382 protein-coding genes, 5 tRNA genes, 2 rRNA genes, 1 other RNA gene, 2 pseudogenes and 3 riboswitches (1 of these 395 running past the window's edge) are annotated in these 421,032 nt (G+C 64.6%); of the genes and pseudogenes, 215 read left to right on the top strand and 177 right to left on the bottom strand.

Translation table 11 applies throughout. The features are described from left to right. The first annotated feature begins 366 nt into the window (after positions 1-366). The 7 genes from U8330_RS18875 (at position 367) to U8330_RS18845 (ending at position 10,435) form a co-directional block, all read left to right on the top strand. Positions 367-3,254 (top strand): 23S ribosomal RNA (locus tag U8330_RS18875). 304 nt (positions 3,255-3,558) lie between these two features. Then, a 5S ribosomal RNA gene (gene rrf, locus U8330_RS18870) occupies positions 3,559-3,673 on the top strand. 57 nt (positions 3,674-3,730) lie between these two features. Continuing rightward, a tRNA-Met gene (locus tag U8330_RS18865) sits at positions 3,731-3,807 on the top strand. Between the two features lie 628 nt (positions 3,808-4,435). Continuing rightward, positions 4,436-7,900, top strand: a complete 3,465-nt coding sequence (locus U8330_RS18860; RefSeq protein WP_323106784.1) for a response regulator — start codon at positions 4,436-4,438, stop codon at positions 7,898-7,900. Beyond that, positions 7,897-8,745 carry a CheR family methyltransferase gene (locus U8330_RS18855; protein WP_323106782.1) on the top strand — a complete coding sequence of 283 codons (849 nt, stop codon included), beginning with the start codon at positions 7,897-7,899 and terminating at the stop codon, positions 8,743-8,745. Before U8330_RS18860 ends, U8330_RS18855 begins: the two co-directional genes overlap by 4 nt. Further along, positions 8,742-9,314 (top strand): chemotaxis protein CheB, encoded by a 573-nt coding sequence (locus tag U8330_RS18850; protein ID WP_323106780.1) that lies wholly within the window; start codon positions 8,742-8,744, stop codon positions 9,312-9,314. The genes U8330_RS18855 and U8330_RS18850 overlap by 4 nt, the downstream gene beginning before the upstream one ends. Beyond that, entirely contained in the window at positions 9,311-10,435 is a 1,125-nt protein-coding gene (locus tag U8330_RS18845; protein WP_323106779.1) for a hybrid sensor histidine kinase/response regulator, read from the top strand. Before U8330_RS18850 ends, U8330_RS18845 begins: the two co-directional genes overlap by 4 nt. Before the next feature lie 18 nt (positions 10,436-10,453). Here the strand turns inward: U8330_RS18845 and U8330_RS18840 are convergent, their stop codons facing one another. Beyond that, positions 10,454-12,055 (bottom strand): sulfatase, encoded by a 1,602-nt coding sequence (locus U8330_RS18840; RefSeq protein WP_323106778.1) that lies wholly within the window; start codon positions 12,053-12,055, stop codon positions 10,454-10,456. Between the two features lie 95 nt (positions 12,056-12,150). Between U8330_RS18840 and U8330_RS18835 the strand changes: the two genes are divergently transcribed. Beyond that, entirely contained in the window at positions 12,151-13,059 is a 909-nt protein-coding gene (locus U8330_RS18835; RefSeq protein ID WP_323106777.1) for a lysylphosphatidylglycerol synthase transmembrane domain-containing protein, read from the top strand. A 35-nt stretch (positions 13,060-13,094) separates the two neighbouring features. Here the strand turns inward: U8330_RS18835 and U8330_RS18830 are convergent, their stop codons facing one another. Then, positions 13,095-13,847 (bottom strand): CDP-alcohol phosphatidyltransferase family protein, encoded by a 753-nt coding sequence (locus U8330_RS18830; RefSeq protein ID WP_323106776.1) that lies wholly within the window; start codon positions 13,845-13,847, stop codon positions 13,095-13,097. A 34-nt stretch (positions 13,848-13,881) separates the two neighbouring features. Continuing rightward, positions 13,882-14,988: a GTP cyclohydrolase II RibA gene (ribA, locus tag U8330_RS18825; RefSeq protein ID WP_323106774.1), complete on the bottom strand. Its 1,107-nt coding sequence runs from the start codon at positions 14,986-14,988 to the stop codon at positions 13,882-13,884. A gap of 185 nt (positions 14,989-15,173) precedes the next feature. Here ribA and U8330_RS18820 point away from each other — a divergent pair, with 185 nt between their 5' ends. The 4 genes from U8330_RS18820 to U8330_RS18805 are packed head-to-tail and all read left to right on the top strand — an operon-like array spanning position 15,174 to position 18,454. Then, complete coding sequence (locus tag U8330_RS18820) at positions 15,174-16,178, top strand: zinc-binding alcohol dehydrogenase (protein ID WP_323106773.1); 1,005 nt, start codon at positions 15,174-15,176, stop codon at positions 16,176-16,178. 43 nt (positions 16,179-16,221) lie between these two features. Beyond that, on the top strand, positions 16,222-16,620 hold the full coding sequence (locus tag U8330_RS18815) for a 6-carboxytetrahydropterin synthase (protein WP_323106772.1): 399 nt from the start codon (positions 16,222-16,224) through the stop codon (positions 16,618-16,620). After that, positions 16,617-17,660, top strand: a complete 1,044-nt coding sequence (locus U8330_RS18810) for a glycosyltransferase family 4 protein (RefSeq protein ID WP_323106769.1) — start codon at positions 16,617-16,619, stop codon at positions 17,658-17,660. Before U8330_RS18815 ends, U8330_RS18810 begins: the two co-directional genes overlap by 4 nt. Further along, positions 17,657-18,454, top strand: a complete 798-nt coding sequence (locus U8330_RS18805; protein WP_323106767.1) for a class I SAM-dependent methyltransferase — start codon at positions 17,657-17,659, stop codon at positions 18,452-18,454. The genes U8330_RS18810 and U8330_RS18805 overlap by 4 nt, the downstream gene beginning before the upstream one ends. On the opposite strand, the gene U8330_RS18800 is transcribed toward U8330_RS18805, so the two are convergent. Together U8330_RS18800 and U8330_RS18795 are read right to left on the bottom strand one after the other, a co-directional pair. Next, entirely contained in the window at positions 18,347-19,216 is an 870-nt protein-coding gene (locus U8330_RS18800; protein ID WP_323106766.1) for a RibD family protein, read from the bottom strand. The genes U8330_RS18805 and U8330_RS18800 overlap by 108 nt on opposite strands. 19 nt (positions 19,217-19,235) lie before the next feature. Continuing rightward, positions 19,236-19,775: a cytochrome b gene (locus U8330_RS18795; RefSeq protein ID WP_323106765.1), complete on the bottom strand. Its 540-nt coding sequence runs from the start codon at positions 19,773-19,775 to the stop codon at positions 19,236-19,238. A gap of 219 nt (positions 19,776-19,994) precedes the next feature. Between U8330_RS18795 and U8330_RS18790 the strand changes: the two genes are divergently transcribed. Beyond that, positions 19,995-21,158, top strand: a complete 1,164-nt coding sequence (locus U8330_RS18790) for a serine hydrolase (protein ID WP_323106764.1) — start codon at positions 19,995-19,997, stop codon at positions 21,156-21,158. A 92-nt stretch (positions 21,159-21,250) separates the two neighbouring features. Here the strand turns inward: U8330_RS18790 and U8330_RS18785 are convergent, their stop codons facing one another. Together U8330_RS18785 and U8330_RS18780 are read right to left on the bottom strand one after the other, a co-directional pair. Beyond that, complete coding sequence (locus U8330_RS18785) at positions 21,251-22,105, bottom strand: D-amino-acid transaminase (protein WP_323106763.1); 855 nt, start codon at positions 22,103-22,105, stop codon at positions 21,251-21,253. Next, the gene (locus tag U8330_RS18780) at positions 22,102-22,893 is read right to left on the bottom strand and encodes a 5-oxoprolinase subunit PxpA (protein WP_323106762.1); all 792 of its coding nucleotides are present in this window, start codon (positions 22,891-22,893) and stop codon (positions 22,102-22,104) included. Before U8330_RS18780 ends, U8330_RS18785 begins: the two co-directional genes overlap by 4 nt. Positions 22,894-23,007: 114 nt before the next feature. Here U8330_RS18780 and pxpB point away from each other — a divergent pair, with 114 nt between their 5' ends. From pxpB to U8330_RS18760, 4 genes are all read left to right on the top strand, one after another. Continuing rightward, positions 23,008-23,742, top strand: a complete 735-nt coding sequence (gene pxpB / locus U8330_RS18775; protein WP_416236941.1) for a 5-oxoprolinase subunit PxpB — start codon at positions 23,008-23,010, stop codon at positions 23,740-23,742. Beyond that, the gene (locus U8330_RS18770) at positions 23,739-24,683 is read left to right on the top strand and encodes a biotin-dependent carboxyltransferase family protein (RefSeq protein WP_323106759.1); all 945 of its coding nucleotides are present in this window, start codon (positions 23,739-23,741) and stop codon (positions 24,681-24,683) included. The genes pxpB and U8330_RS18770 overlap by 4 nt, the downstream gene beginning before the upstream one ends. 69 nt (positions 24,684-24,752) lie before the next feature. Continuing rightward, entirely contained in the window at positions 24,753-25,166 is a 414-nt protein-coding gene (locus U8330_RS18765; RefSeq protein ID WP_323106758.1) for a VOC family protein, read from the top strand. A 58-nt stretch (positions 25,167-25,224) separates the two neighbouring features. After that, positions 25,225-26,160: a glyoxylate/hydroxypyruvate reductase A gene (locus U8330_RS18760; protein ID WP_323106757.1), complete on the top strand. Its 936-nt coding sequence runs from the start codon at positions 25,225-25,227 to the stop codon at positions 26,158-26,160. Positions 26,161-26,214: 54 nt separating this feature from the next. Here the strand turns inward: U8330_RS18760 and ribB are convergent, their stop codons facing one another. Together ribB and U8330_RS18750 are read right to left on the bottom strand one after the other, a co-directional pair. Continuing rightward, positions 26,215-26,838 carry a 3,4-dihydroxy-2-butanone-4-phosphate synthase gene (gene ribB, locus U8330_RS18755; protein WP_323106756.1) on the bottom strand — a complete coding sequence of 208 codons (624 nt, stop codon included), beginning with the start codon at positions 26,836-26,838 and terminating at the stop codon, positions 26,215-26,217. Positions 26,839-26,953: 115 nt separating this feature from the next. Continuing rightward, a riboswitch (FMN riboswitch) is annotated at positions 26,954-27,098 on the bottom strand. 99 nt (positions 27,099-27,197) lie between these two features. Next, positions 27,198-29,339: a response regulator gene (locus U8330_RS18750; RefSeq protein ID WP_416236940.1), complete on the bottom strand. Its 2,142-nt coding sequence runs from the start codon at positions 29,337-29,339 to the stop codon at positions 27,198-27,200. Positions 29,340-29,572: 233 nt separating this feature from the next. On the opposite strand from U8330_RS18750, the gene poxB reads away from it, so the two are divergent. The 4 genes from poxB (at position 29,573) to U8330_RS18730 (ending at position 33,811) form a co-directional block, all read left to right on the top strand. Further along, positions 29,573-31,318, top strand: coding sequence for a ubiquinone-dependent pyruvate dehydrogenase (gene poxB, locus U8330_RS18745; RefSeq protein ID WP_323106754.1), 1,746 nt, complete (start codon positions 29,573-29,575; stop codon positions 31,316-31,318). A gap of 115 nt (positions 31,319-31,433) precedes the next feature. Continuing rightward, positions 31,434-31,892: an RbsD/FucU family protein gene (locus U8330_RS18740; RefSeq protein WP_323106753.1), complete on the top strand. Its 459-nt coding sequence runs from the start codon at positions 31,434-31,436 to the stop codon at positions 31,890-31,892. A 375-nt stretch (positions 31,893-32,267) separates the two neighbouring features. After that, positions 32,268-33,359: a histidine kinase dimerization/phosphoacceptor domain -containing protein gene (locus tag U8330_RS18735; protein WP_323106752.1), complete on the top strand. Its 1,092-nt coding sequence runs from the start codon at positions 32,268-32,270 to the stop codon at positions 33,357-33,359. Then, complete coding sequence (locus U8330_RS18730) at positions 33,359-33,811, top strand: response regulator (RefSeq protein ID WP_323106751.1); 453 nt, start codon at positions 33,359-33,361, stop codon at positions 33,809-33,811. Before U8330_RS18735 ends, U8330_RS18730 begins: the two co-directional genes overlap by 1 nt. A 23-nt stretch (positions 33,812-33,834) precedes the next feature. Here the strand turns inward: U8330_RS18730 and U8330_RS18725 are convergent, their stop codons facing one another. Next, positions 33,835-34,551 (bottom strand): Crp/Fnr family transcriptional regulator, encoded by a 717-nt coding sequence (locus U8330_RS18725; protein WP_323107364.1) that lies wholly within the window; start codon positions 34,549-34,551, stop codon positions 33,835-33,837. Positions 34,552-34,742: 191 nt separating this feature from the next. On the opposite strand from U8330_RS18725, the gene U8330_RS18720 reads away from it, so the two are divergent. The 7 genes from U8330_RS18720 (at position 34,743) to U8330_RS18680 (ending at position 45,202) form a co-directional block, all read left to right on the top strand. Further along, the gene (locus tag U8330_RS18720) at positions 34,743-36,275 is read left to right on the top strand and encodes an acyl-CoA carboxylase subunit beta (RefSeq protein WP_323106750.1); all 1,533 of its coding nucleotides are present in this window, start codon (positions 34,743-34,745) and stop codon (positions 36,273-36,275) included. Between the two features lie 12 nt (positions 36,276-36,287). Beyond that, on the top strand, positions 36,288-36,524 hold the full coding sequence (locus tag U8330_RS18715) for a DUF4160 domain-containing protein (protein ID WP_323106749.1): 237 nt from the start codon (positions 36,288-36,290) through the stop codon (positions 36,522-36,524). Next, positions 36,505-36,840: a DUF2442 domain-containing protein gene (locus U8330_RS18710; RefSeq protein WP_323106748.1), complete on the top strand. Its 336-nt coding sequence runs from the start codon at positions 36,505-36,507 to the stop codon at positions 36,838-36,840. Before U8330_RS18715 ends, U8330_RS18710 begins: the two co-directional genes overlap by 20 nt. After that, positions 36,837-38,840: an acetyl-CoA carboxylase biotin carboxylase subunit gene (locus U8330_RS18705; RefSeq protein WP_416236882.1), complete on the top strand. Its 2,004-nt coding sequence runs from the start codon at positions 36,837-36,839 to the stop codon at positions 38,838-38,840. Before U8330_RS18710 ends, U8330_RS18705 begins: the two co-directional genes overlap by 4 nt. Continuing rightward, positions 38,840-40,984: a methylmalonyl-CoA mutase gene (scpA, locus tag U8330_RS18690; protein WP_323106747.1), complete on the top strand. Its 2,145-nt coding sequence runs from the start codon at positions 38,840-38,842 to the stop codon at positions 40,982-40,984. Before U8330_RS18705 ends, scpA begins: the two co-directional genes overlap by 1 nt. A 9-nt stretch (positions 40,985-40,993) precedes the next feature. Next, positions 40,994-41,395 carry a methylmalonyl-CoA epimerase gene (mce, locus tag U8330_RS18685; protein ID WP_323106746.1) on the top strand — a complete coding sequence of 134 codons (402 nt, stop codon included), beginning with the start codon at positions 40,994-40,996 and terminating at the stop codon, positions 41,393-41,395. 162 nt (positions 41,396-41,557) lie between these two features. Further along, positions 41,558-45,202: a FecR domain-containing protein gene (locus U8330_RS18680; protein WP_323106745.1), complete on the top strand. Its 3,645-nt coding sequence runs from the start codon at positions 41,558-41,560 to the stop codon at positions 45,200-45,202. A 108-nt stretch (positions 45,203-45,310) separates the two neighbouring features. Here U8330_RS18680 and U8330_RS18675 read toward each other — a convergent pair whose 3' ends face one another. The 3 genes from U8330_RS18675 to U8330_RS18665 all read right to left on the bottom strand — a co-directional run bounded on the left by U8330_RS18675 (position 45,311) and on the right by U8330_RS18665 (position 47,232). After that, the gene (locus tag U8330_RS18675) at positions 45,311-46,036 is read right to left on the bottom strand and encodes a Crp/Fnr family transcriptional regulator (RefSeq protein WP_323106744.1); all 726 of its coding nucleotides are present in this window, start codon (positions 46,034-46,036) and stop codon (positions 45,311-45,313) included. Between the two features lie 221 nt (positions 46,037-46,257). Continuing rightward, positions 46,258-46,629, bottom strand: a complete 372-nt coding sequence (locus U8330_RS18670) for a hypothetical protein (RefSeq protein WP_323106743.1) — start codon at positions 46,627-46,629, stop codon at positions 46,258-46,260. A 99-nt stretch (positions 46,630-46,728) separates the two neighbouring features. Beyond that, entirely contained in the window at positions 46,729-47,232 is a 504-nt protein-coding gene (locus U8330_RS18665) for a GAF domain-containing protein (RefSeq protein ID WP_323106742.1), read from the bottom strand. A gap of 222 nt (positions 47,233-47,454) precedes the next feature. Here U8330_RS18665 and U8330_RS18660 point away from each other — a divergent pair, with 222 nt between their 5' ends. After that, the gene (locus tag U8330_RS18660; protein ID WP_323106741.1) at positions 47,455-49,110 is read left to right on the top strand and encodes an MFS transporter; all 1,656 of its coding nucleotides are present in this window, start codon (positions 47,455-47,457) and stop codon (positions 49,108-49,110) included. 18 nt (positions 49,111-49,128) lie between these two features. Here the strand turns inward: U8330_RS18660 and U8330_RS18655 are convergent, their stop codons facing one another. Together U8330_RS18655 and recR are read right to left on the bottom strand one after the other, a co-directional pair. Next, positions 49,129-50,313: a lytic murein transglycosylase gene (locus tag U8330_RS18655; RefSeq protein ID WP_323107362.1), complete on the bottom strand. Its 1,185-nt coding sequence runs from the start codon at positions 50,311-50,313 to the stop codon at positions 49,129-49,131. Between the two features lie 73 nt (positions 50,314-50,386). Next, on the bottom strand, positions 50,387-50,992 hold the full coding sequence (gene recR, locus U8330_RS18650; RefSeq protein ID WP_323106740.1) for a recombination mediator RecR: 606 nt from the start codon (positions 50,990-50,992) through the stop codon (positions 50,387-50,389). Positions 50,993-51,073: 81 nt separating this feature from the next. Here recR and U8330_RS18645 point away from each other — a divergent pair, with 81 nt between their 5' ends. After that, entirely contained in the window at positions 51,074-51,703 is a 630-nt protein-coding gene (locus U8330_RS18645; RefSeq protein ID WP_323106739.1) for an MOSC domain-containing protein, read from the top strand. A gap of 36 nt (positions 51,704-51,739) precedes the next feature. On the opposite strand, the gene U8330_RS18640 is transcribed toward U8330_RS18645, so the two are convergent. The 3 genes from U8330_RS18640 to ffs all read right to left on the bottom strand — a co-directional run bounded on the left by U8330_RS18640 (position 51,740) and on the right by ffs (position 54,261). After that, positions 51,740-52,063 (bottom strand): YbaB/EbfC family nucleoid-associated protein, encoded by a 324-nt coding sequence (locus U8330_RS18640; protein WP_323106738.1) that lies wholly within the window; start codon positions 52,061-52,063, stop codon positions 51,740-51,742. Positions 52,064-52,127: 64 nt separating this feature from the next. Then, a complete protein-coding gene (locus U8330_RS18635; protein WP_323106737.1) occupies positions 52,128-54,029 on the bottom strand; it encodes a DNA polymerase III subunit gamma/tau in 1,902 nt (633 codons plus the stop codon). 134 nt (positions 54,030-54,163) lie between these two features. Further along, positions 54,164-54,261: signal recognition particle sRNA small type (ffs, locus tag U8330_RS18630), an RNA gene on the bottom strand. A 178-nt stretch (positions 54,262-54,439) separates the two neighbouring features. Between ffs and U8330_RS18625 the strand changes: the two genes are divergently transcribed. Both U8330_RS18625 and nudC read left to right on the top strand, forming a co-directional pair. Continuing rightward, positions 54,440-54,796, top strand: coding sequence for an HIT family protein (locus tag U8330_RS18625; protein WP_323107361.1), 357 nt, complete (start codon positions 54,440-54,442; stop codon positions 54,794-54,796). Continuing rightward, positions 54,793-55,770: an NAD(+) diphosphatase gene (gene nudC / locus U8330_RS18620; protein ID WP_323106736.1), complete on the top strand. Its 978-nt coding sequence runs from the start codon at positions 54,793-54,795 to the stop codon at positions 55,768-55,770. The genes U8330_RS18625 and nudC overlap by 4 nt, the downstream gene beginning before the upstream one ends. A 12-nt stretch (positions 55,771-55,782) precedes the next feature. Here the strand turns inward: nudC and U8330_RS18615 are convergent, their stop codons facing one another. The 9 genes from U8330_RS18615 to U8330_RS18575 form a co-directional block, all read right to left on the bottom strand. After that, the gene (locus tag U8330_RS18615; protein ID WP_323106735.1) at positions 55,783-56,433 is read right to left on the bottom strand and encodes a GntR family transcriptional regulator; all 651 of its coding nucleotides are present in this window, start codon (positions 56,431-56,433) and stop codon (positions 55,783-55,785) included. 4 nt (positions 56,434-56,437) lie between these two features. Further along, positions 56,438-56,812, bottom strand: coding sequence for an oxalurate catabolism protein HpxZ (gene hpxZ, locus U8330_RS18610; RefSeq protein ID WP_323106734.1), 375 nt, complete (start codon positions 56,810-56,812; stop codon positions 56,438-56,440). Then, complete coding sequence (locus U8330_RS18605) at positions 56,812-57,585, bottom strand: 5-formyltetrahydrofolate cyclo-ligase (protein WP_323106733.1); 774 nt, start codon at positions 57,583-57,585, stop codon at positions 56,812-56,814. Before U8330_RS18605 ends, hpxZ begins: the two co-directional genes overlap by 1 nt. A gap of 4 nt (positions 57,586-57,589) precedes the next feature. Beyond that, positions 57,590-58,270, bottom strand: coding sequence for a cysteine hydrolase (locus U8330_RS18600; RefSeq protein ID WP_323106732.1), 681 nt, complete (start codon positions 58,268-58,270; stop codon positions 57,590-57,592). Between the two features lies 1 nt (position 58,271). Then, positions 58,272-59,810 carry an ABC transporter ATP-binding protein gene (locus U8330_RS18595; RefSeq protein WP_323106731.1) on the bottom strand — a complete coding sequence of 513 codons (1,539 nt, stop codon included), beginning with the start codon at positions 59,808-59,810 and terminating at the stop codon, positions 58,272-58,274. Next, positions 59,807-60,580, bottom strand: coding sequence for an isochorismatase family cysteine hydrolase (locus U8330_RS18590; RefSeq protein ID WP_323106730.1), 774 nt, complete (start codon positions 60,578-60,580; stop codon positions 59,807-59,809). Before U8330_RS18590 ends, U8330_RS18595 begins: the two co-directional genes overlap by 4 nt. A 26-nt stretch (positions 60,581-60,606) precedes the next feature. Next, positions 60,607-61,524: an ABC transporter permease gene (locus U8330_RS18585; RefSeq protein WP_323106729.1), complete on the bottom strand. Its 918-nt coding sequence runs from the start codon at positions 61,522-61,524 to the stop codon at positions 60,607-60,609. Next, positions 61,521-62,636 carry an ABC transporter permease gene (locus U8330_RS18580; RefSeq protein ID WP_323106728.1) on the bottom strand — a complete coding sequence of 372 codons (1,116 nt, stop codon included), beginning with the start codon at positions 62,634-62,636 and terminating at the stop codon, positions 61,521-61,523. The genes U8330_RS18585 and U8330_RS18580 overlap by 4 nt, the downstream gene beginning before the upstream one ends. Before the next feature lie 84 nt (positions 62,637-62,720). Then, positions 62,721-63,827, bottom strand: coding sequence for a BMP family ABC transporter substrate-binding protein (locus U8330_RS18575; RefSeq protein WP_416236881.1), 1,107 nt, complete (start codon positions 63,825-63,827; stop codon positions 62,721-62,723). 416 nt (positions 63,828-64,243) lie between these two features. On the opposite strand from U8330_RS18575, the gene U8330_RS18570 reads away from it, so the two are divergent. The 6 genes from U8330_RS18570 to U8330_RS18545 all read left to right on the top strand — a co-directional run bounded on the left by U8330_RS18570 (position 64,244) and on the right by U8330_RS18545 (position 72,068). Beyond that, entirely contained in the window at positions 64,244-65,296 is a 1,053-nt protein-coding gene (locus tag U8330_RS18570) for a LacI family DNA-binding transcriptional regulator (protein ID WP_323106726.1), read from the top strand. Positions 65,297-65,410: 114 nt separating this feature from the next. Beyond that, positions 65,411-66,679 carry a sugar ABC transporter substrate-binding protein gene (locus U8330_RS18565; protein WP_323106725.1) on the top strand — a complete coding sequence of 423 codons (1,269 nt, stop codon included), beginning with the start codon at positions 65,411-65,413 and terminating at the stop codon, positions 66,677-66,679. A gap of 331 nt (positions 66,680-67,010) precedes the next feature. Beyond that, positions 67,011-67,907 carry a sugar ABC transporter permease gene (locus U8330_RS18560; protein WP_323106724.1) on the top strand — a complete coding sequence of 299 codons (897 nt, stop codon included), beginning with the start codon at positions 67,011-67,013 and terminating at the stop codon, positions 67,905-67,907. Next, a complete protein-coding gene (locus U8330_RS18555) occupies positions 67,904-68,716 on the top strand; it encodes a carbohydrate ABC transporter permease (RefSeq protein ID WP_323106723.1) in 813 nt (270 codons plus the stop codon). Before U8330_RS18560 ends, U8330_RS18555 begins: the two co-directional genes overlap by 4 nt. Before the next feature lie 10 nt (positions 68,717-68,726). Beyond that, positions 68,727-70,976 carry a glycoside hydrolase family 2 protein gene (locus tag U8330_RS18550; RefSeq protein ID WP_323106722.1) on the top strand — a complete coding sequence of 750 codons (2,250 nt, stop codon included), beginning with the start codon at positions 68,727-68,729 and terminating at the stop codon, positions 70,974-70,976. A gap of 9 nt (positions 70,977-70,985) precedes the next feature. Then, positions 70,986-72,068 (top strand): sn-glycerol-3-phosphate ABC transporter ATP-binding protein UgpC, encoded by a 1,083-nt coding sequence (locus U8330_RS18545; protein ID WP_323106721.1) that lies wholly within the window; start codon positions 70,986-70,988, stop codon positions 72,066-72,068. Positions 72,069-72,391: 323 nt separating this feature from the next. Here the strand turns inward: U8330_RS18545 and U8330_RS18540 are convergent, their stop codons facing one another. Continuing rightward, positions 72,392-73,051: a peroxiredoxin gene (locus U8330_RS18540; protein ID WP_323106720.1), complete on the bottom strand. Its 660-nt coding sequence runs from the start codon at positions 73,049-73,051 to the stop codon at positions 72,392-72,394. Between the two features lie 141 nt (positions 73,052-73,192). Between U8330_RS18540 and U8330_RS18535 the strand changes: the two genes are divergently transcribed. The 5 genes from U8330_RS18535 to U8330_RS18515 all read left to right on the top strand — a co-directional run bounded on the left by U8330_RS18535 (position 73,193) and on the right by U8330_RS18515 (position 76,314). Next, the gene (locus tag U8330_RS18535; RefSeq protein WP_323106719.1) at positions 73,193-73,537 is read left to right on the top strand and encodes a hypothetical protein; all 345 of its coding nucleotides are present in this window, start codon (positions 73,193-73,195) and stop codon (positions 73,535-73,537) included. Between the two features lie 200 nt (positions 73,538-73,737). Then, entirely contained in the window at positions 73,738-74,451 is a 714-nt protein-coding gene (pyrF, locus tag U8330_RS18530) for an orotidine-5'-phosphate decarboxylase (protein ID WP_323106718.1), read from the top strand. A 45-nt stretch (positions 74,452-74,496) separates the two neighbouring features. Next, on the top strand, positions 74,497-74,784 hold the full coding sequence (locus tag U8330_RS18525) for a DUF1330 domain-containing protein (RefSeq protein WP_323106717.1): 288 nt from the start codon (positions 74,497-74,499) through the stop codon (positions 74,782-74,784). Positions 74,785-74,928: 144 nt separating this feature from the next. After that, positions 74,929-75,909: a complex I NDUFA9 subunit family protein gene (locus U8330_RS18520; RefSeq protein ID WP_323106716.1), complete on the top strand. Its 981-nt coding sequence runs from the start codon at positions 74,929-74,931 to the stop codon at positions 75,907-75,909. Positions 75,910-76,149: 240 nt separating this feature from the next. After that, complete coding sequence (locus U8330_RS18515) at positions 76,150-76,314, top strand: hypothetical protein (RefSeq protein ID WP_323106715.1); 165 nt, start codon at positions 76,150-76,152, stop codon at positions 76,312-76,314. Between the two features lie 103 nt (positions 76,315-76,417). Here the strand turns inward: U8330_RS18515 and U8330_RS18510 are convergent, their stop codons facing one another. Further along, positions 76,418-77,224, bottom strand: a complete 807-nt coding sequence (locus U8330_RS18510; RefSeq protein ID WP_323106714.1) for an undecaprenyl-diphosphate phosphatase — start codon at positions 77,222-77,224, stop codon at positions 76,418-76,420. A gap of 198 nt (positions 77,225-77,422) precedes the next feature. On the opposite strand from U8330_RS18510, the gene U8330_RS18505 reads away from it, so the two are divergent. The 13 genes from U8330_RS18505 to guaA all read left to right on the top strand — a co-directional run bounded on the left by U8330_RS18505 (position 77,423) and on the right by guaA (position 90,939). After that, the gene (locus U8330_RS18505) at positions 77,423-78,115 is read left to right on the top strand and encodes a glutathione S-transferase family protein (protein WP_323106713.1); all 693 of its coding nucleotides are present in this window, start codon (positions 77,423-77,425) and stop codon (positions 78,113-78,115) included. Continuing rightward, positions 78,096-79,259, top strand: a complete 1,164-nt coding sequence (gene queG / locus U8330_RS18500; protein WP_323106712.1) for a tRNA epoxyqueuosine(34) reductase QueG — start codon at positions 78,096-78,098, stop codon at positions 79,257-79,259. The genes U8330_RS18505 and queG overlap by 20 nt, the downstream gene beginning before the upstream one ends. Next, on the top strand, positions 79,247-80,116 hold the full coding sequence (locus U8330_RS18495) for an SDR family oxidoreductase (protein WP_323106711.1): 870 nt from the start codon (positions 79,247-79,249) through the stop codon (positions 80,114-80,116). Before queG ends, U8330_RS18495 begins: the two co-directional genes overlap by 13 nt. Before the next feature lie 333 nt (positions 80,117-80,449). Further along, on the top strand, positions 80,450-80,821 hold the full coding sequence (locus U8330_RS18490) for a septal ring lytic transglycosylase RlpA family protein (RefSeq protein ID WP_416236880.1): 372 nt from the start codon (positions 80,450-80,452) through the stop codon (positions 80,819-80,821). A 124-nt stretch (positions 80,822-80,945) separates the two neighbouring features. Next, positions 80,946-82,235: an RsmB/NOP family class I SAM-dependent RNA methyltransferase gene (locus U8330_RS18485; RefSeq protein WP_323106709.1), complete on the top strand. Its 1,290-nt coding sequence runs from the start codon at positions 80,946-80,948 to the stop codon at positions 82,233-82,235. A 172-nt stretch (positions 82,236-82,407) separates the two neighbouring features. After that, on the top strand, positions 82,408-83,694 hold the full coding sequence (locus tag U8330_RS18480; RefSeq protein WP_323106708.1) for an imelysin family protein: 1,287 nt from the start codon (positions 82,408-82,410) through the stop codon (positions 83,692-83,694). A gap of 113 nt (positions 83,695-83,807) precedes the next feature. After that, positions 83,808-85,355: a di-heme oxidoredictase family protein gene (locus U8330_RS18475; RefSeq protein ID WP_323106707.1), complete on the top strand. Its 1,548-nt coding sequence runs from the start codon at positions 83,808-83,810 to the stop codon at positions 85,353-85,355. Beyond that, positions 85,355-86,491: an imelysin family protein gene (locus tag U8330_RS18470; RefSeq protein ID WP_323106706.1), complete on the top strand. Its 1,137-nt coding sequence runs from the start codon at positions 85,355-85,357 to the stop codon at positions 86,489-86,491. The genes U8330_RS18475 and U8330_RS18470 overlap by 1 nt, the downstream gene beginning before the upstream one ends. Positions 86,492-86,495: 4 nt before the next feature. Continuing rightward, entirely contained in the window at positions 86,496-87,602 is a 1,107-nt protein-coding gene (locus U8330_RS18465; protein WP_323106704.1) for a DUF1513 domain-containing protein, read from the top strand. Positions 87,603-87,655: 53 nt separating this feature from the next. Further along, a complete protein-coding gene (locus U8330_RS18460; RefSeq protein ID WP_323107359.1) occupies positions 87,656-88,108 on the top strand; it encodes a TspO/MBR family protein in 453 nt (150 codons plus the stop codon). A 61-nt stretch (positions 88,109-88,169) separates the two neighbouring features. Then, positions 88,170-88,622: a PaaI family thioesterase gene (locus U8330_RS18455; RefSeq protein WP_323106703.1), complete on the top strand. Its 453-nt coding sequence runs from the start codon at positions 88,170-88,172 to the stop codon at positions 88,620-88,622. Continuing rightward, positions 88,622-89,260, top strand: coding sequence for a 5'-methylthioadenosine/S-adenosylhomocysteine nucleosidase (locus U8330_RS18450; protein WP_323107358.1), 639 nt, complete (start codon positions 88,622-88,624; stop codon positions 89,258-89,260). Before U8330_RS18455 ends, U8330_RS18450 begins: the two co-directional genes overlap by 1 nt. 101 nt (positions 89,261-89,361) lie before the next feature. Then, positions 89,362-90,939 carry a glutamine-hydrolyzing GMP synthase gene (gene guaA, locus U8330_RS18445; RefSeq protein WP_323106702.1) on the top strand — a complete coding sequence of 526 codons (1,578 nt, stop codon included), beginning with the start codon at positions 89,362-89,364 and terminating at the stop codon, positions 90,937-90,939. Positions 90,940-91,104: 165 nt separating this feature from the next. On the opposite strand, the gene U8330_RS18440 is transcribed toward guaA, so the two are convergent. Both U8330_RS18440 and U8330_RS18435 read right to left on the bottom strand, forming a co-directional pair. Next, positions 91,105-91,536 carry a PIN domain-containing protein gene (locus tag U8330_RS18440; RefSeq protein WP_323106701.1) on the bottom strand — a complete coding sequence of 144 codons (432 nt, stop codon included), beginning with the start codon at positions 91,534-91,536 and terminating at the stop codon, positions 91,105-91,107. Beyond that, complete coding sequence (locus tag U8330_RS18435; RefSeq protein WP_323107357.1) at positions 91,533-91,832, bottom strand: hypothetical protein; 300 nt, start codon at positions 91,830-91,832, stop codon at positions 91,533-91,535. Before U8330_RS18435 ends, U8330_RS18440 begins: the two co-directional genes overlap by 4 nt. Positions 91,833-92,089: 257 nt before the next feature. On the opposite strand from U8330_RS18435, the gene rimP reads away from it, so the two are divergent. From rimP to infB, 4 genes are all read left to right on the top strand, one after another. Next, positions 92,090-92,713, top strand: a complete 624-nt coding sequence (rimP, locus tag U8330_RS18430; protein WP_323106700.1) for a ribosome maturation factor RimP — start codon at positions 92,090-92,092, stop codon at positions 92,711-92,713. A gap of 103 nt (positions 92,714-92,816) precedes the next feature. Then, a complete protein-coding gene (gene nusA / locus U8330_RS18425; RefSeq protein ID WP_323106698.1) occupies positions 92,817-94,427 on the top strand; it encodes a transcription termination factor NusA in 1,611 nt (536 codons plus the stop codon). Between the two features lie 30 nt (positions 94,428-94,457). Continuing rightward, complete coding sequence (locus U8330_RS18420) at positions 94,458-95,129, top strand: RNA-binding protein (protein ID WP_416236879.1); 672 nt, start codon at positions 94,458-94,460, stop codon at positions 95,127-95,129. Positions 95,130-95,267: 138 nt separating this feature from the next. Further along, a complete protein-coding gene (gene infB, locus U8330_RS18415; RefSeq protein WP_323106697.1) occupies positions 95,268-97,931 on the top strand; it encodes a translation initiation factor IF-2 in 2,664 nt (887 codons plus the stop codon). A 78-nt stretch (positions 97,932-98,009) separates the two neighbouring features. Here the strand turns inward: infB and U8330_RS18410 are convergent, their stop codons facing one another. The 6 genes from U8330_RS18410 to U8330_RS18385 form a co-directional block, all read right to left on the bottom strand. Next, the gene (locus tag U8330_RS18410) at positions 98,010-100,163 is read right to left on the bottom strand and encodes a putative bifunctional diguanylate cyclase/phosphodiesterase (protein ID WP_323106696.1); all 2,154 of its coding nucleotides are present in this window, start codon (positions 100,161-100,163) and stop codon (positions 98,010-98,012) included. A 323-nt stretch (positions 100,164-100,486) separates the two neighbouring features. Further along, a complete protein-coding gene (locus tag U8330_RS18405) occupies positions 100,487-100,948 on the bottom strand; it encodes a hypothetical protein (RefSeq protein WP_323106695.1) in 462 nt (153 codons plus the stop codon). A 136-nt stretch (positions 100,949-101,084) separates the two neighbouring features. Beyond that, the gene (locus tag U8330_RS18400) at positions 101,085-101,249 is read right to left on the bottom strand and encodes a hypothetical protein (protein ID WP_323106693.1); all 165 of its coding nucleotides are present in this window, start codon (positions 101,247-101,249) and stop codon (positions 101,085-101,087) included. Positions 101,250-101,358: 109 nt separating this feature from the next. After that, a complete protein-coding gene (locus tag U8330_RS18395; protein ID WP_323106692.1) occupies positions 101,359-101,685 on the bottom strand; it encodes a hypothetical protein in 327 nt (108 codons plus the stop codon). Positions 101,686-101,788: 103 nt separating this feature from the next. After that, positions 101,789-102,433, bottom strand: coding sequence for a dihydroxyacetone kinase subunit DhaL (gene dhaL / locus U8330_RS18390; protein WP_323106691.1), 645 nt, complete (start codon positions 102,431-102,433; stop codon positions 101,789-101,791). Between the two features lie 11 nt (positions 102,434-102,444). Next, positions 102,445-104,583, bottom strand: coding sequence for a bifunctional sugar-binding transcriptional regulator/dihydroxyacetone kinase subunit DhaK (locus tag U8330_RS18385; RefSeq protein ID WP_323106690.1), 2,139 nt, complete (start codon positions 104,581-104,583; stop codon positions 102,445-102,447). A gap of 290 nt (positions 104,584-104,873) precedes the next feature. On the opposite strand from U8330_RS18385, the gene U8330_RS18380 reads away from it, so the two are divergent. Continuing rightward, a complete protein-coding gene (locus U8330_RS18380) occupies positions 104,874-105,566 on the top strand; it encodes a BA14K family protein (RefSeq protein ID WP_323106689.1) in 693 nt (230 codons plus the stop codon). A gap of 6 nt (positions 105,567-105,572) precedes the next feature. Here the strand turns inward: U8330_RS18380 and U8330_RS18375 are convergent, their stop codons facing one another. Then, positions 105,573-107,747, bottom strand: a complete 2,175-nt coding sequence (locus U8330_RS18375; RefSeq protein WP_323106688.1) for a putative bifunctional diguanylate cyclase/phosphodiesterase — start codon at positions 107,745-107,747, stop codon at positions 105,573-105,575. Between the two features lie 187 nt (positions 107,748-107,934). On the opposite strand from U8330_RS18375, the gene U8330_RS18370 reads away from it, so the two are divergent. The 7 genes from U8330_RS18370 (at position 107,935) to U8330_RS18340 (ending at position 115,006) form a co-directional block, all read left to right on the top strand. Next, positions 107,935-109,008: a phosphoesterase gene (locus U8330_RS18370; protein ID WP_323106687.1), complete on the top strand. Its 1,074-nt coding sequence runs from the start codon at positions 107,935-107,937 to the stop codon at positions 109,006-109,008. Beyond that, positions 109,005-110,054 (top strand): UV DNA damage repair endonuclease UvsE, encoded by a 1,050-nt coding sequence (gene uvsE, locus U8330_RS18365; RefSeq protein ID WP_323106686.1) that lies wholly within the window; start codon positions 109,005-109,007, stop codon positions 110,052-110,054. The genes U8330_RS18370 and uvsE overlap by 4 nt, the downstream gene beginning before the upstream one ends. 107 nt (positions 110,055-110,161) lie before the next feature. Further along, on the top strand, positions 110,162-111,460 hold the full coding sequence (locus U8330_RS18360) for a Gfo/Idh/MocA family oxidoreductase (protein ID WP_323106685.1): 1,299 nt from the start codon (positions 110,162-110,164) through the stop codon (positions 111,458-111,460). A 109-nt stretch (positions 111,461-111,569) separates the two neighbouring features. After that, a complete protein-coding gene (locus tag U8330_RS18355) occupies positions 111,570-112,142 on the top strand; it encodes an aminotriazole resistance protein (RefSeq protein WP_323106684.1) in 573 nt (190 codons plus the stop codon). A 17-nt stretch (positions 112,143-112,159) separates the two neighbouring features. Beyond that, positions 112,160-113,695 (top strand): ABC transporter ATP-binding protein, encoded by a 1,536-nt coding sequence (locus tag U8330_RS18350; RefSeq protein ID WP_323106683.1) that lies wholly within the window; start codon positions 112,160-112,162, stop codon positions 113,693-113,695. Then, on the top strand, positions 113,682-114,353 hold the full coding sequence (locus tag U8330_RS18345) for an energy-coupling factor transporter transmembrane component T (RefSeq protein WP_323106682.1): 672 nt from the start codon (positions 113,682-113,684) through the stop codon (positions 114,351-114,353). The genes U8330_RS18350 and U8330_RS18345 overlap by 14 nt, the downstream gene beginning before the upstream one ends. Further along, a complete protein-coding gene (locus tag U8330_RS18340) occupies positions 114,350-115,006 on the top strand; it encodes a phosphoribosyltransferase family protein (RefSeq protein ID WP_323106681.1) in 657 nt (218 codons plus the stop codon). The genes U8330_RS18345 and U8330_RS18340 overlap by 4 nt, the downstream gene beginning before the upstream one ends. 23 nt (positions 115,007-115,029) lie before the next feature. Here U8330_RS18340 and U8330_RS18335 read toward each other — a convergent pair whose 3' ends face one another. Continuing rightward, on the bottom strand, positions 115,030-115,728 hold the full coding sequence (locus U8330_RS18335; RefSeq protein WP_323106679.1) for a FadR/GntR family transcriptional regulator: 699 nt from the start codon (positions 115,726-115,728) through the stop codon (positions 115,030-115,032). Between the two features lie 153 nt (positions 115,729-115,881). On the opposite strand from U8330_RS18335, the gene U8330_RS18330 reads away from it, so the two are divergent. From U8330_RS18330 to hydA, 5 genes are all read left to right on the top strand, one after another. Further along, complete coding sequence (locus U8330_RS18330; RefSeq protein WP_323106678.1) at positions 115,882-116,682, top strand: ABC transporter substrate-binding protein; 801 nt, start codon at positions 115,882-115,884, stop codon at positions 116,680-116,682. A gap of 162 nt (positions 116,683-116,844) precedes the next feature. Further along, the gene (locus tag U8330_RS18325) at positions 116,845-117,516 is read left to right on the top strand and encodes an amino acid ABC transporter permease (protein ID WP_323106677.1); all 672 of its coding nucleotides are present in this window, start codon (positions 116,845-116,847) and stop codon (positions 117,514-117,516) included. Next, entirely contained in the window at positions 117,516-118,256 is a 741-nt protein-coding gene (locus tag U8330_RS18320; protein WP_323106676.1) for an amino acid ABC transporter ATP-binding protein, read from the top strand. Before U8330_RS18325 ends, U8330_RS18320 begins: the two co-directional genes overlap by 1 nt. Positions 118,257-118,389: 133 nt before the next feature. Next, complete coding sequence (locus U8330_RS18315; protein WP_323106675.1) at positions 118,390-119,655, top strand: cysteine desulfurase-like protein; 1,266 nt, start codon at positions 118,390-118,392, stop codon at positions 119,653-119,655. Between the two features lie 23 nt (positions 119,656-119,678). Next, a complete protein-coding gene (gene hydA, locus U8330_RS18310) occupies positions 119,679-121,094 on the top strand; it encodes a dihydropyrimidinase (RefSeq protein WP_323106674.1) in 1,416 nt (471 codons plus the stop codon). 52 nt (positions 121,095-121,146) lie between these two features. Here hydA and U8330_RS18305 read toward each other — a convergent pair whose 3' ends face one another. Genes U8330_RS18305 through U8330_RS18295 form a run of 3 tightly spaced genes read right to left on the bottom strand, consistent with a single transcriptional unit; the run spans position 121,147 to position 124,585 of the window. Continuing rightward, on the bottom strand, positions 121,147-121,695 hold the full coding sequence (locus U8330_RS18305) for a DUF4142 domain-containing protein (RefSeq protein ID WP_323106673.1): 549 nt from the start codon (positions 121,693-121,695) through the stop codon (positions 121,147-121,149). Positions 121,696-121,718: 23 nt separating this feature from the next. Further along, positions 121,719-122,759, bottom strand: coding sequence for an alpha/beta hydrolase (locus U8330_RS18300; RefSeq protein ID WP_323106671.1), 1,041 nt, complete (start codon positions 122,757-122,759; stop codon positions 121,719-121,721). A gap of 32 nt (positions 122,760-122,791) precedes the next feature. After that, positions 122,792-124,585, bottom strand: a complete 1,794-nt coding sequence (locus tag U8330_RS18295) for a YbhB/YbcL family Raf kinase inhibitor-like protein (protein WP_323106670.1) — start codon at positions 124,583-124,585, stop codon at positions 122,792-122,794. A gap of 229 nt (positions 124,586-124,814) precedes the next feature. Here U8330_RS18295 and U8330_RS18290 point away from each other — a divergent pair, with 229 nt between their 5' ends. Together U8330_RS18290 and U8330_RS18285 are read left to right on the top strand one after the other, a co-directional pair. Next, positions 124,815-125,981, top strand: a complete 1,167-nt coding sequence (locus tag U8330_RS18290) for an aminotransferase class V-fold PLP-dependent enzyme (RefSeq protein ID WP_323106668.1) — start codon at positions 124,815-124,817, stop codon at positions 125,979-125,981. 136 nt (positions 125,982-126,117) lie between these two features. Further along, positions 126,118-127,569 carry a PAS domain-containing protein gene (locus U8330_RS18285; RefSeq protein WP_323106667.1) on the top strand — a complete coding sequence of 484 codons (1,452 nt, stop codon included), beginning with the start codon at positions 126,118-126,120 and terminating at the stop codon, positions 127,567-127,569. 31 nt (positions 127,570-127,600) lie between these two features. Here U8330_RS18285 and U8330_RS18280 read toward each other — a convergent pair whose 3' ends face one another. Both U8330_RS18280 and U8330_RS18275 read right to left on the bottom strand, forming a co-directional pair. Continuing rightward, entirely contained in the window at positions 127,601-128,020 is a 420-nt protein-coding gene (locus U8330_RS18280; RefSeq protein WP_323106666.1) for a Fur family transcriptional regulator, read from the bottom strand. 68 nt (positions 128,021-128,088) lie between these two features. After that, entirely contained in the window at positions 128,089-129,081 is a 993-nt protein-coding gene (locus U8330_RS18275; RefSeq protein WP_323106665.1) for a GTP-binding protein, read from the bottom strand. A 110-nt stretch (positions 129,082-129,191) separates the two neighbouring features. Between U8330_RS18275 and aztA the strand changes: the two genes are divergently transcribed. The 9 genes from aztA (at position 129,192) to U8330_RS18230 (ending at position 139,752) form a co-directional block, all read left to right on the top strand. Continuing rightward, positions 129,192-130,004 carry a zinc ABC transporter ATP-binding protein AztA gene (gene aztA / locus U8330_RS18270; RefSeq protein WP_323106664.1) on the top strand — a complete coding sequence of 271 codons (813 nt, stop codon included), beginning with the start codon at positions 129,192-129,194 and terminating at the stop codon, positions 130,002-130,004. Beyond that, on the top strand, positions 129,997-130,863 hold the full coding sequence (gene aztB, locus U8330_RS18265; protein ID WP_323106663.1) for a zinc ABC transporter permease AztB: 867 nt from the start codon (positions 129,997-129,999) through the stop codon (positions 130,861-130,863). The genes aztA and aztB overlap by 8 nt, the downstream gene beginning before the upstream one ends. Before the next feature lie 31 nt (positions 130,864-130,894). Further along, positions 130,895-131,836: a zinc ABC transporter substrate-binding protein AztC gene (gene aztC / locus U8330_RS18260; protein ID WP_323106662.1), complete on the top strand. Its 942-nt coding sequence runs from the start codon at positions 130,895-130,897 to the stop codon at positions 131,834-131,836. A 74-nt stretch (positions 131,837-131,910) separates the two neighbouring features. After that, positions 131,911-133,041: a GTP-binding protein gene (locus U8330_RS18255; protein ID WP_323106661.1), complete on the top strand. Its 1,131-nt coding sequence runs from the start codon at positions 131,911-131,913 to the stop codon at positions 133,039-133,041. Beyond that, positions 133,038-133,313: a hypothetical protein gene (locus U8330_RS18250; RefSeq protein ID WP_323106660.1), complete on the top strand. Its 276-nt coding sequence runs from the start codon at positions 133,038-133,040 to the stop codon at positions 133,311-133,313. The genes U8330_RS18255 and U8330_RS18250 overlap by 4 nt, the downstream gene beginning before the upstream one ends. Positions 133,314-133,409: 96 nt before the next feature. Then, on the top strand, positions 133,410-133,907 hold the full coding sequence (locus U8330_RS18245) for a helix-turn-helix domain-containing protein (protein WP_323106659.1): 498 nt from the start codon (positions 133,410-133,412) through the stop codon (positions 133,905-133,907). Positions 133,908-133,909: 2 nt separating this feature from the next. After that, positions 133,910-135,610 (top strand): FAD-dependent monooxygenase, encoded by a 1,701-nt coding sequence (locus tag U8330_RS18240; protein WP_323106658.1) that lies wholly within the window; start codon positions 133,910-133,912, stop codon positions 135,608-135,610. Positions 135,611-135,845: 235 nt separating this feature from the next. Beyond that, entirely contained in the window at positions 135,846-137,666 is a 1,821-nt protein-coding gene (locus U8330_RS18235; RefSeq protein ID WP_323106657.1) for a methyl-accepting chemotaxis protein, read from the top strand. A 265-nt stretch (positions 137,667-137,931) separates the two neighbouring features. After that, a complete protein-coding gene (locus U8330_RS18230; protein WP_323106655.1) occupies positions 137,932-139,752 on the top strand; it encodes a methyl-accepting chemotaxis protein in 1,821 nt (606 codons plus the stop codon). 9 nt (positions 139,753-139,761) lie between these two features. On the opposite strand, the gene U8330_RS18225 is transcribed toward U8330_RS18230, so the two are convergent. The 3 genes from U8330_RS18225 to U8330_RS18215 form a co-directional block, all read right to left on the bottom strand. After that, positions 139,762-139,950: a hypothetical protein gene (locus tag U8330_RS18225; protein WP_323106654.1), complete on the bottom strand. Its 189-nt coding sequence runs from the start codon at positions 139,948-139,950 to the stop codon at positions 139,762-139,764. 76 nt (positions 139,951-140,026) lie between these two features. Further along, positions 140,027-140,902: a DMT family transporter gene (locus tag U8330_RS18220; RefSeq protein WP_323106653.1), complete on the bottom strand. Its 876-nt coding sequence runs from the start codon at positions 140,900-140,902 to the stop codon at positions 140,027-140,029. A 124-nt stretch (positions 140,903-141,026) separates the two neighbouring features. After that, a complete protein-coding gene (locus U8330_RS18215; RefSeq protein WP_323106652.1) occupies positions 141,027-144,452 on the bottom strand; it encodes a class I SAM-dependent DNA methyltransferase in 3,426 nt (1,141 codons plus the stop codon). Between the two features lie 348 nt (positions 144,453-144,800). Between U8330_RS18215 and U8330_RS18210 the strand changes: the two genes are divergently transcribed. After that, on the top strand, positions 144,801-144,980 hold the full coding sequence (locus tag U8330_RS18210; protein WP_323106651.1) for a hypothetical protein: 180 nt from the start codon (positions 144,801-144,803) through the stop codon (positions 144,978-144,980). Positions 144,981-145,365: 385 nt separating this feature from the next. On the opposite strand, the gene U8330_RS18205 is transcribed toward U8330_RS18210, so the two are convergent. From U8330_RS18205 to U8330_RS18095, 23 genes are all read right to left on the bottom strand, one after another. Next, entirely contained in the window at positions 145,366-146,628 is a 1,263-nt protein-coding gene (locus tag U8330_RS18205; protein ID WP_323106650.1) for a hydantoinase/carbamoylase family amidase, read from the bottom strand. Next, positions 146,625-147,458: a BtpA/SgcQ family protein gene (locus tag U8330_RS18200; protein ID WP_323107355.1), complete on the bottom strand. Its 834-nt coding sequence runs from the start codon at positions 147,456-147,458 to the stop codon at positions 146,625-146,627. The genes U8330_RS18205 and U8330_RS18200 overlap by 4 nt, the downstream gene beginning before the upstream one ends. Positions 147,459-147,463: 5 nt before the next feature. Further along, positions 147,464-148,369 carry a PfkB family carbohydrate kinase gene (locus tag U8330_RS18195; protein WP_323106649.1) on the bottom strand — a complete coding sequence of 302 codons (906 nt, stop codon included), beginning with the start codon at positions 148,367-148,369 and terminating at the stop codon, positions 147,464-147,466. 8 nt (positions 148,370-148,377) lie between these two features. Next, positions 148,378-149,142, bottom strand: a complete 765-nt coding sequence (locus tag U8330_RS18190; RefSeq protein ID WP_323106647.1) for a glutamine amidotransferase — start codon at positions 149,140-149,142, stop codon at positions 148,378-148,380. 27 nt (positions 149,143-149,169) lie between these two features. Further along, entirely contained in the window at positions 149,170-150,261 is a 1,092-nt protein-coding gene (locus U8330_RS18185) for a phosphotriesterase-related protein (protein ID WP_323106646.1), read from the bottom strand. 1 nt (position 150,262) lies between these two features. Further along, positions 150,263-151,273 carry an ABC transporter permease gene (locus tag U8330_RS18180; protein WP_416236878.1) on the bottom strand — a complete coding sequence of 337 codons (1,011 nt, stop codon included), beginning with the start codon at positions 151,271-151,273 and terminating at the stop codon, positions 150,263-150,265. Next, positions 151,270-152,067, bottom strand: a complete 798-nt coding sequence (locus U8330_RS18175; RefSeq protein ID WP_323106645.1) for an ATP-binding cassette domain-containing protein — start codon at positions 152,065-152,067, stop codon at positions 151,270-151,272. The genes U8330_RS18180 and U8330_RS18175 overlap by 4 nt, the downstream gene beginning before the upstream one ends. 72 nt (positions 152,068-152,139) lie before the next feature. Then, a complete protein-coding gene (locus U8330_RS18170) occupies positions 152,140-153,081 on the bottom strand; it encodes a substrate-binding domain-containing protein (RefSeq protein WP_323106644.1) in 942 nt (313 codons plus the stop codon). Positions 153,082-153,207: 126 nt separating this feature from the next. Continuing rightward, positions 153,208-153,780: a cupin domain-containing protein gene (locus U8330_RS18165; protein ID WP_323107353.1), complete on the bottom strand. Its 573-nt coding sequence runs from the start codon at positions 153,778-153,780 to the stop codon at positions 153,208-153,210. A gap of 261 nt (positions 153,781-154,041) precedes the next feature. Continuing rightward, on the bottom strand, positions 154,042-154,830 hold the full coding sequence (locus tag U8330_RS18160; protein WP_323106643.1) for an urease accessory protein UreD: 789 nt from the start codon (positions 154,828-154,830) through the stop codon (positions 154,042-154,044). A gap of 44 nt (positions 154,831-154,874) precedes the next feature. Next, positions 154,875-155,507 (bottom strand): urease accessory protein UreG, encoded by a 633-nt coding sequence (ureG, locus tag U8330_RS18155; protein WP_323106642.1) that lies wholly within the window; start codon positions 155,505-155,507, stop codon positions 154,875-154,877. Next, positions 155,504-157,210, bottom strand: a complete 1,707-nt coding sequence (gene ureC / locus U8330_RS18150; RefSeq protein ID WP_323106641.1) for an urease subunit alpha — start codon at positions 157,208-157,210, stop codon at positions 155,504-155,506. The genes ureG and ureC overlap by 4 nt, the downstream gene beginning before the upstream one ends. 3 nt (positions 157,211-157,213) lie before the next feature. Next, a complete protein-coding gene (ureB, locus tag U8330_RS18145; RefSeq protein ID WP_323106640.1) occupies positions 157,214-157,918 on the bottom strand; it encodes an urease subunit beta in 705 nt (234 codons plus the stop codon). A 16-nt stretch (positions 157,919-157,934) separates the two neighbouring features. After that, entirely contained in the window at positions 157,935-158,618 is a 684-nt protein-coding gene (locus tag U8330_RS18140; RefSeq protein WP_323106639.1) for an urease accessory protein UreF, read from the bottom strand. Further along, positions 158,605-159,054 (bottom strand): urease accessory protein UreE, encoded by a 450-nt coding sequence (gene ureE / locus U8330_RS18135; RefSeq protein WP_323106638.1) that lies wholly within the window; start codon positions 159,052-159,054, stop codon positions 158,605-158,607. Before ureE ends, U8330_RS18140 begins: the two co-directional genes overlap by 14 nt. Positions 159,055-159,130: 76 nt before the next feature. Beyond that, the gene (locus U8330_RS18130; protein ID WP_323106637.1) at positions 159,131-160,819 is read right to left on the bottom strand and encodes an asparaginase domain-containing protein; all 1,689 of its coding nucleotides are present in this window, start codon (positions 160,817-160,819) and stop codon (positions 159,131-159,133) included. A gap of 10 nt (positions 160,820-160,829) precedes the next feature. Next, entirely contained in the window at positions 160,830-161,771 is a 942-nt protein-coding gene (locus U8330_RS18125) for an acetamidase/formamidase family protein (RefSeq protein ID WP_323106636.1), read from the bottom strand. 98 nt (positions 161,772-161,869) lie between these two features. Next, positions 161,870-162,748, bottom strand: a complete 879-nt coding sequence (locus U8330_RS18120) for a DMT family transporter (RefSeq protein ID WP_323106635.1) — start codon at positions 162,746-162,748, stop codon at positions 161,870-161,872. Positions 162,749-162,840: 92 nt separating this feature from the next. Next, the gene (locus U8330_RS18115) at positions 162,841-163,908 is read right to left on the bottom strand and encodes an ABC transporter ATP-binding protein (RefSeq protein ID WP_416236939.1); all 1,068 of its coding nucleotides are present in this window, start codon (positions 163,906-163,908) and stop codon (positions 162,841-162,843) included. A 26-nt stretch (positions 163,909-163,934) separates the two neighbouring features. Then, positions 163,935-165,005, bottom strand: a complete 1,071-nt coding sequence (locus U8330_RS18110; RefSeq protein WP_416236877.1) for an ABC transporter ATP-binding protein — start codon at positions 165,003-165,005, stop codon at positions 163,935-163,937. A 153-nt stretch (positions 165,006-165,158) separates the two neighbouring features. Then, the gene (locus U8330_RS18105) at positions 165,159-166,061 is read right to left on the bottom strand and encodes an ABC transporter permease (protein ID WP_323106633.1); all 903 of its coding nucleotides are present in this window, start codon (positions 166,059-166,061) and stop codon (positions 165,159-165,161) included. A gap of 9 nt (positions 166,062-166,070) precedes the next feature. Then, positions 166,071-167,027 carry an ABC transporter permease gene (locus tag U8330_RS18100; protein ID WP_323106632.1) on the bottom strand — a complete coding sequence of 319 codons (957 nt, stop codon included), beginning with the start codon at positions 167,025-167,027 and terminating at the stop codon, positions 166,071-166,073. 76 nt (positions 167,028-167,103) lie between these two features. Continuing rightward, positions 167,104-168,696 carry an ABC transporter substrate-binding protein gene (locus tag U8330_RS18095; protein ID WP_323106631.1) on the bottom strand — a complete coding sequence of 531 codons (1,593 nt, stop codon included), beginning with the start codon at positions 168,694-168,696 and terminating at the stop codon, positions 167,104-167,106. Positions 168,697-169,093: 397 nt separating this feature from the next. On the opposite strand from U8330_RS18095, the gene U8330_RS18090 reads away from it, so the two are divergent. Further along, complete coding sequence (locus U8330_RS18090; RefSeq protein WP_323106630.1) at positions 169,094-170,503, top strand: amidase; 1,410 nt, start codon at positions 169,094-169,096, stop codon at positions 170,501-170,503. A 21-nt stretch (positions 170,504-170,524) separates the two neighbouring features. Then, positions 170,525-171,928, top strand: coding sequence for an amidase (locus tag U8330_RS18085; RefSeq protein WP_323106629.1), 1,404 nt, complete (start codon positions 170,525-170,527; stop codon positions 171,926-171,928). A 74-nt stretch (positions 171,929-172,002) separates the two neighbouring features. On the opposite strand, the gene U8330_RS18080 is transcribed toward U8330_RS18085, so the two are convergent. Both U8330_RS18080 and U8330_RS18075 read right to left on the bottom strand, forming a co-directional pair. After that, positions 172,003-172,392 carry a MarR family winged helix-turn-helix transcriptional regulator gene (locus U8330_RS18080; protein ID WP_323106627.1) on the bottom strand — a complete coding sequence of 130 codons (390 nt, stop codon included), beginning with the start codon at positions 172,390-172,392 and terminating at the stop codon, positions 172,003-172,005. Positions 172,393-172,705: 313 nt separating this feature from the next. Next, positions 172,706-173,752, bottom strand: a complete 1,047-nt coding sequence (locus U8330_RS18075) for a substrate-binding domain-containing protein (RefSeq protein ID WP_323106626.1) — start codon at positions 173,750-173,752, stop codon at positions 172,706-172,708. A gap of 498 nt (positions 173,753-174,250) precedes the next feature. Between U8330_RS18075 and U8330_RS18070 the strand changes: the two genes are divergently transcribed. The 5 genes and pseudogenes from U8330_RS18070 to U8330_RS18055 all read left to right on the top strand — a co-directional run bounded on the left by U8330_RS18070 (position 174,251) and on the right by U8330_RS18055 (position 179,449). Next, on the top strand, positions 174,251-174,868 hold the full coding sequence (locus U8330_RS18070; protein ID WP_323106625.1) for a cysteine hydrolase: 618 nt from the start codon (positions 174,251-174,253) through the stop codon (positions 174,866-174,868). A 104-nt stretch (positions 174,869-174,972) separates the two neighbouring features. Further along, positions 174,973-176,544 (top strand): amidase, encoded by a 1,572-nt coding sequence (locus tag U8330_RS18065; RefSeq protein ID WP_323106624.1) that lies wholly within the window; start codon positions 174,973-174,975, stop codon positions 176,542-176,544. 745 nt (positions 176,545-177,289) lie between these two features. Then, a pseudogene (locus tag U8330_RS22440) lies at positions 177,290-177,694 on the top strand (hypothetical protein); the annotation flags it as partial. Positions 177,695-177,944: 250 nt separating this feature from the next. Next, positions 177,945-178,217 carry a helix-turn-helix transcriptional regulator gene (locus U8330_RS18060; protein ID WP_323106622.1) on the top strand — a complete coding sequence of 91 codons (273 nt, stop codon included), beginning with the start codon at positions 177,945-177,947 and terminating at the stop codon, positions 178,215-178,217. Further along, positions 178,214-179,449: a type II toxin-antitoxin system HipA family toxin gene (locus U8330_RS18055; protein ID WP_323106621.1), complete on the top strand. Its 1,236-nt coding sequence runs from the start codon at positions 178,214-178,216 to the stop codon at positions 179,447-179,449. The genes U8330_RS18060 and U8330_RS18055 overlap by 4 nt, the downstream gene beginning before the upstream one ends. A 283-nt stretch (positions 179,450-179,732) precedes the next feature. On the opposite strand, the gene U8330_RS18050 is transcribed toward U8330_RS18055, so the two are convergent. The 4 genes from U8330_RS18050 to U8330_RS18035 form a co-directional block, all read right to left on the bottom strand. Then, positions 179,733-180,871 (bottom strand): IS3 family transposase gene (locus U8330_RS18050; protein ID WP_323103163.1). Its coding sequence is split into 2 segments (ribosomal slippage): positions 179,733-180,613 and positions 180,613-180,871, totalling 1,140 coding nucleotides; the frame shifts between segments, so codons are not numbered across the junction. Positions 180,872-181,093: 222 nt separating this feature from the next. Then, entirely contained in the window at positions 181,094-182,911 is a 1,818-nt protein-coding gene (locus tag U8330_RS18045; protein WP_323106620.1) for a response regulator receiver domain, read from the bottom strand. Beyond that, positions 182,904-185,867: an ATP-binding protein gene (locus tag U8330_RS18040; protein WP_323106619.1), complete on the bottom strand. Its 2,964-nt coding sequence runs from the start codon at positions 185,865-185,867 to the stop codon at positions 182,904-182,906. The genes U8330_RS18045 and U8330_RS18040 overlap by 8 nt, the downstream gene beginning before the upstream one ends. Then, positions 185,864-186,985: a DNA cytosine methyltransferase gene (locus U8330_RS18035; RefSeq protein WP_323106618.1), complete on the bottom strand. Its 1,122-nt coding sequence runs from the start codon at positions 186,983-186,985 to the stop codon at positions 185,864-185,866. Before U8330_RS18035 ends, U8330_RS18040 begins: the two co-directional genes overlap by 4 nt. A gap of 129 nt (positions 186,986-187,114) precedes the next feature. Between U8330_RS18035 and U8330_RS18030 the strand changes: the two genes are divergently transcribed. Continuing rightward, positions 187,115-187,645, top strand: a complete 531-nt coding sequence (locus U8330_RS18030) for a restriction endonuclease (protein ID WP_323106617.1) — start codon at positions 187,115-187,117, stop codon at positions 187,643-187,645. A 35-nt stretch (positions 187,646-187,680) separates the two neighbouring features. On the opposite strand, the gene U8330_RS18025 is transcribed toward U8330_RS18030, so the two are convergent. Next, complete coding sequence (locus U8330_RS18025; protein ID WP_323106616.1) at positions 187,681-188,616, bottom strand: HNH endonuclease; 936 nt, start codon at positions 188,614-188,616, stop codon at positions 187,681-187,683. A gap of 340 nt (positions 188,617-188,956) precedes the next feature. Here U8330_RS18025 and U8330_RS18020 point away from each other — a divergent pair, with 340 nt between their 5' ends. The 7 genes and pseudogenes from U8330_RS18020 (at position 188,957) to U8330_RS17990 (ending at position 197,350) form a co-directional block, all read left to right on the top strand. Beyond that, positions 188,957-190,138, top strand: coding sequence for a hypothetical protein (locus U8330_RS18020; RefSeq protein WP_323106615.1), 1,182 nt, complete (start codon positions 188,957-188,959; stop codon positions 190,136-190,138). Positions 190,139-190,470: 332 nt separating this feature from the next. Further along, positions 190,471-191,595 (top strand): hypothetical protein, encoded by a 1,125-nt coding sequence (locus tag U8330_RS18015; protein ID WP_323106614.1) that lies wholly within the window; start codon positions 190,471-190,473, stop codon positions 191,593-191,595. Positions 191,596-191,802: 207 nt separating this feature from the next. Beyond that, the gene (locus tag U8330_RS18010) at positions 191,803-192,348 is read left to right on the top strand and encodes a hypothetical protein (protein WP_323106613.1); all 546 of its coding nucleotides are present in this window, start codon (positions 191,803-191,805) and stop codon (positions 192,346-192,348) included. After that, positions 192,341-194,371: an ATP-binding protein gene (locus tag U8330_RS18005; RefSeq protein ID WP_323106612.1), complete on the top strand. Its 2,031-nt coding sequence runs from the start codon at positions 192,341-192,343 to the stop codon at positions 194,369-194,371. Before U8330_RS18010 ends, U8330_RS18005 begins: the two co-directional genes overlap by 8 nt. Beyond that, positions 194,368-195,141 (top strand): ATP-dependent Zn protease, encoded by a 774-nt coding sequence (locus tag U8330_RS18000; RefSeq protein WP_323106611.1) that lies wholly within the window; start codon positions 194,368-194,370, stop codon positions 195,139-195,141. Before U8330_RS18005 ends, U8330_RS18000 begins: the two co-directional genes overlap by 4 nt. A 442-nt stretch (positions 195,142-195,583) precedes the next feature. Next, positions 195,584-195,961 (top strand): hypothetical protein, encoded by a 378-nt coding sequence (locus U8330_RS17995; RefSeq protein ID WP_323106610.1) that lies wholly within the window; start codon positions 195,584-195,586, stop codon positions 195,959-195,961. Positions 195,962-196,405: 444 nt separating this feature from the next. Continuing rightward, positions 196,406-197,350: pseudogene (locus U8330_RS17990) on the top strand (IS630 family transposase). A gap of 61 nt (positions 197,351-197,411) precedes the next feature. On the opposite strand, the gene U8330_RS17985 reads toward U8330_RS17990, so the two are convergent. The 3 genes from U8330_RS17985 to U8330_RS17975 all read right to left on the bottom strand — a co-directional run bounded on the left by U8330_RS17985 (position 197,412) and on the right by U8330_RS17975 (position 200,691). Next, entirely contained in the window at positions 197,412-198,323 is a 912-nt protein-coding gene (locus tag U8330_RS17985; protein WP_323106609.1) for a TRADD-N-associated membrane domain-containing protein, read from the bottom strand. Positions 198,324-198,618: 295 nt separating this feature from the next. Next, complete coding sequence (locus U8330_RS17980) at positions 198,619-200,511, bottom strand: hypothetical protein (RefSeq protein WP_323106608.1); 1,893 nt, start codon at positions 200,509-200,511, stop codon at positions 198,619-198,621. 90 nt (positions 200,512-200,601) lie between these two features. Continuing rightward, positions 200,602-200,691: transfer RNA gene (locus U8330_RS17975), tRNA-Ser, on the bottom strand. Between the two features lie 314 nt (positions 200,692-201,005). Between U8330_RS17975 and rplU the strand changes: the two genes are divergently transcribed. The 12 genes from rplU (at position 201,006) to U8330_RS17915 (ending at position 211,646) form a co-directional block, all read left to right on the top strand. Beyond that, positions 201,006-201,347, top strand: a complete 342-nt coding sequence (gene rplU, locus U8330_RS17970) for a 50S ribosomal protein L21 (protein WP_323106607.1) — start codon at positions 201,006-201,008, stop codon at positions 201,345-201,347. Positions 201,348-201,374: 27 nt separating this feature from the next. Continuing rightward, the gene (gene rpmA, locus U8330_RS17965; protein ID WP_323106606.1) at positions 201,375-201,644 is read left to right on the top strand and encodes a 50S ribosomal protein L27; all 270 of its coding nucleotides are present in this window, start codon (positions 201,375-201,377) and stop codon (positions 201,642-201,644) included. Between the two features lie 230 nt (positions 201,645-201,874). Beyond that, on the top strand, positions 201,875-202,492 hold the full coding sequence (locus tag U8330_RS17960; RefSeq protein ID WP_416236938.1) for a GNAT family N-acetyltransferase: 618 nt from the start codon (positions 201,875-201,877) through the stop codon (positions 202,490-202,492). Continuing rightward, on the top strand, positions 202,489-203,091 hold the full coding sequence (locus U8330_RS17955) for a GNAT family N-acetyltransferase (RefSeq protein ID WP_323106604.1): 603 nt from the start codon (positions 202,489-202,491) through the stop codon (positions 203,089-203,091). The genes U8330_RS17960 and U8330_RS17955 overlap by 4 nt, the downstream gene beginning before the upstream one ends. Positions 203,092-203,239: 148 nt before the next feature. Continuing rightward, positions 203,240-204,253: a GTPase ObgE gene (gene obgE / locus U8330_RS17950; protein WP_323106602.1), complete on the top strand. Its 1,014-nt coding sequence runs from the start codon at positions 203,240-203,242 to the stop codon at positions 204,251-204,253. Continuing rightward, positions 204,250-205,440, top strand: coding sequence for a glutamate 5-kinase (gene proB, locus U8330_RS17945; protein ID WP_323106601.1), 1,191 nt, complete (start codon positions 204,250-204,252; stop codon positions 205,438-205,440). Before obgE ends, proB begins: the two co-directional genes overlap by 4 nt. Beyond that, positions 205,433-206,713: a glutamate-5-semialdehyde dehydrogenase gene (locus U8330_RS17940; RefSeq protein WP_323106600.1), complete on the top strand. Its 1,281-nt coding sequence runs from the start codon at positions 205,433-205,435 to the stop codon at positions 206,711-206,713. The genes proB and U8330_RS17940 overlap by 8 nt, the downstream gene beginning before the upstream one ends. Positions 206,714-206,754: 41 nt before the next feature. Beyond that, positions 206,755-207,339 carry a nicotinate-nucleotide adenylyltransferase gene (locus U8330_RS17935; protein ID WP_323107351.1) on the top strand — a complete coding sequence of 195 codons (585 nt, stop codon included), beginning with the start codon at positions 206,755-206,757 and terminating at the stop codon, positions 207,337-207,339. 176 nt (positions 207,340-207,515) lie between these two features. Beyond that, positions 207,516-207,965, top strand: coding sequence for a ribosome silencing factor (gene rsfS, locus U8330_RS17930; RefSeq protein ID WP_323106599.1), 450 nt, complete (start codon positions 207,516-207,518; stop codon positions 207,963-207,965). A gap of 274 nt (positions 207,966-208,239) precedes the next feature. Continuing rightward, a complete protein-coding gene (rlmH, locus tag U8330_RS17925; protein ID WP_323106598.1) occupies positions 208,240-208,722 on the top strand; it encodes a 23S rRNA (pseudouridine(1915)-N(3))-methyltransferase RlmH in 483 nt (160 codons plus the stop codon). Positions 208,723-209,035: 313 nt separating this feature from the next. Further along, the gene (locus tag U8330_RS17920; RefSeq protein WP_416236876.1) at positions 209,036-210,334 is read left to right on the top strand and encodes a murein hydrolase activator EnvC family protein; all 1,299 of its coding nucleotides are present in this window, start codon (positions 209,036-209,038) and stop codon (positions 210,332-210,334) included. After that, positions 210,324-211,646, top strand: a complete 1,323-nt coding sequence (locus U8330_RS17915; protein WP_323106597.1) for a S41 family peptidase — start codon at positions 210,324-210,326, stop codon at positions 211,644-211,646. Before U8330_RS17920 ends, U8330_RS17915 begins: the two co-directional genes overlap by 11 nt. A 335-nt stretch (positions 211,647-211,981) precedes the next feature. On the opposite strand, the gene U8330_RS17910 is transcribed toward U8330_RS17915, so the two are convergent. The 3 genes from U8330_RS17910 to acnA all read right to left on the bottom strand — a co-directional run bounded on the left by U8330_RS17910 (position 211,982) and on the right by acnA (position 216,656). Beyond that, positions 211,982-212,377 carry a DUF2794 domain-containing protein gene (locus U8330_RS17910; RefSeq protein WP_323106596.1) on the bottom strand — a complete coding sequence of 132 codons (396 nt, stop codon included), beginning with the start codon at positions 212,375-212,377 and terminating at the stop codon, positions 211,982-211,984. Positions 212,378-212,912: 535 nt separating this feature from the next. Then, entirely contained in the window at positions 212,913-213,635 is a 723-nt protein-coding gene (locus U8330_RS17905; RefSeq protein WP_323107349.1) for a thioredoxin family protein, read from the bottom strand. A 330-nt stretch (positions 213,636-213,965) separates the two neighbouring features. Further along, positions 213,966-216,656 (bottom strand): aconitate hydratase AcnA, encoded by a 2,691-nt coding sequence (gene acnA / locus U8330_RS17900; RefSeq protein WP_323106595.1) that lies wholly within the window; start codon positions 216,654-216,656, stop codon positions 213,966-213,968. A gap of 265 nt (positions 216,657-216,921) precedes the next feature. Between acnA and ccmA the strand changes: the two genes are divergently transcribed. From ccmA to U8330_RS17875, 5 genes are all read left to right on the top strand, one after another. Beyond that, on the top strand, positions 216,922-217,554 hold the full coding sequence (gene ccmA / locus U8330_RS17895; protein ID WP_416236875.1) for a heme ABC exporter ATP-binding protein CcmA: 633 nt from the start codon (positions 216,922-216,924) through the stop codon (positions 217,552-217,554). Between the two features lie 367 nt (positions 217,555-217,921). Then, on the top strand, positions 217,922-218,581 hold the full coding sequence (gene ccmB, locus U8330_RS17890; RefSeq protein WP_323106594.1) for a heme exporter protein CcmB: 660 nt from the start codon (positions 217,922-217,924) through the stop codon (positions 218,579-218,581). 107 nt (positions 218,582-218,688) lie between these two features. Further along, entirely contained in the window at positions 218,689-219,444 is a 756-nt protein-coding gene (locus tag U8330_RS17885; RefSeq protein WP_323106593.1) for a heme ABC transporter permease, read from the top strand. Next, entirely contained in the window at positions 219,441-219,605 is a 165-nt protein-coding gene (gene ccmD / locus U8330_RS17880; protein ID WP_323106592.1) for a heme exporter protein CcmD, read from the top strand. Before U8330_RS17885 ends, ccmD begins: the two co-directional genes overlap by 4 nt. Further along, the gene (locus U8330_RS17875) at positions 219,602-220,201 is read left to right on the top strand and encodes a DsbE family thiol:disulfide interchange protein (protein ID WP_323106591.1); all 600 of its coding nucleotides are present in this window, start codon (positions 219,602-219,604) and stop codon (positions 220,199-220,201) included. The genes ccmD and U8330_RS17875 overlap by 4 nt, the downstream gene beginning before the upstream one ends. Before the next feature lie 13 nt (positions 220,202-220,214). Here U8330_RS17875 and U8330_RS17870 read toward each other — a convergent pair whose 3' ends face one another. From U8330_RS17870 to U8330_RS17845, 6 genes are all read right to left on the bottom strand, one after another. Continuing rightward, a complete protein-coding gene (locus tag U8330_RS17870; RefSeq protein WP_323106590.1) occupies positions 220,215-220,805 on the bottom strand; it encodes a DUF2585 domain-containing protein in 591 nt (196 codons plus the stop codon). Then, positions 220,802-221,443, bottom strand: a complete 642-nt coding sequence (locus tag U8330_RS17865; protein ID WP_323106589.1) for a septation protein A — start codon at positions 221,441-221,443, stop codon at positions 220,802-220,804. Before U8330_RS17865 ends, U8330_RS17870 begins: the two co-directional genes overlap by 4 nt. A gap of 30 nt (positions 221,444-221,473) precedes the next feature. Continuing rightward, positions 221,474-222,946: a signal recognition particle-docking protein FtsY gene (ftsY, locus tag U8330_RS17860; RefSeq protein ID WP_323106588.1), complete on the bottom strand. Its 1,473-nt coding sequence runs from the start codon at positions 222,944-222,946 to the stop codon at positions 221,474-221,476. Between the two features lie 33 nt (positions 222,947-222,979). Continuing rightward, on the bottom strand, positions 222,980-224,206 hold the full coding sequence (mtaB, locus tag U8330_RS17855; protein ID WP_416236937.1) for a tRNA (N(6)-L-threonylcarbamoyladenosine(37)-C(2))-methylthiotransferase MtaB: 1,227 nt from the start codon (positions 224,204-224,206) through the stop codon (positions 222,980-222,982). A 56-nt stretch (positions 224,207-224,262) separates the two neighbouring features. After that, entirely contained in the window at positions 224,263-225,168 is a 906-nt protein-coding gene (dapF, locus tag U8330_RS17850) for a diaminopimelate epimerase (RefSeq protein ID WP_323106586.1), read from the bottom strand. A gap of 297 nt (positions 225,169-225,465) precedes the next feature. Beyond that, positions 225,466-226,458, bottom strand: coding sequence for an MBL fold metallo-hydrolase (locus tag U8330_RS17845; RefSeq protein ID WP_323107347.1), 993 nt, complete (start codon positions 226,456-226,458; stop codon positions 225,466-225,468). A gap of 431 nt (positions 226,459-226,889) precedes the next feature. Between U8330_RS17845 and ffh the strand changes: the two genes are divergently transcribed. The 5 genes from ffh (at position 226,890) to trmD (ending at position 230,841) form a co-directional block, all read left to right on the top strand. Continuing rightward, the gene (ffh, locus tag U8330_RS17840; RefSeq protein WP_323106585.1) at positions 226,890-228,446 is read left to right on the top strand and encodes a signal recognition particle protein; all 1,557 of its coding nucleotides are present in this window, start codon (positions 226,890-226,892) and stop codon (positions 228,444-228,446) included. Positions 228,447-228,457: 11 nt separating this feature from the next. Beyond that, positions 228,458-228,760, top strand: coding sequence for a chorismate mutase (locus tag U8330_RS17835; RefSeq protein ID WP_323106584.1), 303 nt, complete (start codon positions 228,458-228,460; stop codon positions 228,758-228,760). Positions 228,761-228,826: 66 nt separating this feature from the next. Next, positions 228,827-229,189 carry a 30S ribosomal protein S16 gene (gene rpsP / locus U8330_RS17830; RefSeq protein WP_323106582.1) on the top strand — a complete coding sequence of 121 codons (363 nt, stop codon included), beginning with the start codon at positions 228,827-228,829 and terminating at the stop codon, positions 229,187-229,189. 319 nt (positions 229,190-229,508) lie between these two features. After that, positions 229,509-230,120 carry a ribosome maturation factor RimM gene (gene rimM / locus U8330_RS17825; RefSeq protein ID WP_323106581.1) on the top strand — a complete coding sequence of 204 codons (612 nt, stop codon included), beginning with the start codon at positions 229,509-229,511 and terminating at the stop codon, positions 230,118-230,120. Position 230,121: 1 nt separating this feature from the next. Then, positions 230,122-230,841 (top strand): tRNA (guanosine(37)-N1)-methyltransferase TrmD, encoded by a 720-nt coding sequence (gene trmD / locus U8330_RS17820; protein WP_323106580.1) that lies wholly within the window; start codon positions 230,122-230,124, stop codon positions 230,839-230,841. Here the strand turns inward: trmD and U8330_RS17815 are convergent. Then, the gene (locus U8330_RS17815) at positions 230,823-231,569 is read right to left on the bottom strand and encodes a sulfite exporter TauE/SafE family protein (protein WP_323106579.1); all 747 of its coding nucleotides are present in this window, start codon (positions 231,567-231,569) and stop codon (positions 230,823-230,825) included. The genes trmD and U8330_RS17815 overlap by 19 nt on opposite strands. A 145-nt stretch (positions 231,570-231,714) precedes the next feature. Further along, entirely contained in the window at positions 231,715-232,629 is a 915-nt protein-coding gene (locus U8330_RS17810; protein WP_323106578.1) for a GNAT family N-acetyltransferase, read from the bottom strand. 136 nt (positions 232,630-232,765) lie between these two features. On the opposite strand from U8330_RS17810, the gene U8330_RS17805 reads away from it, so the two are divergent. Together U8330_RS17805 and U8330_RS17800 are read left to right on the top strand one after the other, a co-directional pair. Further along, on the top strand, positions 232,766-233,701 hold the full coding sequence (locus U8330_RS17805; RefSeq protein ID WP_323106577.1) for a tyrosine recombinase XerC: 936 nt from the start codon (positions 232,766-232,768) through the stop codon (positions 233,699-233,701). A 115-nt stretch (positions 233,702-233,816) separates the two neighbouring features. Next, the gene (locus U8330_RS17800) at positions 233,817-234,896 is read left to right on the top strand and encodes a TraB/GumN family protein (RefSeq protein ID WP_323107346.1); all 1,080 of its coding nucleotides are present in this window, start codon (positions 233,817-233,819) and stop codon (positions 234,894-234,896) included. A 128-nt stretch (positions 234,897-235,024) separates the two neighbouring features. Here the strand turns inward: U8330_RS17800 and leuC are convergent, their stop codons facing one another. From leuC to rplS, 4 genes are all read right to left on the bottom strand, one after another. After that, positions 235,025-236,452 carry a 3-isopropylmalate dehydratase large subunit gene (leuC, locus tag U8330_RS17795; protein ID WP_323106576.1) on the bottom strand — a complete coding sequence of 476 codons (1,428 nt, stop codon included), beginning with the start codon at positions 236,450-236,452 and terminating at the stop codon, positions 235,025-235,027. A 310-nt stretch (positions 236,453-236,762) separates the two neighbouring features. Then, positions 236,763-237,560, bottom strand: coding sequence for an amino acid ABC transporter permease (locus U8330_RS17790; RefSeq protein ID WP_323106575.1), 798 nt, complete (start codon positions 237,558-237,560; stop codon positions 236,763-236,765). A 12-nt stretch (positions 237,561-237,572) separates the two neighbouring features. After that, complete coding sequence (locus tag U8330_RS17785) at positions 237,573-238,382, bottom strand: transporter substrate-binding domain-containing protein (RefSeq protein WP_323107345.1); 810 nt, start codon at positions 238,380-238,382, stop codon at positions 237,573-237,575. 130 nt (positions 238,383-238,512) lie between these two features. Beyond that, the gene (gene rplS, locus U8330_RS17780) at positions 238,513-239,019 is read right to left on the bottom strand and encodes a 50S ribosomal protein L19 (protein ID WP_323106574.1); all 507 of its coding nucleotides are present in this window, start codon (positions 239,017-239,019) and stop codon (positions 238,513-238,515) included. A gap of 371 nt (positions 239,020-239,390) precedes the next feature. Here rplS and U8330_RS17775 point away from each other — a divergent pair, with 371 nt between their 5' ends. The 8 genes from U8330_RS17775 to U8330_RS17740 all read left to right on the top strand — a co-directional run bounded on the left by U8330_RS17775 (position 239,391) and on the right by U8330_RS17740 (position 249,058). After that, positions 239,391-241,607 (top strand): primosomal protein N', encoded by a 2,217-nt coding sequence (locus U8330_RS17775; protein ID WP_323106573.1) that lies wholly within the window; start codon positions 239,391-239,393, stop codon positions 241,605-241,607. Positions 241,608-241,711: 104 nt separating this feature from the next. Further along, complete coding sequence (locus U8330_RS17770) at positions 241,712-242,098, top strand: DUF4345 domain-containing protein (protein WP_323106572.1); 387 nt, start codon at positions 241,712-241,714, stop codon at positions 242,096-242,098. Positions 242,099-242,352: 254 nt separating this feature from the next. Beyond that, the gene (locus U8330_RS17765; RefSeq protein ID WP_323106571.1) at positions 242,353-242,913 is read left to right on the top strand and encodes a F0F1 ATP synthase subunit delta; all 561 of its coding nucleotides are present in this window, start codon (positions 242,353-242,355) and stop codon (positions 242,911-242,913) included. Further along, positions 242,913-244,442: a F0F1 ATP synthase subunit alpha gene (gene atpA, locus U8330_RS17760; protein WP_323106569.1), complete on the top strand. Its 1,530-nt coding sequence runs from the start codon at positions 242,913-242,915 to the stop codon at positions 244,440-244,442. The genes U8330_RS17765 and atpA overlap by 1 nt, the downstream gene beginning before the upstream one ends. A gap of 40 nt (positions 244,443-244,482) precedes the next feature. Continuing rightward, entirely contained in the window at positions 244,483-245,364 is an 882-nt protein-coding gene (locus U8330_RS17755) for a F0F1 ATP synthase subunit gamma (protein WP_323106568.1), read from the top strand. 120 nt (positions 245,365-245,484) lie between these two features. Continuing rightward, on the top strand, positions 245,485-246,942 hold the full coding sequence (atpD, locus tag U8330_RS17750) for a F0F1 ATP synthase subunit beta (RefSeq protein ID WP_323106567.1): 1,458 nt from the start codon (positions 245,485-245,487) through the stop codon (positions 246,940-246,942). 120 nt (positions 246,943-247,062) lie between these two features. Continuing rightward, positions 247,063-247,470 (top strand): F0F1 ATP synthase subunit epsilon, encoded by a 408-nt coding sequence (locus U8330_RS17745; protein WP_323106566.1) that lies wholly within the window; start codon positions 247,063-247,065, stop codon positions 247,468-247,470. Between the two features lie 160 nt (positions 247,471-247,630). Continuing rightward, the gene (locus U8330_RS17740; protein WP_323106565.1) at positions 247,631-249,058 is read left to right on the top strand and encodes a mannose-1-phosphate guanylyltransferase/mannose-6-phosphate isomerase; all 1,428 of its coding nucleotides are present in this window, start codon (positions 247,631-247,633) and stop codon (positions 249,056-249,058) included. Positions 249,059-249,131: 73 nt separating this feature from the next. On the opposite strand, the gene U8330_RS17735 is transcribed toward U8330_RS17740, so the two are convergent. Then, on the bottom strand, positions 249,132-250,250 hold the full coding sequence (locus U8330_RS17735) for a saccharopine dehydrogenase family protein (protein WP_323106564.1): 1,119 nt from the start codon (positions 250,248-250,250) through the stop codon (positions 249,132-249,134). Between the two features lie 121 nt (positions 250,251-250,371). On the opposite strand from U8330_RS17735, the gene U8330_RS17730 reads away from it, so the two are divergent. Then, the gene (locus U8330_RS17730; protein ID WP_323106563.1) at positions 250,372-250,806 is read left to right on the top strand and encodes an Lrp/AsnC family transcriptional regulator; all 435 of its coding nucleotides are present in this window, start codon (positions 250,372-250,374) and stop codon (positions 250,804-250,806) included. Positions 250,807-250,914: 108 nt separating this feature from the next. Here U8330_RS17730 and ppa read toward each other — a convergent pair whose 3' ends face one another. Together ppa and U8330_RS17720 are read right to left on the bottom strand one after the other, a co-directional pair. Next, positions 250,915-251,448 carry an inorganic diphosphatase gene (gene ppa / locus U8330_RS17725; protein ID WP_323106562.1) on the bottom strand — a complete coding sequence of 178 codons (534 nt, stop codon included), beginning with the start codon at positions 251,446-251,448 and terminating at the stop codon, positions 250,915-250,917. A gap of 135 nt (positions 251,449-251,583) precedes the next feature. Then, entirely contained in the window at positions 251,584-252,090 is a 507-nt protein-coding gene (locus tag U8330_RS17720) for a GNAT family N-acetyltransferase (RefSeq protein ID WP_323106561.1), read from the bottom strand. A gap of 466 nt (positions 252,091-252,556) precedes the next feature. On the opposite strand from U8330_RS17720, the gene U8330_RS17715 reads away from it, so the two are divergent. Next, positions 252,557-253,423: an RNA polymerase factor sigma-32 gene (locus tag U8330_RS17715; protein ID WP_323106560.1), complete on the top strand. Its 867-nt coding sequence runs from the start codon at positions 252,557-252,559 to the stop codon at positions 253,421-253,423. 71 nt (positions 253,424-253,494) lie between these two features. Here U8330_RS17715 and U8330_RS17710 read toward each other — a convergent pair whose 3' ends face one another. The 4 genes from U8330_RS17710 to thiB all read right to left on the bottom strand — a co-directional run bounded on the left by U8330_RS17710 (position 253,495) and on the right by thiB (position 258,704). After that, entirely contained in the window at positions 253,495-255,030 is a 1,536-nt protein-coding gene (locus U8330_RS17710) for a M48 family metalloprotease (RefSeq protein WP_323106559.1), read from the bottom strand. A gap of 220 nt (positions 255,031-255,250) precedes the next feature. Beyond that, a complete protein-coding gene (locus U8330_RS17705; RefSeq protein WP_323106558.1) occupies positions 255,251-256,024 on the bottom strand; it encodes an ATP-binding cassette domain-containing protein in 774 nt (257 codons plus the stop codon). Beyond that, on the bottom strand, positions 256,021-257,628 hold the full coding sequence (locus tag U8330_RS17700; RefSeq protein WP_323107344.1) for a thiamine/thiamine pyrophosphate ABC transporter permease ThiP: 1,608 nt from the start codon (positions 257,626-257,628) through the stop codon (positions 256,021-256,023). The genes U8330_RS17705 and U8330_RS17700 overlap by 4 nt, the downstream gene beginning before the upstream one ends. 53 nt (positions 257,629-257,681) lie before the next feature. Further along, a complete protein-coding gene (gene thiB / locus U8330_RS17695) occupies positions 257,682-258,704 on the bottom strand; it encodes a thiamine ABC transporter substrate binding subunit (RefSeq protein WP_323106557.1) in 1,023 nt (340 codons plus the stop codon). Between the two features lie 45 nt (positions 258,705-258,749). After that, positions 258,750-258,858: riboswitch (TPP riboswitch) on the bottom strand. A 77-nt stretch (positions 258,859-258,935) separates the two neighbouring features. On the opposite strand from thiB, the gene U8330_RS17690 reads away from it, so the two are divergent. After that, on the top strand, positions 258,936-259,586 hold the full coding sequence (locus U8330_RS17690; RefSeq protein WP_323106556.1) for a thiamine diphosphokinase: 651 nt from the start codon (positions 258,936-258,938) through the stop codon (positions 259,584-259,586). Positions 259,587-259,588: 2 nt separating this feature from the next. Next, on the top strand, positions 259,589-261,415 hold the full coding sequence (locus U8330_RS17685) for an ABC-F family ATP-binding cassette domain-containing protein (protein WP_323106554.1): 1,827 nt from the start codon (positions 259,589-259,591) through the stop codon (positions 261,413-261,415). Between the two features lie 18 nt (positions 261,416-261,433). Here the strand turns inward: U8330_RS17685 and U8330_RS17680 are convergent, their stop codons facing one another. Beyond that, positions 261,434-263,179, bottom strand: a complete 1,746-nt coding sequence (locus U8330_RS17680; protein WP_323107343.1) for an ABC transporter ATP-binding protein/permease — start codon at positions 263,177-263,179, stop codon at positions 261,434-261,436. Positions 263,180-263,470: 291 nt separating this feature from the next. Continuing rightward, positions 263,471-263,548, top strand: a riboswitch (SAM riboswitch). Positions 263,549-263,598: 50 nt separating this feature from the next. Between U8330_RS17680 and metA the strand changes: the two genes are divergently transcribed. The 4 genes from metA to U8330_RS17660 all read left to right on the top strand — a co-directional run bounded on the left by metA (position 263,599) and on the right by U8330_RS17660 (position 266,853). Next, positions 263,599-264,522, top strand: coding sequence for a homoserine O-acetyltransferase MetA (gene metA, locus U8330_RS17675; RefSeq protein WP_323106552.1), 924 nt, complete (start codon positions 263,599-263,601; stop codon positions 264,520-264,522). A gap of 98 nt (positions 264,523-264,620) precedes the next feature. Continuing rightward, on the top strand, positions 264,621-265,643 hold the full coding sequence (locus U8330_RS17670; protein ID WP_323106551.1) for an aldose epimerase family protein: 1,023 nt from the start codon (positions 264,621-264,623) through the stop codon (positions 265,641-265,643). Between the two features lie 101 nt (positions 265,644-265,744). Next, positions 265,745-266,437, top strand: coding sequence for a hypothetical protein (locus U8330_RS17665; protein ID WP_323106550.1), 693 nt, complete (start codon positions 265,745-265,747; stop codon positions 266,435-266,437). Continuing rightward, positions 266,434-266,853 carry a hypothetical protein gene (locus U8330_RS17660; protein WP_323106549.1) on the top strand — a complete coding sequence of 140 codons (420 nt, stop codon included), beginning with the start codon at positions 266,434-266,436 and terminating at the stop codon, positions 266,851-266,853. Before U8330_RS17665 ends, U8330_RS17660 begins: the two co-directional genes overlap by 4 nt. 30 nt (positions 266,854-266,883) lie before the next feature. On the opposite strand, the gene U8330_RS17655 is transcribed toward U8330_RS17660, so the two are convergent. After that, a tRNA-Gly gene (locus U8330_RS17655) sits at positions 266,884-266,958 on the bottom strand. 320 nt (positions 266,959-267,278) lie between these two features. On the opposite strand from U8330_RS17655, the gene U8330_RS17650 reads away from it, so the two are divergent. The 4 genes from U8330_RS17650 (at position 267,279) to U8330_RS17635 (ending at position 269,866) form a co-directional block, all read left to right on the top strand. Then, positions 267,279-267,770 carry a prolyl-tRNA synthetase associated domain-containing protein gene (locus U8330_RS17650; protein ID WP_323107342.1) on the top strand — a complete coding sequence of 164 codons (492 nt, stop codon included), beginning with the start codon at positions 267,279-267,281 and terminating at the stop codon, positions 267,768-267,770. Positions 267,771-267,838: 68 nt separating this feature from the next. Beyond that, positions 267,839-268,831, top strand: a complete 993-nt coding sequence (trxA, locus tag U8330_RS17645) for a thioredoxin (protein WP_323106548.1) — start codon at positions 267,839-267,841, stop codon at positions 268,829-268,831. A 142-nt stretch (positions 268,832-268,973) separates the two neighbouring features. Continuing rightward, on the top strand, positions 268,974-269,654 hold the full coding sequence (locus U8330_RS17640) for an LON peptidase substrate-binding domain-containing protein (RefSeq protein WP_323106547.1): 681 nt from the start codon (positions 268,974-268,976) through the stop codon (positions 269,652-269,654). Positions 269,655-269,677: 23 nt separating this feature from the next. Then, positions 269,678-269,866: a Trm112 family protein gene (locus U8330_RS17635; protein WP_323106546.1), complete on the top strand. Its 189-nt coding sequence runs from the start codon at positions 269,678-269,680 to the stop codon at positions 269,864-269,866. 9 nt (positions 269,867-269,875) lie between these two features. On the opposite strand, the gene U8330_RS17630 is transcribed toward U8330_RS17635, so the two are convergent. Further along, a complete protein-coding gene (locus U8330_RS17630; protein WP_323106545.1) occupies positions 269,876-271,177 on the bottom strand; it encodes a ubiquinone biosynthesis hydroxylase in 1,302 nt (433 codons plus the stop codon). An 89-nt stretch (positions 271,178-271,266) separates the two neighbouring features. Between U8330_RS17630 and tesB the strand changes: the two genes are divergently transcribed. The 7 genes from tesB (at position 271,267) to U8330_RS17595 (ending at position 279,073) form a co-directional block, all read left to right on the top strand. After that, positions 271,267-272,151, top strand: a complete 885-nt coding sequence (tesB, locus tag U8330_RS17625; RefSeq protein WP_323106544.1) for an acyl-CoA thioesterase II — start codon at positions 271,267-271,269, stop codon at positions 272,149-272,151. 225 nt (positions 272,152-272,376) lie between these two features. Continuing rightward, positions 272,377-272,715, top strand: a complete 339-nt coding sequence (locus U8330_RS17620) for a P-II family nitrogen regulator (RefSeq protein ID WP_323106543.1) — start codon at positions 272,377-272,379, stop codon at positions 272,713-272,715. Positions 272,716-272,744: 29 nt separating this feature from the next. After that, a complete protein-coding gene (locus U8330_RS17615; protein ID WP_323106542.1) occupies positions 272,745-274,190 on the top strand; it encodes an ammonium transporter in 1,446 nt (481 codons plus the stop codon). A gap of 81 nt (positions 274,191-274,271) precedes the next feature. Then, positions 274,272-274,676, top strand: a complete 405-nt coding sequence (locus tag U8330_RS17610; RefSeq protein ID WP_323106541.1) for a hypothetical protein — start codon at positions 274,272-274,274, stop codon at positions 274,674-274,676. 122 nt (positions 274,677-274,798) lie between these two features. After that, positions 274,799-277,381: a DNA translocase FtsK gene (locus U8330_RS17605; RefSeq protein ID WP_323106540.1), complete on the top strand. Its 2,583-nt coding sequence runs from the start codon at positions 274,799-274,801 to the stop codon at positions 277,379-277,381. Positions 277,382-277,492: 111 nt separating this feature from the next. Further along, positions 277,493-278,164, top strand: coding sequence for an outer membrane lipoprotein carrier protein LolA (locus U8330_RS17600; protein WP_323106539.1), 672 nt, complete (start codon positions 277,493-277,495; stop codon positions 278,162-278,164). A 102-nt stretch (positions 278,165-278,266) separates the two neighbouring features. Next, positions 278,267-279,073 (top strand): exodeoxyribonuclease III, encoded by an 807-nt coding sequence (locus U8330_RS17595; protein ID WP_323106538.1) that lies wholly within the window; start codon positions 278,267-278,269, stop codon positions 279,071-279,073. A 7-nt stretch (positions 279,074-279,080) separates the two neighbouring features. Here U8330_RS17595 and U8330_RS17590 read toward each other — a convergent pair whose 3' ends face one another. Continuing rightward, the gene (locus tag U8330_RS17590) at positions 279,081-279,539 is read right to left on the bottom strand and encodes a cyclic nucleotide-binding domain-containing protein (protein WP_323106537.1); all 459 of its coding nucleotides are present in this window, start codon (positions 279,537-279,539) and stop codon (positions 279,081-279,083) included. A 55-nt stretch (positions 279,540-279,594) separates the two neighbouring features. Beyond that, complete coding sequence (locus U8330_RS17585; protein WP_323106536.1) at positions 279,595-280,278, bottom strand: response regulator transcription factor; 684 nt, start codon at positions 280,276-280,278, stop codon at positions 279,595-279,597. A gap of 291 nt (positions 280,279-280,569) precedes the next feature. On the opposite strand from U8330_RS17585, the gene U8330_RS17580 reads away from it, so the two are divergent. Then, on the top strand, positions 280,570-281,121 hold the full coding sequence (locus tag U8330_RS17580) for a L,D-transpeptidase family protein (protein WP_416236936.1): 552 nt from the start codon (positions 280,570-280,572) through the stop codon (positions 281,119-281,121). Between the two features lie 6 nt (positions 281,122-281,127). On the opposite strand, the gene U8330_RS17575 is transcribed toward U8330_RS17580, so the two are convergent. The 18 genes from U8330_RS17575 to sdhC all read right to left on the bottom strand — a co-directional run bounded on the left by U8330_RS17575 (position 281,128) and on the right by sdhC (position 299,051). Continuing rightward, positions 281,128-281,622 carry a cytochrome b gene (locus tag U8330_RS17575; protein WP_323106534.1) on the bottom strand — a complete coding sequence of 165 codons (495 nt, stop codon included), beginning with the start codon at positions 281,620-281,622 and terminating at the stop codon, positions 281,128-281,130. A gap of 106 nt (positions 281,623-281,728) precedes the next feature. Next, positions 281,729-283,132: a dihydrolipoyl dehydrogenase gene (gene lpdA / locus U8330_RS17570; protein ID WP_323106533.1), complete on the bottom strand. Its 1,404-nt coding sequence runs from the start codon at positions 283,130-283,132 to the stop codon at positions 281,729-281,731. A gap of 29 nt (positions 283,133-283,161) precedes the next feature. Next, positions 283,162-283,914 carry an SDR family oxidoreductase gene (locus U8330_RS17565; RefSeq protein WP_323106532.1) on the bottom strand — a complete coding sequence of 251 codons (753 nt, stop codon included), beginning with the start codon at positions 283,912-283,914 and terminating at the stop codon, positions 283,162-283,164. Continuing rightward, on the bottom strand, positions 283,911-284,405 hold the full coding sequence (locus U8330_RS17560) for a hypothetical protein (protein WP_323106531.1): 495 nt from the start codon (positions 284,403-284,405) through the stop codon (positions 283,911-283,913). The genes U8330_RS17565 and U8330_RS17560 overlap by 4 nt, the downstream gene beginning before the upstream one ends. A 3-nt stretch (positions 284,406-284,408) precedes the next feature. Further along, a complete protein-coding gene (locus U8330_RS17555; RefSeq protein WP_323107341.1) occupies positions 284,409-285,047 on the bottom strand; it encodes a LysE family transporter in 639 nt (212 codons plus the stop codon). Positions 285,048-285,080: 33 nt separating this feature from the next. After that, complete coding sequence (locus U8330_RS17550) at positions 285,081-285,494, bottom strand: MAPEG family protein (protein ID WP_323106530.1); 414 nt, start codon at positions 285,492-285,494, stop codon at positions 285,081-285,083. Positions 285,495-285,566: 72 nt separating this feature from the next. Continuing rightward, positions 285,567-286,823: a 2-oxoglutarate dehydrogenase complex dihydrolipoyllysine-residue succinyltransferase gene (odhB, locus tag U8330_RS17545; RefSeq protein ID WP_323106529.1), complete on the bottom strand. Its 1,257-nt coding sequence runs from the start codon at positions 286,821-286,823 to the stop codon at positions 285,567-285,569. Between the two features lie 47 nt (positions 286,824-286,870). Then, the gene (locus U8330_RS17540; RefSeq protein WP_323106528.1) at positions 286,871-289,867 is read right to left on the bottom strand and encodes a 2-oxoglutarate dehydrogenase E1 component; all 2,997 of its coding nucleotides are present in this window, start codon (positions 289,865-289,867) and stop codon (positions 286,871-286,873) included. A gap of 229 nt (positions 289,868-290,096) precedes the next feature. Next, positions 290,097-290,999, bottom strand: coding sequence for a succinate--CoA ligase subunit alpha (sucD, locus tag U8330_RS17535; RefSeq protein ID WP_323106527.1), 903 nt, complete (start codon positions 290,997-290,999; stop codon positions 290,097-290,099). A 5-nt stretch (positions 291,000-291,004) separates the two neighbouring features. Continuing rightward, positions 291,005-292,201, bottom strand: coding sequence for an ADP-forming succinate--CoA ligase subunit beta (gene sucC / locus U8330_RS17530; RefSeq protein ID WP_323106526.1), 1,197 nt, complete (start codon positions 292,199-292,201; stop codon positions 291,005-291,007). Positions 292,202-292,225: 24 nt separating this feature from the next. Further along, positions 292,226-293,188, bottom strand: a complete 963-nt coding sequence (gene mdh, locus U8330_RS17525; protein WP_323106525.1) for a malate dehydrogenase — start codon at positions 293,186-293,188, stop codon at positions 292,226-292,228. A gap of 189 nt (positions 293,189-293,377) precedes the next feature. Next, entirely contained in the window at positions 293,378-294,532 is a 1,155-nt protein-coding gene (gene zapE, locus U8330_RS17520; protein ID WP_323106524.1) for a cell division protein ZapE, read from the bottom strand. An 87-nt stretch (positions 294,533-294,619) separates the two neighbouring features. Further along, complete coding sequence (locus tag U8330_RS17515; protein WP_323106523.1) at positions 294,620-295,165, bottom strand: protease inhibitor Inh/omp19 family protein; 546 nt, start codon at positions 295,163-295,165, stop codon at positions 294,620-294,622. A 150-nt stretch (positions 295,166-295,315) separates the two neighbouring features. Further along, on the bottom strand, positions 295,316-296,095 hold the full coding sequence (locus U8330_RS17510) for a succinate dehydrogenase iron-sulfur subunit (protein WP_323106522.1): 780 nt from the start codon (positions 296,093-296,095) through the stop codon (positions 295,316-295,318). A 48-nt stretch (positions 296,096-296,143) separates the two neighbouring features. Continuing rightward, positions 296,144-296,377 (bottom strand): hypothetical protein, encoded by a 234-nt coding sequence (locus tag U8330_RS17505; RefSeq protein ID WP_323106521.1) that lies wholly within the window; start codon positions 296,375-296,377, stop codon positions 296,144-296,146. 41 nt (positions 296,378-296,418) lie between these two features. After that, complete coding sequence (gene sdhA / locus U8330_RS17500) at positions 296,419-298,260, bottom strand: succinate dehydrogenase flavoprotein subunit (RefSeq protein WP_323106519.1); 1,842 nt, start codon at positions 298,258-298,260, stop codon at positions 296,419-296,421. Between the two features lie 4 nt (positions 298,261-298,264). Then, entirely contained in the window at positions 298,265-298,645 is a 381-nt protein-coding gene (gene sdhD / locus U8330_RS17495) for a succinate dehydrogenase, hydrophobic membrane anchor protein (protein WP_323106518.1), read from the bottom strand. A 13-nt stretch (positions 298,646-298,658) separates the two neighbouring features. Then, positions 298,659-299,051: a succinate dehydrogenase, cytochrome b556 subunit gene (gene sdhC / locus U8330_RS17490; RefSeq protein WP_323106517.1), complete on the bottom strand. Its 393-nt coding sequence runs from the start codon at positions 299,049-299,051 to the stop codon at positions 298,659-298,661. 293 nt (positions 299,052-299,344) lie between these two features. On the opposite strand from sdhC, the gene U8330_RS17485 reads away from it, so the two are divergent. After that, entirely contained in the window at positions 299,345-300,016 is a 672-nt protein-coding gene (locus U8330_RS17485) for a hypothetical protein (RefSeq protein ID WP_323106516.1), read from the top strand. Here the strand turns inward: U8330_RS17485 and U8330_RS17480 are convergent. From U8330_RS17480 to tsaD, 5 genes are read right to left on the bottom strand one after another with little or no spacing between them, the layout of a single operon-like run. Further along, positions 299,972-300,658 (bottom strand): methyltransferase, encoded by a 687-nt coding sequence (locus U8330_RS17480; RefSeq protein WP_323107340.1) that lies wholly within the window; start codon positions 300,656-300,658, stop codon positions 299,972-299,974. The genes U8330_RS17485 and U8330_RS17480 overlap by 45 nt on opposite strands. An 8-nt stretch (positions 300,659-300,666) precedes the next feature. Then, complete coding sequence (locus U8330_RS17475) at positions 300,667-301,107, bottom strand: EVE domain-containing protein (RefSeq protein WP_323106515.1); 441 nt, start codon at positions 301,105-301,107, stop codon at positions 300,667-300,669. Positions 301,108-301,112: 5 nt separating this feature from the next. Next, the gene (locus U8330_RS17470; protein ID WP_323106514.1) at positions 301,113-301,418 is read right to left on the bottom strand and encodes a YciI-like protein; all 306 of its coding nucleotides are present in this window, start codon (positions 301,416-301,418) and stop codon (positions 301,113-301,115) included. 19 nt (positions 301,419-301,437) lie between these two features. Next, positions 301,438-302,430, bottom strand: a complete 993-nt coding sequence (locus U8330_RS17465; protein ID WP_323106513.1) for an NAD(P)H-dependent glycerol-3-phosphate dehydrogenase — start codon at positions 302,428-302,430, stop codon at positions 301,438-301,440. Then, positions 302,427-303,524 carry a tRNA (adenosine(37)-N6)-threonylcarbamoyltransferase complex transferase subunit TsaD gene (tsaD, locus tag U8330_RS17460; protein ID WP_323106512.1) on the bottom strand — a complete coding sequence of 366 codons (1,098 nt, stop codon included), beginning with the start codon at positions 303,522-303,524 and terminating at the stop codon, positions 302,427-302,429. Before tsaD ends, U8330_RS17465 begins: the two co-directional genes overlap by 4 nt. 60 nt (positions 303,525-303,584) lie before the next feature. On the opposite strand from tsaD, the gene hemC reads away from it, so the two are divergent. The 5 genes from hemC (at position 303,585) to U8330_RS17435 (ending at position 309,284) form a co-directional block, all read left to right on the top strand. After that, a complete protein-coding gene (gene hemC / locus U8330_RS17455) occupies positions 303,585-304,514 on the top strand; it encodes a hydroxymethylbilane synthase (protein ID WP_323106511.1) in 930 nt (309 codons plus the stop codon). A 4-nt stretch (positions 304,515-304,518) separates the two neighbouring features. Further along, positions 304,519-305,220 (top strand): uroporphyrinogen-III synthase, encoded by a 702-nt coding sequence (locus U8330_RS17450; RefSeq protein ID WP_323106510.1) that lies wholly within the window; start codon positions 304,519-304,521, stop codon positions 305,218-305,220. An 85-nt stretch (positions 305,221-305,305) separates the two neighbouring features. Beyond that, entirely contained in the window at positions 305,306-306,850 is a 1,545-nt protein-coding gene (locus U8330_RS17445) for a COG4223 family protein (protein WP_323106509.1), read from the top strand. 10 nt (positions 306,851-306,860) lie between these two features. Beyond that, entirely contained in the window at positions 306,861-308,678 is a 1,818-nt protein-coding gene (locus U8330_RS17440) for a heme biosynthesis protein HemY (protein ID WP_323106508.1), read from the top strand. Between the two features lie 129 nt (positions 308,679-308,807). Next, complete coding sequence (locus tag U8330_RS17435) at positions 308,808-309,284, top strand: TerB family tellurite resistance protein (protein ID WP_323106507.1); 477 nt, start codon at positions 308,808-308,810, stop codon at positions 309,282-309,284. 32 nt (positions 309,285-309,316) lie between these two features. Here U8330_RS17435 and U8330_RS17430 read toward each other — a convergent pair whose 3' ends face one another. Then, complete coding sequence (locus tag U8330_RS17430; protein ID WP_323106506.1) at positions 309,317-310,558, bottom strand: MFS transporter; 1,242 nt, start codon at positions 310,556-310,558, stop codon at positions 309,317-309,319. Between the two features lie 218 nt (positions 310,559-310,776). Between U8330_RS17430 and U8330_RS17425 the strand changes: the two genes are divergently transcribed. After that, positions 310,777-311,076, top strand: a complete 300-nt coding sequence (locus tag U8330_RS17425; protein WP_323106504.1) for a YggT family protein — start codon at positions 310,777-310,779, stop codon at positions 311,074-311,076. 101 nt (positions 311,077-311,177) lie between these two features. Here the strand turns inward: U8330_RS17425 and U8330_RS17420 are convergent, their stop codons facing one another. From U8330_RS17420 to U8330_RS17410, 3 genes are read right to left on the bottom strand one after another with little or no spacing between them, the layout of a single operon-like run. Continuing rightward, positions 311,178-311,945, bottom strand: coding sequence for an amino acid ABC transporter ATP-binding protein (locus U8330_RS17420; RefSeq protein ID WP_323106503.1), 768 nt, complete (start codon positions 311,943-311,945; stop codon positions 311,178-311,180). Further along, complete coding sequence (locus U8330_RS17415; protein WP_323106502.1) at positions 311,942-312,658, bottom strand: amino acid ABC transporter permease; 717 nt, start codon at positions 312,656-312,658, stop codon at positions 311,942-311,944. The genes U8330_RS17420 and U8330_RS17415 overlap by 4 nt, the downstream gene beginning before the upstream one ends. A gap of 21 nt (positions 312,659-312,679) precedes the next feature. Next, complete coding sequence (locus U8330_RS17410; RefSeq protein ID WP_323106501.1) at positions 312,680-313,540, bottom strand: transporter substrate-binding domain-containing protein; 861 nt, start codon at positions 313,538-313,540, stop codon at positions 312,680-312,682. Between the two features lie 406 nt (positions 313,541-313,946). Here U8330_RS17410 and hutC point away from each other — a divergent pair, with 406 nt between their 5' ends. The 3 genes from hutC to U8330_RS17395 all read left to right on the top strand — a co-directional run bounded on the left by hutC (position 313,947) and on the right by U8330_RS17395 (position 317,132). Beyond that, positions 313,947-314,696, top strand: coding sequence for a histidine utilization repressor (gene hutC / locus U8330_RS17405; protein ID WP_323106500.1), 750 nt, complete (start codon positions 313,947-313,949; stop codon positions 314,694-314,696). A 136-nt stretch (positions 314,697-314,832) separates the two neighbouring features. Next, positions 314,833-315,912 (top strand): aminotransferase class I/II-fold pyridoxal phosphate-dependent enzyme, encoded by a 1,080-nt coding sequence (locus U8330_RS17400; RefSeq protein ID WP_323106499.1) that lies wholly within the window; start codon positions 314,833-314,835, stop codon positions 315,910-315,912. A 53-nt stretch (positions 315,913-315,965) separates the two neighbouring features. Continuing rightward, positions 315,966-317,132: an alpha-hydroxy acid oxidase gene (locus tag U8330_RS17395; protein WP_323106498.1), complete on the top strand. Its 1,167-nt coding sequence runs from the start codon at positions 315,966-315,968 to the stop codon at positions 317,130-317,132. Positions 317,133-317,179: 47 nt separating this feature from the next. Here the strand turns inward: U8330_RS17395 and U8330_RS17390 are convergent, their stop codons facing one another. Beyond that, entirely contained in the window at positions 317,180-318,112 is a 933-nt protein-coding gene (locus U8330_RS17390) for a LysR family transcriptional regulator (protein WP_323106497.1), read from the bottom strand. An 88-nt stretch (positions 318,113-318,200) separates the two neighbouring features. On the opposite strand from U8330_RS17390, the gene U8330_RS17385 reads away from it, so the two are divergent. Continuing rightward, positions 318,201-319,001, top strand: coding sequence for a phytanoyl-CoA dioxygenase family protein (locus U8330_RS17385; protein ID WP_323106496.1), 801 nt, complete (start codon positions 318,201-318,203; stop codon positions 318,999-319,001). A gap of 129 nt (positions 319,002-319,130) precedes the next feature. On the opposite strand, the gene U8330_RS17380 is transcribed toward U8330_RS17385, so the two are convergent. The 3 genes from U8330_RS17380 to fdhF are packed head-to-tail and all read right to left on the bottom strand — an operon-like array spanning position 319,131 to position 323,192. Next, complete coding sequence (locus U8330_RS17380; protein ID WP_416236935.1) at positions 319,131-319,499, bottom strand: formate dehydrogenase subunit delta; 369 nt, start codon at positions 319,497-319,499, stop codon at positions 319,131-319,133. Next, positions 319,489-320,271 (bottom strand): formate dehydrogenase accessory sulfurtransferase FdhD, encoded by a 783-nt coding sequence (gene fdhD, locus U8330_RS17375; RefSeq protein WP_323107339.1) that lies wholly within the window; start codon positions 320,269-320,271, stop codon positions 319,489-319,491. Before fdhD ends, U8330_RS17380 begins: the two co-directional genes overlap by 11 nt. A 41-nt stretch (positions 320,272-320,312) precedes the next feature. After that, on the bottom strand, positions 320,313-323,192 hold the full coding sequence (gene fdhF, locus U8330_RS17370; protein ID WP_323106494.1) for a formate dehydrogenase subunit alpha: 2,880 nt from the start codon (positions 323,190-323,192) through the stop codon (positions 320,313-320,315). 98 nt (positions 323,193-323,290) lie between these two features. Here fdhF and U8330_RS17365 point away from each other — a divergent pair, with 98 nt between their 5' ends. Together U8330_RS17365 and U8330_RS17360 are read left to right on the top strand one after the other, a co-directional pair. Then, entirely contained in the window at positions 323,291-323,437 is a 147-nt protein-coding gene (locus U8330_RS17365; protein ID WP_323106493.1) for a hypothetical protein, read from the top strand. A gap of 74 nt (positions 323,438-323,511) precedes the next feature. After that, on the top strand, positions 323,512-323,937 hold the full coding sequence (locus U8330_RS17360; RefSeq protein ID WP_323106492.1) for a type II toxin-antitoxin system HicB family antitoxin: 426 nt from the start codon (positions 323,512-323,514) through the stop codon (positions 323,935-323,937). Between the two features lie 8 nt (positions 323,938-323,945). On the opposite strand, the gene U8330_RS17355 is transcribed toward U8330_RS17360, so the two are convergent. From U8330_RS17355 to U8330_RS17340, 4 genes are all read right to left on the bottom strand, one after another. Continuing rightward, on the bottom strand, positions 323,946-325,502 hold the full coding sequence (locus U8330_RS17355; protein WP_323106491.1) for an NADH-quinone oxidoreductase subunit NuoF: 1,557 nt from the start codon (positions 325,500-325,502) through the stop codon (positions 323,946-323,948). Then, positions 325,499-325,978 carry a formate dehydrogenase subunit gamma gene (locus U8330_RS17350; RefSeq protein ID WP_323106490.1) on the bottom strand — a complete coding sequence of 160 codons (480 nt, stop codon included), beginning with the start codon at positions 325,976-325,978 and terminating at the stop codon, positions 325,499-325,501. The genes U8330_RS17355 and U8330_RS17350 overlap by 4 nt, the downstream gene beginning before the upstream one ends. Before the next feature lie 128 nt (positions 325,979-326,106). Then, positions 326,107-327,018: a LysR family transcriptional regulator gene (locus U8330_RS17345; protein WP_323106489.1), complete on the bottom strand. Its 912-nt coding sequence runs from the start codon at positions 327,016-327,018 to the stop codon at positions 326,107-326,109. Then, positions 327,018-327,788: an SDR family oxidoreductase gene (locus tag U8330_RS17340; protein ID WP_323106488.1), complete on the bottom strand. Its 771-nt coding sequence runs from the start codon at positions 327,786-327,788 to the stop codon at positions 327,018-327,020. The genes U8330_RS17345 and U8330_RS17340 overlap by 1 nt, the downstream gene beginning before the upstream one ends. Positions 327,789-327,917: 129 nt before the next feature. Here U8330_RS17340 and U8330_RS17335 point away from each other — a divergent pair, with 129 nt between their 5' ends. The 8 genes from U8330_RS17335 to U8330_RS17300 all read left to right on the top strand — a co-directional run bounded on the left by U8330_RS17335 (position 327,918) and on the right by U8330_RS17300 (position 336,503). Beyond that, positions 327,918-328,682 (top strand): DeoR/GlpR family DNA-binding transcription regulator, encoded by a 765-nt coding sequence (locus U8330_RS17335; protein WP_323106487.1) that lies wholly within the window; start codon positions 327,918-327,920, stop codon positions 328,680-328,682. A 124-nt stretch (positions 328,683-328,806) separates the two neighbouring features. Beyond that, on the top strand, positions 328,807-330,324 hold the full coding sequence (gene glpD / locus U8330_RS17330) for a glycerol-3-phosphate dehydrogenase (RefSeq protein WP_323106486.1): 1,518 nt from the start codon (positions 328,807-328,809) through the stop codon (positions 330,322-330,324). A gap of 46 nt (positions 330,325-330,370) precedes the next feature. Next, the gene (locus tag U8330_RS17325) at positions 330,371-331,453 is read left to right on the top strand and encodes an ABC transporter ATP-binding protein (RefSeq protein WP_323106485.1); all 1,083 of its coding nucleotides are present in this window, start codon (positions 330,371-330,373) and stop codon (positions 331,451-331,453) included. Between the two features lie 10 nt (positions 331,454-331,463). Then, entirely contained in the window at positions 331,464-332,543 is a 1,080-nt protein-coding gene (locus U8330_RS17320; RefSeq protein WP_323106484.1) for an ABC transporter ATP-binding protein, read from the top strand. Between the two features lie 5 nt (positions 332,544-332,548). Continuing rightward, positions 332,549-333,415 carry a sugar ABC transporter permease gene (locus tag U8330_RS17315; protein WP_323106482.1) on the top strand — a complete coding sequence of 289 codons (867 nt, stop codon included), beginning with the start codon at positions 332,549-332,551 and terminating at the stop codon, positions 333,413-333,415. 16 nt (positions 333,416-333,431) lie between these two features. Continuing rightward, positions 333,432-334,259 (top strand): carbohydrate ABC transporter permease, encoded by an 828-nt coding sequence (locus tag U8330_RS17310; protein ID WP_323106481.1) that lies wholly within the window; start codon positions 333,432-333,434, stop codon positions 334,257-334,259. A 14-nt stretch (positions 334,260-334,273) separates the two neighbouring features. Beyond that, entirely contained in the window at positions 334,274-334,693 is a 420-nt protein-coding gene (locus tag U8330_RS17305; RefSeq protein ID WP_323106480.1) for a DUF2160 domain-containing protein, read from the top strand. An 82-nt stretch (positions 334,694-334,775) separates the two neighbouring features. Beyond that, positions 334,776-336,503 carry an ABC transporter substrate-binding protein gene (locus U8330_RS17300; protein ID WP_323106479.1) on the top strand — a complete coding sequence of 576 codons (1,728 nt, stop codon included), beginning with the start codon at positions 334,776-334,778 and terminating at the stop codon, positions 336,501-336,503. 239 nt (positions 336,504-336,742) lie between these two features. Here U8330_RS17300 and U8330_RS17295 read toward each other — a convergent pair whose 3' ends face one another. From U8330_RS17295 to U8330_RS17280, 4 genes are all read right to left on the bottom strand, one after another. Then, positions 336,743-337,333, bottom strand: coding sequence for a sugar transferase (locus U8330_RS17295; RefSeq protein ID WP_323107338.1), 591 nt, complete (start codon positions 337,331-337,333; stop codon positions 336,743-336,745). 436 nt (positions 337,334-337,769) lie between these two features. Further along, positions 337,770-338,762 (bottom strand): DUF6030 family protein, encoded by a 993-nt coding sequence (locus U8330_RS17290; RefSeq protein ID WP_323106478.1) that lies wholly within the window; start codon positions 338,760-338,762, stop codon positions 337,770-337,772. A gap of 139 nt (positions 338,763-338,901) precedes the next feature. Continuing rightward, entirely contained in the window at positions 338,902-339,096 is a 195-nt protein-coding gene (locus tag U8330_RS17285) for a hypothetical protein (RefSeq protein ID WP_323106477.1), read from the bottom strand. 189 nt (positions 339,097-339,285) lie between these two features. After that, a complete protein-coding gene (locus U8330_RS17280) occupies positions 339,286-340,089 on the bottom strand; it encodes a potassium channel family protein (RefSeq protein ID WP_323106476.1) in 804 nt (267 codons plus the stop codon). Between the two features lie 304 nt (positions 340,090-340,393). On the opposite strand from U8330_RS17280, the gene mprF reads away from it, so the two are divergent. Both mprF and U8330_RS17270 read left to right on the top strand, forming a co-directional pair. Next, positions 340,394-343,003 (top strand): bifunctional lysylphosphatidylglycerol flippase/synthetase MprF, encoded by a 2,610-nt coding sequence (gene mprF, locus U8330_RS17275; RefSeq protein WP_416236874.1) that lies wholly within the window; start codon positions 340,394-340,396, stop codon positions 343,001-343,003. Further along, the gene (locus tag U8330_RS17270; protein WP_323106474.1) at positions 343,000-344,415 is read left to right on the top strand and encodes a virulence factor family protein; all 1,416 of its coding nucleotides are present in this window, start codon (positions 343,000-343,002) and stop codon (positions 344,413-344,415) included. Before mprF ends, U8330_RS17270 begins: the two co-directional genes overlap by 4 nt. Positions 344,416-344,455: 40 nt before the next feature. Here the strand turns inward: U8330_RS17270 and U8330_RS17265 are convergent, their stop codons facing one another. The 3 genes from U8330_RS17265 to rocF all read right to left on the bottom strand — a co-directional run bounded on the left by U8330_RS17265 (position 344,456) and on the right by rocF (position 346,631). Further along, positions 344,456-345,016 carry a dual specificity protein phosphatase family protein gene (locus U8330_RS17265; RefSeq protein ID WP_323106473.1) on the bottom strand — a complete coding sequence of 187 codons (561 nt, stop codon included), beginning with the start codon at positions 345,014-345,016 and terminating at the stop codon, positions 344,456-344,458. 131 nt (positions 345,017-345,147) lie between these two features. Further along, positions 345,148-345,627 carry a chemotaxis protein CheW gene (locus tag U8330_RS17260; protein WP_323106472.1) on the bottom strand — a complete coding sequence of 160 codons (480 nt, stop codon included), beginning with the start codon at positions 345,625-345,627 and terminating at the stop codon, positions 345,148-345,150. Positions 345,628-345,707: 80 nt separating this feature from the next. After that, entirely contained in the window at positions 345,708-346,631 is a 924-nt protein-coding gene (gene rocF, locus U8330_RS17255) for an arginase (protein ID WP_323106471.1), read from the bottom strand. A 237-nt stretch (positions 346,632-346,868) separates the two neighbouring features. Between rocF and U8330_RS17250 the strand changes: the two genes are divergently transcribed. Together U8330_RS17250 and U8330_RS17245 are read left to right on the top strand one after the other, a co-directional pair. Continuing rightward, positions 346,869-347,441, top strand: coding sequence for a pyridoxamine 5'-phosphate oxidase family protein (locus U8330_RS17250; protein ID WP_323106470.1), 573 nt, complete (start codon positions 346,869-346,871; stop codon positions 347,439-347,441). Between the two features lie 90 nt (positions 347,442-347,531). After that, positions 347,532-348,296 carry an exonuclease domain-containing protein gene (locus U8330_RS17245; RefSeq protein WP_323106469.1) on the top strand — a complete coding sequence of 255 codons (765 nt, stop codon included), beginning with the start codon at positions 347,532-347,534 and terminating at the stop codon, positions 348,294-348,296. Between the two features lie 7 nt (positions 348,297-348,303). Here U8330_RS17245 and nhaA read toward each other — a convergent pair whose 3' ends face one another. After that, complete coding sequence (gene nhaA, locus U8330_RS17240) at positions 348,304-349,455, bottom strand: Na+/H+ antiporter NhaA (RefSeq protein ID WP_323106468.1); 1,152 nt, start codon at positions 349,453-349,455, stop codon at positions 348,304-348,306. Positions 349,456-349,670: 215 nt separating this feature from the next. On the opposite strand from nhaA, the gene U8330_RS17235 reads away from it, so the two are divergent. Next, positions 349,671-350,834: a Gfo/Idh/MocA family oxidoreductase gene (locus U8330_RS17235; RefSeq protein WP_323106467.1), complete on the top strand. Its 1,164-nt coding sequence runs from the start codon at positions 349,671-349,673 to the stop codon at positions 350,832-350,834. A gap of 59 nt (positions 350,835-350,893) precedes the next feature. On the opposite strand, the gene U8330_RS17230 is transcribed toward U8330_RS17235, so the two are convergent. Together U8330_RS17230 and U8330_RS17225 are read right to left on the bottom strand one after the other, a co-directional pair. Further along, complete coding sequence (locus U8330_RS17230) at positions 350,894-351,073, bottom strand: hypothetical protein (protein WP_323106466.1); 180 nt, start codon at positions 351,071-351,073, stop codon at positions 350,894-350,896. 69 nt (positions 351,074-351,142) lie between these two features. Beyond that, positions 351,143-352,735 (bottom strand): isocitrate lyase, encoded by a 1,593-nt coding sequence (locus U8330_RS17225; RefSeq protein WP_323106465.1) that lies wholly within the window; start codon positions 352,733-352,735, stop codon positions 351,143-351,145. A gap of 128 nt (positions 352,736-352,863) precedes the next feature. Between U8330_RS17225 and U8330_RS17220 the strand changes: the two genes are divergently transcribed. Together U8330_RS17220 and U8330_RS17215 are read left to right on the top strand one after the other, a co-directional pair. After that, positions 352,864-354,261, top strand: coding sequence for a helix-turn-helix domain-containing protein (locus tag U8330_RS17220; protein ID WP_323106464.1), 1,398 nt, complete (start codon positions 352,864-352,866; stop codon positions 354,259-354,261). A gap of 168 nt (positions 354,262-354,429) precedes the next feature. Then, entirely contained in the window at positions 354,430-354,720 is a 291-nt protein-coding gene (locus U8330_RS17215; RefSeq protein WP_323106463.1) for a DUF6074 family protein, read from the top strand. A gap of 13 nt (positions 354,721-354,733) precedes the next feature. Here the strand turns inward: U8330_RS17215 and U8330_RS17210 are convergent, their stop codons facing one another. After that, positions 354,734-355,261 carry a 2'-5' RNA ligase family protein gene (locus U8330_RS17210; protein WP_323106462.1) on the bottom strand — a complete coding sequence of 176 codons (528 nt, stop codon included), beginning with the start codon at positions 355,259-355,261 and terminating at the stop codon, positions 354,734-354,736. A 141-nt stretch (positions 355,262-355,402) separates the two neighbouring features. Here U8330_RS17210 and U8330_RS17205 point away from each other — a divergent pair, with 141 nt between their 5' ends. After that, a complete protein-coding gene (locus U8330_RS17205; RefSeq protein WP_323106461.1) occupies positions 355,403-357,655 on the top strand; it encodes a heavy metal translocating P-type ATPase in 2,253 nt (750 codons plus the stop codon). Positions 357,656-357,820: 165 nt separating this feature from the next. Here U8330_RS17205 and U8330_RS17200 read toward each other — a convergent pair whose 3' ends face one another. From U8330_RS17200 to U8330_RS17190, 3 genes are read right to left on the bottom strand one after another with little or no spacing between them, the layout of a single operon-like run. Then, complete coding sequence (locus tag U8330_RS17200) at positions 357,821-358,258, bottom strand: RpiB/LacA/LacB family sugar-phosphate isomerase (RefSeq protein WP_323106460.1); 438 nt, start codon at positions 358,256-358,258, stop codon at positions 357,821-357,823. Between the two features lie 41 nt (positions 358,259-358,299). Then, positions 358,300-359,070: a triose-phosphate isomerase gene (locus U8330_RS17195; RefSeq protein ID WP_323106459.1), complete on the bottom strand. Its 771-nt coding sequence runs from the start codon at positions 359,068-359,070 to the stop codon at positions 358,300-358,302. Beyond that, positions 359,067-359,843, bottom strand: a complete 777-nt coding sequence (locus U8330_RS17190; RefSeq protein WP_323106458.1) for a DeoR/GlpR family DNA-binding transcription regulator — start codon at positions 359,841-359,843, stop codon at positions 359,067-359,069. The genes U8330_RS17195 and U8330_RS17190 overlap by 4 nt, the downstream gene beginning before the upstream one ends. A 217-nt stretch (positions 359,844-360,060) precedes the next feature. Between U8330_RS17190 and pncB the strand changes: the two genes are divergently transcribed. Beyond that, the gene (pncB, locus tag U8330_RS17185; RefSeq protein WP_323106457.1) at positions 360,061-361,365 is read left to right on the top strand and encodes a nicotinate phosphoribosyltransferase; all 1,305 of its coding nucleotides are present in this window, start codon (positions 360,061-360,063) and stop codon (positions 361,363-361,365) included. A 116-nt stretch (positions 361,366-361,481) separates the two neighbouring features. Here the strand turns inward: pncB and U8330_RS17180 are convergent, their stop codons facing one another. Next, positions 361,482-361,784, bottom strand: a complete 303-nt coding sequence (locus tag U8330_RS17180) for a hypothetical protein (RefSeq protein WP_323106456.1) — start codon at positions 361,782-361,784, stop codon at positions 361,482-361,484. Positions 361,785-361,898: 114 nt separating this feature from the next. Here U8330_RS17180 and U8330_RS17175 point away from each other — a divergent pair, with 114 nt between their 5' ends. Beyond that, a complete protein-coding gene (locus U8330_RS17175) occupies positions 361,899-362,537 on the top strand; it encodes a TetR/AcrR family transcriptional regulator (RefSeq protein WP_323106455.1) in 639 nt (212 codons plus the stop codon). A gap of 101 nt (positions 362,538-362,638) precedes the next feature. On the opposite strand, the gene U8330_RS17170 is transcribed toward U8330_RS17175, so the two are convergent. After that, the gene (locus U8330_RS17170) at positions 362,639-363,055 is read right to left on the bottom strand and encodes a hypothetical protein (RefSeq protein ID WP_323106454.1); all 417 of its coding nucleotides are present in this window, start codon (positions 363,053-363,055) and stop codon (positions 362,639-362,641) included. A 252-nt stretch (positions 363,056-363,307) separates the two neighbouring features. Here U8330_RS17170 and U8330_RS17165 point away from each other — a divergent pair, with 252 nt between their 5' ends. From U8330_RS17165 to U8330_RS17155, 3 genes are all read left to right on the top strand, one after another. After that, positions 363,308-363,883: a DUF2934 domain-containing protein gene (locus tag U8330_RS17165; protein ID WP_323106453.1), complete on the top strand. Its 576-nt coding sequence runs from the start codon at positions 363,308-363,310 to the stop codon at positions 363,881-363,883. Between the two features lie 263 nt (positions 363,884-364,146). Further along, positions 364,147-365,610, top strand: coding sequence for a glycogen synthase GlgA (gene glgA, locus U8330_RS17160; protein WP_323107337.1), 1,464 nt, complete (start codon positions 364,147-364,149; stop codon positions 365,608-365,610). A 112-nt stretch (positions 365,611-365,722) separates the two neighbouring features. Further along, positions 365,723-366,733, top strand: a complete 1,011-nt coding sequence (locus U8330_RS17155) for an Abi family protein (protein WP_323106452.1) — start codon at positions 365,723-365,725, stop codon at positions 366,731-366,733. Between the two features lie 216 nt (positions 366,734-366,949). On the opposite strand, the gene glgX is transcribed toward U8330_RS17155, so the two are convergent. Both glgX and U8330_RS17145 read right to left on the bottom strand, forming a co-directional pair. Continuing rightward, the gene (glgX, locus tag U8330_RS17150; RefSeq protein ID WP_416236873.1) at positions 366,950-369,034 is read right to left on the bottom strand and encodes a glycogen debranching protein GlgX; all 2,085 of its coding nucleotides are present in this window, start codon (positions 369,032-369,034) and stop codon (positions 366,950-366,952) included. 116 nt (positions 369,035-369,150) lie between these two features. Then, positions 369,151-371,091 carry a calcium-binding protein gene (locus U8330_RS17145; protein ID WP_323106451.1) on the bottom strand — a complete coding sequence of 647 codons (1,941 nt, stop codon included), beginning with the start codon at positions 371,089-371,091 and terminating at the stop codon, positions 369,151-369,153. 245 nt (positions 371,092-371,336) lie between these two features. Between U8330_RS17145 and U8330_RS17140 the strand changes: the two genes are divergently transcribed. The 7 genes from U8330_RS17140 to U8330_RS17110 all read left to right on the top strand — a co-directional run bounded on the left by U8330_RS17140 (position 371,337) and on the right by U8330_RS17110 (position 377,808). Beyond that, positions 371,337-371,942 (top strand): DedA family protein, encoded by a 606-nt coding sequence (locus U8330_RS17140; RefSeq protein WP_323106450.1) that lies wholly within the window; start codon positions 371,337-371,339, stop codon positions 371,940-371,942. A 76-nt stretch (positions 371,943-372,018) separates the two neighbouring features. Continuing rightward, the gene (locus tag U8330_RS17135; protein ID WP_323106449.1) at positions 372,019-372,327 is read left to right on the top strand and encodes a SelT/SelW/SelH family protein; all 309 of its coding nucleotides are present in this window, start codon (positions 372,019-372,021) and stop codon (positions 372,325-372,327) included. Next, a complete protein-coding gene (locus tag U8330_RS17130; RefSeq protein WP_323106448.1) occupies positions 372,324-372,752 on the top strand; it encodes a YqaA family protein in 429 nt (142 codons plus the stop codon). The genes U8330_RS17135 and U8330_RS17130 overlap by 4 nt, the downstream gene beginning before the upstream one ends. A 90-nt stretch (positions 372,753-372,842) precedes the next feature. Beyond that, positions 372,843-374,270: a phosphomannomutase gene (locus U8330_RS17125; protein ID WP_323106447.1), complete on the top strand. Its 1,428-nt coding sequence runs from the start codon at positions 372,843-372,845 to the stop codon at positions 374,268-374,270. A gap of 192 nt (positions 374,271-374,462) precedes the next feature. Further along, positions 374,463-374,547: transfer RNA gene (locus tag U8330_RS17120), tRNA-Leu, on the top strand. Between the two features lie 247 nt (positions 374,548-374,794). Beyond that, the gene (locus U8330_RS17115) at positions 374,795-376,504 is read left to right on the top strand and encodes a PAS domain-containing methyl-accepting chemotaxis protein (RefSeq protein WP_323106446.1); all 1,710 of its coding nucleotides are present in this window, start codon (positions 374,795-374,797) and stop codon (positions 376,502-376,504) included. Positions 376,505-376,716: 212 nt separating this feature from the next. Next, entirely contained in the window at positions 376,717-377,808 is a 1,092-nt protein-coding gene (locus U8330_RS17110; protein WP_323106445.1) for a calcium-binding protein, read from the top strand. Between the two features lie 154 nt (positions 377,809-377,962). Here the strand turns inward: U8330_RS17110 and U8330_RS17105 are convergent, their stop codons facing one another. Further along, entirely contained in the window at positions 377,963-379,732 is a 1,770-nt protein-coding gene (locus U8330_RS17105) for a calcium-binding protein (protein WP_323106444.1), read from the bottom strand. A gap of 273 nt (positions 379,733-380,005) precedes the next feature. On the opposite strand from U8330_RS17105, the gene U8330_RS17100 reads away from it, so the two are divergent. The 3 genes from U8330_RS17100 (at position 380,006) to U8330_RS17090 (ending at position 382,370) form a co-directional block, all read left to right on the top strand. Continuing rightward, the gene (locus U8330_RS17100) at positions 380,006-380,779 is read left to right on the top strand and encodes an amino acid ABC transporter substrate-binding protein (protein ID WP_323106443.1); all 774 of its coding nucleotides are present in this window, start codon (positions 380,006-380,008) and stop codon (positions 380,777-380,779) included. Between the two features lie 158 nt (positions 380,780-380,937). Continuing rightward, positions 380,938-381,618 carry an ABC transporter permease subunit gene (locus U8330_RS17095; RefSeq protein ID WP_323106442.1) on the top strand — a complete coding sequence of 227 codons (681 nt, stop codon included), beginning with the start codon at positions 380,938-380,940 and terminating at the stop codon, positions 381,616-381,618. Beyond that, positions 381,615-382,370 carry an amino acid ABC transporter ATP-binding protein gene (locus U8330_RS17090; protein WP_323106441.1) on the top strand — a complete coding sequence of 252 codons (756 nt, stop codon included), beginning with the start codon at positions 381,615-381,617 and terminating at the stop codon, positions 382,368-382,370. Before U8330_RS17095 ends, U8330_RS17090 begins: the two co-directional genes overlap by 4 nt. Before the next feature lie 6 nt (positions 382,371-382,376). Here U8330_RS17090 and U8330_RS17085 read toward each other — a convergent pair whose 3' ends face one another. After that, positions 382,377-383,384, bottom strand: coding sequence for a bile acid:sodium symporter family protein (locus U8330_RS17085; protein ID WP_323106440.1), 1,008 nt, complete (start codon positions 383,382-383,384; stop codon positions 382,377-382,379). Positions 383,385-383,477: 93 nt separating this feature from the next. On the opposite strand from U8330_RS17085, the gene U8330_RS17080 reads away from it, so the two are divergent. The 4 genes from U8330_RS17080 (at position 383,478) to U8330_RS17065 (ending at position 388,388) form a co-directional block, all read left to right on the top strand. Next, entirely contained in the window at positions 383,478-384,344 is an 867-nt protein-coding gene (locus U8330_RS17080) for a LysR family transcriptional regulator (protein ID WP_323106439.1), read from the top strand. A gap of 99 nt (positions 384,345-384,443) precedes the next feature. Further along, positions 384,444-385,949, top strand: a complete 1,506-nt coding sequence (locus tag U8330_RS17075) for an ATPase domain-containing protein (RefSeq protein WP_323106438.1) — start codon at positions 384,444-384,446, stop codon at positions 385,947-385,949. Then, positions 385,936-387,993 (top strand): PAS domain-containing protein, encoded by a 2,058-nt coding sequence (locus U8330_RS17070; protein ID WP_323106437.1) that lies wholly within the window; start codon positions 385,936-385,938, stop codon positions 387,991-387,993. The genes U8330_RS17075 and U8330_RS17070 overlap by 14 nt, the downstream gene beginning before the upstream one ends. A gap of 128 nt (positions 387,994-388,121) precedes the next feature. Then, positions 388,122-388,388 carry a DUF982 domain-containing protein gene (locus U8330_RS17065; protein WP_323106436.1) on the top strand — a complete coding sequence of 89 codons (267 nt, stop codon included), beginning with the start codon at positions 388,122-388,124 and terminating at the stop codon, positions 388,386-388,388. 35 nt (positions 388,389-388,423) lie between these two features. On the opposite strand, the gene U8330_RS17060 is transcribed toward U8330_RS17065, so the two are convergent. Continuing rightward, positions 388,424-389,491 carry an AI-2E family transporter gene (locus U8330_RS17060; RefSeq protein WP_323106435.1) on the bottom strand — a complete coding sequence of 356 codons (1,068 nt, stop codon included), beginning with the start codon at positions 389,489-389,491 and terminating at the stop codon, positions 388,424-388,426. A 359-nt stretch (positions 389,492-389,850) separates the two neighbouring features. Between U8330_RS17060 and U8330_RS17055 the strand changes: the two genes are divergently transcribed. After that, positions 389,851-390,045 carry a hypothetical protein gene (locus U8330_RS17055; RefSeq protein ID WP_323106434.1) on the top strand — a complete coding sequence of 65 codons (195 nt, stop codon included), beginning with the start codon at positions 389,851-389,853 and terminating at the stop codon, positions 390,043-390,045. Between the two features lie 15 nt (positions 390,046-390,060). On the opposite strand, the gene U8330_RS17050 is transcribed toward U8330_RS17055, so the two are convergent. Together U8330_RS17050 and U8330_RS17045 are read right to left on the bottom strand one after the other, a co-directional pair. Continuing rightward, a complete protein-coding gene (locus U8330_RS17050; protein WP_323106433.1) occupies positions 390,061-391,104 on the bottom strand; it encodes a hydroxyacid dehydrogenase in 1,044 nt (347 codons plus the stop codon). A gap of 108 nt (positions 391,105-391,212) precedes the next feature. Continuing rightward, positions 391,213-391,557 (bottom strand): hypothetical protein, encoded by a 345-nt coding sequence (locus U8330_RS17045; protein ID WP_323106432.1) that lies wholly within the window; start codon positions 391,555-391,557, stop codon positions 391,213-391,215. A gap of 123 nt (positions 391,558-391,680) precedes the next feature. Here U8330_RS17045 and U8330_RS17040 point away from each other — a divergent pair, with 123 nt between their 5' ends. The 3 genes from U8330_RS17040 to U8330_RS17030 all read left to right on the top strand — a co-directional run bounded on the left by U8330_RS17040 (position 391,681) and on the right by U8330_RS17030 (position 395,199). Next, positions 391,681-392,307 carry a ribonuclease D gene (locus tag U8330_RS17040; protein WP_323106431.1) on the top strand — a complete coding sequence of 209 codons (627 nt, stop codon included), beginning with the start codon at positions 391,681-391,683 and terminating at the stop codon, positions 392,305-392,307. 66 nt (positions 392,308-392,373) lie between these two features. After that, on the top strand, positions 392,374-393,759 hold the full coding sequence (locus U8330_RS17035; protein ID WP_323106430.1) for a hypothetical protein: 1,386 nt from the start codon (positions 392,374-392,376) through the stop codon (positions 393,757-393,759). 291 nt (positions 393,760-394,050) lie between these two features. After that, entirely contained in the window at positions 394,051-395,199 is a 1,149-nt protein-coding gene (locus U8330_RS17030; protein WP_323106429.1) for a hypothetical protein, read from the top strand. Between the two features lie 8 nt (positions 395,200-395,207). Here U8330_RS17030 and U8330_RS17025 read toward each other — a convergent pair whose 3' ends face one another. Both U8330_RS17025 and U8330_RS17020 read right to left on the bottom strand, forming a co-directional pair. Further along, a complete protein-coding gene (locus U8330_RS17025) occupies positions 395,208-395,537 on the bottom strand; it encodes a DUF6665 family protein (RefSeq protein ID WP_323106428.1) in 330 nt (109 codons plus the stop codon). A gap of 81 nt (positions 395,538-395,618) precedes the next feature. After that, positions 395,619-397,007, bottom strand: coding sequence for a nicotinate phosphoribosyltransferase (locus U8330_RS17020; RefSeq protein WP_323106427.1), 1,389 nt, complete (start codon positions 397,005-397,007; stop codon positions 395,619-395,621). Between the two features lie 323 nt (positions 397,008-397,330). Between U8330_RS17020 and U8330_RS17015 the strand changes: the two genes are divergently transcribed. From U8330_RS17015 to U8330_RS17005, 3 genes are all read left to right on the top strand, one after another. After that, a complete protein-coding gene (locus tag U8330_RS17015) occupies positions 397,331-399,166 on the top strand; it encodes a hypothetical protein (protein WP_323106426.1) in 1,836 nt (611 codons plus the stop codon). 288 nt (positions 399,167-399,454) lie between these two features. Next, positions 399,455-400,153 carry a Crp/Fnr family transcriptional regulator gene (locus U8330_RS17010; RefSeq protein WP_323106425.1) on the top strand — a complete coding sequence of 233 codons (699 nt, stop codon included), beginning with the start codon at positions 399,455-399,457 and terminating at the stop codon, positions 400,151-400,153. A gap of 248 nt (positions 400,154-400,401) precedes the next feature. Further along, positions 400,402-400,477 (top strand) — tRNA-Phe (locus U8330_RS17005). Between the two features lie 96 nt (positions 400,478-400,573). Here the strand turns inward: U8330_RS17005 and U8330_RS17000 are convergent. The 3 genes from U8330_RS17000 to U8330_RS16990 form a co-directional block, all read right to left on the bottom strand. Then, positions 400,574-402,385, bottom strand: a complete 1,812-nt coding sequence (locus U8330_RS17000; protein ID WP_323106424.1) for a glycoside hydrolase family 15 protein — start codon at positions 402,383-402,385, stop codon at positions 400,574-400,576. After that, positions 402,378-403,190: a glucose 1-dehydrogenase gene (locus tag U8330_RS16995; RefSeq protein ID WP_323106423.1), complete on the bottom strand. Its 813-nt coding sequence runs from the start codon at positions 403,188-403,190 to the stop codon at positions 402,378-402,380. The genes U8330_RS17000 and U8330_RS16995 overlap by 8 nt, the downstream gene beginning before the upstream one ends. Positions 403,191-403,310: 120 nt before the next feature. Beyond that, complete coding sequence (locus tag U8330_RS16990; protein ID WP_323106422.1) at positions 403,311-403,709, bottom strand: RidA family protein; 399 nt, start codon at positions 403,707-403,709, stop codon at positions 403,311-403,313. Positions 403,710-403,834: 125 nt separating this feature from the next. On the opposite strand from U8330_RS16990, the gene U8330_RS16985 reads away from it, so the two are divergent. Continuing rightward, positions 403,835-404,446 (top strand): TetR/AcrR family transcriptional regulator, encoded by a 612-nt coding sequence (locus U8330_RS16985; protein ID WP_323106421.1) that lies wholly within the window; start codon positions 403,835-403,837, stop codon positions 404,444-404,446. Between the two features lie 72 nt (positions 404,447-404,518). Here U8330_RS16985 and U8330_RS16980 read toward each other — a convergent pair whose 3' ends face one another. Next, a complete protein-coding gene (locus tag U8330_RS16980) occupies positions 404,519-405,388 on the bottom strand; it encodes an SDR family oxidoreductase (RefSeq protein WP_323106420.1) in 870 nt (289 codons plus the stop codon). 107 nt (positions 405,389-405,495) lie between these two features. Here U8330_RS16980 and U8330_RS16975 point away from each other — a divergent pair, with 107 nt between their 5' ends. The 5 genes from U8330_RS16975 to U8330_RS16955 all read left to right on the top strand — a co-directional run bounded on the left by U8330_RS16975 (position 405,496) and on the right by U8330_RS16955 (position 412,543). Beyond that, the gene (locus tag U8330_RS16975; RefSeq protein WP_323106419.1) at positions 405,496-406,386 is read left to right on the top strand and encodes a LysR family transcriptional regulator; all 891 of its coding nucleotides are present in this window, start codon (positions 405,496-405,498) and stop codon (positions 406,384-406,386) included. A 223-nt stretch (positions 406,387-406,609) separates the two neighbouring features. Next, positions 406,610-408,439, top strand: coding sequence for a TRAP transporter large permease subunit (locus U8330_RS16970; RefSeq protein ID WP_416236934.1), 1,830 nt, complete (start codon positions 406,610-406,612; stop codon positions 408,437-408,439). A gap of 124 nt (positions 408,440-408,563) precedes the next feature. Next, positions 408,564-409,577, top strand: coding sequence for a TRAP transporter substrate-binding protein (locus U8330_RS16965; RefSeq protein WP_323106417.1), 1,014 nt, complete (start codon positions 408,564-408,566; stop codon positions 409,575-409,577). 130 nt (positions 409,578-409,707) lie between these two features. Then, on the top strand, positions 409,708-411,153 hold the full coding sequence (locus U8330_RS16960) for an MFS transporter (RefSeq protein WP_323106416.1): 1,446 nt from the start codon (positions 409,708-409,710) through the stop codon (positions 411,151-411,153). 124 nt (positions 411,154-411,277) lie between these two features. Continuing rightward, complete coding sequence (locus tag U8330_RS16955; protein WP_323106415.1) at positions 411,278-412,543, top strand: arsenic transporter; 1,266 nt, start codon at positions 411,278-411,280, stop codon at positions 412,541-412,543. A 10-nt stretch (positions 412,544-412,553) separates the two neighbouring features. On the opposite strand, the gene U8330_RS16950 is transcribed toward U8330_RS16955, so the two are convergent. Continuing rightward, on the bottom strand, positions 412,554-413,234 hold the full coding sequence (locus tag U8330_RS16950) for a CHASE3 domain-containing protein (RefSeq protein WP_323106414.1): 681 nt from the start codon (positions 413,232-413,234) through the stop codon (positions 412,554-412,556). Between the two features lie 222 nt (positions 413,235-413,456). On the opposite strand from U8330_RS16950, the gene U8330_RS16945 reads away from it, so the two are divergent. Continuing rightward, positions 413,457-414,386, top strand: coding sequence for a VOC family protein (locus U8330_RS16945; RefSeq protein WP_323106413.1), 930 nt, complete (start codon positions 413,457-413,459; stop codon positions 414,384-414,386). Between the two features lie 89 nt (positions 414,387-414,475). Continuing rightward, entirely contained in the window at positions 414,476-415,078 is a 603-nt protein-coding gene (locus U8330_RS16940) for an alpha/beta hydrolase (protein ID WP_323106412.1), read from the top strand. 62 nt (positions 415,079-415,140) lie between these two features. On the opposite strand, the gene ggt is transcribed toward U8330_RS16940, so the two are convergent. The 5 genes from ggt to U8330_RS16915 all read right to left on the bottom strand — a co-directional run. Next, positions 415,141-416,829 carry a gamma-glutamyltransferase gene (gene ggt, locus U8330_RS16935; protein WP_323107335.1) on the bottom strand — a complete coding sequence of 563 codons (1,689 nt, stop codon included), beginning with the start codon at positions 416,827-416,829 and terminating at the stop codon, positions 415,141-415,143. A gap of 142 nt (positions 416,830-416,971) precedes the next feature. After that, complete coding sequence (locus U8330_RS16930; RefSeq protein ID WP_323106411.1) at positions 416,972-418,900, bottom strand: hypothetical protein; 1,929 nt, start codon at positions 418,898-418,900, stop codon at positions 416,972-416,974. Continuing rightward, on the bottom strand, positions 418,897-419,931 hold the full coding sequence (locus tag U8330_RS16925; RefSeq protein WP_323106410.1) for a Gfo/Idh/MocA family oxidoreductase: 1,035 nt from the start codon (positions 419,929-419,931) through the stop codon (positions 418,897-418,899). Before U8330_RS16925 ends, U8330_RS16930 begins: the two co-directional genes overlap by 4 nt. Before the next feature lie 4 nt (positions 419,932-419,935). After that, entirely contained in the window at positions 419,936-421,000 is a 1,065-nt protein-coding gene (locus U8330_RS16920; protein WP_323106409.1) for an ABC transporter permease, read from the bottom strand. Next, positions 420,997-421,032 carry the end of a sugar ABC transporter ATP-binding protein gene (locus U8330_RS16915; RefSeq protein WP_323106408.1) on the bottom strand. It continues 1,539 nt past the right edge of the window, so the window shows 36 of its 1,575 coding nt (coding positions 1,540-1,575); the start codon falls outside the window, past its right edge; it ends in the stop codon at positions 420,997-420,999. The genes U8330_RS16920 and U8330_RS16915 overlap by 4 nt, the downstream gene beginning before the upstream one ends.

Genomic DNA, 421,032 nt, shown 5'->3' with positions numbered 1-421,032 from the left:
ATGCCAGTCAAGGATCGTTGCGTGCTGAAGGGCGGAAGCTTTTTGGATGCGGAACGATCTGGTGGATGTTGCCTGACCGCGCATCCTCGGATTTGATCTCGAGAAGCTGGTCTTGAAGATCCGGCCTCGAAGTGCACCGGCGTGCCTTCGGATGAGGACCGGATCGAACACGTCGATGGCATCATTGAAGACGGCGGTTGTAAAAGGTAACCGCTGGTGTTCGTTCCTCGCCGATCGTTAGCGAGGAACGGTCTGTCCCGGCGCCCTGGAGGTGCCCGGATGGCCAGGTTTGGACTGCCCTTCGAGCGGAAGCGAGAAGGATAGCTTAGCCAAACCAGACAGATGATGAGCATTGGCAATGAGAACGATCAAGAGAAGTAAGGGCATTTGGTGGATGCCTTGGCATGCACAGGCGAAGAAGGACGTGATACGCTGCGATAAGCCGTGGGGAGCTGCGAATGAGCTTTGATCCATGGATCTCCGAATGGGGAAACCCACCTTGGATGCTTGGGAATCTGGCGCCGTTGGCGCGGACAATCGGAATTGGGCAGTCGGCAGTCGGGTTTGAAAATCCGATTGGCGAATGTCGATTGGCGATTGGCTGCGTCGACGAGGCGGCGCGAGGTTCCAAGCATCGAAACAAGGTATCTGACCTTCGAATACATAGGGGTTAGAAGCGAACGCAGGGAACTGAAACATCTAAGTACCTGCAGGAAAGGACATCAACCGAGACTCCGTTAGTAGTGGCGAGCGAACGCGGACCAGGCCAGTGGCGATTGAAGATAAAGCAGAACGCGTTGGAAAGCGCGGCCGGAGCGGGTGACAGCCCCGTATGCGGTGAGGCTTTGATCGTCCTTGAGTAAGGCGGGGCACGTGAAACCCTGTCTGAACATGGGGAGACCACTCTCCAAGCCTAAGTACTCGTGCATGACCGATAGCGAACAAGTACCGTGAGGGAAAGGTGAAAAGCACCCCGACAAGGGGAGTGAAAGAGAACCTGAAACCGGATGCCTACAAACAGTGGGAGGCCGCAAGGCTGACCGCGTACCTTTTGTATAATGGGTCAACGACTTAGTGTGACGAGCAAGCTTAAGCCGGTAGGTGGAGGCGCAGCGAAAGCGAGTCTGAACAGGGCGTTTGAGTTCGTCGCATTAGACCCGAAACCGAGTGATCTAGCCATGAGCAGGTTGAAGGTTGGGTAACACCAACTGGAGGACCGAACCCGCATCTGTTGCAATAGATTGGGATGACTTGTGGCTAGGGGTGAAAGGCCAATCAAACTCGGAGATAGCTGGTTCTCCGCGAAAACTATTTAGGTAGTGCGTCGATCGAATACCTCAGGGGGTAGAGCACTGAATGGGCTATGGGGACTCACCGTCTTACTGATCCTAATCAAACTCCGAATACCTGAGAGTACTAATCGGCAGACACACGGCGGGTGCTAACGTCCGTCGTGAAGAGGGCAACAACCCTGACCTCCATCTAAGGTCCCCAAGTCATGGCTAAGTGGGAAAGGATGTGAGACTCCCAAAACAACCAGGATGTTGGCTTAGAAGCAGCCATCATTTAAAGAAAGCGTAACAGCTCACTGGTCTAAATAAGGGGTTTTGCGCCGAAAATGTAACGGGGCTAAAGCCATGCACCGAAGCTGAGGCTGACGATCTTACGATCGTTGGGGTAGCGGAGCGTTCCGTAAGCCAGTGAAGGGAGACCCGTGAGGGCTCCTGGAGGTATCGGAAGTGCGAATGTTGACATGAGTAACGATAAAGAGGGTGAGAGACCCTCTCGCCGAAAGACCAAGGGTTCCTGCTTAAAGTTCATCTGAGCAGGGTTAGCCGGCCCCTAAGACGAGGCGGACACGCGTAGTCGATGGGAACCACGTTAATAATCGTGGGCCTGGTGGGAAGTGACGGATCGGGCAACTTGTGAGGGCTTATTGGATTGCGCCTTGCAGGGAACCGGTTCCAGGAAAGAGCCCCACCGTACAGACCGTACCCGAAACCGACACAGGTGGTCAGGTAGAGTATACCAAGGCGCTTGAGAGAACTGCGTTGAAGGAACTCGGCAAATTGCACGCGTAACTTCGGAAGAAGCGTGACCCCATTTTGGGCAACCAGGATGGGGTGGCACAGACCAGGGGGTAGCGACTGTTTATCAAAAACACAGGGCTCTGCGAAGTCTGTAAGACGACGTATAGGGTCTGACGCCTGCCCGGTGCTGGAAGGTTAAGAGGAGAGGTGCAAGCTTTGAATCGAAGCCCCAGTAAACGGCGGCCGTAACTATAACGGTCCTAAGGTAGCGAAATTCCTTGTCGGGTAAGTTCCGACCTGCACGAATGGCGTAACGACTTCCCCGCTGTCTCCAACGCAGACTCAGTGAAATTGAATTCCCCGTGAAGATGCGGGGTTCCTGCGGTCAGACGGAAAGACCCCGTGCACCTTTACTATAGCTTTACACTGGCATTCGTGTCGGCATGTGTAGGATAGGTGGTAGGCTTTGAAGCAGGGACGCCAGTTCCTGTGGAGCCATCCTTGAAATACCACCCTTATCGTCATGGATGTCTAACCGCGGTCCGTTATCCGGATCCGGGACAGTGTATGGTGGGTAGTTTGACTGGGGCGGTCGCCTCCGAAAGAGTAACGGAGGCGCGCGATGGTGGGCTCAGACCGGTCGGAAATCGGTCGTCGAGTGCAATGGCATAAGCCCGCCTGACTGCGAGACTGACAAGTCGAGCAGAGACGAAAGTCGGTCATAGTGATCCGGTGGTCCCGCGTGGAAGGGCCATCGCTCAACGGATAAAAGGTACGCCGGGGATAACAGGCTGATGACCCCCAAGAGTCCATATCGACGGGGTTGTTTGGCACCTCGATGTCGGCTCATCGCATCCTGGGGCTGGAGCAGGTCCCAAGGGTTTGGCTGTTCGCCAATTAAAGCGGTACGTGAGCTGGGTTCAGAACGTCGTGAGACAGTTCGGTCCCTATCTGCCGTGGGTGTAGGAATATTGACAGGATCTGTCCCTAGTACGAGAGGACCGGGATGGACATATCTCTGGTGGACCTGTTGTCCTGCCAAGGGCATAGCAGGGTAGCTATATATGGACGGGATAACCGCTGAAGGCATCTAAGCGGGAAACCCCCCTGAAAACGAGTATTCCCTGAAGAACCGTGGAAGACGACCACGTTGATAGGCCGGGTGTGGACGTGCAGCAATGCATGAAGCTTACCGGTACTAATCGTTCGTTCGATCTTGATCGTTCCCATTGCTTGTGCTCATCACCGCGCGCCGCGCGGCGATGATGCCATGTTATGTGCTCGCGCTGTCGCGGCCTTCGGCCGCTTCGCTGCGCACGGCGCGCCGGACGCCCGGCGGCTCGGCTCTGCCGGCTGCTGGAAAAATCCGGCACGCGCTTGCGGAGCCTCCAAACGGCTCCCTCGCCACTGCCATACCAACGACGTGTTCAAAACCAGCGATTGCCGACTGGCGAATACCCTATTCGCACTGCGCACTTCGCACTTCGCCCCAAATCCAGCTTCTCGAAAAACACTTGCCCTTAGCCGACCTGGTGGTCATCGCGGGGTTCCCCCACCCGTTCCCATTCCGAACACGGCCGTGAAACGCCCCAGCGCCTATGGTACTTCGTCTCAAGACGCGGGAGAGTCGGTCGCTGCCAGGTCTGCTAAGCGCAAGTCATCCAATCTTCTCATCTCATATCCCCAAACCAATCCCATTCCGCGGGGTGGAGCAGCCCGGTAGCTCGTCAGGCTCATAACCTGAAGGCCGCAGGTTCAAATCCTGCCCCCGCAACCAAACACACCCAAAACACCAAAAGCCCCGTTCGCTCTCGCCGACGGGGCTTTCTTGCGTTCCAGGCAAAGCGGAAGGGGGGCGCCGTCCGCGGGGCAGGCTTCCCCGAGTATGGTGAGGGCAATTCGGCGAACGCGCCGAGCCAGAACCTACAGACTCGCGCGACCAGATGGGGCTTGCGAGACGCGTTGGCCATGTCCTGGACGTCAGGCCCAACCGCCGTAAGACAGTCGACGACAGTCTTAATGAATCTGTCGTGCTGCAAACAGAGACCGCCTCGCGCTAAACGCCGTGCTCTCTCCGACAGACCTCTCGTCAGCTGAGCGCGTCCCGGGCCGGTTTCGCTGACACGCAGCCCTTCGTCCTGTTTTGGATATTGCCCTGCGATTGATCGATCTTATCTAAGGCCGCGGCATCGCATGGCGTCTGGCCAGGGGTTCGTAGCTTCTGACCGGCATCGGCAGCCGGGGCGACAGTGTTCAAGGAATTTTCCGGGACCACATCCGCGTCTTCGCACACCATGCGCGAGACGACACGGTGTTGGGCCTTTTTTTGCTACCTTAAGCTTCGCGTTGCGCTTACACAGCAGGGGCGCCGCGCGACGACGGCATTTTTGTTGGGGTTGGATGACATGCACAGACGCGACGCCGCTGCTCGCCTGACACGAGGTTTGGGACTCGATCCCGTGGTCAGCCTCGGGCTCTCGATCGCGCTGCTTTTCTTTGTCGTCAGCACGCTCATTCTGCTCTCCACGACTCAATCCTTGCGGGAAAACAATGGTCGTGTGGTGCAGACCCACGATGTCATCGTCGCCATCGATCTGCTGCAGGCCGATGTGCAGGATTCCGAAACCGGGCAGCGGGGCTATCTGCTCACCGGCAATGAGCGCTATCTCGAGCCATTCGAGCGCGCGCAGGGACAGGTTCGCAAGCGTCTGGGCGACGTCGAGAAGCTTGTGGCCGGGAACCCGGTCCAGCGTCGGCGCCTGAGCGAGCTCGAGGGCCATCTGAACGTCAAGCGCGACGAGCTGACGCGGACCATCGAACTGCGCCGGGCCGGCAATGCCCAGGCGGCGATCGATCTTGTGAATTCCGATCTCGGCAAGAATGCCATGGATGCGATCCGGGCGACGATCTCGGACATGCGGGCGGAGGAGGCCAACCAGCGTGCCCTGCGGCTGGCCGATATGCGCTCGGCCTATGCGACAGCCTTCGGCCTCGTCGTTCTTACGGGGGCGCTCGGCATCCTGTTGACGGTGCTGATCGGCTTCCTGCTTCGCCGCGTTACGCTGGCCCGTCGCCGCCAGACCTGGCTGCAGCAGGCGCAGGTCGGGCTTGGCCAGGCGGTCATGGGCGACAAGACGACCGACGCGCTCAATGAGAGCATCCTTCGCTACCTTACCGACTATGTCGGCGCCGTGGCCGGCCTGATCTATGTGAAGGACGAGGAAGGCTTTGCCCGAAGCGCCACCTTCGGCGTGCCGTCCGAGGCATCGGTTCCCCTGCGGCTGGGCCGCAATGACGGCCTGTTCGGCCATGTGACGGAGGGGGGGAAGCCGATCGTCGTCGGCGCCGTGCCGGAGGGCTACATGCGCTTCGGCTCCGGCCTCGGCCAGGAGGCGCCCACCTATCTGAGCCTTGCGCCAGCCAGCATCGACGGCACGCTGAAGGCCGTGATCGAGCTCGGCTTCCTCTGGCCCGTCGGCGACCATGTTCTCGAGCTTCTCGAACAGTCATCCGCCACGATCGCCACAGCCATCCGCTCGGCCGACTTCCGTACCGAACTGCAGCGGCTGCTGCGCGAGACGCAGCGCCAGGCGGAAGAGCTGCAGGTTCAGGGCGAGGAGCTGCGGGTCGGCAATGAGGAGCTGGAAGAGCAGGGCCGGGCGCTGAAGGAGTCCCAGAGCCGGCTCGAGCAGCAGCAGGTGGAGCTGGAGCAGACCAATTCGCAGCTCGAGGAACAGGCCCAGGAACTGGAACGCCAGCGCGACGATCTGGAGCGCGCCAATCTGGCGATCCAGCTCAAGGCGCAGGAGGTCGAGCAGGCGAGCCAGTACAAGTCCGACTTCCTGGCCAACATGTCGCACGAGCTGCGCACGCCGCTCAATTCCTCGCTGATCCTCGCCAAGCTGCTCGCCGACAATCCGGACGAGAACCTGACGCCGGAGCAGGTGAAGTTCGCGCAGACCATCCAGTCTTCGGGCAACGATCTCCTGAACCTGATCAACGACATTCTCGATCTGTCGAAGATCGAAGCCGGCCATGTGGAGGTTCGCCCCGAGCCGGTGCTGATCGACCGGACGGTCAACACGCTGCGCCACATGTTCGATCCTCTCGCCAGCAACAAGGGTCTTGCCTTTGTGATCGACGTGGCGGCGGATTGCCCGGCGGTCATCGAAACCGATCCGCAGCGGCTGGAACAGGTGCTGAAAAACCTTCTCGCCAATGCGCTGAAGTTCACCGAAACGGGCAGCGTGTCCCTGCAGATCCGCCCGACGGGCGACCGCGATCTTGCCATCTCCGTCGTCGACACCGGCATCGGCATTGCCGAGGACCAGCAGCGCCGGATCTTCGAGGCCTTCCACCAGGCCGACGGCACGATCAGCCGCAGGTTCGGCGGCACCGGTCTCGGCCTGTCGATCTCGCGCGAACTCGTTCGGTTGCTCGGTGGGTCGATCCATTTGCAGAGCCGGCCCGGCGCGGGCAGCACCTTCACCATCGTCATTCCGCGGGTCTTCGATGCTGCCGCGGTGCGGCCGGCCGCAAATGTCGCACCGGCAGTCCCGCCGGCCGCCGCTGTCACGCCGCCACGCCCGGCCGCGCCGGCCGTCCGGTTGGCGGAGGAGCCGGCGCCCCGTCCGCGAGCACCCCGCGTGCTCGACGAAGAGCGGCTCCAGGCGTCGGATCCCTCGCGCAGGCTGTTGATCATCGAGGATGACCAGTCCTTCGCCATGATCCTGCGCGATCTCGCCCGCGAACTGGATTTCGAGGCCCTGCATGCGGGCACGGCGCAGGAGGCCTTGGAGCTGGCAAGGCAGTTCATGCCGAGCGCGATCGTGCTCGATGTCGGCCTGCCCGACCAGTCCGGCCTCTCCGTGCTCGACCGTTTGAAGCGCGACGTGCGCACCCGCCATATCCCGATCCATATCGTTTCGGCCGATGACTATACCGAACGGGCCCTGTCGCTCGGCGCGGTCGGCTATGCGTTGAAGCCGGTCCAGCGCGACCAGCTCGTCAATGTGTTCAAATCGCTCGAGGCGAAGATTTCGCAGAATGTGCGTCGGGTTCTGATCGTCGAAGACAATGACATCCAGCGCGATGCGGTCGCCAAACTGATCGGCTCGCCGGAGGTGGAGACGGTGGGCGCGGCCACGGCGGCAGACTGCCTGGCGCTTCTGAAGGAGCAGACCTTCGACTGCATGGTGCTCGATCTTTCCCTGCCGGATGCCTCCGGCTATTCGCTGCTCGAGACGATCAGCCAGGACAGCAGCCACTCCTTCCCGCCGGTCATCGTCTATACCGGCCGTCTGCTGACGCCGGAGGAAGAGCAGAAGCTGCGCCGCTACTCCAAATCGATCATCATCAAGGGGGCGAAATCGCCGGAGCGCCTTCTCGACGAGGTGACGCTGTTCCTGCACCAGGTCGTGTCCGAGCTGCCGGACGAGCAGCAGAAGATGATCCGCAAGGCGCGCAACCGCGATGCCCTGCTCGAAGGCCGCCGGATCCTGGTCGTCGAGGACGATGTGCGCAATGTCTATGCGCTCACCAATATTCTGGAGCCGCGCGGCGCCCTGATCGAGATCGCCCGCAACGGCGAGGAAGCGCTGGAGAAGCTCAACCAATCGCTGGCGCAGCCGGACCGGCGCATCGATCTGGTGCTGATGGATGTGATGATGCCGGTCATGGACGGGCTGACCGCCACGCGGATGATCCGCAAGATGCCGGACTTCAAGAAGCTGCCGGTGATCACGCTGACCGCAAAGGCCATGCCGGACGACCAGCAGCGCTGCATCGAAGCCGGCGCAAACGATTACATGGCCAAGCCGCTCGACGTGGAGAAGCTTCTCTCGCTCGTTCGCGTATGGATGCCGCAATGACCGAGACGACCGAGACCACAGAGACGATGAAGGTGGAAGATATCGAGATCCGGCTTTTGCTGGAGGCACTCTATCATCGCTATCACTACGACTTCCGCAGCTATGCCATGTCCTCGATCCGCCGGCGGTTGCGCCAGGCGCGCGAGCAGCTGGGGTTCGCCACCATCTCGGCCTTGCAGGAGGCCGCGCTGCACGATCCGGCCATGCTGCCGCATCTCCTCGGCTTCCTGACCGTGCAGGTCAGCGAAATGTTTCGCGACCCCGGCTATTTCCGCGCCATCCGCGAAAAGGTCGTGCCGCATCTGCGCACCTACCCGTCGCTGAAGGTCTGGATCGCAGGCTGCAGCAGCGGCGAGGAGCTCTATTCGTTCGTCATCCTTTTTCGGGAAGAGGGTCTGGAAGAGCGGACGATCTTCTATGCGACCGACATCAATCCGGATGCGCTGGCGCTCGCCGAAGCCGGCATCTACGATCTCGACCGCGTGCGGCTGTTTACCGAAAACCATCGGCTCTCGGGCGGTCGCACCTCGCTCTCGGATTATTACCAGACCGGATACAATCGCTGCCTGCTCGACAAGAGCCTGCGCCGCAACGTGGTCTTCTCGGATCACAGCCTGGTGACCGATCAGGTTTTCGGGGAAATGCAGCTCGTCTCCTGCCGCAACGTGATGATCTATTTCGATCGCGATCTGCAGGACCGCGCGATCGGGCTCTTCAAGGAGTCGCTGCCGCGCCATGGGTTCCTCGGTCTCGGCGCCAAGGAGACCCTGCGCTTCTCCGCCCATGCCGGCGCCTTTCGCGATTTCGTGCGCGAGGAGAAAATCTACCAGAGGACCGGATCATGAGCGGAGCGAGCAAGGGCGCGGTGGTGATCGGGGCCTCGGCAGGCGCGCTGGAAGCCCTCAGCATCATCCTGCCGAGCCTCAAGGCCGATTTTCCCTGGCCGATCTTCGTCATCGTCCACCTGCCGCCCGACAAGCGCAGCGTGCTGGCCCAGATCTTTGACGCCAAATGCGCGCTGACCGCCATCGAGGCCGAGGACAAGGAGCCGGTGCGCGCCGGCACCATCTATTTCTCGCCGCCCGATTACCACATGCTGATCGAGGACCGCGAAACCATCGCCTTGTCCAACGAGGATGAAGTGCTGTTCTCGCGGCCGTCGATCGACGTGTCCTTCGAAAGCGCAGCGGATGTCTGGGGCGAGACGCTCGTTGGCGTCGTGCTGACGGGCGCCAATCAGGATGGTGCGAAGGGTCTGCGCGCCATCGTGCGGGCCGGCGGCACCGCCCTCGTCCAGGATCCGAAGGGCGCCTATGCCAGCGCCATGCCGGAAGCCGCGCTGGCGGCCTGTCCGCAGGCGCAGGTTCTGTCGCTCTCCCAGATTGCCTCACACCTCTCAGGTCTTGCATCATGAACACGCCGGTTACCTTCCTGCTCGTCGATGATTTGCCGGAGAACCTGTTGTCGCTCGAGGCCCTGCTGCGCCGCGACGGGCTGCTTCTTCTCAAGGCCCGGTCGGGCGACGAGGCGCTGGAGCTGTTGCTGCAGCACGATGTGGCGCTGGCACTGATCGATGTGCAGATGCCGGGGCTCAGCGGCTTCGAATTGGCCGAGCTCATGCGGGGCAACGAACGGACGCGCCGCATTCCGATCATCTTCGTCACCGCCGGCTCCCACAGCGCCGAGCGCCGCTTTCAGGGATATGAAGCGGGCGCGGTCGATTTCATCCAGAAACCGATCGAGCCGGACATTCTGCGCAGCAAGACCGAGGTGTTCTTCGAGATCTACCGCCAACGGCAGATGATCGCCGAGCAGCGCGATGCCCTGGCGGCGCAGGCGCAGACCCTGCAGCATGCCGATCGCAAGAAGGACGAGTTTCTGGCCATCCTTGCCCATGAGCTGCGCAATCCGCTGGCGGCCCTTCAGGGCGGTCTGAACATCCTTCGCCGCCGCCCGGATGGACCGCGCTCCGAAGAAATCAAGCTGTTGATGGAAAGCCAGATGACGCATCTGGTGCGGCTGGTCGACGATCTGCTCGACATTTCCCGCATCACCCAGGCGAAGATCGAGCTGCGCAAGGACGAGTTCGATCTCAAAGATGCCCTGCATGCCGCTGTCGCCATGGCACGCCCGCATATCGATGCGAAAGAGCACCGTTTCGAAGTAATCTTGCCGGAGGCGCCGGTCCTGATCTTTGCCGATGAGGTCCGCATCACCCAATGCATCGCCAATCTCATCAACAATGCGGCCAAATACACCCCGCCCGGCGGCGCGATCGAGGCGAGCATCATTCCTGCCGCCGACCAAGTGTTGATCCGCGTGGTCGATGATGGGCTTGGCTTGAGTGCAGAGGACATGAAGGGCGTCTTCGACCTGTTCTCACAGGTGGATCGCCATCTCGAACATGCCCGCGGTGGGCTGGGCATCGGGCTGGCGCTCGTCAAGCAACTGGTCGAACTCCATGCCGGAACGATCACGGTGTCGAGCCCCGGCCGCGGCAAGGGCGCGACCTTCGAGCTCGCCCTGCCGCGCTGAGGCGGCGGCGGCAACGGGTCAGGGACCGGCCGAGAGCCGATCGATCAGCAGCTGGCGCAGCACATCCATGCGCCACTCCCGCCCATCGGCGGCCGGCTGCAGGCCGGCAGTAAAGCCTTCCGCTTCGAAGCTGGCGATGAGGGCTGGGTCTTGGGAGACGATATGGATGGGCACGGCGCGGGAGGCGCCGGGTCCGGTGATGATCGATGCGGGCTGGTGGTCACCAAGGATGACGAAGACCGCATCCTTGCCGAAGCGCGCCAGGTAGCTGCCCAGCGTCTCCAGCGAATAGTCTATCGTGGCGATGTACTGCGCGCGCACACGCTCCGGATCCGCCCAGAGAACGGCAGGAGCAGGCCCCTGGACCGCCTGATTGTCAAAGATCGTGCCGTCGCCGATCCGCGCCCAATCGACAAGGCTTGGAACGGGCGTCCAGGGTGCATGGCTGGAGATCAGCGCCAGCTCGGCCATCACACGGCGGCCCGCCGCATGGGCCGGAGCGCGCGAGAGACGCTCGAAGGCCGACAGCGTATATTGATCGGGCATGGTCACCCAGTTGAACGGTTTGCCGCGATAGCCGAGATCCTTCGCGGCCAGCACCTGGCGATAGCCGAAATAAGCGGACTCGGGCCAGTCGAGCGTGATGGCCGGCATGATGGCTGCGCTCTGCCAGCCAGCTTCGGCAAACAGGCGGTTGAGGCTCGGCTGGGTGCTTCGGACGAGGCGGTCGTAGCGTGCCTGGCTGTCGATCCAGAGGCCGGACAGCAGCGTGCCATGCGCAAGCCAGCTCAAGCCCCCGACCGTGGGGGAGGTGGCCCATGCGCTGGCGGCGGAGAGACCAGCACGCCTTATCTCCTCATCCACGGCACCAAGTCGCCTTGCCATACGGTCCCGGTAGCGCGGATCAGTCAGCGCCGAGCGTCCGTAGGATTCCACGAAGATCAGGATCACATCCTTGTCCCGGATGGCGGAAAACAGCTCCCGTCCGGTTTTGGGCCCAATCCCCCGCGCCAGCTCCGCCTCGAAGCGCCGCATGTCGCGGGAGGACTCGACCATCAGCGCCAGCCGCCCGGCCAGATAAGAGGGCATGCGCACCTCGACCAAGGGCAGGCCAAAACCCCGGACCAGACCGGCAAACAGGGCAAGCGCCAGGAACAGCATTGCCAGCCGCGCCCGGTGCCGCGGCGGTGCGGCTGCCAGACTTCGTCCGGCGGCGACCAGGAGAACGATGGCAAGCGCGAGGACGATCAGTGCGGCGAGCAGGGCGGCCAGCGCAAGAGGCAGACCGAGCGCCCCGCTGGCGACATTCCAGCCATCGCCGATCATCTGCTGGTCGAGCGCAGGATTGAAGGGCCGCTGGAAGGCCGCCTGCGTGCCGAGATCCGCAAGCTTCAGGCAGAGGATCAGTACGGCCAGGAGGACGATCAGCCACACGGCCAAGCGCCGCGTGACCGCAGGCCCGATCAGCAGCAGGAGAAAGGCGGCCGGCCATTCGAGTGGCAGTCGGGCGAAGCTGCCGGCGCTCACGGCATCGGGATGATCCGGCAGGTTGACCAGAAGGATCAGGATGAGCGAGAGGAAGACGGTGCTCGCCATGGTGCGGAACCGATCTCTCATCATGTGTCGCGCGTCCCTGTGTTCTCGATCATTCGCAGCTCCGCCGTCCGGTTCGTCGTCCGATGATGCCGTGCCCAAAGAGACGAAAGCCTGCCGCCTTGTCCAGTCTCCGCCTTCTCGCGCCGGTCGCCCTTCTTGCCCTGATGGTCTGGTTCCTGATGACGATGGACCTGGTGCCGCTGTGGCAGGCGCTGTCTCGGGTCTCCCTGGGTCCCCTCCTTGCCGGGCTCGCGCTCGTCCAGCTGCAGATCTGGCTCTCGGCGCTGCGCTGGCGGTTCACCGCCGCGCGTTTGGGGCAGCGGATCGCCCTCTCCCGGGCCATCGGGGACTATTATCTCGCCAGCCTCCTCAACCAGAGCCTGCCAGGCGGCATGGCGGGCGATGCGCTTCGCGCCTATCGCCAGAGGCAGGCGGGGCCGGGAGGTTGGAAGGTGCCCGCCAAGGCCGTGCTCTTCGAGCGGCTGTCCGGCCAGGTCGCCTTCTTCCTTCTGGCCCTTGCGGGCCTGGCTTTCTGGCCGTCGATGATTGCCGATGCGGTGCCGCGTGTGAGTCCGGTTTCCCTGGCGCTCGGCCTGCTGCTGCTGGCGGTGATCTGCGCTCTCAGTCTTGCCTTCGCTCGCCGCTTCGCATGGGGCTCGGGGCTTGCCGACGACCTCGCCCGCACCTTCCTCCATCAGCGCGCCTGGATGGTTCAGCTGGGGCTCAGCCTCATCATCGTCGCCAGCTATGGCGCCACGTTCTTCATTGCCAGCCAGGCGGTGGGTGCGGCCCTGCCCCTGGTCGCGCTCGTCACCATCATTCCGCAGGCGCTTCTTGCCATGCTGATCCCGGCCGGCCTCGGAGGCTGGGGCACGCGCGAGGCGGCGGCCATGGCGCTCTGGCCGCTGCTTGACGCCACGCCGACTGAAGGCCTCGCCGCCAGCCTTGTCTATGGCGCCCTCTCGCTCGCCGGCGCGCTGCCCGGGCTGGCCATGCTTCTCCGGCCTGTAAGGGGCGGGGGCGCGTAGGGGATGGAGGAAAGCAGCCCGGCGCAGGCGCGCGGTCAAGGCCGGCGGAGCAGAGACAGCGTGTCCACCGCGAAGGAATAGACCAGCGCAGCGAGCGCGGTTGCGGCGATCACCATGGACACGGGCGGCGTGACCACCGGCAGCAGCAGCACACAGAGGCTGAGGATCTGCAGCACGCAGACGAGCTTGCGCCGGGTCGAGGCAAACAGGGGGCGCGTCAGTCGCGGCACCATCCAGCCCACCACCACGAAGCCGTAGCGCATCGCGCCGATCAGCAGCACCCAGAGTCCGGCCTTGCCCAGAAGCACGGCGGCGGCCGAAAGAACCAGGATCAGGAAGGCATCGACCTCCATGTCGAAACGGGCTCCATAGGCCGATTGTTGGCGAAAGCGGCGCGCCAGATAGCCATCGACACCATCGAGCGACAGGGCGGCCAGAACGAAGCCGATGAGGATCCAGAGCGCCGTCGGTGCGCTCGCCAGCCCCTCGAACCAGACGAAGGTCGAGGCGGTCAGACACACCATTGCCGCCCGCAGCGCGGTGATAATGTTGGCGGGGCCGAAATGGGTGTGCGGATGATCGGACAGGCCCCATAGCGCGATCCCGTAGATGATCACGAGCGGCAAGAGGACGGTCGCGACGAAGGGCCACGCGAGCGGCAGAAGCAAGGCAAGCACTCCCGCCGTCGCGGCCGTTCCGGTCAGGAGCATCGAGAGGATCAGCCAGGTCTCGTCGAACAGTGCCGACGAGGCAGGCTGGAGACGAAGGCCGAGCCAGCTCGGCGTCACGGTCCATCCTTTGTCCGGTTTCGGCATGCGGTCCTCACTCGGCGGCAACCAGGGTGTCGAGATCGAGCAGATGTCCCGCCCGCAGCGTCTTGGTTCGCAGGTAGAAGGCGTTTTCCTGCGTTACGCGTCCGGTGACCGGAGCGCGCGTCTCGACCGCGATCCCGCCTGCCCTCAGGGCTGCGATCTTTGTCGGGTTGTTGGTATAGACCGCCACGGTCGCAATGCCGAGATCGCGCAGCATGGCGACGGCCGCCTCGTAGCGACGATGGTCCTCGGCAAGACCCAGTTCGGCATCGGCGTCGATCGTATCGAGGCCCAGATGCTGGTGACCATAGGCGCGCATCTTCGCGCCGATGCCGGTGCCGCGCCCTTCCTGGTCGAGATAGAGAAGAACCCCGCCGCCAGCGGCCTGAAGCAGCGCCAGACCGTTGCGCAGCTGGTCGCCGCAGTCGCATTTCAGCGAACGGCAGAGGTCGCCGGTGATGCAGGAAGAATGGATGCGGATCGGGACTGCCCGGCCGAGATCGGGTGTGCCGACGACAAGGGCCACCTGGTCCTTCTGCGCAAGACCGCCGCGATAGACGACGAAATCGACGTCGCCGAGATCCTCCAGCGGCACGCGGGTGCGTGCCACCCGGTCGAAGCGCTGGCGGGCTTCGTCTGCGCCTTTCAGCCGGTTCGCCTCCAGCCGGCAGCAGCCGGCAAACCGCTCGCCGCAGCCGGAAACATCGGCAACCACCATGGCGGGCAGCAGCAGGGCAAGGCGGGCGAGTTCGGCGGAGTGGGAGGCTAGCGCATCCGCAGGCAGCCAGCGGTCTGGCCCCTTGGCACCGAGCCCATAGGCCATCTGCGCCGCCGCGCTGAACGGAATGCCTGAGAGCGGCGCCAGAACATCGCCATCGCCGAGGATGCCGAGACGGGTGGCACGCGGCGCTGTCAGCAGCAGGGCGTGGCGATGGTCGGTGGCGGCCGCGAACTGGTCATAGAGGCTCGGCGCCACGCAATCGAGCGCCAGGGCTGCGAGGCGGCGTCTCCCGTCGTCGAGGACGACCGGACGGCCATAGCGCAGTTCGGACACGGCGCGCTCCACCTCCATCTCGGCGGTCGGACACGCAAAGCTCTGGTTGGTCAAAAGCGACATGATGCACACTCTCAATCGGAAACGGCAGCGCTTACGCCAACTCCCCGAGACCGGTTTGCAGATCTGTCATAAACTTTATTTGAGGGTCGGACAGTCTTTAAATCGGCCGGCAAACGCTATGTGCCGCGCTTCGTTCCGGCGCCATTGCAGAAGGTTCGGACGAACGACGATCGAGGGGACGAGGCGTGGAGAGCACTGACAAAATCACGACGAGCGGGAGCGAAGGCCGTGATGCAAGCGCACTCTGGATCACGGCGCCCGGGCACTGCCGGCTCCATCCGGAGCGCCTCGCCCCGCCCGGCGAGGGCGATGTCCTCTTGCGCACGCTCTGGAGCGGCATCAGCCGCGGAACGGAATCCCTCGTCTTCAACGGTCGTGTGCCGGAGAGCGAGCATGAGCGCATGCGCGGCCCCTTCATGGGCGGCGCCTTCCCCTTTCCCGTCAAATATGGCTATGCGGCCGTCGGCATCGTCGAAACTGGGCCGGATGCTCTGCGCGGGCGTACGGTCTTTGCGCTTCATCCCCATCAGGACCGCATCCTGATTCCGGCCCATGCCGTCCGGCTTCTGCCCGAGGAACTTCCGCCGCGGCGTGCTGTTCTTGCCGCCAATATGGAGACGGCGCTCACCATCGTCTGGGATGCGGGCGTGCAGCCGGGCGACCGGGTGGCGGTGTTCGGGGCCGGTCTCGTCGGCAGTCTGGTGGCTCATCTCTGCGCCCGCATCGCCGCGACCGAGACCCTGCTCATCGATCGCGATCCGCAGCGCCAGGCTCTGGCGGACGCGCTCGGCCTGACCTTCACCTCCACCGACAGGCTGGAGGGCGAGTTCGATCTCCTCATCAATGCCAGTGCTGCCCCGGAGGCGCTGGCGCAGGCGATCGATCACGCCGGTTTCGAGGCCCGCATCGTCGAGGCCAGCTGGTACGGCGATCGGTCGCTCGCCATACCGCTCGGCGGCGCTTTCCATTCCCGGCGCCTGCAGCTTGTCAGCTCGCAGGTTGGCAGCGTGCCGGCATCGCGCCGCGCCCGCTGGAGTTTCGAGCGGCGGATGATGACCGCGATCCGCCTGCTTGACGACGCCCGCCTCGACCGGCTCATTTCGGGCGAAACCGCCTTCGGCGATCTGCCGAAGGACTATCCGCGTATTCTCGCCGCACCCGATACGCTGTGCCACGCTATTCGATACTGACGCCCGTTCCTGCTCTCCTGCGCCTCCGATGAAAGGGGTTTTGATGTTTGCCGTCGAGGTTCGAGACCATATCATGATCGCCCACAGCCTGCCGCGCCCGGTCTTCGGGCCGGCGCAGGGCATGCACGGCGCCACCTTCGTCGTCGATGCCGCCTTCTTCACACGGGACGTGGACGAGGACGGGCTGGCGGTCGATATCGGCGCGGCCACCACGGTGCTGGGCGAGGTGCTGAAGCCGCTCACCTATCAGAATCTCGACGAACTTCCCCAGTTTGCCGGCAAGGTGACCACCACGGAGGTGATCGCCAAACATATTTTCGATGCGCTGGCCGACGCGGTTGCCGCCAAGCGGCTCGGCCCGGGAAGCCACCGCATTTGCCGGCTCAAGGTCACGCTGCATGAATCCCATGCCGCACGCGGCTGGTACGAGGCGGACTTATGAGCCGGGCGCTGACCTTCGCCTATCCCGGCGATCTCGCATTGAAAACCGGCGGCTATGGCTATGACCGGCGGGTGATCGAGGAGCTGCGGGCGCTGGGCTGGACGGTGGACCTGCTTCCGCTCGGCGAAGGATTTCCCGCCCCGTCTTCGCAGACCCTGGCGAATGCGGAAGCAGCACTCTCGGCCCTGCCGGATCGACGCCCGGTGCTGATCGACGGCCTTGCCTATGGCGTGCTCGATGCCTGGGCCTTCGGCGAGGCAGACCGGCTGCAGATCATCGCTCTGGTCCATCATCCCCTCGCGCTCGAAACCGGAGTTTCGCCAAAGGACCAGGCACGGTTGAGAGCCAGCGAAACACGGGCGCTCGCGGCCGCACGCGCAATCATCGTCACCTCGCCGATGACCGCGCGCGAGCTGACGGCGAACTTCGGCGTCGCCGCGCCGCGGATCACCGTCGCCCTGCCGGGAACGGATGCCGCCCCGCCGGCCAGCGGAGGCGAGGGGCGGTTCGCCATCCTCTCGGTCGGCACGCTCTCGCCGCGCAAGGGGCATGATGTGCTGATCGCCGCGCTCAAAAGAATCGAGCGGCTCGACTGGACGGCAACGATCATCGGCAGCCGAACGCTCGACCCGGCAACCAGCGACGCCCTGGAGCGGCAGATCGCCGATCTCGGTCTTGGCACCCGTATTGTGCTGGCGGGGGAAATCCAGGACCCGCGCCCGGCCTTCGCCAGCGCCGACCTGTTCGCACTCGCCTCCCGCTACGAAGGCTATGGCATGGTTTTCGCGGAAGCGCTGGCCCATGGCCTGCCGATCGTCGCCTGCCATGCCGGCGCCGTGCCGGAGGTGGTGCCGCCCTCGGCCGGCATCCTCGTTCCCGTCGACGATGTCGAGGCCTTTGCCGCCGCACTTGCCCGGCTGATCGAGGACCGGGACGAGCGGCAACGCCGTGCCGAGGCCGCACGCGAGGCCGGCGCCTTGCTGCCGAGCTGGCGCGATACGGCCGCCATCATCGCGGCGGTGCTGGAGACGATCGCATGAGCGGCTTCGATGCGGCATGGCTCGGCCTTCGGGAGCCCGCCGATCGCGCCGCCCGGGACCGGCCGCTGGTGGAAGCGCTTAGCCGTCATCTGGCCGCGCACCCGGCGCCGCGCCTCCTCGATATCGGCTGCGGCACCGGCTCCACATGGCGCAGCCTCGTCGGCCACCTGCCCGCCCACACCGGCTGGCGCCTTCTCGACCACGATCCGCTGCTTCTAGAGCAGGCCCGGCAACGGATCGGCTCCGAGACGGGAGTGGAGATCGCGGCCTTCGACCTGAACACGTTCGAGGCGCTGGACTGTGCCGACTTCGCGGTCGTCTCGGCCTCCGCGCTGTTCGATCTCTGCTCCGCCTCATTCTGCGACCGCGTCGTGGCACATCTCGCCCGGCATCGCGTGGGGCTCTATGCGGCGCTCAACTATGATGGGGTGATGCACTGGTCGGTCGGTCATCCGCTCGATGAGGAGGTGGTCGCGGATTTCAACCGCCATCAGACAGGCGACAAGGGTTTCGGCCCGGCACTTGGGCCGGCGGCGACCGACCATCTGCGTACCGCCTTCGAACGGCATGGCTATGCGATCGCGGTGGCGGAAAGCCCCTGGCTCCTCGGACCGGAGGATCGCGCCCTGCAGGAGGCGTTTCTCGATGGCGTGATGCAGCCCCTTGCCGAAATCGGCCGGCTGCCCTCAGGCGACGTTCTGGCGTGGCGCCGTTTCCGCTCTCGCGTGCTCGGTCAGCCCGGCAGCCTCTGCCGTGTCGGCCATCTCGATCTGCTGGCCTTGCCGCCGCAGTGAGCGGGTGGTGGTTTTGAGTTCGCAATCGAACAGGATGTCTTCGCCCAGCAGATAGAGCGTCGAGACCGGCCGGCGGGCGTTTGCGAGCTGTTCGATCGGCGAAAGCGCGATGCCCGGCGGTCCTGATCCGATGATCAGCGGCGCGATCGACACATGCAGCCGGTCGACGAGACCGGCATCGACGAAGCGGGCGATGGTGCGCGCGCCCCCTTCCACCAGGATGCGCCGCAACCCGCGCTGCTCCAGGCAGTTCAGAATGGCATCGGGCGCGAGACCGCAGGCTGCCCGAGGCAAGAGAATGGTTTCGGCCTTAAGCGCCTTGCCGGGCGTATCCTCGGAGCGGATCACGATGACCGGCGCGAGGCCATCATGGAACAGGCGCTCCTCACCCGTCAGTGCCGCGTGACAATCGATCACCACGCGAACCGGGTTCGGCCCGACAACGGCGCGAACCGAGAGGCGCGGATTGTCCATCTGCACGGTGGTCGCCCCCACGATGACGGCATCGGCCAACGCCCGGCATCGGTGAAGATGGGCGATCCCTTCGGGACAGGAAATATCCCGCGCATCACCGGCGGGCGTGGCGACGCGGCCATCGAGCGACTGCCCGACCTGAGCCAGGACGAAACGTCCGCGAGCGCCGGCAATGGGGCCATAGAGCGACAAGGCCGGATCGGCTTGCCCCAGCGCCGTCGACTCGCCCTTGTCCTTCAGGGCAAGGAGGCAAGCCCAGGTCTGGTCGGTCATCTGAATGCTGCGCATTGCGGTCCTCATGGGTGTGTCAGCTCATGCGCTGCAGAATGCCATCGCGGCGGATGGCCTGATGATAGATGACCGCGCCGAGATGAAGCCCGATCAGGCTCAACAGCATCCAGGCGCTGACGGTGTGCACGGTCGAAAGCGTGCCGGCGATGTCGGGCATCTTGCCGATCGGGCTCCAGACCGGGACGAGCCCGAACCACAGCAGCGGGAAGCCATGCGCGTTGGTGGCAAGGAACCCGGAAACGGGCATGACGACAAGAAGAAGATAGAGCAGACCATGGACGAGACCAGCCGCTTGGCGCATCGGGGCGGTGCCGAACGGCACCGGCGATGGGCTCGTCAGCCGCGCGCCGACCCGCAGCAGCATGAGCCAGAGAACGAGAAAGCCGAGGCTTTCATGCAGCAGATAGAAGCCGAGTTTGACGTCGTCTCTGACGAAGCCGATCATCAAGCCGAGCGGCCAGATGCAGAAGACGAGCGCGGCAATGACCCAGTGCAGAAGGATAAGGCGCCCGGCATGGCGCGGCGCTCGAGCCTCGGCCATCGCATCCGCGTCCATCCGCCTCTCCCTTTACAATGCCGATCCAGCCTTCACGCGCCAGATAGTTTGCCACCAAGACGCGGCAAGGCAAGGGTAGGCACTCGCGGGTCACGCTGTGGTGAAGGCAGATGTGACCAGCAAGCGCCGGCCGCAGAGGCACGCTGATAGTTAGTGAAACCTTTCGGTAAGGCGAATCAACCTAAGTCGCGGCCGCTGGGATCCATGAAGGAGAACGAGATGCGACGAGAGCGGATGATGCAGGCATGGGCCCTGCTGCCGTTGATGATGCTGGGTATCGGTCCGGTTCAGGCCGAGGATGCGGTCGAAACCGCCGTGCGCCGGGCGGTGGAGCCGGTCATGGCCGCCGAGGATATTCCGGGCATGTCGGTCGGCCTGTTGGTGAAGGGCGCGCCGCGGGTGTTTCATTTCGGTCGGCAGGCGCGTGGCGGTGCCAAGGTCACGGACAGGACCCTGTTCGAGATCGGCTCGCTGTCCAAGACCTATACAGGCACGCTGCTCGGCCGGCTGCAGGCCGAAGGCGCGATCGACCTGTCCGCTTCGGCCGATACGGTGATGCCGTCGCTGAAAGACAGCGCCATCGGCGGCGCAACGCTGCTGCAGCTCCTGACCTACACGGCGGGCGGCCTGCCGCTGCAGGTGCCCGATGGCGTCAGCGAGGAAACGCTGCCGGCCTATCTCAAGGGCTTCAAGCCGGAGAGTGCAGTCGGCCAGGACCGGCTCTATTCGAATGTGTCGATCGGGCTTGCCGGCTCCCTCGCTGCGGCGTCCGCAGGCGCACCGTTTGCCAGGCTGATGGAGGCCAAGCTTCTCAAGCCGCTGACACTCGACGATACGATGCTTGCCGTGCCGAAGGACCGGCAGACCGATTACGCACAGGGGTATCGGCGCGACAATGCGCCCGTTCGGGTCACGCCGGGCCTGTTCGATGCGCAGGCCTATGGCATCAAGACGACGGCGCGCGACTTCCTGCGCTTCCTGGCGGCTGCCAGTCGGCCGGATGCGCTGGAGCCGGCGCTGGCCAAGGGGTTCGAAACCGCCCGCAGCGGCGTCTATCGGGTCAAGTCCATGCATCAGGGGTTCGGCTGGGAGCTTTATCCCGCGCCTGCCACGGTCGATGCGCTGATGCTCGGCGCCAATCCGGATTTCGTGCTGAAGCCAAACAGCATCGAGCGGGTCGAAGCCCCGGTGACGGGTGCCGAGGTTGGAACCCTGTCGAAGACCGGATCGACGGCCGGCTTCGGCGCCTATGCCCTGGCGCAACCGGAGCGGGGCAGCGGCATCGTGCTGCTCGCCAACCGGTTCTGGCCGAACGACCTGCGCATCACGCTGGCGCATCGCATCCTGGCCGAGGTCGATCCCGCGTTTTTCGCCAAGCCTTGAAGGGCTCGGCTCCGGGTCGGTGGCCCTTCGCCGATCAGCGACCCGCAGCCACCAGCCGCTGCGCTTGAGAGCGGGATGGCGCAGAGTCCCTTCTAGATCGCCGTCTGCAGCTTCGCCACGATATAGGCCTGTCGCAGCGCCCGTGTGATCGGACCCGGTCGGCCATCGCCGACCGGGTTTCCATCGATCCGGGTCACCGGAAGGGCGAAGCTGGTGGCGGAGGTGATGAAGGCCTCGGCGGCGTCCTTCGCCTCTTCCGGCGAAAAGGCGCGTTCCTCGACCGCAACGCCCATGCCACGAGCAATGTCGAGAATGCTGAGCCGGGTAATGCCGTGCAGGATGGCCTCGGAGAGCGGGCGGGTGATCAATGTGCCGGCGCGGTCGACGATATGGGCATTGGCGGAGCTCGCCTCGGTGACGAGGCCGTCTTCCACCATCCAGGCGTCGTCGGCTCCGTGCCGCGCGGCCTCCATCTTGGCCATGGAGGGGTAGAGCAATTGCACGGTCTTGATGTCGCGCCGCGCCCAGCGCAGGTCGGGCACCAGAACAACGGCAATGCCGGTTTCGACCTTCGGATTGGCGAGCACCGCCTTTGCCTGCGTGAAGAGCACCAGCGTCGGGTCGGCCTTCATCGGATATGCGAAATCCCGATCCGCCGCCCCGCGCGAGATCTGCAGGTAGATCAGCCCCTCATCGAGCCGGTTTCGGCTCACGATCTCGCGGTGAAGCGCCAGCAGGTCCGCGTCGTCAAGCGGAGAGGCGAGCGACAAGGCATCGAGCGAGCGGCGCAGCCGGGCCGCGTGGCCGTCATAATCGAGGAGCTTGCCGCCCACGACGCCCACGACTTCGTAGATCGCATCGGCGAAGAGAAAGCCGCGATCGAAGACGGAGATCCGGGCGGCCTCTTCGGCCACGAAAGCGCCGTTCACATAGACGATCCGGCTCATGCGCCCGCTCCCCGCTCGCTTTCCGGGCGGGCGAAGGGTGCGAGATCCAGCCCCTCGGCGAGCAGGCGGGTGCGAAGCGCAGCCGCGATGGCCGGTGCGCCCGGCGTATCCCCGTGAATGCAGATGGTCGCAGCCTCGATCGGCAGGAACCCGCCGCCCCGCGTCGGCAGCCGGCCGTCCTTGACGATGGAGAGGACCTGGTCGACGCTCTCGTCGAGATCGTGGATCACGGCATCCGGCTCTCCGCGCGGCACGAGCATGCCCGTCTCGAGGTAGCGGCGATCGGCGAAGACTTCGAGAGCGATAGTGAGACCCACAGCCTCGGCGGCCTTGACGCTTTCGGAGAAGGGCAGGGCCACGAAGACGAGACCGGAATCGACCGCCCGGACTGCCCGCACGCAGGCCTCTGCCAAGGTCCGGTCCTCGGCCGCCATGGTGTAGAGCGTTCCATGCGGCTTCACATGGCTGATCGGCCAGCCGAGCGCGCTGGCCATGCCGGCGATCGCCGCAATCTGATAGAGGATCTGGGCTTCCAGATCGGCCGGCTTCTCACCGGCGATGCGCCGCCGCCCGAAGCCGTAGAGATCCATGAAGGAGGGATGCGCGCCGATCGAGACGCCCTTTTCCTTGGCCAGGAGGATCGTGTCGCGCATGACGACCGGATCTCCGGCATGGAAGCCGCAGGCGATATTGGCGCTGGTGATGATCTCCATCATCGCCGCGTCGTCGCCGATCCGATAGGCGCCGAATCCTTCGCCCATGTCGCAGTTGAGGTCGATGCCGCGCATCTCGTTCGTCCTCCATCAGGGGCAACCGCTCCGGCTGGGAAAAGCCGGCCATGCGGGTTGCGCTCTCTTCCTCTATGGCGAAAATGCCAAGAGGATGAAAGGGGAGGATCCATGATGCAGGCAAGCCCGATCGGTCCCCGTATCCTGCCCTGCGGCGACAGCGCACTGTCGGTCGAGTTCTCGCGGGAGATCGACGCGACGACGAATCGCCGTGTCGTGGCCCTGGCGGAGGCGCTGGCAGCCCATGCGCCGGACGGCCTGCTCGAAACCGTACCGACCTATCGGTCTCTGCTCGTCACCTATGATCCCGGTCGCCTGCGGGGGCGGGCGCTGACGGCGGTGATCGAGCGCCTGATCGTCTCCGGCTTGCCGGAACGCGAGCGCCCGCGCCGCATCACCGTGCCGGTGCTCTATGGCGGCCCGGTCGGCCTCGACCTCGATGATCTGGCTGCAGCCAAGGGCATGACGCCGGAGGCGCTCATCGCACTGCATGCCAGCGCGGCCTACCGGGTCTACATGATCGGCTTCCAGCCCGGCTTCGCCTATCTCGGCGGCTTGCCGGACGCGCTGCACATGCCGCGCCTGGCCGTGCCGCGCCAAAGGGTGGAAGCGGGCGCGATCGGCATTGGCGGCCAGCAGGCAAGCATCAATTCGGTGCCGGGCCCGAGCGGCTGGCGCTATATCGGGCGAACCCCGCTGCGCCTCTTCGATCCGGCGCGTCCCGACCCCTTCCTGCTGAAAGCCGGTGACCAGGTGCGCTTCCGCGCCATCGACGCGGAGGAGGCCGCCACGCTCGACCAGGCCGTCGCCCGGGGCGAGATCATGGCCGAATGGGATGTCATATCATGAGCCGGCTTACAATCGAACAGGCGGGGCCGATGCTGACTGTCCAGGATCTTGGCCGGCCAGGGCTGCTCGATCGCGGCGTGTCGGGCGCCGGGCCGATGGACCCCGCCGCCTTCCGGCTCGCCAATCTGCTGGTCGGCAATGGGGAGCAGGCAGCGGCGCTGGAATTCGCACTCTTCGGCGGCCGCTTCACGTCCGATCGTCCGATCCGCTTTGCGGTGACGGGCGGCGCGCTCGACATGCGGATCGACGCGCGGGCCTGCCGCCCGTGGGAAAGCCACTTTCTCCAGCCGGGCGAGGTACTGACGATAGGCGCGCTGCAAGGTGCGGTCTGGGGAACGCTGGCGGTTTCGGGCGGCATCGAGACACCGCCGGTCCTCTCCAGTCGCTCCACCCACCTGCGCAGCGGCCTCGGCGGTCTGGAGGGGCGGCAGCTCGCCGCCGGCGACAGCCTGCCGCTCGGCGAACCCAATGCGGCGCCGCTGATGCGCCTTTCGGCTGCCTTGCCGCGGGACCGGGGGCCGATCCGCGTCGTTCTCGGGCCGCAGCAGGACTATTTCGCTCCGTCGGTGCTGGCCCGCTTTCTTTCCCAACCCTTCACCATCGGGCCCAGCCGGGATCGCATGGCACAGGTGCTGAACGGGCCGGTGCTTCCTGCCGCCGGCGGACACGATATCGTGTCCGATGGAACCGTTGCGGGCTCGATCCAGGTCCCGGCTTCCGGCAAGCCGATCGTTCTGATGGCGGAGCGGCAGACGACCGGCGGCTATCCGAAGATCGCCACGGTGGCGAGCGTCGATCTTTCTCGCCTTGCCCAGATGCCGACCGGCAGCCGCATCACCTTCCGCGCCATCGACCGCGACGCGGCGGAAGATCTGCTGATCGAACACCGGCATCGGCTGGCCGTCCGCCTGTCCGGCCTCGAGCCGACAGCGGGGGCATGACCGCAGACTGGTCTTAGAGAAAGTCTCGTCTTACAGATAAGCTTGCCCTCGCTGCTTCGGAGATCCAACATGCAGTCGCTCTTCCATCTCGCCTATCACGTGACCGATCTCGACGCGGCACGGCGGTTCTATGGCGGCGTGCTCGGTTGCGAGGAGGGGCGCTCGACCGAGACCTGGGTGGACTTCGATTTCTTCGGGCACCAGATTTCGCTGCACCTCGGCACGCCGTTCCCGGTCACGCGGACCGGCAGAGTGGGCGATCATCTCGTCATGATGCCGCATCTCGGTGTGGTCCTGCCGCTCGACGCCTGGTTGGCGCTGGCCGAGCGGCTCGCGCAGGCTGGGATCGCCTTCGACATTCCTCCGGTCATCCGCTTTGCCGGAGAACCGGGCGAGCAGCGCACCATGTTCTTCTTCGACCCCAGCGGCAATCCGATCGAGGTCAAGGGCTTCAAGGATTTCGACAGCGTCTTCGCCCGCTAGGCAGGCCTGTCGTGACCCTGCTTCTTCTCAAGACTCCGGCTCAGACATGGAGACCCGTATGATCGCGCTGATCACCCGCCTTGCCCGTGCAGAGGAAGAGGCCTGGCTTGCCGTGTTGCGCGATGCGATGCCGCTCGAAACGATCCTGCCGATCGCCACGCTCACCGAGGCACAGCGGGCAGAGGTCGAGATCGCCATCGTTGCCGATCCGGATCCGGCCGATCTGCGCCGCCTGCCGAGCTTGCGTTGGATCCACAGCCTTTGGGCCGGCGTGGAGCGCCTGGTCGGTGAACTCTCCGATCTTGAGCGTCCCATCGTGCGGCTGGTCGATCCGGAGCTCGCGCGCACCATGGCGGAGGCGGTGCTGGCCTGGACGCTCTATCTCTCGCGCGACATGCCGGCCTATGCGAGCCAGCAACGCGTGCATCTCTGGCAACAGCGGCCCTATCGGCCGGCGACCGAGCTGCGGATCGGGCTGCTTGGGCTCGGAGCGCTGGGCAGCGCGGCGGCCGGGCTGCTGCAGGCGGCGGGTTTCACGGTGTCCGGCTGGGCGCGGTCGCCGAAGGCCATTGCCGGTGTCGAGAGCCATGCCGGCGCGGAGGGGCTGAGGACGCTTCTGGCAAAGGCCGATATCGTCGTTTGCCTCCTTCCGCTTACCGCGGAGACGAAGGGACTGTTGGATGCGGGGGCCTTCGCCGGCATGCGGCGCGGGGCGAGCCTGATCAATTTCGGCCGCGGCAGGATCGTCGAGACGGCGGCGCTGCTCGCCGCGCTTGATCAGGGGCACCTGTCGCACGCCGTTCTGGACGTCTTCGAGGCCGAGCCGCTTGCCACGGACAGTCCGCTCTGGGACCATCCGAAGGTGACCGTGCTGCCGCATATTTCCGCGCCCACCAACCCGAAAACGGCCGCCGCGGTGGTGGCCGGCAACATCGCGACCTACCGCAGGACGGGGGCAATTCCGCAGGCGGTCAACCGGGATCGCGGCTACTGAGCGCTGGACAGCAGAACGGGCGCCGCGGCGCCCGTCTGTGGTTTCGTGTCTGGATCAGGCCGCAGCGGCGGTCTGATCGGAGAGATGCGCGATCAGATCCTCGATGGTCACGATCGGCATGCCATGTGTCTTCGCGAAAACCAGAAGCTCCGGCAGACGGGCCATGGTGCCGTCGTCATTGGCCACCTCGCAGATGACACCAGACGGGGCGCGGCCGGCAAGGCGAGCGAGCTCCACCGCGGCTTCGGTGTGGCCTGGACGGGCCGCGACGCCGCCCGGATGAGCGCGGAGCGGGAAGATGTGGCCGGGACGGGCAAAGTCCGCCGGCTTCGCCGCCGGGTCCATCAGCGCCCGCACCGTGTTGGCGCGGTCGGAGGCGGAGATGCCCGTGGTCGTCGAGGGCAGGTAGTCGACCGAAACGGTAAAGGCCGTCTTGTGCAGTTCGGTGTTCTGCGGAACCATCAACGGAATATCGAGCGCATCAAGCCGCGCGCCTTCCATGGCCACGCAGATCAGCCCGCGCGCATGTTTCATCATGAAGGCGATCGTTTCGGGCGTGACGGCATCGGAGGCGACGATGATGTCGCCTTCGTTTTCCCGGCTCTCGTCATCCACCACGAGAACCATGCCGCCGCGCGCGATCGTCTCGACCGCCTCTTCGATTTTGGAAATGGTCATGTCATTGCCTTTCAAGGGTTAGCCGTTTCCGGCGTGAAACCGCAGCAAGTGCTGCTCTTCATCCCTTGGGCGAACAGGCCCGAGCCGCCGCCCCTGCAACAAGGGCGGTTTACAGACTTGTCCTCTTCCATCCGGACTATACCGTCGGCCCCGGCCTCTCACCGGGTCTGCTGACCTTCCATTGCTGGAAGCGCTCGCGGGCTCCCGGATCATCTCCGGATACCGCCGGTGGGGAATTTCACCCCGCCCTGAGAACAGATGGACAGTATCGCGCGCTTACCGAGTGAGACAAGGAAAAAATTCTCTCCTCACGCTGCCGACGGGCAAGATCGTTCCACAGTTCCCGGCAAATCGCGCGCTCAAGCGCCGGACAGCATCTCCCCAACCCGGCGGGCGAAGACATCGGAGGCAAAGGGTTTGGTGATGACCTGCATGCCACGCTCCAGATGACCGTGGTTGAGAACGGCGTTTTCCGCATAGCCGGTGATGAAGAGAACGTTGAGCTCCGGCCGCTGCACGCGCACGGCATCGGCCAGCTGCCGGCCGTTCATGCCGTTCGGCAGGCCGACATCGGTGATCAGCAGATCGATATCGGGCCGGGCCGTCAGGACACGCAGCGCCGAGGGGCCGTCATCGGCCTCGAGCACCGAATGGCCGAGTTCCTCGAGAATTTCGACCGCCACCATCCGCACGAGCGGTTCGTCGTCCACGACCAGGATCGTGCTCTGCCCGGCAGCAGGGGCCGGCCGCTCGAGCTCTGTCACGAGGTCCGCTTCGACGCCATCTCCCAGATGGCGCGGCAGGTAGATGCAGATCATCGTGCCCTTGCCGACCTCCGAATAGATCCGCGCGGCGCCGCCGGATTGGCCGGCAAAGCCATAGACCATGGACAGGCCGAGCCCGGTTCCCTGGCCGATCGGCTTGGTGGTGAAGAAGGGGTCGAAGGCGCGTTCCACCACATCCGGCGGCATGCCGGTGCCGGTATCGCTGACGCAGAGCGAGAGATATTGGCCGGGCGGCACGCCCCGCTCCTTGGCGGCGCGCTCGTCCAGCCAGCGGTTTCCGGTTTCGATCGTCAGCCGACCGCCGTCCGGCATGGCGTCGCGCGCATTGATGCAGAGGTTGAGCAGCGCGTTTTCCAGCTGCCCGACATCGACAAACGCCGTCCAAAGCCCGCCGGCGGCAACCGTTTCGATCGCGATCCCGGGGCCGACGCTGCGGCTGATCAGATCATGCATGTCGGCGACGACGCGGTTGATGTCGGAGGGCTTGGGATCGAGCGTCTGGCGACGAGAAAAGGCGAGCAGGCGCTGGGTCAACCCGGCGGCCCGCTTCACGGCCGACTGGGCGCCGGTCAGGTAGCGATCGATATCGCTCAGCCGTCCCTGCGCAAGCCGGGTCTTCATGAGGTCGAGACTGCCGGAAATGCTGGCGAGGATATTGTTGAAATCATGCGCCAAGCCGCCCGTCAGCTGGCCGACGGCCTCCATTTTCTGGGACTGGCGCAATGCTTCCTCGGCTTGGAGCAGCGCAGCCGTGCGCTCCTCCACCCGGTGTTCCAGCGTGTCGGTCAGGGTGCGCAGCGCGGCGATCGCCCGGTCGCGCTCGGCCTCCAACGAGCGGCGGCCCTCGATGTCGAGCAGGACGCCGGGGAAGCTCAGCGCCGTCCCGTCCGGGGAAAGATCGACCCGGCCGTTCGCTTCCAGCCAGTAATATTTCCCATCTGCCCGGCGCGTGCGGTACTGGTGCGCATAGGGGCCGCCGCGGGCCAGCGCCGCATTGATCGCTTCGGCAAGTCCGGCCTGATCGTCGGGGTGAACGGTCGCCACCACCTGCTCCAGGCTGAGCCCGGAGCGGCCGAGCGCGGGATCGAAGCCGAAGGCGGCGGCAAAGCCTTCGTCGACCGTGAACCGATTGGCTGGCACATCCCAGGACCAGGTGCCGATGATGGCGCCGGCCGCCATGGCAAGCTGGACCCGCTGCACGTTCTCCCGTGCCAGCGCCTCGCTCTTGCGCAGCGCATCTTCCGCCTGCCTGCGCGCGGTGATGTCCCGGAAGAGAACCGACACCTGACGCAGGCTTGGCGGCTCCACCCGGCTCGCCGAAACCTCGATAAGGCGGCCGATCGCTGCAAATTCCTGCTCGAAGCGCACCGTCTTGCCACTCCGCAACACGCCCCCGTAGAGATCCAGCCAGACATCGGCATTGTCGGGCTCGATCTCCCGCAGCCGCTTGCCGACCACATCGGGAATGCCGGTCTGGCGCTCGTAGCCGGAATTGCTTTCGATGTGCAGATAGTCGCTCAAAGGTCCATGCGGCCCGTCGATGAACTCGATGATGCAGAACCCGTCGTCGATCGCCTCGAACAGGGCGCGCCGCGCCGGATCTTCCTTCGGCGTCGGTCCTTCCCCGCCGTTCAAACCTGCCAGCCTGGCGCTCAGCTGCCGATATTCGTGTTCGAGCTGCTCGCGCGTGAGCGTGGCGGGGTCGTTGCTCAAGATCGGACCTTTCTTCGGTTCCCGTCTGTTTAACATAACGCCAGATCGGCAAAAGTCCGCAGCCCTGTGCAGCCGGGAAGAAAGTGAGAAATCTCTTACCGAGCCCATTCCTTGCTGCAGAAGTCCTCCTGCCGACCCTCTTTTCCGGTTGGGCGACATCCGCTGGGCGAGTGTGAGGGCAGGCCTATATCAGCCTGCATGCACCTGTTCCCGCAGCGCCGAAAGGATGCCCAGTCATGAAGCTCTTTGGTAAGACCGAAACGCTGTCCGTTGCCGATCTCATCACGGCAACCCTTGCCGATGCCGGCATTCGGCGGATCTGGGGCGTGACGGGCGACAGCCTGAACGCGATCAACGATTCGCTGCGTCGCCAGGGCACGATCGACTGGATGCATGTGCGCAACGAGGAGGCTGGCGCCTTTGCCGCCGGGGCAGAGGCAGCGGCGAGCGGCGGGCTCGCCGTTTGCGCGGGAAGCTGCGGGCCAGGCCATCTGCATCTGATCAACGGCCTGTTCGATTGCCAGCGCAATCATGTGCCGGTTCTGGCAATCGCCGCCCATATTCCATCAAGCGAGATCGGCCTCTCCTATTTTCAGGAAACCCACCCGACCGAACTCTTCCGCGAATGCAGCCACTTTTGCGAGATGGTGCAGACCCCGGCGCAGCTGCCGGAGCTTTTGCACCGGGCGATCCGCACCGCGCTCGGCAAGCGCGGCGTCGCCGTGCTTGTCCTGCCGGGCGATATTTCGCTTGCAGAGGCACCAAAGGGGGCCGAGGGACGCATGCCCGCTTTGGCCGAGCCACGGCTGGTGCCCGACGAACAGGCGGTTCGCACGCTTGCCGACACGCTCAATGGCGCGAAGCGGGTAACCCTTCTCTGCGGCTCGGGCGTGGCGGGCGCTCATCGGGAGGTGGTGGCCCTGGCCGACCGGCTGGCAGCGCCGATCGTGCATGCCTTTCGCGGCAAGGAACATATCGAGTTCGACAACCCCTTCGATGTCGGCATGACCGGGCTGATCGGCTTTTCCTCCGGCTACCATGCGCTGATGGAGTGCGAGACGCTTCTGATGCTCGGGACGGATTTTCCCTATCGCAACTTTTATCCGGACCAGGCCACCGTCGTGCAGGTCGACCGTGATCCCGCCGCGCTCGGCCGGCGCGTGGCGCTTCATCAGGGCATCGTCGGCGATGTCCGCGAAACGCTGCGGGTCCTGCAGCCGCTGCTGGCCGATGGCCGGGACCGCCGCTTTCTCGACAAGGCGGTCGAGCATTATCGCGAGGCGCGCGCCGATCTCGATGCCCTTGCCACGGCGCGGGAGGGCGACGCCCCGCTCCATCCGCAATATGTGGCGCGGGTGGTGGACAGGCTGGCCGCTCCCGATGCGATCTTCACCGCCGATGTCGGGACCCCCTGCGTCTGGGCGGCGCGCTATCTGTCGATGAACGGCCGCCGTCGCTTGATCGGCTCCTTCAACCACGGCTCCATGGCCAATGCCATGCCGCAGGCGCTGGGTGCGCAGGCGGCCCATCCCGCTCGCCAGGTCGTCTCGCTCTCCGGCGATGGCGGGCTGACCATGCTGATGGGCGAACTGCTGACCGCCGTCCAGCTGGACCTGCCGATCAAGATCGTCGTCTTCAACAACAGCTCGCTCGGTTTCGTGCAGATGGAGCAGAAAGCGGCCGGCTATCTCGATACGAATGTCGCGCTGAAGAACCCGGATTTCGGCGCCGTCGCCCGCGAAATCGGTCTCTTCGGCCGCCGTGTCACCCGCTCGGACCAGCTGGAGGCGACACTTGCCGAAGCCTTCGCCTATCCGGGGCCGGCCCTTGTGGACGTGGTCACCGATACGATGGAGCTTGCCCTGCCGCCGAAGATCAAGGCGCAGCAGATGGCCGGCTTCTCGCTCTACGCCTCGCGCGCGATCATGAGCGGGCGCGGCGACGAGCTGATCGAGCTCGCCAAGACCAATCTCTTCCGCTGACATTTCCGCTGCCGCCGAAGGCGGAAAGCTGCGGCTTTCCGCTCGCGGCTCTGCGGCCGACAGGCTATACCCGATGCCGCCCGGCGCTGCGCCGGCCACAGACAGGGAGGTCCTCTTGCTCAAAAACATCAATCCGGCGCTTAATGCCGACGTGCTGCACGCGCTGCGCTCCATGGGCCATGGCGACACGCTCGTCATTTCCGACACCAATTTTCCGACCGACAGCGTCGCGCGCCAGACGGTGATCGGCCGGCCGCTCTCGATCGCCAATGTCTCGGCGACTGAGGCCGTCGCCGCCATTCTTTCGGTCCTGCCGCTCGACACGCCGCTGCAGAATTCCGCCGGCCGCATGGAAGTGATGGGCGCTCCCGACGAGATCACCGATGTGCAGCGCGAAGTGCAGGCCGAAATCGACCGTGTCGAGGGCAAGCCCTGCCCGATGTACGGCATCGAGCGCTTCGCTTTCTACGATCTGGCCAAGAAGGCCTATTGCGTCATCACGACGGGCGAGACGCGTTTCTACGGCTGCTTCCTGTTCACCAAGGGCGTGATTCCGCCGGGTTCGGCGGCGTAATTCCGCACTTCCGCGGGTATCGACTGCTCCCGGCGCGCTTTGTCAGAAACTCACCGAAACATAATTCAGAGCAGAGCGTTCTCAATCCGCAACTCTGGGAAGATGAGGCATCGCGGCCCACGACCGCAAGTCATGCGGCCAAACGACGTCTTGTCAAACCAGTGTTGCGGACCATTTCTGCTCTCGTTCTCGCTGTCCACTGCGGCGGCATCACGGTTTTTTCTTCATCCGCTCTGCCGGTGGGTCCGGGCGGTTCTTGCTGCTCCGCTCGGAGGTCTGATAGACGTGTCTTACGCTGTGGCCAGGCCTGCCCCTGTTCGCTCGATTGTTGTTTCGGAATCGTATTTCCCCCGCCTTCGCTGAGATAAGCACTGTATGGACGAGCAAGGAAATTGGCACCTGACTGATATGCTGCATGCGGAGCAGGGTCGCGGCGATCCCTTCGCAGCGGCAGTGCGGGCCACGCGCATGCCAATGGTCATCACCGATCCGGGCCAGCCGGACAATCCCATCGTCTTCGTCAACGAAGCCTTCCAGACGCTGACCGGCTACAGCCGCGAGGAATGCATCGGCCGCAACTGCCGCTTTCTGCAGGGGCCGGGAAGCGATCCCGTATCCGTCGCCAAGGTGCGCCATGCGGTGGACAACGGCGAGGATGTTGCCGTCGACCTCCTGAACTACAAGAAGGATGGAACACCCTTCTGGAACGCGCTCTATCTGAGCCCGGTGCGCGGCGGCAACGGTAATGTCCAGTTCTTCTTCGCCTCGCAGCTCGATGTCAGCGAGCGGGTGGCCGCGCATCAGAGCATGATGGACCAGAAGGAGCTGGTGGACCACGAGGTTCGGGTCCGCACCGCCGACCTGGAGGCCTCGCTGGAAGCGCAGTCCATGCTGCTCCACGAGGTCGACCACAGGGTCAAGAACAATCTTTCGGTCATTGGCTCGCTGCTGCGCATGCAGATCCGTGAAGCAAACGATCCAGGCGTGCGGGCCGCGCTGCGCGCCACCATGGAGCGGGTCGATGCCATGGCCGCCATCCACCGCCGCCTCTACCAGGCGGAAGACGTGCGCTATTTCGAGCTGTCCTCCTTCGTCCTGAACCTCATCCAGGATGCGCTCAGCAGCAGCGCCTTCAAGAATGCGACGCTGCATTCCGATGTCAGCTTCACGCGCCTGCCCTCCGGCCAGGCAACCTCCGTCGGTCTTTTGATCAACGAGGTGCTGCTGCATCTCTTCAACAGCTACACACCTGTCGAATCCGTGCATCTGTCCTGCTCCTCGAATGCGCAGCGCATTCGCATTTCGATCGCCAACCGGCTGTCCAGCAAGACGCCCCAGAACGAAATCTCCCCGATCAGCACGAAGCTGATTTCGCGGTTGAGCGCGCAGCTCAACGCCAAGGTGCTGTGGGACCATTCTCTGGATGGCATGACGGCCACGATCGAAATTCCAGTGAGCAGAGACTGATGAAAAGGCCAAAGCCGCCGTTGAGCGTCGTCATCGTCGAGGATGAGCCGCTGATCGCCATGGATCTGGAATCCATGGTTGAGGATGCCGGGCACCGGGTGGTCGGCGAGGCAGCCTCTCTCTACGATGCCGAGGCATGGGATGTGTCCTTGCAGCCGAATGTCGCTTTCGTCGATATTCAGCTGGCCCGCAAGACCAGCGGGCTCGACGTGTCGCAGATGATCCAGGCCCGCTGGCCGGACACCATCATCGTCTTCGTCACCGCCAATCCCAAGATCATTCCGCCGGATTTCGCCGGCGCGCACGGGGTCATTTCGAAGCCGATCACGCGCAGCGGTTTTCTGGCGGCCATGCAGTATCTGCAGGAGGGGGTTTGCGATCCGCCGCCCACCGTGTCCCTGCCGAACAGCTTCATGGCCTCGCCCGCCTTTGCGGCGAGCTGGCAGAATTAAGACCCGACCGGGAACCGGTGTGCTCATCGATCCGGCGCCATCAGCCGCCGAAAGGCGGCCTCCGGCTGGCCGTAGGCATCATGCGCGAAGCGTTCCATGGCCGGCCGGTCGCGGATCAGCACGCTGCCGCGGCTGGCGCGGATCAGCCCATCTCCTTCCAGGATGTGCAAGGCGGTCGTTACGCTCGATCGGCGGACCGCGAGCATGATCGACAGGAAATCATGGGTCAGCCGAATATCGCCGCCGCCCAGCCGGTCGTGACACATCAGCAGCCAGCGGGCGAGGCGGATATTCACATCGTGGATGGCATTCGAGGCGGCGGTGTAGGCAAGCTGGATCATGAAGACCTCGACCGCACGCAGCGCGACCGAAAGCAGCATCGGCTGCTGCTCCAGATGTGCTCGAAAGCGCTCGAAGGGCATGGCATAGGCGTCTGCGTCGACCTGAATGGTCATTTCATGCTGGCTTTCGCGAATGCCGGCGATGACGGACGTTGGGATAAACCCTTCCTTGCCGAAAAGCCCCGCCTCCGCCCGGTTGCCGGAAGGCGTTCGCACAATGACGGAGCCGATGCCGGTCGTCAGGAAATAGACATGATCGATCGGCTCGTCCGTCCGGGCGATCACCGTGCCGCGCGTCAGCTGGACAGGCGCGAGATCGGCCGCAAGGCTGTCGAAAGTGGCCGTCGGCAGCAAGTCGAGAAGCCTGTTGTCCCTGGCCGACCTGTGCGGCGCCGTCATCGCATATTCCTCATCCTGTGCCGACATGGCGGTGCGCCGGAAAGCGGAGCGTGGTGGCTGGCGAACCATGAAGAGGGGTGAAGGTTCCCCGATGCCGGTGCGATGCTGCGCAGGGATGGAATTGATGCGAAGGTGGCATTTTCGATTTGGCGGCAATCGGTTAAATCAGGAGCGGACAAGAGGAGAACCCGATGCATCAATCCCTGGCGGAGGTCGAACGGCGGCGTGCGGAGGCGCGGCTTGGCGGTGGGGAGGCCCGGATCGCGGCGCAGCATGCCAAGGGCAAGCTGACTGCCCGCGAGCGGCTCGAGGTTCTGCTCGATGAAGGCTCCTTCGAGGAATACGGGCTCTATGTCACACACCGCGCGACCGAATTCGGGATGGCGGCGCAGAAGGTGGCGGGCGATGGCGTCGTGACCGGATGGGGAACGATCCATGGCCGACAGGTCTATGTCTTCTCCCAGGACTTTACGGTTCTCGGCGGGTCGCTCTCCGAAACCCATGCCGAAAAGATCTGCCGGATCATGGATATGGCCGTGCGCAACGGCGTGCCGCTCATCGGTCTCAACGACAGCGGTGGGGCGCGCATCCAGGAGGGCGTCGCCTCGCTCGCCGGCTATGCCGAGGTGTTCCGCCGCAATGCCGAGGCCTCCGGCGTCATCCCGCAGATTTCGGTGATCATGGGCCCCTGCGCAGGCGGCGCGGTCTATTCGCCGGCCATGACCGATTTCATCTTCATGGTGCGCGACACCTCCTACATGTTCGTCACCGGGCCGGATGTGGTGAAGGCAGTGACGAACGAGATCGTCACGGCGGAAGAGCTCGGCGGCGCCGGCACGCATACGCGCCGCTCTTCCGTTGCCGATGCGGCCTATGAGAACGATGTCGAGACGCTGGAGCAGGTGCGGGCCTTCTTCGATTTCCTGCCGCTCAACAACCGGCAGCCGCCTCCCATCCGGCCGAGCCACGACGACCCCGACCGGGTGGAATTGCGGCTCGACACGCTGATCCCCGATGCCTCCACCAAACCTTACGACATGAAGGAGCTGATCCTGGCGCTTGCCGACGAGGGCGACTTCTTCGAATTGCAGGCGGACTTTGCGAAGAACATCGTCATCGGCTTCCTGCGTATCGAAGGGGAAACGGTCGGCGTGGTGGCCAACCAGCCATTGGTGCTCGCCGGCTGTCTCGATATCGACAGCGCGCGCAAGGCGGCGCGCTTCGTCCGGTTCTGCGATGCCTTCTCGATCCCGCTGCTGACGCTGGTCGATGTGCCGGGCTTCCTGCCCGGCACGGCGCAGGAATATGGCGGCGTCATCAAGCACGGCGCGAAGCTGCTTTTTGCCTATAGTCAGGCGACTGTGCCTATGGTGACGCTGATCACCCGCAAGGCCTATGGCGGCGCCTATGACGTAATGGCCTCCAAACATATCGGCGCCGACATCAACTATGCCTGGCCGACGGCCGAGATTGCGGTCATGGGTGCCAAGGGCGCGGCCGAGATTCTCTACCGCTCCGAGCTTTCGGACCCGGACAAGATCGCCGCCCGTACCCGCGACTATGAGGAGCGCTTCGCCAACCCCTTCGTTGCCGCCGAGCGCGGCTTCATCGACGAGGTGATCCTGCCCCATTCCTCCCGCCGCCGCATCGCCCGCGCCTTCGCTTCGCTCAAGGGCAAGCGCAAGGAGCAGCTCTGGCGCAAACACGATACGATCCCCTTGTGATGAGGAGAAAGTATGCCAAAGGTCTTCGAATGGCGGGGCTGGCGCTTCGAATTCTACAGTCTCGATCGCGACGAGCCGCCCCATGTGCATATTCGCAAGGACCGAAAAGAAACGAAAATCTGGCTCAACAGCTTGAACGTGGCGCGCAACAAGCGTTGCACGGAAAAAGAGCTGAGCGATCTTCTGCGCATCGTGGGCGAAAATCAGCAGGATTTTCTGGAGAAGTGGCATGAGCACTTTGGAAATTGACGACGATCTGCTCGAACCAATCGGCGCTCACTGCACTGATAGCTCCGTGGTGGTGGAACTGGCCGATGGGCTGACGCTGGTCACGCCGCTCTGGTGGTATCCGCCTCTCTTGGCTGCAACGCCAGAGGAGCGCAATTCGATAGAACTGTCCCCCTATGGCCTCCACTGGCCCCTGATTGACGAGGATCTGAGTGTGGAAGGCATGTTGAAGGGCAAGAAATATCCAGGCGCAAAGCCGCCTGCAGGCGCAGCGTCGCCGCAGCCAGGCTTGGCAGGTCCGGCGGCCCTGCCTGCGGCCAGCGAGTCCCGCCGATGATCTCCAAAATCCTGATCGCCAATCGGGGCGAGATTGCCTGTCGGGTGATGCGGACGGCCAAGCGGATGGGGATCGCCACGGTGGCGGTCCATTCCGAGGCGGATGCGGGGGCCCTGCATGTGCGCATGGCGGACGAGGCGGTGGCGATCGGGGCGGCGGCCTCCAGCCAGTCCTATCTGAACGCAGAACGGATCATCGACGCCGTGCGCCAGACCGGGGCCGATGCCGTGCATCCGGGTTATGGCTTCCTGTCGGAAAATGCCGATTTCGCCGAGGCGCTGGAGGCTGCGGGCATCACCTTCATCGGCCCGCCCGCTTCGGCCATCCGCGCCATGGGCGACAAGATCACGTCGAAGAAGCTCGCGGCAGAAGCCGGGGTTTCGACCGTTCCCGGCCACATGGGGCTGATCGAGGACGCCGAAGAGGCGGTGGCGATCGCGCGGTCGATCGGCTATCCGGTGATGATCAAGGCCTCGGCCGGCGGCGGCGGCAAGGGCATGCGTATCGCCTTCAGCGACGAGGAGGCCCGCGCGGGCTTCCAGTCCTCGCGCAACGAGGCAAAAACCGCGTTCGGCGACGACCGGATCTTCATCGAGAAGTTCGTCACGGATCCCCGCCATATCGAAATCCAGGTGCTGGGCGATCGTCACGGGACCGTGCTGCACCTTGGCGAACGGGAATGCTCGATCCAGCGCCGGAACCAGAAGGTGATCGAAGAGGCGCCTTCGCCCTTTCTCACCGAGGAAACGCGGGAAGCCATGGGCGCACAGGCCGTGGCGCTTGCGCAGGCCGTCGGCTATGCCTCGGCCGGCACGGTGGAGTTCATCGTCGATGGCGCCCGCAATTTCTATTTCCTCGAGATGAACACCCGTTTGCAGGTGGAGCATCCGGTGACGGAACTGGTGACGGGGATCGACCTCGTCGAGCAGATGATCCGCGTGGCGAGAGGAGAAAAGCTCGCCTTTTCCCAGGCGGATGTGCGGCTCACCGGCTCGGCGATCGAAAGCCGGCTCTATGCCGAGGATCCTCTGCGCAACTTCCTGCCCTCGATCGGCCGTCTCACGCGCTATCGCCCGCCGCTGGAAGGCCCGCGGGCGGACGGCACGCTGCTGCGCAACGATACCGGCGTTTTCGAAGGCGGCGAGATCTCCATCCATTATGATCCGATGATCGCCAAGCTTTGCAGCTATGGCCCGGACCGGCATTCGGCGATCGAGGCCATGGGAGACGCGCTGGATGCTTTCGAGATGGAGGGCGTCGGCCACAACCTCGCTTTCCTGTCCGCCGTCATGCGCAGCCCGCGCTTTCGCGAAGGACGGCTGACCACAGGCTTTATCGCCGAGGAGTTTCCCGAAGGCTTCGCGCTGGGAGAACCGGACGGCGACGAGGCCCTGCGCCTTGCCGCCGTCGCGCTCATTGCCGAGGACGCGCTGCAGCGCCGCGCCGGCCAGATCTCCGGCCTGCTGCGCCATCCGCGCCGCGCGCCCGGGCCGGACTGGGTGGTTTCGCTCGCCGGACAGGAGTTTGCGCTCCACCTGTCGCCTTCTCCCGAAGGGGGTGTCGTCAAGACGGAGGAGGGACGCAGCCTCACGGTTTCCTCCTCCTTCATGCCTGGCCAGACCTTGTCGCGCTTCGTCATCGATGGGGTGGGCATGAGCGTCAAGATCGACCGGGCAGGCAGCGGTCTCAGGCTGCGCTGGCAGGGCATGGATGTGCGCGCCCATGTCCGCAGCCCCCGCGTCGCCGCGCTGGCGAAGTTGATGCCGGTCAAGCTGCCGCCGGACACCTCGAAATCGCTGCTCTGCCCCATGCCGGGCGTCATCACCTCGCTCGCCGTTCGCGAAGGCGATGTCGTGGAGGCAGGTCAGGTCCTAGCCACGGTGGAGGCCATGAAAATGGAGAACGTGCTGCGCGCCGAGCGCCGCGGCACGGTCCAGCGCATTGCCGTTTCGCCCGGCGCCAGCCTGGCTGTCGATGAGCTCATCATGGAGTTTGCCTGATGGCGGAGGAGAAGCCGAAGCGCGACGACTGGGCGCGCCTTGCGGAAAAGGAAGCGCGCCGGCCGGTGGATACGCTCACCTGGCAGACGCCGGAAGGGATATCCGTCAAGCCGCTCTACACGGAAGAGGATCTGGTCGGGCTCTCCCATCTCGGATCGCTTCCAGGCTTTGCGCCGTTCACACGCGGTCCTCGCGCCACCATGTATGCCGGCCGTCCCTGGACGATCCGCCAATATGCCGGCTTTTCCACCGCCGAAGCGTCGAACGCCTTCTACAAGCGCAATCTCGCGGCCGGCCAGAAAGGCCTGTCGGTCGCCTTCGATCTCGCTACCCACCGCGGCTATGACAGCGACCATCCGCGCGTCGTCGGCGATGTCGGCAAGGCGGGTGTGGCGATCGACAGCGTCGAGGATATGAAGATCCTGTTCGACGGCATCCCGCTCGGTGAGATGTCGGTATCCATGACCATGAACGGCGCGGTCATCCCCATTCTCGCGAGCTTCATCGTGGCAGGGGAAGAGCAGGGCGTGCCCCGCGCCGCGCTCTCGGGCACCATTCAGAACGACATTCTGAAGGAGTTCATGGTCCGCAACACCTATATCTACCCACCGGACCCCTCGATGCGGATCGTGGCGGATATCATCGCCTATACCGCGCGAGAAATGCCGAAGTTCAACTCCATCTCCATATCCGGCTATCATATGCAGGAGGCGGGCGCGACGCTGGTGCAGGAGCTCGCCTTCACCCTGGCCGATGGCCGGGATTACGTGCGCGCGGCGCTGGCCCGCGGGCTCGATGTCGACGACTTCGCCGGCCGGCTTTCCTTCTTCTTCGCCATCGGCATGAACTTCTTCATGGAGGCGGCCAAGCTCAGAGCGGCGCGGTTTCTCTGGGCGCGGATCATGGCCGAGTTCCAGCCGAAGAACCCGGCATCCTCCATGCTGCGCACCCATTGCCAGACCTCCGGCGTCTCGCTCGCCGAGCAGGATCCCTACAACAACGTCATCCGCACCGCCTATGAGGCGCTTTCCGCCGTGCTCGGCGGCACGCAGTCGCTGCACACCAACGCGCTGGACGAGGCGATCGCGCTCCCGAGCGAATTTTCGGCCCGTATCGCCCGCAACACCCAGCTGATCCTCCAGCACGAGACCGGCGTGACCAGGGTCGTCGACCCGCTCGCGGGCTCCTACTATGTGGAAAGCCTGACGGCGGCACTCGCCGAGGAAGCCTGGACGCTGATCGAGGAGGTGGAGGCGCTTGGCGGCATGACCAAGGCGGTGGCAAGCGGCATGCCGAAGCGCCTTATCGAGGAAGCCGCCACGCGCCGCCAGGCGGCCATCGACCGCGGCGAAGAGGTGATCGTCGGCGTCAATCGCTACCGGCTGGACAGCGAAGCGCCGATCGACACGCTCGACATCGACAATGCCGCGGTGCGCGAGGCGCAGATCCGGCGGCTTTCGGAAACGCGACGGCGACGCGACCCGGCAGCCGTCGACAGCGCCCTCACGGCGCTGGAGGCCGTGGCACGGAGCGGCGAGGGTAATCTTCTCGCCGCCGCGGTGGAGGCGGCGCGGGCACGCGCCACCGTCGGCGAAATGTCGGACGCCTTACGCCGGGTCTTCGGCGACCATTCGGCCCAGCCGGAGGTGGTGCGCGATATCTACGGCGCGGCCTATGAGGACGATCCGGAGTTTTCGACGCTGCAGCAGCGCCTGTCCGAAGTGTCCGATGCGCTCTCCGCGCGGCCGCGCATCCTCATCGCCAAGCTCGGGCAGGATGGGCATGATCGCGGCGCGAAGATCATCGCATCCGCCTTCGGCGATATCGGGTTCGAGGTGCTGGCCGGGCCGTTGTTCCAGACGCCGGAGGAGGCGGCGGCGCTGGCGGTGGACAACAAGGTCCATGTGGTGGGCCTCTCCTCGCTCGCCGCCGGCCATCGCACGCTTGCCCCGCAGCTCGTCGAGGCGCTGAAGGCCAAGGGCGCCGCAGAGATCATCGTCGTCGTCGGCGGGGTCATCCCCCGGCAGGATTACGATTTCCTAATCGAGACCGGCGTGTCCGCCGTCTTCGGTCCCGGCACGCCCGTGCTGGAAGCGGCGCGCGCGGTGATCGACCTCCTGCAGGGCCGCCTGCGCAACCGCTAGGAGCCCGCCATGTTCGGCCGCCTGAACCATGTCGCCATCGCCGTTCCCGATCTCGAGGCGGCCATGGCCCACTACCAGAGCCTCGGCGGCACGATCTCGGCCGTCCAGGCGCTGCCGGAGCATGGCGTCACCGTTGCCTTTGCCGAGCTGCCGAACAGCAAGATCGAGCTGCTGCATCCCCTTGGTGGGGAGAGCCCGATCGCGGCCTTTCTCGCCCGCAATCCGGCCGGTGGCATCCATCATCTCTGCTTCGAGGTGGACGATCTGGACGCCACGCGCGCGCGACTGCTGGAGACCGGGCATCGGCTGCTGGGGGATGGCACCCCCCGCATCGGGGCGCACGGCAAACCGGTGCTCTTCGTCCATCCGAAGGATCTGTTCGGGACACTCATGGAATTCGAGGAGGCCTGACACGCTGTGTCAGATCCGCACCATGCCCGCAGATGTGGGAAGAATGCCACAGCCGCGCGGCGATCGGTCACGCTCGGCATATGTGCGTTGTGACTCACATTTGACAGGCAATCGCGCTCTTGTCACATCTCACGCTTCCTCAGGGGGTGAGGGGGACAATCCATGCGACATGCGCGTTTTCTGCTCGCCGGCCTGGCGTTCGGGCTGGCCGTCGTTCCGGCGGCCGCGGAGGTCTTTCCGCGGGTGGGAGAGGCGCGCGGCTCGGTCATTTCCCACCGATCGGGCGAAGAAGTCCGCTTTATCGATGATGCCAGCGATTGGCGGGGCGTCGAGGTTTCCCAAGGGCTCTTGACCGGCGACACGCTGCGCACCAACAGCGCCGGCCATCTCGCCATCCTCTTCTCCGACAACACGCAGATGCGCATGGGCCGCAATACCGAGCTCGTCGTCCGCGCTGCGAACGGGGCCGACAGCCAGCTGGAATTGAAGTCCGGCGCCATCTGGGCCCGCGCCCTGCGCGGCGGCAGCGGACTGACCATCGCCACCCCCGCCGCCGCCACCTCGATCCGCGGCACCGACTGGTCGCTCCGCGTCGGCGCGAAGGGTGAGACGACGCTCTCCGTGCTGGAGGGCGTGGTGGAGCTTGCCAATGCCCAAGGATCCGTCACCGTCCGGCAGGGTGAAGGCGCCGTGGCGGCCATCGGCCAGGCGCCGCGCAAGTATACGCTGGTCGATCTGGAAGAGCGCGAGCAGCTGCTGCTCTATAGCGAGCTGCGCGGCGTGTTTTCGAGCCTGCCCGTCTCACCCCTTCCGCCGCAGGCGCTGCGCGCCGAGCGGAACCGCATTCTTGCGATCCCCACCGAGGCGCGCCGGGCCGAGGACTGGCTGACGCTGGCCGAGGCCGCGCTTTCGATCGACGGACGTGCGGCAGCCCGCGCGGCGCTTGCCAACCTGCCCGCTCGGCTGCCACCGCCCGAGCGCGCCCGGGCGAAGCTGGTGGAGGCCATGATTGCCGGGCAGGACCTTCGTTATGGCGAGGCCGCGCGGCTGTTTGGCGAAGCTAAGCGCGCGCTTCCCGCCGCGCGGCGATCCGCTGCCGCCTATGGCCGCTATTTCGCCCTTTCGCTTGCCGAGCCCGATCGGGCAGCCAAGGCGCCGCGCCATGCACCACGCAATGTCGCCGCCGTTCTGGCAGAGGCGGCCCTGAGGTCGCATGCGGATGGCGCTGCGGCGGCGATCGCTGTCATCGAAGCGGCGGAGCCCCGCTTCCCCGGCGATGTGCGCCTGCCGGTCGCGCTCGCCAATTACGCCTTCGAGCTCGATCGGCGCGATGCGGTGCGTGCGGCGCTTGCCCGCGCCCGGGCGCTCGATCCCGCCGATCCGGACCTGCTGCTGATCAGCGCCCGCTTCCGCGCCACCACGGCCGGCGATCTCGATGGCGCGAGGGCAGAGCTCGTCGAGGCGGTGCGCCAGGCGCCGGGCGCCGATGCGGCCTGGAACGAGCTCGCCATCGTCGAGCAGGATCGCAACGCGCCGGTGGAAGCCGATGCCGCTTACCGGATGGCGATCGCGCTCAATCCGGAAAATCCGGCGCTGCATGCCAATTATGCCCGCTTCCTCATCGACAACCACCAGATGGCCGCTGCTGCGGCGGAGATCGCCAAGGGCGAGGCGATCGACGCGGGTTCCTATGCCGTGCTGGCCGCCAAGGGTCGCTATCTGCTCCGGCTCGGCCGCACGAGTGAGGGGGAGCAGGCGCTGCTGCAGGCCTCCGCCATCGATCCGACCTATGGCGACGCGCTGGTCGGCCTGGCGATTGCCGCCTATCAGCAGGAAAGCGGCGAAGAGGCGAGCCAGGCGCTCGACAATGCCGACCGGTTCGACCGCGAGAACCCGTCCGTTCCGCTGATCCGCTCGGCCATCGCGCTCGACCGGGACGAGGCGGATCAGGCGATCGCGCTGGCGCGCGAGGCCGTGCGCCGGCGTCAGGCCCGGCTCGGCACTTATACCGGCTATGATGCCAACCGGCAGGTCTTCTCCTGGCTCGGCGTCACGCTCTCCAATCTCGGGCTCAACGAATGGGGGCAATTCCAGGCCGACCGGTCGATCGATCCCTTTGTCGGCACGAGTTATATTGACGAGGCGGCCAAGGGCCGCGTCTCTCCCTTCGTCGGCACCGATCCGCTCTCGCCGCCCGAGGAGCGGAGCGTCCCCGGAGCCACCAGCACCTCCTCGCAGTTGCAAGGCCTGCTGCTCGATCCCATGGCAGCGGCCGGCGAGACCCGGCGTTCGGCACTGGAGGGGCGCTCCTTCTTCGAAACCACGCTTGGCGGCGGGCTGATCTTCGAGGGCGACAAGCCAGGCTGGCGCACCGACCTGACTCTGGAAGGCACCCGCTATGAGGGCCTGCCGCTCAGCTATCATGTCGGGCTAGAGATCGCCCGGCCCCAGGGCGAGCGGCTGAACGACCGCAACGACGTGACCGGCGCCAATCTGATGCTGGGCCTGCGACCGAGCCTCGAGGATTCGCTGGTGCTTTTTGCCAATACCGGCACCTTCGACAGCGGCTTTCCGGGCGAAACGTCGGCCCCGAAGCTGAATGACGAAAGCCGCTCGCGGTCCTCCGGCGCGGGCGTTGCCTGGAGCCATGTCCTCGGCGAACGCAATGTCGTCCAGGCCTTTGCGGTCTATGGCCAGGTCGATACGGATGATCGCTACGAGGTGTCGCTGGCCGATCCCGCCGGGATCGCGCCTTTCGACCCGCAGCGTTTCACCCCGCTTGCCTTCGACCCCGCAGGCCTGCGTGGCCTGAGCAGCTATTTCGCCGATAATGACGGTCGCGACCAGAGCGTGACGGCCGGCCTCGGCCATCTCTACGGCCTTGGCCCCGTCACCCTGCATTATGGCATCGAGGGCAGCCTTTACCGCTCCGTCCTCGATCAACTGGCGGTCAGCCCCATCGACGGCACCATTCTCGACAGCGCGTCCTACAGCGCCAGGGGTAGCGCGCTGCGGCTTTATGGCGATGCTCTGTGGACGGTCAACGACCAGCTCTCTTTTGAGGCCGGGCTGCATGCGGTGGAGATCGAGGATCAGGACGATTGCGGCTGCCTCGACCCGCGCATCGGCATCGCCTGGGCGCCGGCCACAAACCACTGGCTGCGCGCCTCTTATCGCGAGGATACGAAGTCGGTCTCCAACTACACGCTGTCACCGATTTCCACGCTCGGGCTCTCGCCGCTCGAATCACCGCTCTATCTGGGGGGCTCGACCAAGACGACCGGACTGCGCTGGGATGCGGAATGGTCCGACCGGTTCTTCACCAGCGTCGACGCGCAGCATCAGGAGATCGAAGGTCTGGCAATCGGCATTCCCGCCCTGCTCGAGACCTTCGACGCCTATGCCGGCACGATCGACCGGGTAACCGCAAGCGCAAACTATTGGGTGGGCAATGGCATCGGTGCCTTCGCTTCCTTCACGCGCACGGTCAGCGAGGATGCAGCGGGCGATTACGGGCTGCCGCTTATTCCCGAGCATGTGGCGCAGGCAGGCTTCACGCTCGTGCATCCCTCCCGCCTGCGGTTGACCGTCGCCCAGACCTTCATCGGCCCGCGCGTCGGCGCGCAGAATGGCGTGGAGATCGACAGCTACCGGACGACCGATGCGTCTGTTCGCTGGACGAGCGAAAGCGGCCATCTGGAAGCCGGCCTGCAGCTTCTCAATGCGTTTGATGAGCGGTTCGAGCGCGCGCTCGACGTGCCCGGTCCGGGCCGAACGGTGATCGCCACCTTGCGCAGCCGGTTCTAGAGGATAGCCGTTAAACCCGATCGTCTCACGGGCTGCATCTTCCTGTTTGCCGCAGCCCGGACGCAAAAACCCGTGGAGGCAGAGTGGCACCGGCCGCGGCCTCGTATGTCAACCGAGCATCGAGGCGGCAGCGGCCGCAGCGCGGGCGGGCAGGGGATCGGGAAAGCCGAGCGGTGCCTGATGGATCGGGCACCGGCCGGTGGTCGCCTCTGCTGACGGCTCCAACGCGTCTTTCGCCGCACCGTAGCACCCGCCGGCAAGATCGATCAGCAGCGCACGGTTGAGGATGCGCACATTGCCGCGGGTCGAGCGAATGGCGTGCAGCCCTTCGAGCACATGCAGCTGGTCGGTGATCTCGGCGCGGCGCACGCCGAGCGACTGTGCCAGCGCGTCATGCGTCACTGGCAGATTGTTGCTCTCGATCCGATCCTGGCAGAGCAGCAGCCAGCGCGCCAGACGCTGCTTCATGGAATATTTCGCCGCCGAAAGCGCCGCTTCGGCCAGCTCCATGTCGCAGCGATGAAGATAGCGATGGAAGACCGCGCGAGCTTTCGGACATTCGAGGCTGTCGATGACTGTGCTGGTTGGCGCTTGCAATCCGAAACCGTCGATCTGGACGATGACGGCATGCGCGGACCTCGTGAGACCGAGCAAGGCCGAGTGCCCGATCATGCCGTCGCGGCCGATGGTGCGCACCTCCAGCTGCACGCCATCTCTGCCTTCGACCACGAGCGAGACGAGGCCGCTCTCGATGAAACAGACCGTGTCCAAGGAGTCCCCAGGCTTTGTGATGCACTGGCGGGACGTGAGCTCGACTGTGTTGAGGTGTGGCATGAGTGCGTGCAGGGCCGGGCTCGGCAGGCCCTGCAGCAGATGATTTCTCGCTTCTTGTCGGAACTGTCGCATGTCCGCACTTTCTGCTCGAAAGAAAGGCGAACCCGAAAACAGGGACATAAGTTCAGAAATTTTTCTTTTCGTCCGCTTTTGACAATCTTTACGCGAGAAGAGTCAGATGATCACCTCTCGATCGTTGAAAGCGGTACGATGGCGGGCTGTTACCGCTCCGGCGGCAGCCAGATTCGGCGTCCGTCCCGCGTGACATAGCGTCCTCCGCGGTCAGGCCGGCTTATTTCGGCCCGGCGCTCCACGCGACGATCGCGGTCATAGACGGCCGCGCGCTGCTCGCGCCGACGGTCATACCGCGGGGCGCGATCATAGCGGTCGTAGCGGTCATAGCGGTCGTAACGATCATACCGATTGCGATCGTAGACGATCACGCGGTTGTAGTTGTTACGATAGACCGGGCGGTCGTAATAGCCGTCGTAATATCCGGTGCTGGTATAGCTGTAGCCTTCGCTGACACAGCCGGTCAGGGCCAGGCAGGCAAGCGTGATGCCGGTGACCACGCCTATCGCTTTTTTCATCATGGGTCCACTCCCTTGCCGCGCCCAACGCAGACGGCATTCAAGAAATTGGTCATGGAGAAAGAAAGTCAACGGCTCCTAACGCAACGGTGACTGTGTCGGTTAAGCAGGCATTGACCGCGCACGATCACGGTCGGCCAGGAGCATGCAGATGGCGCCCGGCAGCTTCAGCGCCTCTGCCGCTTCGACCCGCTCCGGCGTGTAGTAGCCGGCCTCGTGCAGGCAGTTGATCGTGCCGATCACCAAACCATCCACCACGATCGGCACATTGATGACCGATTGGCAGCCGAGCGAGTCGATCAGCGCATAATCCGGAAAAACCTCGGCGATTGCCTCGATCGTATTGGCGACGAAGGTCTTCTGCTGGCGCAGCGTAATGTCGGACCAGTAGGTCTCGTTGTAGGGCTTGGTGCCGGAGACGGGGTAGTCCTCGGGATGGCTGGAATAGACGCGCTCGGCAAGCCGGGTCACCGTGTCGCTGGTCATGATCGTGAAGAGCTTCACGCCGACCAACTGCCGCGTCAGAGCCTCGAGCGCTGCAAAGGCAGCCTGCGGCTGGCCTTGGGCGGCAAGGCCGGAAAGAAACGCGGCGGTCGGGTCTGTCATCGTCATTGTCTCTGCTTTCGAATGTGCGCACATCAACGCTGCACGGATCGCGAGTGTGATCACGTTGCGCGGCGCAGGGCAAGCAGTGAAAGGCAAGATCGGCTTTGCGCTTGGAGGCGCATCGCCGCTCCAGCAAATTGAGCTCAGGGCGGTTGCCGCCCGGTCTCGCATGGCTAGATAGAACACCATCCTTCAGCCTAGCAGTCGAGGAGGCGCCGCGCCGTGCCGTCGCAATCCCCACCCGGTTCGATCCCGCGCTCTTCGCCCCTCGCGCCCTTTCGCCACGACACCTTCCGGCTGATCTGGCTGGCAAGCCTTGCGTCCAATTTCGGCGGGCTGATCCAATCGGTCGGCGCAGCCTGGATGATGACGTCGATCTCCTCCTCGGTGAACATGGTCGCGCTGGTGCAGGCCTCGACCTCGCTGCCGATCATGCTGTTCTCGCTGCTGTCCGGCGCTCTCGCCGACAGTTTCGACCGCCGCCGCATCATGCTGACGGCGCAGATCTTCATGCTGGTCGTCTCGGCGCTCTTGACCCTGTGTGCCTGGTCTGGGCTCATCACGCCCTGGCTGCTCCTGCTCTTTACCTTCCTGATCGGCTGCGGCACGGCGCTCAACAACCCGGCCTGGCAGGCCTCGGTCGGCGACATGGTCCCGCGGGAGGATCTGCCTGGCGCGGTGGCGCTCAATTCCATGGGCTTCAACATTACCCGCAGCGTCGGGCCGGCGATCGGCGGCGTCATCGTGGCTGCAGCCGGCGCGGCCGCAGCCTTCGCGGTCAACACGGTCAGTTACCTTGCGATCCTCTTCGCCCTGTTCCGCTGGAAGCGGGCGCCGGCGTTGAACGCGCTTCCGCGCGAACCTCTGGGCCGGGCCGTGGGCGCGGGGCTTCGCTATGTCGCCATGTCGCCGAATATTCTCAAGGTCCTGGTGCGCGGCTTCCTTTTCGGCCTCTCGGCCAGCGCCATCCTGGCGCTGCTGCCGCTGGTGGCGCGCGATCTGGTGGCCGGCGGGCCGCTCACCTTCGGCGTGCTGCTCGGCTGTTTCGGCATCGGCGCGATCGGCGGCGCGCTTCTGAGCCAGCGCCTGCGGGAGGTCCTGCTGGGCGAGATCGTGGTGCGCATCGCCTTTCTGGGCTTTTCCCTGTCCGCCATCATCGCTGCCGTCAGCCGCTCGGAGATCCTTACCGGGCTTGCCATGTTGCTGGCCGGCGGCGGCTGGGTGCTGGCGCTCTCGCTCTTCAACACCACAGTGCAGCTGTCCACCCCGCGCTGGGTCGTGGCACGCGCCCTGTCGCTGTATCAGACCACCACATTCGGCGGCATCGCCCTCGGTTCCTGGCTTTGGGGCAGCGCGGCGGAGACCTATGGCGCACCGACCGCGCTGTTGCTCTCCGCCCTGGTGATGCTGGCGGGCGCCGCAGTCGGCTTTCGCTACCAGCTGCCGGAGTTCAAATCGCTCAATCTCGATCCGCTCGGCAGTTTCCAGGAACCGGCACTGGAACTCGACCTCAAGCCACGCAGCGGGCCGATCGTGGTGATGATCGATTACGAGATCGACCCCGGCGATGTGGAGGCGTTTCTCGACGCGATGACGGAGCGGCGCCGGGTGCGCATCCGGGACGGGGCTGGACAGTGGACGCTGATGCGCGACCTCGAAAAGCCCCGGATCTGGACCGAGACCTACCATGTTCCGACCTGGGTCGAGTATGTGCGCCACAACCAGCGCCGGACGAAGGACGATGCGGCCGTGCATGATCGGCTGCGGGCGCTGCATCGCGGCGAGGGCCCGCCCTCGGTGCACCGTCTGATCGAACGCCAGACTATCCTGCCGCATGAATATGAGCAGTACAAACGGCAGGTGGACCTGCCGCACTGACTGCGCTCTGGACCCCGCTCAGCCGCCGGAAAGCCGGCTCTTCAGCGTCTGATCCGGGAAGCAGGTAGCGGGCAGGCCGTTCTTCGCCTGCCACTCGCCGATCGAGCGGCGGGTCTTGTAGCCCGCCAGCCCGTCGGCCTTGCCGATATCGTAGCCTTGCGCCTCCAGGCGCTTCTGCATGGTCAGCACGTCCGAGCGCAGCATCTTGCCGACATCGCCCCAGGTGCCGCGAAACGCGCCGCTGCCCGCGCCGATCCGGTCGGCGAGATTGCCGATGAACAGCGCATAGAGGTCGGAATTGTTGTATTCCTTGATCACGTAGAAATTCTGCGTGACGAGGAATTCCGGCCCGTTCCGCCCGGCCGGCACCAGCATCATGCCTTCGCCCTTCGGCAGTGGCTTGCCCGAGACACGGGCAATGCCGGACGCGGCCCATTGGCCGAGCGATTTCGCGCGGTCCGGGCCCTCCTGCGCGCAGGACACCTTGGCGGGGATTGTCACCTCATAGCCCCAGTCACGCCCGGGCTGCCAGCCTTTGAGCGAGAGATAGTGGGCGATGGATCCAAGCACGTCCGGCACCGAGGACCAGATGTCGCGCTTGCCGTCACCATCGAAATCCACGGCATATTGCAGGAAGCTCGAGGGAAGGAACTGCGGCTGGCCCATGGCACCCGCCCAGGAGCCGCGCATGTCGGCCTCCCGAACATCGCCCGATTCGAGAATATGCAGAGCGGCAATCAGTTCGCGCCGGAACAGCTCGCCACGGGTGGACATGAAGGCCTTGGTGGCGAGCACATCCATGATCGGATGCGGGATCTTGGCCTTGCCGAAGCCCGATTCCCGACCCCAGATCGCGAGCACGATCGGGCCCGGCACGCCATAGGTCTTCTCGATGCGCTTCAGCACTGCCGCATGGGTCTTTGCCAGCGCCCGGCCGGTGGTCGCCAGGCCCTGCATCCGCTGTTCGGAAAAATAGGCGCCCGGAGAGGCGAACTCCGCCTGGCTCTGCTTCTGCGGTCCGCCGGGCTTGCTGCCGGGAGGGGCAAGATCCGGCAGGTCCCAGTTGAGCGTGACATCGGCGAAGGCGGCATCGAAGGCGCTTTTGGAAATGCCGGCCTTCGCAGCTTCCGGCCAGAGGTCCGTCTGCAGCCAGCGGCGAAATTGCGCTTCCGTTTCCGCCTTGGTCGCAGCCGTGGCCGGCATGGGCAGAGCGAGAAAAACGGTTGCAACAGCGGCCGCAAGGGCGCGGCGGATGGGAGAGGAGATGCGCATGGGTTCAGATCGCCGTTCTGGCGCGCAGCGCCGCGGTCAGGGTGCCGTCATCGAGATAATCGAGCTCGCCGCCCACGGGCACGCCATGGGCAAGCCTGGTAATGCGGACATCCAGCCCTTCGAGCTGGTCGGTGATATAATGGGCGGTGGTCTGGCCTTCGACGGTGGCGTTGACGGCGATGATCAGCTCGCGCACCTCGCCCTTAGTCACCCGATCCACCAGCGTTCGGATGTTGAGATCGTCGGGGCCGATGCCGTCGAGCGGCGAAAGCGTGCCGCCGAGCACATGATAGGCGCTGTTCATGGCGCCGGTCCGCTCCAGCGCCCAGAGATCGGCGACATCCTCGACGACGATGATCACCGAATGATCGCGCTGCGCATCGGTGCAGACGCTGCAGGGGTCGCTGGTGTCGACATTGCCGCAGGTGGAGCAGATCCGCACCTTGCGATGCGCCTCGCCCATCGCATCGGCCAGGGGGCCAAGCAGCTGGTCCTTCTTCTTGACCAGGTGCAGCGCCGCCCGGCGCGCCGAGCGCGGCCCGAGCCCGGGCACCTTCGCCAGGAGCTGGATGAGTTTTTCGATTTCGGGGCCGGTGACTCGCTTTGCCATGGCGTCCTTCTAGCCCATAAAGGCTGTGAGAAAAACGCCTTTGCGACAGCGCAGGCTTCCCTCGGCACGAAGGAGAATTCCATGTCGACGATCCAAGCGGTCTGTCTCGGCCACCCGATCCGTCTCGGCGAGCGCGCCCAGCGCACCGGCATCGACAAGCGCCCGGTCGAAGGCCCCGTGGTGCTGTCCGCCGAGGGGCTCGCCGGCGACTCGGTGTGCAATCGCAAGGTTCATGGCGGACCGGATCAGGCAGTCTACGGGTTCGGCTCGGTGGATCTCGATGCCTGGTCGCTCGCCCTGGGCAAGAGCGTGCCGCCCGGGCTTCTCGGAGAAAACCTGGTGATCTCCGGCATCGACAGCCGCGACGTCGCGGTCGGCGACCGGTTCGAGACGGACACGGTGATGCTGGAGGTGACGGCCACCCGCATGCCATGCTCCACGCTGTCGCTGCGCATGGGCGATCCCCATTTCGCGCGGCGGTTCCTGGAGCTCGGCCAGCCCGGCTTCTACTGCCGGGTTCTCCGGCCGGGGGCGATCCAGGCGGGAGATTCTGTCCGTTTCACGCGCTTCGAAGGCGAACGGGTGCTGATGGGGGAGATGCTGACCGCCAAGGTCAAGGCGCTGAGCCCGGAGGCGGTGCAGCGCTGGCGGTCGACGCCGCTCAGCGCTCGCGTCGCCGCCGATCTCGATCGCGCCCATCCGCGCGCGTGACACGCCTCTGCAACGGGCAGGCAGGGATGCAGTTGCTCAGAACGGCAGTTTCATGCCGGGCGGGATCGGCAGGCCGGCGGTCAGTTCGCGGGTCTTCTCCGCCGTCAGGGCTTCGGCCTTGTCCTTGGCATCCTTGTGGGCCGCGACGATCAGGTCCTCGAGGATCTCGACATCGTCTTCCTTGAAGAGCGAGGGGTCGATCTTCAGGCTCTTCAACACGCCCTTACCATCGAGCCGCAGGGTCACGAGGCCGCCGCCGGAGGTGCCGTCGACTTCGAGCGCCGCGATCTCCTCCTGCATCTTCTCCATCTTGGCCTGCATTTCCTTGACCTTGCCCATCATGCCCATGATGTCGCGCATCGCTCTCTCCTTGTCCTCTTCGTTTCATCGTCTCTGCGGGCAGTCAGCCCGCCGTCCGGCCACATCACCGTTCGATATCGTCGCCGGGAAGAATGTCGCCCTCTTCGGATTCGGCAGTCGACGGCGGCGGTGCCGTGTCTTCCACGATTTCCGCCTCGGCGAGCTTGATGCGCACATCGGCAATGCGCGCGCCGGGGAAGCGCGCGAGGATCGCCGCCACATCCGGATCCTGGCGCGCATCGCTCAGGCGCTTTTCCTGCGCTTCCGTCTCCACCTCGATCAGGGTCGGCTGGCCGGCGTCGCGGCTGACGATCACCATCCAGCGGATGTTCGTCCATTCTTCCAGCCTGCGCTGCAGATCGGCGACCAGCGTCTTCGGCGCATCCTCGGGCAGGTTCACTTCCAGGCGACCCGGCTCCAGTTTCACCAGCCGCAGATAGTTGCGCACCAGCGTCTTCAGCCGGATATCGCGGTTGCGGGCGCAAAGCTCGGCAATGTCGGCGACCGAGCGCACCGGAACGGTCGCCTGTGCCGGTTCGGGCGGGGCCGGCTCGGCCCGAATTTCGGGCGCAGCCTCGGCATCGGGCACGGCGCGCAGCATCGTCGCGCCATTGCCGGTCATGCGCTGCACAGGCTCTCCGGCCCGCGCGGGCGCGGCGCTGACCGCCGTGGCCCCGTTGCCCGCACCGCCGTTGCCAGTACCCCCATTGCCGGTGCCGGCAGATGGCGCGCGTGATCCGCCGCCACCGCCGGCAGGCGGGCGGGGCGGCTCGCTGCCGGTCAGCGTCATCAGCCGGCGGGCCGCCTCTTCCGGCGAGGGGAGGCTGGCTGCATGGGCAAGCCGGATCAGCACCATTTCGGCGGCACCGGCCGGGCGCGAGGCGCTTTCGGTTTCCGCAATGCCCTTGAGCAGCATCTGCCAGAGGCGCGAGAGGGTGGACACCGCCACCGACCCGGCAAATTCGCCGCCGCGCTGGCGCTCGATCTCGCTCAGCGAGGGATCGTTGGCGGCGTCTTCGGAGAATTTCAGCTTGGTGACGAGATGGGTGAAATCGGCAAGATCGGTCAGCACCACCGGCGGGCTGGCGCCGGCCTCGTATTGCGCCGCGAACTCGGTCAGCGCCGCTTTCACGTCGCCGCGCACCACATGGTCGAAGAGATCGACGATGCGCGCCCGGTCGGCAAGGCCCAGCATGGCGCGCACGGCATCGGTCTCCACCCGGCCGCCGCCATGCGCGATCGCCTGGTCGAGCAGCGACAGACCGTCGCGCGCCGAGCCTTCGGCCGCGCGCGCGATCATCGACAGCGCATCGCGTTCCGCTTCGATGCCTTCCTTGGCAAGGATGGTGGTGAACAGGCCGACGAGATCGGACGCGGCGATGCGCCGAAGGTCGAAACGCTGGCAGCGCGAGAGAACGGTAATCGGAACCTTGCGGATCTCGGTCGTGGCGAAGATGAATTTCACATGCTCCGGCGGCTCTTCGAGCGTCTTCAGGAGGCCGTTGAAGGCCTGGGTCGAGAGCATGTGCACTTCGTCGATGATATAGACCTTGTAGCGCGCCGAGACCGGGCGATAGCGCACCTGCTCGATGATCTCGCGAATATCGTCGATACCGGTATGCGAGGCGGCGTCCATCTCGATCACGTCGACATGCCGGCCTTCCATGATCGCCTGGCAATGCTCGCCGGGCAGGCGCAGGTCGATCGTCGGCCGGTCGATCTCGGCGGTCTTGTAGTTGAGTGCGCGGGCGAGAATCCGGGCAGTGGTAGTCTTGCCCACGCCGCGCACGCCGGTCAGCATATAGGCCTGGGCTATGCGGCCGGTCTCGAAGGCATTGGTGAGCGTGCGCACCATCGGCTCCTGCCCGACCATGAGATCGGTGAAGTCCTTGGGGCGGTACTTGCGGGCCAGCACGCGGTAGGCGGCGGGCTTCTCGTCGGTCGTAGAGGGGGTGGCGTCGCTCATGTCTTGGCCGCTTTTTTCCGTGTGTCCCGGCAGCACGCAAGGCCGGTCGCACGAAGTCAGCGGCTTGCGAACGGCGGCGCTGTCAGTATCGCCGCAGCAGATGGCGGCCATCGATGCGGCGCCAGGCGGCGAGGGTGGGAGGCTGGCACGATGACCCGTGCCGGGGCTCGTTGGGGCTGCTTCCTTCCGGACCTGACCCGGTTGGCGAGTGGCTCGTCCACCACCAACCTCCCGGCCTCCATATCGGCAATATCAGGAGCGAATGCAAGCCGGCCCTTGAAGATTCTGCCCGTCCTGTCAAAACAGGCACCGGCGACCAAGGCTTGAGGAGGACGCGCTTGACCCCTGATCTGACCCCGCCGCCGGCCTTTTCGCTCGATCCGCGGCTGGAGCGCGACAGCGACAGTCTGATGGTGCTTTCCCTTTGCGATCTGCGCCTGCACAAGGATGGCCGCTGGCCCTGGCTGGTGCTCGTGCCGCGCCACCCCGGGTTGGAAGAGGTCTTCGATCTCTCGCCGGACGACCAGATGCGCCTTTGGCAGGAGGTCAACCGCGTCGCCAAAGCCCTGAAACAGGCGAGCGGCGCGCTGAAGATCAACGTTGCGGCGATCGGCAACATCGTCCGCCAGCTGCATGTGCATGTGATCGCGCGCCAGGAAGGCGATGCCAACTGGCCCGGCCCCGTCTGGGGGTTCGGCGCCGCCGAACCCTGGAACGAGGCGGCGCGCAGCCGGTTCCTCACGCGCTTGACAGGAGAGCTTCAATGACGGGCGCCATGTTCGACCTCGCCGGCCCGCACCCGGAGCCGAGCACGCTGGTGGCGTTTGCCGGCAACACGCTCGACCGGCAATCGGAGAACCGTGCGGATGATTGCCTGGAGCAGGCCTTGGCTGCCGAAGGGGCCCATCTCTTCGCCTTCGCGGAGGGCAAGCTCGTGGTCAAGCATGACGAGCAGGTGATCGACCCGCTCTTCGCGCCCTATGAACTGGCCGGGCTCGATCCCGTGCTCGAGGATGCGGTGCTGCTCGGCTTCCTGCCCTCCGGCGAACCGCGCCTTGCTGTGCCGGTGCGCCAGAGCGAGGAGACGCTGGCAAGCGACTACAAGCTTGCCGATGGCCGCACCCTTTTCCGCCAGGCGATGATCGGCGATGCGTTGCTCGGCCAGTTTGCCCAGGCCTCCAGCCTGATCTCCTGGAATGCCACCAACCGATTCTGCGGCAAATGCGGTGGGCCGATGGAGGCCAAGGGCGGCGGCTATCGCCGGGTCTGTACGGCCTGCGGGCATCTGGCCTTTCCCCGCACCGATCCGGTCGTCATCATGCTGACGATCGATGTGGAGCGCGATCTCTGCCTGCTCGGCCGCAGCCCGCATTTTCCACCCGGCATGTATTCCTGCCTGGCAGGCTTTCTCGAGCCCGGTGAAACGATCGAAGCGGCGGTGCGTCGCGAAACGCTGGAGGAATCCGGCATCAAGACCGGCCGGGTGCGCTACCATGCCTCCCAGCCCTGGCCCATGCCCCACAGCCTGATGATCGGCTGCTATGCGGAGGCGAAGTCGCGCGACATCCACCGCGACGAACTCGAGCTCGAGGACTGCCGCTGGTTCACGCGGGCGGAGACCCGCGCCATGCTGGCCCACAATACCGGGCAGCCGCTGGAGGACGGCGAGCGCGGCTCGCCGCCGAAGGGCGCCATTGCGCATCTGCTGATGCGGGACTGGCTGGATTGGCTAAAACCCTAAGCCGGGACGGTCTCAACCGCCGGCAAACTCGTTCCAGGCATCCTCGACGATGAGGATATGGTCGGCCATGCGCCGGCCGGCCTCCTCCGCCTCGCCGCGAAGAATCGCTTCGACGATGTGTCCGTGCTCGGCATGCGAGCGGGCGAGGCGGTTCAGGCCGGAAAACTGGGCGCGGCGAAAGGGCTGCAGCCGCTGGCGGGTGCTCTTCGTCACCTCTTCCAGATAGGCGTTCTGCGCACCGGCATAGATCGCCTCGTGAAAGGCCTCGTTGGCGCGGATATAGGCCTGCACATCGCCCTCGCAGACCATTACGGCCATGTCCTGATGCAGCGCGTCCAGCCGGTTGCGTGCCGCCGCGCTCATGCGGCGGGCCGAAAGCTCGGCCGACAGGGCTTCCAGATGGCCCATCAGTTCGAACATGCCGCGCAGGTCCGCAGCGTCCGGGCGGGCGACGCGCGTGCGGCCATGCGGCTTCTGCCGCACCAGGCCGCTGGCCGCGAGAAGCTTCAGCGCCTCGCGCACCGGCGTGCGCGAGACCGAGAACTCCGCCGCCAGCTGCGTTTCGTCGAGAACGGCATCCGGCGGCAGGGCGCCGCTGATGATCCGCTCCGACAACTGCCGGCGAATGTCTTCGGTCGAGGTTCGGCCGAGGGGTGTGTGCAAGGTCCTATCCGTCCATCATGCTCACATGGGCGGCCGCAACCTTCCAGCCATCGGCGGTGCGCACCCAGGTCTGCATCTGCCGGCCGATCTGCCCCGGCGCATCGTCTCTCCGGAACAGCGTCGAGGCGGTGGCGGCATCCAGCCCGTAGGTGGTGATGACCGTCCGCTCGAGCCGGCGGGAAAAGGGCGCCTGCGTCGCGCGAAAGGCGACGATCTCGTCATAGCCATGCTGCAGATCGGCAAGGCCATAGCGCAGGGTGACCGGACTGTCGAGGAAGAAGCCGGCGAGCGTTGCATTGTCATTGGCAAGAAGCGCCGTCTCATAGGCCGCAAAGGCCTCTTCCACCGCCTGCAGGGTTGCCGGGTCGTTGAGGCGCATCAGATCGCCCTCCGCCGCGCCAGCATGCGGCTGCGCAGCTCGGTCAGAAACGGGATGGTGGCGAACTGGTCCGGGCGGATCCGCTCCCAATCGACCCCTTCTGGACGGGCGCGCCGGCATTCGGTGATGATCAGCTCGCTCTGCGTGGCGATCATGTCGAGCGGCGCATCATGCGGCTCCATGACCACATCGGCATCCGGCACCAGCTGGCAGGAATGCACGGTGGTGACGATCGGCGTCGTGGCGGGAAGGAGGCCGAGTTCCTGGAAGATCGCGGTTTCAAGATCGGCAAAGCCTGCGCCCTTGCCGGTCCGCCCGCCGGTGCGGCTGACGGCGACCGAGCCGACCACGCAGAAATCGAGCCGCTCCACCGCCTCGAAGCCGATCCGCTCCCCATGGTCGACAAAGCCTTGCGCGGTCGCTGCGAGTTCGTAGGAGATGCCCATGGCGCTCATCCGGACAGGATCGATGCGCAGATAGGGAAAGTCCCGGGTTAGATAGGGCACCGGCGCATAGACCGTCTTGCCCTCATAGAGCGCCCGCAGCCGGATCGGCATCTGCGCCGCATCGGGATTGGTCTTGACCGTCCGCGCCGTCTTCCATTCCGGCGTCTGCGCCAGGAAGAAGGCCGCCATGTCGGCGCCCGCGAAATTGGGGATCATGCTCCCCGCCGGGCCGATGGCGATGCCGGTCTCCTCCAGCATCGTCCACACCCGCTCCCGCACCCTGTCCTTGCCGGCATGGCGTCCTGCCCAGCGTCCACGCTCGCTCATGATCCTATGTCTCCTGCCTTGCCTGCTCCACTGCATCCTCGAGCGCCGCAAGCGGCGTCGCCCAGCCGACGATTCCTCCCTGGGCAATGATCATCTCGATCGCCGCCTGCTTGAACTGAGCGAAATAGCTTTCCGTGGCGTCTTCGATCAGCAGGCACTCATAGCCGCGATCATTCGCCTCGCGCATGGAGGTCTGCACGCAGACTTCGGTGGTAACACCCGCGAAGACCAGATGGGTGATACCGCGCTCCTCAAGGGCCTTTTCGATGCCGGTCGCGTGGAACATGCCCTTGCCCGGCTTGTCGATGGCGATCTCGCCGGCAATAGGGGCCAGGGCGGGCAGGATCGCGTTGCCGGGCTCGCCGCTGACGAGCAGCCGGCCCATGGCGCCGGCTTCGCCGATCTTGAGCGACGGGTTGCCGCGGCGGATCTTGGCGGGCGGGCAATCGGAAAGGTCGGGCTTGTGCGCCTCGCGTGTGTGGATGACGAGCCAGCCTTCCCGGCGGAACAGGCCGATCAGCGCCGCCACGGTCGGCACGATCGCGTCCAACCGGGCGACGTCGTTGCCGAGACTGTCGCCGAAGCCGCCCTTCTCGATGAAGTCGCGCTGCATGTCGATGACGACCAGCGCCGTATGCGCCGGGTCGAGCGGATAGGCATAGGGGCGGGCGGGAACGGAGATCATCTCAATGCCCCGCCATATGCTGGCCGATCGTGTTGCGGTCGGTTTCCTCGATCGGCGCGACATAGGAGATCGTGCCGCCGGACATGACGGCCACCCGGTCCGCCAGTTCCAGGATCTCGTCCAGATCTTCCGAAACCAGCAGCACCGCCGCGCCGCGATTGCGTGCCTCCATGATCTGCGAGCGGATATCGGCGACGGAGGCGAAGTCGAGGCCGAAACAGGGATTGGCGACGATCAGCACATCGACATCGCCCGAAAGTTCGCGCGCCAGCACGGCCCGCTGCACATTGCCGCCAGACAGCGCCTCGATCGGCGCATCCGGCGAGGTGGTGCGGACATTGTAGCGGGCGATCAGCGCCTCGCCATGGCGGCGCAGGATGCGCGGGCTCATCCACCAGCCGAAGCGGGTGATCGGCGGCTTGTCGAAGGTGCGGAAGGCAATGTTTTCCGCCACGCTCATGCGCGGCGCGGTCGCGTTCTTCAACGGTTCCTCCGGCAGGCCGAACACCTTGAACCGGTCGAAATCCCCGCGCTTCGGCCGAAACTCCTTGCCGTTGACGCGAATCTCGCCCGTCGTCATCGGCCGCTGGCCGGAGAGCACCTCCACCAGCGCGCTCTGGCCGTTGCCCGAGACGCCGGCGATGCCCACCACCTCGCCGCCCTTAACCTTCAGGTTGATCGCATGGACGGCGGGCAGACCCTGGTCGTCCTCGGCAAAGATGCCAGCGAGATCGAGCACGTCCGGCTTCTTCTCGACCACGGCGCGCACGGCACGTTCGCGCACCTGCGTATCGCCGATCATCATCCGGCTCATCTCGGCCACGCTCGCGCTCTGCGCATCGCCTTCGCCGGTCAGCCGCCCACGGCGCAGCACGGTGAAATGGTCGCAGAAGCTTTTGACCTCCCGAAACTTGTGGGAGATCATCAAGACGGTGATCTCGCCGCGCTCGGTCATGCCGCGAAGCAGGCCCAGCATCTCGTCCGCCTCGCCGGGGGTCAGCACCGAGGTCGGCTCGTCGAGAATCATGAAGCGCTGGCCGAGATAGAGGAGCTTGAGGATCTCGAGCTTCTGCTTCTCGCCGGCCGAAAGCGAGGAGACCTGGGCATTGAGCGGTACGGCGAAGGGCATGGTCTCCATGAAACCGGCAAGCGCCTTCTTCTCCCTGGCCCAGTCGATCACCGCCGGCGTATCGGCCCGGGAGATCACAAGGTTTTCCGCCGCCGTCAGGCAGGGGACGAGGGTGAAGTGCTGGTAGACCATGCCGATGCCCTGGGCCAGCGCATCGCGCGGGCTCTTCACCTCGATCGGCATCCCATCGAGCGTCATCGACCCGCGGTCAGGCGTGTAGAAGCCCATGATGCACTTGACGAGGGTGGATTTGCCGGCGCCGTTTTCGCCGAGCAGGGCATGGAAGGAGCCGGCCTTGACCGAGAGCGAAACCGCGTCGAGCGCGGTGAAGCGGCCGAAGGTCTTGGTCATGCCGGACACGGTGAGCGACGGCGCGCGCGGCGGTGCGGCTGCGGTGGCGAGCGCGCTCATGCGGCAGCCCCCTTGACGGCGCCCGGGCGCTTCGAAGGAAGGGCGGCAATGAAGTCGTCGGAGGTGGCAACGGCGCCGAAGACGCCGCCCTGCATCTTGATCATGTCGATCGCCGCCAGATGGTTTTGCCGCTTGGTGGCGGCGCAGCAGTCTTCCAGCAGCAGGCATTCATAGCCGCGGTCGTTGGCGTCGCGCATGGTGGTGTGGACGCAGACATCGGTGGTGACGCCGGTCAGCACGATGTTGCGGATGCGGCGGGTGGCAAGCGTCAGCTCGAGATCGGTGGCGAGAAAGGAGCCCTTGCCGGGCTTGTCGATGATCGGCTCGCCGGGCTCCGGCTGCAGTTCGGGGATGATTTCCCAGCCCGGCTCGCCGCGCACCAGAATGCGGCCGCAGGGGCCCTGGTCGCCGATGCCGGCGCCGATGCGCTGCGAGCGCCAGCGCTTGTTCGCCGGCAGGTCGGAGAGATCCGGCTTGTGGCCTTCGCGGGTGTGAAGGATCGGGTAGCCGGCGGCGCGCATGGCGGCCAGCACGCGCTGGATGGGCTCGATCGGCGCGCGGGTCAGCGAGATGTCATAGCCCATGCTGTCGACATAGCCGCCCGGCGCGCAGAAGTCCGTCTGCATGTCGATGACGATCAGCGCCGTGTTGTGCGGGCCCCAATCGCCGTCGAAGGGCCAGGGATAGGGGTCGGCGTCGAGCGTCGTGCCGCCCGGCACCAGGGCTCCGGCAATGCGTTCATCCAGTGTATCGGGTTTCGGCGTGGCCATGGCGGTCTCCCTTGCGCGGCGCGTCGTCAACGGTTGATCGACAATTCGCCGGGCACTTCGCGCGCGGCGGATTTCGACTGGGCGGAGGCGATCATGATGAAGAGGGTGAGGATGTAGGGGGCGGCGTTGAAGAAGTAGTAGCCCTGGGAAATGCCGATCGACTGCAGCGCCGGCCCGAGCGCGCCGGCCGCGCCGAACAGCAGGGCGGCCGCCAGGCAGCGCAGCGGCTTCCAGCGCGCGAAGATGACCAGCGCCACGGCCATCAGGCCTTGGCCGGAGGAAAGCCCCTGGTTCCAGGAGCCGGGATAATAGAGCGAGAGGAAGGCGCCGCCGATGCCGGCCATGAAGCCGCCGGTGGCGGTGGCGAGGAAGCGGACGAGATCGACCGAGACGCCCATCGCCTTGGCGGAGGCGGCGCTGTCGCCGGTCATCCGCACGATCAGGCCAAAGCGGGTGTTGTTCAGTGCCCACCAGAGGAAGATGCCGAGCGCCAGGCCCACGAAGAACAGCGGGTTGATTTCCAGCGCCTGGGCAAGGCGCGGATCGCCAGTCCAGCCGCCGAGCGGGATGGCATCGAGCCTGGGCGCACTTGGCTGGATGAAGGGCTTGCCGAAGAAGAAGGCGAGCCCGGTGCCAAAGCTCATGATGGCGATGCCGACCGCCATGTCGTTGACGCGCGGCAGGCGGCAGAGAAAGCCATGAATGGCGCCGAGCACCATGCCGGCCAGGCCAGCACCGATGACGCCGAGCCAGGGGCTGCCGGTGAGGTAGGAGCCCGCATAGGCGACCATGGCGCCGAGCACCAGCGACCCCTCAAGCCCCAGATTGACCCGGCCCGACTTCTCGGTGAGGCATTCGCCGAGCGCCACGAACATGAAGGGGGTCGAGACGCGGATCGCGCCGCCGAGCATGGCGATGAGGGCGGTGACGAGCAGATCGTTCATGTGCGGGTCTCCAGGCTGCGGGGCTGAAGGAAGCCGATCCGGCCATACATGGTCTCGCTGGTCAGGAGCACGACGAAGATCAGCCCCTGCAGCACGAGCACGGTGGCATCCGGCAGGCCCATGCGCCGCTGGATGATGCCGCCGGCTGCGGCCAGCGCACCGAACAGGATGGCGACGGGGATGATGGCGATCGGCGTCTGCCTGGCGAGGAAGGCGACGAGGATGCCGGTGAAGCCATAACCGGCGACGAGCGAGGCATTGGCCTGCCCATGGATGGCCGCCACCTCGTAGAACCCGGCAAGACCGGCGCAGGCGCCGGCAATCACGCAGGCCGAGACGAGCAGGAAGCCGACCGGCAGGCCCTGGGCCTGCGCGGCGCGGGGATTGCCGCCGGTCATGCGGGCGGCAAAGCCATAGGTGGTCCGCGTCATCAGCACATGCAGACCGACCGCCAAGATGATGCCGGCGGCAAGGCCCCAGTGCACATCGGTGCCCGGGATGGGGCCGACCTTGTAGGCCTCGCCGATCGGCATGGTCGAGGGCTTGTTGGCCGAAGCCGGGTCGCGCAGCGCGCCTTCGACGAAGAAGTTCATAATGGCGATGGCGATATAGGAGAGGAGCAGCGAGGAGATGGTCTCGTTGACACCCCGATAGTGCCGCAACCAGCCGGTCAAGCCCAGCCAGAAGCCGCCGGCTGCCATGGCGGCCAAGGCCATGAGCGGCAGGGTGAGCACCGGCGGCACGGCGGCGCTGACCAGCGGGATCGCCACCGCGGCGGCCGCGAAGCCGCCGAGCACCAGCGCCCCTTCCGCGCCGATCATCGTCAGGCCGATGCGGGCGGGGATGGCGAAGGCGAGGCCGGTGAGGATCAGCGGTGCGGCGCGCTGCAGCGTGTTCTGAGAGGAGAAGACCGAGCCGAAGCCGCCGGTCCAGATCAGCGCATAGAAGGTCAGCGGCGATTTGCCGAGCAGCAGCAGGAAGACGGCGAAGAGCAGGGCGGAGACGAGGATCGCGCCGATCGGAATCAGGATCGCCTCGGCCAGTTTCAAGGTGCCGATCGATGGTCCGCGCGCGGCGCGCGCCAGGGCGGCGGTGTCAAGCGTGGCGGTCATGCGCGTCTCCGGTCGGTGCTGAACAAGGGAGAGAAGTCGCCAGGGCGGACGGGCGCCCCGGCGTGGCGTGAAGCGGCAAGCCGGTCAGGTGATCGAGCCCTGCACGCCGTCCAGAAGCCAGTTCATGCCGTCGAGATAGGGGTCGTAATTGTCATAGGTCTTGTCGACCACGACCTTGCCGGTATTGTCCTTCAGCGTGCCCTTGTAGATCGGTTCGCCCTTGACCAGCGCGGCGCGGGCCGCATCCGCCGCCTTGATCGCCTCCGGCGTCGCGCCGGCGCCATAGGCGGTGTTCTGCAGCATGTCCTTGTCGAAGCCGCCGACCAGGAAGTTCGGCAGGGTCCTGCCCGCGGCGATATCGGCGGCATAGGACTTGTAGATCGTTTCCCACTTGTATTCCGCGCCGGTGATGAAGCCCTTGGGCGCGAGCGGGGCTTGGGAGGCATTGTGGCCGCAGGTCTTCACGCCGCGGCCTTCGGCGGTCTCGATCACCACCTTGGGGCTGTCCACATGGCAGGTGATCACCTCGCAGCCGGCATCGACCAGGGCATTGGTGGCTTCCGCCTCGCGCACGGGCAGCGACCACTCGCCGGTAAAGATCACCCGCACGGTCGCATTGGGATTGACGCTGCGGGCGCCGAGCAGGACGGAATTGATGTTGGAGAGGACCGAGGGGATGGGCTTGGCGGCAACGAAGCCGATCTTGCCGGAGGGGGCGGAGAGCCCGGCAGCCACGCCATCCACATAGTGGGCCTGGTTCAGATAGGGGAAGTAGGAGCCGGCATTGGCCGGGTCGCTGTCCTTGCTCCAGAGCGGCGCGGCATGGCGGAACTGGGTGTCCGGATATTTCCTGGCGGCATCGAGCACGAAGGGCTTGTAGTAGCCGAAGGAGGTGGCGAGGATCAGGTTGGCTCCGTCGATATTGATCATCGACTCCATCGACTTCGACACCGCGTCGGTTTCCGGAACGTTTTCCTCCTCGATGACCGTAACACCCGAAACCTGCTTCAGCGCCTCGACCGCCACCGCATGGGCCTGATTCCAGCCGAAATCGTCACGCGGCCCGACATAGACGATGCCGACGGTGACGGCGGACTGCGCGCGGGCGAAAGAGAGGGGCAGGGTGGCGGCCGCAAGGCCCGCAGCACCGGATTTCAGCAGCGAGCGGCGGGAGATTTCAAAGGCAGGCATGGAACAGACCTCCGACAAGCCGCGCCCCATGCGCCGGCTCTTCGAAGGTGTTGTCGCAAATTATATGCCAGTTTTTCGCGGCGGACCGTGCGGTGACTAAGGCATTGCCGGACTGTTCAATTTCGAAAGATCTCATATTCGGGTCAGCCGCATCGAGACTTTGCCGCTGCCGAAAACGACGCCGATATGCAGGTGATGCCTAATAATTAATCATAAAGACGCGTTCTGCATACAATAGCGAAGTTGGTCGGTTTAAGCTTACATTCTGGCTCGGTTTTCACCTGAACGGGCCGGTTTGGCTTGGCTTTCTGCCGCTGCTCCGTCATAAAGATTGCAAAACCGAAGTAAAAATTTACTGATCTCTCTCTTCTACCCGCGCCTCATCCCCGTCGCGGCAAGACATTGAAACAGCAGCCATGGTCACGATCAAGGAAATTGCCAAAGCCGTCGGTGTCTCCTCCGCGACCGTTTCGAGGGTGCTGAACTATGATCCGGCACTGTCCATTTCGGCGGCCAAACGGCAAGCGATCATCGAAACGGCAGAGGCGTTGAATTATGCAACACCCCGCGCCCGGGCACGCGGACAGGCCGGGCCGATCCTGCCGCAGACGCTGGCTTCGCTGCGCCTTGCCATCGTGCATTTCCTGCCCTTGTCGGACGAAGTGGCCGACCCCTATTATGTCGGTGTCCGGCTGGGGATCGAAAATCGCTGCCGGGAGCTCAAGGCCGATATCGTCAAGGTCTTCCATGCGGACGCCCCACCGGACCCGGCCGTGCTCGAGGCCGTCTCCGGCGTGATTGCCATCGGCAAGCAGTCCGACCGGGAGATCGCCTGGCTGGAGGCGCAGTCCCGACACCTCGTCTTCGCGGATTTTGTGCCGCCAGAAGACCATCTCGACTGCGCGCACAGCGACCTCCATGCCGCGACGCAGCGGCTTCTCGATCAGCTGGCTGCGCTTGGATACCAGCGCATCGCCTTCATCGGCAGTCACGAGCATCTAAACGGCGAAACCATGCCCTTCGCCGAGCGCCGCTGCCGCGCTTACATGAGCTGGCAGAAGGAACGCGGGACCTTCGATCCGGCGCTTCTGGTGCTGGGCGATGGCTGCAATTCCGGCCAGAACCTGCGGCTGGAGACCGGATACAGCCTCGCCCGCGAGGCTTTGGCGCGCGACATCAGGCCGGATATCATCCTGACGGCCAACGACAATGTGGCGATCGGCACCTACCGCGCCATACGCGAGGCCGGCCTTTCGGTTCCGGAGGATATCGCGGTCGTCTCCTTCAACGACATCCCGGTGGCGCAGTTTCTCAATCCGCCGCTCTCCACCGTCCGCATCCATGGGGAGCACATCGGCGAAGCCGCCGTCGATCTGCTGGTCGAGCGGCTGCAGGGCCGCAGCTATGCCAAGCACGTCTCGATCCCGACCGAAATCATCTGGCGGGAAAGCTGCCGGAAGCCGGAGTGAGGCCGCCTTCGCAGCTGCAATAAATATTTACTAAATTTTCTGTTGCGCGTTTCGCATTTCTCCCCGATAGTTGCGGACAGACAGGTGGAGCTGTCGTCATCAAGGGAGGAAAACATGGATCGTTCGACGCTTACGCGCCGGCTTGCCGCTGCGATGCTGGCCGGGGCCAGTCTGCTTTCGGCCTCTGCCGCTTTCGCCGGCGAAATCACCGTCTGGTGCTGGGACCCGAACTTCAACGTCGCCATCATGAAGGAAGCAGGCGCGCGCTACACCGCCACGCATCCAGACACGACCTTTAATATCGTCGATTTCGCCAAAGCGGATGTGGAGCAGAAGCTGCAGACCGCACTGTCGTCCGGCACCACCGACGCGCTGCCCGATATCGTTCTGATCGAGGATTACGGCGCGCAGAAATATCTGCAGTCCTTCCCCGGAGCCTTCGCCGACATGACCGGCAAGGTCGATTATTCCGGCTTTGCGCCCTACAAGGTCAATCTGATGACGGTCGAGGGCAAGACCTATGGCATGCCCTTCGACACCGGCGTCACCGGCCTGTTCTACCGCCGCGACTATCTGGAGCAGGCGGGCTACAAGCCGGAGGACATGCAGGCCCTCACCTGGGACAAGTTCATCGAGATCGGCAAGCAGGTCGAGGCTAAGACCGGCAAGAAGATGATCGGCCTCGACGTGACCGATGCCGGCTTTACCCGCATTCTCATGCAGTCCGGCGGCCAGTGGTATTTCGACAGCGAGGGCGGCCTCAACATCGAGAAGAACACGGCGCTGAAGGCCGCGCTCGAGGTGCAGCAGAAGATGCTGCAGGGTGGCGTGGTCAAGACCGCCTCCGGCTGGACCGACTGGGTCAGCACCTTCACCTCGGGCGACGTCGCCTCCATGGTCACGGGCGTCTGGATTACCGGCACGGTCAAGGCGCAGGCCGACCAGGCCGGCAAATGGGGCGTGGCGCCGATCCCGAGCCTCGGCATCGACGGCGCGAGCCAGGCCTCCAACCTCGGCGGCTCCAGCTGGTACGTGCTGGAAAGCTCGGCGGAGAAGGACGAGGCGATCGACTTCCTCAACGAGGTCTATGCCAAGGATGTGAGCTTCTACCAGAAGATCCTCACCGAGCGCGGCGCCGTCGGCTCGCTGCTCGCCGCCCGCACCGGCGACGCCTACATGCAGGCCGACAGTTTCTTCGGCGGCGAAAAGGTCTGGCAGAACTTCTCCGATTGGCTCTCCAAGGTGCCGCCGGTCAATTACGGCGTCTTCACCAACGAGGTCGACACCGCCGTCACCGCCCATCTCCCCTCGCTCGCTCAGGGCGGCAAGGTGGATGAGGTGCTGAAGGAGGTTCAGTCCCAGGCGGAAGGGCAGATCCAGTAGGCGGTTCTCAAGGCGCGCCGGCAGGAAAGAGAAAAAGACCTCCTCTGCCTTTCGACGGAGGCGGAAAAGTCCCCTCCGGCCTGCCGGCCATCTCCCCCACAAGGGGGGGAGAGACCGCGCTGAACCCGCTCGCTCTTGCCGCAGGCTAGAACCACAACCGATCCTCAGCAGGCGTCATCCTGCGAGGAAAGGACGTGTCTCCCTTCAACGCTTTTGGGCAGGCGCGCGCCTTATGGCCTCTCCCCCCTTGTGGGGGAGATAGCCGGCAGGCCAGAGGGGGTCTTCCCCCCGGGCCTCGACACCTTCATGATCCAACGCCGGAACTCGTCTCATGGCCACCGCAAAGCCCCAGGGCCTCAAGCGCTATTATGATGTGAATGGCTGGCTGTTCATCGCTCCCGCGCTGATCCTGATCGCCACCTTCCTCGTCTATCCGATCTTCCGCTCGCTCTATCTGTCCTTCTTCTCCGGCAAGGGGATGATGCTGAAGTTTGCGGGCTTCGGAAATGTCGTCCGCCTGTCGAACGATCCGGTCTTTCTCAAGGCGCTTACCAACACGACGATCTTCTTCGTCGTGCAGGTGCCGATCATGATCGTGCTGGCGCTGATGCTCGCCTCGCTGCTCAATACGGAGCGGCTGAAGTTTTCCGGCTTCTTCCGCACGGCGATCTTCCTGCCCTGCGTCGCCTCGCTGGTCGCCTATTCGGTGCTGTTCAAGAGCATGTTCTCCGTCGACGGCGTCATCAACCAGGCGCTGATGGCGGTCGGTCTCGTCGCCTCTCCGATCGGCTGGCTGACCGAACCCTTCTGGGCGAAGGTGCTCGTCATCATCGCCATCACCTGGCGCTGGACCGGCTACAACATGATCTTCTACCTGGCGGCGCTGCAGAACATCGATCGCTCGATCTACGAGGCCGCCCGCATCGACGGCGTGCCGGCCTGGGCGCGTTTCACGCATTTGACGGTGCCGATGCTCAAGCCCGTCATCCTGTTCACCACCATCATTTCCACCATCGGCACGATCCAGCTGTTCGACGAGGTCTACAACCTGACCGAGGGCAAGGGCGGCCCGGCGGATGCGACGATCACCCTTTCGCTCTATATCTACAACCTGACCTTCCGCTACATGCCGAGCTTCGGCTATGCGGCGACGGTGTCCTACGTCATCGTCGTCATGGTGGCGGTGCTGTCCTTCCTGCAGTTCTATGCCGCGAGGGACCGCGCATGACCCGCCTCAGCCCGTCGCGCGCCTTGACCTACATCGCGCTGTCCATCGCCGCCTTCGTGTCGATCTTCCCTTTTCTCTGGATGCTGATCTCGGCCACCAATTCCTCGATCGACATCATCAAGGGCAAGGTCAGTTTCGGCGGCGCGCTGTCCACCAATATCGCGAACTTCTTCGCGCAGGTGGATGTGCCGCTCGTCTTCTGGAACTCGGCCAAGGTGGCGGTGCTGACGACGGCGCTGACCATCGTCGTCTCCTCGCTCGCCGGCTATGGCTTCGAGATGTTCCGCTCGAAGATGCGCGACCGGATCTATTCGCTGGTGCTTCTCACCCTGATGGTGCCCTTTGCGGCACTGATGATCCCGCTCTTCATGATGATGGGGCGGGCCGGGCTAATCAACACCCATGTGGCGATCCTGCTGCCCTCGATCGCCTCCGCCTTCATCATCTTCTACTTCCGCCAGGCGACCAAGGCCTTCCCGACCGAGCTGCGCGACGCCGCCAAGGTGGACGGACTGAAGGAATGGCAGATCTTCCTCTACATCTATGTGCCGGTGATGCGCTCCACCTACGCGGCGGCCTTCGTCATCGTCTTCATGACGAGCTGGAACAACTATCTCTGGCCGCTGATCGTGCTGCAATCGAACGAGACGAAGACGATCACCCTCGTCGTCTCCTCGCTCGCCTCCGCCTATTACCCGGATTTCGGCGTCGTCATGATCGGCGTCATCCTCGCCACTCTTCCCACCCTCTTCGTTTTCTTCCTCATGCAGCGCCAGTTCGTGGCGGGCATGCTGGGTTCCGTGAAATAGGACGTCGACAATGCGCATCTATGACCGCTTCAACGCCAGCTGGACCTTTGCGGAGGGCTTCGACCGGGCCCGATCCGGAGCACCGATCCAGGGGGAGACCGTGCGCCTGCCGCACACGGCGGTGGAGCTGCCCTATAACTATTTCGACGAGACACGCTACCAGAAGGCCTTCACCTATCAGAAGGGGATCGCCTGGGACGAGGCCTTCGCCGGGAAAGAAGTTTCGCTGGTGTTCGACGGCGCCATGGCCGACAGCGAGGTGTTCCTGAACGGTGCGCCGGTTACGGCGCACAAGGACGGCTATACGCCCTTCGAGGCGCGGCTGACCGAGCATCTTCAGCCGGGCGACAATCTGCTGACGGTGAAGATCGACGGGTCGGAAAACCCGGAAATCCCGCCTTTCGGCGGCATGATCGACTATCTGTGCTATGCCGGCATCTATCGCGATGTCTGGCTGAAGGTCACCAGCCCGGTTTCCATCGCCAGGTTGAAGATCGAAACGCCGGAAGCGCTGGCAGACGAGAAGACCGTGACCGTGCGCGTCGATCTCGCCAATCCGCAGGCAAAGCCGCTTGCCGGCACGCTCACCGCGCAGATCACCGATGCCGAGGGTGCGCCGGTGGCGCAGGTCAGCGCACCGGTGGAAGGCGCATCCACGCTGCTGACGCTTTCCGGTCTACATGGCCTCTCCCTCTGGGACATTGACAATCCCGTGCTCTACACTCTGACGGTGACGCTCGATGGGCCGGAGGCCGAAGACACCCTGTCCAGCCGCTTCGGCTTCCGCACGGCGGCGTTCACGCCGACCGGCTTCCTGCTGAACGGCCGTCCGCTCAAGCTGCGCGGGCTGAACCGCCACCAGGCCTGGCCCTATTCCGGCTATGCCATGGGCCGGCGGGCGCAGGAGAAGGATGCCGAGATCCTCAAATTCGACCTTGCCTGCAATCTGGTGCGCACCTCGCATTACCCGCAGGCGAAAAGCTTCATCGACCGCTGCGACGAGATCGGCCTCCTCGTCTTCGAGGAAATCCCCGGCTGGCAGCATATTGGCGGCGAGGCCTGGAAGAAGGAATCGGTCGAAAACGTTCGCCGTATGATCGAGCGCGACTGGAACCATCCCTCGATCATCATCTGGGGCGTGCGCATCAATGAAAGCCAGGACGATCACGACTTCTACGCCGAGACCAACCGCGTGGCGCGGGCGCTCGATCCGACCCGCCAGACCGGCGGCGTGCGCTTCATCACCAATTCCGAGCTGCTCGAAGACGTCTATACGATGAACGACTTCATTCTCGGACAGGAGGAGATGCCGGGCAACAATCGCGGCCGCATCGTGCTGCGCGACCGGGTGGAAACGACGGGGATCACCCGGCCGATCCCCTATATGATCACCGAATATAACGGCCACATGTATCCGACCAAGCGCTTCGACCAGGAGCAGCGCCAGGCCGAGCATGTGACCCGGCATCTGCTGATCCTCGATGCCGTCGCCGGCCGCGAAGACATCTCAGGCTCCACCGGCTGGTGCATGTTCGACTACAACACCCACAAGGATTTCGGCTCGGGCGACCGTGTCTGCTATCACGGCGTGCTCGATACCTTCCGCGAGCCGAAATTCGCGGCCTATGCCTATGCCTCGCAGGGCGAGCCGGACAAGAACGTCGTGCTGCAGCCCGTCACCTACTGGGCGCGCGGCGAGCGCAATATCGGCGGCGTTCTGCCGCTGATTCTTCTGACCAATTGCGACTACGTGGAGATCAAGTTCGGCGATTTCGACGCTAAGCGCGTCGAGCCCGATCGCGACACCTATCCGCATCTCCCGCATCCGCCGGTGGTTCTGGATCTGCGCACCGTCACCCCATCGGAATTCGGCACTTGGGGGCGCATCTGGCGCGAGGGGGTCATCACCGGCTTCGTCGACGGCAAGCCGGTCAAGACCATCACCCTGCCGGCCGATCCGGTGCCGACGACGCTTGCAATCGCTCCGGACGACACGGCCTTGAAGGCCGGCGAGAAGGACGCGGTGCGGGTCATCGTGCGCGCGCTCGACCAGTGCGGCAACATCCTGCCCTTCTTCGAGGAACCGGTGCAGTTCACGCTGGAAGGGCCAGGGCGGATCATCGGACCGTCGCTGCAGAGCTTCAAGGGCGGGGTCACGGGCTTCTGGCTGGAGGCGGGCGATGAGGCCGGCACCCTTACGCTTCACGCCGCCTGCGCCGCCTTTGCCGATCAGACCGTCACCTTCACCGTCAGCGCCTGAGGGAGCACCATGGCCGACGTCACGCTTTCCGCCATCCGCAAAAGTTTCGGGGCCCTCGACGTCATCAAGGGCGTCGATCTCGACCTGAAATCGGGAGAATTCGTCGTTTTCGTCGGCCCCTCCGGCTGTGGAAAATCGACGCTCTTGCGCATGATCGCCGGTCTGGAGGATATTTCCGCCGGCACGCTGACGATCGGCGGACAGGTGATGAACGATGTCGATCCGTCCAAGCGCGGCATCGCCATGGTCTTCCAGTCCTATGCGCTCTACCCGCATATGACGGTCAGGGAAAACATGGGCTTCGCGCTGCGCTTTGCCGGCATGGACAAGGCGGAGATCGCGCGCCGGGTCGATGCGGCCGCCAGGATCCTCGAACTCGGCGCGCTGATGGACCGCAAGCCGAAGGCGCTCTCCGGCGGCCAGCGCCAGCGGGTGGCGATCGGCCGGGCGATCGTGCGCGAGCCGGATGTCTTCCTGTTCGACGAGCCGCTGTCGAACCTCGATGCCGAACTGCGCGTGCATATGCGCGTCGAGATCGCGCGGCTGCACAAGGAGCTGAAGGCGACGATCATCTATGTGACGCACGACCAGGTGGAGGCGATGACGCTCGCCGACAAGATCGTCGTGCTCCGGGCCGGCCGGGTGGAGCAGGTGGGTGCGCCGCTCGATCTTTACGACGATCCGGCCAACCTCTTCGTCGCCGGCTTCATCGGCTCGCCGAAGATGAACGTCTTCTCCGGCCGCGTGACCGGGGCCGATGGCGCGCGCGCGCTCGTCCGGCTCGACGGTTTCGCCGACAAGGAGGTGGCGGTGCCGATCCGCAGCGCGGTGCCCTCCGCCGGCACGCCGGTGAAGCTCGGCATCCGGCCGGAGCATTTTAGCGACGACCAGGCCGAAAGCCTGCCGATCACCATCGACATGTTCGAGCACCTGGGTGGCGAAACCTTCGCCTATGGCCGCTCCGCCTCCGGCGAGGCCATCATCGTCACCACCCGCAACGGCCGCAGCTTGAAGGCCGGCGAGGTGTTGCGGGCGGGGTTCGATCCGGCGCGGGCGCTGTTGTTTGCGGAAGATGGGGTGCGGATTCGGTAGGAGAGGGTGGGGCCGGACGGATGGAAGACCCCCTCTGGGCTGCCGCCCATCTCCCCCACGAGGGGGGAGAGACCCAGCGGCGCGTTCCCCACGGGATGGAACCAACAGAGATCGCTGAGGAGGGCGAACGGCTTGGCGGGCGGTCTCCTCACGATCTCTCCCCCCGTGTGGGGGAGATGGCCGGCAGGCCAGAGGGGGTCTTGCCGCCTTTGATCTGCAGGGCCAGAGGGGCTTGCCGCTCCAGACCGAAAGGGCAGAAAGGCACGTGGCCCTAAGCCCGTCAGGCCGAAAGGTACTCTACCTCCAGCCCGCCAAGGCTCCAATCACGCCCCCGGCTGGCGGGTCTTGCGCAGGTAGGGAAGGACCGTGTCGTAGCTGCCGAAGCGGGCGATGGCGTCCTCGTTGGAGACGGCGGCGGTGATGATCACGTCGTCGCCCTGCTTCCAATTGGCAGGGGTCGCCACCTGGTGCTTGCTGGTGAGCTGGATCGAGTCGATCGCCCGCAGGATCTCGTCGAAGTTGCGGCCCGTGGTCATCGGATAGGTGAGGATCAGCTTGATCTTCTTGTCCGGGCCGATGACGAAGACCGAGCGTACGGTCGCATTGTCGGCCGGCGTGCGGCCTTCCGAGCTGTCGCCGGAACCGGCCGGCAGCATGTCATAGAGCTTGGCGACGTTGAGATCCTTGTCGCCGATCAGCGGGTACTCCACGTCGAAGCCGGTGGCGGTGCGGATGTCACTCTTCCACCGCTCGTGGCTTTCGACCGGATCGACCGAAATGCCGATGATCTTGACGCCGCGCTTGCGGAATTCGCCTTCGAGCCCTGCCATGGTGCCGAGTTCGGTGGTGCAGACCGGCGTGAAGTTCTTCGGATGCGAGAAGAGAACCGCCCAGCCGTCGCCGATCCAGTCGTGAAAGTCGATCGGGCCCTGGCTGGTTTCGGCGTGAAAATCGGGCGCGATATCGTTGATCCGCAGGCTCATGGTTCGTCCTTTCCGTGGTTTGGCGGAAACCTCGCATCATCGCTGGGGTCGATCAAGCAATAGCGTTCCCTTTTGTGAGGTCGGAACCGCTGCGGCGTTCCTCTCGTTCCCGCTCGCGTGGAAAAGAGGAGAAGGACCCGCATGGCCGAGCATCCGCATACGCCGGACGGACGCTATTTCGTCGTGCGCGGACGGCTTTGGCGGCTGAGCAACCCGAAGCTGCCGGAGACGGAGCGGGCGCGTCTGGTCTCGGCGCTGATGCGCGCCCGGCAGGCGGTCCGCGCGGCAAAGGGCAATCCCGAGCGGTTGGCTGAGGCGCGCCGGGCGGTCGATGAGGCCAAGCACGGGCTTGGGGAGCGCGGCCCTGTCTGGTGGGAGGATGGAGCGCCCGACTACAATCGGAAAATGGCGAGGACCACGCCCTATGCGGCCTGGTTCGAGGCGCTGGAGGATGCCGAGGAACCTGGCGGCAAGAGCGCTGGTTAGCGGCGCTTTCAAGGAGGGTTTCCATGCAGATGCGGTATCTCGTGCTCCTGGCCGCGGCCATCGTGATCGTCGCCGTCGTCGTTTACGGCAGCTATCCGAGCTGGAATGGGGCAGCGACACCCTGAGGCCGAGGCTGCTTTTTGAGTTGCGGCTCCGTCCTTCGCATGCGAGGGGACGGAGACGGAACGAGAGAGGGCGCCATGAAGGACAGTGCGGAAGATCGCTTGATCATCGGGCTCGATGTGCCGAGCGTGGAGGAGGCGCGCGCCATCGTCGATGCGGTCGGGGAAGAGGGGCGGGTCTACAAGATCGGCTACCAGCTCGCCTTCGTCGGCGGTCTCGAACTGGCGCGGCAGCTGACGGCCGAAGGCAAACGCGTCTTTCTCGACATGAAGCTTCTCGATATCGACAACACGGTTGCCAAGGGCGTCGAGCAGATCGCGCGGATGGGGGTCTTCATGCTGACCCTGCATGCCTATCCGAAGGCGATGGCCGCAGCCGTGGCGGCGGCACAGGGCTCCGAACTCTGCCTGCTCGGGGTCACCGTCCTGACCTCCATGGATGCGGCGGACCTCGCCGAGGCCGGCTACCGCGATGCGCCGGAGGCGCTGGTTCTTTCCCGTGCCGCCCAGGCCCGCGCCGCCGGCATGGGCGGCATCGTCTGTTCGGCCGCCGAAGCGCAGGCGGTGCGCGCCACAGTCGGCCCCGACATGGCGGTCGTCACCCCCGGCATCCGCCCCGTCGGCGCGGATCATGGCGATCAGAAGCGCGTGGTCACCCCTTATGACGCGATCGTCGCGGGGGCGAGCCACCTCGTCGTCGGCCGGCCGATCGTCAAGGCCGAGGATCCGCGTGCTGCAACCCGCGCCATCCTCGAAGACATGCGCCGTGCCGCCTGGCCGGCCAATCAATAGCCTGTTCCGTCAGAGAAGCACCGTCGCATCAGGAGGATGATCAGCATGGCAAAGGGATATTGGATCGCGCGCGTCGACGTGCGGGATGCCGAGCGTTACAAGGATTATGTCGCGGCGGCCAAGCCTGCCTTCGAGCGCTACGGCGCCAAGTTCCTGGCCCGCGGCGGACCGTTCCAGCCGCTGGAAGGTGAAGCCCGCGGCCGCAATGTCGTCATCGAGTTTCCCTCAATACAGGCGGCGGTCGATTGCTACAATTCGCCGGAGTATCAACGCGCGGCCGCCATCCGGCAGGAGGTGGCGGATGCGGAGATGGTGGTGGTCGAGGGCGTCTAGCCACAGGCCCCGCCGCAACCGGCCGTTCGCTCGGATCGGCCGGCGCGGACATGTGGTGCCGCGCGGTGCGACAAGGCTTTCCGGCTGCGCTCGCTTGAGCTATGTAGCGGACACGATCAGGCCCATTTCGCGGAGCGCTTCCCCATGATCCTTGCCAATCTCCCCCCGCTCGTCACCGTGTTCGGCGGCTCCGGCTTTGTCGGTCGGCATGTGGTGCGTGCACTCGCCCGCCGCGGCTTCCGCATTCGCGTCGCCGTGCGCCGCCCGGACCTCGCCGGCTTCCTGCAGCCGCTCGGCAATGTCGGGCAGATCTCCTTCGCCCAGGCGAACCTGCGCCACCGCGGCTCGATCGATGCGGCGGTCCGGGATGCCGACCACGTGGTCAATTGCGTCGGTATCCTCTTCGAGGCCGGCCGCAACACCTTCGACTCGGTGCAGGAGTTCGGCGCCAAGGCCGTGGCGGAAGCGGCGCGCGCGGCCGGCGCCTCGCTGACCCATATTTCGGCCATTGGCGCCGACGAGAAGGGCGAGGCTGCCTATGCCCGCACCAAGGGCCGGGCCGAAAAAGCCATTCTCGAGATCAAGCCGGATGCCGTCATCCTGCGCCCCTCGATCGTTTTCGGCCCGGAAGACGGCTTCTTCAACAAGTTCGCTGACATGTCGCGCTTCGCGCCCGCCCTGCCGCTGATCGGCGGCGGCAAGACCGCCTTCCAGCCGGTCTATGTGGCCGATGTCGCCGAAGCCGTGGCGCTTGCCATCGAGGGCAAGGTCGAGAAGGGCCGGATCTACGAGCTCGGCGGGCCGGAGGTGCTGACCTTCCGCGACTGTCTGGAGCGGATGCTCTCGGCCATCGACCGCAAGCGCGGCTTCGTTTCTCTGCCCTTCGGCATCGCGTCGATGATCGGCAGCGTCGCCTCGCTGATCCCCTTCATCGATCCGCCGCTCACCCCCGACCAGGTGACGCTGCTCAAGCAGGACAATGTCGTCTCCAAGAGCGCCGAGCAGGAAGGCCGTACCTTCAAGGCCTTCGGCATCGAGCCGACGCTGGTGGAGGCGATTCTGCCCTCCTACCTGGTGCGCTACCGTCCGCAGGGGCAGTATACGCGGTCCGGCAAGGCCGCCTGAGAACACCAGTCCCAGTCGTCCCGTCTTGCGCCGCCGGACCGATCCGGCGGCGCTTTTGTGCCCGGCGGGTCACACAGTTGCAGTTCTGCCGCAGTGCAAAATTGCTCGTGCCCTTTACCAGCCATTCAACATGTCGCGCTATTGATCGCTCCGGTCCCTCGACTTAGACGAGGGCCGCGCCGCTTGGCCACCGAACAGGGGCAAGGACGCCGTCTCGTCATCTCGAAAGGCAGAGTTTTCATGGGCAAGTCGATCGCAATCTTTTTTGCGTGCGCGGCATTGGTGGTGGTTGCGGGTTCGTTCGCCGCACCGAAGACGGTGGCCATGAGCCACGACAATTGCGCGCCGGCCTATGGCGTCGATCCCTGCACCACGGCCTCGATCGGCCAGATCTCCCGCAACTGATCCCTTTCGCTCCGCGGTCGCGCGGCGCGCATTCCTTATGGCGGGGGCCAGGCGAACCGCATGCGATCCGGGGAACCGGCGCATGCGGTTTGTTTTTGTCCGGTCAGCCGACGATCATCAGGCCGATGAGGCCGGCAACGCCGACGACGATGCGCCAGATGGCGAAGGGTGTGAAACCGCGGCTGGAAACGAAAGCCAGCAGCGAGCGGACCACGAACAGCGCCGAGACAAAGGCGGCGATGAAGCCGACGGCGATGATCGAAAGATCGTTGAAATCCAGGATGTCGCGGTTCTTGTAGAGATCCAGCACGAAAGCGCCGACCATGGTCGGCATGGCGAGGAAGAACGAGAACTCCGCAGCGGACCGCTTGTCCGTGCCCATCAGCAGTGCGCCGACGATGGTGGCGCCGGAGCGCGAAGTGCCGGGGATCATCGCCAGGCACTGGAAGAAGCCGATCTTCAGGGCCAGCGACGGCGGGTACTCCATCACATCCTTGTAGCGGGGCTTGAGCGGCATGCGGTCGACGGCAAGCAGGATGACGCCGCCGATGATGAGCACGATGCAGATCAGCGCCGGCGTTTCGAACAGCACCGTCTTGATGAAATCATGCGCGATCGCGCCGATGACGGCGGCCGGCAGGAAGGCGAGAAGGATCGACAGCACGAAACGCCGCGCGGCCGGATCGTTCGGAATGCCGAGCGCGATCTTCAGCAGGCGCTGGAAATAGACGAGCAGGATGGCAAGAATGGCACCCAGCTGGATCAGCACGGCAAAAGTATTGCCGGGCGACTTGAAGCCGAGGAAATGCCCTGCCAGGAGCACGTGGGCGGTGGAGGAAACCGGGATGAACTCCGTCAGGCCCTCGATGAGGCCGAGAATGAGCGCACTGATGATCGATTGATCGGGCATCTGGTAAAGTATCCCTTAATCAAAGACGGATAGGGTTCGGCGTTGGGGCGATGGTGTGGATCGCTTGTGTGTGCAGGCGAGCGCCTCTATTAGCGTGCAGCGCAGCATTCTCATAGCCGTCTTCACCCTGCCTTGGCCAGAGCGGTCCGGCTGCCCTATATGACCGCTATCCTCCGACGATCGAGCCAGACCTCATCGATGCCCACGCTTTATCATCATCCCATGTCCACCGCCTCGCGCTTCGTGCGGCTCATCCTCTCGGAATATGGCTATCAGACGGATCTGGCGGAGGAGCAGCCCTGGGAGCGGCGTCGCGACTTCCTGGCGCTCAATCCGGCCGGAACGCTGCCGGTCTATCTGGATGACAGCATGCGGGCGCTGTGCGGCGCGACGGTCATTTCCGAATATCTCGACGAGACCAACGGCGTCTTGAAGCGCGAGCGTCGGCTTCTGGCGGAAGACCCGTTCCAACGCGCCGAAATTCGCCGGTTGACCGAGTGGTTCCTGCAAAAGATGGAATCGGACGTGACGCGGCCTCTGGTGCGCGAGCGGATCTTCAAACTGCAGATGACCCCGGCGGAGGGCGGCGGCGCACCGGATTCCAAGGTGCTGCGCCTGTCGCGCGCCAATATCCGCCAGCATCTGAAATATCTCTCCTGGCTTGCCGGTTCGCGCACCTATCTTGCCGGGGATCGGCTGTCCTATGCCGATCTTGCCGCCGCCGCCGCGCTCTCGGTGCTCGACTATATGGGCGAGATCGATTGGTCGGAGGCGCCTGTCGCCAAGGATTGGTATCAGCGGCTGAAATCCCGCCCCTCCTTCCGCCCGCTGCTCGCAGAGCGCGTGCGGGGGCTGACCCCGGTGTCGCATTATGCGGATCTCGACTTCTGAGACGGCGGAGGCCCGCCGCAGCGCGAGTCTCACCCGCTTCGTCAAGGCCGAGGCCGCCGACAAGGGCTTCGACCTCTGTCGCATCACCACGCCGGACATGATCCCGCAGGCGCCCGATCGTCTCGCCGCCTTCCTTGACGCCGGCTTTCACGGCAGCATGGGCTGGCTGGCGGAAACGGCCGAGCGCCGCGGCTCGCCGCGCGCGCTCTGGAGCGAGGTGCGCTCCATCGTCATGGTCGGCATGAACTACGGCCCTGATCATGATCCCCGCGCTATCCTGGCTGAGAAGGACAGGGGCGCGATCTCCGTCTATGCCCAGAACCGCGACTATCATGATCTGATCAAGGGCCGGCTCAAGGAGATGGCGACCCGATTTGCCGCCCGCGCTGGCGAGGATGTGAAGGTTTTCGTCGATACGGCACCGGTCATGGAAAAGCCGCTGGCCGAGCAGGCCGGGCTCGGCTGGCAGGGCAAGCATACCAACCTCGTGAGCCGCGAATTCGGGTCCTGGCTCTTCCTCGGCAGCCTCTTCACCACGGCCGCGCTGGAGCCGGACGCAGCCGAGCGCGATCATTGCGGCTCCTGCCGCGCCTGCCTGGCCGCCTGTCCGACGGACGCCTTCCCGGCCCCCTACCAGCTCGATGCGCGCCGCTGCATCTCCTACCTCACCATCGAGCACAAGGGCCCGATCGATCCGGCACTGCGGCCGGCGATCGGCAACCGCATCTATGGCTGCGACGATTGCCTGGCCGCCTGCCCCTGGAACAAGTTTGCCGCGGAAGCGCGCGAAATGAAGCTGAAGGCGCGCGACGATCTGCGCGCACCCGCGCTCGACCATCTGCTGACGCTGGACGACGCTGCCTTTCGAGCGCTGTTCTCCGGCTCGCCGGTCAAGCGGATCGGCCGCAACCGGTTCGTGCGCAACTGCCTGATTGCGGCCGGCAATTCGGGCAGCGCGTCGCTGGTATCCCCCTGCCTGGCTTTGCTCACCGATCCGGCGCCGGAGGTGCGGGCCATGGCGGTCTGGGCGCTCTCCCGCCTTCTTTCGGCGGAAGACTTCGCGCGGCTTGATCGCGGCGGCGAATGTGCGCAGGAGGTACTCGACGAATGGAACCGCGCGGGAGCCGCTACATGCATGTCCTGATCCTCGGTGCCGGCTTTTCCGGCGCCGCCATTGCCAAGACCCTGCGGCCGCTGGCGCAAACGGTGACCGGCACGACACGCAGCGAGGAAAAGGCGGCGCGGCTGAGCCTGCAGGGCATCACGCCGCTGATCTTCGACGGCGAGACGGTGTCGCCCGCCCTGATGGCGGCCATGGCCCGCACCACACATCTCATCCAGTCGATCGCGCCCGGCAAGGCCGGCGACCCGCTGATGCGCCCTGGGCAGCCGGCGCTGGCCGAATTGATGCCCGAGCTTGCCTGGGCCGGCTATCTCTCCACCGTCGGCGTCTATGGCGACCATGGCGGGGCCTGGGTGGATGAGGAAACACCGCTCCACCCGGTGTCCGAGCGCTCGCAAGAGCGCGTGGAGGCGGAGGAGCAGTGGCTCTCCTTCGGGAAAGCGACGGGCGTGCCGGTGGCAGTGCTTCGTCTCTCCGGCATTTACGGGCCGGGGCGCAACGGCCTGCGCAACCTGGCGGAAGGCACGGCGCGCCGGCTGGTCAAGCCGGGCCAAGTGTTCAACCGGATCCGCGTGGAGGATATTGCCGGCGCCACGCAGTTCCTGATCGAGCACGGCCTCGCCGGTATCTACAACGTCACGGATGACGAGCCGGCCCCGCCGCAGGATGTGGTTGCCGAAGCCGCGCGGCTGATGGGCATCGACCCGCCGCCGGAAATCCCCTTCGAGACCGCAGAGCTCAGCCCCATGGCGCGCTCCTTCTACGGCGAGAACAAGCGCGTCTCCAATGCCAAGCTCAAAGCAGCGGGCTACACCTTCGCCTATCCCACCTATCGCCAGTCGCTCGCCGCCCTCTGGGAAGCGGGAAACTGGGGCTGAAAACGCAGACAGTTTCCCTCTCTCGATGCAACCTCTGCGAGATATCAGCGCGCGCAGCCACTGGCGGACGCTGGAAATAGGGCGCTCTTAAAAATTCAATCTCATTTTATCCACAGGAGGCCAATGGTTTTCTCATTATGGAGTCTTGTGCAATGGAGTCGCTGATTCCACTGATTTTTACGCAGGGTGGCCGATAGATTAAATTTTTTAAGACTCTTAAAACTTCATCTTCGGCAAGTATTCCCTAACCAGACCTTAACGGTTGAAGCACGTTTCTGCCATTTTTCGTCCCGACAAGCCGGTCCACCGATTGACCAGCAAGGGACTGACTTTTTGACGAGCAAGACTTTGGGGGCTGCCGCTCTGGCGGCATGTGTTGCCTTGGGGGCAACCTTCACGTCGCCGGTGGCGGCCATGGCAAAGGGTCCGGGGTGCGGCGGTGCGTCGTGGTACGCACTCACTTCACGGACGGCATCCGGCGAACGGATGAATGCATCCTATCTCACGGCCGCGCATCGGAGCCTCGCCTTCGGCACCAAGGTCCAGGTGACCAACAAGCGCAACGGCAAGTCCGTCGTCGTCCGCATCAACGATCGCGGACCGTTTATCCGGGGCCGTGTGCTCGATCTTTCCAAGGCGGCCGCATCCAACATCGGCATGATCTCTTCGGGCACGGCCAGCGTCTGCTACCGCGTGATCGGCTGATCAGACAGCGGAAGAATGAGCCGCCGGAGGGATTGTTCCCGGCGGCCCCGCTTTTTCTCCACCCTGCGCTCCCGCTTGCTCTTGCCGCCGCTGGCCGCTACAGGGCGCGAAACGGAGTTTGAACATGCGACTGGGTGGAAGGCTCTCCGGAGCGATCGAGGTCCTCGCCGATATCGAGGCGCGCCGTCGGCCCGTGGCCGATGCGCTGAAGGACTGGGGCCTCTCCCACCGCTTTGCCGGCTCGGGCGACCGGGCGGCGATCGGCAATATCGTCTATGATGCGCTGCGGATGAAGCTGTCCCACGCCTATCTGATGGACGATGACAGCCCTGCGGCGCTGGGACATGCCGTGATGCTGCGCCAATGGGGGCTGACGCCGGACAGTCTGGCCGAGGCGCTGGAGGGTGACCGCTTCGCGCCCGCTCCCCTGTCCGAGACGGCGCTTGCCGCCTATTCGAGCCGCAGCCTTTCGGATGCGCCGCTGCATGTGCAGGCCGATATTCCCGAATGGACCGTTCCCTCCTTCCAAGCCGCCTTCGGCAGCGAATGGCTGGCGGAGGCGCAGGCGCTCGCCGGGCGGCCGGCGCTCGACCTGCGCGTCAACACGCTGAAAGCCGATCGGCCGAAGGTCGCCAAGGCTCTCGCCGAAGCCGGCGTGGTCGACACCGCGATCGCGCGCCATGGGCTGCGCGTGCCGCCGAGCGAAGGTCTATCCCGCCTTCCCAATGTCACCGCCGAACTCTCCTTCCAGAAGGGCTGGTTCGAGGTGCAGGACGAGGGCTCGCAGATCGTGGCGGATCTCGTTCTGCCGGCGCCGGGCGAACAGGTGCTCGATTATTGCGCCGGCGGCGGCGGAAAGACCTTGGCCATTGCGGCGGCGCTCGACAACAAGGGCCAGGTCCACGCCTTCGACGCCGACCGCAAGCGCCTGGCGCCGATCATCGAGCGGCTCAAGCGGGCGGGTACCCGCAATGTCCAGGTCCATGACCGGGTCGCAGGGCTGCAGCCTCTCGAGGGCCGCTGCGATGCGGTACTGGTCGATGCGCCATGCACCGGCACCGGCACCTGGCGGCGCCGTCCCGATACGAAATGGCGCCTGACGCCGCGCAATATCGAGGAGCGCCAGAGCCAGCAGCAGGAGGCGCTTGCTGCCGCTGCCCGCTTTGTCCGCCCCGGCGGCCGCCTCATCTATGTCACCTGCTCCGTCCTGCCGGAGGAGAACGACCGGCAGGTCGCGCGTTTCCTGTCCGACCATCCGCAGTTTGCGGCGACGAGCGCCATGCAGCGGTGGACCACGCTGTTCGGTACGCAGCCGCGCACGCCCTGGAGCGAGGATGGCACCACGCTCACTCTGAGCCCGGCGCGCACCGGCACGGATGGCTTCTTTTTCGCCAGCCTTCAGCGCCAGGCGTGAGCGGCAGGGCGTGCCCATCCGGCGGGCCCTGTGCGCTTTGTGAGCATTTAAACTATACTCTTTGACACTGGTTTAATTTTCGGCCATGAAGGCAGCGCGGGTTCGGCGCTGCGCCTGTCTGGCAGCCGCGCTCCCGATCAGATCGTTTCGACACTGGACTGAGGAGTGGATCTTGTCCAAATCGCTTCTTCGCGCCGCCGTTCTGGCGTTGACGCTCGGCACCTCGGCCCTTTCGGCCCATGCCGTCACGAAAGCAACACCGGTCGATGCGCCGGCCGTTCTCCAGCACTACGCAGCCCTCGCCCATGCCAAGTTCTCCGACGCGCTGACGACGGCGGAAACGCTGGACAAGGCGGTGGATGCGCTGATCGCCAGCCCGAGCGAAGCGACGCTGAAGGCGGCGCGCGAGGCCTGGCTTGCTGCTCGCAACCCCTATCAGGAGAGCGAAGTCTACCGCTTCGGCAATCCGATCGTCGACGAGTGGGAAGGCAAGGTGAATGCCTGGCCGCTCGATGAAGGCCTGATCGACTATGTCGATCCAAGCTATGGCACGGAGAGCGACGACAATGCGCTGTTCACCGCCAATGTCATTGCCAATCCGACGCTCTCCATCGACGGCAAGACCGTCGACGCAAGCAGGATCACGCCGGAATTCCTGGCCAGCACGCTTCAGGAGGCCGGCGGAATCGAGGCCAATGTGGCGACCGGCTATCACGCCATCGAATTCCTGCTCTGGGGGCAGGACCTGAACGGCACCGGACCCGGTGCCGGCAACAGGCCCTACACCGACTACGACACGAAGGCCTGCACCAACGGCCATTGCGACCGGCGCGCCGCCTATCTTAAAGCCGCAACCGATCTCCTGGTCTCCGACCTGAAGACCATGGTCGAGGCCTGGGCGCCGGAGGGCGCGGCGAGCAAGGCGGTGGAGGCCGATCCCAAGGCCGGCATCGGCGCGATCCTGACGGGCATGGGTTCGCTTTCCTATGGCGAGCTCGCCGGCGAGCGCATGAAGCTCGGCCTTCTGCTGCATGATCCGGAAGAGGAGCAGGATTGCTTCTCCGACAACACCTACAATTCGCATCTGCATGACGCGATCGGCATCCAGTCGGCCTATACGGGCACCTACACCCGCGTCGATGGCACCACGATGACGGGCCCGTCGCTCTCGGCTCTGGTGGCGGCCAAGGATCCGGCGCTCGACAAGGAGATGACGGACAAGCTTGCCGCAACCGTGGCCGCCATGCAGGCCATGGCCGAGCGCGGCCGCACGATCGAGGCCTATGACCAGATGATTGCGGAAGGCAATGCCGAGGGCAATGCCGCCGTACAGAAGGCGATCGACGGGTTGATCGCGCAGTCGAAGACCGTCGAGCGGGTGATAGCCGCACTCGATCTCGGCCAGATCGAACTGGAAGGGTCCGACAGTCTCGACAATCCGAACGCCGTCTTCCAATAAGCACCTGGCCCGCCGCCCCTGCTTCGCCTTGCGCGGTGGGGGGCGGTCGGGCGGCGTTTCTCCATCGGCCGGCGGCAGCCCTGCCGGCCTGTCCTCAAGGACGCATCGCCCGGATGATCGCGTTTCGCGTTTCCCGCCCGAGCCTGCCGATCGCCGCAGCCCTGCTGGCTGCCGGCGCCGCAGCGCTGTCCGGCTACGGGCTCTCTCCGAAGACCTTGCTGCCCGTCAGCACGGGGATGGTCGAAACGGCACCGGTGCTGCGGGACGATCTGACGCCCACGGAGCGCGCGCGCGTCGACGCCGTGACCCTGGCTGCGGACCAGTTCGACAGGCCGCAGCCTTTCGAGGCCATGGCGGGCGGCGGCGCGACGTCCACCGCCCAGCCGGGACCAGACAGTCTGTCCCAGCCGATCCCCACACTTGACGCCTCCGGTCGTGCCGACTTCGCGCTCGGCACCGCGCTGTTCGAGAAGCTCTGGGTTTCCGCGCCCTCGTCCACCCAGGCCTCCGATGGTCTCGGGCCGCTCTACAATGCGCGGGCCTGCGCCACCTGCCATCAGCGCGACGGACGCGGCCATGCCCCGGAGGAGGGCGCAATCGGGCCGTCGCTCGTGCTGCGTCTGGTCCAGCCGGATGGCCGCGGCGATCCGGTCTATGGCCGGCAGCTGCAGGACAGCGCGGTGCCGGGCCAGCCGGCGGAAGGCCATCCGTCCCTTCGTTTCGAAACCAGGATCGTCTCGCTGGCCGGCGGCGAGCAGGTAACGCTCCGCCGTCCGCGGTTTTCGATCGAAAATCTCGCCTACGGACCGCTCGACCCGGCCACCCATCTTTCGCCGCGCCTGGCACCGGCCATGACCGGGCTTGGTCTCATCGAGGCGATCCATCCTGCCGATCTCCTCGCCGGCGCGGATCCGGACGACAGAAACGGCGATGGCATCCGGGGGCGGACCATCATGGTTCGCGATCCGGCAACCGGCAGCCTTGCGCTCGGCCGCTTCGGCTGGAAGGCGGAGATGTCGAGCGTGCGTGCCCAAAGCGCGGCCGCCTTTGCCACCGATCTCGGGATTTCGACGCCCGCGCGGCCGCAGAGCGCGGGCGATTGCACGGTTCATCAGGCCGCCTGCCTTGCTGCGCCGGACGGCGTCCAGCCGCGGCTGGGGCCGGTGGAGGCACCGGACCCCGTGCTCACTCTCGTCGCGGACTATGCAAGCCATCTGGCCGTGCCGGCCCGGCGCGATGTCGGCCGAGCGGAGGTGCTGTCCGGCAAGGCCCTCTTCTCCACGATCGGCTGCGCGGATTGCCACCGCCCCAGCTTCGTCACCAGTCGGCAGGCTCAACCGCCGCTCGCCTTTCAGCTCATCTGGCCCTATTCCGATCTTCTGCTGCACGAGATGGGCGAGGATCTTGCCGATCCGGGCCGCGACGGCCCGGCCAGCCCCACACATGCCGGAAGCGGCGAATGGAGAACGCCGCCGCTCTGGGCGATCGGCCTGGCTTCCACGGTAGATCCGCGTGCCGGCTTCCTGCATGATGGGCGGGCGCGGACGCTGCAGGAAGCCATTCTCTGGCATGGCGGCGAGGGGCAGGCCGCGCGTGATCGCTATGCCGCCCTGTCTGCGCGGGACCGCCGCGCCTTGCTTGCTTTTCTGGAGTCGCTCTGATGCGCCTGTCGATCCTCATCATCCTTTCTGCGGCCCTTGGCCTTGCTGCGCCTGCCCAGGCGCAGGACGCGGAGGATGGGGCCAGCCTTGTGGCGGCCGGGCAGGGGCTCGTGGCGGAGCAGGTGCCGGCCGCCATGGCCGGTGCGGTCGATGGGTTCATTCGTCCAGGCTACCGCGCCTTTGCCGAGAAGGCGGCAGCCATGGCGTCGATCGCGCCTGGTCTGTGCGAAAAGCCCTCCGCCAAGGGTGTCGCTGCCTTCCGCGCCGCCTTTCGCGAGACGGCATTGGCCTGGGCGCGCATCGAGATCGTGCGGGTCGGCCCGGTTCTGGACGACAACCGCTTCGAACGGATCCTCTTTTTTCCCGACCGCAAGAGCCTCGGCCTGAAACAGGTCCAGCGGCTGCTGGCCGAAAAAGATGAGAGCGCCACCTCCGCAGGGACGCTGAAAGGCAAGAGCGTTGCCGTCCAGGGCCTCGGTGCGCTGGATTTCGTGCTGAACGGCACGGGCGCCGACGATCTCGCCAAAGAGCCGAACGGCTTCCGTTGCCGCTATGGCGCCGCGATCGCGGCCAATCTGGCCGGCTTGGGCCAGGATCTCGCGGCGGCATGGGACGCGCCGGACGGGGTCGCCAAGGCCTGGACGCAGCCAGGGCCGGGCAATCCGCTCTATCGCACCGAACGGGAAGCGGCGACGGAGCTGCTCGGCGTCCTGGTCCATGGTGTCGAGACCCTGAAGGACCAGAGGTTGCGGCCCTTCTTCGCCGGAACGGTCGACGGCAAGCCCGATCCCGGTCGGCCGCGCCTGGCGCTCTATTGGCGCTCCGGCCTCACCATCGCCGCGATCCGGGCCAATGTGGATGGGCTGAAGGCCCTCTTCGATGCCGCCCGGATGGACAATCTGGTCCCACCTGCCGACGCCCCCATGGCCGCCTCGATCCGCGCGGTGATGAGCGAGTTCTCCGCCTCGGCTGCGGCGGCTGATGCGCCGGTCGAGCAGATCCTCGCTTCGGAAGAAGGACGCATGAAACTCACGCAGCTCCTGCGCCATGCCAACGACCTGTTGCAGCGGCTCAATCTCGACTTCGGTGCCGCCATGGGGCTCGGTGCCGGCTTTTCCTTTGCCGACGGGGATTGACGCCATGTCCGTGCCGTTCGCATCGCCCTGTCTCGATCGCCGCAGCTTTCTCGCCATGGCAGGGGCCGCCTGGGCCGGAGCACTTGCCCCTCGCGCCGCCTCTGCATTTGCCGCTGCCGAGGCGGTCTATGCCTCCGCCTTTCGCGATCCCGATGGAACCTATGGGCTTGCGACGGTGACGGAGGCCGGCGCCGTGCTGGAGCGGGTGCGGCTGCCGGCGCGGGCCCATGGCCTGTGTCACGCGCCGGTCTCCGGCCTGGCCGTCGCCTTTGCGCGGCGGCCCGGCACCTTCGCGTTGGTGGCCGATCTTTCCGGGCGCAAAGCGCCCGTCACCATCGCCGCTGCCGAGGGCCGGCATTTTTTCGGTCACGGCTGTTTTTCAGGCGATGGCCGGCTGCTTTTTGCCACGGAAAACGACATCGAAACGGGCCAGGGCATGATCGGCGTGTATGACGGCACCGATCACTTTCGCCGCATCGGCGAATTTCCCTCCTATGGCATCGGCCCGCACGACATGACGCTGCTGCCCGACGGGCAGAGGCTGGTCGTCGCCAATGGCGGCATCGAGACCCATCCGGATTTCGGGCGCACCAAGCTCAATCTCGACCGCATGCAGCCTTCGCTTGCCGTGATCAGCACGGACAGCGGCGCGCTGATCGAGCGTCATCTCATGCCGCCCGACCTGAAACAGCTTTCGACGCGCCATGTGGATCTCGACGCGGACGGCCGCATCTGGTTTGCCTGCCAGTATGAGGGACCGCGCAACGACCTGCCGCCGCTTGCCGGCTCCTTCCGCCCGGGCGAGGACATCCGCTTCCTCACCCTGCCCGAAGAGGCGAGCCTGATGCTCGCAAATTATGTCGGCGCCATCGCCGTCAACCGCGCGAGCGGCCTCGTCGGCCTCGCTTCGCCCAAGGGTGGGGCGGTGGTGACCGTCGAGGCATCGACCGGCAGGCTCGTTGCGACCCGGACCGAGACCGATGCCGCCGGCATTGCAGCGGCGGGACGCGATGGCTTTGCCGTCTCCTCCTACGAGGGCCGGTTTGCCGAAACGGTGAGCCCGCTTGCCTGGGACCAGCATATCGTCCGCATCGCCGGGCAGGCCGTGTGATGCAGACGCGCGGACCCCTGTCAGACCGGCCGCCGCCGCGTTATCTCAATCCCATGCGCCCGTTCTTCGTCACTACGCTCTTCATCCTCCTCGTGCTCGGCATCGGCCTGCTGATCGGCATCACCAATGTGCCGGGCGCGTGGTACCAGTCGCTCCAGAAGCCGGCCTTCAACCCGCCGAACTGGATCTTCGCGCCGGTCTGGACGGTGCTCTACATCATCATCGGCTATGTCGGGGCGCGGACCTATCTGCGCCAGCCGAACAGCAAGGCCATGCGTTTCTGGTTTGCGCAGATGCTCTTTAACTTCGCCTGGTCGCCGCTGTTCTTCGGGTTGAACGAGATCGCGCTGGCGCTGATCATCATCCTGGCGCTGCTGATCTCGATCATCGGTTTCATGCTGACCGTGCGCCGCACGGACAGCCTCGCCGCCATTCTCTTCCTGCCCTATGCCGCCTGGGTTGCCTTCGCCAGCCTGCTGAACGGTTCCATCCTTCTCCTCAATTGACCTTGCCGCCTGGAAGGACGCGTGCCAGTGTCGCGCAGCCCCCTTCGCGCCAGAGACGACGATGATCGAGCCCAAATTCAGCGATTTTCGTGCCCGTGTCCGCCGCAGCTTCGAGCGTCAGGCTGTCATGCGCACCATCGGCGCGGAGCTGACGCGGATCGAACAGGGCATGGTGGAAATCGAGCTCGGTTTCGATGAGGGCCTGACCCAGCAGCACGGCATCCTGCATGCCGGCATCATCTCCACCGCGCTCGAAACGGCCAGCACCTATGCCGGCTATTCGGTGCTCGACCCCGAGGCGGGGCTGCTTACCATCGAATTCAAGGTCAACCTGCTGTCGCCCGGCCGGGGCGAGCGGTTCCTGTTTCGTGGCGAGGTGACCAAGCCCGGCACGACGATCATCGTCTCCGACGGGCGCGGCTATGCCATGTCGCAGGATGCGCCGCCCAAGCTGATTGCATCCATGACCGCGACCAAGATGGTCGTGCGCAACCGGGAAGGTTTTGCCGAATGATGCTGCCCCCTTTGAAGTCCGCCGGCGGGCTGAAGATCCTCTATGCCATGGCGGCGGAGGCAGAATATGGCGCGGCTCTGCGCGAGCGTTTCACGCCGCTGATGACCGGTGTCGGTCCGGTGGAGGCAGCGGTCGTGCTTACCCGCGCGCTCTCGGCGCTGACGCTCGAGGGCGAGCGGCCGGATCTCGTCGTGTCGCTCGGCTCGGCCGGCTCGGCGCGGCTCGAGCAGACGGAAGTCTATCAGGCCGTCTCCGTCTCCTACCGCGACATGGATGCCTCGCCGCTCGGCTTCGAGAAGGGCGCGACGCCCTTTCTCTCGCTTCCCGTCGTCGTTCCGCTGCCGCTGCGCATCGAGGGCGTGCCGGAAGCGAGCCTGTCGACCGGGGCGAATATCGTCTCAGGCGCAGCCTATGAGGCGATTGCCGCCGATATGGTCGATATGGAGACCTTTGCGGTGCTGCGCGCCTGCCAGAGCTTCGACATTCCGCTGATCGCGCTGCGCGGCATTTCCGACGGCAAGGCGGAGCTACGCCATGTCGGCGACTGGACGGACTATCTGGATGTGATCGACGGCAAGCTGGCCGGCGTGGTAGACCGGCTGGAAGCTGGGCTTGCGGCCGGCAGTCTCCGCATCTAGGCGGTTCCCGCCCGAATCTGCCTCAAAGCTGCCCCGAGCGTTGCACTTGGGCGAGCCTTTATTTAAAGGCTCGCCATGAACACGCGCGCGAAAGGCTTGGCATGACCGAGATAGCCCATCCCGACAGCATCCTCATTATTGATTTCGGCAGCCAGGTGACCCAGCTGATCGCAAGGCGCGTGCGCGAGGCTGGCGTCTATTGCGAGATCCATCCGTTCAATTCGGCCGAAGAGGCCTTCACCCGCATGCGGCCGAAGGGGGTCATCTTCTCCGGCGGGCCGGCCTCGGTGACGGCGGAGGGCAGCCCGCGGGCGCCGCAGGCGGTGTTCGACAGCGGCGTGCCGATCCTCGGCATCTGCTACGGGCAGCAGACGCTCTGCGTGCAGCTCGGCGGCACGGTGGAAGGCGGGCATGCGGCCGAGTTCGGTCGTGCCGATGTCGAGATCAAGAAAGCAAGCCCGCTTTTCGAAGGCTTCTGGGACGTCGGCGGGCGCTATCCGGTCTGGATGAGTCATGGCGATCGCGTCACCCAGCTGCCGCACGGCTTCGAGGTCGTCGCCACCTCCGAAAATGCCCCCTTTGCGATCGCGGCCGATGAAAGCCGGCGCTACTACACCACCATGTTCCACCCCGAAGTGGTGCATTCACCGGACGGCGCCAAGCTCCTCTCCAATTTCGTGCACAAGATCGTCGGGCTGAAGTCCGACTGGACGATGGCCGCCTATCGCGCCGAAATGATCCGCAAGATCCGCGAAGATGTCGGCGAGGGTCGCGTGATCTGCGGGCTCTCCGGGGGCGTCGATTCCTCCGTTGCCGCCGTCCTCATCCATGAGGCGATCGGCGACCAGCTGACCTGCGTCTTCGTCGACCACGGCCTGATGCGGCTGAACGAGGCGGAAGAGGTCGTGACCATGTTCCGCGACCATTACAACATCCCGCTCGTCCATGTGGATGCCTCCGACCTGTTCCTCACCGAGCTTGCCGGCGAGACCGACCCGGAGGTCAAGCGCAAGACGATCGGCCGGCTCTTCATCGAGGTCTTCGAGGGAGAGGCGAAGAAGATCGCCGAGGATGGCAAGGGCGCACCGCAGTTCCTGGCCCAGGGCACGCTTTATCCGGACGTGATCGAGAGCGTCTCCTTCTCCGGCGGCCCGTCCGTCACCATCAAGAGCCACCACAATGTCGGCGGCCTGCCGGCGCGGATGAACATGAAGCTGGTCGAGCCGCTGCGCGAGCTCTTCAAGGACGAGGTGCGTGCTCTCGGCCGCGAGCTCGGGCTTCCCGAGCGCTTCGTCGGCCGCCATCCGTTCCCCGGCCCGGGGCTCGCCATCCGCTGCCCGGGCGGCGTGACGCGCGAAAAGCTCGATATCCTGCGCAAGGCGGATGCGATCTATCTCGACGAAATCCGCAAGGCCGGCCTCTACGACACGATCTGGCAGGCCTTCGCCGTGCTTCTTCCGGTGCAGACCGTCGGCGTGATGGGGGATTACCGCACTTACGACTTCGTCTGCGCGCTGCGTGCCGTGACCTCCGTCGATGGCATGACGGCGGATTTCTACCCCTACGACATGGCCTTCCTCGGCCGCACCGCCACCCGCATCATCAACGAAGTCCGCGGCATCAACCGCGTCGTCTACGACGTGACGAGCAAGCCGCCGGGGACGATCGAGTGGGAGTGAGGCGAGGCCGATTCGAGCGTCGCCTCGTTCGAGCGGTAAGATGACGAAAGCAGCCCATATCCTATGGGGTGTTCATTCGGCTGGCATAGCTCGCCTTCGCGGCTTGCCCGGGGTCGCTTGAGCATCGTTGAGATGCTTTGATCGCAATCTTCTCCCGCTGCATGGTCACTTGGCTCCTCTTAGCGGATTGATGCTCGCGACGCCTTCGAAGTCCCTTTCATTATCGGTGACCACGATGCAGCCATTTGCTTTGGCGATGGCGGCGATGATCGTGTCGAGCGCGCTGCGAGGGCGTCCAAGGGCTTTCCCGTCCGCCATGAGCCTCGCCCATTCCAGAGCCGCTCTCTCGTCGAAAGCAAGAACGCGACCGGCAAACAGAGCTGGCGGGCCGTCCGGTCCACCAAACCACGTCTCAAGCTCCCGCCGCTTTTTGCCGGCAGGCATCTCGAGCACGCCCCGACTGATTTCCGCTAGCGTGAGAGAAGAGATAAATAAGTCTTCGTCGACCTGTTCCGCCAACCATTCCAGCAGCGCCACCGATGGCGTCAGCTTCGTAACGTTGCTAATAACATTCGTGTCGAGCAGGAACCGCGTCAAAGCTCGACCTTCCGCCCTTCTTCGCGAGGACGGAACAGGTCGAGATCAGCATCAAGAAGCGGAGAGCGCCGAAGTGCAGCAAGGATGCCGCCCTTGCGCGGCGGAGCGCCGGAGATCGACCTGCTGACAGTGGCGCGCAACTCCAAGGCTTCCGGCGTGTCTTCTGCAAGCCTGCGTGCGATCAGTCGGACAAGGTCGCGGTCGGTGTCCCGACCCAGCACTTCGAAGCGCGCAAGTCCGCGTTCGCCCAGACGCGAGCGGTAGTTCTGGATCGCACGTTGCTGGGCCTTGCTGATAGCCGCCTCCTCTTGTTTCCCGTAATATAACCAGTGCTGGCATTGACGACAAGGCACTGGCATTCTGCTTCGTCCGAGCTTGATGCTTCACGATCCCCATTCGCGAGAAGGGACGGCGCATGACGATGCAGTCAGGCGAACACTTGCATTTGCAGGCAACGGGGCGTATAGAGCAGCGAAATTCTTGATCGGTTGATGAAGAGTGGGCCCGTCAGGACCCGCTCTTTTTTATTACCGTCTGACCGGAGAACGAGCGCTTGTCCGAGATTGTGGCAGAAGAGACGGCTTACGAGACGCGGCTGATTACCGAAACCGGCCTCGACCGGCGGATTGCCGATATTGTCGAACCCGTGCTCATTCCCCTGGGCTATCGGCTGGTGCGCGTGCGGCTTTCCGCCCAGAACGGCGCGACGCTGCAGATCATGGCCGAGCGGCCCGACGGCACGATGACGGTGGAAGATTGCGAAGCGGTCTCCATGGCGGTCTCTCCGGTGCTCGATGTCGAGGATCCGGTCGACAAGGCCTATCATCTGGAGGTTTCCTCGCCGGGGATCGACCGGCCGATGGTGCGCCGCTCCGATTTTTCGCGCTGGGCCGGGCATCTCGTCAAATGCGAGACCTCCGTGCTGGTCGAAAGCCGCAAGCGGTTCCGCGGCACGATCGTCTCCGCCGACCAGGATGGCTTCACGCTGGAGCGGGACCAGCCGGCGCCCGGCGAAGAGCCGGTGATCGTCATTCCCTTCTCGGCGCTCTCCGAGGCGCGCCTGATCCTGACCGACGAACTGATCCGCGATGCGCTGGCGGCCGACAAGAAGGCCAAGGCCGCGCGCCTGGCGGCCAACGAGAATTTCGAGGACGACGCGTCGTCCGACGAGGAGTGAGGCTCGCACAGTGCGGGCACGGCATGACGTTTCTTTCTAGTCCGGTGGGACGACGGGGCTTTCTCCCGCGGGCCGGCAAGTGCTTTTTACGGAGATCCTGACCATGGCAGTGAGTGCAAACCGGCTCGAACTTCTGCAGATTGCGGATGCCGTCGCGCGGGAAAAGGTGATCGACCGCGAGATCGTTCTCGCCGCCATGGCGGATGCGATCCAGAAGGCAGCGCGCTCGCGCTATGGCTCGGAGACAAATATCCGCGCCGACATCAATTCCAAGACCGGCGAGATCCGTCTTCAGCGGCTCCTCGAAGTGGTCGAGCAGGCCGAAGACTACTCCACGCAGATCCCGCTCGAGCTGGCGCGCGACCGTAATCCGGATGCGGCGCTTGGCGATTTCATCGCCGATCCGCTGCCGCCGATGGATTTCGGCCGCATCGCTGCCCAGTCGGCCAAGCAGGTCATCGTGCAGAAGGTGCGCGAAGCCGAACGCGACCGGCAGTTCGACGAATACAAGGATCGCGTCGGCGAGATCGTCAACGGCACGGTCAAGCGTGTCGAATATGGCAATGTGATCGTCGATCTCGGCCGTGGCGAAGGCATCATTCGCCGCGACGAGATGATCCCGCGCGAGAACATGCGCTATGGCGACCGTGTTCGCGCCTTCGTCTATGATGTGCGTCGCGAACAGCGCGGGCCGCAGATCTTCCTGTCGCGCACCCATCCGCAGTTCATGGTCAAGCTCTTCACCATGGAAGTGCCGGAAATCTACGACGGCATCATCCAGATCAAGTCGGTCGCCCGCGATCCGGGCTCGCGTGCCAAGATCGCCGTCATCTCCAACGACTCGTCGATCGATCCGGTCGGCGCCTGCGTCGGTATGCGCGGCAGCCGCGTCCAGGCGGTCGTCGGCGAGCTGCAGGGCGAGAAGATCGACATCATCCCCTGGTCGCAGGAGCCCGCGAACTTCATCGTCAATGCACTGCAGCCGGCGGAAGTCTCCAAGGTGGTTCTCGATGAGGATGCCGAGCGGATCGAAGTCGTCGTGCCCGACGAGCAGCTGTCGCTCGCCATCGGCCGCCGCGGCCAGAACGTTCGTCTTGCCTCGCAGCTGACCGGCTGGGACATCGACATCATGACGGAGCAGGAGGAATCCGAGCGCCGCCAGAAGGAATTCAACGACCGCACGGCGCTGTTCATGGAGGCGCTCGATGTCGACGAGATGGTCGGACAGGTGCTCGCCTCCGAAGGCTTCGCACAGGTCGAAGAGCTTGCCTATGTCGAGCTTGACGAAATCGCTTCCATCGAAGGTTTCGACGAGGACACGGCCAACGAGATCCAGACGCGCGCCCGCGAATATCTGGAGAAGATCGAAGCCGAGATGGACGAGAAGCGCAAGGCGCTCGGCGTTGCCGACGAACTGCGCACGATCGACGGCATGACCGGCCATATGCTGGTGGCGCTCGGCGAAGACGGAATCAAGACGGTGGAAGACTTCGCCGGCTGTGCGGCCGACGATCTGGTCGGCTGGTCGGAACGCAAGAACGGCGAGACCAAGCGCTTTGAAGGCCTGTTCTCCAAGCTGGAGGTTTCGCGTGCCGAAGCCGAGGCCATGATTCTGCAGGCGCGGCTTGCCGCGGGCTGGATTACGGAGGAAGACCTTGCACGCGAGCAGGAGGCACTCCAAATAACGGAAGGTGCGGACGAGGAAGAGGCGTAAGGCCCTGCCTCGCCCGTGGGCGCTCCCGTCATGACGATCGACAAGGATAGCGGTGCGGCGGCCGAGGCTGCCGAGGCCCTGAAAGACGACGAGCTGCCTGTGAACGGACGCATGTGCATCGTGACGCGCGAAAGCGGCGAGACGGAGGACCGTCTGATCCGCTTCGTCGCCGGCCCCGACGGGCAGGTGGTGCCGGACCTCAAGGGCAAGCTGCCCGGTCGCGGCTGCTGGGTCACCGCGGAGCGTCCGGTTCTGGAAAAGGCGATCGCCCGCAAGCTTTTCGCGCGGGCGCTCAAGGGGGATGTGAAGGCCGAGCCTTCGCTCGCCGACGAGGTGGACCGGCTGCTTTCCCAGCAGCTGATCGGCATGATGAACATGGCACGCAAGGCGGCCCAGTTCATCACCGGCGCCTCGAAGACCGAACAGGCGGTGCGCGGACAGGCTGCGCTCGCAACCTTCCACGCGCTGGACGCGGCGCCCGATGGCGTCCGCAAGATCAGCCAGGCCCGAAAGGCCATGAGTTTTGTCGTCGCGGACGGCACCGAAATACCGGCCTTTCGTTTGTTCACTGCGGCGGAACTGGATGGCTGGCTCGGAAGTAATTCGTTTATCCATGCCGCAGCGCTTGCAGGGCAGGCGGGTGAGGGTGTAGTGAAGCGCGCAAAAGCGCTCGAGCGTTATCGGGGTCCATCTTCCCCTTGAAGCCTCGGGCGGTGCTCGCCAGCCGATGAAGACGACGACAGGCGCGCCGGCGCAGAGGCCGCGGCGCCGGCAATGGCAAGACAATCGAATGACGGGGTCCGATGACGAAACATCCGGCCCTCTGAGGAACGGAACGGAATGACCGATAACAATGACGACAAGACCCTGAGCGGAGCCGGCAAGAAGACGTTGTCGCTTCGCCCCTCCGGCGTGAGCCAGGGCACTGTCCGCCAGGACATGGGCCGCGGCCGCACGAAGGCTGTCGTGGTGGAAACCCGCAAGCGCCGCCCGTCGCGCCCTGAAGACGAGAAGCCGGTCACGCCGATCGCCTCGCCGCAGCCGCGTCAGCCGGAAACGCGCGTCATGCCGCAGCAGGTCGCGCGCCCGCAGCCGCCGCGCCCGCAGCAGCCGACCGGCCAGTCCGCACGGCCCGAGGGTAACCGCCCGCGCACCGGTGTGGTGCTGAACCAGCTGTCGCCGGGTGAAATCGACGCCCGCCGCCGCGCGCTGGCCGAAGCCCAGATCCGCGATGCCGAGGAAGCCAAGGCGCGCGCCGCAGCGGAAGCCCGCCGCCAGGCTGAGGAAGCCGAACGGCTGAAGCGCGAGGCCGAAGAGGCTGCCCAGCGCGCGGCCGAAGAGGCTGCCCGCCCGAAGGTGGTCGAGCCGGAGCCCGAAGTCGAACCCGTTGCGGAAGTCGCCGCACCCGTCGTTGCCCGTCGCGCCGGCGAAGATCGCCCGGCAGCCCGTCCGGCAGTGCCCGGCGCCGCACCGGCTGCCCCGGTTCGTGGTCGCCGTACCGGTGCAGACGAGGACGATCGCCCGGCACGTCCGGGTGCCCTGCCGGCACGCGGCAAGGTCACGCGGCCCGAACCGGCCAAGGTTCCTGCCCGTCCGAAGACCGAGGAAGAGCGCCGCAAGGGCAAGCTTACCCTGACCGCCGCGCTCGACGACGAGAACGGCGCGCGCGGTCGCTCGCTCGCCTCCATGCGTCGCCGGCAGGAGAAGTTCCGCCGCAGCCAGATGCAGGAGACCCGCGAAAAGGTCATGCGCGAGGTGGTGCTTCCCGAAACCATCACCATTCAGGAACTGTCGCAGCGCATGTCCGAACGTGCGGTCGATGTCATCAAGTTCCTAATGAAGGAAGGCCAGATGATGAAGCCGGGCGACGTCATCGACGCCGATCTGGCCGAGCTCATCGCCAGCGAATTCGGCCATACGGTCAAGCGCGTTTCCGAGTCCGACGTCGAAGAAGGCATCTTCAACGTCAAGGACGAGGCAGGCGAAATGCTGTCCCGTCCGCCGGTCGTCACCATCATGGGTCACGTCGACCACGGCAAGACCTCGCTGCTCGACGCCATCCGCCAGGCCAATGTGGTTGCCGGCGAAGCCGGTGGCATTACCCAGCATATCGGTGCCTACCAGGTCGAGCAGAACGGTCACAAGATCACCTTCATCGACACGCCCGGCCACGCCGCCTTCACGGCCATGCGTGCCCGCGGTGCGCAGGCGACCGACATTGCCATTCTGGTGGTGGCCGCCGACGACAGCGTGATGCCGCAGACGATCGAATCCATCAACCACGCCAAGGCGGCCAACGTGCCGATCATCGTGGCGATCAACAAGGTGGACAAGCCGGCGGCCGATCCGCAGAAGGTGCGCACGCAGCTTCTGCAGCACGAAGTCTTCGTCGAATCCATGGGCGGTGAGGTGCTCGACGTCGAGGTCTCCGCCAAGAACAAGACCAATCTCGACAAGCTGCTGGAAGCGATCCTGCTCCAGGCCGAAATCCTCGACCTCAAGGCCAATCCGAACCGGACGGCCGAGGGCACCGTGGTGGAAGCCGAGCTCGACCGCGGCCGTGGTTCGGTCGCGACCGTTCTCGTCCAGGCCGGAACGCTGCGCCCGGGCCAGATCATCGTTGCCGGCGACCAGTGGGGCCGCGTGCGTGCTCTCGTCAACGACAAGGGCGAGCATGTGAAGGAAGCCGGTCCGGCCATGCCGGTCGAGGTGCTCGGTCTGTCCGGCACGCCGGCTGCGGGCGACCGCTTCGCCGTCGTCGAGAACGAAAGCCGTGCCCGCGAGATTTCCGAATATCGCCAGCGTCTGGCGCGCGACAAGGCTGCCGCCCGTCATTCCGGCCAGCGCGGCTCGCTGGAACAGATGATGACGCAGCTGCAGACCTCGGGAATGAAGGAATTCCCGCTGGTCATCAAGGGCGACGTCCAGGGCTCCATCGAAGCCATTTCCGGCGCGCTCGACAAGCTCGGCACCGACGAGGTGCGCACCCGCATCGTTCACTCTGGCGCGGGCGCCATCACAGAATCGGACGTTTCGCTGGCGGAAGCCTCGAATGCAGCCATCATCGGCTTCAACGTGCGTGCCAATACGCAGGCGCGCCAGGCGGCCGAGCGTGCAGGCATCGAGATCCGCTACTACAACATCATCTACGACCTGACGGACGACGTGAAGGCTGCCATGTCGGGCCTGCTTTCGCCGGAACGTCGCGAGACCTTCCTCGGCAATGCCGAGATCCTGGAGGTGTTCAACATCACCAAGGTCGGCAAGGTCGCGGGTTGCCGCGTCACCGAAGGCAAGGTCGAGCGTGGCGTCGGTGTTCGCCTGGTGCGCGACAACGTCGTCATCCACGAAGGCAAGCTCAAGACGCTCAAGCGCTTCAAGGACGAAGTGTCGGAAGTCAATGTCGGCCAGGAATGCGGCATGGCCTTCGAGAACTACGAAGACATCCGCGCCGGCGACACGATCGAGTGCTTCCGCGTGGAGCATGTCACCCGCACGCTTTGAGCGGACGGCAATGGACTTTGGAGATGGGCGCCGCGGGCGCCCATTTTCGTTTGGGCCCGCCTGTCGAGACTTCGTTCGTCAACCCCAGGCGAGGCGCTCGGCCGAACTGAAGCCGGCGCCATCGGCCAGAAACGCATCGATCTCGCTTGCTGAAACAGGACGCCCGAGGAAGTAGCCCTGCAGCTGCTCGCAGCCAGCCAGGCGAAGACTATCTGCCTGGGCGGGCGTCTCGATCCCCTCCGCCGTCACCGGCAGGTTAAGGGCGCCCGCAAGCCGGATGGTCGCGTCGAGGACCTCGGCCCCGCTCGCCTCCGCGTCAAGTGCGGCGACGAGCGAGCGGTCGAGCTTGATCCGGTCGAAGCCGAAGCGCCGGAGCGCGCCGATGCTCGCATAGCCGCATCCGAAATCGTCCAGCGCGAAGCGGACGCCGATGGCGCGCAGCGCAGCGATCGTCTGGCGGGCCTGTTCGGCATTGGCGATAAACACCGTCTCCGTGACCTCGAAGGTCAGGCGATGAGGATCGAAACCCTTGGTTTCGAGCAGAGCTGCGACCATTCCAGCAAAATCCGGCAGACAAAGCTGCAGGGGCGACAGGTTGACGGAAAGCCCGATGGCGGGCCAGCGGCGCGCCTCGTCGATCGCCAAGCGGAGAAGATGTCGGCCGAGCGCTTCGATCAGGCCTGCCTTCTCGGCCAGCGGAATGAAGATGTTCGGGCTTACCGGCCCGTCCGGCCCGTTCCATCGCGCCAGGGCTTCCACCCCGGTCATCCTGCCGTCCGCAGCCCTGACTAGCGGCTGGAAATCCAGCGTCACGGCGCCGGTCGCGATCGCGCGGCGCAGTGCGCCCTCAAGCGTTGCCTCGCGATGACGATCGCGCTCGAGTGCCGCATCATAGAGGACGGCGCGGTTTCGCCCAGTGTCCTTGGCGCGGTAGAGAGCCAGATCGGCGCGTCGAAGGAGCTCGGATGCCTCCATGCAGCTTTCGCCGGTGGCCGCCCCGATGCTTGCACCCACTTCGACCTCTCTGTCATCGATCATGAAGGGGCGACGAAAGAGCGCATGCAACGTCTCGATCAGAGCGGTGTCGACCGGTCCAGCATGGAGAAGGGCAAATTCATCGCCTCCCAGCCGTGCCGCCGCGAGGATGTCGGGATGGGCGGCTGCAAGCGCCGCCCCGACGCGAACGATCAGAGCGTCGCCGACCGCATGCCCCCAAGCATCATTGACCGCCTTGAACCCATCGAGATCAACGAGAAGCAGGGTTCGGCTACCGCGATCCGCCCCCCTGGCGGCGGGCCGGGCCAGCCGTTCGAGAAGTCCCTTTCGGTTCAATAGGCCGCTCAAGGCATCATGGGTCGCTTCGAAGCGCGAGGCTTCGGCTGCCTTTTGAAGACGCTGGACCGCGAGGCTGCCAAAAACCAGGATTGCCGCAAAGAGGAGCACAAGCAGCGTGCCGGCCGCAAGAAGGAAGGGACGCACGCGCTCATACAGGATCCGGCCAGGATGGCGCGGCTGCCAGGCAAGCCGGGCGACCACCGCCCCGTCGGGGTTGCGAAGAGCAAGCGAGAGAGCCTCGCGAGACGGATCGACGTCCCATCGCAGATCATGAACCCCTTGTTCACCACCAATGTCGACCAGCCGCTGTGGCGTGAGCTCCAGGAGAAGCATGAGGACGGGATAGGGGGCTTGGGTCGGGCGATCGCTGAACGGGCGAATGGCATTCGCGCCGACGACGAACAGTCTGCCGTTATGCTTCAAAAGCACGGGATCGACGGCCGTCTCCCCCGATGCCGCCTGATGGAGCAGGCGCTCATAGGCTGGTCCGATGATGTCTTTCGGATCGAACCGCGTGTTGTGGTAAGCGGCAAGGTAGACCGTTCCCGTCCGGTCCGCGACGATACATCCATCGTAGAGGAGGTAGGGTGCTTTCGTCAGCCCCCAGTTTTCAAAGGCCCATCGTTCGGCGTTTGGGCCAAGTGCGGCCTCATAGGCTTCGTCCCAGACGGAATTGTCGTGCAGCGTCGCGCTCAACCTGTCCTGGACCGCCTCGATGGCGGAAGAGACGGCCTGGGTTGCACGCCGATCGTCGATCTGATCGGCAGACGTCACCATCGTCTCCACGACATGGGCCATGAGCGCCGCCAAGCAAAGCCCCACGATGAAAAAGGAGATGGTCACGCGCAGGACCAAAGCGGCCTGGTTGTCGTAGAGGGTCGTCGCGCCACGTCTCATGAGCGATCCGATTGCCGGAAAATCATAACCGAGTGCCGAGCCGCGCGCTCTCATGCGCGACCCGTTCAGACACTCTGAGGACTGTGTGTTGAGTTTACCCTAAAAAAGTCGATTAACAACTTTGCGGATACGTCCGCGTGGCTAGGAAGCGGGCGCGAGCCGGGTTCAAGACACGAAGTTGGAAGAAATGGGAAGGGACAATGCCGCAGGACCCGGATCGTGGCTTTCGCGGCGGAGAGGCCAGAGCGCGCAACTGAGGCGGGCTGGCAAGGCGGTGGACGCCAAGGGACGCCCACCGCAGCCTTTTTCATTCAAGTGCCGGATCAGCAGGCCGGCGTAGCGCCGTTGGTGGTGCCGCCCGCGCTGCCGCTGGACGTCGTCGAGCCGGATGTCGTTCCAGCCGTACCAGGCGCACAGTTGGTCGAAGAGCCGGAGGTGCCGCCCGAACTATCGGACCCACTGGTGCCGCCCATCGTGCCAGTACCCATCGTGCCAGTGCCTGTCGTGCCAGTGCCCGTCGTGCCAGTGCCCGTCGTGCCATTGCCCGTCGTGCCGCTGCCGGTTGTCGTGCCACTCGTGCCAGTGCCGCCGGTGTCCATGCCGCTGCCGGTCGTTGTGCCCGCGCCGCCGGCGCCGCCGCTGGTGCCGCTGCCCGAGGTCGCACCACCGGTGGAACCGCCGCCCGCGCCGCCAGAGCCGCCGCCCGAACCACCGCCGGATTGTGCCAGTGCGGAACCGGCAAGGGCGAGCGTCAGCGCAGCCGCTGTCAAAGTCATCTTCATCATGGAATTTCCTCCTTGGATCGAACGAAGGGTTCGTCCGATAGAAGCGTAACCGGGTGATGGCAGGTGGGTTCCCCCATCAGTCCTGCGTGCAGCTTCGTACCGTCATGCCGAAAAGCGCGAGGGTCAATCGCAGCGCTCAGGCGGCCGGCCAGTCATTCGCGGGATCGACATTTGGATCGGCTGTCGGCGTTGCCTTCGGCCCGCCCGGCTGGGCGGGAGCGCGGTCGTCGCCAGTTTGCGGCGGCGAACGGGTCTCGCTTCGTTGCGTCGTCTCGGCAGGCTTCGGTGTGGTCTCGTCCATTATTGCAGACTCCTCTTCATCCTCCTCAACCGCCGGGCGCACTGCTTGTTCCGATGGCATGCCGCCGCATGGCGGCGTGAAGGTGGGGAAGCGTGCTCGGGACCAAGGGCTAGTAATTGCCGCCGTCACCGCCGTCCGGCGCATGGGTGGGAATGGCCCGGTCGGTATCCACCTCCGGCTGGAGCCGGCGCAACTGCTCGGCCGCAGCCCGCAGCGCCGCCTGCCATGCCTCGGGCTCCATGCCGGCCGCGGTCTCGGCCTGGCGGTCCAGCGCCTCAGCCGCGGAGGATCCGCCGCCTGGGTGGGCAGGGTCTTCGAGATGGCGCACCATGGTCGCCGCCAGGCGGAGCATGGTCGCCACATCCTCCGGGGCGAGCCGGCTTGCTTCGTTGGACCCGGTCACCAAAGCCACGATCAGTTCGTTTACCGTTTTCATAGCCGCTCCCTGCGCAACGACAGGGATCTGGCCCCCGCGGTGCGGAAGGCAAGGGCATCGGGCCGATGCGGGGTTTGTTTCGATGCCTCTCTTCGAGATCTCGTCAGGCTCGGCAGAGCGCCGCGGCCATGGCCTCCACCAGGGCAGCCGCGGACACGGCACCGGGGTCGAGCGCGCCGAGCGAGCGCTCGCGCAGCCGTGCGGCCCGCCCCTTGGCGGCGATCATGGTTGCCGTGGCCGCCGCTCCCGCATGCGCGGCAGTGCTGACGGCTTTCCAGAATTCAGCCGCTGGCTCGCCTGCCGCCAGCGAAGCGGTCGCCGCTTCCGCGGCCGGTGCCCAGACGTCGAGCATGGTCTTGTCGCCGCGCTGCGCCTTGCCGCGCTCGCGCACGCCCTCGGACAGACTTGCAAGCAGATCGCGCGCGGCGGAGAGGTCCATGGTGCCGCGGCCCTTCAGCGCCTGGGCGGCGCGGCGAAAGCCGGTGGCATAGAGCGGGCCGGTGGATGCGCCGACGGCATCGAGAAAGGCCGAAGCGGCGGTGTTCAGCACCTCGTCCGCCTGCGCGGTCTCAAGGTCGAGCCGGGTCAGCGCCTCGACCACCGCCTTGAAGCCGAGCGACATGGTGATGCCATGGTCGCCATCGCCGATGGCGCCGTCCAGTTCGGATAATTCGTCCTTGCGCGCCTCGATGGCTGCCGCCATGCGCTCGAACATCGCGGCCAAGGCACGCGCTGCGGGTTCCGCCATCGTCTCCTCCATCAGCTCCGCGGGCCTCCCGAACCCTGGCCTCGGTCCATCGTTTCCTGCCTGGCGCCGATGGTCAGGATCGGCGTCTGGCAGGGATGCGCGAGCAGCGTGCTCAGCTCGCCGTCGAGATGCAGGATCGAGATCGAGGCGCCCACCATGTCGAGCGACGTGCAATAATGCCCGACCCATTTCGCCTCGATCGCGATCGACTTGGCGAGCAGCCGCTGTTCCACGCGACGATAGAGGATATAGAGCTCCATCAGGGGCGTGGCGCCGAAGGAATTGACGAGCACGGCAACCCGGTCGCCGGCTTCCGCCTTCATCTCCTTGAAGATCGTATCCATGATCGTATCGACGATTTCGTCGGCGGTGCGGATGCGTTCGCGCGAGACGCCGGGTTCGCCATGGATGCCCATGCCGACCTCCATGTCGTCCGGTCCGATCTCGAAATTATGCCGCCGCGTCTGCGGCATGGAGCAGGATTCGAGCGCGACGCCGACGGTGAAGGTCCGATCGTTGGCCTTGCGCGTTACCGCTTCGCACGCTTCGAGCGGCAGGCCGAGATCGCAGGCGGCGCCGGCGATCTTGAAGACGAAGACATTGCCCGCAACACCGCGCCGGCCGTCCTTGTCCTCGACAGGCGAAGAGGCGACATCGTCTGTGGTCAGCACGGTGCGGATCTCGATGCCCTGTTCGGCCGCCATTTCCGCGGCCATCTCGAAATTCATGACGTCGCCGGCATAATTGCCGTAGACGAACAGTACGCCGCGGCCGCCCGAGGCCGCGACAGCGCATTTGACGATCGGGTCCGGCGGCGGGGAGGAGAAGATGTTGCCGATTGCCACCGCATCGGCCAGCCCCTTGCCCACATAGCCGGCGAAACAGGGTTCATGCCCCGCGCCGCCGCCGATCACCAGCCCGACCTTGCCGGTTCGCGGCCCTTCGCGCGCCGCGAGCGCCCGGCGCGATCCTTCGATGGGGGACAGGAAGTCGGAATGGGCGGCGATCAGCCCATCCAGCATCTCCTCGACCACGGCGTTAGGATTGTTCAGGAATTTCTTGACGTGGGTGCGGTATCCGTTCGGCGCCGGTGCGGGCTTCTGGCGCGGTGCCAGCCGGGCGTCGAGGCCGGTGACGCCATCGGCGCGCAGGATGCCGGCGCCGGTGGCCGCATCGGTGACCAGCACGCTGACATAGCCCCCGCGCAGGGCGGCGAGCAGGGCCGGCACCTTGTCGAACCCGCCTGCGACCGCTACCCGGGTGCTGATGGCGCGCAGCCGGTCGAGCGAGATGCCGATGGTCCGGTCATCCAGCGGCCCTGCCACCGGCCGGCCCCGCTCGTCGATGAACCGCCCGGCCAGCACGCCGGCCGCACCCTTGGCCAGATAATGCTGCAGCGGCACGGAATCGAAGAAGCCGCTTGTCTGGATGGTGGAGTTGGGGCGCAGCGAAGAGATGCCGAAGACGACGCGGTTGGCCTGTGCCAGGGTCTCGAACTGTTCGCGGATCAGCGGTTCGTCGAGCAAAAGGCCGTGGATCTCGGGCGAGGAGACGATCGCCGGCGCGGTAATGTTGACGCAGCGCGCGCCAATCGCCTGAGCAACGGCCGCGGCAGTCAGTTCGGGCGTATAGGCGAAGCGCGCCGTGGTGCCGCCGGTCGCCTGGACGACGGTGACATCCTGCAGTGCTTTCATGGCAAGATGCTCGCCGACCGACAGGACGGTGCGTCCCCAGGCGACCGCCAGCGTATCGCCGGACTTGATCATCTTGGCGAGCGCCTGCGCACCCGCGGCGCCCAAGCGATCGATCAGCGGCCGCGTCTCGTCGTCATTGGGCACGACCAGGCAATCGGCGAGCCCGAAGTGGCGCTTCAGTTCCTGAGCAACGGTGAGGGAGGCAAGCCTGGCCGGCTCGATCGAGATGTTGACGATGCCCTTCTCGCGCGCATCGGCGAGATAGCTGTTCACGGTCGCGCGCGACACGCCCATGGTTTCGGCGATCTCGCCCTGCGTCATCCCGTCTTCGTAATAGAGCCAGCAGGCCCAGACATAGGGGTCGTCGCCATAGCGCAGCGGAATGAGGTCGCCGCTTTCCGCTCCCGCCACCCGGCCGGCGCCGCCCTTGCGCGGCGATGTCACTTTCCCTGCCATCCCGTCTGCCATGCCCCTTCAGCGAGGGCCGACCATGAAAGCAAAGCCCGCGCTTTGCAACATCCGCGCGTGAGGAAGTCGGGGATGGAGGAGAGGGGCGATGGATGTCTGCAGCTCTTATGAAAGTCGTGACTTACTATAAACCGGGGAACCATCGGGCGGGGCAGCACGTTGCCCGCGCATCTCCCGCTCGTGGCGCGTCGTGCGTTCTCCGAAGACCATGAGCAGGATGAAGACCAAAGAAAAAACAGCGGGCACAAGCCGGCGTAGCAAGACAGGGATATGGGCAGATGAGAACGTTGATGTGGGTTTCCGCAGCCATCTACACGTCGGCAGCCGTTTTCGCAGCCGGCTTTTTCACCGCCACGGTGCTGATGGCGAGACCGGCGACGCAGGTCCTGGCGAGCGCCGATATTTCCGATCTGTGGACGACAAGCCCGAAGGTGGTCGAACCGGGGGCGCAGCATCTCGACCGTGTCGCAGCCTTGAGCTTCCCGAAGCCGCAGCCGGTTGCGGAGAGTGCGTCGATCGATTCCCTCTCCATCGACGTCAGCACCTCCGCCGAGACCCAGCCCGGTATCGACCGCAATTCCACGGGTTCGATCGAGCCGGACAATGGAGCGAGTGCCGATCGTCCCGCCTTGAGCCCGGAACATCTTGCCTGGTGCGAACGGCGCTACCGCTCCTACGACCCGCAGGACAACAGCTACCGCTCCTATAGCGGCAGCCGCCGCACATGCCAGTCGCCCTTCCTCGACCAGGCTGCGGCCGAAACCGGCCTCTCCGACGGCGCAAGCGAAACCGGCGATGTCATGACGATCAGCATGTCGGGCGAGACTGGCGGCATGGAGCCGCAGATGGGCGGCACCAGCCTTTCGGACGATCATATCCGCCGCTGCTCTGCCCGCTATGCCTCCTACGATCCTGCCGACAACAGCTATCGCGCGTTCAGCGGCGACCGTCGCCCCTGCCTGATCGACTGAGGCCGCTCAGCTGGCCCTGATCTCCGTCGTCTGGCCCAGCACCAGCGCGCGCAGGGCGGCGCGCGACAGCGGGCGGGACAGGTGGAAGCCCTGGAGATTGTCGCATCCGAGCCCTTTCAGCGTTTCCTGCTGTTCGGCCGTTTCCACGCCTTCCGCGGTAATCTTCAGCCCCTTGGCCTGCGCCATATGGATCATGGCCGCAACCAGCGCGCGGCTGTTGCCCTGATCGACCTCGTCGATGAAGGACTTGTCGATCTTGATACGGTCGATATCGAAGCTCTGTACGCGCGAGAAGGTCGAGTAGCCGGTGCCGAAATCGTCGATGGCGATGGTGACGCCGGCCTCCCGCAGCAGGCGGATGCTGCGGGCAAGCTGGGCCTTGTCGGCCACTGCCACGCTCTCGGTCAATTCAATTTCCAGCCGCTCCGCTCGCAGGCCCCAGCGCGCAAGCGCCGTCAGGATTTTCAGCGGATAGGAGGCCGTCTGCAGCTCGATCGAGGAGGCGTTGATCGACAGCGTGATGCCGGGCAGTTCCGCCAGCGTGCTGCAGGCCTCGTCTATGACGATGGCGCCGATCTCGTGAATCAGACCGGTTTCCTCGGCAAGCGGAATGAACTCGGCCGGGCTGATCGGCCCCATCGTCGGATGGTTCCAGCGCACCAGTGCCTCCAGCGATTTGGGACCGCTGCCATCGGCGTCATAGACCGGCTGATAGACCACCTCGATCGCCGTGCGCTCGGCCACCGCGTCGCGCAGATCCTGCTCCAGGGTGCGGCGCTTGCGCAGCAGCGCGTCCATATGGGAGCCGAAGATCGCATAGGCATTCCGGCCGGCGGCCTTGGCATGGTAGAGCGCGATATCGGCGCGGCGCGTGAGTTCCACAGGATCGCAGGGGCCGCGTTCGAGCGCGACGCCGACGCTGGCGCCGATGACCACATGCACATCATCGATCTCGAACGGCTGCTTGAGCCCCTTCACGATCTCCTCGGCAATCTCTTCCGCGCGCGGCACGCTGTCCTGGTCGAGAAGAATGGTGAACTCGTCGCCGCCGATCCGGGCGATCGTGGCTTGCGGCAGAAGCCGTGTCATGCGGGCTGCGGCCAGCGTGATCAGCCGGTCGCCGACCGGATGGCCGAAGGTGTCATTGACCTCCTTGAACCGGTCGAGATCGACGAACAAAACGCAATGGGCGGTTTCCGCCCGCGAGGCCGTCAGCCGCTCTGCCAGCTGTTCGGAGAAAGAGGCGCGGTTGGCGAGTCCGGTCAGGCTGTCATGCGATGCCTGGTGGCGCAGGGCGGTCTGGCTGGCGGCAAGCCGGCTGGAGCGGCGCCAGAGAGCGTTGCCGGCCAAGCTCGAAGCACTGAAGATGAAGAGAAGCGCCAGCCCGAGCGCCAGCGAGGTGGTCTCGAGCACCGTGTGGCCGGGACGGAACGGCCGCCATTGGAAATAGCCGATGATTTCGCCCGAGGCGGAGGCCAGCGGAATGACGGAAAGCTGTGGATCCTGCGTGCGCGTGCGGCTGAACTGCAGGTCTTCGAACTCATACTCCTTGCCGATCTCGGCCGGCAGGTCGCGATCGAGGAAACGCACCGCCACATGCAGCGCCTCGCTGCCCGGAACCTGCTCGATCTCGCCGGAGTCCGACACGATCGGCTTGACGCTGACGATCGCCGGGCGGCCGCCGACATGGGTCAGATCGGCCTCGCCGATCGAAAGAACCCGGTCGCTTGTGCCCTCGGTATCGCCGGCTGCAAGCCGCGCCTGCAGGCGCGTGAGGAGCGGCAGATAAGCCTGGTGAAACGCTTCGGCGCTTGGCACGTCCGCGCCCGGAGCCATGAAGGCATAGAGCGGCGCACCGGCAGAGGTGGTGACGATGGCGGCGTCATGGCCGAAATAGCTGTGCATCCACTTGCCGAGATTGCCGTCCAGCCAGTCGAGGTCACGGTCGGTCGTGTGCTGCACGGCATCGTCCCACACCGTCGCACTTTCCTGATCATGGGCAATCGCCGCCCGCAGCTTGGAGACAGTCAGGGCGACGAGATCGTGCTGCCGCGCGGCGGCCACATCGTCCGCCTGCCGCGCAGCCCAGGTCAGGGCGGCAAAGAGCAGGCCGCAGATCGCCACCGAGAGAAGCGCCGGCAGCGCCCATCTGAGAACCCAACGTGCCTGTAGTCTGTCCATGTCCGCATGATCCTGGTTCGGATTTGCGTCAAATGTAGCGAATTCGCCTTAAGAGCATTGGAAAGGAGATGGTTACAGACGTGTAAAGTCCGTTTCCGCACGCAGCAGGTGAGATCGGAGTGTCGAATACTGTGTCGATGAGCGAGAAAAGCCGGGATCAAAGCCGGCGCGAGCACGTTGTGGCCGCGTGACCCAGCCGCCCTCGTCCATCGCCCCGCCCTCGATCTTCGCCGAAACGCTCGGAAGCCTCGGGCCCCGGCCGCTTCTCGCTTTTCATAACGACGCCGATGGTCTGTCTGCCGGCGTCATCCTGATCAAGAGCCTTGCGGCGGCCGGGGTGAAGCCCGTGCCGCGCATCGTCGGCAAGGGGGAGAACGCCTTCTCCGCCGTCTTCGCCGCCGAAGTTCAGGCGCGCCAGTCCTCAGGCGAGATCACCGGTCTGATCATCGCCGATCTCGGCGTTTCCTCGGCTCTTTCCGTCGGCGATCTGGCGGTGGTGCTGATCGATCACCATGAGCCGACCGGATTTCCGGAAAAGGCGACGGTCATCAGCGGCATTGCCGACGATCCGGTCCCAACCTCCAGCCTGCTTGCCTTCCGCTGCGCGCAGAGCCTTGGCGATGCGGAGCCGCTGCTCTGGCTGGCGGCGATCGGGCTGATCGGCGACATGGCAGAACAGAGCGGCTTTGCGGAAATGGAGGCCGCACGGGCACTCGGCATCACGGCACTGCGCAAGGCAGCGGCGCTGGTCAATGCGCCGCGCCGCTCGGCAAGCGGCGATGCCGGCCCGGCGCTCGCCCTGTTGATGAAGGCCGACGGCCCCAAGGCCGTGTTGGATGGCCGGCACCCCGAAACCGCCCAATTGCTTGCCGCGCGCGACGAGGTTCGCCAGGCGGTGGACGAGGCGCGCAGGGCGCCGCCGAAGATCGTCGGGCCGGTGGCGCTCATCCGCTTTTCCTCTCCCTGCCAGATCCATCCGCTGATCGCCCAGAGCTGGACGGGGCGGCTGCGCAGCGACATCGTGATCGCCGCCAATTTCGGCTACAGGCCGGGCTGGGTGCATTTTGCAGCCCGTGCCCCGCGCGGCGCCGATCTCCTCGCTTTTCTCGAAACGATGCGGCCGCCGGGTGCGGACGAACAATATGGCAAGGGCCACAAGGCCGCCTCCGGCGGCGCATTGCGCTTTGATGACTGGAACCTGTTCGTCGACCGCCTGGGCTATGGGCCGGACATGCATGTGAAGGAAGGATCGACCCCATGACCACACGGATTTCGCGGCTGGGTTTCCCGGTCAAGGTCATGGCGCGCGACGACCTGAAGAGCAACGACACGCGCCGCCATGCCAGCGCGCCGCATCTTAAAGTTTCGCTCGGCTATGTCGACCAGATCCTCGATCATCTCGATCGGCACGACATCCGCATGTACCGCATGTCCTCCGATCTGGCGCCCTATGCCACCCACCCCGATCTGCCGGCCTTCCACGGCATGGTGAAAGAGAGCGCAGACGAGCTGCGGGCGATCGGCGACAAGGCCAAGCGGCTCGATATCCGGCTTTCCTTCCACCCTTCGCAATTCGTCGTGCTGAACAGCCCGGACCCTGCGTTGGTGCAGAAGAGCATTGCCGACCTCGTTTCCCAGGCCGAGATGCTGGACCTGATGGAGCTCGGGCCCGAGGCGGTCATGGTCATCCATGTCGGCGGCACCTATGGCGACGTTCCCACGAGCCGGGCGCGCTGGGCCGAAACATGGAAGATCCTGCCGGAGCCCGTGCGCCGGCGCCTGGTGCTCGAACATGACGACCTGCGCTTTTCCGCTGCCGATGTCTTGTGGATCCATGCCGAAACCGGCGTGCGGCTGATCTTCGACTATCAGCATTTCTGGTGCCTGAATCCGGAACGCGCCGATCTCAGGCAGACGCTGGAAGCCGTACTCGCCAGCTGGCCATCCGGGCAGCAGCCCAAGATCCATTTCTCCTCGCCGCGCACCGAGCTGCGCGAACAGATCCGCCTCGACAAGACCACGCGGAAGAAGACGGTTCGCCATGTGGCGCCGGTCTTCACCGGCCATGCCGATTTCGTCAATCCGTTCGAGTTCGCCACCTTCATGCGCGTGGCCGAAGGACTGGACTTCGATGTGATGCTGGAGGCCAAGGCGAAGGACCTTGCCCTGCTGCGCTTGCGCCCGGACCTGCTGCGCTACGCCCCCGACGTCGCCGCCCGCTTCGGGCTGGAACCGTCCGAAGAGGCGGCGCTCGAAGCGCAGGAGGACGAGGTGCTGGACGAAGTGGACGAGGGCGCCGGAGCATAAGGCACGCTGCCCATGTCACTGGATCGTGAAGCGCTGCCGGCTTATGCCGCGAACCGGTTTCGCCATTGGAAGTTGCAGCTCTTGAAAAGCCCGTTGAGGAGACAACCATGCCCAAGACGCCGACACTCGATCGACGCCATCTTTTGAAATGGAGCACGGCGGGTGCCGCCGGTCTTCTGGTTGCCGGGCGCGCCGGCGCGGAGACGTATCCCGCCCCGTCCGAGGTCGATATTGGCCATGTGGAAGGGGACACGGTGGTGTTCGATCCCTGGCGCGCGCCCGCCGATACGCCATCCCCGCCGCCGCCGGCGCCTCTGCCGCCGGAAGAGCGGGTCGGCTTTGCGCTGGTGGGGCTCGGGCGCCTGTCGCTCGAGCAATTGCTGCCCGCTTTTTCGCACTGCACGAAGGCCAAGGTGGTGGCGCTCGTGTCCGGCACTCCGGAAAAGCTGAAGACGGTGGCGCGCCAATACGGGATCGACCCCGCGGCCTGCTACAGCTACGAAGAGTTCGACCGGATCAAGGACAATGCGGCCATCAAGGCCGTCTATATCGTGCTGCCGAACGGCATGCATCGGGAGTACACCGAGCGGGCGGCGGCGGCCGGCAAGCATGTGCTCTGCGAAAAGCCGATGTCGGTCAACTCGGCCGAAGCGCGCAAGATGGTCGAGGCCTGCGAGAAGGCTTCCGTCAAGCTGATGATCGCCTATCGCATCCAGTATGAAGGGTACAATCTGCGGCTCGCGGAGTTCGTCCGCGGCCAGCGCTTCGGCCGGCTGGTCGGCATGTCCTCCACCAATGTGCAGACGGTCGCCGAAGATGGCGAGAAACAATGGCGTCATAAGAAGGCCATGTCCGGCGGCGGCGCCTTGCCGGATATCGGCCTCTATTGCCTCAACACCGCGCGTTTCCTGACAGGCGAAGAGCCGGTGGAAATCAGCGCCAGTCTCTTCAGCCCACCCGGCGATCCGCGCTTTGCCGAGGTGGAGGAGACGGTGTCCTTCACGCTGCGTTTTCCCTCGAATGTCATGGTCAATTGCCTGACCAGCTATGGCGCACGGGACGACAAGCATCAGCGGCTGAACTTCGCGACCGCCGTTGCCGATATGCCGAATGCCTACAGCTATGAGGGCCAGTCCCTCGTCATCACCAGCCGCGAGGGCAATGCCACGCAGAAGGCGGAGTTGCGGCTGCAGGTGCCGAACCAGTTTGCCGCCGAAATCGATCACATGGCGACCTGCATTCTTGAGGATCGACGGCCCCGCACGCCGGGCGAGGAGGGCGTGCAGGACCATGTCCTGATGGAAGCGATCTACCAGGCCGCCGAAACCGGCCAACCGGTCCGCCTCGCGGAAATCGACAAAATCGACGCTTTCCGCGGTCCACCGGCAATGGTGAAGCTCGATTGAGCCGCCGTTCTCTCGTCTGCGGGCAGCTCTGCCCGCTGGCGAGGGTTAGCCGAAACTTATCCTGGCATGGAACTTGCGTTCATCCCCTTGAACAAAAAAGGGGAACTCCATGTCCAACACTGCGCTTGCCGAAACCGAGGGCAACACGCTCTTTCCCATCGTCCTGTCCATCGTCGCCGCTGCGGCCACCGGCGTGCTCTGGGCCTATGCCAACCCGATCCAGCTGGTCCCCGGGGTCATTCAGTGGCGCATCTTCGCCTTTCTTCCGCCGCTCGTCGGCATCCTGCTCGGCTGGCGCAGCGGCTTCATCTGTGGCTATCTCGGCACGATCGTCTGGTCACTTCTGGCCGGCACGTTCATTCCCGCTCATTCGCTGATCGTCGATGGCATCATGGTGGGGCTCACCGGCCTCGTTCCGGGCCTGCTCTTCGATCCGAAGACCGTGTCGATGACCCGCACGACCTTGGCTAAAATTGCGGCAACCTGCCTCGTGGTCGGGATCGTCATGGTGCTCGCCGTTTCAGCCAGCCTTGCCTATCTCGGCATCTTTCCCTTCTGGTGGGCGTTCGGCTATCTCGGCCTTTCGGACATCGTCCCCATGATCATCGGAACGCCGCTGCTCGTCATTCCGGCGCTCAAGATCCTGAAGAGCGCCCATCCCTCCGGCTTCCAGCGCTTCTGACCCGGATTGCATGCAACGTGCTTGATCTCCGCAATCTCAGCGTCGGCTACGGGAATGGCACGCTCGCCCTTTCCGGAGCCGATCTTTCCATCGCCGCCGGTCAAAGGCTGCTTGTCTGTGGAGCGGCAGGCAGCGGCAAGACGACACTGCTACAGGCTGCAGCCGGCATCATTCCGCGCCTGGTGCGACCCGATACGATCTCCGGCAGCATCGAGCTCGACGGCCAACCGGTGCGGACCGTCTCGAAAGATAGCCTCTTCCAGACGATCGGCCTCGTTGCCCAGGCGGTGGAAGATCAGGTCTGGGACCTGAGCGTCGAGGATCTGATCGCCTTTCCGCTTGAAAACCGCGGGGTGGGCCGGGCGGAGATCCGTGCCCGCCTTGCGACCCTGATCAACGGGCTCGAGCTTCATGATCTCAAGGGGCGGCGGGTGCTGACCCTTTCCGGCGGGGAACGGCGCATGGTGGCCATTGCGGCCGCACTGGCGGCGGCGCCCCGCCTTCTGGTGCTGGACGAGCCGACCACGGGCCTTGATCCGGCGGCCCGTCAGCGCCTGTTGCGCAGCCTCGCCACCTTCGGTGCCGAGATCCCGTCCCTGCTGATTGCCGAACAGGATGCGGCGGCAATCGCACCGGCGATCAACGAGATCGCGCTTCTGGCGTCCGGCGTCCTCTCCTCCCTGCAGCCAAAGGCCGGACTGATGGCAGACGGGGCGGCCTGGACCGATGCGGGCCTGCTGCCTCCCTTCAGGCGCCAAGCGGCGGCGAAGGTTTACCCGCTCGGCCGGACCCTGCTCTGCGTCAAGAAACTGAGAACAGCCCTTCAACGACCAACGGGCCGTCCGGTGCTGGAAGAGATCGACCTGACCATCCGGGCCGGCGAATGCGTGGCGCTGATCGGCCGCAACGGTGCAGGCAAGACCACGCTGTTCCAGTCGATCCTCGGCCTGGCCGCGGTGACTGGCGGGACACTTGCGATCGGAGGGGCTGATGCCGGCGGCTGGACAGCGGCCCGTCGCGCCCGGTCCATCGCCTATCTGCCACAGATCATGCGGCGTATCCTGTTCAACATGACGGTGCTGCAGGAGGTCACCTTCGCAATCACCGCCTCGCCGGTGATGCCGAAGGACCCAGCCATTCTGGAAAAGGCGGAGACGGCGCTTGCGGCCTATGGGTTGTCCGGTCTGGCACAGACCAACCCCTTCGCCTTGTCGACGCGCCAGCAGGCCTTGCTGGGGCTCGCCTGTGCAGAGGCTTCCGGCGCCGCGCTTGCGATCCTCGACGAACCCCTTCTGGCCCGCGATCTCAACGGCAAGCGGCTTCTGGATCGCTTTATCGACGGTGCCTGCGCCTCCGGCCGAGCCGTCCTGCTCATCACGCATGATCTCGAACTTGCAGCCGAGCGGGCAGGCCGGGTGCTGCTGCTCGATGAGGGGCGGATCACTTATGACGGGGACACCATCGCCGCCTGGCGGAGCCCGGCCTACCGCGCACTTGGCTGGCCAGAGCCCCGATTCCTTGCGCAGACGGAGTGGCATCATGCAGCTTCATGAGCTTAACTTCTTCGTCAAGCTTGCCCTCGCCTTTCTCGTCATGCTCGCCGCATGGCTTGCACCGGATTGGCGCTTCGGAGTACCCCTGGCGCTCGGCGCGCTCGTCTTTCTCTGGCTCATTCATGTGCCGGGGTTAAACGCCTATCTGCGCGGCGTGGTCTTGCTCGTGCTTCTTGTCTTGGCGAGCTGGATGCTCAATCTCATGCTCCAGGGCATGGCCCTCGCGCCGGCGCTCCTCACCGCCCTCGGCATGGCGGCGCGACTGGTGACAACCACGGCGGCTTTCTTCTTCGTCATGGAAACCAGCTCGCCGGGTTCGATTCTGGCAGCTGCCAGTGCGGCGCGGCTGCCGCCCGTCGTCACCCTGGTTCTCTCGCTCACATTCGGCATCATTCCCATGCTGCGCGAGGATTTCGAGCGGATCGCCGATGCGCAGCGGGCACGCGGCATGGAAATCGACGACGTGCCGTTTCCCACCCGCCTGCGCTTCGCGCTCGCACGCGGCGTGCCGCTCTTGGTGCAGGCGATCCGCATGGCTCATGCCATCTCCATCTCACTCTCGCTCTATGGATTCGACATGCGCCGCAAGCGCACCACCTGGCGCCATGTGGGCTTGCTCGTCGAGCCTTCGCTGACCATCAAGGACAGACCACAATGACAGACGATTCCCCTGCCGCGACGGCATCCTCCTCTCCCATCACCGGTGAACGCTGGTCGGTCGATGTGGCAGGCCGTACGGTCGAGCTGCCGATCGTCTCGATCACCGACAGCTTCGCCATCTCGCTGATGATGGTGATCGACCTCGGCGTCCGCTTCGGCGAACATGTCGGCCAAGCGCTGGCCGCCAAACTGGCGCCGCTCGAACCGGAGGTCATCGTCGGCGCTGCGACGCTTGGAATTCCGGTGGCGATCGAGGTCAGCCGCGCGCTCGGGCTTGATGACTATGTGGTGCTGCAGAAGTCGCCGAAGATCCATCTTGGCGATGCGCTGGTCCAGACCATCTCCTCCATCACCTCCAAGGGCGAGCAGAAGCTGCTGCTCGACCGGCGGTCAGCGCCGCTGCTTTCCGGCAAGCGCGTCGTGGTGGTGGACGACGTCGTGGCGTCCGGCTCCAGCCTGAAGGGCTCGATCGAGCTGGTGCGAAAGGCAGGGGGAATCGTCGTCGGGGTCGGCGTTATCCTGACCGAAGCGCGGGACTGGGAAGCAACGCTTCAAGACGATGCAGCGCTGATCCACAGCCTTGCCCATATCCCGCAATTCACGAAGATCGATGGCCGGTGGCAGCCCATCCCCACGACCTTCCTGCCTTGAAAGCACATCGCGAGAGCGCAGGCTTAGGGAAGGAGACCGGCGCAGCGGGCGGTGTTGCGGATATGGCTTTCCATCGCCTGCTTTGCTTCCGGCCCGTTGTTGGCGCGCAGTGCGGCGATGATGCGGCGATGTTCGTCGATCGAATCCTTCATCCGCTCGGGATCGGTGATCGGGATCGGCTGGCGCTGCGTCTCCGTCACCTGGTCGCGCACCGTGTGGTAGAGCGCCTGCAACATGGCGTTGGAACAGGCAGAGACGATGATGCCGTGGAAGGCGAGGTCGGCCTCGACATTGGCGAGCCGGTCCTGCCGGGCCCAGCACTCCTCCATGGTTTGCGTGGCGCGCTCCATCTGGTCGAGCTGCAGCTCCGCCAGTCGCCCGGCGGAAAGCCGGGCGATCTCGCCCTCGAGCAGAATGCGCGTCTGGAAGACGTCGAACACCGAATAGCGATCGGAATAGCGCCAGGGCGCCATTTCGCCGGACGCCCCTTGCGCGCTCTCCGCCGGATCGGTGACGAAAGTGCCGCGGCCGGCTTCGGTCTTCAACAGCCCCAACGTTTCCAGCGTCAGCAAGGCTTCCCGCAGGGAGGCGCGGCTGACGCCGAGCTTCTGGGAAAACTCGCGCTGCGAGGGGATCTTCTCGCCGGGCTTCAGCGCTCCGGTCTGGATCATCGTCTGGAGGTCCCGGGCGACCGATTGGGGAACAAGCGTCTTGTTGAACATTCTCATCCCGTGCGGGGTTTGGCGGCGTCACCATCAAAATCTAATTTTCAAAGGCCATTGCCAAGCCGAAAGCTTCATGCTTTTTTGGCCTGACTGGTCTGACCAGTTAGACCATGGTGAATGAGTCACGTTCATAAAACAAGGGGAACTCTCATGACACGCACAACCACCCGCACTCTTTCGGTGCTGACCGGCTTCCTCGCGCTCCTCGGCTCGGTCGGCGCGGCGAACGCCGCCGATCTCACTGTCGGCGCCAATATCGGCAACGTGCCGTGGGAATTCGAAGATGCCAGCGGCAAGGTCACCGGCTTCGAAGTCGACCTCGTCAACGAGATCGCCAAGCGTCTCGGCAAGACGGTCGAATTCGTCAACACGCCGTTCAACGGTCTCTTCCCGGCCGTCCAGTCCGGCCGCATCAACATGGCGATCTCCTCGATCACGATCACGGAAAAGCGCCTGGCCTCGGTCACCTTCGCCCAGCCTTACTACGACAGCGACCAGTCGTTGACCGTGACGGCCGCGTCCGGCATTACCGGCCTGAAGGACATGGGCGACAAGGTCGTCGGCGTCGATACCGGCTCCACCGGCGACATGTGGGCCGAAGCTCACAAGGGCGAATACAAGCTCGGCGAAATCCGCCGCTTCGAAGGCCTGCAGCCCGCCATGCTCGACCTCGTGGCCGGCCGCGTCGATGGCTATATTTCCGATATTCCGGCCCTTCTCTATTACGTGAAGGACAAGCCGGAGCTGAAGGTCGTCGAGCGTATCCCGACCGGCGAAAAATACTCGATCATGTTCAACAAGGGCGATCCGCTGGCCACCGAGGTCAACGAGGTCATCACCAAGCTGAAGGGCGAAGGCTTCATCGCCAAGCTGCACGAGAGCTGGTTCGGCGCCAAGGCCGAAGACACCACCTCGACGGTCGCCGTTCTCGACATGCCGAAGGCCAAGTAAGCGGCTTAGCCGACCGTTCCGGCGGGTCCTTCGCCGGAACGGTTCATCCTCCCGCCACGACAGCAGGTTCCGGCACGTCAGCCGGACCTGCTCGCCATCCTGCATCGGACGGGGTGGTCCCGCCTTGCGGGTCCGCCTCCTGCCCGGGGAGCCTTAGCGGCCATGACGCTCATCAATACCTTCTTCAATTGGCAGGTGCTGCTCGCCAGCCTGCCGCAGCTCCTGTCAGGTCTCTTGATCACGCTGCAGATCGGCGTGACCAGCATCATCGTCGGCCTGATCGGCGGCCTGTTCCTGGCGATCGCCCGGCTTTACGCCCCTCAAGCCGCCAAGACGCTGATCCGGATCTATATCGATATCTTCCGGTCGATCCCGCTGCTCGTGCTGCTGATCGTCGTCTATTACGCGCTGCCCTTCATCGGCATCCGGCTGTCGCCCTTTCTCTCGGCCGTCACCGCTTTGTCGCTTGTCTCCGCCGCCTATACGGCCGAGATCTTCCGGGCGGGCATCGAGGCCATTCCGCATGGCCAGTTCGAGGCATCCGCCGCGCTCGGCCTGTCGAACAAGGACATGATGGTCGATGTGATCCTGCCGCAGGCGGTCCGCATCGTCATTCCGCCGCTGACCAACAACTGCATCAACGTGATGAAGGACACGGCGCTCGCCTCCGTGGTCGCCATGCCGGACCTGCTCAAGCAGGCGACCCAAGCCCAGGCGCTTCAGGCCAATCCGACGCCGCTCATCGGCGCGGCCATCATCTATGTGGCGCTGCTCTGGCCCATGGTCGCGGTCGTCGCCCGGCTCGAGAAGCATTTTGCCCGGGGGAAGCGCTGATGTCCGGTTCGATCATCTCCATCCGCGGCCTCACCAAGGCCTACGGAACCTTCACCGTGCTCCACGGCATCGACCTCGATATCGCCGAGGGCGAGGTCGTCTGCGTGATCGGGCCGTCCGGCTCGGGCAAATCGACGCTGATCCGCTGCATCAACCATCTGGAGGCCTTCGCGCCGGAGAGCACGATCGATGTCGATGGCATCCGCGTTGCGCCGGGCAAGGCGCTCGCCAAGGTGCGGGCGGAAGTCGGCATGGTCTTCCAGTCCTTCAACCTCTTTCCGCATATGAGCGTGCTGAAGAATGTCATGCTGGCGCCGATGCGGGTGCGCGGCACGACAAAGGCCGAGGCCGAGCGCAAGGCGCGCGACCTCCTGTCCCGTGTCGGCATCGGCGAGCAGGCGGAAAAATTCCCCGGTCAGCTTTCCGGCGGCCAGCAGCAGCGAGTCGCCATTGCCCGCGCGCTCGCCATGGAGCCGCGCGTGCTGCTTTTCGACGAGCCGACCTCGGCGCTCGACCCGGAAATGGTCGGCGAGGTGCTGGATGTCATGCGCAAGCTCGCCGGCACCGGCGTCACCATGGTCGTCGTCACCCACGAAATGGGCTTTGCCCGCCAGGTGGCCGATCGCGTCATCTTCATGGATGGCGGTCGGCTGGTGGAGGCCGGTCCGCCGGCCCAGATCTTTGACGCCCCGCAGGAGGAGCGCACCCGCAGCTTCCTGCGCGCCGTGCTCAATCACTAGGCCGGATGATTTCAGGTCGGATCGACCTGAAATCTGAATCCGGCCTCGAACCAAGAAGCAGAGCATGATGCCGAAAACCGCAAAAGCTTTTCGGCAGCATGCTCGAACAAGAAAAGTCCGGGAGTTTCACCCAATGTCCACCAACACCCCGCTCGACCTCGATTATGTCCGCAGCCAGTTTCCGGGTCTCAACCGCGGCTGGACCTTCTTCGACAATGCCGGCGGATCGCAGATCCTCAAGGGCGCGCTCGAGCGCATCAACACCTTCCTGATCGAGAAGAACGTGCAGATCGGCGGCTCCTATGCCGTGTCCCAGGCTGCGGCCAAGGCACTCTACGAGGCTCGCACCGCCGCCATGCATCTCGTCCATGCACGCCGCCCTGAAGAAATCGTCTTTGGCTCCTCGACCACGGCGCTCCTGCAGAATTTGGCCCGCGCCATGCAGAGCCAGCTGCAGCCCGGCGACGAGATCATCATCACCGTCAGCGATCACGAGAGCAATATCGGCCCCTGGGACCGGCTGCAGGCGATCGGCGTCGTTCTCAAGATCTGGCCGCTCAACAAGGACACGCTGACGCTGGAACTCGACGATCTCGCGCCGCTGATGAGCGACCGCACGAAGCTCGTCTGCGTCACCCACGTGTCCAATATTCTGGGATCGGTCAATCCGGTCCGCGCCATCGCCGATTTCGTCCATGCCCGCGGCGCGAAACTCTGCGTGGATGCGGTGGCCTATGCGCCGCACCGCGCCGTCGATGTGCAGGCCTTCGATGCCGATTACTATGTCTTCAGCCTCTACAAGACCTACGGGCCGCATTACGCCCTGATGTACGGCAAGTATGAGCTGCTGCTCGAGCTCGACACGCTCTACCACTATTTCTACGGCAAGGACAAAGTGCCGGGCAAGCTGGAGCCGGGCAACCCGAACTACGAGCTCGCCTATGCCACCTGCGGCATCCTGGATTACCTCGCAACGCTCGGCGAAAAGGCCGGCGAGACCGGCACGGTGCGCGAGAAGATCGAGGCGGCCTATGGCGCCATCACCGTTCAGGAAGATGCGCTGACCGAGCGGCTGCTCGCCTATCTGCGGACCCGCAACGACTGCACGATCGTCGGCCAGCCGGTCAACCGGGACAGCCAGCGCGTGCCGACGATCGCCTTCCGCTTCGATGGGCGCGAGGCCGGCGAACTGTGCAAGGCGATGGACGAGGAACAGATCGCCATGCGCTTCGGCGATTTCCACTCGCGTCGCTTGGCCGAATATCTCGGCCTGACCGATCATGGCGGCATGCTGCGCGTCTCGATGGTGCATTACAACACGGTCGAGGAGGTCGACCGCTTCACGGCCGCGCTCGACCGTATTCTGGCTAGCGAGGCCGGTCTCGCCAAGGCAAGCTGAAACAGGCGGATAGGAGAACGGCCATGCGCTTCGACACGGTGATCCGACATGCAACGGTGGTGACGGCCAGCGACAGCTTCACCAGCGATATCGGCATCAAGGACGGGCGCATCGTCGCGCTGGCTTTGGGCCTGACCGAGGCCGACGAGGTGATCGACGCCACCGGCCTCCTCGCTTTGCCGGGCGGCATCGACAGCCATGTCCATCTCGACCAGCCGTCCGGAGACGGGATCGTCATGGCCGATGATTTTGCAAGCGGCACGCGCTCGGCGGCGATCGGCGGCAACAGCACGGTCCTCGCCTTCTGCATGCAGGAGAAGGGCCAGACGCTGCGCGAGGCCCTGAAGGTCTATCATGCCAAGGCCGAGAACAAATGCCATGTGGATGTTGCCTTCCACCTGGTCATCACCGACCCGACGCCGGAGGTGCTGGGCCAGGAGCTGCCGGCCCTGGTGGAGGATGGCTACACCTCGCTCAAGGTCTTCATGACCTATGAGGGACTGCGCCTGCGCGATGACGAGATCCTCGCCACGCTCGACACGGCGCGGCGCACCGGCGCGCTGGTCATGGTCCATTGCGAAAACGAGGACGCGATCCGCTACCTGATCGGCCGGCACGAGGAGGAGGGCAAGTTCGCGCCGAAGTTCCATGCGAGCACCCGGCCGATCGCGGCCGAACGCGAGGCGACGCATCGGGCCTTGTCTCTGGCGGAAATCGTCGACGTCCCGATCGTCATCGTCCATGTTTCGAACCGCGAGGCGATGGAGGAGATCCGCCGTGCCCGCCAGCGCGGCCAGAAGATCGCCGGTGAAACCTGCCCGCAATATCTGATACTGACGGCCGACGATCTCGACCAGGAAGCGCTCGAAGGAGCAAAGTTCGTCTGCTCCCCGCCGCCGCGCGACAAGGCGAGCCAGGACGCCTGCTGGGAGGGGCTGGAGCAGGGCGTGTTCGACCTCTTCTCCTCCGACCATTGCCCCTTCCGTTTCGATGATGCGGAAGGCAAGTTGAACGAGAAGGGCAAGCGGCATTTCCGCTGGATCCCGAACGGCATTCCAGGCGTCGGCACCCGTTTGCCGATCCTGTTTTCCGAGGGCGTGCGCAAGGGCCGGATCGATCTCAATCAGTTCGTCGCCCTGACCGCGACCAACCATGCCAAGCTCTACGGGCTTTATCCGCGCAAGGGCACGATCGCCATCGGCGCCGATGCCGACATCGCCTTGTGGAACCCGGAGAAGCGGGTGACGCTGAGCAACGATCTCCTTCAGCACGGGGCGGACTATACGCCCTATGAAGGGCTGGAGGTGGAAGGTTGGCCGGTGCGACTTCTGGTGCAGGGTCGAACCGTCATGCAGGATGGTGCGCTTGCGGGAGCCGACCAGCCGCAGGGACACTATCTGCCACGCGGCAAGTCGGCGCTCGTCCGCCCGGCCGCCTAGGCTTCGAAGGACCGGCCCCACGATGCAGCATGGCGCCGACGCGGCCGGACCGTCAGCCTTGCGCAACCAGCCGTGTCACATGGGCGAGGTGGGTTTCGAGGCTCGGCAGCGTCTCCCGGGCAAAGCCTGCAAGCTCCTGATCGTCGCCGGTACCGGCATAGGTGCGGAACAGGGCCACCGCCTCCTGATGCGCCTGCGCCTGCATATCGAGATAGAGCCGGTCGAAGACCTTGGAATCCGCGGCGTTAAGCTGATCGATCATCGTCTTCAGCTTGGGAGACAGCGTCGCCGGCGGTATGGGAACGCCCTTGCCGGTCAGGGTCGCCTTCAGCCTGTCGGCAGCCTTGGTGTGGTCGGCGATGATCATCTCCGCCACGTGGCTGATCTCCGCCGATCGGCTTTTCTCGCGCGCGATCCTGCTCGACTGGATCTCGAACGCGTTGGCGCTGGCCAGAACCTTCAAGAATGTCGCGCGATCCATGGTCGTGACAGGCGCGGCATCGCCAGGCGGCTTGGCCGGGATTGTTGCCGAAAAGGCGGACGGGGCTGCCAGGGCGAAGGACAGCGAAAGAACGGCGGCTTTGAAGGCGGTCTTGGTCATCGCGGGGTTCCTTGGCGCTCCGGTCATTCTGCAAAAGCCTTGACGAGATCGGCATTGGCGGCGTCGACCGCCTGTTTGGCCTTGTCGACCACCTTGCCCATGCCGAAGAACTCGTGGGTCACACCGGTCACGTCGATCAGGTTCACCGCCACGCCGGCCGCGCGCATTTTCTCTGCGAAGGCCTGTCCCTCCGACCGCAACGGATCGATCTCCGCAGTGACCACCGTCGCCGGCGGCAGGCCGGAAAGGTCGCTGCGGGAGACGAGATCGATGCGCGGATCGGCCGTCTGGTCCTTGGAAGCGAAGACATGGGAGATGAACCATTCCATATCCGCCTTGCCGAGCGGCGCGGCATCGGCATTCTGCTGATAGGACGGCGTGGTCAGGTCCTTGCCGGCAATCGGATAGACGAGCAGCTGGTGGACCGGCTCAGTGGTCTTCTTTTCCTTGGCCATCAAGGCGACATTGGCGGCAAGGTTGCCGCCGGCGCTTTCGCCGGCGACCGCTATCCGCCTGGCATCGCCGTTCAGCGTGTGAATGTTCTCCACGGTCCAGAGATAGGCGGCCCAGGCATCCTCGTGCTGGGCAGGGAATTTCGATTCCGGCGCGTGATGGTAGTCCACGGAGAGAACCAGCGCCTTGGCGCCAAGCGAAATCGCCCGGGGCGTCGCATCATAGGTGTTGAGGTCGGCCACCACCCATCCGCCACCGTGGAAATAGAGCACGACCGGGAAGGGGCCCTTGCCCTCCGGCAGATAGACACGCGCGGGCAAGGCGCCACCCGGGCTCGGAATGGCGATATCGCGCGTGGCGACCTTGGCCTCCGGATCGGGGGAGACGGCCTTGTCGCGCTGCACGGTGCGCGCCGCATCCGCCGGGCTTGCCTGGGTGCGGGCCTCGGGCACGGAAAGCGTGTGGAAGGGCTTTGCCTCAAGCGCCTTCAGCGCATCGAGCACCGCCTGCATCTGCGGATCGGGCTTCGCGTCCTGGCTGGCGGCGGCCACAGGGGTCAGCAGAACCAGCGCCAGGCCGACTGCGGACAGGAGGGAACGGGTGCGGATCATGGTCGGTCCTTCGTTGACGGAGGGGGCAGCCATTATGGCTTCGGCGGCGCAACGGTCTGGGCGTAGCGGCCGACCAGCTCGCCCTTGGCAAGAACATGGCCGGCAAGCGCAGCAAGCAGCTGGTCCCGATCGGCCGTCGGCGGCAGGTCGATGAGGGAATCGAGCGCCAGCACCTGGATATGGTAGGAATGGGCGGGATCGCCGGCGAGCGGCTTCGGCCCGGAATAGCCGTGCGTGCCAGCAGTCGTGCGACCCTGCAGCACGCCTTCCGGCTCCTTGAGCCGCAATTGCTCCTGCAGCCCCTCCGGCAGGCTGGTCACGCCGGCCGGAATGTTCCATGCGAGCCAGTGGACGAAAGGTTTTGCCGGTTTGGAATCCGGGTCTTCCATGATGATCGCATAAGAGGCCGCCTCCGGCACGCTCTCCCAGCGCAAGGGCGGCGAAACGCCCTCGGCATATTCGCTGTGACGAAGCGGAATATCGCCCTTGGCCTCGAAGGCGGTGGAAGAAACGGCGAGCGCGCCCTTCGTCTCGGTTTCGGGGCGCTGCAGCGCCAGCGGCACGTCGAACCCCTTCTTGCCTTGCGCGGTCATGGCCTCCGCCGGCACCGGCTTTGCCGCTGCGGCCTTCGGGGCAGCGCCGTCATAGGCGATCCGGTAGAGAACACCGTTGACATCGTCGCTCATCAGCAGTGCGCCGTCCTTGGCGAAGGCGAGGCCGACGGGCCGGGCAAAATGGGTCTTGCCCCCATCGGTGAGGAAGCCGCCGAGGAACGGCTCGATCGACGTCGGCTCACCCTTTTCGAAATGGATGCGCACCACCTCGTAGCCGGAGGCCGGATTGCGGTTCCAGGAGCCGCGCATCGTGGCAAAGGCGTCGCCTTCATACTGGGCCGGAAAGCCGCTGCCCTTCAGGAAGGCCATCTGCATCGGTGCCGCATGGGCGGTGTAGCCGATCACCATCGGTTCGCTCTGATCCCGCCATTGCGGCTTCGTGACACCGCCGACGGGCGTGGACTGGGGGTAGATGTCGCCGGCGCCGTAGACATGCGGCCAGCCATATTGCTTGCCGCGCTCCAACCTGTTCAGCTCTTCCGGCTGCACCTCGTCGCCCAGAAGGTCGATGCCGTGGTCGAGGCCCCAGAGCTCGCCTGTCTGAGGGTTCCAGTCGAAACCGATCGTGTTGCGCAGGCCGGAGGCGAAGATGGTGCGGCTCTTGCCGTCCGGCGTTGCACGAAGCAGGGTCGCGTTTTCCGGGTTGCTCTCGTTGCAGGCATTGCAGGTGGAGCCGATCGAGATATAGAGCATGCCGTCCGGACCGAAGGCGAGTGTCCGGTTCGGATGCTGTCCCGCATCGGGCAGGTTGCCGATGATCATCGTCAGCGGCCCCAGCGTCCCGTCCTTTTCGATCCTGGCGGTAAAGACCTCCTTGACGGTCGCGAGATAGAGCGTGCCATCCTTGATGGCGAGGCCATGTGCCTGCGCACGGTTGGCAACGGTAATCGGCGGTCCGTCGGCCTTGCCGTCGCCGTTCTCGTCCTTCAGCAGCAGCACATCGCCCTCTTCGCGCCGGCTGACATAGACAAAGCCTTCCGGCGAAACCGCAACGATGCGGGCATTGCCCAGCCCCTGTGCGAAGGGCGCCACCGTGAAGCCTTCCGGCAGCTTCAGCGCCTTGATCCGGTCGCTGGTCGGCTGCACCTTGTTGGGCTTGAACACATTGGTGGTGATCTGCAGCTCGGTGCCATCGCCCTGCTGGGCGTGCGCAGCCTCGACGGCAGGAAGAAGAGCGAGCAGCGCGATGGTGCTGAGCAGAGCGGATTTCATGTGCGGGTGCCTCCGTGATGCCAGCGCAATTATGTCCTTCCTCTTTTGTTCCGGGGGATACAACCAATCGACGAATTGCATGGCATGCTGCAGTCGGTCTAACTGATCCCGGACGGCGATTCTGAGCCGGCGTCGTCCATTGTCGGGAGGGTGCTGCAGTCTTGTCGTGTCCCGCTCGGCCGACATATCGAGATGGGCGGGGCACATAGGTCGGAGGGACGGGGGCAAGATGAATCTGCAGCAAATCCGCCAAGACACGCCGGGGGTCGCGCACCGGGTGCATCTCAACAATGCCGGAGCCGGCCTGATGCCGAACAGCGTGCTTCAGGCCATGACCGGCTATCTGACGCGTGAGGCGGAGATCGGCGGCTATGAGGCGGCGGCCGAGGCCGCGCCTGTGCTCGACGGCGTCTATGACAGTGTCGCCCGGCTGGTCGGCGCGGCGCGCGACGAAATCGCGCTCGTCGAAAATGCCACGGTCGCCTGGCAGCTTGCCTTTTACGCGCTCGCTTTCAGGCCGGGAGACAGGATCCTGACGGCGCGTGCCGAATACGCCGCCAATTATGTGGCCTTCCTGCAGGTTGCCCGGCGGACCGGCGCGGTGATCGAGGTGATCCCTGACGATGCCGACGGCGTGCTCGATCCGGCTGCGCTGGAGCGGATGATCGACGGACGGGTGCGGCTGATCGCCATGACCTGGGTTCCGACGAATGGCGGCCTCATCAACCCGGCGGAAGAGGTGGGTCGCATCGCGCGCCGCCATGACATCCTCTATCTGCTCGACGCCTGTCAGGCTGTCGGCCAGATGCCGGTCTCGGTCGAGACGATCGGCTGCGATGTGCTGACTGCGACCGGACGGAAGTTCCTGCGCGGACCGCGCGGCACCGGTTTTCTCTACATGCGCCGCGCGCTGCTGCAGAGCCTCGAGCCGGCCATGATCGACCACTTCGCCGCGCCCTGGGTGGCGCCGGATCGCTATGCGCTGCGGCCGGATGCGCGCCGTTTCGAGACCTGGGAAAACAATTATGCGGCGCGGCTGGGCCTGGGGGTCGCCATCGATCTGGCACTGTCGCTCGGACTGGAGAGCATCGAAGCCCGATGCCGGCAGCTCTCAACCCGGCTGCGCGAAGGGCTGCGGGCGGTAAACGCCGTGGACGTGCGGGATCTCGGCCCGCGCTGCGCCTCGATCGTTACCTTCACCCACCGGAGCATTTCGGCGGATGACGCCAAGGCTCGGCTGGCGAAAGAGGGTTTCAATATCAGCGTTTCCGGCCCCGGCAGCACCTTGCTCGATGCCACCGCACGCGGTCTGCCGCCGCTCCTGCGGGCCTCGCCCCACTATTACAACACCGAAGACGAGGTTGATCGCTTCCTCCAGGCCGTCGCCGCACTCTAACGGCTCCGCACGCTTGCGTGAGTTTGCACTGACGGCTCTAGGAAGAAGACGAGAAAGAGGCTAGAAAGGCGGGCGCGCGTTTCGTGCGGCTTCGCTTGAGCCTGTCCCCTCACGTTGAATAGATTTCGCCACACGCATGCAGACCCCTACCGAGAAGCAGCGCATCAGCCAGGAGATCGGCAGCCGAAGCTCTGGCTCCGATCCTTTTGCCGCCGCCATGCGCGCCACGCGCATGCCCATGGTCATCACCGATCCCCGCCTGCCCGACAATCCGATCGTCTTCGTCAACGATGCCTTCACCCGCCTGACCGGCTACAGCCGCGAGGAGACGCTGGGCAAGAACTGCCGGTTCCTGCAGGGGCCAGGCACGAATATTGCCGACGTCGACGCCGTGCGCCAGGCAATCCACGACCGCGTCCCGATCGAAATCGACCTTTTGAACTACCGCAAGGACGGCACCCTGTTCTGGAACAGGCTGCTCGTGTCCCCGGTCTTCGATGGCGACGAGCTGACCTATTTCTTCGCCTCGCAGCTCGATGTCACGCGCGAGCGGACCGCCAGCTTCACCACCGATCCGCAGCAGATGGAAGAGCGTCTGCAGCAGCGGATCGCCGATCTCACCGCCAGCGAGGAGCGTCTGCATTTCACCCTCAAGGCCGGCAAGCTCGGCACCTGGACGCTCGATCTGCCCAAGGGGCGTCTCGTCTCCTCGGCGATCTGCAAGGCGAATTTCGGCCGATCGCCGGTGGATACGCTTTCCTACCGCGACCTGCAGAACGCCATCCACCCGGAGGATGTCACGCGCTGGCAGGAGGCGGTCAGCGAGGCTCTGGCGGGCGACGGCGACCTTCATGTCGAATACCGGGTGATCTGGCCGGACGGTTCGGTCCACTGGATCGAGGTGCGGGCGGAAACCCATTTCGACAGCAACCGCCGGCCGTTGCGCATGAGCGGGATCTCGATCGACGTGACGGAGAGGCACGAGGCGGAGGCCTATCGCGACCTGATGAATCGCGAGCTCGGCCACCGCATCAAGAACATCCTCGCTACCGTCGGCTCGATCGTCAGCCAGTCGCTGCGCACCGATGTTCCGGCCGTCGAACTGCGGGATGTGGTGTCCGAGCGCATCAATGCGCTGAGCAATGCCCATGACATCCTGACCGGCAAGGAGCTCAATGTTGCCGGCCTGCGCCGCGTCATCGAGCAGGCGGTTCAACCCTTCAATGCCCAGGGGCGCATCGCCATCTCCGGCGGCGACATGGAGATCAGTCATAGGGCAAGCAGCGCCTTGACGCTCGCTCTCCACGAATTGGCCACCAATGCCGTCAAATACGGCGCCTTGTCCAACGATGTCGGCCATGTCGAAATCCGCTGGGCCGTCGACAACGATGCCTTCACCCTGCAGTGGGAGGAGCGTGGCGGACCGACGGTCGAGATGCCCTCGGCCCGTGGCTTCGGCTCACGAATGATCGAGAAGGCGCTGATCTCCTCGGTCGGCGGCGACGCAGAGATCGCGTACCGTCCGGAAGGCGTCGTCTTCCGTCTGACGACGACCTCCGCCGCGCTGACGGCAAGCGGCGCTGCCTAAGGCACGGGCGCTCCCAGCGTTCGAGCGCTCGTCAGCCACAGGCCTTGCAGAGACCATGCATCTCGATGGTCGTGGCGCGGATCGTGAAGCCGCTCGTGCGGCTGTGCCGGATCAGAGCAGTCTCGACCCCTTCGTCGTGGAATTCGCTCACCTTGCCGCAGGAATCGCAGATTTCGAACGCCGCCATACGCGGATCTGCCTGCCCATGGTGGGCATGGCAGCAGACGACGAAGGCATTCATGCTTTCCAGGCGATGGATCCGACCTGTCTGCAGCAATTTCTCGAGCGCGCGATAGACCTGGAGCGGGGCCTTCAAACCCTCGCCTCGCAGACGATCGAGAATGTTGTATGCGCTCAGCGGCTGCGCCGAAGCCTGCAGGACCGCAAGGACAAGGCCCTGGTTGCGGGTCAGGCGCGGTTCGCTCGAAGGCTTGGCCCGCGACCTGCTCATCGCCGTGGTCCGCCCTTTTCCATCGCCATCGCCATCGCCCGTCCGTGCCGCATGCCCCGGATCGCTCCTCATTCCGCAGCGAGCGGCAGCGCCCTGCAGCGGGCAAAGCCGGCGGTGATGATATCGCGCGGGAGATCCCGACCGATGAAGACCAGTCGCGTCAGCCGCTCTTCGCCGTCCTTCCAGGGGCGTTGATGATCCCCCTCCAGCAGCATGTGCACCGCCTGGATCACGAACCGGTCGTCATCCTGCGCAAAGGAAATGATGCCTTTCATGCGCAGGATGTCCTGCCCGAAGGTCTGCACTGTCCTTTGCAGCCAGGCGAAGAGTTTCTCGGGATCCATCGGCGTCCGCTCGACGAGCGAGAAGCTGGTGATGCCGTCGTCATGATCGTGCGCGTGAACGTCCTGAAGAAAGTCGGGCTCCACATCCAGGATTCGGTCGAGATCAAAGGCATGCCGGTCGAGGAGGCTGGCAACGTCGACATTGCACCGCTGCGTGTGGAGGATGCTGGCCACCGGGTTCAGCCGCCGGATGCGCTCTTCCACCGACGTCAGTGCCGCGGCATCGACCAGATCGGTCTTGTTGAGAAGGATCGTATCGGCAAAGGCCAGTTGCTCCTGCGCCTCGTGGGCCGTTTCCAGCGCACCGACGAGATGCAGTGCATCGACCACGGTGATGATCGAATCGAGCCGCGTCTTGGCGCGCACGTCGGGATCGACGAAGAAGGTCTGGGCAACCGGTGCGGGATCGGCAAGGCCCGTGGTCTCGATCAGGATGCCGTCGAAGCGATCCCTGCGGCGCATCAGGCTCTCGATGATGCGGATGAGATCGCCGCGTACCGTGCAGCAGATGCAGCCATTGTTCATCTCGAAGACATCCTCATCGCTCTCGACGATGAGGTCGTTGTCGATTCCGACTTCGCCGAACTCGTTGACGATGACCGCGAATTTTCGGCCGTGCGGCTCGGTGAGGATGCGATTGAGGAGCGTGGTCTTGCCAGCGCCGAGATAGCCGGTGAGGACAGTGACCGGCGTGGCCGGCGTTTCGGTCGTCAGCATCAGGGTCTCCAGTCTTCCGGCGCAGCGGCCAGAATGTTATACCGTTACGATTCCTGTTGACGAACGGTATAACATTACATAAGCAGCCTCTGTCAATCCCCGAGGATGCCATGCCTGAGACTTGCCTCATTTTCGAAGACCTGACGCTCGGCTATCAGGGCCATGCTGCCGTCCATCATCTCAGCGGGATGGTGGAACGCGGCGCGCTGCTGGCAATCATCGGGGCCAACGGATCGGGGAAATCCACACTGCTCAAGGGGATTGCCGGCATGGTGAAGCCGCTCGGTGGTCGGTGCGTATCGAACAGTCGGCGGCTTGCCTACCTGCCCCAGCAGTCGGAGATCGACCGCAGCTTTCCCGCGCGGGTCGTCGATCTCGTCTCGCTCGGTTTCTATCAGACCCACGGGCTGCTCGGCCGCCGAACGAAGGCCGACCGTGAGGCGCTGGGCCGGAGCCTGCAGGCTGTCGGGCTCGAGGGATTCGAGCAGCGTCCGCTCGACAGCCTCTCCGGCGGGCAGATGCAGCGCGCGCTTTTCGCCCGAACGGTGCTGCAGGACGCCGACCTCATCCTGCTCGACGAGCCTTTCAACGCCGTGGACGAGCGAACGGTGCGCGATCTGCTGGGCGTGATCGGAGGCTGGGCTGCGGAAGGCCGCACGGTCCTTTGCGTGTTGCACGACCATGCGCTGGTCCGTGCGCATTTTCCCCGCACGCTGCTCCTGGCCCGCAAGGTCGTTGCCTGGGGGCCGACGGCGGAGGTTCTCACGCCGCAGCTTCTGTCCGAGGCCCGGAACTTTCAGGAGGTTTGGGATGAGAAGGCCGGGTGGTGCGAAGATGAGGTCGTGACGCTGCAGCCGGGCGCCGCAGATGCGGTTGGAGGCCCTCTCGTCCTGCCGTCCCCTCGGAGCCGCATCCATGGCTGACTGGCTGGTTTCTCCCTTTCTCGATTACGGATTCATGCAGCGGGCCCTGTTCGGCTCCGTGCTGCTATCGGTCAGTTCCGCGCCTGTCGGCGTGTTCCTCATGGTGCGGCGCATGAGCCTGACGGGCGATGCCATGTCGCACGCAATCCTGCCGGGCGCGGCACTCGGCTTTCTGCTGTTCGGGCTCGATGTGCTGTCCATGACCATCGGCGGACTGCTGATCGGGCTTCTGGTCGCCCTCGGTTCCGGCCTCGTCTCCCGCTTCACCGTGCAGAAGGAGGACGCGTCCATGGCAGCCTTCTACCTGATCTCTCTTGCCGTCGGCGTGCTGCTCGTCTCCTGGCATGGCTCCAGCGTCGATCTCATGCATGTGCTGTTCGGCTCGGTCCTGGCGCTGAACGACGAGGCCCTGACCCTCATCACCGGCATCGCGCTTCTGACCTTCCTCGCCTTCGCCCTGTTGTGGCGCGGCCTCGTGGCCGAATGCCTGGATCCGCTGTTCCTGCGCTCGGTCAGCCGTATCGGCGGGCCGGTCCATCTCGTCTTCCTGGTGCTGGTGGTGCTCAATCTGGTCGGCGGCTTCCAGGCGCTCGGCACGCTCCTGTCGGTCGGGTTGATGATGCTCCCGGCGGTGGCGGCCCGCTTCTGGTCGAACGACCTGCGCTCGCTTTGCCTGATCGCGATGGGTTTTGCAGTGCTTTCCTCTCTTGGCGGTCTTCTTCTTTCCTTCCATGCCGCCATGCCCTCGGGGCCGGCCATCATTTTCGTTGCCGGCGGGCTTTACCTCGCCTCTGCCCTGATCGGTCGCCGCGGCATGCTGCAGAGCCTGCTGCGCGGCACCCGCCACAGGACGGCCTGATCCCTCTCCCACCTCATCAAGGAGCCTTCCCATGTTCAGGATTTCACGCCTTGTCACGGCCGCGAGCCTGCTGACGCTCAGCAGTCTCGTGGCGCCAGCCGCTTCCGCTGCCGAACTCAAGGTGGTCGCCAGCTTCTCGATCATCGCCGATCTTGCCCGCAATGTCGGCGGCGACCGGGTCTCCGTGTCGATGATCGTGCCGGTCGATGGCGACGCCCATACCTATGAGCCGAAGCCCGCCGACGCGGTGGCCCTGAAGGACGCGGATGTCGTGCTTGTCAACGGCCTCGGCCTGGAAGGCTTCCTGTCGCGGCTGATCGAAACCAGCGGCACCAAGGCTCCGGTCATCACCGTCAGCAAGGCCGTAAAGCCGATCAAGGGCGAGGAAGAGGCTCACGAGGAGGGTGAGGCCGAAGCCGGCGGGGAGGAGCATCACCACGGTGCCTTCGACCCGCATGCCTGGCAGTCGATCAAGAATGGCGAGGCCTATGTGAGGGCGATCGCCACGGCCTTCTGCAAGGCCGACAAGGCCGGGTGCGAGAGCTACAAGACCAACGAGAAAGCCTATCTCGCCAAGCTCGTGGCGCTCGACACGGAGGTGCGCAGCCAGATCGCGGAGATCCCGAAGGACAAGCGCATCATCATCACGTCACATGATGCCTTCGGTTATTTCTCCAAGGCCTATGGCCTGACCTTCCTGGCGCCCGAAGGCATTTCGACGGAAGCGGACGCCTCGGCGGCCGACGTCGCCAAGCTGGTCGATCAGGTGAAGGCCGACAAGGCTTCGGCCGTTTTCGTCGAGAACATCACCAATCCGCGGCTGATCGAACAGATCGCGAGTGAAACCGGCCTGAAGGTGGGCGGTACGCTCTACTCCGACGCGCTGTCGCCGCCCGACGGCCCGGCCGCGACCTATATCGACATGTTCCACCACAATGTCGCGACGATGAAGGCGGCCATTCTCGGACGCTGAGCACGATTGCCACGCTCTGCCGGAGACGATCCTCCGGCAGGGCAAAGGTCTCGGTTGCCCCATGGATGGGTATCATGTTCGATCGACTGTTCAAGACAGGTCTATCCGGTCCACCGGCTGCGGGCACGCGCACCGGCGCCGTGCCGGACGCCATTCCGGTCACGCTTCTCACCGGTTTTCTCGGCGCCGGCAAGACGACGCTGCTGAACGCGGCGCTCGCGGACCCGCGCCTGGCAGGCACGGCGGTCATCGTCAACGAATTCGGCGCCATGCCGATCGATCATGCGCTTGTGCAGACCGGCAGGGCGTCCATCCTGCGCACGAGCACTGGGTGCCTCTGCTGCACGGCCTCCAGCGATATCCGCGTTTCGCTCTACGAACTGCATGATGCCCACTGCCGCGGCGAAATCCCGCCCATCTCGCGCGTGATCATCGAAACGACGGGGCTTGCCGACCCTGCGCCGATCATCCACAGCCTCATTCCGGGCGGTGCGCCTGCGCTCGGCCTGCGCGATCATATCGTGGCGCGCCAGTTTCGCCTTGCCGGTGTGGTGACCGTGTTCGATGCCCTTTCAGGGCCCATGATGCTCGAGCGCTTCGTCCAGGGATGGAAGCAGCTAGCCTTCGCCGACCATGTCGTCGTGACGAAGACGGACTTGACGGTCCTGGGCGAGGCGAATTGGGCGGGACTGACGGAGCTCAATCCCGCAGCCCGCTATCACGACCGCGCCGCGCCCGGGTTCGATCTTGTTCACCTGTTTGAGGGCCAGTCCTATTCCCTGGCCGGCAAGGTCGAGGATGTGGAAGGATGGCTGCTGATGGAGGCCGAGCCGCGGCACGGCGAAGGCGGGGAAGGCCGGCCGGCTTTGCACCGCCACGGAGACGCGCTGGGAACGATCTGCCTGTCCGGCGAACAGCCGCTCGACCCCGGTGCAGTCCGGGTTTTCCTTGAGGCGGTCACCAGCGCGCCCGGCTCCGGACTTCTGCGCCTCAAGGGCGTGTTCGCGCTGTCGGACGACCCGCTCAGGCCGGCGGTCGCCCATGCGGTGGAGCATCGGCTTTCGCCCCTGCAGAGGCTGCCTGGCTGGCCCGATGGTGACCGCCGCAGCCGCGTCGTGCTGATCGGCCAGAACATGCCCGAGCCGCAGATCCGGGCCCTGTTCTCGGCGCTGGCGCCGCGCGGGCGCAAACGGCGTTTCGCATGAGCCGGCGCTTCGACAATCCGCTCGGGCGCGGCCTGCCCGGTCCGGTGGAAAAGGCGCGGACGCTGAAGGCATGGGTGCGGGAGATCCTCGCCTTGCCGGAGGCAGCCGTCGTGACGGTGAGCGAACTGGCCTGCACACTGCCCGATTGCCCGCCGCAGGAAACGGTGATCCTCATCCTCCTGCCTGACATGCCGCCCCGCCAGATCTCGATGCACACCGCGCTGCTTGCGGTGACGCGGCAGGATCTGGAAGAGGCTCTGCACGCCGGCTGACCCCCCGAGCGTGCACGGAGCCGGCTCGCAGGCGATCCCAAGGAATCTGCAAGCCTTCATCTTGACAACATGCTGTCAAGTTCCAGTTCCCCGGGCATGACAGATCAAGTTCTCCTCCCACCCGTCCGCGCCCTCGTCATCGCCATCTTCGCCGCCAATGGCCGGCTGACGGACATGGGCAACAGCCTCGTTCGTCCGGCCGGCCTGACCACCGCCTGGTGGCAGGTTCTCGGCGCGCTCGGCTATGCGCCAACGCCTCTGACCGTCTCGGACATTGCGCGCGCCATGGGACTGACACGCCAGGGGGTGCAGCGCGTCGTCGATTTGCTTGCGGCCCATGGCCACGTCGCCTTCACGCCCAATCCGCACCACCAGCGCGCCAAGCTGGTCGCCATCACCGAGGCCGGGCGTGCCGCGCTCGCGCTTGCCGAACAGGCAGCGGGACCGGTCGATCAGCGGCTCTTGGAGCGCATCGGCGCCGACCGGCTGGCGACTGCGCTCGCCGTTCTCGGCGAACTGACCGACCTCATCACCGAAGAGCTCGCCCACCCGGCCTTCGCCGAAGCAGGCTCCGCATCATCCCGAAAGGACTGACGATGACCGCCCACGACTATGACACCGACGTCCTCATTGCCGGTGGCGGGCCGATCGGCCTCGTGACTGCCTGCGCGCTCGCCCATCACGGCGTGCGGTTCCGCATCGTCGAGCAGCGATCGGAGCCCAAGCCCCATTCGCGCGCCAACAATCTCTGGGCACGGCCGCAGGAGCTCCTCCACCGGATCGGCCTCAGAGACCGGCTGGCGGAGCAGGCCTTCGCAATCACGAAAGTTCGCACCCTGATCAACGGTCAGCCGGTCGATCCCGTGGCGATCGCCGATGTCGCAAGCCCCTATGGGCCGGTCCTCTACAGCGGTCAGGATGTCATCGAAACGACGCTCGCCGCGGTGATCGAGGAGCGGGGCGGGCAGGTGGAGCGTGGTCGCCGCCTGATGAGCTTCACGCAGGACGGCGATGGCGTGACGGCCATTCTTGGTCCGGCGGATGGCGAGGCTCAGCCGGGAGGTGCGGCGCAGACCGAAACCGTGCGCTGCCGCTATCTGGTCGGCGCCGATGGCGGCGACAGTCTCGTGCGCGGGATGCTCGGGCTCGATTTCGAGCCGGAGAAGCTGGCGAACTGCATGAACCGGCAGGTGGATGCCAAGCTCAGCTGGCGACGTGGCACCTCCTTCGACACGCTGTGGTTTTTCTACTATCCGCACGGGTTCTGCGGCGTCCTGCCGGTCTGGGGCGGTTACCACCGGCTGTTCTTCCTGGCCGACGACACGGGCATTCCGGACCGAGACCCGACCCTGGAGGAAATGCAGGCGATCGCGCGCGACGTGACCGAAGACGAGACGCTGACCTTGAGCGATCCGATCTGGCTGACCCACAACCGCTTCCAGCATGGCGTTGCCGCGCATTACGCCCGCGACCGCGTGTTCCTGGCGGGCGATGCCGGCCACCGCACGCTGCCGATCGGCGGGCAGGGCATGAATGCCGGTCTGCACGATGCCGTGGGGCTGGCCTGGCGTCTGGCCATGGCGATCGAGGGCACGGCAGGCGAAGCGGTGCTTGCCTCTTACGACGCCGAACGCGGCGGAGAGCACCGTGCGCTCGACCAGCGCCAGAGGAAAGGGTTCCACAACAGCGTCTATCGCGGACGCCTGAAGGATGCCGCCATCGGTGCGGCTGCCAAGCTGCTCCCCAGCATCGGGACGCTACTGCAGGGCAGCGACGATCTCCAGCAGCTCTCGGTGGCCTATCCCGACAGCCCGCTCAGCGTCGATCACCTGCGGGGACTGGCGGACTTCCTCCCGCACGCCGCACCGCATGCGGGAGACCGCGCGCCCGATGCGGCCATCGTCACCGCAAACGGGGAGTCCGCCTCGCTGTTCGACGAGCTCTATGATTCGACGGCACCGGGAACCCGCTGGTCGCTGCTCTGCTTCGATGGGCGGCAGAAGGCGGCGCTGGCCTTGCTGGAGGCGGCCGCGGCCGACATCGAGGCCTGGCCGTTCCTCCATGCGCGGCTCGTCCTTGCCGCGGCGCCGCTGTCCGGAAAGCGCGACTGCGTCTCCGATCTCGATGGCCTTGCCCACGCGGCCTATGGCATCGGCGCCCGGCCTTCGCTCGTTCTCATTCGCCCCGATGGCCATATCGCCTTCCGCGGGCCAGCCGATGCGCCGGATCTCCTGGTTTCCTACTGCAGGGCGATGTTTGTGGCGCAACCGCTGGCCAGGACCGGGCAGGCAGCCTGAGCCGCTTCCTCAACAGCCGCATCCGAGAAGATCCCCGGTCGGAGACCATCCGCCCGGGATCGGTCTTCGCCTTCATGCGAGGCTGCGGCCCATCCGGTGGCCGGACCCGCAGCGTCCGCCGGTCCATAAGAAAACCAACACTCTTCGCGCGCATTAACGTCAATTTAGAACTATCAAATTTAGGATACGTTCAAATTTACCTTCACGCATTGACACGCTCGCTCGGAGTTCTTTCATGCGCCGGCTCACCATTTCGCGTCTTCTCGTCCTGTTCGGATCGATCGTCACCCTTGGTCTCGCCGTGTCCATCGGCGTGCAGACCGCGGCCCTCACGGAGCTGAAGGTCGGAGGCCCCGTCTATACCGAAATCGCCAATGGCAAGGATCTCATCGCCGACATCCTGCCGCCGCCACTCTATGTGATCGAAGCCTATATGCTCGCCAACGAGACCGTGCTTCACCCGGAGCTGCTCGAGACGAACCGCGCGAAGACGAAGGATCTCAAGACCGCCTTCGACGACCGCAAGGAATTCTGGAAAACCGCCCGGCTGGACGAACAGTTGCGCGCCAAGCTGGAAAACGAGGTGGTTCCGGCCGGCGAAGCCTTCTGGGTTGCGCTTTCGGCCTATGATGCGGCTCTCTCGAAGGGCGAAAAACCCTCGCTTCAGACCGTTCAGCAGGCCTTCTACGCGCATGATGCCAAGGTGCGGGAGCTTGCCGCGGAAGCGACCACCACGCTGGAGGCTTCGGTCGCTTCCGCCGAGACGGCAAGCGCCCATTATATGCTGGCGACCTCGCTCGGCAGCCTGGTGTCGCTGACGATCTTCCTCGTCGGGCTGTGGTTTGTCCGCCGCCGGGCCATCACGCCGCTCGTGCGCATCGGGCACTATATGAGCGTGCTGTCGAGCGGCAACTATGAGGACGATGTGCCCTTGCTCGAGCGCAGCGACGAGATCGGCTCGATGGCCCGCTCGGTCGAGGTCTTCCGCGCTGCCGCCATCGAGCGCCAGCAGATGCGGCAGAATGCCGAGCGCGAGCGCGCGCTTTCGGAGGCCGAGCAGATCGAGCGCCAGCGGCTGCGCGAGCGGGAGGCACAGGAACTGCAGGTGGTGGTGGAGACGCTTGGCGCCGCGCTCGAGCGGCTTGCCCAGTGCAATATCCGCATGACGCTCGACGAACCCTTCGCCGATCGCTTCGACCCGCTGCGCCGCGACTTCAACAATTCGATCGCCACCTTCCAGAAAACGCTGGAAGAGGTGCTGGGCAAGACCGCGACCCTCTCTTCCAGCGCAAAGTCGATGCATGAGGCGGCGGACGAGCTGTCCAAGCGCACCGAGCAGCAGGCCGCAGCGCTGGAGAAGACATCGGCGGCCCTGGAGGAGGTCAGCGTAACGGTCAATTCGTCTGCCGAACGGGCCAGCGAAACCCGCAGCCTCGTGCAGGCGGCCAATGAATGCGCCACCTCCTCCGGCCAGATCGTGCACGATGCGGTGGAGGCCATGCGCCGGATCGAGGGTTCCTCCACCCAGATCGGCCAGATCATCCACGTGATCGACGAGATCGCCTTCCAGACCAACCTGCTCGCGCTCAATGCCGGGGTGGAAGCGGCGCGGGCGGGCGAGGCCGGCAAGGGCTTCGCCGTCGTCGCCCAGGAGGTGCGCGAACTGGCCCAGCGGTCTGCCAAGGCGGCGAAGGATATTGCCGGGCTGATCCAGGCATCCTCGCATGAGGTCGTGAACGGCGTGCGCCTGGTGGACCAGACCGGCGAGGCGCTGGACCAGATCACCCGGTTCGTCGTCGAGATCGACGAGAAGGTCGACGCGATCACCACCGCCGCCCGCGAACAATCGGCCGGGCTTCTGGAAATCAGCAGCGCGGTCAATGCGATCGACCAGATGACCCAGCAGAACGCCGCCATGGTGGGCGAGACGACCGCCATCAGCCGCACTCTTTCGGCCGATGCCTCAATGCTGACCGAACTGGCGGCCCGCTTCAAGCTGAACCGCCGCAAGGAAATTCGCGACCCAAAAGCACAGCATTTGAGCAGCGCGGCGTGAGACGGTGGCGCTCATGCAGCGCCGGCCGTGACCGAAACGTCCATCGAAAGCTTGAAAAGGGGGAGGCGTCTGCGCCTCCCCCTTTTCGCGTCACGAGCCCATTTTACGTCCATGCCGCTGCATGAAGGACTTGGTCAGTTTCTGACGGAACGTGGAAAGCGTTACCTGGCGCTTATTGAATTAACAACGTTTTAGCGATTGGATTTTTATATCTTCAGTAAGTGACGCTTTTCTTTTATCCCCGCTCGTCGTCTGGAGTTCGCTTATGCGCCAGCTTACCATTTCGCGCCTGCTCGTCGTGTTCGGTCTCATCGTGACGCTGGGCCTGGCGGCCTCGATCGGCGTGCAGACCATGGCCTTTCGCGAACTGAAGGTCGGCGGACCGGTCTATACGGAAATCGCCAACGGCAAGGACCTGATTGCCGATATCCTGCCGCCGCCGCTCTATGTGATCGAGGCCTATATGCTGGTCAATGAAATGGCGCTGCATCCCGAACTGGCCGAGGGGAACGAGGCGAAGATCAAGTCGCTCCGGGCCTCGTTCGACGAGCGGAAGCTGTTCTGGAAGACGGCGGCGCTGGACGCGCATCTGCGCGCCAAGCTGGATGAGGAGGTCATACCCACGGGGGAAGTCTTCTGGACGGCGCTGTCCGATTATCAGGATGGGCTTGCGGCCGGCAAGGCCCCCTCGCTGCAGACCGTGCAGCAATCCTTCTACGCCCATGATGCCAAGGTGCGCGATCTCGCTACCGAGGCGACCACGACGCTCGAAGGCTCCGTTGCAGGGGCGGATGCAGCAAGCACCGAGTACACGCTTGCCGCCGCCTTCGGCAGCGGCGTCTCGGTGCTCATCTTCCTCGGTGGCCTATGGTTCGTGCGTCGGCGCGCCATTGCGCCGCTGGTCAAGTTCGGACGCTACATGCACACGCTGTCGCACGGCGATTACACGGACGAGGTGCCGTTTGCCACGCGCAGCGACGAGATCGGCTCCATGGCCCGCTCGGTCGAGGTGTTCCGCGCCGCCGCCATCGAGCGCCAGCAGCTGCGGCAAAGCGCCGAGCGCGAGCGGCTTCTGGCGGATGCCGACCAGGCGGAACGCCAGCGCCTGCGCGAGCGGGAAGCCGAAGAGCTGCAGGTGGTCGTCAAGACGCTCGGCGCCGGGCTGGAACGGCTGTCGCAATGCAATATCCGCATCACCATCGACGAGCCCTTTGCCGAGCGCTTCGACCCGCTGCGCCGCGACTTCAACAATTCGATCGCCACCTTCCAGGAAACTCTGGAGCAGGTGCTGGGCAAGACTGCGGCGCTCACCGGCAGCGCGAAGGAGATGCACGAGGCAGCCGACGAGCTGGCGCGGCGGACCGAGCAGCAGGCCGCGGCGCTGGAGCAGACCTCGGCCGCCCTGGAGCAGGTGAGCGCCACGGTCAAATCCTCCGCCGACCGGGCCGGCGAAACGCGCAGCCTCGTCCGCGCCGCCAATGACTGCGCCTCGTCCTCCGGCCAGATCGTGCGCGATGCGGTGGAAGCCATGCGGCGGATCGAGGGATCCTCCACCCAAATCGGCCAGATCATCCACGTCATCGACGAGATCGCCTTCCAGACCAATCTGCTCGCGCTCAATGCCGGGGTAGAAGCGGCACGGGCCGGGGAAGCGGGCAAGGGCTTTGCGGTCGTGGCGCAGGAGGTGCGCGAGCTTGCTCAGCGCTCCGCCCAGGCCGCCAAGGACATTTCCGCGCTGATCCGCACCTCGTCCAGCGACGTCATCAATGGCGTACGGCTGGTCGACCAGACCGGCGCCGCGCTTGATCAGATCGCGCAGTTCGTGGTGGATATCGATGCCAAGGTGGATGCCATCACCATTGCCGCGAGCGAGCAATCCGCCGGGCTGCTGGAAATCAGCGCCGCGGTGAACTCCATCGACCAGATGACCCAGCAGAACGCCTCGATGGTGGGCGATACCAACGAGATCAGCCGCGCGCTTTCCACCGACGCCTCCCTGCTCGCCGAGCTGGTGACGCGCTTCAAGCTGAACCGCCGCAAGGCGATCCGCGAGCCGGGAACGAAGACCTTCAGCCAGGCGGCCTGACCGGCCGCGCTACCAGAGCGTCGCGAGGGCGGAGAGGAGAGAGGCGCCGCCGATCGGCGCCACCACCATCAGGGCCAGGTTCACGAGAACGATGACAACCATCAGCTTTTCCTGACGCTTGGTCAGCACAGGCTGCTTGGGTTCGGGCGCCGGGTCTTCCCAGCGCGGGGGGCGGTAGTGGTCCGTATTGAGAAACATGATGTCTCCTGCGGCTCAGACCGGCGCATCATGCGCTTGAAAGCGGAAAAAGGCCAGCCGCGCCGGGCGGCGTGCCTCAGGCCTCGGCCGGTCGGCGGCGCTCGCCGATCACCAGAATGCCGCTTGAGGCAACGATCATCAGCGCGCCGATGACCACGGTCAGCGACGGCACCTCGGCCCAGAGCGCGTAGCCATACAAAAAGGCCCAGATGAGCCCGGTATATTCCACCGGCGCCAGCGCCGAGGCCGGCGCATGGCGAAATCCTTCATAGAGGAGATACTGGCCCAGCGTCGCCACCAGGCCGAGCCCGATCATCAGCGCCCAGCCGAACAGATCCGGCGTCTCCCAGACCCAGGGAAAGCTGGCGGCGCAGGCCAGCGCGAAAAGCAGGCTGGTCGCCGCCATCTGCACCAGCGTCGTCTCGGTCTTGCTGACCAGCCGCACCAGCACCGTGCTCCAGGCCCAGCAGCCGCCGGCGACGATGCACATCAGGGCCGGCAGCAGATCGGGCGAATGGGTGGGATTGGCCGCCACGGCGACGCCGATGAACCCGCCGATGCAGGCGAGCCAGCGCGCCGGCCCCACCCGCTCCTTCAACACCACGATCGACAGCAGGATGACGATGATCGGCGCGGAGAAATAAAGCGTGGTCAGCTCCGCGAGGCCGAGATGCCGGGCGGCATTGTAGAACAACAGCCAGGCCAGCAGCATCAGCGCCGCCCGCAGAACCAGCGTGCCGCGATGGCGGCTCTTGAAGACCGAGGGGTGGCGAAGAACGAAGGCCAGCGGCGCGGTGATGAGCACGATGACCAGCGAGCGCATGAACAGGATCTGCGGCACCGCATAGGTGGCAACCAGCAGCTTCACCACCGCATCCTGCAGCGCAAAGCAGGCATAGCCGGCCGAGGCCAAAGCAATGCCGAGAGTGGCCCGCGGCTCCGCCCCTGCCATGTTACGAACGCCTTACCGATTCAATCGCGGCCGGTGTAGTCCCAAGGCCGGGCGCAATCAATGGCGCTGCGCAAGCCTGGGCCCCGCGAAATCCTGCCGTGTCGCGTCCGGTTTTCGCGCGTTCTCAGGCCGCCCGGCGCAGTGCAAAGCGGCGGCCGTCGGTGGTGGAGACGAGGCCCAGGCGGAAGAGGGAGGCCATGACGGCGGAGACGGCGGGCAGGCATTTCCGCCCCTGCCGGAAGCCGGCGGCAATCATGTCGGGATCGAGCGACTGGTTGGAATCGAGCAGCATCTGATGGACGACGAAGGTCTGGTCGCGCTCGTCCCTGGGGAAGGCGGGCTTGGGAAAGGGAGGCTTGGGGACAGCGGGCCTAGGGAAGGGGGTGGGCAGGTGGGGCGTTTCGCCCAGATCCGCTTCCAGCTGCTCGGCCTTTTCCTTGGCCGAGCCGAAACGCGGGATCTGATAGTCCGGGCGCAGCCAGCGCACCAGCCCGCGCGCCTCTTCCTTCGCTCGTTCCCTGTTCAACGCCACGAGGCGGGCCAGCACCTCCTCCTCAGGCAGATCGACCGGCCAGCCATAGGCGTCCGCCACGGCGGCATCGAGCCGCTCGTGGCGCTCCTTCAGGATCGGCACCAGTCCGTCGTCGAAGATGCGGCGCTCCTTGTCGGACAGCATGTCCCGCGTCGCACCCGCCTTCAGCCGCTCCAGCACATTGTAGAGCCCGGTCAGCGTCAGATGCGGATGGTCGGCAAGCACCTGCTTGCGATGGGCATCAAGCCCTTCGGCAATGGCGCCGATCACGGCCGTCTGGGTCTCTGTGGCGGCGGGGAAGGGGAAGGGGTCGAAGCAGCGGGATTTTGAGTACCGGGGATCGTTGCCAATTCCAAGCCAGCCGCCGGCACGAAGCGCCCAAACCATGTGATAGCGCGAGGAGAGGACCCCGAGGCAGTGGCCCTCACTGACCCCGATTGCGACGAGCATGTTGTCGGGCAAGATGGAGGCGTCGAGGAATTGGAAGATCCGATGCTTCATCGTCTCAACAGTTATGATGATTCGATCGAGGCCTTTTGAAAAAGAGCGGTATGTTTCGTGGGTTGCGCCAAACCAATGCCAATTGATCCGACGAAAATCCATATTGTTGTGATCCCGCTCTGGTTTCACGTTCGTCGCCAGATGTTGGTAGACAAATGGAAATCTATTCAAAATCTGTTCCTGGGTGAGCGGATATGTGTCGATTACCATGACTCCTCTATGGCGCGCTGTGATGTCTTTTCCATTTCTGTAATGTCTTATGTGCAGCTCTAAGCCAAGCACTTTCCCGAGCCCCAAGTATTGAGCTTGCGCGGGAGTGACAATGAAGCCAGCGCCATGGAGTTTGACACCGGGAGAACAGATGCCTTCGTTTGCCTTCAGTTTCTGAGCCGTCGTCACATCGGCCCCAACTGTCAAATCCGAATTTACTCGCCCACGCTTCTCTCCAAACGTGATCACCGGACTGTCCGTCTCCACCCCGTCCTCCGCCGTCACCTCCAGGAGCCGCCCATCGCGCTTGCCGGCCTCCGCCACGGTCATGGCGATGCGAACGGCGGCGCTGTCGCGGGTGACCTTGGTCCAGGGGTGGTCGGGAATGGCCATGACGAGCGAAAGCGGCTTCTTGGCATTGAGATGCGCTTCCATGACCCGGCGCTGGAAGACCTGGCTGATGGAATTGGTGGTGACGAAGCCGAAGCGCTTCAGCCCGCTTTTCGGCTTGAGCAGGATTTCGGCCGAGCGATCCCACCAGTACATGACGAAATCGGCGCTCTCGTTCATGTGCGTGTGTGCCGTCCAGAGCGCCTCGGCATAGGCGCTGCCCATGCGGGCGCGCAGGTCCTTGCCGCCGATGAAGGGCGGATTGCCGACGATATAATCCGCCTTCGGCCAGTCGGGCCGGCGGGGATTGGGGTAGGCTTCCTTGCCGTCCACCACCTGCGGCAGCGGGTAGCCATCCCAGGTCAGCACCGCATCGCGCGTCTCGATGGTGCGGAAGGCTTTCAGGATCGGCTCGGACGGGGCGACACCGCGATTGCGGAAATGCCATTGCAGATGGCCGATCCAGAGCACGAGCTCGGCGATCGCCGCCGCGCGCGGATTGATCTCGAGCCCCAGGAACTGGTGCGGGTCGACCGTGTGGCTGTCGAGGCTCAGGGCTTCCTGGCCGCCGAGATCGTTGATCGCCTCCAGCACCTCGCCTTCCAGCCGTTTGAGAAGCTCCAGCGCCACATAGAGAAAATTGCCGGTGCCGCAGGCCGGATCGAGCACGCGGATTTCGCAGAGCCGATCGTGAAAGGCCTGCACGGTGCGGATGGCGGCCTCGCCCTTGCCTTCGCTCTTCAGGCGGTCGGCGGTGGAGCGCGCATGGTCCCATTCGGCGCGCAGGGGGTCGATGACGGTGGCGATCACCAGCCGCTCGACATAGGCGCGCGGCGTGTAATGCGCGCCGAGCCTTCGGCGATCGGACGGGTCGAGCGCCTGTTCGAGAAAGGTGCCGAAGATCGCCGGCTCCACATCCTTCCAGTCGTAGTTGGCAGCGGCGGCGAGCTCGCCGATCTCTTCCCGTGCGAGCGCCAGCGCCCGGCGCCTCTTGAAGAACTCGCCGTTGAAGCGCTTGACCTTTTCGCGGATCGTGGCGGTGAAGCCGCCTTCGTCCATCGCCCGCCAGAGATCCTCCATCATGCTGGGGAAGATCTCCGGCTTCTCCGCGCAGTCCTTCAGCAGCTGCTTGAAGCAGTCCCTCGGCAGGAGGGCCACATCCTCCGCGAACATGGTGAAGAGCATGCGCATCAGGAACATCGCCACCTCCTCGGTCGGATAGCCCTGCTGCTCCAGCGCCTTGGAGACCTTGGCGATGCGCAGGGCGATCTCGCGCGTGACCTTGGCGGCGTGGCGGGAGGGGTCGAGCGAGAGCGGATCGGTCCAGATCGCCGTCAGCCGCGCGCGCACCGCCGGATCGCGCAGATCCTCCAGATAGATGCGGAAGGAACGGCGATCGGGAAACTGGTCATAGGCCTTCCCGTCGCGACGGAAATTGGCATAGACCTCGATGGCATGGCCGACATCGCAGACCAGCACGAAGGGCGGCGGCTCGTGGGAGGCGGGGAGAAGCCGCACATAGTTCTCTGCCTGCTGGCGGGCGTTCATCATCAGCACATCCCAGGCGCGGTTTGCGCCGGCGCGGCGGCCGCGCGGCGTTTCCGGCACGAGACCGGGCAGCGCCATCGCCTCGAGCTTCTTGGCGCCGTCCAGGCGGCTCTGCTTGGCCTCCAGGAGAAAGCAGTCGCGCTTGTAGAGATCGATACGCTTGGAGGAGATCGCGCCGTCGCGCGCGGTCTCCTTCACCACGCGTTCGAAGACATAATCGTTCGTCTCATGCTGGGCGGAGGCCGGGTGGGGGTGGTCGATCCCCAGAAGATCGCAGAGCTCCGTCAGGAACAGCGCATAATTCGCCCGCTCCTGTCCTCCATCCCGCCCCTGCCAGCGCGCAATGAACCGCTCGACAATCCCGTGCATCCACCACCCCCGCCGACCACGCTGAGTTTAAGCAGCCAGAGACATGATTCGGTAGTGCTAATTTAGACTATCTATATGGATGAATGCAGATCGGGCTTGCTCGACCCGGAGGAGGGCAGGGTGGAGGCCCAGATTTCCGATGGCTCGGTTGTCGTTCCGCGGCAGACACTCTCCGGAACCTTCGGCTCCCGACATAATTAACGCGCCGAGGATCGTGAACGGTGTCAACCGGACATGACGGAGATGATGAACGCAGGAGTTTTTCCGGTTTCTGCCTGCGGCCAACGAAATGGCAGTCGAGCGTCCCACCCGTCCCGTTTGCGATCTTCCCGACTTCCCGGAGCCTTCATGATCGATTCGCCCAGCCTTCCCCCCGAACATCCCGACCGCCCGCAGGACTGCGCGGCCGCCATGGTGAGCGTCGTGCGCACGCTGGAGGAAGAGGGCCATCTGGCCGGCTGGACGCGCGAGGAAATCCTCGTCGCGCTCACCGAAACCGCGGAGATGCGCCTCGGCTCCCTTGTGTGACAACAATTTGGATTTGTCTGAACCCCCGATCGTTAGGCATGCACAAACCTGGCCTCTGGATTAAGCATGGCATGCATTCCCTCGCTGTAAAACGGGGTATCAGTCGCCCGGAAGCAAACTGATTTGGCGTGGAGCGAGGGCCGACTTGGATCCGCCTCGCCAACCCTTGAACACCATCAAACCAGATCATGAAAGGAACGACGCCAATGTCCGATTGTCTCTGGGAGCCGGCACAATCAGTCGTCGTTCGAAAACGATGAGCCATATGGTGGTATCCTGTGCGCCGCGGCAACTGTGCTTGCCGACGGCCTCTACGGGGCAGGCGCTCCTCTGTGGCGCCTGACGAATTCTCTCCGCCGGTAGCTAAACGTGCGTCATGCGACGATTAATTTTCTGAGGCGGTCCTTCGGCCTGCAAGATTGAGCGTCAACTCGAGCAGAGCCTCGGCGCCGAGCAGGACATGACGATCCTCGACGAACTCCGCCTCGTTGTGACTGACACCATTGCGGCAAGGGACGAAGAGCATGGCGCTAGGCGCGATGCGGTTGACGAAGAGCGCGTCGTGAAACGCACCCGACGTCATTCGCCGGCAGGCAATCTTGCGGCTACGGCAGGCGGTTTCGATCGCGTCGACGAGTGTTGAGTCAAAGACACCAGACGCCATGTCGAGAAGCAAACCGATTGCCGCGGTGCACCCCCACCGTTCTCCCGCAATGGCGCATGTTTTGCGGACGAGCGCCTCGAGAACGGCGAGAGCGGCGCCATCCGGATGGCGCAGATCAATCGTGAAGGTGACCTGTTCGGGAATGACATTGACCGAGCCCGGCTGAAGTGTGAGGCGCCCGACAGTCAGCCGCGACTGCGGGTCCGCCGCCATGACGGTGGCCTGAAGTTCCGCAATGGCATTGGCCGCTGCCGCCATCGCATCTTTGCGGAACTCGCGCGGCGTGGTGCCTGCATGGGCTGCCTGCCCCGTAAAGGTCACCTCCAGCCATTTCGTCCCCTGAACGGCGGTGACGGCGCCGATCGGGACCGTCTCGCGCTCCAGAACCGGCCCTTGCTCGATATGCAGCTCGATAAAGGCGAGGATGTCTGGCCGCGCGTGCCGCATCACCGCCTCCGGGAGGGCCTTGAGCGTTGCGGCGAGATCTTCTTCCAACCGCGTGCCATCCGGCGCCATTACCTCGTGCCACGCGCTTACAGCATGCACGCCTGCAAAGGCCATGGAGCCCATGCAGCCCGGCGCGTAGCGGCTGCCCTCCTCGTTGGTGAAGGCGACTACTTCGACAGGTCGAGCGGTCGAGACGCCGGCATCGTCGAGTGCTTCCAGCACCTCGAATGCGCTGAGCGTGCCGAGCGCCCCGTCGAAGCGCCCCCCGGTCGGCTGGCTGTCCAGATGGCTGCCAATGAGCAACGGCGGCAGATCGACGTGCACGCCCTCCCGGCGAATGAACAGGTTGGCGGCCTCATCCTGGAAGACCGAGAAGCCGCGGCCCCATGCACGTTCGGCCAGCAGTCTGCGAGCTCTGCGGTCCTCAATGCTCAGCGCCTGACGATTGACGCCGCCCGCCGGCGTCGCGCCGATCGCCGCAAAGTCGGCAAGGGAGCGCAGGAGCCGGGCGCCGTCGACCGCAGCGGGACGACTCATCGATGCAGGCCTGCAATGAAGCGCGTCACGCGGTTCGGCTCGACGGCGTTCCACCAGACCCCGTCATGTTTCAGCGCGCTGGCGATGATGACGCCATCCGCGACGGACAGGATATCGTTGGCGTTTTCATGCGTTACGCCGCTGCCGACCAGCGTCGGCAGCGAAGCCGCTTGTTTGATCATGTCGATATAGCCCAAGTCCGCCGCGTGTCCTGTGCGCTGGCCGGTCGCGATAATGACATCGGCATCGAAGAAGACGAGGTCCTTCACCTGCTCTTCCACCGGCCGATCGCCGACAATGGCGTGCGCGCCGTGTTTCACATGCGCATCCGCGAAAATGCGGATGCCGCGGGCGCGCAGATTTGCGCGATAGCGCATGGCCCGCGCTGATTCCCCCTCAACGATGCCCTCGTTCGCGACATAGGCATTGGCCCACTGGTTGACGCGAATGAAGGATGCCGAGGCGGCCGAGGCAATGGCAAGCGCAGGAATCGCGGCATTGGCAAGCACGTTGATGCCGATCGGGCGACCGAGCTCGCGGCGGATGCGGTCGGCGACGACAGCCATATGTGCGGAAGTCTCGTGGCCGATGTCATCGGGCTTGGAGAAGGGAACGTCGCCGTGGTTCTCGACGATCACGGCATCGCAGCCGCCGTGCAGATAGGCCTTCGCATCAGACAATCCGCGGTCGTAGATCACCTCGACTCCCTCGCCGTCATAGCGCGGCGCGCCCGGCAGCGGCATGAGATGCACGACGCCGATGATCGGCTTGTCCCGGCCGAAGAGTGTCTTCAGCACGGTGTTGTCCTGTCGTCCGATAGGGTTGCTCATGATGGTCACGTATTGTCCGTTGTGAAGGAGGGAATGAGAGCGTCAAGGTCTGCCAGCGTCGGAAAGGCAGCCAGCGTGCCCGGGCGGCTGACAGAAAGTGCCGCCGCCGCGCTGGCCACGCCTGCGGCGCGGGCGAGCGGCACGCCGCGATGGATAAGGCCGGCAAGCGTTCCAGTATAGCAGTCGCCAGCGCCACTCGTATCGACGACGTCGGTGGGATGGGCGGGAATGGTCAGGCTCGCATCGCCATCCAGCAGGAAGGCTCCATCACCGCCGAGCGTTATGACGATATGGTCGATGCTGAGAGCCCGCAACCGGCGGGCCGCCGCCTGCGGGTCCGCCTCCCCCGTCAGCATCTGGGCCTCGGGGCGATTGGCAATGAGAAGCGACAGGCTTCCAAGCTCCATTCCGGCCAGTGGGAGCGGGCTGGGGTTGAGGACCGTGAACAGACCCGCCGCCCTGGCCTGTCGAAGGCAGTCGGCCGTTGTCCTGGATGGCAGATTGCCCTGCATAAGCAGCATGTCGCCTCGCCTGAAGGCGCTGGGCAGTGCTCCCTCGCGCAGGGGATCGAAGGCATTGGCACAGGCAGCCGCCGTGACGATGACGTTTTCGCCCAAGCCATCCACCAGCACGACGGAGCGATCGCTCGGCAGATCGAGGCGAGACAGGCGCAGATCGTCGAGCTCGGCAGAAAGAAGGTCCTGCATGCGGTCTGCGGCGGCATCGCGGCCGACCGCCGCCCAAAGGGTGACGGCAGCGCCGGTGCGCGCGGCAGCAACCGCCTGGTTGGCGCCTTTGCCTCCCAGACCCTCCGAAGCGGTCTCGGCGTTCACAGTTTCGCCCGGCTGCGGTAGCCGCTCCAGGTGGAAACTGTTGTCGATGCAGACATTGCCGACGACGTGGATGGTCATGGGACGGCTCAATCCGTCGCCCAAGCGAGCATCTGTTCGAACAGCGTCTTGTAGCCCGGCCAGGCAATGAATTCCGGCGGCAGCCAATGGGGTCCGACATCGGAGGTCCAGACGAGGGTGCGGCCGTCGCCATAGGTGCCGGTGACGAGCAGCGGCAACGACCCATAATCAGTCGAGACCGTCATCAACTGATTGGCGCCCTCCTTGAGCACGACCTCGTTAAACCCGAGGAGATAGGGAAACTCGCCGGAGATTCCCGCGAGGATCGGGTGCCTGGGGTCGCCAGTGATCATAGGCGTAAAGCCTTCCGGCACCTCGACACGGTCATCGACGGGGAGGCAGGACACCGGCAGAACCTCTTCCACGGCGGTCTTGCGGAACCGCGCGCCGCCATTGATGCCCTGGAAGGAATAATAGCCGCCGAACATCAGCAGCGCCCCGCCCCTGGCGACATAATCCTTTAGAAGCATGAGGCGGTTCGGCGTCCGGCGGGAATGGATCCAGGTGTCGGGATGGAGCAGTAGCGTGTTGGCGCCGATGTCGGACAGCACGATCGCATCGTAGGCTTCGAGTGCCTCGATCGACGTCGGAAAGTCGCGCTGTGCCTCGTGGGCCGGCATGAACGTCACGTCGAAGGGACTGTCCTTCAGCGCCTTCAGCAGTTCATCTGCGCCCGTGTGATAGGTCACGGTCGGGAACTGGTCGAAGCCCTTGATATGCGTCGCGGTCGAGACCCAGGACTCGCCGGCGAGCAGCACTTTCTTCTTGGTCATGCGGATTCCTCGGAACAAGGCCGGCGCTCAGCGCCCGGCAGAAAAAACGGTTTTCGGATTCTCGACCAGCATGCGGTCGATCGCCGCCTGATCCACACCGTGGCGTTTCAGGCGCGGCAGGAAGTGCTTGAGGATGTAGCCGTAGCCAAAGCCGCCATAGCGGGTGAGCATGATCTTCAGAAACACGTCCTGCGACAAAAGCAGCCGGTCGGCAAACCCCTTGTCAACGAGTGTCGCGATGGCGCGGGCATTCTGCTCGTCAGAGGGCGACTGGGCGTCCTGGTCGGCATAGTAGTAGTCCATGCCGATCATGTCATATTCCAGGAAGGCGCCACGTCGTGCGAGGGCGATCTGGTAGTCGAGATCGTCATGGCTCGGATTCATGTGGCACAGCACGGTGTGGCGAAGATCAGCCCCTTCTTCCTCGATCACATCGAGCACACGGTGCGCCAGCCGTTCCCAGCCCGGCAGATGGATAGAGAGCGGAAGGCCGGTGAGGCGCGAGGCGCGGGCCGAAGCGCGGAGCGACTTCTCTTCCTCAGAGGTAAAATGCCGGCTGACGCCGACCTCGCCTATGATGCCGGCCATAATCTTCGGCTGAGTCTCGCCGCCGCCGACATCATTGACGATGAAGGCTGTCACCTCATCGAGGTCCATGCCCTTCAGCCAATCGGGATGAGTATGTTCAAGATAGAAGCCGGTCCCCATTATGATGCGCAGGCCGGACATGCGGGCCATGCGGGCAAGCCCCTCCGCATCCCGGCCAATCCCAAAATTGGTCGTTTCGACCACGGTGCAGCCACCGAGTGCCTGGAAGCGCTTCAATTCGCTGAGCGCCAGGTCCCCGTCATCCAGCGAGACGTTGTCGCGGTTCATGTAGGGGTTCATCCGGAGTTCGCCGATGATCTCCATGGAGACCTTCTGCTCGGCGATCGCCCGTTCATCCGGGTGGCACGGGCAGATCCAGCTGCTTGCCCCGTTCAGGAAGATGTGCTCGTGCATGAGCGTGATGCCAAGATCATCAACCGGAACCGGGCCGGTGACGGTCATGGCGCAGCCCGTGCCAGTGCCAATCGGGTAGCGCTCGCGCGGCGTGTCGGAAAACAGGTGCTCCAGCATCTCAGCGCCCCTTCGCCCCGCCGCGGAACAGGCGGAAGTTCAGCCAGATGGCGATGAGGATGATGAAGCCGGTGACGATGGGCGTGAAGAAGGGCGAGAGGTGCGAGAGAATGAGCCCGTTCGCCAGGACGGCCACGGTCAGCGCGCCCAGTATGGTGCCGGCAAGCGAGCCGCGCCCGCCGAACAGGCTGGTCCCGCCCAGCACGACCGCCGCGATCACGTCGAGCTCGAACCCCTGACCGGCATTGGATGAGCCGGATCCAAGGCGGGCGGATAAGATAATTCCGGCCGCTGCTGCGGCTGTGCCGGAAAGCACGTAGACCCAGAGGACGATACGCCGCGTGTCGACGCCAGCACGCCGCGTCGCCTCATTGTTCGCTCCGACGCCGGTGACGTAGCGACCGAAATGGGTCTGGTTGAATACGAGAAACGCAATGGCCAGCACAAGAATGGCGATCAGCGCCGGCGCGGGAATGCCGAAGATCCAGGCCCGGCCGATTGCCACGAAGGGGCTGGTCGGCTCGATCGGGATCGAATAGCCGCCGGTAATCAGCAGCGCAAAGCCTCGGATGACGGAGAGGCCAGCCAGGGTGACGATGAAGGCCGGGATCCGCTCATAGGCGATGAAATAGCCTTGAATGGCGCCGACGAGAGCGCCAAGTGCCAGCAACAGAAGGATGACCAGCGGCCAAGGGATGCCGGCCTGCAGAGCCGCGGCCGAAAGCGTCGCCGTCAGCGCCAGGACGGAGCCCACGGAGAGATCGATGCCGCCCGTGGTGATGACGAAGGTCATGGCTGCGGCCACGATAAGAAGCGGGGCGGACTGGCGGACGATGTTCAAGAGGTTCGGTGCCGTCAGGAAGGCGTCGGTCGTGACCGAGAAGAACAGGCAGCAGACAAGGAAGAACAGGGCGATCGACATGACGCCGCCATTGGCGACGATCTTGTCGAGGAGCGTGGCGTCGCGCATCCGCGGCGGCTGGCCGGCATAGGCGTTGGGTTCGGAGCTCATTGGAAAGCGCTCCTTTCTGCTTGATGGCCCGCGGAACGGGCAGCGAATTTCCGCCCGACGATGAGATTGACGACCTCTTCGATATTGGTGTCCTCAATGCGCCGTTCGGCGACATTGCGCCCCTCATACATGACCTGGATGCGGTCGCAGACGAGGAAGAGATCCTGCAGGCGGTGGGTGATCAGGATGACGGAGACGCCGCGCCGGGACACGGTCCGGATCAGCTCCAGCACGGCTTCGACCTCCGCCACGGCCAGCGCCGCGGTCGGCTCGTCCATGATGAGGACGGAGGGGTCGAAGGAGACCGCGCGGCCGATCGCGATTGACTGGCGCTGGCCGCCCGAGAGATTTTCCACCTTCATGCGGGTGTCGGGGATAACGATGCCGAGATTGGAAAGCATGGCGCGGGCGCGCTCATGCATCGCCGTCTTGTCCAGAAGCGGAAAGCCTCCGATGCGGCGCTTCGGTTCGCGTCCGAGAAACAGGTTGCCGGCGACATCGATCGTGTCGCAGAGCGCCAGGTCCTGGTAGACCATTTCGATCCGCGCGGCGCGCGCATCGGCGGGCGAGGTAAAGGAGACGGTCTTCCCGTCGATCTCGATCGTGCCGCTATCGGGAATGACGGCGCCCGAAAGGACCTTGCTGATCGTGGATTTCCCGGCGCCATTGTCGCCGACGAGGCCGAGGACCTCGCCGGGCTTCAGGTTAAGCGACGCATTGTCGAGGGATTTGACAGCGCCATAGCGCTTGGAGATGCCGGTCATGCGGACGCGGCTGACGGCTGTATCGGTCATGATCGATGTCCTGGCTTGGATCGCGTCCGCCCGGCCCTTATGCAAGGACCGGGCGCGGAGCGGCGAACCGGCTTACTTGAACATCGCGCGATACTGATCGACGTTTTCCTTCGTCACGATCGTGACGGGAACGTTGATGATTTTGTCGATCGTCTCGCCCTTCTTGACCTTCATCAGCGCTTCCACGGCCGCCTTGCCCTCACCGGCCGGATCCTGCTGGATCACGGCGGTGACGAAGCCCTGGTCGATCCCGTCGATCGCCGACTTGGTCAGATCCCAGCCGAAGACCTTGATCGAGTCCTGACGGCCCTGGCTGGTGACGGCGGACACCGCACCGAGCAAAGCCGGCTCGCCCGTGGCGTAGAGAACGTTCATGTCCGGATTGGCGGTCATCAGGTTCTCCGCGGCGGATAGCGCGACGTCCTGAACGTTCTGCCCGTCAACCGTATCAAGGAACGTGACCTTCTGGCCGCCTTCGGAAACCGCGGCCTTGAAGCCATCGAGGCGCTGGTTCTGGATGAAGGAGTTCAGTGCGCCGACAACCCCGATCTTAGCCGATCCGCTCATGTCGCTCTTGACGTAATCGGAGAAGAACTTGCCGATATCCTTGCCCGCCGCCGTATTGTCGACGCCGACAAAGGCGATGTTGTCCCCGTCCGGAATCTGCGCATCGATGGCGATGACCGGAATGCCGGCCGTCTTGGCAGCCGTGATCGCCGGCTTCACGCCGTTGACGTCGATCGCCACCAGGATGATACCGTCGACCTTCTGGGTGATGTAGGTCTCGATGGCATCGTTCTGGGCCGAAGGCACGTTGTTGGCGTTGAAGATCACGAGATCGGCACCGGCCGCCTTGGCGGCTTCCTTGGCACCATCGTTGATCTGGTTGAAGAACAGCGCCTGCTGGTTGATGGTAACAAGCGCGAAGGTTTCAGCCATGGCATGGGATGCCCCCACGGAAAGCGTCATGGCGGCGGCTGCGACGCAGCCGAGGAAAATGCGAGTCCGACCCATTTTGGTTCCCCTTTGATAGTGCCTGTCTGTGCGACACCGATTGGCAAGGACAAATATTCAAGTAGCTTGAATATTTGTCAAGCGACTTGAAGGCAGGGGAATGTCGCGCGTGGGCGTCGGCCGGAGTTAGAAGGTGGGAGGCGTATTTACCCAAAAGATGGAGGCTTGTACCGTCCCGACATTCCGGTACCAGTGCGCCAATTCGGAGTTGAAGACAAAGGAGTCTCCGGCTGAGAGCCGAAACGTCTTTTCCGCGATCATCAGTTCGATCTCGCCCACCAGCACATAGCCGACCTCCTCGCCCACATGCTGGATGGGTCCGGCGCTCTCGCCGCCGACGTCGATATGATGGATATTACATTGCAGCAGGTGGCCCGGCGAATAGGGGATGACCCGCTCGAGCGAAATTCCTTCTCCACGCCGCAAGGGGTCTAGCGAGATCAGTGGCCGCCGACCGGCTCGGAATACCACGCTTTCATCTGCATCGGTTTCTTCAAACATCCAGCCGATGTTCGAATCCAGCGCCTGCACGAGCCGATGAAGCATCGGCAGCGACGGAGATGCCTTGCCATTCTCGACTTTCGAGAGAAGGCTCTCCGAGCAGTCTGCTGCCAGCGCCAGCGCCTTCAGCGTCAGCCCGCGCGTCTTCCTCGCTAGCCGAAGACGCGCCCCCAATCTCTGGGGATTTGAATGGATCATGTCCTCGCGCGCGGTATTTTGCGCGATAGGGGGATTGGCGATATTCATGTCGGAAGTTTCGCGCTTGTTGATCGCGGCATTATAAGGGCGCTGGCTAGCCTGTCCAGTTGATGAAGACATATCCTCATCTGCAGCATGTTCCCCCCATGAGCTTTAGCTCAGAGAGCGCTATCTCTACGCACCGTCCTTTCGTCGCCTGTCTGCCTCGAAAACAGGCTTGTTCGAAAACGATTGCCGGCTCTGGCGTCTGCGTCGAGGGAACTAGGGAAGCTGATTTTGTTCAGCCTTGGCAGACTCGGAACGCACCAATAACCGAAAGGCGGTCTGCGAGGCGCGAATCCCGTTCCGGACGGCCTGCACAGTCACTCCTGCCATCCGGACGCTGACGCCCGCCGAGTTCGGCAACTGGCTCGCTGCCGCGTAGAGGCCGGTGAGCTTGGATGTTCGACCATTGAGCGAAGCGATCGTCTCATGAAGCAAACTGCTCTCCTCAGTTAGCATGAGGATGTTGCCAAAGGCACGATAGGGATGCAGGTCTGCCATGTCCGCGCCTTCAAGCCAGGTTCGGTCCGTCATGATGGGGACATCCCGCCGGCAGATTACGGTGCTTTGAAACAGACGGAACGGCGAGTTGAAGCCCTTTGGGTCGTGACAGGTGAAGGCGTCGCTGACCAGGACAGAGGCGCCTGGCCGACAGAGGATGTCGAGCGACTGGCAGAGGGCAGAATCTGGAAACAAGATTCTTGGTTCGGGCAGATATTCGAGGTGACTGTCCTCCCCAGCCTCGATGATCACACGCTCCTCGGCAGTCTGATGCGGCTTTGCCCGATGCACTAAGGTCGCACCCGGCGTTGTCACCGTCACGCGTCCGCGCGGCTGGCAGATCAAGCGTTGAGACAGCAGGTCTTCGGCATGGATCGCTCCGCTGGTCGTCTGGAGGATCACGCTCAGCATGCCTCCAGGATCATCCGGGCGATGGAAAGTCCGCGAGATGCAGTACGGCCAAGTGAAATGTCGGCGATCGATGATGGTGCGCGTGCCCTGCCGCATGAACCGAATATCCAGCTGATGGTTGGGCGCGGGCAGACTAGCGTTCATAGCCGGAACAGGACCTCGCGTTCGATGATGTCGACTAGCGCTTCAACCCCTTCGCCCAGCCTGCAGTTGGTCGTCATTACCGGACGATTGCCCCGGACGCCCAGCGCCTCGGTCTGCATACGGGCCAGATCGACGCCGACATGGGGCGCGAGATCTGACTTGTTGATCACCAGTACATCCGCTTTGATTACACCGGGGCCGCGCTTGCGCGGAATGTCGTCTCCGCCGGCAACGTCGATGACGAACATCCAGAAGTCGGCGAGATCGCGGGAGAAGGTGGAGGCCAGATTGTCGCCGCCGCTTTCGAGCAGGATCAATTCGACGCCCGGAAAACGCCTCTCCAGCTCTTCCGCCGCCTCGATGTTCAGCGTCGGATCTTCGCGGATGACCGTGTGTGGGCAGGCGCCGGCTTCTACGGCCGCCACGCGTGACGGATCGATCAACCCGGACCGGCGGATCCGTTCCGCGTCCTCGGCCGTGACCAGATCGTTGGTTATGACAGCGATTTCGATGCCGCGGTTCCCAAGGGCGGGAATGAGCCGCTCCAGCAGCGCCGTCTTGCCAGAGCCGACTGGGCCTCCAATGCCAAGCCGCGCCGCTGCGAGGCGTTCGTCCGACACCGGGCTCATCGCAGCATATACCTTCGGCCTAGAGGAACCCGGGGTGCCGGCGGGCACATCAACAGCCTGCCATCGGCGCGTACTTCGAAGGTCTGTGGATCGACTTCCACCTCGGGCATGGCGGCATTGCGGATCATGTCGGTCTTCTGAAGGGTGCGGACGTCCTTGATCTGCAAGAATTTTTTCTGGAGGCCGAACTGGCGATGGACGTCGGCCTCAATGGCAAGCTTGGAAACGAAGGTAACACCCAGGTTCTGCGGAGCAGCGCCCAAAGCCCCCCACATCCGCTTCTGGATCATCGGCTCGGCAAGACCGAGGCTGCCATTGCCATCGCCCATGGCAGCCCAGACGACGAAGCCGCCCTTGACCACCATGTAGGGCTTCACGCCAAAGGAGGCGCGGGGCCAAAGCACGAGGTCGGCCATCTTGCCGACCTCGATGGAGCCGACGTGATGGTCGATTCCAACGGCGATCGCCGGATTGATCGTCAGCTTCGCGATATAGCGCTTGATGCGTTCGTTGTCGGCGCATGCAGTCTTCTCCTCAGGAAGTCGACCGAGCCTCTGCTTCATGACGCTGGCGAGCTGCCAGCAATTGGTGACGTTCTCCGCCAGCCGGCCCATGCCCTGCGTATCGGTGCCAAAAATCGAAATCGCGCCCATGTCGTGAAGAAAGTCTTCCGCCGCCATCGACTGCGCTCGGACACGTGCCTCGCCGAAGGCGACGTCCTCCGGCGTGTTGTAATTGAGCTGATGGGCGATCATCGTCATCGGCAAGCCTTCCTCAAGGCCATAGGCCGTGAAGGGATTCGTCGGGTTGGTCGATGAGGGGATGACGTTCGGATAGGAGACGACCTTCAGGAGGTCGGGTGCATGCCCGCCGCCGGCACCCTCCACGTGATACATGTGAATGGTGCGGCCGGCGCACACGTCGATCGTATCTTCGCAAAATCCGAACTCGTTGATCGAATCCGTATGAAGATGAACGGCGAAATCGTTGCGGTCGGCTGCAATTAGTGTCTGATCGATCACGGCCGGAGAGGCGCCGAAATCCTCATGGATCTTCACCGACATGCCGCCCGCGGCGACCGATTCCTCTACCGCCTCCGGGCTCGAGGCGCCGCGCCCAAACAGGGCGTAATTGAGTGGGGAGAATTCCGTTCCCTGGAGAAAGCGGCCGAAGGTAAAGGTGCTGCCCGACCCGACATCGAAGATGGGGCCAGGGCCATTGCCGATCATGGTGGTCGTCCCACCAGCAAGCGCATGATCCGACTGTTCCGGCGATTGGAGATGGGCATGGGCCTCGACCGCGCCCGCGGTGACGATAAAGCCGGCGCCGGAAAGGGGCGAAGTCGTCTGCCCGACAATCATGTTCGGATGGACGCCCGGCATGACATCCGGGTTTCCCGCCTTGCCGATCCCGACGATCCGGCCATCGCGGATGCCGATATCCGCCTTGATGATGCCGCTGACCGCGTCGATGATCGTGGCGTTCTTGATGACGACATCAAGGATCTTGTCGGAGGATCGCAGATGCCCGTTGATGCCTTCGCCGTCGCGAAGGTTCTTCCCCGCTCCGATCAGCAGTTCGTGGCCATAAACGGTGAAATCCTCTTCGATCTCGGCAAAGAGCTCCGTGTCGCCAAGGCGGATCCTGTCTCCCTTGGTCGGACCGTAATGTTCGGCATAAGTGCTGCGTGAGATCGTTCCCATCCTCTAAGCTCCTCGATAGCCGCGTGTACGCGCCAGTTCGAGCGCCGTCTGCTTCGCTCCGTCCGCATCGAGCGGACCATTGACCAGTCCGGCCTGTCCGCGCACGACGCGGCTGCCGGAAATCGGCACGAGCCGCACCGTCTTCTCGATGCCAGGTTCGAAGCGCACGCCCATGCCGGCAGGACGATCGAGCTTCATACCCCAGGCGGCCGCCCGGTCGAAGCGAAGCGCGCGATTCGTCTCGAAGAAATGGGTGTGGCTGCGCACTTGGACGTCGCGGTCCCCCATGTTGACGACGTCAAGGGTAACCGAGGGCAGATCCTCGAACATGGCGATATCTCCCGGTGCGGACAGGATGCCGCCGGGTGCCGGACCTTCTTCCTCGAGGGCTGAGGAGTGCCCAGACCCGATGGGCTCGAACAGGGCGACGACTTTGGTGCCCTCTGCGAAGAAGCATTCGACGTAGATGAGCGGGATCATCTCCGGCACGCCGGGCTCCACATCCTCGGCGGTTAGAAGCCGACCGGCCATGTCCCTTATGTCGGCATAGGGCATGTCGCGCCGCGCCGCGGTCATCACCTCGTCGGTGATCAGCGCCACGGCCTCGGGATGGCTGAGCCGGATGCCGAGCGCCTTGTTCCGCCGTGCGAATTCCGCGGCGGTGAAGATGACCAGCCTGTCCATTTCGGTCGGTGATAGGTTCATCATGCCGCAATTCCTCGGCTCAGGTTGAAAACATGCGCACGTGCCGCCAGGGTCCGCGCGAAACGGCGATATCGGAAAACGGCGTGAAACTTGCCGGCTCCTCGACGGGCGGCGGAACAAGCAGCAAATCTTCGAGGAGCCGTCTTGCCCGTGCGAGCGAGGCCTGGGCCTGCACATGCCCGATCGTGCCCAGCCGGATGGCGGCGCTCGTCAGCCCCATCACCATGGTCCAGCCGGACAGGAGGGCTGTCGCGTCGGCGGGAAGGCCGGCATCGCGATAGACGAGCGCCTGCATCACCGGCAGATGTCCGAGTGGTTCGATCATCAACGAGAGCCGCTGGCGATAGGCCTGCGAAATTTCTCCACCCGAGCGGGCGGAGATACCGAGCAGTGCCCGCCCAGCGCGCTTCGACCCCTCGCGCATCTCCATGGACAAGGTCGCGGCTTCGACGGATCGGTCAAGCCTTTCGACCGCGTCGATCGTCTCGCAGGCAAAGCCGCGCGCGACGACGATGCGATCGAAGCTGTTCCACCGGAGCCGTAACTGCTGGGCGAGGGTCCGGTCGAAATCCTCAGGGCTAGCGATCAAGCCGTCGGCGGCCAGGCCCTCGATCCCCCAGGAAAACGCAAATCCGCCAGCTGGATAGGCGCTGTCGCCGAATTGCAGCATCCCAAGGGTCGTCGCCGTGTCAAACACCTGCATCGTCCTCGACCGAGCCGTCATCCAAAAGCATGCGAATTCGGCTGCGATAGGTCTCCAGCGGCCCGTCGAGCAGCACAATCAGGCGGGACTCTTCGAAGCGGACTCGCCAGTGCAGATTGCCGGCATGCCAGCCAAGCTGCAGAGCTGCCGCCGCATCCCTCGGCTGCAGCCGCCAGAGCCGCTGTTCACCGAAACGAGCGACGATGGCGCGGTGGTCGTCGATGAACAGCAGCGCGCCGTCGGAAAGCTCCTCGCCGCGCCCGAGGCTGACGGCGCAATCCGTTCCCCGGTCGGTGGAGAGGCGGAAGCGTTTGCGGCCGGCATCCTCCGGCGGCACATAGAGCAGTTCGATGCAGCCGGAATGTTCGAGCCGATGAAGCGGGCCCCGAAACTGGGGGTCGGACGAACGTCCCACGATGCCGTGCAGTCTCAACATGACCTGAGCTCCGAATACTGTCCGCGACCGAATGCAGTTGCCTGTTCGCTGCAGTTATCCTCGTCATCCGCCTTGGCTAATGCGTATCAAAAACCTGTTGATAGGCGGCAATGGCCCTCCGCAGAGCCGAGACCTCGGCTTCGCTCGGATGAGCCGGGTCAAGTGCGATTGGCAGGTGGCCGAACTTCATCAGCGCGGCCATCAGCAGCAATCTCGCCTTGGTCGCCGTCAGGTTCAGGCCGGCGATCGATTCCGGATGCGGATCGGCAAAACCCTCCGGATGACCGCGTCCGACGCGCACGACCGGAAGACCCATGAAACTCGCCATTCGAAGCATGCTCGTGCGCAATTCGGACGTGGCCATTCCATAGGGCACCAGCCCCTCCACGACGAAGCCGCCAAGCCTGCCGGAAGCCAGCTTGCGTTCGATCAGCAGCGAGAGATCCGGTTCCTGCGCAGGGTCGTCGCCGAACGTATCGGCGAAATAGCCGCCTTCTTTCAGGATGGTGACGCCGGGGATCGCATCGGCCAGCAGGGCGCCGCTCTTGTCCTTGATCGTCATCTCATAGGTTTCGAGGCCGCTTGCTCCCAACCGCGTGGCCGTGACCGAGGAGGGCAGCTTGGCAAGATTGACGTCCGAGCTTGCCGTGTGCCTGTAGGCCGGAACATAGGTGACATAGGGCTTTCCGCCATGCGTGAGCTGACCGATGATGCCGCCATGCCCTCCCGTTGCCATATAGCCGCCCGGCCGGGCATCGACCTTCGCGACCTCGCGTGCGGCGAAGAATTGCTGCTCCTGCAGGACGATCGTGCCGCAGCGATTGCCGCCGCTCGTGCCCCGCCAGATCCCGCTTTCGATATAGGTGACGCTGTCGACGATATTCGCGGGGCCGTCATTGCTGATCTGGCCCTGCGGGCGTTGCGCCGCATTGCAGACGATCGGCAGATCGGTGTCGATCAGCAGGTTGAACCAATAGGCGGTCTCCTCCACCTGGGGCGATCCCTGCGTCCAGATCACCCCGTCATAGGTGCCGGAAGAGACGATGGCCTGAACATCATTGGTGATCTTCGCGAGTGCCGGGCGCGGCGGCGATTTGGCGAGATGGAAGGGCTTGTAGGCGAAGAAATCGTGACCCAGCCGTTCGGGCGGAATGTCGCCGGCCTTCTGATCCGCGCGTGCGGCCTTGGCAAGCCCCTTGGTGAAGCCGGCCGGCGGCATGACGCGATAAAAGTCGACCTCCGCACGGCCACCGATCAGATTGACGGTGCCGTCGATGCCGACCGAGAGCCGGTCGATCTCCTCGAAGGAGCGTGAGCCATCCGGAAAGAAGCCCTGCCGCGTCTTCTCGGAAAACAGGGCAACGGTTTCCTCCTCCCACGGCGTACCGTCGGCCTGCAGCGCCATGTAGGGCAGGGGGTAGAGCCCGTCCTCCGGCGTCAGTTCGATCTCGTAGACCGGTCTATCGCCGGACGAGGTCTTGTCCTTCGAGAAGCGACCATCCGCGCCGATATACCCGTCCGGCGGACCATAAAGCTCTGCGGCATCGGCCTCTAGCGGATGGGCCGAGAACTGTTCGACATAGACCTTGACCGGAGCAGCGAGACGCTGGGCACGAAGCGCGTCATAGGTCTGCGGGCTGCCGTTGCTGGTCTTCAGCGGCTCCAGGCCCGCCCGCAGGCGGGCCTTGGACGAGGTGACGAGGGGCGGGGTGTTCTGGATGGTGGCCGTCGGACCGGCCATATGGGCGATGCGAAGCTTGCTCATGGGCGGAGCCTCAGGCTCGATCGACATAGGATTTCGGCATCATCATGTGGACGCCTTTCGTCGCGTTGACTGTCTGGGTCACATGCAGGTCGCCGGCCAGGGAACACAGCATGTAGGCATCGGCATGCGACAGGCCGGCCTTCTCGCCGATGAGCGCGATCATCTCCCGCAGGGCCTTGATGGCGCATTGATCGAGATCGGGATCGAGCCCCATGGTGATGTAGTGGGTCGGCGTTTCGGCGCGCGGCCAGCGGAAGGTCAGGTCGTTGCGGACGATGAATTCGAACTTGCCCCTCAGCGCCGTCTCGATCGCTGTCACGTTTACCTCGCCGTCCCCTTGGCACCCGTGACCATCGCCGCAGGAAAACAACCCGCCCTCATTGAAGACGGGCAGGAAGAGCGTCGTCCCGGCGACAAGCTCCTTATTGTCCAGATTGCCGCCGAAGCAGGCTGGCGCCACGGACGAAACCCGCCCCCAGCCCGGCGGCGGCGCAAGCCCCATGACGCCGAAGAAGGGCCGTAGCGGCAGCTCGAGCCCCCAGGGCATGATGCCGACCTGACGCGCGAGGTCGAGTGGCAGGGTGACGTGGCGTATCTCGTCATAGTCGTGGGGCAGGGTGCCGAGCTGCGGCACGATGACGTTGAAGCCCCAGTCCTGGATGACCTCCACGTTATGGATCCGCAGCTCGATCACCGAGCCGGGTATCGCACCCTCGACGAAGATCGGGCCTGTCAGGATATGCGGGCCGAACGGCGTCAGCGCCTTGTGGATCTCGTCCAGCGCGGGCGGCACGAAGAAGCGGTTGCAATCGGGGATGTTCTCAGGCGCGCCGGTCACTGTGTCGACCGTGACGATATCGCCGCTGCGGATCGTAAGGGCCGGCTTCAGCTTCGGGTCGAACTGACCCCAGTGACAAGTTTCGACGCTTGGTTCGAGACGATGTTCACTCACCGATGAGCCTCCTATCTTGCCGAACGGGCGGTCTGCGATTCCTGCAAGGTGGCATAAATTCTGACAGATATCAAACTTTTCAAATATCAAAAAATTGATTAATTATCGACTTCGGTTCGCGCGCGGGCGGGGATGGCGCGGCTGTTAGATCGCAGGATATAGAGCGTTGCGCCGATGATCGGGATGATGCCGGCGAAGAGCCACAGGCCGGGTCGCTCGTGGAAGAAGATCAAACCGGCCGCGGCCAGAACGACGAGCCTCAGGAAATCGAGCGGAGCAAGCCGTGCCGCCTCCTCGTAGCGATAGGCGGTGACGAAGGTCCATTGGCCGAAGGTGCTGACGAGCCCGACCGCAAGCAGAAGGGCAGCTTCCGCCGCCGTCGGCGTCTGCCAGGTGAGGATCACCGGAACGACCGCGGCGGCCAGTGTCAGCAAGCCCTGGTAGGTTAGCACTGTTTCGATGGAATCGGACGGGTCGAAGACGCGCACCGTCAGGATCATCCCTGCTGAGGCGACGGCGCCGCAAATCGCGACCAGTACGTCAAGGGACGCCCCACCTTCCCGCGGGCTCAACATGATAAGGACGCCAATCAGCCCGATGATCGTAGCAATCCAGATGCCACGGGTCACCCGTTCCCGCAGGAAGAGCACGGCGCCGAGCGTGACGAACAGCACGGTCGAGAAGCTGATCGCGCTGGCGAGCGCGAGCGGAAGCCGGATGAAGCTCACATAGGTGGCCATGGTCGCCGCCAGTGCCAGAACCGACCGCCAGAACTGGAGCGCCGGTGTCCGCGTGTGCAGAAGGGTGCGTACGCGCCTCCGGGCGACGAACAGCACCACGACCTGCATGACGACCTGCCGCGTCAGCAACAGCATGAAGACGGAGACGGTTTCTCCGAGTGCACGGACCAGCAGCATCAGCATCGCGAAATTCAACACGGACACGATCATCAACAGGGCGCCGCGCTGGCTCGGCACCCTCGAATTCCACCACGACTTCACACGTCTCTCCCAAGGTCATGCATGGCCAAGTGCCGGCTTCTGCCGTGGCGCTGGTCGAAAGGCGGGCGCTAGACGGCGAGCTCCGCCTTGCCGGCAAGGGGCGCGGCAAAGCTCAAACGGCCATTGATGGTCGTTGCGCCGATACAGCGCGCGCTGTGGCCGCGCACATCCGTCGTCGCTTGGGGCAAAGTCTTCCGGCACAGTTCGACGGCGAAGCTGCAGCGGGGCGCGAAGCTGCAGCCGGGAGGAAGCAATCGCAGATCCGGCGGCGTCCCATGAATCGTCTCGAGCGGCGCGCCCTTGTGGTGATATTTCTCGGTCGAAGCCAGCATCGCCTTCGTATAGGGATGCTGGGGGTTCATCAGTACATCCCGCGCTTCCCCCGTCTCGATGATGCGGCCAGCATACATGACGGCGATCTTGTCGGCGATCTGTGCCGCCACGCCGAGATCATGCGTGACGAAGATCATCGACATGCCCAGTTCGCGCTGCAACCGGCGCAGCAGCACGAGGACCTGGATCTGCACAGAAGCGTCGAGCGCAGTCGTCGGCTCGTCCGCGAGCAGCAGGTCCGGCTTGCAGGACAGCGCAACGGCGATCATAGCGCGCTGGCGCAGGCCGCCGGACAGCTCATGCGGATAGGCCTTCAGCCGTCGCTCGGGCGAGGGGACCCGGACGAGCTCGAGCAGTTCGAGGGCCCGCTTCATTGCCGTTTCGCGATTGACCTTCTGATGCCGCATGACAGTTTCTGCGATCTGATCGCCGATCGTATAAAGCGGATCGAGCGCGGTCATCGGTTCCTGGAACACCATGGAAATAACCCGACCGCGAATTTCGCCCATTCTCTTTGATGAGGCCGACATGATGTCGTGCTCGCCGACCTTCATCTCGCCTTCGATCACCGTGCGGTTCTTGGGATGAAGCTTGAGCAGGGATCGCATCATCACCGACTTGCCTGAGCCGGACTCCCCGATGACACAGAGCACTTCACCGCGCTTGAGTTCGAGAGAGACTCCGTTGACGGCCTGGACCGTCGCCTCGCGCGAGACGAACCTCACCTTTAGATCCTTAACGCGGATGAAGGGATCGCCGGATGTTGCGGTATCCGCGGTGTAGGTGGTCTGGAAAACGTCCATCTTATTCATCGTCTTTCTCCCAGGGTTCAGGCGTTTTCCAGCGCAGCCGAGTGGCCGGATCCGGCAATGACCATGTGGCAGGCCGCCAGATGGTCGTCGGGCTTGACATGAAGAACATCCCGCAGGGCCGGAGCCTTGGACATGCAGATGTCCTCTGCATAGGGGCAGCGCGTGTGGAAGCGGCAGCCGGAAGGTGGGTTCACCGGGTTGGGCGGATCCCCGGCCAACGGCGCCGACTCAACGCGCTCGTCCGGATCCATGCTGAGTCGGCAGGCAAGCAGCGCTTGGGTGTAGGGATGCTGGGGATTGGAATAGAGCTTGTCGACCGGGCCGATCTCGACGACCTGGCCGAGATACATGACCAGAACCCGGTCCGAGATATATTGAACCACATGCAGATCGTGCGAGATGAATATATAGGTGAGGTTCAGCTGTGCCTTCAGCTCGGCCAGTAGGTTGAGTACCTGCGCCTCGACAGACTTGTCGAGCGCCGATACTGCTTCATCGAGGATCAGCAATCGCGGGTCGAGCGCCAGCGCACGGGCAATATTGACACGCTGCTTCTGCCCGCCAGATAGCTCATGCGGATAGCGCTGCCCGAAGCGTTCCGGCCGCATGCCGACCCGCTCCAGCAGCTGCCGCGCCGTCTCCATTGCCACCTTCGCCGATACACCTTGAACCTTCGGTCCATAGGCGATGGACTGCTCGATGGGCAGGCGCGGATTGAGGGAGGAATAGCTGTCCTGGAACACCATTTGCACCATGCGCCGAAGCGCATCGAGCCCGACCCCGGCAACTTCGCCGACGGGATCACCATCGAAGATCATATGTCCTTCGTCCTTCATGATCAGGAACATCAGCAGTCGCGCAAGCGTCGATTTTCCGCAGCCCGATTCACCGACGATCCCAAGGGTCTCGCCCTTCATCAGATAGAAGGAGACGTCGTCGACGGCCTTCACCTCGGCGACCTTGCGGTTCATCAGGCCGGCCCGGATCGGGAAATACTTCTTTAGCCCCTCGACGATCAGCATCGGCTGCGCCGGCCCGCCGCGGTCCCGGGGGTCGACGGGCTTCTTGTCTTCAATCATATCCAGCATTGGCTTGCTTCCTCGCGCTTCGACGTGGACATCGTCCGATCCGGACCGGCTCGTCCGGTCATACGGTCGACATGCCTGTTGATCGGCTCATCCTGATGATCCAGTGCCGCGCCCGCCCACACGACTGCTTGAGCGGACGCGCTTTGCTGCGCATTAGGCCTTCACATCCATGGCCTGGCGCAAGCCGTCGCTGACGAGGTTGAAAGCAACGGAGGTGACGAAGATGGCGAGCCCCGGCAGGGCTGCCACGAGGGGCTGCACGTAGATCGACTGGCGCAGCGTCGAGAGCATCAGTCCCCAATCCGCCGTTGGCGGCGATACGCCGAGGCCGAGAAAGGAGAGCCCCGAGGCGAGAACGATGGCGATCGACACCAGCGTGGAGGCGTAGACAAGCACCGGTGACAGAACGTTGATCAGCACATGGTTCATGATGATCGAGACGGTCGAGGCGCCGGTCGATCGCGCCGCATCAACGAAATCATGGTTGCGGACCTGCGACGTTGCGGTTTCCGCCACGCGGCAGAGCGGCGGAATGAGAACGACCGTCAGCGTCACCATCTGGTTTATGATCCCGCCGCCGAGGCTCCCGGTGATCGCGACGGCGAGCAGCACCGAGGGAAAGGCAAAGAAAACATCCATCGTCCGCATGATCACCATATTGACCCGGCCGCCATAATAGCCGGCAACGACGCCGAAGCTGCCGCCGATGAGAGTCGCGAAAAAGACCGGCAGGATGCCCATGGACAGCGAGACGCGCCCGCCCCAGATCAGGCGGCTCAGCATGTCCCGGCCCTGCTCGTCCGTTCCGAGCGTGAACTTGACATGGCCGATCGGGCGCAGCCGGTTGGCCATGCTCGACTTTTCCGGGTCCATCGGAGACAGCCATGGCGCGAAGATCGCCACGAGCACAATGGCCGAAATCAGGGCAATGCAGAAGAGCGTGACATAATCATAGCGGAGCCGGAACCAAACCGAGCCCCAATAGCCCCGCGTCTCCCGGGCCTGGGCCGCATCTGTGGTCACGATCGGCATGGCGTTTGCAGATATCTCTGTCATGGCAGGGCCTCAGATGCGTTTGATTCGGGGGTCGATCAGGGACTGCAGCAGGTCGACGACCAGGTTGATCAGGACAAAGGCCGCCGCCAGAACGAGGATCGTGCCCTGAAGCAGGGGAATATCCCGGGTCAGGATCGCCTTGTTGATCAGGAAGCCCGTGCCGGGCCAAGTGAAGACCGTTTCCACCAGCACAGAACCGCCGATGAGATAGCCAAGCTGCAGGCCAAGCATGGCGGCACCGGCAGGCATCATGTTGCGCACCGCGTGGCAGATCACATGAAACTCGCTGAGGCCCTTGGCCCGAAGCGTCTGCACGAAATCCTGATTAAGGATTTCGCTGATCGAGGAGCGGGTCGTGCGCGTCATGATGGCGAAGGGCGGCAACGCGAAGGCGATAATCGGCATGATCGCGAATTTCAGGTCTTCTATCCTGAAGTAGCTGAAATCATCCGACCCCTTCGAGCCCATGCCGGTTGCCGGCAACCAGTTGAGATCGACGGCGAAGATGATGACGAGCACGACCCCGAGCCAGAAGGTGGGAACGCTGATGCCGAACACGGCGACGGCCGTGATCGCCTTGTCGAGCAGCGAGCCGGGGCGATAGGCAGCGGCGATTCCGAAGATCATCGACAGCACGAAAGCAATCACCACCGAGATCAGCGCAATGACGATCGTGTTGGAAAAGGCGTTCAGGACTTCCCGGGCGACCGGCGCGTTGTTGGCGATGGAGACGCCGAGATCGCCGTTCAAGACACGCCAGAGCCAGACGAAGTATTGAATGACCAGCGGCTTGTCGAGACCGTAATGGGCCTGCAGTTTGGCGATGTCTTCCGGGCTCGTTTCAGGTCGTACCAGGTTCTGAACCGGGTCGCCCGGCGCCAGCTTGACGAGGGCGAAGCAGATGATCGTCACGCCGAGCAGGATTGGGATAGTCATCAGCAAGCGACGAAAGACATAGACCCACATAAGTCACTCTCCGTTCAGGACAGGCCAAGTTTGCGCAGGCCGGCGCGGCGGAAATCCTCCGCGCCGGCGGCTCGCATCAGGGATTGACGACGATCGGCGTCAGATCCTGGAACCAGCTCTGGGCCTGGACGAAACCGGTGAGCTTCGGGGAAAGCGCCCGTGGGTTCAGGTCGTGGACGATGAAGAGTTCCGGCGCGTCGGCCATGACCGTGTCGTTCATCTTGGTCAGGATGGCGTTGCGCTTCTCCGGATCGAACTCCGCCATGGCTTCAAGGCCAAGCTTGTCCACCTCGGGGTTCTTATAGAAGCCCCAGTTGCAGCAGTTCGGCGGTGCGGCGGTCGTCATCCATTTGTTGACGATGCCCTGCGACGCATCGATCGGCGCCATCGAGAAGTTGATGCCATCAAAATCACTGGCTCCGGAGCCCTGGAAGAAGACGCTGATCAACGCATTCCAGTCCATCGGGACAAGTTCTGTTTCGAAGCCCGCTTCATCGAGCTGCTCCTTCACCAATTCGTTCATGGGCAGCGGCTGCATCTGGCCGGAACCTGATGTGGAGATCCCGATCTTGATCTTGCAGGGATAGCAGCCTGCTTCCTTCAGAAGGGCCGTGGCTTTCTCTGTGTCGTACTCATAGACGACCGGATTGCCGTACCAGGGCTGTGACTCGATCAACGTGTTGTAGGCCGGCGTGGCAATGCCTTGGAGCATGTCGACCACGTCCTGGCGGTTGATCGCCATATTGGCGGCGCGGCGGACCCGGACATCGGAAAATGGGCCCTTGTTCATGCGAAGCAGATAGTCCCAGTTATGAGGATAGGGCACGGTGATGATCTGCATGCCCGCGCCCTTCAGCGCCGGGATCGTGTCCGGCGAAGGTGCCTCGACGAAATCGACCTGACCGGCCATGAGAGCCGCCGCGCGGGTCGAGGCTTCGGGCATCGGGAGAAGGACGAGCCGGTCGTTCTTCGGAATACGCGTCGGGTTCCAGTAGTTCGGATTCTTGACCAGCTCCAGCCGCTCGTGCGGAACCAGCTTGTCGAACATATAGGGGCCGGTGCCGGCCGGATGCTCGGCGAATTTCCCGTAATTATTTCCGCTCTCGGTGACCTTGCAGTTCGAGATCATGTAGAGCATGGCCATGCTGTAGGGCAGCATGGAAGCCGGCACGGTCGAATGGATCTTGATCGTATAGTCATCCACCTTCTCATAGGAGGAGACTGCACCGACTGCCCAGCCCTGCATGCCAGCGTGGCGGGCATTGTACTGTAGCGCCTTGCTGTTCTTCACGCGGTCGAGATTCCAGATGGCGGAATCGGCGTTCCAGGTGCAGCCGTCGTGAAATTTGACGCCCTTGCGCAGATTGAAGGTCCAGGTCAGCGGATCCTTGGGGTCAACCGCCCAGCTCTCGGCAAGACCGGGCACGATATCCGCCGCCTTGTCGGAGCTCGATAGGTCCCAGAGAGCCAGGGCATCATACATTGTATAGCCGGCGAAACGATATCCCTCGTAGCCTTGGTCCGGCGCGCCGGTCCAGTCCGGGATGTCGGCGGCGGTCATGGCGACCCTCAGGACGCTTTCCGCATGGGCCGTGACCGCAAAGGACGCGGCAGCGATGATGGACGCTGCGACCAGTCGGTTGGCGCCCTGCCAGAATAACCCTTTCATCGAACTCATCTCCTTCAAGCGATAGCGCCGAGAGTGGACGCTGAAACAGGTTCTGCAATCCTCGTGCCATTCTGGCTGCAGGCGCGTTACGGCTCGGAAATCCGCTGTTTGCAAATGAAAAAGTCAAAAAAGAGAATTTTATAGGCTAGTTCCGCGGGAGGGTGGCAGATATCGTGGAGGTAGCACGTTCCCGCTATCAGGGGCGCTGCAAAACTGCCGAAACTTTCATCACATTGAACAGGCATCTGTTTATTATTTGAATTTTTGACATTCTCATTTTTTATTATAACAATCCGGCCGATCGAGCCATGACACCCGCAGGGACGGTGCGATCGAAGAAGGCACGACAGCGGCCGCGCTTTCAATATTTGCGTCATCAACGAAACTTGGAGGCTTCATGTCGAAATCAATCGCAACCGACGATCTCTTCTACGCTTCGCTTCTCGACGTCTCGGGCATGGTTCGAAGGCGTGAGGTGTCGCCGGTCGAACTGGTCAAGGCGATGCTGGAGCGGATCGCGCGGCTCAATCCGATGCTGAACGCCTATCTGCTCGTCACCGCTGATGCCGCGCTCGATGCGGCGAATACGGCGGAAGCCGAGCTCTCCAGAGGCTTGTGGCGCGGCCCTTTGCACGGCGTGCCGATAGGGCTCAAGGATCTGTTCGAGATCAAGGGCGTTCCGGCGACCTTCGCGACAACGGCCTATCGCGTGCTCTCCGACAAGGATGCGACCATCATCCACCGGCTGAAGACCGCAGGGGCGATCTCCCTTGGCCAACTCCATCTGCATGAGGGCGCCTTCGGCGAGCATCATCCGGCGCTACGAAACTGCATCAATCCCTGGAACGCAGCCTACTGGCCCGGCGGCTCGTCATCGGGCTCGGGATCGGCCACGGCGACGGGCCTCTGCTTCGCCTCGCTCGGAACGGATACCGGCGGGTCGATCCGCTTTCCCTCCGCGGCTTGCGGGGTGACGGGGCTGAAGGTCACCTGGGGGCGAACCAGCCGCTATGGTGTCTTCGCGCTCGCCAATTCGCTCGACACGATAGGCCCGATGGCGCGCAGCGCCGCCGATTGCGCCGCGATGCTGGAGGCCTTCGCCGGCGCCGACCCGCACGATCCCACCAGCCTCGATGCCGCCGTGCCCGCCTATCTCCAGCACCTGGACGGCGTGCTCGGCGCGCGGGGTTTGAGAATCGGCATCGACGAAGCCTATCTGACGGCGGAAATCGACGACGAAGTCTCGGCCGCGATCCTCACGGTGGTCGGGGCCTTCTCCGAGATGGGGGCGACGATCGTTCCCGTGACAGTGCCCGACAGGCAGGCTGCCTGCAAGGCGGCGCTCGCTATCACCGATGCCGAATGCGCCTGGTACCATCGCGACGTCTTCAAGGCGCAGGCCGAGGCCTTCGGTCCGGCCCTGCGCGGCGCCATAGAGCGCGGGCTCGCAATGGACGCAGTGGCATTGGCTGATGCCTATATCGAAAAAGAGCGCTTTCGCGGCACGATCAAGCGGTTCTTCGCCGATGTCGACATGCTGATTTCGCCGATCTATCCCAAGGTCGGCCTTCGCTACGACGAGATGGAGGAGGCCTTGCGGGATCTCTACGGTCTCATTGGCTATACCTCGCCCTACAACCTCTCCGGCGTGCCATCGATCACCTTCCCCTGTGGCTTTTCGAGCGTCGGGATGCCGATCGGCGTGCAGCTGATCGGGCCGCATCTCTCCGAGCCCATGCTGCTGAAGGCGGCCCATGCCTATCAGCAGATCACCGACTGGCATCGCCAAAAGCCCCCTATCGCCTGACCTTCACACGAGAGGTGTTCCATGTCGTTCAACGAATTTCACTATATGTCCCTGACGTCGGTGGCCAAGCTGATCGAAACCCGCGCGGTGTCGCCGGTCGAGGTCACCGAGGCGATCCTGAGGCGGATCGAGGCGCTCGACGGAGAGCTGAGAAGCTACACGACCGTCACTGCCGATCTTGCCCTGCAGCAGGCGAAAACCGCCGAAGCGGAGATCGGCAAGGGCCTCTATCGCGGGCAGATGCACGGCATCCCGATAGCGGTGAAGGATCTGTGCTTTACCAAGGGCATCCGCACCACCGCAGGCATGACCATCCATGCCGACTTCGTGCCGGACCACGATGCGACGGTCGTCACCAGGCTCGCCGAGGCCGGCGCTGTCCTGCTCGGCAAGCTGCATATGACCGAGGGAGCGACGCTGGAGCACCATCCGGACCTCCCGGAGCCGGTCAATCCATGGAAGAAGGATCTCTGGACCGGCGTCTCCTCCTCCGGGTCCGGCGTCTCTGCGGCGGCAGGCCTTGCCTATGCCACCATCGGCTCGGATACCGGCGGCTCAATCCGCTTCCCCTCTGCCTGCAATGGCTTGACCGGGGTGAAGCCGACCTGGGGACGGGTCAGCCGGTACGGCATCTTCGACCTTGCCGAGACATTCGATCATCTCGGCCCCATGGCACGGTCGGCCGCCGATGCGGCCGCCATGCTTCAGTGTCTTGCCGGATGGGACCCGAAGGACACGACGTCGCTGACATCGCCGGTGCCGGATTATGCGGCGGGACTGCAGGGGGTTTACGGCGCACGCGGCGTGCGGCTTGGGCTCGATTGGGATTTCTGCCTGACCGATGCCGATCCGGTGACGGCCCGCCTGCTGAAAGATGCGGCCGATGTGCTGATCGGCCTCGGTGCCCTGCCGCGCGAAGTGGCCTTTCCCTCGATCGATGGCGTCTCGCAATATAATATGGTTTTGGCCATGGCGGAGATGGCCGTCGTCCATGAGGCGACCTACCCCTCGCAGGCTGAAAACTATGGGCCGTGGAACAAGATCGGCCTCGAGGCAGGGCGCAACGCCACCCCGCTCGAGATCAGCAAGGGCATGATCGAACGCCGAAAGTTCACCGGTGCCGTGACCGCCCTGTTCCGCGATATCGATCTGTTCATCATGCCGGTCTTCCGCGTGCCGACGCCCACCTGGGCGGAGGCAAGGGCCGCTTCCGCCGAGGATTTCAACATCATCGGCAAGTTCACCTTCCCCTTCAATGCCTGCGGCATCCCGACCATCACGCTTCCGTGCGGCTATACGGACGATGGACGCCCCGTCGCGTTCCAGCTCGCCGGGCCGCATGGGACAGAGGAACGCTTGCTGACCGTCGCGCATGCCTATCAACAGGCAACCGACTGGCACACGCACCGCCCTCCGGGAATCTGAAGGAGGGCGCCCACCGCCGACAGCGCCGCATTCCTCCCGGTGCGGCGCAGTCGAACGAATGGGCAGGGGCGCTGTCAGGCCTGGTGGATCAGCTCCCTTAGAAGATCGCGTAAAGCGGTGGCACGGTCCGATTCGAGGAGGCTGATCAGGCGCTGCTCCTGCGCTGAGGAGATGCCCTTCAGTCGCTTGAACAGCGTCTTGCCGCCGGGGGCGGTGACGATCAGCACGCGGCGGCGGTCATTGGGATCCGGCGCCCGGAAGACCAGACCTTCGTTGACCATCTTGTCGATGATCTTGGTCAGCGTCGCCGGCTCGATGAACGACTGCGCGGCGATTTCTCCCATCGCGCAGGGTTCCTTCGCGTGAAGAACCTCCAGGATGCGGAACTGGTCGACCGGCACGCCACCCGGGCGGAGGCGCTCCTCCAGTTCCGCCTCGAGCTGCTTGTTCACGCTGGCAATCATATATGCGATATTGTCCTTAGGTGACCCTGCCGCCATGTCTTCCTCCGATGATCGCCCGCTTCATCCGGGTCTCGATGTCCGAAAATTTGATTATTTCGGCTTGAATATGTCCTTGCGGGAGCTAAGGCCCACACCCTCGGTTTTCAACTCCCCGACCGACACAATAGGCCGCACCGCGACTGCGTCCAGTTCTATGGTCGGCCGTCGTTTGTGAATTGAGACGCGAGTATGAGCTATCTCCTCACCACGGCAGGACAGCTACATCATGTCCTAGGATTTGACAATATCTGCTTGGACAGTAATCCTAATGAGGTCAGCCACGCATCGTGGCGACGACCTTCAGCGTAACGCCTTCGGCGGCGCCGATGTGGACGGCGCTCGACCCGCGGACAGCGCGGTCTTTGATGATGTCCTTGCGGGACGGCCAGACAACGGGGTGCGACAGATGCGCCGCGAGGCTGGGACCGTCATGAGTCCCGAGCTTGCGCGACAGTCCGGCGAGCAGGTGGAGGCCTTCGTAATAGCCGATGCTCGCCGCTGAAACCGGTGGCGTGATCGTTCCGAACGCGTCGTGATACCGCTCCAGAAAGCGATCGTTCGAGCGGGAATGATGGTCGGCGAAATAGCTCGATGCGGTGAAGAGATTGGTCGTCGCATGCGCCCCGATCCCGCAGATCACGGTTTCGTCGATGATCAGCCCGAAACGGAGGATCTTCTCGTCCATGCCGGCCGCCGCAAACGCGCGATTGAACAGCACCGCGCTATGTCCGAGAAGCGCCATGATGACGACCTGCGCCTTGCTGCGCCGGATCGTTTCCAACAGGCCGAAATGGTCCTGCTGATCGACGGGCACCATCGCCTGGCCGATGAAATGTGAGCCTGTCAGCGCCATCAGGGCTTTGGTCGTCTCCAGCGCCATGCGCGGCCAGATATAGTCATTGCCGACAAAAAAGAAGCGCTGCGCTGCCTTCTCCTCCCGCAGCCACCGAATGGCCGGCTCCAGCAATTCGCGGTCGGTATCGCCGGTCGCTACTGTAGACGGGCCGCAGGCGGCGCCTTCATATTGCGGCGTGTAGATATAGGGGATGCGGCTTGAAATCCGGCTGCTCACCGGGTCCCGGATCAGGCTGGCATGGCTGCCGACGATCGCCTCGACCTGCTCGATCTCCATCAGGTCATCGACCGCACGAAAGGCGTCGCGAGTCGACCATCCGCAATCGGCAAAAACGAGTTCCACATCGTCGCCCAAGATGCCGCCGGCATCATTGATCTCTGCCGCAGCGACCACTGCGGCTGCGTCCATCGAAGGTCCCCAGAGGCCCGCTGCGCCGGACCTGTGATGCAGCATCCCAACTTTCATCGTCTCGCCTTTCCGCAGAGGGCGCATATGCGCAGGGGGTCGTCGTCCGGGGGACAGCTCCGCAGGTCGACAGTCGATGATAATTCGAAAGGTCGAAAAGGAGACTATCCCCTTTCGAAAGACGTTTGGTTACGCTCCGCCATCGGCACCACATCGCCACGACCGAGGTCGAGAAGAGGGTGAGTGACCTCGTGGATATTGCCGCCAAAGGACAGTGCAACGGGCCGGAGACACTGTCAAGACGTCTGCGGGGCACTCTGCGGCGTTCAAAGGGGCTTTTGAGCGTTGCAAGTTTTTACTTGCAATTAAAATAGTTTCATATTTGATTAAAAGGCAGGCGCTGCTCGTGCGGCGCCGGTTGGTCCGGCGCCTCTGGCCCGCATCATCTGTTCTCAACTGAAAGGCAGTGCAATGCACAAGGTCTCGATCCCACAACAAGTTATCGATCGCGGGCGCAGCCTGAGGGGAGGGCGCGAGCAAATCTTCGACACACTCAACATGCGGCACGTCGCTCATGTCGTCGTCGATCTTCAGGTCGGCTTCTGCGCCGAGGGCGCGCCGGTCGAGGTACCGTATACGCGGGAGATCTTTCCGGCAGTCAACGCGGTGTCGACGGCCGTTCGCGCCGCAGGCGGCATCAATGTCTTTCTGCGCTACACCTATGACGCGGAGGAAGCCAATCCCTGGACGGTCTGGTTTGAAAACTATACGAGCAAGAGCGAAGCAGCCAGGCTCGCCGCCGCCTTCTCGCGCAATGCCGACAATTGGCAGATCGTCCCCGAGCTCGAAGTCCTGCCAGGCGATCTGACGATCGACAAGACACGGTTCTCGGCGTTTATTCCTGGTACATGCACCATGGATGCGGAGTTGAAGGCGCGGGGCATCGACACGCTGATCATCACCGGCACTCTGACGAATTGCTGCTGCGAGAGCACCGCACGCGACGCGCTGCAGATGGGCTACAACGTGATCTTCCTCACCGATGCCAATGCGACGCTGTCCGACGAGGAGCACAATGCGACCTTGCTGAGCATGGCGGCGATCTTCGCCGACGTGATGGACAGCCACGCCTTGCTCCGCCTGATCGACAGGTCGACCACCTTCAAGGCCGCCTGATCCAGCCAAGACGGCGCTGTCGGCACTCCGGAATCCTCAGACATGAAGATCGGCCTATCGAACCGCCGCGTTCGAAAGTGGGCTGCAACAGAAAGGTTCGTGAAATGGACATGATGGTTCATGCAACGTCCGCCGTGGGGATCGATGTGGTGGAGATGACGCTCGACGAGGCTGCGCGTGGCCTGGCGGACGGGCGATTTACATCCGAAGCTCTGACCAAGGCCCATCTCGACCGTATCGCCGCTTATGAGCCCTGCTACAATGCCTTCACCTTCATGAACCCCGATGCGCTGAGCGAGGCAAGGGCGATCGATAAGCGTCGGAGCGCCGGCGATCCTCTCGGCCTCTTCGCCGGCGTCCCGGTGGTGATCAAGGAGGCAATGGACTTCGCAGGCCTTCCTTCGACGGCTGGCTGGGCGGGTTTGTCGAGCGCGGCCGGCGGCATCGACCTTGTTCCCGAACGCGACGCGCCTGTCGTAGCTCGCTTGAAGGAGGCCGGCGCTATTATTCTCGGCAAAACCAATATCCCCGCCTTTAGCCATGACGGCGCGCGCGCAAACACGAGCTGGAAAGGCCCGACCTACAATGCCGTCGATCGCGCGATTGCGCCGGGGGCCAGTTCGAGCGGGACCGCAACGGCGATTGCCGCCAGCTTCGCGCTGGTCGGACTGGCCGAGGAGACCGGCGGTTCCATCCAAAATCCCGCCGCCGCGCAAAGCCTGGTGAGCGTCAAGCCGACCTTCGCGCTTGTCCCTAATACGGGCGTCGCGCCGCTTGCAGGCTCCACCCGCGACGTTGTCGGCCCCCATGCCCGCACCGTGCGCGACGCCGCGCTCCTGCTCGACATCATCGCCGGCTACACGATCGAAGATCCGAAGACGGTTGCCGCCATCGGCCATGTTCCGGAGGAGGGCTACACCTCCCTTCTGGCAGAGGATGCGCTCGCCGGCAGGCGGCTCGGCCTTTATGGAACGGGCTGGCGCGAAGCGCCGCTCAGTGAGGAAGCCGCAGCCCTCTACGCGGCGGCGATCGCCGAGATCAAGACGCTCGGTGCCGTTCTCGTCGATGATCCGTTCAAGGAAACGGCCTTCGCTGATCTGGCGATGAAGAATGTCGAGTTCGACTCTCGAGGCATGGAGAGCATCGTCTACGATTTCGACAATTTCCTGAAACGACTTGGGCCCTCGGCGGCTGCGACCTCGTTCCGTCAGCTAGCGTCGATGTTAATGATCGACCCTTTCGCCGAGGAGACGCTGCTCGGCGCCCATGGGCAGACGCCGCTGATCGCACAATCGCTCAAAGCACCCGAAACACCGCCGGACATGCGGGCGTTCGCTAAGCTCCGCGAGAGCTATCTCACCATTTTCAATCGCGTTCTCGACGAGAACGCGCTCGACGCGCTGGTCTTTCCGCAGAGCTCCCACCCTTTGCCAGGCGTTTTCGACGAGGCGACCTTCCCGGCGACGACCGTTTCGGAAATTAACATCGCCGGCCTCCCTGGCGTCACCGTTCCGGCCGGCCGCTACGCCAACGGCGCCCCCTTCAGCCTTATCTTCGTCGGCCGGATGTGGACGGAGGCTTCCCTGCTTGCCTTCGCCTATGCCTATGAGCAGGCCACACGGCATCGCATCATTCCGGACCTCGAGCACACGGCGGTCATTCAGTCAAGAACGTAGTTAGAGCTGAACAGCATTGCAGTTTCGGTTTTAATCGAAGCATCCAGGCTGGATCATAGAGAATCTCGTACCATCGGAAAGGTCCAAAACCGATGCGTGGCTCTGTCGCCAGCTGTTATGTGCCATGTCTACAAGGATGTTATTGGTCTTCGCTCGTCCATGATCTTCTAACGACGGCGTCGCAGATCATTACAAAGTAGGCCTAGAAGGCGAACAGGCAACTGCAGGCGATACTAGGCTTGTACTAAGTTACTCGATGACATGGCCAAATGCGAGGCTCACTTCCGGTGGCCTGAAGCGTTCGATCAATAAGGGCAGCGACGGCGCTTCGAACGCGTCGCGTCGCGTCCAGATCGACCCAGATTTTTATTGGGTTGACGACGCAGCGATAGTCAGAGACTGCGTCGCACGTAAGACCCAGGATTTCCTTCGACGCATCCCGGCCTCGATCGAAGGAGTGATGACCACCTCGATCGGCTGATCTTCTCATTGTCGCTGGCATCCAGGAGGCGATGCTCATGATCGCCTCCCAGCGACGCCTACGCTGGTTACAGGCTGCAGTACGCCGAACCGGCTTCGCCATGTTCTGTCCCAGCGACCAAGCTTGCATTGCGGAAAGCGAATTCGATGATCGGTTCAGTATGGCCGACTCACAGCCCGTAGTTGTCAGGCAATAGAACGAAAGCGCTTGTTGCAGAGCGACGAGACGTCTTGAGGCTATCTAGTTAGAAACAAAACGGGTCGCGAAAGGCCGCATGAGGCTCTGGCGATGAAGGTGCCGAACGACGTCTAGACGGCGTCGCCGCGTCGGTATGAAGGGCTGCCGAGATCGAATACCCGTTCCATGATCGCGACGCTCTTGTCACCAGCTGCGGCGGCATCTGCATACATCGCAAGAAAATCAACATCTCAACTGTTTGTTGTGGCCGGCCAGAAACTGGGAGTAAAAGAAGTCGACGACGGCATTTAGCTCGTCAGCTTCTTGCGCTACGATCTGGGCTATATCGACCTGCAACAGAGAACGTTGCAAACCATCCACAACCCGTTCGGCACGAGGTTGTTACCTATGTCTCAGGTACGAAGTGTCATCTATGTATCCCGGTCGGGCAGATACAACCTGGCGGAGAGGGGGGGACTCTCCGCCAGATAGGCCCGCGATACCTGAGAAAGCTGGACTTTCCCTAACCTGCCGCTCTCATTGGCGAAATTGCGATACCCGCAGGTGTACCACACGCGATACCACGGGCTCAAGGACCGCCAATCTCCGACGCCTTTCCACGCGCAAAAACTTCCCGATCGGTGTGATCCTGAGCGTAGCTCACAAGGCTTCCCGCTCGGTAAGAACTGCATTGATTGGCAAAAAATCTTCCTGTACGGTAAGCCACCACGGGAGATGTTCCATGCTCAAGTCCGCGCGCGACTTCGGCGCCGCGATCCGCGAGAAGCGAAAGGCGCTCGGCTGGACACAGACCGAGCTTGCGGCGCGCTCCGGCACAGGTGAGCGCTTCATTGTGGAGCTTGAGTCCGGAAAGCCGAGTTGTCAGCTTGAGAAGTCACTGATCGTGGCGCGCAGCGTTGGACTGGAGATCGGTGACCTCAAGGCTGCCCAGTCCGTCACGGACGCCCCGGAAGACGACCTTGGGTTCCTGCCCACCTTCGGAGACGGCCGATGACGACCATCTATTACGAAGGCTTTCCGGTCGCGCGTCTGACCTTCGATGGCGCGTGGCGGCTGGAGTATGAACCGAGTTGGGAAGCTCGACGCTCAGCTTTCCCGCTTTCGTTGACAATGCCTTTGCGGTCCGGTCCGGTGGCCGCCGACAGGTTGCTGCCCTGGCTCGCCAATCTGCTTCCGGAAACCCACCTCGCCGAAATCGGGCAGCGTCTTAAAGTCTCGCCTCAGGACATCGTCGGTCTCCTCGCCCATATCGGGCGCGACACGGCCGGCGCCCTGTCGATCGGTCAGCCCCGTCGACCAGGTGTCAATCTTCAGCCCGTGCCGGATGCCGCGGCGCTGGAGCGCATTCTCAATGAGCTTCCGGCAAAGCCCTTCCTGGTCGGGGAGCGCGGGGTCTCGATGTCTCTCGCGGGCGTCCAGGAGAAGCTGCCGGTCTTCGTCAGCGAGAACGACGCGATATCCATCCCTGTTGATGGGACACCCTCCACCCACATTCTAAAGCCGGATACCAATCGGCTGGCAGGCAGCGTCGAGAATGAAGCCTTCTGTCTCGCTCTTGCGCGCGCCTGCGGTCTTGAGGCTGCTGAGGCGACCATCGGTGTGGCTGGTCGCCGCCGCTATCTTCTGGTGAAGCGCTATGACCGCTTCACCGATCCGCAAGGCGAAATTCGCCGGCTTCACCAGGAAGATCTTTGCCAGCTCACCGGACATTTCCCGTCTCACAAATACGAGCGCTCCTCGACCGGGCGCGGCGTGACCCTGAAAATGATGTTCCAAGCCGCCAGCGACCTGGCTTCGCCTGCAGAGCGCATGACATTCCTCAATGCGGTCATCCTCAATGTGCTCATTTGCAACTCGGATTCGCACGCGAAGAACTACTCGATCCTGATCGGTGCGGGTGGGTCCGCGAAGATGGCGCCGCTCTATGACCTGATGTGCGCTGCCGTCTATCCCAACGTCGACCAAAGCCTGCCTCAGGCAATCGCAGGCCGGATCAGCGCTGCGGATCTGCAGAAAGCCGACTGGCAGGCACTTGCCGCCGACATCGGATTAAGCGGGGCATCGACGCTCAGGCGCGTTGCTGAGTTGGCTGAGCTTGTAGCCACGCGATGCGAGGATGTGGCTTCGCAAATTACTGCCCTTGCTGGCGATCCGGCTCGGGTTCTGGAGAAGGTCACGCATCAGATCCAGAAGCGGTGCCGGCGCATTCGGCAGCAGGTTCGCTGAACGTCGGAGCGGAAATTATTTCCGCTTGTCGGTGCGCTTTAATCGACTGTTTTATAATGACATTCAGCTTCGGTGTGATTCTTGCCCTACACTTAGGTAGATTGCAGATCCCGTCCTAAGGTAGCATCCGCGCATGTCTTTCCATCGCTCCCTGGCGATCTCCGCCATCCGGCACTTCATCTTGAAGAACTAAAAATCTACCATATCAACCAAGGAGCGCATAGAGGTGGTTCGGTTTGTCTGAACAGTTTCGGGCGTTTTGCTAAGTGGATTTCCGCCTCGATTATGCCGCCACCATCATCGGTGCCAGCGCGTTAAAGTAGGCCTGATCCGGCGTCTGCCGGCCAAGGGATGAATGTGGGCGTCTGGTGTTGTAGAAGTTCAGATATCGGCCGATGCCAGCGCGTGCCTCGGACACAGTCTTGTAGGCATGGAGGTAGACTTCCTCGTATTTGATCGAACGCCAGAGCCGCTCGACGAAGACATTGTCTCGCCAGGCACCCTTGCCATCCATCGAGACGGCGATCTGCGACCTCTTCAGCACGGCGGTGAAGTCGATGGAGGTGAACTGCGATCCCTGGTCGGTATTGAAGATTTCCGGCTTGCCATGACGGGCAAGTGCCTCCTCCACCGCCTCGATGCAGAAGGCTGCTTCCATCGTGATCGACAAGCGCCATGACAAGACCTTCCGGCTGAACCAGTCCACGACGGCGCACAGATAGACAAATCCCCGCGCCATGGGGATGTAGGTCAGGTCCATTGCCCAGACCTGATTGGGCCGGGTGACTGCCAGCTTTCGTAGGAGGTAGGGATAAATCTTGTGCCCTGGCGCCGGTTTCGAGGTGTTCGGGCGGCGGTAGATCGCCTCGATGCCCATCTTCTTCATCAGCGTGGCGACGTGTAGTCGCCCGGTCTCCAGACCTTCTCCTCTCAAGAGCCCCTGCAACATCCGACTTCCGGCAAAGGGGTAGTCGAGATGCAGTTCGTCAATCCGGCGCATAAGGGCCAGATCGCCGTCAGACACCGGACGTGGAGAATAGTAGACGCTGCCACGGCTGAAGCCGAGAAGCTTCGCCTGGCGCACGACGGATAGCTTGTGCTCGCGGTCGATCATTTCTTTCCGCCCAGCAATCCCGCCTTGCCGAGCGCACCGGATAAAAAATCGTTCTCCAGTGTCAGTTCGCCGATTTTCGCGTGCAGCGTTTTGACATCGATGGTCGGACCCGACGGCTCCGCCTTCGTTTCATCGCCGAACACACCCGTCGCCCCCTCAAGGAGCTGGTCTTTCCATTGCTTGATCTGGTTGGCGTGCACATCGAACTGCTGGGACAACTCCACCAGCGTCTGCTCACCTCGGATGGCGGCAAGTGCCACCTTCGCCTTGAAAGCCGGGCTATGGTTCCGGCGCAGTCGTCTCGTCATGGTCTCTCCTGTTCCCGGCATCTAAGCCGAAGTCAGGCAGAAACTCCACTCATCCCCGATGTGCAGATTTCCCGAGCCAGCTCTCATAGCGCGGATGACGGCGAAGCTGCAGAGACTGGCAGTCGCTCCCCTCGGCTACTGCAGAAATCGATGCACAGGCTTCCATCTGCCTCGCGCTACGAAGCGGCATTTCGTCTCTGCTTGAAGGTTCGTCGGCGAACATCATTCAGTTGGTGCAGAGAAGTCGAGACCGATCCTAGTGAACTCGACACCCAACTTCTGAATCAAATTCAAAGCGTACTCATATCTCAACTGGCCAAACAGTCGGGCTTTTATCTGTACGACCTGCATCTTCTGGCCCTTGCCGGAAAGGTAGCTGAGGTTAAGCTCGGCAGTCCGGTCTTCCCCAATCTCGAACTTGCCGTAATCCGCGGCCATGAAGAGTCGCCACACGGGCGAACCGAACTCGCCGCCCCTCGGATAGACAGTATACGTCTTGATAGCATCTCCCTCTTTGAGGAAGATCAACGTGTTTGAGTTCACTTCGGAGCCAGAATACGTCGCTTTCTCGGTGAGCCGGACCGCCACAAACGGCTTTACGGATGCTGCACTAGAATCCCTAACGGCGACTGAGGTCTTTTGCATCGGCACCAAGTCGCATGATGGCGATAGGCATACCCACATCTCCTGATCAGTCCTGAAAATGTGTCCAGGATGAAGGTGCCAGCCTGAGAGCTGCTTGGTCGATATATGCGCATTGTAATGCGAACGCGCTTTATCGCGCTCCGCCTTTACCGAAGTATTGATGGCGTAGTGCCTGGAGAAACCTGCGGTCTTTGGATTAGCCTCGCTTGGATCCGTTTCAAGCACTTTTAAACCGAACTCGACCGCCTTCTTGCCGATCAGATCGAGAAGGCGTTCGGTGTGGCGCGCAGTATGGCTCTCAAGCAAAGTCTTACGACGATTCTTTCGCGCAAGTGGCGAGGCATCCAAGGGCGCGCCGCGCAGTTCTTGGTAGTATTGCCAATAGGCATGCTTGTCGCTCAGAGCACTGTCCTCGGCGCCGGCGCCCTGCTTGCTAATCTCCGCACGAATGCGGGAGGACATAAGTCTTGATGGAGACGGACGCCAATCCTCTATCGCAGCCTGGAGGATCTTCAGCAGCTCGGTGTTCTTCTTGTCGGCAAAGGCAATGAAGCCGCCGTTGGTGCGAATCCATGCCTTACGACGGTTCCCTGGAACACTCCACCGTAAATCCCTTGGGGATGCTTCGTGGGAAGCTACCTTCTTGTTATGTAATGACATCCCCCAATCCATCACTCTGAGGCGGTCATTGACGTTCCAACCGGCTTCGTCGGCGATGGCACGATACCTCGCCAACTCCACAGAAGACTTCAGGAACTCGACTGGCTTGCCTCCATTCAGCACATGACGCTGGAGCGCGATATAAGCGGTCGCGCTCAGGGCGTTCTCCAAATCCTCGAGAACGTTAACAAAACGCTCGTTCCCGCTGTCCTCCAACGCTCCGATCAATTCTTGGCCCTCTTCCGCCCTGGCATCCGAGATGCTCAATGGCGTTAGAAGCGACATCAAGACGGTGTTGAACGGATCGACCAGATCGCCGATCGCGGTGTGGATCATCACTAGATTGAAGTGATTGTTCTTGAGCAGATCGGCAATAATCTCCGTCGCACGGATGCCATGCGGCTCGTTTTTCTCAAGCTGATAGTCAAGCACCAGAAGGTCCGACTGGTGCAGATAGCTGCCGATCTCCTCGTTGTGCCGGCCGTCATGGATGTCCACCGTCAGCGCTGGCGACATCTTTCGGAATTGTGTCACCACCTTCAGGATCTTGCTCTTGGGCGCCCACCGGTTCCTGTCGGAGGCATCGTAGCCTTCATCACTGAAAATTTGCTCCCATGTGGGATACTGGTCGTCGATGATAAGTACCGACCTAATTGGGTCTATAAACGCCTGCTTGACCAGATCCGAAAACGTAGCCTTGGGTTCCCCCGCTGGCGCCCCTGCCAACTCAGTCATCGATGTTCGCCCCCCGGAACCTCATTGCGAAGTTCGCGCCAGACAGGATCTTCCTGTCCTCGTCTTGTACGTAACGGATCGTGTGTCCTGCGGCGGCGAGATTGGCCTGGGATAAATAAAGGCCCACACCGCGCCCGCCCTCGATTTTCCTGGTGAAGAACAAAGAGAACAGCCTTCTGAGGTCTATCTCGTCTACGCCGGGACCATTGTCGGCTACGATCACCTCGCCATCGCGGACATCGAGCATAATCTCTGGATCCTCAACGCGTCCGTTAATCAGCCAATAGATGCTGTTGTTTACGAGATTCACGAAGACCGGCAGCAATCGTGAGGGCTGATCGAAAACACTGAAGCGTCGGAATGCAGGGGTAGCAACGAATGCAATGCCGCTGGCCGCAATCATCCGACCGAAGAACTGTGATACGTATTGGTAGATGTAGTCGCCGCTAAGGTCGCGGGGCTGCGGGCGCCCAGCCATGCGCAATGGGCCCAGGAAATCGAGTATCTGCTTGAGACCGGCGTAACCGGTAGCCAACTGTTCGAGGTCTTTATCCTCGCCAAGCTTCTTCCTGAGTCTTTGGATACCGTCGTCGATAAGTGCGTCATGGGAATGGAGCTCATGGTCGAGGAACTCCACGGTTATGCCCAGTTGCGCCAGCCCGTTCAGTCGATCGACGGTGCTGCGCAGCTCGCTGGTTTCGTCGCCTCCCAAGATGGCGATCGCCTGTATATCGATGCTGTCCTTGAGGTTCTCCAGCGCAAGGATGTAGTTCTGGAACAGCAGCTCGTTCTCGCCATCGATCCTATGCTTGGCCTCGAGGACAGCTCTGGATGCCGCAGTCAAAGACAACCTACCAGTAGCGGTTTGTTCGACCAGCGGCATGGTTTCCTCGCGCAGGAGCTTGTTGCGCTCCGCGACAAGATCGCCGATTCGAATGCGTTCTGCGTCCTGCAGCACCCTTATCTCTTTCGACCAGCGGGTCACACGCGACGTGAGCTGGCCCTCGTTACGCTGGATCTGCTTGAGCACGATCTCTTCGGGCGACGGCGGATGTATTCGTTCGACAGCGCTTGCGATGCTGGTTGAGAAATCTGCGACCATCTGGTTCAGGTCGGCCATCGCCCGACGATACGTCCTGTATTCGTCCTCAAGGGTACCGAGCGGGGAGGGCGCGCCTGGCAAGCGCAGTTCGGCTACACTCGCCTGAGCCGCTTCAAGACGTTCCTGGGCGAGAGGGATGTCGTCTGCGAACTCGATCCGGGTTGCGGCAATATCCGCCCGCAGCCGTTCCGATACAGATGGGAGGCTGTTTGTCCGAGCCCTAAGATTCTTTCGAAATTCCTTTCGCTGCTTCTGGCGTAGCTTTGCCTGCGCCTCCTTGGCCTTAAGCTCGGCGAAATTGCGCTGGGTCTCTGCCAGTTCAGCGCCTCGGTCGTCGGCATTTGTGCCGAAGTAGTCGTACGCAGACGATCTGAGGATGTTAATGATCAGGGTCTTGAGGGTTTTGGCCGCCTTGTTGACGATGAAGCCTTCGCGACCTGCTTTGTCCTTAAGATTCGGGTTGTGTTCCCTGCTGATAGCGATGCGCCCGAAGATACGTCGAGCGTTCCAGTACTCACGGCCGGCATGGTTGCTTCGGCGCTTCTCGATCTCGAAGAAGTCATTGTCTTCGCGGCCGTAGGGCAGAACGCGCAGGCCGTTTCGGTATATCATCAGGCCGGCATGGGGAGAGGCGTGCTGTTTGAGGGACTCGAACTCCATTGGTGTGTGGGTGGAGTTCTTCTGCTCTTGCTCAAAGGTCGCGAAATACACGTCGACAGGCCCGAGCGAGGCCCCTGTCCCGCTGGGCAGAACGAAATCCTTTGGCGGTCGGATCTCATAGTCGCTTCCGACTTTACGCCACTTGCCGAAGGACTTGATTTGCCCCCTGAATACGCCTTTCTCGTCGATGCGGCCGTCGACGATGTGCTCCATCCGGTCTGTGAGCGATCTATTGAATTCGGCAGCCGAGCCAATGATCTTGCTCAACTGGCCATTAGAGGAGACGAAGACACCATATTCGAAGTCAGTCTTGGCCGCATTGACCTCAGGTCTGGCGGGATCATAGAGCGGATCTACGAAGCTCCCTAAGGTCGTCTCGAATCGGGCTTTGTCATCCTTCGCCGTCGCCAGGTGACTGTTGCCAGGCAGAAGTGCCGCGAATTCGTCGCTGGCGCCGGAGACCACCATGACGGTGCCCCTGTCGCTCGCTCCAGTCCAAACGCCCCATGGCGCCATATAGTCCGCGGTCAGCTTAAATGAGTTGCAAGACGTCACGATGGAATGGGACGGCGTGGCTTTACCCTCTGCCTGCGCGGCGAGATCATACTCGGCCCAGGCGTCAATCAACCTCGAGGACCGCTCGTCCGCCCGACCTGTGCCAAGAACGTTCTCAAGCAGCGCCTCGGCCATCAGGGGCAGGAATTCCGGGATCTCCGTCGGATGGTCAAACTCGACAACGGGTATCTCAATGTCGGCAAGGATCAAGAACGGATTCTCGAAAAGCCTCCAATCGATTAGGGCACCAGCTATCTTGTGCTGCCTGCGCTTGGTCACCAACAGCATCAATGGACCTAAATGTGCCGATGAAAGCCGGCCGATTCCCTTCTGGCCTTGGCGCGTCCTCGGCTCCAGTCCATCACGATCGTCATCTGTTCGAGCATCCCCAAAAAGCTTGGATTCTGTACCGACGACCAACCAGCGATCTATCAGTTCATCCACGCTCATTCCATGACCGTCGTCGGCGATGGTAACGACCAATGGATCGTCGTCGAAGATGGTCAACGACACCGACCGGGCGTATGCGTCGTAAGAGTTCTTCCACAGCTCCGAGATTGCCGTGGGTACGTCGGCGATCTGCTCCCGTCCGAGGTGATCGACGGTACGCGCCCTGGTTTTGAAGCCAACTGTCCTCATGCCTCAACCAGCTCGCCAATCGGCTTCACCCGAATGTTGGTGTTCTCTTGGTGATCTTGGTGGGCGTGATCGCGAACGAGCAACATCTTTATGTGCTGGATGAGGCACTGCCCGAACGCCACCGGGACGGCATTTCCGATCTGCTTGCCAGCAGCCATCAAACCGCCAGTAAAAATGTAGTCATCTGGAAAAGTCTGAATACGTGCGGCCTGACGGGCCGTGATACCGTGATGCAGGACCGGATGCACGAACCTGCCTTTGGAGGGATTGACGCACGCTGTCGTCATGGTGGGGGCGGGTTTGCTGGGATCGATGCGGCCGTAGACGTCGTGGTGCCCATCGTGGCCGATGTGGCAATCGAGCATTCGTCCAGAATCCTTCCGACTTCCACCTTTCGGTGGCGTTCGTTCGAACGCGGCAGTCAGTTCGAGGCCGTGGTTCATGTGCACGCTATTAACATCATCGTCGGGTAGGTTCTCGAACGCAGTTTCGCACGGTAGCCAAGGCTTCAACCCCGTGGACGTCGCCGTTTCAGGCTCGCAATGGGTTGGTGCTGGCGGCCACTCAAAACCATCCGTAACAACGTCCCTACGAACACCAAGGATGAAGACTCGCTGTCGCCGTTGCGGAATGCCATAGTCCCGCGCATCCAGTTTGTGGGGCTGGTGGACAACGTAGCCACTGTCACGCGCTTGCCTGTAGAACTCATCGAGGTAGTTCTTGTGGCGTGGCCACAGCATGCCGGGCACGTTCTCCATTAAGAACACCTTTGGCCTCAGGCTGCGCACGAAGGTGAAATAGTCATGGATTAACGCATTACGCGGATCATTAACCCCCGCATCGTTGATCCTGTGGGTCGAGAAGCCTTGGCATGGGGGACCGCCCAGTAGCAGATCGCATTCGAACGCTGAGAAATGCTCCCTTGCAAGACTGATCGCGCTAAGCGAGGTGATGTCCTGATTGTAAACTACAACGTCCTTGCTGCGATGTTTCGCGCCGATATTGTTTTTGTAGGTCGTAGCGGCATTCTTATCAAACTCGACCGCGAAGACGATCTCACACCCGGCCTCTACGGCGGCCAGGGAAAATCCGCCAGCGCCAGCGAATAGGTCTACCACTTTAGGTTTCACGCCAGTCAGAATAATTCACCGCCCCGATGTCGTGGCCTAGGGTGCCTACGACGTGATTTCATTACTCCCAAATTATAACTTACAGTCGTAGAAAATAGAATAGGTCTCTGCCTTAACATGCCGACCTATCGCGCTGTGTGTGCGTCCGACGCTGCAGATGCGGTCCTGCAAGCCGCTCTGCTCGATGAACTGCTCCAGCGCATCCTCGCCAACAGTCCAGCCCACTTCGAACAGCTTGTCTTCGATCTCGTCGCAATGGGCTATAGCGGCAGCCACAAGGACGCCGCCGCCCAGCTCGGCCGCTCCGGTGACGGCGGCGTCGACGGCATCGTCAACGAGGACCGCCTCGGCCTCAACCGCATCTATGTCCAGGCGAAGCGCTACGCCCCCGGCAATGCCGTCGGCCGCCCGGATGTGAACGGCTTCGTCGGCAGTCTCGTCGGCCTCGGCGCCACCAAGGGCGTCTTCGTCACAACCTCCACCTTCAGCCAGCCCGCGCGCGACTACGTCAAGCATCTGTCGCAGCGGATCATCCTCATCGACGGCCAGGAACTTGCCGTGCTCATGATCGAACACGACGTCGGCGTCCGCAGCTATTGGATGGTGGAGTTCAAGCGGCTGGACGAAGATTTCTTCAGCGAGGAATAAGGTCAGCTTGCGGTGCGGAAATTATTTCCGCACCATCACCCCTTAAACACGCTCTCGCGGTGATACTGCAGGAACTGTGAATGCGGCCGCTCGTCAGGGCGTGACGGCACGAGCAGGCGCCGCTGCGGGTTGATGAGGCGCGTGATGGTGTCCGGAACGCTGCCACTGGCGATCAGCAGGCTGTAATCGTCATCGACGGATATCAGTCCGCGATCGAACATCCAGTGCACGGTGCCGGAGAGTGCGAGACCGTTGCGGACACTGTCGGGGCCGCGGTCGGCTACGGGGCGGATATGAGCCGCCTGAACCTCCGAGCGGCCGCCGCCGTTGATCAGCTTCAGCCCGGTCACGGCACAGGTATCCTGATAGGCCGCCTTGATCGCCGCGGAGAAGGCCCTGTCCCGGAACGGACGCTGCACGACCTGGGAGATGATCCGGCGGTCGACACTATCGATCTCGTAGGGCATCTGCGGATTGTCCCCAAAGCCGAGGCGCGCTTCTTCGGCTGGATCTGGCGCCCGGCGTTCTCGATCCCGTCGCCCGAGCACATGCGCGAAGCCGGCCGCCAGGATCAGGTCGTATTCCGCATCCGGGATGGTGCGCACGGCGCGCCCGAAGGCCCCCTTGTTCGTCGAGCCATCCTCCTTGCGCAGACCGCTCTCATAATAATGGTCCACCTCCCTGAACGGCACGGCGTGGTCGAAGGGCAGGAAGTCCTCGATCAGCGCATAGAAATGGTCGGCTCTCGCGGGATCCTCAATAATGTCGACGATCCTGGCGGTCGCGAAGTAGGCCTGCTTGCCACCTGTCTTCATGAGGTCGCCGCTTGGCCGTCGTGGCTCGTAGTAGACGATCCAGTCGCCGCGCGCGGCCTCGACCTGGCGCAGATAGGTGCGCGGGAAATGATAGCGCTGCTCGGGCAGATCATCATAGGTCGGATCGATCTTGGTCGTCAAAATGGCCTTCGCCATCAGCGCGCTCTTCCATGCAAACGGGTTGTAGCCGGTCTGTTGTGGCTACCAGGCGCCGCGGGATGTTGAAAGGGGCGGGTGCCTGGTGACAGGCCGGAACGTGCCCCGAATGACACACGCATTAAGTGTGGATTCTACTTTCCTCAACGGAAAGCAAGATTCTGGCGTCGCGGTGGTGGATCGGTCGATTTGGAAGTATTTATAGTATAGTTCAAAGACTGGATCTCGGTTAACAATTATTGCAAAACTTATGGTTGGTAGATTTGCTTGATCGATGCGCGATAATAGTATGCGTAAGGTCGATGAATCTTACGTGCGCTAGCAAACACGGAGACAAACTATGAACACCATCAGAAAAGCAGCCGCATCGGCCCACCGCGCTCGCCCGTTCTATGAGGAGCACGAAATCAGCGATGAGCTGAAGAAGATGCTCGAGGAGGAGGCCAAACTCTTCATCGGCGCCCGGCGCAGATCGACGGAGGATGCCTTCGAAGAAGGGGAGCGATTTGAAAAGATCGCCCAGCTCCTGCCGGAGGGTACCTTGGAGAAATGGGCGCTCGAATGCTGCGGCTACACCGCACGGCACATGCGCACCAAGCGCGCGATCTACCGCAACCTCCAGCCCCATAAGGGGATCCTGGTTGCGCTTGCCGTGGGTCCGACCGTGCTCGGAAAAATGAGTGCGGCCACGCCGGAGCAAGTCGAGGAGATCATCGGCTTTGCCAGCACGCATGATCGGCTGCGGGTTCAGGACGTCACGGCGATTATCGCCCGGTCGACGTCAGACACCGAGGGGACGCCGGCCGTCGATCCTTACGAGGCCGGCGGGCTCGACGGGCTGAAGGCGATCATCGCTATCAAGGTGCGCGATGGGGTGAAGGCGTTCGAGGCGCACATCGAGGAAATCCTCATCCATGTCGCGGAGGCTTTGAAGAAGAAAACCATCGTCAAGAAGACGCTCATCAACCGAAGCGCACTGACGGCACGTCTTGCAAACCAGGAGCTGGGGAGCCTCGCCGAGTTCGTCGCTCCGCACGAAAAAGTAGCCTACGTCATTAACCGGACCCGGTTGCCGTCCGGCTCGCGCTGGGCCGCGGTGAGTGCTTTGCTCTACAAGATGGGCAGCGATACCACGTGGCCTGACAAGGCCGAGCTTCGGTCTTGGCTGGAAACGGAGGTGGTACCGACGCTGACCTGGGCGACGGCGAAGAAGCCCGCTTCGACGGACCAGATTGTGGCCACCTCTGACGTCGCTGTCCCTGCAGCTGAGGCTGTCGTGGCCGAGACATCCGAGGCTTCAGAGCAGGCGGCGTCCGCTGCACGCTCGGTCGAAGACGCGGTAACATTCGTGGCCGCCGCCTTTGGCTTCGACGCCAACGTCGACTTGTCGACTTCTAAGAAGACGGAGGAGGACACGATCCCGACGGTGACCGAGGCGCCGGCCGCGCCGACGAAGAAGCTTCGGCGGCCCACGTTCCTGGATAGCATCACACCCGCCGCGCCACCTGCCGCTGCGGTTTGAGGTTCAGGCCCGGACGACCAAGTTCTGCATGACGATCGAGAGGGCCGCTAGTCGGCCCTTTCTCATGCGCGCCGCAACCAGCGCTCGACAGTCACGACATCAGGATCGGGAGGCTTGTTGGATCGGAACGCGCGATCGGTCCCCTACGCTCGTGAGCCCGCCATTAACCTTGTACCGGCTTCGTTCTCTTTTTGCGGTCCGGGTCCTTGAGCCCGATCTCGGGTCCTGCCAGGTTGAGGGCGTTCCGGATGGCCGGAACAAGACGGCCCACGCCGATGCGCTAACATCGACATGGGCCTGACCGTCAACCTTGTTCAAGAAGGAATCGGGCTATGAGCACGAATACCGTTTCTGTCCCCCATCGGGAAGTTCTCCGTTCTGATGCCAACCGCGCCCAGGATGCCGTGGCAGCGGCCGGCCTCTCCCGCCCGCGCCCGCTCGGCCTCGGCCGCCATGCGCCGTCGACGGCGGCGTCGGTCCATCAGCCCGCGGTGTTGCGCCGTCATCCGCATCTCGTGCGCTTCGCTGACGCCGAGACTGACCTCGATCTGCTGATCGATCGCGCCATCGCCGCCATTGCCGAAGGCGAGCCGACCGAGGATGCGATCCTCGGCCACTACGTCCAAATCGCATCGCTGGTCCGGGCCGTGTCGTTCCGCGAAGGCAAGCTCCTGGAGCAGGCGGTCGAGCGGCTGGCGAAAGCCAATCCCAATGTGCTGGTCCTGACCCAGTCGCTGAAGCTGCCGCTGGTGAAGGCGGCCATGGAGGCCGTCTCCGGCAATGACTGGACCAGCCTCGAAGGCGTGAAGCTCGATTGCGAGGCACCGGCCAAGGGCAGCTATACGCCGGACCTGATCGTGGTGAACCGCGCCCGGCACACCGCCTACATCCTCGACCTCAAGCGCTCGCTTGCGTCCTATGGCGACACGAGCCGGCTCGAGGAGTTGAAGGTCAAGATGATGGCCGCGGCCATGGTCCTGCCGGACTGGCTCTACAAGACGCAGAAGCGCCTGATGGTCGATGCGGTGGAAGTGGCGATCGTCGATGGCGCCAGCCGTCCGAGTGATCATGCCACCGGAGTCTGGGCCCTGTCGGAGATCGACGACCTCCTGGAGATCGATGGTGTCGCGGCCTGCATGGCGGAACTGCGCCGACGGTTCGGTGAGCGGGTCCAGCAGCTTCTCGAAGCGGAGGCGCTGAAGGCACTTGGCCTCGACAGGCTGCCGATGGAGGTTCCAGCAACGGTGACGTCCGAAGTGACGGCACTGACCCGATCGCGGATCAATCTCAATGGCCCGAGCTGGTCCTTCAAGGAAGACCGGGCTGCGCGCGCCTGGGACGATGATGCCGATCACGACGAACCGGGATCCAACGACGCGTCCGACGGAGCCTGCGACGATGACGAGCCTGCGCCCGTCTTCGTGCGCGTGGGCTTTGCCCGACGTCGGTCGCACTGATCGAGCCTCGATCCTAGGCCGACTGCCTCTGATGCCTGCTGCCTGATCGCTTGAACCCCGGATCTGACGTTTGCCGCCATGCGCCGGGCGTCAGCCGCCGGACGTCGGGCGCGATCGCCGCACAGCATCCGGTTCCCAGGCTGCGGCTTCTCCATCCCCCTGTTCTCATGCGCGCTGGACCGATGACGGTTCGGCCAAGGAGCACCCATGTCCTCCGACATCAACCCGAATGCGCCAAATCACATCCGTTGCGAAGCGATCGCGTCGTCCTCGATCGCACAGTCCGTCCCCTGCCATCGAACGCATGGCTCCATCCTGCATTATCCCGGATCCGGCCGCGCCGATCCGCTTCTCGATGATCCCGCAATCCTAATCGGGCTCGCACTTGCCCATGTCCGACATAGAAAGGGTCTCACCGGCACGGTTCCGGACGTCGTCACCTCGCGGCTGCAGGCCCAAACCGATCGTGGCAATCCGGCTTGCCGTCTGGTGCTGTCCTGGTTGGACGGGCGTCGCACTGGCGCGTCAGCATGGATCCTGACTACCAAGGCCACCTCGGACTCGAGCGAGTCATCAGTCTCTGGTGCGCGCAAGACACCAAGGGATCGCATCGTGGAGAGGCTGAGCGCACCTTCGCCTCAAGCAGTGCGACCACATGGGCGCAAGCGGCCGCGCCGGCCTGTTGCCGTCGAGGCGAAGTCAGACGTCGGCCCGGAAACAATTTCCGCAAACGAGGAGATGTTGCATGGATAAGTTGACGCGTCTTCTCGTCCACCGTCTGCGCCAGGACGCCGATCGCCAGACACTGCGCAACGCTTTGCTCAACGGCCTGCTCGAACTCAAGCTGGTGGAATGGGATGGCGCAATCATCAGGCGCTACAGTCCGCTGTTCGATACGAGCCAACTGTCGGGCAATATGGCCCAAGACCTCATTTGGATCCGTCGTCATTTTGCGAGCCTGCTGGTCGAGCCGCCGAAGAGCGTGAACGAGGCCAAGAATGTCTTTGCCGCGGACGTCGGTTCTGTCGACGTCCGTCCGCCCGTGCCAGAGCGCTTCAGACGGCTGCTGGCGCGCAAGCTCGAAGACGCGCGTTGGGCAGTGGCTGATGAGGAGCGCCGTGCTTATGCGATCCGTCTTGTCGCAAATGCAGGTCCGCCGCCGATGTCCGGACATCTGATCGCCGCGGTCGTGTTGGCAAAAGCGCTTATGGCTTCCGGACGATCTTTTGCCGAGCTGGTCGATCTCGCGTCAAGCCGTACGAGCTTCGTGACCGTGCAGTCCGAGGTCACCGGGGTCGAGACGGCTATCGCCCGGCTGTTGACGGCGACGAGGCTGCTTCCGGGTGAGCTGATTTCTTTCATTGCCGGTGGGGCACCGTTCTTCGACGATGACTTGCGCTTCGAGAAGGAAGATCAGCGCCGGCCGGTCTTTCATCTTGAGGGACAACATGTGTCCAGCCTGGTTGGTCATTCGGTGCGGCGGCGCCTCGTTCGAGCGGCAGCGTTCGATCTGCCGGTCCTGATCACGGCGGACGATCCGCATCAGATCCCCGACGACGTCAGGGTGACGGCCGACCTGTGCCTGACGGTCGTCAAGTTCGACAAAGCGCTGATCGCGGCTATCATCGAGATCATCTACGGCGCTTCCGTTCTGGCTGACCTCAACGCTCTCATCGAAAGCCTTCGGCCGCGGTGGCTTAGCATGGACGACCTGATCCTGGCGCTCCGTCCGGGCCGGCAGCCCAGTGAGGCTCTCAGGATCCTCGCTACGCTTGCGGCCGCAAACAGGCAGGATGCGATCGAGAACGGCGCTGTTGACGACGAAGACGGGGACGGTGATGCCGGAACCAGCGCGACCGATGGAGCGCTGGCGCCGGAACAGAGCGCGTCGGCGGCAGCTGCCAGGAAGCAGCCTGGCAACTCGACATCGAAGAAGGATCAAAAGTCCAAGGAGGAGAGGCGGCTGGTTGTCGTTGATCCTGCCCGGCAGACGTCGGGGCGTGGCAAGCGCGAGGTCTCAAGTGGTGCGGAGGTCGTCCAGCCGGAGCCGGTCGAGCCCGGCGACACGCGAAGCGTCGGCGGGCGTCTGCAGGTCGAGACTTTGTCAGGCTACGGAAAGGCGAGGGACTGGGCGCTCGAGCTGAAGGCGGATCTCGTCGACTACCGCTCCGACCGCCTTCCCTGGACTGACATGAGCACGCGGCTCTTGCTCTCCGGGCCGCCTGGAACGGGCAAGACCACGTTCGCCCGCGCCCTTTGTAACAGCCTGCAGATCCCGCTCGTCGTGACGTCGGTCTCGACATGGCTTGAGGGCGGTTACCTCAACGACGTGCTCCGGAAGATGACGCTGACTTTTGCGGAAGCGCGTGACCGTGCGCCGGCCATTCTCTTCGTCGATGAGATCGACGGGATCGGCAAGCGACAGCCCGCCGAACGCGACCACGCCGACTGGTGGAATGCGGTCGTCAACAAAGCGCTCGAATTGCTCGACGGCGCGATGAAGGCAGAAGGCGTCATCGTGGTCGGCGCCACGAACCGCCCCAGCGAGATCGACGAGGCTCTGCGCCGCTCGGGACGCCTCGAAACCCACATCGAGATCCCGCGCCCGGACATTCCGGCGCTCGCCGACATCCTTGCATTCCAACTTGGGCCTGATGTTGAGCATCTGCGTTCCGTTCAGGCAACGGGGGAGCACGCTTCGATCTCGTCGGTCGGTTCTTCGTCGGAAGCAGCAGAAGCGGACGTCGCATGTCATGGGCAGGGAGTGCAGTCATGAGCGCGACGGTGCAGAACCAGGAAACCAACGCCGTCCTCAAGCGGCTGGCTGCCCGCGCGCTCGGCCTGACGGGCGCCGATATCCAAAGGATCGTCAAGGAGGCGAAAGCAGCCGCGCGGCGGCAACGGCGTCCGCTTGCGCTGGCTGATCTTGAAGCCGGGATCCGCCATCATCGACCGCAGCTTTCGCCTGAACGCCTGAGGGCGACGGCCGTACATGAAGCAGGACATCTGCTCGTGCACTACATGCTTGGTCTCGGGCCCATCAAAGGTGTCACGATCGACGACGAGTCCGGTGGTGGCTATGGGTCACTCGCCTTCGACAGGCAGCACGTCATGCGCCGCGATTGGTTCGTGGACATGATGACAATGCTGCTCGCCGGTCGCGCTGCGGAAACCCTTGTCTTTGTCGAACCAGGCACTGGCGCCGGTGGAAGCGATGATAGCGATCTTGCTCGTGCAACCGCGATCGCCTTTGCACTCGAGCGCACGCTTGGCCTCGGCCAAAAACATCCCCTGCTTTATCGCCCGCACCCAAGGCCAGCGGCCGTTCTGGATGCAGATCCTGTCTTGGCAGCACGAGTGCATGGTCATCTCGAACGCGCCGAAGAAAGGGCGGCGCGGTTGATCACAGACAACCGCAAAGGCTTCGACACCCTGGTTGAAGCGCTCATTGAAGCTCAGGCGCTGGATGGGCCCGACGTCGCACGCATTCTCGATCAGGCTGGGGTGATGTCACAGGGACGACTCGTAGAAGCCGGCGTCGAATGAGCCGATTGCCCAGACGGCAGCCGTGCGGATCTCGGCATGATCGGGGTTGAGGTCGCGCACCGGGAGCGGGGTGAACGCCTGCCTCGCGACGAGGAAGAGGTGCCTAGATGGCAGGCTGGATGTTCAGTCCTTAGCGATGATCACCGACCATGAGATCTCTCGAAGTGTGGGCACGTCCTTCTGATGTGCCCGCACATCAAAACAAGTTGCGCTCATTTGATTCCGACCTGACGGCAGCCGATTCTAAAGTCTGCACATCTGATTCATTGGCAAGCGCCGTTTGCAGCTCTGGCCCGGTAACGTGCTTCAATGGATCCTGAAGTGCCCGCACTTTGAGACAAGTTGCGCTCGTTCGATTCAGAACCCGATGCGAGCGATTCAGAATTTGAATATTCCGATTCTAAGGAGGAGGCGGTTGCGTCGCTGGGCGGCCTCACGCAGCATGATGAGTGAAGAACAGATCGGAGGTGGCATGGCGCGACAATCGGATGAACAACGGCTTGCAAAGCAGCGGACGCGGCAGCAGGAAGCGCGGCGTCGAAACCTGGCTGCAAAGCGGCCCGGCCGGGATGACGTCGCGCGAAGTGTGCTCTTCTGGACGATCCGCGTGGCCGCGACCAACGAGAAGCCAGGCATGCTCGACAAGTACAGGGACCGCACCGTGGGGATGCTGGTCGAGCAGGGTTTTGATGAGAGGCTGTGCGAGGAGGTTCTGGATGACCTCATTGCCAAGTACAGGACGGGCGAGCCTCCGTTCCGGCGCAAGGTTCATCTTCTCTTCCCGGACGGGCCGCCGGACGGATCCGAGGCCGAGGGCTGAACCTCGTCAGGCCAAGCGCCCATGCGCTTCTGTGCGCAAGACGCCACATCGTCCTTGGCGCCTCAATGGCATGGTTCCGTTCAAACGCCGTTTGCTTTTTCTGCTACATTGAATGTTCTCCCCCCATTACTTCGTGAAACGCCGTTTGCCGAGGAATCGAAGTTTTGAACACTTGCGCACCGACAAACAGAGCGATGGCGACTTCAGAGCTTCCGGGCTTTCCAGAAAGAAGCGCGCTGGATGCGGCCGCTTTTGGGCCGGGAGCGGGCATAGAAGTTAACTCCAGGCAGAAGGATCGCGAGCTACCTTCTCGCGTTTCGCTTTACCATCAATGCCTCCGAAGTCACCTAGAGCACGTCCTGTGAACTCGGAATCGCGTTGAGGATTCCCTGGAAGGCAAATCCTGATTCCCTGGCTCCGACTGGTAATTTGGTCGGAGGCACTATGAGCCGGGCTTTCAGTGATGATCTTCGTAGCCGTGTTCTGGCGGCATCGCGGGATGGTATGTCGGCGCGGTCGGCTGCCGCCCGATTTGGAATTGGCATCTCGACCGCGATTGCCTGGATTGCCAGTGCACGACAAGGACAGTTGAGCCCGGCCAGGCAAGGACGCCCGGTCGGCTCGCACCTGGATGCGCATGCGGACTTCATCGTCGGCATGATTGAGGAGAAAAAGGACATCACGCTGAACGAGATGGTTGTGCGGCTGCGTGAGGAGAGAGCCTTGACGATCGGCCGCAGCGCACTCGACGTCTGGCTGCGAAAACGCGGCTGGACATTCAAAAAATGACCGCACATGCACTGGAGCAGGAGCGTCCCGATCTCCTGAAGCGTCGCCAGGACTGGTTCGACGGCCAGCTCGATCTCAATCCGGCACGCCTCGTCTTCATCGATGAAACAGGTCTGAGCACGAAGATGTCGCGGCTGCGCGGGCGCGCGCCTTGCGCAGCCGCGATGTTGCTCCCCGATCCCGCATCGACACTGGAAAACGACGACATTCACAGAAGCGCTGAGGCTGTCGGGCATGACCGCCCCGATGGTCTTGGACGGTGCGATGAATGGCGTCGCGTTCCAGGCCTATGTCGAGCAGGTTCTCCTGCCGACCCTGGCTGAAGGGGACATCGTCATCATGGACAATCTTCCTGCACACAAGGCGCAAGGCGTGCGACAGATGATCGAAGGTGCCGGATGCCGGTTCCTCTCCCTCCCGCCCTACAGCCCGGACTTCAACCCCATCGAGAAGGCCTTTGCCAAGCTCAAGGCCGTCTTGCGCGCCAAGGCCGAGCGGACGATCGAGGCACTCTGGGACACCGTCGGCCAGATCATCACCCTGTTCGAGCCGCAAGAATGCCAAAACTACTTCCGATCCTGCGGATATAACCCCGAATAGAGTGGATATGCTCCAAATCAGCAAATGGATGAGGAACGTCAAAAGTTTCCAATAGCTGCCACTATTCAGCCACCTGTGCAGTAGGTTTGGCTTTGTTAGTGCGTGGCGTCCGCGGAGCTCTAGGCTTGTCGGCACTCAGATAATCGGGCGCAATGGCGTTGCGTTGGACAATCGCGAAAATTAGCCTTTCAAGAATCTGGTGTTTATCTTTCCCCTCTGGGATGGAATCTGCTAAACGTATGCCAAGCATAGTATCTTGCATCAGTGCCAAGCGGGCAAAGAAGAAATTCAGCTGAATGAGGCTCTTGGAGTACAGAAAGAAGAACGCACCACCGATAAATTGCAGTACGATCCCGGCAAGCACGCTGATGTAAGCGGCGGTGTTGTCGCCCGCTTGGGCGTAGGCAAGCCAGACCCCAATTATAATGGTTGCGAAACCGATGCTGATGGCGATTATACTTGAGCGAAAGCTGGTGGTTGCTTGCGCTTTGTTGATTATATAGTAATCGATTAGTTGGTCTAAATTGCTTTGGATTACATCAAGAATGTCGAATACCTTCGCTTTCTGTTCTTCCAATGGCCCGATGTCTTGAAAGTTTTGACTGGCTTCCCGTGATTCACGTAGAAGTCTTTCCAGTTTTATTTCTCCGTCCTTCACTTTTTCAAGGGATGCAAGAACCGCTAGCAACAAAAAAATGGCGACGACGGAAGGGAAAAGAAGCAGCGGCAGAATAGTCTCAAAATTCATCGGGCGGCCGATGAACATTATCGGTCCTGCCTTAACGTACACTCCTGTCACCAATGCAAATACTAGCCAAAGGCCTGATAGAATGCCGACAACCCATCGCGCTATCGGCCGGTCACGGAAAAGATTACCAAAGCCGGAAAAAGCGCTCGCAGTTAGGCCACCCGTGGTCTCGGCCAGAAGCTGAAGCACAATTTCAGTTGATGGAGTAAGCCTTCCGGAACTCATTCTACTTCACCTCGAACTCGTCTCGTTCCGGCCGCCTACTTCGAATTCAATACGCAACTCAGCACACTTCCGATGCTCGCGCATTCATTGCAGAATGAGGCGCACCTGCGCTCCACTTGATACCGAGTATCTGTTTAGAATAGATCGCTCAAGCGTCTAGAAGCTCGATTGAAGGAAAATTTCGCCGCTCTTAAGTCGCGGCATTGGGGTCATTTGATTAACACGAAGGTAATTTCCGCTAATGGCGCGGAGCTTTCGGACCGCAAGATCCTCTCATAATTGTCAGAAGCGGAAATCATTTCCGCTTCGCCGGCCCTGCCTTCCGTTTGCGCTTGGCGATCGCGTCGAAATCCAATCCCTCGAACAATGAGTAGTCAATCTCCGGATCGAGAGACAGGGCTTTGAGCTTGCGTGCCTCCTTCTCGGTCGCGACGTCGAACCCGTAGAGGTCGTGCTCGTCAACGCCTGCACTGTGTCCGGCCTGGACACGGCGTTCGCGCGGATCAACGCCCGACTCACGCATGTCCTGGATGTTGCCGCTGCGAAGAGAGTGGAAGACCTCACGCCGCCCGTTGCTCTCCTCACCCGACCTCGGCTTGATGCCCGCCTTCGCAAACAGCCGCTGCATGTAGGACGAGCCGCTCTTGCTCGGGTCCTTCAGATTCATGATGTTCGGGAACAGGAAGTTCGATCCCTGGCCGACCGCCCAGTCGATGAAGCCGATCTTCTTCAGGAAATCGTGGAGGACGAAATATCGTTCGCTGTCCTCCGTCTTTACGGGGATTGTGGTCCATGTGCCGTTGACGTTCGACAGGCGCGTCACCTGCCCGACCCAGACATCCGGATACTGCTCTCGAATATCCGTGCCGCGCAGATGGATCAGAAGGCCCAGGCGTCGGGAGGTGAGATGGCCAAGCAGCGGCAGCATGATGTCTTCCATCAGTCCAGACTCGATGCCTGCACGGAACAGGCCGTTCATCTTCGTCGTGCCGATCGGGGTTGCCTTGCGAGGGCTTGCTGCCGTCTTCGGAATCTTGATCTTCGCGCCCGCGAAGGGGTCGCTGAAGCCGCCTGCGGTGATGGCTGAACGGATCGCGGCCTTGACCACGGCGAGGTAGCCCTCGTCCAGCGTTTTCCTGGCCAGGGGTTTGAGGTGAAGATCCCTGTTGTCCTCGATGACCTGCCAGGGCGTCAGGTCCGGGTCGCGTTGATTGTTGTCTCCCGGCCAATACTGCATGTGGTTGACGAAGGCCTGCAGGTCGGCGGGAACATAGGTGTCGACGGGATGATCTCCGATCAGTTCGATGAACAGCGCGAGGCGGCTCTGTGCCGTGGCAAGGTCGCGGGCGATATTGGCGCCGCCCGAGAGACGGCGTCCGGCGATGTAGGTCGGGATGACGTCGCTCAGTTTCGGTTGCACGGACTTCAGCCGCCGGACCGTCCGCCGATCCAGCTCGAAGGCAGGGATCAGTTTGCCCTGGGCATCACGAGGCATTTCCTCATCGTGGGACTGTGCTTCAGCGGCCGAATCGCGATGAAGGACATCGGCGCGCGATACCGGGGGTGCCACTGTTACAGACGTTGCGTTCGGAACCTGCAGCGGTGCTGGCTCGGAGAGCACCGACGACGCAGACAGTTTCGCGATCGCGGACTGCCTCAGCATGTCCGCATGACCGACGATCAGTTCGTTGAAGGGCTCGCCGCGGGCCTGGCGCTCCAGTTCGCGATTGAGGCCGACGAGGTCACGGATGCCTGCGGTCTTCTGCATCTCCTCGACGGGGATCGGCGCGTCCGAGTGATCGATCATCCGGAGATAGGCCTTGAGCTCGCCCTTCATCTCCATGACCGCTTCGAGCGCCCGCAGCGCGCTGTCCTCGTCCTCGTCCTGCATGCCTTCGCCGTGCCTCATCGCATCGAACATCACTCTGGCCTTCGCCGCCAGAAGGTCGGCCAGCAGCCGCGCGCGTCTGTGGGAACAGGCGCCAAGGCTGAGCCGCAAGGGCGGGAGGGCACGCGTGCCGCCGCTCGTCTTCGGGAGCTTAATTTGAAAGATGTAAACGGACCCTGATTTCGCAAGATAGGCGCCCGGTCCCCTGGCGCGCTTCTGCGTGGCAGCTTCAGCCTGATTCGACGCCTCGGGCGATACCCCAACGTGTACCGTAAGGTGTACCGGACGCGATACCCGCATGATTTCGGCTCCTCAAAGGCCGCTGACGAGCAGAGGTTTTGCGAGGAAATCCAGGGCTTTACAGGTAACTGGCGGAGAGTGGATACAACCTGGCGGAGAGGGGGGGATTCGAACCCCCGATGGGCTTGCACCCATGCCGCATTTCGAGTGCGGTGCATTCAACCACTCTGCCACCTCTCCGCGGGGCTGGTTGGCGCCTGTTGAGCGCGAGGGGTTCATAGCGGCAGAGGGCGGGGATGGCAAGGGGAGATTTGGCGGAAATCGGCCGATCCCGGCGGCAAAACGGGGCGCTGATCTTGACAGGCGCGCCAGGCTCGCGTAACGGGCGCGACTGGAAAGGTGCGGGGCTCTTCTGTCTGCGCCGCGCCTGCGCCTCGTGCGCGCCTTCGCCGGCGGGCTTGCCCGCCACCCCGACTGACAAAAAGACGGCCGGACCATCTGCTGGATCAATCCTGCGGCGGGCCAGAGCCGGACCGAACAGACAAGGACAAGACATGTTCGCAGTCATCAAGACCGGCGGTAAGCAGTACCGCGTCGCCGCCAACGACGTCATCACCATCGAGAAGCTCGATGGCGTTGAAGGCGACAAGATCGAATTCACCGAAATCCTCATGGTCGGCGTTGGTGCCGATGCATCGATCGGCGCCCCCTTCGTGGCAGGCGCTTCGGTCAGCGCCGAGGTTGTCGGCCAGGGCCGCGCCAAGAAGGTCATCTCCTTCAAGAAGCGTCGCCGCCAGAACTCCAAGCGCTCGCGCGGCCATCGCCAGCACCAGACGACCGTCCGCATCCTGGACATCGTCGGCGCCGGCAAGTCCGCCGCATCCGAAGCCAAGTAAGACCGATCGAACTAAAGGAGAGTACCCATGGCACATAAGAAAGCCGGCGGTTCGTCGCGCAACGGTCGCGATTCTGAATCCAAGCGCCTCGGCGTGAAGAAGTTCGGCGGCGAAGCCGTCATTCCAGGCAACATCATCCTGCGCCAGCGCGGGACGAAGTGGCATCCGGGCGCCAATGTCGGCCTCGGCCGCGACCACACGATCTTCGCACTGACGGCAGGCAATGTGGACTTCCGCACGAAGGCCAATGGCCGCGTGTTCGTGTCCGTTCTTCCGAAAGCCGAAGCAGCGGAATAAGCCGGTAGCGCTCTAAAACAGCCGGCGTCTCATCGACCCGGCCGGCGCACAGCGTTTTGCCAGGATCAGGCCCAAGGGCCAGGATCGACAAGGGGAGATGGGGCGAGACCCACCTCCCCTTTTTCGCATCTTGAAAGGATCCGACGATGCAAAGCGACTTGATGCGGGAAGACCAGACCCGGTCTTTCCACGAGCGGCAGAGGCCGCAGCGGCCGATGCCGTTGCCCCCGATGCCCCGGCAAACCGGGCCCCAAAGTTTGGACAGGGCGAGTGCCGAAAGCCGGCGGAGCGATTGCCCCATCCTGCTTTCCTCGCGCCTCGTTCTGCGCGCGCCTCACATCGACGACGTCGACGCCCTTGCCCATCTTGCCAACAATGCCAATGTCGCGACCATGGTGTCGCGCATGCCGCATCCCTATACGGCGGCCGATGCCGCCGCCTTCGTGCGACGCACGGCCGAAGGCACGATTGGCAAGTGCGTCTACGCGATCACGAAAGCGGAGACGGGTGCCTTTCTTGGATGCTGCGGCGTGGAGGCCGGCGCCGACAGCGCGGCCGTCGAGCTCGGCTATTGGCTGGGCGAGCCGCACTGGAACCAGGGCTATGCGACGGAAGCCGCGCAGACGCTGATCGACATGGCCTTCCGCACGCGCGACATCGAGCGCATCGATGCGCGCTGCCGGGTGGTCAATGCCGCCTCGCGCCGGGTCCTGCAGAAGTGCGGCTTCCAGCTGCGTGGCTCCGGGCTTGTCGATTGCCTGGCGCTCGGCGGCATGGTTCCGGTCGAGCATTTTCATCTCGACCGCAAGACCTGGATCTCGCTGCGCAGCTGGGGAGGGCGGCGATGAGCCTCGATCTTCTTTCGCGCGGCGAAAGCCCGGTCCTGCCGGTCGCGGGGCAGGCGCCCTCGGCCGGTGCGGCGCCCTCCGCCGGCCTCGGGCCCTGCCCGGTGCTGCGCACCGCGCGGCTCCTGCTGCGTCCCCACCGCGCCGGCGATGCCGAGGCGATCGCCAAGGCGCTCGGGGCGTATGCGGTGGCGCGCATGCTGACGCGCGTGCCGCTGCCTTTTCATGTCGCGGACGCCCGCGACTGGCTGGCGACGCTCCGGCAGCAGCGCGGCTGGGCCTTTGCGGTGACGCAAGCGGGCGACTATGTCGGCTGCGTGCATCTGGAGCTCAGCCACGGCCGCCATCACCTCGGCTACTGGCTCGACCAGGCGCAGTGGGGGAAGGGTCTGGGCGGCGAGGCGGTGGCGGCCGCTCTGGCCGCCTTCCGCGCCGCGCTGCCGGGGATCACGGTGCATTCCGGCGTCTTTGCCGACAATGCCGCCTCGTTGGCGCTGCAGGCCCGGCTCGGCTTCGCGGTCACCGGCTGCACGGATGTCTATTCCCGGGCGCGGGGGCAGATGGTGACCCATCTCGAAACCCGGCTGGACCCGGCGCCATGACAGCTTGCAACCCGGCGGCGCCTGTCGCCGGGTCTTCATGCCGCCGGCCTTCGGGCGCGGCGGGCGATCAATTGCTTTGACCTTGCCGGGCGGCGCCTATATCGAAGACGCTCACCCCCAAAAGGCGATCAACACAGACGGCAGGACGATGAAATTTCTCGATGAGGCCAAGGTCTATATCCGCTCCGGCGACGGGGGTGCCGGCGCGGTGTCCTTCCGGCGCGAGAAGTTCATCGAGTTCGGCGGGCCGGACGGCGGCGATGGCGGCCGCGGCGGCGATGTCTGGGTCGAGGCGGTCAACGGGCTGAACACGCTGATCGATTTCCGCTTCCAGCAGCATTTCAAGGCCGGCACGGGCATTCACGGCATGGGGCGCAACCGCACCGGCGCCGGCGGCGGCGATGTGACGTTGAAGGTGCCGGTCGGCACGCAGATCTTCGAGGAAGACCAGGAGACGCTGATCATCGACATGATCGCCGAGGGCCAGCGTTTCCGCCTGGCGGCCGGCGGCAATGGCGGCTTCGGCAATGCCCATTTCAAATCCTCGACCAACCAGGCGCCGACCTGGGCCAATCCGGGCCTCGAAGGCGAGGAGAAGACCATCTGGCTGCGGCTGAAGCTGATCGCCGATGCCGGCCTGGTCGGTCTGCCCAATGCCGGCAAGTCGACCTTCCTCGCCACCTGCACCCGCGCCCGGCCGAAGATCGCCAACTATCCTTTCACCACGCTGCACCCCAATCTCGGCGTCGCCACCATCGACGGGCGGGAGTTCATCCTGGCCGATATTCCGGGCCTCATCGAAGGCGCGCATGAAGGCACGGGGCTCGGCGACCGGTTCCTGGGCCATGTCGAGCGCACGCGCGTGCTGCTGCATCTGGTGTCCGCCCAGGAAGAGGATGTCGCCAAGGCCTACCGCACGGTCAAGACCGAGCTCGAGGCCTATGGCGGCGAGCTTCTCGACAAGACCGAGATCGTGGCGCTCTCGCAGATCGATACGCTCGATCCGGACGAGCTGAAGGCCAAGTTGAAGGCGCTTGGCAAGGCCAGCGGCAGCACGCCGCTTGCCATCTCCGCCGTCGTCGGCACGGGCATGACCGAGGTTCTGAGAGCGCTGCGCGACATCATCGTCGCCGCCCGCGCGGAGGGAGACGAGGCGCAATGAGCACCGGCCGCGGCCTGAAGGCGCTGGACAAGCACAAGCGCGTCGTCGTCAAGATCGGCTCGGCCCTGCTGGTCGATCGCGCTGCGGGCCTCAAGGCAGACTGGCTCGATGCCGTCTCGGCCGATATCGCGGCGCTCAAGGCCGCCGGTGTCGAGGTTCTCGTCGTTTCCTCCGGCGCCATCGCGCTCGGGCGGACGGTGCTGAACCTTGCCTCCGGTGCGTTGAAGCTCGAGGAAAGCCAGGCGGCGGCGGCCGTCGGCCAGATCGCGCTCGCGCGCGCCTGGTCGGAAAGCCTTTCGCGAGATGGCATCGTCGCCGGCCAGATCCTGCTGACGCTCGGCGATACGGAGGAGCGGCGCCGCTATCTGAATGCGCGCGCCACGATCAGCCAGCTTCTGAAGATGGGCGCCGTCCCGATCATCAACGAAAACGATACGGTCGCGACGAGCGAAATCCGCTATGGCGACAATGATAGGCTGGCGGCCCGCGTCGCCACGATGACCGGGGCCGATCTGCTCGTTCTCCTGTCCGATATCGACGGACTCTACACCGCGCCGCCGCATCTCGACCCCCAAGCGCAGTTCCTGCCGACCATTCCGGCGATCACTCCGGAGATCGAGGCCATGGCGGGCGGAGCGGCCTCCGAACTGTCGCGCGGCGGCATGCGCACCAAGATCGATGCCGGCAAGATCGCCACCGGCGCCGGTTGCGCCATGATCATCGCGTCGGGCAAGCGTCTGCATCCCCTGAAGGCGATCGGCGAGGGGGCGCGGTTCTCCTGGTTCGCGCCTTCGGCCATGCCGGTCACGGCCCGCAAGACCTGGATCGCCGGACAGCTTCTGCCGGCCGGCAGCGTGCGGATCGATGCCGGGGCGGAAACGGCCCTGCGCTCCGGCAAGAGCCTGCTGCCGGCCGGCGTGCGCGAGGTGACGGGCTCGTTCAGCCGCGGCGATACGATCGCGATCCTGGGTGCGGCCGGGCGCGAGATCGCCCGTGGCCTTGCCGGCTACGATGCGGATGAGGCACGCCAGATCGCCGGCCGCAAATCGGCGGAAATCGCCGCGATCCTCGGCTATGCCGGACGGGCGGCCATGGTGCATCGCGACGATATGGTGATGACCGGGGGCGCGGCCGGCGGCGAGGCCACGACGCTTCAGCAGACGGAGAGGAGCGACGCCCATGCTTGAGGATGCGCGCAAGCGGGAAATCCAGGACTTGATGGCCGCAATCGGCCGCCAGGCGCGTGACGCGGCCCGGCCGCTCGCCATCGCCGCACCGGAGCAGAAGGAAATGGCGCTGCTTTCCATGGCCGCCGCGATCCGCAGCCGCAAGGCCGAGATCCTGACCGCCAATGCACTCGATCTCGAGGCCGCACGGGAGACCGGCGTCGCCAGCGCCTTTCTCGACCGCCTGACGCTGACCGAAGCGCGCATTGCCGATATGGCGCGGGCGATCGAGGAGATTGCCGGCCTGCCGGATCCGGTCGGAACCGTGATCGCCGCCTGGGACCGTCCCAACGGGCTGAAGATCGAGCGGGTCCGCACGCCGCTCGGCGTCATCGGCGTCATCTATGAAAGCCGTCCCAATGTCACCGCCGATGCCGGGGCGCTCTGCCTCAAGGCCGGCAATGCCGTAATTTTGCGCGGCGGCTCGGACAGTCTTAATTCGTCTCGCGCCATCCACGCCTGCCTGGTCGAAGGCCTGCAGGCCGCAGGTCTGCCGGACCATGCCATCCAGATTGTGCCGGTGGCCGATCGCGGCGCTGTCGGCGCCATGCTGAGCGGCCTCAACGGCGCGGTGGATGTCATCGTGCCGCGCGGCGGCAAGAGCCTGGTTGCCCGCGTCCAGGCCGAAGCGCGCGTGCCGGTCTTCGCCCATCTCGAAGGGCTCTGCCATGTCTATGTCGATGCGTCCGCCGATCTCGACATGGCCCTCAAGATCGTCGTCAACGCCAAGATGCGGCGCACGGGCATTTGCGGCTCGGCCGAAACGCTGCTGATCGACCGCACCGATGCCGAGCGGCTGGTGCCCCCGCTCGTGGCCGCGCTGATCGGCGCAGGCTGCGAGGTGCGGGCGGACGCGGATGTGCGGACGATCGTGCCCGGCCTCATCGCCGCAACCGAGGAGGACTGGGCGACCGAATATCTCGATGCGATCATCGCCGTAGCTCTGGTCGATGGGATTTCCGGGGCCATCGCCCATATCTCGCGCTGGTCGTCGGCGCATACGGAGGCGATCATTGCGGAAGACGAGGCAGCCGTCGCCCGCTTCTTCACCGAGATCGATTCGGCGATCCTGCTCCACAATGCCTCCACCCAGTTTGCCGATGGCGGCGAGTTCGGCATGGGCGGGGAGATCGGGATTGCCACCGGAAAGATGCATGCGCGCGGTCCGGTCGGCGTCGAGCAGCTGACCTCCTTCAACTACCGCGTCCGCGGTACCGGTCAGGTGCGGCCCTGAGGGTGCAGGCGGCGGATGGGGTCGCAGTGCACTATCTCAAAATGCCGCATGTCGAGCCCGGCATGCGTGTCGGCCTGTTTGGCGGCTCCTTCAATCCGCCGCATCAGGGCCATGCCCTGGTGGCGGAGCTGGCCCTGCAGCGGCTCGGCCTCGATCAGCTCTGGTGGATGGTCACGCCCGGCAATCCGTTGAAAAGCCGCCGCGAGCTGGCGCCGCTTGCCGAGCGGATTGCGCTCAGCGAGGCCATCGTGCCGAGCCCGCGCGTCCGGGTCACGGCCTTCGAAGCCGCGTTCGGGCAAAGCTACACGGCGCAGACGCTCGACCGCATCAAGGCCCGCAACCCCGCCATCCGCTTCGTGTGGATCATGGGCGCCGACAATCTGCGCGACTTCCACCGCTGGCAGCGCTGGCAGCATATCGCCCGCACCTTCCCCATCGCCGTCATCGACAGGCCGGGCGCAACGCTTGCCTATCTCTCTTCCAAAATGGCGAAGACCTTCGATTATGCCCGTGTGGATGAAGACCATGCCCGGGCGCTCGCCTTCCGAAAGGCGCCGGCCTGGACCTTCATCCACGGGCCGCGCTCGTCACTGAGCTCGACCGCCCTGCGAAAGGCGAGGCGCTGATCCGGCAAACGGTCCTCGTCTCTTCACCCCGCCTGCGGCCCCTTTGTGACGCCACGCCTGTGGCCCCTTGGTGACGCCACGCCTGTGGCTTGTGCACGGCTTGCGAAGTTTTCCTCCGACGTCTTGAAACCTTAACGACCTGATGCCTACATTATCGGCAGGACCACCGGTCTTCTGTGGTCCAAGGTTGTCTTTCTTGGAAAGGGAAAACTCTGACAACACTCCACGCCAAGGGAAATGTTACGCGCATCTTCCCGAAAGGCACGGACCGTAGCGACGACGCTGCGTCCCGCGTCCTTCAATTGGTCCTCGAAAGCCTCGAGGACTCGAAGGCAGAAGATATCGTCACGATCGACATTGCCGGAAAATCGGCGCTGGGCGACTACATGGTGGTCGTGTCCGGGCGGTCGAACCGTCATGTCGCGGCGATCACCGATCATCTCGTTTCCGACCTGAAGGACGAGGGCTACGGCAATGCCCGCGTCGAAGGTCTGGAAGCAGCCGATTGGGTGCTCATTGACAGCGGCGATATCATCATCCATGTCTTCCGCCCGGAAATCCGCGAGTTCTACAACATCGAAAAGATGTGGGCGGCGCCGGACATGGAAGACGGAACGCGCCACTAGGAGGTGCCGGCGTCTTCGGGCGCCGCCTTGACCTCCTTGATCGTGCGAATGACGGGCTCAGGCCGAGGCCAGAGCCCGAGTCGATGATCGCGGCCTTCCGAAGCGGCTCAGGCGCCTTTGAGCGCATCGAACCGCCACGTAAATCTCTGCGTGCACCGCGGACAGGCGAGGCGGTCTCGCCGCTTGACAGACCAGCGCTTCTCCCCGATCAGCGGCTGCAAGGCGTCGCCTGTCAATCGAGACATCGCGTCGGCGGCCTGAACGGGGTGCGGCCATGAAACTTTCGCTCTTTGCCGTCGGACGGCTCAAGGCCGGTCCGGAAAAGGACCTCGCCACCCGCTATCTCGACCGCTTTGCCAAGGCGGGCCCGGCCATCGGGCTGGAGCTTGGCCGGCAGGTGGAGGTGGCGGAAAGCCGCGCCTCCTCCAGCGACAGCCGCAAGCGTGAGGAAGCCGGCCTTCTGGACAAGGCGCTGCCCGAAGGCTGCCTGCTGGTGCTCCTGGACGAGCGCGGCAAGCTGCTCGATTCGCCGGCCTTTGCCGATCTCCTCGGCGGCTGGCGGGATGGCGGCAAGCGCGAGGTGATGATCGCCATTGGCGGCGCAGACGGGCTCGATCCGGCGCTTCATGCGCGCGCCGATGCCGTGCTCTGTCTCGGCCGGATGACCTGGCCGCATCAGCTCGTCCGCATCCTCCTTGCCGAGCAGCTCTATCGTGCCGTGACGATCCTGTCCGGCCACCCCTATCATCGCGTTTGACCACCAGGCCGAATCACCATTTCGTCATCGGCAAGCGGGCGGCCATGGGCCTGCCGCAATCCTGGCGAAGAGCGGATGCCGACCAACAAGCTCTGGGCAAGCAGCGCGGCGATAGAAGGGGCGGATGAGGAGTGTGCGCGTGACGGCTGGGGGAAGGAACAGGACAGGCCGCGGCCGGCGGCTGCGGTCCTCTGCGCTGTCGACATGCTGTGCCGCGGCACTTCTCGCCGGCTCTCTGCTTCTTGCCGCCGCCGTTCCCGTCGCTGCGCAGGAAAGCCTCGACCAAGCGCCGCCGCCTGCCGAAGCGCCTGCTTTGAATTCTCCCGACCCTTCGGCAACCCCGGTGGCGCCGGATCCGGCTGCACGACTGCAGCAGCAGCGTGACAATACGCGGATCGAACTCGATGCGCTTTCCCGCACCATCAGCCTCTCCCAGGAACGGGCTCAGGCGCTGGAAACAGAGATCGCTGAGATCGAGAAGACCAATAGCGACCTGCGCGCGGCCCTCATCGCCTCGGCCGACAAGCGCAAGGGGCTGGAGCAGCAGATTTCGGACGGCGAGCAGAGGCTGAGGATCCTGCGTGGCCAGCAGGAGGGCGTTCATGCCTCGCTGCGGGCGCGCCGCGGGGTTCTGGCCGAAGTTCTGGCCGCGCTGCAGCGCATGGGGCGCAACCCGCCGCCCGCGCTCCTGGTAACGCCGGACGATGCGCTCGCCTCGGTCCGCAGCGCCATTCTGCTCGGCGCCGTCGTGCCGGGGATCCGTCAGGAGACCCGCAAGCTTGCCGACGATCTGCAGGCGCTGGCCGATCTCGGCCGGAAGGTCGAAGACGAGAAAGTCGCTCTGACGACCGCCATGGCCGGCCGGCTGGAGGAAGAGCAGCGCATGCGCCTGCTGATGGCGGAAAAGGACAAGCTGAAGGGCCAGAACGCCGCCGAGCTTCTGGCCGAGCGGAGGAAGGCCGAGCAGCTGGCCGGGCAGGCCACCAGCCTGCAGGGCCTGATCGGCAGCCTGGAGCAGCAGATCGGTTCCGTTCGTGCCGCCGCGGAGGCCGCCCGTGCCGAGGAGGCCGAGCGCCAGCGCATGTCCGAGGCCGAGCGCGAGGCCGCGCGGCAACTGGCCGAACAGGCAGTGCCCGACAAAAACCGCATTGCCCCGGCATATGCCTTCGCAGACCTGCAGAAGAAGCTTGCGCTTCCCGCGGCCGGTTCCGTGCTCGCCCGTTTCGGCGACGAGGACGGCACGGGCCACGCGCTCCAGGGCATGATGCTCGGCACGGAAGCGGGCGCCCTGGTTACGGCGCCGGCGGATGGGTGGATCGTCTTTGCAGGGGCATTCCGCAGTTATGGACAGATGGTCATCCTCAATCCCGGCAACGGCTATCACGTTGTTTTGTCGGGGATGACCGAGGTGAGCGTCCAGCAGGGACAGTTTGTCGTGGCCGGCGAACCCTTGGGCGCCATGGGCGCGAAGAGAGTGGCGAGTGCAACAGCATTGGCGCTGGAAACCGACCGGCCAACGCTTTACATTGAATTCAGAAAAGACGGTAAACCGGTCGATTCCCGACCCTGGTGGACCGCATCAGACACCGGAAAGGCACGAAATGATTCGTAGGGCTTCACTTGTTCTGGTCGGGGCATTGATGGGGGCGACCGCGATGTCCGTCGTCTACACCGCTGCCGTTCCGGCCGTCGCCGCCAATCCCTCGACCTATCGCGAGCTGTCGATCTTCGGCGACGTCTTCGAACGCGTCCGCGCCCAGTATGTGACGCCCCCGCAGGACGACAAGCTGATCGAGAATGCCATCAACGGCATGCTGTCCTCGCTCGATCCGCATTCGAGCTACATGAATGCCACCGATGCCGAAGACATGCGCACCCAGACCAAGGGTGAATTCGGCGGGCTCGGCATCGAAGTGACGATGGAGAACGATCTCGTCAAGGTCACGAGCCCGATCGATGAAACGCCGGCCGCCCGCGCGGGCGTGCTCGCCGGTGACTATATTTCGAAGATCGACGGCCAGGACGTGCGTGGCCTGAAGCTGGAAGAGGCGGTCGACAAGATGCGCGGCGCCGTCGGCAAGCCGATCAAGCTGACGCTTCTGCGCAAGGGCGCCGACAAGCCGATCGAACTGACGATCGTGCGTGACGTGATCGCCGTGCGCGCCGTCAAGTTCCGCGTCGAAGGCGATGTCGGCTATCTGCGTGTCATCTCCTTCACCGAAAAGACCTTCGACGACCTGAAGGCCGGGATCGAGAAGATCAAGGCGCAGGTTCCAGCCGACAAGCTCAAGGGCTATGTGCTCGATCTCCGCCTTAATCCGGGTGGTCTGCTCGATCAGGCGATCAACGTGTCGGATGCCTTCCTCGAGCAGGGCGAAGTGGTGTCCACCCGCGGCCGCAATGCCGACGAGACCCGCCGCTTCAGCGCCACCCCCGGCGACCTGACGGACGGCAAGCCGGTGGTCGTGCTCGTCAATGGCGGTTCGGCCTCGGCGTCGGAAATCGTCGCCGGCGCGCTGCAGGACCTCAAGCGTGCCACCGTGCTCGGCACCCGGTCCTTCGGCAAGGGCTCGGTCCAGACCATCATCCCGCTCGGCGAGGCCGGCGCGCTGCGTCTGACGACGGCGCTCTATTACACGCCGTCCGGCAAGTCGATCCAGGGTACCGGCATCACGCCGGACATCAAGGTCGAACAGCCGCTGCCGCCGGAGCTGCTGGGCAAGGTGGAGAACACCAGCGAGTCGAGCCTGCGCGGCCATATCCAGGGCCAGAATGAAACCGAAGAGGGCTCCGGCTCGGTCGCCTATGTGCCGCCGGAGGCCAAGGACGACATCCAGCTCAACTACGCTCTGGATCTGTTGCGCGGCAAAAAATCCGACCCGGCCTTCCCGGCTGCACAGAAGAAGGCCGAGCTGACGCCGTGAGCTGTCGCATGCCCAAACGACCTATCAAAGGCCGCCCCGCAAAGGCGGCCTTTTGCGTTGGATCGATGGCATTTCTCAGCGGGAGCGCGGCTGGCTTTCAAGGAAAAGAGAGCAGCAAACTTCGGTCTGAAAGCTTGGACTGTCCGAGAACAAGGGGAGGAAAGTCCCCCTCTGGCCTGCCGGCCATCTCCCCCACAAGGGCCCACAAGGGGGGAGAGACTGTGGGGTGAGGTCGCAAAGTCGCCGAGGCCTTGCGATGAAGAATGGCGGTGAGCATCCTCCTCACTCCTCACTCCTCACTCCTCACTCCTCACTCCTCACTCCTCACTCCTCACTCACCCCTTCACCACCTTCAGCAACTTGTCGAACACCTTCAACACGGGTGCCAGTTCGTGGCCGCGTTTGAGGATCATGCCGTGGGTGTTGACGACGCTGAAGGCGCCTTGCTTGGCGGCGAGGCGTGGGCATTTCTCGATGCGGTAGAGCGGCAGTTCGCCGGCGCGCTTGAAGACCGAGAACACGGCCTTGTCGCGCAGGTGGTCGAGCGCATAGTCGCGCCACTCGCCCTCGCCGACCATTCGGCCATAGACCCAGAGGATCTGGTCGAGTTCGCGGCGATGGAAGGTAATGGGAAGGGGGTCCTTGGCGCTCTTATAGGCTTTGAGGTCGACGACGACAGCGTCGGACCCGGATGCTCCTTCGCCTCGCGGCAAATCCGGTTGATCGGTCATGCGCAATGCGGCCTTCTCCTCGTGACGGCTGTGTGACAGTGTGCCTGACGCGCCGTGAAATGCAAGATCGGTCGCGCCGCGCAGGGCCGGGCAAGACGGCGTCTCAAGAGGCGTGTCATGAGGAGCGAACGCACGACCAGCGCAGGCGTTCCCGCGCCGATCCGCAGCTCTCCACTGCTTTCTTTGCGGTGCCGCAATCCGGACAAACACCTGCCCGATTTAGCGGAGAATGTCCGGCCTCCCCACCGCGCCGGGTCTTCGGCCCGGTGGGGCGCGCAGAAGACGCCTTGCGGGTCCGTCCGTCGGTGGCGTCGTCTGGTCCGGTGCCGGTCGGAGGTTTTTCGTCGTCGGCCCGGTCTTCCGGCTTTTCCGGCGTTCTGCCGGCAAGCGCGGGCGCAAGCGGCCACTGGTCCGGCTCCCCGCCGAAAACCCGTGGCCGGTTCGGTCCGGTGACTTCGAAACCCTCAGCCCCAGCCCTCGATGACGCCGGACCGAACGACATTCGCCTTTACGACGAGGAGGCGGTTTCAGCCCCTCACGGGGTCGCTGCCGAATAGAGCGTCGTCGCGCCGATGATGGCGCCGGGAATTTCCGTGGATTTCATCTTCTGGACCAGAACGGCGCAGCCGCTGTCCTTTTCCTCGTCGAGCACGGTCGCCGGCAGCACGTAGCGGGTCGGCTTGCCATCCCACATGCCGATCGTCTGAATATCGCGCACAGCGTGAAAATAGCTGATCTTCTTGCCGCTGTTCTCGCCCGTCTCCACATCCACCACCTGCTGGCGGGTAAAATAGACGACGACGATGTTGGCCTTGCCGTCGCCGGCGCCGATCGAAATGTCGATCTCGTCGCCCTTGCGAACCACCTCGACCGGCACGCGAATGCCCTTGCCCGTGTCCTTCATCTCGGCAAGCTTCAAGCGGATGCCGCTGAGATTGCCGCCATTCATATGGTCGCGGCCGTTCAGAACCGCCTGGGGCGTGTAGACGCCGTTGCGGCCGAACATGCGGGCATAGGCATATTGGCGGGCAGTGTTTTCCTTGGTCGCCAGCGTATCGGCCCAACCAAGGTAGTTCCAGTAATCGACGTGATAGGCGAGCGCCACCACGGACCCATCCTCGATCAGGTGCTTGAGCGCAGCATCCGCCGGGGGGCAGGAGGCGCAGCCCTGGCTGGTGAAGAGCTCGACCACGCCCTTCAGCGCCGCCGGGTCCCGGGCTGCCGCCGTGTCGGTGCTCCGGCCCGGTTCCTGCGCCATGGCGCCGGCCGACAAAAGAGCGGCGAGCCCGGCGGACAGCATTGCAGCGAAGAGGCGAGGTGCGGGCATGCGGGGTTCGGCTTTCTCTTGAGGGGCTGGCAATTCCTGACGGTCGGGATGGAGCGACCCCTGCATACGCTGCCCCGCTTTCAACACAAAGTCACGTTGGAGTGAGACGATTTCCCGCGCAAGAGGCGTTCCTCGTTCTGTTTTCCAACCTGTTGGAAGACAAGACTCTTTGACCGCGATGACGGTTTCCTCACGTCTTCGTGGCACGAAAAAGGGGCCGGCAGCGCCTGGCTGCCGGCCCCTTCAGCTGTCTCAGTTTGTTCAGGCTGCGAGATCGCGCAGAACGGTCTGCAGAATGCCGCCATTGTTCATGTAGGTCACTTCGTCCAGCGTATCGATCCGGCAGATCAGCGGAACCTCCTTCACCGAGCCATCGGCATAGGTGATCTTGGCGATGCGCTTCTCACGCGGCTGGACATTGGACAGACCGTCGATGGTCACGGTCTCGTCGCCCTTCAGGTTCAGCGATTCCCAGGTCGTGCCTTCCTCGAAGACAAAGGGGGCGATGCCCATGCCGACGAGGTTGGAACGGTGGATGCGCTCGAAGGACTGCGCGACCACGGCCTTGACGCCGAGCAGGTTGGTGCCCTTGGCCGCCCAGTCGCGCGAGGAGCCGTTGCCGTATTCGACGCCGGCGAAGATGACGAGCGGCACGCCCTCGTCCTTGTACTTCATGGCCGCGTCGTAGATCGACATCTCTTCCTTGGACGGATAGTGGATCGTGTAGCCACCTTCCTTGCCGTTCGGGCCGAGCATGTGGTTGCGGATGCGGATATTGGCGAAGGTGCCCCGCATCATCACCTCATGATTGCCGCGCCGCGTGCCGTACTGGTTGAAGTCGGCCACGGCCACACCATGCCCGGTCAGATAGGCGCCGGCCGGCGAGGCGGCCTTGATCGAACCGGCCGGGGAAATGTGGTCGGTGGTGATCTTGTCGCCGAACAGGCCGAGGATGCGTGCACCCTTGATGTCGGAAATGCCCGAGCCGGTCTTGCCCATGCCCACGAAGTAAGGCGGGTTCTGCACATAGGTCGACCCATCGTCCCAGGCATAGGTCTGGCCTTCCGGAACCTGAACGGCCTGCCAGTTCTCGTCGCCCTTGAACACGTCGGCATATTTCGATGCGTAGAGTTCACGGGTCACGTACTTCATGATGAAGTCCTGGATCTCGTGCGCGCTCGGCCAGATGTCCTTGAGGTAGACCGGCTGGCCATCCGAGCCTTCGCCGATCGGCTCGCTCGTCAGGTCCTTCTGCACGGAGCCAGCCAGCGCATAGGCGACGACCAGCGGCGGAGAGGCCAGGTAGTTGGCCTGGACGTCCGGGGAGATACGGCCTTCGAAGTTGCGGTTGCCCGAGAGAACGCCGGCTGCGATCAGCCCCTTGTCGTTGATCGTCTTGGAAACCGGGGCCGGCAGCGGGCCAGAATTGCCGATGCAGGTGGTGCAGCCGAAGCCGACCAGGTTGAAGCCGAGTGCGTCGAGATCCGCCTGCAGGCCGGACTTCGAGAGGTATTCGCCGACAACCTGCGATCCGGGCGCGAGCGACGTCTTGACCCAGGGCTTGGTCTTCAGGCCCTTGGCGACCGCATTGCGGGCGAGAAGGCCGGCTGCGATCAGCACGCTCGGGTTGGAGGTGTTGGTGCAGGAGGTAATGGCGGCAATCGCGACGTCGCCATGGCCGAGATCGAACTCCGTGCCTTCGACCGGGTAGCGGTTTGAAAGCTGTCCGGGCTTCTTGTAGTCGCCTTCGAGTGCGGTAGCGAAGCCGGAGGCGATGTTTTCGAGCGCGATGCGGCCTTCAGGACGCTTCGGGCCGGCCATGGAGGGCACGACCGAACCGAGGTCGAGCTCCAGCGTGTCGGTGAAGACAAGGTCGGCGCCGTCGCCATCCCGCCACATGCCCTGCGCCTTGGAATAGGCTTCGACCAGCGCGATGCGATCTTCGTCGCGGCCGGACATGGTGAGGTAGTTGATCGTCTCGGCATCGACCGGGAAGAAGCCGCAGGTCGCGCCATATTCCGGACCCATATTGCCGATCGTCGCGCGGTCGGCGAGCGTCATGTTGTCGAGGCCGGGGCCGAAGAATTCGACGAACTTCGAAACCACGCCCTTCTTGCGCAGCATCTGCACGACGGTGAGCACGAGGTCGGTCGCAGTCACGCCTTCCTTGAGCTTGCCGGTCAGCTTGAAGCCGATCACTTCCGGCAGCAGCATGGAAACCGGCTGGCCAAGCATGGCGGCTTCCGCTTCGATGCCGCCCACGCCCCAGCCGAGCACGCCGAGACCGTTGATCATGGTCGTGTGGCTGTCGGTGCCGACGCAGGTATCGGGGTAGGCGGTCACTTCGCCGTCTTCCTCGCGCGTCCAGACCGTCTGGCCCAGATATTCGAGGTTCACCTGGTGACAGATACCGGTGCCGGGCGGCACGACGCGGAAGTTCTTGAACGCCTGCTGGCCCCACTTCAGGAAGCGGTAGCGCTCGCCATTGCGCTCATATTCGAGCTCGACATTGCGGGCAAATGCGTTGGGCGAGCCGAACTCGTCGACGATGACCGAATGGTCGATGACGAGATCGACGGGCACCAGCGGGTTGATCTTCTCGGGATCGCCGCCGAGCGCCTTGATGCCGTCACGCATGGCGGCCAGATCCACCACGGCCGGAACACCGGTGAAGTCCTGCATCAGCACACGCGCCGGGCGGTAGGCGATCTCGTTTTCCGCGGTGCCCTTGTCGGAGAGCCAGGCCGCCACATTCTCGATATCCGCCTTGGTGACCGAGCGGCCATCTTCGTTGCGCAGCAGATTCTCGAGCAGAACCTTCATCGAATAGGGCAGCTTCGAAACGCCGGCGAGACCGTTCGCCTCGGCCTTCGGAAGGCTGTAATAGACATAGTCTTTGCCCCCGACGTTGAGCGTCGAGCGACAATTGAAGCTGTCTAGGGATTTGGACACTGGAGACCCCGTTCCGTCTGAGCGCCAAAACTGACGTACGAACGCCCGAGCACTTTGGATAAAGCGCAGTATGGGATGCGGGTACGGCCATTTCCGCTGTCCGCACGCGGAAGAAATCTTCCAGGTTCGGCGCAAGGATAACAATCACGCCGACCGCTGGCGTGTTGGCGGGGTTATAGATAATTTCCACAAAACGTGCCAGATCGTTCTCCCTCAATTCGGGACATTTTTTTCGAATGAGACCAACGTCGTAAAGGGATCCTGAATGACCATCCGCCTCGTCGTCGAGGGCCTTGGCGCACGGCGCGGGGAGGCGCTGATCTTCCGGAATCTCCGCTTTTCGCTTGGGCCCGGCGAGGCTTTGCTCGTCACCGGACGCAATGGCAGCGGCAAGTCGACCCTGCTCAGGGTGCTGGCGGGCCTGCTGCCGGCGGAGGAGGGGCGGGTCAGGCTCGATGGCGCTGCGGACCCGGACGCCCGGGTCGGCGAATCATGCCACTATCTCGGCCATCGCAACGCCATGAAGCGCGATCTGACGGTCGAGGAGAATTTGCGCTTCTGGGCGGCTTTTACCGGCAAGGGGGAGAGCCTGGTCGTGGAGGCAGCGCTTGCGGCTGTGGGGCTGGAGGCGATCGGCCATCTGCCCTTCGGCTATCTCTCCGCCGGCCAGCAGCGGCGCATCGCGATCGCGCGGCTGCTCGTCTCCCATCGTCCTATCTGGCTGATCGACGAGCCGACGGCCGCCCTCGACGAGGCCTCCGAGCGGATGGTGGAGCGCCTGATCGCCACTCACCGCGCCGCAGGCGGCCTCGCCATCGCCGCCACCCACCAGCCTTTGGATGTTCCGGGCGCTACGAGGCTGGAAATGCTGGGCTTTCCGGCGGAGGAAGAGGCATGAGCGACCCCTGCATCTGGAGCAACCAAGACACCCTCTGGCCTGCCGGCCATCTCCCCCACAAGGGGGGAGAGACCAAGAGGCACCGCCTCGCTTCCCCTCACTCTGCCGAGCGCGCAGCACCGCGCGCCCGAACTCCGCATCCCCGCACCGAATTTGATCCACCTCACGGCGTGAGAGAACCGAGCGGCCGGCCCCACGGTTTCTCCCCCCTTGTGGGGGAGATGGCCGGCAGGCCAGAGGGGGTCTCTGCCGCCTCCCTCGGCAGGCCAGAAGGGGTCTTGGTGCGGCATGGGCAAGGTCTTCTCGGCAGAGCCCAACGCAGCGCCGTGATAGGCAGGTACCTTAGGCTGTTCGGGAGCAATCCCTGATGCTCGCTCTTTTCCTGCGCGACCTGAAGCTTGCCACCCGGGCGGGGGGTGGGGCTCTGGCGGGGCTCTTGTTCTTCACCGCCGTCATCGCCGTCATTCCCTTCGGGCTCGGTCCGGACCTGAAGCTGCTTGCCCGCATCGGTCCGGCCATGCTCTGGATCGGGGCCTTGCTTGCCAGCCTGCTCGGCCTCGACCGCCTGTTCCAGGCCGAGCGCGAGGACGGTGCGCTGGATGTGATGGCCATGCAGGAGACGCCGCTGGTGCTGGTGGTTCTGGTCAAATGCGCGGCGCATTGGGCGGCGACCGGGCTGCCGCTGGCGCTTCTCGCCCCGCTGCTCGGCCTGTTCCTGAACATGGAGCCGGTGGCGATCGGCGCGACGATGCTGACGCTCCTTGCCGGCACGCCGGCGATCACGCTCATCGGGGCCATGGGGGCGGCAGTGGCCGTGGCGCTGCCGCGCGGCGGGTTGCTCGTTTCCATTCTCGTGCTGCCTCTGGTCATTCCGGTGCTGATCTTCGGGGTCGGCGCGGCGCTTGCGGCGGTGGAAGAGCCGGCGCCCTTCCTGCCGCCCTTCCTCATTCTCGTTGCGCTCACCCTGTTCTTCGCCGTCATCGGGCCATTGTCCGCTGCCGCCGCTCTCAGAGCCCAGGCAGACTAGTCCGGGCGAATGCCTGAGTGCAGCGGACAGATGCGGTGCCCGCCAATGACGGGAAGGTGAGGCTTGCGTAGAATTGAAGCGGCGGCGGAGTGTGCTAGAAGATCGACATGAGCGACGACAGTCTCACCTTCCGCCGATTCAGCGACCTCGCCAATCCCACCCGGTTTCTGGCGCTGTCGGCGCGTCTCGTGCCCTGGATGGCCGGCGTGACCGCGCTGCTCTTCGCCGTGGCTCTGCCCTTCTGTTTTTTGAGCGAGGGCGATTACCAGCAGGGCGAGACCGTGCGGATCATGTATGTGCATGTGCCTGCGGCCTGGCTGTCGATGATGGGCTATACGGTGATGGCGGTTTCGGCGCTGGGCACGCTTGTCTGGCGCCATCCGCTGGCCGATGTCGCGGCCCGCGCAGCAGCCCCCATCGGGGCGGCCTTTACCGCGCTGGCGCTCGTCACCGGTTCGCTCTGGGGCAAGCCGATGTGGGGCACCTGGTGGGTCTGGGATGCACGGCTCACCTCCGTCTTTATCCTGTTCCTGATGTATCTCGGCCTGATCGCGCTCAACCGCGCGCTTGACGATCCGAACCGTGCGGCGAAAGTGTCGGCGGTGCTGATCCTCGTCGGCTTCGTCAATATCCCGATCATCAAGTTCTCGGTCGACTGGTGGAACACGCTGCACCAGCCGGCAAGCGTCCTGCGCATGGGCGGCACGGCGATCGATGCGGAGTTCCTGCGCCCGCTGCTCCTGATGGCTGCGGCCTTCACCTGTCTGTTCTTCACCCTGCATCTCGTGGCCATGCGCAATGAAATCCTGCGGCGGCGGGTGGCGAGCCTGCGCCGACAGGCCGCGCGCGGAGTGTCGGCATGACGGCGCATCTCGTTTATGTCGCGCTAAGCTACGGCGCAGCGCTCATCATCGTCATCGGGTTGATTGCCTGGGTAACGCTTGACGGCCGCGCCCGGCGGCGCGAGCTTGCGGCGCTGGAGGCGGCCGGCATCCGCCGCCGCTCGTCCGGAGCAAAGCCGTGACCAGCGCGCCATCGCCGCAAACGGAGCCTCGCTCCGGCCCGCTCCGTGTGCTTCTGGCCGTCCTGCCGCTGGCGATCTTCGGCGGACTGGCGGTCCTCTTCTGGAGCCAGCTCGACTCCGGCCGCGATGCGAGCGAAATCCCCTCGGCCCTCATCGGCACAAAGGCGCCCGCTTTGTCCATGCCGCCGCTCGAGGGGGCGACCATGAACGGCGCTCCGCTTCCGGCCCTCACCGATGCGGCGATCAAGGGCCGGCTGACGCTGGTCAATGTCTGGGCTTCCTGGTGCATCCCCTGCCGGGAGGAAAACCCGATGATCCTCGCACTTGCCAAGGACCCGCGGCTGACGGTGGTCGGCATCAACTACAAGGACAAGACCGAGAATGCGCTGACTTTCCTGCGCGATCTCGGCAATCCCTTCCAGGCCGTCGGCGTCGATCCTCAGGGCCGGGCCGCGATCGACTGGGGCGTCTATGGCATCCCCGAATCCTACCTCGTCGGCCCCGACGGCACGATCCTCTACAAACGCGTCGGCCCCTTCGACGAAAAAAGCCTGCGCGAGGGCCTGATGCCGGCGATCGAGAAGGCGGCGGGCTGAGGCGGCCGGTGCCTTACAGCGCGCCCTGCCAGGCCTTGATCGCCTCGCTCGGCCAGACCAGCATCAGCACATTGAGCGTGAGATTGTCGCGGATCAGCCAGCCGGTGAGAAGCTCGAAGACAATTGCGATAACAACGGTGAGCCAGACGGGCAGGCGGGCGGCGGCGAGGAAGCCGAGGGCCATGAAGATCGTGTCCATGGTCGAATTCAGCACGCTGTCGCCGACATAGTTGAGCGAGATGGTGGCGGCGCGGTAGCGCTCGATGATCAGTGGCGAATTTTCCAGAAGCTCCCATGCCGCCTCGATCAGGGTGGCGAGCAGCAGCCGCGGGCCGATCGGCCGGCCGGGCAGAACAAGCCGGGCGAGGCCGTAGAAGAGGAAGCCGTGAATGATGTGAGAGGGGGTGTACCAGTCGGCGAGATGCTGGGAATTGCCGGGGCTGTTGACGAGCGGCTCGAAGAGCTTGACCGTGCCGCAGGTGCAGATCGGCACGCGGCCCATCATCAGCTCGACCGCGGCCTGGACGATCAGCACGCCGAGGCAGGCGGCGGCAAACCACAGCGTGCGGCGCGAGACGCCGGGTTCGCTGACCGGAATGGTCATGCCTTGCCGTCCTCGGAGGCCTTGTCCTCGACGGCATGGCGCATGATCAACGGCATCTGGGCCATGGTGAAGATCAGCGTGATCGGCATGGTGCCCCAGACCTTGAAAGCCACCCAGAAATCATCGGAGAAATTGCGCCAGACCACCTCGTTCATCACGGCCAGGAACAGGAAGAACAGGCCCCAGCGGAAGGTGAGCTTGCGCCAGCCTTCCTCGTCCAGCCGAAAGGCGGCGTTGAAGACGGTGCCGAGCAGCGCCTTGCCGAACAGAAGCCCGACCAAAAGCGTGACGCCGAACAGCGTGTTGACGATGGTCGGCTTCATCTTGATGAAGGTCTCGTTCTGCAGCCAGATCGACAGGCCGCCGAAGATCAGCACGACGATGCCCGAGACGAAGGGCATGACCGGCAAATGGCCGAGAACGAGTTTCGAGATGATCAGCGACAGGACGGTGGCCACCATGAAGATGCCGGTGGCGACCAGGATCGGCCCGCCGAGCGCGCCGAGCGCCGGAAAGGTCTCGATCAGCCAGGCGCCGCGCAGGTTGGCGAAGAAGAAGACGAGCAGCGGCCCGAGCTCCAGCGCCGTCTTCAGCGCGGGGTGGTGGCGGTCTGCAGGGCTGGGCGTGGTGGAGGACATGGGCTTCTTCATCTTCGTCAAAGGGCAGGCTCAGCGCTCGTCGAGCGCGACGCCGGCAATGGCACTGGCAAAATCGCGCGCGTCGAAGGGTTCGAGATCGTCCACCCCTTCGCCGACGCCGATGAAATAGACCGGCAGCTTGTGCTTGGCAGAGATCGCCACCAGGATGCCGCCGCGGGCCGTGCCGTCGAGCTTGGTCATCACCAGCCCGTTGACGCCGGCGACATTGCGGAAGATCTCCACCTGGTTGAGCGCATTCTGGCCGGTGGTGGCGTCGAGCGTCTGAAGCACGGTGTGCGGCGCATCCGGGTCGAGCTTGCCGAGCACGCGGACGATCTTTTCAAGCTCCGCCATCAGCTCCGTGCGGTTCTGCAGCCGGCCGGCGGTATCGATGATCAGCACGTCGCTGCCCTTGAGCCGCGCCTGTTCGAAGGCCTCATAGGCAAGACCCGCCGCATCGGCGCCGAGCTTGGAGGAGACGATGTCCGAGCCGGTGCGCTCGGCCCAGATCTTCAGCTGCTCGATCGCCGCGGCGCGGAAGGTGTCGCCGGCGGCGAGCATCACCTTCAGCCCGGCGCCGGAGAGCTTGGCCGCAAGCTTGCCGATCGTCGTCGTCTTGCCCGTGCCGTTGACGCCGACGACGAGGATGACATGCGGCTTGTGGTTGAGATCGAGCTGCAGCGGCTTGGCGACCGGGGTCAGCACCTTGGCGATTTCGCCGGCCATGATCCGTGCCACGTCCTCGCCGCTCACATCCTTGCCATAGCGCTCGGAGGCCAGCGTATCGGTGACACGCAGCGCGGTTTCGACGCCCAGATCAGCCTGGATCAGCAGATCCTCCAGCTCCTCCAGCGTCTGGTCGTCGAGCTTGCGCTTGGTGAAGAGCGCGGAAATCTGTCCGGTCAGCTGCGAGGAGGTGCGGGCCAGGCCTTCGCGCAGACGCTGGAACCAGCTGCGCTTCGGCTCGGCAACCGCGATGGGGGCGGTCGTCTCCTCCGTCTGTCCCAGCACGAAACCACGCGGCAGGCTTGCGGGGCGCGAAGGGTCGGTCGCGGCGGGTGCAGGCGCGTCCGGGTCGGCTGTCGATGCCGGGGCGGTTGCCGGCTCGGCATCCGCTTCCGCTTCGAGCAGCGAGAGCGGCACGATGCCGAGCTCGCCGATCGCCTCGGCTGCCGGCAGAGGCAGGGCGCTCTCGTCCTCGGCCTCCGGTGCGTCGTCGTCGGGGGACGGCCCGCCGGCGGTGTCCATTTCCTCCGGCAGAACCGGATCGGGCGCAAGCGGAAGCGCGCCGGCCTTCGGCCGCTCGCCAGCCTCGGCGACAGGGGCTTGCGGAACGACCTCCGGCGCGGCCGGATCGGGGCGACTCTGATCTCGTACCGCCGGCTCCGGCGCAGCAGACTCTGGCGCAAGGGGGGCGTGCGTCTCGGCACTCTCCCGCGCCGTCTCATCGGCTTCGGGCACCTTGTCGAAGGTGAAGACCCGTTTGAGGAAATCGAAGGCCATTCTCACATCCTGACGCTTGGCAGACCGGTCATCTCAGGCGGCTTTCGCGCCCGCTCCCGCGCCCATGGCGTCGAGGGTCAGGCTGCGGCCGTCCTGGCCGGTGATCGTGACGGTCACGAGGCTGCGGGGCTCGAGCCCCGGCACCGCCACGCGGGTGAAGTTTTCGGTATGGGCGAAGCCGTTCTGTTCGACGAGCAGGCGCTGGCGCGTGCCGACCATGCGGGCGAGATGCGCGGCTGAAAGCGCGCTGCCCACGGCGCGCAGCCGCCGGGCGCGCTCCTTGATCACGCCGCGATCGAGCTGCGGCATGCGCGCAGCCGGCGTGTTCGGGCGCGGGCTGTAGGGAAAGACATGCAGGGCTTCGATCCCGGCTTCCTCCGCCAGCGTCATCGAGCGGCAAAACATCTCTTCGGTCTCTGTGGGGAAGCCGGCAATGAGATCGGCACCGAAGGCCATGCCCGGGCGTAAGGCGCGGGCGGCGGCTACGAAGGTCAACGCCTCGGCGCGGCTGTGGCGCCGCTTCATCCGCTTGAGGATCAGATCGTCGCCATGCTGCAGCGACAGATGCAGGTGCGGCATGAAGCGCGGCTCGTCGGCGATGAGATCGAGGAGATGCCGGTCGGCCTCGATGCCGTCGATCGAGGAGAGCCGCAGCCGCGCCACCTCGGGGACCTGCTTGAGGAGCGTCTTGGCGAGCAGGCCGAGGCTCGGGCTACCCGGCAGGTCGGCGCCATAGCTGGTTGCGTCCACGCCCGTCAGCACGATCTCGCGATAGCCGCTCTCCACCAGCCGCCGCGCCTGGTCGACCACGGCGCCCATCGGCACCGAGCGCGAATTGCCGCGGCCATAGGGGATGATGCAGAAGGTGCAGCGATGGTCGCAGCCGTTCTGCACCTGGATGAACGCGCGGACATGGCCCTCGATCATGTCGACCATCTGCGGCGCGGTCAGCCGCACGCTCATGATGTCGTTGACCTTCAGCTTTTCTTCCTGCGAAACGCCGAAATCCGGCAGGCTGCGATAGGCCTCGGGCGTCAGCTTCTCCTCATTGCCGAGAACCGCATCCACCTCCGGCATGGCGGCAAAGCGCCCGCCCTCGGTCTGCGCCGCGCAGCCGGTGACGATGATGCGCGCCTCCGGCCGCTCCCGCTTCAGGCGGCGGATCGTCTGGCGCGCCTGGCGCACAGCTTCGCCGGTCACCGCACAGGTGTTGACCAGCACGGCACCCTCCAGCCCTGCTTCCGTCGCCGCGCGGCGCATGATCTCGGACTCGTAGGTATTGAGCCGGCAACCGAAGGTGACGATCTCGGGCGCGCTCACAGGCTCTTCGCCTCCGGCGCGTCATCGCGGGTATAGGCGCCGGTGGCCGGATCGAGCCGGCCGGACCATTCCCATTCGGCCGGGCCGGTCATGACCACATGGTCGTCGCGTTCGCGCCAGTCGATCGACAGGATGCCGGGCGGCGTGGCGCTGGCGACGCGGATCTCGACCCTGCGGCCGGTGCGGCCGGTGCGGGCCGCGGAGACGGCGGCCGCGCAGGCGGCCGAGCCGCAGGCAAGCGTCAGCCCGGCGCCGCGCTCCCAGGTGCGGGTGGTGAGCGAACTCGGCGAGGTCACCTCTGCAAGCGTGATATTGGCGCGCTCGGGAAAGATCGGGTGATTTTCGAGCAGCGGGCCAAAGCGGGCGAGGTCATAGGACATCACATCCTGGTTGACCCAGAAGATCGCATGCGGATTGCCCATGGAGACGACCGAGGGCGAATGCAGCACCGGCGCGTCGATCGGCCCGATCTGCAGCTCGATCCGGCTGGTGTCGTGAAAGTCTTCGGCAAGCGGGATCCGGTTCCATTCGAAGACCGGCTTGCCCATGTCGACCGAGATCGTGCCGTCGCCATGCTCTTCGGCGTTCAGAATGCCGGCCACCGTCTGAAAGGTGAAGCGGCGGCGGCCGGTCTCGGCGGCCAGCGCCTGCACCACGCAGCGCGTGCCGTTGCCGCAGGCCTGCGCCTTGGTGCCATCGCAGTTCAGGATGTCGATATAGGCATCGGTGCCGTCGAGTTTCGGATCATGGATGGCCATGATCTGGTCGAAGGCGGTGTGCGGATCGGCGGCCAGCGCAATGGCCGCGGCCGGCGTCACGGGATCGCGCCGGCCGCGCATGTCGACGACCAGGATCTTGTTGCCAAGCCCGTTCATCTTCGCAAATTCGACCGTTCCGTCCATTCCGACCCGTCGTCCCCTGTCGCCTTCGCGCCCTTGCGGCGCGTGCGGGCTATATGGCGGAAATATGGTCGAATTACCAGTAGCGTCCGGCCGGCGCCAACGCTGCGCCCTTTGGGTCAGCGCGCCACGCGAAGTGCCTTCGGCGACACGCCGAAGTCCTCGCGGAAGCGGCGGGCGAAAGGGGGGCACGAGGCAATGGACAGGATTGCCAGGAAGCTGAAGGCCACACTGGTTATCCAGCATCACCCGGACGGTAGTGCGCGCCTGCCGGATTTCCCGGCCAACGCAAGGTAGGCCTCAAGCCACTGGCACGTCGAAGATCTCGCCCGCCCGCAGCGCCGGAAAGCGTTCGGGCGGGATCGCCTTTGCGGCAAGCGCGACGGCCAGCGCCTGCTCCGGCGCGTCGATCGCCTCATCGGTCAGCTGGAAGGTCGCGAAGTGATGGCCAACAGCGTGCGCCGCTTTGCATAGCGCCATGCCCTCCACGGCGTCGGCCGGGTTCTGGTGCTGCCCTTCCATGAACCAGCGCGGCTCGTAGGCGCCGATGGGCAGGATGGCGAGGCGGAAGCCGCCATGTTTCTCCGCCGCTGCCCGGTAGTTGATGCCCTGGTGGAAGCCGGTATCGCCGATATGGTAGATGCGTCCCGCCTTGGTCTCGATCACGAAGGCGGCCCAGAGCGCCATGCGCCGGTCGCCCGTGCCGCGCGCCGACCAATGGTGCGCGGGCTCGCAGTGAAGGAGGGCGCCGGCCAGCTCCGCCTTGTCGCCCCAGTCCATCACCGTGACTGCCGCACCGGGCGCGGCATCGCGGATGAACCCGTCATTGCCGAGCGGCGTCACGAACCGGGGCCGGTGGGCGGCCTGCAGGCGGCCGAGCGTGTCGGTGTCGAGATGGTCGTAATGATTGTGGGTGACGAGGACGATATGGATCGGCGGCAGATCCTCGAAGGCGATGCCGGGTGCCGCGACGCGCTTCGGTCCCGCGAAAGAAACCGGGCTCGCCCGCTCCGACCAGACCGGGTCGGTCAGGATGTTCAGGCCGTCGACCTGGATCAGCAGCGTCGCATGGCCGACCATCGTCACCCGCAGCGCATCGCCAGACACGGTGCGGGCCGGCTTGGCCGGCGGCACGCGCGGCGCGACCTGCTTCGGCCAGCGTGCCTTGCCGCCGCCGAACTGCCAGCGCAGGAGATCGAAAAAGCCGCGCGGCTCGATGCCGTTCGGATTGAAGAAGCGCGTGCCGTCGAAATGGTCGGAGACCGGCCCCTGGTAATATCGGTTGCCCGCCATGCTGCTCCTCGCCGTCACGCCGCCGCCGAGCGCAGCAAGCGCGCCCACCAGCGACCATTTGAGAAAACGTCTGCGCTTCATCGTGAAAGACCGATCCGGCTGCCGGGATGCAGCCGGCTGACTAAGCACGCAGGCGCCCGCCTGTTCAAGACACATCCGCGTCACGCACACCCAGCCCGGGCGGCCGGTGCAGGCCCGCGACCCCCGCCGAGCTTGACTTTCCGGCCCCGATCCTGTTTAAGCCCGCCCATCTGCGACGAGAACGACATGCTCGAGCCGCCGACCGGGACCCGCACAGGTGTAAAGAGAGCCCGGAGGTCAACATCCGACAGCGCGATGCGCCCTCGGGTGGGTTCATGCGTTGCGCCTTGCATTCGTCCCCATCGCACCCACGTTTCGGGCACGCCGCCGGAAACGAGAAGGAAGAGCCGATGTTTGAAAACCTCCAGGACCGCCTTGGGTCGATCCTCAACGGATTGACCGGCCGCGGCGCGCTGTCGGAAGCCGATGTTTCGGCGGCGCTGCGCGAGGTGCGCCGTGCGCTGCTGGAAGCCGACGTGGCACTGGAAGTGGTGCGCGGCTTCACCGATCGCGTGCGCGAAAAGGCGGTCGGCGCGGAAGTCTTGAAATCGATCAAGCCCGGGCAGATGGTCGTCAAGATCGTCCATGACGAGCTGGTCGAGATGCTGGGCGCCACCGGCGTTTCCATCGATCTCAATGCGCCTGCCCCGGTCGTCATCATGATGGTCGGCCTGCAGGGCTCGGGCAAGACGACCACCACCGGCAAGATCGCCAACCGGCTGACGACGCGCGAGAAGAAAAAGGTCCTGATGGCCTCGCTCGACACGCGCCGCCCGGCCGCGCAGGAGCAGCTGCGCCAGCTCGGCGCCCAGACCGGCGTCGACACGCTGCCGATCATCGCCGGCCAGTCGCCGACCGATATCGCCGCGCGCGCCGTGCAGGCCGCCCGCCTCGGCGGCCATGATGTCGTCATCCTCGACACTGCCGGCCGCACCCATATCGACGAGCCGCTGATGCTCGAGATGGCGGAAATCAAGCGGAAGTCCAATCCGCATGAAATCCTGCTCGTCGCCGATGCGCTGACCGGCCAGGACGCCGTCAATCTCGCCCGCAATTTCGATGAGCGCGTCGGCATCACCGGCCTGGTGCTGACCCGCATGGACGGCGATGGCCGTGGCGGTGCCGCGCTGTCCATGCGCGCCGTCACCGGCAAGCCGATCAAGCTGATCGGCGTCGGCGAAAAAATGTCGGAGCTCGACGAGTTCCACCCGCGCCGCGTGGCCGACCGCATCCTCGGCATGGGCGACATCGTCAGCCTGGTCGAGAAGGCCGCCGAGAACATCGACGCGGAAAAGGCGGCGGCCATGGCCGCCAAGATGAAATCGGGCAAGTTCGACCTGAACGACCTCGCCGACCAGCTGAAGCAGATGCAGAAGATGGGCGGCATGGGCGGCATCATGGGTCTGATGCCCGGAATGGCCGGCATGAAGGACAAGCTGGCGGCTGCCGGCATGGACGACCGCATGTTCAAGCGCCAGCTCGCCATCATCTCCTCGATGACCAAGGCCGAGCGCGCCAATCCTGACCTGCTCAAGCACTCCCGCAAGAAGCGCATCGCGTCCGGCTCCGGCACCGATGCCTCTGAGATCAACAAGCTGCTCAAGATGCACCGCCAGATGGCCGACATGATGAAGGCCATGGGCGGCAAGAAGGGCGGCGGCATGATGAAGCAGATGATGGGCGGCCTTGCCGGCAAGATGGGGCTTGGTGGCATGGGCGGTATGGGCGGCATGCCGGACCTTTCGAAGATGGATCCGAAGGAGCTGGAAGCCCTGGCGCGTCAGGCGGAAGCCGCCGGTCTCGGCAAGGGCCTTCCGGGCGGCATGGGCGGTCTGCCGGGTCTTGGCGGAAAGCTGCCCGGCCTTGGCGGCCTGCCGGGTCTCCCCGGCCTGCCGAAGAAGAAGTGAGGGCGCACGACGTGATCGATCCCACCGTCAGGCAAGAGCTGTCCGGCTATCGCCAGTCGATCGACAATATCGATGCGGCCCTCGTCCATATGCTGGCCGAACGCTTCCGCTGCACCAAGGCGGTCGGCGTTCTGAAAGCCAGGCACGAGCTGCCCCCGGCCGATCCCGCCCGGGAAGAATATCAGATCGACCGCCTGCGCCGCCTGGCGAAGGACGCCAATCTGGATCCGGATTTCGCCGAGAAGTTCCTGAACTTCATCATCAAGGAAGTCATCCGGCACCACGAAGACATCGCCGCCGATCTGAAAGATTGACGGTTCAACGACTTGAAACTCAGGCCGCATTCGCGCGGCACGCCAAGCATTCAAAGGAGTTATGACATGGCACTGAAAATTCGTCTCGCCCGCGGCGGTTCCAAGAAGCGCCCCTTCTACCAGATCGTCATCGCCGACGCCCGCTCGCCGCGCGACGGCCGCTTCCTGGAAAAGGTCGGTTCCTGGAACCCGATGCTGCCGAAGGACGATGCCAAGCGCGTCGAGCTCAACAATGAGCGGATCCAGCATTGGATCGCCAACGGCGCCCTGCCGACCGACCGCGTCCTGCGCTTCCTGAACGAAGCCGGCATCGCTCAGCGCGAAGCCCGCAGCAACCCGAACAAGGGCAAGCCGGGCAAGAAGGCCCAGGAACGCGCCGCCGAAGCCCGCCAGAAGGCCGAAGACGCCGCTGCCGCTGCTGCGGAATAAGGCTGCGCTTGACTGGATGGGAAATCCTGTCTCATTCAGAGACCTATCCGTAGGCCTATAGGCGGGCCTTATGCAGCCCTCGCATTCGTGCGAGGGCTGTTTCTTTATCGGTCCGGCCAAGGACAACGGGCTCATCGACAGCGAATGTCGCAAAATCCGCGAACCGGAATTCCGTTGACCCCCTATCTTGATATCAGGCAATAGAGACAGCATACCCGCGGGGAACAGTTTAGGATCGGCGGGCTCCAGAGCCTTCTGATCGAGTCCGCTGCTTATTGCCTCGCGCCCGAACTTCTCTGGCATACGGATATCAAGCGCCATGTCGGCTGGCCCACTTCATCTTAAGAATCCCGTCCTTATGGGCACCATCGGTGCGGCGCAGGGTTTGCGTGGCGAGGTGCGTGTGAAGAGTTTCGCCGCCGAGCCTGAGGCGATCGGCGATTATGGCCATCTCTACGGCGCCGATGGGCGCGTCTTCGAGGTGCTGGAGGTCAGGACATCGAAGACGGTGGTGATCGTTCGGTTTCGCGGCATCAATGACCGCACGGCGGCCGAGGCTCTCAACGGGCTCGACCTGTTCATCGAGCGGGAGAACCTGCCGGATGACGATCTCGACGAGGACGAATTCTTCTATGCCGATCTCGAGGGGCTGGAAGCGCGCGACACCGAGGGCAAGAGCTATGGCACGGTGACCGGCGTCTTCGATTTCGGCGCCGGCGACCTCCTGGAACTCAAAGGGCCGGGCCGCCGGCCGGTGTTGATTCCCTTCACCGAATGGTCGGTGCTGGAGATCGACCTTGAAGGCGGCACCCTGCTCGTCGATCCGCTGGCGGCCGGCCTGGTGGAAGACAAGGACGAGAACCCTTTCAGTGCGAACGGGACCGGAAAGGCTGGCAAGCCCGGCAAGCGGCCGAAGCCGGATCAGGCCTGACATGGCGGACCATCCTGCCGGCACTGCGGCGTTCCGCGCCACGGTGCTGACCCTTTACCCCGATATGTTTCCCGGCCATCTCGGCCATTCCCTGGCCGGCAAGGCGCTGGCGCGGGGTGATTTTGCGCTCGACGCGGTGCAGATCCGCGAATTTGCCGAGGACCGGCATCGCACGGTCGACGACACGCCGGCGGGCGGCGGCGCGGGCATGGTGCTGCGGCCCGACGTGCTGGCCCGGGCAATCGACCATGTGGCGCTGGACGACGGGCGGCCGCGCCTGCTGATGAGCCCCCGCGGGCGGCCGCTGACCCAGGCGCGCGTGCGCAGCCTGGCCGAGGGGCCCGGCGTCGTCATCGTCTGCGGACGTTTCGAAGGGGTGGACCAAAGGGTGATCGAGGCGCGGGCGCTGGAGGAGGTGTCGATCGGCGATTACATCCTCTCCGGCGGCGAGCCGGCAGCCCTGACCCTGCTCGATGCGGTCGTTCGCATCCTGCCCGGTGTCATGGGCAATGCTCTGTCGGGCGTTCACGAAAGCTTCGAGGGCGGCCTGCTCGAACATCCGCATTATACCCGCCCGCAGATCTTCGAAGGCCGTGAGATTCCGGCTGTCCTCACCTCCGGCCATCATGGCGCCATCGAGGCCTGGCGGCGCGCGGAGGCCGAACGGCTAACGGCCGAGCGGCGCCCCGACCTGCTGTCGTCTCAGCCGGTGACGAAGTAATAGAAAGCGAGCAACAGGCCGACCGAGATGACGAAGGCGCGGATGATGACGGATGGCACGCGCCGCGCCAGCCAGACGCCGCTATAGCCGCCGAGTGCCCCGCCCGGAATCATCACCGCGGCTTCCGCCCAGCCGACGACGCCGCCTAGAGAAAAGACCAGGATGGCGACGAGCGCGATCACCACGGCAAGCAGGTTCTTGATGGCGTTCATGCGGTGGTAGCCGCCGCCGAGCGTGAGACCCAGCACGGCAAGCATCATGATGCCCATGCCGGCGCCGAAGAAGCCGCCATAGATCGCCACGACGAATTGGGCCGCCAGGCCGGACGCCGTGAGAGGGGCATCCACCGCCTGCGCCTTCGGCTTCAGCAGGGGGCCGGCGGCAAACAGCGCCGTCGCCCCCAGCAGCAGCCAGGGCACCATCGCGCGGAAGGATGGGTTGGAAAGAGAGAGGAGCGTCAGCGCGCCGAGAAGCCCGCCGACGAGCGAAAGCAGGCCGAGCCGGCGCGCAATGGTCGTCTCCGCTTTCAACTCCCGCCGGTAGGCGAGCGCCGAGGTCACATAGCCTGGAAACTGAACGATCGAGGAGGTGGCATTGGCCACGATCGGCGGAAGGCCGGCGAGCGTCATGGCGCCGAAGGTGAGAAAGGTGCCGCCACCTGCCACCGCGTTCACCGCGCTCGACAGGAAGCCTGCGAAAAACAGAAGGATCGCCGTCGTGATGGTCATTGTCGAAAGGATCCTCTCCAGCCCCGCCTGCTGCCGTGGTACCTGCGAATGGCGGAAAGGCAAGAGAAAACACGGCCTTCGCGATCCGCACAGGCGGGCCGGGGCGCTGGCAAGCCTTTCGCGGGCCGGGTTTGGCCGGGCAGACTTACGCGGGTAGCGCCGGGTTGCGGAACACGGCATCGCCGCTCTCCGCGAGGTCGAAGACCGTGTGCTGCTCCAGCGCGCGGGTGACCTCGGCCGGGTCCCCATCCAGCGCCTCCGGCGGAATCAGGGTGCCGACGGTGAATTCGAAGGCGTTGCCCTTCTTGTTCAGAAGCTCGTGGAAGACAGTCATGTCGCGCAGTTCGGTCGACCATTTGGCAAGCCAGTAGAACAGGCCGGAATTGCGGGCGGTCATATGCACCGGCAGGATCGGCAGATTGTATTTCCGCGCGAAGCCGACGGCCGAGGTCTTCCACGGCCGCTCGTTCAGCCGGCCATCCGCCCAATAGGCGATGCGGCCGGAGGGGAAGAGAATGGTCGCCTTGCCTTCAGCAATCGCATGGTTGGTGAGCTTCAGCGTTTCCCGTGCCTTCAGCTTGCTCTTGTGCTCCTCCCGCCACTCCACGGGAATGATCATTTCCACGAAACGCGGATTGACGCGGATGGCGTCGCGATTGGCAAAGACCATCATGTCCGGCCGGCGGGTCTTCAACAGGTCGAAGACCGCCACGCCATCGGCAATGCCGGTCGGATGGTTGGAGACGAGCAGAAAGCCGCCGCTTTGGGGAATGCGCTCTTCATGGCGCACCCGAATATCGAGCGACAGCGTGTCGCTCAGATACTGGAAGGCCTGGAAGCCGGGGAGATTGGCCACGCAATCGGCAAATTCGATCGCCTTGCGGTAGTTGAGGATGGTGTAGAGCGCCGGGCGCATGACCGGCCAGAGCGGGTGGCCGACGATGCGCTGCCCACGTTCGGCAATCAGCGTATCGACGATATGGCCAGGCTGGCCGTGGGAGAGCAGGGAGACCGCCTCCGCAAACTGCGTCAAACTGCCTGCCGAGCCCCGTCTTGCCATCTTCGTCCCGCCGTCCAGACCATTTAAGCTATTGCAGTTCAATATGATGGAAGCATGACGGATTCCAAGGGCGTTAGCAAATCGGCAAGGCCTTCTCGTCACTCTGCGGGCTTTCGAACGGGAAGGATCACACGACGTGACCAAGCTTCTGGTGATCGCCGACGGCGCACTGATGGCGGAGCGGCAGCGCTGGCTGACCGCCCTCTCTGCCGAGCGGCGGCTGTCGGAGAAGACGGTGGAGGCCTATGAGCGTGATACGCGGCAGTTCCTTGCCTTCCTGACCGGTCATCTCGCGGGTGCGGCCCGCCTCGACGATATTCGAAGCCTGCGGCCGGCCGATTTTCGCGGGTTCCTTGCAGCCCGGCGGCGGGATGGAGCAGGCGCGCGTACGCTCGGTCGCGGGCTGGCGGGCTTGCGGTCCTTTCTACGCCATCTGGAGCGGCAGGGCCTCGTCAACGCCGCCGGCGCTGCGGCCGTGCGCTCGCCGAAGCAGCCGAAGAGCCTGCCGAAGCCCTTGACCGACCGCGATGCGCTGGCCGTGGTCGATGGCGGATCGCAGCTGGCCGAAGAACCCTGGATCGCCGCCCGCAATGCCGCAGTGCTGACGCTGCTTTACGGCTGCGGCCTGCGCATTTCCGAAGCGCTTGGCCTGACCCGCCAGGATTTCGCCGACAGCCCGACTGCCCTGCGCGTCACCGGCAAGGGCAACAAGACCCGGCTTGTGCCCATGATCGCGGCAGCGCGGGAGGCGGTGGAGACCTATCTGGCGCTTTGCCCCTATGGTGTCGAGGCGGATGTCCCTCTGTTTCGCGGTGCCAAGGGCGGCGTGCTGCAGCCGGCCATCATCCAGCGCGAGATGCAGCGCCTGCGCGGCGCGCTGGGCCTGCCGGAAACGGCAACGCCGCACGCGCTTCGCCATTCCTTCGCCACCCATCTCCTGGCCGGCGGCGGCGATCTGCGCACGATCCAGGAACTGCTCGGCCATGCGAGCCTCTCGACCACCCAGGTCTATACCGGCGTCGACAGCGCGCGGCTGCTCGAAATCTACGACCGCGCCCACCCGCGCGCCTGAGATCTGCCCGCGTGTTAACCATCTCTCTTAAGCGGGAGGTGAAGCCCACTTCGCTAAGATGGGGTAGACCTGCTGGAGGATCTCAGCCGTGACCACCCCCTTCGCGCCGCCCGCCATGCCGCCTCTGGCGGACCGGCTGGCCCGCCTTCTTCTGGCTCTTGCGGGCCTTCTGCCGCTTTTCCTGCTTGCCCTCCTGGTCTCCGCCCTGTTTTCCACCGCTCCGGCGCGTGCCGCGGAGCCGGAGGCCTGCGCGGGCGAGAACCTGCTCGACCGCTGGGCGGCGACCGCGCCGGCAAAGCGCGCCGAACTCGACCGCGAGGCCGCCAAGATCCCGAATGGCGAGGGCCTGTTCTGGAAGGTCGAATATCCGGATGTCGCGCCGTCCTATCTGCTCGGCACCATGCATGTGACGGACCCGCGCGTGCTCGCCATGCCGAAGGGGGCTCAGGACGCCTATGAGGCGGCCGGCACGGTCATCGTCGAATCGGACGAGATCGCCGACGAGACCAAGGCCTCTGCCGCGATGCTCGCCCGGCCCGATCTTTCCATGTTCACCGACGGCAAGAGCCTCGAGGACTTTCTGAGCCCCGGCGACAAGGCCACGCTGGAGGCCGGCCTGAAGGCCAGAGGCGTGCCGCTGTCCCTCGTCATGCGCATGAAACCCTGGATGATCGCTAGCTTCGTGGCCCTGCCGGCCTGCGAGATGAGCCGCAAGAAAGCCGGCGCCAGCTTCCTCGACCAGACGCTCGCCAAGCGCGCCGTCGCCGAGGGCAAGCAGCTGAAGGGGCTGGAAACGCTGGTCGAGCAGCTGGAGGCGGTCAATGCCCTGCCGATCAGCTTCCATGTCGCGTCGCTGGTCGAGACCATCAAGCTCGGCAGCCTGGCCGACGACGTGATGACCACCACCACCGATCTCTACCTCGCCGGGCGCACCGGCGCGATCATGCCTTTGATGAACTTGATTTCGCGCGACCAGGGGCAGGACGATACGGCGGATTCGCTCGCCTTCGAGCAGCGCATCGTGACCGACCGCAACCATGTCATGGCAAGCCGCGCCGCCCCGATCCTGAGGACAGGCAATGCCTTCATGGCAATCGGCGCCCTGCACCTGCCGGGCGAGGAAGGCGTGGTGGCCCTGTTGCGGAAGGACGGGTTCACCGTGACGGTCGCTCAATCGGGGCTCAGTGCCGACTGACGATAGCCGAGCATCGGCTCCCCCATGGCCTGCCGGCCTGAAAATGAACTCCGTCGCAAATCCACCCGCCACAATGCAAAAAGCCCGCCGCATGGGTGTACGGCGGGCGTTCTTTGCAGGAGCGGAGGTTAGGCCGCGACCTCTTCCTTCTGCCATTCGCGAATATCGACGAAATGGCCGGCGATGGCCGCAGCGGCGGCCATGGCGGGGGAAACGAGGTGGGTGCGGCCCTTGAAGCCCTGACGGCCCTCGAAATTGCGGTTCGAGGTCGAGGCGCACCGTTCGCCCGGCTTCAGCCGGTCGTCATTCATCGCCAGGCACATGGAACAGCCCGGCTCACGCCAGTCGAAACCGGCGGCCTTGAAGATCACGTCGAGTCCTTCGGCCTCCGCCTGCTCCTTCACGAGGCCGGAGCCCGGAACGATCATGGCATCGACATGGGGTGCCACCTTGAAGCCTTCGACCACCTTCGCCACGGCTCGCAGATCCTCGATCCGGCCATTGGTGCAGGACCCGATGAAGACGCGGTCGAGCGCGATGTCGGTGATCTTGGTGCCCGGCTTCAGGCCCATATAGTCGAGCGCCCGCCACTTGGAGGCGCGCTTGGTTTCGTCTTCGATATCGTCCGGGTTCGGCACGACGCCCTGGATGGAAATGACGTCTTCCGGCGAAGAGCCCCAGGAGACGATCGGCGGCAGCTCGGCAGCGTTCAGCACGACGACGCGGTCGAAATGTGCACCTTCGTCGGTCTGCAGCGTCTTCCAGTAGGAAATCGCCTGCTCCAGCGCCTCGCCCTTCGGCGCGCGCGGCTTGCCCTTGATGTACTCGAAGGTCTTCTCGTCGGGGGCGATCAGGCCGGCGCGGGCGCCGCCTTCGATCGTCATGTTGCAGATGGTCATCCGGCCTTCCATCGACAGCGAGCGGATCGCTTCGCCGGCGAATTCGATGACATGGCCGGTGCCGCCGGCCGTGCCGATCTCGCCGATGATGGCCAGGATGATATCCTTGGCGGTGACGCCCTCCGGCAGCTGACCGTCGACACGCACCAGCATGTTCTTGGCCTTCTTCTGGATCAGCGTCTGGGTGGCGAGCACATGCTCGACTTCCGACGTGCCGATGCCATGCGCCAGCGCGCCGAACGCGCCGTGGGTCGAGGTGTGGCTGTCGCCGCAGACAATGGTCATGCCCGGCAGGGTGAAGCCCTGTTCCGGGCCGACGATATGGACGATGCCTTGGCGCTTGTCGGAGGCCGAATAGTATTCGACGCCGAAATCGGCGGCGTTCTGGGCGAGCGCTTCCACCTGGATGCGGCTTTCCTCGTTCTTGATGCCGAGATGGCGGTCCGGCGAGGTCGGGACGTTGTGGTCGACGACGGCCAGGGTCTTCTGCGGCGCGCGCACCGGCCGGCCGGCCATGCGCAGCCCTTCGAAGGCCTGCGGGCTCGTTACCTCATGCACGAGGTGACGGTCGATATAGAGGAGACAGGTTCCGTCATCCTGCTGACTGACGACGTGGTCGTCCCAGATCTTGTCGTAGAGAGTCCGCGGTGCGCTCATGGCGTTCATCCATCATGGTCAAATCGAAAAATCGGAAAAAAGGCCGACCGGTGCGGTCGGATGCGGCGCATGCGAACACGCAGCGGCGCGGCGGGGCGTGCCCCATGGAGAGCGTCAGCGAAGTCGGCTGGTCAACGCCCCGCAGACACGCGCGAAGAAGCGGGCCGGCAGGCGCTTGTGGTCCTGCAGCACGATAATATTCTGCGCGCGACATCCGAACTTGGATTCCATGCCCGGGAAATAGCAGTTTTTGCCAGCCTGGGCAAGATTAGCTGCCCTCGACTGACCAAAAGAAGAGTTCTTCAGCTCCTCAGCGGCGGAGCCGCTGTTCCAGCCGCCGCAGCGCCAGCGAAAGGCCGATGGTCAGGACGAGGTAGATGTAGGCGACGATCGAATAGGTTTCGAAGAAGCGGAAGGAGCCCGAGGCGTAGACCTTGCCGAGCTGGGTGATGTCCTGGACGCCGAGCACGGAGACGAGCGAGGAATCCTTGACCATGGCGACGAAATCATTGCCGAGCGGCGGCAGGATGGTCCGGATCGCCTGGGGAAAGACGACGAGGCGGAAGCGCTGCCAGCGGGACAGGCCCAGCGCCTCGGCCGCCTCCACCTGGCCGCGCTCGACCGACTGGATGCCGGCGCGGAAGACCTCGGCAATGAAGGCGGAATAGCCGATGGTGAGCGCCAGGATCGCCCGCCACATCAGCGAAATGTCGCGCACCATCAGCGGATCTGCCAGGCCCGCCTTGACGAGTGGCGTCAAAAGGACATTGACAAGGGTGACGAGGCCAGGCGCGCCGACGAAGGCGATGTAGAAGAGCAGGACAAGGATCGGGATGCCGCGGATGACCTCGGTGTAGAAGCGCGCGGTCTGGCGCATCCAGGCCTGGTCGGAAAGCGCCATCAGGGCAATGCCGAGGCCGAGCAGGGTGGCCAGCGAAAAGGCGACCAAGGTCACGAACAGCGTGACACCGAGCCCGGCCACGACGACGGAGAAGACCTGCCTATAAAGACCGTCGAGCGCGATGAGGACGGCCAGCACCAGGGTGATGAGACCGAGCGCGACGAGCCACCAGGGCCTGTCGCGGCCGGACGAGGGGGAAGGGGCCATGCGAGGGGGCCTTTACTGCCCCATCTTGTAGTCGACGAACCACTTCTTGTTCAGCGCATCCAGGGTTCCATCGGCCTTCAGTGCCGCAATCGCCGCGTTGACGGGCGCGACGAGATCCGAGCCCTTCTTGAAGATGAAGCCGAAATCCTCGCTGCCGAGCGGCCCGCCGATCAGCTTCAGGCTGCCGCCGGAGGCGTCGACATAGCCCTTGCCGGCCGTTCCATCGGTCAGCACGACATCGACATCGCCGGCCTTCAGCGCCTGGACGGTCGCGCCGAAGGTCTCGAACAGCTTGATGCGGGGGTTCTGCTCATTGCCATCCAGCACTTCGTAGACGGCGGTGTAGAAGGGGGTGGTGCCGGCCTGGGCGCCGATCAGGCCTTCGGTGAAGGCGCCGAAGCTCTTGGCATCGGTAAACCGGTTCTCGTCGCCGCGCACCAGCATGAACTGCTCGGATCGCATATAGGGATCGGAGAAATCCACCTTCTCCTTGCGCTCTTCCTTGATGGTGATGCCGGTCGTGCCGATGTCGTACTGCCCGTCGGACACGGCCTGGATCATCGCGTCCCAACTGGTGTTCTGGTAGGTGATCACCATGTTCAGCCGCTTGGCGATCTCGTTCAGCGCGTCATATTCCCAGCCGATCTGCTCTCCGGTCTTCGGATCGACGAACTGCAGCGGCGGATAGGCATTCTCCGTGACCACGGTGACCGCGCGTCCCTTCAGGTCGGGCAGGTCGGCGGCCCGAGTTTCCAAGGCGACGATGGCGGGTGCGGCTGCAAGGGCGGCGAGGGCAAAGAGAAGAGTGCGGCGGGTCGGCATGGCGGGCTCCGAAAGCTGTGGCTCGGGCGAAACTGTCATGAATTGCGCTGCCCGCGCAAACGAAAAAGGCGACCCTTTCGGGCCGCCTTCGCGTCACTGTGCCGTGTCTCGCGCCTTGGCGCGATCGGGCTTATTCCGCTGCGTTTTCGGCAGCAGCCTTGTCGGCGGCGGCCTTTTCGGCGGCGAGCGCCTGAGCGGCAGCCACCTTCTCGGCTTCCAGACGGGCCTTCTCGTCGGCGACCGACTGGCGCTCGGCTTCGTTCAGCTTGCGGGCGCGCGTGCCGGTGTTCTCGACGATACGGGCCGACTTGCCGCGACGATCGCGCAGGTAATAGAGCTTGGCGCGGCGAACCTTACCGCGGCGAACCACTTCGACGCTCTCGACGAGCGGGGAGTAGATCGGGAATACGCGCTCGACGCCTTCGCCATAGGAAATCTTGCGAACGGTGAAGCTTTCGTTGATGCCGCCGCCCGAACGGGCGATGCAGACGCCTTCATAGGCCTGAACGCGGGTCCGCGATCCTTCCGTCACGCGGACATTGACGCGCAGCGTGTCGCCCGGGGAAAATTCCGGAAGCGTGCGCTTGGCTTCGATCTTGGCGGCCTGTTCGGCTTCCAGCTGCTGGATGATGTTCATCGGAGGTACCTCTGTTCTTCTGAAACGACCAGAGCGCCCGTGTGAACCGCGCAGGCGTGCCGTGCGGTCGTGCGGCTGAAGCCGCAGGGGCGGATGCGTCATTCTTTCTTATGGTCGACGACGAAATGCCGAGCCGGCCGCGCGAATACACCAGTTCCGCCGGCTTGTCACCCCTTTCGGCTTCTTCCAAGCTCCGACCGGAGCGATTCCGCCACCTCGTCTGAACATAAAGCGAACAAAATCCGGTGGCAGCGGCATGGCTCATGAAGAGGCAGGACGCAGACCAGACGGAATCCTTTGGCACGGCCGAGGCAGAGGAGTGCGCCGAGGCGACTTTTCTTCCCCCGGCCGCGCAGGCATGGTCGCCCGCGATGATGGGCGATTCGATGGACCTCTTCGCAGCGGAACAGACCGGCAGGGCGAGCGTCGTGCCGGTGCTGATCCCCATGCCGGCCGAACGGGCCTACTCCTACCGCGTGCCGCCCGGCATGGCGGTGCAGCCGGGCTCGGTGGTGCAGGTGCCACTCGGGCCGCGCCAGGTCATGGGCGTCGTCTGGGACGAGGGGCCACAGGGCGGTGACCGGGTGGATCCGGCCAAGCTGCGCGACATTACCCATGTCTTCGACTGCCCGCCGCTGTCGGCGGAGATGCGCGCCTTCCTCGATTGGGTGTCCGCCTACACGCTGTCGCCGCCGGGCCTCGTTGCGCGCATGGCGTTGCGTGCGCCGGCCGCGCTCGATCCGGAGCCGATGGTCGAGGGACTGCGGCTGACGGAGACGCGGCCCGAGCGGATGACGCCGGCGCGCAGCCGCGTGCTGGAGATCGCCGCCGACGGCCTGTTCTGGACCCGCTCCGGCCTTGCCCATGCGGCCGGCGTTTCAACGAGCGTGATCGACGGGCTGGCCGGGCAGGGTGTGTTCGAAACGAGCTTCATGCCGCCGCCGCCGATGGTGGCCGCACCCGACCCGGACCATGCCCCCCCGGTTCTCGATGCCGGCCAGCGCGAGGTGGCGGATGCGTTGATCGACACCGTCGCGACCGGCGGCTTTTCCGTTTCGTTGATCGATGGCGTCACCGGCTCGGGCAAGACCGAGGTCTATTTCGAGGCGATCGCTGCGGCGGTGAAGGCGGGCCGCCAGGTCTTGATCCTGCTGCCCGAAATCGCGCTCACCGCCACCTTCCTTGCCCGCTTCGAGGCCCGCTTCGGCGCAAAGCCCGCCGCCTGGCATTCCGATCTCGCGCCGAAGACCCGGGAGAAGGTCTGGCGGCAGGTGGCGGAAGGCAGCGTGCGGGTCGTGGCGGGTGCGCGCTCGGCCTTGTTCCTGCCCTTCCAGACGCTGGGCCTCATCATCGTGGATGAGGAGCATGACCCGGCCTACAAGCAGGAAGACCGCGTCTTCTATCATGCGCGTGACATGGCGGTGGTGCGGGCGCGGCTCGGCGCCTTTCCGGCTGTGCTCGTGTCCGCCACGCCCTCGGTGGAAAGCCGGGTCAATGGCGAGGCCGGGCGCTATCGGGCGCTGCATCTGCGCACCCGATTCGGCGCCGCCGCCATGCCGGATCTCTCGCTTATCGATATGCGGCGTCATCCGCCGGCGCGTGGCGGCTTCATCTCGCCGGTCCTTGTCGAGAAGATCGGCCAGGCCGTGGAGCGCGGCGAGCAGGCGTTGCTTTTTCTGAACCGACGCGGCTATGCGCCGCTGACGCTGTGCCGGGTCTGCGGGCATCGTTTCCAGTGCCCCAACTGCTCGAGCTGGCTGGTGGAGCACCGATTCCGCAGCCAGATCCAGTGCCATCACTGCGGCTATCACGAGCGCACGCCGGATGCCTGCCCGGAATGCGGCACGCTCGACCATCTTGTTGCCTGCGGGCCGGGCGTCGAGCGGATCGCCGAAGAGATCGACAGCCATTTCCCGAAGGCGCGCACCATCGTGCTTTCGTCCGACCTCATGGGCGTCAAGCGGCTGCGGCTGGAGCTGGAGGCGATCGCCAAGGGGGAGGTCGATATCGTGGTCGGCACGCAGCTGGTCGCCAAGGGCCACCATTTCCCGAAGATGACCTGCGTCGGCATCGTCGATGCCGATATCGGCCTTTCGAACGGCGATCCACGCGCCGCCGAGCGCACGTTCCAGCTCTTGAACCAGGTGACCGGCCGGGCCGGGCGAACCGGTCTGAAGAGCCAGGGGCTCATCCAGACCTACCAGCCGCAGCATCCGGTGATGCAGGCGATCGTCTCCGGCGATGCGCAGGCCTTCTACGATCGCGAGATCGGCGAGCGGGAGCGGGCAATCCTGCCGCCCTTCGGCCGTCTCGCATCCCTCATCATCTCGGCAGAAACAAGGGCGGAGGCGGAAGCCCATGCCCGCGGACTGCGCCAGGCCGCCCCGGCCACGACCGGCATCTCGGTGCTCGGCCCGGCCGAGGCGCCGCTCGCGCTCGTGCGTGGTCGCCACCGCTTCCGCCTGCTCGTCCACGGGCGGCGGACGAGCGACATGCAGGGCTTCGTGCGGGCCATGATCAAGGCCGGGCCGAAACCGCGCGGCACGGTCCATGTCCAGCTCGACATCGATCCGCAGAGCTTTCTGTGAGGTCACGCCCCTCAGGACCGGAGCCCGGAGTTTTTTGCAGCCGAGCGATTCCTGTCACGACAATTTTACAGTAAGGCACGAACGGAGAAGGCAGGGGACCGGTCATGGACGTCTATATTCCGAGCGAGACCGGTGAGTTCCTGGCTTTCTGCGCTGCGCTCGTCACCGTCGCGATCGGCCTCTTCTTCCTCTTCGCGCCCGGGCTTGCCTTCCGCGCCATGGGCCTTGCGCTTCGCGAGGGGCGGCGCGGTGGTTATGCCGAAGCGCGCTCGACGCTCGGCGGGTTCCCGCTCGGCCTCGGTCTTGCCGCGATTTTCCTTGCCCAGCCCATGGTCTATCTGGCGCTCGGCGCCGCCTTCGCGCTTGCCGCCTTCGGGCGCATTCTGTCCATGATGTCCGACAGCGCCAACACGGCGCTCAACTGGGCGCTGCTGCTCGTCCAACTCGCGCTGGCCGCACTTCCGCTCGCCTATGTTTTCGGCTTTACCTGAGCGCAGGCAGGCGAGCACATCTTGCCGATGCCATTTCATTCCCCATTTCGGGCAAAATTTGGCCGAAGGGGGCCACCTTCGCAGCCCAATCGTGTTGCGAGTCCAAATTTCCTATGCTAGACGACCTGCGACTTCGTGGGGGAGCCGTGCTTGGACAAGCCGGATGTCCTTGAAGATACAGCAACAAATTCAAAGTGTTCGGTTTCCGCTCCTGGAAGCCGCTCTTGGATGAAAAGCAAGAGAAGCGCGCGTCCGTGGCAAAACCATCCGACCTCATTTCCGGTGTTGCAGAAAGGTATGCGTCCTCGCTCTTCGATCTGGCACTGGAGTCCGGATCGGTGGAGAGCGTGCAGGCGGACCTCGACCGGTTCCAGGGCCTGATCAATGAAAGCGCAGACCTGAAGCGCCTGATCGTCAGCCCCGTCTTTTCCTCCGACGACCAGTTCAAGGCGATCTCCGCGATCGTCGCGAAGGCCGGCCTGTCCGGTCTCGTCGCCAATTTCCTCAAAGTGGTCGCCCGCAACCGGCGCCTCTTCGCCGTGCCGGGCATCGTGCGCGCCTTCCGCGACATCGCGGCGCGCAACCGGGGCGAAGTCGCTGCCGAGGTGACCTCCGCCCATGCGCTGAACGACCAGCAGCAGGCTGAATTGAAGGCGGCGCTCAAGGGCGTCACCGGCAAAGACGTGACGGTCAACGTCACCGTCGATCCGTCCATTCTCGGTGGTTTGATCGTCAAGGTCGGGTCCCGCCAGATTGACACTTCCCTTCGCACAAAGCTCTCGAGCCTTAAGCTTGCACTGAAAGAGGTCGGCTGATGGATATCCGCGCCGCGGAAATTTCCGCAATTCTCAAAGATCAGATCAAAAACTTCGGCCAGGAGGCTGAGGTCTCCGAAGTCGGCCAGGTTCTCTCCGTCGGCGACGGTATCGCCCGCGTCTACGGTCTCGACAATGTTCAGGCCGGCGAAATGGTCGAGTTTCCGGGCGGCGTGCGCGGCATGGCGCTGAACCTCGAAGCCGACAATGTCGGCGTCGTCATCTTCGGCTCGGACCGGGCCATCAAGGAAGGCGACACCGTCAAGCGCACCGGCGCGATCGTTGACGTTCCGGTCGGTCCGGAGCTGCTCGGCCGCGTTGTCGACGCGCTCGGCAATCCGATCGACGGCAAGGGTCCGATCAATGCTGCACGTCGCGCCCGCGTCGACGTCAAGGCTCCGGGCATCATTCCGCGCAAGTCGGTTCATGAGCCGATGTCGACCGGCCTCAAGGCCATCGACGCGCTGATCCCGGTCGGCCGCGGCCAGCGCGAGCTGGTCATCGGCGACCGCCAGACCGGCAAGACCGCCATCATTCTCGACACCATCCTGAACCAGAAGGCGATCCACGACGCTGGTCCGGACTCCGAGAAGCTCTACTGCGTCTACGTGGCCATCGGCCAGAAGCGCTCGACCGTTGCCCAGTTCGTCAAGGTGCTCGAAGAGCGCGGCGCGCTGCAGTATTCGATCGTCGTTGCCGCAACCGCCTCCGACCCGGCCCCGATGCAGTATCTGGCGCCCTTCGCCGGTTGCGCCATGGGCGAATATTTCCGCGACAACGGCCAGCATGCGCTGATCGGCTATGACGACCTGTCCAAGCAGGCTGTCTCCTACCGTCAGATGTCGCTGCTGCTCCGCCGTCCGCCGGGCCGCGAAGCCTATCCGGGCGACGTCTTCTACCTACATTCCCGCCTGCTCGAGCGCGCTGCCAAGCTTTCGGACGAGAAGGGCGCCGGCTCGCTGACCGCCCTGCCGGTCATCGAAACGCAGGGCAACGACGTGTCGGCCTTCATTCCGACCAACGTGATCTCGATCACCGACGGCCAGATCTTCCTCGAAACCGACCTGTTCTACCAGGGCATCCGCCCGGCCGTGAACGTCGGTCTCTCGGTCAGCCGCGTCGGCTCGGCCGCGCAGATCAAGGCCATGAAGCAGGTTGCCGGCTCGATCAAGGGCGAGCTTGCGCAGTACCGCGAAATGGCGGCCTTCGCACAGTTCGGCTCGGACCTCGACGCCTCCACCCAGCGCCTGCTGAACCGCGGCGCCCGCCTGACCGAACTCCTGAAGCAGCCGCAGTTCTCGCCGCTGAAGACGGAAGAGCAGGTTGCGGTGATCTTCGCCGGCGTCAACGGCTACCTCGACAAGATCCCGGTCGCCAAGGTCGGCGCCTTCGAGCAGGGGCTGCTGTCCTACATGCGTTCGGAAGGCAAGGGGATCCTCGACACCATCCGCACGGAAAAGCAGGTTTCGGACGACACCAAGTCGAAGCTGAAGGCGGCGCTCGATAGCTTCGCCAAGAGCTTCGCCTGATTGCCCACCCGGCTTGAACGCCCATTAGGACGGACACTGGATGCCTTCTCTTAAGGATCTGAAAAACCGGATCGCCTCCGTCAAGGCGACGCAGAAGATCACCAAGGCCATGAAGATGGTGGCCGCGGCGAAGCTTCGGCGTGCGCAGGAGGCGGCCGAGGCCGCGCGTCCCTATTCGCAGCGCATGAGCGTGGTGCTGTCCAACATCGCCCAGGCGGTGGGAACGGACGACAGCGCGCCGTTGCTGATGACCGGGACCGGGCAGAACAAGACCCACCTTCTGGTGGTCTGCACCGCCGAGCGCGGCCTTTGCGGCGGCTTCAACTCGCAGATTGCCCGCTTTGCCCGCGACCACATCCGCCGGCTTCAGTCCGAAGGCAAGACGGTCAAGATCATCTGCGTCGGCAAGAAGGGCTACGACATCCTTCGCCGCGAATTCGCCTCGCTCATCATCGACCGCGTCGATCTGCGCGAGGTGAAGAAGATCGGTTTCGCCAATGCCGACCAGATCGCCAAGAAGGTGATCGGCCTGTTCGAAAAGGGCGAATTCGACGTCTGCACGCTGTTCTACTCCGAGTTCAAGTCGGTCATCAGCCAGGTTCCGACCGCGCTGCAGCTGATCCCGGCCGCCGCGCCGGACGTTGCACCCGCCGAGGCCGGCGCCGGCGCGATCTACGAATATGAGCCCGATGCCGGCGAAATCCTGAGCGACCTTATTCCGCGCAATATTTCGGTGCAGGTCTTCCGGGCGCTGCTGGAGAATGTCGCAGGCGAAATGGGTGCCAAGATGAGCGCCATGGACAATGCGACGCGCAATGCAGGTGAGATGATCAACAAGCTGACGCTGAATTACAACCGCCAGCGTCAGGCTCAGATCACCAAGGAACTGATCGAGATCATTTCGGGCGCCGAAGCGCTCTAGGCATTGCCGGCCGGAAACCGCTCCGGCCACCGGCAATGCGGCAGGACAGAGAGACTGGCCACGGCGACCCCATTCTTGCCGGTGCCAATCGCAGGAACGAAAGAACAAGAGGGTAAAACCATGGCTGATACAGCGACCCTGGATCGCACCGCAACGGGCACCGCGGCTGGCCGCATCACGCAGGTCATCGGCGCTGTCGTCGACGTGGCCTTCGATGAGGGCGCGCTGCCGGCAATCCTCAATGCGCTCGAGACGGAAAACAACGGCTCGCGCCTCGTGCTCGAAGTCGCCCAGCATCTCGGCGAAAACGCCGTTCGCACCATCGCGATGGACTCGACCGAAGGTCTCGTCCGCGGCCAGGGCGTGCGCGACACCGGCGCTCCGATCACCGTTCCGGTCGGCCCGGAAACGCTCGGCCGCATCATGAACGTCATCGGCGAGCCGGTCGACGAAGCCGGTCCGCTCACCACGTCGGGCAAGCGCGCCATTCACCAGGAAGCCCCGTCCTATGTCGAGCAGTCGACGGAAGCGCAGATCCTCGTCACCGGCATCAAGGTCGTCGACCTGCTCGCACCGTACGCCAAGGGCGGCAAGATCGGCCTGTTCGGCGGCGCCGGCGTCGGCAAGACCGTTCTGATCATGGAACTGATCAACAACGTCGCCAAGGCGCATGGTGGTTACTCGGTGTTCGCCGGCGTGGGTGAGCGCACCCGCGAAGGCAACGACCTCTATCACGAAATGATCGAATCCGGCGTGAACAAGCATGGCGGCGGCGAAGGCTCCAAGGCCGCGCTGGTCTATGGCCAGATGAACGAGCCGCCGGGCGCGCGTGCCCGCGTCGCCCTGACCGGCCTGACGATCGCCGAAGACTTCCGCGATGCCGGCCAGGACGTTCTGTTCTTCGTCGACAACATCTTCCGCTTCACCCAGGCGGGTTCGGAAGTGTCGGCCCTTCTCGGCCGTATCCCGTCGGCCGTGGGCTATCAGCCGACGCTGGCGACCGATATGGGCGCCATGCAGGAACGCATCACCACCACCACCAAGGGTTCGATCACCTCGGTCCAGGCCATTTATGTTCCGGCCGACGACCTGACCGACCCGGCGCCGGCCACCTCGTTCGCGCATCTGGACGCCACGACCGTTCTGTCGCGCTCCATCGCCGAGAAGGGCATCTATCCGGCTGTCGACCCGCTCGACTCCACCTCGCGAATGCTCGACCCGATGGTTGTCGGCGAAGAGCACTACGAGGTTGCCCGCAAGGTGCAGACGACGCTTCAGCGGTACAAGGCCCTGCAGGACATCATCGCGATCCTGGGCATGGACGAACTGTCCGAAGAGGACAAGCTGGCCGTTGCCCGCGCCCGCAAGATCGAGCGCTTCCTGTCGCAGCCCTTCTTCGTCGCCGAAGTCTTCACCGGTTCGCCGGGCAAGCTCGTCGCGCTCGAAGACACGATCAAGGGCTTCAAGGGCCTGGTGAACGGCGAATACGACCATCTGCCGGAAGCAGCCTTCTACATGGTCGGCTCGATCGACGAAGCGATCGAAAAGGCCAAGCGCCTGGCCGGCGAAGCCGCCTGAGCCTGATACAAAGAGCCGGCGGCGCGCGCTGCGCCGCCCGTTCCGTGGAAGCGGGACACTGCAGAAACGGTTCCGCCGGGGGCGCCTGCCGCCTGCGCCAGAAGAAGCGAATGACGAACGATGGCTGATTTCAATTTCGAACTGGTCTCGCCGGAACGCCTCCTGCTTTCGGAGCGCGTGACCGAGGTGGTGATCCCTGCGACCGATGGCGAAATGACGGTCATGGCCAACCATGCACCGACCATGACGACCATCAAGCCCGGCGTCGTGTCGGTGAAGACCGCCAGCGGCCAGACGCAGCGCTACGTGGTGTTCGGCGGCTTTGCCGATATCCTGCCGACAGGCTGCACGCTGCTCGCCGAATCGGCCGTGCCCTCCACCGAGTTCGACAAGACCCAGCTGGAGCGCCGCATCGCGGCTGCCCGTGAGGAGCTCGACCAGGGCGACCATGCCGACGAGCACAAGACGAAGTTGGAGCAGTTCCTCTCCCAGCTTGTCCACCTCAACGAAAACACCATTCCGGGCTGACCGGTGAAAAGAAAACCCGGCCGCGGCCGGGTTTTTTGTTTCTGCCGGTCCGTCCATTCACGTCTTGCCGCAGCGCGTCGGGAGGCAGCGCTTGCCGCGGAGGCTGGCGTTCCCGGGCGGAACGTGGCCTGGCATCCGTCTCCACCAGGGAAACTCGTTCATGTCCCTCAAGATCGTTCCGGTCATCATGGCCGGTGGCAAGGGAACGCGCCTTTGGCCGCTGTCCCGCTCCTCGGCGCCGAAGCAGTTCCTGCAGTTTTTGGGCGAACACTCGCTGTTTCAGAAAACCCTGCAGCGCGTCGCCGATCCGTCGATCTACGCCCCGGCGATCATCGTCACCAATGCCGATTTTCGCTTCCTCGTGGCGGAGCAGGCCCAGTCGGCAGGCGTCTCCCTCGCCGCCATTCTTCTGGAGCCGATGGCGCGCAACACTGCGCCGGCCCTCGCCGCCGCCGCAGAGGTGGTGATCCGTGAAAACGGCGAAGACGCGCTGATGCAGGTTCTCGCGTCCGATCACGAGATCGATGCAGGCGACCACTATTTCGACTGCATTCGGACCGCCCGCGACACGGCGCTCACAGGCAAGCTCGTCACCTTCGGCATCCGACCAACGGAGCCGGCAACCGGTTATGGCTATATCGAGGCTGGGGCGGAGCTCGAGACCGGTGCACGAACCGTGGCGCGCTTCGTCGAAAAGCCGAACCGCGAGAAGGCGGAGCAACTCCTCGCGAAGGGCAATTATCTCTGGAACTCCGGCATGTTCATGCTGCCGGCGCGCCAGTTTCTGCGCGAGCTCGAAGAGTTCGTCCCGGACGTCGTCACCGCCGTCCGCGGCGCGCTCGGCGCCGCCAGGCGTGACCTCGATTTCGAGCGGCTGGATGCCGACGCCTTCGCGCGCGCGCCCGACATCTCCGTCGATTACGCCGTGTTTGAAAAGACGAGCCATGCCGCTGTCGTTCCTTCGGAGTTCAAATGGTCGGATCTCGGCAGCTGGGATTCCGTCTGGGCAATCGGCGAGAAGGATGCCGACGGCAACGTCGTCGGCGAACGCGCCAGCGTGTCGAAGACGCGCAACTCGCTGGTGCTGTCGCGTGACATTCATCTCGCGGTGCATGGTCTCGAAGACATGGCGGTCATTGCCAGCGAAGATGCAGTCTATGTCGGTCCACTATCCGCCAGCCAGGATGTCGGCACCATCGTCAAGGCGCTGGCCAAGGTCGAGCGCACGCGCCCGCTGACGGAAGTGCATCCGACCTCCTACAAGCCTTGGGGAGCGGTCGCTTCCGTGCTCTCCGGCGACCGGTTCGAGGTCAAGCGGCTGCACATTGCTCCGGGCCGCAAGATTTCGCTGCAGAAGCATTTTCATCGCTCGGAACATTGGGTGGTGGTCCGCGGGACGGCGGAAGTCACGCTCGGGGACGAGACGCGGCTTTTGCACGAGAACGAGTCGATCTATGTGCCGCAGGGAACGACCCACCGCCTGGCGAACCCGGGCAAGATCCCGCTGGAGCTGATCGAGGTCCAGACCGGTTCCTATTTGAAAGACGATGATACGATCCGCATCGACGACGAATTCGGCCGGACCTGATTTCTTCCTCTTCTCACAGCAAAACGCCCGGGCCATCGCTGGCCCGGGCGTTTTGCGTTCGGACGTCGGCCGCTCAGCCGGCGCGGCGTTCGCTGAGACGGTCCTGCGCATAATGCGCGCCGAAGCGGTTGGCGAGGAATGCATCGAGCGGAATGTCTTCTTGGCGCACGAAGCCGGTGGTCGGCAGCGCGCTCTGGGCAAGCATGTCGAGCACGGCGGCAATGCTGGCGGCTGTGGTGATCTGGATCGCGCTCATCATCCGGCCTGCAACGACAGCGCTGTAGATCTTGTTCGCGTAGGTCTCTTGCACCAGCCGCCCATCGCGGCGGCCGGAGACAGTGACGAACACGATGACCACGTCCTGTGTGGTGGAGGGCAGGGCGTGCTCGAGGATGTCCTTCAGAACCTCGCGGCGGTTGCGCAGGCCGAGATCGTTCAGCAGCGCCTTCATGATGGCGGCATGGCCGGGATAGCGGATCGTGCGGTAGTTCAGCGTCCGCACGCGGCCTTCCAGCGTTTCGCACAGCGTGCCGAGCCCGCCCGAGGTGTTGAAGGCTTCATAGGTCACGCCGTCGAGCGAAAACTCTTCGCGCTCCTCCATCGCCGGGACATGGGACAGCCGGCCTTCGACGATCGCCTCGCAGGGCTCGATATATTCGTTGATAACCCCGTCCGTGCTCCAGGTCAGATTGTAGTTGAGCGCGTTGGAGGGATATTGCGGCAGCGCGCCGATTCGCATGCGCACGCTGTCGAGCGTCTCGAACCGGGCCGCAAGGTCGCTGGCGACGATGGAGATGAAGCCCGGCGCCAGACCGCACTGGGGGATGAAGGCGGTCGAGGCGCCGCTCTCGGCGGCCTTGGCAGCCAGAGCCTTCACGCGCCGGGTCGATTCCACATCCTCGGTCAGGTCGAGATAATGGACGCCGGTGCGCGCGGCACTTTCGGCAATCGCAGTCGTCAGGTGGAAGGGGGCTGCGGACAGAACGGCAAAGGTGCCGGTCAGCAGTCCGTCGAGCGCCTTCGGATCGGTGATATCGATCGGATGCAGGCTGAGTGCCGCGTGCGGCTCCACGGCTGCCAGCTGCGCGGCGCTGCGGTCGGCCAGCTTGACGCGGTAATCGCCGCAATGGGTCAGCAGTCTGGCAATGGTGGCCCCGATTTTCCCGGCTCCGACGACGACGATGTCCTTCATGAATTCCCCTCTGGTTGAAACCTGTTGAAGCCACCAGTGTCACTCAAGCATCTGTTGAAATGCAGCGCGAATCTGCGCAGATAGAAGGAATTTTCTGGTCAATTCGACGATGAGGTTATGCATGACGACGATCAGTGCCGCAGACCGTCAGTTGCTTGATCTTCTGGCAGAGAATGCGCGCATGCCGGTGGCCATGCTGGCCCGCCGCCTACATCTCTCTCGCACCACCGTTCAGGCGCGGCTGGAGCGGCTGGAGGCGAGTGGTGTTATTGCGGGCTATGGGGTCCGGCTTTCGGAAGAGGCGGAGCACGGTATCGTCAAGGCGCATGTGCTGATCACGCTTGCGACCAAGGCGCTTCCGCAGGTTACCCGCGATCTGGATGCGCTGCGCGAGGTCCGTGCGCTCCACTCCGTCAGCGGCAGCTTCGACCTCATCGCCATTCTCGCCGCCCCGTCGATCAGCGCGCTCGACGCCGTCATCGACCGGATCGGCAGCCTCGACGGCGTGGAGAAGACGCTTTCCTCCATCATCCTCTCGACGCGGATCGACCGATAGGGGTGGCGCAGGAGGAACTGGCAAAGGTTTCGGCAAGGCGCAGAAATAGAAAGGGCCGCAGCGTCGCGCGACACTGCGGCCCATCACAGGCACAAGAGCTGTTCTGACTTACTTTGCCGACTTGGCGCGATCGATCGCTTCGACGATCAGCTGGCGGGCAACCGTGGAATCCTTCCAGCCGAAAATCTTGACCCACTTGCCGGGTTCCAGATCCTTGTAGTGCTCGAAGAAGTGTTCGATCTGCTGCAGGGTGATTTCCGGCAGGTCGGTATATTCCTTCACCTTGTCGTAGCGCTTCGTCAGGTGATAGTTCGGCACGGCGATCAGCTTCTCGTCCTTGCCGGAATTGTCTTCCATCATCATCACGCCGATCGGGCGGACATTGATGACGCAGCCGGGCACGAGCGGACGGGTGCTGGCGATCAGCACGTCGATCGGGTCGCCATCGTCGGAGAGCGTGTGGGGCACGAAGCCGTAATTGCCGGGATAGGTCATCGGCGTATAGAGGAAGCGATCGACCACCAGCGTGCCGGCGTCCTTGTCCATCTCATACTTGATCGGATGTCCGCCGACGGGAACTTCGACGATGACGTTGATATCTTCCGGCGGGTTCTTTCCAATCGAAATTGCATCAATACGCATGAGGGCCCCATCTCTGGCGGTTTTGGACTGCAGGTCGGATAAAGGGAAAAAAGGTGCGGCGCAATATGCGGGGCCTGCCGCGGTCAAGGAATCTCACGTTTTGGTCAACACGCGGGCAGAAAAGTCAGGTGGGCCCTAGTCCCAGATGTAGCCGATCTTCTTCAGCTGCGTCGCGCCGAAATCTTCCATTCCCTCGCAGATGTCGCTGCCACCGGCGGTGCGGAAGAAGCGGTCTGCGATATGGCTGTCTTCCAGGCACCAGACCACCAGCCCCCGGCAGCCGAGCGACCGCAGCAGGCCACGCGCTTCGCCGAACAGCAGCCGCCCGAGGCCAATGCCCTGATATTCCGGCCGGAGATAGAGTTCGTAGATCTCGCCTTCTTGCGGCAGTGCGCGTGCGCGATTGAGACCCACAGTCGCGTAGCCGGCAATGACGCCCGCAACTTCCGCCACGAGCAGCGTGGCCGGGCCACGCGTTGCCTTACGCCACCAGCGTTCGTCGCGGCGCGCGACCATCTGGTGAAGCGGCGTATGGGGGATCAGCCCTGCATAGGCCTGCAGCCAGGACTGGCGGTGGACTTCGGACACTTCGGCGGCGTCCTTGGGCTCGGCATAACGAACCTCGATCGACAGGGTCTTCATTGCCCGTAACCTTCCATTCCGCCTGCCGCCCGTGTCGCGCCGTCATGGCGGCGAAGAGCAGGGTAGGGGAATGTTAACGCAGTCTTAACCACTCCATCAAGCCGCAAAACGTGCCGGTCACCGCCGCACACAGGAATAGGGGCCAGCGAAAAGCAGGAGAGCGCCCGGAACTTTTTGCCGGGGACGTGCGTTGGAGGACGTTGGGTCTCGAAACACGTATCTGCGCGCCGTCCGTTGGCGCCGATATTCGAAACCGAGCCGGAGCTGCCGCAAGGGTCGTCTCTGTCGATGAAAAGCCAGATAGGGCGTCTCGCGTGCAGGTCAAGCCACCCAAGGTCAAGCTGCAGAACCCCGGTCTTTCCGGGTCGGCGCCACGCGCCAGCGACGCATCCAATGTCGTCTCGTTTTTTTCTTCCCGTTTCGCAATGCCCGGATGCGCATCCGGAGCTCGCCATGGAGTTCTCTCATGAAAAATCTTTCGGCAGATCGTCGCATGATCAAGATCGCCATGGCCGCTCCTTATCTGGAGCGCAGCGAGGAGCAGGAACTCGCCCAGGCCTGGAAGGACAATCACGACCAGGAGGCCCGCAACAAGATCGCCATGGCGCATATGCGTCTCGTCATTTCCATGGCGGCCAAGTTCCGTCATTTCGGCCTGCCGATGAGCGATCTCGTGCAGGAAGGCCATATCGGGCTTCTGGAAGCCGCCGCCCGGTTCGAGCCGAGTCGCGATGTGCGGTTCTCCACCTATGCCACCTGGTGGATCCGCGCCTCCATGCAGGATTATGTCCTGCGCAACTGGTCGATCGTGCGTGGTGGCACTTCCTCGGCCCAGAAGGCGCTGTTCTTCAACCTGCGGCGCCTGCGCGCCAAGCTCGCCCAAGGAAACCGTCAACTGACCGCACGCGCCGTGCATGAGGAAATCGCCACCGCGCTCGGCGTCAGCCTGGCTGATGTCCAGACGATGGATGCCCGGCTTTCCGGCAGCGACACATCGCTCCAGGCGCCGATTTCTTCGGGCGAATCCGACAGCGGCGAGCGGCTGGACCTGCTCGCCTGTGCGGCACCCCTGCCGGACGAACAGGTGACCGACATGATCGACCAGGAGCGCCGCCGCACCTGGCTCGGCCACGCTCTGGAAAGCCTGAACGACCGCGAAATGAAGATCATCCGTGCCCGGCGCCTGTCCGAAGACAGCGCGACGCTCGAAGAACTCGGCGCCGATCTCGGCATTTCGAAAGAGCGTGTGCGGCAGATCGAAACCCGCGCCTTGGAAAAGCTGAAAGTTGCGCTTGTTGCCCAGGCGCCCGAGCTGGCGCTCACCGCGCACTGACCGGCGCCGCCACATCCTTCCCTGCCCCGAAAGCCCGCCCAATCGGCGGGCTTTCCTCGTTCGCAGAGGCGTTACTCGGTGATGATCTTGACGCGGTCGCCCGGCCGCAGCGGGGTTGCCATCTGCAGGTCGTTCAGCATGCGGAACAGGTCGAGCTTGCGATCGGTCCCCAGCATCCGGGCCGAAAGGGTGGCGGCGGTATCGTTCGGCCCAACGGTTACGACGCGGATCCGCAGCGGCTTCAGCGACGCGACCTCCTGCGGCGTCATGCGTCGGAAGGAGGCGCGCAGAATGTCCGCCGTCGGTTCGAGCGCCGGCATGTCCTTCGGCACCGCAGTCAGGAAGCGATAGATCTGGCTGTCGATGCGGATGACGGTGACGTCGAAGTCCCAGCGCTCGGCCGAGGCCCGCGCCGTTGCGGCTTCCAACCCGTTGATGTCGATCGCGTGGATCGTGTCCGGCTTCAACCCGGTCACCCAGCCGCTGCCGATATAATCGGTCAGGCTGCGCTTTTCCGTATCGGCGACGCCATCGAAGCGGATGGCGATGTCGCCGGGGCCGGTGGCGAGAACCGCCTCGGCCTTGTTGTCGATCCGGAACCCTTCCGGCACGTCGAAGCGGATGCCGAGCTTGCCGTGAAGGAAGGTGCGGCCGCGGACATAGCCTTCCTGCGGGCTGTCGCCGAACAGCAGACCGTCGATGCCGTCGAGATAATAGTCGCGGCCACGATCGCCGATCGTCCCTTCAGCGCCGAAGGCGCGGGCGTGGCGGCGGGCGAGATCCACGCGCTGCGGCGCGCTCGGATGGCTGGACAGGAAGTCGAGGCTCTGGTCGGCATCGGGATCGACCGAGGAGAAGCGCGCATAGGCGGCCATGGCATCGAGGAAACGCGCCGCGGCATAGGGATCGTAGCCGGCTTCGCCCAGCATGCGCACGCCGATCACATCGGCCTGGAGCTCCTGGTTGCGCGAAAAGGCGGCAAGCCTGAGCTTGCCGCGTGCCAAGGCCTGCTTGCCGGCGAGGTCGCTCGACAACACCTCGGAGACGACGCGGCTGGCGATCACCTCCGCCTCCTCGCGCTGCTGGCGCTGGATGCCGTGGTTCGCGGTCACATGCGCCATTTCATGCGAAAGAACGGCCGCCACCTCCGAGGCGTCATTGGCGAGCGCCAGCAAGCCGCGGGTGACATAGAGATAGCCGCCGGGCAGCGCGAAGGCGTTGATCGCCGGCGAATTGAGGATCGTGATCCGGTAGGACTGGTTCGGGTTTTCCGACACCGCGGTCAGCGCGCCGGTGATCCGGGCAACAAGACGCTCGGTCTTCTCGTCCTTGTACTCGCCGCCATAGCTGGCGACGATGCGCGGGTGCTCGCGCGCCCCCATTTGCGCGCGCGGATCGTTCTTCTGTACCTCGTCGACGATCTGCGGCGTGGAGGACGGGGCGACGCTCGGTTCGTAGCTCTGCTCGATGGCCGTCGTGCAGCTGGCAAGCGTCAGGAGCGAGAGACCGGCAAGCAGCTGCGCGAGCCGGCGCGGAGTGCGCGCAAATGCGCCTGCAACCCCTGCTCCGATCCTGTGCTCGCGGTTGCTCCGCCTGGTGTCGTTCATGCCTTCAGCCCATGTCCCGCGCGGCGCAGTCGCTGTCCGCCTGCGCCCTCTGTCCGCCGCCCGTTTCGCAAGGCTTCCGCTTAACGGATTCGCGGGAGAGATGAACAGCGTTCCGCGTCGAAATACTTGCCGCGTTGTGTAACAGCAACGGGACCCCTCTCGATCCGCCTTCGCGGGTGCCACAGGCGGGCGGTCAAATTGTGGCAGACGGCAAGATCCTTCAGCCTTGCTCCGCCGCTCTGCCCAGAAAGCGGGCTACCTCCGGGGGCGCGCGACGGGACAGGAACCGGCCTGCCTCCTCCTGCAGCAGAATGCGGCCGTCGGACAGGAAGAGGACCGCGTCTGCCAGCGCCGCCACGTCGTCGGGATGGTGCGTCACGATCAGCGTCGTCAACGCCTCGCGTCGGTGCAGCGCCAGGATCAGCGCCGTCATCTCCCGCCGAAGGCCGGGATCAAGGGCGGCGAAGGGCTCGTCGAGCAGGAGAATGGGCCGCCGCCGCACGAGAGCGCGGGCCAACGCCACCCGCTGGCGTTCGCCGCCGGACAGCGTCGGCGGCTGCCGACCTTCAAAGCCATCGAGACCGACGGCCGACAGAGCGGCCGCGATCCTTTGCCGGTCATCCGGGCGAAGCCGCAGCGCCGGATCGATGCCGAGGCCGACATTGGTGGCGACATCCAGATGGGCGAAGAGGTTGTGGTCCTGAAAGACGATGGAGACCGGGCGCTCGGCCGGGCCGAGCGCCGTCATGTCGCGATCGGAAAAGAGCACCCGGCCGCTGTCCGGCTGTTCGAACCCGGCTGCGAGATTGAGCAGCGTCGACTTGCCGGAGCCGGATGGACCCACGACCGCGACCAGCGAGCCCATGGGGATCTGCGTGTCGAAGCGAAGCTCGGTGGCGGCGAACCGGATGCGGGTCTCGCTCAAGGTCAAGGCCGGCACATTCGGAGTCGGTGCGCCCGGGATGGGGGAGACGGGAAGAGCAGGCGGGGTCATGGACGGTCCGTGTCGCTGCGTGCGGTGCCGATCATCGTCAGCAGAAGGCAGACGAGACCGAGCAGAAGCGCCAGTCCCGCCGCGTCCATGCTGCGATAGGCGCCCATGCGGCTGAAGAGAAGATAGGGCAGGGTGATGAGCTCGTTCGAGCCGAAAATGGCCACGGCGCCGAGATCGCCGAGCGACAGGGCGGCGGCGAAGGAAAGGGCCATGGCGATCGGCCTGCGCAGGACCGGCCAGTCGATCAGTGCCAAACGGCTCCAGCCATGCAGGCCGAGACTATCCGCCAGCCGCCCGGTTCGCGCGGCATGGGTCAAGAGCGCGGGGGCGAGGATGCGGGTGACGAAGGGCAGGGCCATGACCGCATTGATGGCGACGATGACGGCCGGCGCAAAGGCGGCCCCATCGCCGATCTGGCGCAGGGCAAGGAACCAGCCTGCGCCGAGCACGACCGGCGGCACCAGCAGCACGAGGGAACTCGCGGCGGACACGCCGAGGCCGATCAGCCGCGCGGGTCCAAACCCATTTGCCCGGCGACCGCGCCGCGCGGCGAGCACCTGCTGCGCCTTGAGCATGGCGAGGCCCGAGAGCACGGCGAGAAGTGCCGATGCGGTTGCCATCGTCAGGCTGGTCATGGTCGCACGGTGGACCATCGGATCGCGCGCGAGGCGGCCGAGATCGGCGCGAAGTCCTGCATCGACCGCGGCGGCAAGCGGACTGGCCACGAAGACCGCAGCAAGCGCGATCACCGCGCCATCGCCGATCTTCGCCACCGCCGTCGCGCCGTCGAACCGGCGCTGGATCCGCCCGCCGGTCGCCTCTGCCAGCGCCGGCCTGCCCAGACGCGACAGACCGGCTAGCAGAAGGCCCGTCATCGCCAGCTGGACGAGGGCCAGGCTGAGCGCGCGGCCAGGGTCGAAGTCGAAGCGCAGCGCCTGGTAGATGGCAACCTCGATGGTGCTCGCGCCCGGACCCCCGCCCAGCGTCAGCACCAGCGTGAAGCTGGTGACGCACAGCATGAGAATGAGCCCGGCAATGCCCGGCATCAGCGCGCGCAGCACCGGCCCCTCGACGAAGCGGAGCAGCGAAAGTCGGGAGAGACCGAGATTGGCGCCAAGCAGAAAGTATTCGCCGGGTATCCGGTCGAGTCCGGCCACCATCAGCCGCACGGCCAGCGGCAGGTTGAAGAAGACATGGGCGATCACGATCCCCTGCAGCCCGTAGATCGACAGCGGCTGACCGAGGCCGAGCAGCTCGAAGACCCGGTTGATCACCCCTTGCCGGCCCCAGATGCCGAGAAGGCCGAGGGCGCCCACGAGTGCCGGCAGGCCAAGCGGAAGGGCCATCAGCCGCAACAGCCAGACGCGGCCGAGGAAGTGCCGCCGCCGGGCAAGTGCCAGCGCCACCGGCACGGCGAGCAGAACGGACAGCGCCGTCGAGAGCGTCGCCTGCAGCACGGTGAAGCGCGCGGCGTTCAGCACATAGGTATCGAAAAGCCCGCCGCCTCGAGCCTCGTCCCGCGTGGCAAGGCCGAGCGACAGGAGCGCCACGAGGACGAAGAGTGCGATGGCCGCAAGCGCCCCCACGCCGAACACCACCGTCAGCCGGCCCGCCGTCCGCTGCGGCACGGAAGGGTGCGGCGAACGGGCCAAGGGCGTCAGCCCCGGCTCATGGCCGCCAGCCACTCATCCACCCAGGCCTTGCGGTTCTTCGCAACGTCTTCGGAAGGGATCAGCAGCGTCTTTTCCGGTGATACGAGTTTGGAGAAGGCGTCCGGCAGCGGCGAGGCCGGTGTCGCGACCGGCATCATCCAGTTGGTCACGGGAAGAACGGTCTGCGCTTCGCTGCCGGTGAGATAGGCGAGAAAGGCCTTGGCAAGCGCCGGGTCGTGGCTGGATTTGGTCAGGCCTGCCACCTCGATCTGGATGTAATGGCCTTCCGAGAAGGCGGCCGCCTGATAGCGGTCGGTCTTTTCCTCCACCATATGGTAGGCCGGCGAGGTCGTGTAGGAGAGCACCATCGGCGCTTCGCCCTTGGTGAACAGGCCATAGGCCTCCGACCAGCCGGGCGTCACCGTCAGCACGCGGTCCTTCAGCTTCGCCCAGGCCGCCGGCGCCTCATCGCCATAGACCGCCTTGACCCAGAGCAGCAGGCCGAGACCCGGTGTCGAGGTGCGCGGATCCTCGATGACGATCTTCTCCGACGCATCGCCCTCGACCAGCTCCTTCAGGCTCTTCGGCGGCGTCTTCAGCGTCTGCGTGTCGTAGACGAAGGCGAAGTGGCCGTAATCATAGGGCAGGAAGGTCTCGTCGGAGAAACCACCGGGAACCTTCAGTGCGGCTGCGTCGAGGCCATGCGGCGCGAAGAAGCCTGTCGCCTTGGCCTCGGCCACAAGATTGGTATCGAGACCGACCACCACATCCGCCTTGGAGGAGGCGCCTTCAAGCTTCAATCGGGTCAGCAGCTCGACGCCATCGGCGACCGAGACATAGTCGACCGTGCAGCCGCAGGTCTTTTCGAAGCCGGCGGCGATCTTCGGGCCAGGGCCCCATTCGCTGGTGAAGCTCTCATAGGTGTAGACGGTCACCCGCTTGTCCTCGGCGGCGGCCGGGCCGGTCGCAAGACCGAGCGCCGCAAGCGCCAGAACGGGGGTCAGGGAAGTCAGCCATCGGCCACGCATCGCATGTCTCCTTCTCTCGTTCGTCGTCAAAGGGGAAAGAGCGGCGGTGCGCCTGCGTCTAATCCCTCCGCCGGTGTTAGCCGGATCAGGTTCCGCGGGTTGGCCAGGCGGCCTCTCAGCCCTTCGAAACCGAAAGGCACCCCGTTAGAGCAAGGCGAGATGTAGACGGGGCGCCCGCGCTTGACAAGATCGCCCTTTGCCCTAGGCCACGCTTCGCGCTATGGCGGTGCGATGACCGACAGTCCCTTCGCCATTCTTCTCGGCGGCCCCGTCACCGTGACCGACCGGCTTGCCGCAGCGCTTGCCGGCGCGCGCGTGATTGCCGCCGATGGCGGCATGCGCCATGCGGCAGCACTCGGCCTGAGGCCGGAGGTCTGGATCGGCGATTTCGACTCGACGCCGACAGCGCTGGGCGCCGCCTACCACGCCGTGCCGCGCGAGCCTTACCCGCCTGCCAAGAACGAGACGGATGGCGAGATCGCCGTTGCCGCAGCGCTTGCGCGCGGGGCAAGCCGGCTGATCCTCGTCGGTGCGCTTGGCGGCGAGCGCAGCGACCATGCGCTCATGCATCTCATGCATGCCGTAGAGCTCGCCGAACGCGGCATCGCGGTGCTGCTGACGAGCGGAGAGGAGGAAGCCTATCCGGTGATGAACGGCCGGCTCTCGGTCGACCTGCCCCAGGGCTCACTCTTCTCCGTGCTCGGGCTCGATGCGCTGAACGGCCTCTCGATCGCCGGCGCCCGCTATCCGCTGTCTGCCTTTGACCTGCCCTTCGGGGCATCACGGACCATTTCCAACGTGGCGGAAGGGCCTGTGACCCTAACGCTTAACGCCGGCCGCGCGCTTCTGCTCGCCCGGCCCTTTGACATGACGGGAGCCTGACCATGGCACCACCCATTCTGAAACTCGACGACATCGTGCTGACCTTCGGGGGAACCCCGCTGCTCGACGGTGCCGGCCTGCAGCTCGAGCCGGGCGACCGTCTCTGCCTGGTCGGCCGCAACGGCTCCGGCAAGTCGACGCTGCTCAAGGTGGCGGCCGGCATGGTGGAGCCGCAATCGGGCGAGGTCTTCCGCCACCCCTCGGCCACCGTGCGCTATCTGGAACAGGCCCCGGATTTCGGCGCACATCGCACGGTGCAGGCCTATGCGGAATCCGGCCTCGGACCGGGGGATGATCCGTACCGGGTCGCCTATCTGCTCTCGCATCTTGGCCTCACAGGCGAGGAAGACCCGGCTTCCCTGTCGGGCGGCGAGGCGCGGCGCGCGGCGCTGGCCCGCGTCATGGCGCCGGAGCCGGATATCCTGCTGCTCGACGAGCCGACCAACCATCTGGATCTGCCGACCATCGAATGGCTGGAAGGCGAGCTTTTGAAGACGCGCTCGGCGCTGATCCTGATCTCGCACGACCGGCGGTTCCTCGAAAAGGTCTCGACCGCCACGGTCTGGCTCGATCGCGGCCGTTCGCGCAGGCTCGACAGGAGCTTCGCCTTCTTCGAAGCCTGGCGCGACGAGGTGCTGGAGGCCGAAGAGCTGGAACAGCACAAGCTCGGCAAGCAGATCGAGCGGGAAGAACATTGGCTGCGCTATGGCGTGACGGCACGCCGCAAGCGCAACATGCGCCGGCTCGGCGCGCTCCAGGATCTCAGAAGCCAGTATCGCGGCCACAAGGGGCCGCAGGGCACGGTGCAGGCGAGCGTCTCGGATGCGCAGGAATCCGGCAAACTGGTGATCGAGGCCGAGAAGATCACCAAGCAGTACGGCCCGCGCACCATCGTTTCGCCCTTCTCCATCCGCGTTCACCGCGGCGATTGCATCGGTCTCGTCGGCCCGAACGGGGCAGGCAAGACGACGCTTCTGAAGATGCTGACCGGCCAGCTGGCGCCGGATGAGGGCAGTGTCAAGCTCGGCACCAATCTGGAGATCGCCACCCTCGACCAGCGCCGCGAGGATCTCGACCTTGAGGCCTCGCTGGCGCATTACCTGACGGACGGGCGCGGCGAGACCCTGCTCGTCAATGGCGAGCAGCGCCATGTGACCGGCTATATGAAGGAGTTCCTGTTCCAGCCGGAGCAGGCGCGCACGCCGATCAAGAACCTTTCCGGCGGCGAGCGGGCGCGGCTGATGCTGGCGCGCATCCTGTCGCGGCCCACCAACCTGCTCATCCTCGACGAGCCGACCAACGACCTCGATATCGAGACCCTTGATCTGCTCCAGGAGATCGTCGCCGGCTTTGCCGGCACGGTCATCCTCGTCAGCCACGACCGTGACTTCCTGGACCGGACGGTGACCTCGACCATCGCCCCTGCCGATCCCATCGCGCCGGACGGGCGCTGGATCGAATATGCGGGCGGCTACTCCGACATGATGGCGCAGCGCAAGGGCGCGGCCGAGGAGCGCAAGCGCGCCGAAAAAAGCGAGAAGGCCAAGGCCGCGGACGCCAACCCTGCGGCGAAATCTGCCGGTGGCGGCAAGGGCAAGCTTTCCTTCAAGCAGAAATTCGCGCTCGATACCCTGCCCAAGGAAATGGAAAAGGCGGAGGGCGAAATTGCCAAGCGCGAGGCCGAAATGGCCGATCCCGCACTTTTTGCCAAGAATCCGACCCGGTTCTCGACGCTCGCCAAGGAGCTGGAAACGCTGCGGGCCCGCGTCGAGGCCATGGAGCAGGAGTGGCTGGAGCTCGAAATGCTGCGCGAGGAGCTGGAGGGCTAAGCGCGAGGGAGGGCGCGCTCAGACCACCTTGGCGACAGGGCGCGGCTGATCCCGGTCATCCGGATCGTCCTGTCTGCCCGCCTCGGGTTCGATGGCGCGCAGATGCAGGACGCGCGGCTTCATGATCTTCAGATAGGTTTCGGAGCGGCCGATATAGAGCATGGCGGTGTCCGGCAATCCGGTCAGAAGCCGCGTCATGCGCTGTTTCCAGTCCGGCTCCATGCCCTCCAGCACCTCGTCGAACACGGCAAAGCGCGGCCGCTTCAGCAACAGCCGCACGAAGGGAATGGCCTTCTGCTCTTCCGTGGTCAGCACCTTTTCCCAGCGCGCCCGCGTATCGAGCTTGCCGAACAGATGGCCGAGCCCGGCCTTGGTCAAGGCGGCCTGCAGGGCGTCATCGGCAAACTGCGTGGCCGGATCGGGAAAGGCCAGCGCTTCGCGCAGCGTCCCGTCCGGAATATAGGCGGTCTGCGGCAGGAACATCATCTCTTCCTGCTTCGGCAGGCCGATCGTGCCCGCGCCGCAGGGCCAGAGACCGGCCAGCGCCTGGAAGAGCAGCTTGCGGTTCACGTGATGGTCGCCATTGACCATGATCCGCTCGCCCGGCAGCAGCGTCACCGGCGTTTCGACCAGGCGGAAGCCGCCGGCCTTTGCCAGCGCCTCATCCACCGCATTGGCAATCTCCAACCGCTCGAGCGTCAGCTGGCCCGCCGTGTCGCGATAGGCGATCGCCTGCTCGGGCTGGTACTCCTCCTCCATGTCGGTCAGCGTCTGGCGGAAGTCCGTCACGCGCATCAGGGTTGCCCGCCACTCGGCGATGGCGCCGAAATTGGCGACATACCAGCGCAGCGCCGTATTCACCTGGTTGAAGGCGCCGATCGACATCATGAGCTGGCCGAAGCTCAGGCCGCCGGAGAAATAGGCGGGCGCCGCCACGATGATCGGCACCACCACCACCGCCCAGCCATATCCGGCGGAAACCCAGGTCAGATTGGTATTGGCCAGCGCCAGGCGCTTCATCACCTGCAGCACGGCGGTGATGCTTTCGCCGATCCGGTGCCGCTCGCTCGCCTCGCCGCCGACCACGGTGATGGCCGGCATGCTTTCGCTCGCATGCATCAGCGAAAAGCGCAGTTCCGCCTCGCGCGAGGAGCGGTCGGCATTGATGCGCACCAGCTTGCGGCCAACGATGCGGCTGAGGATCGAGGCCGAGGCGGCATAGAGCACGGCCGCCCAGACCATGTAGCCGGGGATGGAGAAGCTGTGGCCGGACAGGTGGAAGACGAAGCCGCTCGACAGATCCCACAGGACGCCGATGAAGCTGACGAGCAGGATGGTCGCCTGGATGAGCCCGAGCGTCAGGCCGGTGGTGCTTTCGGCAAGCGTGCGCGCGTCCTCATGCAGGCGCTGGTCCGGATTGATGCCGATCAGCCCGCGGGAGGCAAGCCGCAGCGCCCGCTTGCGCGTCAGCCACTGATTGACCAGATCGCGGGTCAGCCCTTCCCGCATGTAGAGCGCGGTCATCTGGTTCAGCCAGGCCTGCACGACATTGAGCAGCAGCAGGATGCCGGCGATCAGCGCGAAGATTTCCAGCTGGTGGAAGAACTCGGGCAGATCGCGCCGCTGGATCGCGTCGAAGAAGGGCGCGTTCCACTCGTTGAGGATCACCGTCATATAGGCGGTGGCGAGGATGATGAAGATCAGGAACGAGGCGAGCCCCAGCACTTTCAGCCGCACCTCCGACGCCCAGAAGGCCTGCAGCATTACGCCCAGCCGATAGGACAGGCTGAGATCGAGCGCGCCGCCGTCGCGCGCCGCCTGGCGCGTGGCCCGCTTCAGTCTGTCTTCCGCCAGGACGGCATCCGCGGGGCCGGTGGCCTCCGCGCGTGTCCCATCATCTGCCATCGAAACTTCCCATGCCAATGCTCCTCCTCTTACATGGGTACGCGCAGTGTCCTCTGATAGTTTCAACCGACTATTAATTCAGCGGGACCTTGCACGAACATGCCCTGATAAAAGGCGTGTTGATTAAAATTCGGCTGAGGATTATGAACATCTCCGTTCCGTGGTGATTTGGCCGGCCGGCTTGCAGCCACGTTAAAAAAGTCGCTAAAGGGCCGTGGGCGGCCGTCGGGCCGTTCGCAGCGCTTTCCGGCCGGCTCTCTTGAGAACCGGTGAGAACGATGCCCATCAAGATCCCCGATACGCTTCCCGCCTTCGAGACCCTGGTCCAGGAAGGCGTGCGGGTCATGACCGAAACGGTCGCGATCCGGCAGGATATCCGTCCCCTGCAGATCGGGCTTCTCAACCTCATGCCGAACAAGATCAAGACGGAGGTGCAGATGGCGCGCCTCGTCGGCGCCTCCCCCCTGCAGGTGGAGCTGTCGCTGATCCGCCTCGGCAGCCACCGTGCCAAGAACACCTCCGAGGAGCACCTGCTGGCCTTCTACCAGACCTTCGAGGAGGTGCGCGGCCGCAAGTTCGACGGGCTGATCATCACCGGCGCGCCGGTGGAGACGCTGGCCTATGAGGAGGTGACCTATTGGGACGAGATGCGGGAGATCTTCGACTGGTCGAACACGCATGTCCACTCGACGCTCAACATCTGCTGGGGTGCGATGGCGGCGATCTACCATTTCCACGGCGTGCCGAAACATGCGCTGAAGGAAAAGGCCTTCGGCGTCTATCGTCACCAGAACCTCAATCCGGCCTCCGTCTATCTGAACGGCTTCTCCGACGATTTCCAGATCCCCGTCTCGCGCTGGACGGAGGTGCGCCGCGCCGACATTGCCCGCGTGCCGGGGCTGGAGATCCTGATGGAGTCCGAGCAGATGGGCGTCTGCCTGGTGGCCGAGCGGGCGGGCAACCGGCTCTACATGTTCAACCATGTCGAATATGATTCGACATCGCTGGCGGACGAGTATTTCCGCGATGTGGATGCCGGCGTGCCGATCAAGATGCCGCATGATTATTTCCCGCACAACGATCCGCAGCTTCCGCCGCAGAATCGCTGGCGCAGCCATGCCCATCTCTTCTTCGGCAACTGGATCAACGACATCTATCAGACGACCCCTTATGAGTTGTCCGAGATCGGCAAGGGGCGCTGATACGTTCGCCGCAGCGAACACATGTTGCGGCGACGAACGAAATGCAGCAGGTTGCCGCTGCCCGCGGAGCGGGCGTCGAGGCAGTGAAGGAGACGGGAATGAGCGACGGCAGCGCAAACGAGGTGTTCGGGCATCTGCCTTCCGGCGAGGCGGTGCATCGCATCCGCATCAGCGGCGGCGGTCTCACGGCCCATATCCTCACCTGGGGCGCGGTCATTCAGGATCTCCGGCTCGACGGCCACCAGCCGCCGCTGGTCCTGGGCTTCGAAACCTTCGAGAACTACCGGCTGCACTCGCCCTATTTCGGCGCCACACCCGGCCGCTGCGCCAACCGCACGGGCGAGGGTCGTTTCTCGATCGATGGTACCACTTACCAGCTAGAGCTGAACGAGAAGGGCGTGACCCATCTTCACGGCGGCAGCGACGGCACGGCCAAGCGGCTCTGGACGCTGGCCGGGCAGAGCGAAGACAGCGTGACGCTGACGATCACCGATCCCGACGGGCGGGCGGGCTATCCCGGCAATTGCGACATTCGCTGCACCTATCGCCTCTCCGGCGAAGGCGTGCTGACGGTGACCTACGAGGCCGAGACCGATCTGCCGACCATCGCCAATCTTTGCCAGCACAGCTATTTCAACCTTGACGGCGGGGCGAGCACGCTCAACCACGACATCATGATCGCCGCCGATCACTACCTGCCGACCAACGAGCGCCAGGTGCCGACCGGTGAGGTGGCGCCCGTCGACGGCACGGCCTTCGACCTGCGCGAAATGACCTCGATGAAGCGCCAGTCGGAAGGCGAGAAGATCCTCTACGACCATAACTTCTGCCTGTCGCGCGAGCGTCAGGTGAAGCGCTCGGTCGCCTTCGTGCGCAGCGTCGATTCCGGCGTGTCGCTGGAGGTGCGCACCACCGAGCCCGGCGTCCAGTTCTACACCGGCTGGAAACTGAACGTCCCGGTCCCCGGCCTCGAAGACCGCCCCTACGCGCCCTTCGCCGGCTTCTGCCTGGAAACCCAGACCTGGCCCGACGCCCTTAACCACGAAGGCTTCCCCAAGGCCGTGCTGCGCCCGGGCGAGGTGCTGCGGCAGGAAACGGATTATGTGTTCATGCGGAGCTGAGGGCGAAGCGAGAGCCTGCGGGGATACGATCGCTCGAAATCGCTAAAATAGAGGTTGACGTTACGGGCCGCCACGGCATCTCTATTGGCGTGGAGTGTTTGATGGACAGATTGATCGGCTTGGGTCTTTATACCGCTGCGGAAGCGGGGCGACTTTTGAACGTTCGCCCAGCTACCATACGCCGTTGGCTTCAAGGGTATATCGCCAAAGGGGTTGAATACGCCCCTCTCTGGGAGACGGCGATTGACAGCGACGATCTCCAAGTCGTTTTAAGTTTTGATGACCTGATGGAAGTGCGGGTCGCTGACGCCTTCATCCGGTATGGCGTTCCGTCGACAAGGATCCGCGCGGCCATTGTTGCGGCGAAGGAGGCCCTAGGACAGAATTATCCTCTTTCGACCGATCGTTTTCGAACCGATGGTCGCGAGATATTTCTCAAACTGGTCGAGACAGACGGCGAGGGGTTGGAGCACGAGCGGTTGCTCAACCTTTTCCGGCGACAGTACGAGTTCAGCGGCGTTCTAGACCCGATCCTCAAAACCGTCGATTTCATGGCCAATGGACGTCCCGAGTTGTGGTGGCCACGCGGGCGTCGGTTCAATGTTGTTGTTGACCCGTCCCGATCTTTCGGCCAGCCGATCGACGCCGTCTCTAGCGTGCCGACATCGATCCTCGCAGCCGCCGCCCGGAACGAAGGCGTCCTGCGAGCTGCCCTCGCCTATGATGTTGATCCGTCATCGGTGCGGCGTGCGGTCGAATTCGAGGCAGCACTCGACGAGCTGCAGGCAGCATGAAGGTGCTATTCGACAACTGCACAGCCCCGATCCTGGCGACAACCCTCCATGGCTTCATCAGCCATTTTGGACATGAGGCCTTCCACATTCGCGATGTTCCGGGTCTTCCAAACGGGCGCAACTCTACCGACATAGAGTGGATCGAGATGCTGCGTTCTTCGAAAGATTTTTGGATCTTCATCACCGGGGACGGCCGCGTTCTGAGGAATAGCGCCGAGCGTGCGGCACTCCGTTCTGCTGGCTTGCATGGCTTCGTTCTAGCGCCAGCCTATCAGAAGAGCCCTCTGCACATGACAGCGGCGACCATCATTGCAAGGTGGCCAGATGTTGAGAAAATTACTGAGCTGCTTTCTCCTCCGTCGATGCACGAAATACCGATAGGCAAATCGACGAGGCTAAGACCGATGCCGCTCTAGGCGTCATTCCTCACGGAGTAGAAGAGAGATTGGAGCGGGTGAAGCGATTCGAACGCTCGACCCCAACCTTGGCAAGGTTGTGCTCTACCCCTGAGCTACACCCGCTCGTAAACCATGGTCTGGGGTAAGTGGTGACCGTGGGCGGCGCCGTTCTTGCGGCGACGGGCGCTATATGGACCAGCGGATTTTCAAATGCAACAGGGAAAATTCGGGGCGGGGAAGATTTTTGACAGTGCCGTGAAAGCGCATGCCGGAAAGGGCGCTGCTGCGGGCTCCAGCGTCGCGCCTGCGATTGTCCTTGCCGCCCCAAGCGCCTAGTCAGGAGCGGAGAACGGAGACCGCCGGCGGCGAAGGAGACGGGCATGAGCGAGGAAGCAGTAAGCGAGACCGAGTTGGGCGGCGTTCTGGCAGACGGCACGGCGCCGATGGGCGAGGAGGGGCTTTTCGCCTTTCTCGACCAGCTTGGAATCGCCCATAGCACCAAGCGGCACCAGCCGGTGTTCACCGTGGCCGAATCGGTCGCGCTGCGGGACGAGATTCCCGGCGGGCACACGAAGAACCTGTTCGTGAAGGACCGGAAGGATCGCTACTTCCTGTTGACGGTCGAGGAGCATGCGGTGGTGGACCTGAAGACGGTGCATACGCTCATCGGCGCATCCGGCAAGGTCTCCTTCGGCAAGCCGGAGGCGCTGATGGCGCTGCTCGGCGTTGTGCCCGGCTCCGTCACGGCCTTCGGCGTCATCAACGATCGGGAGAAGCGGGTGACCCTGGTGCTCGATGCGGACCTGATGGCCGAAGAGATTGTCAACTGCCATCCGCTGCGCAATGACGCCACCACCTCCATCGCATCGAGAGATCTGATCCGCTTCGCCGAGGCCACCGGCCATGCCCCGCTTGTCTTGAAAGTCACCGCCTGACATACGATCTTGGGTGCGAAAAGAGCCGGGCGGACGCGTGTCCTGAAGACCCGTGACAGGAGGATCCGATGAGCGGCAGCAATTCCTACGGTGGCAGTTTCGGTGGGCAGATGAGCGGCACGGCGACCTATGGCGCGGCGCAGCCGAAGCCCGCCCCGCAGCCGGCTGCTTCGGGCAAGGCCGGCGCGCTCATCAAGGACACGACGACGGCGGGCTTCACCGCCGATGTGCTGGAGGCCTCCCGCCAGCAGCCCGTGCTGGTCGATTTCTGGGCGCCCTGGTGCGGCCCCTGCAAGCAGCTGACGCCGGTTCTCGAAAAGGTGGTCCAGGAGGAAGGCGGGCGGGTTCTGCTCGTCAAGATGAACATCGACGATCACCCCTCGATCGCCGGCCAGCTCGGCATCCAGTCGATCCCGGCCGTGATCGCCTTTGCCAATGGCCGCCCGGTCGATGGCTTCATGGGCGCCGTGCCCGAAAGCCAGATTCGCGCCTTCATCGAACGGATCGCCGGTCCGGCCGTGGATGATCAGGCTGCCGAAATCGAGGCAGCCCTTGCCGAGGCCAAGGCTTTGAAAGAGGCTGGCGACCTGCAGAATGCCGCCGGGCTCTTCGCCTCCATCCTGCAGGTTGACCCGGGCTCGGTCGGCGCGCGGGTCGGGCTTGCCGAGGTTATGATCGAGACCGATGGTCTTGCCGAAGCGCGCGAGCTTCTGTCGGAACTGCCGGACGAGCAGGCGGCCGATCCGGCCATCCAGGCCGTTCTCAAGCGGCTCGACCAGATCGACGAGGCCCGCAAGCTCGGCGATCCGAAGGCGCTGGAAGCAACGCTCGCCGCCGATCCCGATGACCACGCCGCCCGCATGAAACTCGCCAAGATCCGCAATGTCGAGGGCGATCGCCATGCCGCCGCCGATCATCTCTTGACGATCATGCGGCGCGACCGCACGTTCGAAGACGATGGGGCCCGCCGGGCGCTGTTGGAATTCTTCGATGTCTGGGGTGCTGCCGACCCTGCGACCCTGGCCGCACGCCGCAAGCTCTCTGCCATTCTCTTTTCGTGATATCGCGTCCCAGGCCGGCCTCGAGCCGGTCGTCTGCGCGACCCTCACTTGAGATTCATGGCAGACGCTCCATGTCTTGATGACCATGCGGCCGGGGCGGAGAATGCGCCAGCGGCCGCCCGGATGGGGAGGATCGCTCGAGATGCAGGTCGGGAATGCGCGGTATCTGAGGCCGCAGGATCTGCCGGAAACACTTCCGGTTTTCCCGCTCACGGGCGTGCTCCTGCTCCCGGGCGCGCAGCTGCCGTTGAACATTTTCGAGCCACGCTATCTCGCCATGTTCGACGACGCGCTGCGCGGCAACCGCCTGATCGGCATGATCCAGCCCTCTCTGACGGAACCCCGCGACGAGACGCCGCACGGGCCGCCGCCGGCGCTCTGCCAGGTCGGCTGCGTCGGCCGCATCACCTCCTTCGCCGAGATGGAGGATGGGCGCTACATCACCTCGCTCACCGGCATCTGCCGCTTCCGCTTGTTCGATGAGGCGCCGACGGTCAAGGGCTACCGCAGCTTCCACATCGCCCCCTTCGCGGGTGATTTGACGGCGAGCGAGGACGAGACCCAGGTCGATCGCCAGGCTCTTCTGGCCGCCTTCAAGGCCTATCTCGACACCAACCAGCTGGAAGCCGATTGGGAGAGCGTGGAACGCGCCGGCAATGTCATGCTGGTCAACTCCATGGCCATGATGCTGCCCTATGGCCCGGCGGAGAAGCAGGCCCTGCTGGAAGCGCCGGATCTGAAGACGCGGGCCGATACGCTGATCGCCATTACCGAGATCGTGCTTGCGCGCGACTTCGGAACGGGCGAAACCACGCTGCAGTAAGGCGCGGAACAACGGAGGCGGCCATGGAAGAGCGGATGCGGCGGGTGGATCCCAAGCTTCTGGAGCTTCTCGTCTGCCCGCTGACCAAGGGTCGGCTCAGCTATCATCCGGAAGACCAGGAGCTCGTTTCCGAACGCGCCCGGCTTGCCTATCCGATTCGGGACGGCATTCCGATCATGCTGATCTCCGAAGCGCGCAAGATCGAGGACTGAAGCCGCGGTTCAGATCGGCTTTCCGGAGAGAAGGCGCGGGTCTCGGTCCGAGGCGAGGCCTGCCGCCTGGCGGATGAAGAAGGTTTTCAGCGCCGGCATGCGGTCCACCAGGCCCAGGCCGAAATCGCGCAGCGCCCTGACCGGGGTGATGTCGTTCGAGAACAGGCGGTTCAGCACGTCCGTCGTCACCCCCATCCGCACCGTGTCGAACCGCCGCCACATCTGGTAGCGCTCCAGCACGTCGATGGCGCCGATATCGAGCCCCAGCCGGTCGGCCTCGACAATGGTTTCCGCCAGCGCGGCAACATCCTTGAAGCCGAGGTTGAGGCCCTGGCCGGAAATCGGATGAATGCCGTGGGCGGCATCGCCGCAGAGCGCAAAGCGCGGCTTGACGAAGTCACGCGCCAGCGTGAGGCCCAGCGGAAAGGCGCGACGCCCGCCAACGAGCTTCAGCGCCCCAAGCTTGTGGCCGAAGCGTCGCTCCAGTTCGGCTTCGAAGATCAGATCGTCGCTCGCGATCAGCCGGTCTGCATCCTCGGTGCGCTCGGTCCAGACCAGCGAGGAGCGGTTGCCGGGCAGGGGCAGCGTCGCAAAGGGTCCGGCCGGCAGGAAATGCTCCTCCGCCGTTCCCTCATGCGGGCGCTCGTGCTCCACCGTCGTGACGATGCCGGATTGGCCATAGTCGAACGCGACCGTGCGGATGCCCGCGGCGTCGCGCAGCCGTGAGCGCACGCCATCGCAGGCGACCAGTAGACGCGTTTCCAGCGTCGTCCCATCGGCGAGCTTCAGGACGACGGAATGATCGCCCGCCGTAAATCCCGTAGCAAGGGTGGAGGGCGTGAGCGTGATGCCGAGCGCTTCGGCTTCGCCGCGCAGCGCGCCGATCAACGCCACATTCGGCACCATATGCGCGAAAGGCTCCGCCGAAGCATCGCCGGTCTCAGGGGCCCCTTCGAAGGTCAGGAAAACGGGCCTGACCGGATCGGCGGTGCGCGAATCGGTGATGACCATGCGACGGATCGGCTCGGCCTCCGGCGCGATCCTCTCCCAGATGCCGAGAACCGAGAGCATGCGGCTTGCGGCCGCGGCAATGGCGGAGGCGCGCTGGTCTCCCCTCCAGGCGCCCTCTGGTGCGCCATCGATCAGGGTCACGGACAGATGCGGTGCCGCCTTCTTGACCGCAACAGCCAGGGAAAGTCCGACATAGCCGCCGCCTGCCACAAGAAGATCGATCATCCGTTCCGTCCTTTGCTCCACACAGAGCGCTGTGGTTGATCCAGGAGCTGTCGTTAACCCGGGACCAGTCGTCATCCGGGCCCAGTCGTCATCTGGGCCTTGAGCATTTCTGCCATCCATATAGATCATGAGCGGCCCGCTTCCTACCGCCGGAGATCACGAGAATGCCCGAGCAGACCGCGACCGCGCAGCCGATGGACGTGCTTCTGGCGACGCTCGACCTCGAAAAGCTGGAGGAAAACCTGTTCCGCGGCCGTTCGCCGCAGGTCGGCTGGCAGCGGGTTTTCGGCGGGCAGGTCATCGGCCAGGCGCTGGTGGCGGCGCAGCGCACGGTGGCGGCCGACCGGTTCGTCCATTCGCTGCATGCCTATTTCATGCGGCCGGGCGACCCCTCGGTGCCGATCGTCTATGATGTCGACCGGATCCGCGATGGCGGCAGCTTCACCACCCGGCGGGTCGTCGCCATCCAGCACGGCAAGGCGATCTTCGCGCTGTCTGCCTCCTTCCAGGTGGAGGAAGAGGGATTCGAGCACCAGATGCCGATGGCCGATGTCGTGCCGCCGGAGCAATTGCTCGATGAGAAAGGGCTGAAAGAGGCGTTTCTCGCCAAGGCGCCCGAGGCCATCCGGCTTTACTGGGAGCGGCCGCGGCCGATCGAGATCCGCCCGGTCTCCCTCACGCACTATTTCTCCCGCGACAAGCTGGAGCCCGCCCAGCAGGTCTGGGTCAAGGCCGTCGGCGCCGTCCCGGACGATCGCGCCCTGCAGGCGGCCGTACTCGCCTATCTCTCCGACATGACGCTGCTCGACACCGCGCTCTATGCGCATGGAACGTCGATCTTCGACCGCAGCCTGCAGGTGGCGAGCCTCGATCATTCCATGTGGTTCCACCGGCCCTGCCGACTCGACGACTGGCTGCTCTACAGCCAGGATAGCCCCAGCGCTGGCGGTGCACGCGGCCTGACGCGCGGCAGCCTGTTCGATCGCTCCGGTCGCCTTATCGCCTCCGTCGCGCAGGAAGGTTTGATTCGGAAAAAGGCAACTGCCTAATTGATAGGCATTTTCTACATTTTGCATAATTTCTAACCAGTTTTGCTGGCGCATTTTTAACGTTTCCCAGCGGGCCGCGCGGGAAATGCGGCCTTTTTGCGTTCTTTTGTGCCCTCATCCGACTTGGCACGCCCCTTGAATAGGAAAGAGCGGTCGTTGGGGGATCATGCTCCTCGGCAAGGAGAGACGGCGGCCGAGCCGCGTATGAACAAGGATGGGAAACCAATGAAAATCGTGATGGCTATCATCAAGCCGTTCAAGCTCGATGAGGTTCGTGAAGCGCTCACCGCCGTCGGCATCCAGGGGCTGACCGTGACGGAAGTGAAGGGCTATGGCCGCCAGAAGGGCCACACCGAAATCTACCGCGGCACCGAATATGCCGTCAGCTTCCTGCCGAAGCTCAAGATCGAAATCGCAGTGGCGAGCGAGGTGGTCGACAAGGCCGTCGAGGCCATCGCATCGGCCGCCAAGACCGGGCAGATCGGCGACGGCAAGATCTTCGTCTACTCGATTGACCATGCCGTGCGCATCCGTACCGGCGAAACCGATTCAGAAGCGCTGTAAGTCGCGGCCACAAGAGGGAGCTTTACTCGATGACATCACTGAAATTCTCGACCTCTCTGGCCCGGATGGGCGCTGCTGCGGCAGCCGTCCTCGCGCCGGTCGTCGCCTTTGCACAGGATACGGCGGCACCTGCCGCCGCTGAGGCCGCCACGGCCGCTGCCACCGCTGCGCCGGCGATGACCGTCGACAAGGGCGACACGACCTGGATGCTTCTCTCCGCCGTGCTCGTCCTCCTCATGATCGTGCCCGGCCTGGCGCTGTTCTATGGCGGTCTCGTGCGCGCCAAGAACATGCTCTCCGTCATGATGCAGGTGATGACGATCGCCGCCGTCGCCATGGTCGTCTGGGTCGTCTACGGCTATTCGCTCGCCTTCACTGATGGCGGCAGCCTCAATTCCTTCGTCGGCGGCTTCTCCAAGGTGTTCCTGGCCGGCGTCGACGTCACCACCATGTCGGAAAGCTTCACCAAGGGTGTGGCCATTCCGGAACTGGTGTTCGTCTGCTTCCAGATGACCTTCGCGGCCATCACCCCCGGCCTGATCATCGGTGCCTTCGCCGAGCGCATCAAGTTCTCCGCCGTCATCCTCTTCACCATCCTGTGGCTCACCTTCATCTACTTCCCGATCGCCCACATGGTCTGGTTCTGGGGTGGTCCGAGCGCCTATAGCGCGCCGGCTGGCCTGATCTACGGCTTCGGCGCGATCGACTTCGCCGGCGGCACCGTCGTGCACATCAATGCCGGGATCGCCGGCCTCGTCGGCTGCATCATGGTCGGCAAGCGCACCGGCTTCGGCCGTGACATGATGGCCCCGCATTCGATGACGCTGACCATGGTCGGCACCTCGCTGCTGTGGGTCGGCTGGTTCGGCTTCAACGCCGGCTCCAACCTCGAAGCCAATGCCTATGCCGCGCTCGCCATGATCAACACCTTCGTTGCCACCGCGGCAGCGATCCTTTCCTGGTCGATCGCCGAAACCTTCACCCGCGGCAAGGCCTCCATGCTGGGTGCCGCCTCGGGTGCGGTCGCCGGCCTCGTCGTCATCACCCCGGCCGCCGGCTTCGTCGGTCCGATGGGCGCTGTCGTCATGGGCCTCATCGTCTCGCCGATCTGCTACTTCTTCGTCTCCACGGTGAAGAACAAGTTCGGCTATGACGACACGGCTGACGTCTTCGGTGTGCACGGCATCGGCGGCATCATCGGCGCGCTGCTGACCGGCGTCTTCGTCAACCCCGCGCTCGGCGGTGCCGGCATTGTCGATTATTCGACCGCCGACTTCGCAGCCTCCTATGCCGGTACGGCGACGCAGGTGATCGCTCAGGCCAAGGGCGTGCTCGTCACCGTCCTGTGGTCCGGCATCGGCTCCGCCATCCTCTACAAGATCGTCGACATCATCGTCGGTCTGCGGGTGCCGGTCGAAGCCGAGCGCGAAGGTCTCGACCTCGCCAGCCACGGCGAAGCGGCCTACCATTCGTAAGCCGCTTATTATTTGCGAAAGCTCGGGGCCGGCGATTGCCGGCCTCTTCTTTTTGTGTATTCTAAAGGAATGAAATGCCACTTGACCGATGCGCGGTCAAGCGAGCGGATGCCGATCGATTCTAGACACGAGACCATTATGGCAACGGCCGTTCTCCTCAAGCATCCCACGACGGGCGTTCAAAAGCCCGGCTATTACGGATTCAGCTGGACCAGCTTCTTCTTTGGCGGCTTCCCGGCGTTGTTCCGCGGCGACGTTGCGATAGGGTTTGGCATGTTGGCTCTCGGCTTTGTCGCCGGTCTGATCGGGATCGGCTTCGGCTGGTTCATCGTCAGCACCATTTGGGCCTTTCTCTACAACAAGATCTATACGACGCGGCTTCTGGAGGCCGGGTACAAGCTCGCCGATGTGCCGGAGAGAAACAAGGCGGCGCAACTGGCGCTGGGAGCCGGAGATCAGGCGCTTCTGGCCCCTGATCCCGCCTGACCATTCCTGCTTGCACCGCGCTTCGCGCCGTCGGCGGCAGGCATGGTTAATAGAGCTTTAACCTTCCCTGCCTAAGCTTCGGCCAAAGGGCGCTCTGCGTCCAAAAGCAAGGCAGCAGGCAGATGGCAAGAAGCAATCAGGCGGCATTCGAAACAGGCTCGGACCGGTTCGTCCTTTCGGTCTTCGTCCGGCGACAGGCGGTGGCCTGCCTCGGCTATGCGCTGTTTGCGGCGTTGATGCTGGCCGTGGTGGCGCTCTCCACCTGGAATGTCGCGGACCCCAGCCTCTCCTATGCCACGGCCGATTCGCCGACCAATTTCCTGGGGTATGGCGGCGCGATCTTCGCCGATCTGATGATGCAGTTCTTCGGCATCGGCAGCGTGGTGGCGCTCCTGCCGGTCGTCGCCTGGGCGCTGGTGCTGATCGGGGCGAAACCCTTCGACAAGATCGTCAAGCGGGCCTTGTCCTGGTTTGCAGGCTCGGTGCTCGCCTCCGCCTCGCTCGCCTGCGTGCCGGCCCCCGTGACCTGGCCGCTGCCGAACGGGCTCGGCGGCGTGTTCGGCGACATGATCCTGCGCCTGCCGGCCCTCCTCACCGGCGCCTACCCAACCGGGAACATCGCAACCATTCTCGGCGTCGTCCTCGCCATCCCCGCCATCGTCTTCCTCGTGTTCGCGGCAGGCCTGTTCGGGGTGGACGAGCCGGATCTCTACGAGGCGCCGGCCGCACCGGCGCCGGGCAAGGCCAAGACCGTGCGCGAGGAGATGGACGAGGACGAGGGCGAGGGCGGGCTGATGCTGTTCCTCGCCGGCACGCTGACGCACCTGACCTACACGACCAAGGCGCGGATGCGCCGCCTCTTCGGCCTTTCCGCCAGCCGTGCCCAACGGCGCGAGATCGACGAACCCTATGATTTCAACGACGACGAATTCGGCACGCTGAACGCGCCGACCCGCCGCAAGGCCGGTCCCCGTGTCGAGCCTTCGCTCGATGGCGCCCCGGAGCGCCGGCGCGCGGAACCATCGCTCGGCTTCGATGACGAGGCGTTCGACGCGGATGAGGACGAGGACGCTCTGCCGCGCGACCTGTTGTCGGCCGACACGCCATCCCGCAACCGCTCCATTCCCGTGCAGCCGCGTGTGTCGCAGGCCGTTTCGCGGCCGGCCCCGGCGCGCGAGCGCTTTGCGGAGAACGACGGCAGTTTCGAGCTGCCGCCGCTCGAGTTCCTCGCCGAGCCAAAGGGCGTGGTGCGCGACGCGACACTGTCCGCCGATGCCCTGGAGCAGAATGCCCGAATGCTGGAAGGCGTGCTCGAGGATTTCGGCGTCAAGGGCGAGATCATCCAGGTGCGGCCGGGCCCGGTCGTCACGCTTTATGAGCTGGAGCCGGCACCAGGCATCAAGTCTTCGCGCGTCATCGGCCTCGCCGATGATATCGCCCGCTCGATGAGCGCGATCGCCGCCCGCGTCGCCGTCGTTCCCGGGCGCAATGCGATCGGCATCGAGCTGCCGAACCAGCGGCGCGAGACGGTCTATCTGCGCGAGCTGATCGGCAGCCAGGATTTCGAGGGCAGCAAGGCCAAGCTCGCCATGGCGCTCGGCAAGACCATCGGCGGCGAGCCGGTCATTACCGATATCGCCAAGATGCCGCATCTGCTGGTCGCCGGCACCACCGGCTCGGGCAAGTCGGTCGCCATCAACACCATGATCCTGTCGCTGCTTTACCGGATGACGCCGGAGCAGTGCCGCCTGATCATGATCGATCCGAAGATGCTCGAACTCTCCGTCTATGATGGGATCCCGCATCTCCTCTCTCCCGTCGTCACCGACCCCAAGAAGGCCGTCGTCGCGCTGAAATGGACGGTGCGGGAGATGGAGGAGCGCTACAAGAAGATGTCGAAGATCGGCGTGCGCAACATCGACGGCTTCAATTCGCGCGTCGAGCAGGCGCTGGCCAAGGGCGAAACGATCAGCCGCACCGTGCAGACCGGGTTCGATCGCCAGACCGGCGAGGCGATCTACGAGACCGAGGAATTCGACCTGGCGCCGATGCCCTATATCGTCGTGATCATCGACGAAATGGCCGACCTGATGATGGTCGCCGGCAAGGATATCGAAGGCGCCGTGCAGCGGTTGGCGCAGATGGCGCGTGCCGCCGGCATCCACGTCATCATGGCGACGCAGCGGCCTTCGGTCGATGTCATCACGGGCACGATCAAGGCCAACTTCCCGACCCGCATTTCCTTCCAGGTCACCTCCAAGATCGACAGCCGCACGATCCTCGGCGAGCAGGGGGCCGAGCAGCTGCTGGGCCAGGGCGATATGCTCTACATGGCGGGCGGCGGCCGCATCCAGCGTGTCCATGGTCCCTTCGTCTCCGACAACGAGGTGGAGCAGGTCGTCACCTATCTGAAGAGCCAGGGCGCGCCGGATTATCTGGATGCGATCACCGAAGACGAGGACGAGGATGGCGAGGGTGGCGGCCCGGCCGGCACCGGAAATCTCGCCGAGTCCGACGATCCCTATGACCAGGCGGTGGCGATCGTGCTGCGTGACGGCAAGGCATCCACCTCCTATGTCCAGCGTCGCCTGGGGATCGGCTACAACCGCGCCGCCTCGCTGATCGAGCGCATGGAAAAGGAAGGCATCATCGGTGCCGCCAACCATGCCGGCAAGCGCGAGATCCTGGTGCCGACCGAAGAGTAGGGCCTTCGCCATGCTGGCGGGCGCGACGCTGACCGCCTTCCGCGGCCATGGGCCTTGAAGGTGCCGCAGTTGCGCGCCACATCCCTCGCATCAGACCCTAAGGAGACCCCCATGAGCCTTTTGCCGACGCGCCTGCAGCCGGACCCCGCGCAGACCCATGCCCGGCCCGCTCGCCTGACGCGCCGGAGCCTGCTCGCGGGTCTTGCGGTGCTGGGTACGGTCGCGGCGCTGGGCCTTCCGATCCCGGAAGCACGCGCGCAGACCGCCGTTGCCCAGAAGATCGCCGATCATTTCGCCTCTGTGAAGACCATGAGCGGCGAGTTCGTTCAGTTCGGCCCGCGCGGCGAGCAGACCGGCGGCAAGTTCTATATCAGCCGTCCGGGCAAGATCCGCTTCAACTACGAGGCCCCATCGCCGATGCGGGTGATCGCCGATGGCAAGGCCGTGGTGATCGGCAATCAGAAGCTCAAGACCTGGGATCTTTATCCGCTCTCCAAGACGCCGCTCAACCTGCTTCTGTCCGATACGATCGATCTCTCGGGCAAGCAGGTGCGCGACGTGAAGGAGGAGGCGGACCTGATCACCATCGTGCTCGGCGACCGCTCGATCTTCGGCGATTCGACCATCACCATGATGTTCGATCCGAAGACCTATGACCTGCGCCAGTGGACGATCACCGATGCCCAGAAGAAGGATACGTCGGTGATGATCTTCAATGTCCGCACCGGCATTCCCATGGACGACCGCGTCTTCCAGATTCCCTATGACGAGGTGCGCAAGTAAGCGGCGTCCTGCCGGCTTCTCTTGTTCCTCGGCCCGCCATGCGGTTAAAGAGCCCGTCCGCTTCCTGCGTCGAAGCGGCGGGCTTTTGCGTGAGGGTGTGGAATGGCATTGTCGATTGCGACCTGGAACATCAATTCCGTCCGGCTGCGCCTGCCGCTGGTCGAAAGCTTCCTCGCGCGCTTCCAGCCGGATCTTCTTTGCCTGCAGGAAACCAAGTGCCCGAACGAGCTGTTCCCCAGCGCCGCCTTCGAGGCCATGGGCTATCCGCACATGGCCTTCCATGGCCAGAAGGGTTATCACGGGGTCGCCACGCTCTCGCGCCTGCCCTTGAGCGAGCTCGTCGACCGGCGCGACTATTGCGGGGTCGGCGACGCCCGTCATCTCTCGGTCGTCTTCGACCATGGTGCAAAACGAATCCGGCTTCATAATTTCTATGTGCCGGCCGGCGGTGACGAGCCGGATCGGACGATCAACAGGAAATTCGGCCACAAGCTCGATTTCATCGAGGAGATGAAGCTGCTGCATGCCGAAAGCGAGGCCGGCATCTCCTCCATCCTCGTCGGCGATCTCAACATCGCGCCGCTGGAAGACGATGTCTGGTCGCACAAGCAGCTTCTGAAGATCGTCAGCCACACACCGGTGGAAACAGAAGGGCTGACAGCCGTCATGACCGGTGGCGCCTGGGTGGATCTCATGCGACAGCACGCGCCGCCGCCGGAGAAGCTCTATACCTGGTGGAGCTACCGCGCGCGCGACTGGCAGGCCGCCGATCGCGGCCGCCGGCTCGACCATATCTGGTCGTCCGCCGATCTCGCGCCGCATCTTAAGCGCGTCGATATTCTCAAGGAGGCGCGCGGCTGGGAACGGCCGTCCGACCATGTTCCGGTCATCGCGCATTTCGACCTGTAAACGACGCTCAATCGGAAAAGCGCGGCGCCATGCGCTGGATGTCGCGGATCATCGCCTGCAGGTTCTCGCGAATGCGGGATTCCACCAGGCGCGCGACATCGGGATATTCCTCCAGCATGCGGTGAAACAGGCTGCGGGGAATGCGCAGCACATCGCAGTCTTCGTCCGCGATTGCGGTGAACTTGCGCTCGACGAAGGAGATCATCGCCAGTTCAGACAGCAGAACACCCGGGCTGGCCGTAGCCACCCGCTCGGTGGCGCCGTTGCTGGCGATACGGCTCAAAGAGACCTGGCCCGAGGCCACCACATAGGCGCAATCGGCCGGTGCACCCTCGCGAAACAGCTGCTGGCCGCGCGCCAGCCGCTTGTGCTCCGCGCCGAAGGCGATCAGGCGCAGCTTGTCCGCGTCGAGATCCGCGAAGAGCGGCACGGCGGAGAGAAGGGCGATGTCGTCGTTCAGCGCCAAGCGGGCGGTCCTGCTTCCCCCGCCAGCGGGAGCAGGAGGCGCTGCCCGTGCCGCTTTAGGGAACGATCTTGTAACCCCCGTTTTCTGTCACCAAAATCTCGGCATTGGAAGGGTCGCGTTCGATTTTCTGGCGCAGCCGGTAGACATGGGTTTCGAGCGTGTGGGTCGTCACGCCGGAATTATAGCCCCAGACCTCCTCCAGCAGGACGTCACGCGTCACCACCTTCTGGTCGGCGCGGTAGAGATAACGGATGATCGCCGCTTCCTTTTCCGTAAGGCGGATTTTCTGGCCGTTCTCGAGCGTCAGCAGCTTCTGCCCCGGCTTGAACATATAGGGACCGACGGTGAAGGTGGCGTCTTCGCTCTGCTCGTGCTGGCGCAGTTGCGCGCGGATGCGGGCAAGCAGGACGGCGAAGCGGAAAGGCTTGGTGACATAGTCATTCGCGCCGGCTTCAAGGCCGAGAATCGTGTCGGAATCCGTGTCGTGCCCGGTCAGCATGATGATCGGCGGCTTGAAGCCGCCCTTGCGCAGAAGCTTCACGGCCTCGCGCCCATCCATATCGGGCAGGCCGACATCCATGATGAGGAGCGAGATCAGCTGGGTGCGTGCGGCCTGCACGCCGCGGCTCGCCGTCGCCTCTTCGAGGATGGTGAACTCCTCATACATGGACAGCTGCTCCACCAGCGTGCGGCGCAGGTCTTCGTCGTCGTCGACGATGAGAATGGTGCGGGATGACATGGGCATTTCTCCTTGAGAGGACAAATTAGCTCAGCCGCAAACTTTGACAAGCAAGGACAGCAAGCACGAACGAAAGGGTGACAGGGATGCCGGAACCGGCAGGGCCCGGGACGGCGCCGCGGCCTTGCGCCTTCGGGCTCCATTGAGGAGCGCCGTGCCCCGCCTGCCGAAGCAGGCTGCGTGGCCGGTTCTGGCCAGGATCGGGTGAAAACAGCGTCGCATTGTCCCACGAACTGCTCTAGGACCAATGCACCATCACGAACAACTGACTTTGCCGTGAGTCCTGCCATGCTGCGCAAGCGCCGTTCACAGCCTGCCAAGAGCCCGCCGCCGATCATCGTCCGCCCCGCCCCCGGCCGGCCGACGCATGCGCTGGTCACCGTTGCCGGCCGGGTGGAGCAGGCAGCCATCGGGCGCAGCGGCCGGACGGCGCGCAAGCGCGAGGGCGACGGCGCAACGCCGATTGCCGCCATGGCGCTCCTGGATGGCTATGTGCGGCGCGATCGTCTTCGAACGGTCACCTCTCGCTTGCCGCTGACGCCGATCGACCCGCAACTCCTTTGGTGCGACGCGCCCGGCCATCCCATCTACAACCGGCCGACCCGCCGCCCGCTTTCCGCCAGCCATGAACGCATGGCACGGGCGGACGGGCTCTATGATGTCTGCCTGGTCATGGACTGGAACATCCGGCAGCGCCGCCGCAATGCCGGCTCGGCCATTTTTTTCCACCTCATCCGTCCCGGCTACCAGCCGACGGAAGGCTGCATCGCCGTCTCCCTCCCCACGATGCGCCGCATCCTGAAGGTGGCGCGGCGCGGGACGGTGGTGCAGGTGGTGGGGTAGAGCCTATCAGCCGCCCACCGTCATCCGCCGTAGCACATCGGTTTTCCAATAGAACTGATGGGCCAGCGCGCCGGCGACGTGGAGGCCGATCAGGATCCAGAGGGCCGTCTTCATCAGCTCGCCATGCAGTTCGCCTGCCTGCGCAACGCCGCCGTAATAGGCGGCCATGCCGGCGAGAGGCATGGCGATCAGAAGGATATAGAGCCCGGCATGGGTGAGGCGGGCAAGCAGGCGGAACGGGGCGGGCTCGACGGCGGGATCAGCGGGAACGCCGCGAAGGACGCGCAGCACCAGGCGAAGAAGCGTCAACGCCAGAAGCGCGATCCCCACATAGGCATGAAGATTGGCGCCGGTCAGCAGATCGGGCGCCGGCTCCGTCCCACGACGAACAGCCCGCCACCAGTGCTCCATGTCCTCTGATGCCAGCAGATTGAAGAGGACAAGCAGCACGGTCGTCCAGTGGAGGACACGCTGCGACAGGCTGAAGGATTGTGGGGTCATCGGGCTCGGCCTCCTTGCGGGGAAGAAGATCAAGCTTGCCGTGCCTGCCGGAGGCCGGCAAGCACGATTTCAGAACCTGTCCAAAGTTTAAGGAAGCCGGCTGCGCTTACATATGGATCGGCTTGAAGAAGGTGGCGAGGGCTGCCTCCTTCACGGCTTCCGACATGGTCGGGTGCGCGTGGCAGGTGCGGCCGAGATCTTCGGACGAGCCGCCGAACTCCATGAGCACGGTGATCTCGTGGATCATCTCGCCGGCGCCGAAGCCGATGATGTGGCCGCCGAGCACGCGGTCGGTCTCCTTGTCGGCAAGGATCTTGACGAAACCATCGGTCGCCTGCATGGCGCGGGCGCGGCCATTGGCGGAGAAGGGGAACTTGCCGACCTTGTAGGCGATGCCTGCCGCCTTCAGCTCCTCTTCGGTCTTGCCGACGGAGGCGACCTCCGGCTGGGTATAGACCACGCCCGGGATGACGTCGTAGTTCACATGGCCGGCCTGTCCGGCGAGGATTTCGGCCAGTGCCACGCCCTCGTCTTCGGCCTTGTGGGCGAGCATCGGGCCCTTCACCACGTCGCCGATCGCATAGACCCCTTCGACATTGGTGCGGAAGTGGCCGTCGATCTCGATCCGGCCGCGATTGTCGAGCGCGACGCCCGCTTCCTCGAGACCGAGCCCCGCGGTGAACGGCTTGCGGCCGGTCGCAACCAGCACGACGTCGGCGGCCAGCGTCTGCGCCTCGCCACCCTTGACCGGCTCGAAGGTGACGCTGGCGCCGTCTCCGGCGCGGGTTACGCCGGTGACCTTGGCGCCCAGATGGAACTCGACGCCCTGCTTGGCGAGAATGCGCTGGAACTGCTTGGAGACCTCGCCGTCCATGCCGCCGAGAATGGTGTCGAGATATTCGACGACGGTGACCTTGGCGCCGAGGCGCGACCAGACGGAGCCGAGCTCCAGCCCGATGACGCCACCGCCGACCACGACCATATGGCCCGGCACCTGGCTGAGCGCGATGCCGCCGGTGGAGGAGACGATGACCGTTTCGTCGATCTCGACCGGGACGCCCGGAATGCCGGCGACGTCCGATCCGGTGGCGATCACGATGGCCTTGGTCTCCAGCGTCTGGCTTTCGCCGCCCTCGGCAGTCACGACGACGCGGCCGGTGCCGGCCACCTTGCCGGTGCCCTGGAAGGTGTCGATCTTGTTCTTCTTGAAGAGGAAGGCGACGCCGTCGACATTCGACTTCACCGTGGCATCCTTGTGGTCCATCATCTTCGGCAGGTTCAGCCGCGGCGCCTCGACCTCGATGCCGAGACTGTCCATATGGCCGGCGGCATGGAACATTTCGGAAGCGTGCAGCAGAGCCTTGGAGGGGATGCAGCCGATGTTGAGGCAGGTGCCGCCGAAGGTGGCGCGCTTTTCCACCACGGCCACCTTCAAGCCCAGCTGGGCCGCCTTGACCGCACAGACATAGCCCCCCGGGCCGGTGCCGATCACGATGACATCATAGGACATTTCGTTTTCCTTCCTTCGGTCCCGCGGGTCTACCTGCCGCCGGAAACATTGAGAATGGCCCCCGTCACGTAGGACGCTTCGGGAGACAGGAGATAGAGAACGGCATCGGCGACCTCATCCGGCCCGCCCGCTCGCTTCATCGGAATGCTTGCCGCCAAATCGCGCACGCGATCCGGCAGCCCGCCGGAGGCATGGATCTCGGTGTCGATGATGCCGGGGCGCACGGCATTGACGCGGATGCCCTCATCAGCCACTTCGCGCGCAAGGCCGATGGTCAGCGTGTCGATGGCGCCCTTGGCGGCGGCGTAATCGACATACTGGTTCGCCGATCCGAGCACGGCTGCCATGGACGAAATGTTGACGATCGCACCGCCGCGCCCGCTGTTTCGGGTGGACATGCGCCGCACCGATTCCGCCGCGACGCGGATGGCGCCGATCGTGTTGATCGCGAACATGCGCTCAAGGCGGGCGCGGCTCATCTCGTCGATCCGCGCCGGCTTGTCGACCACGCCGGCATTGTTCACCAGCCCATCCAGCCGACCGAAGGCGTGGTCGACCAGGGAGAAGATCGCCGCGAGATCCTCCTCGCGCGAAATGTCTCCGGGAACGGTCAGCGCCGAGCCGCCGGCCTCGTTGATCGCCGCCGCCACCGTCTCGGCCGCTTCGCGGTCGCGCGCATAATTGATGACGACAGCCCAGTCGCGCGCCGCGGCCTTCAGCGCCACGCTGGCGCCGATTCCGCGGCTTCCGCCGGTCACGAGCAGAACCTTGCGGTCGGTCATGAGGCGCACCCTTTGAAGGTCAGGACATCCCAGGGCGCCACCTGCGCCTTGCCTGCGCCCCACAGCGCGGACTGGCGGATGGCGGGCCCCAGCGCAGGCAGAAGCAGGCTTTCCGCCGCAGGCTGGCCGGCCGGGGGAAGCAGGGCCAGCGTGCCGCCGCTCGTGCCGTAGATCACCCCTTGCCAGACGGTGCAGGCCTCAAGATCGGCGCCGGTCACATCGCCTTCGGGGCAGTTGAAGAAGAGCATGCCGGCCGGCCGGTCGCCCTCTGCCGCAGCCATTTCATAGCCGTCCAGCTGCAGATCGGTGTTGAGCACGCGCAGGGTGAAGCGGTGTTCGGCCGCCTGCGCCTCGGAGGCGTCGGGCAGGAAGGCAAGCTCGTAGGCGTTGTCGCGATCACGGTAGAGCGCGCGATCCTGCGGGCAGGAGGCCGCCGCCACGGAGACGGCAGCAAGGCTGAAAGCCAGACCACAGCCCAACATCCGCCGCATGGCTCAGCCCGCCTTTTCGGTAGCGAGCTTCAGGCCGAGTGCGATGAAGACCAGGCCGCTGGCGCGGTCGATCCAGTGGCTGATGCGGGTGAAGCGGGCGCGCATGGCCGGCGTGGTCATGAACAGGCTGACGCCGACGAACCAGAGGATCAGGCAGGTGGCCATGACGAGGCCATAGCCGAACTTGACCGGGATCGGGGTGGCCGCGCTGACCACGGTGGAGAAGATCGACAGGAAGAAGAACACCGGCTTCGGATTGAGCGCATTGGCCATGAAGCCGAGCCCGAAGGCTTTGAGCGCCGATTGGCTGCGGACATCGACAGCAGGCTCGGACGCCACGGACAGATCCGCCTTCTGCGCCCGCAGCGCTTTCACGCCGATATAGACCAGGTAGGCGACGCCACACCATTTGACGAGGTTGAACAGCGCGATCGATTGCGAGATCAAAAGGCCGAGGCCAAGGATCGTGTAGGTGACATGCACCATCAGCGAGGTGCCGATGCCGAAGGAGGTGAGAATGGCGGCGCGCCGGCCCTTCAGGATCGACTGGCGCATGACCATGGCCAGGTCCGCGCCGGGCGAAACGATGGCAAAGCCGAAGATCGCCATCAGGGAGGCGAGTTCGACGAGATAGGGGTGCAGCGCGGGTGTCATGCTCAAGATCCGGAAGAAGGGTCAGACGATCAGCAGCGCCGCCATGACGAGCAACGCAGCCAGCGAGCCCAGCCAGACGAGCGAGCGGATATAGGGCACGCCGGCAAGGTAGAGCGGCACGTAGAGAATGCGGCAGGCGAGCCAGGCCCAGGCAGCCGTCAGTCCCCAGCCGCTCGGATCGCCGGTCATCGCGACCGCAAGGACGAGGCCCACAAAGGCCGGATAGGTTTCCTGCAGGTTCTTCGAGGCGCGCGCGGCGCGGCCGGCCAGCTTGCCCTTCGGCGCGCGCTCTTCGTCGCGCGGACCGGCATTCCAGCCGAGCCCCATTTCCGCGGTGGCCAGTTGCCCCTGCAGGCCGATCTGCACCACGAGAAGCACGACACTCCAGGCGAGAACGGTGAGAAGCGGGGAGGCGGCGAGCGAGGCGATATCCATGCGGGGCATCCGAAAGGCAGAGAGAATGGCCCAGGGCCCGCCGCTGATCGGCGGACCCCGGTTCTGACAGGATCAGAGATCGAGAACCAGGCGTTCCGGATCCTCGAGGCTTTCCTTGACGCGCACCAGGAAGGTCACGGCTTCCTTGCCGTCGACGATCCGGTGGTCGTAGGAGAGCGCCAGATACATCATCGGGCGGATGACGATCTGGCCGCCGACGACGACCGGGCGCTCCTGGATCTTGTGCATGCCGAGAATGCCCGACTGCGGGGCGTTCAGGATCGGCGAGGACATCAGCGAGCCGTAGACGCCGCCATTGGTGATGGTGAAGGTGCCGCCCTGCATGTCGGCCATGGAGAGCGAGCCGTCGCGCGCGGCCTTGGCGAGGCGGCCCAGCTCCTTCTCGATGCCGGCGATCGAGAGCTGATCGGCATCGCGGATGACCGGAACGACCAGACCCTTGTCGGTGCCGACGGCCATGCCGACATGGCAGAAGTTCTTGTAGATGATGTCGGTGCCGTCGATCTCGGCGTTGACGGCCGGCAGTTCCTTCAGCGCATGCGTGACCGCCTTGGTGAAGAAGCCCATGAAGCCGAGCTTCACGCCATGCTTCTTCTCGAAGACGTCCTTGTACTTGGTGCGCAGGTCCATGACCGCCTTCATGTCCACCTCGTTATAGGTGGTCAGCATGGCGGCCGTGTTCTGCGCGTCCTTGAGGCGGCGGGCGATGGTCTGGCGCAGGCGCGTCATCTTCACCCGCTCTTCGCGTGGCGCATCCTCGGCGTTGGACGGCCCGCGCGACGGGGCCTTGGCAGCGTCGGCGGCCGGAGCCGGTGCGGTCGTGAAACCGCGGCTGACGGCGGCGATCACATCACCCTTCAGCACCTGTCCGCGCTTGCCGGAGCCTTCGACATCGCCGGCCTGCATGTTGTTCTCGGTCATCAGCTTGGCGGCAGCCGGAGCCGGCGGCATGGTGCTGGCCGGTATGGCGGCCGGTGCCGGGGCAGCGGGTGCCGAAGCGGCAGGAGCGGCCGGGGCCGGTGCAGCGCTCTCGGCCGGCTTTGCGGCAGGCGCGGCAGACGCAGCGCCGGCACCTTCGGCGATCTGGCCCAGGAGGGCGCCGAGGCCGACGGTTTCGCCGGCATTGGCGACGATCTCGGTCAGGGTGCCGGCGGCCGGCGCCGGAACTTCGATCGTCACCTTGTCGGTTTCGAGCTCGAGCAGCGGTTCATCGGCATTGACGGTCTCGCCGACCTTCTTGAACCAGGTGCCGACAGTGGCTTCGCTGACGGATTCGCCGAGGGTGGGTACGCGGATTTCGGTGGCCATGATGTTCGTCCGTTATCAATCGTTCGGGGGCAGGCAGAGGGGCTTCATCAGCCCCCGAGCGCATCTTCCAGGAAGGCGGCGAGCTGGGCGAGGTGCTTCGACATCAGGCCCGTGGCCGGCGAAGCGGCTGCGGGACGGCCGGTATAGCGCACGCGCTGATACTTGGCGTCGATATGGGCCAGCACCCACTCCAGATAGGGGTCGATGAAGGACCAGGCGCCCATGTTCTTCGGCTCTTCCTGGCACCAGACCATTTCCGCATGGCGGAAGCGCGAGAGCTCGTTGATGAGCGCCTTGGCCGGGAAGGGATAGAGCTGCTCGATGCGCAGCAGGTAGATGTCGTCGATGCCCCGCTTTTCGCGCTCTTCCAGAAGGTCGTAATAGACCTTGCCGGTGCACAGCACGACGCGGCGGATCTTGGCGTCCTTCTGCAGCTTGATCGGACCGTCCTTGATCACCTCGGCATCGTCCCACAGCAGGCGGTGGAACGAGGTCTCGCCGGCCATTTCCGACAGGCTGGAGACAGCCCGCTTGTGGCGCAGCAGGGACTTGGGCGTCATCATGATCAGCGGCTTGCGGAAGTCGCGCTTCACCTGGCGGCGCAGGATGTGGAAATAGTTCGCCGGCGTAGTGACATTGGCGACCTGCATATTGTCCTCGGCGCACATCTGCAGCCAGCGCTCCAGACGGGCGGAGGAATGTTCCGGACCCTGACCCTCATAGCCATGCGGCAGGAGGCAGACGAGACCGGACATGCGCAGCCACTTGCGTTCGCCCGACGAGATGAACTGATCGAACACCACCTGGGCGCCGTTGGCGAAGTCGCCGAACTGGGCTTCCCACAGCGTCAGCGCATTCGGGCGGGCAAGCGAATAGCCATATTCGAAGCCGAGCACCGCTTCTTCCGAGAGCATCGAATTGATGACCTCGTAGCGCGCCTGGCTCGGCGAAAGATTGGCGAGCGGGATATAGCGCTCCTCGGTTTCCTGATCGTAGAGAACCGAGTGGCGCTGCGAGAAGGTGCCGCGTTCGCAATCCTGGCCGGACAGGCGGATCTTGGTGCCTTCGACCGCGAGCGAGCCGAAAGCCAGCGCCTCGGCCATCGCCCAGTCGATCCCTTCGCCGGTTTCCACCATCTGGGCGCGGTTGTCCATGAAGCGCTGGATCGTGCGGTGGACATTGAAGCCCTCCGGCACGGTCGCGAGCTTGCGGCCGATTTCCTTCAGGCTCTTCATCGGCACCGAGGTCTTGCCGCGGCGCTGTTCGTCCTGATTGTCGGCGGCGCGCAGGCCGGACCAGGCGCCGTCCAGCCAGTCGGCCTTGTTCGGCTTGTAGGACTGGCCCGCCTCGAACTCCTGTTCGAGGCGGGCCCGCCAATCGGCCTTCATCTTCTCGACTTCGCCTTCGGTGAGGAGGCCTTCCTCGATCAGCCGGGCGGCATAGAGGCTGACGACGGTCTTGTGGCTGCGAATCACCTTGTACATCTTCGGCTGGGTGAAGGCGGGCTCGTCGCCTTCATTGTGGCCGAAGCGGCGGTAGCAGAACATGTCCACGACCACCGGCTTGTGGAACTTCATGCGGAATTCGATGGCGATCTTGGCGGCATAGGTCACCGCTTGCGGATCGTCGCCGTTCACATGGAAGATCGGCGCCTCGATCATCTTCGCCATGTCGGACGGATAGGGCGAGGAGCGCGAGAAGGCCGGATTGGTGGTGAAGCCGATCTGGTTGTTGATGATGAAATGCACGGTGCCGCCGACGCGGTGGCCGCGCAGGCCGGAGAGGCCAAGGATTTCGGCCGTGACGCCCTGGCCCGCAAAGGCCGCATCGCCGTGCAGCAGCAGCGGCAGAACCTTGGAGCGCTCCTTGAGCGGAATGATATCGCCTTCCCAGACCTTGGCCAGCTGGTCCTGCTTGGCGCGCGCCTTGCCCATGACGACCGGGTTGACGATTTCGAGATGCGAGGGGTTGGCCGTCAGCGACAGATGCACCTTGTTGCCGTCGAACTCGCGGTCGGACGAGGCGCCGAGGTGATACTTCACGTCGCCCGAACCTTCCACGTCGTCCGGCGCATAGGAACCGCCCTTGAACTCGTGGAACACGGCGCGGTGCGGCTTGCCCATGACGTTGGTCAGCACGTTCAGGCGGCCGCGGTGGGCCATGCCAAGAACGATCTGTTCGAGCCCTTCCTGGCCGCCGCGCTTGATGATCTGCTCGAGCGCCGGGATCAGCGCTTCGCCGCCGTCGAGACCGAAGCGCTTGGTGCCCTTGTACTTGACGTCGATGAACTGCTCGAACCCTTCGGCCTCGATCAGCTTCTGCAGGATCGCCTTCTTGCCCTCGGGCGTGAAGTCGACGGCCTTGCCCGGCCCTTCGATGCGCGCCTGGATCCAGCCTTTGATCTCCGGATCGGAAATATGCATGAACTCGACGCCGAGCGTCGAGCAATAGGTCCGCTCGAGAATCTCGATGATCTCGCGCATCGTGGCGTAATCCATGCCGAGCACGTTATCGAGGAAGATCTTGCGGTCCATGTCCTCCGGGCCGAAGCCATAATTGGAGGGGGACAGCTCGTGATAGTCGTCCACCGGCGCGGCGATGCCGAGCGGGTCGAGCTTGGCATGAAGATGGCCGCGCATGCGGTAGGCGCGGATCAGCATGAGGGCGCGGATCGAATCGCGCGTTGCCTGGTGGACGTCTTCTGGAGAGGCGGCAACGCCGGTGGCGGCTGCCTTTTCCTCGGCCTTCGCCTTGACCTTCTTCTCGACGACCTTCTCGACCGTGCCCCAATCGCCATCCAGCGCCGAGGTCAGCTCGTCGCGCGGCGTGGCGGGCCAGTGGGCCTTCTTCCAGGAGGCGCCCTTGGCAGCCTTCACCACGTCCTCGGGATTGTCAGCCAGTGCCTTGAAGAAGGACTGCCACTCGCCGGAAACCGACGAGGGGTCGGTTTCGTAGCGCGCATAGAGCTGCTCGATATAGCTCGCATTGGCGCCGTCCAGAAACGACGTCAGCTGGAATTGCTCGTTGGCCTCTTGCCTTGCCATGTTTCCTCGCGGACCTCGCCGTCCGCCTCCTGACTTGTCGGATGCGCCCCGACGTTCGTCGTCCGGAGCTGGCCTCGTGTCATTGTCAGCAGGGGCCATCCTTTCCCTGCGCGACGCCTTGCATACTTGGCGGAGCCGCTCGCGCGGGCCATCGGCCCGTTCGCCCCTGCTCCAAAATGGGGCGGAAACGGCCGGTGCCAAGCACCGGCCGTTCAGCCTTTCGTGTTCGTCAGCCCTTGAGGACCTCGACCAGCGTCTTGCCGAGGCGCGCCGGGGAAGGGGAGACGCGGATGCCGGCTGATTCCATGGCGGCGATCTTGTCTTCCGCGCCACCCTTGCCGCCGGAAATCACGGCGCCGGCATGGCCCATGGTGCGGCCGGGAGGAGCCGTGCGGCCGGCGATGAAACCGACCATCGGCTTCTTGCGGCCGCGCTTGGCTTCGTCCTTCAGGAACTGGGCGGCATCTTCTTCCGCCGAGCCGCCGATCTCGCCGATCATGATGATCGACTGCGTCTCGTCGTCGGCCAGGAACATCTCGAGCACGTCGATGAACTCAGTGCCCTTGACCGGGTCGCCGCCGATGCCGACGGCCGTCGTCTGACCGAGACCTTCGTTGGAGGTCTGGAAGACCGCCTCATAGGTCAGTGTGCCGGAGCGCGACAGGACGCCGACGGAGCCCTTCTTGAAGATGTTGCCCGGCATGATGCCGATCTTGCATTCGTTCGGGGTGAGAACGCCCGGGCAGTTCGGGCCGATCAGCCGCGACTTGGAGGCATCCAGCCGCGCCTTGACCTTGACCATGTCGGCCACCGGAATGCCTTCGGTAATGCAGACGATCAGGCCGATCTCGGCTTCGATCGCCTCGATGATCGCCGCTGCCGCGCCAGCCGGCGGGACGTAGATGACCGAGGCATCGGCCCCGGTCCGTTCCTTGCCTTCGGCAACGGTCGCGAAGATCGGCAGGGTTTCACCCTTGGAGCCTTCCCAGGTCTCGCCGCCCTTCTTCGGGTTGATGCCGCCGACCATCTTCGTGCCGTGATAGGCGAGCGCCTGCTCGGTGTGGAAGGTGCCGGTCTTGCCGGTCAGACCCTGGACGAGGATCTTGGTGTCTTTGTTGATCAGGATAGACATGGCAATCAGGCACCCTTCACTGCAGCGACGATCTTCTGGGCTGCATCGTCCAGGTCGTCGGCGGAAATCACGTTCAGTCCGCTCTCGTTGATGATCTTCTTGCCAAGATCGACATTGGTGCCTTCCAGGCGGACGACGAGGGGAACCTCGAGGCCGACTTCCTTGACGGCCGCCAGAACGCCCTCGGCAATGACATCGCACTTCATGATGCCGCCGAAGATGTTGACGAGAATGCCCTTCACGGCCGGATCGGCGGTGATGATCTTGAAGGCCGCGGTGACCTTTTCCTTGGAGGCGCCGCCGCCGACATCGAGGAAGTTCGCCGGCTCGGCGCCGTAGAGCTTGATGATGTCCATGGTGGCCATGGCAAGGCCAGCGCCGTTGACCATGCAACCGATATTGCCGTCCAGCGCCACATAGGCGAGGTCGTACTTGGAGGCCTCGATTTCCTTCTCGTCCTCCTCGGTCTTGTCGCGCAGCGCGACAATGTCCTCGTGGCGGAACAGCGCGTTGCCGTCGAAGGACACCTTGGCGTCGAGCACGCGGACGCGGCCATTCTTCATGACGATCAGCGGGTTGATCTCGAGCAGGCTCATGTCCTTCTCGACGAAGGCCTTGTAGAGGATCGGGAAGAGAGCCTCGGCATCCGCCTTGGCTTCGCCCTCGAGCTTCAGGGCCTGCGTCAGTGCCGCGAGGTTCTCGGAGGTCACGCCGGCTTCCGGATCGATCGCCACGTTGACGATCTTTTCCGGCGTGTCATGGGCAACCGTCTCGATGTCCATGCCGCCCTCGGTGGAGACGACGAAAGACACCTGGCCGACCGCACGGTCGACGAGGATCGAGAGGTAGAGCTCGCGGTCGATGTCGGCGCCGTCCTCGATGTAGAGGCGGTTCACCTGCTTGCCGGCCTCGCCGGTCTGCTTGGTGACAAGCGTGTTGCCGAGCATTTCCTTGGCGAAGGCAACCGCCTCTTCCACGGACTTGGCCAGCCGAACGCCGCCCTTGGCATCAGGGCCGAGCTCCTTGAACTTGCCCTTGCCGCGGCCGCCGGCATGGATCTGGCTCTTGACGACGTAAAGCGGACCCGGAAGCGACTTGGCAGCGGCTTCGGCCTCGTCGGCCGAAAAGATCGCGACGCCCTCGGCCACCGGTGCGCCGAAGCCCTTCAGGAGAGCCTTGGCCTGATATTCGTGAATGTTCATGGGAAAGACTGGTCCTGTTCTGGCTTATTTGAGGGCCGGGGCGATGCCGACGCAGGCTTCGCAAAGGCCGGCCACGGCGGCGACGGACTTCTCGAAGGCTTCCTTTTCCGACTTGTTCAGGTCGATCTCGACGATGCGCTCGACACCACCGGCGCCGATGATGGTCGGAACGCCCACATACATGTCCTTCACGCCGTACTGGCCGGAGAGATAGGCCGCGCAGGGGAGGACGCGCTTCTTGTCCTTGAGGAAGGCTTCGGCCATTTCGATGGCGGAGGCGGCCGGCGCATAATAGGCCGAGCCGGTCTTGAGCAGGCCGACGATCTCGGCGCCGCCATCCCGCGTGCGCTGGACGATCTCTTCCAGGCGCTTCTCGGTGATCCAGCCCATCTTGACGAGGTCGGTCAGCGGAATGCCGCCAACGGTCGAGTAACGCGGCAGCGGCACCATCGTGTCGCCATGGCCGCCGAGCACGAAGGCGGTGACGTCCTGGACGGAAACGTTGAATTCCTGGCTGAGGAACAGGCGGAAACGGCCGGAATCCAGCACGCCGGCCATGCCGACCACCATGTTCTTCGGCAGGCCGGAGAACTTCTGCAGCGCCCAGACCATCGCGTCGAGCGGGTTGGTGATGCAGATCACGAAGGCGTTCGGGGCATATTTCTTGATGCCGGCGCCGACCTGTTCCATGACCTTGAGGTTGATGCCGAGCAGGTCGTCGCGGCTCATGCCCGGCTTGCGGGCGACGCCAGCGGTGACGATGCAGACGTCCGCGCCCTCGATGGCGGCGTAGTCGCTCGCGCCCGTCAGGTTGGCGTTGAAGCCTTCGACCGGCGAGGACTGGGCGATGTCGAGGCCCTTGCCCTGCGGAATGCCGTCGGCGATGTCGAAAAGGACGATGTCCCCGAGTTCCTTCAGGCCGGCCAGATGAGCCAGCGTACCGCCGATCATCCCGGACCCGATGAGTGCGATCTTGTTGCGCGCCATGAAAGTGCTTCCTTTGCGATCAAATCTGGCAAGGTCCGCCGCGACGCTTCCCGGTCCCACCGGGCGACCACGCAACCTCACGGCGGAAGGACTTAATCGGCAAAAGTAAAAATATCAATGACTGATTTTGCGACCAATGTTTTCAATCGTTTAGATCGAAAAATTCTTACGTAAAGGTAAGACTTTGCGTCATGAATCAGACATTTTGGGACGCGTTGCTTGCGCGTAGTCTTCGCTCTGGATCTCGATCAGGCGCGAAACGGTGCGATCGAACTCGAAGCCTTCGGTGCCGCGGCGGGTGGCGAGCAGCGCCTCCGGACGAGCGGCGGCGGAGGCGAACAGGCGAGCGCCGGCATCATAGATCGTGTCGATCAGAAGGATGAACCGCTTCGTCTCGTTGCGTCGGTTCGCATCGAGAACCGGGATGTTCTCAACGAACAGCGTCCGGTAGCGCTCCAGGATGGCGAGATAATCCGCTGCGGCCAGGGGGCGCTCGCACAGGTCGGAAAATTGAAAGCGCGCACAGGGCCCGGCCGCCATCGGTATAGCAATCGTGCGACCGCGAAAGGCAATCTCGGCGGGCGCAGCGCTGCGACCGGCCGTCGCGTGCTGCCACGCGGTCTCGATCGCCCGATCCGCCTCCGGCCCCAGTGGAGAGGACCAGACAGGCAGGCCGCTGGTCTTCAGCAGCCGGTAGTCGGTGGTCGTATCGAGGGAGATGACATCGGTATGGGCGCGCAGCACATCGATGAAGGGAAGGAAGAGGCCGCGGTTCAGCCCGTCCTTGTAGAGATTGCTGGGCTCGACATTGGAGGTGGCGACGAGCACGCAGCCCCTGCGGAACAGTTCGCCGAAGAGACGCGAAAGGATCATCGCATCCGCGATATCCGTCACCGAGAACTCGTCGAAACAGAGAAGCCGCGACTCGCCGTAGATCTCTGCCGCGATCGGCGGCATGGGATCGGCCTGCTTTGTCTCGCCATCCTTCAGCTTCTGGCGATGGTGCGCGATGCGGTCCTGCACATCGGCCATGAATTCGTGAAAATGGGCGCGGCGCTTGCGCTCGATGGGCACCGTCTCGAAGAACAGGTCCATCAGCATGGTCTTGCCGCGGCCGACACCGCCATGCAGGTAAAGGCCCTTGAGCGGCGGCTGTTGCTCGCGCTTGGAAGCAAAGAGCCAGCCAAGCGCGTTGGACTTGCGCTGCGCACGGTTTCCGGCCAGCGCGACCGCCAGGCGGTCGAGCCGGGCGGCGATCTGCAGCTGGGCAGGGTCGCGCTGCAGGGTGCCGGCCTCGATCATGGCTTCGAGGCGGCGGGCGATCTTCTCTTCCTGATGGGGCACGGATCAGCCTCGTCTGGCCTTCCCCGGCTGAACGCCGTGCAGGGAGGCATCAATGCCGACCGGATCATCCGGCCGGCCGCGCCGGTCTCAGCGGCTCAGGCTCACGGTCTGGCCGGAATTGGTGGAGCCGTCGAAGCGGTTGTCGGCGGTCTTGTAGAGCCGGGCGATGGCGTTGCCGTCGCGGTCCTTCAGGACGACCTGCTTGCCGGCCACTTCCCAAGAGCCCATCTGCGTCAGCTCGCCCGCGCAGCCGCGCGTGCCGCCGCGCGAGCCGGAGCCGAGATTGGTCAGCGTCAGGAACATGTCGCACGAGGCACCGGCATTGCCGACGCGCCAGTTGCCGACCATGGCTTCCTTCTTCACGTCCAGCGAGGCCGCAGGCGGCGCTGCAGCCGCCGCACCGGGCGCGCCCGGCTGACCGAGCGAGGCCTGCTGGCTGACGGGGGCCGCCGGAAACTGCGAGGCATCGGCGGCAGCCGGCGGCGGCAGGGCGCTGCCGGACACCGAGGGAACCGGCTGCGCCTGAAGCGGGGCCGGGGCAGGCGCGGTGTTGAAGTCGCTCATCGCGGTGCGCTGGCATCCGGAAAGGGCAAGAACCGCCACCAAACCAGCTGCAACATATGAAACCCGCATGCCAAACTCCCGGTCGTCTCGCGTTGATGTACCTGTGCGAGCAGATATAGCCGCCAATATGGTTAATCGAGCTTTAACAATCTCGAAAAGCCTCTTTGCTCGCTCCTGTGGCAGGATTGCGACTCTGCCCGTATCCCGCGCCTTTTCCGCTCAAACGCGCCGCTCGACCATCATCTTCTTGATTTCGCCGATCGCCTTGGCCGGGTTCAGGCCCTTGGGGCAGGTCTGCGCGCAGTTCATGATGGTGTGGCAGCGATAGAGACGGAACGGATCTTCGAGATTGTCCAGCCGCTCGCCCTTTGCCTCGTCGCGGCTGTCGATCAGCCAGCGATAGGCCTGCAGCAGAACCGCGGGGCCGAGATAGCGGTCGCCATTCCACCAGTAGCTCGGACAGGAGGTGGAACAGCAGGCGCAGAGAATGCACTCGTAGAGCCCATCGAGCTTCTGCCGGTCTTCATGACTCTGCTTCCACTCCTTGGCAGGCGTCGGCGATACCGTCTTCAGCCAGGGCTCGATCGAGCGGTGCTGGGCGTAGAAATTGGTGAGGTCGGGGACGAGATCCTTGACGACCGGCATGTGCGGCAGCGGATAGACCTTCACCGCCCCCTTCACGTCGTCCATGCCCTTGGTACAGGCGAGCGTATTGGTGCCGTCGATGTTCATCGCGCAGGACCCGCAGATCCCCTCGCGGCAGGAGCGACGCAGCGTCAGCGTCGGGTCGATCTTGTTCTTGATGTAGAGCAGCGCGTCGAGCACCATCGGCCCGCAATCATCGACATCGATGAAGAAGGTGTCGATCGACGGGTTCTTTCCATCATCCGGGCTCCAGCGATAGACGCGGAATTCGCGCGTCCTCGTCGCCCCGGCCGGCTTCGGCCAGACCTTGCCTTCGGTCATCTGGGAATTCTTGGGGAGTGCTAATTCAACCATGTTCTTTTCCCTGTCCCGTTGCAAAGCGGGCAACGGCATCCGCCAATGTCACCGTGCGCGGTCTTCGCGCAGCATCTCGAGCGAGTCGGTCTGCTGAACGTCTCTGGGCGTCATCGCCGTAATGCGAATTGAAGCTTCGTAGAGAGTCTCCTCCCGCGGCTTCTCAACGCCTTTCCTGAGCAGCTCGATAACCTCATCCTCGACCGAATGGTTCTGCAAACGCGCCCGCTTCTCAATCAGCACCAGCAATGCCTCATCAAGTGTGATGCGCATGTCGCCCATGATGCTTGTCCTCAATCAATCGGTCCTTGCCGTCTACCTGTTCAATAAACCCGAGCCTTCGGCGCGATCTTCTGCGGATCGATGCCCTCGGCGATCAGCTCCGTGTGCACCGGGCGATAGTCGAGCTTTACGGTGCCCGAGTCGTCCACCCAGGACAGCGTGTGCTTGCGCCAGTTCTCGTCGTCGCGGCCGGCGAAGGGGCCGGTCGTGAAGTCTTCGCGGGCATGCGAGCCACGGCTCTCCTTGCGCGCTTCCGCGCCGTAGATCGTGGTGATTGCATTGGCCATCAGATTGTGCAGCTCCAGCGTTTCCACAAGGTCGGAGTTCCAGATCATCGAACGGTCGGTGACCTTGATGTCGGGCATTTCCTTCCAGATCGCGTCCATGCGGCGGCAGCCGCTTTCGAGCGATTCCTGGGTGCGGAACACGGCGGCGTCTTCCTGCATCGTGCGCTGCATCTTTTCGCGCAGCACCGCCGTCGGCGTGCTGCCGCTCGAGTGGCGCAGACCGTCAAAGCGAGCCATGATCCGGTCACAGGCGGCCGTATCAAGCGTCGGCACGGCGCTGGCCCGGTCGATCACCTCCGCGGCACGGATCGCCGCGGCGCGGCCGAAGACCACGAGGTCGATCAGCGAGTTCGAGCCGAGGCGGTTGGCGCCGTGCACCGAGGCGCAGCCGGCTTCGCCGACCGCCATCAGGCCGGGCGCGATACGTTCCGGATTGGCGCCATCGGCGTTCAGCACCTCGCCCCAGAAATTGGTGGGAATGCCGCCCATATTGTAATGCACGGTTGGCAGGACCGGGATCGGCTCGCGCGTCACGTCGACGCCGGCGAAGATCTTAGCGCTTTCGGAAATGCCGGGCAGGCGCTCATGCAGGACGGCCGGGTCGAGATGGTCGAGATGCAGGAAGATGTGGTCCTTGCTCTTGCCGACGCCGCGGCCTTCGCGGATTTCCATCGTCATGCAGCGCGAGACGACATCGCGCGAGGCGAGATCCTTCGCGGAGGGCGCGTAGCGCTCCATAAAGCGCTCGCCTTCGGAATTGACGAGATAGCCGCCTTCGCCGCGCGCGCCTTCGGTGATCAGGCAGCCGGCGCCATAGATGCCGGTCGGGTGGAACTGGACGAATTCCATGTCCTGCAGCGGCAGGCCGGCGCGCGCGATCATGCCGCCGCCATCGCCGGTGCAGGTATGGGCGGAGGTGGCCGAGAAGTAGGCGCGGCCATAGCCGCCGGTCGCCAGAACCACCATCTTGGCGCTGAAGCGGTGGATCGAGCCATCATCCAGGCACCAGGCGACAACGCCGGTGCAGCGGCCATCCGGCGCCATGATCAGATCGAGCGCGAAGTATTCGATGAAGAACTCGGCATTGTTGCGCAGCGACTGGCCGTAGAGCGTGTGCAGGATCGCGTGGCCCGTGCGGTCGGCGGCGGCGCAGGTGCGCTGCACCGGCGGGCCTTCGCCATAGTTCTGCATGTGGCCGCCGAAGGGGCGCTGATAGATCTTGCCTTCCTCGTTGCGCGAGAAGGGGACGCCGTAATGCTCGAGCTCATAGACCGCCTTGGGCGCTTCCATGGCGAGATATTGCATGGCGTCGACATCGCCCAGCCAGTCGGAGCCCTTGACGGTGTCGTAGAGGTGCCACTGCCAGCAGTCGGGCGTCATGTTGGTCAGCGAGGCGGCGATGCCGCCCTGTGCCGCGACCGTATGCGAGCGGGTGGGGAAGACCTTGGTGATGCAGGCCGTCTTGAAGCCCTGCTCGGCCATGCCGAGCGTGGCCCGCAGCCCGGCGCCGCCGGCGCCGACGACGATCACGTCATAGGAATGGTCGACATAGGTGTAGGCCTTGCCGTTCAGAGCCGGCGATGAAGTCGATGCCATGGGTTTATCCTGCAAAGGCGACCTTGAGGATGGCGAAGAGACAGAGGCCGCCAACCACGATCGGGAAGAATGTGTTGAGGATGAGGAGGACGACCTTGATGCCCTCGGCGTGGACATAGTCCTCGATGATGACCTGCATGCCGATGCGCATATGGATCAGCGCGGAGAGCACGACCAGGCCCATGACCACCGCCACGAAGGGGTTGGAGAGCGAGGCGATCAGCTCCGGATAGGGCGCGCCGGCATGGGTGAGCAGGAAGAGGATGAAGAAGGTGATCAGCGGCACATTGGCGACGCCCGTCAGGCGCTGGCGCCAGAAATGCTCGGTGCCTTCCCTGGCGGAGCCGAGGCCGCGGACCTTGCCGAGTGGTGTACGCATATCCATGGGTCGCGCCTCCTCAGCGGATGATGTAGCCGACGATCCAGAGCAGGATCGTCACGGTGATGGAGCCGACCGCATTGGCAATGGCGAGTTTGGTCGAGAATTCCTTCTCGTAGCCATAACCGAGGTCCCACATGAAATGGCGCAAGCCACCGAACATGTGATGCACCAGCGCCCAGGTATAGCCGAACAGGATCAGCTGGCCGATGATCGAGCCGAAGAACCAGCTTGCCCACTCGTAATAGGCGGGGCCGCTCGCCGCAGCGATCAGCCACCAGGCAACCAGTATCGTGCCGAAATAGAGCGCGCCGCCGGTGATGCGATGCACAATCGACATGACCATGGTCGGGATCGGCTTGTAGATCTGCAGATGCGGCGAAAGCGGCCGATTTTTGGTGACATTCGTCATCGGAACCTCACGGAAAGGCCAGCGGCTTTCGAAGACGATGATGAAAGGCGCCAGCATGCGCGGACGTCGCGCGACATTGTGGTTGACCCGGAGCTTTACTGAGGGACGGGACCCTTCACAAGTCTGTTTGCGCTGCGACAGGAAATTAATCGATTAGACGAAAATCTCATCTGCTGGACCCTTTTCGAGCATTAAGCATGCGGCGGGAAAGCACCCCTTGAGCCCGTGACTTTGCGCCGATGCTGGTCCAGATTACGCGTTAAGATATCATTAGGATCTTAACGGAGCGGGACATGCGAAAATTTGTCACAGTCGCCATGGCCAAAGCCGCGGTTCTCAGTCTGGTTCTGTGTCTGGGAGGCGGCGGCGCGGTGGACGCGTCCGATCTCGACGGCGTGCGTCTGATCGGCCGTTCGCATCACGCGACCTCGCATGGCCCGAGCCTTCGCAGCGACCAGCGCTTCCGGTTCTCGGACCGTCGGTTCCACCGAAGCCGGGTCGAGGCGAGGAGCGCGAGCCGGGATGGTGTCTATGACCTGCGCTCGCGCGACCGCTACGGCCGCTATGCCGACCGCCGGGACGATGGACGCTCCTTCGACCGCCGGGACTGGCCGCCGGAATATCGCGAGGGCAGCTGGCGCTGGTCGAACCGGGACGTTCGCCGTCGGGTGCCCGTTGGCGGCTATGACGGCTTCAGCAATGATGGCATCTATGACGGCTACCAGGGCTGGTATGGCGATGGCAGCGATTATCCGAGCGTCATTCCGGGGCGCGGCGCCTATGCGGGTGGTGTCCGAGCCTGGGTGGAGCCCGGCAATGGCAGCTATTTCTCGATCCAGCGCTACGGCGAGGATGGGTCGATCACCTACAGCAACCGGCGGCGTGGCGCGCAGATCATCGATGCGCGGCGCGACAACCGGTCATGTTCGTTCGAGGCCGGTGTCTGCGTCATCCGCGGCCGGTAGACCGAAGCGCCAGACCGTCGTGCGCTTGATCTCGCTGTCCTCCAGCGCCCGGGTCACCGCGACTTCGTAGGTGGCGAGCGGCTGCATGCGCTGGCGGGGGCAATAGGCGCGTCCCGGATCGCCGACGAGCACCGGAATGCCCGTCCGAACGAGCGCCTCGAACCACGGGATCAGCCGGTCGGCGAAGCTGCGGTCGTAGAAGACATCGCCGGCGAGCAGCAGGTCGGCTGCAAGCGGCAGGCCGAGAACATCCTCGCTGTGGCGTTCGACCGTCACGCCGTTGAGATCGGCATTGAGCGCGATCGCGGCATGGGCGTAAGGGTCGATATCGACGGCGTTGACCGATGCTGCGCCCGCCTTGAGCGCGGCGATCGCCACCAGCCCCGAACCGGAGGCGAAATCGACCACGCGCTTTCCCCGCACATGCTGCGGATGGTCCAGAACGAAGCGGGCAAGGCCCTGGCCACCGGCCCAGGCGAAAGCCCAGAACGGCGGCGGAAGGCCGATCGCTTCCAGCTCCTCCTCCGTCTTCAGCCAGAGATCATGCGCCTCGCTGGCCAGATGCAGCCGGATTTCCGGGACATGCGGCGGCGCGCTCGGGCTCGTATGTTCGAGGATGAAGCGCTCGGGGTCGGTCTTCAAGGGGGGCGTCAGGCTTTGGGGCTGGGTGGGATGTCGAGCCCACCCATCCTGCAGATCTCCAGCCATTCCGCCTCCGTGACCGCCTGAACCGAAAGCCGCATGGAGGTGACGAGCTGCATGTCCTTCAGGGCCGGATTGGCCTTGATCGCCTTCAGCGTCACAGGCACGGGCATGTCGCAGACCGCGCGGATGTCGACACAGTCCCAGCGCGCATCGCCTTCGGCGGTGGAGTCCGGGTGGCTCAGGGCACAGACTTCTGTGATGCCGACGATCTCCAGCCCCTCGTTGGAGTGGTAGAAGAAACCAAGGTCGCCGATCGTCATGGCGCGCATGTTATTGCGCGCCAGATAGTTGCGGACACCGGTCCACTCCGTGCCCGCCTTGCCCGCGTCCTTCTGCATGGCCCAGGACCATTTGAAGGGCTCGGATTTGTAGAGCCAGTAGGCCATGGCCCTCAGGCTCCCTTGCCGGCGTCGGGCTTGTTGAAGGTCCAGTTCCAGGCCTTGACCTCGACTGCGGCAAACAGGTCGGCCTTGGCATAGGGGTCTTCGGCGAAGATGGCGCGCGCCTCCTCCAGCGTCTCGGCCTCGACGATCACCAGACTGCCGGTGGGCTTGCCGTCTTCGCCGAGGAACGGGCCGGCGAGCGCCAGCATGCCCCTGGCGTTCAGCGCGTCCAGAAACGCAACATGGGCAGGGCGAGTGTCGAGGCGGATCTGAAGCGCGTTCGGCTTGTCGGTGCACAGTGCGGCGTAGAGCATGGCGAAATCCTCTTCTGGTCTATTCCTGGGTCAAAGGACGGGACATCAGCTGTTCCAGCGCGCGGCGCACATCCAGCTCGCCCTCGATGATGGCCGCCACGGCGGCCGTCAACGGCATGTCGATCCCGAGCTCTCGAGCCTGGGCGGCCGCAACGGCGGCTGCGAGCGCGCCTTCCACGAGTTCGCCGGTGGCAGGGCCCATGCCGCCATTGCGGCCGATGGCGATGCCATAGCGCAGATTGCGCGACTGATGGCTGGTCGCAGTCAGAACGAGATCGCCGAGGCCGGACAGGCCACGCACGGTGTCGCCCCGTCCGCCGCTGGCCTCGACGAGGCGGGAAAGCTCGGCAAGGCCGCGGGCGATCATCGCGGCGCGGGCCGAGTCGCCGAGCCCGGCGCCCTCGACGATGCCGCAGGCAATGGCCAGAACATTCTTCAGCGCGCCGCCGAGCTGCACGCCTGTCCGGTCGTCGGACGGGTAGAGACGGAAGGTCGGGCCGGAGAGGAGGGCAGCGAGCCTTGAAGCGCGCTCCGTCCCGTCAGAGGCCAACACCATGGCCGTCGGCAGGCCGCGGGCGATATCGGCAGCAAAGCCGGGCCCGGAGAGCACGGAGACGGCGCGGCCAGGCAAGAGCTCCTCAACGAGGCTGGTCAGCAGCCGCCCCGTTTCCCGCTCCAGCCCCTTGGCGCAGATGATCACGTCCGCATCGGAGTCGATGAAGGGCAAAAGCGCGAGCGCGGCCTCACGCTGTGCCTGCGAGGGCATGGCGAACAGGATGGTCTTCGCGCCCTCGAGAACCGTCGGATCGGGCGTGGCCTTCAGGCTGTCTGGCAAGGCGATGCCCGGCAAGGCGGCATCGCTCGTCCGCTGATCGTTGATTTCCGCGACAACGTCGGCGCGGCGAGCGAGCAGGAGCGTCTGGGCCTTGCTGCTGCGGGCTGCGACGGCGGCGAGCGCCGTGCCGAAAGCGCCGGCACCGACGACGACGATCCGCCCATCGAAGCCGTTCATGCCTTGGCTCCGCGTTTGCCGAAACCGATCAGCGTTTCCGCGGTGGAATCCAGCGGCCAGCGGGCGCGCGGCGATACGGAGAGCGGATCCGGCGCCAGTCCTGCCGCCATGCGCTCGGCCCCGGCCCAGGCGATCATCGCCGCATTGTCGGTGCAGAGCGACAGCGGCGGGGCGATGAAGCGGAAGCCGTGGCGCGCGCAGAGCTCCGACAGCGTGGCGCGCAGCATCTGATTGGCGGCAACACCGCCGGCAACCACCAGGGCCGGCCCATCGTCGGGCGCGGTCATCGTCTCGCGGAAGCGCGTCAGGCCGCGGCCGATCCGGTCCTTCAGCGTGCGGGCGATCGCCTTCTGGAACGAGGCGCAGATGTCGGCAATGTCCTGTTCGGCCACCGGCGCGATCGACTGGGCCGCCTGGCGCACCGCGGTCTTGAGGCCGGAAAAGGAAAAATCGAGGCGTGCCTCGCCGACCAGCGGCCGCGGCAAATCGAAGCGGTCGGGATTGCCGGTGGCCGCCGCGCGCTCCACGGCCGGGCCGCCCGGATAGGGCAGGCCCAGGAGCTTGGCGGTCTTGTCGAAGGCCTCGCCCAGTGCATCGTCGATGGTCGTGCCCCAGCGCTGATAGTCGCCGACGCCCCGGACCAGGATCAGCTGCGTGTGCCCGCCGGAAACGAGCAGCATCAGGTAGGGAAAGGCGATCCGGTCGGTAAGTCGCGCCGTCAGCGCATGGCCTTCCAGGTGATTGATGGCAAAAAGCGGCTTTCCACGGGCGCGGGCGATGGCCTTGCCGGTCATCAGGCCAACGATCAAACCGCCGATCAGCCCCGGTCCGCTGGTCGCCGCCACGGCGTCGATCTCGTCCAGCGTCGTCTCGGCGCGGGAAAGCGCTTCGGCGATCAGGCTGTCGAGCGCTTCCACATGGGCGCGGGCGGCGATTTCCGGCACGACGCCGCCATAATGGCTGTGCTCGTCCAGCTGGCTCAGCACGACATCGCCGATGATCTCGCCGCGGCCGTCGGCATGACGGCGCACGACTGAAGCGGCCGTCTCGTCGCAGCTCGTCTCGATGCCGAGAAGGGTGAGGGGGCGGGACATGATTGCGATGATGCTCAAAGCTCTTTACACGGGGCTTCCGGTAACAACGGATCGAATGGGATGCAAACGAAACCTTTCCGCATCGGCACCCGCGGCAGTCCGCTCGCGCTGGCGCAGGCGAGCGAGGTTCGCGCACGCCTTGTCACGGCGCTCGGCCTCTCGCCCGAGATGTTCGAGATCGTCGTTCTTTCGACGGCGGGCGACCGGATCACCGACCGGTCGCTGGCCGAGATCGGCGGCAAGGGCCTCTTCACGCAGGAGATCGAGGACCAGCTGCTGGACGGCCGGCTCGATTTCGCCGTGCACTCATCCAAGGACATGCCGACCCGCCTGTCGGAGGGGTTGATCCTCTCCGCCTATCTGCCGCGCGAGGATGTGCGCGATGCCTTTATCGGCGGTGCCGCGCCAACCCTGATGGCGCTGCCGGAAGGCGCGGTCGTCGGCTCGTCCTCGCTGCGCCGCCAGGCGCTGATCCGCCGCCTGCGGCCCGATCTCTCGGTCATCACCTATCGCGGCCTGGTGGAAACCCGTCTGCGCAAGCTGCAGGACGGCCAGGTCCACGCCACGCTGCTGGCGCTGGCCGGGCTCAAGCGGCTCAACCTTGCCGATGCCGCGACCGAAATCCTCGATCCCCGCGAATTCCCGCCTGCCCCGGCCCAAGGGGCGATCTGTATCGAGAGCCGGATGGGCGACGGACGGGTGAGCGAGCTGCTCGCCGCCGTCAACCATGCGCCGACCTTCGAAGCGGTGAGCTGCGAGCGGGCCTTCCTCTTAGCGCTCGACGGCTCCTGCCGCACGCCGATTGCCGGCCATGCGGTGAGCGAGGCGGGCCGGATCCGGTTTTCCGGCATGATCCTCACGCCCGACGGCCGCCGTCACCACACAATCGAGGCCGAGGGCGAGGCTGCCGAGGCCGAGGCGATCGGCACGGGCGCCGGCGAGGCAATTCGCACTGAAGCCGGCCCCGATTTCTTCGCCAGCTGGGGCTGACGCCATGCGCGTGCTGGTGACGCGTCCGGCGCGCGGGGCGGAGGCGACGGCCCGGGCGCTCCGCCGGCGCGGCCATGACCCGATCCTCCTGCCGCTCACCGAACCCCACTCTCTCCCTGTGTCCTGGCCGGAAAGCCAGCCGGCGGCCCTGATCGCCACCAGCGCCGAAGCCTTCGTGGCGCTCGGCGGGAACGCTGTGGCTGCCGATATCTCGTCGCTGCCCGTCTATTGTGTCGGGCGCGCGACGGCGGCGGCGGCGGCCGATGCCGGCTTCAAGGATTGCCGCATCGGCCCCGGCGATGCCGAGGGCCTGGCGGCGATGATCATGCAGGACCGACATGGAGGAGGCGCACCGCTTCTCTACCTCGCCGGCACCCCGCGCCTGCCGACGCTCGAAACCATTCTCAAATCGGCCGACGTTCCGCTGGAGGTCGTCGAAATCTATCGCATGCAGCCTGTCCTGCCTAGTGATCTCGCCGGCCGGCTGGCGGCTCTCCAGCCGGAGGCGGTGCTCTTCTATTCGCGCGAAGCGGTCCGGCTGTTTTTCGAGGCGCTGAGCGTGCCGCCTGCAATCCCTTGCGACATCTTCTGCTTGAGCCCGGCGATTGCGGCCGCCGTGCCGAAAGAGATGGGGCGTCTGCATGTTGCGCTGCGGCCGGAGGAAGGGGCGCTGCTCGACCTGCTCGATGCACACGCCGCGTCGTGAACGGTCAAATCGACGGCGAGGGTCTTTCCCTGGGGGGTGTCGGTGACTAGGTTTGTTCCGTTGACCTCATAGACAGGAAGACTGCATGGATCCGGAAAACCCGCCGCGCCGCAAAAGGCCCGAAACCGAGCCGAAGACCATCGACCTGACGGCCAATCGGCCGGACGGCGATCCTGTGGCCCCCGTCGTGCCCGACGCTGCCTCCAAGCCGGTCTCCGGCGCTACGCCAACCACCGGCTCGTCGCCGATGGATCCGCCGGCGTCCGAGCCTCTCGGCACGGGTCCCGCCACGTCGGCACCGGCCGAATTGGACGAGAAGGACAGCGCGACCGCTGCAACCGGCACGTCCGTGCCGTCTTCGCCTGCCAAGACGGCTGCCGGAGCGGCGACCTCCGAGGCGACGCTGGGCAAGACCGCCGAGGACAAGAGCGCCAAGGACAGGATCGCGGAGGAAAAGGCCACAAGCGCGCCGTCTTTTACCGGGACCGGAGCCTCTTCCGAGGCTGACCGCGCGACCGCTGCGGCCAAGTCTTCTGCCAAAGAATCATCCTCCTCCACCGCACGCCCCGCCGGCAGCAGCGCGACCTCCGCGCGCCCCGGCGCCACAGGCACCGTGGGCGGCGCATCCTCCGGCGCCGCGAGCAGCGCTTCAAGCCGCAGCGGACCGGACAGCCCTGGTTCATCGTCCGCAACCACACCGCCCGTGCGTGCGCCGTCGCGCTCCGGCGCCCTGGCAGCCGGCATTCTCGGTGGTCTCGTCGCTCTCGTCGGCGCCGGTGTTCTGCAATATGCCGGTGTCGTGCCCGCCCTCGGCCCGGCGAGCACCGCCGCAACCGACCGTGACTTTGGCGGCGAGATCGACGCGCTGAAGGCCGAGCTTCAGACCCGCTCGACCGCCCCCGCCGACACGGCGCCGCTGGAGCAGCGGATCGCCGCCCTGGAACAGACGATCGGCACGACGGGGCAGGGCGAAGCTGCCGGGCTCGAGCAGCTCAAAAGCGAGGTCGAGCAGCTGAAGGCAGGCTTGACCGAGCAGCGCCAGCAGGTGGACTCAACCACCAGCGCGCTGTCCACCCGTCTCGGCGAGGCGGAGAAGAAGCTTGAGGAACCCTCGAACGACGTGAAGCTTGCCCGCGCGGTCGCCGTCACGGCGCTGAAGACCGCGATCGACAAGGGCGGACCGTTCCTCGCCGAGCTCGATGCCTTGAAGAGCGTCTCGCCGGAAGATCCGGCCGTCGCCGGCCTTGCGGAAACGGCGAGCCGCGGCGTTCCTTCGCGCAGCGATCTGACGCGCGATTTTCCGGCCCTTGCCGACGAGATGATGGTTGCCGTGCGCGGCGCGGACCCGAACCAGAGCGTCTTTGCGCGTCTTTATGACAGCGCGGCCTCCGCGGTGCGCGTGCGGCCGGTCGGCAATGTCGAAGGCAATGATGCCGGTGCGATCATCGCCCGGATCGAGGACCGCCTGACCAATGGCGACCTGAAGGGCGCCAGCCTGGAATGGGACGGCCTGCCGCAAGTGGCCAAGGACGCCGGGCAGGACTTCAAGGCGAAACTCGACGAGCGCATCCGCGTCGAGGGTCTGATCGATGCTGCGGTGGCCGCCGGCCCCACGGCGAACCAGGGTTGAGGGAGAGGATATGATCCGCATTCTCGTATTCGCGTTGATCGTCCTTGCCCTTGGCGCAGGCTTCTCCTGGCTGGCAGACCGACCCGGCGAGCTGAGCCTGATCTGGCAGGGCCAGCGCATCGAGACCAGCCTGATGGTTGGCGCGACGATGCTGGTGGTGACGATCGCGGCGATCCTCTTCGTCGTCTGGCTGATCCGCCTCATCCTGGTTTCTCCGCAGTCGATCGCGCGGCATTTCCGGGTGCGCAAGCGCGACCGGGGCTACCAGGCCCTCTCGACCGGGCTCATTGCCGCCGGTGCCGGCGATTCCGCTCTCGCCCGCAAGATGACGACGCGGGCACGCGGCCTGCTGCGCGCCGACCAGGAGCCCCTGATCCACCTTCTGGAAGCGCAGACGGCGCTGATCGAAGGCAAGCATGACGATGCGCGGCGCAAGTTCGAGCAGATGTCGGCCGATCCCGAAACCCGTGCTCTCGGCCTGCGTGGTCTGTACCTCGAAGCCAAGCGTCTGGGCGCGGAAGAGGCTGCACGACACTATGCCGAGCAGGCGGCGGAAAAGGCTCCGCAGCTTTCCTGGGCCACGCTGGCCGCGCTCGACGAACGCAGCCGTGACGGGCATTGGGACGAGGCAATCCAGCTGATCGACCAGAGTCGCGCCAGCCAGGTCATTGCGCGCAAGGAGGCCGACCGCAAGAAGGCCGTGCTCTTGACCGCGCGTGCCAAGGAGCGGCTGAACAGCGACTTCCATCTGGCGCGCGAGGATGCTCAGGCGGCCCTGAAACTGGATCCGACACTGGTTCCTGCGGCCATCATCGTTGCCAAGGCGCTCGCCCGTGAGGACAATCTGCGCAAGGCGGCCTCGGTGCTCGAAAAGATCTGGCGCGACACGCCGCATCCGGAAATCGGCGAAACCTATGTGCGGGCCCGCAGCGGCGATTCCGCCGCCGACCGGCTGAAGCGCGCCAAACGCCTGGAAGGGCTGAAGCCCAACAATGCCGTCTCGCTGATGGTGGTGGCGCAAAGCGCGCTCGAGGCCCGCGACTTGCCGCTCGCTCGCGAAAAGGCGGAGGCGGCAGCCCGGATCCAGCCGACAGAGAGCGTGTTCCTGCTCTTGGCCGATATCGAGGAGGCGGACACCGGCGACGACGGCCGCGTGCGCCACTGGATGAACCAGGCCCTGAAGAGCCCGCGCGATCCGGCGTGGATTGCCGACGGCACGGCCTCGCCGGAATGGCTGCCGGTTTCTCCGACCACGGGTCGTCTCGACGCCTTCGAATGGAAGATGCCGGTGCATGTGCTGAGCGGTCCGATCGAGGAAGGCGGGGTGAGCCCGGGCGAGGCGGCAATCCGCAGCCTGCCGCCTGTTGCCGCCGCCCAGCGTTCGCCCGCACCGCAGCCGCCCGTTCCGCAGCCGCCCGTCTCGCCGGCAAGCCCGGTTGTCGCGGCACCGCCGGCCTCGGCTCCCGTGGCGCCCAGCCCGGTTGTTCCGCCGGCTCCCCTTGCGGCCGATCGGGCTCCGGCCTTCGATCCGCCGCCGCCCGCGCGCGAGCCTGCGCCGGGCGAGGTGGTCGCCACGACCATCGCGGTTCCGGCACCAAGCGAATCGGTCCTCGTGCCGGAAACGGTAATCGTTCCTGCGCCCGCCGCGCCGGAGCCCATGCCGGCCAAGAGCGTTGCCCCTCAGCCGGCGCCCGCCACTGTCAGGCCGCAGCCGAGCTCTGTGGAGCCGGTCAAGGAGGCAAAGCCGGTCGAACCCTTCTTCGGCCGTCCGCCGGATGATCCGGGTGTCCGCCAGCCGTCACAGAAATCAACCTTCCGGCTTTTCTAGCCTTCGATCGTCCCGCCTTGTCTCTCGGCGGGACGATGCTTTTTTGAAAAAGGGCGCTGCCGTTTCCTTTTCGGCCGCCTGCAATTCCTGCCATCTCTCCTGCCTGTCTTGCCTCATGTGAAGGACCCCATGTTCGACCGGATCCGCAGCTTCATCGACAGCCTTACCGAAGACCGGCCGCCCTTGATCGCGGAGGGCGATCCGCGCATCGCCATCATGGCGCTCTGCATTCAGGTGATGGAGGCGGACGGCCATGCGGATGCGGCGGAGAAGGCAAAGGCGAGCGCAATGATCAAGGCCCATTACGGGCTCGACGACGCCTCCCTGCAGGCGCTGATCGCCGCGGGCGAGACGGCGGAAAGCGAGGCGATCGATTTCTTCCGCTTCACCAACGAGATCAAGCGCCACTTCTCGGAGGACGAGCGGATCGATCTCGTCGGCATGCTGTGGGAGATCGTCTATGTCGACGGCGAGCGCAACGAGATGGAAGATCACGTGATCTGGCGCATCGCCGATCTCCTGGGCGTGTCCGGCCGGGACCGGATCATGAAGCGGCAGGAGGTGGAAGCCCATCTCCACGACCCGGTGCCGCATCCGGAAGGCTGAAGCCTGGACTGCCTGCGCCGGCAAACCGTCCCTTAGTGTTTGCCCTCGGGCACATCCAGCGTGTCGATCCGGCGCAGCTGCGGGAAGCCGACTGCCCAAGCGAGCGAGACGAGCAGCGTGCCCACTCCGCCAATGACGACGGCCGGAACAGCGCCAAGGCCCGATGCCATCATGCCCGCCCGAAACTCGCCGAGCTCGTTCGACGCACCCACGAACACCATGTTGACCGCATTGACCCGGCCACGCAGCGCATCCGGCGTCCAGAGCGTGATCAGCGTTTCGCGCACATAGACGGAGATCATGTCCGACGCGCCCATGAGAATGAGAGCGGCGATGGAGAGCCAGGGCGTGGCCGAGAGGCCGAAGATGATCGTTCCGAGCCCGAACAGCGCCACGCCGATAAACATCAGCACGCCGGCCCGGTGGCGGATCGGATGGGCAGCAAGCCAGACCGCCATGGCGACCGCGCCGATGCCGGGCGCCGCGCGCAGCATGCCAAGACCCCAGGGTCCGAGATCGAGGATATCGCGGGCGAAGACCGGCATCAGCGCCACCGCGCCGCCGAGGAGAACGGCGAACAGATCGAGCGAGATCGCCCCCAGCACCACCTTCTCGGCGCGGATATAGGAGAAGCCGGCGGTGATGGTCTGCCAGCTCTGGGCGCTGTGCGCGGTCTTCTGCTCGGGCTTCGGAATGGCAAAGGTCATCAGGACGCTGGCCGAGAAGAAGAGGAGCGCCACCGTATAGGGCACCGCCGGGCCGAGCGCATAGATGAGCCCGCCCGCGACCGGGCCGACGATCATCGCCGTCTGCCAGGAGGTCGAGTTCCAGGCGATCGCATTGGCGAGATCATGCGCCGGCACGAGATTGGGCGCCAGCGACTGCGAGGCCGGAGCCAGAAAGGCGCGCTCGATGCCGAAGACCACCAGGATCGCATAGACCGGGACGAGGGCGAACTGGCCGGTGAGGGTGAGCAGGAGGAGGGCTGCAGCACAAAGCGTGCTGACCAGCATGCAGACCGCCATGATCATCCGCCTGTTGTAGCGATCGGCGACCGAGCCGGTGACGAGGATCAGCAGCAGCGACGGGAGAAACTGGAACAGGCCGATCAGGCCGAGATCGAACGGATCGCGCGTCAGATCATAGATCTGCCAACCGACGGCGACGCTGATGATCTGGATGGCGAAATAGGCCAGGAAGCGTGCGAAGAAGTAGCGCCGGTAACCCACATGCCGGAAGGCGGCGAAGCGGTCACCGGAGGATGCGACGGACATTGTCTCTTGGTCTTTCCGGGCTGCGCTGCGCCCTGATTTCGGTCCTTCACGACAGCAGCCGTGCGCGGCGATTCAGGCCGGCTCGGCTGGCGGGAAGACTGCGGTTCATGAACGGGTTAACCACCCCGTCTCCTCCGGCGGCACCGTGCGGTGCGCCGCCCTTGCCGCCTTCGTCGCCAATAGCTACATGTCTGTCAACACCGAACTGGAGATCCCGTATGCTGGCTGTAATCGGCACGCTGAATTTTATCATCAATATTGCGTGGTTTCTGATCATCGCCTCGGCGATCTTTTCCTGGCTCTATGCCTTCAACGTGATCAACACCAACAATCAGGCGATCAACATGATCGGCCGCTCGCTCTACCAGCTGACCGAGCCGCTCTACCGCCCGATCCGCCGCATCCTGCCGGATATGGGTGGGGTGGACCTGTCGCCGCTGGTGGTCCTGGTCATCCTCTATTTCCTGCAGCTCTTCCTCAACACCACCATCGCTCCGGCCCTGCTCGGCTACAACTGAGGCCGTCGCGGCGAAATGGGAAACGAAAGACGGCGCGCCGCAAGGTCGCGCCGTCTTTCGTCATGGGCCGGTTGGACTGCGAGGGAAAGGGGTCTGCCCCGTCAGGCGCGGATCGAGCGGATAAAGCTTGCGAGGCGCTCGGAGGTCGGGGCTTCGAAGATCTGCTCGGGCGTGCCGGACTCAAGGATCGTTCCGTCGCAGATGAAGTGGATGCGGCTTGCCAGCCGCCGCGCGAAGGACATTTCGTGGCTGACGATGATCAGCGTCATGCCGCGCTCGGCCAGGCTGCGGATCGTTTCCAGCACGTCGGTGACCAGTTCCGGATCGAGCGCCGAGGTCGGCTCGTCGAACAGGATCAGCTTAGGGTTCATCGCCAGCGCGCGGGCGATCGCCACCCGCTGTTTCTGCCCGCCGGAGAGTTGGTCGGGATAATGATCGCGCTTGTCGGCGAGGCCCACCTGCGCCAGGGTTTCGAGCGCCTGGTCGGTCGCCTCCTTCTTCGGCCGCTTCTGCACATGGATCGGCGCCTCGATCACGTTCTGCAGCACGGTGCGGTGGGCGAAGAGGTTGAAATGCTGGAACACCATGGGCATTTCGCTGCGCGCCCGGCGCAGCGCCCGCTCGGGCGCCGTCCAGAAGCGGTGGTCGCCATCGGTGCACAGCGTATCGCCATCGAAGACGATGCGGCCGGCATCGGGCGGGGTGAGGAAATTCAGGCAGCGCAGCAGGGTGGACTTGCCGTTGCCGCTCGGACCGATGAGGAATGTCACATCGCCCTGCTGCACGGTCAGGTTCACCGAAGTGAGCACGCGGTGCGGCCCGAAGGATTTCGCCAGGCCTTCGACCTCGATGATCGCCTTGCGCGTCATGCCTGGGTCCCCGGCCGGATGCTGGGCCAGATCCGGAGCGGGAGAGGGCTGCGCCGGTGCTTCGGCGTCAGGGTCCGCTCAACGGCCACAACGAGACGCGCTGCGACGAAGCTCATGGCGAAATAGATGATGGCGACCATCATGTAGATCTCCATGCTCTGGAAGGTGTTGTTGATGAGGATCGTGCCGTGGCGCAGCAGCTCGTTGACGGCGATGAAGGAGACGAGGGAGGAATCCTTGAGGAGCGAGATGAAGTAGCCGCCGACCGTGGGAATGGCGATGCGCATGGCCTGCGGCAGGATGACCCGGCTGTAGATCATCGGCTTCGACATGCCGATGGAGATGCCTGCCTCGCGCTGCCCCTCATCGATGGAGAGGATCGCGGCGCGAAAGACCTCGGACAGGTAGGCGCCCATGTTCACGCTCAGGCCCAGAATGCCTGCCCAGAAGCCGGGCAGGCGCAGTCCCAGATGCGGGAGCGTGAAGTAGATCACCAGAAGCTGGACGATCAGCGGCACGTCCCGCCAGACTTCGACGAAGGCCCGGAGCGGCCAATCCAGCCACCAGCGGCCGGACAGCCGCCCGAGCGCCACCGCCAGGCCGAGGGCGATGCCGAGCGCCATGCTGAGGATCGAGAGCTGAAGCGTGACGACGGCGCCTTCGAGCAAATAGGGGAAGTGCTTCGGGATGAGCACGAGAAAAAAGTTGGACATTCCGGTTCTTCCCCAACCGGCCTACTTGGTCAGCTTGACCTGGTAATCCGCCCACATGCCGTATTTTTCGAGAATCTTCTTGCGGGTGCCGTCCTCATCCATGGAGACAAGCGCCTTGTTGACGGCTGCGAGAAGGTCCGGGCATTCGCGCTTCACGCCGACTGCGCTCGCGCCGAGAATGTAGCTGGCCTTGGCTTCCGCTTCCGCCCATTCCGGCTTTGCCTGGTAGTAGATCGGGTCGCCGATGGTGGTCAGGTCCTTGAGCGTCTCGAGCTCGCCGGCGAGCGTGCCCTGGTCGAGGATGACCGCGTCCACCTGGCCGTTGCGAAGCGCCACGAAGGGTTCGCCGAAGGTGTTGAAGTCGAGCACGCTGCCTGCGACGCCCTTTTCGACCAGCTGATGGGCATTGAGCGAGTCGGTCGTTCCGAGCGTCGATCCGAGCACCTTGCCCTTCAGGTCCGCGACCGTCTTGATCGGTCCGTCCTTCTTGACGATGATCAGGTCGATCATCATGAAATAGGGGTGGCTGAACTCGATGCCCGCGCTCTGCACGCGCTCCTGCGTGGCGGACATGGCCGAGAAGATCACGTCCCAGCGGTCGGCCTGCAGGCCCGGAATGAGCGTCGTCCATTCGGTGATCTCGTAATCGACCTTCGGGATGCCCATGCGCTTGCCCATCTCGACGAACAGATCCCATTCGAAGCCGCCATAGGTGCCGTCTTCGTTCTTCCAGACGAAAGGCTTGGTGCCCATCAGGCCGTTGCCGGACAGAAGCACGCCCTTCTGCTTGATCCTGTCCAAACATTCGTCGGCATGCGCTATCGACGCAGCAGCTGCGGCGAAGCTGAGCGACAGCGAGAGAACAATGGCGAGGGATTTCATTTCGATCTCCTTGCTGGACACGATGATGATGAAATGCGTGGCTCTGCACTGACGCGGGCTGTTCGTCCGCATGCGACCTCGCTCGGCCGGCGGCGAAAAATGAAGGACGTCAGGACGCCGCCAAACGCTATTTATCTAATTTTGTATAGTCAATAGGGTGCAGGCCATCATATTAGAGAATTCTGAGTTTCCGATCCGTTCAGTGGTCAGTTTCTATTCTCTCCGGATGCGCCACACGCGCTTCTGTCCGGCGCACGGGCCGGGCGGCACTCTAGCTTGAAGCCTCGTCCTGTTTGTCTATAACAAGAGCCTCTTTGCCGAGAGATGTGCTGGCCTTCGAACGGCCAGCGGATCACCAGGGCGGCCGTCATCGGCTCCGCATATCGGCCACACACATGGAGCGGACATGCCCCGAATGGACATCGAGATCGAAGACCGGGATCTGGTGGATGGTTTTGGGCTTGGTCAGAATGTGCGGAATTTCGTGCTGAACAAGATCAACACCGGCGAATGGGCCGATGGTGATCAGATACCGACAGAGACGCTGCTGGCGCGGCAGTTCGGCGCGTCCCGGATGACCGTTCACACCGCGCTTCGCGATCTGGCGGCAGAGGGCAAGCTGGTCCGCAGGCGCGGTGCGGGGACCTTCGTCGCGCCGCGTAAGCGACAGTCTACCTTCATGGAAATACGCAATATTCAGGATGAGATCGAAGAGCGGGGCGGCAGCCACGCGACCGAGGTGCTGACGCTGGAGCGCGTCGATTGCGACCTTGCTTTGGCGACCGAACTTGCCGTTCAGCCCGGGTCCAGCGTCTTCCATTCCGTGCTGCTGCACAAGGAGAACGGGCGGCCGCTGCAGCTCGAAGACCGCTACGTCAATCCGCGGTTCGCGCCGCGCTATCTGGAGCAGGATTTCACCGCGATCACGCCGTACCAGCATCTGATGTCGCTCGGTCCCCTGGACGAGATCGAGCATGTGATCCAGGCGCTGCGAGGGGACGATGCCGTGCGGGACATCCTCGACATGCGCGAGGAAGACTGCCTGCTGATGATGCGCCGGCGCACCTGGTCGCGGGGGCTCGTCGCCACCAGCGCCCATCTTCTCCACCCGGGATCCCGCTTCAGCCTGGCCGGGCGCCTCAGCCTCACGCGGTGACTTGACCAATCCACAAGAAAGTTCGAATATTCTTTCTACCCGGCGGCTGCCTGCCGCTTGACTCGCCCCGGCTTTTCGGAAAGGCTCGCTTTGCCTAGACAAAGGGCAGGTGAGGGCAGAGGGGTTCAGCCGAGTGATGATCGGGAAGCTTCGGCCGAGCGAGCGGTTGACAACGGTGCCTCGCTACGGCCGCGGGCGGGCCGTGGTCAGCCCCATTGCGACCCATCGGCTCGGGTCGAACGAGGTGCCGGATTGCGACGACGGGCTGCAGTGGCCGGCGGCTCAAGCGGCGCAGACCGTCCACCGCTATCCGGACCTGCATGGCGAGCCGTTGATCGAGGCACTGTCCCTGCGCTTCGGCCTTTCGCAGACCGATATCGCCGTGGGCGCCGGGTCGATCGTGCTGCTCGACCAACTCATCCGTGCCTTCTGCGATGCGGATGACGAGATCCTGTCCTTCTGGCGATCCTATGAAGCCTATCCGATCCTTGCCGGCATTTCCGGCGTCCGGCTTGTCACGGTGCCGTTCGGGCCGGATGGCCAGCCGGATGAAGACGGCCTGATCGAGGCGATCAGCGGGTCAACGCGCGTCGTTCTTCTTTGCAATCCCAACAATCCGACCGGGGTGACGCTTTCCGAGCAACGGATCGACGCCCTTCTCGCCCGTATCCCGCCCCACCTCCTGGTCGTGCTGGACGAGGCCTATATCGAATTTGCCAGTTCGCCGGCCGAGGCGCTGTTCTCGCCGAAACGGCGGTTGAGCATCCATCCCAATCTGGCGATCCTCAGAACCTTTTCGAAGGTCTGGGGCCTTGCCGGCGCGCGGGTCGGCTATTGCATGGCCAATGCGCCGATCATCGATGCTCTGCGAACGGTCGCGGCACCGTTTCCTCTGTCTGGCATGGCTCTGGCCATGGCCAAGGCAGCCCTTGCCCGACCCGACGTCGTGGCGGCGCGCATCGCCCGCAACGCTTCTGAGCGCGGTCGTCTGATGAAAGGGCTCCGTACACTCGGTTTTCCGGTCCTGGAGTCGCAGGCCAATTTCGTCTGGCTGCCGCTCGGCGCCCGCGCTTCATCCTTCACCGAGTATCTCGACCGCGAGCGGATCGCCGTGCGCTGCTTTGACGGGGAGGGCGTGCGGATCACCGTCGGGTCTCCGGACGATACCACCGCCGTTCTCGGCACGGCGGCCCGCTTCCTGACCGGTGGCCTGTGATGGCGGCGGCACAGGTGGCAGTGGCCGCGAAGCCTCGGCGTGGTTAGAGGACGATGCCGTCTCGAAAGACCATCGCCGGCTGGACAGCGCCGGAGGACTTCCGCCAGGCGGCGCGCCGTCGGCTGCCGAAGCTGTTTTTCGACTATCTCGACGGCGCGGCCGGCGCGGAGCGGACTGCCGCGGACAATATCGACGATTTCGACAAGATCCGGTTCCTGCCGAGCGTGCTGCAGCCGGCCCGCCCCGCGACCCTGCAGACGGATTTTCTCGGCGCGCGGCATTCCCTGCCGCTGATGCTGGGTCCGATCGGCTCGCTCGGCATGTTTCGCGCCCAAGCCGAGCTCATGGCCTTTCGCGTTGCCAAGCGCCGCGGCCTTCAAGCCTGCCTGTCGTCCTTCACCATCACGCCGCCGGAGCGGCTTTCGTCCGAACTGCCGGCAGGTGCTGCATTTCAGCTCTACGTCTTGAAAGACTTCGGGCGAACCCGCGCCATGCTGGAGCGTATGCGCGCGGCCGGGTTCAGCACGCTGGTCGTGACGGTCGACGTGCCGGTTTCCGGCATCCGCGAACGCGATATCCGGAACGGCTTGCGTCAGCGGAAGCGGCTGTCTCCCGCGCAGCGTCTTGCCCTTGCCGCTCGTCCAGGCTGGCTGCTCACCATGGCGCGCGCCTATCCCGCGCGCATGGCACTGGCGGAGGATTGGCCGGAGGCCGGTCGGCGCTACCTGTCGCAGGCGGCCTTCCTCGCCCGGCAGATCGATCCGGAGCTGAGCTGGCAAACGATCTCCCGGCTTCGCGCGCTCTGGCCCGGCTGGTTCGTCCTGAAGGGCATCCAGCGGGCGGACGATCTCGGCCGCGCGATCGAGAGCGGCGTGGACGGGGTCATTCTGTCCAATCATGGCGGCCGGCAGCTCGATGGCTGCCCGTCCACGATCTCGACGCTGGCGCGCATGCCGACGCCGCCCGCCGGCTTCGATCTGATCCTCGACGGGGGCGTGCGGCGCGGAACCGACGTGGTCAAGGCGATTGCGCTCGGCGCCACGGCCTGCGCGCTCGGCCGCGCTTATGCCTATGCATTGGCGGCTGGCGGCGAGGCAGGGCTGGAGCGCCTGCTGGACGGTTTCGCAGCCGAAATTTCTGCCAGCCTCGCCTTGCTCGGAGTCGATTCGCTGGACGCGCTGCGGCGCGAGGGACGGAGCCTAGTGGATATCCGCTGCTAGGGCGATTGCCGGCGCGCAGGCTCATGCGGTGCGGCACGCGCCTTGTCCTATCCGGTCTCGGTCGTGGCGCCGGCGACCTCGGCCAGGTCACGGGCTGCGCCGAGGTGGCAGATCTCCGCCCGGATTGCAGGCAAGGGCGCGGGTTGGGTCTCAGCCGAGGCGAGCACGATCGGCTCGATCGCGTGGCTGTCGCCGATGACCACGCGGCAGATCGGCAGGCCGTCGCTGGTGATGCCGCCGAGAGGCCGCGTGTAGCTGAGCCCCGTTCCTTCACCATTGGCGGCCAGGCTGCGCAGAAGCTCGATCGAGCTTGCCCTGTGGCAGATGCGCGGTGTCCGGCCGATGGCGGCGAACAGGGTCAGCATATGGCGGATCGACAGGCCCTGGTCGGAGAGGATCAACGGCCGGTCGGCAATCTCCGCCAGCATGGCCATGCTCCGGCCCGCCAGAGGATCGTCGGGAGGGACCCAGATGTAGGGCGCCGCCCGGGCTACCGCTTCCCGGCGAAAGCTGGCATCGAGGCCGAGATCATAGGTCAGGCCCAGATCGATCTGGCCCGAGAGAAGCTTGTCGGCCAGCGCTTCGAAGGAGACCGTGCGGCAGCTGATCTCGGTTTGCGGAAAGGCTTGGCGCAGCCGGCGCAGGATCGGTGCCAGCCAGTTCGGTGCGAGTTCGTCGAGAATGCCGAGCCGCACATGACCCTGCGGACGGCGGGAAAGCATGCCCGGCGCATCCAGACGGGCAGCATCGGCAAGCAGCGTCTCCGCCTCCGGCAGGAACAGCCGGCCGAACGGGGTCAGGGTGACGGCAATCCCCTTGCGGCGCTGGAAGAGCGCCTCGCCGACCCGGTTTTCCACTTGGCCGATCGCCACCGACAGGGCGGGTTGAGAGACATTCAGCACCGCCGCCGCCGCCGAGAGACTGCCTGCCTTGGCGACAGCCACGACATATTCCAGCTGCCGCAAGGTCACATGCAGCATCAGCCTATGACTCCCTTCGAAAATCCGTATTAGAAATTTATAATCGAACCCGCCATGCTGCAAGGACCTCCACTTGAAAGGACGCCCCATGCACGCTCTCCTGACACAGGATCATATCGACACCTTCCAGCGTGACGGCGTCGTCTTCATCAAAGGCCTGTTCCGGGAAGAGGTCGAGCGGCTGCGTCGCGGCGTCGAGGTCAACATGGCCGAGCCTGGGCCCTATGCGGCAGAAAACCTGAAGGCGGGCGAGGGCGGGCGTTTCTTCGACGATTACTGCAACTGGCAGCGCATCGACGAGTTCAACACGGTAATCCGGCAGTCGGCCGTGGCCGAGGTGGCGGCCGATCTGATGGGGTCCGATACGGTCCAGCTGTTCCACGATCATGTGCTGGTCAAGGAACCGGGGACGTCGAAGCCGACGCCCTGGCATCAGGATGGCCCCTACTACTTCGTCGAAGGGCGGCAGACCGTCAGCTTCTGGTCCCCGCTCGATCCCGTGCGGGAGGCGACGCTGCGCTGCGTGGCGGGCTCTCATCTCTGGGACAAGCCGGTGCTGCCGATCCGCTGGCTGTCGGAGGAAAATTTCTACGCGGACGACGACAGATATCAACCCGTGCCCGATCCGGACGCGCAGGGAATGGATGTGCGGGAGTGGGAGATGGAGCCTGGAGACGCGGTCGCCTTCCACTACGACACCCTGCATGGCGCACGGGGGAACAACAGCGAAACCCGCCGCCGCGCCTTCTCGCTGCGTCTGGTCGGCGATGATGCACGCTATGTGGAGCGCCCCGGGCGGACTTCGCCGCCCTTCCCGGGCCATGGAATGACCGCTGGCGACCGGCTTCGGGAAGACTGGTTCCCGACGATCTTTCGCCGCACGGCATGAAGTGAGCGCCCAGGCATACGGTTTCTGGCCTCCATGCCTCGCGTTCGGTGCAGCCCGCCGCCTCGGCCTTTCCGATCCGCAGGAGAGCGCCACCTCGCCTGCCGCTCTGACCGGCAGGCTGGCGAACGTTCAGTGCTGTTCGGGAATGCTCGGTTCGGATAGCGATTCGCCGGCCGCCTGTCCCTCGCCGCCGGTGGTGCCGGCGATAGGGCGCGTGCCGGTGCCGATCGGCGTCTGCCCCTGTCCGTCCACCTGGGTGGCGGGACGGCGGATCAGCGGCAGGGCGGCCATGACCAGGGGGTCGAGCCCCACATCCCCTGATGCGGCGAGCGCGAAGAGGGCGCGCCGCATGCGGGTCTCCCAGAATTTGTTGATATGGGTCGCCACACCTTCGACGCGGATCTCCGCCGGCTGCGAGGCGAAGAAGGTTGCGATCTGGTTGGCCATGCGCACCAGCTTTTCCTCCGTCGTATGGGCGGACGGGTTTTCAAGCGACATCGGCATCCGGCGCCTCCAGGCGAAGTCGGTCGGAATGGGTGAAGATTTCGAACTCCGCGCCGCGGGCCAGCGCCACCAGAGTCACGCCGGCCTCGTCGGCCGTGCGGATCGCAAGCGCCGTCGGAGCGGAAATCGCAATCAGGATCGGACTGCCCAGAATGGCCGTCTTCTGCACCATTTCAACAGAGATGCGGCTAGTGACGACCACGGCGCCGTGCGCGCCGTCGCGCCCAAGCGCCAGAACCGCGCCGGCCAGCTTGTCCAGCGCATTGTGCCGGCCGACATCCTCGCGCACGGCGATCAATCCTTCGCCGGGAACGAAGAAACCGGCGCCATGCACGGCGCGGGTCAGCGCATGCAGCGGCTGGTTCTCCCCGAGCGCCTCCACCGCCGCCGCGATCTCGTCCGCGGAAAGCCGCAGCCGGGCGGTGGCGCAGGAGGGCACGCGCCGGACCGCCTGTTCGAGCGATTCGATGCCGCACAGGCCACAGCCGACCGGGCCGGCCATGTGCCGCCTGCGGGCAGCGAGCGCGGCGCTGCGGTCTTCGCGGAGCGCGATCTGCAGGTCGATGCCTTCCTCTGCGTCCAGAACCTCGATCTCCTCGATCTCGCCGGCCGTCGCGATGATGCCTTCGGTGAGGCTGAAACCGATGGCGAAATCGGTGAGATCGGCAGGCGTCGCCATCATCACCGCATGGGTGGAGCCGCCATAGCTCAGCGCCACCGGCACCTCCTCCGGCACCTGCCGGCTGGAGGGGCGCAAAGCACCCATCCGCCGGGCAAGTTCGGGAACGGCGCGCGCCGTCGGCCGGCTCACTCCGCTGCCTCCAGCTTAGCCGCGATCCGGCGCGACTGCCGCGCCTGGTCCTCGTAATCGCGCTGCCAGTCGGAGGGGCCGTTCGAGGGCGAGACCTGCACGGCCGTCACCTTGTACTCCGGACAGTTGGTGGCCCAGTCCGAGAAATCGGTGGTGATGACATTGGCCTGCGTCGTCGGGTGGTGGAAGGTCGTGTAGACCACGCCCGGCGCGACGCGGTCGGTGATCAGCGCCCGCAGCGTCGTCTCGCCCGAGCGGCTGGCGAGCCGCACCCAATCCCCATCACGAATGCCGCGCAGCTCCGCATCGTGCGGATGGATCTCCAGGCGGTCCTCCTCATGCCAGACGACATTCTCCGTGCGCCGCGTCTGCGCGCCGACATTATACTGGCTGAGAATGCGCCCCGTGGTGAGCAGCAGCGGAAAGCGCGGCCCGGTCTTCTCGTCCGTCGCCACATATTCGGTGCGGATGAACTTGCCCTTGCCGCGCACGAAGCCGTCCACATGCATGATCGGCGAGCCGAGCGGCTTCGTCTCGTTGCAGGGCCATTGTACCGAGCCGATCTGGTCGAGATAGGCATAGGAGACCTTGGCGAAGCTCGGCGTGGTGGCGGCGATCTCGTCCATGATCTCGGACGGGTGGCCGTAGTGCCAGTCGAGGCCCATGGCCTGGGCGAGCTTCTGGGTCACCTCCCAGTCGGCCAGCCCATTGCGCGGCGTCATCACCTTGCGCACGCGGTTGATGCGTCGCTCGGCATTGGTGAAGGTGCCGTCCTTTTCCAAAAAGGTCGAGCCCGGCAGGAAGACATGGGCGTAGTTGGCGGTCTCGTTCAGGAACAGGTCCTGCACCACCACGCAGTCCATCGCGGCCAGGCCGGCCGCGACATGGCGGGTATCGGGGTCGGATTGCAGGATGTCCTCGCCCTGGATGTAAAGCCCCTTGAAGGTGCCGTCGACCGCGGCGTCCAACATGTTGGGGATGCGCAGGCCCGGCTCGTCGGACAGCGTCACGCCCCAGAGCGTTTCGAAGACCGAGCGGGTGGCGTCGTCGGACACATGGCGATAGCCGGGCAGCTCGTGCGGGAAGGAGCCCATGTCACAGGAGCCCTGCACATTGTTCTGCCCCCGCAGCGGGTTCACACCCACGCCCGGCCGACCGATATTGCCGGTGGCCATGGCGAGATTGGCGATCGCCATCACCGTGGTCGAGCCCTGGCTGTGCTCGGTAACGCCGAGGCCGTAATAGATCGCGCCATTGCCGCCGGTGGCGAACAGCCGGGCGGCACCCCGCAGCGTTTCGGCGGGAACGCCGGTCAGCGCCTCGATCGCCTCGGGGCTATGGCGTTCCTCGGCCACGAAGGCCGCCCAGTCCTCGAATTCCGACCAGTCGCAGCGTTCGCGGATAAAGGCCTCGTCGAACAGGCCCTCGGTGACGATCACATGGGCGAGCGCGGTGACCACCGCGACATTGGTGCCCGGTAGCAGCGGCAGGTGGAAGGCTGCCTCGATATGCGGCGAGCGCACCAGGTCGATCCGGCGCGGATCGATGACGATCAGCTTGGCGCCCTGTCTCAGCCGCTTCTTCAGCCGCGAGGCAAAGACCGGATGGCCATCGGTCGGGTTGGCGCCGATCAGGATCACCACATCGGTCTCTTCGACCGAATCGAAATTCTGGGTGCCGGCCGAGGTGCCGAAGGCCTGGCCGAGGCCGTAGCCGGTCGGCGAATGGCAGACGCGCGCGCAGGTGTCGACATTGTTGTTGCCGAAGCCGGCGCGGATCAGCTTCTGCACGAGAAAGGTCTCCTCGTTCGTGCAGCGCGAGGAGGTAATGCCGCCGATCGCCTCGCGGCCATATTGATACTGGATGCGGCGGAACTCGGCCGCGGTGTGCGCCAGCGCCTCCGCCCAGCTCACCTCCCGCCAGGGATCGGTGACCTTGTCGCGGATCATCGGGTTGAGGATGCGCTCGCGATGGGTGGAATAGCCATAGGCGAAGCGACCCTTGACGCAGGAATGGCCGCGGTTTGCCTGGCCATCCTTCCAGGGCACCATGCGCACCAGCTCCTCGCCGCGCATTTCCGCCTTGAAGGAGCAGCCGACCCCGCAATAGGCGCAGGTGGTGACGACGGAATGCTCGGGCTGGCCGATGGCGATCACCGATTTCTCCGTCAGCGTCGCGGTGGGGCAGGCCTGCACGCAGGCGCCGCAGGAGACGCATTCGGAGGAGAGGAAGGCTTCGTGCTGGCCGGCGGAGACCCGGCTGTCGAAGCCACGGCCTTCGATGGTCAGCGCGAAGGTGCCCTGCACCTCCTCGCAGGCCCGCACACAGCGCGAACAGACGATGCATTTGGACGGATCATAGGTGAAATAGGGGTTGGATTCGTCCTTCGGCATCCATTTGGCATTGATGCCGTCGCCGCTCCGTGCCTTGACGTGGTTGTCGCCGTCCATGCCATAGCGGACCTCGCGCAGGCCCACGGCGCCAGCCATGTCCTGCAGCTCGCAGTCGCCATTGGCCGCGCAGGTCAGACAGTCGAGCGGATGGTCGGAGATGTAGAGCTCCATCACCCCCTTGCGGATATCCTTCAGCCGCGATGTCTGGGTGTGAACGACGAGGCCGGGTGCCACCGGCGTTGTGCAGGAGGCCGGCGTTCCCGCCCGGCCTTCGATTTCGACCAGACAAAGCCGGCAGGAGCCGAAGGCATCGACCATATCGGTCGCGCAGAGTTTCGGCACCTGGATGCCGGCCTCCATGGAGGCCCGCATGATCGAGGTCCCCTCCGGCACCGTCACCGCCCGCCCATCGATCGTCAGCGTCACCTCAGCGCTCGCCCGTGAAGCGGGAGTGCCGTAGTCGGTTTCAGGAACGAGGGGCATCAGGAGCCTCCGAAGATGCGTGGGGTGCGGCAGGGCAAAAACTTGAAGGACGCACAAAAATGTGCGTAATCTTGATCGTCGGATACTGGAGCCGGGGGATGAAGCGTGACCAGTTCCTCCGGGAATTGCGCAAGGCCGCCGAAGAGCGCGGACTGCCCTTCACCGTCTTTACCGACCGGGGGAAGGTTCGCATTATCGGGTTCATCTGGGTGAACGGTCGAGCACCGTCAAATCTGGAGAGCTGACGCCCAGCTACTGCCGGCTTGTGAGAAAGCAGCTTGGGCTCGACTGAGGCGATGCGGTCGCAAGGAGACGGACGATGGAGTTCACCTATCATGCAACGCTGAAGCCGGACCCGGATGGCGGCTTCCTGGTGACCTTCGCCGATGTGCCCCAGGCGATCACCGCTGGCGAGACGCGAGACGAAGCCTTGGCGCAGGCGCGCGAGGCGCTGTCGCTCGCGCTGCGCGGCGTGTTGGCTTCGGGCGAGGCGCTGCCGATATCGCAGGCGAGGGATGGTGTTCCGATCGCGGTCGAGGCGGACGTGGCTGCCAAGCTCGCCCTCGTCCAAGCCTTTCGCGCGTCGGCCATCAGCAAGACGGATCTGGCGCGACGGCTGGGCAAGAGCGAGAATGAGGCGCGCCGCCTGCTCGATCCCGACCATCCCTCGAAGATCGGCGCCCTCCAGGATGCCTTGCGAACGCTCGGCCGGGAGATCGTTGTCTCGGTGCGCGACGCGGCCTGACGATCTGCTCATTCTGCCGCCTCCCGCACCGTCGCGCTGCCGAAGTCGTCGGGGAAGTGGGTCAGTGCGCTCAAAACCGGGTAGGGGGTGAAGCCGCCGAGCGCGCAGAGCGAGCCGAATTTCATCGTGTTGCAGAGATCCTCGACGAGCGCAGTATTGGCTGCCGGTTCGATGCCCTGAGCGATGCGGTCCATCACCTCGACGCCGCGGGTGGAGCCGATTCGGCAGGGGGTGCATTTCCCGCAGCTTTCGACGGCGCAGAATTCGAAGGCGAAGCGGGCCTGCTTGAGCATGTCGGCGGTGTCGTCGAAGATCGTGACGCCGGCATGGCCGATCAGGCCGCCGGCCGCGGCAAAGGATTCGTAATCGAACGGCGTGTCGAAGAGCGCGCGGGGGAAATAGGCGCCGAGCGGCCCGCCGACCTGCACCGCCTTGACCGGACGTCCGCTGGCCGTGCCGCCGGCGATCTCGTCGACGATCTGGCCGAGCGTCAGCCCGAAGGCGACTTCGTAGAGGCCGGGACAGCGCGCATTGCCGGCGATCTGGATCGGGATGGTGCCGCGCGAGCGTCCCAGGCCGAAATCACGGTAGAAGGCGGCGCCCTTGTCGAGAATGACCGGCACGGAGGCGAGCGAGATGACATTGTTGATGACGGTCGGTTTCCCGAACAGGCCCTTGTGCGCAGGCAGGGGCGGCTTGGCGCGCACCGTGCCGCGCTTTCCTTCGAGCGAATTGAGCAGCGCGGTCTCCTCGCCGCAGACATAGGCGCCGGCGCCGGCGCGGATTTCGATCGAAAAACTGCGCCCCGACCCCAGCAGCGACGGACCGAGCAGGCCGGCGTCTTCCGCCCGGGCCACCGCCGCAGCCATGGTGGCGATGGCGTGCGGATATTCCGAGCGGATGTAAACGAAGCCTTTGGTTGCGCCCGTTGCCAGGCCCGCGATCGCCATGCCTTCGATCAGCACGAAGGGGTCGCCTTCCATGATCATCCGATCGGCAAAGGTGCCGCTGTCACCCTCGTCGGCGTTGCAGACGATGTATTTCTTCGGGTCGGTGCAATCGAGCACCGTCTTCCACTTGATACCGGTTGGGAAGCCGGCGCCGCCGCGGCCGCGCAGGCCAGATTGGGTAACGGCATCGACGATCGCCGCCGGCGCCGTGGCCAGCGCCGCCTCGAGACCCCTCAAGCCGCCATGGGCACGGTAGTCGTCGATCGACAGCGGGTCGATCACGCCGCAGCGGGCGAAGGTCAGCCGCGTCTGGCTCTTGAGAAAGGGGATCTCCTCGGTGAGGCCGAGACAGAGAGGGTGTTCCTGCCGGCCTTCCAGAAGGTCTGCCAGAAGCGCCGGCACGTCCCCGGCCTTGACCGGGCCATAGGCAAGGCGCCCGGCCGGCGTGTCGAGTTCCAGCATCGGCTCCAGCCAGTGCAGGCCGCGCGAGCCGGTGCGGGTGAGGGTGATCGTCTGCTGCCGTGCGGCGGCCTCGGCCTCGATCGCACGCGCCACGCGATCGGCGCCGACAGCCAGGGCAGCGGCATCGCGGGGAAGGAAGAGGGCGAGGCTCATCGGCGGGCCTCCTCGAGAAGGGTTTCGAGCGCCTGCGCATCCAGCCGCCCGTGCACCGCGCCGTCCAGCATGGCGGCGGGCGCAGTGGAACAGAGGCCTAGACAGAAGACCGGCTCCAGCGTCACAGCGCCATCCGGCGTCGTGCCATGGAAATCGATGCCAAGCGCTGCCTTTGCCTGATCCGCAAGGCGATCCCCGCCCATCGACTGGCAGGCCTCGGCGCGACAGAGCTTCAGCACGTGGCGCCCGGCCGGATGATGGCGATAATCGTGATAGAAGGTAACGACGCCATGCACCTCGGCGCGCGAAAGGTTGAGCGCCCCGGCGATCACCGGGACAGCCTCGTCCGGAATATGGCCGAAGACGCTCTGAACGCCGTGGAGGATCGGCAAGAGCGGACCCTCGAGCCCCTGATGCTCCGCCACGATCGCCAGCACGCGCGGCCCGATCTCCCGGTTCGAGAGGTGTTGGTTCAAGGCTGTTCTCCCACTTCACCGCCCGACGAAGGCGGGGCGCCCTTCTTGCGCAGACCCTTGCGACAGGCTTGCAGCATTGACGGCGCCGATCAAGGCCGTGCAGGCCATCGACCGATAGACAAAATCTATCAGACCTCTTCCGATCTGTCTCCGGGGCCAGGATCGCTGAGGGCGCGCGCCTCGTGCAGGAGCGCCGAGACAAGGGGCGTGAAGGGCTCGCGATGGGTGGCGACGAGGCCGATCACATGGTCGCCCGCCGGCTCGCCGATCGGGATCAGCGTGACGTCTTCCTGAAAGCCGAAGGCCTCCGCCATGGCCGAGGGCATGATGGTGGACCAGAGCCCGGTGCGCACATGGGAGAAGATCACGATCATCGAATTGCTTTCGAGCGTCGGGGTAATACTGACCCCCGCCTCCTCGAAATGGCGGTTGATGATGCGGCGGTTCTGCATGTCGGGCGTCAGCAGGCAGAGCCGGACCTGTGCCAGCTCCCGCCAGGTGATGCTGTTCCGCCGGCTGAGCGGCGAACCGGATGCCGTGACGAGGTGGTAGCGCTCCACCTGCAGCGGCACGCTGGTGACCCGGCCGAGCGGCTCGTTGTCGAGATAGGTGATGCCGGCGTCGATCTCGAGATTTTCGAGCCTCGCCAGCAGATTGAGCGAGGTGGTGGACAGGACGGAGAAGGTGACGCCCGGATGCTTGGCCTGAAAGGGCGCGGTGATGCGCGGCACGAGCGACAGCGCAGTCGGAACGGCAGCAAGCCGGATGTGGCCGACCAGGCCGCTGCGGGCGGCGCGCATCTCCTCGCGCATTGTGCGGGCATCGCCGACGATGCGGCGCGCCCATTCCAGCACGCGCTGCCCTTCCGGCGTCAGCCCCTGGTAGCGCGCCCCGCGATTGACCAGCATCACGCCCAGCTGATCCTCCAGCTGGCGAAGGGCGGCGGACAGCGTCGGCTGGGTGATGCCGCACTGCTCGGCCGCCCGGCCGAAATGGCGCTCATGCGCCAGCGTGATGAAGAATTCGAGCTTGTCGATCATCAGCAGATCAGCTGGCCGCCATTCACCTCCAGCACCTGGCCGGTGATGTAGCCGGAAAGCGAACCGGAGGCGAGGAAGAGATAGGCCGGCGCGCAATCCTCGGCCGTGCCGAGCCGCTGCAGCGGGATGGACTTGCGGGTTGCCTCCAGCTTCTCAGGCGAGGAGTAGCGCTCGTGGAAATCGGTGGTGATCGTGCCCGGCGAGACGCAATTGACACGGATGCCGGCCGGCGCCAGCTCGCGGGCAAGCGCCTTGGAATAGGTGGAGACAAAGGCCTTGGTGGCGGAGTAGATCGCCGATCCCGGGCTGCCGCCGGTCAGCGCCGAGATCGAAACGGTGTTGACGATCGCCGCCTGCGTCCCGGATTTAAGGAGCGGGATCATGCCTCGCGTCAGCGCGACGACGGAGGTCTGGTTGAGCGCCACCACCGTTTCATACTGCTCATCGGTCAGCGCATCGGCGGGGAAGCGGCCGACCATGGTGCCGGCATTGTTGACCAGAACGTCGAGGCTGGAGAAGCGGGCCGAGACATCGGCCAGGAAGGCATCGATCCCGTCCGGATGCAGGAAATCGGCATAGGAGATGGTCGCGCGGCCCGAATCCAGCGCCAGCAGCACATCATCCGGCAGCGCTGCACTTTCGGCGCGCCCGCCATGCAGATGCACGGCTGCGCCGCAGGCCAGAAATTGGCGTGCGACCTCCAGCCCGATGCCGCGGCCGGCGCCGGTCACGACGACCTGACGGTCCTTGAACAGATCGGGATGGTGCATGGGTCTTTCCTCCTGCGGGCACGTTTGAATGCAAGCGCCGGCCCCTCCCGGGCAGCATGGCGCGATCGGCGATTGCGCCGCTTTCGTTTTTCCATATCATGAAAGAAAACGAAAGCGGGCGGAAAACAGATGTTCATCAGCGGGCGGCAATCCGAGATCCTCGATCTCGCCAAGATCGAGGGTCGGGTTCTGGTCGATGAGCTGGCGGCGCGCTTCTCCGTCACGCCGCAGACGATCCGCAAGGATCTGAACGATCTGTGCGACGGACGCATGCTGACCCGCATCCATGGCGGGGCCATCTTCACCCGCGGCAACGAGAACGTCAAATACGAGGCCCGCCGCTCGATCGCCTTCGAGGAGAAGCAGGCGATCGGCCAGGCCGCGGCCGCGCTGATTCCCGACAATTCATCCCTTTTCATCAACATCGGCACGACCACCGAAGCCGTGGGCGAAGCGCTTCTCGACCATCGCGAATTGATGGTCATCACCAACAACATCAATGTTGCCAATCGTCTGCGCGTGTTCCCCTCGATCGAGGTGGTGATTGCGGGCGGTGTGGTGCGCGGCGCGGATGGGGGGATTGTCGGCGAGGCGGCGGTGGATTTCATCCGCCAGTTCAAGGTGGATTATGCCGTGATCGGCGCCTCCGCGATCGACCGGGATGGCGCGCTGCTCGATTTCGATTATCGCGAGGTGAAGGTGGCGCAGGCGATCATCGCCAATGCGCGCCACGTCATCCTGGTTTCCGATTCGACGAAGTTCGAACGCACCGCGCCCGTGCGCATCGGTCATCTGACCCAGGTGCACACCTTCATCACCGATTCCTGCCCGCTGGACTCGATCCGCGAGATCTGTCTGGCCCAGGATGTGCGCCTGATCGAGACGCAGGGGTAGGACGAAAGACACCAAACGTAAGTTTCGAGACGCATTCGTTTGACATTCGATAGATTTTCGCTTTTACTTCTCAGGCTTTCGCACATGCTCATTTTTGTGCAATGCGAAAACAAGGGGTGGGAGCGTGTCCGAGCAGGGCCTTTTCGATATTTTCGTGATCGGCGGCGGCATCAATGGCTGCGGCATTGCGCGTGATGCGGTCGGACGCGGCTACAAGGTTGCGCTCGCGGAAATGAAGGACTTTGCCTCCGGCACATCCTCGGCCGCGACGAAGCTGATCCATGGCGGATTGCGCTATCTCGAGCATTACGAATTCCGCCTCGTGCGCGAATCGCTGATGGAGCGTGAGGTGCTCTGGGCCATGGCGCCGCACATCATCTGGCCGATGCGCTTCGTGCTTCCCTTCCACAAGGGCGGCATCCGCCCGGCCTGGCTTATTCGCCTCGGTCTGTTTCTCTACGATCACATCGGCGGCCGGAAGAAGCTGCCCGCCACCCGGACGCTCGACATGCGGCGCGACCCGGCCGGCCGGCCGCTGAAGCCGCTGTTCACCAAGGCGTTCGAATATTCGGACGGCTGGGTGGATGATGCGCGCATGGTGGTCCTGAATGCGCGCGATGCGGCAGATCGCGGCGCGCTCATTCTCAACCGTTCGCGCGTTGTCTCCGCACGGCGCGAGGAGGATCATTGGCTCGTGACCGTGCAGCCGGCCGAAGGTGGCCCGACCACGACCTATCGCGCCCGTATGTTGGTCAATGCCGCCGGTCCCTGGGTGGACCAGGTTCTCTCCAATGCCTTCGGCGTCAACCAGGTGCACAATGTTCGCCTGGTCCAGGGCAGCCACATCGTGGTGCGCAAGAAGTTTGCCGATCCGCGCGCCTATTTCTTCCAGAACCCGGACGGCCGCATCATCTTCGTCATTCCCTATGAGGACGATTTCACGCTCATCGGCACCACCGACCGCGATTACAGCGGCGACCCGCGCGAGATCCGCATTTCCGAAGAAGAGACCGACTACCTCTGCGCCGCCGCCAGCGAATATTTCGCCGAGCCGGTGCGGCCGGAGGATATCGTCTGGACCTATTCCGGTGTCCGACCGCTGTTCGACGACGGCGCCTCCAAGGCGCAGGAGGCCACGCGCGACTATGTGCTGAAGGTCGAGGATCGCGACGGCAAGGCGCCGCTTCTCAACATCTTCGGCGGCAAGCTCACCACCTATCGCCGGCTCGGCGAACATGCGCTCGAAAAGATCGAGGGCGCGATCGGCGCCAAGGGCAAGCCCTGGACGGCGGGTTCGAAGCTGCCGGGCGGCGATTTTCCGGAAACGGGCCAGCCCGAGGAGGTGCGCCAGCTGCGCATCCGCTACCCGTTCCTGAGCGAGCGGCATGCGCGCCGCCTGGTGCGCACCTATGGCACGCGCTCGGCCGCCTTCCTCGGCTCCGCGAAGACGATGGAGGATCTCGGCCGGCTGTTCGGCTGGGATCTGACGGAAGCGGAGGTCCGCTTTCTCATGGAAACCGAATGGGCGCGCAGTGCCGAGGATGTGCTGTGGCGCCGGACGAAACTGGGGTTGAGGCTCACCGCCGACGAAGCAGCGGGTCTCGATGTCTATATGCGGGAGACGTTCCGGCCGGCGGCGTGACAACACCGGGGGGAGCGGCGATCCGCTCGGCGAGGAGGCCGAGGGAATGCTGGAACTGAAGAACATCGCAAAGGTCGTGGGGGCGGATACGCATATCCATCCGACCAGCCTCACGCTCGAGCGCGGTTCGCTGAACGTGCTGCTCGGGCCGACGCTGTCGGGCAAGACCTCGTTGATGCGGCTGATGGCCGGGCTCGACAAGCCCACCTCCGGCACGCTGCATATGGACGGCAAGGATGTGACGGGCGTGCGCGTGCAGGACCGCAGCGTCGCCATGGTCTACCAGCAGTTCATCAATTACCCGGCCATGACGGTCTATGAGAACATCGCCTCGCCGATGCGCATTGCCGGCAAGGACCAGGCGACGATCGACCGCGAGGTGCGCAAGGCGGCGGAGCTGATGAAGCTCACCCCCTATCTCGACCGCACGCCGCTCAATCTGTCCGGCGGCCAGCAGCAGCGCACGGCGCTCGCCCGCGCCATCGTCAAGAATGCCGGCCTGATCCTGCTCGACGAGCCGCTCGCCAACCTCGACTACAAGCTGCGCGAGGAACTGCGCGAAGAGCTGCCGAAGCTTTTTGCCGCGTCCGGCTCGATCTTCGTCTATGCGACAACGGAGCCGGCGGAAGCGCTGATGCTCGGCGGCCATACGGCGACGATGAGCCTCGGCCGCGTGACCCAGTTCGGCCCGACGATCGATGTCTATCGCCGGCCGGTCGATCTCGTCTCGGCGCGCACCTTCGCCGATCCGCCGCTCAACACCATCGCGCTCACCAAGTCCGGCTCGACCCTTCGCCGCGGCGAAGCGGCCATCCTGCCGCTGCCCGCCCATCTCGCCGGCGTGGCCGATGGGCCGGTGACGATCGCTTTCCAGCCGCATCATCTGGCACTCAAGCCCGCCTTCGACGGCGCGCCCGCTTTGCCGGCCCGCGTCATCGTCTCGGAGATTGCCGGGTCGGAAAGCTTCATCCACGTGGAGAGCGAAGGCGCCCGCTGGGTCATGCTGGAGCACGGCATCCACAATCTCGATCCCGACATGCAGACGCATGTCTATGTCGACACGCGCCATCTGATGGCCTTCGACGCAAACGGCATGGCGACGGGCGGGCATGCCGCCCGCGCGGCGTGAGGAGACGACCATGGCACGCATCACGCTCGACCACATCCGCCACGCCTACGGCCCCCACCCGACCTCGCCGGCCGACTATTCGCTCAAAGAGGTCCATCACGAATGGAACGACGGCGGCGCCTACGCCCTGCTCGGGCCCTCCGGCTGCGGCAAGACCACGCTGCTCAACATCATCTCCGGCCTGCTGCATCCCTCCGAAGGGCGCATTCTGTTCGACGGCAAGGATGTGACGGAGCTGTCCACCCAGGCGCGCAACATTGCCCAGGTCTTCCAGTTCCCGGTCATCTACGACACCATGACCGTCTACGACAATCTGGCTTTCCCCTTGCGCAATCGCGGCGTGGCGGAGGCCGATGTCGATCGGCGCGTGCGCGAGATCATCGAGATGATCGATCTCGGCGACCGGGCGCACAAGAAGGCGCGGGGGCTCACCGCCGACCAGAAGCAGAAGATCTCGCTTGGCCGCGGCCTGGTGCGTTCGGACGTCAGCGCCATTCTCTTCGACGAGCCGCTGACCGTCATCGATCCGCATATGAAGTGGGTGCTGCGCTCGCAGCTCAAGCGCCTGCACCAGCAGTTCGGCTTCACCATGGTCTATGTCACCCATGACCAGACCGAGGCGCTGACCTTCGCCGACAAGGTGGTGGTGATGTATGACGGCCAGATCGTGCAGATCGGCACGCCGGCCGAGCTCTTCGAGCGGCCGAAGCACACCTTCGTCGGCTATTTCATCGGGTCGCCGGGCATGAACGTGCTGCCGGTTTCGCTCGACGGCAACCGCGCGACCATCGACGGCCAGGCCATCGCGCTCCCCTTCGCGCCGACAATCGCGCAGGGCGCCAAGACCGAACTCGGCATCCGCCCGGAATTCGTCCGCCTCGGGCGCGAGGGCGCGCCGGTCACCATTGGCAAGGTCGAGGATATCGGCCGTCACCGCATCGTACGCGCCGCCTTTGCCGGCCGGCCGATCTCCATCGTCGTGCCGGAGGATGGCGAGATCCCGGCCGAGCCGCGGGTCAGCTTCGACCCCGCCGCCATCAATATCTATGCCGATTCCTGGCGTGTCGCCGAACCGGGCAGGGAGGCCTGAGATCCGTGGAAAAGACCTGGAACAACAAGGCCTGGTTCATGGTGCTGCCGGTGCTGGTGCTGGTGGCCTTCTCCGCCGTCATCCCGCTGATGACGGTCGTCAACTATTCGGTGCAGGACACGTTCGGCAACAATGAGTTCTTCTGGGCCGGCACCGACTGGTTCATCCAGACGCTGCATTCCGACCGCTTCTGGGATGCTCTGGTACGCAACCTCGCCTTCTCGGCGATCATTCTGGCAATCGAAATCCCGCTCGGCATTCTGATCGCTCTGAATATGCCGAAGAAGGGGCTTGGCGTGCCGGTCTGCCTCATCCTCATGGCCCTGCCGCTCCTCATTCCGTGGAACGTGGTCGGCACGATCTGGCAGGTGTTCGGACGTACGGATATCGGCCTGCTCGGCTATTCGCTGACGGCGCTCGGCATCAACTACAACTACGTCAACAATGTCTTCGACGCCTGGGTGACGCTGATCGTCATGGATGTCTGGCACTGGACGAGCCTCGTCGTGCTGCTCTGCTATGCCGGCCTCGTCTCGATCCCGGATGCCTATTACCAGGCCGCCAAGATCGACGGCGCCTCGCGCCTGGCCGTCTTCCGCTATATCCAGCTGCCGAAGATGAAGCGCGTGCTGCTGATCGCCTTCCTGCTGCGCTTCATGGACAGTTTCATGATCTATACCGAGCCCTTCGTGGTCACCGGCGGCGGGCCGGGCAATTCCACCACCTTCCTGTCGATCGACCTCGTGAAGATGGCTGTCGGCCAGTTCGACCTCGGTCCGGCCGCAGCGCTCTCGATCATCTACTTCCTCATCATCCTGTTGCTCTCCTGGGTGTTCTACACCGTGATGACCAACAGCGACGCGCAGAGCTGAGAGGGGAGGAACCATCATGGCAACCGCAACCGCACAACGCGAATCCTCCCGTCTCTCCTTCCTGGTTCCAACGCTCTACATCCTGTTCCTCATGGTGCCGATCTACTGGCTCGTGAACATGAGCTTCAAGACCAACACCGAGATCACCGGCACCTTCTCGCTCTATCCGCACGAGCCGACGCTCAGGAACTACATCGTCATCTTCACCGATCCGGCCTGGTATTCGGGCTATATCAACTCGATCACCTATGTGGTGCTGAACACCATCATCTCGATCGCAGTGGCGCTGCCGGCGGCCTATGCCTTCTCGCGCTACCGGTTCCTGGGCGACAAGCACCTGTTCTTCTGGCTGCTCACCAACCGCATGGCGCCGCCGGCGGTGTTCGCGCTGCCCTTCTTCCAGCTCTATTCCGCCTTCGGCCTGATCGACACGCATATTGCCGTGGCGCTGGCGCACTGCCTGTTCAACGTGCCGCTGGCGGTCTGGATTCTCGAAGGCTTCATGTCCGGCGTGCCGAAGGAGATCGACGAGACCGCCTATATCGACGGCTATTCCTTCCCGAAGTTCTTCCTGAAGATCTTCGTGCCGCTGGTTGCGTCCGGCATCGGCGTCGCCGCCTTCTTCTGCTTCATGTTCTCCTGGGTGGAGCTTCTGATCGCCCGCACGCTGACGACGGTGGATGCCAAGCCGATCGCCGCCACTATGACGCGTACGGTCTCGGCATCGGGCATGGACTGGGGCGTGCTGGCGGCAGCCGGTGTCCTCACCATCATTCCCGGCGCCCTCGTCATCTATTTCGTCCGCAATTACATCGCCAAGGGCTTCGCCCTCGGGCGCGTTTGAGAAAGGAGCGTCCGATGGCTGCTGCCGTTTCCACCAACCGACGCTGGCCAATCGCCCTCGTCATCATCCTCGCCGTCTACCTGGCCGCCGCCGCGGCGCTGGCCTCGCAGCTGCCGGTCAAGGACGGGATGCCGGACTGGTTCGCAACGCTTTTCCCCGGCGGCTGGATGGCCTGGTCCTTCCCCTCTGCCATGTTCTTCCTGACCATCTTCCTTCTGCTCGGCCTGATGGCGGTCTGGGAATATGCGCGGCCGGGCGGGCATCCGCGGGTCGGCATTCTCCGCTTCGAAACCACGCGCGGCGACCGGCTCTTCGTGTCGCTGCTCGGCTCGGCCTTTATTCATCTCGCATGGCTGGGGCTTGTCGGCCCCAACGTGTGGTGGGCTCTTGCGCTCTCGCTTGTCTACGCCATCGGCGTGTTCAAGCTGGTCTGACGCAAGGAAAGACGACCGGCTGCTTCGGCAAGGAGGCCTGAGCAGCCGGGACATGCACTCGCAAACCTTAAGGGAGGACATTATGCGACGGCATCTACTCACATCGACGGCAGCGATCCTGCTGGCCTTCACCGGAACGGCCTTTGCCGGCATGGACGAGGCTAAGCAGTTCCTGGACAAGGAAATCGGCGACATGTCGACGCTGACACGCGCCGACCAGGAAAAGGAAATGCAGTGGTTCATCGATGCGGCGAAGCCTTTCGCCGGCATGGAAATCAAGGTCGTTTCCGAAAACATCACCACCCACGATTACGAATCCAAGGTGCTGGCGCCGGCCTTTACCGCCATCACCGGCATCAAGCTGACGCATGACATCATCGGCGAAGGCGACGTCGTCGAAAAGCTGCAGACGCAGATGCAGTCGGGCGAAAACCTCTATGACGCCTTCGTCAACGACTCGGACCTGATCGGCACGCACTGGCGCTACCAGCAGGTGCGCAACCTGACCGACTGGATGGCGAACGAAGGCAAGGACGTCACCAGCCCGACGCTTGATCTCGCCGACTTCATCGGCACCTCCTTCACCACCGCGCCGGACAAGAAGCTCTACCAGCTGCCGGACCAGCAGTTCGCTAACCTCTACTGGTTCCGCTACGACTGGTTCAACGACGAGAAGAACAAGGCCGACTTCAAGGCGAAGTACGGTTACGACCTCGGCGTTCCCGTCAACTGGTCGGCCTATGAGGACATCGCCGAATTCTTCACCGGTCGCGAGATCGACGGCAAGAAGGTCTTCGGCCATATGGATTATGGCAAGAAGGACCCCTCGCTCGGCTGGCGCTTCACCGATGCCTGGCTCTCCATGGCCGGCAACGGCGACAAGGGCATTCCGAACGGTCTGCCGGTCGACGAATGGGGCATCAAGGTCGACGAGAACTCCCGTCCGGTCGGCTCCTGCGTGGCGCGCGGCGGCGATACCAACGGCCCTGCCTCGGTCTACGCCATCCAGAAGTATCTCGACTGGCTGAAGGCCTATGCACCGCCGGAAGCAGCCGGCATGACCTTCTCGGAATCCGGCCCGGTTCCGGCGCAGGGCAATATCGCCCAGCAGATCTTCTGGTACACGGCGTTCACCGCCGATGCGGTCAAGAAGGGCCTGCCCGTCGTCAACGAGGACGGCACGCCGAAGTGGCGCATGGCACCCTCGCCGCATGGCGTCTACTGGAAGGACGGCATGAAGCTCGGCTATCAGGACGTCGGCTCCTGGACGCTGATGAAGTCGACCCCCGAGGACCGCGCCAAGGCCGCCTGGCTCTATGCGCAGTTCGTGACCTCCAAGACCGTGGACGTGAAGAAGAGCCATGTCGGCCTGACGCTCATCCGCGAATCGACAATCCAGCACGAGAGCTTCACCAAGCGCGCGCCGGAACTCGGCGGCCTGATCGAGTTCTACCGTTCGCCGGCCCGCGTGCAGTGGTCGCCGACCGGCACCAACGTTCCGGACTATCCGAAGCTGGCCCAGCTTTGGTGGCAGGCCGTGGGTGATGCCTCTTCCGGCGCCAAGACCGCGCAGGAAGCCATGGACTCGCTCTGCGCCGAGCAGGAAAAGGTCATGCAGCGCCTCGAACGCGCCGGCGTCCAGGGCGATATCGGCCCGAAGCTCGCCGAAGAGCATGATCTCGAATACTGGAACAAGGACGCCGTCTCGAAGGGCAATCTCGCACCGCAGCTGAAGGTCGAGAACGAGAAGGAAAAGCCGATGACCGTCAATTACGACGAACTGGTCAAGAGCTGGCAGTCCGCCAAGTAAGCGATCCACTTCTCTCCCAAGAGACGCCTGAGCCGCCCGGAGCGAAAGCACCGGGCGGTTTTTCGTTGGCCGGACGATTGCCGAACATCCGTCAAGTGCCGGGTGAGATCCGGACATGAAAAAGGCGCCCTTCCGGACGCCTTCGTCTTCGATTTCTCAGCACTCAGCCGCCGCAGCGGTCTCTCGCCGGTGGTCGGTCGCTGCTCACGCTTGCGGGTGCGCTTCTCTGCGGTCCGGTCTTAAAAGCCCGTGCCGCCGCGCAGTTCGTTGATCAGCGTGCGCAGGATGATCTTGATGTCGAGCAGCAGCGAGAAATTGCGAACATATTCGACGTCGCAGAAAATGCGGCGGATCGCCATCCAGCGGTGCGTCGTCGGGCCGCGCAGGCCGCGGGCCTGGGCGAGGCCGGTCAGGCCGGGGCGCATCAGGTGGCGGTTTTCGTATCCGCGAACGAGATCGGCATAATCACGGCCGGCGGCCAGCATGTCCGGCACATGCGGACGCGGGCCGACCAGCGACATGTCACCGACCAACACGTTCCAGAGCTGCGGGATCTCGTCCAGATTGGTGCGGCGCAGGAAGCAGCCGACCTTGGTGATGCGCGGATCGCCGCTGATCGTCTGCTGCACGCCCGAGCGATCGCAGCGATCGGTGTACATGGAGCGGAACTTGAGGATTTCGAACGGCACTTCGTTGCGGCCGGTGCGCAGCTGGCGGAAGAAGACCGGACCCTTGCTTTCCAGCTTGATCAGCAGGGCGATGAGCAGAAGCACGGGCGCCAGCACCAGAAGCCCGCTGAATGCGCCGGCAATGTCGATGGCGCGCTTCATGGCAAGCTGGACGGGACGATTGGGAACGCTGACCGGTTCGATGTGGAAGTTCTGATCGCCGGCCTTGAAGAAGCCGGATCGGCGGGTGCTTCGCTGCCCCCGCTTCAGTCTCAGGCCGTCGATCACATATTGGTCAGTGGCCTTGAACGCAGTCTGCTTGGTCATGGCTCTCAAACTCCCGACACCGTTCAGCAGCCTGCATCCGAAAAATGGACACGTGCGAAAAAGACAAACTGGCCGACACGGTGCGCGCTTCATGCGCGTGGATGAAAATCTTGGCGGTGATGACGAACCCCGGGAGGGTGCGGCGTCCCAGAAAAAATGTAAGTGTGGCAGAATTTTCTATTTGTTAACCGTCTAGTAAATTTGAACGAAAATGGCAATAAGAGACTTGGTTCATCCTTCACCTTTGGTTAACGCAGCCGTACCTTCGGCATCACGGATCGCCCTCCGCGGGCAAGGGCTCTACCGCATCCGGCCGCTCTAAAATCTCCTCCGGCATGGGTTGACGGAACTCCGGCGGCGGCAGCGGCGTGGTCTCGATGTCCTTTTGGCGAACCGTCGTCACGCGGCGTGGCGGCAGCACAGATGGGTCGATCCCGGTCGTCTCGCGCGGCGACCCGTTGTAGGCCAGCCAGAGGGCGCGGTCGAAGTAGCGATCCGCACCGGTGCGGCGATGGCGCGAGAAGGCTTCGCTCGCCAGGAAATTATAGCGCGGCACCGAGCCGAATTCCTTGCGCAGCTGGATGCGGCTGCCGAAGTCCTTGAGGTCGAATTCCTGAAGCGACTGGACCCGCTCGATCACCGTTCCGTCACCTGCCCATTGCACCTGGCGCAGGAAGGCGGCCGCCGCTGCGGCGCCCGTCTTCGAAACCTCCGCCCGATCCTCCGGCCGCTCGATGTTGAGCTTCACGCGGAAGGAGTCGACGGTGTCTTCTCCCGCACCCTTCACCGACACGAAGACCGAAGACTGGACGCGACCGTCGTCGGCAGGAGCGCCGATGGAATGCATCGACGAACATTCCCAGCTGCCGCCGCCGGCGGCACTCTTCGACCAGGCGATGTCCGGGAAACCGCCGTCCTTCAGCCGGTCGCAGAGCGCGCGCGGATCGCTGCGGATCGCGCGCAGGAAGCTCTGTTCCGGCGCGTCCAGGCTGGCGAAGAGCTTCTGCGGCGCGACGATCGTGGCTGCCGGCACGCGCCGCCCCTTCATCACCCGGACGGTGCGGTCGCCCTTGATAAGCCCCGTGGCTGGACCCTGGACCCGCGTCAATCCCGGAATGGCAGGGAGAGCCTGCAGCAGGCGATCGAGATTGCGGCGGTTGTTGGCAAGAAGCACGGTGGCGATGATGGCTGCCACCACCAGCAGGAAGGCGAACCAGAAGAAGAGGCGCCCGCCGCGCCGTTCCGCCTTTGCCCGGCCTGCCACGCTGTCTCTCCTTCACCGCATCATTGCTTTGCCCGGGTCATCCGGCCAGGCACCCATCGCCTCGCGCAAGTTTCCTACAAATGTATGAAGATTTGAGCCAATAGCCATGCAGTGGCGGACCGGCGACCGCGCAAAGCGCTCAGTTTGCCTGGCGCCGACGGTAAGCCAGCACGGCCACATGCACGATCAGCACCGGCCAGATGAGGCAAAGCAGCATGCCGAGCACGCGCATGCCATCCCATGCGCCGCCCTGCGCCTCGCCTTCCCGATGCGTGGCATCGAGGAAGAACAGCGCAACGAGCGTGTAGGTGGCGAAGAGAACGGTCTGCAGCATCAGCGTCCGACGTCTTTCGAAAAGGGAAGGAGACTCGATACGAGCAGAAAACAGGAGGGAATGAATTGTAAGTGTTAACTATGCCAGATTCGCTGCACTGCGGCAATGCCACGGATATGGAGCCGCGACAGGCTGGTACCGGCACTCAGATGGAAGCCTGTCCTAAAGGCTTCCATCTGAGTGTCCGTACTACATCCCTTCGTCGGGAATATTGAGAATATGGCCGCAGGCCTTGCAGTGCACGGCGTCGGCATCATGGCGGCTCAGCCCGCATTGGGGGCAGGGGTAGGTAACCTTGTACGGGCGAACGATCGTTTGCGCGAGGCGAACGAAGAGCGAGACGCCGAAGATCATCGTGACGATCGAGGTCAGCTTGCCGAGCGTACCGGGCAGGGTGATGTCGCCGAAGCCGGTGGTGGTGATCGTCGCCACGGTGAAATAGAGCGCATCGACGAAGCCATTGATGCCGGCATCCCTGTAGAAGAAGGTGGTGTAGACGAAGCCCGAGATGAGGAAGAGGAAGGTGACAAAGGCGATGCAGGCGCGCATCACGTCCTGATAGCGCCGGCAGCCGAGCTTCGTCGTCACCACCTCGAAGATCCGGCTCTGGCTGAACGACCAGATCCGCAGCGCCCGCAGGAAGGCGAAATTTGAAAAATGCTGCGGGGCAAGCAGAGTGGCGAGAATCAGGAGATCGACCAGCGTCATCGGCTTGAGCAGGAAGCGGCCGGCATTGTTGGCAACGAGCGCGCGCGCGAAGAGTTCGCAGGCGATGATGGCGGCGATCGAGTAATCGATCACCAGATAGGAACTGCCGGGGTTGAGATAGGGCCCAGCCAGGAAGAAGAGGATGACCAGAACGTCGATGACGCCGATGGTCAGCTGGAAGCGCAGGGCGCGGCTGTCCGTCCCGTAGTAAAGCCCGCGCAGACGGTTCCGCAAGGCCTCGAGCGCCGTCGTCTTCTTGCCCGCCTCGGGCACCTGTTCCGCCATGCTGTCCTGCCTGCTTCTTCCAGCCGTTCTGCCGCATTGTCCGAGGCCGAGCGATTGCACTTCGGCTGGACATGCTCGATCCGACCCCTGCCGGTTCATGGCGCGCTGCTCCATGTGGCTTTAGCCTACACCTCCAGCCCGATCATCGAAAAAATTGTGGCTGCGGTTCGGGCGCAGCTTGAAAGGCGGCTTCGCTAAAACAGTTCTTCAGGGAGCGCTGTCAAAGGTTACAGGAAGTTCACTGGACAGGGTTGGGGCGCGGGACGATAGAGCAGCTTCCGATCACGAACTTGTGCGTGCTTCCATGAACCAAGACACCCTCCCTTCTCCGTCGGCTGAAGATGAAGCCGGCGCGATGTCGCTCGTCGACCGTTTCGGCCGCTACAGCCGCTATCTGGCCGGGGGCGCCGTCCTGCTGATCGCGGCCATCGTCGTGGTCGCCATCGTGCGGCTGACCTCTGAAGTGCGCTATGACGATGTGGTGGCCGGGCTTGCGGCCACGCCCTTCACCTCGATCCTGCTTGCCGTCGCCTTCACTGCGCTCAGCTTCCTGGCGCTGACCTTTTACGATGTGGGCGCGCTCAGCTATGTGCGGCGCAAGCTTCCCTATGCCGATGTGGCGCTGACCGCCTTTGCCGCTTATGCGGTCGGCAACATGGCCGGGTTCGGGCCTTTGAGCGGCGGGGCCATCCGCTACCGGGCCTATTCGCGCCTCGGGCTGCGGCCGGAGGAAATCGGCGGCATCATTGCCTTCACCACCCTGTCCTTCACGCTCGGGCTTGCGGCACTCGGTGCGCTGAGCATTCTGGCGATCGCACCGGAGGTGGCGCCACTGACCGGCCTTTCGGCGCCGGCTCTGCGGGGTCTCTCGGTGCTCGTGCTCACCGGGCTGGTGGCGTTGATGGTGGCCGGCCGGGATGGGCGGGTTCTCTCCTTCGGGCCGCTCTCGCTGCGCCTGCCGGATTCGCGCACCAGCTCGCGGCAATTCCTGGTCTCGGTCCTTGATCTCGCAGCCTCCGCCTCGGTGCTCTTCGTGCTGCTGCCGACGGACACGATCGGCTGGCCGGCCTTCCTCGCCGTCTTCTCGATTGCGGTGGCGCTGGGTGTCATCAGCCATGTGCCGGGCGGCCTCGGCGTCTTCGAAACGGTGATCGTCGCCGCCCTTGGCCACACGGCCAATGTGGACGAGGTGCTGGGCGCGCTCGTGCTGTATCGCCTGATCTACAACGTGTTGCCGCTGGCCCTGGCGGTCGTCTTCGTCGTCGGCGCGGAAGTCCGCAGTCTCATGCATCGCCCGGTCGGGTCCAGTCTGCGGCGCGTCGCGGGGCGGCTGACGCCCCTGCTTCTCTCCGCCTTCGCGCTGATGCTCGCCGCCATGCTTGTCTTTTCGAGCGTGACGCCGACCCCGGACGAAAATCTCGCCTCGCTCTCCGCCCGCCTGCCGCTGCCCGTCATCGAAGGCTCGCATTTCCTGGCGAGCCTGCTCGGCCTCGTGCTGATCATCGTTGCCCGCGGGCTTGCGCAGCGGCTGGATGGAGCGTGGTGGGCCGCGCTCGCCCTTTCGCTCGCCGCCCTCGTGCTATCGCTCGCCAAGGCGGTGGCCCTCGTCGAGGCGAGCCTGCTCGGCTTCTTCATCGTCAGCCTGCTTGTCAGCCGGCGCATGTTCAACCGGCCGGCCACGATGACCAGCGCCGCCCTGACGGTGCCGTGGCTCTCGGCCATGGGCGCTCTCTGCCTCTTTGCGCTCGCCGTCCTGCTCTTCGTCTACCGCGATGTGGAATACAGCCATGATCTCTGGTGGCAGTTCGAGTTTTCGGCGGAAGCGCCGCGCGGGTTGCGTGCCGTTCTGGGTCTCGTCATCTTCGCCGGCGCCTTTTCCACCTGGAGCTTGATGCGGCCTGCGCGTGGCGCGATCGCGGCGCCGACGGCGGCCGACATGGACCGGGCCATGGCCATCGTCGCACGCCAAGGCCTTTCGGATGCCAATCTGGTCAAGATGGGCGACAAGAGCCTGATGTTCTCCGATGAGGGCGATGCCTTCATTATGTATGGCCGCCAGGGTCGGTCCTGGATCGCTCTGTTCGATCCGGTCGGCCCGCGCGAGGCCTGGGCCGAGCTGATCTGGCGCTTCGTCGAAAGCGCGCGCGCCGCCGGCTGCCGTCCGGTCTTCTACCAGGTGTCGCCGGCCGGCCTGTCCTTCTATGCCGATGCCGGCTTGCGCGCCTTTCGCCTGGGCGAGATCGCCAGCATCGACCTCGAACAGTTCACGCTGAAGGGCGGCAAATGGGCGACGCTCCGCCAGACGCAGAGCCGCGGCCTGCGCGATGGCCTGGTGTTCGAGCTGATCGAACCCGAGGGCGTTCCAGCCATTCTCGACGAGCTGCAACAGGTCTCGGATGGCTGGCTCGCGCATCACGAGGCCAAGGAAAAGGGGTTCTCCCTCGGCTTCTTCTCCCCCGATTACATGCTGCGCCAGCCCGTCGGCGTCCTGCGCGTCGAAGGTCGCATCGTCGCCTTCGCCAATGTGCTGGTGACGCAGACGAAGGAGGAAGGCTCGGTCGACCTCATGCGTTTCGCCCCGGATGCGCCCAAGGGCTCGATGGATGTTCTCTTCGTTTCGCTGATGGAGCATCTGCGCGACCAGGGGTTCAAGCGGTTCAATCTCGGCATGGCGCCGCTGGCGGGCCTTTCCGAGCGCCGCTCCTCCCCGGTCTGGGACAGGGTGGGCCGCACGGTCTACGAGCACGGCGAGCGCTTCTACAATTTCAAGGGTCTCAAGGCCTTCAAGGCCAAGTTCCATCCCCGCTGGGAGCCGCGCTATATGGCGGCCGGCAGCGGGCTCAATCCGGTGATCTCGTTGATGGATGCCACCCTGCTGATCGGCGGCGGCATGAAAGGACTGGTGCGCAAATGAAACGGACGACTCTTCTGACGCTTTTGGCTGCCCTTGCCGTTCCGTTTGCCCCGTTCATCTCGGCCGCGCCTGCACAGGCACAGGATGCCGCACGGTATGATACCGGCATGATCCCGACGCCCCGGATCCTGAAGCCGCAAGGCGAGGTCAAGGCGGCCGTCGTGCTGATCTCCGATGCGGCCGGCTGGTCGGACAAGGAAGAGGGGGTCGCCAGCCGTTTGACCGGCGAAGGGTCGCTGGTGATCGGCATCGATCTGCCCCGCTACCTCGCCGCACTCTCCAAGGATGACGGCGACTGCGTCTACATGGTCTCCGACATCGAGGCGCTCAGCCAGCAAGTGCAGCGCTCGCTCGATAAGTCTGCCTATGACCTGCCGGTGGTGGCGGGCGTGGGGGCGGGGGGCGCGCTGGCGCTTGCCATCGCGGCCCAGACGCCGCCGGCCACCATCGGCGCCACCATCGCCGCCGATCCGGAAGAGGGGATCGCGCTTCTGAAGGAGCTCTGCACCCCCGCCGACAAGCGCACGGTCGGCGACCGGATGATCTATGGCCTGACCGACGGACCGCTGCCGGATCCGGTCACCGTTCTCTTCAGCGATGCGGCCAGCGCCGAGGCGAAGGCGCATGTCGATGCGCTTGTCGAGACGCATCAGGATATCGATGTCGAGGAGGCCGGCAGCGATGTGTGGGCGGCGTTTTCCGACGCGCTGTCGGACCGGGTATCGAACAGCGAGGCCGACAGCAATCCGCTCGGCCTGCCGCTGACGGTGCTCGAGGCGCCCAAGCCTTCGGATACGATGGCGGTCGTTCTCTCCGGCGATGGCGGCTGGCGCGATATCGACAAGGAGGTCGGCGACGAGCTCGTCAAGCAGGGCATTCCCGTCGCGGGGCTCGACTCCCTGCGCTACTTCTGGACCGAGAAGACGCCGCAGCAGGTGGCTACCGATCTGTCTCGGATCATCGATGTCTATTCGAAACGCTGGAATGCCAAGAAGGTGCTTCTGATCGGCTATTCCTTCGGGGCCGATGTGCTGCCGCGCACCTATACCCTGCTGCCGAAGGCCGATCGCGACCGCATCGCGCAGCTCTCGCTGCTCGCCGTCTCCAATCAGGTCGATTACCAGATCTCCGTGCTCGGCTGGATCGGCGCGCAGCAGAACAGCGGATCGGGCAGCCCGGCCGATGATTTGAAGTCGATCGATCCGAAGCTCGTCCAATGCATCTACGGCACCGACGAGGAAGACGATGTCTGCCCGACGCTCAAGGGAACCGGCATCGAGATCGTGCCGATCGAAGGCGGGCATCATTTCGACGAGGATTATCCGGCGCTCGTCAAGCGCATCCTCGACAGCTATGCGATGCGGCTCAAAGGCCAGACGCCGCCAAGCCAGCCGGTGCCGCAATCTCCGTAAGGGGCGGGATCATCGGTCACCCTTGCCAAGAACAGGGAGGTCAGCTCTTCATGCCGAGGAGCTGCTCCAGATCTTCCCAGCTTTCGTCCATGGCATAGGCCTGCGAGAGGAAGGGGATCGAGAAGTGGCCATAATAGATGGAGAGCTGCTTTTCGGCGGTCTCTTCGTCCACGCCGGCGACCTCATGGAGGTAGAGCACGCTGGCAAGGCCGGTGCGGTCCGAGCCCGAGCGGCAGTGGATCAGGATCGGCTTCGGCGCCGCCTTCATCAGCGCCACGAGCCTGCGCATCGTGTCCGGTGTCACGCGCTTGGTGGGCGACAGGCGAAAGTCGATGTGCTCGATCTTTTCCGCGGCCGCGGCTTCGGTCTCCGCCTTGTACCAGGCGGAGTTGTCCGCTCCCCGCAGGTTCAACACGGTGCGAATGCCGTAGCGCGCCGCATAGTCGCGGATCTCCTCGGCAGTCGGCTGCGCGGAGCGATAGAGCTCGCCGGGGATCACTTCGTGGAAATTGCCCGTTTCCTGGAGCTCGGCCAGATAGATCCCGCCGGCCACCATAACGGTTGCCAGCGCCAGAAGAGGCACTTTCCATCGCTTGCGCATCAACGCCACGCCCTCAACAACAAAACGCGCCGGGGTGGCGCGTTCGTTGTATAAGGCATGTCTGATGTCAAAGCTGTGTCGGCCAGCCGTCCGGCACCTGTCCGAAGTGAAAAATCTCCGGACGGAGCCGATCAGGCAGCGAGATCGTCGATATCGCGTTCCTTGAACATCCGAGCCAGGTTGAGGAAGCAGATCATGCCGTTCTCATTGGCAATGATGCCCTCCGCATAGGCCTTGTCGAAGGAGGTCGTCACCTCCGGCACCGGCTGCACCTGGCTGCCCTGGACGGTCAGGATATCGGACACCCGATCGACGACCAGACCGACGACCATGGAATGGACCTCGGCCACGACGATGGCGCTGCGCTCATTGGCGACGGTCGATTTCATGCCGAGCTTGTGGGCGAGATCGATGATCGGGATCACCGTGCCGCGCAGGTTCATGACACCGATGACTTCCGGCGGCGAATGTGGGATCGGCGTGGAGGGCGCCCAGCCGCGGATTTCGCGGATCGTGGTCGTCTTCACGCAGAATTCCTGATCATGCAGCCGAAAAGCGATGATCTCCAGTGTTTCGCCGTCGAAGCCGGCCATCTTCAGTGCGGTGCTCATGTCGGTCCGTCCCCTTTGTCGCGTCCTGCCAGAACATAAGCAGAGAAACGTTAAAAGAGCTTTTCCTGAAGGCTCCCGCCTTACGCACTGCGGGTGGGGCGATCCAGGATGCGGCGGCCAAAGAGGCTGGCGGCGAGTTCCACGAGAACCCGGGCGCTGCGGCCGCGATCGTCGAGGAAGGGATTGAGCTCGACGATGTCGAGCGAGGCCACGCACCCGCTGTCGCAGAGCATTTCCATGATCAGATGCGCCTCGCGGAAGGTGGCGCCGCCCGGCACGGTCGTGCCGACACCGGGGCCGATGTCGGGATCGAGGAAATCAAGATCGAAGGAGACATGCAGGAGGCCGTTCTCCGCCTCGACCGCCGAAAGGACCTCGCGCACCGTGGCGGCCGCTCCGTTCTCGTCCAGCGCGCGCATATCGTAGACCCGGACGCCGTGTGTGGCGATCTCGCGCCGCTCCGCCTCGTCGACCGAGCGGATGCCGATCTGGTAGACGCGGGTCGGCGCCACCTTGGGCCGGTCTTCGGGCAGGATTGCGGGAAAGCCGGGCTGGCCGCAGAAAAAGGCGACCGGCATGCCATGCATATTGCCGGAGGGGGTGGTGGCCGGGGTGTTGAAATCGGCGTGGGCATCGAGCCAGAGCACGAAAAGCGGACGCCCGGCCGCTTCCGCATGGCGGGCCATGCCCGAGACGCTGCCCATGGACAGCGCGTGGTCGCCGCCCAAAATGATCGGCACGCTGCCGGACTGCGCCGCTGCATAGGTCGCCGCATCGAGCGCGCGCGTGTAGGCGGCAACGACCGGCAGGTGCTTCAACGCTGCCTCGGCGGAAAACTCCACTGCCGGTTCGGGTCTGAGGTCGCCCGTGTCGTGGACGGTGAAGCCGAGGCTTTCCAGCACGCGGTCGATACCGGCGATGCGCAGCGCCGTCGGTCCCATGCTGCAGCCCCGCCGTCCGGAGCCTTCTTCGATGGGTGCGCCGATCAGGGTCACCGATGCCATGCGATCATCCTTGCTGTCGTGAGGTGTCGCGCATCCTGCCAAGCCCGCGCGACAGGATGAAGGCGGAAACCTGCGCGATCTGCTCGATCTCTCGTTCAGTTTGCAAGGGCTGGCCAGGCAGAACGCACGGTCGCGCGCAGTTCGCAACCGAGCGTCGCCTCTCGATGCCGGAGCAGCAAGCTGCTAGAAGGAGTAGCAGTTCCGGGATTCTTCCGGGGCAGAAAGATTGAGTCGATCATGGCCAAGCAGTTTCCTCGCCTCGAGGCGCAACACCACAGCTTCATTGCCAAGCAGCACATTTTCTTCACGGCATCGGCGGCGGCCACTGGCCATGTGAATGTTTCGCCGCGCAGCACCGACATGCTGCGCGTGGTCAGCGATACCGCCGTTCTCTATCTCGACCGCACCGGAAGCAGCAACGAAACCGCCGCGCATATGAAGGCCGATGGCCGGCTGACCATCATGTTCTGCGCCGTGGACGGGCCGCCGCTGATCATGCGGCTCTATGGGCGCGGCCGGGTCATCCATCGCGACAGCGCGGAGTTCGCCGAAAGGCTGGCCTCGCTGTTTGACGGGCAGGCGCCGCTCGGCGCGCGGCAGATGGTGCATCTCGACTTCGATCTGGTGCAGACCTCCTGCGGCTACGGGGTACCGCTGTTCGACTATCGCGAGGAGCGGCCGCAGATGGATGCCTGGGCGCGTGCCAAGGGCGAGGATGGTATCGAGGCCTACTGGCGCGAGAAGAACCAGAAGAGCCTCGATGGCTTGCCGACAGGGCTGTTCGAGACACCGGCCGAGGCTGCGGAATAAGCCGCAGGCGCGCGCAGAACGAAACCGCGGCCTCACGCGTTTGCTCCTTGCAGCCGCCCGGCTGCAGCTCATCCGCGGACCTTGCCCCTCATGCCGTCACCCTGCCTTCGCGTCATTGATCTGGAAACCGCCGGCAACGGCGCAAACGATGTCTGCGAAATCGGCTGGCAGGATGTGGTCCGGGGGGAGGACGGAGCGTGGCAGGTCACGCCGTCGCGCGGCGCGCGTTTCGTCAATCCGGGGCGGCCGATCGGGGTCGATACGATGGCAATCCACCACATCCGCGACGAGGATGTTGCCGGCGCACCCTTCTGGCGGGATCTGGCGCCGGAAATCCTCCGGCCGGAGGGCGGCGTCGTCGCACTCGCCGCCCATCGCGCCGCTTTCGAGCAGCGCTATTGCACGCCGCGGCTGACCGGCGGCACGCCCTGGATCTGCACCTGGAAATGCGCCTTGCGGATCTGGCCGGAGCTGCCCCGCTTCTCCAACCAGATGCTGCGCTACCTGCGCAAGCCTGCGGGGCTCGACCATGAAACCGGCCTGCCTGCCCATCGGGCCCTGCCGGATGCCTATGTGACCGCCCATCATCTGCGCGACATGCTGGCGGTCGCTTCGCTCGACACCTTGCTGGCCTGGAGCCTGGAGCCGGGGCTCCTGCCGCGCGTGCCCGCCGGTCCGGAGCGCGGCAAGAGCTGGGAGGTGCTGAGCACGCCGGTTCTCGAAGCCTTCCTGACCGAACGGGATATCGACATCCGCTTCTCCGCCAGCACGGAGCTGCGCCGCCGCGGCGTGCTGCCCCCGCCGCCTGAAAAGGCGGCGAAGGCGGAACCGGCGCAGCGCAAGCTCTTCGAGTAGCGCGACCTCAGCGCGCGCGCAGCAGCACCGCGGCGCCGGCGAGGCCGGACAGTACGGAGCCCATGATGACACCGAGCTTGACCTCGTCCTGGAGATGGACGGAATTCGGGAAGGCGAGCAGGCCGATGAACAGGCTCATGGTGAAGCCGATGCCGCAGAGCAGGGACACGCCATAGGCCTGGCGCCAGGAGGCCTTCGCCGGCAGCTGCGCCCAGCCGCTGCGCACCACCAGAACCAGCATGCCGAAGACGCCCAGCTGCTTGCCGAGGAAAAGGCCGGCGGCAATGCCGAGGGGCACCGGATCGAGCAGGGAAGCGAGCGAGAATCCGGCGAAGGAGACGCCGGCATTGGCGAAGCCGAAGATCGGCACGATCAGGAAGGCGACCCAGGGCTGGATCGCATGTTCCAGCCGAAACAGCGGCGAAAGGCCTGGCTTGCGGATTTCGAGCGGAATGGTCAGCGCCAGGATGACGCCGGCAAGTGTGGCATGGACGCCGGAGCGCAGCACCAGAAACCAGAGCACGGCGCCGAGCACCAGATAGGGCGCAAGCCGCATGACGCCGGCCCGGTTGAGCGCGACGAGGAGCACGATGACGACACCCGCGCCCCCCAACGCCCAGAGGTCGAGACCGGCGGTATAGAACAGGGCGATGATGACGACGGCGCCGAGATCGTCGATGATGGCGAGCGCGGCCAGGAACACCTTGAGAGAGGCCGGCACGCGGGGCCCGAGCAGCGAGAGGACGCCGAGCGCGAAGGCAATGTCGGTTGCCGCCGGAATGGCCCAGCCACGCAGCGTGTCGGGTCCGCCAAGGTTGAAGAGGACATAGAAGAGCGCTGGCGCGGCCATGCCGCCGAGCGCAGCCAGACCTGGGAGAACCCGCTGGTCCCAGCGCGCAAGCTGGCCGTCCACCACCTCGCGCTTGATCTCCAGCCCGACCAGCAGGAAGAACACCGCCATCAGCGCGTCGTTGATCCAGTGAAGCAGGCTCAGCCCGGCGATCTTCTGGTGGAGCGCATGGTCGTAGGCTTCGAAAAGCGGCGAATTGGCGACGACGAGCGCGAGCGCCGCCGCGCCCATCAGCACCAGGCCGGCTGCGGCTTCGTGGGCGATGAAGCGGCGGAGAAAGCCGCCGCTGTAATTCTGAGATGTCGACACAGGATCATCCTTCCGTGGTGAGCGGTTGCACAATCTCCGTCGGTTCAGGGGGAAGCCCAAGGCGCACGCAGCACACGCCGATCAGGATCGTTCTAGCACGGCCCATCCCGCAAGGCCAGCGGGATCGGCCATCCTGCGCCGAACGTCCGACACGGGATGGCCGATCCGTTGGGCAGGAGGTAAGTTTCGCCCATCAAACAGCGGGGAGGCTGACGATGGCGGATGAGGGCTTGGATGGAACGCCGACAAGTGTGCCGGAACGGGCGCTGCCGGATCGTGCGCTGGGCGTGGCGCTGATCGGCACCGGGTTCATGGGCAAGTGCCATGCGCTGGCCTGGCGCAACGTCGCCGCCGTCTTCGGCGGGGCGCATCCGCGTCTGGAAATCCTGGCGGACGTGACGGCGGAAAGCGCCGTTCGGTTTGCCCACCAGTTCGGCTTTGCCCGCGCGACGGCCCGGTGGGAGGAGGCGGTCGAAGATCCGCGGGTGGATGTCGTTTCGATCACCGCACCCAATGGCCTCCACCGGCCGATGGCGGAAGCGGCGCTGGCCGCCGGCAAGCATGTGTGGCTCGAAAAGCCGATGGCACTGACGCTTGAGGATGCGCACGCCATGGCGGCGATGGCGGCCGCCCGCCCCGGCCAGATGACCATGCTCGGCTATAACTATCTCCGCAGCCCTGCCTTCCAGGCCGCACGCGACATGGTGCGCCAGGGCGCGATCGGCCGGCTGCTGGCCTTTCGCGGCGTCTATGACGAGGATTATTCGGCCGATCCGGCGCTCCCCTGGTCCTGGCGGATGACGCACCGGCAGGGCGGGCTCGGTGCGCTCGGCGATCTCGGCTGCCATCTCGTCAGCCAGATGTTGGCGCTGATGGGGCCTGTCCAGGCGCTCACGGCCCAGACCCAGATCGCCGTGCCGGCGCGGCCCTCGCCGGAGGGGATGCGGCCGGTCGAGAACGAGGACAGCGCGCTGGCGCTGCTCACCTTCGCCTCCGGCGCACAGGGCTCGTTTGCCACCTCGCGCGTCGCCCGCGGCCGGAAGTGCCGGCTGCATTGGGAGCTGCATGGCGCGGAGGGCACCATCCTCTTCGACCAGGAAAACATGAACGAACTCCTCGTCCACCGTGCCGGCGAGGCGGGCTTCGTGCGCCATCTCACCGGGCCGGACCAGCCGGATTTCGCGGCCTTCTGCCCGGCGCCGGGCCATAATTTCGGGTTCAACGAGCAGAAGGTGATCGAGGCGCGCGACCTGCTGGCCGCCATTGCCGGCGGACCGAATGCCGGACCGGACTTTGCGGCGGGGCTGGAGATCGAGCGGATCATCCATGCCATGGCCCGCTCCGGCGGGCAGAGGATTACGCTCAAGGAAGAGGCCTGACCGAGAACGGCAAACGGCGCGCCCGATGAAAGCGCGCCGCTCCTGCTTTAGTGTGAAGGTCAGGAAATACGGCCGAGCCGGTGGTAGAAGTTCGAATATTTGATCGAGTCCGGCGTGTCCTTGACGACCTGCAGGTAATGGGCGACCGCGACGCGGATCAGCTCGAAATCCTGCTGGGAAAAGACGGCGCGCGAGCGCTCCGGCTGGGCGGTGTGGGTGATCTGCATCGGGTCCGACATGGGTTCTCTCCTCGAAGTGTGCGGCGGCCAGCGGCGACGCCGGGCGTGATAGGGATGGTTCGCCACGCGTCAGGCAGCGAACTGGTTCATGGTGTTGTGCGCGCCGCCGGCCTTCAGTGCGGCTTCGCCGGCGAAGTAATCCTTGTGGTCGTCGCCGATATCGGAGCCGGCCATGGCCTGGTGCTTGACGCAGGCGATGCCCTGGCGGATCTCGGTCTTCTGCACCTGCGCGACATAGCCGAGCATGCCTTCCGCGCCGAAATAGTCCCTGGCCAGCCTGTCGGTGGAGAGCGCTGCCGTATGGTAGGTCGGCAGGGTGATCAGGTGGTGGAAGATGCCGGCCCGGGCCGAGGCCTCGCGCTGGAAGGCACGGATGCGGTCATCCGCCTCGCGACCGAGCGGGGTCTCGTCATACTGCTCGCTCATCAGCTGCGCCCGGTTGATGCCCGTAAGGTCGCGTCCCTCCGCCTGCCAGACGTCGAAGACCTGCTGGCGGAAGTTGAGCGTCCAGTTGAAGGAGGGCGAGTTGTTGTAGACGAGCTTCGCCTCCGGCCGCACCGCGCGGATCCGGTCCATCATGCCGGCGATCTGGGCGATATGCGGCTTCTCCGTTTCGATCCACAGCAGGTCGGCGCCGTTGTCGAGCGCGTGGATGCAGTCGAGCACGCAGCGATCGGCCCCCGTGCCTTCGCGGAACTGGAAGAGGTTGGAGCGCAGCCGCCTCGGCCGCATCAGCCGCCCGCCTTGCGTGATCAGCACCTCGCCGCTCTCGACCGGCCGGCCGGTCATGTCCTCGCAATCCAGGAAGCTGTTGTACTGGTCGCCGATATCGCCGGGCGTTGCGCTGTAGGCGATCTGCTTCGTCAGGCCGGCGCCGAGCGAATCGGTGCGGGCGACGATGATGCCGTCATCGATGCCGAGCTCCAGAAAGGCGTAGCGGCAGGCGCGGATCTTGGCGATGAACTCCTCATGCGGGATCGTGACCTTGCCGTCCTGGTGGCCGCACTGCTTTTCGTCGGAAACCTGGTTTTCGATCTGCAACGCGCAGGCGCCGGCCTCGATCATCTTCTTTGCGAGAAGATAGGTGGCTTCGGCATTGCCGAAGCCGGCGTCGATATCGGCGATGATCGGCACGACATGGGTCTGATGCGTATCGACCGCATGGATCAGCTGGCGTTCGCGCGCCAGATCCCCGGCCGCCCGCGCCGCGTCGATCTCGCGAAACAACGCGCCGAGCTCGCGGGCATCGGCCTGGCGCAGGAAGGTGTAGAGCTCGGCGACCAGAGCCGGAACGCTGGTCTTCTCATGCATCGACTGATCGGGCAGGGGACCGAACTGCGAGCGGAGTGCTGCGACCATCCAGCCCGAAAGGTAGAGATAGCGCCGCTCCGTCGTGCCGAAATGCTTCTTGATCGAAATGACCTTCTGCTGGGCGATGAAGCCGTGCCAGCAGCCGAGCGACTGGGTGTAGAGCGCCGGATCGCGGTCATAGGCCGCCATGTCCCGCCGCATGATCGGCGCGGTGTAGCGGGCGATGTCGAGGCCGGTCGGAAAGCGGTTCTGCAGCCGCATGCGGGCCACGGCCTCGGCGGTCATCCCGGTCCAGCTGCTGGAGCGGGCAATCAGCTGCTCGGCCTCTCGAAGGGCGGCGGTGTAGGACATGGCGATCTCCTCTTCGTCCTGTCTGCGTCTGAAGAGAGGCTAGGCGGAGCGGGCGGTCTCGCGACAGAGGGTTCGCTGTCATCCTGTCAAACTTTACAAGCTCGCGCTGTAATGCTGTAAATAGCTGTATGGACAAGCAGGGCGTCTATCTCGGGCCGCGGCTTCGCCGGCTGCGCAAGGATCTGGGCCTCACCCAGGCAAACATGGCCTCCGACCTCGAGGTCTCGCCCTCCTATATTGCCTTGATGGAGGGCAACCAGCGGCCGGTGACGGCGGAGATCCTGCTGCGGCTGGCCCGCACCTACAAGCTGGACATGGCAAGCCTGGCCGATGACAGCCTGCCGGATCTCGTCGCCCGGCTTCAGACGGCACTCAAGGACCCGCTCTTTGCCGATATCGATATTGCGCCGCTCGAAGCTGCCGATGTGCTGACCAGCTTTCCCGGCTTCGGAGAGGCGCTTCTTCGCCTGCACACGGCCTACAAGGAAGGCCAGTTCGCGCTGGCCGATCGGCGCCAGGCGGCGGCCGAAGGGGCGGGGGAGGACCCGGGCGATCCGGTGGCGGCGGTGCGCAGCTTCCTTGCCGCCCGGCACAATTGCTTCCCCGCGCTCGACAGCGCCGCCGAGCGGCTTGCCGGCGTCGTGGCGGAAGCGGGTGGGCTGGTGGCCTATCTGGACAGCCGCCATGCGCTGCGCGTCCGGCGCCTGCCGGCCTCCGTCATGGTCGGCTCGAAGCGCCGGCTCGACCGGCACCGCCGCGAGGTGTTGCTGGAGGAAACGCTCGACGGCGCAAGCCAGACCTTCCAGCTCGCCCAGCAGATCGCCTATCTCGAGATGGACGAGGAGATCGATCGCTTGGTGCGGGACGCGGCGCTGAACTCCGAGAGCAGCCGGCGGCTGGCGCATCGGGCGCTGGCCGGCTTCTTCGCAGCTGCGGTCCTGATGCCCTACACCGCCTTTGCCCGCGCGGTGGACGCGCGGCGCTACGATATCGAGGCGCTGTCCCGGCAGTTCTCGACCAGTTTCGAACAGACGGCGCACCGGCTGACCACGCTGCAGAAGCCGGGGCAGGAGCGGATCCCGTTCTTCTTCATCCGGGTGGATATGGCCGGCAATGTCTCGAAGCGGCTGGACAGCGCCGGCTTCCCCTTCGCCCGCCACGGCGGCGGATGCCCGCTCTGGAGCCTGCATCAGGTGTTCTCCACCCCGCGCCAGCTCGTCACCCAGTGGCTGGAGTTGCCCGACGGGCAGCGCTTCTTCTCCATCGCCCGTACAGTCCGTTCGGGTGGGGGTGCCTTTGGGGTAGCGCGTGTCGAGCGGGCGGTGGCGCTGGTCTGCGAAGGCAGCCAGGCGGAGCGGCTCGTCTATCACTCCCCCCAGCAGCCGGTTGTCCCGACGCCGATCGGCATCACCTGCCGGCTCTGTCAGCGCGAGCAGTGTACGGCCCGGTCGCAACCGCCGATCGGCCGCCAGATCCTTCCCGATCACTACCGCCGCACCGAAGCGCCCTTCGGCTTTTCCGACTAAGAACATTGGTCAGGAAAGGACGGTGCATCGTCCCAGCGTGGCGCAATCTTCGGCTGATCAAACTGCGTCAATCACGCGCCTGTCATGCCGGATACCAAGCATTAACCAAATTCTCCGTAGATCAAGGCAGACAGTTTGAGATTCGCAACCACCACAGGAGCGCGCACCATGACGGCACCCCATGCGGAAACGATCGTCGCCTTTCCGTTTGCAGGTCGCCGCGCCGCCATCCGCCAGGCTGCCGCCGAGCTGGAAGGCGTTCACGGCGAAGCGGCCGTCCTTCACTGGCGCGCGGCCTGCCGGACGATTGCCGAGGACCTGCGGGCGCTTGGCTGCGACGAGCAGGAAATCCATGTCCAGGTCATGGACTTCCAGGCCGAGGTGCAGCTGGAAATGATGCGCCGCTATCTCGACCGCAAGGACGGCGCCGAGGCGCTTGCCGAGCGCAGCAGCCTCTGATCGAACCCGCCCGTCAGGCCGCTGGTCTTGCGAAGGGAAATTGAGACACCGCCTCCCAGGGTCCGCCCCGATAGCGCCAGAGTTCCAGGCCTTCGATCGCAAAGGGCGGGGGCAGCGGCGCGGCGCGCAGTTCAGCCTCCAGGGCCCGTGCTGTCTGGGTCTCCACCTTGTTCTGCACCGTGATATGCGGCCGGAAGCCTTGTCGATCCTGGCCGCTCAGCCAAGGCGAAAAGGCGGCGGCCAGCCGGGCATGGCTCTGCTGCAGCGAAGGGCAGGACAGGGCATAGGCCACGCCGCGGCCGAGAGAACGAATGCCCTCGACGCGCGCTTCCAACGGCGCCTGCTCCGCAGCCTCCTGCGCCAGGATCGCCTGTACCGTTTCCAACTCATCCCCCGGCAAGGCATGAAACAGGGTGATATGCGCTGAAAGGTAATTGCGCGAGGGCGGGAAATGCGCCGTGCGCAGCGCGGTGAAGCGCTCTTGCGCCGCCGGTTCCATCCGGGCGGTCAGGATCAGCGGAGCGTGTTCGAGCGGGTCCATCCGGTCTCCTTGTCTTGCCTCCTACCGCATTACGCAGGGAGACTGTCCTCCGATCCGTCACGCAGGATAAATTTCTGCTTGCACCTCTAGTCGCTCGAGGTCCTAGGGCTCTGGGCGAAGCAGAGTGAAGGAGCAGAGCCCATGATCCCGCCATTGGAAAGCCGATACCGCGTCAGCGGCATGGACTGTGCCGGCTGTGCCGCGAAGATCGACAGGGCCGTTCGCCGGATCGAGGGTGTCACGGATGTCTCCGTCTCGCCCACCGCCGGCACCCTGGTGATCCGCCACGACGATGTAATGGACAGCGCAGGGGTAGAGCGCACGGTGAAGGGCCTTGGCTACGGCCTCACGCCGGCGCCGCGCTTGAGAACAATCTCCGAAGCCCCTGTCGACGCACCGGCTGCCTGCTGTGCGGGGCACGGCTCCAGCGAAGGAGGCCTTTCTGTCCAGGATGGTGAGAGCGAAGCGAAAGGGACCCATGATCACCACCATGGCACGCCCGGCGGCGGCCTTCACGGCCATGATCACGGTCTCGAAGCAGGACCCTGGTGGCGATCGCGCAAGGGGCGGCTGACGATCGGGGCGGGGGCGGCGCTTCTTCTCGCCTATGGCCTCGGCCATGTCTTTCCGGGCGCCGGGTCGCTCTTCTTCCTGGCGGCGCTGATGGTCGGGCTCGTTCCGATCGCGCTGCGGGCGCTCGCCGCGGCGCGGGCAGGCACGCCGTTCTCGATCGAGATGCTGATGACGATTGCCGCCATCGGCGCCGTGGTGATCGATGCCGGCGAAGAGGCGGCGGCGGTCGTGTTTCTCTTCCTGGTCGGCGAATTGCTGGAAGGCGTCGCGGCGTTGCGCGCCCGGCGGGGCATCGAGGCGCTTTCGGCGCTGGTGCCCAAGACCGCGCTGCTGGAGGTCGATGGTCAAACCCGCAGCGTGCCGGCAGAAACGCTGCTGGCGGGGCAAACCATTCTCGTCCGTCCCGGTGACAGCCTGGCGGCCGACGGAGAAATCGTCAGCGGCGAGAGCCAGATCAACGAGGCCTCGATGACGGGCGAAAGCGTGCCGGTGACGAAAGGCATCGGCGCGGCCGTCTTTGCCGGCACGGTGAACGGCGAGGGAACGCTGCGCCTGCGCGTCACCGCGACCGCGTCCGACAACATGATCGCCCGCATCGTCCGGCTGGTCGAGGAGGCGCAGGAGGCCAAGGCCCCGACGGAGCGTTTCATCGATCGCTTCTCGCGGATCTACACGCCGGGCGTGGTTCTTGTCGCACTCCTCACCGCCGTGCTGCCGCCGCTGCTGATGGAGGGCGCCTGGGACGCGTGGATCTACAAGGGGCTTGCCATCCTGCTGATCGGCTGCCCCTGCGCGCTTGTGATTTCCGTGCCGGCGGCCATTGCCTCGGCGCTGTCGGCTGGGGCGCGGCGAGGGTTGCTGGTCAAGGGCGGCGCTGTGCTGGAAACGCTTGCCAAGGTCGATCTGATCGCCTTCGACAAGACCGGCACATTGACCGCCGGTCGCCCGGTCGTGACCGATATTCTGTCGTTCGGGGCGCCGGAGGCGGAGATCCTGCGGCTCTCCGCCGCGCTTGAAACTGGCTCCAGCCACCCGCTTGCCGCCGCAATCCTGGCGCGGGCAAAGGAGGCAGGCGTGACGCCGCCGCCGGTGGACGGGGGCACCGCACTCGGCGGCAAGGGGGTGCGGGGCATTGTCGAAGGCAAGGCGCTCATCCTTGCTTCACCCAAGGCCATCGCCGCCGAAACGCCGCTGTCTCCCGAGATCGAATCCCAGATCGCCGCCTTGAATGAATCCGGCAAAACGGTTTCCATTCTGTCGGTCGATGGCCGGCTGTTCGGCGCGCTCGCCATGCGCGACGACCCGCGGCCGGATGCGCGTGCCGCTGTTTCGGCGCTCAAGGCGCGCGGGATCCGAACGGTGATGCTGACAGGCGACACGGCCCGCGTGGCAACCGCCGTCGGCGCCGATCTCGGCATCGAGGTCAAGGCCGAACTTCTGCCTGCGGACAAGCAGCGTATCGTCTCGGCGCTGAAGGCAGAGGGGCTGACGGTCGCCAAGGTTGGCGACGGCATCAACGACGCGCCGGCCCTTGCCGCCGCCGATATCGGCATTGCGATGGGTGGCGGTGCCGACGTGGCGTTGGAAACGGCCGATGCCGCGCTTCTTCAGGCGCGAATTGCCGATGTCCCGGCCTTGGTCGACCTCTCGCGGCGGACCATGGTCAATATCCGGCAAAACATCGCGGTCGCGCTCGGCCTGAAGGCGGTGTTTCTCGTGACGACCCTGATCGGCGTCACCGGGCTCTGGCCGGCGATCCTCGCCGATACCGGGGCGACCGTGCTGGTGACGATGAACGCGCTGCGGCTGCTGCGGACGTAGGAACTTGCTCCGCCTGTCCTGTCGAAGTCTTGCTCGTGGAGCCGTTCGGGTTCGACTGAACGGGTGCGGTGCCTGAAAAACAGGAACGCCCGGCATTTCTGCCGGGCGCCCTGGACCGCGATGCGGAGGGAGGATCAACGCATCCGCGGGGATTTCTGTCTCGGCTTACTTGCCTTCGTCGAGGCGATCGATCGCCTTGACATTGTCGGCCGAGGCGCCGTTCGGATCGAACTCGGAGGAAAGCCAGGTGTCGACGATCGCCTTGGCAAGCTCCGGCCCGATGACGCGCGCACCCATGGTGATGATCTGGGCGTTGTTGGACTTGGCAGCCCGCTCGGCGGAATAGGTGTCATGCGTCAGCGCGGCGCGGATGCCCGGCACCTTGTTGGCCGAGATCGACACGCCGATGCCGGTGCCGCAGAACAGGATGCCGCGCTCGTGCTCGCCCTTGACGATCGACTGGGCAAGCCCCTGCGAAAGATCCGCATAGAAGCCCTGCTGGCTGAGGTCGGTGACCTCCAGGCCTTCCTTGGTGGCCAGATGCTTGGCGATGACGTCGAGAAGCGGCTTGCCGGCGCTGTCGGCTCCGATGGCGATTTTCATGGGCTTTCTCCCTGGTTGACTGTTCTTGGTTGGTGATGATGTCAGACGGCCGCGGCGACGCGGGCGAGGATGTCGAGATAGCCGGGGGCCGCCCAGGCCGAACGGCCGATGAACAGGCCGTCAATATGCGGCTTGGTGATCAGCTCGACGCAATTGCCGGGATTGACGCTGCCGCCATAGAGAACCGGAACGTCGACGCCGACGCAGGCGCGCGCGGTTTCGGCAATCCGGGCATGGCGGTCGTCGGCATAGTCGGCCGAAGCCGGAATGCCGTTGACGCCGATCGCCCAGACGGGTTCGTAAGCCAGCAGGACCGGCCGCGTCTTGGCCTCGCCTTCCAGGCGGCCGAGGGCGCCTTCCACCTGCCGCTTCAGCACGGCGTCCGCTTGTCCTGCCTCGCGCTCGGCCAGCGTCTCGCCGATGCAGATCAGCGGCGTCAGGCCATGGCGCACTGCGCTTTCCACCTTCCGGCCGACCGTCTCGTCGGTCTCGCCGAAATGCTCGCGCCGTTCGCTGTGGCCGAGTTCGACGAGATCGAGCCCGGCATCGGTCAGCATTGGGGCAGAAATCTCGCCCGTCCAGGCGCCGGCATCGTCCCAATGCATATTCTGTGCGCCAACCTTGACGCTCGTGTCCTTCAGCCGCGCCTTGACCTCGCGCACGGCGGTGAAGGGTGGAATGACGAAGCGCTGGATGCGCGGATCGCGCGCCGCGTCCGCCGTCGCCAGGGCCTCGGCGAAGTCGAGCGCCTCGGCCAGCGTCTTGTTCATCTTGAAACTCGTGCCGACCCACAGCCCGGTCTTCGTCGTCATTGACGGCTTCCCTCTTCCACAGTGATGACCGGTATGCCGGCCGTTTTCAGCGCGGCCCGGTCGGCCGCGGCAAGCTCGGCCCCGGTGACGACGGCGGTGAACGCGTCGAGCCGGGTCAAGAAATGCAGGGCGGACCGGCCGAACTTGGCGTGGTCCACCATCAGATAGCTCCGACCGGCAGCCCGCATCATCTGGCGCTTGGTCTTCACCACCTCCTGGTCCTGGTGGTAGGCGGCATCGCCCTGGATGGCGGAGCTCGACAGAAAGGCGATGTCGCCCTTCAGCGAACCCAGCGTCTCCTCCGTCAGGATGCCGAAGAAGCCGTTGAACTTGCGGCTGTACTGGCCGCCGAGCGCGATGACGTCGATGCCGGCGATCGGTGCCAGCCGGGCAATCACGCCCAGATTGTTGGTGATCACCGTCAGCGGACGAATGTCCTTCAGGTGTTCGGCAAGGCCACCGGCCGTCGACCCGTCATCGATGAAGATGATCTGTCCCGGCTCGACCAGCTGGGCTGCCCGTGCCGCCAGGCGCCGCTTCTCCTCGACCGCGATCTTCTCGCGATAGCGGAAATCGCTTTCGAATTGCGGGCTCGACTGGATCGAGGCACCGCCATGCACCTTGCGCAAGAGACCGGCCTGCTCAAGCTCGTCGAGATCGCGATGCACGGTCATCTTGCTGACCGTAAAGCGCGCAGCCAGATCCTCCACGGACGCCGAGCCCTGATCCATCAGGATATCCATGATCGCCTGCCGCCGCTCGTCCGGACGCATCTCCGCTCCTCCTGTCCACTTATGTAACGGTTGGCTGAGATTAACGCAACATCGATCATGAGATTTTGTGATATTTTTATGTGATAAAGCTTGATGTTTGTCGCGGCGAACGCGTTGCAGGCGGCGCGGGCCCATGTCATGACATACGGAACGGAGCAGACGAACGATCGCGTTGCGTTGCAAGGGTGGCGGCGGCCGCCAGGCCAGGGAGAGAGGCATGACCAAGACCGATATTGCGCGCCGGGTCTACGACAATGCGTGGAAGCTCGACCCGATCGTGCGCAGCCTGCTCGATACGGATTTCTACAAGCTTCTGATGCTGCAGATGATCTGGAAGATGTATCCGACCGTGGATGCGACCTTCTCGCTGATCAACCGCACCAAGAGCGTTCTCCTGACCGAAGAGATCGACGAGCAGGAACTGCGCGAACAGCTTGATTACGTTCGCACCGTGCGCTTTACCAAGAAGGAGATGATCTGGCTCGCCGGTAACACCTTCTACGGCAAGAAGCAGATCTTCTCCCCCGATTTCCTCGCCTGGCTTTCCGAGTTCCAGCTGCCGGACTACGAGCTCTCGCGCCGCAACGGACAGTATGAGCTGACATTTCCCGGCAAGTGGACCCATACGAGCATGTGGGAAATCCCAGCGCTTGCCATCGTCAACGAGCTTCGCTCGCGCACCGCCATGAAGGGCATGGGGCCCTTCGCACTCGATGTGCTCTATGCGCGCGCCAAGGCCAAGATGTGGACCAAGGTGGAGCAGCTGCGCCAATATCCGGAATTGCGCATCTCCGACTTCGGCACCCGGCGGCGCCATTCCTTCCTCTGGCAGCGCTGGTGTGTGGAGGCGCTGAAGGAAGGCATCGGCCAGTCCTTCACCGGCACCAGCAATGTCCTCCTGGCCATGGATACCGACCTCGAGGCGCTCGGCACCAATGCCCATGAACTGCCGATGGTGGCCGCCGCTCTTGCGAAGACCGACGAAGACCTGGCCCAGGCGCCCTACAAGGTGCTGCAGGACTGGAACCGGCTTTACGGCGGCAACCTGCTGATCGTTCTGCCCGATGCCTTCGGCACGGCGGCCTTCCTGCGCAATGCGCCGGATTGGGTGGCCGACTGGACCGGTTTCCGCCCCGACAGCGCCCCGCCGATCGAGGGCGGCGAGAAGATCATCGCCTGGTGGAAATCGAAGGGCCGCGATCCCGCCGAAAAGCTCCTGATCTTCTCCGATGGCCTGGATGTCGACATGATCATCGACACCTACCGTCACTTCGAAGGTCGGGTGCGCATGAGCTTCGGCTGGGGCACCAACCTGACCAATGATTTTGCCGGCTGCGCGCCGACCGAAGTCAGCGGGCTCAACCCGATCTCCGTCGTCTGCAAGGTGTCCGATGCCAATGGGCGCCCTGCGGTCAAGCTTTCCGACAATCCGCGCAAGGCAACCGGCGAGCCCTCCGAGGTGGAGCGCTACCTGAAATTCTTCGGAACGGAGGATTTCCACGAACTGGCGGTCAGGGTGTGATCCGCGCCGCGGAGCGGGCATCAAAAAACCCAGCCGGCGGAGGTCGTCCGGCTGGGTTTTGGTCTGCGTCAGGGAGGGCGCAGAGGTTCGGCGGGGGAGGAGACCGCCGAAAGTCGTCAGTAGCAGGCGGCGCAGTGGCCAGCATTGCCGACCGCCAGCGGATGCACCATGGCCAGCAGCCGGCGCTTGGGGGCGGCAAGCAGGCGTGTGGCATGCTGGCGGGCACCATCAGTGGCCGGCGGAACCGGCTGGCGCAGCGCATTGGCCGCCGAGAGCATCAGCATCTTGAACTCGGACGTCGTCACCTTGTCGGCGCGCATCACGGCGCGGATCATCGGATCGGCAAGGGCCTCCGACAGGGTCAGGTCGTCATTGGCGAAGCTATAGTCTGCGTTCGTCTTCATCATGGCCTGGTTCATGGCCGTATCCTTCGTCTCATGCGTTCAAGCCAGCCCCCGTGGCATGACTTGACCTTCCGTCTCATGCATGTTACCGCTTAGTAACAAATGCATAGTTACCGACCGGTCACACCTATGTCAACAACCACTGTCAAGAAATCGTCGAAACATGGCTCAACTGTGGAGTCGGCGGCAGATTGCTGCGGTGCAAACGTGAAAGTGGCGCCGCGTGATCGGATCGTGAGCACGGCACGCGATCTCTTCCGCCAGCACGGGATCCGCGGCATCGGCGTCGACGCGATCGCCGAGGCCGCATCCACGAACAAGATGACGCTCTACCGCCATTTCGGCTCCAAGGACGACCTGATCTGCGAGACGCTGAAAGCCGTCTCTTCCCAGGCTTGCGCGCTGTGGAGCGAACTCGAGGCCGCTCGGCCGGGCGACGCCCGCGGCCAGCTCGGGCTCTGGGTCGATAAGATCGAAAGCTGCATCCTGTCCGAGCCGCATGGCTGCGATCTGGCCAATGCCGCCGTCGAACTGAAGGAGTCGGGCCACCCCGCCCATGGCGTGATCGAGGCCTTCAAGGCCGATCAGCGCGTGCGGCTGACAGACCTCTGTCGGGCAGCTCAGGCCAGTGATCCCGAACTTCTGGCCGATACGCTGCTGATGCTGCTCGAAGGCGCCCGCGTGTCGCGCCAGGCGGCAGGGGCGGAGGGGCCGGCCAAGCGGTTTCGCGAGGCAAGCCAGCGGGCGATCGCCGTCTATACGGCTTAAGCCTCCATCGTCTTTCCTGTGGTGCAACCAGGCCGGCCGCGGATGGCGCCGCGCCGGCCCTGCTGTTTCACCGCTCCCGCGAAGCGGCTGGACTTAGGTGGTTAGAGGCCACCACGCTGCAGCAGGATGCGGACTTCCTCGAAGCGGCGGCGGTTCTCGTTGTTGCGTTCGTCGGCCGCATAGCAGGTGCTGGACAGGCAGAAGCGCTGCAGCTCGAATGGAGCCGCCGTGTTGCGGAATTCGCAGGAGATCGTGTCGACCATGTCCTTGGGCTCGGTGCCATCGCGGGTCGAGTAGGTCAGGCGCGCGCCCGGCGGCTTGAGGTCCGGAAAGGCCTGGACGACGCCGGTATGCACCGTTTCGGTCATCAGGAAATGTTTGGCGACCTGCACGCAGACATCCTCGATCTTGGGGGATTGCGCGGCAGCCGGAGAGGCGGCCAGCATGACGCCGGCAAGGGCGGAAAGCGCGCCGATAGAAAGCGTCAGGGAACGGGGGGCAAGAGGCCAGGTCGTCATGGGTTCGGTGTCTCCGGCAGGGCCGCCGGTGGGTGAGGCGGCGATGAGGGTCCTCCTCGGGTTCGATGAGGAAGGGTAGACCGGAACTAGGGCGCCTGCGCCGCTGGTCTATCGCCATGCCGGCCTTCCGCCTGCTGATTCGCGAAAAAAAGCCGGCAGAACGCGAAGAATTGGCGCAATCGCCTGCTCGAGTGCCGATGAAAGACACTTGAGCGGCGCCTTACACGGTCACGATCGGTCAAGAACGCGGTCATGCGGCGCTTTCCAAGGGGCTGGATATTGCTGTTCCGTCAGCGAGGAACAAATATGCTCAGGCAAGGTTCGAAGCTGGTTCGAGCCGGCCGCCAAAGGGAGCACGTCATGGCTAAAGCCGATGATGACCGCATCAGAAAAAGAGCGCATGAAATCTGGGAAGAAGAAGGCCGGCCGGAGGGCCGTCACAGCGAGCACTGGGAACAGGCCGTTCGCGATGTGACAGGCGCATCATCCGGATCGAAGGGTGCCGGCAAGACCAAGGCGGACAGCACGGCAGCGCCGCAGGCAAAGCAGAGCAAGACGGCTGCTGCCGCCAAGCCCGCCTCGGAAAAATCCGCATCGTCCAAGTCTGCGGCGCCCAAGTCCACGACGCCCAAGTCCACGACGCCCAAGTCTACGGCGTCCAAGTCTGCGGCGTCCAAGCCGACCGCGGAAAAAGCCGCCACCGATACGGCGGCAACTGCAAAATCTGCCAAGTCGAAGGCGGAGGACGCCGGCCAGAAGCCCGTTGCCGCCAAGGCCGATCAGACCATGGTCAAGGCGCCGGCGCGGCGCACGCCGAAGGCCAAATAGGGCCTGTTCGATCCGCAGCCGGCGCGCCGCAATCCGCGGCGCGTCCAGGCCGATCCGGTCATGAACAGACACGAGCGGCAGGCACGGAGAACTCCTTTCCATCCGGTTACTGCGCCGCACAATTTTTCTTCGGAGGGGATGATTTTTCGTAGGACAGGATGAGCGCTTTCCTCCATCATCGACCCGCGGATGCGGGCTCTCCAATCGTCCGTGACGACGCCGGACGCATGGTCCGGCCGATGGCAAACAGGAATGTGGTCTGCGTGAACGTTCTCTCCGTGACGTCGGAAGTTTTTCCGTTGATCAAAACCGGCGGTCTGGCCGATGTCACCGGCGCGCTGCCGAAGGTTCTCCTGGCGCGCGGCTACCGGACTCGCACACTCGTGCCCGGCTATTCTCCGGTGCTGGCGCAGCTCGACCAGCCGAAGACTATCCATTTCTTCCCCGATCTGTTCGGCGCGCCGGCCTCGCTGCTCGAAGTCACCGCTGCCGGGCTCGATCTCTATGTGCTCGATGCGCCGTCGCTCTATGATCGCCCGGGCGGGCCCTATGCCGGCGAGGATGGGATCGATCATCCCGACAACTGGAAGCGCTTTGCGGTTCTTTCCTATGTCGCCTCGGCCATTGCCGGCGGCCTGCTTCCCGACTGGCGGCCGGATCTCGTTCACACGCATGACTGGCAGACGGCGCTGACCACCGTCTACATGCGCTATTCCGACAATGCGCGGCACATCCCTTCGGTGCTGACCATTCACAACCTCGCCTTCCAGGGTCAGTATTCCGCCGACCATCTCGACCTGATCGGCCTGCCACCGGAAGCCTTCAGCATCGATTGCCTCGAATATTACGGCGATATCAGCTATCTGAAGGGGGGCATTCGAACCGCCTCCGCCGTCACCACGGTCAGCCCCACCTATGCCCGCGAGATCGTCTCGCCGGAGCTCGGCATGGGGATGCAGGGCGCGCTGCTTTCCAGGCTCGATGCCTTCAGCGGCATCGTCAACGGCATCGACATGGAGGTCTGGGATCCGTCCAACGACCCTTTCCTGCCGGCCAATTACGATGTGCGCCAGATCCGCCGCCGCGGCGTCAACCGCGAGATCCTGATGCAGGCCTTCCATCTGGACAGCAGGCCCGGCCCGGTCTTTGCCGCCGTTACGCGTCTGACCTGGCAGAAGGGCGGCGACATGCTGGCGGATGTGGCCGAAGAGATCGCCAGCCTCGGGGGCAAGCTGATCGTGCTCGGCAAGGGCTCCAAGGATATCGAAACCCAGCTCCTGATGGCGGCCGGCCGGCATCCCGGCCGTATCGGCGTGCGGATCGGCTATGACGAGCATACGGCGCACCTGATCCATGGCGGTGCCGATATCATCATCCAGCCGTCGCGCTTCGAGCCCTGCGGGCTCACGCAGCTCTACGCGCTTCGCTATGGCGCTGTTCCTGTCGTTTCGCGCACCGGCGGCCTGTCCGAGACCATCATCGATGCCAATGACGCGGCCATGTCGGCGCGGGTCGCCACCGGCTTCCAGTTCCACCCGGCCACCAGCGACAATCTTCGCCTCGCTATCCACCGCGCCTTCCACGCCTATCGCGACCCGAAAAAATGGGCACGGCTGCAGAACCAGGGCATGAAGGCCAACTTCTCCTGGGAGCGCTCGGCCGAGCAATATGCCGATCTCTACGGTCGCCTGATCCAATCCAACCGCGCCTCCGGGCGGGTGGCTTGACGTTTCATCGGGACTAAGGCGGCGTTCGGCAGCGCAACTAGGGTTCAGTCAATCATTTGTCTATGATATATGACGCAACTTCATCGTCACTTTATCAGAAGCCGAAGGATTGATGCTTAATTCCGACCACCCAAAGATTTGGAAAAGCTTTGAGGATCAGCTCGACGGTTTGATTGGTCGGCGGCTGATTGTTTCGGATCGGGCCCGTGCGCTGGATTACTTAGAGCGCATCGGGTACTACCGCTTAAGCGGTTATTGGTTTCCTATGCGTGAGCTTACTGGTCCGTGCTGCCGACTAACGCCGGATTTTCGTAAGCCTAAGACGATAAATCCCGAGGTCTTTCGATCCGATCGCTTCATGCCCGGGGCGTCCTTCGAAAATGCTGTTGATCTCTATGTGTTCGACAAGAAACTTCGTCTGCTCGCTCTAGATGCCATCGAACGTATCGAGGTCGCCGTCCGCGTCGACATTGCGCATAGTTTGGGACAGAAAGATCGCTTTGCGTATCTCATACCTGGCCTCTTTCACAAAAACTTCTCTGAAGTTCTTGGCGAGGATGGTCTGACTAAACACCACAAGTGGTTGACCAAGCAGGCTGCCCTTATCGTTCGATCCAAGGAGGAGTTTATCACTCACAATAAACAGAGATACGGCCTGCCCATCCCAATTTGGGTTAGCTGTGAGGTGTGGGATTTTGGAGCGCTCTCGACACTGTTTGGGGGCATGAAAGAGGCCGATCAGGATGCAATTTCGTGTCAATACGGAGTGAGCAACGGTCGGGTATTCGCTAGCTGGCTCAGGTCTGTAAACTTTTTACGAAATGTTTGCGCGCATCATAGTCGGCTGTGGAACAGAAACGTGGTTGATCAACCGAAGCTGCCTTCTGAAAAGGAGGTCGCGTTCGTTTCAATCTTTAAAGGACAAGAACGTTTAATCGCTCGCCCCTTTTTACTATTCTGTATCCTGCGTCATTTAATGTTGGTCGTGAATCCAACTTCGTCATGGCCGAAGCGCTTCGTCGAGTTGATGCACGATTTCCCGGACTTGCGTCATGTAGGCTTAGACCTTGCAAGTATGGGCGCAGGAGAAAATTGGCTCGCCCATTGGTCTGGCCGCCAATAAAAAACCCCTGAGCAAGCTGACAAAATGTCAACCTGACAGGGGCCGTATTGATGCGGAATATAGCTGACCGAGCTCTCGTGTCAATGAAAAACGGACGAGCTGACTCGCAAGATGGGTGGCTCCAGATTTATCAGGTTCTCCCGCCGTTGTTCTCACTGCAAGTCGTCTCAGTGGCCCGGCTTTTGGAGTCGGACCACTGTTCCGGACAATTGGGCATCAGCTCGGGCGGAAAAGGGCGAGGCTGCGGGGGGCCATGTCGAAGCTTTCGCCCTCGACCGGCTGGGCCTCCAGCGTCGGGTCGTCCGTCGTCAGTTCCAGCGTCCAGCTGCCGCCGGGTGCCTCCGGCAGGGCGAAGGGCACCACACCCTCATGCGGATTGAAGATCAGCAGAGCATGCGACCAGATGCCGTCCTGGCCTTCGAGGTCGGGGCGCGAGATCACGGCGCCGATCGTGGTGCCGCCGCCGTCGGCCCATTGTTCGGCCGTCTGCTCGCCGCCGCCGGCATTCACCCAGGTGATCACCATGCCGTCGCGCCAGTTCTCGCGATGCAGCAAAGGCTGAGCGGCGCGCAGGCTTGTAAGCCGGCGAACGAAGTCACGCAGCTCCTCGGCGGAGGGCGGCAGGTCTTCCCAATGAATCCAGCTGATGTCGCTGTCCTGGCAGTAGCCGTTGTTGTTGCCCATCTGGCTGCGGCCGAACTCGTCGCCGCCAAGGATCATCGGCGTGCCGTGGGAGAGCAGCAGCGTGGCCAGGAAGTTGCGCTTCTGGCGTTCGCGGATGGCATTGATGCCCTCGTCCTCGGTCGGACCTTCCGCGCCGTAATTATAGCTGCGGTTGTCGCTGTGGCCGTCCTTGTTGTCCTCGCCATTCGCCTCGTTGTGCTTCTCGTTGTAGGAGACGAGGTCGTTGATGGTGAAGCCATCGTGAGCGGCGATGAAGTTGACGCTCGCCCAGGGACGGCGGCCGCGCAGGTCGTAGAGGTCGCCGGAGCCGAAGAAGCGGGCGGCGAAATCCGGCGCCGTGCCATCCGTGTCCAGCCAGTAGTCGCGGACCGTGTCGCGATACTTGTCGTTCCACTCGGCCCAGCCGGGTGGGAAGCCGCCGACCTGATAGCCGCCGGGCCCGATATCCCAGGGCTCTCCGACCAGCTTGACCTTGGAGAGGACCGGATCCTGCGTCACCGCGTCGAAGAAGCCGCCGCGCTGGTCGAAGCCTTCCGGCTCTCGTCCGAGGATCGTGCCGAGGTCGAAGCGGAAGCCATCGACATGCATCTCCTCGACCCAGTAGCGCAGCGAGTCCGTGACCATCTGCAGCACGCGCGGATGGGAGGTGTTGACCGTGTTCCCGGTGCCGGTGTCGTTGATATAGTAGCGGTGATTGTCCGGGATGGTGCGATAGTAGGAGAAGTTGTCGATGCCCTTGAAGGAGAGCGTCGGCCCAAGCTCGTTGCCTTCCGCCGTATGGTTATAGACCACGTCGAGAATGACCTCGATGCCGCCATCATGCAGCGCGCGCACCATGTCGCGGAAGCCCGCCAGCGCGCGCGGCCCGTAATAGCGGGTGGCGGGGGCGAAGAAGCCGAGCGTGTTGTAGCCCCAGTAATTGTGCAGGCCCTTGTCGATGAGCATGCTGTCATCGGGGAAGAAGTGGGTGGGGAGAAGCTCGACCGAGGTGATGCCGAGGCTCTTCAGATAGTCGACTGCGGCCTTGTGGCCCATGCCGTCGAAGGTGCCGCGCAGCTCTTCCGGAATGGCCGGATGCAGCTTGGTAAAGCCCTTCACATGGGTCTCGTAGAAGATCGTCTTCGACCACGGGATCATCGGGGGCGTGTCGCCCTTCCAGTCATAGTCCTTGGAATCGATCACGCGGCTCTTCGGCATGACCGGAGCGCTGTCTTCCTCGTTGAAGCTGAGGTCCTTTTCCTCCGACTCCATGTCATAAGCAAAATGGGCGCTCGACCATGCGACATCGCCGACGAGTTCGCGGGCATAGGGGTCGACGAGCAGCTTGTTGGCGTTGAAGCGATGGCCGTTTTCCGGGTCGAACGGGCCGTGGACGCGGTAGCCGTAGAGCGCGCCGGGCTTCAGGCCTGGAATATAGCCGTGCCAGACTTCGTTGGTGAATTCGGGAAGCTCGATACGGGCGGTTTCGGTCTGCCCGCTTTCATCGAAGAGGCAGAGTTCAACGCGCTCTGCATGGGCGGAAAACAGCGCGAAATTCACTCCGTCCTTATCCGGCGTGGCGCCAAGCGTCGTCCACGTGCCGGATTCCACGCGTGTCTTCCCTGTCATGTCGGTCATCGAGATCCCCTGTGTCGAACCGACCAGAAAGTGTGCAGCGCGGGAAAAGTTCCTTTAGCGGATCGAAATAATGGCAAAGAGGTGGCAGCCGCGCCGTGCGCGGCTGCCGTGTAGCCTCAGGCGAAGAGGAAGTCGCCGTCCGCCGGGCGGCCGACGCCAGAAAGCGTGATGGTAAAATCGCTTGAGCCATTCCGATCGGTATCGATGGAAAGGATCGTATCGGCGCCGCTCGTTGCGGAAGCGACATTGCTTGCATCGATCCCGTAGGCCCTGAGATCAATCTTGTCGGTTCCAGAGACGAAGTCGTTGATCCGTTCGCTGCCGCCCGTTTCGGCGAAGACGAAGACATCGTTGCCGGCACCGCCGATGAAGCTGTCATTGCCCGCACCGCCGCTCAGCCGATCATTGCCCATGCCGCCGACCAGGAAGTCGTTTCCGCTGCCGCCGCTCAGCGTGTCATTGCCCATGCCGCCGTTGAGATAGACCGCGGCGCTTACGCTGCTGTCGTCCATCCTGTCATTGGCCTCGGTGCCAAGCCGGACAATGGAGAACTGGTCGCCGCGCTGCACGCCGCTGACCAGATCGCGCACATCGAAGGTCACGCCCGGCGTGGTCGAGACGAAGCTGATGCCCTCGTCATCGTAGCGGCTGCGTGCACCGAGCCCGTCGGAGCCGTTTTCGGCGAAGAGCTGGACGGCGAAACCGCCATCCTGGTTGGCCATGCTGTCGCTGTCGCGCGCCGAACCGTTGCCGACTTCGGCGCTGGTAAAGGCAAGGCGCACCTGTCCCGCCGTCAACGGTGCAGCGACATTGACGACATCCATGCCATCGCCGAGATCGACGCGGTCCTTGCCATCGGTCGCCAGGTTGACGATCGCCGTATCGTTGCCCGTTGTGCCGAAGATGACATCGTTGCCGGCGCCGCCGATGAAGGAATCATTGCCCGCGCCGCCGCGCAGCGTGTCGTTGCCCGCGCCGCCGACCAGGAAGTCGTCGCCGCGGCCGCCGGTCAGCCGGTCATCGCCCATGCCGCCATTGGCATAAAGGCTTTCGGCGCGCGAGGCCGCGGCCGTGATCGTATCGCTTCCGGCCGTGCCAAGCTCGACCACGGTGAAGCCGTCGCCGCGCTGGACGCCGCTGACGAGGTCGCGCACATCGAAGGTTACGCCGGGCGTGGCGGACACGAAACGGATGCCTTCATCGTCGTAGCGGCTGCGGGCACCAAGCCCGTCCATGCCGTTTTCGGCGCGCATCTGCACGGCAAAGCCGCCATCCTGGTTCGCCAGGCTATCGCTGTCGCGCGCCGAGCCATTGCCGACCTCGCTGCTGGTAAAGGTCAACCGGACCTGGCCGGCCGAGGCCGGTGCCATGACCGACACGACATCGAGGCCCTGGCCGAGATCGACGCGATCCTGGCCGTCCGTCGCGAGGTTGACGAAGACCCGGTCATTGCCGGCGCCACCGCGGATCACGTCATTGCCGCTGCCGCCGATGAAACCGTCATCACCATCGCGGCCTTCCAGAACGTCGTTGCCCGAACCGCCGACCAGGAAATCATTGCCCGTCCCGCCGATGATCCGGTCTGCGCCGGCACCGCCATTGATGTAGGCGGCGCCCTCTCCGGCCGCTGCCTTCAACAGATCGTCGCGCTGCGTGCCGAGTTTGACCACGTCGAAGCTGTCGCCGCGCGAGACCCCGCTTACCAGATCGCGGACGTCGAAGGTCGCACTGCCGGCCGTGACGAAGGTGATGCCTTCATCATCGAACCGGCTTTCCGGGCCGCGCAGGCCGCCAAACGTGTTTTCGGCCTGCAGGCGAACGGCGAGGTCGCCATCCTGGTTCGCCATGCTGTCGCTGTCCTCCGCATCGCCATTGCCGACTTCGCTGCTCGTCAGCGTCAGGCGGATCTGCGAAACCTTGTTGAGGCTGTCGAGGACGACGCGGTCATCGCCGTTGCCGAGGTCCTTTTCGACCGGACCATCCCGGAACAGATCCAGGCGATAAGTGTCGTCGCCGCGTGCGCGGCGGGCTGCGTCGTTCGTCGTGTCGGTGCTCATGGCTCGTCTCCCTGTTGCCGGCCGTCCCCGCCGCGCCTCCTGCGCTCCGGTCGCCCGTGTCTGGCGGAACTCTCCGCACGAGCCGAGACGGTCTCGCTGGCCAAGAAGTTTCAACGGAGAGGCGGAGACGCGGTCACATCTCGCGTGATCGTTGCGTGATCGGCGGTTGGGCTTCGGCTCGATCCGGTCCTGCCACTGGGCTTTCCCTTGTTTCTCGCGGCTCTACCTCTGCCGGAAAGGAAAGGATGTCCGATGCATGGGATAGGGCGTTCAGACGCGGTCTGGAGCGGTGGGTGATCGAGGGGCTCGTTGTCAAATATGGCCTGCTCGGCGTGTTGCTCGGTGCCGGCATCGAAGGCGAGGCTGTGGTTTTCTTGAGCGGCGTGCTGGCCCATCGCGGCCTGATGCCGCTCTGGCAGGTGATGAGCGCGGCAGCGCTGGGATCCTTCGTCGCCGATCAGCTGTTCTTTCTGCTTGGCCGGCGCGCCGCCTCGCTGCCATTCGTCCAAAAGCTGAACAGGGCTCCGGCCATGCAGCGGGCGCGGGGGCTTCTCCATGCCCATCCGACAGGCTTCATTCTCGCCTTCCGCTTTCTCTACGGCATGCGGATCATCAGCCCCGTCCTCATCGGCACGACCGAGATTCCAGCCCTTCGCTTCATGGCGCTGAACGCGCTGGCGGCCTGCCTGTGGGCCGTGATGGTGGCCGGCATCGGCTATGCCTTCGGGAATGCCGTCGAGGCACTGTTTGGCCATTTGCGCCTGCATCTCCACGTGATCCTTGCGCTTTCGGCAATCGCGATCGGTGCGCTCGGGCTGTTTCTTGTCCGCCGCGCCCGCCGCCATGCCTGAATGCCGCCGGACCACTGGCCAAGCCGGCCGACCCGGCCTATGGGAACAGCGCACAACGGAAGGCAGGAGCAGGACGATGAGCCACAAGCCACGAGTGAGCATTCTCTATTGCACCCAGTGCAACTGGCTGCTGCGCGCCGGCTGGATGGCGCAGGAGCTGCTGCAGACCTTTTCCGATCGCCTGGGCGAGGTGGCGCTGCTTCCGGGTACCGGCGGCGTGTTCGAGATCCGCGTCGATGACGCCCTGATCTGGGAGCGCAAGCGCGACGGCGGTTTTCCCGGTCCGAAGGCGCTCAAGCAGCGCCTGCGGGATGTGATCGAGCCCGGTCTCGACCTTGGCCATGTCGATCGCTCGTCCGGGGATGGTGGCAGCGATCCGGAATGATCAGCCTGTCGCTGCTCGGCGGCGTCTTCGCCGCCGCTTTCCTTTCCGCCACGCTGCTTTTCGGTCTCTCCGAGGCGGCGGTCATCGCCGCCCTGCAGAATCCGGATCTTTCCCGACCCGCGGTTCTGGCAGTGGCCACCGCCGGCAATGTGCTCGGCGCGGTCGTCAATTACGCGCTCGGGCTCTGGTTCCTGCGGTTTGAGGGGCGACGCTGGTTTCCGGTGTCTCCGGGTGCAAGGCTGCGGGCCGAACGCATTTTTGAGCGCTACGGCCATCCGGTGCTGCTTTTATCCTGGCTGCCGGTGGTGGGCGATCCGTTGACGCTGGTGGCCGGGCTCATGCGCATGCCGCTGGCTCCGTTTCTGCTCTACGTCACGCTGGGCAAGGCCGCGCGCTATGGCCTGCTCGTGGCCTTCTTCGGTTAGGGCAAGGCCCCAATTTCGGTTTGCGCCGGCGGTCCGCCCGTTTATGGTCCGGCTCCTTCAGTCCGGCGATCATCAAGGAGCGTGGCAGCGGTGAGTCTCAAATTCGGTACAAGCGGGCTTCGTGGCCTGTCCGTCGATCTCGAAGGGCCGGCAGCCGCCGTCTATGCCGTGGCCTTTGCCCGCACATTGCGCTCAGCCGGCCTGATCGACGAGGGCGATACGATCCTGATCGGCCGCGATTTCCGCGCCTCCAGTCCCTCCATCGCCGCCATCGCCGGCGGCGCTCTTCAGCGCGAAGGGTTCAGCGTGCGCGATTGCGGCACGGTGCCCACGCCGGCGCTCGCCCTCATGGGCCTCAAGATGCGGGTCGCGGCGCTGATGGTGACCGGCTCCCATATTCCGGCCGATCGAAACGGGATCAAGTTCTACCGGCCGGACGGCGAGATCGGGAAAGCGGACGAACTGGCCATCGCCGAAGCGGCAGCAGTCATTTGCGCCGGCGCGCCGATCGACGCGACGCCGGCCCCGCTTGCGAGCCTCGAGCACGAGACGCGCGACCTCTTTCTCGATCGCAATCTCACGCTCCTGCCCGAGGGCGCGTTGATGGGGTGGACCATCGGGGTCTATCAGCATTCCACCGTCGCGCGCGACCTGTTCGTGGAGGTGCTGCAGAAGCTCGGCGCCACCGTCCTTGCGCTTGGCCGGTCGGAGCAGTTCATTCCGGTCGATACGGAAGCGGTTTCCTGCGAGACCATCGACCTCCTGAAAAGCTGGACGACGGAGCATGGGCTCGATGCGATCGTGTCTGCCGATGGGGATGGCGACCGGCCGCTCCTCAGCGACGAAACGGGCGAGCCGCTGCGCGGCGATCTGCTCGGCCTGCTTGCCGCCGATTTCCTCGGCGCCAAGGTGGCCGTGACCCCGGTGACCTCCAATTCCGGGCTGGAGCGCCAGGGAGAGCGGCGGATCGAGCGCACCCGCGTCGGCTCGCCCTTCGTAATCGCCGGCATGCAGGCGGCGCGTGATGCAGGCGAGACGTCGGTCATGGGCTTCGAGGCGAATGGCGGCACGCTGACCGCCACCGATTTCAAGGTCAACGGCCATGTGTTGAGCGCCCTGCCGACGCGCGACAGCTTTCTGCCGACACTGGCCGCGCTCTCGCTTGCAGCCACGCGCCGGCTCTCCCTCTCCGCTCTCGCCCGCCTCTATGCGCTGCCGGTGGCGCTCAGCGACCGGCTGGAACAGTTTCCGACCGAAACTAGTGCCGCTTTGATGGCGCATCTGCGCAGCGGCGAGGCCGCCTTGGCCGGTTTCCTCGCGCCCCTCGGCAAGCCGGTGTCGGTCAGCGATATCGACGGGCTGCGCGTAACGCTGGAGAGCGGCGCCATCATCCACTTTCGGCCCTCCGGCAATGCGCCGGAAATGCGCTGCTATGTCGAGGCAGAAGACGAGGCCGTCGCCCGGCGCCTGCTGGCTGAGGGTCTCGACCTCATCCGCGCGTTCGCCAAGACGAGGTGAAGCGCGCCGGCAGGGCTCCGCCCGTGCCCTGCCGGGGGCGTCGCATGGAGACAGAATTCGAAGACAACGCCGGCACTCGGCCCTTCCTCCACAGAAGGCGTGCCGGCCCATCAGCAAAATTTTGCAGCGTGGAGGAAAAGATGCGAAAGCCTGTTGACACCTGACCGGCCAGCTTCTACACCCCCGTCCGTCGCCCAGATGGCGGAATTGGTAGACGCGCAGGTTTCAGGTACCTGTGCCGCGAGGCGTGGAGGTTCGAGTCCTCTTCTGGGCACCATTCCCTTCGAAAATTTGATCCTTCCCTTTGTCGGGAACGCCGGAACAGGCAGCCATGCGCGGCAGGGCCGGATGGTCCTCTTGTTCCTGGCTGATCGAGCTGAAGCGCGGCCTTCAGCCCTCGCAGACCCCTAATAATCATCCGTGAAATCAGAGGGCTATGGATCTTATGTCAGAAAGTGACGTATTACGTAAGCCTTAAGGTTTCTTGCCTTAGAATGCTCCAGACCACCGCTTTGGAGCCTGCCATGATCCGCCTCTTCGCGTCCCGTTCCGACAAGATCCTCGCCGCACTCGACCTGTCCTTCGCGGTCATCGAATTCAATGTCGACGGCACCATTCTGAGCGCCAATGAGAATTTCTGCGCGCTGATGGGCTATCAGGAGAGCGAGCTTATCGGGAAGCATCACAGCCTCTTCCTCGAGCCCGACTATGCCCAGTCGACGGATTACCGCGCCTTCTGGGCCAAGCTCCAGGGCGGCGATTTCATCTGCAGCGAGTTCGTGCGGATCACGAAGAGCGGCGACGAGGTCTTCATCCGCGGCAATTACAATCCGGTGAAGAACAGTGCGGGCAAGGTGGTGAAGATCATCAAGTTCGCCAACGACATCACCCAGACCAAGCTCGAGGGGATCGACTCGTCCGCGCGCGTCAAGGCCATCTCGCGGGCCCAGGCGGTGATCGAGTTCAAGCCGGATGGCACGATCCTTTCCGCCAACACGAATTTCCTCAAGACGCTCGGCTATTCCCTCGACGAAATCGTCGGCCGCCACCACCGCATGTTCGTCGAGCCCGGCTATGCGCAGTCTCAAGCCTATTCGGCCTTCTGGGACAAGCTCAACGCGGGCGAGTTCATCTCCGACGAGTTCCGCCGCATCGGCAAGGGGGGCCGGGAGGTCTTCATCCAGGCCTCCTACAATCCGGTTTTCGATCTGAAGGGGCGGGTGATCAAGGTGGTCAAGTTCGCCACCGACGTCACGGGCCGGGTCAACAATGTCGATCAGCTCGCCCGTTGCCTCTCGAACCTCGCTGATGGCGATCTTTCCCAATCGATCGATGCGCCGTTCATTCCCGCGCTCGATCAGCTTCGCCAAGACTTCAACGCGGCCTGCGATCGCCTGAAGGGTGCGATGACGCTGGTTCGCCAGAATGCGGAGGCCATCGCCAGCGGTGCGGACGAAATCCGCGAATCGGCCGACCAGCTGTCGCGGCGCACCGAGCAGCAGGCGGCCTCCGTCGAGCAGACGGCGGCGGCGCTCGAGCAGATCACCACCACGGTCAAGGATTCCTCCCGCCGCGCCGAGGCCTCCGGCGCGCTCGTGTCGCGCGCCAAGGAGCAGGCCGATCATTCCGGCACGATCGTGCATCAGGCGATCTCGGCCATGGACAAGATCGATGCCTCATCGAAGGAAATCTCCACCATCATCGGCGTCATCGACCAGATTGCCTTCCAGACCAATCTTCTGGCGCTGAATGCCGGCGTGGAGGCGGCGCGGGCGGGCGATGCCGGCAAGGGCTTCGCCGTGGTGGCGCAGGAGGTGCGCGAGCTCGCCCAGCGTTCGGCAACCGCCGCCAAGGAGATCAAGACGCTGATCACCGCCTCGACCGACCACGTGGCGGATGGCGTCTCGCTGGTCAGCCGGACAGGGGAGGCGCTGCAGACCATTGCCGCGCAGGTGGCCGATATCAACGAGGATATTGCCGCGATCATCAGCGCAGCGCGCGAACAGTCCACGGCGCTCAACGAAATCAACACGGCGGTCAATGCCGTCGATCAGGGCACCCAGCAGAATGCCGCCATGGTGGAGGAGCAGACCGCCGCCAGCCATGGCCTGGCGGAAGAGGCGGCCACCCTGTTTGCCCTGCTCGATCAATTTCGCTTCGGAAACGAAACGCGTCCGGCGCTCAACGCGCTTGGCGTGCAACGAGGCCCCCTTGCCCAAGGCCGTGCAGCCTGAGGCAAGAGGAAAGCCGGCGCCGCAACGGGCGCGGCGCCGGCTTTCCGTGATCGTCGAGAAGGGTTCGGTCCTCTGACCCTTTTCCAGAAAGGCGGACAAGGCCTCTCGGCATCACTGTCAGAAATGACAGTGTCGAGGGGCGAAAACAGGACGCTGCGTGCGGCTGACGCGCCTAGACATGGCATCGACACTGCTTTTCGCGGAGAAGGACCATGTCCAGGATAGGAACTGACGGGAACGACTATATCTATAATCCGGGTTCGCAGGTCGCTTATGGGCTGGACGGTTCAGATGTTATCGGGTCGAACGGCAAGGGCAATCTGGTAGCTTTCGGCGGCGACGGCTCCGACGTCATCGTGCTCGACAGCTCCGTCGATACGAACGGCTCCCCGGCAATTCTCAGCGCCCATGGCGGCACCGGTAATGACTGGCTCGTCAACTGGTCGACCGCCGTCGGCGCGGACAGGCTTTACGGCGACGAAAACAACGACATCATCTATGGCGGCTACGGCGATGACATGCTGGATGGCGGCCAGGATATCGATGGTCTTTTCGGTGGTCCCGGCAATGACCGCATCTATGGCGGCGACGGGGATGACTACAACACCACGATCGGCGCCGGATCGACCGCCTTCGGCGCTGGCTTCTATGTCGAGCGGCAGGCCGGCCTGTATGGAGAAGCCGGAGACGATCTGCTCGATGGTGGCGCGGGGAAGGACTATCTCGACGGCGGCTTCGGCAATGATGAGCTTTACGGCGGTCGCGGCGATGACAAGGCCTATGGGGAGGCCGGCGATGACGACCTCTATGGAGGGGCCGGCAACGACGATCTCTACGGAAATGATGGCAACGACACGATCGAAGGCGGTTCCGGCAATGACGGGCTGGTCGGCGCAACGGGTGATGACATCTTGTCCGGCGGCCGCGGAGATGACAACCTCTGGGGCGATCTCGGCAATGATCTTCTCTCCGGCGGCGCCGGGAAGGATACGTTCCGCTTCCTCTATGACCTCAATGCCAAGACCAATCGCGATACAATCAGCGACTATGTGGTCAGCGACGACACGATCTACCTGGCCAAGTCAGTCTTCGAGAAGCTTGCAGGGGCAACGGTCCTGTCGACCGCCCAATTCTGGGCCAGCAGCGATGGCAAGGCGCATGATGCCTCCGATCGTATCCTCTACGAGACCGATACCGGCAAGCTCTCCTATGATAGCGATGGAAAGGGCGGCGCCAAAGCGGTCGTCTTTGCCGTTCTCGATACCCACCTCGCCATGACAGCCTCGGAGTTCATCCTTTTCTGAATCCCGAGGGGCTCGCGCCCTTCAAGCCGAGGTGCGGACGGCGGCAGGCCGCTCTACGGTGCTCTGCATCGACGCACGGGCTGGTCGGCGCGGTGCCGCTTGCCGGCGCCGTACTGCAGACGGCGCCGGTTTCATCAGCGAGAGGAGCGGGCGGTCAGACGATGAAGAAGTCCGAAGCCTTCAGCGAGAGTCCGTCGTCGAGATGCGCGAGCAGCTGCATCCCTCCGGCCTTGCTGCCGTTGGAATCATAGGACAGGGCGCCACTGCTCTTGTTGTAGATGATGTGGTCCGAGGCGTCCTTTGCCTTGGTGCCGATCACGAAGTCCGACGCGTCCAGCTGGCCCTTGTCCAGCGCCTTGAAGTAGCGCTGCTGCAGCTCGAAGCGGTCATTGTTGCCGGCCTTGTTGGAGAAGTCGGTGATGGTGTCGACATTGGCCGCGGTGGCGGCGGCGGAGAAGATGAAGACATCGTCCCCGCTTCCGCCGATCAGCACATCCTTGCCGGTGCCGCCGTTCAGCCGGTCATTGCCCGTGCCGCCCATCAGCCGGTCCGCCCCGGCCGAGCCGGCCAGCGCGTCGTTGCCCGTGTCGCCCGAAATCCAGTCTGCGGCGTTCGTGCCGGTGAGGGTATCGTTGCCGCCGAGCCCGGCCATCTGGCCGGAGGCATCGACCTTCAGCCGGTCGTTGCCGGCCGTGCCGCGCCCGAAGACCATGCCGGCAATGCCCTCATCGTCGCTGTCGATCGAGTCCGAATTGTAGGTGACGGCGAAGCCGCCGCCGGCGAGACCGGCAACGGAGACCTCCGCCTGCTCGTCATATTTGTCGGCATCGACGCCGATGGTGAAGACCTTGCCGGCCGGCCGGCCGCTGGAGGAGAGGATCATGCCGTAGGCATCGTCGGCGACATCGCTTTGCACCAGCGATTGCTGGCTCCAGACCACCACATACTGGCCGTTGGCGAGCTTGGCGATGTCGAGATCCTTGACCACGACGCCCTTCTCGAAGATCGGAATGGCCTTGCCGATCGCCTTGCCGGTGGCGGTGTAGGAGGTGACATAGATGCCCTGGGTGCCGTCGTCCTTCGGATTGGGCGTGAAGTCCAGATTGGCGACGACGAAGCCGCCCTTCGGGCCGGCGGCAACGGCATAGCCATAGTTCTCGTCATCGCTCCAGGCGCCACCCGCCCCGCCGATATGCGGCGTCAGGCCAAAATCGCCCTTGATCAGCTTGCCGTTGCCATCGAAGAGCGAGGCGCGCAGCTGGTTCTGGCCGTTGTTGGTGCCGTCGTCGATTGCGGCTTCGGAGTTCCAGATGATGACCGAATTGCCGTTGCTGAGGGCGGCGGACTTGGTCACCAGCTCGTCGAAATCGTTCGACACGGTATTGAGGACCTTGTCGGTCCCACGTGGCGTTCCGTTCGCGGAATAGCTGCGCGAATAGACTTCGTCGAAGTTCGTCTGCGAGCGGTCGGCACCATAGGAGACGATGAAGCCGCCATCCTTGGTTTCGACCACATTCGGCGCCACCTTCTCGAAGGCGCTGACGGTATCCACGCGGAATGCGCCGCTGACCTTGTTGCCGCGACTGTCGAACACCTGCGCCATGATATGCGCGCCGTTGGTCGAGATCGCGTCGTCCAGCGTTTCGGCCCAGGTCACGACCACATTGCCGTTCTTCAACTGCGTGGCATCTGGCGCACCGGAATAGGCATCTTGGATGCCGCGCATCAAAAGCTCGCCTCCGACTGCCCGCCCGGCGGCATCGTAGAACTGGGCGCCGACATAGGTCGCCCTCGTGTCCGAGCCGTCGTAATTGTTCAAGTAGCTCTCCCAGCTGACCATGAATCCGCCGCCCTTCAGAGCAAGGACGTCGGAGCCGCGCTGCCAGTTGTTTTGATAGCTATTGACGCGAAATTCGCTTCCCATAGGGTCTCTCCACATTGCTTTGCAGGTCGGCACTTACCGAGCGTTTATGGCAAGAGTGTCTCGATTCTGCCTTAAATTGTGAGGCCGGGAAGATCTACCCTCTCCGGTTAGGCTCGAAGCCGTTTGGAAATCCGTGGCTTAAGCCACGCCCATGCTCCGGCGGAAATGAGTAATTTTTTCTCATTCGCCGCAAATTTTTGCGTTTTTCTCTCCTCCGATCGCGTCTGCTTTCCTAGATGACAGGGGCATCGACACCCTCTGAAAGGAAATGCCATGCGCTGGCTGAAGCCCCTTGCCGCTGCCCTCCTCATCCAGGCTGCGGCCACCCTGCCGGCCCTCGCCGGCGAGAACCTCGATGCCATCAAATCGGCGGGCACGATCCGGATCGGCACCGAGGGCACCTATTCCCCCTTCACCTTCCACAATTCCAGCAACGAGCTGGTCGGCTTCGATGTCGAAATCGGCCGCGCGGTGGCCGAGAAGCTCGGCGTCAAAGCCGAGTTCATCGAAGGCAAGTGGGATGGGCTGATCGCCGGTCTGGACGCCAAGCGTTACGACGTGGTGATCAACCAGGTCGGTATCACCGAGGCGCGCAAGCAGAAATACGCCTTCTCCGAGCCCTATATCGCATCCAAGGCCGTGCTGATCGTGCGGGAAGGCAATGAGGACATCAAGAGCTTCGAGGATCTGAAGGGCAAGAAATCGGCGCAGTCCCTGACCAGCAATTTCGGCAAGCTTGCCGAGGCCGCCGGTGCGGAACTGGTCGGCACGGACGGGTTCGACCAGTCGATCCAGCTGGTGCTGACACGCCGCGCGGACGCCACCATCAATGACAGCCTCTCCTTCCTCGATTTCAAGAAGCAGCAGCCGCAGGCGCCGGTGACGGTCGTGGCGGAAAAGCCGGATGCCGACTATTCGGGCATCATCCTGCGCAAGGGCGACGAGGATCTGGTGGCCGCCATCAACAAGGCCCTGGCCGACATCAAGGCCGATGGCACCTACAAGACGATCTCCGACAAGTATTTCGGCCAGGACGTTTCCAAGTAGGCGCGCCCGAGGCGATCTCTCGGAAGAGGGAGGCGGACCGTCGCCTCCCTCTTTCCGTCAGTCGAAACTTCCGTCATTCTGCCTTTGCCGCCCCTCAGCCGCGATAGACTGGCCCGCCTCCCGCTGGTCGGTCGCCGGCTCCCAGAACGAGATCCGCCGTGCCGCATTGGCTGCAATTGATGATCGATTCCCTGCCGACCCTCTTGTGGGCCGGCATCAGGTTCACCGTGCCGCTGACATTGCTGAGCTTCACGCTCGGCCTGGCCCTGGGCCTGCTGACGGCGGTTGCCCGCCTGTTCGGGCCGAAGCCGGTCGCGTCGCTCGCACGCTTCTATGTCTGGATCATTCGCGGCACGCCGCTGCTGGTCCAGCTCTTCGTCATCTTCTACGGCCTGCCGAGCATCGGCATTCTGCTCGATGCCTTTCCGGCGGCACTGATCGGCTTTACGCTCAATATCGGCGCCTATACGTCCGAGATCATCCGCGCTGCCATATCCTCCGTCGCGCGCGGCCAGTGGGAAGCGGCCTATTCGACGGGCATGAGCTGGTCGCAGGCCATGCGCCGGACCATTCTGCCGCAGGCCGCGCGCGTCGCCGTGCCGCCGCTGTCCAATACGTTCATCTCGCTGGTCAAGGACACATCGCTCGCCGCCGCCATCACGGTGCCCGAGCTCTTCCAGTCCGCCCAGCGCATCGTCGCGGCAACCTACGAGCCGCTGATCCTCTATATCGAGGCAGCGCTGATCTATCTCGTCATGAGCTCGGTCCTGTCCGCCCTGCAGGCACGGCTCGAAACGCGCTTTGCCCGCTATGGCGGCATGGTGGAGGCCAACCGATGATCGCGCTTACCGGGATCGAGAAACGTTTCGGCGATGCCGTCATCCTCCGGGATATCTCCCTCACCTTCGCGGAAGGCAGCGTCACCGCACTGGTCGGGCCGTCTGGCGGCGGAAAGAGCACGCTCCTGCGCTGCATCAACCTCCTGGAGCCGCCGACCGCCGGTCGCGTGGTGATCGGCGAGGCGGTGGCCGAGTTTGCGCCGGGCAGGCGGGTGCCCTGGAGCACGGTCCAGGCGCTGCGGCGGCAAACGGGCATGGTGTTCCAGAATTTCCAGCTCTTCCCGCATCGCACGGCGATCGAGAATGTCATGGAAGGCCTGCTGGTCGTCGAGAAATGGCCGAAGGAAAAGGCTCGCCGGCGGGCGGAAGACCTGCTTGCCAAGGTGGGCATGGCGCAGAAGGCGGATGCCTGGCCGGCAAACCTGTCCGGCGGCCAGCAGCAGCGCGTCGCGATCGCACGGGCGCTGGCACCCTCGCCACGGGTTCTGCTCTGCGACGAGCCGACCTCGGCGCTCGATCCCGAGCTTTCGGCCGAGGTGGTGGAGGTGCTGAGCACGCTGGCGCGGGAGGGCACGACCATGGTCATGGCTACGCATGACCTGCGTCTGGCGTCCAGAGTGGCCAATGCGGCTGTGTTTCTGGAAGCCGGCCGCGTGGTCGAGACCGGACCCGCTGCGGAAATCTTCCGCAATCCGCGTGAGGAGCGCACCCGCCAGTTCGTCTCCTCGATCAACGCCGCCCAGACGATCTGAGCCCCGTCACGCCACCTTCGCCGCCGCCTCGGCGGCGGCTGCGTCCCGTGCCTTGCGGCGGGCGGCATAGGACTGCGCGATCACGGCGCAGGCCATCAGCTGGATCTGGTGGAACAGCATGATCGGCAGCACGATCGCGCCGATCGACACCGGTTGGTGGGCGAAGATGGCATTGGCCATCGGCACCCCGCTCGCAAGAGACTTCTTCGAGCCGCAGAAGGTGATGGTGATCTCATCTTCCTTCGAGAAGCCGAGCAGGCGGCTGCCGAACATGGTGATGCAGAGAACGACTGCGAGAAGCGCCATGTCGAGCAGTACCACGGTTGCGATGTCCCGCGCCGAATAGCGATGCCAGAGCCCCTCCATCACCGCTTCGGAGAAGGCGAGATAGACGACCATCAGGATCGAGCCACGATCGACCGGCCAGAGCAGGCCCTTGCGCGCCCGCACCCAGCCGCCGATCCAGGGCTGCAGCAGCTGTCCGGCGAGGAAGGGCAGCAGCAGCTGCAGCAGGATGCTCTGCAGCGCCGACCACGAGAACCCCTGGCCACCGGTGGTGGAAAGCAGAATGCCGGTCAGAAGCGGCGTCAGGAACATGCCGAGAATGTTGGAGCCGGAGGCGGCCACGATCGCCGCCGGCACATTGCCGCCGGCCATGGAGGTGAAGGCGATGGACGACTGCACGGTCGACGGCAGGACGCAGAGGAAGAGCAGTCCGGTCGAGAGCGACGGCGCCAGCAGGCTTTCCGGCAGATGGCCGAGCGCCAGCCCGATCAGCGGAAAGAGAACGAAGGTCGTCGCAAGGATCGTCAGGTGCAGCCGCCAGTGCAGCGTGCCGGCCACCACTGTCTCGCGCGACAGGCGGGCGCCATGCAGGAAGAACAGGAGACCGATGGCGATATTGGTCGCAACGCCGAACGCGTCCGCTGCCGCACCATGGATCGGCAGAAACGACGCCAGCACCACCGTTGCCACAAGAAGAATGGTGAAACTGTCGGGCAGGAAGCGGCGCATGGGAATGTCTTTCTTTCGATCGGTCTCGCTCGTGCCCGCCTCATCGCCTATCATAAAACGCAATGCAAACACTAACAGCTATCATGATTCACGATGGACCCGCTCAACCTCACCCATCTCTCCAGTTTCCTCATGCTCCACCAGACCGGCAGTTTTACCGAGGCCGCACAGCGGCTCGCCATCGGTCAGTCGACAGTCACCCAGCATATCCAGCGGCTTGAGAAGGCGCTCGGCCGCAGGCTGGTGGTGCGGGATACCCACCACTTGCGCCTGACCGCTGATGGCGAGGCGCTGCTCGGCCCAGCGCGCCGCATGCTGGAGCTCGATCGCGGGGTTGCCGCTCTCTTCGGCGAAACGCGGCTGCGCGGGCGGCTCAGGCTCGGCGTGTCGGAGGACGTGGTCGAGAACCGTCTAACGGAGATCCTGGCGGAGTTCATCCGCCAGTACCCGCTCATCGATCTGGAAATGACAGTGGCGCTCAGCGAGCCGCTGCGGCAGATGCAGGATGCCGGCGATCTGGACCTTGTCTTTGCCAAGCGGCATCCGGGAGAAAGCCACGGACGTTTGCTCTATCGCGAGCCGCTCGTCTGGCTGGCGCGCGATCCCGCCGCCATGCTCGCCCGTTCCGAGGCGTTGCCGCTCATCGCCTTCCCGCCGCCCTCCATCACCCGCCGCGCCGCACAGGAGGCGCTCGACCGCGACCGGCGCGCCTGGCGCATCGTCTGTACCTGTTCGAGCCTTGCCGGGCTTACGGCCGCGGCGCGGGCGGGCATGGGCCTGCTCGTCCAACCGCGCAGTATGGCGCCCTCCGGCCTCAAGGAGGTGCCGGCGGCGGACCTTCCCGCACTCCCCGATGCCGAGTTCGTACTGCTGCGCCGGCGCGGTGCGGATGCGGAGGTCAGCGCGGCGCTGGAGCGGCTGATCGTGGCGCGGATGGTTCCGCAGGCGGGCCCGGCCTGACGCCGCCACCACCTCACCGGCGATAAAATGCCTGTGTCCACAACTGTTCATCGGTAGGCCGCACCGTATATATGGGCCTTGTGCAGCGAGGTCGATGGAATGGTGAACGTGGAGGAGAAGGCGGCGACGGGCATTGCGGGGCTCGATGACGTTCTGGGCGGCGGGTTCTCGCGCCGCCATGTGTTTTTGCTGCAAGGCGAACCCGGGACCGGCAAGACCACCATCGCGCTCCAGTTCCTGACCGAAGGCGCGGCGCGCGGCGAACGCTGCCTCTACATCACGTTGTCGGAAACCGAGACGGAGCTGCGCGAGACGGCGGCCGCCCATGGGCTTTCGATCGACGACGGGGTGGACATCTTCGAACTGGTGCCGCCGGAATCGCTTCTCGATGCCGACCAGCAACAGAGCCTGCTCTATTCCTCCGATCTCGAGCTTGGCGAAACCACCAAGATGATCTTCGAGGCGTTCGAGCGCGGCCAGCCCCATCGCGTCGTGCTGGACAGCCTGTCGGAGATTCGTCTGCTGGCCCAGAGCTCGCTGCGCTATCGTCGCCAGATCCTGGCGCTCAAGCACTACTTTGCCCGCTCGGGCGCAACCGTGCTGCTGCTCGACGACATGACCTCGGAGGACGGGGACAAGGCGGTGCACAGCGTCGTCCACGGGGTCGTTCACCTGGAGCAACTGGCGCCCGACTATGGCGCGGAACGCCGGCGCATGCGCGTGATCAAGTATCGCGGCCAGGCCTTTCGCGGCGGCTATCATGATTTTGTCATCCGCACCGGCGGCATCGCCGTCTTCCCGCGCCTGCGCGCGCTCGAACATCGTGCCGCCTATGACAGCGCGCTTCTCACCAGCGGGATTGCAGAATTCGATGCCCTGCTCGGTGGCGGCATCGATCGCGGCACCAGCACGCTGCTGATCGGCCCCGCCGGAACCGGCAAGAGCCTGTTCGCCCTGCAGTTCATCAGCGCCGCCGTCGCGCGCGGCGAACGTGCCGTCCTCTTCGTCTTCGACGAGGAGCTCGGCGTGCTGTTCAAGCGCACTCAAACCATGGGGTTCGATCTCGAGCGCCTGCGCGACGAGGGCCTGGTTCACATCGAGCAGCTGGATGCCGCCGAAATCTCGCCCGGCGAGTTTTCCCATCGTCTGCGCGAACGGGTGGCCCTCTTCAAGGCGCGGACGGTGGTGATCGACAGCGTCAATGGCTACCAGGCCTCCATGCCGGAGGAAAACGCCCTCATCCTGCATATGCACGAGCTTCTGCAATATCTGAACCGGCAGGGCACCAATACCTTCCTTACCGTCGCCCAGCATGGGCTGGTGGGCGACATGCGCTCGCCGGTCGATGTGACCTATCTCGCCGATACGGTCATCCTGCTGCGCTACTTCGAGGCGCTCGGCAGCGTTCGGCGCGCGGTGTCGGTGATCAAGAAGCGCAGCGGGCCGCATGAAGACACGATCCGCGAGTTTCGCATCAGCAACGACGGATTGTCCGTCGGCAAGGCGCTGACCAATTTCCAGGGCGTGTTGCGCGGTGTGCCGGTCATCATCGGCGAGGGGATGGATCTGCCCAAGCAGGACAGTGCAGGCTATGGTGAATTCTGACAGTGCGTTCACGGCCCTGATCCTGGCGCCCGGCGGCCGCGATGCGCAGGTCGCCAGCGCTTTGATGACGGAACTCGGCCTGTCGCCCGTGGTGGTCGGCGACCTTCGGGCCCTGGTGGCGAGGCTCGGCGATGACGTGGCCCTGGCACTCGTGGTCGAGGATTCTCTTCGCTCTGCAGATCTCAGAGCGCTGTCCGCATGGATCGAGGCGCAGCCGAGCTGGTCGGATCTGCCCTTTATCCTCCTGACCCATCGTGGCGGCGGACCGGAGCGCAACCCGGCCGCGGCCCGCATGTCGGATCTTCTCGGCAATGTCAGCTTTCTGGAGCGCCCTTTCCACGCCACGACGCTGATCAGCGTCGTGCGCACGGCGCTGCGCAGCCGCATGCGCCAGTTCGAGGGCCGCCAGCGCATGCTGGAACTGGATGAGAGCGAGCGGCGGCTGCAGACGGCGCTGTCCGCCGGCCGGCTCGGCGCCTGGGAGCTCGATCTCCAGACGCTGACGCTCACCACCTCGTCCACCTGCAAGGCGATCTTCGGTCACCAGGGCGACGATGCCTTCCCCTATGAACGCTGGCGGTCGATGATCCATCCGGAGGACCGGGCGCGTGTCGAGGCCAGTGTCGATCAATCCCGGGCGACGGGAGAGGATACGGCGGTCGAATATCGGATCATCTGGCCGGACGGCAGCCTGCACTGGGTAGAAATCCGCGCGCAGGCCCATTCCGACCGGCTTGGCCGTCCGATCCGTCTTGTCGGCGTCACCGCCGATATCAGCGAACGGCGCCACGAGGCGGACAAGACCCGCCAGATGAACGAGATCCTCGAGCAGCGTGTGGCCGAGCGCACCGCCGATCTCAAGGCCGCGCATGCCTCCGCGGTCGAGCAGGCTGCGCAGAGGCAGAGTGCCGAGGAGCAATTGCGCCAGGCACAGAAGATGGAGGCCATCGGCCAACTGACCGGCGGCGTCGCGCATGATTTCAACAATCTGCTGATGGCCGTGCTCGGCAATCTGGAGCTTCTGCGCAAACACGTGGCGGGCGACGCCAAGGCGGAGCGGCTGATCGACGGCGCCCAACAGGGCGCGCGCCGCGGCGCCTCGCTCACGCAACGCATGCTCGCCTTTGCCCGCCGGCAGGATCTCAAGATCGAGGCGGTGGATCTCGCCGCGCTGCTGTCGGATGTCGAGGATCTGCTTGCCCGCTCTGTCGGGGCCATGGTGCAGATCGAAGTCGATGCGCCGCAGGGGCTTGCGCCGGTCATGGCAGACGCGAACCAGATCGAGCTTGCTCTGCTGAACCTCGTCGTCAATGCCCGCGACGCCATGCCCGACGGTGGGCTCGTCACCATCGCGCTGCGCCAGGCTGAAGCCGAGGAAAGCGAGGACCTGGCGGCCGGCGCCTATGTCGTGCTCTCCGTCACCGATCGCGGAACGGGCATGGATGCGGAAACGCTGAAACGGGCGATCGAGCCCTTCTACTCGACCAAGGAGCTCGGCAAGGGCACCGGCCTTGGGCTGTCGATGATTCACGGCCTTGCCCGGCAGCTTTCAGGAACGCTGCGGCTGAAAAGCCGGCTGGGCGAAGGCACCTCGGCGGAACTCTGGATCCCCGCCTCCACGCAGGCCGTGGTGGCCAGGCCCGAACCCGACGTCGAGCCGGTCGCAGAGACCGGCGGTGCCGGTTCGCAAGGCCCGCGCCGCATTCTGCTGGTCGATGATGACGCGCTGATCGCCATGAGCTCGGCCGACATGCTGCTCGACCTCGGCCATGAGGTGGTGGAAGCCAATTCCGGACGCGATGCGCTGGGCCATCTGCAGGCAGACGGGCCCTTCGATCTGATGATCACCGATTATTCCATGCCCGGCATGACAGGGGCGGAACTGGCGCTTGCTGCCCGCGAGATCGCGCCGCAAATGCCGGTGCTGCTGGCAACCGGCTATGCCGACCTGCCGCCAGGCGTCGAGCTGGATGTGCCGCGCCTTGGCAAGCCCTATTCCCAGAGCCAGCTGGAGCGCGAGCTGCAGAAGATCTTTGCGGCTTGAGACGCTCGATCGCGCATCTGCAGCGCGCTTCCGCACCTGCGTCGTAACCTTAATTTAAGGTTACGCTTTCACGCCAGCCCGCCGCTTGGCACACAGTCGTCGTGGTTCCTGTTAGGAGTTTAGCAACCATGATGATCGATGTGCGGGACGACGTGACGGATATCTGCTGGGGCGACTCGGTGGTGGTCGATCTGGGCGATGGTCTCTGGCAGCGCGTGCGCAGCCCCGCCCAGGCCTTGCAGTTGCTGACGGTGCAATGGTCGGGCGAACAGGGCGAGCGGTTCCACAAGGTTTGCGACACGTGCTATGCCGCGCTCGCGCGCCGCGCGACGGTCTTCCAGGCCCGCCAGGCTTTCGTCGATTTCTACCGCACCGCCTGGAGCGTCTCGCGCTGAGACGGTGACAGGCTGAAAGCCCGACGGATCCAGGCTCAGAGGATCAACGTGCGGTCCGTCTTTTCGCGGCTCTGCTCGTCCATGACGATGCTCCAGGCGACGAAGAACAGAGCGGCGATCAGCGGTCCGATGATGAAGCCGTTGATGCCGATCAGCGCAATGCCGCCGACGGTGGACATCAGCACGACATAATCCGGAAGCTTCGTTTCCTTGCCGACCAGCGGCGGGCGCAGCAGATTGTCGACGAGGCCGATGACGAGCACGCCGACGCCGACCAGAATGATCGCCTTGGTGGCGCTGCCGGAGAGCGCCAGATAGATGGCGGCGGGCACCCAGACGATCGCCGCGCCGACGGCCGGCAGGAGCGACAGGAAGGCCATCAGCACGCCCCAGAGCAGGGCCGCCTCGATGCCGAGGGCCCAGAAGGCAATGCCGCCGATCAAGCCTTGGAGGGCGGCGATGATGACATTGCCGCGCACCGTGGCCCGGACGACCGACAGAAACTTCGCGGAGAACTGCTGGGTGTGCGCATCGCTGAGTGGCAGCGCGCGGCGCAGCGTGCGGGCGAGCGACCGGCCATCGCGGAACAGGAAGAAGAGAAGATAGAGCATCAGGCCGAAGGCGATGAACACCTGCACCGTGCTCTGCCCGAAGGTGAGCGCCCGGCTGGCGAAGAAACTGCCGCCCTGCATGGCCGCCGAGGAGACCCGCCGCCAGAGGTCCTGCAAGCCGTTTTCCTGCAGCGTGCGGATCCAGTCCTGAAGGGCCGTGGGCAGCGAATTCTGTAGTCCTGTCCACAGAGCCTGAAGGTCGATCTCGCCGCTCTCGATCCGTCCATAGATCGAGGTGGCGTGGCGGGCGATCGAGCCGACGATGATCATGCCGGGGATGATGACGAGGCAGATGCAGATCAGCACCGAGCAGACCGCCGCAAGGCTTCGTCGCCCGCCGAACAGCCGCTCCAGCCGGACATGGAGGGGATAAAAGACGATGGCCAGCGCCACGGCCCAAAGGATGGCCGAATAGAACGGCAACATCAGAACGACGAAGGCGATGCTGACCAGCACGAGAACGAGATAGAAGGAAACGCGCTGGACGGGCATGGGAGTCCTTTGGCCGGTGCTTGAGCTTCTCGTGAAGAACATAGGCGATCGCCGCGCGCGGAACAGTCTACACCATGCGGCTTTCCCCAAGCTTGCGCATTTGAGGGACGCAAACTCCTCTATTCATGAGCACATCGCCCTCGTCTGTTATTTTTCATCATGGAAAACTAACGCTTCCTCCGGACGAGAAAAAGGGGATGCTGGTGTTCGGGATCCTTGATTCGCCTGGGGTGGCGTTGGGGCGGGGAGCCTGCCGGACTGGGGCGCTTGAACCCATAATCGTCCGGCAACCATGAGGGTGGGAGGCGGAGGGCATCCGGCCTCCTCTAAGCCGAATGAGCCGGCACAAGGGGCAAGACATGAACCAGGCAGACGACGTCAGAAGCTGGGCCGTTTTCCGCGCACAACAGATCCTCATGCGGGAAGGCATGGATCTGGCGCTTTCCGCGCAGGATTTCGACAAGGACGAAGTGCGGGCGCGCGGCAAGCGGCTGGCCATGGCGATCGCCAGTTCCTTGATGGAAGCCTCGACGGTTCACGCCACGCGCAACTGAGCGCGCTGCCGCCCGTCAGTTGACCGAAACCGGCTTGGAGCGCATGCGCGAAACCGTTTCGCGCTCCGCCCGCTTGCAGCGCATCGGCGGAAGGTTGCGGTCCATCAGGTCCATGTCTTCGAGCACCATGTCGCCCATCCGCTTGAACGCGATGTCGAGTGCGCCGGCGCGGTGCGCCGAGCGCAGAAAGCCGGGCAAGGTGCGCACGGGGTGGTCGGCAGAAAGCGGCTCCTCCGGGAAGACGTCGCTGGCCGCGCGGATATGACCGCTCTCGACCGCGGCGATCAGGTCGTCGAAGTTCACCACGGCTGCGCGGCTGAGCAGGATGAAGGCCGCCCCTGGCCGCATGGCGGCAAAGGCCTTCGCATTGAGGAAGCCCTCGTTCTCGCTGGTCACCGAGGCGACCACGAAGACGACGTCGCTCTCCGTCAGCACCGATTCGAGGCTTGCGGGCAGAACACCGTGATCGGCCAGGATCGAGGCCGGCATCCAGGGGTCGAAGACGCGCGTCGTGGTGCGGAACCCCGTCAGAAGCCGGTTCAGCGCCTTGCCGAGATCGCCGAAGCCGATCAGGCCGACATTCGCCCCGGAGAGCAGCCGCGCGCCGGTGTTGCCGTCGCCGCCCCATCGTTCGCGACCCTCCCGGAAGTCGAGATCGGCATCGACCAGACCCCTGAACAGCGAAAGCGCCATGGCAAGGCCGAGCTCGGCCACCGGCTCGGCAAAGACCTGGCCCGTGGTCACGACATGGATGCCGCGGGCAAACAGGATGTCATAAGGCATGTTGTTGAGCAGGTTGCTCTCGACGTTGAGGATCGCCCGCAGCTGCGGCATGCGCTCCAGCGTTTCCGCATCGAGCGGCGGCTGGCCGAGAATGAAACGGGCCCGGCCAAGAACCGCGTCATCCAGCGCGGCGATCGCCTCCGGATCGGCCTCGACGATCTCGTAGCGATCATGCAGCGCGCGTCGGGCTTCCTCGGTGAAGATCAGGTCCAAGCTGCGCGGTTCCGGCGCGCTGATGACCAGCGGGCGCTCCCCAAAATCGGCTGCATGCGTCATGGTCTTTTCCTCCAGCTGCCCCGCGCAGCGCCTCCTGTGTCGGCAGGCACTATCGCAACCACGGGCGGCGAGGCAAGAGGCACGGCGGCCACGAACGGCGCAGACAGATCAATAGGGCAGGCCGCGCAGCTGGCGCAGGTTGGAAGGCGGCAGCATGGGCGAAACGAATTCCGGGCCGCCATCGCGGCGGCAGATGTTGACGGCCCGGTAGCGGGGCCCCCGTTCCGGCATGATGCCATCGCGCGCCCGGTCGATATAAGCCTGCTCGCAGGTCACCCTCGGCTGTCCGACCAGCGGCGCCTGGGGGGCGACACCCGGCAGATACCCCTCCACGCTTCCCGAGCCGGGTGGCGTGATTTCGCGCGCGCCCTGCTCCTGCGCCATGGCAGGCGCTGCGGCAAGCAAAGTCGTAACAAGAAGAAGGGCGGCGGAGCGGTGGCGAAGGCAGGGCATAGGGCTCCTTAGGGCAAGGGGTCTCGCGTCGCCGCGCTGAACAGGCTAGTGCAGGAGGGCCGCTTCTTCACCGGCCTTGCCGGCGGCGGGGCGGGCTGCCGTTTCAAGATGTGGGGGTGTTCGATGGCGAATGCAATACGAGTACACGAGGGAGACATCGCGCCCGCCGATGCCGCGCGCTATACAGGCGCGATTGCCATCGACACGGAGACCCTCGGCCTCGTGCCGCGGCGCGACCGGCTCTGCCTGGTTCAGCTCTCTCCAGGCGATGGCAGCGCCGATGTGATCCGCATCGCCAAGGGCCAGAGCGAGGCGCCGCGCCTTGTGTCCTTGCTGGCCGATCCGGACCGGCAGAAGATCTTTCATTACGGCCGCTTCGATATCGCCGTGCTCTTCCACACCTTCGGTGTCACGACCACGCCGGTCTTCTGCACCAAAATCGCCTCGCGGCTGACCCGCACCTATACGGATCGCCACGGGCTGAAGGATAATCTGAAGGAGATGCTGGACGTCGATATTTCAAAACAGCAGCAATCCTCCGACTGGGCGGCCGAAACCCTTTCCCAGGCGCAGCTCGATTACGCCGCTTCCGATGTGCTTCACCTCCACGCGTTGCGCGAGAAGCTGACTGAACGGCTGCTGCGCGACGACCGGATGGCGCTGGCACGATCCTGCTTCGATTTTCTGCCCACGCGCGCCAAGCTCGACCTGCTCGGCTGGCAGGAAACCGACATCTTTGCGCACAGTTAACCCTAATTTAGAGACTACTACCTTATAAGTCGTGGCCCGTGCAATCTCAGGTGCGAGGCCCGACCCATGATCCTCCCGACGCAGCTTGCCGCCGGCGCGGCATCCGGTCAGTTGATGCGCTCGATTCTCGAGGATGCGGAAGAACGCCGCATCCAGGAGGAGGAGGCGCGCCGCAAGACGCCGAAGAGCAACGATCTCCTGGCCGCCAAGACCAAGCGCAGCCAGAGCCACGAGGCGTTGAACGACAAGATCAACGCGCATTTCTTCGGCGCGCAGAAGCACAATGACGAGGCCATGCAGGCGCTGATCGGCCGGTTCACCGGCATCTTCGGCCTCGAGCGGGAGAAGGGCGAGCTCGACACGGATTTCGCCCAGCGCCTGTCGGACGCCACGGTTCTCATCGATCATATCAGCGCCACGGAATTTTTCTGGCCGCCGGCGATGCAGAAGTTCTCCCTCGCACGCTTCGGCGTGTCGGTCGCCGAATTGAAGGACACGCTCGACCCCAAGCTCAAGGACCAGCCGCACAGCGAAATGGCGAAAATGATCGCCCGTTACGTCGACCGGCTCGCAATCGCGCCCCAGGGGGAACATGAGACCGATGTTATCTACAGCGAGCGTGTCGGGCGCGCTTTGGCCGATTATCGCAAGCCGCTGGCCTGGAGCGTGGCCGAGCTCGAAAAGAAGTCCGGGCTGCGCGATCTCGGATTCACCGCAGCGGACATGATCGAAGCCATCGCCAAGCCGTTCGGTGACAAGGCGCAGGCGATCCGCGAGGCGCTCGACAAGCAGATGCGCGAGGAGACGTTCGCCACCAAGGACATGACCAAGGTTCTCCAGCGCATGGAGGAGGTGGCGGATCCGAAAACGGTGGAGGAACTCGAACTCGACCGCACCGACCATTCCGACCCGACCAAGGTCGAGGATGCGGACACGAAGAAGGAGCGGGAGGAAAAGATCAAGGCGCTCCAGGCCTCCGGCAAGCTCGACGATGTGAAGAAGGCGCGCGAGGCGATCGCGGAGATGAACGAGGCGCTGGATAAGCTGCCGGACCAGGCGGGCGATGCGTCCGGCACACCCGGTTCAGGCTCGGCTGGTGCCGATGTGGGAGATCTCCTCCTGGCCTTGGCTGCCGGCGCGGAAGCCGCGCAATGCGAACTGGAGACCGAGGAGACGACCACAGCCGGGACGCAGAACGTCGTCGACGCGGCAGAAGAGGCTGTGGATGACGCGGCCGGCAAATCCGACGATACGCTCCAGGCCGAAGCCGAAGCGGATCAGATGCTGATGACGGCACGCGCTGGCCCGGGGGATCCGGGCACGCGCGGGAGCGAGGAGGAGGAGGCGGCTGCGGCCATCCTGCCCGTCTCGCTCGACGAAAATGGCATCTACCAGATTTTGAAGCGCAAGGCCGAGCAGGCCGCTTTGCAACCCGTTCAGCCGCAATCGTGAAAGACCGGGGCACTCCCCGTCCAAAGTGCAACAGTCGCCAACACCTGTCGAAAGGCCAGGCCGATGATCCTTCCCACCCAGCTCGCCGCCGGCGCGGCATCCAGCATGCTGATGCGCTCCATGATCGAGGATTCGGAAGAACGCCGTATTCAGGAAGAGGAGGCCCGTCGCAAGACGCCGAAGACCGACGATCTCACGGCCGCGAAACTGAAGCGCAGCCAGAGCCATGCCGCGCTCAACGAGAAGATCAACGCGCATTTCTTCGGTGCGCTGGGCAACGACAGCCCGTTGATGGCGCGGCTGATCTCCCGCTTCCTCGATGCCATCGGAGTCTCCGTGGATCCCGACGCAACGCGAAAAGACATCGCAGACTGCGCATCCGATGCCCTTGTCCTGATGGAGAAGGTGAGCAAAGACGCCAAGAAGCTGAAATTGCCGATCACCTTGGAAAGCTTCAAGACCTCGGTCGAAGCCGTCGAAGCCGCGCGCGATCCGGCACGCGCGGAAGAGGCGCACGATCCCGTGGCGGCGATGATCGCGAGAACCATGGACCATCTGTCCATCGCGCCTCGGTTCGCCGACGAGACGAAGGAGGAGTTCAATTACCGGGTTGGCCTTCAATTACGGGATTATCGCGCAACATTGGCAAATTCCGTCCAGGAGGTCGAACGGCGCTCAGGACTGCGCGATCTGGGCTTCAGCGCAAACCAGCTGATCGAGGCGATCGCCAACCCGGGTGGGGATATGGCCAAGGCCATCCAAGAGGCACTCGACACGCAGGCGCGCGAGGAAAAATTCGCCTCGAAGGACATGGCCAAGGTGCTTCAGCGCCTGGAGGAGGCCGCAGATCCGAAGACACTGGACGAGCTGAAGCTCGACCGCACGGATCGCTCGGACCCCACCAAGGTCGAGGACGCGGAGACGAAAAAGGAGCGCGAAGAAAAGATCCGGTCGCTCGAAGCCGCCGGCAAGCTCGATGACGTGCTGGACGCTCAGGATGCGATCGCCGAGATGAACAAGGCGCTCGACACGTTGCCGGAGGGAGCCAAGGACGGCGCGGGCACCTCGGCAGCATCTGCCGACGTGTCGGTCGGAGATGTCCTGCTTGCACTCGCCGCCGGCGCGGAGGCGGCGCATGACGAGGTCGAGCGCGAGCAGACCGAGGCGACGCAGGGCGAGAGCGCGGTCGAGGCCGCCGAGGCGGCATTCGACGAGTCGGCCGGCAAGTCCGATGAAACGAAGCAGGCGGAAGCCGAGGAAAAGCAGACACAGATGGTCGCGCGTGCCGCGCCCGGCGACCCGGGGACCGCGGGGATGGAGGAGGAGGAACCCGGCATCCTTCCCGTATCGGTGGACGAGAACGGAATCTACGCGATCCTGAAACGCAAGGCGGAGGAGGCGGCTCAAAAGGCGCCGCTCGCCGCGCCGGCCGCGGCCTGAAGCGCGGCCTAGTCCGTCCTGGGCTTGCGCACGACGCCGAGCCGGGCAATCACCGCGCGGGGAATGCGGTAGCGGGCGATCGCGTCCTTGTTGGAGAGCAGGCCGCAGAGCTCGCGGGTGATGAAGAAGGACCAGACCACATCGGCGGCCTCGTCGAGCAGCGCCTCACGCATGCCTTCATCCGTACAGGCCTCGAGCCGGGCAATGGCGGTCTCGACCTTCAATCCATGGCGGCCGAGCGCGTCGGCGCGCTCGCTCATCAGCTCATATTCGAGAAGATCGAAACCGGTGGCGCGGGCGCCGGGGTTGGTCAGGGAGCTTGGCGGGCGAACCGTCATCGGCAATTCCTTCCTCTAGCCGGCGCTCGACATTGCCGGATAAGCGGGGAGGTGGGGTCGCGCGCCGGACGTGGCAAGGGTTCAGGCCTGCGCAGCCCGCGCGCGGACTTCGCGCAGCGACCAGTCCTTGAGCAGCGCGCCATTGCGCCAGACCGGCTGCAGCAGGTTCTCCCGCCCGGCCAGCTGGTCCAGCCGCACGGCTTCGAGCCCGAGACCGCCCATGACGACGGCCTGGCGCCCGGCCTTGGTCGCCTTCACGTTCATGGTCGCCGGACGCTTCCAGACATCATGCCATTTCCCGGCGTTGTCGAGTCTGGCATTGGCCTTCATGGTAAAGCCGAACTGGTCGCGATCGACCCTTTGCAGAATACGCGATCCCATGGCGAAGCTGATGTTCTCGGCCGCGTAGCCGAAAGCCTCGAGCCGGCTTAGGATCTGGTTCATGTCGGAAAGCGTGATGCCGTCGCCCTGGATCACGCGCACCGCGCGGTCGAGCACCTTGAAGCCCTTGCGGTTGGGGGTCGAGCCGAAGCGATAGTCGAGCTGCTGGATGACCTGGATCGGCGTCTCGATCGGATCGCCGCTGTCGGGACGAATATGCACGGTCGCGCCGCTGGCCTTCACCTTGTCGCGCAGCCGCTTGCCCCATGTCTCGGAGACGGCGGTGGCGATGTCGTAGCTGTCGGACACCACCGCGAACGCGCCGACCGGGGCGAACTGGTCGATCATGGCGGAGAAGGCCTCCGCCTCGCGGTCGCCGCCCCAAGCGGTCATGGTCGAGTGTTCGGAGGCGGGCATCGAGGTCCCCGCCATCTCCGCGCCGTAGAACCGCCGGGCATAGACGATGGCCGGCATCGTGTCCGTCTGGGCAAAATGCAGGAGATGCGCGACGCCGCCGATGCCCGCCTGCTCGTAGCTTGCCACGCCGCGTGCACCGTAATCGAGCAGCCGCGTCGGCAGCAGCGCCTCCGGCGTATCCGAGGTCCGCTCCAGCGCGCCGGCCAGCGCCAGCTTGATGCGGCGCACAGTGCCGGCCACTGTGGACGGATACCAGACGGCGCGGATCAGCGCGGTTTCGATATGCGACACCAGCCAGGCGCAGGCCGGATCGGTGTTGGCGACCTGCACGAGCGGCACGCCCCGGCGCGTGACCACGCCCTCCGGCAGCGCTTCGATGACGAGCGGCAGGAAGCCGCCATGCGCCTCGACGATATGCATCCAGCCGGCGCGGTTGAAGGGTTGGCCATGGGCGGTCACGATCGCCTCGGCCTCTTCCACATGCGCTCTGGTCACCGGCCGCGCCAGCGCATCTTTCAGAAACATCTGCAGGCCGAAGAATTGCACATCGACCAGATCCGGCGCACCACGCGTCTCGATATAGGAGGAAAGGGCGGCCGTGCCGGGCGGATATTGGAGATAGTGGCCGAACTTGTAGCTGTCGGTATCGAGAATGAGGTTTGCCGCACTCATCGATTCGTCCCCTCCGCTGATCGTCGGCGACAGGATTAGGCGAGGCACCTTGTCTCCGCAAGACAAGCGCCGCCGGCCGGTAACGCTTTGTCAACCATGCTGTCATAGTCTGTCTCTGTCGAGTATCTCATGCATGCCGTTCGGCGCGACGCCGCAGCCGACCCTCATAGTCCTGCCGTTTCGGCTTCGACGACCCCGCGCATGATGCGTTCGCGCAGTCCATACCCCCTTTGAAGCCGGCCAAGGCCGGCACCTGCAGCCGGACTGGCGCGCTGCATGCTGACCCTTCGAGGTCCGCCGGTTCCGGACCGGAGACCGTAGAGATGGCACCCGTTATCGCCAGGAGTGCCGCCGCGGCCCTGGCCGATGGCGGAACGCCCCGAGATCGCCAGCCGCTTGGCAGCGCGACCCGCCGGTTCGACACGATTCTGCAGGTGCTGGAAATGGTCGTGAAGGACCTGCCAGCTGCCGACCCGGGAACGCGGGTGGCGCTCGGCCGGCTGACCGAGGCGCTCGGCCGGATCTTCAACCTGCCGCCGCAGCCGCAGGAGGGTCTTGGCGCCTTTGCCAAGCGCCTGATCGCGCATATGGAGCAGATGCCGCCGGCCGCCCGCGCCATGCTCGACAAGCAATTGATCCAGCAAAGCCTGATCGCCGCGCTGAAGCTCCTAGTCGAAAGCCTGAAGAACGGCGCCATTCTCGATCTCCTGCCGAAGGGCGATCTGCCGCTGCCGCAGGCTGGGCCGCATCGCGCCGAGCCGGACCACGCATCCTTTCGTCCGCCCGTGATCCAGCAGCCGCTCCCGCTCCATGCCGCCCCGTGGCATCCCTCGACCGCTGCCGGCAAGGCGCCCGAGCTGCAGGCAGCGCTGCAACGCGCCTATGCGGAGGGGATGCCGGCCGCCGCGGGCGCACAGGGTGCGCAAGCAGCGGCGGCAGCACCGCCGCAAAGCCGGGCTCCGGATATGGGTCGACTGCCCCCTGTCGACGCGGACAGTGCAACGCTCGAGGCGGCACTGGCGCTCGGTGCAGCGTCGTTCGACGACGAACCGATCCCAGCCTTGACGCAATCCGCAGCCTTTCTTGCCCGGGATTCGGAGGCGCTGGCGCGGGTGGTGGAGATCGTCACGGATTTCCTGCGGGAGGACGAAGAGTCCATGCTGGCACACCAGGCGGGCGGGACCGACGAGCACGACGCCGAATTCATCGGGCCGCGCGCCCCGCGCGCCTCCACCCCGCTCGACACCTTCAACGGCCCGCGGCAGGCGGCGGGGGCGGATCATTTTGCCCCACTGGACCATGAACCGGAAGCGGCAAGGCTCCGCCAGACTTCCTTCGACGAGGAGCGCGGCCTCAGCGAAGCCAGAGACCGGCCGGCCTTCGAGCCGACGCTTGCGCGTCGTCTCCCCACCGCTGCCGCCTCTGGCGTCCATACGGCCGCTCCCCTGCCGATGACGGCGGCATCACCGCGCGATGCCGCTGCCCCGGCCAGCGAAAGCGTGGCTTCGGACCGGCAAACGCGCGCCGGACCGGTGGCGGAGGAGGCGCTTACGGAGGCCGCGCCGCGTCTTGCCCCTCTCCATCTCAACAGCCTGCCGCCCACCGCGACCCCGGTCGCGGAGCCGCAGTTCGACGAATGGGACATGCTCTTCACCATGCTCGCGGGCTCCCGCGAGCTGCCGGAACCGCGCGCCGAGGAAGGCGGCCTGCCGCCGGCGGCAGAGGAAGAAGAGGCTGCGCAGCCGAACGCAGGCAGTGCGAAGAGCGCCGCTTCCCATGCCGGCGGCGCGGGGCAGAACGCGGCCGGCACCGCGCAGGCGGACCGCGGACTGCAGGCCGCCCGCACCGCTCAGGATCATCTGGGGCTCGCAGCCCCTGCCGCCGAGGCTCTGTCGACCCCGATCGCAGATCTGCCTGCCTTGGCGCTTCCCCGCGCGCTGCCGGCCTTCTTCGTCCCGCTCTACCCACCTGCCTTCGATCCGGCGCCGCGTGAGGACGAGGCCGAGCCGGAGCGGCAGAAGGGCGGGCAGGAGGAGGCGGAGGAGAAGGAAGGCCAGCGCCGCAGGCCGGCGCATCGCGGCGAGGATGCTGGAGAGCCCGACATCGAGCCGGATGCCGGCGCGGCCACGCTCTACCGCCGCCTAAGCGATCTTAGCTGAGGCAGCCCTCACCAGCTGGGTGGCCCTGCGGAGATCAGCAAGTGCCGTCTTCCTCAGCAGGTTCGACGGCGTCTTTCATCATCAATTGACGACTTACGGCCAGCTTTCACTCTTGAACCCTGAAAAACTGCGCTAAAACATTGCTGCATATGAATATTGTTCGGTACCGTACTCACTTGCCAGGGTAATGGCGCGAGGGGAAATCGCTCAATAATGTGCGCCTCTCCGCTTCGATGAGAAGGCCGCTATTCTGTGACTGCACATGACACTGACCTGACCCAAGAGTCGGTGAAGAACACGATTCTGAGAAAACTGCCGAAGGACGCCTTCGACGCATTGAGCCCCCGTCTGGTTCCTGTCGACTTGCCCGTCCACTACACGCTGGTCGAGCCGCGGCAGCCGATCGAGAAGATCATCTTTCTCGAAAGCGGTCTTGGCTCGCTGGTCACCCGCAGTGCCGATGGCAAGAGCGTCGAGGTGCGCCATGTCGGGTTCGAGGGGCTATCCGGCTATTCGACCGTGCTCGGCGTCGACCATACGCCCAACAAGACCTTCATGCAGGCGCCGGGCCATGGTCTTGCGGTCGAGGTTGCGGATTTCAGGCAGCTCATCGAGCATCGGGGGGCGCGCGAGCTGCTGCTGCGCTATGTTCACACCTGCGAGCTTCAACTTGCCTATTCGGTTCTCGCCGCAGCCAAATACACGATGTATCAGCGCCTCGCCCGGTGGCTGCTCATGTGTCATGACCGGCTGGATGGCGATGATCTGCCGATCACCCATGACTTCCTGGCCCTGATGCTGGGCGTTCGCCGCTCCGGTGTCACCGAGCAGCTTCATATTCTCGAAGGGGAACACGCCATCCGCTCGACGCGCGGCAGCGTCCGCATCCTCAGCCGCCCGAAGCTGCTGGAACTCGCCGGCGGCTCCTATGGCGTGCCGGAGCGCGAATATGCGCGCCTGGTCGAGGGATTTGTCTACACGGGCTGAAAGAGGGCGAGTCTCGACCCTGCGCGGCCGCGACGGAGCGACGTCAAGGAGCGGGCTATCCCGCGCGCTCGGCGCTGCAAAGCCAAGGCGCCAAGCGCCCTCGACGCTCGATCGACAGATGCTGCCTCGCCCCGTCATCTTCCTGCAAAAAACCGAATTTTGCGGCTGGACACCGTCGAGCAAGCTGTTATAACCCCGCTCGCTTCACAGGGACACCACGTCCCGCCGGCACCTGCCGGAGAAGAGAGGCCCGGATAGCTCAGTTGGTAGAGCAGCGGATTGAAAATCCGCGTGTCGGTGGTTCAAATCCGCCTCCGGGCACCATTTGCCTTTCCCGTATCGTTGATTTGCTCCTGCTCGCCCTCCCGCGCGCTGGTCTTTGCCGTCGATTTCTCGGCAAGCGCCCCGGCCATCCCGTCCCTATGGTTGCCAGTTCGGGCGGTGGGAGGGGTCGAGGCGGCGGTCGGTGAAATAGGCGGCGCTGATGAAGGCGAGATGGGTGAGGGCCTGGGGGAAGTTGCCGAGGTGAAGGCCGCGTTTGTCCTGTTCCTCGGAAAACAGGCCGAGCGCATTGGCGTAGCGCCGGCCCTTGGCAAGCACCAGCTGCGCCTCGCTGAGCCGGCCGGCCCGCGCCAGGCATTCGGCCAGCCAGAAGGTGCAGGTGGTGAACGCGCCTTCCCCGCCATCGAGCCCGTCATGGGTGCGGTAGCGATAGACGAGCCCGTCGTCGCAGAGCTGGTCCTGGATCGCATCCAGCGTCTTCAGCCAGACCGGATCGGTGGAAGAAACGAAGCGCACCAGCGGCATCATCAAGAGTGCCGCATCGAGCTCCGTTCCACCGCGCTCCTGCACGAAATAGCCGTGCTCGGGATGGCGGAAGTTCTGCCAGACATCGGCGGCGATCGCATCGCGGCATTCCGTCCAGCGCACCAGCGGTGCGGGCAGGGACCGCTTGACCGACAGGCGGATCGCCCGGTCGAGCGCCACCCAGCACATGACGCGGGAGTGCAGGAAGTGCCTTGGCTCGGCGCGGATCTCCCAGATGCCGGCATCGGCCTCCTGCCAGTGGTCGATCACATAGTCGACGATGCCGGCCACATGGTCCCAACCCCTGGCGCTGATGGCCTCGCCATATTTGTTGGTCAGGTAGACGCTGTCCATCAGTTCGCCGAACACGTCGAGCTGGCTTTGGGAATGGGCGCCATTGCCGATCCGCACCGGCCGGCTGCCGGCATAGCCGGCGAAATGGTCGAGCTCCTGCTCGTCGGCGGCCTGCGTTCCGTCGATCGCATACATGATGCGCAAGGGATGGTCGTCATCCGACGCCATGACACGGGCGCCGGCCCAGCGGCCGAACTGATGGGCCTCCTCGATGAAGCCGAGGCGCATGAAGGCATAGACGGTGAAGGAGGCATCGCGGATCCAGACGGCGCGATAGTCCCAGTTGCGCCCGGCCCCGGTTGCCTCCGGCAGCGAAAAGGTGGCGGCGGCGGCAATCGAGCCATGCCGGCGCGAGGTCAGGAGCTTCAGCGCCAGGGCAGAGCGGATCACATCTTCCCGCCAGCGGCCCTTGTAGGTGGATTGCGCCGTCCAGCGCCGCCAGGCCGCGGTGGTCGCCTCGATGTCCCCGAGGATCGTTGCATCGTCGGGTAGCCCGAGATCGGCGTCACCCAGAACGAACCAGGCGCTTTCCCCCGTCGACAGGGTGAATTCGGCGGTCGCCACCCCCTCTTCGGCTCGCAGCGGCACGGAGGCGAAGAGCTGCAGCGTCAGGGCCTTGCCGGTGAACCGCGCCCCCGCTCCCTCCGCCGTGACCTCCGGCGTTTCGCGCGCGTAATCGAAGCGCGGCGCACAGCGCATGGTGAAGCGGATGGTGCCGCGCGTGACGCTGACCCGGCGGATCAGGCAGCGGGCTGCGTCGGTGGGCCGCATCCGGGCATCGGGGTGCGGCATGAAATCGAGGATTTCCGCACTGCCGTCTTCTGCCATGAAGCGGGTGGTTAGTACGTTCGTGTCCGGCAGATAGAGCTGCAGGCTGCGCTGGTCGGGAAGCGCGGCGAGGATGGAAAAGGCGCCGCCTTTGCCGGGGTCGAGAAGGTCGGCAAAGATCGACGGGCTGTCCAGAGCCGGCCAGCAGAGATAGTCGATCGTGCCGTCGCAGGCGACAAGGGCTGCCGTTTCCATGTCGCCGATAATGCCGTGATCGCCGATCGCGCGGGGCGGTTCAGCCATTGTCGCGGAACTCCGGATACAGCGTCATGCCGCCATCGACGAACAGCGTCGTGCCGGTCACGTAATCGGCCTCGTCGCTGGCGAGCCAGACTGCGGCCCGCGCCACATCCTCCGGTTCGCCGATCCGGCCGTAGGGAATGAGCGTCAGCAGTTTTTCAAGCGCTGCTTCCGTTTCCCAGGCCTCCTTGTTGATCGGCGTGCGGATGGCGCCCGGCGCGATCGCATTGACGCGGATACCGTCGGCCGCCACTTCCTGGGCGAGCGAGCGCGTCAGCATGCGGATGCCGCCCTTGGCGGAGGCATAGTTGATGTGGCCGGCCCAGGGAATCACCTCATGCACCGAACTCATGGCGATGATGCTGCCGGCGCTGCGGGCCGGGCGCTTGGCCTTGTCCTGCGCGCGGAACCGCCGCACCGCCTCGCGTGCGCAGAGGAACTGGCCGGTGAGATTGATGTCGATCACCGTGTTCCAGTCGGCAAGCGTCATCTCGGCGATGCCTGCATCCTTCTGCACGCCCGAATTGGCGACCAAGAGATCGACGCGCCCGAAGGCGTCCGTTGCCGCGTCGAAGAGGCGCAGGACATCCTCTTCCTTCGAGACATCCGCCTTGACGGCGCGGGCGCGGCCGCCGGCCTTCTCCAGCCGATCGACCAGTTCCTGCGCCGGCTTGTCCTGCGAGTGGTAATTGACGATGACCGCCGCGCCCGCCAGGCCCAGCGCCTCGGCAACGGCAATGCCGATGCCGGAACTGGCGCCGGTGACGATGGCGACGTGATGGGCCAGGCGTTGCTCTTGGCTCGACATGGCAGGCGCTCCTTCCGTCTGATCGAGATGCCTGTCTTCGACAGGTCGTGAGTGCCTAAAGCTATGGCGGCAAGTTGCGACTGACAGTGCGGGGGCCTGTTTGCCGCAGGTCTTTCCCGTTCAGGCGGCCTGCGGCAGGCGGGCTATCACCTTGATCTCGAAGTCGAAGCCGGCAAGCCAGGTGACGCCGACGGCCGTCCAGTTCGGGTAGGGCGGCTGCGGAAAGTGCTCCTGCTTGACCTTCAGGATGGTTTCGAACTGCGCCTCCGGGTCCGTATGGAACGTCGTGACGTCGATCAGATCATCGAGCGTCGCGCCGGCGGCGGCGAGAACGGCCTGCAGGTTCTGGAAGGCAAGTCGAACCTGCGCCTCGAAATCGGGGTGCGGGCTGCCATCCTCGCGGCTGCCGACCTGGCCGGACACGAAAAGCAGATCGCCGGAGCGAAGTGCGGCGGAATAGCCGTGCTTTTCATAAAGAGCTTGCCGACCGGCGGGGAAAATGGGGACGGGCTGGGTCATCGGGTGTCCTTTCACGATCGGCACCTGTCGTGCCGCGCCGCGTTCTGATATACGGCTCGTATGTAGGTAGCGAGATACGTTCCGTATGTCAAATCGAAATACGAAGCGTATGTGAAAGGGTGTCCATGGCAGGCAAGCGGCTCGAGACGATGCAGGAAAACCGGCTGAAGCTGATCGACGCCGCACGCCGTGCCTTTGCCGAAAAGGGCTATGCCGCGGCATCGATGGATGAGTTGACCGCGGCGGCCGGGCTGACGCGCGGGGCACTCTACCATAATTTCGGCGACAAGCGCGGCCTGCTCGCCGCCGTGGTCGAGCTGATCGACACGGACATGGCCCAGCGGGCCAAGGCTTTGGCGGCCAGGGCCGGGGACGACTGGCAAGGGCTGCTGGCCGAGGGAGTGGCCTATATCGAAATGGCGCTGGAGCCGGAGGTGCAGCGCATCGTACTCCTGGACGGCCCGGCGGTGCTCGGCGATCCTTCGCAATGGCCGAGCCAGAACACTTGCCTGCAAGTGACGCGGGAGACCGTGGAGAGGCTGCGCGATGCCGGTGTTCTGAAGCCGGTCGATGCGGAAGCCGCCGCCCGGCTGGTCAGCGGCGCGGCGCTGAATGCCGCTCTCTGGGTTGCGGCCTCGCCGGATCCGGCGGCCACGCTTCCCAAGGCAGTCGAGGCGTTCCGTGCCTTGGCAAGCGGCCTCCTTGCCACCCCGGCTTCCGCCGAGGTGGCCGAGTGAACCAGAAACGGAAGGCCACCCCGGTCTGCGCCGGGGCGGCCCGCCGAACCGGGGCGGGAACGCCCGCGGACATCAGGCAAGGCGGGCCTCGGCGGTGGCAAAAGCACGGTAGCTGTGGAGCGGACGGCCGAGCCGCTCGGTCAGCCGAACCACGTCGCCCGGCTGCGGCAGCATGCCGTCGGTCACGTAGCGCTCGGCCATCAGCCGCATCTCGTAGGCCATCCACCGTGGCATGAAGGTGCCGAGCGTCTGTTCGAAGCCAGTCGGGTCGTCGCCGCCGTAATGGACCGTGCGGCCGAGCACGTCCGACCAGATGGCGGCAACCTCCGGCCCGGTCAGCGTGTCGGGGCCGACGACGGTGATCGTCTCGCTGGGCAGGCGGGCCGGCGCATCGTGGCGGCGGATCAGTTCAATGGCGGCGAGTTCGGCAATGTCCCGCGCATCGACCATGGCCACCCCCTTGGCACCGATCGGCATCGGATAGACCCCATGGCTCATGATCACATCCCGGACCATCCGGTCGTTGTCGATGAAATAGGAGGGGCGCAGGATCGTTGCGCTGAAACCGACTTCGGCGATCAGCCGCTCCACCGCGGCCTTGACCGCGAAATGCGGCACGGTGTGGAAGCGTTCGGCATTGAGCACGGACAGGTAGACGAGCCGCTCGATCCCGGCTTCCCTGGCAAGGTTCAGCGTGATGAGCGCCTGGGTGAATTCATCGCCCGTCACCGCATTGAGCAGGAAGAGCGTGCGGATGCCCTTCATCGCCCCGCGCAGCGCCTCGATATCGAGCAGGTCGCCCTGGGCGACCTCGATCTCCGCCGAAAAGCCGGCTTTCGCTGGGTCGCGGGTCAGCACCCGAACGGCGGCGCCGCGTTCGACAAGGTTGGCGATGAGGTGGCGGCCGATGCGGCCGGTGGCGCCTGTAACGAGAATGGTCATGACCGTGTGTCCTTCTGGGTTGGTCTGTCTTGACGCCCTGATGGTGCCCGGTTCATCTTTGGTCCGATAGACGGCGTTTTGGGCCAGGTCGTCTCATGGATGGAACGATGGATCTTTTGGCATTGGCAGATTTCGTTCTGGTGGCGCGGCATGGCGGCTTCGGGACGGCGGCGCGGCTCACGGGCCGTCCGAAGGCGACGCTTTCGCGCCGCGTCTCGGAGCTTGAGGCGGCGCTCGATCTGCGGCTGTTCGAGCGCGGCGGGCGAAGGCTTGTCCTGACTGAGGAGGGGCGGGCGCTTTTCGAGCGGACATCGATCCTGCTGTCCGCCGTCGAGGAGACCGCGGCGTCGATCGCCGCGGGCGGCGCAACGCCGAGGGGCCGGCTGCGCCTCAGCACGCCGCTGCTCTTCGCACAGACGGCCATGGGGCGGCTGGCGGCCGGTTTTGCCGCCCGCTACCCGCAGGTGCAGCTGGAGGTGACGGCGGAGGATCGGCCCGTGGATATGGTCGAGGAAGGCTATGATCTGGTGATCCGCGTCAATCCCGATCCGGATGAAAGCCTGGTGGGGCGGATCCTGATGCGCGACCGGCTCGTCGTCGTCGCTCCACCCGGCCTTGCCTTTCCCGATCCGGGAGACCCGGTGCGCAGTGTCGGGCGCCACTTGGGCGAGCCAGGCGACTGGCCGGTCCGTCGGCCGGAAGGCGGAGCGACGATCAGAACCCACCCGACTTTGGCACTCTCCTCCCTCGTCATGGTGCGCGATGCGGTGCGGGCCGGCACCGGCGTCGCCAAGCTGCCGATCTCGCTGGTCATGAAGGATCTTGCGGCCGGTCGGCTGTCGCAGTGGGGCGAGGTCGAAGGGTCGGAGGTCGCGCTCTGGGCGCTCTATCCCTCGCGCCGCCTGCTCAGCGCCCGCATCTCCGCCTTTCTCGACTTCCTGCGGGAGGCCTTCCCGAACGGCACGCCGGACGAACTGTCGGCCTTCATCGATGGGTAAGCGTCACCGCAGACGGCCGATCTTTCGGGAACCGTTCGTCTGCCCGCTGCTTGTCCGAAGGTGAAGGCACGGCATGTCGGATATTTCAAGAAACGCTTGAGAACCGGCGCGCAATCGGCAAAAAGGGCGTGGCCGGTTCGTTGCGCTTTCCCGCTGATCTCCGGCGGCAATTTCCGCACGCGTCGAGCCCCGAACTACCATGAGCAGGGTCATATCCAGAGCGATGACAGGCGAGGGCGTTTCACCGGTGTCAGAGCCGCGCAGGCGGGTGGCACCGATCACCCGTCTCCGCCTCGGTCTCGAGGCGGTGCTGGGCACCCTCGCAGCGCTCGTTCTGGCGCTGCTGCTCGGGCTCGTGCTGACCGGGGTCGCGGCGCGCTACCTTTTTTCCACCGGCTTCATCGGTCTCGAGGAGCTCGGCATCTGGTTGCATGTGGCGCTGATTGCGCTCGGTGCGCCGCTCAGTCTCGGCGGTGCGCTTGCCATGCGGCTCGATGTCGTGGTGCGCCGCCTTCCGGGTTGGCTGGCGCGGCTTGCCGAGGGGCTGGCGGATGCGTTCAGCCTTTTGGCCGGGCTGATCCTGCTGTTTGGCGGCAGCCAGATCATGCGCCTGCTGGGCGGTGTCTCGCCGACGCTCGGCCTGCCGGAATGGGGCCGCTTCGCCTTGCTCGGCGCCGGCGGCGGGTTGATGGGGCTGCTTCTCTGCCTCCGGCGGCTGGAGGAGGGGCGGAGCCTCACGCTTCTGGCCTCGCTGGCTCTCGCGGTTGCCCTCTATCTCGCCATCCCCGAGCTCTTGATCGACACCGATCTGCCGCCGAGCCTGTTTCTCGCGCTCATCGCCACCCTTGGTCTGCTCGTGGCAGCCCCGCTGTCGCATGCCTTCCTTGCGGGCGCCTATGGAGCGATTGCCTTCGGCAGCAGCCTGCCGGAGCCGGCGATCGTTTCAACCACGGTCAGCAGCCTGTCGAAATTCCTGCTGCTCGCCATCCCCTTCTTCCTCCTGGTCGGCGGTCTGCTGACCGCATCCGGGGCTGCCAATCAGCTGGTGCGCTTTGCCGCCAGCCTTGTCGGACACCGAAGGGCAGGGCTCGCGCAGACCACGCTCTTGACCAGCGTGCTCTTTTCCGGCGCATCCGGGTCCTCGGTCGCCAATGCCGCCTTCGGCGCCGCCACCTTCCAGCCGGAGCTCGTCCGCCACGGCACGCCGCCGGCGCAAGCGGGCGCGATCATTGCCGCCACCTCGGTGCTCGACAATATCATTCCGCCTTCGATCGCCTTTCTCATCCTTGCCGCCGCCACCAATCTTTCGGTCGGCGCGCTGCTGGTGGATGGCGCCTTTGCGGGCGCGGTCATGGCTGCCTGTCTCGCCGTCGCCATTCACTGGACGGCCGGCGCGCATGGGGCTGTGCCGCGAGCGAGCGGGGCGGAGCGCCTGCAGGCTGCCCTTGCCGCCCTTCCTGCCATCGGCCTGGGTGTCATCGTCGTTCTCGGCATCCGCATGGGTCTCGTGACGACCACGGAGGCGGCAGCGCTCGCCGCCCTCTACACCCTCGGGCTGGCGCTCTTCGCACGACTTTCTCCCCGCGCCCTCCTCGCCGTCTTCCGCGGGTCTGCGACGGAAGCGGCGGCGATCGGCCTTCTGATCGGCACGGCCGGACCCTTCGCCTTTCTGCTGGCGGTGGACGATGTGGCAGGGCTGGTATCCGGCGCCGTGACCCTGCTGGGCGGCAGCGCGCTCGCCGTGCTGCTGCTCTCCAACCTTATCCTGCTCACGGTCGGGCTGGTGCTCGATATCGGCGCGGCTATCCTGCTGCTTGGCCCCATTCTGCTGCCGGCGGCCACCGGCGCGGGGATTGATCCGATCCTTTTTGGCGTCATCCTGGTCGTCAATCTGATGATCCACGGCCTGACGCCGCCGCTCGGCATGCTGATCTATGTGGTGAGCGGCGTAACCCGGGTGCCGCCGGCCGCGCTGTTTCGCGCCGTCCTTCCCTATCTCCTTGCCCTGCTGGTCGCACTAACGCTGCTCTGTGCCTGGGCCCTTTTCGTCTGATGCCTCTCCCGTTCTCAAAACCCGATCACGGGAGATGGTTTATGTCATCGTCTTCACGCAGTCCGCACGCAAAACCACACACGCGCCGTTGCCGGACATGCCCCAGCCGTCGAAAGAGATCGCCATGACTTCTCTGATCCCGATCCGTCCCTCCCGCCGCCGTTTTCTCGCCGGCGCCTGCGCCACCGGTGCGGCGCTTGCCGCTCCCGCTCTCATCCGCCCTGCCGCTGCCCGCACCACAACGCTGACGGTTGCCTCGCTGCTTGGCGACGACAAGCCTGAAACGAGAGTCTGGCTGAAGATCCGCGATCTGGTGGAGGAGAGGCTGCCCGGCGCGTTCCGCTTCAACATCGTCAAGAACGGCGCGCTCGGCGGCGAAAAGCAGGTGGCCGAAGGTGCGCGGCTCGGCTCCATCCAGGCCGGTCTTTCGACCGTCTCCTCGCTCTCCGGCTGGGTGCCGGAGCTGCAGCTTCTCGACCTGCCTTTTCTCTTCCGCGATGCCGATCATGTTCGCCGGACGGTGGAGGGGCCGGTCGGCCAGGACCTGACGAAGCGGCTCGAGGCGCAAAGCTTCGCCGTTGGCGGGTTCATCAATTACGGTGCGCGCCATCTGCTCGCCAAGGAGCCAATTGCCAGGCCGGAGCAGGTGAAGGGCAAGACGATCCGCGTCATCCAGAGCCCGCTGCACACACGGCTCTGGAGCGCCTTCGGCTGCACGCCCGTCGGCATTCCGATCACCGAAACCTACAATGCGCTCTCGACCGGCGTGGCCGACGCCATGGACCTGACCAAATCCGCCTATGCCGGCTTCAAGCTCTACGAGGTCGTGCCTTATCTCACCGAGACCGGCCACATCTGGGCTTCCGGGGTGATCTTCTATGCGCAAAGCTTCTGGGCGGGGTTGAGCGCGGAGCAGAGGAACGTGTTTGCCGAGGCCTCGCGCGAGGGCGCCCGCCTGTTCGATCACCTGATCGTCGAGGATCAAGCGCGGTCGGTCGATGAAGCCAGGGCCCATGGCGGCAGCGTGCTGCAGCCGGAAGATCGGGAGGCCTGGCAGAAGGGGGCGGAGAGCGTCTGGCAGGATTTCGCCGAAACCGTCGGCGGCCTTGAGCGCATCCGGATGGTGCAAGCCGGGTGATCCCGGCAATCCCGTAAGTTCTCGCGAAAATATAGTCTGCTTATGCAGAAACCTTTGAATCAGCGATGCGTTTAGTGCCGGTTTCATCTCGCATCTCATTCGGTTCGGCTTCTTTTTCCAGGACATCTTCATGAGCACGGTGGCGGCACGGGTCGCTCCGGCTCCGGCGGGGCGTCGGTCGCGCTCTGTCCGGGCCCTGAGCGCGGTCAATTTCTTTCTGGCGGATGTGCGCGACGGGCTTGGGCCCTTCCTCGGCATCTTCCTCATCGGTCAGGGCTGGAGCCCGGCCACCATCGGCGTGGTGATGACGGTGGGCGGCATTGCCGGCATGCTGGCTACGACGCCGCTCGGCGCACTGGCGGATGCCTCGCGCGCCAAGCGCTTCATGGTCGGCTTCTGTGCGGCACTCGTCATCGTCGCCTCGCTCGCCATCCTCTTCGTGCCGACCGTCCCCTTCGTCACGGCGTCGCAGATCGCGACCGGCATTGCCGGAGCGGCGATCGGCCCGGCCATTGCCGGTCTGACGCTCGGTCTGGTGGGCCAGAAGGGCCTTGCCCCGCAGCTCGGACGCAACGAAGCCTGGAACCATGGCGGCAATGTCTTCGCCGCCGCCGGCGCCGGCTTCTTCGGCTATGAATTCGGGCTGACGGCCGTCTTCGCGTTGATGACCGCCATGGCCGTCGGCTCCATCCTGGCGGTGCTGATGATCAAGCCGGAGGATATCGACCATGACGCGGCACGCGGCATCGAGAAGCGCGAGGGCGGCGAAAGCGATCCGCCCTCCGGCTTCAGCGTGCTGTGGAAATCGACCCCGCTCCTGATCCTCGCCGCAACGCTGATGCTCTTCCACTTCGGCAATGGCGCCATGCTGCCGCTGCTTGGCCAGCAGGTGGCAACCCAGGCGGAGAGCAACGATGGCGGCACGGCCCAAGGGGCGCAAGCATCCGGGCCGCAGGTCCAAGGGGCAGACGCAGCCGGATCTCAGGCGGCGGGCGCACCGGGCACGGCCTCGTCCGGCACGAGCGCTATCCCGCCCGGCCAAGCGACCGCCGGCCGGCCTGCGGCCGAAGCGGTGCAGCAGCCGACCAGCCTCAAGAGCCTGCTCTCCGATCCGGTCTCCTACACCGCGGCCACGGTCATCATTGCCCAGTTGACCATGATCCCGGTGGCCTTGCTCGCAGCCGGCTTTGCCGGGCGGCGCGGTTATTTCCTGCTGCTGGTTGCCGCCCTGGTGGCGCTGCCGGTGCGCGGCCTGATCGCCGGCCTTTGGCCGAGCCCCTATGCGCTCATTCCGGTCCAGATGCTGGATGGCGTTGGCGCCGGCCTGCTCGGCGTTGCGGTGCCGGGTCTCGTGGCCCGCATGCTGCGCGGCAGCGGCCACATCAATGCCGGGCTCGGCGCCGTGATGACGGTGCAGGGAATCGGCGCGTCGCTCAGCCCCGCCATCGCCGGCATGATCGTCGCACGCTACGGCTTTTCGGCCGCCTATCTGGCGCTCGCCGGCTTCGCGGTCTGCGGCCTTGTCATCTGGCTGGTGTCCAGCCCCAAACTCGCCGCCGCCTGCGCGGGTGACTGAGCGGGCCGGAGCGCCCTCCGGCCCGATCGTCAATCCGGGCCGGACGTTTCCCCGCAGTCGACGGCCGTCCCGTTCTCAGGCATAGAGCGGCGTCCCGCCGTCTGCTCCTTTCCAGGTCCCCTTCATGGTCTTCAGCGCACATCTTGCGACTTGGGTGCTCAGCGCCCTCACCGTTCTCGGCGTCATCTTCCGGCCCTTTCGCTGGCCGGAATGGATCTTTGCCGTGACCGGTGCTGCCCTTCTGGTCCTGATCGGCCTGCTGCCGCCGGCGCAGGCGCTGGCCGGCGTGCTTTCCGGGCTCGATGTCTACCTCTTCCTTGCCGGCATGATGCTGCTGGCCGAAACCGCGCGGCGCGAAGGCCTGTTCGATACGCTGGCCGCCCATGCGGCACGTGCAGCGCGGGGCTCGCCGCAGCGGCTCTTCGCGCTCGTCTATCTCATGGGCACGCTGGTCACCGTCTTCCTGTCCAACGATGCGACCGCCGTGGTGCTGACACCCGCCGTGATCGCGGTGACGCGCGCCGCCAAGGTGGCCTCGCCCATTCCCTACCTGCTCGTCTGCGCCTTTGTCGCCAACGCCGCCTCCTTCGTGCTGCCGATCTCCAATCCCGCCAATCTCGTCGTGTTCGGCGAACACCTGCCGGCGCTCGGGCCCTGGCTAGCCCGGTTTGCGCTGCCCTCGCTCGCGGCAATCCTTGGCACCTATCTGCTGCTGCGCTGGACGCAGCGGGCGGATCTCGTCGGGGAGACCGACAGTGCGGTTCCGGTTCCCGCATTGTCGCGGGGCGGGCGGATCGCCGCCTTTGGCCTGGCCGCCGGTGCAATGGTTCTGCTCACGGCCTCCTTTCTCGGGCTCGAGCTCGGCCTGCCGACGCTGGCCGCCGGGCTGCTGACGGCATTGGCCGTCACCATCGGCGAGCGATCGAGCCCGCTGCCGCTCGTCAAGGAAATTTCCTGGGCGACACTGGCGCTGGTCGCCGGCCTCTTCGTCATCGTGCGGGCCCTGGAGCTGAGCGGCCTCAGCGATCTCCTCGTCGCCGCGCTGCAGCCGCCGCTGACTGCCCATCCGGACGTCGGCGCGCTTTCAGCCGGGGCCGCCCTGGCCTTCGGCGCGAATTTGACGAACAACCTGCCGCTCGGCCTCATGGCCGGCGCCTTTACCACGGCGGCCGCTTTGCCGGACAAGGTTGTCGATGCCATTCTCGTCGGCATCGACATTGGTCCCAATCTGTCGGTCACCGGCTCGCTCGCCACCATTCTCTGGCTGACCGCGCTCAAGCGGGAAGGGCTGTCCTTCGGCGCGTGGTCTTTCCTTAAGCTCGGCTTCGTCATCATGCCGCCGACGCTGCTGCTCGCCCTTGCCGCCGTGCTGCTGCAGCCCTGGACGTGAGCCGTCTGCCTCAGCGGCGCGGCGTGGCTTTTTGCCCCTGGCCGATGCCGCGCCGGGCGAGATAGAGCTCGATGGCCGCCCGCGTCAGGAAAGAGGCGAGCCCGACGAGGATCGCCACGATGCGGATGCGCGTCTCGTCGCGATCCACCTCGTCCTGGCGAGCTTCGAGAAGCGCCTTCTCGGCCTCTGTGATCGTGCCGATCACACCGCGGATCTGGTCCATCGTCGCCTTTTCCATATTGGCGATCTCGCGTTGCCGCGCGGCTTCACTGCCGGCGCTGTCATGCAGCGCGATCGAGTCCTTCAGCTCGGCGAGCTTTTCGTCGATCAGGCCGTTGAGCATGCGCACGCGTGCCAGCTGGTCTTCATTGTCCGACAGGTGGGAAAGCAGGCCGGCGCGCAGGGTGCTCAACCGCTCCAGCGCCTTGTCATAGGGCTCGAGGTAGCGGCGCTCGCCACTGATGAGATAACCCCGTTGTCCGGTTTCCGCATCATCGAGGCCGATCAACACATCCTTGGTGGTGTCGATCGCCACATAGGTATGGACGACGAGGTCCTGATGGTCGCTGAGCAGAATATGGGTCCAGCTGGTCGCAACCACGCCGGCGGCAATGACGACGCCCACGGGAATCGAGCGCAGCAACACCGCTTCCGTCAAATAGGTCCGGCAGAGACCGCGCCAATCCACCATCCTGCTCTCCGCCGTAGTCTGTAAGAAAGCAGGAAACTGGGTCGGCGGGGAAGAAGAACAAGAGGGTGCAATTTCCCTTGGCGAATCTCGTCGATCAGTGAACGCTCCATCCAAGCCGTTTCAAAAAACTGAACAATGCGTGCTGTAAGCCTAGTCTATCGCAAAGGGCCGCTCTGCCCCATTTTCTGCCCATCGAGCCTGACAGGCGGAAAGGATCAGACCATGCTGAACCAGATCAAGGGCCTGCACCACGTGACCTCCATGGCAGCCAATGCCCGGGTCAACAACCAGTTTTTCACCGATATTCTCGGATTGCGCCGGGTCAAGAAGACCGTCAATTTCGACGCGCCGGATGTCTACCACCTCTATTATGGCGACGAGGTGGGCAGCCCCGGGTCCGTCATGACATACTTTCCTTTTCCGCATATTGCCCGGGGCCGCTTCGGCACCGGCGAAGTGGGCACCACCGTATTTTCCGTGCCGAAGGGCGCCTTGCCCTTCTGGGCCGCGCGGCTGCAGGAAAAGGGCGTGCAGGGCATCGAGCCTGGGATGAGCTTCGGCGCGCCGCGCCTGTCCTTCAAGGGTCCGGATGGCGAGAGTTTCGCGCTGGTCGAGGTTGACGGCGATACCCGTCCTGGCTGGACCGGCAATGGCATCAGCGAGGATCATGCCATTCGCGGCTTCCATTCCGTCTCCCTAAGGCTGAAGGATTCCGGCGCTACCGCCGAGCTCTTGCGCTTCATGGGCTATGAACAGCAGGACAAGGCCGGGGCCGTTTCCCGCCTCGTGGTGCCGGGCGGCGACGCCGCGACGGTGATCGATCTGGAAACCCTGCCGGGGGTCGATCATGGCCGCCAGGGCGCAGGCTCGGTGCATCATGTCGCCTTCGCGGTCGAGAACCGCGAGACGCAGCTGGCGGTCCGCAAGGCGCTGATGGAGACGGGCTATCATGTGACCCCGGTGATCGACCGCGACTATTTCTGGGCGATCTACTTCCGCACGCCGGGCGGCGTCCTGTTCGAAATCGCCACCAACGAGCCGGGCTTCGAGCGGGACGAGCCGCGCGCCGAGCTTGGCCAGGGGCTGAAGCTGCCGCAGCAGCACAAGCACCTGCGTCCGATCCTCGAAGAGCACCTCGAGAAGATCGACTAGGCCGGCATGGCCGCCCCCGGACCAGCCGGGTGCGGCCCTTCCTCTCGCAGAGCGCGCGCCGAACCAGCCGGCAGCGCGGGAGACAGACGATGCACACGCACACCTATCATCATCTCTTCAAACAGGGCGCGCCCGGTGCGCCGCTCCTCGTCACCCTGCACGGCACAGGCGGCAGCGAGACCCAGTTCCATGGCTTTGCCGAAGGGCTCCTGCCGCAGGCGAGCGTCCTGTCGCCGCGGGGCGATGTGTCCGAACATGGTGCGGCCCGCTTCTTCCGCCGGACCGGCGAGGGGGTCTACGACATGGCGGATCTGGCCCGCGCTACCAGGGCGCTGTCCGCCTTCATCCGGGAGATGGCCGCAAAGGCCGGCACCGACGCGGTCTACGGCTTCGGCTTTTCGAACGGTGCCAATATCCTCGCTGCGATGCTGTTCGAGGAGCCCGATCTCTTTCAGCGCGCCGCGCTCCTCCATCCGCTGATCCCGTTCCGTCCGAAGCCGCAGCCGGGCCTTGCCGGGCGACGCGTGCTGATCACCGCCGGCCGGCGCGACCCGATCTGTCCGCCGCCGCTCACGGATGCGCTTGCGACCTATCTGAGGGAGCAGGGGGCCGAGACCACGCTTCTCTGGCACGAGGGCGGTCACGAGATCCGGCAGCCGGAAGTCGACGCGCTCGCCAGCCTCCTTGGCTGACCGACCAGAAACCGCCGGGTCCACCCGGCGGTTCCTTGCCGTCCCGCCGTTCTGGAACCGCCTCAGTACCCCTTGGCGGCGCCGGAAGCGGCGCGGCTGTCCATGGCGCCGTAATAGCGCTGGCCACCGCCCGCCTCGATGTCCGCGAGGCTTTGCCCGCCCACCAGAATGCCAGCCGCCTGGCCCCAGATCGGCCAGCCTTTGTCCGGCCCGATCTCGTGGCCCATGTCGCGCAGGATCTTCAGCGTGTCGGCCGAAAGCGCATAGGGCTCGATCGCCACCGTATCCGGCAGCCACTGGTGATGCAGACGCGGCGCGTCGATCGCCTCCTGCAGGGTCATGCCGTGATCGACGACGTTGAGGATCGCCTCCAGCGTGATGGTGATGATGCGCGCGCCGCCGGGGCTGCCGATGACCATGAAGGGCTTGCCATCGCGCAGCACGACGGTCGGGCTCATCGAGGAGAGCGGCGTCTTGCCCGGCGCGATCGCATTGGCTTCGCCTTGTACCAGACCATAGAGATTGGGCGCTCCCGGCTTGGCGGTAAAGTCGTCCATCTCGTTGTTGAGCAGGATCCCGGTTCCGGGCGCCACCACGCCGGCGCCGAAGGAGCCATTCAGCGTGTAGGTGACGGAGACCGCATTGCCGGCCTGGTCCATGATCGAATAATGGGTCGTTTCCTTGCTCTCGCCGGTGCCCTTGGGCGTCAGCTGTTCGGAAATGCCGGCCTTGGTCAGATCGATCTTCTTGCGGATCTCGGCGGCATAGGCCTTGTCCGTCAGCCGCTCGACCGGGTTCTTGACGAAATCCGGATCGCCGAGTGCCGAATTGCGGTCGACATAGGCATAGCGCATGGCCTCGATCATCCGATGCGCGGTGGCGGCCGATCCATAGCCGAGCTCCGCCAGCGGATAGTCTTCCAGGATGTTGAGGATTTCGCAGAGAATGACGCCACCGGAGCTTGGCGGCGGCGAGGAGATGATCTCGTAGCCGCGATAGGTGCAGGTGACCGGCTTCAGCTCGCGCACCTTGTAGGCCTCGAAGTCGCTCCGCGCCAGGATGCCGCCCGTGGCGCTGCTCGCCTTGACGATGAGATCGGCGATCGGCCCCTTGTAGAAGGCATCCGGTCCCTCGCGGGAGATGGCCGCAAGGCTCTTCGCCAGATCCGGCTGGGTGAGCCGGTCGCCGATCTTCGGCACCTTGCCGTCCTTCAGGAAGATGGCGGCGGCGGCCTTGTCCTTGGCGAGCTTCTGCGATTCCTCGCCAAGCGAGGCGATGTCGCCGGCGTCGAGGACGAAGCCCTTCTCGGCCAGCGCCACGGCCGGCGCCATCAGCGCCTCGCGGCTCATCGTGCCGTATTTGACCCGCGCTTCCTCGAAGCCCATGACCGAGCCGGGCACGCCGACCGCCAGGTACCCGTCGGTGCTGGCGCCCTCGACGAGCTCGCCTTTCTCATCAAGATACATGGTCTTCGTCGAGGCGGCCGGCGCCCGTTCGCGGAAATCGAGGAAGGTGGCGCGCCCATCCGCCAGGCGGATGGTCATGAAGCCGCCGCCGCCGATATTGCCGGCCGTGGGGTAGACGACCGCCAGCGCATAGCCGACCGCCACCGCGGCATCCACCGCATTGCCGCCGGCTTTCAGGATCTCCACTCCGATGTCGGAGGCAAGATGCTGCGCGGTGACCACCATGCCATGATCGGCGCCGACCGGTTCCGGCGCGGCCGCCTGCGCGGCCGGCATCACCAGCATCGAAAGTGCGACGGTCAGCGTCAGACCCCGCAGACGGGTCTTCGGCCTCCGGTAACGAACGGGGATGGGGTGGGACATGGCTTCTCTCCTCCAGCACAGGTCTGGAAGGAGAGATAGCGCAATGGCCGACGCCGGATAGGGATCAGCCGTCGATCCGTGCGACGGCATAGGCCGGCAGATCGAGCGGACCCCCGTCCATCGCCTGCCTCGACAGATCGCCCTTCGCCGCCGCGGCGAGCGACTTCGCATCGAGGCGGAGGCAGGTCGCCGTGTCCGGCAGGTCGAGCGAGGAGAGGTCGATCCGCTGCGCCTGCGGCGTCAGATTGGCGAGCAGGACGGTCGTCTGCCCCCCGCGCTCGACGCGGATCGCCAGCACGTAAGAGGGGTCGGATACGCGAAGCGCCTGGAAGGGGCAGCCTGCGAGTTCGGCCAGCCAGGCGAGCGGCGTCGCCAGCGGCCGCAGCGTCCCGGCTGGTGCCGGCTCACCCTCACCGGCGATGAGACCGAAGGGGCCGGTGACGGCGGAGAGGGTCAGCCCGTCGAGCCCGGCCGGCGCGACGCTGATCGCGGTCCCGAGCGCGAAGGCGGCGGCGAAGAGCCCCGTATGGCGGGGATCCCGGTTCGCCATCGGAATCCGGCTACCGCCCGGGTTCTCCATCGTCCGGCTGCCATAGGGGTTCTGGCGCATGGCGATCGTCGAGGGGCCGATGCGATAGGCGAGATCCGGATAGAGCGCGCGCACCGAGCGGGTGATGAAGGGCAGGGCCTCCAGCGTCTGCATGACGCTGCGATCATCGGCGGCATGGACAATCGGGTTGGTGCAGTGGCTGACGATATCGAGCTGTGCAGGCGGGACACGCTTGCGGTTGAGCTCGGTGAAATAGGAAAGCATGCCGCCACCGAGACGAAGCGCCGGGAACGCCGCGCGGGCCCCGGCATAGACCTCTTCGAGCGGCGGGCAGTCCGGCCATGCGCTGCCGGGCGGCGTCGACTGACGGTCGACGGCCGGCGACACCATCACCGCATCGAGGCGGAGGCGGGCGTCAAGGACCTGACGGGCGATCTCGGCCAGTTCCAGCGCCGGATCGTCCCGGCAGGGCAGAGCGATTTCCAGCATTGTTTCGCCGGAAAATGCCGCAGCAATCTCGGCAAAGGCAGCGAGCGACCGGGCATCGTGGCCTGCGAGAGGATCGTAGTGGAAGAGGAGAGATTGGGCGGCGGGCAGGCGGCTGGTGGAAAGAGCAGCGAGACTGTCTCCTGCCGTCTCCGGCGTGACGACGAGTCCGAGCCGTGGCAACGTGCCCCACGCCTCGCCGGGCCGAACGGTCAGCAGCGCGGACCCCGGTTCGCTGGGCACCGAGCCCTCCGCGCGCTCATCCGTGATGGTGAGCGTGATCCGCTGCTCCAGCACTTCGCCGGCTGCGATCGTGAAGGGCCAGGGCAGGGCAAGCGGGCGAACATACGTCTTGTAGGAAGCATCCGACCAGTTGCGCTGGTCTTCCATTTCAAAGGTGTCGCCCTCCATCCGGCAATCGGCTGTCACGCCGGGGCAGACGTGATGGGTGATGGCGCGCATGTCCTTGAACGGCTGCCAAGGGTCGATGAGATCGGGCAGCACCGTTTCGGCCCGCGCGCCGTCCGTATGCTCGACCGTGACGGGCGTGCCGGCGAGCTCGACGATCGGGTGCAGGATGCAGAAACCGCAGCGATTGGTCTCGAAACCCGTCTCCGTCTCGGCCCGTCCCGTAAAGGTGATGCGCCCGTTGCGCCCTTCGATTTCGGCGGCGATGCGCAGCACCGTTTCGCCCGGACCGGCGCACCGAGCCTTATAGGAAAGCTGAAAGCCGTCTTCGGCCTCCTTCAGATCGAGGCTGGAGATCGCCGGATCATAGGTGCCCCAATCCTTGTCACGGACCAGGAAGGCGATCGAGCGCAAAACCTCGATGCCGTCATAGCGGATGGCACGCAGCGCGCCCGCGGCAAGCTCGGCCGTCAGCCGCCCGGCGCGCAGCAGGCGAACCGGAGGCTCGCGCTCCTCGGTCCCGGTCAGGAGGAAGGTTTCGTCCGTCATGACAGGAGCGGCCCGATCGTCACCGTCTGCTTCGTGGCGGCGCTTTCATAGGCGGCCTCGACCAAGGCGAAGGTCTTGAGATTGTCGACGCCGGAGGTGGAGGTTTCCATGCCGGCCGCCAGGCTCTCGGCCCAATGCTGCTGGATGGCGAAGACGCTTTCCTGGATATTGTGCCAGGGCCGCTCGGCCCAGGGGAGAAGCGCGGGCGGCACATCGCGCCGCGTCGTGCCGGTCGGGTCGGTGACGATCAGCTGGTAGCCTTGCGTCAGCCTGAGCGAACCTTGCCGGCCGTCGATCTCGATCAGGGTTTCGGGGAAGCTTTCCACCTCGGCCCTTGTGGCATAGCTGACATCGACGATCGAGGTCGCGCCGCTCTCATGGTCGAGCAGCATGGTCGCTACATCCTCGCCCTTGATCTTCGGGTTCACCCGCTGCGTGCGGGCGGAAAGGCTCGTGACGTCGCCCAGGATGAAGCGGGCAATATCGAGCGTATGGATGCCGAGATCCTCGATGATGAAGCGCTCGCCCTCGGCCAGGTAAGGCTGGCCGGAAAAAACGTCGAAGCCGGAGCGGAAGGAGAAGCGGCCCCAGAAGGGCGTGCCGATCCGACCTTCGTCGAGCACGCGGCGTACGGCCTGGATCGGCGTCTGCCAGCGGAAGTTCTCGTGGATCATCAGCGGCACGCCGGCACTCTGACAGGCGGCGACCATGGCCTTGGCATCGGCGAGCATCGGCGCAAACGGCTTCTGGCAGATGACCGGCATGCGGTGCTGGGCCGCAAGCTCCGTCAGGGCGCGATGGCTGTTGACCGTCGTGGCGATATCGACGAAGTCGAAACCGCCATCAGCCAGCATTTCAGCCGCATCCTGATAGCGGCGGGCAATGGCGAACTGGTCGCCGACGATGCGCAAGCGCTCGGGATCGCGATCGCAGATCGCAACGATCTCCGCGCCCTTCACATCGCGCCAGGCATGCATCTGGTTGACCGCGAAGAAGCCGCAGCCGATCAGCGCGCCTTTCAGTTCCGCCATGGTCTTATCCCTTCTTGGCAAGCTGCATGAGGGCCACCCGCTGCTGCAGGCGGCGCTGGGCCTGGTCCACGACCACGGCCACGATGATGACGATACCCTTGATGACCATCTGCCAGAAGGAGGAAACCCCCATCATCACCAGGCCATCGGAGAGGATGCCGATGACGAAGGCGCCGATGATCGTGCCGCCGATCGTGCCGCGCCCGCCGGACATGGAGGTGCCGCCGAGCACGGCCGCCGCAATCGCGTTCAGTTCGAACGAGTTGCCCGTGGCCGGGTGGGAGGCCATCAGCTCGGACGAGATGACGATGCCGACGATCGCCGCGCAGAAGCCGGAGAACATGTAGACGAACATCTTCACGCGGTTGACCCAGATGCCGGACATGCGTGCCGCGCGCTCGTTGCCGCCGACGGCGAAGATCTGTCGGCCGAGCGGCACATAGCGGGCGAAATAGGCAGCGGCCAGCGCCACGACGATCAGGATCCAGATCGAGACCGGCAGGCCGAGGATGCGGCCAGAGCCTAAGAACCCGAAGCCCGTTGTGGAAAGCTCCGGCTTGCCGATGAGGTTCGGGAAGGTCTGCCCGTCGGAGGAGAGCAGGGCAAAGCCGCGCGCCACATAGAGCGTTCCCAGCGTGGCGATGAAGGGCGCGACATTGAGCCGGGTAATCAAGAGCCCGTTGACGGCGCCGATCAGAATGCCGATCGCCAGCGTGATCAGGCAGACCTCGACCACGTTGAAATAGATCGTGTAGCCGATCTGCAGGTCGATGCCGTTGAGGATCAGGCCACCCGCCACCATGCCACAGAGGCCGACGATCGAGCCGACCGAAAGGTCGATGCCGCCGGTGATGATCACGAAGGTCATGCCCATCGCCAGGAAGGCGTTCAGCGCCACATGCTTGGACATGAGGATGATATTGGCTGCCGACAGAAAGTTCGGCGCAAAGGCCGAGAAGAAGGCGATGACGGCAAAGAGCGCGATGAAGGTACGCAGCTTCATCAGCGTCAGAAGAAGCGAGCCGCTGTTGGCGCCGGCTGCCGGTGTGGTGGTCGTGGCCGTCGTCATGGCGTCCTGCCCTCGCTCGATTGTGTGGATTT

It is taken from the genome of Rhizobium sp. CC-YZS058, from assembly GCF_034720595.1.
Classification (GTDB): Bacteria; Pseudomonadota; Alphaproteobacteria; order Rhizobiales; family Rhizobiaceae; genus Ferranicluibacter.
The sequence above is the reverse complement of the archived record's forward strand: the minus strand, read 5'-3'. Positions and strand labels throughout refer to the sequence as shown.

Excerpts from the sequence above, each read along its gene's own strand:
- lpdA (WP_323106533.1), bottom strand. The coding sequence starts at position 283,132 with ATGTCCTATGATGTCATCGTGATCGGCACCGGCCCGGGGGGCTATGTC.
- U8330_RS17295 (WP_323107338.1), bottom strand. The coding sequence starts at position 337,333 with ATGAAGCGCGCCATCGACATTGCCGGCGCATTCAGCGGGCTTCTGGTG.
- U8330_RS18860 (WP_323106784.1), top strand. The coding sequence starts at position 4,436 with ATGCACAGACGCGACGCCGCTGCTCGCCTGACACGAGGTTTGGGACTC.
- ureC (WP_323106641.1), bottom strand. The coding sequence starts at position 157,210 with ATGGGAACGATCTCACGCAGCACTTATGCCGAACATTACGGTCCGACC.
- U8330_RS18635 (WP_323106737.1), bottom strand. The coding sequence starts at position 54,029 with ATGAGCGACGCCACCCCCTCTACGACCGACGAGAAGCCCGCCGCCTAC.
- ureB (WP_323106640.1), bottom strand. The coding sequence starts at position 157,918 with ATGATGAACCTATCACCGACCGAAATGGACAGGCTGGTCATCTTCACC.
- U8330_RS17340 (WP_323106488.1), bottom strand. The coding sequence starts at position 327,788 with ATGCACCATCCCGATCTGTTCAAGGACCGTCAGGTCGTCGTGACCGGC.
- U8330_RS18070 (WP_323106625.1), top strand. The coding sequence starts at position 174,251 with ATGCGGCACGTCGCTCATGTCGTCGTCGATCTTCAGGTCGGCTTCTGC.
- U8330_RS17400 (WP_323106499.1), top strand. The coding sequence starts at position 314,833 with ATGATCGGGAAGCTTCGGCCGAGCGAGCGGTTGACAACGGTGCCTCGC.
- U8330_RS18185 (WP_323106646.1), bottom strand. The coding sequence starts at position 150,261 with ATGCTGGAGCACCTGTTTTCCGACACGCCGCGCGAGCGCTACCCGATT.
- U8330_RS18475 (WP_323106707.1), top strand. The coding sequence starts at position 83,808 with ATGATCGCGTTTCGCGTTTCCCGCCCGAGCCTGCCGATCGCCGCAGCC.
- U8330_RS17885 (WP_323106593.1), top strand. The coding sequence starts at position 218,689 with ATGAGCGACGACAGTCTCACCTTCCGCCGATTCAGCGACCTCGCCAAT.
- U8330_RS17045 (WP_323106432.1), bottom strand. The coding sequence starts at position 391,557 with ATGCCCTGCCTTCGCCACCGCTCCGCCGCCCTTCTTCTTGTTACGACT.
- U8330_RS18555 (WP_323106723.1), top strand. The coding sequence starts at position 67,904 with ATGACCCGCCTCAGCCCGTCGCGCGCCTTGACCTACATCGCGCTGTCC.
- U8330_RS18735 (WP_323106752.1), top strand. The coding sequence starts at position 32,268 with ATGGACGAGCAAGGAAATTGGCACCTGACTGATATGCTGCATGCGGAG.
- fdhD (WP_323107339.1), bottom strand. The coding sequence starts at position 320,271 with ATGGGTGCTTTGCGCCCCTCCAGCCGGCAGGTGCCGGAGGAGGTGCCG.
- mtaB (WP_416236937.1), bottom strand. The coding sequence starts at position 224,206 with ATGCGCCGCGCGGCGACGGAAGCAGGGCTGGAGGGTGCCGTGCTGGTC.
- U8330_RS17040 (WP_323106431.1), top strand. The coding sequence starts at position 391,681 with ATGGCGAATGCAATACGAGTACACGAGGGAGACATCGCGCCCGCCGAT.
- U8330_RS17605 (WP_323106540.1), top strand. The coding sequence starts at position 274,799 with ATGGCAAGAAGCAATCAGGCGGCATTCGAAACAGGCTCGGACCGGTTC.
- sdhA (WP_323106519.1), bottom strand. The coding sequence starts at position 298,260 with ATGGCATCGACTTCATCGCCGGCTCTGAACGGCAAGGCCTACACCTAT.
- U8330_RS18770 (WP_323106759.1), top strand. The coding sequence starts at position 23,739 with ATGAGCCGGCTTACAATCGAACAGGCGGGGCCGATGCTGACTGTCCAG.
- U8330_RS18030 (WP_323106617.1), top strand. The coding sequence starts at position 187,115 with ATGCCGACCTATCGCGCTGTGTGTGCGTCCGACGCTGCAGATGCGGTC.
- ureG (WP_323106642.1), bottom strand. The coding sequence starts at position 155,507 with ATGAGCCCGGTGTCGGACGAACGCCTCGCAGCGGCGCGGCTTGGCATT.
- leuC (WP_323106576.1), bottom strand. The coding sequence starts at position 236,452 with ATGAGCGCACCGCGGACTCTCTACGACAAGATCTGGGACGACCACGTC.
- sdhD (WP_323106518.1), bottom strand. The coding sequence starts at position 298,645 with ATGGATATGCGTACACCACTCGGCAAGGTCCGCGGCCTCGGCTCCGCC.
- U8330_RS17560 (WP_323106531.1), bottom strand. The coding sequence starts at position 284,405 with ATGCGGCGGATGTTGGGCTGTGGTCTGGCTTTCAGCCTTGCTGCCGTC.
- U8330_RS18375 (WP_323106688.1), bottom strand. The coding sequence starts at position 107,747 with ATGGACAGACTACAGGCACGTTGGGTTCTCAGATGGGCGCTGCCGGCG.
- hutC (WP_323106500.1), top strand. The coding sequence starts at position 313,947 with ATGCCCCGAATGGACATCGAGATCGAAGACCGGGATCTGGTGGATGGT.
- U8330_RS17230 (WP_323106466.1), bottom strand. The coding sequence starts at position 351,073 with ATGTCGGACCCGATGCAGATCACCCACACCGCCCAGCCGGAGCGCTCG.
- U8330_RS17310 (WP_323106481.1), top strand. The coding sequence starts at position 333,432 with ATGGCAACCGCAACCGCACAACGCGAATCCTCCCGTCTCTCCTTCCTG.
- poxB (WP_323106754.1), top strand. The coding sequence starts at position 29,573 with ATGAAGCTCTTTGGTAAGACCGAAACGCTGTCCGTTGCCGATCTCATC.
- pyrF (WP_323106718.1), top strand. The coding sequence starts at position 73,738 with ATGAAGGACAGTGCGGAAGATCGCTTGATCATCGGGCTCGATGTGCCG.
- U8330_RS16965 (WP_323106417.1), top strand. The coding sequence starts at position 408,564 with ATGACTTCTCTGATCCCGATCCGTCCCTCCCGCCGCCGTTTTCTCGCC.
- U8330_RS17115 (WP_323106446.1), top strand. The coding sequence starts at position 374,795 with ATGATCCGCCTCTTCGCGTCCCGTTCCGACAAGATCCTCGCCGCACTC.
- U8330_RS17755 (WP_323106568.1), top strand. The coding sequence starts at position 244,483 with ATGCCTTCTCTTAAGGATCTGAAAAACCGGATCGCCTCCGTCAAGGCG.
- trxA (WP_323106548.1), top strand. The coding sequence starts at position 267,839 with ATGAGCGGCAGCAATTCCTACGGTGGCAGTTTCGGTGGGCAGATGAGC.
- U8330_RS18060 (WP_323106622.1), top strand. The coding sequence starts at position 177,945 with ATGCTCAAGTCCGCGCGCGACTTCGGCGCCGCGATCCGCGAGAAGCGA.
- U8330_RS17215 (WP_323106463.1), top strand. The coding sequence starts at position 354,430 with ATGACGGCACCCCATGCGGAAACGATCGTCGCCTTTCCGTTTGCAGGT.
- U8330_RS18275 (WP_323106665.1), bottom strand. The coding sequence starts at position 129,081 with ATGCTGACGACCGAAACGCCGGCCACGCCGGTCACTGTCCTCACCGGC.
- U8330_RS17640 (WP_323106547.1), top strand. The coding sequence starts at position 268,974 with ATGCAGGTCGGGAATGCGCGGTATCTGAGGCCGCAGGATCTGCCGGAA.
- U8330_RS18795 (WP_323106765.1), bottom strand. The coding sequence starts at position 19,775 with ATGGACGCGGATGCGATGGCCGAGGCTCGAGCGCCGCGCCATGCCGGG.
- U8330_RS18180 (WP_416236878.1), bottom strand. The coding sequence starts at position 151,273 with ATGAGCTCCGAACCCAACGCCTATGCCGGCCAGCCGCCGCGGATGCGC.
- U8330_RS17960 (WP_416236938.1), top strand. The coding sequence starts at position 201,875 with ATGCCCCGGCAAACCGGGCCCCAAAGTTTGGACAGGGCGAGTGCCGAA.
- U8330_RS16960 (WP_323106416.1), top strand. The coding sequence starts at position 409,708 with ATGAGCACGGTGGCGGCACGGGTCGCTCCGGCTCCGGCGGGGCGTCGG.
- U8330_RS17110 (WP_323106445.1), top strand. The coding sequence starts at position 376,717 with ATGTCCAGGATAGGAACTGACGGGAACGACTATATCTATAATCCGGGT.
- U8330_RS18460 (WP_323107359.1), top strand. The coding sequence starts at position 87,656 with ATGCGCCCGTTCTTCGTCACTACGCTCTTCATCCTCCTCGTGCTCGGC.
- U8330_RS18055 (WP_323106621.1), top strand. The coding sequence starts at position 178,214 with ATGACGACCATCTATTACGAAGGCTTTCCGGTCGCGCGTCTGACCTTC.
- U8330_RS18160 (WP_323106643.1), bottom strand. The coding sequence starts at position 154,830 with ATGCGGCAGGGCACGCGCACCATCATCGATCGCCGACATTTCACTTGG.
- U8330_RS18760 (WP_323106757.1), top strand. The coding sequence starts at position 25,225 with ATGATCGCGCTGATCACCCGCCTTGCCCGTGCAGAGGAAGAGGCCTGG.
- U8330_RS17100 (WP_323106443.1), top strand. The coding sequence starts at position 380,006 with ATGCGCTGGCTGAAGCCCCTTGCCGCTGCCCTCCTCATCCAGGCTGCG.
- U8330_RS17085 (WP_323106440.1), bottom strand. The coding sequence starts at position 383,384 with ATGCGCCGCTTCCTGCCCGACAGTTTCACCATTCTTCTTGTGGCAACG.
- U8330_RS17050 (WP_323106433.1), bottom strand. The coding sequence starts at position 391,104 with ATGACGCATGCAGCCGATTTTGGGGAGCGCCCGCTGGTCATCAGCGCG.
- U8330_RS17420 (WP_323106503.1), bottom strand. The coding sequence starts at position 311,945 with ATGACGCGCAAGGCGATCATCGAGGTCGAAGGCCTGGCGAAATCCTTC.
- U8330_RS18045 (WP_323106620.1), bottom strand. The coding sequence starts at position 182,911 with ATGACTGAGTTGGCAGGGGCGCCAGCGGGGGAACCCAAGGCTACGTTT.
- U8330_RS18485 (WP_323106709.1), top strand. The coding sequence starts at position 80,946 with ATGCGACTGGGTGGAAGGCTCTCCGGAGCGATCGAGGTCCTCGCCGAT.
- U8330_RS17995 (WP_323106610.1), top strand. The coding sequence starts at position 195,584 with ATGATGAGTGAAGAACAGATCGGAGGTGGCATGGCGCGACAATCGGAT.
- U8330_RS18625 (WP_323107361.1), top strand. The coding sequence starts at position 54,440 with ATGGTGCTTTCCCTTTGCGATCTGCGCCTGCACAAGGATGGCCGCTGG.
- U8330_RS18325 (WP_323106677.1), top strand. The coding sequence starts at position 116,845 with ATGACGCTCATCAATACCTTCTTCAATTGGCAGGTGCTGCTCGCCAGC.
- U8330_RS17065 (WP_323106436.1), top strand. The coding sequence starts at position 388,122 with ATGATGATCGATGTGCGGGACGACGTGACGGATATCTGCTGGGGCGAC.
- U8330_RS17685 (WP_323106554.1), top strand. The coding sequence starts at position 259,589 with ATGGCACCACCCATTCTGAAACTCGACGACATCGTGCTGACCTTCGGG.
- U8330_RS16945 (WP_323106413.1), top strand. The coding sequence starts at position 413,457 with ATGCTGAACCAGATCAAGGGCCTGCACCACGTGACCTCCATGGCAGCC.
- U8330_RS17740 (WP_323106565.1), top strand. The coding sequence starts at position 247,631 with ATGTCCCTCAAGATCGTTCCGGTCATCATGGCCGGTGGCAAGGGAACG.
- aztB (WP_323106663.1), top strand. The coding sequence starts at position 129,997 with ATGGCTGACTGGCTGGTTTCTCCCTTTCTCGATTACGGATTCATGCAG.
- U8330_RS17980 (WP_323106608.1), bottom strand. The coding sequence starts at position 200,511 with ATGCGGGTATCGCGTCCGGTACACCTTACGGTACACGTTGGGGTATCG.
- U8330_RS18575 (WP_416236881.1), bottom strand. The coding sequence starts at position 63,827 with ATGCCTGCCTTTGAAATCTCCCGCCGCTCGCTGCTGAAATCCGGTGCT.
- U8330_RS18235 (WP_323106657.1), top strand. The coding sequence starts at position 135,846 with ATGCGCCGGCTCACCATTTCGCGTCTTCTCGTCCTGTTCGGATCGATC.
- U8330_RS17585 (WP_323106536.1), bottom strand. The coding sequence starts at position 280,278 with ATGTCATCCCGCACCATTCTCATCGTCGACGACGACGAAGACCTGCGC.
- U8330_RS17320 (WP_323106484.1), top strand. The coding sequence starts at position 331,464 with ATGGCACGCATCACGCTCGACCACATCCGCCACGCCTACGGCCCCCAC.
- U8330_RS17015 (WP_323106426.1), top strand. The coding sequence starts at position 397,331 with ATGGCACCCGTTATCGCCAGGAGTGCCGCCGCGGCCCTGGCCGATGGC.
- U8330_RS17775 (WP_323106573.1), top strand. The coding sequence starts at position 239,391 with ATGATGGGCGATTCGATGGACCTCTTCGCAGCGGAACAGACCGGCAGG.
- U8330_RS18345 (WP_323106682.1), top strand. The coding sequence starts at position 113,682 with ATGCAGCTTCATGAGCTTAACTTCTTCGTCAAGCTTGCCCTCGCCTTT.
- U8330_RS17220 (WP_323106464.1), top strand. The coding sequence starts at position 352,864 with ATGGACAAGCAGGGCGTCTATCTCGGGCCGCGGCTTCGCCGGCTGCGC.
- U8330_RS17615 (WP_323106542.1), top strand. The coding sequence starts at position 272,745 with ATGACATCACTGAAATTCTCGACCTCTCTGGCCCGGATGGGCGCTGCT.
- U8330_RS18540 (WP_323106720.1), bottom strand. The coding sequence starts at position 73,051 with ATGAGCCTGCGGATCAACGATATCGCGCCCGATTTTCACGCCGAAACC.
- ccmA (WP_416236875.1), top strand. The coding sequence starts at position 216,922 with ATGACCATCCGCCTCGTCGTCGAGGGCCTTGGCGCACGGCGCGGGGAG.
- U8330_RS18085 (WP_323106629.1), top strand. The coding sequence starts at position 170,525 with ATGTCGTTCAACGAATTTCACTATATGTCCCTGACGTCGGTGGCCAAG.
- U8330_RS17475 (WP_323106515.1), bottom strand. The coding sequence starts at position 301,107 with ATGGCCTACTGGCTCTACAAATCCGAGCCCTTCAAATGGTCCTGGGCC.
- queG (WP_323106712.1), top strand. The coding sequence starts at position 78,096 with ATGCGGATCTCGACTTCTGAGACGGCGGAGGCCCGCCGCAGCGCGAGT.
- guaA (WP_323106702.1), top strand. The coding sequence starts at position 89,362 with ATGACCGAGATAGCCCATCCCGACAGCATCCTCATTATTGATTTCGGC.
- U8330_RS17955 (WP_323106604.1), top strand. The coding sequence starts at position 202,489 with ATGAGCCTCGATCTTCTTTCGCGCGGCGAAAGCCCGGTCCTGCCGGTC.
- glgX (WP_416236873.1), bottom strand. The coding sequence starts at position 369,034 with ATGACCGACATGACAGGGAAGACACGCGTGGAATCCGGCACGTGGACG.
- U8330_RS17785 (WP_323107345.1), bottom strand. The coding sequence starts at position 238,382 with ATGCCGACCCGCCGCACTCTTCTCTTTGCCCTCGCCGCCCTTGCAGCC.
- fdhF (WP_323106494.1), bottom strand. The coding sequence starts at position 323,192 with ATGCCCCTCGTTCCTGAAACCGACTACGGCACTCCCGCTTCACGGGCG.
- U8330_RS18855 (WP_323106782.1), top strand. The coding sequence starts at position 7,897 with ATGACCGAGACGACCGAGACCACAGAGACGATGAAGGTGGAAGATATC.
- U8330_RS17910 (WP_323106596.1), bottom strand. The coding sequence starts at position 212,377 with ATGACCGATCAACCGGATTTGCCGCGAGGCGAAGGAGCATCCGGGTCC.
- U8330_RS18640 (WP_323106738.1), bottom strand. The coding sequence starts at position 52,063 with ATGCGCGACATCATGGGCATGATGGGCAAGGTCAAGGAAATGCAGGCC.
- U8330_RS16930 (WP_323106411.1), bottom strand. The coding sequence starts at position 418,900 with ATGACGGACGAAACCTTCCTCCTGACCGGGACCGAGGAGCGCGAGCCT.
- U8330_RS18295 (WP_323106670.1), bottom strand. The coding sequence starts at position 124,585 with ATGAAATCCGCTCTGCTCAGCACCATCGCGCTGCTCGCTCTTCTTCCT.
- U8330_RS17845 (WP_323107347.1), bottom strand. The coding sequence starts at position 226,458 with ATGGCGGGCAACCGATATTACCAGGGGCCGGTCTCCGACCATTTCGAC.
- U8330_RS17465 (WP_323106513.1), bottom strand. The coding sequence starts at position 302,430 with ATGAACGGCTTCGATGGGCGGATCGTCGTCGTCGGTGCCGGCGCTTTC.
- U8330_RS17345 (WP_323106489.1), bottom strand. The coding sequence starts at position 327,018 with ATGATCGACAAGCTCGAATTCTTCATCACGCTGGCGCATGAGCGCCAT.
- U8330_RS18800 (WP_323106766.1), bottom strand. The coding sequence starts at position 19,216 with ATGCGCAGCATTCAGATGACCGACCAGACCTGGGCTTGCCTCCTTGCC.
- U8330_RS18225 (WP_323106654.1), bottom strand. The coding sequence starts at position 139,950 with ATGTTTCTCAATACGGACCACTACCGCCCCCCGCGCTGGGAAGACCCG.
- tsaD (WP_323106512.1), bottom strand. The coding sequence starts at position 303,524 with ATGTCCCGCCCCCTCACCCTTCTCGGCATCGAGACGAGCTGCGACGAG.
- U8330_RS17905 (WP_323107349.1), bottom strand. The coding sequence starts at position 213,635 with ATGGCGCAGGAACCGGGCCGGAGCACCGACACGGCGGCAGCCCGGGAC.
- U8330_RS17735 (WP_323106564.1), bottom strand. The coding sequence starts at position 250,250 with ATGAAGGACATCGTCGTCGTCGGAGCCGGGAAAATCGGGGCCACCATT.
- U8330_RS18200 (WP_323107355.1), bottom strand. The coding sequence starts at position 147,458 with ATGAGCAACCCTATCGGACGACAGGACAACACCGTGCTGAAGACACTC.
- U8330_RS18645 (WP_323106739.1), top strand. The coding sequence starts at position 51,074 with ATGTCGACGATCCAAGCGGTCTGTCTCGGCCACCCGATCCGTCTCGGC.
- U8330_RS17180 (WP_323106456.1), bottom strand. The coding sequence starts at position 361,784 with ATGAACCAGGCCATGATGAAGACGAACGCAGACTATAGCTTCGCCAAT.
- U8330_RS17395 (WP_323106498.1), top strand. The coding sequence starts at position 315,966 with ATGCCGTCTCGAAAGACCATCGCCGGCTGGACAGCGCCGGAGGACTTC.
- U8330_RS17670 (WP_323106551.1), top strand. The coding sequence starts at position 264,621 with ATGAGCGACGGCAGCGCAAACGAGGTGTTCGGGCATCTGCCTTCCGGC.
- U8330_RS17810 (WP_323106578.1), bottom strand. The coding sequence starts at position 232,629 with ATGGCAAGACGGGGCTCGGCAGGCAGTTTGACGCAGTTTGCGGAGGCG.
- U8330_RS17425 (WP_323106504.1), top strand. The coding sequence starts at position 310,777 with ATGCTGGCTGTAATCGGCACGCTGAATTTTATCATCAATATTGCGTGG.
- pxpB (WP_416236941.1), top strand. The coding sequence starts at position 23,008 with ATGCAGGCAAGCCCGATCGGTCCCCGTATCCTGCCCTGCGGCGACAGC.
- U8330_RS16975 (WP_323106419.1), top strand. The coding sequence starts at position 405,496 with ATGGATCTTTTGGCATTGGCAGATTTCGTTCTGGTGGCGCGGCATGGC.
- U8330_RS17030 (WP_323106429.1), top strand. The coding sequence starts at position 394,051 with ATGGCGCGGCTGATCTCCCGCTTCCTCGATGCCATCGGAGTCTCCGTG.
- U8330_RS18000 (WP_323106611.1), top strand. The coding sequence starts at position 194,368 with ATGAGCGCGACGGTGCAGAACCAGGAAACCAACGCCGTCCTCAAGCGG.
- U8330_RS18580 (WP_323106728.1), bottom strand. The coding sequence starts at position 62,636 with ATGACCGCCACGCTTGACACCGCCGCCCTGGCGCGCGCCGCGCGCGGA.
- U8330_RS18360 (WP_323106685.1), top strand. The coding sequence starts at position 110,162 with ATGCCCAAGACGCCGACACTCGATCGACGCCATCTTTTGAAATGGAGC.
- U8330_RS17190 (WP_323106458.1), bottom strand. The coding sequence starts at position 359,843 with ATGCGTCCGGACGAGCGGCGGCAGGCGATCATGGATATCCTGATGGAT.
- U8330_RS18790 (WP_323106764.1), top strand. The coding sequence starts at position 19,995 with ATGCGACGAGAGCGGATGATGCAGGCATGGGCCCTGCTGCCGTTGATG.
- U8330_RS17270 (WP_323106474.1), top strand. The coding sequence starts at position 343,000 with ATGAAACGGACGACTCTTCTGACGCTTTTGGCTGCCCTTGCCGTTCCG.
- U8330_RS18210 (WP_323106651.1), top strand. The coding sequence starts at position 144,801 with ATGATCGATTCGCCCAGCCTTCCCCCCGAACATCCCGACCGCCCGCAG.
- sucD (WP_323106527.1), bottom strand. The coding sequence starts at position 290,999 with ATGTCTATCCTGATCAACAAAGACACCAAGATCCTCGTCCAGGGTCTG.
- U8330_RS17650 (WP_323107342.1), top strand. The coding sequence starts at position 267,279 with ATGGGCGAGGAGGGGCTTTTCGCCTTTCTCGACCAGCTTGGAATCGCC.
- U8330_RS17165 (WP_323106453.1), top strand. The coding sequence starts at position 363,308 with ATGCGGCGCTTTCCAAGGGGCTGGATATTGCTGTTCCGTCAGCGAGGA.
- U8330_RS17265 (WP_323106473.1), bottom strand. The coding sequence starts at position 345,016 with ATGCGCAAGCGATGGAAAGTGCCTCTTCTGGCGCTGGCAACCGTTATG.
- U8330_RS18525 (WP_323106717.1), top strand. The coding sequence starts at position 74,497 with ATGGCAAAGGGATATTGGATCGCGCGCGTCGACGTGCGGGATGCCGAG.
- U8330_RS18470 (WP_323106706.1), top strand. The coding sequence starts at position 85,355 with ATGCGCCTGTCGATCCTCATCATCCTTTCTGCGGCCCTTGGCCTTGCT.
- U8330_RS17355 (WP_323106491.1), bottom strand. The coding sequence starts at position 325,502 with ATGAGCCTCGCCCTCTTCCTTCCCCGCGATGCCGCTGCCCTGGCTGTC.
- U8330_RS18080 (WP_323106627.1), bottom strand. The coding sequence starts at position 172,392 with ATGATTGCCAGCGTGAACAAGCAGCTCGAGGCGGAACTGGAGGAGCGC.
- U8330_RS17280 (WP_323106476.1), bottom strand. The coding sequence starts at position 340,089 with ATGGCGGAACAGGTGCCCGAGGCGGGCAAGAAGACGACGGCGCTCGAG.
- U8330_RS16955 (WP_323106415.1), top strand. The coding sequence starts at position 411,278 with ATGGTCTTCAGCGCACATCTTGCGACTTGGGTGCTCAGCGCCCTCACC.
- U8330_RS17205 (WP_323106461.1), top strand. The coding sequence starts at position 355,403 with ATGATCCCGCCATTGGAAAGCCGATACCGCGTCAGCGGCATGGACTGT.
- U8330_RS17575 (WP_323106534.1), bottom strand. The coding sequence starts at position 281,622 with ATGACCCCACAATCCTTCAGCCTGTCGCAGCGTGTCCTCCACTGGACG.
- U8330_RS17380 (WP_416236935.1), bottom strand. The coding sequence starts at position 319,499 with ATGTCGCTTGAAAACCCGTCCGCCCATACGACGGAGGAAAAGCTGGTG.
- U8330_RS17550 (WP_323106530.1), bottom strand. The coding sequence starts at position 285,494 with ATGGATATCGCCTCGCTCGCCGCCTCCCCGCTTCTCACCGTTCTCGCC.
- U8330_RS17660 (WP_323106549.1), top strand. The coding sequence starts at position 266,434 with ATGAAGGTGCTATTCGACAACTGCACAGCCCCGATCCTGGCGACAACC.
- U8330_RS17985 (WP_323106609.1), bottom strand. The coding sequence starts at position 198,323 with ATGAGTTCCGGAAGGCTTACTCCATCAACTGAAATTGTGCTTCAGCTT.
- U8330_RS18450 (WP_323107358.1), top strand. The coding sequence starts at position 88,622 with ATGCTGCCCCCTTTGAAGTCCGCCGGCGGGCTGAAGATCCTCTATGCC.
- U8330_RS18420 (WP_416236879.1), top strand. The coding sequence starts at position 94,458 with ATGACGATCGACAAGGATAGCGGTGCGGCGGCCGAGGCTGCCGAGGCC.
- nusA (WP_323106698.1), top strand. The coding sequence starts at position 92,817 with ATGGCAGTGAGTGCAAACCGGCTCGAACTTCTGCAGATTGCGGATGCC.
- aztA (WP_323106664.1), top strand. The coding sequence starts at position 129,192 with ATGCCTGAGACTTGCCTCATTTTCGAAGACCTGACGCTCGGCTATCAG.
- U8330_RS17090 (WP_323106441.1), top strand. The coding sequence starts at position 381,615 with ATGATCGCGCTTACCGGGATCGAGAAACGTTTCGGCGATGCCGTCATC.
- U8330_RS17415 (WP_323106502.1), bottom strand. The coding sequence starts at position 312,658 with ATGTCCAACTTTTTTCTCGTGCTCATCCCGAAGCACTTCCCCTATTTG.
- U8330_RS18040 (WP_323106619.1), bottom strand. The coding sequence starts at position 185,867 with ATGAGGACAGTTGGCTTCAAAACCAGGGCGCGTACCGTCGATCACCTC.
- U8330_RS18240 (WP_323106658.1), top strand. The coding sequence starts at position 133,910 with ATGACCGCCCACGACTATGACACCGACGTCCTCATTGCCGGTGGCGGG.
- U8330_RS16920 (WP_323106409.1), bottom strand. The coding sequence starts at position 421,000 with ATGACGACGGCCACGACCACCACACCGGCAGCCGGCGCCAACAGCGGC.
- U8330_RS17815 (WP_323106579.1), bottom strand. The coding sequence starts at position 231,569 with ATGACCATCACGACGGCGATCCTTCTGTTTTTCGCAGGCTTCCTGTCG.
- U8330_RS17445 (WP_323106509.1), top strand. The coding sequence starts at position 305,306 with ATGGATCCGGAAAACCCGCCGCGCCGCAAAAGGCCCGAAACCGAGCCG.
- U8330_RS18075 (WP_323106626.1), bottom strand. The coding sequence starts at position 173,752 with ATGAAAGTTGGGATGCTGCATCACAGGTCCGGCGCAGCGGGCCTCTGG.
- U8330_RS17175 (WP_323106455.1), top strand. The coding sequence starts at position 361,899 with ATGTCAACAACCACTGTCAAGAAATCGTCGAAACATGGCTCAACTGTG.
- U8330_RS17635 (WP_323106546.1), top strand. The coding sequence starts at position 269,678 with ATGGAAGAGCGGATGCGGCGGGTGGATCCCAAGCTTCTGGAGCTTCTC.
- U8330_RS17385 (WP_323106496.1), top strand. The coding sequence starts at position 318,201 with ATGCACGCTCTCCTGACACAGGATCATATCGACACCTTCCAGCGTGAC.
- U8330_RS17940 (WP_323106600.1), top strand. The coding sequence starts at position 205,433 with ATGCTTGAGGATGCGCGCAAGCGGGAAATCCAGGACTTGATGGCCGCA.
- mprF (WP_416236874.1), top strand. The coding sequence starts at position 340,394 with ATGAACCAAGACACCCTCCCTTCTCCGTCGGCTGAAGATGAAGCCGGC.
- U8330_RS18005 (WP_323106612.1), top strand. The coding sequence starts at position 192,341 with ATGGATAAGTTGACGCGTCTTCTCGTCCACCGTCTGCGCCAGGACGCC.
- U8330_RS17360 (WP_323106492.1), top strand. The coding sequence starts at position 323,512 with ATGGAGTTCACCTATCATGCAACGCTGAAGCCGGACCCGGATGGCGGC.
- U8330_RS18090 (WP_323106630.1), top strand. The coding sequence starts at position 169,094 with ATGTCGAAATCAATCGCAACCGACGATCTCTTCTACGCTTCGCTTCTC.
- uvsE (WP_323106686.1), top strand. The coding sequence starts at position 109,005 with ATGACCACACGGATTTCGCGGCTGGGTTTCCCGGTCAAGGTCATGGCG.
- rocF (WP_323106471.1), bottom strand. The coding sequence starts at position 346,631 with ATGGCATCGGTGACCCTGATCGGCGCACCCATCGAAGAAGGCTCCGGA.
- U8330_RS17865 (WP_323106589.1), bottom strand. The coding sequence starts at position 221,443 with ATGTCCTCCACCACGCCCAGCCCTGCAGACCGCCACCACCCCGCGCTG.
- nudC (WP_323106736.1), top strand. The coding sequence starts at position 54,793 with ATGACGGGCGCCATGTTCGACCTCGCCGGCCCGCACCCGGAGCCGAGC.
- U8330_RS17600 (WP_323106539.1), top strand. The coding sequence starts at position 277,493 with ATGAGCCTTTTGCCGACGCGCCTGCAGCCGGACCCCGCGCAGACCCAT.
- U8330_RS17450 (WP_323106510.1), top strand. The coding sequence starts at position 304,519 with ATGCGCGTGCTGGTGACGCGTCCGGCGCGCGGGGCGGAGGCGACGGCC.
- U8330_RS18710 (WP_323106748.1), top strand. The coding sequence starts at position 36,505 with ATGAGCACTTTGGAAATTGACGACGATCTGCTCGAACCAATCGGCGCT.
- atpD (WP_323106567.1), top strand. The coding sequence starts at position 245,485 with ATGGCTGATACAGCGACCCTGGATCGCACCGCAACGGGCACCGCGGCT.
- U8330_RS18115 (WP_416236939.1), bottom strand. The coding sequence starts at position 163,908 with ATGGACGTTTTCCAGACCACCTACACCGCGGATACCGCAACATCCGGC.
- U8330_RS16925 (WP_323106410.1), bottom strand. The coding sequence starts at position 419,931 with ATGGCGGAACTGAAAGGCGCGCTGATCGGCTGCGGCTTCTTCGCGGTC.
- recR (WP_323106740.1), bottom strand. The coding sequence starts at position 50,992 with ATGGCAAAGCGAGTCACCGGCCCCGAAATCGAAAAACTCATCCAGCTC.
- U8330_RS17390 (WP_323106497.1), bottom strand. The coding sequence starts at position 318,112 with ATGCTGCATGTGACCTTGCGGCAGCTGGAATATGTCGTGGCTGTCGCC.
- U8330_RS18605 (WP_323106733.1), bottom strand. The coding sequence starts at position 57,585 with ATGAGCGAGCGTGGACGCTGGGCAGGACGCCATGCCGGCAAGGACAGG.
- U8330_RS17305 (WP_323106480.1), top strand. The coding sequence starts at position 334,274 with ATGGCTGCTGCCGTTTCCACCAACCGACGCTGGCCAATCGCCCTCGTC.
- U8330_RS18840 (WP_323106778.1), bottom strand. The coding sequence starts at position 12,055 with ATGATGAGAGATCGGTTCCGCACCATGGCGAGCACCGTCTTCCTCTCG.
- U8330_RS17155 (WP_323106452.1), top strand. The coding sequence starts at position 365,723 with ATGCTTAATTCCGACCACCCAAAGATTTGGAAAAGCTTTGAGGATCAG.
- U8330_RS17710 (WP_323106559.1), bottom strand. The coding sequence starts at position 255,030 with ATGAACGACACCAGGCGGAGCAACCGCGAGCACAGGATCGGAGCAGGG.
- U8330_RS16940 (WP_323106412.1), top strand. The coding sequence starts at position 414,476 with ATGCACACGCACACCTATCATCATCTCTTCAAACAGGGCGCGCCCGGT.
- U8330_RS18510 (WP_323106714.1), bottom strand. The coding sequence starts at position 77,224 with ATGCCCGATCAATCGATCATCAGTGCGCTCATTCTCGGCCTCATCGAG.
- U8330_RS18595 (WP_323106731.1), bottom strand. The coding sequence starts at position 59,810 with ATGAGCGCGCTCGCCACCGCAGCCGCACCGCCGCGCGCGCCGTCGCTC.
- U8330_RS18465 (WP_323106704.1), top strand. The coding sequence starts at position 86,496 with ATGTCCGTGCCGTTCGCATCGCCCTGTCTCGATCGCCGCAGCTTTCTC.
- obgE (WP_323106602.1), top strand. The coding sequence starts at position 203,240 with ATGAAATTTCTCGATGAGGCCAAGGTCTATATCCGCTCCGGCGACGGG.
- rplS (WP_323106574.1), bottom strand. The coding sequence starts at position 239,019 with ATGAACATCATCCAGCAGCTGGAAGCCGAACAGGCCGCCAAGATCGAA.
- U8330_RS18715 (WP_323106749.1), top strand. The coding sequence starts at position 36,288 with ATGCCAAAGGTCTTCGAATGGCGGGGCTGGCGCTTCGAATTCTACAGT.
- U8330_RS17070 (WP_323106437.1), top strand. The coding sequence starts at position 385,936 with ATGGTGAATTCTGACAGTGCGTTCACGGCCCTGATCCTGGCGCCCGGC.
- ffh (WP_323106585.1), top strand. The coding sequence starts at position 226,890 with ATGTTTGAAAACCTCCAGGACCGCCTTGGGTCGATCCTCAACGGATTG.
- U8330_RS17365 (WP_323106493.1), top strand. The coding sequence starts at position 323,291 with ATGAAGCGTGACCAGTTCCTCCGGGAATTGCGCAAGGCCGCCGAAGAG.
- U8330_RS17035 (WP_323106430.1), top strand. The coding sequence starts at position 392,374 with ATGATCCTCCCGACGCAGCTTGCCGCCGGCGCGGCATCCGGTCAGTTG.
- U8330_RS18170 (WP_323106644.1), bottom strand. The coding sequence starts at position 153,081 with ATGGGTCGGACTCGCATTTTCCTCGGCTGCGTCGCAGCCGCCGCCATG.
- U8330_RS18680 (WP_323106745.1), top strand. The coding sequence starts at position 41,558 with ATGCGACATGCGCGTTTTCTGCTCGCCGGCCTGGCGTTCGGGCTGGCC.
- U8330_RS17170 (WP_323106454.1), bottom strand. The coding sequence starts at position 363,055 with ATGACGACCTGGCCTCTTGCCCCCCGTTCCCTGACGCTTTCTATCGGC.
- U8330_RS18765 (WP_323106758.1), top strand. The coding sequence starts at position 24,753 with ATGCAGTCGCTCTTCCATCTCGCCTATCACGTGACCGATCTCGACGCG.
- U8330_RS17325 (WP_323106485.1), top strand. The coding sequence starts at position 330,371 with ATGCTGGAACTGAAGAACATCGCAAAGGTCGTGGGGGCGGATACGCAT.
- U8330_RS18785 (WP_323106763.1), bottom strand. The coding sequence starts at position 22,105 with ATGAGCCGGATCGTCTATGTGAACGGCGCTTTCGTGGCCGAAGAGGCC.
- U8330_RS18720 (WP_323106750.1), top strand. The coding sequence starts at position 34,743 with ATGCATCAATCCCTGGCGGAGGTCGAACGGCGGCGTGCGGAGGCGCGG.
- U8330_RS17515 (WP_323106523.1), bottom strand. The coding sequence starts at position 295,165 with ATGCGGGTTTCATATGTTGCAGCTGGTTTGGTGGCGGTTCTTGCCCTT.
- U8330_RS18245 (WP_323106659.1), top strand. The coding sequence starts at position 133,410 with ATGACAGATCAAGTTCTCCTCCCACCCGTCCGCGCCCTCGTCATCGCC.
- U8330_RS17195 (WP_323106459.1), bottom strand. The coding sequence starts at position 359,070 with ATGACGACGAAGACCGGGCTGTGGGTCGGCACGAGTTTCAAGATGAAC.
- U8330_RS17260 (WP_323106472.1), bottom strand. The coding sequence starts at position 345,627 with ATGAGCACCGCACTGAAGATGGCCGGCTTCGACGGCGAAACACTGGAG.
- dapF (WP_323106586.1), bottom strand. The coding sequence starts at position 225,168 with ATGGACGGAACGGTCGAATTTGCGAAGATGAACGGGCTTGGCAACAAG.
- U8330_RS17770 (WP_323106572.1), top strand. The coding sequence starts at position 241,712 with ATGGACGTCTATATTCCGAGCGAGACCGGTGAGTTCCTGGCTTTCTGC.
- U8330_RS17565 (WP_323106532.1), bottom strand. The coding sequence starts at position 283,914 with ATGACCGACCGCAAGGTTCTGCTCGTGACCGGCGGAAGCCGCGGAATC.
- ppa (WP_323106562.1), bottom strand. The coding sequence starts at position 251,448 with ATGCGTATTGATGCAATTTCGATTGGAAAGAACCCGCCGGAAGATATC.
- U8330_RS17540 (WP_323106528.1), bottom strand. The coding sequence starts at position 289,867 with ATGGCAAGGCAAGAGGCCAACGAGCAATTCCAGCTGACGTCGTTTCTG.
- U8330_RS18140 (WP_323106639.1), bottom strand. The coding sequence starts at position 158,618 with ATGCAGGTGTTTGACACGGCGACGACCCTTGGGATGCTGCAATTCGGC.
- hemC (WP_323106511.1), top strand. The coding sequence starts at position 303,585 with ATGCAAACGAAACCTTTCCGCATCGGCACCCGCGGCAGTCCGCTCGCG.
- U8330_RS18705 (WP_416236882.1), top strand. The coding sequence starts at position 36,837 with ATGATCTCCAAAATCCTGATCGCCAATCGGGGCGAGATTGCCTGTCGG.
- U8330_RS18300 (WP_323106671.1), bottom strand. The coding sequence starts at position 122,759 with ATGATCCGCACCCGTTCCCTCCTGTCCGCAGTCGGCCTGGCGCTGGTT.
- U8330_RS17705 (WP_323106558.1), bottom strand. The coding sequence starts at position 256,024 with ATGACCCCGCCTGCTCTTCCCGTCTCCCCCATCCCGGGCGCACCGACT.
- U8330_RS18600 (WP_323106732.1), bottom strand. The coding sequence starts at position 58,270 with ATGATCTCCGTTCCCGCCCGCCCCTATGCCTATCCGCTCGACCCGGCG.
- U8330_RS17145 (WP_323106451.1), bottom strand. The coding sequence starts at position 371,091 with ATGAGCACCGACACGACGAACGACGCAGCCCGCCGCGCACGCGGCGAC.
- ribB (WP_323106756.1), bottom strand. The coding sequence starts at position 26,838 with ATGACCATTTCCAAAATCGAAGAGGCGGTCGAGACGATCGCGCGCGGC.
- ccmB (WP_323106594.1), top strand. The coding sequence starts at position 217,922 with ATGCTCGCTCTTTTCCTGCGCGACCTGAAGCTTGCCACCCGGGCGGGG.
- U8330_RS16970 (WP_416236934.1), top strand. The coding sequence starts at position 406,610 with ATGACAGGCGAGGGCGTTTCACCGGTGTCAGAGCCGCGCAGGCGGGTG.
- U8330_RS18110 (WP_416236877.1), bottom strand. The coding sequence starts at position 165,005 with ATGCTGGATATGATTGAAGACAAGAAGCCCGTCGACCCCCGGGACCGC.
- odhB (WP_323106529.1), bottom strand. The coding sequence starts at position 286,823 with ATGGCCACCGAAATCCGCGTACCCACCCTCGGCGAATCCGTCAGCGAA.
- U8330_RS17470 (WP_323106514.1), bottom strand. The coding sequence starts at position 301,418 with ATGCTCTACGCCGCACTGTGCACCGACAAGCCGAACGCGCTTCAGATC.
- scpA (WP_323106747.1), top strand. The coding sequence starts at position 38,840 with ATGGCGGAGGAGAAGCCGAAGCGCGACGACTGGGCGCGCCTTGCGGAA.
- U8330_RS18535 (WP_323106719.1), top strand. The coding sequence starts at position 73,193 with ATGGCCGAGCATCCGCATACGCCGGACGGACGCTATTTCGTCGTGCGC.
- U8330_RS18805 (WP_323106767.1), top strand. The coding sequence starts at position 17,657 with ATGAGCGGCTTCGATGCGGCATGGCTCGGCCTTCGGGAGCCCGCCGAT.
- U8330_RS17245 (WP_323106469.1), top strand. The coding sequence starts at position 347,532 with ATGCCGTCACCCTGCCTTCGCGTCATTGATCTGGAAACCGCCGGCAAC.
- U8330_RS18105 (WP_323106633.1), bottom strand. The coding sequence starts at position 166,061 with ATGACAGAGATATCTGCAAACGCCATGCCGATCGTGACCACAGATGCG.
- thiB (WP_323106557.1), bottom strand. The coding sequence starts at position 258,704 with ATGCGTGGCCGATGGCTGACTTCCCTGACCCCCGTTCTGGCGCTTGCG.
- atpA (WP_323106569.1), top strand. The coding sequence starts at position 242,913 with ATGGATATCCGCGCCGCGGAAATTTCCGCAATTCTCAAAGATCAGATC.
- U8330_RS18315 (WP_323106675.1), top strand. The coding sequence starts at position 118,390 with ATGTCCACCAACACCCCGCTCGACCTCGATTATGTCCGCAGCCAGTTT.
- U8330_RS18565 (WP_323106725.1), top strand. The coding sequence starts at position 65,411 with ATGGATCGTTCGACGCTTACGCGCCGGCTTGCCGCTGCGATGCTGGCC.
- U8330_RS17060 (WP_323106435.1), bottom strand. The coding sequence starts at position 389,491 with ATGCCCGTCCAGCGCGTTTCCTTCTATCTCGTTCTCGTGCTGGTCAGC.
- mdh (WP_323106525.1), bottom strand. The coding sequence starts at position 293,188 with ATGGCGCGCAACAAGATCGCACTCATCGGGTCCGGGATGATCGGCGGT.
- ribA (WP_323106774.1), bottom strand. The coding sequence starts at position 14,988 with ATGTCGCTTTTGACCAACCAGAGCTTTGCGTGTCCGACCGCCGAGATG.
- hydA (WP_323106674.1), top strand. The coding sequence starts at position 119,679 with ATGCGCTTCGACACGGTGATCCGACATGCAACGGTGGTGACGGCCAGC.
- U8330_RS18380 (WP_323106689.1), top strand. The coding sequence starts at position 104,874 with ATGAGAACGTTGATGTGGGTTTCCGCAGCCATCTACACGTCGGCAGCC.
- U8330_RS17485 (WP_323106516.1), top strand. The coding sequence starts at position 299,345 with ATGCGAAAATTTGTCACAGTCGCCATGGCCAAAGCCGCGGTTCTCAGT.
- U8330_RS18280 (WP_323106666.1), bottom strand. The coding sequence starts at position 128,020 with ATGAGCAGGTCGCGGGCCAAGCCTTCGAGCGAACCGCGCCTGACCCGC.
- U8330_RS17300 (WP_323106479.1), top strand. The coding sequence starts at position 334,776 with ATGCGACGGCATCTACTCACATCGACGGCAGCGATCCTGCTGGCCTTC.
- U8330_RS18665 (WP_323106742.1), bottom strand. The coding sequence starts at position 47,232 with ATGACAGACCCGACCGCCGCGTTTCTTTCCGGCCTTGCCGCCCAAGGC.
- U8330_RS18320 (WP_323106676.1), top strand. The coding sequence starts at position 117,516 with ATGTCCGGTTCGATCATCTCCATCCGCGGCCTCACCAAGGCCTACGGA.
- U8330_RS17105 (WP_323106444.1), bottom strand. The coding sequence starts at position 379,732 with ATGGGAAGCGAATTTCGCGTCAATAGCTATCAAAACAACTGGCAGCGC.
- U8330_RS18020 (WP_323106615.1), top strand. The coding sequence starts at position 188,957 with ATGAACACCATCAGAAAAGCAGCCGCATCGGCCCACCGCGCTCGCCCG.
- U8330_RS18340 (WP_323106681.1), top strand. The coding sequence starts at position 114,350 with ATGACAGACGATTCCCCTGCCGCGACGGCATCCTCCTCTCCCATCACC.
- U8330_RS18095 (WP_323106631.1), bottom strand. The coding sequence starts at position 168,696 with ATGAAAGGGTTATTCTGGCAGGGCGCCAACCGACTGGTCGCAGCGTCC.
- U8330_RS17720 (WP_323106561.1), bottom strand. The coding sequence starts at position 252,090 with ATGAAGACCCTGTCGATCGAGGTTCGTTATGCCGAGCCCAAGGACGCC.
- U8330_RS17210 (WP_323106462.1), bottom strand. The coding sequence starts at position 355,261 with ATGGACCCGCTCGAACACGCTCCGCTGATCCTGACCGCCCGGATGGAA.
- sucC (WP_323106526.1), bottom strand. The coding sequence starts at position 292,201 with ATGAACATTCACGAATATCAGGCCAAGGCTCTCCTGAAGGGCTTCGGC.
- U8330_RS18385 (WP_323106690.1), bottom strand. The coding sequence starts at position 104,583 with ATGGCAGGGAAAGTGACATCGCCGCGCAAGGGCGGCGCCGGCCGGGTG.
- U8330_RS18215 (WP_323106652.1), bottom strand. The coding sequence starts at position 144,452 with ATGCACGGGATTGTCGAGCGGTTCATTGCGCGCTGGCAGGGGCGGGAT.
- U8330_RS18570 (WP_323106726.1), top strand. The coding sequence starts at position 64,244 with ATGGTCACGATCAAGGAAATTGCCAAAGCCGTCGGTGTCTCCTCCGCG.
- U8330_RS17225 (WP_323106465.1), bottom strand. The coding sequence starts at position 352,735 with ATGTCCTACACCGCCGCCCTTCGAGAGGCCGAGCAGCTGATTGCCCGC.
- U8330_RS18520 (WP_323106716.1), top strand. The coding sequence starts at position 74,929 with ATGATCCTTGCCAATCTCCCCCCGCTCGTCACCGTGTTCGGCGGCTCC.
- U8330_RS18655 (WP_323107362.1), bottom strand. The coding sequence starts at position 50,313 with ATGCCGGCCACGGCTGCGACCAAGGCGGAAACGGAAGCGCAATTTCGC.
- U8330_RS17730 (WP_323106563.1), top strand. The coding sequence starts at position 250,372 with ATGACGACGATCAGTGCCGCAGACCGTCAGTTGCTTGATCTTCTGGCA.
- U8330_RS17435 (WP_323106507.1), top strand. The coding sequence starts at position 308,808 with ATGTTCGACCGGATCCGCAGCTTCATCGACAGCCTTACCGAAGACCGG.
- U8330_RS18015 (WP_323106614.1), top strand. The coding sequence starts at position 190,471 with ATGAGCACGAATACCGTTTCTGTCCCCCATCGGGAAGTTCTCCGTTCT.
- U8330_RS18455 (WP_323106703.1), top strand. The coding sequence starts at position 88,170 with ATGATCGAGCCCAAATTCAGCGATTTTCGTGCCCGTGTCCGCCGCAGC.
- U8330_RS17250 (WP_323106470.1), top strand. The coding sequence starts at position 346,869 with ATGGCCAAGCAGTTTCCTCGCCTCGAGGCGCAACACCACAGCTTCATT.
- U8330_RS18585 (WP_323106729.1), bottom strand. The coding sequence starts at position 61,524 with ATGAACGATCTGCTCGTCACCGCCCTCATCGCCATGCTCGGCGGCGCG.
- U8330_RS16985 (WP_323106421.1), top strand. The coding sequence starts at position 403,835 with ATGGCAGGCAAGCGGCTCGAGACGATGCAGGAAAACCGGCTGAAGCTG.
- U8330_RS18285 (WP_323106667.1), top strand. The coding sequence starts at position 126,118 with ATGCAGACCCCTACCGAGAAGCAGCGCATCAGCCAGGAGATCGGCAGC.
- U8330_RS17915 (WP_323106597.1), top strand. The coding sequence starts at position 210,324 with ATGATTCGTAGGGCTTCACTTGTTCTGGTCGGGGCATTGATGGGGGCG.
- U8330_RS18220 (WP_323106653.1), bottom strand. The coding sequence starts at position 140,902 with ATGGCAGGGGCGGAGCCGCGGGCCACTCTCGGCATTGCTTTGGCCTCG.
- U8330_RS17430 (WP_323106506.1), bottom strand. The coding sequence starts at position 310,558 with ATGTCCGTCGCATCCTCCGGTGACCGCTTCGCCGCCTTCCGGCATGTG.
- U8330_RS16995 (WP_323106423.1), bottom strand. The coding sequence starts at position 403,190 with ATGTCGAGCCAAGAGCAACGCCTGGCCCATCACGTCGCCATCGTCACC.
- U8330_RS18590 (WP_323106730.1), bottom strand. The coding sequence starts at position 60,580 with ATGGCCACGCCGAAACCCGATACACTGGATGAACGCATTGCCGGAGCC.
- rlmH (WP_323106598.1), top strand. The coding sequence starts at position 208,240 with ATGAAACTTTCGCTCTTTGCCGTCGGACGGCTCAAGGCCGGTCCGGAA.
- ureE (WP_323106638.1), bottom strand. The coding sequence starts at position 159,054 with ATGTTGAGACTGCACGGCATCGTGGGACGTTCGTCCGACCCCCAGTTT.
- U8330_RS18730 (WP_323106751.1), top strand. The coding sequence starts at position 33,359 with ATGAAAAGGCCAAAGCCGCCGTTGAGCGTCGTCATCGTCGAGGATGAG.
- U8330_RS17000 (WP_323106424.1), bottom strand. The coding sequence starts at position 402,385 with ATGGCTGAACCGCCCCGCGCGATCGGCGATCACGGCATTATCGGCGAC.
- dhaL (WP_323106691.1), bottom strand. The coding sequence starts at position 102,433 with ATGGCGGAACCCGCAGCGCGTGCCTTGGCCGCGATGTTCGAGCGCATG.
- U8330_RS18335 (WP_323106679.1), bottom strand. The coding sequence starts at position 115,728 with ATGTTCAACAAGACGCTTGTTCCCCAATCGGTCGCCCGGGACCTCCAG.
- U8330_RS17335 (WP_323106487.1), top strand. The coding sequence starts at position 327,918 with ATGTTCATCAGCGGGCGGCAATCCGAGATCCTCGATCTCGCCAAGATC.
- U8330_RS18400 (WP_323106693.1), bottom strand. The coding sequence starts at position 101,249 with ATGGACGAGACCACACCGAAGCCTGCCGAGACGACGCAACGAAGCGAG.
- U8330_RS16980 (WP_323106420.1), bottom strand. The coding sequence starts at position 405,388 with ATGACCATTCTCGTTACAGGCGCCACCGGCCGCATCGGCCGCCACCTC.
- U8330_RS17135 (WP_323106449.1), top strand. The coding sequence starts at position 372,019 with ATGAGCCACAAGCCACGAGTGAGCATTCTCTATTGCACCCAGTGCAAC.
- U8330_RS18010 (WP_323106613.1), top strand. The coding sequence starts at position 191,803 with ATGTCCTCCGACATCAACCCGAATGCGCCAAATCACATCCGTTGCGAA.
- mce (WP_323106746.1), top strand. The coding sequence starts at position 40,994 with ATGTTCGGCCGCCTGAACCATGTCGCCATCGCCGTTCCCGATCTCGAG.
- U8330_RS17075 (WP_323106438.1), top strand. The coding sequence starts at position 384,444 with ATGGTGAACGTGGAGGAGAAGGCGGCGACGGGCATTGCGGGGCTCGAT.
- U8330_RS18355 (WP_323106684.1), top strand. The coding sequence starts at position 111,570 with ATGTCCAACACTGCGCTTGCCGAAACCGAGGGCAACACGCTCTTTCCC.
- U8330_RS18810 (WP_323106769.1), top strand. The coding sequence starts at position 16,617 with ATGAGCCGGGCGCTGACCTTCGCCTATCCCGGCGATCTCGCATTGAAA.
- U8330_RS18545 (WP_323106721.1), top strand. The coding sequence starts at position 70,986 with ATGGCCGACGTCACGCTTTCCGCCATCCGCAAAAGTTTCGGGGCCCTC.
- U8330_RS17080 (WP_323106439.1), top strand. The coding sequence starts at position 383,478 with ATGGACCCGCTCAACCTCACCCATCTCTCCAGTTTCCTCATGCTCCAC.
- pncB (WP_323106457.1), top strand. The coding sequence starts at position 360,061 with ATGACCAAGACCGATATTGCGCGCCGGGTCTACGACAATGCGTGGAAG.
- U8330_RS18025 (WP_323106616.1), bottom strand. The coding sequence starts at position 188,616 with ATGGCGAAGGCCATTTTGACGACCAAGATCGATCCGACCTATGATGAT.
- U8330_RS18495 (WP_323106711.1), top strand. The coding sequence starts at position 79,247 with ATGCATGTCCTGATCCTCGGTGCCGGCTTTTCCGGCGCCGCCATTGCC.
- U8330_RS17620 (WP_323106543.1), top strand. The coding sequence starts at position 272,377 with ATGAAAATCGTGATGGCTATCATCAAGCCGTTCAAGCTCGATGAGGTT.
- U8330_RS17200 (WP_323106460.1), bottom strand. The coding sequence starts at position 358,258 with ATGAAAATCGCCATCGGAGCCGACAGCGCCGGCAAGCCGCTTCTCGAC.
- U8330_RS18410 (WP_323106696.1), bottom strand. The coding sequence starts at position 100,163 with ATGAGACGTGGCGCGACGACCCTCTACGACAACCAGGCCGCTTTGGTC.
- U8330_RS17055 (WP_323106434.1), top strand. The coding sequence starts at position 389,851 with ATGAACCAGGCAGACGACGTCAGAAGCTGGGCCGTTTTCCGCGCACAA.
- U8330_RS17595 (WP_323106538.1), top strand. The coding sequence starts at position 278,267 with ATGGCATTGTCGATTGCGACCTGGAACATCAATTCCGTCCGGCTGCGC.
- U8330_RS18675 (WP_323106744.1), bottom strand. The coding sequence starts at position 46,036 with ATGCCACACCTCAACACAGTCGAGCTCACGTCCCGCCAGTGCATCACA.
- ftsY (WP_323106588.1), bottom strand. The coding sequence starts at position 222,946 with ATGGCCTTCGATTTCCTCAAACGGGTCTTCACCTTCGACAAGGTGCCC.
- rpmA (WP_323106606.1), top strand. The coding sequence starts at position 201,375 with ATGGCACATAAGAAAGCCGGCGGTTCGTCGCGCAACGGTCGCGATTCT.
- U8330_RS17870 (WP_323106590.1), bottom strand. The coding sequence starts at position 220,805 with ATGACCATTCCGGTCAGCGAACCCGGCGTCTCGCGCCGCACGCTGTGG.
- metA (WP_323106552.1), top strand. The coding sequence starts at position 263,599 with ATGCCCATCAAGATCCCCGATACGCTTCCCGCCTTCGAGACCCTGGTC.
- U8330_RS18505 (WP_323106713.1), top strand. The coding sequence starts at position 77,423 with ATGCCCACGCTTTATCATCATCCCATGTCCACCGCCTCGCGCTTCGTG.
- U8330_RS18815 (WP_323106772.1), top strand. The coding sequence starts at position 16,222 with ATGTTTGCCGTCGAGGTTCGAGACCATATCATGATCGCCCACAGCCTG.
- U8330_RS18405 (WP_323106695.1), bottom strand. The coding sequence starts at position 100,948 with ATGATGAAGATGACTTTGACAGCGGCTGCGCTGACGCTCGCCCTTGCC.
- U8330_RS18845 (WP_323106779.1), top strand. The coding sequence starts at position 9,311 with ATGAACACGCCGGTTACCTTCCTGCTCGTCGATGATTTGCCGGAGAAC.
- U8330_RS18255 (WP_323106661.1), top strand. The coding sequence starts at position 131,911 with ATGTTCGATCGACTGTTCAAGACAGGTCTATCCGGTCCACCGGCTGCG.
- U8330_RS18670 (WP_323106743.1), bottom strand. The coding sequence starts at position 46,629 with ATGATGAAAAAAGCGATAGGCGTGGTCACCGGCATCACGCTTGCCTGC.
- proB (WP_323106601.1), top strand. The coding sequence starts at position 204,250 with ATGAGCACCGGCCGCGGCCTGAAGGCGCTGGACAAGCACAAGCGCGTC.
- U8330_RS18205 (WP_323106650.1), bottom strand. The coding sequence starts at position 146,628 with ATGAGTCGTCCCGCTGCGGTCGACGGCGCCCGGCTCCTGCGCTCCCTT.
- U8330_RS17715 (WP_323106560.1), top strand. The coding sequence starts at position 252,557 with ATGAAAAATCTTTCGGCAGATCGTCGCATGATCAAGATCGCCATGGCC.
- U8330_RS17690 (WP_323106556.1), top strand. The coding sequence starts at position 258,936 with ATGACCGACAGTCCCTTCGCCATTCTTCTCGGCGGCCCCGTCACCGTG.
- U8330_RS16990 (WP_323106422.1), bottom strand. The coding sequence starts at position 403,709 with ATGACCCAGCCCGTCCCCATTTTCCCCGCCGGTCGGCAAGCTCTTTAT.
- U8330_RS17140 (WP_323106450.1), top strand. The coding sequence starts at position 371,337 with ATGTCCGATGCATGGGATAGGGCGTTCAGACGCGGTCTGGAGCGGTGG.
- U8330_RS18250 (WP_323106660.1), top strand. The coding sequence starts at position 133,038 with ATGAGCCGGCGCTTCGACAATCCGCTCGGGCGCGGCCTGCCCGGTCCG.
- aztC (WP_323106662.1), top strand. The coding sequence starts at position 130,895 with ATGTTCAGGATTTCACGCCTTGTCACGGCCGCGAGCCTGCTGACGCTC.
- rpsP (WP_323106582.1), top strand. The coding sequence starts at position 228,827 with ATGGCACTGAAAATTCGTCTCGCCCGCGGCGGTTCCAAGAAGCGCCCC.
- U8330_RS17505 (WP_323106521.1), bottom strand. The coding sequence starts at position 296,377 with ATGGGCGACATGCGCATCACACTTGATGAGGCATTGCTGGTGCTGATT.
- infB (WP_323106697.1), top strand. The coding sequence starts at position 95,268 with ATGACCGATAACAATGACGACAAGACCCTGAGCGGAGCCGGCAAGAAG.
- U8330_RS18515 (WP_323106715.1), top strand. The coding sequence starts at position 76,150 with ATGGGCAAGTCGATCGCAATCTTTTTTGCGTGCGCGGCATTGGTGGTG.
- U8330_RS18330 (WP_323106678.1), top strand. The coding sequence starts at position 115,882 with ATGACACGCACAACCACCCGCACTCTTTCGGTGCTGACCGGCTTCCTC.
- U8330_RS17440 (WP_323106508.1), top strand. The coding sequence starts at position 306,861 with ATGATCCGCATTCTCGTATTCGCGTTGATCGTCCTTGCCCTTGGCGCA.
- ggt (WP_323107335.1), bottom strand. The coding sequence starts at position 416,829 with ATGCTGGTGATGCCGGCCGCGCAGGCGGCCGCGCCGGAACCGGTCGGC.
- U8330_RS18725 (WP_323107364.1), bottom strand. The coding sequence starts at position 34,551 with ATGACGGCGCCGCACAGGTCGGCCAGGGACAACAGGCTTCTCGACTTG.
- trmD (WP_323106580.1), top strand. The coding sequence starts at position 230,122 with ATGGCGGACCATCCTGCCGGCACTGCGGCGTTCCGCGCCACGGTGCTG.
- U8330_RS17790 (WP_323106575.1), bottom strand. The coding sequence starts at position 237,560 with ATGGCCCCTTCCCCCTCGTCCGGCCGCGACAGGCCCTGGTGGCTCGTC.
- ccmD (WP_323106592.1), top strand. The coding sequence starts at position 219,441 with ATGACGGCGCATCTCGTTTATGTCGCGCTAAGCTACGGCGCAGCGCTC.
- U8330_RS16950 (WP_323106414.1), bottom strand. The coding sequence starts at position 413,234 with ATGGTGGATTGGCGCGGTCTCTGCCGGACCTATTTGACGGAAGCGGTG.
- U8330_RS18165 (WP_323107353.1), bottom strand. The coding sequence starts at position 153,780 with ATGATCCATTCAAATCCCCAGAGATTGGGGGCGCGTCTTCGGCTAGCG.
- rimM (WP_323106581.1), top strand. The coding sequence starts at position 229,509 with ATGTCGGCTGGCCCACTTCATCTTAAGAATCCCGTCCTTATGGGCACC.
- rplU (WP_323106607.1), top strand. The coding sequence starts at position 201,006 with ATGTTCGCAGTCATCAAGACCGGCGGTAAGCAGTACCGCGTCGCCGCC.
- U8330_RS18305 (WP_323106673.1), bottom strand. The coding sequence starts at position 121,695 with ATGACCAAGACCGCCTTCAAAGCCGCCGTTCTTTCGCTGTCCTTCGCC.
- U8330_RS17285 (WP_323106477.1), bottom strand. The coding sequence starts at position 339,096 with ATGCTGCAGACCGTTCTCTTCGCCACCTACACGCTCGTTGCGCTGTTC.
- sdhC (WP_323106517.1), bottom strand. The coding sequence starts at position 299,051 with ATGACGAATGTCACCAAAAATCGGCCGCTTTCGCCGCATCTGCAGATC.
- U8330_RS18550 (WP_323106722.1), top strand. The coding sequence starts at position 68,727 with ATGCGCATCTATGACCGCTTCAACGCCAGCTGGACCTTTGCGGAGGGC.
- U8330_RS17680 (WP_323107343.1), bottom strand. The coding sequence starts at position 263,179 with ATGCTGCAGGCCTTCTGGGCGTCGGAGGTGCGGCTGAAAGTGCTGGGG.
- U8330_RS18065 (WP_323106624.1), top strand. The coding sequence starts at position 174,973 with ATGGACATGATGGTTCATGCAACGTCCGCCGTGGGGATCGATGTGGTG.
- U8330_RS18395 (WP_323106692.1), bottom strand. The coding sequence starts at position 101,685 with ATGAAAACGGTAAACGAACTGATCGTGGCTTTGGTGACCGGGTCCAAC.
- U8330_RS17410 (WP_323106501.1), bottom strand. The coding sequence starts at position 313,540 with ATGAAATCCCTCGCCATTGTTCTCTCGCTGTCGCTCAGCTTCGCCGCA.
- U8330_RS17800 (WP_323107346.1), top strand. The coding sequence starts at position 233,817 with ATGCCGCCTCTGGCGGACCGGCTGGCCCGCCTTCTTCTGGCTCTTGCG.
- U8330_RS18850 (WP_323106780.1), top strand. The coding sequence starts at position 8,742 with ATGAGCGGAGCGAGCAAGGGCGCGGTGGTGATCGGGGCCTCGGCAGGC.
- U8330_RS18100 (WP_323106632.1), bottom strand. The coding sequence starts at position 167,027 with ATGTGGGTCTATGTCTTTCGTCGCTTGCTGATGACTATCCCAATCCTG.
- U8330_RS18190 (WP_323106647.1), bottom strand. The coding sequence starts at position 149,142 with ATGACCAAGAAGAAAGTGCTGCTCGCCGGCGAGTCCTGGGTCTCGACC.
- U8330_RS17235 (WP_323106467.1), top strand. The coding sequence starts at position 349,671 with ATGGCGGATGAGGGCTTGGATGGAACGCCGACAAGTGTGCCGGAACGG.
- tesB (WP_323106544.1), top strand. The coding sequence starts at position 271,267 with ATGCCCGAGCAGACCGCGACCGCGCAGCCGATGGACGTGCTTCTGGCG.
- U8330_RS18130 (WP_323106637.1), bottom strand. The coding sequence starts at position 160,819 with ATGAGCAAGCTTCGCATCGCCCATATGGCCGGTCCGACGGCCACCATC.
- U8330_RS18780 (WP_323106762.1), bottom strand. The coding sequence starts at position 22,893 with ATGCGCGGCATCGACCTCAACTGCGACATGGGCGAAGGATTCGGCGCC.
- U8330_RS18195 (WP_323106649.1), bottom strand. The coding sequence starts at position 148,369 with ATGACCATCCACGTCGTCGGCAATGTCTGCATCGACAACAGTTTCCAC.
- U8330_RS17025 (WP_323106428.1), bottom strand. The coding sequence starts at position 395,537 with ATGACGGTTCGCCCGCCAAGCTCCCTGACCAACCCCGGCGCCCGCGCC.
- U8330_RS17510 (WP_323106522.1), bottom strand. The coding sequence starts at position 296,095 with ATGGTTGAATTAGCACTCCCCAAGAATTCCCAGATGACCGAAGGCAAG.
- U8330_RS17020 (WP_323106427.1), bottom strand. The coding sequence starts at position 397,007 with ATGAGTGCGGCAAACCTCATTCTCGATACCGACAGCTACAAGTTCGGC.
- U8330_RS18230 (WP_323106655.1), top strand. The coding sequence starts at position 137,932 with ATGCGCCAGCTTACCATTTCGCGCCTGCTCGTCGTGTTCGGTCTCATC.
- U8330_RS17665 (WP_323106550.1), top strand. The coding sequence starts at position 265,745 with ATGGACAGATTGATCGGCTTGGGTCTTTATACCGCTGCGGAAGCGGGG.
- U8330_RS17935 (WP_323107351.1), top strand. The coding sequence starts at position 206,755 with ATGCCGCATGTCGAGCCCGGCATGCGTGTCGGCCTGTTTGGCGGCTCC.
- U8330_RS17630 (WP_323106545.1), bottom strand. The coding sequence starts at position 271,177 with ATGACGACTGGTCCCGGGTTAACGACAGCTCCTGGATCAACCACAGCG.
- U8330_RS18560 (WP_323106724.1), top strand. The coding sequence starts at position 67,011 with ATGGCCACCGCAAAGCCCCAGGGCCTCAAGCGCTATTATGATGTGAAT.
- hpxZ (WP_323106734.1), bottom strand. The coding sequence starts at position 56,812 with ATGCGCCTCAACGACCCGGCAACCCTGCAGGCGGTGGAAGAGGCCTTT.
- U8330_RS18290 (WP_323106668.1), top strand. The coding sequence starts at position 124,815 with ATGAATCTGCAGCAAATCCGCCAAGACACGCCGGGGGTCGCGCACCGG.
- U8330_RS18175 (WP_323106645.1), bottom strand. The coding sequence starts at position 152,067 with ATGACCGATACAGCCGTCAGCCGCGTCCGCATGACCGGCATCTCCAAG.
- U8330_RS17130 (WP_323106448.1), top strand. The coding sequence starts at position 372,324 with ATGATCAGCCTGTCGCTGCTCGGCGGCGTCTTCGCCGCCGCTTTCCTT.
- U8330_RS17745 (WP_323106566.1), top strand. The coding sequence starts at position 247,063 with ATGGCTGATTTCAATTTCGAACTGGTCTCGCCGGAACGCCTCCTGCTT.